General features: G+C 63.4%; 388 protein-coding genes, 7 tRNA genes, 5 pseudogenes and 3 riboswitches (2 of these 403 only partly in view). Of the genes and pseudogenes, 141 read left to right on the top strand and 259 right to left on the bottom strand.

Annotation, left to right across the window (positions count from 1 at the left end; genetic code table 11):
• The 4 genes from SR858_RS23915 to SR858_RS23930 form a co-directional block, all read left to right on the top strand.
• On the top strand, positions 1-570 hold the 3' end of the coding sequence (locus SR858_RS23915) for a monovalent cation:proton antiporter family protein (protein ID WP_019923410.1). The gene continues 1,413 nt to the left of window position 1, outside the view; the window shows 570 of its 1,983 coding nt (coding positions 1,414-1,983); the start codon falls outside the window, past its left edge; it ends in the stop codon at positions 568-570.
• Positions 571-607: 37 nt separating this feature from the next.
• Complete coding sequence (gene bluB, locus SR858_RS23920; RefSeq protein WP_019923411.1) at positions 608-1,261, top strand: 5,6-dimethylbenzimidazole synthase; 654 nt, start codon at positions 608-610, stop codon at positions 1,259-1,261.
• Between the two features lie 90 nt (positions 1,262-1,351).
• Entirely contained in the window at positions 1,352-1,615 is a 264-nt protein-coding gene (locus SR858_RS23925; protein WP_019923412.1) for a hypothetical protein, read from the top strand.
• Positions 1,566-1,859 carry a PBECR2 nuclease fold domain-containing protein gene (locus SR858_RS23930; protein ID WP_322534055.1) on the top strand — a complete coding sequence of 98 codons (294 nt, stop codon included), beginning with the start codon at positions 1,566-1,568 and terminating at the stop codon, positions 1,857-1,859. Before SR858_RS23925 ends, SR858_RS23930 begins: the two co-directional genes overlap by 50 nt.
• A 205-nt stretch (positions 1,860-2,064) precedes the next feature.
• Here the strand turns inward: SR858_RS23930 and SR858_RS23935 are convergent, their stop codons facing one another.
• The 3 genes from SR858_RS23935 to SR858_RS23945 form a co-directional block, all read right to left on the bottom strand.
• Positions 2,065-3,255, bottom strand: a complete 1,191-nt coding sequence (locus SR858_RS23935) for a GGDEF domain-containing protein (protein ID WP_019923414.1) — start codon at positions 3,253-3,255, stop codon at positions 2,065-2,067.
• A 92-nt stretch (positions 3,256-3,347) separates the two neighbouring features.
• The gene (locus tag SR858_RS23940) at positions 3,348-4,205 is read right to left on the bottom strand and encodes an MOSC domain-containing protein (protein ID WP_019923415.1); all 858 of its coding nucleotides are present in this window, start codon (positions 4,203-4,205) and stop codon (positions 3,348-3,350) included.
• 99 nt (positions 4,206-4,304) lie between these two features.
• Positions 4,305-6,263 carry an NYN domain-containing protein gene (locus tag SR858_RS23945; RefSeq protein ID WP_019923416.1) on the bottom strand — a complete coding sequence of 653 codons (1,959 nt, stop codon included), beginning with the start codon at positions 6,261-6,263 and terminating at the stop codon, positions 4,305-4,307.
• Between the two features lie 261 nt (positions 6,264-6,524).
• On the opposite strand from SR858_RS23945, the gene SR858_RS23950 reads away from it, so the two are divergent.
• The 3 genes from SR858_RS23950 (at position 6,525) to SR858_RS23960 (ending at position 9,091) form a co-directional block, all read left to right on the top strand.
• Positions 6,525-8,147, top strand: coding sequence for an ABC-F family ATP-binding cassette domain-containing protein (locus SR858_RS23950; RefSeq protein ID WP_019923417.1), 1,623 nt, complete (start codon positions 6,525-6,527; stop codon positions 8,145-8,147).
• A gap of 76 nt (positions 8,148-8,223) precedes the next feature.
• On the top strand, positions 8,224-8,700 hold the full coding sequence (locus SR858_RS23955) for a carboxymuconolactone decarboxylase family protein (RefSeq protein WP_019923418.1): 477 nt from the start codon (positions 8,224-8,226) through the stop codon (positions 8,698-8,700).
• Positions 8,701-8,719: 19 nt separating this feature from the next.
• Positions 8,720-9,091 (top strand): MerR family transcriptional regulator, encoded by a 372-nt coding sequence (locus SR858_RS23960; protein WP_019923419.1) that lies wholly within the window; start codon positions 8,720-8,722, stop codon positions 9,089-9,091.
• A 64-nt stretch (positions 9,092-9,155) separates the two neighbouring features.
• On the opposite strand, the gene ychF is transcribed toward SR858_RS23960, so the two are convergent.
• Entirely contained in the window at positions 9,156-10,247 is a 1,092-nt protein-coding gene (gene ychF, locus SR858_RS23965) for a redox-regulated ATPase YchF (RefSeq protein ID WP_019923420.1), read from the bottom strand.
• Positions 10,248-10,508: 261 nt separating this feature from the next.
• Here ychF and SR858_RS23970 point away from each other — a divergent pair, with 261 nt between their 5' ends.
• The 3 genes from SR858_RS23970 (at position 10,509) to SR858_RS23980 (ending at position 16,043) form a co-directional block, all read left to right on the top strand.
• On the top strand, positions 10,509-11,198 hold the full coding sequence (locus SR858_RS23970; RefSeq protein ID WP_019923421.1) for a glycine zipper 2TM domain-containing protein: 690 nt from the start codon (positions 10,509-10,511) through the stop codon (positions 11,196-11,198).
• Between the two features lie 100 nt (positions 11,199-11,298).
• Positions 11,299-14,628: a DUF2339 domain-containing protein gene (locus tag SR858_RS23975; RefSeq protein ID WP_040378004.1), complete on the top strand. Its 3,330-nt coding sequence runs from the start codon at positions 11,299-11,301 to the stop codon at positions 14,626-14,628.
• On the top strand, positions 14,625-16,043 hold the full coding sequence (locus tag SR858_RS23980; protein WP_019923424.1) for a DUF3999 family protein: 1,419 nt from the start codon (positions 14,625-14,627) through the stop codon (positions 16,041-16,043). Before SR858_RS23975 ends, SR858_RS23980 begins: the two co-directional genes overlap by 4 nt.
• Positions 16,044-16,254: 211 nt before the next feature.
• On the opposite strand, the gene SR858_RS23985 is transcribed toward SR858_RS23980, so the two are convergent.
• The 8 genes from SR858_RS23985 to SR858_RS24020 all read right to left on the bottom strand — a co-directional run bounded on the left by SR858_RS23985 (position 16,255) and on the right by SR858_RS24020 (position 23,588).
• Entirely contained in the window at positions 16,255-17,553 is a 1,299-nt protein-coding gene (locus tag SR858_RS23985) for an amidohydrolase (protein ID WP_019923425.1), read from the bottom strand.
• A gap of 49 nt (positions 17,554-17,602) precedes the next feature.
• Entirely contained in the window at positions 17,603-18,184 is a 582-nt protein-coding gene (pth, locus tag SR858_RS23990; RefSeq protein WP_019923426.1) for an aminoacyl-tRNA hydrolase, read from the bottom strand.
• Between the two features lie 98 nt (positions 18,185-18,282).
• On the bottom strand, positions 18,283-18,882 hold the full coding sequence (locus SR858_RS23995) for a 50S ribosomal protein L25/general stress protein Ctc (RefSeq protein WP_019923427.1): 600 nt from the start codon (positions 18,880-18,882) through the stop codon (positions 18,283-18,285).
• 173 nt (positions 18,883-19,055) lie between these two features.
• Positions 19,056-20,006 carry a ribose-phosphate pyrophosphokinase gene (locus SR858_RS24000; protein ID WP_019923428.1) on the bottom strand — a complete coding sequence of 317 codons (951 nt, stop codon included), beginning with the start codon at positions 20,004-20,006 and terminating at the stop codon, positions 19,056-19,058.
• A 150-nt stretch (positions 20,007-20,156) separates the two neighbouring features.
• Positions 20,157-20,233 (bottom strand) — tRNA-Gln (locus SR858_RS24005).
• A gap of 75 nt (positions 20,234-20,308) precedes the next feature.
• Positions 20,309-21,187, bottom strand: coding sequence for a 4-(cytidine 5'-diphospho)-2-C-methyl-D-erythritol kinase (ispE, locus tag SR858_RS24010; RefSeq protein WP_019923429.1), 879 nt, complete (start codon positions 21,185-21,187; stop codon positions 20,309-20,311).
• Positions 21,184-21,798 carry a lipoprotein insertase outer membrane protein LolB gene (gene lolB / locus SR858_RS24015; RefSeq protein ID WP_019923430.1) on the bottom strand — a complete coding sequence of 205 codons (615 nt, stop codon included), beginning with the start codon at positions 21,796-21,798 and terminating at the stop codon, positions 21,184-21,186. Before lolB ends, ispE begins: the two co-directional genes overlap by 4 nt.
• Before the next feature lie 14 nt (positions 21,799-21,812).
• Complete coding sequence (locus SR858_RS24020; protein WP_019923431.1) at positions 21,813-23,588, bottom strand: tetratricopeptide repeat protein; 1,776 nt, start codon at positions 23,586-23,588, stop codon at positions 21,813-21,815.
• Positions 23,589-23,757: 169 nt separating this feature from the next.
• Between SR858_RS24020 and mutM the strand changes: the two genes are divergently transcribed.
• From mutM to mutY, 3 genes are read left to right on the top strand one after another with little or no spacing between them, the layout of a single operon-like run.
• Positions 23,758-24,591: a bifunctional DNA-formamidopyrimidine glycosylase/DNA-(apurinic or apyrimidinic site) lyase gene (mutM, locus tag SR858_RS24025; RefSeq protein WP_026637567.1), complete on the top strand. Its 834-nt coding sequence runs from the start codon at positions 23,758-23,760 to the stop codon at positions 24,589-24,591.
• Between the two features lie 38 nt (positions 24,592-24,629).
• Positions 24,630-26,564, top strand: a complete 1,935-nt coding sequence (locus tag SR858_RS24030; RefSeq protein ID WP_026637568.1) for a dynamin family protein — start codon at positions 24,630-24,632, stop codon at positions 26,562-26,564.
• 22 nt (positions 26,565-26,586) lie between these two features.
• On the top strand, positions 26,587-27,720 hold the full coding sequence (gene mutY / locus SR858_RS24035) for an A/G-specific adenine glycosylase (RefSeq protein WP_019923434.1): 1,134 nt from the start codon (positions 26,587-26,589) through the stop codon (positions 27,718-27,720).
• Here the strand turns inward: mutY and SR858_RS24040 are convergent.
• From SR858_RS24040 to SR858_RS24080, 9 genes are all read right to left on the bottom strand, one after another.
• Positions 27,717-27,962 (bottom strand): hypothetical protein, encoded by a 246-nt coding sequence (locus tag SR858_RS24040; protein ID WP_019923435.1) that lies wholly within the window; start codon positions 27,960-27,962, stop codon positions 27,717-27,719. The two genes, mutY and SR858_RS24040, sit on opposite strands and share 4 nt — an antisense overlap.
• A gap of 89 nt (positions 27,963-28,051) precedes the next feature.
• Complete coding sequence (locus SR858_RS24045) at positions 28,052-29,200, bottom strand: deoxyguanosinetriphosphate triphosphohydrolase (protein ID WP_019923436.1); 1,149 nt, start codon at positions 29,198-29,200, stop codon at positions 28,052-28,054.
• A gap of 8 nt (positions 29,201-29,208) precedes the next feature.
• Positions 29,209-30,852 (bottom strand): bifunctional shikimate kinase/3-dehydroquinate synthase AroKB, encoded by a 1,644-nt coding sequence (gene aroKB / locus SR858_RS24050; protein ID WP_084670092.1) that lies wholly within the window; start codon positions 30,850-30,852, stop codon positions 29,209-29,211.
• A gap of 58 nt (positions 30,853-30,910) precedes the next feature.
• Positions 30,911-33,121, bottom strand: a complete 2,211-nt coding sequence (locus SR858_RS24055; protein WP_322534059.1) for a beta strand repeat-containing protein — start codon at positions 33,119-33,121, stop codon at positions 30,911-30,913.
• A 34-nt stretch (positions 33,122-33,155) separates the two neighbouring features.
• Entirely contained in the window at positions 33,156-35,267 is a 2,112-nt protein-coding gene (locus SR858_RS24060) for a type IV pilus secretin PilQ (protein ID WP_019923439.1), read from the bottom strand.
• Positions 35,264-35,809, bottom strand: coding sequence for a pilus assembly protein PilP (locus SR858_RS24065; protein ID WP_040378006.1), 546 nt, complete (start codon positions 35,807-35,809; stop codon positions 35,264-35,266). Before SR858_RS24065 ends, SR858_RS24060 begins: the two co-directional genes overlap by 4 nt.
• Positions 35,806-36,495, bottom strand: coding sequence for a type IV pilus inner membrane component PilO (locus SR858_RS24070; RefSeq protein ID WP_019923441.1), 690 nt, complete (start codon positions 36,493-36,495; stop codon positions 35,806-35,808). Before SR858_RS24070 ends, SR858_RS24065 begins: the two co-directional genes overlap by 4 nt.
• Positions 36,492-37,127 (bottom strand): PilN domain-containing protein, encoded by a 636-nt coding sequence (locus SR858_RS24075; RefSeq protein WP_019923442.1) that lies wholly within the window; start codon positions 37,125-37,127, stop codon positions 36,492-36,494. The genes SR858_RS24070 and SR858_RS24075 overlap by 4 nt, the downstream gene beginning before the upstream one ends.
• Complete coding sequence (locus SR858_RS24080) at positions 37,127-38,200, bottom strand: pilus assembly protein PilM (RefSeq protein WP_026637571.1); 1,074 nt, start codon at positions 38,198-38,200, stop codon at positions 37,127-37,129. Before SR858_RS24080 ends, SR858_RS24075 begins: the two co-directional genes overlap by 1 nt.
• A 198-nt stretch (positions 38,201-38,398) precedes the next feature.
• On the opposite strand from SR858_RS24080, the gene SR858_RS24085 reads away from it, so the two are divergent.
• Positions 38,399-40,747 carry a penicillin-binding protein 1A gene (locus SR858_RS24085; protein WP_026637572.1) on the top strand — a complete coding sequence of 783 codons (2,349 nt, stop codon included), beginning with the start codon at positions 38,399-38,401 and terminating at the stop codon, positions 40,745-40,747.
• A 75-nt stretch (positions 40,748-40,822) separates the two neighbouring features.
• Here the strand turns inward: SR858_RS24085 and cyaY are convergent, their stop codons facing one another.
• Positions 40,823-41,158 carry an iron donor protein CyaY gene (gene cyaY / locus SR858_RS24090; protein ID WP_019923445.1) on the bottom strand — a complete coding sequence of 112 codons (336 nt, stop codon included), beginning with the start codon at positions 41,156-41,158 and terminating at the stop codon, positions 40,823-40,825.
• Positions 41,159-41,275: 117 nt separating this feature from the next.
• Here cyaY and SR858_RS27800 point away from each other — a divergent pair, with 117 nt between their 5' ends.
• Together SR858_RS27800 and lysA are read left to right on the top strand one after the other, a co-directional pair.
• The gene (locus tag SR858_RS27800; protein ID WP_227012354.1) at positions 41,276-41,464 is read left to right on the top strand and encodes a hypothetical protein; all 189 of its coding nucleotides are present in this window, start codon (positions 41,276-41,278) and stop codon (positions 41,462-41,464) included.
• Between the two features lie 4 nt (positions 41,465-41,468).
• Positions 41,469-42,746 (top strand): diaminopimelate decarboxylase, encoded by a 1,278-nt coding sequence (gene lysA / locus SR858_RS24095; RefSeq protein ID WP_019923447.1) that lies wholly within the window; start codon positions 41,469-41,471, stop codon positions 42,744-42,746.
• A 91-nt stretch (positions 42,747-42,837) separates the two neighbouring features.
• On the opposite strand, the gene SR858_RS24100 is transcribed toward lysA, so the two are convergent.
• The 5 genes from SR858_RS24100 to SR858_RS24120 all read right to left on the bottom strand — a co-directional run bounded on the left by SR858_RS24100 (position 42,838) and on the right by SR858_RS24120 (position 48,655).
• On the bottom strand, positions 42,838-43,452 hold the full coding sequence (locus SR858_RS24100; RefSeq protein ID WP_019923448.1) for a protein-methionine-sulfoxide reductase heme-binding subunit MsrQ: 615 nt from the start codon (positions 43,450-43,452) through the stop codon (positions 42,838-42,840).
• 13 nt (positions 43,453-43,465) lie between these two features.
• Entirely contained in the window at positions 43,466-44,446 is a 981-nt protein-coding gene (msrP, locus tag SR858_RS24105) for a protein-methionine-sulfoxide reductase catalytic subunit MsrP (protein WP_019923449.1), read from the bottom strand.
• A gap of 91 nt (positions 44,447-44,537) precedes the next feature.
• A complete protein-coding gene (ccsB, locus tag SR858_RS24110) occupies positions 44,538-45,722 on the bottom strand; it encodes a c-type cytochrome biogenesis protein CcsB (RefSeq protein ID WP_019923450.1) in 1,185 nt (394 codons plus the stop codon).
• A gap of 50 nt (positions 45,723-45,772) precedes the next feature.
• Positions 45,773-47,860 carry a cytochrome c biogenesis protein ResB gene (locus SR858_RS24115; RefSeq protein ID WP_019923451.1) on the bottom strand — a complete coding sequence of 696 codons (2,088 nt, stop codon included), beginning with the start codon at positions 47,858-47,860 and terminating at the stop codon, positions 45,773-45,775.
• Between the two features lie 120 nt (positions 47,861-47,980).
• On the bottom strand, positions 47,981-48,655 hold the full coding sequence (locus SR858_RS24120; RefSeq protein WP_026637574.1) for a c-type cytochrome: 675 nt from the start codon (positions 48,653-48,655) through the stop codon (positions 47,981-47,983).
• Between the two features lie 155 nt (positions 48,656-48,810).
• On the opposite strand from SR858_RS24120, the gene yihA reads away from it, so the two are divergent.
• Complete coding sequence (gene yihA / locus SR858_RS24125) at positions 48,811-49,569, top strand: ribosome biogenesis GTP-binding protein YihA/YsxC (protein ID WP_019923453.1); 759 nt, start codon at positions 48,811-48,813, stop codon at positions 49,567-49,569.
• 22 nt (positions 49,570-49,591) lie between these two features.
• Positions 49,592-50,608 carry a porphobilinogen synthase gene (hemB, locus tag SR858_RS24130; protein ID WP_026637575.1) on the top strand — a complete coding sequence of 339 codons (1,017 nt, stop codon included), beginning with the start codon at positions 49,592-49,594 and terminating at the stop codon, positions 50,606-50,608.
• A 31-nt stretch (positions 50,609-50,639) separates the two neighbouring features.
• Here hemB and SR858_RS24135 read toward each other — a convergent pair whose 3' ends face one another.
• The 14 genes from SR858_RS24135 to SR858_RS24200 all read right to left on the bottom strand — a co-directional run bounded on the left by SR858_RS24135 (position 50,640) and on the right by SR858_RS24200 (position 70,523).
• Positions 50,640-51,875 (bottom strand): ABC transporter permease, encoded by a 1,236-nt coding sequence (locus SR858_RS24135; protein WP_019923455.1) that lies wholly within the window; start codon positions 51,873-51,875, stop codon positions 50,640-50,642.
• A complete protein-coding gene (locus SR858_RS24140; protein ID WP_019923456.1) occupies positions 51,872-53,104 on the bottom strand; it encodes an efflux RND transporter periplasmic adaptor subunit in 1,233 nt (410 codons plus the stop codon). The genes SR858_RS24135 and SR858_RS24140 overlap by 4 nt, the downstream gene beginning before the upstream one ends.
• 17 nt (positions 53,105-53,121) lie before the next feature.
• Positions 53,122-55,185: an HlyD family secretion protein gene (locus tag SR858_RS24145; RefSeq protein ID WP_019923457.1), complete on the bottom strand. Its 2,064-nt coding sequence runs from the start codon at positions 55,183-55,185 to the stop codon at positions 53,122-53,124.
• The gene (locus SR858_RS24150) at positions 55,182-55,853 is read right to left on the bottom strand and encodes an ABC transporter ATP-binding protein (RefSeq protein WP_019923458.1); all 672 of its coding nucleotides are present in this window, start codon (positions 55,851-55,853) and stop codon (positions 55,182-55,184) included. The genes SR858_RS24145 and SR858_RS24150 overlap by 4 nt, the downstream gene beginning before the upstream one ends.
• A gap of 39 nt (positions 55,854-55,892) precedes the next feature.
• Positions 55,893-56,927, bottom strand: coding sequence for a MerR family transcriptional regulator (locus SR858_RS24155; RefSeq protein WP_026637577.1), 1,035 nt, complete (start codon positions 56,925-56,927; stop codon positions 55,893-55,895).
• A gap of 75 nt (positions 56,928-57,002) precedes the next feature.
• Positions 57,003-57,251, bottom strand: coding sequence for a DUF1272 domain-containing protein (locus SR858_RS24160; protein WP_019923460.1), 249 nt, complete (start codon positions 57,249-57,251; stop codon positions 57,003-57,005).
• Positions 57,252-57,268: 17 nt separating this feature from the next.
• On the bottom strand, positions 57,269-58,369 hold the full coding sequence (locus SR858_RS24165) for a DUF5694 domain-containing protein (protein ID WP_040378007.1): 1,101 nt from the start codon (positions 58,367-58,369) through the stop codon (positions 57,269-57,271).
• Positions 58,362-61,946: a M1 family aminopeptidase gene (locus SR858_RS24170; protein ID WP_019923462.1), complete on the bottom strand. Its 3,585-nt coding sequence runs from the start codon at positions 61,944-61,946 to the stop codon at positions 58,362-58,364. Before SR858_RS24170 ends, SR858_RS24165 begins: the two co-directional genes overlap by 8 nt.
• A 10-nt stretch (positions 61,947-61,956) precedes the next feature.
• Complete coding sequence (locus SR858_RS24175) at positions 61,957-62,850, bottom strand: ABC transporter ATP-binding protein (protein WP_019923463.1); 894 nt, start codon at positions 62,848-62,850, stop codon at positions 61,957-61,959.
• Between the two features lie 147 nt (positions 62,851-62,997).
• The gene (locus tag SR858_RS24180) at positions 62,998-63,903 is read right to left on the bottom strand and encodes a hypothetical protein (RefSeq protein ID WP_019923464.1); all 906 of its coding nucleotides are present in this window, start codon (positions 63,901-63,903) and stop codon (positions 62,998-63,000) included.
• Between the two features lie 230 nt (positions 63,904-64,133).
• Complete coding sequence (locus SR858_RS24185; RefSeq protein WP_019923465.1) at positions 64,134-67,226, bottom strand: efflux RND transporter permease subunit; 3,093 nt, start codon at positions 67,224-67,226, stop codon at positions 64,134-64,136.
• 2 nt (positions 67,227-67,228) lie between these two features.
• The gene (locus tag SR858_RS24190) at positions 67,229-68,380 is read right to left on the bottom strand and encodes an efflux RND transporter periplasmic adaptor subunit (protein WP_019923466.1); all 1,152 of its coding nucleotides are present in this window, start codon (positions 68,378-68,380) and stop codon (positions 67,229-67,231) included.
• 62 nt (positions 68,381-68,442) lie between these two features.
• Entirely contained in the window at positions 68,443-69,798 is a 1,356-nt protein-coding gene (locus SR858_RS24195; RefSeq protein WP_019923467.1) for an ATP-binding protein, read from the bottom strand.
• Positions 69,795-70,523 carry a response regulator gene (locus SR858_RS24200; protein ID WP_026637578.1) on the bottom strand — a complete coding sequence of 243 codons (729 nt, stop codon included), beginning with the start codon at positions 70,521-70,523 and terminating at the stop codon, positions 69,795-69,797. Before SR858_RS24200 ends, SR858_RS24195 begins: the two co-directional genes overlap by 4 nt.
• A gap of 199 nt (positions 70,524-70,722) precedes the next feature.
• Here SR858_RS24200 and SR858_RS24205 point away from each other — a divergent pair, with 199 nt between their 5' ends.
• Positions 70,723-71,235 carry a Spy/CpxP family protein refolding chaperone gene (locus tag SR858_RS24205; protein ID WP_019923469.1) on the top strand — a complete coding sequence of 171 codons (513 nt, stop codon included), beginning with the start codon at positions 70,723-70,725 and terminating at the stop codon, positions 71,233-71,235.
• A 46-nt stretch (positions 71,236-71,281) separates the two neighbouring features.
• On the opposite strand, the gene dsbD (SR858_RS24210) is transcribed toward SR858_RS24205, so the two are convergent.
• Positions 71,282-73,207, bottom strand: coding sequence for a protein-disulfide reductase DsbD (gene dsbD, locus SR858_RS24210; protein ID WP_026637579.1), 1,926 nt, complete (start codon positions 73,205-73,207; stop codon positions 71,282-71,284).
• A 145-nt stretch (positions 73,208-73,352) separates the two neighbouring features.
• Here dsbD (SR858_RS24210) and SR858_RS24215 point away from each other — a divergent pair, with 145 nt between their 5' ends.
• Complete coding sequence (locus SR858_RS24215; RefSeq protein ID WP_019923471.1) at positions 73,353-75,035, top strand: M28 family peptidase; 1,683 nt, start codon at positions 73,353-73,355, stop codon at positions 75,033-75,035.
• 60 nt (positions 75,036-75,095) lie between these two features.
• Here SR858_RS24215 and rplQ read toward each other — a convergent pair whose 3' ends face one another.
• The 28 genes from rplQ to rplC all read right to left on the bottom strand — a co-directional run bounded on the left by rplQ (position 75,096) and on the right by rplC (position 89,378).
• On the bottom strand, positions 75,096-75,494 hold the full coding sequence (gene rplQ, locus SR858_RS24220; RefSeq protein ID WP_026637580.1) for a 50S ribosomal protein L17: 399 nt from the start codon (positions 75,492-75,494) through the stop codon (positions 75,096-75,098).
• A gap of 250 nt (positions 75,495-75,744) precedes the next feature.
• Complete coding sequence (locus SR858_RS24225; protein ID WP_026637581.1) at positions 75,745-76,722, bottom strand: DNA-directed RNA polymerase subunit alpha; 978 nt, start codon at positions 76,720-76,722, stop codon at positions 75,745-75,747.
• A 111-nt stretch (positions 76,723-76,833) separates the two neighbouring features.
• Positions 76,834-77,457 (bottom strand): 30S ribosomal protein S4, encoded by a 624-nt coding sequence (gene rpsD, locus SR858_RS24230; RefSeq protein WP_019923474.1) that lies wholly within the window; start codon positions 77,455-77,457, stop codon positions 76,834-76,836.
• Positions 77,458-77,768: 311 nt separating this feature from the next.
• On the bottom strand, positions 77,769-78,173 hold the full coding sequence (gene rpsK, locus SR858_RS24235) for a 30S ribosomal protein S11 (RefSeq protein ID WP_008444339.1): 405 nt from the start codon (positions 78,171-78,173) through the stop codon (positions 77,769-77,771).
• 14 nt (positions 78,174-78,187) lie between these two features.
• Positions 78,188-78,553 (bottom strand): 30S ribosomal protein S13, encoded by a 366-nt coding sequence (gene rpsM / locus SR858_RS24240; protein WP_019923475.1) that lies wholly within the window; start codon positions 78,551-78,553, stop codon positions 78,188-78,190.
• Between the two features lie 27 nt (positions 78,554-78,580).
• Positions 78,581-78,694, bottom strand: a complete 114-nt coding sequence (gene rpmJ, locus SR858_RS24245; protein ID WP_005663407.1) for a 50S ribosomal protein L36 — start codon at positions 78,692-78,694, stop codon at positions 78,581-78,583.
• 32 nt (positions 78,695-78,726) lie between these two features.
• The gene (infA, locus tag SR858_RS24250) at positions 78,727-78,945 is read right to left on the bottom strand and encodes a translation initiation factor IF-1 (protein WP_005663428.1); all 219 of its coding nucleotides are present in this window, start codon (positions 78,943-78,945) and stop codon (positions 78,727-78,729) included.
• 18 nt (positions 78,946-78,963) lie between these two features.
• Positions 78,964-80,298, bottom strand: coding sequence for a preprotein translocase subunit SecY (secY, locus tag SR858_RS24255; protein WP_026637582.1), 1,335 nt, complete (start codon positions 80,296-80,298; stop codon positions 78,964-78,966).
• A gap of 33 nt (positions 80,299-80,331) precedes the next feature.
• The gene (gene rplO, locus SR858_RS24260) at positions 80,332-80,763 is read right to left on the bottom strand and encodes a 50S ribosomal protein L15 (RefSeq protein WP_008444334.1); all 432 of its coding nucleotides are present in this window, start codon (positions 80,761-80,763) and stop codon (positions 80,332-80,334) included.
• A gap of 27 nt (positions 80,764-80,790) precedes the next feature.
• Positions 80,791-80,973 carry a 50S ribosomal protein L30 gene (gene rpmD / locus SR858_RS24265; protein ID WP_019923477.1) on the bottom strand — a complete coding sequence of 61 codons (183 nt, stop codon included), beginning with the start codon at positions 80,971-80,973 and terminating at the stop codon, positions 80,791-80,793.
• A gap of 10 nt (positions 80,974-80,983) precedes the next feature.
• Positions 80,984-81,502: a 30S ribosomal protein S5 gene (gene rpsE / locus SR858_RS24270; protein WP_019923478.1), complete on the bottom strand. Its 519-nt coding sequence runs from the start codon at positions 81,500-81,502 to the stop codon at positions 80,984-80,986.
• A 9-nt stretch (positions 81,503-81,511) separates the two neighbouring features.
• A complete protein-coding gene (rplR, locus tag SR858_RS24275) occupies positions 81,512-81,874 on the bottom strand; it encodes a 50S ribosomal protein L18 (RefSeq protein ID WP_019923479.1) in 363 nt (120 codons plus the stop codon).
• A 13-nt stretch (positions 81,875-81,887) separates the two neighbouring features.
• Positions 81,888-82,421 carry a 50S ribosomal protein L6 gene (rplF, locus tag SR858_RS24280; RefSeq protein WP_026637583.1) on the bottom strand — a complete coding sequence of 178 codons (534 nt, stop codon included), beginning with the start codon at positions 82,419-82,421 and terminating at the stop codon, positions 81,888-81,890.
• 10 nt (positions 82,422-82,431) lie between these two features.
• Entirely contained in the window at positions 82,432-82,827 is a 396-nt protein-coding gene (gene rpsH / locus SR858_RS24285; protein WP_019923481.1) for a 30S ribosomal protein S8, read from the bottom strand.
• A gap of 14 nt (positions 82,828-82,841) precedes the next feature.
• Positions 82,842-83,147 carry a 30S ribosomal protein S14 gene (rpsN, locus tag SR858_RS24290; RefSeq protein ID WP_019923482.1) on the bottom strand — a complete coding sequence of 102 codons (306 nt, stop codon included), beginning with the start codon at positions 83,145-83,147 and terminating at the stop codon, positions 82,842-82,844.
• A gap of 6 nt (positions 83,148-83,153) precedes the next feature.
• Positions 83,154-83,693: a 50S ribosomal protein L5 gene (gene rplE, locus SR858_RS24295; protein ID WP_019923483.1), complete on the bottom strand. Its 540-nt coding sequence runs from the start codon at positions 83,691-83,693 to the stop codon at positions 83,154-83,156.
• A 6-nt stretch (positions 83,694-83,699) separates the two neighbouring features.
• Positions 83,700-84,014 carry a 50S ribosomal protein L24 gene (gene rplX / locus SR858_RS24300; protein WP_019923484.1) on the bottom strand — a complete coding sequence of 105 codons (315 nt, stop codon included), beginning with the start codon at positions 84,012-84,014 and terminating at the stop codon, positions 83,700-83,702.
• 10 nt (positions 84,015-84,024) lie between these two features.
• Positions 84,025-84,393 (bottom strand): 50S ribosomal protein L14, encoded by a 369-nt coding sequence (gene rplN, locus SR858_RS24305; protein ID WP_019923485.1) that lies wholly within the window; start codon positions 84,391-84,393, stop codon positions 84,025-84,027.
• Positions 84,394-84,658: 265 nt separating this feature from the next.
• Complete coding sequence (gene rpsQ / locus SR858_RS24310; protein ID WP_008444314.1) at positions 84,659-84,928, bottom strand: 30S ribosomal protein S17; 270 nt, start codon at positions 84,926-84,928, stop codon at positions 84,659-84,661.
• The gene (gene rpmC, locus SR858_RS24315) at positions 84,925-85,116 is read right to left on the bottom strand and encodes a 50S ribosomal protein L29 (RefSeq protein ID WP_019923486.1); all 192 of its coding nucleotides are present in this window, start codon (positions 85,114-85,116) and stop codon (positions 84,925-84,927) included. Before rpmC ends, rpsQ begins: the two co-directional genes overlap by 4 nt.
• A gap of 12 nt (positions 85,117-85,128) precedes the next feature.
• Positions 85,129-85,548, bottom strand: a complete 420-nt coding sequence (gene rplP, locus SR858_RS24320) for a 50S ribosomal protein L16 (protein ID WP_019923487.1) — start codon at positions 85,546-85,548, stop codon at positions 85,129-85,131.
• A 2-nt stretch (positions 85,549-85,550) separates the two neighbouring features.
• Positions 85,551-86,333 carry a 30S ribosomal protein S3 gene (gene rpsC, locus SR858_RS24325; RefSeq protein WP_019923488.1) on the bottom strand — a complete coding sequence of 261 codons (783 nt, stop codon included), beginning with the start codon at positions 86,331-86,333 and terminating at the stop codon, positions 85,551-85,553.
• A 9-nt stretch (positions 86,334-86,342) separates the two neighbouring features.
• The gene (rplV, locus tag SR858_RS24330) at positions 86,343-86,675 is read right to left on the bottom strand and encodes a 50S ribosomal protein L22 (protein ID WP_174864456.1); all 333 of its coding nucleotides are present in this window, start codon (positions 86,673-86,675) and stop codon (positions 86,343-86,345) included.
• Positions 86,672-86,947: a 30S ribosomal protein S19 gene (gene rpsS, locus SR858_RS24335; protein WP_026133139.1), complete on the bottom strand. Its 276-nt coding sequence runs from the start codon at positions 86,945-86,947 to the stop codon at positions 86,672-86,674. Before rpsS ends, rplV begins: the two co-directional genes overlap by 4 nt.
• 9 nt (positions 86,948-86,956) lie before the next feature.
• The gene (gene rplB, locus SR858_RS24340) at positions 86,957-87,787 is read right to left on the bottom strand and encodes a 50S ribosomal protein L2 (protein ID WP_026637584.1); all 831 of its coding nucleotides are present in this window, start codon (positions 87,785-87,787) and stop codon (positions 86,957-86,959) included.
• Entirely contained in the window at positions 87,787-88,101 is a 315-nt protein-coding gene (gene rplW / locus SR858_RS24345) for a 50S ribosomal protein L23 (RefSeq protein ID WP_019923491.1), read from the bottom strand. The genes rplB and rplW overlap by 1 nt, the downstream gene beginning before the upstream one ends.
• Entirely contained in the window at positions 88,098-88,718 is a 621-nt protein-coding gene (gene rplD, locus SR858_RS24350) for a 50S ribosomal protein L4 (RefSeq protein WP_019923492.1), read from the bottom strand. Before rplD ends, rplW begins: the two co-directional genes overlap by 4 nt.
• A 3-nt stretch (positions 88,719-88,721) precedes the next feature.
• Positions 88,722-89,378 carry a 50S ribosomal protein L3 gene (rplC, locus tag SR858_RS24355; RefSeq protein ID WP_019923493.1) on the bottom strand — a complete coding sequence of 219 codons (657 nt, stop codon included), beginning with the start codon at positions 89,376-89,378 and terminating at the stop codon, positions 88,722-88,724.
• Positions 89,379-89,729: 351 nt separating this feature from the next.
• Here rplC and SR858_RS24360 point away from each other — a divergent pair, with 351 nt between their 5' ends.
• The gene (locus tag SR858_RS24360; RefSeq protein ID WP_019923494.1) at positions 89,730-90,608 is read left to right on the top strand and encodes a PEP-CTERM domain protein; all 879 of its coding nucleotides are present in this window, start codon (positions 89,730-89,732) and stop codon (positions 90,606-90,608) included.
• A 21-nt stretch (positions 90,609-90,629) separates the two neighbouring features.
• Here SR858_RS24360 and SR858_RS24365 read toward each other — a convergent pair whose 3' ends face one another.
• The 10 genes from SR858_RS24365 to rpsL form a co-directional block, all read right to left on the bottom strand.
• Positions 90,630-91,484 carry a DUF817 domain-containing protein gene (locus SR858_RS24365; protein WP_019923495.1) on the bottom strand — a complete coding sequence of 285 codons (855 nt, stop codon included), beginning with the start codon at positions 91,482-91,484 and terminating at the stop codon, positions 90,630-90,632.
• A gap of 121 nt (positions 91,485-91,605) precedes the next feature.
• The gene (locus SR858_RS24370) at positions 91,606-94,389 is read right to left on the bottom strand and encodes a TonB-dependent receptor domain-containing protein (RefSeq protein WP_019923496.1); all 2,784 of its coding nucleotides are present in this window, start codon (positions 94,387-94,389) and stop codon (positions 91,606-91,608) included.
• A 305-nt stretch (positions 94,390-94,694) separates the two neighbouring features.
• Positions 94,695-95,732 (bottom strand): cupin-like domain-containing protein, encoded by a 1,038-nt coding sequence (locus tag SR858_RS24375; RefSeq protein WP_019923497.1) that lies wholly within the window; start codon positions 95,730-95,732, stop codon positions 94,695-94,697.
• Complete coding sequence (locus SR858_RS24380; protein ID WP_019923498.1) at positions 95,716-96,429, bottom strand: SapC family protein; 714 nt, start codon at positions 96,427-96,429, stop codon at positions 95,716-95,718. The genes SR858_RS24375 and SR858_RS24380 overlap by 17 nt, the downstream gene beginning before the upstream one ends.
• An 84-nt stretch (positions 96,430-96,513) precedes the next feature.
• Positions 96,514-99,513 carry a TonB-dependent receptor gene (locus SR858_RS24385; protein WP_019923499.1) on the bottom strand — a complete coding sequence of 1,000 codons (3,000 nt, stop codon included), beginning with the start codon at positions 99,511-99,513 and terminating at the stop codon, positions 96,514-96,516.
• 309 nt (positions 99,514-99,822) lie between these two features.
• On the bottom strand, positions 99,823-100,140 hold the full coding sequence (gene rpsJ / locus SR858_RS24390; protein ID WP_005663509.1) for a 30S ribosomal protein S10: 318 nt from the start codon (positions 100,138-100,140) through the stop codon (positions 99,823-99,825).
• Positions 100,141-100,268: 128 nt separating this feature from the next.
• Complete coding sequence (gene tuf / locus SR858_RS24395) at positions 100,269-101,459, bottom strand: elongation factor Tu (RefSeq protein ID WP_019923500.1); 1,191 nt, start codon at positions 101,457-101,459, stop codon at positions 100,269-100,271.
• Between the two features lie 69 nt (positions 101,460-101,528).
• The gene (gene fusA, locus SR858_RS24400; protein ID WP_019923501.1) at positions 101,529-103,634 is read right to left on the bottom strand and encodes an elongation factor G; all 2,106 of its coding nucleotides are present in this window, start codon (positions 103,632-103,634) and stop codon (positions 101,529-101,531) included.
• 114 nt (positions 103,635-103,748) lie between these two features.
• Positions 103,749-104,219: a 30S ribosomal protein S7 gene (gene rpsG, locus SR858_RS24405; protein WP_008444271.1), complete on the bottom strand. Its 471-nt coding sequence runs from the start codon at positions 104,217-104,219 to the stop codon at positions 103,749-103,751.
• Positions 104,220-104,366: 147 nt separating this feature from the next.
• On the bottom strand, positions 104,367-104,747 hold the full coding sequence (gene rpsL / locus SR858_RS24410; RefSeq protein WP_019923502.1) for a 30S ribosomal protein S12: 381 nt from the start codon (positions 104,745-104,747) through the stop codon (positions 104,367-104,369).
• 333 nt (positions 104,748-105,080) lie between these two features.
• Between rpsL and SR858_RS24415 the strand changes: the two genes are divergently transcribed.
• Complete coding sequence (locus SR858_RS24415) at positions 105,081-106,775, top strand: phosphoethanolamine transferase (RefSeq protein ID WP_322534070.1); 1,695 nt, start codon at positions 105,081-105,083, stop codon at positions 106,773-106,775.
• A gap of 62 nt (positions 106,776-106,837) precedes the next feature.
• On the opposite strand, the gene SR858_RS24420 is transcribed toward SR858_RS24415, so the two are convergent.
• From SR858_RS24420 to SR858_RS24445, 6 genes are all read right to left on the bottom strand, one after another.
• Complete coding sequence (locus SR858_RS24420; RefSeq protein WP_019923504.1) at positions 106,838-107,803, bottom strand: TIGR01777 family oxidoreductase; 966 nt, start codon at positions 107,801-107,803, stop codon at positions 106,838-106,840.
• Positions 107,800-108,348, bottom strand: a complete 549-nt coding sequence (locus tag SR858_RS24425; RefSeq protein WP_026637589.1) for a GbsR/MarR family transcriptional regulator — start codon at positions 108,346-108,348, stop codon at positions 107,800-107,802. Before SR858_RS24425 ends, SR858_RS24420 begins: the two co-directional genes overlap by 4 nt.
• Positions 108,349-108,392: 44 nt before the next feature.
• Entirely contained in the window at positions 108,393-108,857 is a 465-nt protein-coding gene (locus SR858_RS24430) for a DUF2269 family protein (protein ID WP_019923506.1), read from the bottom strand.
• Positions 108,857-110,140: an SDR family oxidoreductase gene (locus SR858_RS24435; RefSeq protein ID WP_019923507.1), complete on the bottom strand. Its 1,284-nt coding sequence runs from the start codon at positions 110,138-110,140 to the stop codon at positions 108,857-108,859. The genes SR858_RS24430 and SR858_RS24435 overlap by 1 nt, the downstream gene beginning before the upstream one ends.
• Before the next feature lie 147 nt (positions 110,141-110,287).
• Positions 110,288-111,895: a methyl-accepting chemotaxis protein gene (locus tag SR858_RS24440; RefSeq protein WP_019923508.1), complete on the bottom strand. Its 1,608-nt coding sequence runs from the start codon at positions 111,893-111,895 to the stop codon at positions 110,288-110,290.
• Positions 111,896-112,014: 119 nt separating this feature from the next.
• Positions 112,015-113,505 carry a MutS-related protein gene (locus SR858_RS24445; protein ID WP_019923509.1) on the bottom strand — a complete coding sequence of 497 codons (1,491 nt, stop codon included), beginning with the start codon at positions 113,503-113,505 and terminating at the stop codon, positions 112,015-112,017.
• A 321-nt stretch (positions 113,506-113,826) separates the two neighbouring features.
• On the opposite strand from SR858_RS24445, the gene SR858_RS24450 reads away from it, so the two are divergent.
• From SR858_RS24450 to SR858_RS24490, 9 genes are all read left to right on the top strand, one after another.
• Positions 113,827-115,095, top strand: a complete 1,269-nt coding sequence (locus tag SR858_RS24450) for an efflux RND transporter periplasmic adaptor subunit (RefSeq protein ID WP_019923510.1) — start codon at positions 113,827-113,829, stop codon at positions 115,093-115,095.
• Positions 115,096-115,112: 17 nt separating this feature from the next.
• The gene (locus SR858_RS24455) at positions 115,113-115,820 is read left to right on the top strand and encodes an ABC transporter ATP-binding protein (RefSeq protein ID WP_019923511.1); all 708 of its coding nucleotides are present in this window, start codon (positions 115,113-115,115) and stop codon (positions 115,818-115,820) included.
• 9 nt (positions 115,821-115,829) lie between these two features.
• On the top strand, positions 115,830-117,146 hold the full coding sequence (locus SR858_RS24460; RefSeq protein WP_019923512.1) for an ABC transporter permease: 1,317 nt from the start codon (positions 115,830-115,832) through the stop codon (positions 117,144-117,146).
• Positions 117,147-117,155: 9 nt separating this feature from the next.
• The gene (locus tag SR858_RS24465; protein WP_019923513.1) at positions 117,156-118,388 is read left to right on the top strand and encodes an ABC transporter permease; all 1,233 of its coding nucleotides are present in this window, start codon (positions 117,156-117,158) and stop codon (positions 118,386-118,388) included.
• Between the two features lie 38 nt (positions 118,389-118,426).
• Positions 118,427-119,782, top strand: coding sequence for a sigma-54-dependent transcriptional regulator (locus SR858_RS24470; RefSeq protein WP_019923514.1), 1,356 nt, complete (start codon positions 118,427-118,429; stop codon positions 119,780-119,782).
• Entirely contained in the window at positions 119,782-121,245 is a 1,464-nt protein-coding gene (locus SR858_RS24475; protein WP_019923515.1) for a sensor histidine kinase, read from the top strand. The genes SR858_RS24470 and SR858_RS24475 overlap by 1 nt, the downstream gene beginning before the upstream one ends.
• Before the next feature lie 241 nt (positions 121,246-121,486).
• Complete coding sequence (locus SR858_RS24480; protein WP_019923516.1) at positions 121,487-122,020, top strand: FxDxF family PEP-CTERM protein; 534 nt, start codon at positions 121,487-121,489, stop codon at positions 122,018-122,020.
• A 60-nt stretch (positions 122,021-122,080) separates the two neighbouring features.
• Positions 122,081-122,854 carry a spermine/spermidine synthase domain-containing protein gene (locus SR858_RS24485; protein ID WP_019923517.1) on the top strand — a complete coding sequence of 258 codons (774 nt, stop codon included), beginning with the start codon at positions 122,081-122,083 and terminating at the stop codon, positions 122,852-122,854.
• A 256-nt stretch (positions 122,855-123,110) separates the two neighbouring features.
• A complete protein-coding gene (locus SR858_RS24490) occupies positions 123,111-125,552 on the top strand; it encodes a TonB-dependent receptor plug domain-containing protein (protein WP_019923518.1) in 2,442 nt (813 codons plus the stop codon).
• 115 nt (positions 125,553-125,667) lie between these two features.
• Here SR858_RS24490 and pdxR read toward each other — a convergent pair whose 3' ends face one another.
• Positions 125,668-127,146, bottom strand: a complete 1,479-nt coding sequence (gene pdxR, locus SR858_RS24495; RefSeq protein WP_019923519.1) for a MocR-like pyridoxine biosynthesis transcription factor PdxR — start codon at positions 127,144-127,146, stop codon at positions 125,668-125,670.
• An 89-nt stretch (positions 127,147-127,235) separates the two neighbouring features.
• Between pdxR and SR858_RS24500 the strand changes: the two genes are divergently transcribed.
• On the top strand, positions 127,236-127,886 hold the full coding sequence (locus tag SR858_RS24500; RefSeq protein ID WP_019923520.1) for a pyridoxamine 5'-phosphate oxidase family protein: 651 nt from the start codon (positions 127,236-127,238) through the stop codon (positions 127,884-127,886).
• 4 nt (positions 127,887-127,890) lie between these two features.
• On the opposite strand, the gene SR858_RS24505 is transcribed toward SR858_RS24500, so the two are convergent.
• Genes SR858_RS24505 through SR858_RS24550 form a run of 10 tightly spaced genes read right to left on the bottom strand, consistent with a single transcriptional unit; the run spans position 127,891 to position 141,633 of the window.
• Complete coding sequence (locus SR858_RS24505) at positions 127,891-129,723, bottom strand: hypothetical protein (protein WP_019923521.1); 1,833 nt, start codon at positions 129,721-129,723, stop codon at positions 127,891-127,893.
• Positions 129,720-131,984 (bottom strand): hypothetical protein, encoded by a 2,265-nt coding sequence (locus tag SR858_RS24510; protein WP_019923522.1) that lies wholly within the window; start codon positions 131,982-131,984, stop codon positions 129,720-129,722. Before SR858_RS24510 ends, SR858_RS24505 begins: the two co-directional genes overlap by 4 nt.
• On the bottom strand, positions 131,968-133,017 hold the full coding sequence (locus SR858_RS24515; protein ID WP_019923523.1) for a hypothetical protein: 1,050 nt from the start codon (positions 133,015-133,017) through the stop codon (positions 131,968-131,970). The genes SR858_RS24510 and SR858_RS24515 overlap by 17 nt, the downstream gene beginning before the upstream one ends.
• Positions 133,017-133,949, bottom strand: coding sequence for a DUF58 domain-containing protein (locus SR858_RS24520; RefSeq protein WP_040378052.1), 933 nt, complete (start codon positions 133,947-133,949; stop codon positions 133,017-133,019). Before SR858_RS24520 ends, SR858_RS24515 begins: the two co-directional genes overlap by 1 nt.
• A 43-nt stretch (positions 133,950-133,992) precedes the next feature.
• A complete protein-coding gene (locus SR858_RS24525) occupies positions 133,993-135,000 on the bottom strand; it encodes an AAA family ATPase (protein WP_322534077.1) in 1,008 nt (335 codons plus the stop codon).
• Positions 135,001-135,618: a DUF4159 domain-containing protein gene (locus SR858_RS24530; protein WP_019923526.1), complete on the bottom strand. Its 618-nt coding sequence runs from the start codon at positions 135,616-135,618 to the stop codon at positions 135,001-135,003.
• Between the two features lie 23 nt (positions 135,619-135,641).
• A complete protein-coding gene (locus SR858_RS24535; RefSeq protein WP_019923527.1) occupies positions 135,642-136,979 on the bottom strand; it encodes a TldD/PmbA family protein in 1,338 nt (445 codons plus the stop codon).
• Between the two features lie 3 nt (positions 136,980-136,982).
• The gene (locus tag SR858_RS24540) at positions 136,983-138,620 is read right to left on the bottom strand and encodes a TldD/PmbA family protein (protein WP_019923528.1); all 1,638 of its coding nucleotides are present in this window, start codon (positions 138,618-138,620) and stop codon (positions 136,983-136,985) included.
• Between the two features lie 20 nt (positions 138,621-138,640).
• Positions 138,641-139,978 carry a TldD/PmbA family protein gene (locus tag SR858_RS24545; protein WP_019923529.1) on the bottom strand — a complete coding sequence of 446 codons (1,338 nt, stop codon included), beginning with the start codon at positions 139,976-139,978 and terminating at the stop codon, positions 138,641-138,643.
• A 17-nt stretch (positions 139,979-139,995) separates the two neighbouring features.
• Positions 139,996-141,633 (bottom strand): TldD/PmbA family protein, encoded by a 1,638-nt coding sequence (locus tag SR858_RS24550; protein ID WP_019923530.1) that lies wholly within the window; start codon positions 141,631-141,633, stop codon positions 139,996-139,998.
• 294 nt (positions 141,634-141,927) lie between these two features.
• On the opposite strand from SR858_RS24550, the gene SR858_RS24555 reads away from it, so the two are divergent.
• Positions 141,928-142,746: a class I SAM-dependent methyltransferase gene (locus SR858_RS24555; RefSeq protein WP_019923531.1), complete on the top strand. Its 819-nt coding sequence runs from the start codon at positions 141,928-141,930 to the stop codon at positions 142,744-142,746.
• A 33-nt stretch (positions 142,747-142,779) separates the two neighbouring features.
• Here SR858_RS24555 and SR858_RS24560 read toward each other — a convergent pair whose 3' ends face one another.
• From SR858_RS24560 to SR858_RS24590, 7 genes are read right to left on the bottom strand one after another with little or no spacing between them, the layout of a single operon-like run.
• Positions 142,780-143,850 carry a protein-glutamate methylesterase/protein-glutamine glutaminase gene (locus SR858_RS24560; protein WP_019923532.1) on the bottom strand — a complete coding sequence of 357 codons (1,071 nt, stop codon included), beginning with the start codon at positions 143,848-143,850 and terminating at the stop codon, positions 142,780-142,782.
• Positions 143,847-144,665: a CheR family methyltransferase gene (locus SR858_RS24565; RefSeq protein ID WP_019923533.1), complete on the bottom strand. Its 819-nt coding sequence runs from the start codon at positions 144,663-144,665 to the stop codon at positions 143,847-143,849. Before SR858_RS24565 ends, SR858_RS24560 begins: the two co-directional genes overlap by 4 nt.
• Positions 144,662-145,195, bottom strand: a complete 534-nt coding sequence (locus SR858_RS24570) for a chemotaxis protein CheW (RefSeq protein ID WP_322534080.1) — start codon at positions 145,193-145,195, stop codon at positions 144,662-144,664. Before SR858_RS24570 ends, SR858_RS24565 begins: the two co-directional genes overlap by 4 nt.
• A gap of 14 nt (positions 145,196-145,209) precedes the next feature.
• Positions 145,210-147,447, bottom strand: a complete 2,238-nt coding sequence (locus SR858_RS24575; protein ID WP_019923535.1) for a chemotaxis protein CheA — start codon at positions 147,445-147,447, stop codon at positions 145,210-145,212.
• Between the two features lie 10 nt (positions 147,448-147,457).
• Entirely contained in the window at positions 147,458-147,751 is a 294-nt protein-coding gene (locus SR858_RS24580) for an STAS domain-containing protein (protein ID WP_019923536.1), read from the bottom strand.
• The gene (locus SR858_RS24585; protein WP_019923537.1) at positions 147,748-148,116 is read right to left on the bottom strand and encodes a response regulator; all 369 of its coding nucleotides are present in this window, start codon (positions 148,114-148,116) and stop codon (positions 147,748-147,750) included. The genes SR858_RS24580 and SR858_RS24585 overlap by 4 nt, the downstream gene beginning before the upstream one ends.
• 16 nt (positions 148,117-148,132) lie before the next feature.
• On the bottom strand, positions 148,133-149,305 hold the full coding sequence (locus tag SR858_RS24590) for a methyl-accepting chemotaxis protein (protein ID WP_019923538.1): 1,173 nt from the start codon (positions 149,303-149,305) through the stop codon (positions 148,133-148,135).
• Between the two features lie 467 nt (positions 149,306-149,772).
• Here SR858_RS24590 and SR858_RS24595 point away from each other — a divergent pair, with 467 nt between their 5' ends.
• The gene (locus SR858_RS24595) at positions 149,773-150,321 is read left to right on the top strand and encodes a Crp/Fnr family transcriptional regulator (RefSeq protein WP_019923539.1); all 549 of its coding nucleotides are present in this window, start codon (positions 149,773-149,775) and stop codon (positions 150,319-150,321) included.
• 2 nt (positions 150,322-150,323) lie between these two features.
• On the opposite strand, the gene SR858_RS24600 is transcribed toward SR858_RS24595, so the two are convergent.
• On the bottom strand, positions 150,324-151,931 hold the full coding sequence (locus tag SR858_RS24600; protein ID WP_019923540.1) for a serine hydrolase: 1,608 nt from the start codon (positions 151,929-151,931) through the stop codon (positions 150,324-150,326).
• Between the two features lie 4 nt (positions 151,932-151,935).
• On the bottom strand, positions 151,936-153,786 hold the full coding sequence (locus tag SR858_RS24605; RefSeq protein WP_019923541.1) for a M1 family metallopeptidase: 1,851 nt from the start codon (positions 153,784-153,786) through the stop codon (positions 151,936-151,938).
• Between the two features lie 129 nt (positions 153,787-153,915).
• A riboswitch (yybP-ykoY riboswitch) is annotated at positions 153,916-154,089 on the top strand.
• 24 nt (positions 154,090-154,113) lie between these two features.
• Here SR858_RS24605 and SR858_RS24610 point away from each other — a divergent pair.
• Positions 154,114-154,689, top strand: coding sequence for a TMEM165/GDT1 family protein (locus SR858_RS24610; protein ID WP_019923542.1), 576 nt, complete (start codon positions 154,114-154,116; stop codon positions 154,687-154,689).
• Here SR858_RS24610 and SR858_RS24615 read toward each other — a convergent pair whose 3' ends face one another.
• Together SR858_RS24615 and SR858_RS24620 are read right to left on the bottom strand one after the other, a co-directional pair.
• Positions 154,690-163,473: a GH36-type glycosyl hydrolase domain-containing protein gene (locus SR858_RS24615; protein ID WP_019923543.1), complete on the bottom strand. Its 8,784-nt coding sequence runs from the start codon at positions 163,471-163,473 to the stop codon at positions 154,690-154,692.
• A gap of 206 nt (positions 163,474-163,679) precedes the next feature.
• A complete protein-coding gene (locus SR858_RS24620) occupies positions 163,680-165,740 on the bottom strand; it encodes an aminotransferase class V-fold PLP-dependent enzyme (RefSeq protein WP_019923544.1) in 2,061 nt (686 codons plus the stop codon).
• A gap of 162 nt (positions 165,741-165,902) precedes the next feature.
• On the opposite strand from SR858_RS24620, the gene SR858_RS24625 reads away from it, so the two are divergent.
• The 3 genes from SR858_RS24625 (at position 165,903) to SR858_RS24635 (ending at position 169,566) form a co-directional block, all read left to right on the top strand.
• Positions 165,903-166,379 carry an Lrp/AsnC family transcriptional regulator gene (locus SR858_RS24625; RefSeq protein WP_019923545.1) on the top strand — a complete coding sequence of 159 codons (477 nt, stop codon included), beginning with the start codon at positions 165,903-165,905 and terminating at the stop codon, positions 166,377-166,379.
• A gap of 73 nt (positions 166,380-166,452) precedes the next feature.
• Positions 166,453-167,622, top strand: coding sequence for an HPP family protein (locus tag SR858_RS24630; protein WP_019923546.1), 1,170 nt, complete (start codon positions 166,453-166,455; stop codon positions 167,620-167,622).
• 114 nt (positions 167,623-167,736) lie between these two features.
• The gene (locus SR858_RS24635; protein WP_019923547.1) at positions 167,737-169,566 is read left to right on the top strand and encodes a DUF885 domain-containing protein; all 1,830 of its coding nucleotides are present in this window, start codon (positions 167,737-167,739) and stop codon (positions 169,564-169,566) included.
• Positions 169,567-169,869: 303 nt separating this feature from the next.
• On the opposite strand, the gene SR858_RS24640 is transcribed toward SR858_RS24635, so the two are convergent.
• The 15 genes from SR858_RS24640 to SR858_RS24710 all read right to left on the bottom strand — a co-directional run bounded on the left by SR858_RS24640 (position 169,870) and on the right by SR858_RS24710 (position 185,230).
• A complete protein-coding gene (locus SR858_RS24640) occupies positions 169,870-170,283 on the bottom strand; it encodes a hypothetical protein (RefSeq protein WP_019923548.1) in 414 nt (137 codons plus the stop codon).
• A 69-nt stretch (positions 170,284-170,352) separates the two neighbouring features.
• On the bottom strand, positions 170,353-170,961 hold the full coding sequence (locus SR858_RS24645; protein WP_019923549.1) for a winged helix-turn-helix domain-containing protein: 609 nt from the start codon (positions 170,959-170,961) through the stop codon (positions 170,353-170,355).
• 109 nt (positions 170,962-171,070) lie between these two features.
• Complete coding sequence (gene rpoC, locus SR858_RS24650) at positions 171,071-175,303, bottom strand: DNA-directed RNA polymerase subunit beta' (protein WP_019923550.1); 4,233 nt, start codon at positions 175,301-175,303, stop codon at positions 171,071-171,073.
• A 131-nt stretch (positions 175,304-175,434) separates the two neighbouring features.
• Entirely contained in the window at positions 175,435-179,544 is a 4,110-nt protein-coding gene (rpoB, locus tag SR858_RS24655; RefSeq protein WP_019923551.1) for a DNA-directed RNA polymerase subunit beta, read from the bottom strand.
• 270 nt (positions 179,545-179,814) lie between these two features.
• Positions 179,815-180,186, bottom strand: a complete 372-nt coding sequence (gene rplL / locus SR858_RS24660) for a 50S ribosomal protein L7/L12 (RefSeq protein ID WP_019923552.1) — start codon at positions 180,184-180,186, stop codon at positions 179,815-179,817.
• Between the two features lie 92 nt (positions 180,187-180,278).
• Positions 180,279-180,815, bottom strand: a complete 537-nt coding sequence (rplJ, locus tag SR858_RS24665) for a 50S ribosomal protein L10 (RefSeq protein ID WP_026637592.1) — start codon at positions 180,813-180,815, stop codon at positions 180,279-180,281.
• A 309-nt stretch (positions 180,816-181,124) separates the two neighbouring features.
• Entirely contained in the window at positions 181,125-181,820 is a 696-nt protein-coding gene (gene rplA / locus SR858_RS24670; RefSeq protein WP_019923554.1) for a 50S ribosomal protein L1, read from the bottom strand.
• A gap of 2 nt (positions 181,821-181,822) precedes the next feature.
• Entirely contained in the window at positions 181,823-182,254 is a 432-nt protein-coding gene (rplK, locus tag SR858_RS24675) for a 50S ribosomal protein L11 (RefSeq protein WP_019923555.1), read from the bottom strand.
• Positions 182,255-182,378: 124 nt separating this feature from the next.
• On the bottom strand, positions 182,379-183,005 hold the full coding sequence (gene nusG, locus SR858_RS24680; protein WP_019923556.1) for a transcription termination/antitermination protein NusG: 627 nt from the start codon (positions 183,003-183,005) through the stop codon (positions 182,379-182,381).
• Entirely contained in the window at positions 183,005-183,388 is a 384-nt protein-coding gene (gene secE / locus SR858_RS24685) for a preprotein translocase subunit SecE (protein ID WP_019923557.1), read from the bottom strand. Before secE ends, nusG begins: the two co-directional genes overlap by 1 nt.
• 36 nt (positions 183,389-183,424) lie before the next feature.
• Positions 183,425-183,500: transfer RNA gene (locus SR858_RS24690), tRNA-Trp, on the bottom strand.
• Positions 183,501-183,572: 72 nt separating this feature from the next.
• Positions 183,573-184,763, bottom strand: a complete 1,191-nt coding sequence (tuf, locus tag SR858_RS24695; RefSeq protein ID WP_019923500.1) for an elongation factor Tu — start codon at positions 184,761-184,763, stop codon at positions 183,573-183,575.
• A 122-nt stretch (positions 184,764-184,885) separates the two neighbouring features.
• Positions 184,886-184,960 (bottom strand) — tRNA-Thr (locus tag SR858_RS24700).
• 67 nt (positions 184,961-185,027) lie between these two features.
• Positions 185,028-185,101, bottom strand: a tRNA-Gly gene (locus SR858_RS24705).
• 44 nt (positions 185,102-185,145) lie between these two features.
• A tRNA-Tyr gene (locus tag SR858_RS24710) sits at positions 185,146-185,230 on the bottom strand.
• A gap of 230 nt (positions 185,231-185,460) precedes the next feature.
• On the opposite strand from SR858_RS24710, the gene SR858_RS24715 reads away from it, so the two are divergent.
• A complete protein-coding gene (locus SR858_RS24715; protein ID WP_019924765.1) occupies positions 185,461-188,769 on the top strand; it encodes an EAL domain-containing protein in 3,309 nt (1,102 codons plus the stop codon).
• A 98-nt stretch (positions 188,770-188,867) separates the two neighbouring features.
• Here SR858_RS24715 and SR858_RS24720 read toward each other — a convergent pair whose 3' ends face one another.
• The 3 genes from SR858_RS24720 to SR858_RS24730 form a co-directional block, all read right to left on the bottom strand.
• Positions 188,868-190,448, bottom strand: a complete 1,581-nt coding sequence (locus SR858_RS24720; protein ID WP_019924764.1) for a DUF3369 domain-containing protein — start codon at positions 190,446-190,448, stop codon at positions 188,868-188,870.
• Between the two features lie 155 nt (positions 190,449-190,603).
• Positions 190,604-191,593, bottom strand: coding sequence for a J domain-containing protein (locus SR858_RS24725; RefSeq protein WP_019924763.1), 990 nt, complete (start codon positions 191,591-191,593; stop codon positions 190,604-190,606).
• Between the two features lie 175 nt (positions 191,594-191,768).
• Positions 191,769-192,920 carry a class I SAM-dependent methyltransferase gene (locus tag SR858_RS24730; protein ID WP_019924762.1) on the bottom strand — a complete coding sequence of 384 codons (1,152 nt, stop codon included), beginning with the start codon at positions 192,918-192,920 and terminating at the stop codon, positions 191,769-191,771.
• A 55-nt stretch (positions 192,921-192,975) separates the two neighbouring features.
• On the opposite strand from SR858_RS24730, the gene SR858_RS24735 reads away from it, so the two are divergent.
• From SR858_RS24735 to ttcA, 3 genes are read left to right on the top strand one after another with little or no spacing between them, the layout of a single operon-like run.
• Complete coding sequence (locus tag SR858_RS24735; protein ID WP_026637823.1) at positions 192,976-193,761, top strand: SDR family oxidoreductase; 786 nt, start codon at positions 192,976-192,978, stop codon at positions 193,759-193,761.
• 41 nt (positions 193,762-193,802) lie between these two features.
• Complete coding sequence (locus SR858_RS24740) at positions 193,803-194,201, top strand: dihydroneopterin aldolase (RefSeq protein ID WP_026637822.1); 399 nt, start codon at positions 193,803-193,805, stop codon at positions 194,199-194,201.
• Entirely contained in the window at positions 194,198-195,124 is a 927-nt protein-coding gene (gene ttcA, locus SR858_RS24745; protein ID WP_019924759.1) for a tRNA 2-thiocytidine(32) synthetase TtcA, read from the top strand. Before SR858_RS24740 ends, ttcA begins: the two co-directional genes overlap by 4 nt.
• On the opposite strand, the gene SR858_RS24750 is transcribed toward ttcA, so the two are convergent.
• The 3 genes from SR858_RS24750 to SR858_RS24760 form a co-directional block, all read right to left on the bottom strand.
• The gene (locus SR858_RS24750; RefSeq protein ID WP_019924758.1) at positions 195,121-196,896 is read right to left on the bottom strand and encodes a M14 family zinc carboxypeptidase; all 1,776 of its coding nucleotides are present in this window, start codon (positions 196,894-196,896) and stop codon (positions 195,121-195,123) included. The two genes, ttcA and SR858_RS24750, sit on opposite strands and share 4 nt — an antisense overlap.
• Before the next feature lie 76 nt (positions 196,897-196,972).
• Positions 196,973-198,493 carry a S41 family peptidase gene (locus SR858_RS24755; protein ID WP_040378199.1) on the bottom strand — a complete coding sequence of 507 codons (1,521 nt, stop codon included), beginning with the start codon at positions 198,491-198,493 and terminating at the stop codon, positions 196,973-196,975.
• A gap of 71 nt (positions 198,494-198,564) precedes the next feature.
• A complete protein-coding gene (locus SR858_RS24760; protein ID WP_019924756.1) occupies positions 198,565-199,476 on the bottom strand; it encodes a LysR family transcriptional regulator in 912 nt (303 codons plus the stop codon).
• A gap of 103 nt (positions 199,477-199,579) precedes the next feature.
• On the opposite strand from SR858_RS24760, the gene SR858_RS24765 reads away from it, so the two are divergent.
• Entirely contained in the window at positions 199,580-200,800 is a 1,221-nt protein-coding gene (locus SR858_RS24765; RefSeq protein ID WP_019924755.1) for an MFS transporter, read from the top strand.
• Between the two features lie 87 nt (positions 200,801-200,887).
• Here SR858_RS24765 and SR858_RS24770 read toward each other — a convergent pair whose 3' ends face one another.
• Positions 200,888-203,590 (bottom strand): TonB-dependent receptor plug domain-containing protein, encoded by a 2,703-nt coding sequence (locus SR858_RS24770; protein WP_051120406.1) that lies wholly within the window; start codon positions 203,588-203,590, stop codon positions 200,888-200,890.
• Positions 203,591-203,766: 176 nt separating this feature from the next.
• On the opposite strand from SR858_RS24770, the gene SR858_RS24775 reads away from it, so the two are divergent.
• Together SR858_RS24775 and SR858_RS24780 are read left to right on the top strand one after the other, a co-directional pair.
• Entirely contained in the window at positions 203,767-204,606 is an 840-nt protein-coding gene (locus SR858_RS24775) for an AAC(3) family N-acetyltransferase (RefSeq protein WP_019924753.1), read from the top strand.
• Between the two features lie 15 nt (positions 204,607-204,621).
• Positions 204,622-206,130, top strand: coding sequence for a polysaccharide deacetylase family protein (locus SR858_RS24780; RefSeq protein ID WP_019924752.1), 1,509 nt, complete (start codon positions 204,622-204,624; stop codon positions 206,128-206,130).
• 10 nt (positions 206,131-206,140) lie between these two features.
• Here the strand turns inward: SR858_RS24780 and SR858_RS24785 are convergent, their stop codons facing one another.
• Positions 206,141-209,743 carry an indolepyruvate ferredoxin oxidoreductase family protein gene (locus tag SR858_RS24785; protein WP_026637821.1) on the bottom strand — a complete coding sequence of 1,201 codons (3,603 nt, stop codon included), beginning with the start codon at positions 209,741-209,743 and terminating at the stop codon, positions 206,141-206,143.
• 106 nt (positions 209,744-209,849) lie between these two features.
• Positions 209,850-210,962 carry a 4-hydroxyphenylpyruvate dioxygenase gene (gene hppD, locus SR858_RS24790; RefSeq protein WP_019924750.1) on the bottom strand — a complete coding sequence of 371 codons (1,113 nt, stop codon included), beginning with the start codon at positions 210,960-210,962 and terminating at the stop codon, positions 209,850-209,852.
• 139 nt (positions 210,963-211,101) lie between these two features.
• Between hppD and SR858_RS24795 the strand changes: the two genes are divergently transcribed.
• Positions 211,102-211,632, top strand: a complete 531-nt coding sequence (locus tag SR858_RS24795) for an Lrp/AsnC family transcriptional regulator (protein ID WP_019924749.1) — start codon at positions 211,102-211,104, stop codon at positions 211,630-211,632.
• Positions 211,633-211,638: 6 nt separating this feature from the next.
• Here SR858_RS24795 and dsbD (SR858_RS24800) read toward each other — a convergent pair whose 3' ends face one another.
• The 11 genes from dsbD (SR858_RS24800) to SR858_RS24850 all read right to left on the bottom strand — a co-directional run bounded on the left by dsbD (SR858_RS24800) (position 211,639) and on the right by SR858_RS24850 (position 223,845).
• The gene (dsbD, locus tag SR858_RS24800; RefSeq protein ID WP_019924748.1) at positions 211,639-213,537 is read right to left on the bottom strand and encodes a protein-disulfide reductase DsbD; all 1,899 of its coding nucleotides are present in this window, start codon (positions 213,535-213,537) and stop codon (positions 211,639-211,641) included.
• A 1-nt stretch (position 213,538) separates the two neighbouring features.
• On the bottom strand, positions 213,539-214,435 hold the full coding sequence (locus tag SR858_RS24805) for an FAD:protein FMN transferase (protein WP_019924747.1): 897 nt from the start codon (positions 214,433-214,435) through the stop codon (positions 213,539-213,541).
• Positions 214,429-215,580 (bottom strand): DUF3570 domain-containing protein, encoded by a 1,152-nt coding sequence (locus SR858_RS24810; protein ID WP_154820000.1) that lies wholly within the window; start codon positions 215,578-215,580, stop codon positions 214,429-214,431. Before SR858_RS24810 ends, SR858_RS24805 begins: the two co-directional genes overlap by 7 nt.
• 10 nt (positions 215,581-215,590) lie before the next feature.
• The gene (locus SR858_RS24815; RefSeq protein ID WP_019924745.1) at positions 215,591-215,806 is read right to left on the bottom strand and encodes a DUF4266 domain-containing protein; all 216 of its coding nucleotides are present in this window, start codon (positions 215,804-215,806) and stop codon (positions 215,591-215,593) included.
• Positions 215,803-216,309: a TlpA family protein disulfide reductase gene (locus SR858_RS24820; protein ID WP_019924744.1), complete on the bottom strand. Its 507-nt coding sequence runs from the start codon at positions 216,307-216,309 to the stop codon at positions 215,803-215,805. The genes SR858_RS24815 and SR858_RS24820 overlap by 4 nt, the downstream gene beginning before the upstream one ends.
• Positions 216,310-216,376: 67 nt before the next feature.
• Positions 216,377-218,509 carry a choice-of-anchor D domain-containing protein gene (locus SR858_RS24825; protein ID WP_322534101.1) on the bottom strand — a complete coding sequence of 711 codons (2,133 nt, stop codon included), beginning with the start codon at positions 218,507-218,509 and terminating at the stop codon, positions 216,377-216,379.
• A gap of 21 nt (positions 218,510-218,530) precedes the next feature.
• Positions 218,531-218,896 carry a JDVT-CTERM system glutamic-type intramembrane protease MrtJ gene (mrtJ, locus tag SR858_RS24830; protein ID WP_019924742.1) on the bottom strand — a complete coding sequence of 122 codons (366 nt, stop codon included), beginning with the start codon at positions 218,894-218,896 and terminating at the stop codon, positions 218,531-218,533.
• A gap of 277 nt (positions 218,897-219,173) precedes the next feature.
• The gene (locus SR858_RS24835; RefSeq protein ID WP_019924741.1) at positions 219,174-219,827 is read right to left on the bottom strand and encodes a GNAT family N-acetyltransferase; all 654 of its coding nucleotides are present in this window, start codon (positions 219,825-219,827) and stop codon (positions 219,174-219,176) included.
• Positions 219,828-219,860: 33 nt separating this feature from the next.
• A complete protein-coding gene (locus SR858_RS24840; protein ID WP_026637820.1) occupies positions 219,861-221,111 on the bottom strand; it encodes a multifunctional CCA addition/repair protein in 1,251 nt (416 codons plus the stop codon).
• 2 nt (positions 221,112-221,113) lie between these two features.
• On the bottom strand, positions 221,114-221,830 hold the full coding sequence (locus SR858_RS24845) for a glutathione S-transferase family protein (protein WP_019924739.1): 717 nt from the start codon (positions 221,828-221,830) through the stop codon (positions 221,114-221,116).
• Between the two features lie 38 nt (positions 221,831-221,868).
• A complete protein-coding gene (locus SR858_RS24850; RefSeq protein ID WP_019924738.1) occupies positions 221,869-223,845 on the bottom strand; it encodes a lytic transglycosylase domain-containing protein in 1,977 nt (658 codons plus the stop codon).
• Positions 223,846-223,898: 53 nt separating this feature from the next.
• On the opposite strand from SR858_RS24850, the gene SR858_RS24855 reads away from it, so the two are divergent.
• A complete protein-coding gene (locus SR858_RS24855) occupies positions 223,899-224,498 on the top strand; it encodes a 5-formyltetrahydrofolate cyclo-ligase (protein WP_084670234.1) in 600 nt (199 codons plus the stop codon).
• A 3-nt stretch (positions 224,499-224,501) separates the two neighbouring features.
• Here the strand turns inward: SR858_RS24855 and metF are convergent, their stop codons facing one another.
• The 4 genes from metF to metK all read right to left on the bottom strand — a co-directional run bounded on the left by metF (position 224,502) and on the right by metK (position 228,525).
• Entirely contained in the window at positions 224,502-225,329 is an 828-nt protein-coding gene (gene metF / locus SR858_RS24860) for a methylenetetrahydrofolate reductase [NAD(P)H] (RefSeq protein WP_019924736.1), read from the bottom strand.
• Positions 225,322-225,672 carry a phage holin family protein gene (locus tag SR858_RS24865; RefSeq protein ID WP_026637818.1) on the bottom strand — a complete coding sequence of 117 codons (351 nt, stop codon included), beginning with the start codon at positions 225,670-225,672 and terminating at the stop codon, positions 225,322-225,324. The genes metF and SR858_RS24865 overlap by 8 nt, the downstream gene beginning before the upstream one ends.
• A 76-nt stretch (positions 225,673-225,748) precedes the next feature.
• Positions 225,749-227,176 carry an adenosylhomocysteinase gene (gene ahcY, locus SR858_RS24870; protein ID WP_019924734.1) on the bottom strand — a complete coding sequence of 476 codons (1,428 nt, stop codon included), beginning with the start codon at positions 227,174-227,176 and terminating at the stop codon, positions 225,749-225,751.
• Between the two features lie 26 nt (positions 227,177-227,202).
• A riboswitch (S-adenosyl-L-homocysteine riboswitch) is annotated at positions 227,203-227,269 on the bottom strand.
• 89 nt (positions 227,270-227,358) lie between these two features.
• Entirely contained in the window at positions 227,359-228,525 is a 1,167-nt protein-coding gene (metK, locus tag SR858_RS24875; RefSeq protein WP_019924733.1) for a methionine adenosyltransferase, read from the bottom strand.
• A 199-nt stretch (positions 228,526-228,724) separates the two neighbouring features.
• Here metK and SR858_RS24880 point away from each other — a divergent pair.
• From SR858_RS24880 to dapF, 3 genes and pseudogenes are all read left to right on the top strand, one after another.
• Positions 228,725-229,574 (top strand): annotated as a pseudogene (locus tag SR858_RS24880) (lysophospholipid acyltransferase family protein).
• Positions 229,571-230,449, top strand: coding sequence for an LpxL/LpxP family acyltransferase (locus SR858_RS24885; protein ID WP_026637817.1), 879 nt, complete (start codon positions 229,571-229,573; stop codon positions 230,447-230,449). The pseudogene SR858_RS24880 and the gene SR858_RS24885 overlap by 4 nt, the downstream one beginning before the upstream one ends.
• A gap of 3 nt (positions 230,450-230,452) precedes the next feature.
• On the top strand, positions 230,453-231,316 hold the full coding sequence (gene dapF / locus SR858_RS24890; protein ID WP_019924729.1) for a diaminopimelate epimerase: 864 nt from the start codon (positions 230,453-230,455) through the stop codon (positions 231,314-231,316).
• Positions 231,317-231,428: 112 nt separating this feature from the next.
• Here dapF and SR858_RS24895 read toward each other — a convergent pair whose 3' ends face one another.
• Positions 231,429-232,670: a tetratricopeptide repeat protein gene (locus SR858_RS24895; protein WP_019924728.1), complete on the bottom strand. Its 1,242-nt coding sequence runs from the start codon at positions 232,668-232,670 to the stop codon at positions 231,429-231,431.
• 421 nt (positions 232,671-233,091) lie between these two features.
• Here SR858_RS24895 and SR858_RS24900 point away from each other — a divergent pair, with 421 nt between their 5' ends.
• From SR858_RS24900 to SR858_RS24940, 9 genes are all read left to right on the top strand, one after another.
• Positions 233,092-234,153, top strand: coding sequence for a porin (locus tag SR858_RS24900; protein WP_019924727.1), 1,062 nt, complete (start codon positions 233,092-233,094; stop codon positions 234,151-234,153).
• A gap of 104 nt (positions 234,154-234,257) precedes the next feature.
• Positions 234,258-234,926: a DUF484 family protein gene (locus SR858_RS24905; RefSeq protein WP_019924726.1), complete on the top strand. Its 669-nt coding sequence runs from the start codon at positions 234,258-234,260 to the stop codon at positions 234,924-234,926.
• 2 nt (positions 234,927-234,928) lie between these two features.
• Positions 234,929-235,990, top strand: coding sequence for a tyrosine recombinase XerC (locus SR858_RS24910; protein ID WP_019924725.1), 1,062 nt, complete (start codon positions 234,929-234,931; stop codon positions 235,988-235,990).
• Positions 235,991-236,123: 133 nt separating this feature from the next.
• Complete coding sequence (locus SR858_RS24915) at positions 236,124-237,185, top strand: CobW family GTP-binding protein (protein WP_019924724.1); 1,062 nt, start codon at positions 236,124-236,126, stop codon at positions 237,183-237,185.
• 146 nt (positions 237,186-237,331) lie between these two features.
• A complete protein-coding gene (gene dksA, locus SR858_RS24920; protein WP_019924723.1) occupies positions 237,332-237,775 on the top strand; it encodes an RNA polymerase-binding protein DksA in 444 nt (147 codons plus the stop codon).
• Positions 237,776-237,933: 158 nt separating this feature from the next.
• The gene (hslV, locus tag SR858_RS24925; protein ID WP_019924722.1) at positions 237,934-238,476 is read left to right on the top strand and encodes an ATP-dependent protease subunit HslV; all 543 of its coding nucleotides are present in this window, start codon (positions 237,934-237,936) and stop codon (positions 238,474-238,476) included.
• Positions 238,473-239,819, top strand: a complete 1,347-nt coding sequence (gene hslU, locus SR858_RS24930) for an ATP-dependent protease ATPase subunit HslU (RefSeq protein WP_019924721.1) — start codon at positions 238,473-238,475, stop codon at positions 239,817-239,819. Before hslV ends, hslU begins: the two co-directional genes overlap by 4 nt.
• 65 nt (positions 239,820-239,884) lie before the next feature.
• Complete coding sequence (locus tag SR858_RS24935; protein WP_019924720.1) at positions 239,885-240,097, top strand: hypothetical protein; 213 nt, start codon at positions 239,885-239,887, stop codon at positions 240,095-240,097.
• Positions 240,098-240,305: 208 nt separating this feature from the next.
• The gene (locus SR858_RS24940) at positions 240,306-241,049 is read left to right on the top strand and encodes a helix-turn-helix domain-containing protein (RefSeq protein ID WP_026637815.1); all 744 of its coding nucleotides are present in this window, start codon (positions 240,306-240,308) and stop codon (positions 241,047-241,049) included.
• A gap of 94 nt (positions 241,050-241,143) precedes the next feature.
• Here SR858_RS24940 and SR858_RS24945 read toward each other — a convergent pair whose 3' ends face one another.
• The 18 genes from SR858_RS24945 to gpmA all read right to left on the bottom strand — a co-directional run bounded on the left by SR858_RS24945 (position 241,144) and on the right by gpmA (position 261,852).
• A complete protein-coding gene (locus SR858_RS24945) occupies positions 241,144-243,453 on the bottom strand; it encodes a patatin-like phospholipase family protein (protein WP_322534105.1) in 2,310 nt (769 codons plus the stop codon).
• Positions 243,454-243,515: 62 nt separating this feature from the next.
• Positions 243,516-244,175 (bottom strand): type II secretion system protein N, encoded by a 660-nt coding sequence (locus SR858_RS24950; protein WP_019924717.1) that lies wholly within the window; start codon positions 244,173-244,175, stop codon positions 243,516-243,518.
• A 15-nt stretch (positions 244,176-244,190) separates the two neighbouring features.
• Entirely contained in the window at positions 244,191-245,411 is a 1,221-nt protein-coding gene (gene gspF / locus SR858_RS24955; RefSeq protein WP_019924716.1) for a type II secretion system inner membrane protein GspF, read from the bottom strand.
• A gap of 1 nt (position 245,412) precedes the next feature.
• Entirely contained in the window at positions 245,413-246,834 is a 1,422-nt protein-coding gene (gene gspE / locus SR858_RS24960; RefSeq protein WP_019924715.1) for a type II secretion system ATPase GspE, read from the bottom strand.
• A 13-nt stretch (positions 246,835-246,847) separates the two neighbouring features.
• Entirely contained in the window at positions 246,848-249,187 is a 2,340-nt protein-coding gene (gspD, locus tag SR858_RS24965; protein ID WP_084670232.1) for a type II secretion system secretin GspD, read from the bottom strand.
• A gap of 12 nt (positions 249,188-249,199) precedes the next feature.
• The gene (gene gspN / locus SR858_RS24970) at positions 249,200-249,976 is read right to left on the bottom strand and encodes a type II secretion system protein N (protein ID WP_019924713.1); all 777 of its coding nucleotides are present in this window, start codon (positions 249,974-249,976) and stop codon (positions 249,200-249,202) included.
• A gap of 22 nt (positions 249,977-249,998) precedes the next feature.
• The gene (gene gspM, locus SR858_RS24975; RefSeq protein WP_019924712.1) at positions 249,999-250,529 is read right to left on the bottom strand and encodes a type II secretion system protein GspM; all 531 of its coding nucleotides are present in this window, start codon (positions 250,527-250,529) and stop codon (positions 249,999-250,001) included.
• Entirely contained in the window at positions 250,526-251,782 is a 1,257-nt protein-coding gene (gene gspL, locus SR858_RS24980) for a type II secretion system protein GspL (RefSeq protein WP_019924711.1), read from the bottom strand. The genes gspM and gspL overlap by 4 nt, the downstream gene beginning before the upstream one ends.
• Positions 251,779-252,846 carry a type II secretion system minor pseudopilin GspK gene (gspK, locus tag SR858_RS24985; protein WP_019924710.1) on the bottom strand — a complete coding sequence of 356 codons (1,068 nt, stop codon included), beginning with the start codon at positions 252,844-252,846 and terminating at the stop codon, positions 251,779-251,781. Before gspK ends, gspL begins: the two co-directional genes overlap by 4 nt.
• Positions 252,846-253,478 (bottom strand): PulJ/GspJ family protein, encoded by a 633-nt coding sequence (locus SR858_RS24990; protein WP_019924709.1) that lies wholly within the window; start codon positions 253,476-253,478, stop codon positions 252,846-252,848. Before SR858_RS24990 ends, gspK begins: the two co-directional genes overlap by 1 nt.
• A complete protein-coding gene (gene gspI, locus SR858_RS24995; RefSeq protein WP_026637814.1) occupies positions 253,475-253,849 on the bottom strand; it encodes a type II secretion system minor pseudopilin GspI in 375 nt (124 codons plus the stop codon). The genes SR858_RS24990 and gspI overlap by 4 nt, the downstream gene beginning before the upstream one ends.
• A gap of 2 nt (positions 253,850-253,851) precedes the next feature.
• Positions 253,852-254,322, bottom strand: coding sequence for a GspH/FimT family pseudopilin (locus SR858_RS25000; protein ID WP_019924707.1), 471 nt, complete (start codon positions 254,320-254,322; stop codon positions 253,852-253,854).
• Between the two features lie 29 nt (positions 254,323-254,351).
• A complete protein-coding gene (gene gspG / locus SR858_RS25005) occupies positions 254,352-254,795 on the bottom strand; it encodes a type II secretion system major pseudopilin GspG (RefSeq protein WP_019924706.1) in 444 nt (147 codons plus the stop codon).
• Positions 254,796-254,990: 195 nt separating this feature from the next.
• A complete protein-coding gene (locus tag SR858_RS25010; protein WP_019924705.1) occupies positions 254,991-257,123 on the bottom strand; it encodes an amidohydrolase family protein in 2,133 nt (710 codons plus the stop codon).
• A 21-nt stretch (positions 257,124-257,144) separates the two neighbouring features.
• The gene (locus SR858_RS25015) at positions 257,145-257,894 is read right to left on the bottom strand and encodes a HesA/MoeB/ThiF family protein (protein WP_019924704.1); all 750 of its coding nucleotides are present in this window, start codon (positions 257,892-257,894) and stop codon (positions 257,145-257,147) included.
• A gap of 17 nt (positions 257,895-257,911) precedes the next feature.
• Positions 257,912-259,540 (bottom strand): S41 family peptidase, encoded by a 1,629-nt coding sequence (locus tag SR858_RS25020; protein ID WP_019924703.1) that lies wholly within the window; start codon positions 259,538-259,540, stop codon positions 257,912-257,914.
• A gap of 7 nt (positions 259,541-259,547) precedes the next feature.
• Positions 259,548-261,026 carry a murein hydrolase activator EnvC family protein gene (locus SR858_RS25025; protein WP_019924702.1) on the bottom strand — a complete coding sequence of 493 codons (1,479 nt, stop codon included), beginning with the start codon at positions 261,024-261,026 and terminating at the stop codon, positions 259,548-259,550.
• A gap of 79 nt (positions 261,027-261,105) precedes the next feature.
• Positions 261,106-261,852 carry a 2,3-diphosphoglycerate-dependent phosphoglycerate mutase gene (gene gpmA, locus SR858_RS25030; protein ID WP_019924701.1) on the bottom strand — a complete coding sequence of 249 codons (747 nt, stop codon included), beginning with the start codon at positions 261,850-261,852 and terminating at the stop codon, positions 261,106-261,108.
• Positions 261,853-261,938: 86 nt separating this feature from the next.
• On the opposite strand from gpmA, the gene SR858_RS25035 reads away from it, so the two are divergent.
• The 5 genes from SR858_RS25035 to SR858_RS25055 all read left to right on the top strand — a co-directional run bounded on the left by SR858_RS25035 (position 261,939) and on the right by SR858_RS25055 (position 264,875).
• Complete coding sequence (locus SR858_RS25035) at positions 261,939-262,397, top strand: rhodanese-like domain-containing protein (RefSeq protein WP_019924700.1); 459 nt, start codon at positions 261,939-261,941, stop codon at positions 262,395-262,397.
• A 15-nt stretch (positions 262,398-262,412) separates the two neighbouring features.
• Positions 262,413-262,673, top strand: a complete 261-nt coding sequence (grxC, locus tag SR858_RS25040) for a glutaredoxin 3 (protein WP_026637812.1) — start codon at positions 262,413-262,415, stop codon at positions 262,671-262,673.
• Between the two features lie 178 nt (positions 262,674-262,851).
• Complete coding sequence (gene secB / locus SR858_RS25045) at positions 262,852-263,331, top strand: protein-export chaperone SecB (RefSeq protein WP_019924698.1); 480 nt, start codon at positions 262,852-262,854, stop codon at positions 263,329-263,331.
• 63 nt (positions 263,332-263,394) lie between these two features.
• Positions 263,395-263,838, top strand: a complete 444-nt coding sequence (locus SR858_RS25050) for an SH3 domain-containing protein (protein ID WP_026637811.1) — start codon at positions 263,395-263,397, stop codon at positions 263,836-263,838.
• On the top strand, positions 263,835-264,875 hold the full coding sequence (locus tag SR858_RS25055; RefSeq protein WP_019924696.1) for an NAD(P)H-dependent glycerol-3-phosphate dehydrogenase: 1,041 nt from the start codon (positions 263,835-263,837) through the stop codon (positions 264,873-264,875). Before SR858_RS25050 ends, SR858_RS25055 begins: the two co-directional genes overlap by 4 nt.
• 22 nt (positions 264,876-264,897) lie before the next feature.
• Here SR858_RS25055 and SR858_RS25060 read toward each other — a convergent pair whose 3' ends face one another.
• The 3 genes from SR858_RS25060 to mscL are packed head-to-tail and all read right to left on the bottom strand — an operon-like array spanning position 264,898 to position 267,230.
• The gene (locus SR858_RS25060; protein WP_019924695.1) at positions 264,898-265,587 is read right to left on the bottom strand and encodes a DUF2461 domain-containing protein; all 690 of its coding nucleotides are present in this window, start codon (positions 265,585-265,587) and stop codon (positions 264,898-264,900) included.
• 15 nt (positions 265,588-265,602) lie between these two features.
• Positions 265,603-266,754, bottom strand: a complete 1,152-nt coding sequence (locus SR858_RS25065) for a Do family serine endopeptidase (protein ID WP_040378198.1) — start codon at positions 266,752-266,754, stop codon at positions 265,603-265,605.
• A 29-nt stretch (positions 266,755-266,783) separates the two neighbouring features.
• Positions 266,784-267,230, bottom strand: coding sequence for a large conductance mechanosensitive channel protein MscL (gene mscL / locus SR858_RS25070; protein WP_026637810.1), 447 nt, complete (start codon positions 267,228-267,230; stop codon positions 266,784-266,786).
• A gap of 384 nt (positions 267,231-267,614) precedes the next feature.
• Here mscL and petA point away from each other — a divergent pair, with 384 nt between their 5' ends.
• The 6 genes from petA to SR858_RS25100 all read left to right on the top strand — a co-directional run bounded on the left by petA (position 267,615) and on the right by SR858_RS25100 (position 271,890).
• Entirely contained in the window at positions 267,615-268,223 is a 609-nt protein-coding gene (gene petA, locus SR858_RS25075) for a ubiquinol-cytochrome c reductase iron-sulfur subunit (protein ID WP_019924692.1), read from the top strand.
• Positions 268,224-268,226: 3 nt separating this feature from the next.
• Positions 268,227-269,639, top strand: coding sequence for a cytochrome b (locus tag SR858_RS25080; protein ID WP_019924691.1), 1,413 nt, complete (start codon positions 268,227-268,229; stop codon positions 269,637-269,639).
• Between the two features lie 32 nt (positions 269,640-269,671).
• Positions 269,672-270,436: a cytochrome c1 gene (locus SR858_RS25085; protein ID WP_019924690.1), complete on the top strand. Its 765-nt coding sequence runs from the start codon at positions 269,672-269,674 to the stop codon at positions 270,434-270,436.
• Between the two features lie 120 nt (positions 270,437-270,556).
• A complete protein-coding gene (locus SR858_RS25090) occupies positions 270,557-271,168 on the top strand; it encodes a glutathione S-transferase N-terminal domain-containing protein (protein ID WP_017877976.1) in 612 nt (203 codons plus the stop codon).
• Positions 271,169-271,278: 110 nt separating this feature from the next.
• A complete protein-coding gene (locus tag SR858_RS25095) occupies positions 271,279-271,788 on the top strand; it encodes a ClpXP protease specificity-enhancing factor (RefSeq protein WP_019924689.1) in 510 nt (169 codons plus the stop codon).
• Between the two features lie 26 nt (positions 271,789-271,814).
• A tRNA-Thr gene (locus tag SR858_RS25100) sits at positions 271,815-271,890 on the top strand.
• 790 nt (positions 271,891-272,680) lie between these two features.
• Here SR858_RS25100 and SR858_RS25105 read toward each other — a convergent pair.
• Positions 272,681-273,214 (bottom strand): sigma-70 RNA polymerase sigma factor region 4 domain-containing protein, encoded by a 534-nt coding sequence (locus tag SR858_RS25105; RefSeq protein WP_019924688.1) that lies wholly within the window; start codon positions 273,212-273,214, stop codon positions 272,681-272,683.
• Positions 273,215-274,084: 870 nt separating this feature from the next.
• Complete coding sequence (locus SR858_RS25110; RefSeq protein ID WP_019924685.1) at positions 274,085-275,362, bottom strand: voltage-gated chloride channel family protein; 1,278 nt, start codon at positions 275,360-275,362, stop codon at positions 274,085-274,087.
• A gap of 83 nt (positions 275,363-275,445) precedes the next feature.
• A riboswitch (Fluoride riboswitch) is annotated at positions 275,446-275,516 on the bottom strand.
• A 219-nt stretch (positions 275,517-275,735) separates the two neighbouring features.
• Between SR858_RS25110 and SR858_RS25115 the strand changes: the two are divergent.
• A pseudogene (locus SR858_RS25115) lies at positions 275,736-276,784 on the top strand (SLAC1 family transporter).
• A gap of 10 nt (positions 276,785-276,794) precedes the next feature.
• Here SR858_RS25115 and SR858_RS25120 read toward each other — a convergent pair.
• The 7 genes from SR858_RS25120 to SR858_RS25150 all read right to left on the bottom strand — a co-directional run bounded on the left by SR858_RS25120 (position 276,795) and on the right by SR858_RS25150 (position 281,961).
• Positions 276,795-277,403, bottom strand: a complete 609-nt coding sequence (locus SR858_RS25120) for a uracil-DNA glycosylase (RefSeq protein WP_019924683.1) — start codon at positions 277,401-277,403, stop codon at positions 276,795-276,797.
• On the bottom strand, positions 277,400-278,800 hold the full coding sequence (locus tag SR858_RS25125) for a YVTN family beta-propeller repeat protein (protein ID WP_019924682.1): 1,401 nt from the start codon (positions 278,798-278,800) through the stop codon (positions 277,400-277,402). Before SR858_RS25125 ends, SR858_RS25120 begins: the two co-directional genes overlap by 4 nt.
• The gene (locus SR858_RS25130; protein ID WP_019924681.1) at positions 278,787-279,227 is read right to left on the bottom strand and encodes a DUF305 domain-containing protein; all 441 of its coding nucleotides are present in this window, start codon (positions 279,225-279,227) and stop codon (positions 278,787-278,789) included. Before SR858_RS25130 ends, SR858_RS25125 begins: the two co-directional genes overlap by 14 nt.
• Positions 279,224-280,030, bottom strand: coding sequence for an anti-sigma factor family protein (locus SR858_RS25135; RefSeq protein WP_019924680.1), 807 nt, complete (start codon positions 280,028-280,030; stop codon positions 279,224-279,226). Before SR858_RS25135 ends, SR858_RS25130 begins: the two co-directional genes overlap by 4 nt.
• Positions 280,027-280,545: an RNA polymerase sigma factor gene (locus SR858_RS25140; RefSeq protein ID WP_040378197.1), complete on the bottom strand. Its 519-nt coding sequence runs from the start codon at positions 280,543-280,545 to the stop codon at positions 280,027-280,029. Before SR858_RS25140 ends, SR858_RS25135 begins: the two co-directional genes overlap by 4 nt.
• An 11-nt stretch (positions 280,546-280,556) precedes the next feature.
• Positions 280,557-280,988 (bottom strand): nuclear transport factor 2 family protein, encoded by a 432-nt coding sequence (locus SR858_RS25145; protein WP_019924678.1) that lies wholly within the window; start codon positions 280,986-280,988, stop codon positions 280,557-280,559.
• Positions 280,989-281,076: 88 nt separating this feature from the next.
• A complete protein-coding gene (locus SR858_RS25150) occupies positions 281,077-281,961 on the bottom strand; it encodes a LysR substrate-binding domain-containing protein (RefSeq protein WP_026637806.1) in 885 nt (294 codons plus the stop codon).
• Positions 281,962-282,061: 100 nt separating this feature from the next.
• Here SR858_RS25150 and SR858_RS25155 point away from each other — a divergent pair, with 100 nt between their 5' ends.
• Positions 282,062-283,072 carry a YeiH family protein gene (locus SR858_RS25155; protein ID WP_019924676.1) on the top strand — a complete coding sequence of 337 codons (1,011 nt, stop codon included), beginning with the start codon at positions 282,062-282,064 and terminating at the stop codon, positions 283,070-283,072.
• Positions 283,073-283,119: 47 nt separating this feature from the next.
• The gene (locus SR858_RS25160; protein WP_051120405.1) at positions 283,120-283,893 is read left to right on the top strand and encodes a substrate-binding domain-containing protein; all 774 of its coding nucleotides are present in this window, start codon (positions 283,120-283,122) and stop codon (positions 283,891-283,893) included.
• 278 nt (positions 283,894-284,171) lie between these two features.
• On the opposite strand, the gene SR858_RS25165 is transcribed toward SR858_RS25160, so the two are convergent.
• A complete protein-coding gene (locus SR858_RS25165) occupies positions 284,172-285,239 on the bottom strand; it encodes a cation transporter (protein ID WP_154819999.1) in 1,068 nt (355 codons plus the stop codon).
• A gap of 108 nt (positions 285,240-285,347) precedes the next feature.
• Positions 285,348-285,752, bottom strand: coding sequence for a MerR family transcriptional regulator (locus SR858_RS25170; RefSeq protein ID WP_084670228.1), 405 nt, complete (start codon positions 285,750-285,752; stop codon positions 285,348-285,350).
• Positions 285,753-285,820: 68 nt separating this feature from the next.
• On the opposite strand from SR858_RS25170, the gene SR858_RS25175 reads away from it, so the two are divergent.
• Genes SR858_RS25175 through SR858_RS25185 form a run of 3 tightly spaced genes read left to right on the top strand, consistent with a single transcriptional unit; the run spans position 285,821 to position 291,535 of the window.
• Positions 285,821-287,068, top strand: a complete 1,248-nt coding sequence (locus SR858_RS25175; RefSeq protein ID WP_084670226.1) for a TolC family protein — start codon at positions 285,821-285,823, stop codon at positions 287,066-287,068.
• Between the two features lie 3 nt (positions 287,069-287,071).
• A complete protein-coding gene (locus SR858_RS25180; protein ID WP_026637804.1) occupies positions 287,072-288,310 on the top strand; it encodes an efflux RND transporter periplasmic adaptor subunit in 1,239 nt (412 codons plus the stop codon).
• A gap of 36 nt (positions 288,311-288,346) precedes the next feature.
• Entirely contained in the window at positions 288,347-291,535 is a 3,189-nt protein-coding gene (locus SR858_RS25185) for an efflux RND transporter permease subunit (protein WP_019924671.1), read from the top strand.
• A gap of 195 nt (positions 291,536-291,730) precedes the next feature.
• Here the strand turns inward: SR858_RS25185 and SR858_RS25190 are convergent, their stop codons facing one another.
• Entirely contained in the window at positions 291,731-292,024 is a 294-nt protein-coding gene (locus SR858_RS25190; protein WP_026637640.1) for a hypothetical protein, read from the bottom strand.
• A gap of 256 nt (positions 292,025-292,280) precedes the next feature.
• Positions 292,281-292,520 (bottom strand): annotated as a pseudogene (locus SR858_RS27805) (IS3 family transposase); the annotation flags it as partial.
• Between the two features lie 129 nt (positions 292,521-292,649).
• Here SR858_RS27805 and SR858_RS25200 point away from each other — a divergent pair.
• The 5 genes from SR858_RS25200 to SR858_RS25220 all read left to right on the top strand — a co-directional run bounded on the left by SR858_RS25200 (position 292,650) and on the right by SR858_RS25220 (position 295,341).
• Entirely contained in the window at positions 292,650-293,006 is a 357-nt protein-coding gene (locus SR858_RS25200; RefSeq protein WP_019924938.1) for a hypothetical protein, read from the top strand.
• Positions 293,007-293,085: 79 nt separating this feature from the next.
• Positions 293,086-293,250 carry a hypothetical protein gene (locus tag SR858_RS25205; RefSeq protein ID WP_019924939.1) on the top strand — a complete coding sequence of 55 codons (165 nt, stop codon included), beginning with the start codon at positions 293,086-293,088 and terminating at the stop codon, positions 293,248-293,250.
• Positions 293,247-293,507, top strand: a complete 261-nt coding sequence (locus SR858_RS25210; RefSeq protein ID WP_019924940.1) for a hypothetical protein — start codon at positions 293,247-293,249, stop codon at positions 293,505-293,507. Before SR858_RS25205 ends, SR858_RS25210 begins: the two co-directional genes overlap by 4 nt.
• 221 nt (positions 293,508-293,728) lie before the next feature.
• A complete protein-coding gene (locus tag SR858_RS25215; RefSeq protein WP_019924941.1) occupies positions 293,729-293,992 on the top strand; it encodes a helix-turn-helix domain-containing protein in 264 nt (87 codons plus the stop codon).
• A 2-nt stretch (positions 293,993-293,994) separates the two neighbouring features.
• Positions 293,995-295,341 carry a type II toxin-antitoxin system HipA family toxin gene (locus SR858_RS25220; protein ID WP_026637859.1) on the top strand — a complete coding sequence of 449 codons (1,347 nt, stop codon included), beginning with the start codon at positions 293,995-293,997 and terminating at the stop codon, positions 295,339-295,341.
• Between the two features lie 148 nt (positions 295,342-295,489).
• Here SR858_RS25220 and SR858_RS25225 read toward each other — a convergent pair whose 3' ends face one another.
• Positions 295,490-296,137, bottom strand: coding sequence for a hypothetical protein (locus SR858_RS25225; protein ID WP_154820168.1), 648 nt, complete (start codon positions 296,135-296,137; stop codon positions 295,490-295,492).
• A gap of 13 nt (positions 296,138-296,150) precedes the next feature.
• Positions 296,151-297,392 carry a site-specific integrase gene (locus SR858_RS25230; RefSeq protein ID WP_019924944.1) on the bottom strand — a complete coding sequence of 414 codons (1,242 nt, stop codon included), beginning with the start codon at positions 297,390-297,392 and terminating at the stop codon, positions 296,151-296,153.
• Positions 297,393-298,310: 918 nt separating this feature from the next.
• Here SR858_RS25230 and SR858_RS25235 point away from each other — a divergent pair.
• The 4 genes from SR858_RS25235 to SR858_RS25250 all read left to right on the top strand — a co-directional run bounded on the left by SR858_RS25235 (position 298,311) and on the right by SR858_RS25250 (position 302,026).
• On the top strand, positions 298,311-299,318 hold the full coding sequence (locus SR858_RS25235) for a ParM/StbA family protein (RefSeq protein ID WP_019924945.1): 1,008 nt from the start codon (positions 298,311-298,313) through the stop codon (positions 299,316-299,318).
• 14 nt (positions 299,319-299,332) lie between these two features.
• Positions 299,333-299,743, top strand: a complete 411-nt coding sequence (locus SR858_RS25240) for a hypothetical protein (RefSeq protein WP_154820167.1) — start codon at positions 299,333-299,335, stop codon at positions 299,741-299,743.
• 187 nt (positions 299,744-299,930) lie between these two features.
• Positions 299,931-300,089 carry a hypothetical protein gene (locus SR858_RS25245; RefSeq protein ID WP_322534113.1) on the top strand — a complete coding sequence of 53 codons (159 nt, stop codon included), beginning with the start codon at positions 299,931-299,933 and terminating at the stop codon, positions 300,087-300,089.
• A gap of 68 nt (positions 300,090-300,157) precedes the next feature.
• Entirely contained in the window at positions 300,158-302,026 is a 1,869-nt protein-coding gene (locus tag SR858_RS25250; RefSeq protein WP_154820166.1) for a hypothetical protein, read from the top strand.
• Between the two features lie 80 nt (positions 302,027-302,106).
• Here the strand turns inward: SR858_RS25250 and SR858_RS25255 are convergent.
• Positions 302,107-303,647, bottom strand: a protein-coding gene (locus SR858_RS25255; protein WP_407654684.1) for an IS3 family transposase whose coding sequence is annotated in 2 segments (ribosomal slippage) — positions 302,107-303,191 and positions 303,191-303,647 — 1,542 coding nt in all. Because the reading frame shifts where the segments join, the coding sequence is not laid out codon by codon here.
• 290 nt (positions 303,648-303,937) lie between these two features.
• On the opposite strand from SR858_RS25255, the gene SR858_RS25260 reads away from it, so the two are divergent.
• Positions 303,938-304,180, top strand: a complete 243-nt coding sequence (locus SR858_RS25260; protein WP_026637861.1) for a DUF1153 domain-containing protein — start codon at positions 303,938-303,940, stop codon at positions 304,178-304,180.
• A 31-nt stretch (positions 304,181-304,211) separates the two neighbouring features.
• Here the strand turns inward: SR858_RS25260 and SR858_RS25265 are convergent, their stop codons facing one another.
• From SR858_RS25265 to SR858_RS25295, 8 genes and pseudogenes are all read right to left on the bottom strand, one after another.
• A complete protein-coding gene (locus tag SR858_RS25265; RefSeq protein ID WP_084670250.1) occupies positions 304,212-304,799 on the bottom strand; it encodes an SLATT domain-containing protein in 588 nt (195 codons plus the stop codon).
• Positions 304,796-306,082, bottom strand: a complete 1,287-nt coding sequence (locus SR858_RS25270; protein ID WP_084670251.1) for an SMODS domain-containing nucleotidyltransferase — start codon at positions 306,080-306,082, stop codon at positions 304,796-304,798. The genes SR858_RS25265 and SR858_RS25270 overlap by 4 nt, the downstream gene beginning before the upstream one ends.
• A 376-nt stretch (positions 306,083-306,458) precedes the next feature.
• A pseudogene (locus tag SR858_RS25275) lies at positions 306,459-306,710 on the bottom strand (IS66 family transposase); the annotation flags it as partial.
• Complete coding sequence (locus tag SR858_RS27810; protein ID WP_154820169.1) at positions 306,674-306,832, bottom strand: IS66 family transposase; 159 nt, start codon at positions 306,830-306,832, stop codon at positions 306,674-306,676. The pseudogene SR858_RS25275 and the gene SR858_RS27810, both read right to left, overlap by 37 nt.
• A gap of 300 nt (positions 306,833-307,132) precedes the next feature.
• Complete coding sequence (locus SR858_RS25280; RefSeq protein WP_322534114.1) at positions 307,133-307,621, bottom strand: DUF3806 domain-containing protein; 489 nt, start codon at positions 307,619-307,621, stop codon at positions 307,133-307,135.
• Positions 307,622-308,257: 636 nt separating this feature from the next.
• Positions 308,258-308,881 (bottom strand): hypothetical protein, encoded by a 624-nt coding sequence (locus tag SR858_RS25285; RefSeq protein WP_322534116.1) that lies wholly within the window; start codon positions 308,879-308,881, stop codon positions 308,258-308,260.
• 146 nt (positions 308,882-309,027) lie between these two features.
• Positions 309,028-309,321 carry a hypothetical protein gene (locus SR858_RS25290; RefSeq protein WP_026637640.1) on the bottom strand — a complete coding sequence of 98 codons (294 nt, stop codon included), beginning with the start codon at positions 309,319-309,321 and terminating at the stop codon, positions 309,028-309,030.
• Positions 309,322-309,532: 211 nt separating this feature from the next.
• A complete protein-coding gene (locus SR858_RS25295) occupies positions 309,533-310,471 on the bottom strand; it encodes an AraC family transcriptional regulator (protein WP_084670133.1) in 939 nt (312 codons plus the stop codon).
• A gap of 93 nt (positions 310,472-310,564) precedes the next feature.
• Between SR858_RS25295 and SR858_RS25300 the strand changes: the two genes are divergently transcribed.
• Entirely contained in the window at positions 310,565-311,632 is a 1,068-nt protein-coding gene (locus SR858_RS25300; RefSeq protein ID WP_026637641.1) for an aldo/keto reductase, read from the top strand.
• Between the two features lie 213 nt (positions 311,633-311,845).
• Here SR858_RS25300 and SR858_RS25305 read toward each other — a convergent pair whose 3' ends face one another.
• The 9 genes from SR858_RS25305 to SR858_RS25345 form a co-directional block, all read right to left on the bottom strand.
• Positions 311,846-312,061, bottom strand: coding sequence for a hypothetical protein (locus tag SR858_RS25305; RefSeq protein WP_019923889.1), 216 nt, complete (start codon positions 312,059-312,061; stop codon positions 311,846-311,848).
• Positions 312,062-312,073: 12 nt separating this feature from the next.
• The gene (locus SR858_RS25310; RefSeq protein ID WP_154820089.1) at positions 312,074-312,526 is read right to left on the bottom strand and encodes a hypothetical protein; all 453 of its coding nucleotides are present in this window, start codon (positions 312,524-312,526) and stop codon (positions 312,074-312,076) included.
• 628 nt (positions 312,527-313,154) lie between these two features.
• Positions 313,155-313,277 carry a hypothetical protein gene (locus tag SR858_RS25315; RefSeq protein WP_019923890.1) on the bottom strand — a complete coding sequence of 41 codons (123 nt, stop codon included), beginning with the start codon at positions 313,275-313,277 and terminating at the stop codon, positions 313,155-313,157.
• A 7-nt stretch (positions 313,278-313,284) separates the two neighbouring features.
• On the bottom strand, positions 313,285-313,494 hold the full coding sequence (locus SR858_RS25320; RefSeq protein ID WP_154820090.1) for a hypothetical protein: 210 nt from the start codon (positions 313,492-313,494) through the stop codon (positions 313,285-313,287).
• Between the two features lie 181 nt (positions 313,495-313,675).
• Positions 313,676-314,347 (bottom strand): tyrosine-type recombinase/integrase, encoded by a 672-nt coding sequence (locus SR858_RS25325; RefSeq protein ID WP_019923891.1) that lies wholly within the window; start codon positions 314,345-314,347, stop codon positions 313,676-313,678.
• Positions 314,348-314,563: 216 nt separating this feature from the next.
• On the bottom strand, positions 314,564-315,901 hold the full coding sequence (locus tag SR858_RS25330) for a tyrosine-type recombinase/integrase (protein ID WP_019923892.1): 1,338 nt from the start codon (positions 315,899-315,901) through the stop codon (positions 314,564-314,566).
• 357 nt (positions 315,902-316,258) lie between these two features.
• Positions 316,259-316,522, bottom strand: coding sequence for a hypothetical protein (locus SR858_RS25335; protein ID WP_026637642.1), 264 nt, complete (start codon positions 316,520-316,522; stop codon positions 316,259-316,261).
• Between the two features lie 50 nt (positions 316,523-316,572).
• Positions 316,573-317,079, bottom strand: coding sequence for a macro domain-containing protein (locus SR858_RS25340; protein ID WP_051120384.1), 507 nt, complete (start codon positions 317,077-317,079; stop codon positions 316,573-316,575).
• A 68-nt stretch (positions 317,080-317,147) separates the two neighbouring features.
• A complete protein-coding gene (locus SR858_RS25345) occupies positions 317,148-317,528 on the bottom strand; it encodes a hypothetical protein (RefSeq protein ID WP_154820091.1) in 381 nt (126 codons plus the stop codon).
• 204 nt (positions 317,529-317,732) lie between these two features.
• On the opposite strand from SR858_RS25345, the gene SR858_RS25350 reads away from it, so the two are divergent.
• The 8 genes and pseudogenes from SR858_RS25350 to SR858_RS25385 all read left to right on the top strand — a co-directional run bounded on the left by SR858_RS25350 (position 317,733) and on the right by SR858_RS25385 (position 326,010).
• A complete protein-coding gene (locus SR858_RS25350; RefSeq protein WP_026637643.1) occupies positions 317,733-317,990 on the top strand; it encodes a helix-turn-helix domain-containing protein in 258 nt (85 codons plus the stop codon).
• Between the two features lie 2 nt (positions 317,991-317,992).
• A pseudogene (locus tag SR858_RS25355) lies at positions 317,993-319,329 on the top strand (HipA domain-containing protein).
• Positions 319,330-319,531: 202 nt separating this feature from the next.
• Complete coding sequence (locus tag SR858_RS25360; protein ID WP_019923894.1) at positions 319,532-320,572, top strand: methyl-accepting chemotaxis protein; 1,041 nt, start codon at positions 319,532-319,534, stop codon at positions 320,570-320,572.
• 346 nt (positions 320,573-320,918) lie between these two features.
• Positions 320,919-321,302, top strand: coding sequence for a BlaI/MecI/CopY family transcriptional regulator (locus SR858_RS25365; RefSeq protein WP_019923895.1), 384 nt, complete (start codon positions 320,919-320,921; stop codon positions 321,300-321,302).
• The gene (locus SR858_RS25370) at positions 321,299-323,194 is read left to right on the top strand and encodes a M56 family metallopeptidase (protein ID WP_019923896.1); all 1,896 of its coding nucleotides are present in this window, start codon (positions 321,299-321,301) and stop codon (positions 323,192-323,194) included. The genes SR858_RS25365 and SR858_RS25370 overlap by 4 nt, the downstream gene beginning before the upstream one ends.
• Positions 323,194-325,260, top strand: coding sequence for a TonB-dependent receptor (locus SR858_RS25375; RefSeq protein WP_084670135.1), 2,067 nt, complete (start codon positions 323,194-323,196; stop codon positions 325,258-325,260). Before SR858_RS25370 ends, SR858_RS25375 begins: the two co-directional genes overlap by 1 nt.
• A gap of 101 nt (positions 325,261-325,361) precedes the next feature.
• The gene (locus SR858_RS25380) at positions 325,362-325,706 is read left to right on the top strand and encodes a type II toxin-antitoxin system RelE/ParE family toxin (protein ID WP_026637644.1); all 345 of its coding nucleotides are present in this window, start codon (positions 325,362-325,364) and stop codon (positions 325,704-325,706) included.
• On the top strand, positions 325,687-326,010 hold the full coding sequence (locus SR858_RS25385; protein ID WP_019923898.1) for a helix-turn-helix domain-containing transcriptional regulator: 324 nt from the start codon (positions 325,687-325,689) through the stop codon (positions 326,008-326,010). Before SR858_RS25380 ends, SR858_RS25385 begins: the two co-directional genes overlap by 20 nt.
• A gap of 15 nt (positions 326,011-326,025) precedes the next feature.
• Here the strand turns inward: SR858_RS25385 and SR858_RS25390 are convergent, their stop codons facing one another.
• From SR858_RS25390 to SR858_RS25400, 3 genes are all read right to left on the bottom strand, one after another.
• The gene (locus SR858_RS25390; protein WP_019923899.1) at positions 326,026-326,817 is read right to left on the bottom strand and encodes a hypothetical protein; all 792 of its coding nucleotides are present in this window, start codon (positions 326,815-326,817) and stop codon (positions 326,026-326,028) included.
• Positions 326,818-326,938: 121 nt separating this feature from the next.
• On the bottom strand, positions 326,939-327,931 hold the full coding sequence (locus tag SR858_RS25395; RefSeq protein ID WP_322534118.1) for an alpha/beta fold hydrolase: 993 nt from the start codon (positions 327,929-327,931) through the stop codon (positions 326,939-326,941).
• Positions 327,932-328,115: 184 nt separating this feature from the next.
• Positions 328,116-329,111, bottom strand: a complete 996-nt coding sequence (locus SR858_RS25400; RefSeq protein ID WP_019923900.1) for an alpha/beta fold hydrolase — start codon at positions 329,109-329,111, stop codon at positions 328,116-328,118.
• A gap of 168 nt (positions 329,112-329,279) precedes the next feature.
• On the opposite strand from SR858_RS25400, the gene SR858_RS25405 reads away from it, so the two are divergent.
• The 3 genes from SR858_RS25405 (at position 329,280) to SR858_RS25415 (ending at position 331,297) form a co-directional block, all read left to right on the top strand.
• Positions 329,280-330,173, top strand: a complete 894-nt coding sequence (locus SR858_RS25405) for a LysR family transcriptional regulator (protein ID WP_019923901.1) — start codon at positions 329,280-329,282, stop codon at positions 330,171-330,173.
• Positions 330,174-330,293: 120 nt separating this feature from the next.
• Positions 330,294-330,500, top strand: a complete 207-nt coding sequence (locus tag SR858_RS25410; protein WP_019923902.1) for a hypothetical protein — start codon at positions 330,294-330,296, stop codon at positions 330,498-330,500.
• A gap of 23 nt (positions 330,501-330,523) precedes the next feature.
• Complete coding sequence (locus SR858_RS25415) at positions 330,524-331,297, top strand: GIN domain-containing protein (RefSeq protein WP_154820092.1); 774 nt, start codon at positions 330,524-330,526, stop codon at positions 331,295-331,297.
• Between the two features lie 115 nt (positions 331,298-331,412).
• On the opposite strand, the gene SR858_RS25420 is transcribed toward SR858_RS25415, so the two are convergent.
• The 11 genes from SR858_RS25420 to SR858_RS25470 all read right to left on the bottom strand — a co-directional run bounded on the left by SR858_RS25420 (position 331,413) and on the right by SR858_RS25470 (position 341,656).
• Positions 331,413-332,213, bottom strand: a complete 801-nt coding sequence (locus tag SR858_RS25420) for a LytR C-terminal domain-containing protein (RefSeq protein ID WP_026637645.1) — start codon at positions 332,211-332,213, stop codon at positions 331,413-331,415.
• A gap of 12 nt (positions 332,214-332,225) precedes the next feature.
• On the bottom strand, positions 332,226-333,158 hold the full coding sequence (locus SR858_RS25425) for a type II secretion system F family protein (protein ID WP_019923904.1): 933 nt from the start codon (positions 333,156-333,158) through the stop codon (positions 332,226-332,228).
• 14 nt (positions 333,159-333,172) lie between these two features.
• Positions 333,173-334,159: a type II secretion system F family protein gene (locus SR858_RS25430; RefSeq protein WP_019923905.1), complete on the bottom strand. Its 987-nt coding sequence runs from the start codon at positions 334,157-334,159 to the stop codon at positions 333,173-333,175.
• Positions 334,160-334,162: 3 nt separating this feature from the next.
• Positions 334,163-335,563: a CpaF family protein gene (locus SR858_RS25435; protein ID WP_019923906.1), complete on the bottom strand. Its 1,401-nt coding sequence runs from the start codon at positions 335,561-335,563 to the stop codon at positions 334,163-334,165.
• 9 nt (positions 335,564-335,572) lie between these two features.
• A complete protein-coding gene (locus tag SR858_RS25440) occupies positions 335,573-336,745 on the bottom strand; it encodes an AAA family ATPase (RefSeq protein ID WP_026637646.1) in 1,173 nt (390 codons plus the stop codon).
• A 9-nt stretch (positions 336,746-336,754) separates the two neighbouring features.
• Complete coding sequence (locus SR858_RS25445) at positions 336,755-337,024, bottom strand: hypothetical protein (protein ID WP_019923908.1); 270 nt, start codon at positions 337,022-337,024, stop codon at positions 336,755-336,757.
• A gap of 15 nt (positions 337,025-337,039) precedes the next feature.
• A complete protein-coding gene (locus SR858_RS25450; RefSeq protein WP_019923909.1) occupies positions 337,040-338,488 on the bottom strand; it encodes a type II and III secretion system protein family protein in 1,449 nt (482 codons plus the stop codon).
• Positions 338,489-338,495: 7 nt separating this feature from the next.
• Positions 338,496-339,338: a Flp pilus assembly protein CpaB gene (cpaB, locus tag SR858_RS25455; RefSeq protein WP_019923910.1), complete on the bottom strand. Its 843-nt coding sequence runs from the start codon at positions 339,336-339,338 to the stop codon at positions 338,496-338,498.
• Positions 339,335-340,741 (bottom strand): ATP-binding protein, encoded by a 1,407-nt coding sequence (locus SR858_RS25460; protein WP_019923911.1) that lies wholly within the window; start codon positions 340,739-340,741, stop codon positions 339,335-339,337. Before SR858_RS25460 ends, cpaB begins: the two co-directional genes overlap by 4 nt.
• A 114-nt stretch (positions 340,742-340,855) precedes the next feature.
• Positions 340,856-341,410, bottom strand: a complete 555-nt coding sequence (locus SR858_RS25465; RefSeq protein WP_019923912.1) for an A24 family peptidase — start codon at positions 341,408-341,410, stop codon at positions 340,856-340,858.
• Positions 341,411-341,470: 60 nt separating this feature from the next.
• The gene (locus tag SR858_RS25470; protein WP_040378099.1) at positions 341,471-341,656 is read right to left on the bottom strand and encodes a Flp family type IVb pilin; all 186 of its coding nucleotides are present in this window, start codon (positions 341,654-341,656) and stop codon (positions 341,471-341,473) included.
• 285 nt (positions 341,657-341,941) lie between these two features.
• Between SR858_RS25470 and SR858_RS25475 the strand changes: the two genes are divergently transcribed.
• The gene (locus tag SR858_RS25475; protein ID WP_026637647.1) at positions 341,942-342,985 is read left to right on the top strand and encodes a GGDEF domain-containing protein; all 1,044 of its coding nucleotides are present in this window, start codon (positions 341,942-341,944) and stop codon (positions 342,983-342,985) included.
• On the opposite strand, the gene SR858_RS25480 is transcribed toward SR858_RS25475, so the two are convergent.
• Positions 342,982-344,199 carry an HD-GYP domain-containing protein gene (locus tag SR858_RS25480; protein ID WP_019923915.1) on the bottom strand — a complete coding sequence of 406 codons (1,218 nt, stop codon included), beginning with the start codon at positions 344,197-344,199 and terminating at the stop codon, positions 342,982-342,984. The genes SR858_RS25475 and SR858_RS25480 overlap by 4 nt on opposite strands.
• 145 nt (positions 344,200-344,344) lie before the next feature.
• Here SR858_RS25480 and SR858_RS25485 point away from each other — a divergent pair, with 145 nt between their 5' ends.
• From SR858_RS25485 to SR858_RS25505, 5 genes are all read left to right on the top strand, one after another.
• Positions 344,345-345,280, top strand: a complete 936-nt coding sequence (locus SR858_RS25485; protein ID WP_019923916.1) for a LysR substrate-binding domain-containing protein — start codon at positions 344,345-344,347, stop codon at positions 345,278-345,280.
• 263 nt (positions 345,281-345,543) lie between these two features.
• Positions 345,544-349,095, top strand: a complete 3,552-nt coding sequence (locus tag SR858_RS25490) for an indolepyruvate ferredoxin oxidoreductase family protein (RefSeq protein ID WP_019923917.1) — start codon at positions 345,544-345,546, stop codon at positions 349,093-349,095.
• A gap of 12 nt (positions 349,096-349,107) precedes the next feature.
• Positions 349,108-352,404 carry a fused isobutyryl-CoA mutase/GTPase IcmF gene (icmF, locus tag SR858_RS25495; RefSeq protein ID WP_019923918.1) on the top strand — a complete coding sequence of 1,099 codons (3,297 nt, stop codon included), beginning with the start codon at positions 349,108-349,110 and terminating at the stop codon, positions 352,402-352,404.
• Positions 352,405-352,467: 63 nt separating this feature from the next.
• A complete protein-coding gene (locus tag SR858_RS25500; RefSeq protein WP_040378109.1) occupies positions 352,468-352,881 on the top strand; it encodes a RidA family protein in 414 nt (137 codons plus the stop codon).
• Positions 352,882-352,970: 89 nt separating this feature from the next.
• Positions 352,971-353,594, top strand: a complete 624-nt coding sequence (locus tag SR858_RS25505; RefSeq protein WP_019923920.1) for a hypothetical protein — start codon at positions 352,971-352,973, stop codon at positions 353,592-353,594.
• Here the strand turns inward: SR858_RS25505 and SR858_RS25510 are convergent.
• Positions 353,591-354,604, bottom strand: a complete 1,014-nt coding sequence (locus SR858_RS25510; protein WP_026637648.1) for a substrate-binding domain-containing protein — start codon at positions 354,602-354,604, stop codon at positions 353,591-353,593. The two genes, SR858_RS25505 and SR858_RS25510, sit on opposite strands and share 4 nt — an antisense overlap.
• A 328-nt stretch (positions 354,605-354,932) precedes the next feature.
• Here SR858_RS25510 and SR858_RS25515 point away from each other — a divergent pair, with 328 nt between their 5' ends.
• Complete coding sequence (locus tag SR858_RS25515; RefSeq protein ID WP_019923922.1) at positions 354,933-355,190, top strand: hypothetical protein; 258 nt, start codon at positions 354,933-354,935, stop codon at positions 355,188-355,190.
• A 7-nt stretch (positions 355,191-355,197) separates the two neighbouring features.
• Here the strand turns inward: SR858_RS25515 and SR858_RS25520 are convergent, their stop codons facing one another.
• Positions 355,198-356,286: an MBL fold metallo-hydrolase gene (locus tag SR858_RS25520; protein WP_019923923.1), complete on the bottom strand. Its 1,089-nt coding sequence runs from the start codon at positions 356,284-356,286 to the stop codon at positions 355,198-355,200.
• Between the two features lie 82 nt (positions 356,287-356,368).
• Between SR858_RS25520 and SR858_RS25525 the strand changes: the two genes are divergently transcribed.
• The gene (locus SR858_RS25525) at positions 356,369-356,989 is read left to right on the top strand and encodes a TetR/AcrR family transcriptional regulator (protein WP_019923924.1); all 621 of its coding nucleotides are present in this window, start codon (positions 356,369-356,371) and stop codon (positions 356,987-356,989) included.
• On the opposite strand, the gene SR858_RS25530 is transcribed toward SR858_RS25525, so the two are convergent.
• Positions 356,965-358,056, bottom strand: coding sequence for a WD40/YVTN/BNR-like repeat-containing protein (locus SR858_RS25530; RefSeq protein WP_019923925.1), 1,092 nt, complete (start codon positions 358,054-358,056; stop codon positions 356,965-356,967). The two genes, SR858_RS25525 and SR858_RS25530, sit on opposite strands and share 25 nt — an antisense overlap.
• 1 nt (position 358,057) lies before the next feature.
• Complete coding sequence (locus SR858_RS25535) at positions 358,058-358,327, bottom strand: MoaD/ThiS family protein (protein WP_019923926.1); 270 nt, start codon at positions 358,325-358,327, stop codon at positions 358,058-358,060.
• A 99-nt stretch (positions 358,328-358,426) separates the two neighbouring features.
• Here SR858_RS25535 and SR858_RS25540 point away from each other — a divergent pair, with 99 nt between their 5' ends.
• Positions 358,427-358,750, top strand: coding sequence for a hypothetical protein (locus SR858_RS25540; protein WP_019923927.1), 324 nt, complete (start codon positions 358,427-358,429; stop codon positions 358,748-358,750).
• Here the strand turns inward: SR858_RS25540 and SR858_RS25545 are convergent.
• From SR858_RS25545 to SR858_RS25565, 5 genes are all read right to left on the bottom strand, one after another.
• Positions 358,747-359,040: a 2Fe-2S iron-sulfur cluster-binding protein gene (locus SR858_RS25545; RefSeq protein WP_019923928.1), complete on the bottom strand. Its 294-nt coding sequence runs from the start codon at positions 359,038-359,040 to the stop codon at positions 358,747-358,749. The genes SR858_RS25540 and SR858_RS25545 overlap by 4 nt on opposite strands.
• A 166-nt stretch (positions 359,041-359,206) precedes the next feature.
• Positions 359,207-360,868, bottom strand: coding sequence for a methyl-accepting chemotaxis protein (locus SR858_RS25550; RefSeq protein ID WP_019923929.1), 1,662 nt, complete (start codon positions 360,866-360,868; stop codon positions 359,207-359,209).
• A 194-nt stretch (positions 360,869-361,062) separates the two neighbouring features.
• Positions 361,063-361,989 (bottom strand): ABC transporter permease, encoded by a 927-nt coding sequence (locus tag SR858_RS25555; protein WP_019923930.1) that lies wholly within the window; start codon positions 361,987-361,989, stop codon positions 361,063-361,065.
• Positions 361,986-363,062 (bottom strand): ABC transporter permease, encoded by a 1,077-nt coding sequence (locus tag SR858_RS25560; RefSeq protein WP_040378100.1) that lies wholly within the window; start codon positions 363,060-363,062, stop codon positions 361,986-361,988. Before SR858_RS25560 ends, SR858_RS25555 begins: the two co-directional genes overlap by 4 nt.
• Positions 363,049-364,599: an ABC transporter ATP-binding protein gene (locus tag SR858_RS25565; protein WP_019923932.1), complete on the bottom strand. Its 1,551-nt coding sequence runs from the start codon at positions 364,597-364,599 to the stop codon at positions 363,049-363,051. Before SR858_RS25565 ends, SR858_RS25560 begins: the two co-directional genes overlap by 14 nt.
• 248 nt (positions 364,600-364,847) lie before the next feature.
• Between SR858_RS25565 and SR858_RS25570 the strand changes: the two genes are divergently transcribed.
• The 5 genes from SR858_RS25570 to SR858_RS25590 all read left to right on the top strand — a co-directional run bounded on the left by SR858_RS25570 (position 364,848) and on the right by SR858_RS25590 (position 368,713).
• The gene (locus tag SR858_RS25570) at positions 364,848-365,561 is read left to right on the top strand and encodes a GntR family transcriptional regulator (RefSeq protein ID WP_019923933.1); all 714 of its coding nucleotides are present in this window, start codon (positions 364,848-364,850) and stop codon (positions 365,559-365,561) included.
• 80 nt (positions 365,562-365,641) lie between these two features.
• Positions 365,642-366,508 (top strand): hypothetical protein, encoded by an 867-nt coding sequence (locus SR858_RS25575; RefSeq protein ID WP_019923934.1) that lies wholly within the window; start codon positions 365,642-365,644, stop codon positions 366,506-366,508.
• A gap of 31 nt (positions 366,509-366,539) precedes the next feature.
• Positions 366,540-367,619, top strand: coding sequence for a BMP family ABC transporter substrate-binding protein (locus SR858_RS25580; RefSeq protein WP_019923935.1), 1,080 nt, complete (start codon positions 366,540-366,542; stop codon positions 367,617-367,619).
• A 10-nt stretch (positions 367,620-367,629) separates the two neighbouring features.
• Complete coding sequence (locus tag SR858_RS25585; protein WP_019923936.1) at positions 367,630-368,118, top strand: nucleoside deaminase; 489 nt, start codon at positions 367,630-367,632, stop codon at positions 368,116-368,118.
• A 160-nt stretch (positions 368,119-368,278) separates the two neighbouring features.
• Positions 368,279-368,713, top strand: a complete 435-nt coding sequence (locus tag SR858_RS25590) for an EF-hand domain-containing protein (RefSeq protein ID WP_154820094.1) — start codon at positions 368,279-368,281, stop codon at positions 368,711-368,713.
• Between the two features lie 51 nt (positions 368,714-368,764).
• Here the strand turns inward: SR858_RS25590 and SR858_RS25595 are convergent, their stop codons facing one another.
• Genes SR858_RS25595 through SR858_RS25610 form a run of 4 tightly spaced genes read right to left on the bottom strand, consistent with a single transcriptional unit; the run spans position 368,765 to position 374,959 of the window.
• Complete coding sequence (locus SR858_RS25595; RefSeq protein ID WP_019923938.1) at positions 368,765-369,964, bottom strand: hybrid sensor histidine kinase/response regulator; 1,200 nt, start codon at positions 369,962-369,964, stop codon at positions 368,765-368,767.
• Complete coding sequence (locus SR858_RS25600) at positions 369,964-370,587, bottom strand: chemotaxis protein CheB (protein ID WP_019923939.1); 624 nt, start codon at positions 370,585-370,587, stop codon at positions 369,964-369,966. The genes SR858_RS25595 and SR858_RS25600 overlap by 1 nt, the downstream gene beginning before the upstream one ends.
• A 2-nt stretch (positions 370,588-370,589) precedes the next feature.
• Positions 370,590-371,405: a CheR family methyltransferase gene (locus SR858_RS25605; RefSeq protein ID WP_019923940.1), complete on the bottom strand. Its 816-nt coding sequence runs from the start codon at positions 371,403-371,405 to the stop codon at positions 370,590-370,592.
• Positions 371,405-374,959, bottom strand: coding sequence for a response regulator (locus SR858_RS25610; protein ID WP_026637652.1), 3,555 nt, complete (start codon positions 374,957-374,959; stop codon positions 371,405-371,407). Before SR858_RS25610 ends, SR858_RS25605 begins: the two co-directional genes overlap by 1 nt.
• A gap of 171 nt (positions 374,960-375,130) precedes the next feature.
• Between SR858_RS25610 and SR858_RS25615 the strand changes: the two genes are divergently transcribed.
• On the top strand, positions 375,131-375,580 hold the full coding sequence (locus tag SR858_RS25615; RefSeq protein ID WP_154820095.1) for a hypothetical protein: 450 nt from the start codon (positions 375,131-375,133) through the stop codon (positions 375,578-375,580).
• A gap of 9 nt (positions 375,581-375,589) precedes the next feature.
• Here the strand turns inward: SR858_RS25615 and SR858_RS25620 are convergent, their stop codons facing one another.
• The gene (locus SR858_RS25620) at positions 375,590-376,348 is read right to left on the bottom strand and encodes a TauD/TfdA dioxygenase family protein (protein ID WP_019923943.1); all 759 of its coding nucleotides are present in this window, start codon (positions 376,346-376,348) and stop codon (positions 375,590-375,592) included.
• A 105-nt stretch (positions 376,349-376,453) separates the two neighbouring features.
• Between SR858_RS25620 and SR858_RS25625 the strand changes: the two genes are divergently transcribed.
• Entirely contained in the window at positions 376,454-377,356 is a 903-nt protein-coding gene (locus SR858_RS25625; RefSeq protein WP_019923944.1) for a LysR family transcriptional regulator, read from the top strand.
• Between the two features lie 105 nt (positions 377,357-377,461).
• Here the strand turns inward: SR858_RS25625 and SR858_RS25630 are convergent, their stop codons facing one another.
• The 6 genes from SR858_RS25630 to SR858_RS25655 form a co-directional block, all read right to left on the bottom strand.
• Positions 377,462-378,823 (bottom strand): cytochrome c, encoded by a 1,362-nt coding sequence (locus tag SR858_RS25630; RefSeq protein WP_019923945.1) that lies wholly within the window; start codon positions 378,821-378,823, stop codon positions 377,462-377,464.
• Between the two features lie 9 nt (positions 378,824-378,832).
• Positions 378,833-380,608: a GMC family oxidoreductase gene (locus SR858_RS25635; RefSeq protein ID WP_019923946.1), complete on the bottom strand. Its 1,776-nt coding sequence runs from the start codon at positions 380,606-380,608 to the stop codon at positions 378,833-378,835.
• Between the two features lie 12 nt (positions 380,609-380,620).
• Positions 380,621-381,349: a gluconate 2-dehydrogenase subunit 3 family protein gene (locus SR858_RS25640; protein ID WP_019923947.1), complete on the bottom strand. Its 729-nt coding sequence runs from the start codon at positions 381,347-381,349 to the stop codon at positions 380,621-380,623.
• A gap of 21 nt (positions 381,350-381,370) precedes the next feature.
• Entirely contained in the window at positions 381,371-382,051 is a 681-nt protein-coding gene (locus SR858_RS25645) for a response regulator (RefSeq protein WP_019923948.1), read from the bottom strand.
• Positions 382,048-383,469, bottom strand: coding sequence for an ATP-binding protein (locus tag SR858_RS25650; protein ID WP_019923949.1), 1,422 nt, complete (start codon positions 383,467-383,469; stop codon positions 382,048-382,050). The genes SR858_RS25645 and SR858_RS25650 overlap by 4 nt, the downstream gene beginning before the upstream one ends.
• 358 nt (positions 383,470-383,827) lie before the next feature.
• A tRNA-Arg gene (locus tag SR858_RS25655) sits at positions 383,828-383,903 on the bottom strand.
• A 194-nt stretch (positions 383,904-384,097) separates the two neighbouring features.
• Between SR858_RS25655 and SR858_RS25660 the strand changes: the two genes are divergently transcribed.
• Complete coding sequence (locus SR858_RS25660; RefSeq protein ID WP_019923950.1) at positions 384,098-384,643, top strand: c-type cytochrome; 546 nt, start codon at positions 384,098-384,100, stop codon at positions 384,641-384,643.
• Between the two features lie 151 nt (positions 384,644-384,794).
• Here the strand turns inward: SR858_RS25660 and SR858_RS25665 are convergent, their stop codons facing one another.
• The 4 genes from SR858_RS25665 to SR858_RS25680 all read right to left on the bottom strand — a co-directional run bounded on the left by SR858_RS25665 (position 384,795) and on the right by SR858_RS25680 (position 390,452).
• Entirely contained in the window at positions 384,795-385,346 is a 552-nt protein-coding gene (locus SR858_RS25665) for a hypothetical protein (protein WP_322534127.1), read from the bottom strand.
• A 119-nt stretch (positions 385,347-385,465) separates the two neighbouring features.
• Positions 385,466-387,508: a M13 family metallopeptidase gene (locus SR858_RS25670; RefSeq protein WP_019923952.1), complete on the bottom strand. Its 2,043-nt coding sequence runs from the start codon at positions 387,506-387,508 to the stop codon at positions 385,466-385,468.
• Between the two features lie 172 nt (positions 387,509-387,680).
• Positions 387,681-389,723, bottom strand: coding sequence for a M13 family metallopeptidase (locus tag SR858_RS25675; RefSeq protein WP_051120386.1), 2,043 nt, complete (start codon positions 389,721-389,723; stop codon positions 387,681-387,683).
• A 141-nt stretch (positions 389,724-389,864) separates the two neighbouring features.
• On the bottom strand, positions 389,865-390,452 hold the full coding sequence (locus tag SR858_RS25680) for a hypothetical protein (RefSeq protein ID WP_019923954.1): 588 nt from the start codon (positions 390,450-390,452) through the stop codon (positions 389,865-389,867).
• A gap of 355 nt (positions 390,453-390,807) precedes the next feature.
• On the opposite strand from SR858_RS25680, the gene SR858_RS25685 reads away from it, so the two are divergent.
• From SR858_RS25685 to ybaL, 3 genes are all read left to right on the top strand, one after another.
• Positions 390,808-392,232: a S41 family peptidase gene (locus SR858_RS25685; protein WP_026637654.1), complete on the top strand. Its 1,425-nt coding sequence runs from the start codon at positions 390,808-390,810 to the stop codon at positions 392,230-392,232.
• Positions 392,233-392,357: 125 nt separating this feature from the next.
• Complete coding sequence (locus SR858_RS25690; RefSeq protein ID WP_019923956.1) at positions 392,358-393,479, top strand: beta-ketoacyl-ACP synthase III; 1,122 nt, start codon at positions 392,358-392,360, stop codon at positions 393,477-393,479.
• A gap of 150 nt (positions 393,480-393,629) precedes the next feature.
• Positions 393,630-395,357 carry a YbaL family putative K(+) efflux transporter gene (gene ybaL / locus SR858_RS25695; RefSeq protein ID WP_026637655.1) on the top strand — a complete coding sequence of 576 codons (1,728 nt, stop codon included), beginning with the start codon at positions 393,630-393,632 and terminating at the stop codon, positions 395,355-395,357.
• 9 nt (positions 395,358-395,366) lie between these two features.
• Here the strand turns inward: ybaL and SR858_RS25700 are convergent, their stop codons facing one another.
• The gene (locus SR858_RS25700) at positions 395,367-397,391 is read right to left on the bottom strand and encodes an NADPH-dependent 2,4-dienoyl-CoA reductase (protein WP_026637656.1); all 2,025 of its coding nucleotides are present in this window, start codon (positions 397,389-397,391) and stop codon (positions 395,367-395,369) included.
• A 101-nt stretch (positions 397,392-397,492) separates the two neighbouring features.
• Here SR858_RS25700 and SR858_RS25705 point away from each other — a divergent pair, with 101 nt between their 5' ends.
• Positions 397,493-398,125 (top strand): SRPBCC family protein, encoded by a 633-nt coding sequence (locus tag SR858_RS25705; protein ID WP_322534129.1) that lies wholly within the window; start codon positions 397,493-397,495, stop codon positions 398,123-398,125.
• On the opposite strand, the gene SR858_RS25710 is transcribed toward SR858_RS25705, so the two are convergent.
• From SR858_RS25710 to SR858_RS25735, 6 genes are all read right to left on the bottom strand, one after another.
• Positions 398,126-398,575: a hypothetical protein gene (locus SR858_RS25710; protein ID WP_026637657.1), complete on the bottom strand. Its 450-nt coding sequence runs from the start codon at positions 398,573-398,575 to the stop codon at positions 398,126-398,128.
• Positions 398,576-398,588: 13 nt separating this feature from the next.
• Positions 398,589-399,044 (bottom strand): DUF2721 domain-containing protein, encoded by a 456-nt coding sequence (locus SR858_RS25715; protein WP_019923961.1) that lies wholly within the window; start codon positions 399,042-399,044, stop codon positions 398,589-398,591.
• Positions 399,045-399,146: 102 nt separating this feature from the next.
• Positions 399,147-400,103, bottom strand: a complete 957-nt coding sequence (pip, locus tag SR858_RS25720; protein WP_019923962.1) for a prolyl aminopeptidase — start codon at positions 400,101-400,103, stop codon at positions 399,147-399,149.
• 92 nt (positions 400,104-400,195) lie between these two features.
• Positions 400,196-400,936: an acetoacetyl-CoA reductase gene (gene phbB, locus SR858_RS25725; RefSeq protein WP_026637658.1), complete on the bottom strand. Its 741-nt coding sequence runs from the start codon at positions 400,934-400,936 to the stop codon at positions 400,196-400,198.
• A 79-nt stretch (positions 400,937-401,015) separates the two neighbouring features.
• Entirely contained in the window at positions 401,016-402,194 is a 1,179-nt protein-coding gene (locus tag SR858_RS25730) for an acetyl-CoA C-acetyltransferase (protein ID WP_019923964.1), read from the bottom strand.
• A gap of 270 nt (positions 402,195-402,464) precedes the next feature.
• Positions 402,465-403,373: a LysR family transcriptional regulator gene (locus SR858_RS25735; RefSeq protein WP_026637659.1), complete on the bottom strand. Its 909-nt coding sequence runs from the start codon at positions 403,371-403,373 to the stop codon at positions 402,465-402,467.
• 260 nt (positions 403,374-403,633) lie between these two features.
• Here SR858_RS25735 and minC point away from each other — a divergent pair, with 260 nt between their 5' ends.
• From minC to minE, 3 genes are read left to right on the top strand one after another with little or no spacing between them, the layout of a single operon-like run.
• On the top strand, positions 403,634-404,413 hold the full coding sequence (gene minC, locus SR858_RS25740; RefSeq protein WP_019923966.1) for a septum site-determining protein MinC: 780 nt from the start codon (positions 403,634-403,636) through the stop codon (positions 404,411-404,413).
• A gap of 35 nt (positions 404,414-404,448) precedes the next feature.
• Positions 404,449-405,264 carry a septum site-determining protein MinD gene (gene minD / locus SR858_RS25745; protein WP_026637660.1) on the top strand — a complete coding sequence of 272 codons (816 nt, stop codon included), beginning with the start codon at positions 404,449-404,451 and terminating at the stop codon, positions 405,262-405,264.
• Between the two features lie 2 nt (positions 405,265-405,266).
• Complete coding sequence (minE, locus tag SR858_RS25750; RefSeq protein WP_026637661.1) at positions 405,267-405,518, top strand: cell division topological specificity factor MinE; 252 nt, start codon at positions 405,267-405,269, stop codon at positions 405,516-405,518.
• Here the strand turns inward: minE and SR858_RS25755 are convergent.
• Positions 405,515-406,087, bottom strand: coding sequence for a hypothetical protein (locus SR858_RS25755; protein WP_040378103.1), 573 nt, complete (start codon positions 406,085-406,087; stop codon positions 405,515-405,517). The genes minE and SR858_RS25755 overlap by 4 nt on opposite strands.
• Before the next feature lie 241 nt (positions 406,088-406,328).
• Between SR858_RS25755 and SR858_RS25760 the strand changes: the two genes are divergently transcribed.
• From SR858_RS25760 to prmC, 5 genes are all read left to right on the top strand, one after another.
• The gene (locus SR858_RS25760; RefSeq protein WP_019923970.1) at positions 406,329-407,018 is read left to right on the top strand and encodes a response regulator transcription factor; all 690 of its coding nucleotides are present in this window, start codon (positions 406,329-406,331) and stop codon (positions 407,016-407,018) included.
• A 119-nt stretch (positions 407,019-407,137) separates the two neighbouring features.
• Positions 407,138-408,412 (top strand): glutamyl-tRNA reductase, encoded by a 1,275-nt coding sequence (gene hemA / locus SR858_RS25765; protein WP_019923971.1) that lies wholly within the window; start codon positions 407,138-407,140, stop codon positions 408,410-408,412.
• 69 nt (positions 408,413-408,481) lie between these two features.
• Positions 408,482-409,558 carry a peptide chain release factor 1 gene (gene prfA, locus SR858_RS25770; RefSeq protein ID WP_040378104.1) on the top strand — a complete coding sequence of 359 codons (1,077 nt, stop codon included), beginning with the start codon at positions 408,482-408,484 and terminating at the stop codon, positions 409,556-409,558.
• 92 nt (positions 409,559-409,650) lie between these two features.
• Positions 409,651-410,124 (top strand): disulfide bond formation protein B, encoded by a 474-nt coding sequence (locus SR858_RS25775; RefSeq protein ID WP_019923973.1) that lies wholly within the window; start codon positions 409,651-409,653, stop codon positions 410,122-410,124.
• On the top strand, positions 410,121-410,963 hold the full coding sequence (prmC, locus tag SR858_RS25780) for a peptide chain release factor N(5)-glutamine methyltransferase (RefSeq protein WP_026637662.1): 843 nt from the start codon (positions 410,121-410,123) through the stop codon (positions 410,961-410,963). The genes SR858_RS25775 and prmC overlap by 4 nt, the downstream gene beginning before the upstream one ends.
• A 3-nt stretch (positions 410,964-410,966) precedes the next feature.
• On the opposite strand, the gene SR858_RS25785 is transcribed toward prmC, so the two are convergent.
• The 3 genes from SR858_RS25785 to SR858_RS25795 all read right to left on the bottom strand — a co-directional run bounded on the left by SR858_RS25785 (position 410,967) and on the right by SR858_RS25795 (position 428,706).
• Positions 410,967-412,214 carry an ATP-binding protein gene (locus SR858_RS25785; protein ID WP_019923975.1) on the bottom strand — a complete coding sequence of 416 codons (1,248 nt, stop codon included), beginning with the start codon at positions 412,212-412,214 and terminating at the stop codon, positions 410,967-410,969.
• Positions 412,211-413,089: a response regulator transcription factor gene (locus SR858_RS25790; RefSeq protein ID WP_322534636.1), complete on the bottom strand. Its 879-nt coding sequence runs from the start codon at positions 413,087-413,089 to the stop codon at positions 412,211-412,213. Before SR858_RS25790 ends, SR858_RS25785 begins: the two co-directional genes overlap by 4 nt.
• Positions 413,090-413,196: 107 nt before the next feature.
• Complete coding sequence (locus SR858_RS25795) at positions 413,197-428,706, bottom strand: Ig-like domain-containing protein (protein WP_019923977.1); 15,510 nt, start codon at positions 428,704-428,706, stop codon at positions 413,197-413,199.
• 258 nt (positions 428,707-428,964) lie between these two features.
• Between SR858_RS25795 and gshA the strand changes: the two genes are divergently transcribed.
• Both gshA and SR858_RS25805 read left to right on the top strand, forming a co-directional pair.
• Positions 428,965-430,566 (top strand): glutamate--cysteine ligase, encoded by a 1,602-nt coding sequence (gshA, locus tag SR858_RS25800; protein WP_040378105.1) that lies wholly within the window; start codon positions 428,965-428,967, stop codon positions 430,564-430,566.
• Between the two features lie 16 nt (positions 430,567-430,582).
• Positions 430,583-431,626, top strand: coding sequence for a histone deacetylase family protein (locus SR858_RS25805; RefSeq protein ID WP_019923979.1), 1,044 nt, complete (start codon positions 430,583-430,585; stop codon positions 431,624-431,626).
• A gap of 27 nt (positions 431,627-431,653) precedes the next feature.
• Here SR858_RS25805 and SR858_RS25810 read toward each other — a convergent pair whose 3' ends face one another.
• Positions 431,654-434,083 carry a PepSY domain-containing protein gene (locus SR858_RS25810; protein WP_019923980.1) on the bottom strand — a complete coding sequence of 810 codons (2,430 nt, stop codon included), beginning with the start codon at positions 434,081-434,083 and terminating at the stop codon, positions 431,654-431,656.
• Positions 434,084-434,260: 177 nt separating this feature from the next.
• On the opposite strand from SR858_RS25810, the gene SR858_RS25815 reads away from it, so the two are divergent.
• Positions 434,261-435,748 carry an ATP-binding protein gene (locus tag SR858_RS25815; RefSeq protein ID WP_019923981.1) on the top strand — a complete coding sequence of 496 codons (1,488 nt, stop codon included), beginning with the start codon at positions 434,261-434,263 and terminating at the stop codon, positions 435,746-435,748.
• Here the strand turns inward: SR858_RS25815 and SR858_RS25820 are convergent.
• A complete protein-coding gene (locus tag SR858_RS25820) occupies positions 435,745-438,948 on the bottom strand; it encodes an ATP-binding protein (protein ID WP_322534132.1) in 3,204 nt (1,067 codons plus the stop codon). The genes SR858_RS25815 and SR858_RS25820 overlap by 4 nt on opposite strands.
• 170 nt (positions 438,949-439,118) lie before the next feature.
• On the opposite strand from SR858_RS25820, the gene SR858_RS25825 reads away from it, so the two are divergent.
• On the top strand, positions 439,119-441,707 hold the full coding sequence (locus SR858_RS25825) for a TonB-dependent receptor (protein WP_026637665.1): 2,589 nt from the start codon (positions 439,119-439,121) through the stop codon (positions 441,705-441,707).
• 74 nt (positions 441,708-441,781) lie between these two features.
• On the opposite strand, the gene bla is transcribed toward SR858_RS25825, so the two are convergent.
• Positions 441,782-442,639 carry a subclass B3 metallo-beta-lactamase gene (gene bla, locus SR858_RS25830; RefSeq protein ID WP_019923984.1) on the bottom strand — a complete coding sequence of 286 codons (858 nt, stop codon included), beginning with the start codon at positions 442,637-442,639 and terminating at the stop codon, positions 441,782-441,784.
• Between the two features lie 248 nt (positions 442,640-442,887).
• On the opposite strand from bla, the gene SR858_RS25835 reads away from it, so the two are divergent.
• Entirely contained in the window at positions 442,888-443,313 is a 426-nt protein-coding gene (locus SR858_RS25835) for an organic hydroperoxide resistance protein (protein ID WP_019923985.1), read from the top strand.
• Positions 443,314-443,403: 90 nt separating this feature from the next.
• Positions 443,404-443,874 carry a GNAT family N-acetyltransferase gene (locus SR858_RS25840; protein ID WP_019923986.1) on the top strand — a complete coding sequence of 157 codons (471 nt, stop codon included), beginning with the start codon at positions 443,404-443,406 and terminating at the stop codon, positions 443,872-443,874.
• On the opposite strand, the gene SR858_RS25845 is transcribed toward SR858_RS25840, so the two are convergent.
• A complete protein-coding gene (locus SR858_RS25845; RefSeq protein ID WP_019923987.1) occupies positions 443,871-445,115 on the bottom strand; it encodes a sensor histidine kinase in 1,245 nt (414 codons plus the stop codon). The genes SR858_RS25840 and SR858_RS25845 overlap by 4 nt on opposite strands.
• Positions 445,105-446,505, bottom strand: coding sequence for a sigma-54-dependent transcriptional regulator (locus SR858_RS25850; protein ID WP_019923988.1), 1,401 nt, complete (start codon positions 446,503-446,505; stop codon positions 445,105-445,107). The genes SR858_RS25845 and SR858_RS25850 overlap by 11 nt, the downstream gene beginning before the upstream one ends.
• A gap of 191 nt (positions 446,506-446,696) precedes the next feature.
• Here SR858_RS25850 and SR858_RS25855 point away from each other — a divergent pair, with 191 nt between their 5' ends.
• The 4 genes from SR858_RS25855 to SR858_RS25870 are packed head-to-tail and all read left to right on the top strand — an operon-like array spanning position 446,697 to position 453,675.
• Positions 446,697-447,998, top strand: a complete 1,302-nt coding sequence (locus SR858_RS25855) for an efflux RND transporter periplasmic adaptor subunit (RefSeq protein ID WP_019923989.1) — start codon at positions 446,697-446,699, stop codon at positions 447,996-447,998.
• Between the two features lie 42 nt (positions 447,999-448,040).
• Positions 448,041-448,721: an ABC transporter ATP-binding protein gene (locus SR858_RS25860; RefSeq protein WP_019923990.1), complete on the top strand. Its 681-nt coding sequence runs from the start codon at positions 448,041-448,043 to the stop codon at positions 448,719-448,721.
• Positions 448,722-448,725: 4 nt separating this feature from the next.
• Positions 448,726-451,119 (top strand): FtsX-like permease family protein, encoded by a 2,394-nt coding sequence (locus SR858_RS25865; protein ID WP_019923991.1) that lies wholly within the window; start codon positions 448,726-448,728, stop codon positions 451,117-451,119.
• A gap of 18 nt (positions 451,120-451,137) precedes the next feature.
• Positions 451,138-453,675, top strand: a complete 2,538-nt coding sequence (locus SR858_RS25870; protein WP_019923992.1) for an ABC transporter permease — start codon at positions 451,138-451,140, stop codon at positions 453,673-453,675.
• A gap of 59 nt (positions 453,676-453,734) precedes the next feature.
• Here the strand turns inward: SR858_RS25870 and SR858_RS25875 are convergent, their stop codons facing one another.
• On the bottom strand, positions 453,735-454,718 hold the full coding sequence (locus SR858_RS25875) for an FKBP-type peptidyl-prolyl cis-trans isomerase (protein ID WP_019923993.1): 984 nt from the start codon (positions 454,716-454,718) through the stop codon (positions 453,735-453,737).
• A gap of 129 nt (positions 454,719-454,847) precedes the next feature.
• Complete coding sequence (locus SR858_RS25880; RefSeq protein WP_019923995.1) at positions 454,848-456,728, bottom strand: potassium transporter Kup; 1,881 nt, start codon at positions 456,726-456,728, stop codon at positions 454,848-454,850.
• A gap of 238 nt (positions 456,729-456,966) precedes the next feature.
• Here SR858_RS25880 and rarD point away from each other — a divergent pair, with 238 nt between their 5' ends.
• The 4 genes from rarD to SR858_RS25900 form a co-directional block, all read left to right on the top strand.
• A complete protein-coding gene (rarD, locus tag SR858_RS25885) occupies positions 456,967-457,848 on the top strand; it encodes an EamA family transporter RarD (RefSeq protein WP_019923996.1) in 882 nt (293 codons plus the stop codon).
• Between the two features lie 125 nt (positions 457,849-457,973).
• Entirely contained in the window at positions 457,974-459,641 is a 1,668-nt protein-coding gene (gene ettA, locus SR858_RS25890) for an energy-dependent translational throttle protein EttA (RefSeq protein WP_026637667.1), read from the top strand.
• A 246-nt stretch (positions 459,642-459,887) separates the two neighbouring features.
• Complete coding sequence (locus tag SR858_RS25895; RefSeq protein WP_026637668.1) at positions 459,888-460,346, top strand: cache domain-containing protein; 459 nt, start codon at positions 459,888-459,890, stop codon at positions 460,344-460,346.
• A 49-nt stretch (positions 460,347-460,395) separates the two neighbouring features.
• Positions 460,396-461,373 carry the 5' portion of a methyl-accepting chemotaxis protein gene (locus tag SR858_RS25900; protein WP_019923999.1) on the top strand. Its footprint extends 585 nt past the window's final position, so only the first 978 of its 1,563 coding nucleotides appear in the window; it begins with the start codon at positions 460,396-460,398; its stop codon lies off the right edge, out of view.

Here is a 461,373-nt window from a genome sequence, read left to right on the forward strand (position 1 = left end):
CTGGTCGCGGCCGGTATCTACCGCGCCAGCGCGGTGGTGATCACCTACGCCAGCACACCGTCGGCATTGAAGGTGCTGCACCAGGTGCATTTGCTGGCGCCGAATTTGCCGGTACTGGTACGCTCGCACGACGACACCGACCTCGACGCCCTGAAAGCGGCCGGCGCGGCCGAAGTGGTGCCGGAACTGATGGAAGGCAGCCTGATGCTGGCCTCGCACACCTTGGTGATGCTGGGCGTGCCGCTGCGCAAGGTCGTGCACCGCGTGCAGGCCGCGCGCGAAGCGCGCTATGCGTCGCTGCGCGGCTTCTTCCACGGCTTTTCCGACGTCGGCGAAGACGCTGACCTCGACCGCCTACACCCGGTCACCCTGGCCGACAACACGCCCAGCGTGGGCAGGCAGCTGGGCCAGTGCCTGCTGGCCGACAGCGGCGCCGTGGTTGCCAGCCTGCGTCGCGGCAAGCAGGTAATCGACTTCGGTCCCGAGACCGTGCTGGCCGCCGGCGACGTGGTCGTGCTGCGCGGCGCGGCCGACGCCGTGGCGCGCGCCGAGAATTTGCTGCTGCGCTGATCCGGCGCGGCAGTTGCACCAACTTAGCAAGGCAGTCATGTCCGCAGGTTTTACCCCGCAAGAAATCGACACCGTCTATCGCGTCATCCAGGAGCGGCGCGACGTGCGCCACTTCGTTCCCGGCCCGGTGGACGAAGCGGTGATCGCGCGCCTGCTGCACGCGGCGCACCAAGCGCCCAGCGTCGGCTATATGCAGCCGTGGCGCTTCATCCGCATCGCCAGTCCCGCCGTGCGCAGCGCCATCATCGACCTGGTGGAAGCCGAACGGCTCAACACGGCCGCAGCGCTGGGCGCACGCGGCGCCGAATTCATGCGGCTAAAAGTGGAAGGCATCCGCGAGTGCGGCGCGCTGTTCGTGGTGGCGCTGGCCGACGGCCGCGAAGCGCACGTGTTCGGCCGCCGCACGCTGCCCGAGATGGACCTGGCGTCGGTCGCCTGCGCGATCCAGAACATGTGGCTCGCTTCGCGCGCCGAGGGACTGGGCATGGGCTGGGTATCGCTGTTCGACCCGGAACAACTGGCGCAACTGCTGGCCATGCCCGACGGCGCGCGGCCGGTGGCCGTGCTGTGCCTGGGGCACGTGGCGCAATTCTATCCACGGCCGATGCTGGAAATGGAGGGGTGGGATACGCGCCGTGCGCTGGATTCGCTGGTGGCGGTAAATACGTGGTCCAACACCGCCGGAAAGTAGGCGTCTGAACCAAGTCATGCTTGGCAGGTCTAAACAATGACCTCGCCTATCTGCGAGTGAACATTCCAATGCGTTATGCATGGAGCTCGCATGAAGGAAAAGAAGCAGCAAAAGACCAACTGGAAAAATATTGGCCAGCCCGACTTGCGCCATCTCGACAGGTCGAAACGACTTCCCGACCAGCCCCTGGTGCGAACCGTAGATTCAGCCGATGCTGCCATGATCATCCTGGAACAACATCTGGGATTTATCGACGCAGGCATCACCCAAGTGGAAATCATCACGCCGATGGACGTGGTTGTCATTGAGCGAGCCAATCTACGGCACATCGTCGAAACGTCAGGATGCACGTGAGCGCTATGTCAGGCACGCTCTTGCAACGATCCGAGATCCCTACGAAATATGGATTGTCGAATACGAAGACGAGAATGGCAAGGAAGAACTGCGCCATGTCTATATCGGCGCCTTCCAAGGTAAGCAACATATGCTGGTGGTGTTCATCGACACGACCGGCCGGGTACTCTGGAATTTCATGCACGGCGATGGCAAGGCGCTCAACAAACATCGACATGGCGAATGTATTTACATTCGCCCGTAAAAGCAAAAGGCAAGCTGTGCGCTTGCCTTCGCTAGCTTGTTGTTAACCCTGTACAGCACAGGAGCAGAGGTCTCACACGACACAAATTCCGGGGTACTTGCGGTGTCCCTCGACTGGCTATTGCCGCCCCGGGGCAGTCAGTCTCGCGCTCTACGCGTAAATTGTACTCCACATCGCACGTGGCGACACAAACCCGAAATAAAAATCACGCCGCCGGCGCGCTGCTGACCACGCGGTTGCGCCCGGCCTCTTTGGCTGCGTACAGGCGCAGGTCGGCAGCGGCGACCCAGGCGCGGGCGATGGCGACCGGGTCGCCTTCGGCGTCGCCCGGATGCAGGGCTGCCACGCCGATCGACACCGTCACCGACACTTGCAGCTCGGGCGTAAGGGCGATCATGGTGGCAGCCACGCCGGCGCGGATGCGCTCGGCAACGAAGGCGGCGCTGTCGAGCGGCGCATCGATCAGCAGCACCACGAATTCCTCGCCGCCGAAGCGCGCCAGCGCATCCGAGGCGCGCAGCTCGTTCTTGATGCGGCTGGCGACTTCGCGCAGCACTTCGTCGCCGCCGCCGTGGCCCACGGTGTCGTTGACGCGCTTGAAGTGATCGACGTCGATGTACATGAACGAGATCGGATACGCCTGGCGGCGGGCGCGGGCGATTTCTTCCAGCAGGCGGCGGTCGATGTAGCGGCGGTTGTAGACGCCGGTGAGCGAGTCGGTCAGACCGATGTACTTGAGCATCTCGTTACTGATGACGTTTTCCAGGCAGATGGCAACGATCGACGCCATGTGCTCGACGAAATCGGTGCCCAGGCTGGGCGTGAAACGGGTGGGGTCGCGGCTGGCCAGGTTGAGGCTGCCGATGATGCGCTTGTTGCGCAGCAGCGGTACCAGCGCCACGCTTTGCAGCCCCGTTGTCGCGTTGGGAAAGGCGGCACCGTGACGGTGCGCATCGAACATACCCAGCAGCGGCTTGGGCGGCGGCGAGGTCGCGGTGCGCTCGGACAGGTCGAAGCCGAGCGCATCGAGCGCTTCCACGAAAATCAGGTCGGGAAAATCCTCGAACACCACGTCGAGCTTGAGCATGACGGTGCGGATATCTTCACCCTCGTCCAGCAGCGTGAGGGTAACCGCGTCGAGCTCGGAAATGACCGGCAACACGCTGAGGATGGTGCCGACCAGATCGGGGAAGTTGCCGGCGCTGACGATGTTCAGGTCGAACGCCTGGTGGCGCGTCATGATCGAGTGATTGCGTTCAGCCTGCTCCAGCAGATAGGCCATGCGGGCGCGGAGAGCCTGGTTTTCGGCGGCCAGCTTGTTGACCAGTTCAGCGTCTTGCGCCGCGTAGTCCGTATCCTTGCTCGGCGCCAACTTGCCGGTTGCAGTCTGCGTCATAAATAATTCCTTGCTCTTCACCCAATATCTGGTCTTGCATAACCTTACGCCAAGTTATGCCGCTTGGGAATGCCCCGCCGGCCGGAAGTGCATTAAAACGCCAGCGCAACCGCGATTTCCTGGCCCACCCGCACGATACGGCCATCACCGGCGGTAACGATGGCGTTCATACCGAAACACAACGCACCATCGAGCTCGGGTTTCGCGCGGTAGCTTTGCAGGATTTCCAGCGGATCGGGACCGAACTCGCCGGTGGCCTGGTCCACCGATGGCATCGGGCAACGCGGGCACGGCTTGACGGGTTTTAATTCGACCTCGCCGATCTGGAAGGCGTCGGTGTAGTCTTCCTCGAACGCTTCGATGCCGGCGATCACCACGTTCGGCCGGAAGCGGTTCATCGGCAGCGCCGCGCGGCCGGCGCCGCGCAGTTTGTCGTTGAGGTCATCCAGCGAGCCCTGGCCGATGACCAGGATCGGGAAACCATCGGAAAACAGCGTGGTGGCGGCAACGTCGCCGGTCCACTTCTGGCTGACCACCCGCACGGCGCCGGCATGGAACCGTACCAGCCGGCAAGGCACGCCCAGCGCTGCGCTGAACCATGCGGCTGTAGCGTCGTCGCAGTCATAGGCGCGCAGGCTGTCATCCCAGATGTGCACGCGGCGCGTGGGCGCCGACTGCGCATCGGGCCGCGCCAGCGCCAATTCCAGCGACGGCATGCCAGGGAAGGCCAGCGCCAGCGTGTCGGCGTGCAAGGTGGGGGTGATCAGCGCCATGCGCGGAAAATCACGTTGCGTCATGTAGCCGCCGTTGGCATCGACCACCATCCATTCGCGGTCGACGATTTTTGCATCGGCAGTGGCCAGGCCGGCCGTGGTCAGCAACGCTTGCGGCAGCGACAGGCCGGCGCAGGATTTGATCGGGTAGAGGACGAGTTCTGACAGGATGGGCATGGCACACACGGAAAGCGGCGCGACCAGCGCGCGGTTAGTCGGATTGCAATCTTGCGATATTGATTCACAACGGGGGCGCGTGGCGGCGCCCCCGGGGTATTACTCTTCCGTGGCTGGCGCCTTGGAAGCTTTCGGCGCCCGTGGTGCCTTGGGCGCCCGTGGCTGCTTCGGAGCCTTGGCGGCCGGGCTTGCGTTGCCGGCGGCTGCTGCTCCCGCAGTTGCTTCGGCTGCAATGGCGGCCGGCTGGGCAACCGCTGCTGCTGCGCCATTCGCGCGTTCGGCGGCCGGCTTGGCTTTCGGCTTGGCTTTTGGCTTTGCCGGACGGGCCGGCCTGGCGTTGGCGCCGGCACCGCCTGTTTCGGCTGTCGGTGCAACTGGCGTGTCCGCTTGGGCGACGCCCGGCGTGGCTTCCTGCCCCGCTGGTGTAACCACCTGGGCGGCGACCGGCGCAGCTTTCTGCGCAGCTGGCGCAACCACTTGGGCGGCGACCGGCGCGGCTGGCGTGTTCGCCACACCCTGCTCGGCCTGCGCTGCCGGTGTGTTCGCCATAGCTTGCTCGGTATGCACTGCCGGCGCCTTGGCAGCCGCTTTTACCTTGCGTGCCGGTGGTTTGGCGCCGCTTTTCTTTTTGGCTGGGGCCTGTGGCTGAACCTGGCCTGGTCCTTCGCCGCTGACAACGGGCGCATCATGCACCACTGGCAACGCCACTGCTGCTTCCAGCACGACCGGCGCGGCGACTTGCACTTCTACCTCGCCAGCCTGGTGACGCGGCTGGTCGGGCTGGTTGCGTTGGCCACCGCCGTTGCGGTCATTGCGATCGCCTCGGTCATTGCGGTTGTTGCGGTCGCGGCCACCACGGTTGCGATTGCGGTTGCCATCGCGGTCGTTGCTGGCTGCCGGTGCAGCAGCGGTGCCGGCATTGGCAGCCGCTTGCGCAGCATCGGCCAGTTCTGCCAGTGGTTCGGCAGGCACGATGGCGTCGGTTTCCGGCGTGGTGTCGATGGCAATCGCGATTGCGCCCTGGTTGTTGTCGGCAGGGCCTGGACGGGCCTGGCCCTGGCGGCCATGGCGCTCGGCCTGTCGTTCGGCAAAGCGTTCGGCGGCCGTGCGGCCACGGTTGCGGCTGCGGCGCGATTCGTTGCCCTGCTCCGGCGCGTCGTTGCCGCCGTTCTCGTTCTGGCCGTTGTGGCTGTTCTCGCCGGACTGGCCTTCCGCGCGCGCCTGGGCCGAGCTGTTTTGCGCGCCGCTGCTGCGATAGACGTAGGCGCCCGACTTTTCGTCGCGGCCGAATTCCAGCAGGCCGCGCGCCTTGCATTCCTCGATCAGGTTGCCGAAGGTGCGGAAGCCGTAGTAGGACTCGCTGAAGTCCGGCTTGCGGCGCTTGATCGCTTCCTTCAGTACCGAGGCCCAGATCTTGCCGCTGTCGCCACGCTCGAGTACCAGGGCTTCGAAGGTGTTGACGGCGATTTCCACGGCCTGGTCGCGGCGTTTTTCCATTTCGTCGCGGCGGGCGTTTTCTTCTTCGGGCGAGCGCTTGACGGCAGGCTTGGCCTCGCCTGCATCGCGGCGGGCGCGGCGGCTCTCGCGCACCAGGTCATCATAGAAAATGAATTCGTCGCAGTTGGCCACCAGCAGGTCGGACGTCGATTGCTTGACGCCCACGCCGATCACCTTCTTGGCGTTCTCGCGCAGCTTGGAGACCAGCGGCGAAAAGTCGGAGTCGCCCGAGATGATGACGAAGGTATCCACGTGCGACTTGGTGTAGCACAGGTCGAGCGCATCGACCACCATGCGGATGTCGGCCGAGTTCTTGCCGGACTGGCGCACGTGCGGGATTTCGATCAGCTCGAAGTTGGCCTCGTGCATGGGCGCCTTGAAGCCCTTGTAGCGATCCCAGTCGCAATACGCTTTCTTGACCACGATGCTGCCCTTGAGCAGCAGACGTTCCAGCACCGGCTTGATGTCGAACTTGTCGTAGTTGGCGTCGCGCACACCGAGCGCGACGTTTTCAAAATCGCAGAACAGCGCCATGCTGACGTTATCGTTGGAAGATGCCATGAGGAATATTTTCTAGTGAAGAGGGGGTGCGGGGGAACAAACGCGTGGTCCGGCGGTCGGCTAATCCGACGATTATACCCAACAACGCCGTGCCCTCCTGTACTGATCCATGGACTGATCCATCCCCTGATCTATAATGGCCGTTCTTTCCAAGTACCGAGGTAGTCGTCCAATGCGCCATTGATGCCGCCGTCTTCTTGACGGCCAGTCTCCACTGCTCCCCTTTCCACCGGGAGTTCCTGGCATCTATTGGAGTGACGTATGACGCAACTTTCGACCCCGCACATCACGCTCGATGGCGTGACGTACAGCCTGCCCGACGGCAGCATGCTGTTTTCCGATCTGCATGAACAATTCGACCAGCAGGCCACCGGCCTGGTCGGGCGCAACGGCGCCGGCAAGACCGTGCTCGCGCGCATCCTGGCCGGCCAGCTGGCGCCCGCCTCCGGACGCTGCGTGCGCCACGGTTCCGTGTATTACCTGGCCCAGCAGGTGGCCCCCGCGCCCGGCGCCACCATCGCCGACCTGGCAGGCGTGCGGGCAGAACTCGACGCCCTGGCCCGTATCGAGGCCGGCAGCGTGGCAATGGAAGACTTCGACCTGGTGGGCGACCGCTGGGATTTGCCGCAGTTGCTGCAACAGGAACTCGAACGCAACGACCTGGGCCGCCACGACGCCAACACCCCGGCAAGCGCCCTGAGCGGTGGTGAAGCGATGCGCGTGGCCCTGGCCGGCGCCATGGTTTCCGGCGCCGATTTCCTGATCCTCGACGAACCGAGCAACCATCTGGACCGCCACCACCGGCAAGCGCTGATCGCCCAATTGCAGCGCTGGCCGCGCGGCCTGCTGGTAATCAGCCACGACCGCCAGTTGCTCGATACCATGGCGCGCATCGTCGAGCTGTCGCCGCAGGGCTTGCGCAGCTATGGCGGCAACTACAGTTTTTATGCCGCCGCCCGCGCGCAGGAACGCCAAAGCGCACTCGACCAGCTCGACCAGTGCAAGCTCGAACGCCAGCGCGAGGAACAAGCAATGCGCACCCAGCGCGAACGCCAGGACCAGCGCCAGGCCAGGGGCGCGCGCCAGGGCAAGCAAGCCAACCAGGCCAGGATCCTGCTGGGCCGGCAGAAGGAGCGCAGCGAAAGCTCGGCCGGCAAACTGCGCCAGCAACAGGATGCCGCGCGTGAGCAACTATCGGCACAGGTGCGCGCTGCCGCGCAGCAGGTGCGGGACGAGGCTGAAATCGTGCTGCATGCGCTGCCGGCAGTGCGCGGGGCGCGGCGGTGCGTGGCGCAGCTCGACGCGGTGGCGCTGCCATGCGTGCCGGCAGCCACGCGCCACATCACGCTCGGCTTGAACGCCGGGCAGCGCGTGGGCGTGATCGGCCCCAACGGCTGCGGCAAGTCAACCCTGCTGAAAGTGCTGGCGGGCCGCATCGCCGCGCTGGCAGGCAGTTGCCAGGTGACCGATGCGGGCGTGTACCTCGATCAGCGCCTGGCCGATCTCGATCCGGCGCGCACCGTGCTCGAACACCTGATGGCAGCCAATCGCACCGTGGCGCAAGGCACCTTGCGCACCTGGCTGGCCCAGCTGGGGCTCGGTGCGCAAAAAATCAATGCCCCCAGCGGCATGCTCAGCGGCGGCGAGCGCCTGAAGGCGGCGCTGGCCTGCGTGCTGTACGCCGATCCAACGGCACAACTGCTGCTGCTCGACGAACCCGGCAACCACCTCGACCTGCCGTCGCTGCAGGCGCTGGAAACCATGCTGCGCAGCTACCGGGGCGCGCTGGTGGTGGTGTCGCACGACGATGCGTTCCTGGACAACTTGGCGCTGACCGACCGGCTGTCGGCCGGCGAACATGGATGGCGGCTCGATCCATGGTGAGCGCTTGACTTGGAGTGCGCTCGAAGTATTAGCCTTGGGTTGAGAGCTTTCTCATCGACCAACCAGGAGCATACCCATGGCACTCATGACCACGCTGTTTCCGAAAACCCTGCTGCTGGCCGGCATCGTCTCCACGACTGCCGCCAGCGCCCAGGAGCAACGCGATGAACGCCGCGTGCGCGGCGAACACACCATTGCCGCCATCACCGGCAGCGCAGGCACGACAGTGGTGGACTCGTTGCGCGACCTGTCGCCCGAGCTGGGCCACTGGATTGTCGATTTTGCCTATGGCGACGTGTTCTCGCGCCCTGTCCTGTCGCTGCGTACGCGCGAACTTGCCACCATTTCCGCCCTGACCGCGCTGGGCAATGCGCAGGCACAACTGAAGGTCCATATCGAAGGCGCGCTCAACGTCGGCTGCACGCCGGAAGAGATCATCGAAGTCATCATCCAGATTGCCGTGTACGCCGGCTTTCCCAGTGCCCTGAACGGCATCGGCGCCGCACGCGAGGTGTTCGAGAAGCGCGGGGTTAAAATCGCTGCAGCAAAATGACATCCACCAGGAGCGCCCCATGGCATCCCACCTCAGCATCGACGAAGTCGCCAGGCGCACCGGGCTGACCGCCCACACGCTGCGCTATTACGAACGGATCGGACTGATCGCCCCGGTGGGCCGCGCCGAGGGGGGCCAGCGGCGCTATGCGGCGGCAGACCTGGCATGGATCGACTTCCTGCTGCGGCTGCGCACCACGCGCATGCCGATCAGCCGGATGAAAGCGTTCGCCACCCTGCGCGCAGCAGGCGACAACACGGTGCCGGACCGGCGGCGGATGCTGGAAACGCACTTGCAGGACGTGCTGGCAGAGATGGACGCGATGCGCCTGTCGGTGCAGGCGTTGGAGGAGAAGATCGGGTATTACCGGGCAGTGGAACGTTCGAAATAGCAATGACAGATACAAAAAAGCCCCGCATCAGCAGGGCTCCTCGGTTTCGATCAGTTCCGTTCGATCAGACGTTGAACAGGAAGTTCAGTACATCGCCATCCTTGACCACGTATTCCTTGCCCTCGGCACGCATCTTGCCCGCTTCCTTGGCGCCGGCTTCACCCTTGTACTGGATGTAGTCGTCGTAGGCGATGGTTTGCGCGCGGATGAAGCCGCGTTCGAAGTCGGTGTGGATCACGCCGGCCGCTTGTGGGGCGGTGTCGCCCACGCGGATGGTCCAGGCGCGCACTTCCTTCACACCGGCGGTGAAGTAGGTTTGCAGGCCCAGCAGGTTGTAGGCGGCGCGGATCAGGCGGTCGAGGCCCGGCTCTTCCATGCCCATGTCGGCCAGGAACTCGGTCTTGTCGGCGTCGTCGAGGTCGGCGATTTCCGCTTCGATCGAGGCGCAGATGGCGACGATCGGGGCGTTCTGGGTTTTCGCGTAGGCGGTCAGCTGGTCGAGCAGCGGGTTGTTGGTGAAGCCGCTGTCGGACACGTTGGCCACGTACATGGCCGGCTTGGCGGTGATCAGGCACAAAGGCTTGATCAGGGCCATTTCGTCGGCATCGAGACCCATCGCGCGCACCGGCTTGGCTTCGTTCAGGTGCGGCACGATGCGCTCCATGATGGCCAGCAGCTTGGCGGCGTCCTTGTCGCCCGAGCGCGATTTCTTGTTTTCGCGGTGGATGGCTTTTTCCACGGTGCCCAGGTCGGCCAGCGCCAGCTCGGTCTGGATGACTTCGATATCGTCCAGCGGGCTGACCTTGCCGGAAACGTGGATCACGTTGTCGTCTTCGAAACAGCGCACCACGTTGACGATGGCGTCGGTTTCTCGGATGTGCGAGAGGAACTGGTTGCCCAGGCCCTCGCCCTGCGAGGCGCCAGCCACCAGGCCGGCGATGTCGACGAATTCGACGATGGCGTTGACCATGCGTTCCGGCTTGACGATCTCGGCCAGCGCAGCCATGCGCGGATCGGGCACTTCCACCACGCCGACGTTCGGCTCGATGGTGCAGAACGGGTAGTTTTCGGCCGGGATGCCCGCTTTGGTCAGGGCGTTGAACAGGGTGGACTTGCCGACGTTAGGCAGGCCGACGATGCCGCATTGGAGACTCATGGAAAACCTTTAATAATCATAGCGCCGGCAAGCGGCTGGTGAAAAACGGCCTGAATGGCGTTTTTTAAGTTCAAGGGGTCTATTGTACCTCCCCCGCCTCCCACGTTCAAAAAAACCGCGCCCGCCGCACGGTCGAACTCATGCTTTTTGGGAACAATTGCTTACATTTGATACGAATTCCGGGTCATACCAATGGCGCCGGTGCGCGTTAGTTGTGTGTACAGTGTCTACGTCAGGCAATCACTCAGGAAAGGTCTTACCATGAATAACAATACCAACAAATCCTCGCTGCACCCGATGGTTCTCGCCGCCGCCGGCGCAGTCGTCCTGGTCAGCGGTGTCGGCGTGGCCGCCATGATGGGCTGGCTGCCGTCCTCCAACAGCCAGACCCCGGAGGTGCCGCTGGCTGCCAATGTTCCTCCCGTTATCGAGCAACAGGCTGCCGCAACGCCGCCCGTACCGGCTCCGATCGCAGCGCCGGTGGTGGCGCCAGCGCGTGAAACCGTGCGCGAGCCGGTCCGTGAACCAGTGCGCCAGGCCGAGCGCGAACCCGTGCGCGAAAAGCCACCGGTGGTCAAGCATACCCCTGCTCCCGAGAAAGCGGCCCCGGCCGTCTGCAACAGCTGCGGCGTGATCGAATCGATCACCTCGGTGGACCAGCGCGCCGAAGGCAGCGGCGTGGGTGCGGTCGGCGGCGCCCTGCTGGGCGGCTTGCTGGGCAACCAGGTGGGCGACGGCAACGGCCGCAAGCTCGCGACCGTGGCTGGCGCCATCGGTGGCGCGGTGGCCGGCAACCAGGTCGAAGGCCGGGTGAAAGGCACCCGTACCTATACCATCGCGGTACGCCTCGAGAACGGCAAGACCCAAAACATCATCCAGACCGAGCAACCGAATTGGCGTGAAGGCGACCGCGTGCGCATCGTCAACGGCAATCTGCGCGCCGACGGCTAAGCGAAAAGGACGTTTCGTCGCAGAAAACAATACCTCAATTCTTTCCGCATGGACAGTCTTGCATTTGTGATACTTTGCAAGGCTATCCTGCGGAGGCTCCATGGAATTTGTGCTGCTTGTTTTTGGCCTGGTGACGTTCAATATCGCCTGGCGCGCGCGCGGCGAAACGCGCTACTTGCGCAAGCTGATCGATGAATTGCGCGCGGAGGTCATTGCCTTGCGCGGCAACCACCTCCCTGTTCAGCAACCGGCCACGGCGCCGCCGGAGGCGGTGGTAGCGCCACCGGCGCCACGCCAGTCACAACCCTCGGCGGTGCCAGTGCCTGTACCTGCGTCGGTGCCGGCAACTGCGCCAGCGTCGGCTACAGCGCCGACATCACCACCGCCCGCTTCACCGCCGGCCACCGAGCCTGTACCAATACTGGCGCCGGTTGCAGCACAGGTCGCAGTACCTTTACCGATACCTGTGCCGGCATCAGCGGCACGCCCCGTGCCAGCCCCGGCTACCGCCGCGCGGTCCACCATCGCACCGACTGCATCTCCTCCCGTCTTCGTCCCACCTGCTGCGCGCGCCCCGCAACCGGCACCGCAATGGCTGGTGACCGCCAAAGCCTGGCTGTTCGGCGGCAACCTCGTGGCCAAGCTCGGCCTGCTGATCCTGTTCATCGGCGTCAGCTTCCTGCTCAAATACACGGCAGCGCGCGTCACGCTGCCGATCGAACTACGCCTGGCCGCCATCGTGCTGGCCGACCTGGCGGTGCTGACCTGGGGCTGGCGCATCCGCATCAAACGGCCGGCGATCAGCCTGCCGGTCCAGGGCGCGGCGCTGGCGGTGCTGATGCTGGTCACCTTCGGCGCCTTCCGCGTTTATCACCTGATTCCCGCCGCCATGGCCTTTGCGCTGCTGCTGGTGTTGACCGTGTTCACCTGCCTGCTGGCGGTATTGCAAAACGCCATGTGGCTGGCCATCTTCGGCATCGCCGGCGGCTTTGCCACGCCGATCCTGGCGTCCAGCGGCGGCGGCAGCCATATCGGCCTGTTTTCCTACTATGCGCTGCTTAATGGCGGCGTGCTGGCCCTGGCGCTGTCGCGGTCGTGGCGGCCGCTCAATCTGCTCGGCTTTGCCTTTACCTTCAGCATCGCCACCGCCTGGGGCGTGCTGCGCTACACGCCAGAGAACTACGTGTCGGTGCAGTTGTTCCTGCTGCTGTTCTTCGCCTTCTACGTGTCGATCCCGCTGGCGTATGCGCGCCAGCAGTCGGTGCGGCTCAAGCACTACGTGGACGGCACGCTGGTGTTCGGCACGCCGATGCTGGCCTTCGGCTTGCAGTTCAGCCTGGTAAGCGGCTTCGACTTCGGCGTCGCCTATTCCGCCCTGGCGCTGGGCTTGTTCTACGTGGCGCTGGCGACCGCGCTGCGCTGCCAGCAGCACGCGCAGCGCTATGCCTTGCTGGCCGATTCCTTCCTGGCGCTGGGCATCGTGTTCGGCACCCTGGCTATTCCGTTCGCGCTCGACGGCCGCTGGACGTCGGCCGCCTGGGCGCTGGAAGGCGCCGGCATCGTCTGGATCGGCTTGCGCCAGCAACAAAAGCTGGCGTGGATGTTCGGGCTGCTGGTGCAGGCAGGCGCCTGGATATCGTTCCTCGGTTCGGCCATGGGCCTCTCGCCGGTCGATGCGCTCGACGCCAACCTGTGGCTCGGCTTCCTGCTGCTGGCGGTCTCCGCTTTCCTGATGGCCACCCGTTTCCGCGCCCACATGGCCGCCGAGGACAACGACAGTTTCGCCTTGCTGGCCGGGGTGTTCCTGGTATTTGCCACGGGCTGGCTGGTGGCGGGCGCCTGGACTGAAATCCTGCTGCGGGTGGTGGAAAACCGCCAGGGCACGCTGCTGGTCGGCAGCGCCATGATCGCTGTAATTGGCCTGTACCTCGTTGCCCGCAAGATGGCCTGGCCGCTGGCTGGCGGTATCGCGCTGGCGGTGCAGGCAGTAGCGGGGTTCAAGCTGCTGCAACTGGCGGTTTCCGGCTGGTATGGCAGCGGCGCCGCGCCATCGCTGCTCGAGCGCCCCCTGCTTGGCGCCCTGATGATCGTCGGCGCGGCGCTGTTCAGCAGCTGGGCGCTGTGGCGCCGTCGCGAGGCAAGCACCAGCACGACCGACCTCACCACGATTTACCGGCTGACGCTGACTTGGTCGGCCCTGTGGTGGTTCTGCCTGGCGGCGCCGAACCTGGCAAGCTGGCTGGCCGGCCACTATGCCGGCCTGTTCCCCCAACGGTATCCGACCGACGAGGGACTCGATGCCAGTTTGCAGCTGTGCGCTTACAGCTTGCTGCTGGCGTGCACTGCGCTGGCGGCGGTCCGGTTTGCGCACCGCCTGCGCTGGCCGTCCCTGCGGTGGTTCGCTGCGCCTGTGTGGCTGGCGCTCACCGGCGCCACGTTGCTGATGCTGGTGGACCTGTACGACAATGCATCACGCCTGCCCCGCGTCGAAACCTGGATCGCTTTTGCCGCACTGTGGCTGGCCGGCGAGTGGCTGCTGGTGGCGTGGCCGCGTCAAGGCTGGGCAATGCGCCCGTTGGCGCTGCGCGTGCTCCACATCGTGCGCACCGCAGGTCCGTGGTTGATGATCTGGCCGGTCGTCGCCCACCTGATTGGCCGGTGGCTGGCTGGCGCCGGCGGCGAGGCCTTGATTGCCGACTGGGGCACCAGCGCCAGTTGGGCACGCTTCGTGCCGTCGTGGCTGATGATGGCGGCCATCGCCTGGCTGATGCAACGCAGCCGCCAGGACGCCTGGCCGGTGGCGCCGATCGCGCCTTGGTACCGCAGCCGCCTGATCCCGGCCGGATGCGCCTGGTCGGCGTTGCTGGTCGCCGCGTGGAACCTGACGCAGGATGGCGCCATGGCGCCGCTGCCCTACCTGCCGCTGCTCAATCCGCTCGACCTCAGTACCTGCTTCGCCTTGCTGTTGCTGCTGGCCTGCCACCGCCTGCAAGCGCCGCCCACGCGTGGTCCGGCGGGCTGGCCGGCCGGCTGGATGGCGCCGCTGCCGCTGGTCGTTGCCCTGCTCGGCTACGCCTGGTTCAACCTGGCGCTGCTGCGCACGGTATCGCACTACCTGGCGGTGCCGTACGAGTTCGCCAGCATGTTCGCGTCGCAGTTCGTGCAGGCGATGCTGTCGCTGGTATGGAGCGTGACCGCGCTGCTGCTGATGCGCTACGCGGCACGGCGCGCCATGCGCCCGGTCTGGATCATCGGCGCAGCGCTGCTGGGGATGGTGGTGGCCAAGCTGTTCCTGGTGGACTTGTCCAATATCGGCGGCGTGGAGCGCATCGTCTCGTTCCTCGGCGTGGGTGCGCTGATGGTGGGCATCGGCTACCTGGCGCCTTTCCCCCAGTCCGAACCAGCCGAACCACAGGCGCAGACCGCATGAAAACATTCCTGATCGGCGCCGCCTGCCTGGCCAGCGCCCTTGCCATGGCCACCAGTGAACCCGCAAGCGACAGGCCCGGCAATTACACGCACCTGCTGCCGCTGGCCTTCAGCGCAAAGCAGGGCGTGCTGCAGCTGCGCCTGCCACGCGATGTGTATCTGCATGCGCGCTCTCCTCTGCTCGACGATGTGCGCGTGTTCGACGCCAACGGCGTACCGCAACCGTTCGCGTTGCAGGAACCGGTGGCGGCAGACAACATCGGCCACAAGGACTTGCCGCTGACGATCTTTCCGCTGATGGCGGCGGCAGGTAGCCAGTCGTCGCAGCTCGACCTCGATGTCAGCACCGCGCCCGATGGCCGGCTGCTGTCGGTCAAGGTGCGTCCTGAGCAAGGCGGCCAGGAAGCTGCGGCCGAATCCACGCGCCTGACGGGGTTGATACTCGATCTCGGCAAGCCGCGCGCGGCGCAGGAGACAACACCAGCAATCGATGCGCTGCGCTTCACCTTGCCGCCGGACCAACGTGACTACAGCGCCCAGGTCTGGCTGGAAACAAGCAACGACTTGAAGCGCTGGGATGCCGTTGGCGCAGCCGAGCTGAACTGGCTGGTCAACCAGGATCAGCAAACCCTGGCCAACGACCGGCTGACCTTTGAAGCCAGACCATTCCGCTACGCGCGCCTGACCTGGCGCAGCGGCACGCCGTTGCTCTTCTCCGCCATCGTGGCCGAACAGCCGGTGCGCACCAGCACCGCCCTGCCGAATGAGCAATTGCTGCTGCAGCCCGGCACCGGCGACCGGCCGCAAGACCTGGTGTACGCCATGCCGCCAGCTATTGCGCCTGCCACCATCGGCGTGCAGTTCAGCGAGACCAATATCGCACTGCCCGCGCAACTGGGCGTGTACTACAGCGTGCCCACGCGCCAGGCCGGCGCAGCCACCCGCCGCTTCGCGCCCATCGTCAACACCACTTTTTATCGCATCACGCAGGATGGCCAGGCGCGCAGCTCGGGCGACCTGGCCGTGACGCCAATGCACGCGCCGCACTGGGTGCTGCGCACCGAGGCGGCAGTGACAGTCAAGCCGGTATTGAAGGTGGGCTGGCAACCGGCCACGCTGGTATTCCTGGCCAGCGGCAACGCGCCGTACACGCTGGCGGTGGGACACGACCGCGCGCCCGCCACCAGCCGTCCTTTGGCACAGGTGGCGCCGGGTTTCAGTGACCTGGAATTGCGCCAGCTCGGCCAAGCTACCGCCGGGCCGGCCATCGCGCAGCAAGGCGCGGCGGCGGTGCCGCCAGACGACGATGCCGGCGCACGCAATCGGCTGCTGGTGTTGTGGGGGACGCTGTTGCTGGGGACCGGCATATTGGCGGCCATGGTCTGGTGCCTGCTGCGCCAGAAACCTCAACCCTGAAAAACCTCCATAGCGGCGTTGCAGCGCCTCGCCGTACAGTCGTACTGTCTTCGTCGCTGCGCCTTGCTCTGGAGGTTTTTGCCAAACGCAGTAGCGGCGTTGCAGCGCCTTGCTCTGGAGGTTTTTGCCAAACGCAGTAGCGGCGTTGCAGCGCCTCGCCGTACTGGCGTACTGTCTTCGTCGCTGCGACTTGCTCTGGAGGTTTTTAAGCTTACTTGGCCAGCACGTTGATGACGGCCAGCGTCATGGCGCGGGCGGCGGTCTTGATCGACGGCTCCGGCACCGGCGCGTAATACGGCGAGTGGTTGAAGGCGATCGGCTTGCCGCCGGGCTTTTCGGCTTCGGCCACCGCTTCCGGCGAATATACGCCGGTGAAGAAGAACATGGCCGGAATGCCGGCGTTGGCGAACTGCGAGAAATCTTCGCTGGCGGTCATGGCCGGCATGCGCCATACCTTGTCGTCGCCAAACGCCTGTTTCAGCACGCCCTCGGTGCGCGCCACCAGTTTTTCATCGTTGATGATGGCCGCGCCGCCCGGAATCAGTTCCACGTCCGGCGCGGGTGCGTCGGCCATGGCGGCCGAGGCAATCGCCGTGCGGCGCCCGCCGGCCAGGATTTTTTCGCGCACTTGCGGGGTGTAGCTGCGGATGGTGCCGCGCACCTTGACGCTGTCGGGAATGATGTTGCCCACGCTGCCGCCGTTGATGGCGCCGATGGTCACCACGCCGAATTCCTTGGGATCTTTTTCGCGGCTGATCACGGTCTGCACATCGACCACGAAGCGCGCGGCGATCATCACCGGATCGACCGCCTTGTCCGGCGCCGAGCCATGGCCGCCCCGGCCTTTGAAGGTGATTTCGATGGCGTCCGAGTTCGATGACACCGGTCCGCTGTTATAGCCGATGGTACCGTAGGCGTGCGGCCACGAGTGCAGCGCGAACGCGTAGTCCGGCTTGCCGAAACGGGTAAACAGGCCGTCATTGATCATGGCCTTGGCGCCCGAGACGATTTCCTCGGCCGGCTGGCCGATGAACATCAAGGTACCCTTCCACCGGGATTTGAGCGCCACCAGCGTGCGCGCCGTGGCCAGCCAGGCCGTCATGTGGACGTCGTGGCCGCAGCTGTGGGCCACCATGGTGTCCTTGCCGTCGAGCTGGGCGTGGGCGCGGCTGGAATAGTCGAAGCCCGATTTTTCTTCCATCGGCAAGCCGTCCATCTCGGTGCGCACCAGCACGGTCGGGCCGGGGCCATTCTTGTAAATGGCAACGATGCCGGTCTTGCCCACCTTTTCCGTCACCTCGAAGCCGATCGCGCGCATCTCGGCCGCCAGCTTGGCAGCCGTGCGCAGTTCCTGGAACGCCAGTTCGGGATGGGCGTGCAAGTCCTTGTAGATCGCATCGAGCTTGGGATACATGGCGTCGATGTTGGCGGCGACCGCGCCGTTATCCTGGGCGAAGGCTGGCAATACCAGCATGGAAGCGAACAAGGCGGCAAGCGGGCGGAGTGTCATCGATGGTGTCCTCATCTGGAGAAAGATTCCTCCAGCATACCATCGCAGCTTAGGCCGTATGCAACTTCATGGTGGCCGCTTCGAACTTGCCCTCGATAATGGACGGCATGACCAGCAACGATTTATCGATCGCCTGCTCGATCAGGTCCTGGTCTTCGCGGCGCGGACGGTGCAGCACGAAGTCGGCCACCTGCTGTTGCAGGCTCAAGGTGCGCGGGTGGCCGATGCCGAGGCGCAAACGCCAGTAGTCCTGGGTGCCGAGCGCGGCGGTAATGTCTTTCAAACCATTGTGGCCGCCGGCCGAACCGCCTTTTTTCAGGCGCGCGATGCCGGGCATCAGGTCCAGCTCGTCGTGCACGACCAGCACTTCGTCGGGGTTGATCTTGAAGAAGCGGCACAGTCCGCCAACCGACTGGCCCGAGCGGTTCATATAGGTCTGCGGTTCGAGCAGGTACACTTCCTGGCCCGAGATCGAGGTCTTGGCCATCAGCGCGTTGTACTTGGTCTCGCGCTGCAGGCGGGCGCCGCTGCTGTTGGCAAGGTTGTCCACCAGCCAGAAGCCGGCATTGTGGCGGGTTTGTTCGTATTCGGCGCCGGGATTGCCGAGGCCGACGATGAGGCGGATGGGCATAGTGTTCAGTCAAATAAACGGGATTATCGCGCAAACGAAAAAAAACCCCGCCAGCACGAACGCTGGCAGGGTTTCCATGACGCGTAAAGCGTCAAGAATTACTTCTTAGGCTCTTCAGCAGCAGCTTCAGCAGCAACTTGGCCAGCTGGTACCGATGCGGTAGCAACGGTCAGGTCGTTACCGTGGGTAACTGCGGTCACGCCTTTTGGCAGGGCCAGGTCAGCTACGTGGACCGAGGTACCGACGTCAACGTTGGTCAGGTCAACGGTGATGAATTCTGGCAGGTCTGCTGGCAGGCATTCGATTTCGATTTCGTTCAGCACGTGGCTGATGGTCGCGCCGTGCAGTTTGACTGCTGGCGAGATGTCGGCGTTTTCGAAGTGCAGCGCCACTTTCACGTGCAGTTTTTCCGAAGCGGTCACGCGCTGGAAGTCAGCGTGCAGAACCAGTTGCTTGAATGCGTGGACTTGGAAGTCGCGCAGCAGCACTTTTTGTACTTTACCGTCGATTTCCAGATCCAGGATCGACGAGTGGAACGCTTCTTTTTTCAGCGCGTGGTACAGGGCATTGTGGTCCAGCGAGATGGTCACTGGGGCTTCGGTGCCACCGTAGATGATGCCAGGGGTTTGGCCCGAATTACGCAGGCGGCGGCTCGCTCCGGAACCTTGCAATTCGCGTTTGAATGCAACAACTTTCATGTGATACTCCAAAAATTACAGGGCTTGCGCCCCGTGTTATGAAGCCCCCGCGACCAGGGTGCTTCGAAAATGAGCGCCTTGGCGCTCATGAAACTGGGAAAACTGTATAAACCAGCGCGGCGCAACCGGTAAACCGGGTGCGCCGCCTGTCAATCTGATCGCTGAGCCGTGGCTTAGTCGATGAAGAGCGAAATCACGGAATCGCCCTTGATGATGCGTTTGAACGTCTCGGCCAGCAGCGGCGCGCACGTCAGTTGACGGATCTTGCCGCAAGCCTTGGCTGCGTCTGACAGGGGAATCGTGTCGGTCACGACCAGCTCGTCCAGCGACGAATTGGTGATGCGCTCGATTGCCGGGCCAGACAGCACAGCGTGGGTGCAATACGCCACGACTTTCTTGGCGCCGCGCTCTTTCAGTACTTCGGCAGCTTTGACCAGGGTGCCGGCGGTATCGACCATGTCATCCATGATCACGCAGTTGCGGCCTTCGACTTCGCCGATGATGTTCATCACTTCGGAAACGTTGGCTTTCGGACGACGCTTGTCGATGATGGCCAGGTCACAACCGAGGCGCTTGGCCAGCGCACGGGCACGGACCACGCCGCCGACGTCCGGGGACACCACCAGCAAGTCTTCGTTGTTCTTTTTCTGCAGGTCGCCCAGCAGGATTGGCGACGCGTAGATATTGTCCACCGGGATATCGAAGAAACCCTGGATTTGATCGGCGTGCAAGTCCATGATCAGGACGCGCTCGACACCGGCTTTTTCCAGCATGTTGGCGATGACCTTGGCCGAGATCGCAACGCGCGCCGAACGTGGGCGGCGATCCTGGCGGGCATAACCAAAGTAAGGAATGGCGGCGGTGATACGGCCAGCGGACGCGCGCTTGAGCGCATCGACCATCAGGATCAGTTCCATCAGGTTGTCGTTGGTCGGTTGGCAAGTCGACTGCAGCACGAAGACGTCTTTACCACGCACGTTTTCGTTAATCTCGACCATGACTTCGCCGTCCGAGAATTTCGAAACATTGGCTTTGCCGAGGGGAATACCGAGATTTTTAGCGACTCCTTCTGCCAACGCAGGATTAGCGTTGCCGGTAAAAACCATCAGGTTTTCGTAAGCCATTGGGAGTCCCAGAGATAGTAGAAGAAATTTTTGATGATCGCCAGCGGAAGCCGCGTGACGCTGTATTAGTTGAATGCGACGCGCTGGGCGCCGGCATTTTTGCTTGACCTGGCCGGAGACTAGTGCCTCGACGGTTCCAGATAAAACGAATGGCAGGGGAACAAGGATTCGAACCTTGGTATGCTGGAATCAAAATCCAGTGCCTTAACCAGCTTGGCGATTCCCCTACGCAACTTGCTACTTGTCGCTACAGGCCGATATTATACAGCCATTTTCACGAAAAGCAAAATCTTTTTTCTCACTCACAACATGTCGATGATCGGATGCTGTTTCAGCGACCGGGCTTTCCAGACTTTCCACTTCGCTGGCGCTTTCGCAAGCACCGCATCGGCTTCAGTTTCGGTTGCCACCGCGCTAAACACACAAGCACCGGAGCCAGTCATCCTGGCATCACCGTAAGCACTGAGCCATTCTACCGCTTCTGCCACCGGCGGGAACAACTCCATTGCCACTTGTTGTAAATCGTTTCTGCCAAATCCCTTTGAATCGTTTTGATTTTCAAGGTGCCTGGAAAAGTCCGTTATCTTAATGACCGGCGTGTCTCTTGTCAAACGTTCTGACGAAAAAATTGCCGGGGTCGGCACTTGCACGCCTGGCTCGATGACGATGTACCAACACTGCGGCGCCTCCACCGCCTGCAATTGTTCGCCCACGCCTTCGGCAAACGCGGTCTGGCCAAAGATGAAAAACGGGATATCGGCGCCCAGCGGCAAGCCCAGCGCCATCAGTTCCCGCTGGGTCAGGCCGGCATGCCACAAGGCGTTCAGGGCCATGAGCGTGGTGGCCGCGTCGGACGAGCCGCCACCGAGGCCGCCGCCCATCGGCAGCACCTTGTCGATGGCGATATCGACACCGCGCGGCAAGGCGCCGGTGCGGCGATGTACTTCGGCCTGCAGCAGCCTGGCGGCGCGAATGACCAGGTCGCTGTCTTGCGGCACCCCCGCCAGCTCCGTCACGCGGCGCAGCGCAGTGTCGTCACGCAGGGTGAAATCCAGGGTGTCGCCGTGATCGACCATCTGGAACACGGTTTGCAGCAAGTGGTAGCCATCGGCGCGGCGGCCGTTCACGTGCAGGAACAGGTTGAGCTTGGCCGGGGCCGGGCAATTGAGCAGACGGCTCATGACGCTGGCGCATCGAGCACGATACGGAACGACAGCTCATCGACCTGCTGGCCCAGCGTCAGGCGCGTGACGTCGATGCGGCGCGGCTTGGGCACGGCGGCGGCTTCGTCATGCCAGCCCAGGTAGTCGATCTTCCAGCCGTCGCGCGTGACCACGCTGTCGTTGGCCGGCGAGGCGGTGAAGCGCTTGCCGTCGGCGTCGGTGGCATGGCCTTGCAGCCAGTCGCGCAGGCCGCCCACGGGCAAGGTCCAGCCCAGCGCCTGGCGCGTGAGACTGTCGAGGTCGGGCGCGGTGCGCAGCGGCTGGCCGCTTTGCTGCAAGGTGGCGGCTTGATCGGTCACGCTGATGCGGGCCACGGTCTGGCCGGTCGGCGAGTTCAGGCTGACATCGGTACGGGACGGGGTTTGCTGCCAGTTGAAGTTGCCGTTCATGGCTTCCTTCTTGCCATCACGGATAAAGCTGATGGCGATGCGGCCGTTGAGCTCAATTGCGTCCTGGTAAGCGGCCACTGTAGCAGCCGAGCGCGGCACGGACGCGCAGCCGGCCAGCACGGTCAGTGCGGCAGCGAAGGCCAGCACCGGTGCGGCGCGGCGAAAAAAGGTAAAAGTCATCGTTGAAGTGGTTTCTAGTTGGCCTGATCGGTCTTCAGGCTCTGGTTGAGGCGCGCCAGCGTGCTTTTGAGCGCGTCGTTCTTCGGATCCTTGCCATGGGCTTCCTGCCACAGTTTGCGGGCGCCTTCGACATTTCCCTTGGCGAACAGTACTTCACCGAGGTGCACGGCAATCTCGGGATCGCTGCGCACGGCGTAGGCGCGGCGCAGGTAGTTTTCCGCTTCGTCCAGATTGCCCATGCGGAATTGTACCCAACCCATGCTGTCCATGATGAACGGATCGCCAGGCGCCATTTTCAGGGCTTGCTCGACCAGCGCGTACGCTTCGGGCAGGCGCTCGTTGCGCTCGGCCAGCGAGTAGCCGAGCGCGTTGTAGGCGTGCTGGTTGTCGGGCGCGGCAATCATTACCTGGCGCAGCGCCGTTTCCATCAGCTCCACCTGCCCCACTTTCTCGGCGCCGAGCGCAAAGTCGTACAGCAGGTCGGGATTGTCGGGATAGCGCTTGATGGCGTTTTGCAGCACCATGAAGGCGGTGGTGGTGTCGCCGGCGTCGCGCAGCACCTGGGCGTCGGTCTGGAAGATCTGCGCCTGTTCGTCGGCACCGTTGGCGGTCAGTTGCGCCAGTTCCTTGCGCGCTTCCTCTAACTTGCCCTGGCGCGCGGTCAGCACCGCCCACTTCAGGCGCGCGGCAAAGTACAGTTTTTCGTCGCTGCGGTCGACCTTGTCGAGCCACTTGATGGCGGCGTCGGCGTCGCCGCGCTGCTCGGCCAGTTGCGCCAGGATCATCAGCACCTTGCTCGGGTCGCGCTCGTCGTCGGGTTGCTGCTCGAGCACGCCCACGAAGCGGGTGAAATAGATTTCTGCCCCGGCCAGATCGTTGTTCTGCATGCCCATCACGCCCAGCGCGTACAGCGTGGCCAGGTTGTCGGGCTGGTCCTTGAGCAAGACCAGGAATTGCTGGCGCGCCGACTCCGGTTGCTTGGCGTCGATCAGCACGCGGGCGAACGCCGCCCGCGCTTCGCGCGCCTTCGGGTATTTGTCGAGGAAGTTGTTGAGCACCTTGAGCGCCACATCGATGTCGCCGGACACCTGGGCCTGGGTCATGGCGGCCAGTTCGGATGATGGTTCGATGGCGGCGGCTTTGTCGGCCTCAGCGCGCGCGCGGGCGGCGTCGTTGAGCGCAAAAGCGCCCTGCGCCAGGATCAGATGGCTTTCCACCAGGTTGTCGTACGGCGCCAGCACGCGTTCCTGCAAGGCGAACGCGGCGGCCTTGTCCTGGGCGCGCAGCAACAGCTGCTGCATCTGGAACATGGCCACCACGCGCGCCGGGCCCTGGGCCTGCGCCAGGCGCCTGGCGAAAATCGGTTCGACCTCGGTGAGATCGTTGCCGACGATGGCAAAGCCGAGGAAATATTGTGCTGCTTCGTCCGAGTCCGGCGCCAGGCTGCGCCACAGGCGGATGGCGGCCACCGCTTCGCTACCCTGCTTGGCCACCAGCGCCATGTCGGCCGCGCGCTTGGCCAGGCGCGGATCGCGGGTTTGCTGGGCCAGCGACATCATGGTCACGAACGGTCCCTGCCACTCGCCCTGCTTGAATTCCAGCTCGGCCTTGGTGATGCGGTACAGGATGTCGCCGGTGAGCGCGTTGTTGGGCAGCATGGCGTCCGCTGCCGTCGTGTCTGCTTGCTTGTCGGAATTGTCTGTAGCGGCGGACTCCGGCACCGGGGTGGCGGCGGGCCCAGGCGCAGCGTCGGCCGGCGCTGGCGGCTGCGTGGCGCACGCCGACAGCAAGGCGGAGAGGGTTACAATGGCGAAAGCGTTTTTCAAGGGAACATCCTGGCTGGTGTACGGGGTCGCTTCGATTTTACGCGCAAGCCGGGGCTTGCGTCTTTTGACTAGTGTAACCAAATATTGGACGTACCCAGTTTCCTCCCCCATTCATGAGAGGTTTGCCCAGCAGATGCCAGAATTACCAGAAGTGGAAGTCACCAGGCGCGGCGTCGCGCCCCATCTCGAAGGCCGCGCCGTGCAGGACGTGGTGCTGCGCCGCGCCGGCCTGCGCTGGCCGTTCCCCGAGCAACTCCAGCAATTGCTGGCCGGCCGCACCGTGCTGGGCACCGGCCGGCGCGGCAAATACCTGCTCGTGCATTTCGAGCACGGCACCCTGATCATCCACCTGGGCATGTCTGGCCATTTGCGGGTAATGGCGGCCGGCATCGAACCGGAAAAGCACGACCATTTCGACCTGGTGGTTGCCAGCCCCGACGGCCCGCAAGTGCTGCGCATGAAAGATCCGCGCCGCTTCGGCGCCGTGCTGTGGCATGACGACGCCGACGGCGCGCTGGACAGCCATATCCTGCTGCGCGCGCTGGGCGTGGAGCCGCTGGAAGACGGTTTTTCCGGCAAGCTGCTGTACGACCGCACGCGCGGCCGCAGCGCCCCCGTCAAGCAGGTGCTGCTGGCCGGCGATATCGTGGTGGGCGTGGGCAATATCTACGCGTCGGAAAGCCTGTTCCGGGCCGGCATCAACCCGAAAACCCCGGCTGGTCGCATCAGCCTGGCGCGTTATGAAAAGCTGGCGCAGGCGATCCGCGAGATCCTGGCCGAGGCCATCATCCAGGGCGGCAGCACCTTGCGCGACTTTATCAGCGTCAATGGCCAGTCCGGCTACTTCCAGCAGACATATTTCGTCTATGATCGGGCAGGCGTACCGTGCAAGGTGTGCGCGGCGCCGGTGCGCCAGATCAAGCAGGGCCAGCGCTCCACTTTTTATTGCGTGAATTGCCAAAAGTAACTGTCCAAGTAACTGTCAACAACGAGGCACAGCCGATGATGGTCAGCGATTTCGAGCACTACAGCGCCTGGCGCCAGGGCGTGGTCACCGCGCTGGAGCACTACCAGGCGTGGGTGGCCGAGGCCGCCCTGCTCGACGCCGCCACCGCGCAGCGCATCGCCCGCGCCCTGGCCCGGCTGGCCGACGACAAGCTGTCGGTGGCGTTCGTGGCCGAGTTTTCACGCGGTAAGTCGGAGCTGATCAACGCCATCTTCTTTGCCGACTACGGCCAGCGCATCCTGCCGTCCTCGGCCGGGCGCACCACCATGTGCCCCACCGAGCTGATGTACGATGCCGCGCTGGCGCCGTCGCTGCGCCTGCTGCCGATCGAAACCCGTGCCGACAACCTCTCCACCGGCGACTACCGCGACCAGCCCGCCGCCTGGACCGTGCTGCCGCTCAACCTCGACGCCGGCGCCCACATGCACGAAGTATTCAAGCAGGTGAGCATGACACGCCGCGCACCGGTCGAGGAGGCGCGGCGCTACGGCCTGTACGACGACGAAGATCCCGACCTGCGCGATGCGGTGGACGAACACGGCACGGTGGAAATTTCGCTGTGGCGCCACGCCATCATCAATTTCCCCCATCCTCTGCTGAAACAGGGACTGGTGATCCTCGACACGCCGGGCCTGAACGCCATCGGCACCGAGCCGGAGCTCACGCTCAACCTGATCCCCAACGCCCATGCCGTGCTGTTCATCCTGGCCGCCGACACCGGCGTGACGCGCAGCGATATCGAGGTGTGGCGCAACCATATCGGCGCCGGTGCCGGCCGCATGGTGGTACTGAACAAGATCGACAGCATGTGGGACGAGTTGCGCAGCGAAACCGAGGTCAGCGACGAGATCGCACGCCAGCAGGCCAGCGTGGCGCAGGTGCTGGCGCTCGAACCGCGCCAGGTATTCCCGGTCTCGGCGCAAAAGGCGCTGGTAGCCAAGATTAACGGCGACGGCGCCCTGCTCGCGCGCAGCCGCCTGCAGGCGCTGGAAGCGGCCCTGTTCGACGAGCTGATCCCGGCCAAGCAGGACATCGTGCGGCGCCAGCTGCGCGACGACTTGCAGGCGCTCAGTACCGCGCAATCGTCGATGCTTGCCGCCCGCGCGCGCGGCATTGTCGAGCAGTTGCACGAACTGCGCAGCCTGCGCGGCAAGAACCGCACCGTGATCGAACACATGATGCGCCGCATCGACGTGGAAAAGCGCGAGTTCGACGCCAGCCTGTTCAAGCTGCAAGCCACGCGCGCGGTGTTTACCCGCCTGTCCACCGAGCTGTACACCAGCATCGGCATGGACATCGTGCGCGACGATATCGACCTGGTGCGCGAGCAAATGCAGCGCAGCCGCTTTTTCCTCGGCGTGCGCGAGGCCGTGCGCCAGTACTTCGAGCGCATCCGCGCCCGCCTGGACGCGGCCGAACACAAGACCGCCGAAGTGAGCGAGATGATGGGCGTGATGGTGCGCCGCTTTGCCAGCGAACACGGCATGAGCCTGGCACTGCCGCTACCGTTTTCGCTGGCGCCCTACCGCGACGAGATCGCCAATATCGAGGCAATCTATTACAAGCAGTTCGGCACAGCCACCCTGATCACCACCAGCCGCGTGGTGCTGATGGAAAAATTTTTCGATACCATCGCTTCGCGCGTGCGCGGCTGCTTCAAGTTGGCCAACGTCGATGCCGACGCGTGGCTCAAGGTGGTGATGGCGCCACTGGAGGCGCAAATCCGCCAGCACAAGGATCAGCTGAAACACCGGCAGGCCTCGATCCAGCGCATCCACGACGCCACCGACAGCCTGGAACAGAAAATCGATGCACACGAACGCGACCAGCACACGCTCGACGCTCAAAAAGTGCATTTGCAACAATTGGCGGCGGCCATCGCCTGCGCCATCGAGGCCGGTCTTGAGGAAGACCCGGCGCTCGAAGCCGCCTGAGACTTTTATACCCAAGGACACAATGAAGTACACCGCAGTAGAGCATTACGCCGACCCCAGCTTTTCCGATGCACTGATCGCCTGGCAACAACAACACGGCCGCCACGCGCTGCCGTGGCAAAACACCCGCGACGCCTACCTGATCTGGCTGTCCGAAATCATGTTGCAGCAAACCCAGGTCTCAGCCGTGCTCGGCTATTACGCGCGCTTCCTGGAACGCTTTCCCACCTTGCGCGACCTGGCAGCGGCGCCGGTCGAAGACGTGATGGCACAGTGGAGCGGCCTCGGTTATTACACCCGCGCGCGCAACCTGCACAAGTGCGCGCAGCGCGTCGTCGACGAGTACGACGGCGTATTTCCGTCCGACCCGGCGCTGCTGGCCGACCTGCCCGGCATCGGCCGCTCCACCGCTGCGGCAATTTCCGCGTTTTCCAGCGGCACCCGTGCGGCCATCATGGATGGCAACGTCAAGCGCGTGTTTGCCCGCGTGTTCGGCATCGACACCTTTCCCGGCGAACGCAAGACCGAGGAAATGATGTGGCTGCGCGCGGTCGCCCTGCTGCCCGAGCAAGGCATCGAATCGTACACGCAAGGCTTGATGGACCTGGGCGCCACCGTCTGCACCCGCAGCAGCCCCGCGTGCGAACGCTGCCCGATGCAAACGCGCTGCGTGGCCTACGCCACCGGCCGCACCCGCGAACTGCCGGTGCGCAAGCCGAAAAAAATCTCGCCGGAAAAACACGCGGTGATGCTGGCGATTATCGATGGCGGCCAGGTGCTGCTCGAACAGCGTCCACCCACCGGCATCTGGGGCGGCCTGCTGTCGCTGCCGGAACTCGACGGCCACCTGCTGGCCGAGGACGACGATGTGCCGGCGGCAGACGACGCGCTGCTGTTACAGGCGGTAGGGAAATTTGGCGAGATGGAGTCGGCCGAGCGGTTGACGACCGTGACGCATGTCTTCACGCACTACAAGCTGCACATCGCGCCGTACCGGATCACGCTGGCGCGGCGGCTGGACATGGTGGCCGAGGGCGGCTACGTGTGGCTCGATGCTGCAAAATTAGCGGACGCGGCGCTGCCGGCGCCGATCAAGAAGCTGTTGCTGGAATTGGTAGGGGACGGCAAGGCCGCACAACAGCGCATGGATTTTTAATGCACATAGCGGGCGATGGCGAAGGTGATGCTGACCAAGGCAAACGAGGTGGCGACAAACCATTTGATGAGGTTCGATTCCATGCGCGTCATTTTAGCGTCCACCTCGGCAAACCGAACGTACACCTGTCCGAACTGCGCAGCAATTTCGCCCCGCAAGGTGGCAACGTCCACCTTGCTGCTGCATTGGTCGGAAAAGTTTTGCTTCATTTCCTTGAACCGTTCGACAACTTCGGCTTCCATGACAGCTCCTCAGGCAGGTGGATGGGTGGAGTGAGCTTCATGATCTGCCGCACACCCTTGCCTGTCAAGCGGCGCCAGCTTGCGCCAGGTCAGAGCTCATCGAGCGAAAACAGGCGCCGGTGTTCGCGGATCGCATAGCGGTCGGTCATGCCGGCGATGTAGTCGGCAATCTTGCGCGCCTGCCTGCCGGCATCCCCCTCCTTGTCGTGGTAATCGGGCGGCAGCAGCACCGGTTCGGCCATGAAGGCATCGAACAGCTCGCGCACGATGCGGCTGGCCTTGACGCGCATGCGGTTGACCTTGTAATGGCGATACAGGTTTTCGCGCAGGAAGCGTTTCAGTTCGGTCGCATCCTTGCGGATCGGGTCGGAAAAACGGATCAGCGGCGGCGCCTGCCTGACGTCGCCCAGCGAGCGTGGCGCCACGTCGGCGATCAGGGTGCTGGACGTGGTAATCAGGTCGTCCGCCAGCGCCGTGATCAGGCGCCGCAAGGTTTCGTAAATGGCGCGCCGCCCGGTCAGGCCCGGGAACGCCTGCTGCACGTCGCGGTACAGGCGCGCAAAGAAATCGACCTGCTGCAACTGCTCGATGGTGATCAGGCCCGAGCGCAGGCCGTCGTCGATATCGTGGCTGTTGTACGCGATCTCGTCGGCCAGGTTGGTCAGTTGCGCTTCCAGCGACGGCTGGGTACGTTCAATAAAACGGATTGCCACCGGCCCCAGCAGGCGGGCATTGTGCAGCGAGCAGTGCTTGAGGATGCCCTCGCGGGTTTCGAACATCAGGTTCAAGCCGTTGTACGCGCCGTAGTGTTCTTCGAGTTCATCGACCACGCGCAGGCTTTGCAGGTTGTGCTCGAAGCCGCCGTGGTCCTTCATGCAGTCGTTGAGCACGTCCTGGCCCACGTGGCCGAACGGCGTGTGGCCCAGATCGTGCGCCAGCGAAATCGCTTCCACCAGGTCTTCGTTCAGGCGCAGGTTGCGCGCGATCGAGCGGCCCACCTGCGCCACTTCCAGGCTGTGCGTGAGGCGCGTGCGGAACAAATCTCCCTCGTGGTTGAGGAATACCTGGGTCTTGTATTCGAGCCGGCGGAACGCCGACGAATGGATGATGCGGTCGCGGTCGCGCTGGAACTGGCTGCGCGACGAATGCGCAGCCTCCGGGTAGCGCCGCCCGCCGCCGGCCGAAGCAGCCGCCGCCGAATGGGCGGCATAGGGGGCCAAATACTCTTCGGGCAGCATGATTCCCCCTAAACGTGCGCCGCCAGCGTCGCCATCAGCAACTCCTGCGGCGCGTTGGTGATGCTGGGCGCGCCCAGCGGCTTGAGCAGGATGAACTTGATGGCGCCGCCCTCGTTCTTCTTGTCCACTTCCATCAGCTCGAGCCAGCGCGCGGTGCCCAGGTCGGGCGCCTTGACCGGCAGACCGGCAGCCGCGACCAGCGCGCGCACGCGCGCCACGGTCGCGGCATCGACCAGGCCCAGGCGCTGCGACAAATCGGCCGCCATCACCATGCCGCAGCCGACGGCTTCGCCATGCAACCATTCACCGTAGCCGAGGCCGGCTTCGATGGCGTGGCCGAACGTGTGGCCGAAATTGAGGATGGCGCGCAGGCCGCCTTCGCGCTCGTCCTGGCGCACCACGTCGGCCTTGATTTCGCACGAGCGGGCAATCGCATACGCCAGTGCGCCCTTGTCGCGCGCCATCAGCAGGCCGATATTGGCTTCGATCCAGTCGAAGAAGGCGGCGTCGATGATGGCGCCGTGCTTGATCACCTCGGCCAGGCCGGCCGACAGTTCGCGGTCGGGCAAGGTTTCCAGGGTGGATGTGTCGGCGATCACCGCGCGCGGCTGGTAGAACGCGCCGATCATGTTCTTGCCGAGCGGGTGGTTGATGCCGGTCTTGCCGCCGACCGACGAATCGACCTGCGAGAGCAAGGTGGTCGGTACCTGGATAAAATCGACGCCACGCATATAGCTGGCGGCCGCATAGCCGGTCAGGTCGCCGATCACGCCGCCGCCCAAGGCAATCAGCGTGGTCTTGCGGTCGGCCTTGTTGGCCAGCAAGGTGTCGAAGATCTGCATCAGGCTGGCCCAGTTCTTGAATTCCTCGCCGTCGGGCAGGATCACCGACATCACCTGCTTGCCGGCCGCGCGCAGCGCCGACTCCACGCGCTCGAGGTACAGCGGCGCGACGGTGGTATTGGTGACGATGGCGACCTTGCCGCCATTGACATGGCGCGCCAGCAGCGACGGGTCGTTCAGCAGCGACGGACCGATGGAAATCGGGTAGCTGCGCTCGCCCAGGTCAACATTTAACAGGATGGTGGATTCTTCGTTCATCGATGGTTGGGCTCTGGTGGAACAGTTGGGCGCGGCTTCGCAGGCCAGCTTTTCCAATTGATTCAGGATGGTCAGGACCATCGATTGTACGTTAGGACGGCCGGTATCGATGACGATATCGGCGATTTCCATGTACAGCGGATCGCGCACCGCCATCAGCTCCTCGAGCTTCTTGCGCGGATCGGCGGTCTGCAGCAGGGGCCGGTTCTTGTCGTGCGCGGTGCGCTGGAGGATGCTGTTGACGGTGGTGCGCAGGTAAATCACCATGCCGCGCGCCTTGAGGTGGGCGCGGTTGTCGGGATCGAGCACGGCGCCGCCGCCGGTGGCCAGCACCAGGTCCTGCTGGCCGGTCAGCTCGCGGATCACCTCGGCTTCGCGGCGGCGAAAGCTCGGCTCGCCCTCGATCTCGAAGATCCACGGGATCGACGCGCCGGTGCGCGCCTCGATCTCGTGATCGGAGTCGACAAAGCGCAGCCCCAGCTTGCGGGCCAGGATGCGGCCGATGGTGGTCTTTCCAGCACCCATCAAACCGACTAGAAACACATTTTGCATGCAAAATCCAACTAAATGCGGGCGGCGCCGACGCCCGCATGCGCCGGTTATTGAGCGGCTATTGCGGGTTGCTGCACGTCGTCGCCACCCCGTATGGGCTGACCGCGCCCGGCGGCGCGACATTCTGGTTTGTGTAATCGCTACTCAAACCTAGCAAGTGTACCAGAGAGGTGTACGTCGACTCGCTGCCATTTGCCTGCCCGCGCACGGTCAGGTTCACGTCGAGCCAGTTGGCGCGGTCGCGCGGATACACGAGCGACACCGTGGCGCGCCCGGTGGCGTCGGTGGTCACGGCCGGTGTGACGGTCACCGGGATGCCCGGCTCGAGCTTGCCATTGCCGTTGAGATCCTCGCCGGCGTCGAGGATGCCGTTGCGGTTCAGGTCCTCGTTGTCGCATGGCGTATGCTGCCGCTGGGTCCATGGTCCCGGGGCGATATACTCGAACATGCCTTTGAAATAGCTCACCGGCAGCACCGACGTGGTCAGGCGCACGCCAGACACCGCATTGCCGGCGGCATCGGTCACGAACACCGCGTAGTCCTGCTGGTAGGTGGAACTGTCGGGCGTGCTGACCAGGTTGCCGGTGCCGGCGCTGATGAACAACGAGCGCTGCGCCACGGTCAGCATGGCGGTGGCGCTGTTGTTGACCACGCCCCCACCCACGATGCGCGCCCGGATCTGCACGCCGTTGGTGGCGGTGGCCGTGGCGCCGGCAATGAAGCTCACCGTGGCCGAGCCGTCGGCGGCGGTGGTCACGTCGGACGGCTGGGTGAGCGAGCCACCGCTGGCGTCGGACTGTATCGAGAACGACACCAAGGCATTCTTGACCGGGTTGTTCTGCGCCGGACCGTCGCGCACCACGGCGCGCAGCGTGACCTGCTGGGTGATGCTGCCAGCCGTGTTGACGCCGATCACCGCTGGGTCGGCCTGCACGGTGATGGTCGAGGCGGTGGTGAGCGGCGCGACGAATTCCAGGTCGGACTGGGTGCCCAGGATGCCGGCGCGGGCCGTCAGCGTGGCCACGCCCGGGCTGTTGGCATCGATGTAGGCGGTGGCGGCGCCACCGGCCAGCGTCAGCGCGCCGTTCAATGGCACGGTGCAGCCGGCATTGGCGTACACGGTGCCGCGCGAACTGCTGATGGTCACGTCACCGCTGGATCCGCCGGTCACCGCCACCTGGCGGCAACTGCCGATATTGGTGCTGGTCACCACGTTGCCGCCGCCATCGAGCACGCGCACGGCAAAACTCGACGTGTTGATCGCAATCGCCGTCGAAGCCGTCTCGCCCAGCGAGCGCACGGTGATCACGTCGGCGCTGCCGCCACTGGCCGCGTAGGTCAGGATCAACTGGCCGGCGGCGTTGGTCACGGCCGTGCCGCCGCCCTTGACGGTCAGCGCATTGGCATTCGACGCGAATGTCACCGGCTTGCCGACCAGTGCATTGCCGGCCGAATCGACCAGCTTGACCGCAACGTCGGCAGCCGCACCCGCGTTGATGGTGGACGGCGCATTGACGGTAAGCCGGTTGCCGGCCACGTTGACCACGGTGGATACGGACGCGGCGCCTGCCGCGCTGGCGGTGATGCGGATCGCGCGCGAAGCGGGGTCGCCGCCGGTGCTCAGTTTTTCGGAGACGATGCCCTGGGCGTTGGTGGTGCGCGAGGTCAACGTCAGGCTGCCGGAATCGGCTTTCAGGTCCACCACCACGCCGGGCAGCGCGGTGTTATTGGCGTCGCGCACCAGGGCCACCACGGTCACTTCGCTGCCGGCCACGCCGGCCGAGGCCAGGTTACCGCTGTCGGTGGTGAGCGAGAGCGACGGCACGGCGGTGACCACCGCCACCTGTACCGGCGCGGACGTGCGCCCGCCGGCGCTGGCCGTGACGGTGATGACGCGCAGCGACGCGTCGCCGGCCACGCTGAGTTTTTCCGCGACCTGGCCCGCCGTGTCGGTCACGCGGTTGGTGCTGCTGACGGTGCCGGAACTGGCGGTAAAGCTGACCGTCTCGCCGACCAGCGCATTGCCGCCGCTGTCCTTGACGATGGCCGTCAGCGTCACCTCGGTGCCGGCCAGGCCCGACGAGGCGATGGTGCTTGCACTGGCCTGCACCGCCACGCTGGCTACTTTTGACGTCGTGGGCGGCGTGACGGTGCCGCCGCCGACCGTGCCGGGCGAGCCGCCACCGCCGCCGCAGCCGACCAGCAAGCTTGCAAAGATGGTCGCTGCCAGCCAGCCGATGATGCCTTTCATTCGAATCATGCGTTCCATGCGCTATCCCTCGATGTGTAGCCTGGCGGCCCGGTTACTTGACTTTGTCGGTGACGATCTTTGGCGTGATGAATACCAGCAATTCGGTCTTGTCGTTGGTGCGGCCGGTGGTGCGGAACAGGTAGCCGAGCACCGGCACGTCGCCCAGCAGCGGCACCTTGCTGGTCGAGTTGCGCTCGGTCTGCTGGTAGATACCGCCCAGCACCACCGTGCCGCCGTTTTCCACCATCACCTGGGTCTTGATGTGCTTGGTGTCGATGGCGAAGCCGGACCGGGTTTCCTGGCCCACGCTGTCCTTGTTCACATCGACCTCGATCACCACGTTGCCGTCGGGGGTGATCTGTGGCGTCACTTCCAGCCGTAAATTCGCCTTGCGGAACTGGATCGACGTGGCGCCGCTGCTGGTGGCCACCTGGTACGGCAGCTCGATGCCCTGCTCGATCAGCGCCATCGCCTTGTCGGCCGTGATCACGCGCGGGCTCGAGACGATCTTGCCGGTACCATCTTCTTCCAGCGCCGACAGTTCCAGGTTGAGGAAACGGTTGTCGGCTGCCGAGAACAGGCTCAGCGCCAGGCTGGCGGCGTCGATGCCGTTGATGCCGGCGGCCGGCAAGTTGACGAACTGGGTGTTGTTATAGCTGCTGGCGGTGGGCGCGATCTGCCCCGTCACCTCGCCCACGCCGGTGATGTTGCCACCGATACCCACGCGGGTGTTGCCACTGCCCACCTGGTAGCCGGAGTTACCGCCGCGCACGGTACGCATGTCGGAAAAGCCCAGCTTGGCCCCAAGGTTGCGCGTAAACGTGTCGCTGGCCTCGACGATGCGCGCCTCGATCAGCACCTGCTTGGTGGCGACGTCGGTCTTGGCGATCAGGCGCCGCACGTCCTCGATCTTGGCCGCAGTATCGGTGACGAAGAGCTGGTTGGTGCGGGGCTCGATGATGGCGCTGCCGCGCCGCGACAGCACGCGGTTGCCGGCGCCGGCGGCCGCATCGAGGCCGAACACGGTGCGGAACGCCTCGGCCTTCTGGTAATTCAATTGGAAGATTTCGGACTTCAACGGCTCGAGGTCGGCGATCTGGGCGCGCTGTTCGAGTTCGAGTTTTTCCTTGGTGAGCAGCTCTTCTTTTGGCGCGATCCACAGCACCGAGCCGTTCTTGCGCATGTCCAGCCCCTTGGCCTGCAGGATCACCTCCAGCGCTTGGTCCCACGGCACGTCTTTCAGGCGCAAGGTCAAATTGCCGGTCACGCTATCGCTGGTGATGATGTTCAGTCCCGACACATCGGCAATCACTTGCAGCGCCGCGCGCACTTCCAGGTTCTGGAAATTGAACGACAACTTTTCGCCGCGGTAGCCTTGCGACCCCTGCACGATGCGGCGCGGATCTTCCTTGATCGGCCGCACGTCCACCACCAGTTGCGCATCATTCTGGTACACGCTCTGCTCCCACAGGCCGCGCGCCTCGATGGTCATGCGCGCATGGTCCCCCTGCTGCACCGTGGTGACAAAACCGACCGGCGTACCGAAGTCGCCGACGTCGAGCCGGCGCCGCAGCGGCTCCGGCGCACCGGCGCCGATGAAATCGACCACCACGCCAGTGGGCGTTTGCCGCACATCGGCCGCCGCGCCGCGCGGCAGTTCCACCACCACCCGCCCCTCGCCGTTGTCGCCGCGGCGGAAATCGATGGCTTTCAACAGCGGCTTCTCGGCGGCCTGGGTGGTGGCCTGGGTAGTGGCCGCCGAGGCGGCAGCGCTTGCCGCCCCCGCACTGGTATCGAGGGTCAGCACCACGGCCTTGCCGTCGATGGCCATGGTGTAGCCGAGGCTGCGATTCAGGTTGAACAGCAGCCGCGCGCGGTCGCCTGCCTGCACCACTTGCACGTTGCGCAAGTCGCCCAGGCCGAAGTCATGCTCGGTCTTGCCGGTGCGGTTGCTGATCGCGCCGAAGTCGAGCGCGATGCGCGCCGGGTTGCTGATGGCAAACGCGGTGGGCAACGCCGTGGGCGGTTGCGCCAGCCCGATCCGCACCACCAGGCTGGCGCCCTTCTGGCTGGCGGTAATCGTGTCGATGGCGTTGCTGTCCTGGGCGCGGGACGCGCCGCCGGCGAACAGTAACAAGAGCAACAAAAACAGTCGACCCATCATTTGGCAGTCTCCTTGCTTTCCTGTAGTTCCAGCGTAGCCAGGTGTTCGACCCAGTCGCCGGTGGCGTCCTGCACGACTTCGCGGATGGACACGGTGTTGTCGGAGATGGCGGTGACGACGCCATGGTTCTGGCCCAGGTACTGCCCCTTGACCACCTTGTACACATTGCGGTCGATTTGCAGCACGGCGTACATGGTGCCTTTCATTTCCATGGTGCCCACCATTTTCACGGTATCGAGCGGATAGTTTTCCAGCAGTTCCCTGCGCCGTTTGGGATCCGGCGCCAGCCCGCCGCCGCCCGCGCCAGCGTCGGCCCCCTGCCGCGCCAGCTCGCCCAGCAGCTTGCCGGGGTTGAACGGATCGAGCACCTCCTTTTGCTGGTAGGCGAACGGAATGAACGTCTTCGGTTCGGCCAGCGGCGGCACGCCCACCCTGGTCTCGGCATCGACCTGTTTCATCCAGGCGCGCACTTCCTGCACGTCGCTGTCGCCGCAGCCGGCCAGCATTACCATTAACAGGCATGGGAGGAAGCGCAGGTTCATGATCGCTTGGCCGCTTTCTTTTTCGCGTCAGCCGCCTTGCGCTGGGCCTGCACTTCGTCGGGATCGAGGTAGCGGAAAGTCTTGGCCACGGCGTCGAGCGTCAGTACGCCGTCCTTGCCGGTGCTGAGCGTCATGTTGTTGAGGGTAACGATGCGCGGCAGGTTGGCCATGTCGGCGGCAAACGCGCCGATGTCGTGGTAAGTGCCGGTAACCTTGATGTCGATCGGCAGCTCGGCGTAGTAGTCGCGCAGCACCACCTGCGCCGGCTTGAACAGTTCGAACTGCAGGCCGCGCCCGGAGCCGGCCTGGTTGATATCGGTCAGCAGCGCGGCCATCTCCGCCTTGCTCGGCAACTGCTTCTGCAGGCGGTCCACATAGCGGTCCACTTGCAGCTTTTGCGCCTGCAACGCTTCCAGGTTGATGGCCTTGGCGGTCTTGAGGCGGTATTCCGCGCGCAGCCGCACCTCGGCCTGGGCGCCCGCTTCCTCCACCTCGAACTGGCCGCTCCAGTACGCGAAATAGCCGGCCACGATCATCGCCACCGCCACCCCGGCCGCGCACAGCACGCGCGGCGCCAGCGGCCACTGGCCTGGCTGGCGGCGGTTGAGGTTGCGGAACTGGGCGGTGAACCGTGCGGCCAGTTCGCCCAGGTCGGGGCCGGTGCGGCGCTTGGGTTTGCTCTTCATCCAGCCTGCCCTCCCGCCGCTGAAGGTGTTGGCGCCGGGACTGGCGGCGACGTGGGCTGCACCACGTCCTTGTCGCGCGGCCGGCGGATGTTGACGATCAAATTGAATTCGACCACCTTGCGCACCAATCGCCCCTGCGTCAGCGCCGCCGCCTTCACTTCGATCAATTCCGGTTTTTCCAGCCACGGCGACGCGCCGGCCAGGTTGCGCAGCAGTTCAGACACCCGCTCCTGCGACTGCGCATAGCCGTCGACGGTCACCTTCTGCCCCTCCTGGCGGAAACCTTTTAAATACACGCCGGCCGGGGTTTGCTTGACCAGCTCATCGAGCAGGTACACCGGCTGGTTGCGGTCGCCCTGCAAGTCCTCGACTGCCTGCTGGCGCGCCTTCAGTGCTTCGATTTCCTGCTTCAGGGTGGCGATGCGGGCAATCTTTTTGTCCAGTTCTCCGATGGCCGACGTGAGCGCGCCGTTGCGCTCTTCCTGGATCGAAATCGCCCGTGCGTTGTACGCCCCCACCATCAGCACCACCGCCACGCCCACCACGCCGCCCAGCGCCAGCAGCGCCACGAACGCGGCCTGCTTCTGCTTGCGTTTTTCTTCGCGGTGGGGCAGCAGGTTGATACGTATCATCAGCCGAACCTCCGCAACGCCAGCCCGCAGGCCACGAGATACGCCGGACCGTCAACGCGCAATTGCGATTCGCGCACTGTCGGTCCCAGTTGCATGCCCTTGAAGGGCGCCGCCACCGCGCAGGCAATGCGGGTGCGGCTGGCGATCAGGTCCAGCAGCCCCGGCAGCAAGGCGCAGCCGCCGGCCAGGAACAGCCGGTCGATGCGCGTGTAGGGCGTGGACGTATAAAAGAACTGGATCGCACGCGTCACTTCCATCACCGCGCTTTCCAGGAACGGCGTGAGCAGCTCCGGCACGTAGGTCTCGGGCAGGTCGTTGGCTTTCTTGCGCGCCTCGGCCTCCTCGAACGCCATGCCATAGGCGCGCACGATGTCGTGGGTGAGCGAGTTGCCGCCGAACGGCTGCTCGCGCTCATAGACGGTGGCGCCGTCGAGCATGACGGAAATGTGCGTGACCTGGGCGCCCACCTGGAACAGCGCCACCACGCGGCCGGCGCCGGCTTCGGGCATCAGCGCGGTGACGCGGTCGAGCGCGGCGCGGGCGGCGTATGATTCGATGTCCATCACCGTCGCTTTCAAACCGGATGCCTCGGCGATCGCCACGCGGTCCTCGATTTTTTCGCGGCGCGACGCGGCCAGCATCACTTCCACATCTTCGGGCGAATTGGCGGGGCCGATGATGTCGAAGTCCAGGCTCACTTCGTCGAGCGCAAACGGAATGTACTGGCTGGCTTCGGACTCGACCTGCATTTCCAGTTGTTCTTCCGACAGCCCGGCAGCGAGGATGATTTTCTTGGTGATCACCGACGCCGGCGGCATGCCCAGCGCTACCAGCTTGGCGCGGGTGCCGCTTTTCTTGCACACGCGGCGCACGGTTTCCACCACCTGGTCCATGTTCTCGATGGCGCCATCGACCACGGCGCCGCGCGGCAGCGCCTCGGCCGCATAACGCTCGAGGCGCAACTCGTCCTTGGCGCCCTGTGCCAGCTCCACCAATCGTACGCAAGATGTACTGATGTCAATACCAATCAACGGCGGATTACGAGGGCCGAACAGGGCCTGGAATGCGTTCATGCGCCTCCCGAGAGTGAACTCCTACAGTAAGTCGAGCCTGTATCGGTGTAAAGGTATTTCTGTCGTGCACGATTCGCTTTCGCCACACTTGTTACGGTCGATCATGCTAGCTGTACCAAAACCGGGCCGCCACAGGCGCGCCGCTGGTTCGGCACTCGCTTATAATGGCCCGGATTATTTTCAGAAAGATCGAACTGCATGGCTTCTTCCAAATCGGCTCCTCCCACCGGCGACGGCGGTACTCCGCGTAAAACCAGATCCGCATCGCGTTTCTTCCTGATGGCCGGCCTGTCCGTGCTGGGCCTGGGCGTGGGCGGCGTGCTGCTGGTGGTCTTCGGGCTGGCAATGGCCTACCCCAACCTGCCCGAGCTCGACACCCTGACCGACTATCGCCCCAAGATGCCGCTGCGGATCTTCTCGGCCGATAACGTCCTGATCGGTGAGTTCGGCGAGGAACGCCGCAACCTGGTGCGTATCAAGGACATTCCCGATGTGATGAAGAAGGCCGTGCTGGCCATCGAGGATGACCGCTTTTACGAACACGGCGGCGTCGATTACACCGGCATCCTGCGCGCGGCCGTGCATAACGCCACCGGCGGCGCCAAGCAGGGCGCATCGACCATCACCCAACAAGTCGCGCGCAACTTTTTCCTTTCTAGCGAACAGACCATCAAGCGCAAGGTCTATGAAATGCTGCTGGCCTGGAAGATCGAGAAAAACCTCAGCAAGGACCAGATTCTCGAGGTCTATATGAACCAGATTTACCTGGGCCAGCGCGCCTATGGTTTCTCGTCGGCCGCGCAAATTTACTTTGGCAAGAATATCCGCGACATCACCGTGGCCGAAGCGGCCATGCTGGCTGGCTTGCCGAAAGCGCCATCGGCCTACAATCCGGTCGTCAATCCCAAGCGCGCGCGCACGCGCCAACAGTACATCCTCACACGCATGCACGCGCTCGGCTATATCAGCGACCTGCAGTACGAGGAAGCGCGCGCCGAGCAGCTCAAGGTCAAGACCGACAGCAGCGAGTTCGGCGTGCACGCCGAATACGTGGCCGAAATGGCACGCCAGCTGGTCTATGAACAATTCAAGGAAGACACGTATACGCGTGGCCTGAACGTCTTCACCACCATCACCAAGGCCGACCAGGACGCCGCCTACCTGGCGCTGCGCAAGGGTGTCATGGACTACGAGCGCCGCCACCCGTACCGCGGCCCGGAAGCGTACATCGACATTCCGTCGAAGAAGGAAGATGCCGACGACGCCATCGAGACCGAGCTGGCCGACCACCCGGACAGCGACGACATCATCGCCGCCATCGTGCTGCAGGCCACGCCGCAGCTGATCGTGGCGGTCACCGCCTCCGGCGAGGAAATCCGCATCAGCGGCGCCGGCCTGGCCATGGGCCGCGCCTGGCTGTCGGACAAGGCTGCGCCCAACAAGCGCATCCGCCGGGGCGCCGTGGTGCGCGTGATGCGCGAAGAGAAGGACTGGGAACTGACGCAAATGCCGCAGATCGAATCGGCCTTTGTGGCGGCAAGCACCGAGGATGGCGCCATCAAGGCCATGGTGGGCGGCTTCGACTACAACCGCAACAAGTTCAACCACGTGACGCAGGCGTGGCGCCAGCCCGGCTCGTCGTTCAAGCCGTTCATCTACTCGGCCTCGCTCGAGCGCGGCCTGTCGCCAGCCACCATCATCAACGATGCGCCGATCTCGTTCGATGCCGGTCAGACCGGCGGCCAGGCGTGGGAACCGAAGAACTACGACGGCAAGTACGACGGTCCGATGACCATGCGCCGCGGCCTGACGAAATCGAAAAACATGATTTCGATCCGCATCCTGCACAAGATCGGCGCCAAGTATGGCCAGGAATACACCACGCGCTTCGGTTTCGACGCCGACAAGAACCCGCCGTACCTGACCCTGGCGCTGGGCGCGGGCAACGTCACGCCGCTGCAAATGGCCGGCGCCTACGCCGTATTCGCCAATGGCGGCTACAAGGTGAGCCCGTACCTGATCGCCAAGGTCACCGACGCCGACGGCAAGATCCTGTCGCAAGCGACGCCCGACAAGGCCGGCGACGAAAAGAACCGCGTGATCGACGAGCGCAACGCCTTCCTGATGGACAGCATGCTCAAGGACGTGGTGCGCTTCGGCACGGCTGCCAAGGCGCTGGCGCTCAAGCGTCCGGACATTTCCGGCAAGACCGGCACCACCAACGATTCGATCGACGCCTGGTTCGCTGGCTATCAACCGAAGCTGGTCGGCGTGGCCTGGATCGGCTACGACCAGCCGCGCAACCTGGGCAACCGCGAAACCGGCGGCGGCCTGGCGCTGCCGATCTGGATCAACTACATGCAAAAGGCGCTCAAGAACATCCCGATCGAGGAACGCGCGGTACCGGAAGGCGTGATGCTGGTCGGCGACGAGTACTACTATGCCGAGAACCCACCGGGCACCGGCGTGCACAATATCGACGGCGCCAACCAGGGCACCCCGGCCGAAGAAAAGGCCAAGGACGCAGTCAAGAACGAGTTGTTCTAGGGGAAGCTCGCCAGCCGGGCTGGCATAAAAAACGGCGGCCCTCGGGCCGCCGTTGTTGTATCTGCACCCAGTTTTTTAACCGGCCGTGATCACCACGGGCGCCCCACCCTGCGCGCTGACCATCTCCGACAGCGAGGCCAGCATTTCCGAGCCGTCGCGGGTGTTGATCCACTGGCCTTCGACTTGGCGATAGTGGTAGCCGCCCGAGCGCGACGCCACCCACAGTTCCTTCATCGCCGCCTGGCTGTTGACGATGATCTTGGAACCGTTGTGGAGGAATTCGATTTCGAGCACATTGCCGCTGCGGCTGCATTCGACGTCGATCATGTCTTCGTCGTTCAATTTGTCCAACGCCGCCTCGATGGCGTCGAGGGTGGCCTCGGCCTGCGCCAGGAATTCTGAATCGCCCATGCTAAACTCCAGTATCTATAGTCAATCCGTGATTCTATCGTGAAGTCTGCCCCGACATCCCCTATTCGTTATGCTGTCTCTCCGATTATCGGCGCCGCCACCCTGGCGCTGACGGTCATGCTCGGCGGTTGCGGCCAACCCGGCCCGCTCTACCTGCCCAAGCCGCCAGTAACAAAACCTGCCAAAAGCAGCACGGTCCCGGTATCCCCGGCCGCCGAGCCGCCGGCGCCCATCGTGCCGACGCCGGCCGAGCCACTGGCTCCGCCGTCCATGCAGTCCCCCACCACCGTACCGTCCACTAAATAATTCTATGTCGCAATTTTCGTATCAAGACGGCGTGCTGCACGCCGAAGGCGTGTCGCTGGCCGCCATCGCCGCCGAGCATGGCACCCCGACCTATGTCTATTCCAAGGCCGCGCTGCTGGGCAATTTCGCCGCGTACGCCGACGCCTGCCAGGGCCGCGACGCACTGGTGTGCTACGCCATGAAGGCCAACTCCAACCTGGCCATCCTCGACCTGCTGGCCCGCCAGGGCGCCGGCTTCGACATCGTCTCCGGCGGCGAGCTGCAGCGCGTGCTGGCCGCAGGCGGCGACCCGGGCAAGGTGATTTTCTCGGGCGTAGGCAAGAGCGTCGATGAAATGCGCCTGGCGCTGTCGCACGACATCCTGTGCTTCAACGTCGAATCGATCCCCGAGCTGCACCGCTTGAACGACGTGGCCGGGTCCATGGGCAAGACCGCGCGCATCTCGCTGCGCGTCAACCCCAACGTCGATCCGAAAACCCACCCGTACATCGCCACCGGCCTGAAAGCGAGCAAATTCGGCGTGGCCTTTGACGATGCACTGGACACCTACCGCGCCGCTGCCGCGCTGCCGCATATCGACGTGGCCGGCATCGACTGCCACATCGGCTCGCAACTGCTGGACGACCAGCCGCTGCTCGAAGCATTGGACCGCCTGATTGAACTGATCGACCGCCTCGGCGACGAAGGCATCACCTTGCACCACCTCGACATGGGCGGCGGCATCGGCATCGACTACCGCGAAGCAGGCGAAGCCGCACCGGTGCCGGTGGGCGACTACCTGGGCCGCGTGTTCGCCCGCATCGACGCCTGGCGCGCCGAGCGTTACGACGGCCAACCAATCAAAGTGATTTTTGAGCCGGGCCGCTCGATCGTGGGCGACACCGGCGTGCTGCTGACCCGCGTGGAATTCATCAAGCACGGCGAAGAAAAGAACTTCTGCATCGTCGATGCCGCCATGAACGACATGGCCCGCCCGGCCCTGTACCAGGCCTGGATGGACATGCAGCCGGTGGTGCAAGGCCAGGCCGAGAGCAAGACCTACGACATCGTCGGCCCGATCTGCGAATCGGGCGACTGGCTGGCCCGCGACCGCGCGCTGGCGGTGGCAGCCGGCGACCTGCTGGTGATGCACTCGGCAGGCGCCTACGGCATGACCATGGCCTCCAACTACAATACCCGTGGCCGCGCCGCCGAAATCATCGTTGACGGCACTACGGCCCACATCGTCCGTCGCCGCGAAACCCCGGCGGAACTCTACGCCCTGGAATCGCTGATCAGCTAACACTTCGGGGTCAGTGCCGACATTCGGACACGAACTCAAGCTTTAGCAGCTGAGCTTGTGTCCGAATGTCGGCACTGACCCCGAACTTGTTTCAGGCTTTGGCCTGCTTGCGCAGTGCCCAGAACACTCTCAAGCCCAGCAGCACTGCCAGGATCGAACCGTAGATGATCGGCTCGGTGAAGTTGTGCTTGCCTGCTTTCATCCACCAGAAGTGCAGGATCGCCAGCGGCGCGATCACGTAGATCAGCCGGTGCAGCCACTGCCAGCGCTTGCCGCCCAGGCGGCGGATCATGGCGTTGGTGCTGGTGGCCGCCAGCGGGATCAGCAGCACGAAGGCGATGAAACCAACCGTGATGAACGGCCGCCGCAGCACGTCTTTCCACATTTCAGCCAGATCGAAGAAATGATCGAACCATAAAAACGTCATGAAGTGCAGCACGCCGTAAAAGAACATGAACAGCCCCAGCATGCGGCGCAGCTTGACCAGCCAGTTCCATTTGGTTAAACGTCGCAAGGGCGTGATCGCCAGCGTGATGCACAGGAAATACAGGGTCCAGTCGCCGGTGGAGCGCGTGATGAATTCGAGCGGTTCCACCAGTTGCCCGGTCACCGTCAGATAGACCATGCGCGCCAGCGGGATCAGGGCGGCCAGGAACACGATCGCCTTGATCAGGCTGGTGTGGCGCGCGGTGGGATTGAAAGCCATGCTGCGTAGCGCCTCAATAGAATTTTTTCAGGTCCATGCCGGCGTACAGCGGCGCGACGTCGCTGTAACCGTTGAACATCAGCGTCTTGCGCTTGCGGGCCAGGAAGCCGTCTTCGCCGATGCGGCGCTCGGACGCCTGCGACCAGCGCGGGTGATCGACCTCGGGATTCACATTCGAGTAGAAGCCGTACTCGCGCGGCGCCGAGATATTCCACGATGTGCGCGGCAGGTCCTTTACAAAACGGATCTTGACGATCGACTTGGCGGACTTAAAACCATACTTCCACGGCAAGACCATGCGCACCGGCGCGCCGTTCTGGTTCGGCAGCACTTCGCCATACATGCCAAAGGTGAGCAGCGCCAGCGGGTGATTGGCTTCGTCGATGCGCAGCCCTTCCGTGTACGGCCACTCGAGCACGCGGCTGTTCACGCCCGGCATCTGCTTGCGGTCGTTGAGGGTGATGAATTCCACGTACTTGGCGTTGCCGGTCGGCTCGACCTTCTTGATGATTTCGGAGAACGAGTAGCCCACCCACGGAATCACCATCGACCAGCCTTCGACGCAGCGCAGCCGGTAAATGCGCTCTTCCATTGGCGCGAGCTTGAGCAGTGCATCGATGTCGAGCGTCATCGGTTTCTTGACTTCGCCCTCGATCTGCACCGTCCACGGCCGGGTTTTCAGGGTGCCGGCGTTGGCCGCCGGATCGCTCTTGTCGGTGCCGAACTCGTAGAAATTGTTGTAGGTGGTGGCGTCCTTGTACGGCGTCTGCTTGTCGAGCGCCGAATAGGCGGGATTGAGCCTGGCCGGCAGCTTGGCCAGGCCGGCGCCTTGGGCAAACGCTTCGCGGTTGGCCATTTCCAGCAGCGCGGCGCTGCCGATGGCGCCGGCAGCGACCTGCTTGATGAAGGTGCGACGCGACTCGTACAGCGCGCGCGGTGTGATTTCCGACGAAAACGGCAGTTCGATACCGTTGGGGCTACGCTTGATCAGCATGTTGACTCCAGAAAAGGTACAAGGCAATGTCGCAACCTTACACCAATCCCGGAAAACAGATATTACGGCTCAGTTAACCTTGAAAAATGTTTTATAGCTTGCCATACGAGTGCAGGCCCGACAGGAACATGTTCACGCCGAGGAAGGCGAACGTGGTCACCAACAGGCCCACCAGCGCCCACCAGGCCGCCGGACGGCCGCGCAAGCCCGTCATCAGGCGCATGTGCAACCAGGCAGCGTAGTTGAGCCAGACGATCAGCGCCCAGGTCTCTTTCGGATCCCACGACCAGTAGCCGCCCCACGCTTCCGCCGCCCACAGCGCGCCGAGGATGGTCGCGATGGTGAAGAAGGCGAAACCGGCCGAGATGGCCTTGTACATGACGTCGTCCAGGACCTCGAGCGACGGCAGGCGGTCCACCAGCCGGTTCGACGATTTGAGCAGGTAGGCCACCGCCACCATCGCCGCCAGCGCGAAGTTACCGTAGCCAATGAAGTTGGCCGGCACGTGGATCTTCATCCACCAGCTTTGCAGGGCCGGCAGCAGCGGCTGAATTTCGGCGGCATCGCGCGAGGTGGTGTACCAGAACAGGAAGCCGATGGCGGCAGTAATGATCAACAGCACGAACGGCCCCATTTGCCGGGTCTTGTAACGGTCCTCGAAGTACAGGTAGAACATCGAGGTGATCAGCGCGAACAGGATGAACACTTCGTACAGGTTGGAGACGGGAATGTGGCCCACGTCGGCACCGACCAGGTACGACTCGTACCAGCGCACCATCATGCCGGTCCAGCCCAGTACCACGGCAGCCCAGCTGAGCTTGGTGCCGAGGCTGCTCCACGCGTCCGACTTGCCGGCAAAGCCGATCCCGTAGAACAGCGTGGACAGGCAGAACATCACGCTCATCCATAAAATCGCCGACTGGCTCGAGATCATGTACCGCAGCCAGAATTTTTGGGTCCCCATGTCGAGCTGGCCTGCGTACATCGAGACCGCCCACAAGGACAGCACCGCGACCAGCGCCATCACCCAGCGCACCGGTTTCCAGTGCCAGCCCAGCGCCGCGAACACGGGCGCGCACAGCAGCATGATCGCTTCCTCGTACACGTCCATGAAGTGGCCGTAGCGGTTGAAGGCAAACACGGCGCCCGCCAGCAGCGCGGCGGCAAACAGCCAGTCCACGACGGTCAGGCGCTTGAAGTAGCCGGGCGCCTGCACATAGGTGCCGCCGGTGGCCTCGGTGGGGGTGGTCCGGGTTGATTTTTCAGTCAGTTCCATTATTTCTCCATGCTGCGCTGGTCATACGCTCGGCGTACGCTGATCGTACATTAAGCCGATTGCGGCAACTTTTCCTTCAATGTTACAAATTCCCGCTCGAAATCGAGCGTCTTGCGTTGCGTGCTCATGGCCATTAATGCCTCGGCGCCGCCAGAATGTTCAACATCGTCCTTGATCCACACCCACAGGCGGCGCTCGCGGATATAAAACATCGAAAACACGCCCAGCACCAGCAGCGCGCAGCCGAAGTACACGATGTTCTTGCCCGGCGAGCGCGTGACCTGGAACACCGACGCCTTCACTTCCACGAACTCATCGAGCTGCAAATACACGGGGGCGCCGTAGAAAAACGCGTCCGACAGCGCATTGGTGGCCAGCAGCAGGTAGCGGCCGTGGGCTTCATCGGCGGTGACCGGCGCCAGGCCGTCTTTTGCACGCGCCACCTGCCACAGCTCCCACAGGCTGCCGTTCAAGATTTTCATGAACACTTCGGCGGTCTTTTCCTGGCCTTCGACCGGCACTTTTTCCAGGAATTGCGAAATCGACACGAAGCCGCCCACCTTGCCATCACCGGCAAACAGGCCCAGGCTTTTTTCGGACGACGCTTCGATCTGCGACCGCACGGCAGCGACATCGCCGGTCTGCGGCGCGGCGCGCTCGCCGTACCGCTTGGCGGCAGCAGCGCGCAGGGCCGGGTCGGCCAGGGCGGCGCGCAAGCGCATCCAGTCGCGCACCGAGTGCTCGTCGTCGGCGGGGATGCGCAGGTAGCTGAACGGATCGGACGGGTTGGCGCGCACGCCGGCCAGGAACACGGACGCGCCGTCGAGCGTCATCGGCTGCATGTAGTTCTGGTATTCGCGCGCCTGGCCGGTCTTGTCGCGCAGCTTGTACTGCACGCTGGGGCCGACGTTTTTCAGTTCGTTGGACAAGCTGCCCCGTCCGGCCGAACCGGTGTGCTTGTCGAGGCTGGCCGACAAGGCTTCGCGCAGGCTTTTATCCTGCTTGACCGCGCGTGCGTCGTTGTTCATGTTTTCCACGTTGAACGGCCGGAAGCCCGACCACTCGATGGTGTAGGCGTCGCTGAACGGCGTGGTGCCGCCCACTTCGCCATCGAGTTCGAAACTCTGGGTGCCGGTGCCCAGCATCGGGTAGCCCTTGAGCTTGAGCTTGCTGCCGCCGTCTTCAAAGCTGGACTGGTAAATTGCCAGGCCCTTGAAGATCAAAGGCTTGTTGACCTCGATGACGGCATTGACCTTTTCGCCGGAGGCGTGATCGACCACCTCGACATCGCTGGCAAACAGCTTGGGCATGCCGGTGCTGTAAAAATCGATGGTGAATTTCTTCAGGTTGATGGTAATCGGCAGATCCTGGATCAGCACGCCGTCGGGACGCTGCAGCAGCGCGCTCGAACTGTTCGAGCCTTCGGGGATCAGGGTATTGCCACGGAAGGTGGGGTTGGCGGTGCTCAGGCGGTGCTTGGCCGGCACTTCGGCGATCAGGCCGCTGCCGGCAAACGGCGTCTTGCCCAGCACCCATTCCTGGAAGCGGATCGGCAAGTCGGAATCGAACAGCGCGCCCACGCAAATGACCACGATCGACGCGTGGGCGAAGATGTAGCCGAACTTGTTGGCGCCGCCCTGCTTGGCCGCCAGCAAGGTGCCGTTGTCGCGCTCGACGATCTTCACGCGATAGCCGTTGTCGGCCAGGCGGGCGGCGGTCTGCTGCGCCAGCGCGGCACGCGCGAGTGGCGCACGCCAGTGCATGCGGTGCGGGAAATTGAGCAGCGACTGTTCGCGCACGTTTTCACGCCAGCTGCGCATGTCGCGCACCATCTTCGGGGCGTTGCGCGCGATGCACAGGCTGGTGGACGATACCAGCAGCGTCATCAGGAGCATGAACCACCACGACGAGTACACGGCATACAGGCCGGCCTTGTCGAACACCTCGAACCAGAATGGCCCGAACTGGTTGATGTAGTTGGAGGTGGCCTCGCTCTGCTTCATCACCGTGCCGATCACGGCGGCAATGGCGATCATTGCCAGCATGGCAATCGCAAAGCGCATCGAGGACATCAGTTCGATCGTCTCGCCGATGATGGGGCGGCGGGTCTTGATTTGGATACCGGTGGTGCTAGTCATGCATGGCGATCTAAAAAATGGGGCAACCGCGCAGCATACCAATAAAAAGGGCGGCCCGCTCACGCCGCCGCCCTCCCGATTGGTATAAAAACGCTCTAGTCAGCGATTTATGCGGCAGCCTTATTTGAGGCCGGCCACGTAATCCGCTACCGCTTTCATTTCCTCGTCGGACATGCGGGCGGCGATGGTGGCCATTTCCGGGCTGTTCTTGCGGCCGTGCCCTTTGAACAGGCCCAGCTGGGCAACCGTGTAATCCTGGTGCTGACCGGCCAGGCGCGGGTACAGCGCGGGAATGCCACCACCGGTGGCGCCATGACAGCTGGCACAGGCCGGCACGTTTTTCTCGGCAATGCCACCGCGATAAATTTTCTTGCCCAGGTCGATGCTGTCGCGGTTTTTCGCCGCGCCCGGTTTCGACGGCTGGGTGGCCAGCCAGGCCGCCACGTTGTGCTTGTCTGCATCCGTGAGCATCTTCGAGTACAGCGACATCACCGGCTGGTTGCGGGCGTCGGTGGTGAAGTTGACCAGTTGCTTGTACAGGTAGCTCTGGCTTTGCGCGGACAGCTTGGGATTGATGGAAATGGTCGAGTTGCCATTGGCGCCGTGGCACGACACGCAAGCCGGCAGGCCGCGCGCAGCATCCCCTTCCGCGTACAACGTGCCGCCCTTGGCCGGATCGACCTTGGTGGCAGCTGGTGCAGCGGGAGCTTTATCTTGGGCGTATCCGCTGGCAGCGGAAAAGGCGATGGCGGCGATGAGCAGGGGTTTCAGCAAAGGAGAAAACGCACGTTTCATTCAAGCACCTTGGAAGGAGTCTATAAAGTTTTACGTCCGAATGAAGGCGTGGCATTCTCGAATGCCTGGCAACATTCCGTGACTAGGCATTGTACAATAGCTTACCTGCCTAACCGCCCCACTTTGTTGCATTTTCCCCCATCTTACGTTATCTCATGTCTAAACTCTGGCAAGCCCGCTTCTTTACGACCGTTAATCAACTGCGCGACCTGCCCGACACCACGGTGCCGGAGATCGCCTTTGCAGGTCGTTCCAACGCCGGTAAATCGACCGCCATCAATATCCTGTGCAATCAGAAGGGTCTGGCGTTCGCTTCCAAGACCCCGGGCCGTACCCAGCACATCAATTATTTCTCGATCGGCGGCGCCCACGTGGCCCAGCACCGCAAGGACCCGACCATCGTCGACGAGATCGAATGCCTGCTGGTGGACTTGCCCGGCTACGGCTACGCCGAAGTGTCCGGCTCGGCCAAGCTGCACTGGCAGCGCCTGCTGGGCGATTATGTCCAGCGCCGCGAACAGCTCGCCGCCCTGATCCTGATCATGGACTCGCGCCGCCCGTTCACCGACCTCGACATCCAGATGCTCGAATGGTTCGCCCCCACCGGCAAGCCAATCCACTGCATCCTGACCAAGGTGGACAAGCTCAACCGCAATGAATCGGTCAACGTGCTGCGCCAGGCCAAGGCTAGGCTCGACAGCTATGTCGATGAAGACGGTGAAGGTTTCCCGTTCACCGTGCAATTGTTCTCCGCCCTCAAGCGCGTCGGCATCGACGAAGCCAACGACAAGATCCTCGAACTTGCCGGCGTGACCGACGACGACGCAGCCGCCGCGCAGATCGCCGCCCAGGTCGAGCAGATCGAAGCGATCGACGGCGCCGATGACGATGACGAAGTAAAAGATGCCAAGTAACACACACTAAGGAAGTAATACGATGCACACGCCTCACGCCCCCTCCTCGTTCCCCGCCCTGCGCATGCGCCGCATGCGCCGCGATCCGTTTTCGCGCGCGCTGATGCGCGAAAACGTCATCACCGCCACCGACCTGATCTACCCGGTGTTCATCCTCGACGGCACGCAGCAACGCCAGACCGTGGCGTCGATGCCGGGCGTGGAGCGAGTGTCGGTGGACTTGCTGCTGAACGTGGCGCAGGACTGCGTGGCGCTGGGCATCCCGGTGCTGGCGCTGTTCCCCGTCATCGAAGCTGACGGCAAGTCGCTCGACGGCGCCGAGGCGTACAACCCGGACGGCCTGGTGCCCCGGGCGATCCGCGCGCTCAAGCAGGCGTTCCCGGAGCTGGGCATCCTGACCGACGTGGCGCTCGACCCGTACACGGTGCACGGCCAGGACGGCATCATCGACGAGCACGGCTACGTGATCAACGACATCACCACCGAGGTGCTGGTAAAACAGGCGCTGTGCCACGCGGACGCCGGCGCTGACGTGCTGGCGCCATCGGACATGATGGACGGCCGCATCGCCGCCATCCGCGCCGCGCTGGAAGACAAGGGCCACATCCACACCCGCATCATGGCCTACTCGGCCAAGTACGCGTCGGCCTTCTACGGCCCGTTCCGCGACGCCGTGGGCTCGGCCGCCAACCTGGGCAAGGGCGACAAGAACCAGTACCAGATGGACCCCGCCAACAGCGACGAAGCGCTGCGCGAAGTGGCGCTGGATCTCGCCGAAGGCGCCGACATGGTGATGGTGAAACCCGGCATGCCCTACCTCGACATCGTGCGCCGCGTGAAAGACGAATTCAAGGTGCCGACGTTTGCCTACCAGGTCAGCGGCGAATACGCGATGATCAAGGCCGCCGCCCAGAACGGCTGGCTCGACCACGACAAGGTCATGATGGAGTCGATGATGGCGTTCAAGCGCGCCGGCGCCGATGCCGTGCTGACCTATTTCGCGCTCGACATCGCGCGCCTGCTCAAGGCAGGCAAGTAACTATCAAATAAGCCAGTCCCGGCGCAGGCAATCAGCCATCGCTGCGCAATGCAGCGATCGGGTCCAGTGCCGCCGCCTGGCGCGCCGGGAACACGCCGAACGCCAGGCCCACGGCCACGCACAGCAGCACTGCCACCACCAGGCTCAGCGGTGACCACGCCACCGACCAGCCGGCCAACGCGGCAATGCTGTACGCAGCCACGGCGCCCAGCGCCACGCCCAGCAGCGCGCCGCTGACGGCGATCACCAGCGCTTCGGCCAGGAACTGCTCGACCACGTCGCGCCGCCGTGCGCCCAGCGCCCGCTTCAACCCCACTTCGCGGCGCCGCTCGAGCACATTGGCCAGCATGATGTTCATGATGCCGATCCCGCCCACCAGCAGCGACACGGCCGCAATCGAACTCATGACGATGGCGAAGATGCGCTGGGTCTGCTGGTTCTGGCGGTACAAGCCCATCGGCACGATCAGGTTGGTGTCGTCGGCGCCGCCGTGGCGGCGGGCGATCAGCGCCTGCAGCACGCCGGCCGCCTGGTCGGGCGCCACCTTGCCGTCGAGGCGCACGCTGATGCCATCGACCTCGTCTTCGATGGCCTTGAAACCGAACCGCGCACGCCCGGTCTCCCAGGCCACGAACAGGCGCTCGTCGTCGAGTCCCAGCTTGATGCCCTCGAAGTCGGACTTGCTTTGCGCGCGGTCCTGCAGCACCCCCACCACTTGCAGCCAAACATGGTTGAGCTTGACGCGACGGCCCAGCGCCGGCGCGTCGCCGAACAGCGACCGCGCCAGGCGCGCGCCGATCACGCACACCGGCGCCAGCGTGGCGCTGTCGGCAGGAGACAGCCAGCGCCCGGCAGCCAGCTGCAAGCCGCCATGGGCGGCGTAGTCGAGCGAGACGGCATAGGCGCGCGCCGGCACCAGGCGCTGGTCGAGCACCAGCTGATCGACCTTGATCTCTTTTTTCAGCGCCACCGATACCGCGCCCGGCACCACCGACAGGGTCGCCGCGCCATCGGCGGCCGACAGTCCCAGCGAACGGGTGCGCAGCTCCTTGAGCTGCTCGGGATTGATGGCCTTGCTTTCGACCAGCACATTGTCGAGTCCCAGCTCGGCCACCAGCCGCAACGCCTCGCGCTTGCTGCCCTCGCCCACCGCCAGCATGGCGACAATCGCGCCCACGCCAAACACCATGCCCAGCAAGGTCAGGCCGGTGCGCAGCTTGCGCCGCCCCAGTTCGGTGACCGCTTCGTGCAACAGGGCCAGGTTCATGATTTCTCCGTGGCGGCCGGCGGCAGCAGCACGATGCGTGCGCCGGCCGCAATGCCGCTTTTCAGTTCGCTGCGCACGGGACCGCGCTGGCCCAGTTCCACCTTGTGCCGCACCTGGCGCCCGTGCTCTTCGGTATAGACGGCATGGCCGGCGCCGTCCCGCACCACGGCCAGATTGGGCACCGTCAGCGCGGCCTTGCTGGCCACCAGCTGCACCGTGCCGCGCAGCGCCTGGCCCGGTTTCAGGCCCAGCTTGCGCGCGGTGGCGGTGTCGATGGCGGCGTCGAAATCGCTGTACTTGACCGGCGACTCCTGCGACGTGGTACTGGCGCTGCTGCCCACCCGCGTGACCGTCAAGGTCAGCTCGGTGCCGGTGCCGGCCAGGCGTACCCGTACCGGCAAGCCGGTGCGCAAGCCGAACGCCTCGCCTTCGGCCACGCTGAAGTGGGCCACCAGCTGGTCCAGGTCGGGCAAGCTGCCGAACTCCTGGCCGGCCGACTGGCTGGCGCCGATCTCGGGCTTGGTGCCGTCCCACTTGGCGGCCAGCAGGAAGACGCCGTCGTGCGGCGCCACCAGCTCCAGCGCGGCCAGGCTGTCGCGTTTTTGCCTGGCGGTCTGCACCACGCTGTCGCGCTGCGAATGCAGGACCGCGTCCTGGGCGGCCGTGCGCGCCTGCGACTGGCCATCTTTCCATTCCAGGTAGCCGCGCTTGGTACTCAAAAAGCCGACGTCGGCCAGCGCATCGAGAATCGTGTTGCGCGCGAAAATACTCAGATCGACGTTGGCGTAGCGCCGGCTCAGTCCGAGGTCGTCTTCGACCTTGGCGCGGTCGCCGGCCAGCTTGTCGCGCTCGACGGCAGCGCTGCTGGCACTGGCCTGCTCGGCCAGCGTTTTGCGCAGCAATTCCAGTTCGGCCTGCGACAGCTCCATGCGCGATTGCGGCGCGTCGAAACGCGCCACCACCTGGCCTTTTTTCACGCTGCTGCCATCGGCTACCATGTCCACCAGCACGCGGCTGCTCCAGCCGCTGCCGGGCACGTTGAGCGCGGTGCTGGCGGCGGCCTTGATTTCGCCATCGACCGCCAGGGTTTCGAGCCAGGGGCGCGGCGCCAGCGTTTCTGCGGCCACGCTGGCCGCAGATGGGTCGGCGTTGCAACCGGCAAGCGCGGCCACCATGGCCACCGCTGCCATCGCTGCCAGCGCGGCGGGTTTGAATACGGGCCTGGTCATGGTTGGCTGGTTGTTCCTCATCGCTGCGACACCGATGGCGCGGGCTGCGCGGTGTCGGCCAACAGCACCGCCTGCACTGCCGCGCCTGGTTTAAGTCCGGCCGGTTTGCCGTCGAACTGCAATTCGACATCGCGCACGATCAGCGCTTGCGCGCGCGATTTGCCATGGAACGCGCGTCCGAGCGCCACCACGCGGGCATCGAGCGTGAGGTTGCTGCCGGGGACCGTCACGCGCGCCGCCTGGCCCACGCGCACCCGCGACGACTGCGCCTCGGGCACGCTGGCGGCCACGTACAACTGCTCGGGGTCGGCCAGCGTAGCGACCGACAGCCCCATCCACACCTGGCTGCCAGCGCTGAATTTTTGCCCGTCAAAGCTGGTGCGATATACCACCATGCCCCGGCGCGGCGCCAGCACGGCCAGCGCAGCCTTGCCCTTGACCAGCGCGGCAAGCTGCGCCTGCAATTGCGCGATCTCCGCCTGCAGCCAGGTGCGCTCGGCGTGGCGGGCGCGGATTTGTGCCTGGTGCTGGGTCACTGCCAGCGTGGCCAGGCGATTTTTCTCCACGCGGTCGATCACCAGCTTGTCGTAATCGACGCGCCGTATCAATTCCTTCGGCATGGTGGCCTTGCGGTCGGCCTTGTCGGCATTGCTGCGCGCCTCGGCCACGGCCAGTTCGCCGGCGCGGTCGGCCTCGGCCTGGTCGAGCTTGAGCTTGTCGAGTGCGCGCAGTTTTTCCTGCAGCGCGCCCTGTTGCGTGACCAGCCTGGTCGTGACGTCGTTCGACTCGAACTGGGCGATCGGCTGGCCGGCTTCGAGCAGCGCGCCTTCCGGCGCGATCTGCGCCAGCTTGTACTGCCAGATGTAGGGAATGCTGGGCGGCGCCACCGGCAGCGCGCTGCGCGAGGCGATTTCGCCCTCGACGGTCAGCGCGTCGCTTGCCGCCACCGGCGCCGGGGCTGATGCCTGAGCTGACACAGCAGCCTTGGCCGGGCGCGGTTCCACCTGCACGCTCATGCCCGGCACCAGCGCCAGTGCGTGGCCGGCCGGCAAGCCGATCCTGACCCGGAAGTAGCGGCCCCGGCCCCAGCTGGCGCGGGCTTCCGGTGCGCTGGTGATGGACTTGATCGTTCCCGCCACCGCGCGCGTAAACGTTGCCGGCAGCGCGTCGAAACGCAGATCGACCGCCTGGCCCTCGGCCAGCCAGGGCCGGTCCGCTTCCAGCGCCCACGCGGTCACCGCCATCTCGCCATTGCCCAGCACGACGCCAGCGGCATTGCCGGGCCAGGCCGATGAACCTTCCTCGAAACGCGTGCCCATCCACGGGCTGTAGCCGTGCACGACCACGCCGTCGCGCTGTGCGCGCACTTCCGACTGCGCCAACTGGGCAATCTGGAACGCCAGGTTAATTTGCAATTTCCTGATTTCCAGCGCGCCGTCTTCACCGCGGCGGTCCACGGCCGCGCGCGCGCTGGCATCGGCATCGCGCTTGATCGCCAGGTCGCGCGTGGCACGGTCCAGTTCGGCCTGGTGACGGTCGTAATCGAGTGCCGAGATCTGCACCTTGGGCAGCGCCGCATCGACCTTGGCCTTGTCCAGCGCGGCCTGGGCACTGACCAGCGCTTTGCCGGTTTCCACCGCCGCCACGTCCAGGTTGGCGGTTTCGCGCTCGGCGCGGGCACGGGCCTGCTCCAGTTCGGTTTTATAGCGCTCGAGATTGGCCGCATCGGCCGTCTCGATGCGCAGCACCAGGTCGCCGGTCTTGACGTGGCTGCCTTCGGCCACGAAATTGCGCAGCACCAGCGGCGACGAGTTCGACGGCGGCACCAGGATGGTTTGCGAGTCGAGCGCTTCGACTTCGCCGGTCAGCAGTACCGGGCGCGCGGCGGCCTCGTTGCCACGGCTGGCCGCGTCTGCTGCACTGGGGGCCGTTACCGGGGTGGCAGAGGCGTTCGGGGTTACTGCTGCGGCGACTGCTACGCCGCTGCCCCGCCCCAGTCCGAGGCCGGCAGCGACGGCCAGCGCCAGCAGCCCGGCGCCCGACAGCGCCAGCACGGCGCGCCTGCGCGTGGTGAACGTCATGCGGCGTCTCCGGCAATGCGGCCGTCGCGCAAGTGAATGGTGCGCTGGGCGCCGGCGGCAATCGCCGGATCATGTGTGACCAGCACCAGGGTCTGCCCGCCCGCGTGCAGTTCATGCAGCAGGGCCAGCACATCGGCCGCGCTGCGCGAATCAAGATTGCCGGTCGGCTCATCGGCCAGCAACAGCGCCGGCTGGTTCAGCAAGGCGCGGGCGATGGCCGCGCGCTGCAACTGGCCGCCCGACAGCTGGCCCGGCAAATGGCCGGTGCGCTGTCCCAGGCCGATGCGTTCGAGCAGCGCCACCGCGCGCGCCGCCGCACCGGGATCGGCATGGCGCGCGTAGCGCTGCGGCAGCAGCACGTTTTCCAGCACGGTCAGGCGCGGCAGCAAGTGGAACGACTGGAACACGAAGCCGATGCGACGGTTACGCACGTCGGACGCGGCATCGTCGTCGAGCGCGGAGACTTCGTCCTCGGCCAGCCGGTAGCGGCCCGTATCGGGCCGGTCCAGCGCGCCGAGCACGTTGAGCAACGTCGATTTGCCGGAGCCGGACGGCCCCATGATGGCGACAAATTCACCGGGCGCCACGCGCAGGTCGATGCCATCGAGCGCGTGGATGGCGTTGCCGCCCTGGTGATAAGTTTTGCGAATGTTGCTCAGTTCTATCATTCGGGAAGTATCCCGGCGCCTGCCGGTTTTGTCAATTACTTAACTACCCCGAGCGGCAGCCGCAGCCACCATCGCCGCACGCATGAACTCGCGCATCGCCGGCGTGACGAAACCGTCGTCGGTCAACCCTGGCTCGTTGACCAGCGCCTGCCGCACCTTCTGCTGGGTAACCGGATTGTCGCTTGCGAATGAGCGGAACAGGTCGAACCAGTGGCGCGCCAGCGCCTGTACCTCGGGCGAGTCCGGCGCCCTGCCCGCATCCATCGCGCCTTGCACCTGCGCGATCAGCGGCGGCCATTCGGAGGCGCGCTTGCCGATGTTGTCGCGCAAGAAGGCAAACTCGTCGTCGTCCAGGTATTTGCGGTACAGCGCCAGCTTGTGCTGGCCCGAGGCTGCGATGATGAACTGCATGACCGCCGGCGTGATGCCGGTCTCGTCCTGCAGCAGCGCTTCGCGCTCGTGCATCGTGTTGAGCCTGGCAAACAGCGCCGGGTTGGCGCCGGTGCCCTGCACCACCAGCGCCATCCACTGGCGGGCGTACGCCTGCGCTTGCGGGTGGTCCGGTCCGGCGCCGGACGCCATCAGCGCGCGCACGGCGGCCACCAATGTAATCCATTCGGCCTTGACGGCGTTGGCGGGGTTGTACAGCGGCAGTTGCTTGAGTTCTTCGGGGGTAAAGTATCGATCGTACATGGTCATGAGCTCCAGGGTGGTCAGCCAATCGGCCAGTCCGGGTTCCTGCTGCTGCGCCAGTTGCTCGTGCATCGCCACCAGACGTGCACGCAAGATGGCGGCCTGGTCGATCTGTCGCGTCAGCACGGTAATCTGCTGGGCGACCACGTCGGCAAGCGGCAGGTCCGGTCTGTCCAGGGAAGCACCGATGTCGGCCAGCGACAAGCCGAACTTGCGCAGCGCCTGAATGTGATGCAGCCGGGCGATGTCGTTTCGGTTGTAGAGCCGGTAGCCGGCATCGGTGCGCGCGGAGGGCTGGAGCAGGCCGATGGCGTCGTAATGGTGGAGCGTGCGCACCGTCAACCCCGTGCGCTTGGCCAGTTCACCTATTTTCAACAACATCGTCAAGCTCCCGTCTTTGTGCGTACAGACAGGTTGGCGCCTGACGTTGCGTGAGGGTCAAGGACTTATTTACGCTTATGCGGCCTCGGCGCAACCGGCCGGTTTGAACACGCGCTCGGTGGAAGCGGGATTGTTGGCCAGCTTGGCCAGCGGGCGCCGTGGCCGCGCCACCAGTTCGCCGCCGCAGTTCGGGCACTTGCCCGCCAGTTTCGACGTGGCACACGGTGCGCAGAACGTGCATTCGAACGAGCAGATGCGCGCCTCGATGGAGTCGGGCGGCAGGTCGATGTCGCAGCATTCGCAGTTGGGTCGCAGTTGCAGCATGGTGTTTCCCTTCAAGGTCAGTGATGGAGTACCGCATCGGTATCGACGATAGCCACATCATGCATCTGGTTCAGATACGCTTCAAGATAAAACTTGTGGGAGGCGCCCACGATCACCAGCATGCGCATGCCAGGCGGGCTCATCGCCTCGCGGATATTGGCGGCCATGCGCAAGTTGCGCGTCTCCCAATAAGTCACGTAGCCACGGCCGTAATGCTGCGGCGATGGCTCTTCCAGTGCCGCGCCGAAGTCGCTTCTGAAGGTCAGCGCGGCCTGGCCCGGATCGTTATAGGCCCGGTACATCGCCAGCACCCCGGTAGCCGTGGTGATCTCGCTTTGCAAAGCCTTGTCGCTGTCGGTACGCTGCGCTGTCGCCGGGTTGTCCCATGCTTTCATGATGGCCGCACCGGCCGCCTTTTGCTCTGCTTCGGACGGTTCGGGTTTGTCGGCCGTGTGGTCGTCCATCGCGTACACCCGCTCCAGTCCGACCCCGGCAGCAACTTGCGCGGCAACCAGGTAGCCCTCGTCGGGCCTGGCCATCAGCTTGTCCAGGGTTTCCACCAGCGCGGTATCGAGGCCATCGCCCGTGCGCCGCTCCGGCGCTGGCAAGCGCAGCCACTGCACCAGTGCCGAAGCCGGCTCGCCCGCCGCCAGGAACAGCGATGCCAGTGCACGCCGCTGGGCGGCGGTGGGCATGGCCGGCCACGCGGCCAGCAGCCGCTTGGCGCGGTCGGTGGCCTCGAACACGTCGAGACCGGTCGCCGCCTGGGCGGCCGAGGTGTCGCGGCAATAGCTTTTGACGGTATCGGCGTAACGCTGCGGGTAGCGCCGCAGATTGGCGCACTGTACACCCGACAGATTCTCGATGGCGATCGCCTGCGGCCGCCACGCCGCCAGCCGCTCGTTGAGCAACTGTAAGGTCGCCGCATCGAACGGCTTGGGCAGTTGCGACAAGTGCGGCGAGCCCAGCACCATCACCTGGTTGATCTGCTCCCGCACCAGCTTGAGCATGGAAGGATCGAACGATGGCTGGTGTGGTGCGGCCGCCACCGCAGCAGCCTGGCACACCGCCGCTGCAGCCACGCCGGCCAGCAGCTTCAAGACGACAGCCTTACTCATTGCCCACCTCCTTGCGATTGTCGCCCGGCACCCGGTCGATCATCTTGTTGTACGGGTCCACCCCCACCTCGAACGGCTGCTCCTTGACCGTCACGGTCAGCACCGGGTCGCTGCCGCGCAACAGGCGCTTTTCCAGGTACAGCACTTTTTCGTCGGCCTCCCTGGCGCCCGGAGCGCGCGCGAAGATGCCGATCTCTACCGGCTCGTCGTAGTCGCGCGCGGTTTCCTTGCCCTTGCCGTCCGCTTCGAGCTTGGCCAGGTGCAGCTTCATGGTGACGTCCCACTGGCCATCGGGACGCTTTTTGGCGGTTGCCTCGGTCACGCGGTTATCGTAGAGGACGATCTTTTCGAACAGGTCGGTGATCAGGGCCTGCTTGTCCTGCGGCGCTTCCGCGCGCAGGTACTCGAGCAGCTCGCGGCTGGTGGTGTACGGCGCCTGCTGGTAGCCCTTGTCCTGCAGGAAGCGCTTGAGCGCGCGGTTGACCGCTTCTTCACCGATCTCGTCGCGCAGGCGGTAGAACACCAGGCTGCCCTTGCGGTAGTGGATGTACGACTGGTTCTCCACGCGGTACAACGGCAGTTCCTCGATCACTTCGCCGCCCCGGCCACGCAGGTAGGAGTCGAGCTCGAAGCGCAGGAAGCGGCGCAGCTTGTTGCGGCCGTATTCCTTCTCCATCACCATCAGCGCCGAGTATTGCGCCAGCGATTCGACCAGCATGGTCGAGCCCTGCACATTGGCGCCCACCACCTGGTGGCCCCACCACTGGTGCGCCATCTCGTGCGCGGTCACGTAGAACACGTAGTCGATATCGTTCTTGTCGCGCAGGTCGGCAATGAAACCGATGCTTTCCGAATACGGGATGGTGTTGGCAAACGACTGGGCAAAGCTCTGGTACCTCGGGAATTCGAGGATGCGCACCTGGCGGAACTGGTACGGCGTGAAATGGGCATCGAAGTAGTCGAGCGACTTTTGCGTCGAGGTGATCATGCGCTCGACGTTGTAGCCGTGCCTGGCATCGTAATACACCTCGATCGGCACGCCGCGCCACTCGCCCTTTTTGACGTTCCAGCGCGCCGACAGGTAGGCAAAGAAGCCCACCATCGGCCGGTCCATCTTGTAGTGGAAATAGCGGCGTCCGTCCTTTTCCCAGCTGTTTTGCAGGTAGCCGGGCGCCATCGCGATCTGGTCGGCGGAGGTGGAAACGGTGGTCTCGAAATTGATCCAGTCGGTGTCGCCGAAGACGTTGTTGGCGCGCGCCGGTTCATCTTCGAGCTTGGCCATGCGCTGCGGCTCGCCCAGTCCGCGCTTGCGGCGCTCATTGCGGTCCTGCAGCTCCAGCGATGACTGGTAGCCGAAGCGCGGGAAGAAGGCGGTGTTGTTGAAGAAAGTGCCGTTCAGGTTGAGCTGGTCCGGTTCGCCCTTGTTGGTAAAGCCTTGCGGGTGCACATCCACCGTGAAATCGAGATCGAGCTGCGCGCCCGGGACGATCGGCTGCGCCAGCCGCAGCACGCGGAAACCGAGGTCGCGGTCGTCGATGGCGACAGTGTGCGCAGGCAGATTGGCAAAGCGCGTGGTTACGTCCCGGTTCAGTTGCAGGCGCAGTTCGGCCAGCGGCACGCCGCTCTTGTTTTCCATCCGGTAGTGGCCACGCACGGTCACGCGGCGCTGCTCGGGATAGATATCGACGTCGGCGCGTACATCGGTCACGCGTGGCTGCGGCATGTCCTTGTACTTGCGGTACGATTTTTCGTAGCGGGCCTGCTCGTCCATCGCCACGTTGCCCGGCTGGTAGCGGTTGAGTTGATTGGTGTTGTGGAAGATCCAGGCGCCGGTGCCGGCAAAGCCGGCCACGCACAGCGCCAGCAGCACGCCCGACGGCCCGCGCAGACGGCTACCGGCGGCGCGCACGCGACGGCGCCACGGCAGCGCCAGGCCGCGCACCCGGAACGCCTGCGCCACCACCAGCAGCGCCAGCGTGGCGCAACCCCAGTACACGGCAAACCACGACCAGCCCCGGATGAAGTGGCCGTAGCCATTCATGTCCGAGTATTTGATTTGGGGCAGCGAAGCGAAGTTGTACAGGTTGTGGTCGAAATGCAGGGCACCGAGCACCAGCTGCGCCACCATGTAGACGACGATGGCCAGGTAGCCGACAAACTTGTTATTGACCAGCACCTGCAACACCAGCGCCAGCAAACCGAGCATGACGAAGCTGACCGAATCGAGCAGCACCGCCTTCAGGTACAGGCCAGGCTCCACCGGCGCACCGCCCTTGATCAGCTGGATGCACATCGCCGTCAGCGCACCCGCCAGCAGGAAACCGAATACCACGCCCGCCAGCGCCAGGCTCTTGGCCACCAGCGGCGCCCAGTCGGGCACCGGCAGCGCGTCGCTCACATCGGCGACCTTGAACTGGCGGTCACGGAAAATCAGTTCGCCGGCATAGAACGTCAGCACGATCAGCAGCAGGAAGCTGAAGCTGCCTTGCATGGTTTCGAGCATCATGTACGTGACCGGATACACGGTGGTGCCGAACATCGTGCTGGCCTGGCTGGCGGCGCCGATGAAGTTGGCCATGCCGAAGAACAGCATCACCAGGAACGGCACGCCCTTGAACACGGCGGCGGCGTCGAAGCGCAGGATGTGCCAGCATTGCAGCCAGGCGGTGCCACGGCCGAAGTGCGGCGCGATGGCGGGCAGGACGCTGGCAGGCGGCACGACCGGCTCCGGCACTGCGGCGTTGGTACGCTTGCGGCCAAACCAGCGGCGGCCGGTGCCGGCGCGCTGCGGCTTGAACAGCACCAGCGTGGCGGCAAAACAGGCCAGCGCCACGCCCAGCCACACGGCGCGGTTGGCCAGCAAATAGCCGGCGACCGGCGGCACGATGGTGTTCGATTCGGCGGACGTGAAGTAGCGGGTGGCGCGGCCAAAGGCGCGCACGCCGAACGGATCGAGCAGCACCGGCAACCATTCATTGCTGACGTCGCGCGTCAACACGCCGGCCACGCCCCACAGCACAAAGAAGGCCAGCACGCCCAGGTACACCATCATCATCGACCGGGTGGTGGCCGCCAGCAGCATCAGCAGTGCGCCGATGAAGACCAGGTTGGGAATCACCAGCCAGGCAAAAGCCCACAGGTAGGCGTCCACCGGCACCGGGCCCACCCGCACTGCGTCCACCCATGGCATCAGCGGCCCGATCACCGTGCCCACCGCGATCACCACGAACATCGCCAGGCAAGCTGCCAGGCCCGCCAGGAAGCGCCCGACCAGGTACTGGTACTTGCGCATCGGCGTGGCAAACAACATGTCGGAGATGCCCACCTCGGTATCGCGCAGCACGGCGCCGGCAATGAAGATGGTGACTGTGAGCATCGAAAACACGGTAAATGCGCCGAGCAGCTGCGCCACCACCACCGGCGCGTTGCGGTGCACATTGCCGATCGCGCCACCGACCACCACGGCGTCGCTGGTGGTGGCGCCGAAGGCCATCAGGCCCAGCACGAAGGCGGTGACCCACAGCAAGGGCTGGCGCAACTGGTAGCGCAGGTCGAACTTGAAAAATTCCATCAGCATGGCGCGCTCCTCAGGCTACTGCAGGGGCGGCAGCGCGGTGGGCGGCGCGCACGTGCAGGAAGTACACGTCCTCGAGGTTGGGCTCGACCGCGATGAAGCCGTCGTCGGGCTGGCTGTCGGCATACACGTGGATTTGCGGCTTGCCGCCCACCAGGCGGGTGCGCAGCACGGTCAGGCGCTCCTGGTAGCCGGGCAGTGCCTCGGCGCTCACGGTGCGGCGCCAGACCTTGTCGCGCAGGGTGTCGATGGCGGCCTGCGGCTCGCCCTGCACCAGCACCTGGCCCTTGACGATCACCGCCATCTGCGGGCACAGGTCGGTGACATCCTCGACGATGTGGGTGGAGAGAATGACCACCACCTGCTCGCCGATGCGGGCCAGCAGGTTGAGGAAGCGGTTGCGTTCGTCGGGGTCGAGGCCGGCGGTCGGCTCGTCGACGATCACCAGCCTGGGCGCGCCCAGCAGGGCCTGGGCGATGCCGAAGCGCTGGCGCATGCCGCCCGAATAGGTGCCCAGGTTGCGCTTGCGCGCTTCCCACAGATTGGTTTGCTGCAGCAGCGCCTCCACCGCCTCCTTGCGCTCGCCGCGCGCGGTCAGGCCCTTGAGCACGGCAAAGTGGTTGAGCAGCACCTCGGCCGTTACCTTCGGATAGACGCCGAAGTCCTGCGGCAGGTAGCCAAGCTGGCGGCGCAGCGCCTGCGGCTGGGCCAGCACGTCGAGGCCATCGAAGTGGATGGAACCGCTGTCGGGGTCCTGCAGGGTTGCAATCGTGCGCATCAGCGACGACTTGCCGGCGCCGTTCGGGCCCAGCAGGCCGAACATGCCGTGGCCGATCTCCAGCGTGACATTGTTGATGGCTTTGACGCCGTTGTCGTAGGTCTTGTTGAGCTGTTTGATCGAAAGCATGACGCCAGGTCTCCTGATAAGTCGGAGCAACAGGCTCCGAAGCAACCTTACTATAGAGCAAAGTTGCAAACTTATCAGTGTCTTTCGATTAACTGCCGGTTGGTGCGACAGGCTGCATAAAATGCGGTATGGAATGCGCGCTGGGCACTATGGGCGGTATTCCGGGAACATTTCCTTGAGCAGGAATGACAGCAATTCCGCCTCGTCTTCCTTGCGCGCACTCATCTTGACGGTGCGGCCCAGGCGGCGCGATTCCCATTCGAAGTCGCCCGGCTTTTCCTTGCGGATGATTTTGATCATTTCCTTGGCGACAGCGGTTTCGATATCCTTTTCGCTGCCCTGCTCCACGTGGATCTGCTGCAACCACTTGCGCTTGAAGTTGGTGTTCCAGCCACGGAATTTCACATCGGCACTGTTCGAGCGTTTATCGACCGAGAACACGCCGCCGGTATCGTCGGCATCGGCGCCGCCACGGGCATTGGCGCCGGCAATATTGGCCTTGGCGCGTGCCAGCGAGCGCTCGGCGGCCGACTGGGCCGGTTCGGACGGTTGCGGCGACGGGTTGGCCGCCTCGCGCTCGGCGCGGCGCTTGGCCAGCATGGCGGACATGTCCTGCTCCTGCGGCGGCGGTGGTGGCGGCGTCATGGTCGCCTGCACCGGCGGCACAAAGGTTTCCAGCTTGGGCTGGGTTGGCGTCGGCTTGCTGCGCACGGTGCTCGGCTTGCTCGGTGGCGTAGGCTTGGTCGGCTTGGGCTCGGTCTTCTTGGGCGTGGGCTTGACGGTGGGCTTTTGCGGCGTGATCGGCATGGGCGAGATATACACCATCTCGCCGCCTTTTTTAGCGGACGTGGTCTTCGGTGGCGGCGGCGACGGCGAAAACAGGTAATACAGCACGAACGCCAGGTGCAAGGCGATGGTGAACGCCAGGCCATAGCGGCGGGTAATCGATTTCTTCTCTTCCCACAAGGCGTACGAGTCCCCCGGCACCGGCAAAGGCTGGCCGCAGGTCTCGCAGTAACCGCTGGCGGTGAGGATGTGGGAGTCGTGGTGCAAGATACGGAACCTTGTGGAACGAAGTCTTCAAAATGCGGTCATAGTGCCAGACTCCCGTAATTTTGGGAATCTTTCAAGCACCTGAACCCGGCCATCATAGCGCGCCGCAGGAAACGACGCGCGTGCACCAGGTAGCTACTTTACAAGTAAGGGCTCTTGACGGGTGTTACCTTATGTATCCAAAGCAAGCAATTTGCATTACGGATGCGTAAGAATGCCATGCCTGCGCGTCAGCTTGCGTGCGCGACGCCACATTGCTCGTCGCTGAGCGGTCCCGTCCCGCTATACCGGTCCAGGTACAGGTAGATCACCGGCGTGATATACAGCGTGATCGCTTGCGAAAAGATCAACCCTCCCACCACGGCCAGGCCCAGCGGTTGGCGCAGTTCGGCGCCGGCGCCCAGGCCCAGCGCGATCGGCAGCGCGCCCATGATCGCTGCCAGCGTGGTCATCATGATCGGCCGGAAGCGCAGGATGCACGCCTCGCGGATGGCGTCCGCCGGCGCCCTGCCCTCGGTGCGCTGCACGTGCAAGGCAAAGTCGATCATCATGATGGCGTTTTTCTTGACGATGCCGATCAGCATCAGGATGCCGATGATGGCGATCATGGTCAGGTCGAGGTTGAAGATCCACAGCGTGATCAACGCCCCCACCGCTGCCGACGGCAAACCGGCCAAAATCGTCAGCGGGTGGATATAGCTTTCGTACAGCACGCCGAGCAGCACGTAGATCACGCCCAGCGCCGCCAGGATCAGCACCACCTGGCTGCCCTGCGAATTCTGGAACACGGCCGCGTCGCCGCCGTAGTTGGTGATGATAGCCGGCGGCAGGCGCATGTCGATGCCCATCTGGTCGATCTTGGCGGTCGCCTTGCCCAGCGGCACGTCCGGCGCCAGGTTGAACGACAAGGTAATCGCCTGCAACTGGCCCTGGTGGTTGACTGCCGTCGGTCCCACGGTGCGCTCCACGCCGGCAAAGCTCGACAGTTTGACCAGCTGGCCGGCCTTGTTGCGCACCGAGATTTTCGTGAGTGCATTGTCGAACTGGCGGTCGGCGTCGGCCGCCTCCAGGATCACGTAGTAACTGGCCGCCGGCGAATAAATGGTCGAAACTTGCCGCTCGCCGAAGGCCAGGTACAGCGCAGTGCGCACGTCGCCCAGCGCCACGCCCAGGTTGTTGGCCTTGTCGCGGTCGATCTTGAGCGAGGCCTGCAAACCGCGATTCTGGGTATCGCTGGTGACATCGCGGAAATCGGGATCGGCGCGCAATTGCTCCAGGTATTTTTGCGCCCACTCGCCCAGCGCGCCGGGGCTGACCGATTGCAAGGTGTACTGGTAGCGGCTTTTAGACTGCCGTCCGCCCAGTTGCAGGTTCTGCACCGGGCTCAGATACACGGCCATGCCGGGGATCGACTTGGTGGCCTTGCGCAGGCTGTCGAGCACCTGCGGCATCTTGTCTCGCTCGCTGCGGGGTTTCAGGACCAGGAACATCCGTCCCGTGTTGCCGCCGCCGGTAAAGGACGTCACATCCTGCACATTGGGGTCGGCGCGGATCACATCGACCACCCGGTCTTGCAGCGCCAGCATGGCCGACGTCGAGATATCTTCCGAGGCCTCGGTGTTGACGCGGATTTGCCCCAGGTCTTCCTCGGGGAAAAAGCCTTTCGGGATCGCCATGTACAGCACCACCGTCAGCGCGAAGGTACCGAACGCCAGCATTAGCACCGGGAAGCGGTGGCGCAGCGCGATGTCGAGCGTGCCGGCGTAGCCGTTGCGCAGCGTGGTAAAGCCCGCCTCGAACCAGCGTCCCAGCCAGTTGCCCTGGTCGTGTTCAGGGTCGATGGTATCGGCCGGCAGCAGGCGGCTGGCCAGCATCGGCACCAGCATCAGCGACACGGCGGCCGACACCAGCACCGCCAGCGCCACCACCACCGCGAATTCATGGAACATCAAGCCGATCACGCCCGGCATGAAGAAGATCGGGATGAACACGGCCACCAGCGAGACCGAGATCGAGATAATGGTAAAACCCATCTCCTTCGAGCCGATCAGCGCCGCCTGCAACGGCTTTTTACCGAGCTCGATATGGCGCACGATGTTTTCCAGCACCACGATGGCGTCATCGACCACCAGGCCCACGGCCAGGGTGATCCCCAGCAGCGAAATATTGTCGAGGCTATAACCGAACGCGTACAGCAAGGCCAGCGCGCCCAGCAAGGAAATCGGCATGGTGATCGCCGGAATGAAGGTGGCCGCCGCGCGGCGCAGGAATAAAAAGATCACCAGCACTACCAGCACGATGGTCAGCAGCAAGGTCAGGTTGACGTCGTGGATCGCCTCGCGGATCGACACCGACCGGTCGTTGACCAGGTTGATGTTGACCGACGCCGGCAGCTGCGACTGGAAGCGCGGCAGCAGTGCGCGCACGCCATCGACCACCTGCACCGTGTTGGCGTCGGGCTGGCGTTGCACCAGCAGCACGATCGAGCGCTCGCCGTTGTAGCTGCCGGCCGCCTTGACCGACTGAAAACTGTCTTCGACGGTCGCGACATCTTTCAAACGCACCGGCTCGCCGTTGCGCACGGCCACGATCAGGTCGGCAAATTCGGACGCCTTCATCAGTTGCGGATTGCCCTGGATGGTCAGGGTCTGGCTGGGGCCGTCGAGGATGCCCAGCGGCGTGTTGGCGTTGGCCGACTTGATCGCCTGCTGCAGCTCTTCCATCGTTAAATCACGGGCGTTGAGCAGGTCGGACCGGGCGCGGATGCGTACCGCGTAACGCTTCTGGCCGTTGACGCTCACCTGCGCCACGCCGGGCAAGGTGGACAGGCTGGGCGCCACCAGGTTTTCGGCGTAGTCGTTGAGCTCGGCCAGGCTCAGCGACGGCGAATTCATGGTCATGAACAGCACCGGCGCGTCGGCCGGGTTGACCTTGCGGTACGACGGCAGGTCGGTCATCTCGATCGGCAACTGGCGCTGGGCGCGCAGCAAGGCGGCCTGCACATCGACCGCCGCTTCGTTGACGTTGATGCTGGTGTCAAATTCAAGCGTGAGCGACGAGTTGCCCAATGTATTCGACGACGTGATCAGGGTCAGGCCGGCAATCGTGGAAAACTGCTTTTCCAGCGGCAGCGCCACCGACGACGCCATGGTCTCGGGCGACGCCCCCGGCAAGTCGGCCGAGACGTTGATCACCGGGGTGTTATAGCTCGGCAGCGCCGCCACGGGGATATAAAAATACGACAGCACGCCGGCCAGCACCAGCGTGACCGACAGCAGCACCACCATCACCGGACGGCGGATGCACAACTCGGAAATGTTCATGCTCAGCCCTTGGTGACGGTGGCGTCAAGCGCCTTGTCGGCGGCAGCAATGCGCACCTTGCCGCCGGGCCGCAGGTTCTGCTTGCCGTCGACAATCACTTTTTCGTTGCCCTTGAGGCCGGAGACGGCAGCAAACTCACCGAATGCGTGCAGGCGCTTGATGTGCACCACCTGCGCCGACTGGTCGCCATCGACCGCATACACGAAGGTGCCCTGGGTATTGCTGATGATGGCGTTTTGCGGAATCACTGTGGCGCCCTGCAACACGTGCGACACCAGTTGCGCGTTGACGTACTGGCCCGGCCACAGGCTGGTGACCTTGTTGTCGAACTCGGCTTTTACACGGATCACGCCGGCCACCGGGTCCACCGTGCTGTCGATGAAGCTCAGGGCGCCGGTCAGTTCCTTGTCCGAGGTGGGTTGCGTGACGCGCACCGGCACCACGCCGCGCTGCTGGGCTTCGAGCAGGCCGCCCAGCGCCGATTCCGGCAGCGTGAAGGCGACGTTGATCGGGTCGAGCTGGGTGACGGTCGTCAGCGACGTGCTCATCTGCACCAGGCTGCCGGCATATACATTGATCGCGCCCACCCGGCCCGACATCGGCGCGCGGATGGTGTTGTAGCTGGCGTCCACGCCCACCGCGCTGGCGGCGGCCAGGTCGGCGGCCAGCACGGCGCGCGCCGCTTCGACCTGGCTTTTGAGGGTATCGACCGCGCCTTGCGCCACGTATTTTTGCGCCAGTAAATCTTCGGCGCGCTGGTACTGGCGTTCGACATCGGCCAGCGCAGCGCGGTCGCGCGCCACCTGGGCGGCTGCCTTTTCCACGTTGGCGCGGGCGCTGCGGTCGTCGAGCGAGAACATCAGATCACCGGCCTTGACGAACTGCCCTTCCTTGATATGCACGCGCACGATGGTGCTGGTGGTTTGCGGATGCAGGTCCACGGTGCTGATCGGGGTGACGGTGCCGTTGGCCTGCAACACCACCGGCACATCGCGCCGTTGCGGCGCCACCACGCTCACCGTGGTCGGGCCTTGCGGGCCGTTGGCCTGCTTGCCGGCAGGCGCGGCGTGGTGGCCGCCATTTTGCATATACCAGCCACTGAAGCCGAGGATGGCGGCGGTAGCCACCAGGGTAACAATCGTCGATTTTTTCATTATTGTGAACAGTCTTTGTGCTTTTTGGTATGGCTGTTGTGTCTCGTACTACGGTGTCCCCACTACAGGCGGCTGGCGTACGACTCCGGCAAGATCAGTGTGACTTCCAGCCCGCCGGCGGGGTGGTTGTTGAGCGCCACGGTGGCGCCGTGCTGCTCGGCGATATTGCGGGCGATGGTGAGCCCCAGGCCGGTGCCGCCCGACTCGCGCGAACGCGACGATTCGATCCGGTAAAACGGCTCGAAGACACGCGCCATCTGGTCCTTGGCAATGCCGGGGCCACCGTCGCGGATGACCACGCGCGCCGCGCCGGTCATGCGCTCGACGGTCACGTTGGCGTAGTGGCCGTATTTGACGGCGTTGTCGATCAGGTTGACCAGGCAGCGGCGCATGTCGAGCGGGCGGCCCATCAGCGCCATGTTGGCGCGCCCGCGCAGCTCCACCGGCTGGCCGCTGTCGGAGGCGTCGCTGCACACGCTGTCGAGCAGCGAATCGAGGTCGAGCGCCTGCATGGTTTCGGACGCGTCCATGCTGCGCGCCAGGTCCAGGCCCTCGCGCACCATTTGCTGCATGGCCGACAGGTCGTCGATCAGGCGCTGCTGCAACTCGTCGTCGCGCACTTTTTCCAGCCGCAGGCGCAGGCGCGTGAGCGGCGTTTGCAGGTCGTGGGTAATCGCAGCGAGCATCTGCGTGCGCTGCATGATGTGCTGGCGGATGCGCGCCTGCATGGCGTTGAAGGCCGCACTGGCCTGGCGGATCTCGGCGGCGCCGCTGAGCACCACCGGCGGGTGATTGATGTCATTGCCCAGGTCCTTGGCAGCCTTGGCCAGCCGCTTGAGCGGACGCACGGCCATGCGCGTGACCAGGTAGGCCAGCGCCGCCACCGACAGCAGGAATGGCAGCAACGCCACGTATTCGCTCAGCGCCGTCGCTGGCACCTCGGGCGGCGGCAGGATCGACAACTTGAGCCTGGCGCCGTCGCGCAGCGTCACGTACATCGCCTCGCAGGCGCCACCCCACTGGCTCGGTGCGAAGATGGAACGCTGGCGTGGCTGGGCGCACTCGGCCGGCTGGTCGGCCAGCGGCAGCAATTGCACTCCTTTAGCCAGGCGCTGCTGCAAGGTGCTGGAAAATGCGGTTGCGGGCCTGGTCGCCGCAGGCGCCTCGGCCATGCGTTCGAGCTTGATGGTGCCGCGCTCGGCCATGCGCAAATAGGTCGGACGCGATTCACTGGCCAGGGCATCGGCCGTGGTAATGAGTTGCTCGGCGCGCTCCATGGCGTGGAAGTCGCGGTACCGCTCGAAAGACCGGGTGCGTTCGCCCACCGACAGCCATTGCGTGAGCGCCGCCGAGGCTATCATGCCCAGCAACAGCACCAGGAAGACGCGGCCGGTCATCGAGCCGAAAAAATCTTTCACGCGTGCGGCTCCACCGTGACCTGGCCGGCCAGCACGTAGCCGCCATTGCGCACGGTCTTGATGATCTGCGGGACGCGGGCATCCTCGCCGAGCTTCTGGCGCAAGCGGCTGATCTGGATGTCGATCGACCGGTCGAACGGATCGGCGTCGCGCCCTTGCGTGAGGTTGAGCAGCTGGTCGCGGTTGAGCACGCGGTTCGGATGCTCGAGAAACACTTTTAGCAAGCGGAACTCGGCGCCCGACAACATGATCACCAGGCCGTCCGGGTTAAGCAGGTGGCGCGCGGTCAGGTCCAGGGTCCAGTTGGAAAAGCGCATTTGCTGCGCCTTCTCGGCGCCGCTGCCGCTGGGCATGGCGTTACTGCGGCGCAGGACGCTGCGGATGCGCGCCAGCAGCTCGCGCGGTTCGAACGGCTTGGGCAGGTAATCGTCGGCGCCCATTTCCAGGCCGAGGATGCGGTCGAGCGGCTCGGCGCGCGCGGTCAGCATGATCACCGGCAGCGTCGATTGCGCGCGCAGCTTGCGGCACAGGGTCAGGCCGTCGTCGCCGGGCAAATTCAGGTCGAGCACCACCAGGTCGGGCTTGGACTCGTCGAGCAGCTTCCACATGGCGGTACCGTCGGCAGCGCACAGCGCCCGGTAACTGTTCGACTCGAGGTAGTCGGCCAGCAGGGTGCGGATGTCGCGATCGTCGTCAACGATCAAAATAGTCGATGTAGGTTCCATGGTCGCCATTATCCCCAGTTCATGCGCGCGCTACCAATGACCAATTGTATCGGCTTGTATATGTGCTATGAAGAAATACGTCACATCTGGATACAAATGCGATGGCCAGAGAAACGTCATGGCAATCTTTGGGGGCGAAGATGGTCTCAAGCGCAGAAACAACGCTGCGCTACTCCCCACCAAGACGAAAGGAACGACCATGAACATCATTCGCAAAAGCATCCTCATCGGTTTTACGGTACTGGGCATGGCAGCCGCACAAGCACAGGACGTCGCGCCGCAGAACAAGCCCCAGCACAGCCAGAAAGCCACGCCGGAGCAGCGCCAGGCCAAGATGGAAGAGATGTACGCCAAGCGCCAGGCCCGCCTGCACGATCAGCTGAAACTGACGGCACAACAGGAGTCGGCCTGGGCCGCGTACCAGTCGGCGGTCAAGCCGGCGCCACGTACCGGCGAGCGTCCGCCGCGCGGCGAATTCGCCAAGCTGTCCTCGCCTGAACGTTTGAGCAAGATGATCGAAAAGACCAAGCTGCGTGAAGGCCGGATGCAGCAGCGGCTGACCGCGCTGACGGCGTTCTACAACCAGCTGACGCCGGAACAGAAAACCGCGTTCGACCAGCACAGCGTGCGCGGCAAGCATGGCGGCTGGGGCGGTCATCGCGGCCAGCGCGGTCACGGTGGCCAGCATGGCCCGGACATGAAGCGCGGCTAAGTATCGCCAGGCGTTGCTCGGGCTCCCCGCTGTGGCGGGGAGCCTGTTACTTCAACCGCTCCAGCGACTGCGAAAACTTCGCCGCGTTCTGGTAGCCGATCACGCGCGATCCGGCAATCTCGCGCCCCTGTGCATCGAACAGGATAATCCCCGGCGGCCCGAACAGGCCGAAGCGCTTGAGCATGGCCTTGTCGTCCGCATCGTTGGCCGTCACATCGACCTGCAGCAACAAGGTATTGGCCAGCCTGGCCTGCACCGCTGGATCGACAAAGGTCAGCTTTTCCATCTCCTTGCACGACACGCACCAGTCCGCATAAAAATCGAGCATCACGGTCTTGCCACCGGTCTGCGCCAGGATGGCGTCGAGCTGGGCCACGGTCTTGATGCGCTGGAAGGTCAAATGCCGATCCTGCGCGCCGGTCACGTGCGCCAGCGGCGCCAGCGGATCGCGCCCGCCGGTCACCATGCCGCCCAGTTGTACCAGGCCCAGCGCCACGGCCACCACGCCGAGCGCCTTGGCCGGCCACTTGCCGCTATTGAGAAGCAAGTACATGCCGTAGCCAACGAATAGCGCCGCCCAGCCCATCATCTGCACCACCGGCGGCAACACCGGCGACACCAGCCACAAGGCCATCGCCAGCATCAGCACGCCAAAGAAGCGCTTGACCGCGTCCATCCACTTGCCCGCCTTGGGCAGCAGCGCGCCGGCCGAGGCGCCGACCAGGATCAGCGGCACGCTCATGCCCACCGCCATCGCGAACAGCGCGCTGCCGCCGATGAAGACGTCGCGCGTCTGGCTGATGTACACCAGCGCGGCGGCCAGCGGCGCGGCCACGCACGGCCCGACGATCAGCGCCGAAATCGCGCCCATCACGAACACGCCGGCCAGCTTGCCCGACGACTGCTGGTTGGACACGGAACTGAGTTTCGATTGCAGCGCCGCCGGCACCTGCAACTCGTAGTAGCCGAACATCGACAGTGACAGCAGCACCATCAGCACACCGAAGCTGCCCAGCACCCACGGATTTTGCAGCGCGGCCGACAGGCCCTCGCCGGCCAGGCCCGCCGCCACGCCCAGCGCCGTGTAGACGATGGCCATGCCCAGCGCATACGTGACGGACAACAGCAGGCCGCGCTTGCGATTGCTGCGATCGCCCTCGCCCACGATGATTGACGACAGGATCGGTACCATCGGCAACACGCACGGCGTAAACGACAGGCCCAGGCCCAGCAGCGCGAACAGCGGCAGGATCACCAGCAGGCTGCCGGTCTTGAGCGCCGCTTCCAGGCGGCCGCTATCGCTCGCTGGCGCGACCGGTGCGGTGGCGGTCGCTGCGGCGGGCGCCGGTGGCGGCACGATGTCTTCCGCAGTCGGTGGCGCAATCGGATAAATGGTCACGCCCGGGCTGACGGCAGCTGGCTTGCCTTCTCCGATGACGGGTGCTTTGGCTGCTGCGGGCGATGCCGATGCCGATGCCAGGGTAGCGGCTGCGGCAACGGTTGCTGCAGGTGCGGCAGCCTTGCCGGCAGCGCCCGGCAGCGGTACCGAACCGCTGCCCGTCAATTGCGCGGTGTAGTCCTGCGGCGAATAGCACAACCCTTTTTCGGAGCAGCCCTGGCCGCTCACCTGCAAGGTGAACGGGCCGTTCACGTCCACCGGAATCGTGATGGTCACGCTCTTGCGGTAGGTTTCGACGTCTTTCTCGAACGTCGGGTCGTAATGCACCTTGCCGGCCGGGATGGCTGGCGTACCCAGCTTGGCGCCGATGGCGCTGAACTTGAACGGCTCGCGGTACATATAGTAGCCATCGGCGATCTGGAAACTGACCGCGACGGTATGGCCATCGACCATGCTGGCGGAAAACCGGAACGCCTTGGCCGGTTCGAGGAAATCCTGGGCGCGGACGGAACCGCAGAACAATAGCAACGCCAGCGGCAACAGCGCGGCAAAAAATCGGACGAGACGTGACATGAATACTTTCTCTGAAGACGGAAGTCAAAGCACAGGCATAGTACACCGAGCATGCAATGTCCGCCCGGGCCACGGCAGGCCAACACCGGGCACAGCGGTGGATTTTTATGCGACACTCGGATTTTACCTTCCGGGAGTTTGCACGATGTCATCACCACGTCCCCTGCTGTTTTCAGCTGCCGCCGTTACCCTGGCCATCGCCTCCGCGTCCGCGTCCGCCCAAGTGTCGGCCCAGGGCCAGGCGCCGATGGCGGCGTTGGCCACCATCTCGGCCGACGACCTGGTGCGCCACATCAAGATACTGGCTTCGGACGAATTCGAAGGCCGCGCGCCCGGCTCCAACGGCGAAACCAAGACCGTGGCCTACCTGACGCAGGAATTCAAAAAGCTCGGCCTCAAACCGGGCAATCCCGACGGGACCTGGGTGCAGGCGGTGCCATTGCGCGGCCAGATGCCGAAGCCGACGTTGACCTACACCATCGCCGGCAAAACCGTGGCGCTCGACTTCCCTGAGCAATTCGTCGCCCATTCCACCAGCGCGCCCGACCAGGTGACCGTGGACAACTCCGACCTGGTCTTCGTGGGCTACGGCGTGCAGGCGCCCGAGTTCGGCTGGGACGACTACAAGGGCATGGATGTCCGTGGCAAAACGCTGCTGATGCTGATTAACGACCCGGCCGTGCCCGATCCGAACAACCCGGCCGAGCTCGATCCAGCCATGTTCCGTGGCAAGGCCATGACCTATTACGGCCGCTGGACCTACAAGTACGAGATTGCCGCCAAGCTCGGCGCCAAGGCCGCCCTGATCATCCACGAAACCAGGCCGGCCGCCTACCCGTGGGACGTGGTGCGCAGCGGCGGCAACGGCGAGCAGTTCAGCCTGGTGCGTACCGGTGACGACCCGGATGCGCCGGCCGTCCCCGGCTGGATCCAGCTCGACCAGGCCAAGGCCATGCTGGCCGCCGCCGGTTACGACTTCGACACCCTCAAAAAGCAGGCAGTCACAAAAGACTTCCGCCCGGTCAGCCTGAAGGGCACGGCCAGCTTCAAGGTGGCCAACACCTCGCGCACCATCGCCTCGCAAAACGTGGTGGCGCTGATCGAAGGCAGCGATCCCAAGCTGAAGGATGAGCTGGTGGTGTACAGCGCCCACTGGGACCACCTGGGCATCGACGAGCGCCTGCCAGGCCCGCGCAGCAAGCAGATCTACCACGGCGCGCTCGACAATGCTTCCGGCACCGCTGCCCTGCTGTCACTGGCCAAGGCCTACCAGGCGCTGCCAACGCCGCCAAAGCGCTCGATCCTGTTCCTGGCCACCACGGCCGAGGAGCGCGGCCTGCTCGGCGCCAAGTACTACGCCAGCCACCCGCTATACCCGCTCAAGAAGACGGTCGCCAACATCAACATCGACGGCATCAACGCCTGGGGCAAGACCGCGCAGATCGAAAACGTCACGTCGGGACATTCGAGCATCGACGCGCTGCTGGTCAAACATGCGCAAGCCCAAGGCAGGAACATGGCCAACGACTCGCGCCCCGAACTGGGCAGCTTCTACCGCGCCGACCAGCTGGAATTCGCCCGCGTGGGCGTGCCGGTGCTCTACACGAAAGCGCGCAGCGGCTACCTGAACAAGCCGGACGGCTACGCTGCAAAAGTTGTCGATCACTATTTCGGCAAGGACTACCACCAGGTCACCGACGACGTGCGCACCGACTGGGACTTCAGCGGTGGCGTGCAGGACATCGGCCTGCTGTTCCAGGTCGGGCTCGACATCGCCCAGGGCGTTACCCCCACCTGGAACGCCGGGTCCGAATTCAAACCGAAATAACGGACAAAAAAAAGCCAGGCAGAGCCTGGCTTTTTCGTAACGCGGTACTAACCGGGAAGATTACTCTTCGGCGGTTGGTGCTGCATCGATGTCGGTCGCTTCTGGACGGTCCAGCAGCTCAACGTAAGCCATTGGAGCGTTGTCGCCAACGCGGAAACCCATTTTCAGGATGCGCAGGTAGCCGCCGTTGCGGTTGGCGTAACGTGGGCCCAGTTCCGAGAACAGTTTGCCAACGATTTCGCGGTCGCGCAGACGGGAGAATGCCAGACGCTTGTTGGCCAGGGTGTCTACCTTGCCCAGGGTCAGGATAGGCTCGACAACGCGGCGCAGTTCCTTCGCTTTTGGCAGGGTGGTTTTGATGGCTTCATGACGCAGCAGGGAAACGGTCATGTTGCGCAGCATTGCCAGACGGTGGGACGAGGTACGATTGAGCTTACGGAGGCCGTGACGGTGACGCATGGTACTTCCTTTCAGGTGTTTAAATCCGAGTTCTTCGATCGCTCAACATGAGCGCGGACCGGTTCAAGTGATTGACGCCGCGAACAACGCGTTCGCGGCGGGTACTACAACTACAAAACTGCTTAACTGCTGATCAGTTGGCAACAGAGCAGAACATCGCTATGCGATGTCCAGTCCTGTCCCCCATTCTAGTCAGTTGGCAACAGAGCAGAACATTGCTACGCAATGTCCAGCACTGTCGCCCAATTTGTTATTTTTCCAGCCCTGCAGGCGGCCAGTTTTCCAGCTTCATGCCCAGGGTCAGGCCGCGCGAGGCAAGAACTTCCTTGATCTCGTTGAGCGACTTGCGGCCCAGGTTTGGCGTCTTCAGCAGCTCGTTTTCCGAACGCTGGATCAGGTCGCCAATGTAGTAGATGTTTTCTGCTTTCAGGCAGTTGGCCGAACGCACGGTCAGTTCCAGATCGTCCACTGGACGCAGCAGGATCGGATCGACCAGCGGTGCGCGCGATGGCGCTTCGGCAGCAGCTTCGGTGCCTTCCAGGGCAGCGAACACGTTCAGTTGATCGACCAGCACGCGGGCCGATTGACGGATCGCTTCTTCCGGCGAGATGACGCCGTTGGTTTCGATGTTGATGATCAGCTTGTCCAGGTCGGTACGCTGTTCGACGCGAGCGGACTCGACGAAGTACGATACGCGACGCACTGGCGAGAACGATGCATCGAGAATGATGCGACCGATGGTCTTGTTGGTGTCTTCCGACAGGCGACGGACGTTACCTGGAACATAGCCACGGCCTTTTTCGACCTTGATCTGCATGTCCAGCTTGCCGCCGGCGGTCAGGTGGGCAATCACGTGGTCCGGGTTGATCAGTTCCACATCGTGTGGCAGATCGATATCGGAAGCCAGGACGGCGCCTTCGCCTTCTTTTTTCAGGGTCAGGGTAACGGAGTCACGGTTGTGCACCTTGAAGACAACACCCTTCAGGTTCAGCAACAGGTCTACGACGTCTTCCTGTACGCCGTCGAGCGACGAGTATTCGTGCACGACGCCGGCGATCGTCACTTCGGTCGGCGCGTAGCCCACCATCGACGAGAGCAGTACGCGACGCAGCGCATTACCCAACGTATGGCCATAGCCGCGTTCGAACGGCTCCATCACGACTTTCGCGTGGCCGGCGCCGAGCGCCTCTACATCGATAATACGTGGCTTCAACAAACTGTTTTGCATGTACATGTCCTTTTCAATACCCTCGGCGCGTTAGGCCGATAAGGCTGATGGCATTAGTAAAAACGCCCGCTGGTATCAGCGGGCGGGTTTTGGTGCTACTTAGGCTACAGATTAACGCGAGTACAGTTCGACGATCAGCGATTCGTTGACGTCGTTGGCGATTTCGTTACGCTCTGGCAGGGACTTGAAGGTGCCTTCCATTTTTTTCGAGTCAACCGAAACCCAGGCTGGCATGCCGACTTGTTCAGCCAGCGACAGCGCTTCAACGATACGCACTTGCTTTTTCGATTTTTCACGAACAGCAATGACGTCGCCAACTTTCACAGCGTACGAAGCGATGTTGACCACTTGGCCGTTCACGGTGAACGCTTTGTGCGATACCAGCTGACGCGCTTCAGCGCGGGTCGAGCCGAAGCCCATGCGGTATGCAACGTTGTCCAGGCGGGTTTCCAGCAGCTTCAGCAGGGTTTCGCCGGTGTTGCCTTTACGGCGGTCGGCTTCTGCGAAGTAGCGACGGAACTGGCGTTCCAGAACGCCGTACATACGCTTAACTTTTTGCTTTTCGCGCAGTTGGTTGCCGTAGTCCGAGGTGCGGGCACCCGACTTGACACCGTGCTGGCCTGGCTTGACGTCCAGTTTGCACTTGCTGTCCAGCGAGCGACGTGCGCTCTTCAGGAACAGGTCAGTACCTTCACGGCGGGAGAGTTTTGCTTTTGGTCCGATATAACGTGCCACGATGCTTCCTTTGTTTTAAATAATGACGCCCCAGCCACGCAACGGAGGTTGCCTGGTTAGGCGCTAGTCTGTGCCGCGAGGGGCCAGACGTGGCTAAAGTCTGCCAGCCTTGCGACATGACAGACGACAATAGCCGGGCAGTATAACCGTTTCCGGTCATCTGCTCCAGCGATTTTTGACAGCTAACTGCCAGGAACTCGCAAAACCGTAGCGAGCGGTTCGCTATCGTCTCGAGTAGCGGAAGCGTACAGAGGTACGCTAAGCAACGGAGAGGCGATAGCGGATCGCGCAGTAGGTTTTCCGAGATTTCCTTAGATACGACGACGCTTAGGTGGACGGCAGCCGTTGTGTGGCACTGGGGTAACGTCCTGGATTTCGGTGATCTTGATGCCCAGGTTGTTCAGTGCGCGCACTGCGGACTCGCGACCAGGACCTGGGCCCTTGATACGCACTTCCAGGTTCTTCACGCCGCATTCCACTGCCACTTTACCAGCTGCTTCAGCCGCAACCTGCGCTGCGAACGGAGTCGATTTACGCGAACCCTTGAAGCCAGCGCCACCGGAGGTAGCCCACGACAGAGCATTGCCCTGACGGTCGGTAATGGTGATGATGGTGTTGTTGAAGGAAGCGTGAACGTGTGCGATACCTTCTGCAACGTTCTTCTTGACCTTCTTGCGCACGCGGGCTGCTGCTGCGCTGCTTTGTTGCTTAGCCATGTGATTTCCCTAGATTATTTCTTGAGCGATTGAGCGGCTTTGCGCGGGCCCTTGCGGGTACGTGCATTGGTGCGGGTACGCTGACCGCGGACCGGCAGGCCCTTACGGTGACGCATACCGCGGTAGCAACCCAGATCCATCAAACGCTTGATGTTCATGGACAGTTCGCGACGCAGATCGCCTTCGACGATGAATTTTGCTACTTCATCGCGCAGCTTTTCCAGTTCGCTGTCGTCCAGGTCTTTGACCTTTTTGTCGGTCGCAATACCCGTCGCGGCGCAGATGAACTTTGCGCGCGGGCGGCCAACACCGTAGATGGCCGTCAGGCCGATAACGGTGTGCTGATGATTTGGGATATTAACCCCTGCAATACGTGCCATTCGTTATTCCTCGATAAATAACGGTTATTAACCTTGACGCTGCTTGTGACGTGGTTCGACGCAGATTACGCGAACAACGCCCTTGCGCTTGATGATCTTGCAGTTGCGGCAGATCCGCTTAACTGAGGCGTTAACTTTCATTATGAACTCTCTTCTAAAAGGTTCGATTAAATTTACTTGGTCCGGAACACGATGCGGGCACGGGACAGGTCGTAAGGTGTCAGCTCTACCGTCACCTTGTCGCCAGGGAGGATGCGGATATAGTTCATCCGCATTTTACCCGAAATATGTCCGAGCACCACGTGTCCGTTTTCCAGTTTCACTCGAAATGTTGCATTCGGGAGATTCTCAAGAATCTCGCCTTGCATCTGTATGACGTCGTCTTTTGCCATTCGGTATGTTTACCGCGCTTATCGCGTCGGAATTCCGCCCTTGAAGTTTGCTTTGCGCAGCAGCGATTCATATTGCTGCGACATCACGTAGTTTTGTACTTGCGCCATGAAATCCATGGTAACAACCACAATAATCAACAGAGAAGTACCGCCAAAATAGAAAGGTACTTTCCACTCAGCGACCATGAATTCCGGCAGCAAGCACACCAAAGTGATGTAAATGGCGCCAGCCAGTGTCAGTCGTGTCAGGATCTTGTCGATGTAACGGGCAGTCTGCTCACCGGGACGAATCCCTGGCACAAAGGCCCCGCTCTTCTTCAAGTTATCTGCTGTTTCCTTGCTGTTGAAAACCAGCGCGGTGTAAAAGAAGCAGAAGAACACGATGGCCACCGCGTACAACAGTGCGTGGATGGGCTCGCCTGGCCCCATCGATGCAGCCAAATCTTTCAGGAACCGGACCACCGGGTTGGTGGTGTCAGCGCCTGTCGTGAACCAGCCCACGATCGTTGCCGGGAACAAGATAATCGACGAAGCGAAGATCGGTGGGATCACGCCAGCCATGTTCAACTTCAATGGCAGGTGCGACGTTTGTCCACCGTAAATCTTGTTACCCACCTGGCGTTTCGCATAGTTCACCAGAATCTTGCGTTGGCCACGTTCCACAAATACCACGAAGAACGTTACCGCCACTACCAGGATCATGATGATGATCGCCGAGAAAGCACCAATCGATCCGTTCGACACCGAGGAGCCCAAGCCACCCAGCGCGCCCGGCAAACCGGCTGCGATACCTGCGAAAATGATGATCGAGATGCCATTACCTAAGCCACGCTCGGTAATTTGCTCGCCCAACCACATCACGAACATGGTTCCGGTCAACAGCGTTACGACCGTTACGAAACGGAATGCGTAACCAGGATCGAGCACCAGACCTTGTTGCGACTCCAGAGCGACGGCAATGCCGAGGGCCTGGAACGTAGCCAGAACAACCGTGAAATAACGGGTGTATTGGGTGATCTTGCGACGGCCTGCTTCGCCTTCCTTCTTGAGCGCTTCCATCTGCGGCGAGACGATCGACACCAACTGCATGATGATCGAGGCCGAGATGTACGGCGTGATACCCAGCGCAAACACCGTAAAGCGCGCGAGAGCGCCACCACTGAACATGTTCAACATGCCCAGGATGCCGCCCTCTTGCGACTTGAACAGCGCGGCCAGCTGTACCGGATCAATCCCGGGGACCGGGATGTGAGCACCGATACGATATACCACCAATGCGCCAAGCAAGAACCAGAGCCGGCCCCAAGGGAACCCGGCTGCAGCGCTTTTTGCAAGTTGTGGATTAGTCGCCAATTTTCGCTCCGATCAAGCTGTTTAGCGGCAAGCTCAGGCTACCGAGCCGCCAGCTGCTTCGATGGCTGCTTTCGCGCCAGCGGTCACTTTCAGGCCCTTGAGGTTCACCGCTTTGGTGATCTCGCCGGACAGGATGACGCGCACGTCGCGTGCCAGCACGCTCAGAACGCCAGCTTGCTTCAGCACCAGGATGTCGACATCGCCAACAGCCAGGTTGTTCAGGTCGGACAGACGCACTTCAGCTTTGAAGGTGGCGTTGAGCGACTTGAAACCGCGCTTAGGCAGACGGCGTTGCAGAGGCATCTGACCGCCTTCGAAGCCGACTTTGTGGAAGCCGCCCGAACGCGATTTTTGACCCTTGTGACCACGGCCCGAGGTTTTGCCCAGACCGGAGCCGATACCGCGGCCGACGCGACGCTTGTAGTGCTTGGCGCCGTCGGCTGGTTGAATGGTATTCAGTTCCATGATTTCTCCGTGTGTAAGCCTTGCGGCTTACCCAACTACTTTAACGAGGTACGAGACTTTGTTGATCATGCCGCGCACGGATGGGGTGTCCTGCAACTCGGAAACCGAGTTAACACGACGCAGGCCCAGGCCGCGTACGGTGGCACGGTGATCTTCACGCGTACCGATCAAGCCCTTGACCAGTTGTACTTTGACAGTTTTGTTAGTCATATCGTTCACCTTAGCCCAGGATCTCTTCAACCGACTTGCCGCGCTTGGCAGCGATATCGGAAGCAGTCGTCATTTTTGCCAGACCGTCGAGGGTCGCACGCACCAGATTGTAAGGGTTGCTCGAGCCGGTGGATTTCGCCACGACGTCGGTCACGCCCATTACTTCGAAGATAGCGCGCATGGCGCCACCAGCGATCACGCCGGTACCTGGTTTCGCAGGGATCATCATTACTTTCGATGCGCCATGACGACCGTGTACGGTGTGATGCAGGGTGCCGTTTTTCAACGGTACTTTGATCAGGTTGCGACGGGCTTCTTCCATTGCCTTCTGCACACCCACTGGTACTTCTTTCGACTTGCCCTTGCCCATGCCGATGCGGCCATCGCCGTCACCAACCACGGTCAGCGCGGCGAAACCCATGATACGACCACCCTTGACCACTTTGGTCACGCGGTTGATCGCGATCATTTTTTCGCGCATGCCATCATCCGGCTTGTCGCTTGCCATTTTTGCTTGCATTTTTGCCATGATCGCTCCTTAGAACTTCAGACCGGCTTCACGCGCGGCTTCAGCCAGCGCCTTCACACGGCCATGGAAACGGAAACCGGAACGGTCGAAGGCGACTTCGGTGATTCCTGCTTTCAGTGCTTTCTCTGCGACACGCTTGCCCACCAGTGCGGCAGCAGCGGCGTTACCGCCCTTGCCCGATTGGCCAGCCAGTTCAGCGCGTACTTCCGCTTCCAGGGTCGAGGCCGAAACCAATACTTTGGCTTCCGGGCTGATCAGGCTTGCGTAGATATGCAGGTTGGTGCGGTGAACCGACAGGCGGTTGACCTTCTGCTGCGCAATCTTGATCCGGGTTTGACGTCCGCGACGCAGACGAGATTCTTTTTTATCCATCGTCAGCCCCTAATTACTTCTTCTTGGTTTCTTTAAGCTTAACCACTTCGTCCGAATAACGGACGCCCTTGCCCTTGTAAGGCTCAGGAGCGCGGTAAGCGCGAACTTCGGCAGCCACTTGGCCCACTTTTTGACGGTCGATGCCTTTGATGACGATCTCGGTCGGAGTGGCGGTAACAACCGTTACGCCTTCTGGCATGGCATGCACGACAGGGTGCGAGAAACCCAGCGACAGGTTCAGCTTGTCGCCCTGGGCTTGGGCTTTGTAGCCCACGCCGATCAGGTTCAGTTTTTTCTCGAAGCCCTTGGTGACGCCGTTGACCATGTTGTTGACCAGTGCGCGCAGCGTACCGGACATGGCGTTGGCTTCACGGCTGTCGTTCGCTGGCTCAAAGCTCAGCGTGCCGTCGTTGTTTTGTACTTTTACCAGGCCGTTCAGGTTCTGGGTCAGGACGCCCAGGGGGCCCTTGACGGTGATCGCTTGTGCGGAGATGGCGACATCAGCGCCAGCTGGCACAGCGATTGGCATTTTAGCTACACGGGACATGTGTTACTCCTTAAGCGACGTAGCAAATAACTTCGCCGCCGACACCGGTAGCGCGTGCTTTGCGATCGGTCATGACGCCTTGCGGAGTCGACACGATGGCCACACCCAGACCGTTCATCACCGTTGGGATCTCGTCCTTGCCTTTGTAGACGCGCAGGCCCGGACGGGATACGCGCTCCAGGCGCTCGATGACGGGACGACCGACATAATATTTCAAACCGATTTTCAGTTCCGCTTTGCCACCATCTTCGGCAACTGCGAAATCTTCAATGTAACCCTCGTCCTTGAGGACGTTGGCAATCGCTACTTTGACTTTCGACGATGGCATGGCCACGGTCGTTTTTTGAACGCCTTGGGCGTTGCGAATGCGGGTCAGCATATCGGCGATAGGATCGCTCATACTCATTGCATATTCTCCTATTACCAGCTAGCTTTAGTCATACCCGGAATTTCACCACGCATGGCGAATTCACGGAGCTTGATACGGCCCAGACCGAATTTACGGAAGGTGCCGCGTGGACGACCGGTGACGGCGCAGCGGTTACGCTGGCGGGTCGGAGCCGAGTTACGTGGCAGGGTCTGCAGTTTCAGACGCGCTTCGTAACGTTCTTCTTCCGATTTCGACTGGTCATCGATGATGGCCTTGAGCGAGGCGCGCTTGGCGGCGAATTTGTTCGCCAGTGCCACGCGTTTCGCTTCACGGTTAATCAGTGCGAGTTTTGCCATGATCTCTTAGTTCCTGAACGGGAATTTGAAGGCGGCGAGCAGAGCTTTCGCTTCGTCGTCGGTCTTAGCGGTGGTGGTGATCGAAATGTTCATACCACGCAGCGCATCGATCTTGTCGTACTCGATTTCCGGGAAGATGATCTGCTCTTTCACGCCGATGTTGTAGTTACCACGACCATCGAACGAACGGCCATTCACACCGCGGAAGTCACGCACGCGTGGCAGGGCCACGGTGATGAAACGATCCAGGAACTCGTACATGCGAGCGCCGCGCAGGGTAACCATGGTACCGATCGGATAGCCTTCACGGATTTTGAAGCCCGCGATTGCTTTGCGCGACTTGGTGGTCACTGGCTTCTGGCCAGCGATCTTGGTCAGATCGCCAACAGCGTGCTCAAGGACTTTCTTGTCCGCGATTGCCTCACCAACACCCATGTTCAGGGTGATCTTGGTCAGACGGGGAACTTCCATCACCGACTTGTAACCGAATTTTTCGGTCAGGTCAGCGACGACTTTTTCTTTATAGAACTCTTGGAGACGTGCCATGATTTCTTAAGCCTTCACTACTTCGCCGGTCGATTTGAAGACGCGGACTTTTTTGCCGTCGACATCTTTGAAACCTACGCGGTCTGCCTTGCCACTAGCTGCATTGAACAATGCAACGTTGGACACGTGAATCGGCATAGTCTTGTCGACGATACCACCTTGTACGCCAGTCATCGGGTTCGGCTTGGTCGCTTTTTTAGCAACGTTGACGCCTTCAACCACTACGTGTTCTGCGTCTACGCGACGCGAAACGACACCGCGTTTGCCCTTGTCTTTACCGGCCAGAACGATGACTTCGTCGTTTTTACGAATCTTATCCATTGCTGACTCCTTACAGTACTTCAGGTGCCAGGGACACGATCTTCATGAACTTTTCAGTGCGCAGCTCGCGCGTCACTGGTCCGAAGATACGGGTACCGATCGGTTCCAGCTTGGCGTTCAACAGAACGGCGGCATTGCCGTCGAACTTCACCAGGGAACCGTCTTGGCGGCGAACACCTTTAGCGGTGCGCACAACCACGGCGTTATAAATTTCACCTTTTTTGACACGACCACGTGGCGCAGCAACCTTAACGGTTACTTTGATCACGTCGCCAATGCCAGCATAACGGCGCTTGGAGCCACCCAATACCTTGATGCACAAAACTTCTTTTGCACCGGTATTGTCGGCAACTTCGAGCCGGCTTTCAGTTTGAATCATAGTATTCTCTTTCCCAACTTAAGCCGAAGAATCCACACAATGCGGACCTGCGGTCAGTCTTGGTCCCGCCAATGCGCTCAAGCAGAGCTCATTGTTTGGGTGCTTGACCTTCGTACTGCTACTGACCGCACGGTTCAGCGTCTGTGGCCAGACACTTTGCGGCGTTACATGAACGAAGCCCGCAAGTATTACATACCTTTTGCGGGCTTGCAAGAACTAATTGAAAAGCGCCGCCGAAACCACAGTTCCGGCGGCGATGTCTCAATTAAACGATTTGCGCGGCTTGCACCACGCGAGTCACGGTCCATGCCTTCGTTTTGGAGATCGGACGACCTTCCACGATTTCCACCGTGTCACCGGCTTTCACCTGGTTGGTCTCGTCGTGCGCGTGATACTTGTTCGAGCGCACGATGATCTTGCCGTACAAAGGATGTTTCACGTGACGTTCGATCAGAACGGTAACGGTTTTGTCCATTTTGTCGGACACCACTTTACCGATCAGGGTGCGCTTGAGCGACTTTACTGGTTCGGTCATTTGGCTTCCTTGGTGTTCATTACCGTTTTTACGCGTGCGATATCGCGACGTACCTTCTTGAGCTGCGAAGTGTTGCTCAGCTGCTGCGTAGCGATTTGCATACGCAGGCCGAACTGGGCCTTCAGCAGGTCATTCAGCTCTTTTTGCAGAGCTACCTGGTCTTTGCCGCGGAGTTCAGATGCTTTCATATTTCACTCCTGTTATTGGCCAACTTGACGAACCACGAACGTGGTCGCCAGTGGCAGTTTGGCAGCGGCCAGGCGGAATGCTTCGCGCGCCAGTTCTTCTGCGACGCCATCCATTTCGTACAGGACTTTGCCTGGACGGATTTCAGCGACGTAGTACTCTGGATTACCTTTACCGTTACCCATACGAACTTCAGCTGGCTTGTTCGAAATCGGCTTGTCCGGGAAAACGCGGATCCAGATACGACCGCCACGTTTGATGTGGCGGGTCATGGCGCGACGAGCGGCTTCGATCTGGCGTGCCGTGATACGACCACGGGCAACTGCTTTCAGACCGAACTCACCGAACGACACCGAAGTGCCGGTGCCATGCGAAATGCCGGTGTTACGGCCTTTCTGCTCTTTACGATACTTTCTGCGTGCTGGTTGCAGCATGATTATTCTCCTGCTTTCTCAGCCGGCTTGGCAGCAGCACGACGGGCGCCTGCAGGACCAGCTGGACGTGGACGGCCCGATGGCTTGCCGTCGTCACGACGTGGGCCACGTGGCTTTTTCTCGTCAGGTGGGGTATCGATGACTGGTGCATCGCCGTTCGGCGCGCGGTCACCCTTGTATACCCAAACCTTGACACCGATGATGCCGTAGGTGGTCGAAGCTTCGCTGGTGCCGTAGTCGATGTCAGCGCGCAGGGTGTGCAGTGGCACACGGCCTTCGCGATACCATTCGGTACGGGCGATTTCGATGCCGTTCAGACGACCCGACGACATGATCTTGATGCCCAGGGCACCCAGACGCATGGCGTTTTGCATCGCGCGTTTCATGGCGCGACGGAACATGATGCGTTTTTCGAGCTGTTGCGAGATCGAATCGGCGATCAGTTGCGAATCGATTTCCGGCTTGCGGATTTCCTCGATATTGACGTGCACTGGCACGCCCATGATCTTGGTCAGCGCCGACTTCAGCACTTCGATGTCTTCGCCTTTTTTACCGATGACCACGCCTGGACGCGAGCTGTAGATCGTGAAGCGCGCGTTCTTGGCTGGACGCTCGATAACGATGCGACCGACCGAAGCGTTCTTCAGTTTGGTTTTCAGGTAAGCGCGTGCTTTCAAGTCTTCGTTCAGCATGGCAGCGAAATTGCCGTTGCCTGCATACCAGCGCGAAGCCCAGTTACGGGTGACCGCCAGGCGGAAACCGGTTGGATGAATTTTCTGACCCATCGTAGCTCCTTAGTTACCGACGGTCACATAAATGTGACACGATTGTTTCGAGATACGATCGCCACGACCTTTAGCGCGTGCAGTGAAGCGCTTGAGGATCGGGCCCTTTTCAACGTAGATCGTTTTCACGAACAACTCGTCGATATCGGCACCATCGTTGTGCTCGGCGTTGGCGATTGCCGACTCGAGTACTTTCTTGATGATGGTGGCGCCTTTTTTCGGGCTGAATTGCAGAATGTTGAGTGCTGCGTCAACTTTCTTGCCACGAATCAGGTCAGCAACCAGACGGCCCTTTTGGTCCGACAGGCGCACGCCTTTGAGGATAGCTTTGGTTTCCATTATTTCTTCGCCTTCTTGTCAGCGGCATGGCCCTTGAACGTGCGGGTCAGTGCGAATTCACCGAGCTTGTGACCTACCATGTTCTCGGAAACGTACACAGGCACGTGCAGCTTGCCGTTGTGAACAGCGATCGTCAGGCCGATGAAGTCAGGCATGATGGTCGAACGACGGGACCAGGTTTTGATTGGCTTTTTGTCTTTGATCGCTTGCGCGGCTTCGACTTTTTTCACCAGGTGGGCGTCACAGAACGGCCCTTTTTTCAATGAACGAGTCATGATTTATCCTTATTTCTTGCCGCGGCGCGAGACGATCATGGAAGACGTGCGCTTGTTGCTGCGAGTCTTCTTACCCTTGGTCTGCTGGCCCCATGGCGACACTGGGTGACGACCGGCTGCAGTTTTACCTTCACCACCACCGTGCGGGTGATCGACCGGGTTCATGACCACACCGCGAACGGTAGGACGAATACCGCGCCAACGCATGGCACCGGCTTTACCGATCTTGCGCAGGCTGTGTTCGGCATTGCCGACTTCGCCTACGGTCGCGCGGCACTCGATGTGCACGCGGCGCACTTCACCCGAACGCAGGCGAACCTGGGCGTAGGTGCCGTCACGGGCCATCAGAACAACGCCGGCGCCGGCGGTACGGGCCATTTGGGCACCCTTACCTGGCAGCATTTCGACGCAGTTCATCACGGTACCGACCGGGATGTTGCGGATTGGCAGGCAGTTACCGGCCTTGATCGGGGCTTCCGAACCGCTCATCACGGTATCGCCTACGGACATGCCTTTGGTGGCGATGATGTAAGCACGGGCGCCGTCGGCGTAGCACAGCAGTGCGATGTGCGCGGTACGGTTTGGATCGTATTCGATACGTTCCACTTTCGCCGGGATGCCATCTTTGCTGTTACGCTTGAAGTCGATCAGACGGTAGTGCTGCTTGTGACCACCACCGATATGACGGGTGGTGATGTGGCCGTTGTTGTTACGGCCAGCAGTTTTCGATTTTTTCTCAACCAGGGCTGCCAGCGGACGACCTTTGAACAGGTCGCTGTTGACAACTTTCACCATGCCGCGACGGCCTGGGGAGGTTGGCTTCATCTTAACGAGTGCCATTATTTAGCCTCCTCGGTGAAATTGATTTCCTGGCCAGGCTTCAGGCACACGAAAGCACGCTTGGTGTGGTTGCGACGGCCAGTGTGGGCGCCCGAGCGCTTCTGCTTACCTTCGCGGTTCACGGTCTGCACCGATTCCACTTGCACTTTGAACAGCAGTTCAACGGCAGCCTTGATTTCTGGCTTGGTTGCGTCGGTGGTGACGCGGAACACGATCTGCTCGTTCTTTTCCGCGACCATGGTGGCCTTCTCGGAAATCACTGGAGCAACCAGCACCTTCATCAGGCGCTCTTCGCTAAATTTCAATGCGCTCATGCCAGCATCTCCTCAATCTTGGCCAATGCAGCTTTGGTGACCACGATCTTCTTGTAGAACACCAGGGACATCGGATCTGCGTGACGTGGTTCAACAACCAGTACGTTAGGCAGGTTACGCGATGCCAGTTCCAGGTTTTCGTTGGCGACGTCGGTGATGATCAGCACGGACTCCAGGCCCATACCGTTCAGCTTTTGCGACAGCAGCTTGGTTTTTGGAGCTTCGATAGCGAAGTCTTCAACAACAACCAGGCGCTCTTCACGAGCCAGCTGGGACAGGATCGAGCAGATACCTGCGCGATACATCTTCTTGTTCACTTTGTGGGTGAAGTTCTCGTCAGGCGAGTTCGGGAAGATGCGACCACCGCCGCGCCACAGTGGCGACGACGACATACCAGCACGAGCACGGCCGGTACCTTTTTGGCGCCATGGCTTCTTGGTCGTGTGGTGGACTTCTTCACGGTCTTTTTGTTTACGGTTGCCGCTGCGAGCATTGGCTTGGTAAGCAACGACGATCTGGTGGATCAGGGCTTCGTTGTAGTCGCGACCGAATACGGAGTCGGCGGCAGCAACATTAGAGGCGGCTTGACCTTGAGCATTCAAGAGCTTGAGTTCCATCGTTTAAGCTCCCTTCTTTGCTTTAACTTTGACAGCAGGCGATACCACGACCTGGCCGTTTTTGGCGCCAGGAATCGCACCTTTGACCAGCAGCAGCTGACGGTCGGCGTCGATACGAGCGATTTCGAGGTTCTGCACGGTGCAGGTAACGTCACCCATGTGACCGGTCATGCGCTTACCAGGGAATACACGACCTGGATCCTGCGCCATACCGATCGAGCCTGGTACGTTGTGCGAACGCGAGTTACCGTGGGTAGCGCGGCCCGAAGCGAAGTTGTGACGCTTGATGGTACCGGCGTAGCCTTTACCAATCGAAACACCTTGAACGTCGATTTTTTGACCGACTTCGAACAGGGAAGCAGCGATCACTTCGCCAGCTTTCAGTTCTGCAGCTTTGGCTGCGTCGATGCGGAACTCTTTCAGCAGAGTACCAGCTTCAACACCGGCTTTAGCGTGGTGACCAGCAACAGCTTTCGTTACGCGGGAAGCGCGACGTTGACCGAATGCGACCTGAACTGCGGTGTAACCATCAGTTTCAGGAGTTTTGATTTGTGCAACACGGTTGTTCGATACGTCGACAACGGTGACTGGGATCGAATCCCCGTCATCGGTGAAGATGCGCATCATACCAACCTTGCGACCGAGGAGGCCAAGGCTCATTTTTTCTCCAATTCCCACCTACGATTGGGCGGGGATATGTTGAACTACAAAATAAGTACGGATCAATAAAAAGATGAATCCATACCGAAGCCGGCTAGTGTAGCGTGAAAAGACCCTTGACGCAACAACTTAGTACGAGGTATGTCAGGTTTTTGCGGCGTTGTTGTTAAGGGTTCGTTGCATGTTGGAAAAGCTGTGGCGCGGATGCGCTTTTTTGGCCGTAAAGCGTGGCGCCATGCGGGTTTGGCGGCGGTCCCTGCGTGCGCGCAAACGGCGGGGTGGACGACGGCCTAGCATCGATCAGGCAGGCGCCCGTCTGCCTCGTTCATCCTTCCACCCACCGGAGCTCCCATGAAAACCGTGCTACCCGCAGTGCTGCTGACCCTGGCCGCACTGACCACCACCCTCGCCGCGCCGTCGGCCCAGGCCGGCGCCGACGGCGCCTCGCGCATCGAGAATGTCGCCCTCGGCGTGATCGACCTCACGCCCGGGGACGGCAGTGGCCCCAGCTATACGCTCAACTATGGCGACAGCCGCCTGCTGACTTATTCCAACACGCTCAACAACGGCGGCAATTACACACAGCTGTCGGTGTACCCGGCGCCCTTCTCTGCCGGCCAGGCCGTGCTGCCCGCCAGCGCAGGTCCCGGCACCGCCGTGGCTGGCACCACCGGCGCCGTGGGCAATGTTGCTGCCACTGCGGCGGCCGCCATGTCGCTGGGGATTGGCAACTACGTGGGCGCCGAGGGCTACCAGCAAGTGGGGCTGACGCTGGCGCCGCACACCTTGCTCACGGTCGGCGGCGATTTATTGACGCAGGCGCGCCGCACCATGGAGGCCGGTGAGAACTACGCGGTATTCAGCTGGGCCTCGATCGACATCACCGACGCCGAGGGCACGACGTCCACCACGCTCAACCGCGAAAGCGCGTTGCGCTGGGACGACCCGTACGCCACCGAGGCCGCGCGCCAGGAACGCTTCCTGCTGGCATTCGCCAATCCCGGCGACTACGAGCTGTTCGTGACCTTGAGCTTCCTCGCCTACACCGACATCACGGTCAACCCCGTCAATGCAGGTGGCGGCGTAGCACCGGTACCGGAGCCCGAAACCTGGGCCACGCTACTGGCCGGATTGCTCCTCACCGGCTCCCTCGCCCGCCGCCACCCACTTCGGGGTCAGTGCCGACATTCGGACACGGCCTCATCGTTGAATAGTCCAGCTCGTGTCTAGATGTCGGCACTGACCCCGAACTTAAGCGTCGGGGACGTGGATGCTGGCCTTGATGTGCTTGAGGTGGGCGATGATGGTGAAGGTCATCACGACCAGCAGCGACCATGAGCTCCATTTGCTGACGTGGACGGCGCTCCAGGCGCCGAGCTGGTTGGGATAGCGCCACACGCCCCAGAACGTGCTGATGTTTTCGGCCAGCCAGATGAATAGGCCGATCAGTACGAACGACAGCAGCAGGGGCATGCGGCGGTCGCGGTCCAGCGGGCGGTAGATCACCATGGTGCGGGCATACAGGCCCAGCGCGGCGGCGGCCAGGTACCAGCGGTAGTCGCCGATGTAATGGTGGGTAAAGAAGTTGGCGTAGATGAGGAGCGCGATCAGCACCGCCATCCAGTACGGCGGATGGTGGCGGATGCGCAGGTCGAACAGGCGCCAGGCCTGGATGATGTAGCTGCCCACGGCGGCATACATAAAGCCCGAGAACAGCGGCACGCCCCACAGCTTGGTGTAGGCGAAGTCGGGGTAGCTCCACGAAGCAATCGCCCCGGAAACCTTGAACACCTCGAGTGCAAACCCCACCAGGTGGAACAGGCACACGGCCTTCAGTTCATCCCAGGTCTCGAGCCGGCTCCACACCATGCCGGCCTGGATGGCCAGCGCGGCAACGAGCAGCACGTCGTAGCGCGGCACGCCGAACAGGCCGGCGCGCGGGGTCAAAAACACGGCGCTGAAGAACAGCCCCACGAACAGGCAGGCACGGGCGTTCTTGATGCCGAAATACAGGAACTCGAGCAGGAAGCGCTGCATGCCACGCAAGCCGCTGCGCGGGGCGCCATCGAGCAAATGGGTGTCGAACGTGTTGAGGGTATTGAGCATGCGGCAACTCTAGCGCCCGCCCCTTGTGATGTAAAGCGCAAAAAAAAAGACCAGGCATCGAGCCTGGTCTTTCGGTGGTCACCCGGTATCGCTACCGGGCGGCATGATCAGCTGGCGCCGATCAGAAGAACGTGTAGCTGGCGGTCAGGCCGATGCGACGGAACTGCGGCGAGAAGCCATCACGCCACTGGATCGGCGCATCTTGCTGGAACAGGTTGTCGATGTACAGGCTGATCTTGGTATTTTTGATACCGCTGTACGCCAGGTTGTAATCCACCGTGGTGTTGCTGCCAACATGACCGCAAGTACCCAGATTGGCGGCCGACACATTGTTGGTCACGCAGTAGGTTGGCGAACCCAGGCTGTTGTTGCTGTAGCCGCTGGCGTAGTTGATGGTCATGCCATGGTCGAACGAACCGGCCCTCAGGCTACCGCGCAGCTTGGTTTTCAGACGCGAACCCATGTCGTAGGTACCAGCCATGTTGGTGTCGTAAGCGTTGTCGGCAACGCTGAACTCCTGGTATTTCCACAGGTACGTACCTTCCAGTTTCAGGCGAGCCTGACCAACCGGGGTGTTGAAGCGGCCAGATGCGTCAAAGTCGAAGCCCGAAGCACGGGTCTTGCCGCTGTTGACGTATGGGTTGTACAACAAACCGATGGCGCCAATGCCGCCGAAGTTGGTCGTGCTGGTTGGCGCATACTTACGTGCCAGCGCAACGAATTGCGCATCGGAAGCGGTGTTGTCAACACGAACCAATTGACCGGCTGGCAGGTTGGCTTCGTCGCGCAGCACGTCGGCCACCGAACGGGTACCGATTTCATCCTTGCGCTCGATGTGGTAGTAGTCCAGCGCCATGGTCCAGTTCTTGATCGGCTCGAAGACAACACCGGCGGTGAACGAACGCGAGGTTTCTGGCTTCAGATCCTTGTTCGAGGACACGAAGGTCGGCACGCCGGCCAGGCAGTCCGCGTTGCGCAGAGTGTTGGCTTGCGACTTGTCGGCAGGGGTAGCGTTGGCAGCGTTTTGCACCAGGTTGTTCAGCGTGCTGGCGATGCCGCAACGACGTGGATCGTTGGTGCTGGTTGCGAACGAACTGCGGCCCAGGCCGTTGCCGGTTTCCACCACGTTCGGTGCGCGGAAGCCGCCCGATGCGGTAGCGCGCAGCAACAGACCGTCGGTCACGGTGTAGCGCACGCCCAGTTTCGGGGAGTAGTGCACGTCGCTGTTGGTCGATTTGTCGGCACGCAGCGCAGCGTTCAGTTCAACGCTCTTGAACACAGGAATGGTCGCTTCCGTGAACAGTGCGTAGTGGTCCATCTTGTCCTTGACCTGCAGACCGGCGATACCAATCAGGTCACCACGCAGCACGTTGTCCGAGCTGGCCATTTCGTACTTTTCCTGGCGGATGTCGGTACCGAACGCAATGTTCAGCGGGCCGGCCGGCAGTTGGGCGACTGCACCCGACACTACGGCATTGGCAAAACCGATTTTCGATTCGCCGATGGTGGTGCGTATCGGGAACATCGAGTCCAGCAGCGCATAGCTGTTGGTGCCCGCAGGACCATTGAACTTGTAGGCGCCGCTGGTGATGGCGTTGGTATAGCCGGTGGCGCTGGCAGCGCGGGTAGCCTTGGTCGCGTCCGAGGTCATGTAGCCGACCGACGATTTCCAGTCGAAGCCTTTGACTTCGCCGGTCAGGCTCAGCATGACGCGCGACTGTTTCGATTCGGTGCGGTTGAAGTTGAAGCCGTCGCCGGTATCCATCATGCGGGCACGGAATTCAACCGGTACGTTGTACGGGTTGTTGGCATGGCCAACCGGCAGTTTCGGGTAAAAATACGGCCCTACCATTTTGCCATCGATGGCGTTGTACCAGGTGCTCGACGCGGTGGTTGGCTGCACGGCAAACGGGGCAACGATGTAATCGTTGGCGGCGCTGGCGTGGGTGATCTCGAAGTTGGCGTCGATATCCTTGCCGATGCGGAAGTGCGTGTTGCTGGCCAGCGCATAACGCTTGGCGTCGGTGGTCAGGCCGGTTTGCGGCAGGATGTCGTATTTGCACAGGCCGTCGCGTGGATCGATCGACGAGGCCGGGCAGCCTGGCGCCGCCACATAGTTGGAAGCGCTGCGGTACAGGTTACCGGTTGGCGAATAAACGCTTGGCACGTCCCAGGTCGAGCGGCCCGGGGTCTGGCGGTGCCATTCCGGGTAGTGGTTGCGCAGGTCGCCGGTCGAATAGCCGTCGCTCTTGTAAGCGTCGTAGGTCAGGTAGGTGTTGAAACCGTTACGGTCGATGTCACCCCAACCGATGATGCCGGAGATGTTGCTGTTACGGTTTTCCTTGAAGTTCTCGGATTCCTTATAGTTCGCGGAAATACGGGCGCCTTCGAAGTCCTTGAGCAGGATGATGTTGATCACACCGGCGATAGCGTCGGAACCATAGATGGCCGATGCGCCGTCTTTCAGGATCTCGATGCGGTCGATCGCCGAGGCTGAAATGGCATCGAGGTTGGTGAAGTTTTGTTGTGCACCATCGGCCAGGCCGTATTGTGCAATGCGCTGGCCATTAACCAGGACCAGAGTAGCAACCTTGCCCAGGCCGCGCATGCCCACGCCGGACGAACCGGTCGCGAAGCTGCCCGAGCTGCTCGATGCCGAGCTGATGTCGGTGCTGATCGCGGACGACGAATTCAGAATACCCAGTGCGGTGGTCTGGCCGGTACGTTCGATATCGTCACGGGTCAGGATCTGGATCGAGCCGGCAGCTTCCTGTTCGGTGCGCTTGATGCTACTACCGGTGATTTCGATGCGTTGCAGCTTGGGTTCAGTGGCTGCTGCTTCTTGCGCCGCAGCGTGCTGCGAAAATGCCAGGCCCAGCGCCATAGCAATGGCACTTTTTTTCATGGTGTGTTTCAAAACTACTCCCGAGAAATTAATGGATTCCATGCGCTTCTAAGCACCATCGACCGGGTAAGGTGATCAGCACTTTCGACGTCTAAGGAAGAATCTCTCACAATATTGACGGGTGGGAAAAGACCCAGTGCAGTTTTTGCACGGCATTTGTCGAAAAACCCCGCATTTTGTTGTTTTTCTGTTCGAAAATCATTGTCTATTGAATAGCAACAAAATATTCCACTCCAGAACATTAAAAGAAAAGCTTTTTATATTAGCAACCCATGCCGATGCGGCTGTTCTCGGAAGACGCGCATCTAGCGCTTCATGCGGTTGAGCAAGTGCGCGCGCAGCATGCGGGCGCCCATGGCGTCGATCGGCGCCAGCACATGGCGCGCTGCCTCGGGGATGTGGGCGGCCTCGCTGCCGTCGCTCTCGAACACGTAGTGGCGGAACAGTTCCTGCCATGCCAGCCGCTGCGCCGGCGGCAGGTCACGCATGGTCAGCAGCGCATGCAGCAACGTGGTTGCAGGCGTATCCATGTACGCGGGCGACTGCCGCCACCAGTAATTGACCAGCACATTGAAACTGTCCAGCGCCTCGATATGGTGCCACCACATGCTGGGAATGAAGATGGCGTCGCCGGCGGCCAGCTCGGCCTGCCGAGCATGCGCCCACGCGGTCGCAAAACGCGGATAACGCACCAGGTCCGCAGCGGCGAAATCGACCAGGCTGACCGCCTGGCCGGCCGGTGTCAGGTCGAGCGGACCGATGTACAGGTTGGCCAGCTGGTCGGGCGGGAACAGCATAAAGCGGCGGCGCCCGGCCGCCACGCATGCCAGGTTGTCGGGCAAATCGTAGTGGGCGGGAATGCGGGTGCGGTTGCCCACCCAGATGCTGGCCAGCGCATCGCGCGTACCGAGCCTGACATCGTTTTCAGCCGTGAAGCCCGGCAGGCAGGCGTCGATCGTGGTCGAGCCCACGTACAGCGTGGGTGGGCGCGGATCGTCCTGGTGCGCGCGCAAGGCGTCGAGCACGGCGTCGAAGCGTACCTGCTGCATGCTGAAATTAAAGCCGGACATATCGTCGTTGTAAAAAATCCGCCCGTCGATCTCGGGCGCACCGTGCATCGCCATCACGGTGGCGTCGCGGTAAAAGCCGCGCAGGTAGGCATCGGCCGCCTGGCTGGACGTTTTGGCGGCGCGCACCATCGGCCAGTGCGATACCAGGCCGCGCAGCACCACCGGTTCGGTGGCTGCCAGGATTTCATCGGGCAGCGGCGCGCCGGCGGTCCAGGCGATCTCGGCAATCGGCTGGACCGCCGGCAGCATCACGGCGTCAGCGTGGGACGGCATACCGGCGGTTCTCGCGTTCGATCAGGGCACGGAAGTTCGACAGCGACGCCACCACCATGTAGACCGGCAGCAGGTAGCCGGCGCGGTGCAGGCGGTCCAGCGCCGCCGCGTCCAGCGCTGCCAGTGCTTCCTCGTTGATGGTGTACAGGCCCTCCAGCCGGCGCTCGCTGCCGTCAGCCAGTTCGATCTCGAACACGAATGCTTCGAGCAGCGCGTGCTCGCGCAGGGCGGCAATCAGGCCCGTCATTTCCAGCATGCCCTCGTGCAGTGCGAACAGCATCGAATTGACTTGCTCGAGATACGGCGTGGGACTGCCCTCCTCCAGGAACACGGCTTCGCCTTCGTCAGGACCGCAGCGCAGGCGCGCGCTGTCCTCGTCCACGTGGACGGTCAGTTCCTGGCCCGAGACGCCGATCAGGAACGGCTGGCGGCGCACGGCCAGCGGCACGTAGTCGGCATCCCAGCCGTCATTGCTCAGGAAAAGGTTGTCGCCAGCAGCCAGGCCGAACAAGGCCAGCGCTTCAAAGCCGTCGCCGGCCGTGGGCCGGAACACGATCGGATAATGCGCCTGCGCCTGACGGAACTCGGCCGCGATGATCGGTGCGGCCATCTGGTTGTCGCCGAATTCGGCGCCGGGCCCGGTACGCACGCGCAGGTGCTGGTGGGTGATGTTATTGAGTAAGACTGGCTTGGCCATGGTTGCTCTTTGATTGCGTTGACTGAACAAGAAAGGGGCGGCACTTGTCAGCGCCGCCCCCGGGTCACACCTCGATGTTACCGATCAGAACTTGTAGCGCGCGCCCAGCATATACCGTGGGCCGGCTTGCGTCACGTTCAACGTCGCCATGCTGGTACGGCCGTGCTGACGCTGGGTCTCGTCGGTCAGGTTGATCGCCTCGAGCTGGAAGCTCAGGTTCTTGTTGTAGTTGTAGCCGATGCTCACGTCGGTCTGGCCGTAGCTGTCGGTGTACACCGGCGCTGCCTTGCCCGAGCCGTCCACGGTGGCAGCGAGGAACTCGCCGCGCCAGTTGTAGGCCAGGCGCACCGACCACTTCTCATTCTCGAAGATGCCGACCACGTTGGCCGAATTGCTCAGCCCCAGGATCGCGAACTGGTCGCTGACGTTGGCGTTGTCGTACTTGAGCGGCGAGCGCACGTAGGTGTAGTTCGCCTGCACGCCAAAGCCGGTTCGGCCGAACATGTGCTGGATGTTCGCTTCCGCGCCACTGACGCGCGCCGACTTCTGGTTGGCGTAGCTGGTGGTGAGGAAGTTGGCCAGCGGATCGGTTGGCAGGCCGGTGATGCGGCCCTTCAGGTTGCCGTCGGGGTTGACACCGGTGCGCACCACGCCAGGCTGGCCGTCGTACCTGGTCAGGATGTAGTTACGGATGCAGTTGGTATCTGCCACCGTGCAGCCGCCCTGGGACAGCGCCGTATTGTAGTAGGCGCCGCCGACGGGGGTATGCAGGTCGTATTGCGAGCCCGGCGTAACGATCGTTGCTGCGTAGTTATCCATTTCCTTGCGGAACAGGGCCAGCGACAACACGCTCTGCTTGTCGTAGTACCATTCGTAGGACAAGTCCAGGTTCTTCGACTTCACCGGCTTCAGGGCCGGATTACCGACCGAAGCGGTGCCGTTATAGGTGCTGGCGATCGTGCCCAGGCTGAGGCCCCCCTGCAGCTGGTCGTAGCGAGCGCGACCGATAGTGGCGCCGGCGCTGGCGCGCAACTTCATGTCGGACCGCAAATCGATATCGAAGTTCAGGCTTGGCAGCACGTTGTTATACGACGAGGCCGTGGTGGACAATTCCGCGCCCGCCAGGGTGATCGGCAACTCGTTCTGCGATTCCCACACCATGGCTACGCCAGGCTGCACCTGGGCCACCGAGGTGACCTTGGTTTTCTCGAAGCGCACGCCGGCGGACGTGTGCATTGGCATCGCCGTATCCCAGTCGGTACCGAACGAGGCGTAGACCGAAGAGGTTTTTTCCGTCAGCAGGCGGTCGGTGTCGGCGCTGGCAAAGTTCGGCAGGTAGCCGGCCTGGTTGCCGGTGGCGTTGGCGGTCAGTGCGCGCACGGTGGCGAAGTCGAACGTGTAGAGCGTGCCGAACAGGTTCGGCGAGCCGCCGATCTTGCTGAAGTAGTCACCCAGCGGGTTGGCCTGGTAAGCGCTGGCCGGGTAGTCGGACGCCTTGCTGGCGCCGCTCCAGGTGTTGTTCTGCACGTTCGAATAGGTCGAGCGGTTCGACGACTTGGTATAGCCGGCGCCGAACTTCACGGTCGACGCTTCCAGCACCTGCCAGTCGCCACCGACCTGCGCCTGGTCCACCTTCGATTTCTGGTAGCTGTTGTGGAACCACGAGCCGGTGCCCTGGATCGGCTGCGCTGCCAGGTTGGCGGCCGGCATCGAGACGATCGGCAGCTTGTTGGTGAAGTCGACCGAGGTGGTGCCACGGCTGAAGCTGGCGTTGGACAGGTTGTTCTCGGTACCCCACGGGCTGTCGGCGCCCGATTCGGCGGTCGAGTGGTGGACGTCGAAATTGAGCTTGAGGGCGTTGCTGGCCTTCCACACGGTGTTGAAACCGATCGACTCGTTCTTGGTCTTGGTGGCGTAGTCGCCGCCCACGATCGAGATATCCTGTGGCGAGTTATAAGACTCCGAGTACGTCAACGGGGACTGGACATGGCCGCCCGGCCAGCTGCTGGTCGAGGTTGGCGTCTGCGCGAACCATACGCTCAGCTCGTTACGCTTGGTCTGCACCTTGTTTTCCGAATAGGTGAAGTCCAGCGTGCTGGTGATGTCCTTGACCGGGCGGAACTGCAAGGCCAACTGGCCATTGGTGCGTTGGCGCTGGATGCCGTTGACGCCGTAGCCGAAGTTTTGCGGAATCGAATACACGTCGGTCGGGCCGGGACGGTTGGTGATGTTTTGCGAACCTGGCTGGCCAGGCTGCGGCAAGGTCGAGCCGGGCGTCGTGTCCGAACCCAGGTACGGGCCCTGGTAGCCATTGGCCAGGCCGGCGCGGTTGAAGCCCGAATTGCGCTCCTGGTAACTGGCGCTCACGGCCACGCCGAAGCGGCCGTCTTCGCTGGTGTTGGTGTAGATGCCGGACACTTCCGGGGTGGTGCTGTCGCCCTTGAGCATGCCCGGCAGGTGCTTGTTCGACGTGTCGTGCACGGCTTTCACGCCGATACTCGAATGCATGCCAGGGTTGTCGAACGGACGCGCGGTCATTACGTTGATGGTGGCGCCGATGCCGCCGCTCGGATTGTCGGCCCGGCCTGACTTGTACACCTGCAGCTGCGAAATCGATTCCGAGGCCAGGTTGGAGAAGTCGAACGAGCGGCCGCCCAGGTCGCCCAGGTCGGTGGTTGGCATCTGGCGGCCGTTGAGCAGTACCAGGTTGAAGTCCGGACCGAGGCCGCGCACGGTGACCTTCTGCCCTTCGCCATTGCTGCGGTCGATCGACACGCCGCTGATGCGCTGCAGCGACTCGGCCAGGTTGGTATCGGGGAATTTACCGATGTCGTCAGCGACGATGCCGTCGACGATGCCGTCGCTGTTGCGCTTCATGTTCATGGTGGACTGCATGCTGGCGCGGATACCGGTCACGACCACTTTCGGGCCATCGACATCGCCCGGCACCGGGGCGGCGACCTGCTGTGCATGGGCCGGCACGAAGCTGGCGCAGGCGCCGGCAACCGCCAGGGCGATCAGGCGGCGTTGCTTCGGCAGAGGTTTCGGCAGAAGCTTTGAAAACGTTTTCAGATTTTGTTGCATTTTGTCTCCGTTGTTTGTCAGTTTATTTTTTACGACTTATTTTCGGGTAAAACAGGCGGGGCGGTGGCAGCCCCGGGGGGCGCGTTACGGCACGGGCTGCCAAAGTGGCATGCTTGGCGTGTAGATATCGCTATCAAGAATAGGAGCAAAATAATTTTTAGTCAATTCAAGTCGCACATTGTGCGAAGCAATCTCGACAATGAGGTAAACGCGCAACAGTTACTTCGGGTATGGACGAAAAAAAACCGGACGTTGCCGTCCGGTCTTTTCTTGGCTGGCAGCGCTGTGCGCCGCCCGGCTCGACTGCAATTATTGCAGTTTGATTTCGACGTCAACACCAGCTGGCAGGTCCAGCTTCATCAGTGCGTCAACGGTCTTGTCGGTTGGGTCGACGATGTCCATCAGGCGCTGGTGGGTACGGATCTCGAACTGGTCGCGCGAGGTTTTGTTGACGTGCGGGGAACGCAGTACGTCAAAACGCTGGATGCGGGTTGGCAGTGGAACTGGGCCTTTGACCACGGCGCCGGTACGCTTGGCGGTGTCAACGATTTCCAGTGCGGACTGGTCGATCAGCTTGTAGTCGAAAGCTTTCAGGCGAATACGGATTTTCTGGTTTGGTGCGGACATGATATTTCCTTGAAAAGAACGAACTGGCGGCTATGTAGTGCCAGCAAATTTAAAAAGAACGAGGTTCTGCAACGAAGCCCGACATGGTAGCACACCTTGCCGGGCTTCATTTATTCAGCGCTTAAAAATTAAGCGATGATTTTTGCAACAACGCCGGCGCCGACGGTACGACCGCCTTCACGGATAGCGAAACGCAGACCTTCTTCCATCGCGATCGGGTTGATCAGCTTGACGGTGATCGACACGTTGTCGCCTGGCATGACCATTTCTTTGTCTGCTGGCAGTTCGATCGAACCGGTCACGTCAGTCGTACGGAAGTAGAACTGTGGACGATAGTTGTTGAAGAACGGGGTGTGACGGCCGCCTTCATCTTTCGACAGAACGTAGATCTCGCCGGTGAAGTGGTTGTGCGGCTTGATCGACGCTGGCTTGGCCAGAACCTGACCACGCTGTACGTCTTCACGCTTGGTGCCGCGCAGCAGCAGACCAACGTTGTCGCCGGCTTGACCCTGGTCCAGCAGCTTGCGGAACATTTCCACGCCGGTGCAAGTGGTTTTGACGGTGTCGATAATGCCGACGATTTCGATCTCTTCGCCGACCTTGATCACGCCGCGCTCGATACGACCGGTCACAACGGTACCGCGACCCGAGATCGAGAACACGTCTTCCACTGGCATCAGGAAGGCGCCATCGACTGCGCGCTCTGGCGTAGGGATGTAGCTGTCCAGTGCATCGGCCAGACGCATGATGGCGTCAACGCCCATCTCGCCTTCTTTGCCTTCCAGCGCCATACGTGCCGAACCCTTGATGATTGGTACGTCGTCGCCTGGGAACTCGTATTTCGACAGCAATTCACGCACTTCCATTTCGACCAGTTCCAGCAGTTCTGCGTCGTCAACCAGGTCGCACTTGTTCAGGAACACGATGATGTATGGAACGCCAACTTGGCGGGCCAGCAGGATGTGCTCGCGGGTCTGTGGCATTGGGCCGTCAGCTGCGGAGCAAACCAGGATCGCGCCGTCCATCTGCGCTGCACCGGTAATCATGTTTTTGATGTAGTCGGCGTGGCCTGGGCAGTCAACGTGAGCGTAGTGACGGCCAGCGGTTTCGTACTCAACGTGTGCGGTGTTGATGGTAATGCCGCGTGCTTTTTCTTCCGGTGCAGCGTCGATCTGGTCGTAAGCTTTTGCTTCGCCGCCGAATTTCTTCGACAGAACGGTAGCGATCGCTGCGGTCAGGGTGGTTTTGCCGTGGTCGACGTGACCGATGGTGCCTACGTTGACGTGCGGTTTAGTCCGCTCGAACTTTTCTTTTGCCATTTTGAATCATCCTTAAAACATTGTTTGAAATATGCGGCCCGGTGATCGACCGGACCGCAATGACACTAATTACTTGGCTTTCGCGGTAACGATCGCGTCGATCACGTGCTTAGGCGCTTCCGAGTAGTGCTTGAATTCCATCGTGTAGGTAGCACGACCTTGCGTTGCGGAACGCAGGGTGGTCGAGTAACCAAACATCTCCGACAGTGGCACTTCGGCTTTGATGATCTTGCCGCCGCCGCCTGGGATTTCGTCCATGCCCTGCACCATACCGCGGCGGGACGACAGGTCGCCCATCACGGTACCGGCGTAGTCTTCCGGCGTTTCCACTTCCACAGCCATCATTGGCTCCAGAATGACTGGCGATGCTTTGCGGCAGCCTTCTTTGAATGCCATCGAAGCGGCCATCTGGAACGCGTTTTCGTTCGAGTCCACATCGTGGTACGAACCGAAGAACAGCGTGACCTTGACGTCCACGACCGGGTAACCAGCCAGCACGCCGGTGTTCAGGGTGCCGCGCACGCCTTTTTCCACCGCAGGGATGTACTCGCGAGGAACGGTACCGCCCTTGATGGCGTCAACGAACTCGAAGCCCTTGCCTGGTTCTTGCGGCTCGATCTTCAGCACAACGTGACCGTATTGACCACGACCACCGGATTGCTTGACGAACTTGCCTTCCGATTCTTCGCAGGTTTTACGGATCGTTTCGCGGTAAGCCACTTGTGGCTTGCCGACGGTTGCTTCCACGCCGAATTCGCGCTTCATGCGGTCAACGATAATTTCCAGGTGCAGCTCGCCCATACCACCGATGATGGTCTGGCCCGATTCTTCATCGGTCTTCACGCGGAACGAAGGATCTTCCTGTGCCAGGCGGTTCAGTGCCAGGCCCATTTTTTCCTGGTCGGCCTTGGTTTTTGGCTCGACTGCCTGTTGAATCACAGGCTCAGGGAAGATCATTTTTTCCAGCGTGATGATGGCGGTCGGATCGCACAGGGTTTCGCCCGTGGTCACGTCTTTCAGGCCAACCGCAGCGGCGATGTCGCCGGCGCGCACTTCTTTGATCTCTTCGCGCTGATTCGCGTGCATCTGCAGAATACGGCCCAGACGCTCTTTACGACCTTTGACCGAGTTGTACACGGTGTCGCCCGAATTGACGGCGCCCGAGTACACGCGGAAGAAGGCCAATTGACCGACGAACGGGTCGGTCATGATCTTGAAGGCCAGCGCCGAGAATTTCTCGTCGTCAGCTGCGCGACGGGTGGTTGGCTGGTCGTCTTCGTCCGTACCGCCGACATCGTCGATGTCCAGTGGCGATGGCAGGTATTCGATGACCGCGTCCAGCATGGCCTGTACGCCCTTGTTCTTGAAGGCGGTACCGCACATCATCGGAACGATTTCCGAAGCGATGGTACGGGTACGCAGCGCCTGCTTGATCTCGGCTTCGGTCAGGTCGCCTTCTTCCAGGTACTTGTTCATCAGCTCTTCGGTGGCTTCAGCAGCAGCTTCAACCATCTTTTCGCGCCACTCGGCGGCCGAATCAGCCAGCTCTGCAGGAATATCGACGTAGTCGAATTTCATGCCTTGCGACGCTTCGTCCCACAGGATAGCCTTCATCTTGACCAGATCGATCACGCCTTTGAAGTTGTCTTCAGCGCCGATAGGGATCTGGATCAGGACCGGGTTGGCCTTCAGGCGAGCACGCATCTGCTCGTACACCTTGAAGAAGTTGGCGCCGGTACGGTCCATCTTGTTGACGAAGGCCAGACGTGGCACTTTGTACTTGTTAGCCTGACGCCACACGGTTTCCGACTGTGGCTGAACACCGCCCACTGCGCAGTAAACCATGCAAGCACCGTCAAGCACGCGCATCGAGCGTTCAACTTCAATGGTGAAGTCAACGTGGCCCGGGGTGTCGATGATGTTGATGTGGTGCTCAGGGAAGTTGTTCGCCATACCTTTCCAGAAGCAGGTCGTCGCTGCCGAGGTAATGGTAATGCCGCGCTCTTGTTCCTGTTCCATCCAGTCCATGGTGGCGGCGCCATCGTGAACTTCACCGATCTTGTGGTTCACGCCCGTGTAGAACAGGACGCGCTCGGTGGTAGTGGTCTTACCTGCATCGATGTGAGCGGAGATACCGATGTTGCGGTAGCGCTCGATGGGGGTCTTGCGGGCCATAATTAATCCTAAATCTTTTAATGGACAAAACCGAGCAGCATTTTTTGTGAAAAAAAATGAGCCCGGCCTCGAACAACAGATAACAACCAGACCACAGTGGCCCGGTCGATTTTATTAGAAGCGGAAGTGCGAGAACGCCTTGTTCGCTTCTGCCATACGGTGCACTTCATCACGCTTTTTCATCGCACCGCCGCGGCCTTCAGCCGCTTCCATCAGCTCACCGCCGAGGCGTTGTGGCATGGATTTTTCGCTGCGCTTGTTGGCAGCTTCACGCAGCCAACGCATCGACAGCGCCATACGGCGTACTGGGCGTACTTCAACCGGCACCTGGTAGTTTGCACCACCGACGCGACGGGATTTTACTTCAACCAGTGGCTTGGCGTTGTTGATCGCGGTTGCGAACACTTCCAGCGGGTCTTTACCCGACTTGGCAGCGATGTGCTCGAAGGCACCGTAGATGATGTTTTCTGCGACCGATTTTTTACCGGACAGCATCAGAACGTTCACGAATTTGGCGACATCCGTGTTACCGAATTTAGGATCCGGCAGGATTTCGCGCTTGGGTACTTCACGACGACGTGGCATATCAATTCCTTTCAATCTTCAGTTGAGGTGCGCGATATGGGTTCGCACTCTCGCGGAGGGTCATCATAACCATCCACTTACTCGACCATTTCCGGTCGATTACATTCACTTAGCTAGTTGCCACTGAGCGAAAACTTTTAATGCAGATTACTTCTTGGCTTTAGCGCGCTTGGTACCGTATTTCGAGCGAGCTTGCTTACGGTCTTTAACGCCCTGGGTATCCAGTGCACCGCGAACCATGTGGTAACGCACACCTGGCAAGTCTTTTACGCGACCGCCGCGCAGCAGAACAACGCTGTGCTCTTGCAGGTTGTGGCCTTCACCGCCGATGTACGAAATGACTTCGAAACCGTTGGTCAGACGCACTTTGGCGACTTTACGCAAAGCCGAGTTAGGCTTCTTAGGAGTGGTGGTGTACACACGGGTGCAAACACCGCGCTTTTGCGGGCTGTTTTCCAGCGCCGGCGATTTGCTTTTCACGGTCAGGGCGACGCGTGGATTGCGAATCAGTTGATTGATGGTTGGCATCGTTCTAAACCCAACTTAATAACAACGTGGACAACCCGGACGAAGTGTCCGGGGACGAATCTCAGTCTCGATTTACCGGGCATCGGAGGCGCACACAGCCAGTCTCTGGGACCAGCCGAAAACAGCGTATACGATGCGCAGACTAAATGGAGAACTCGCGAGTGTAGGGCAATTGACCTGAACAGTCAACATAAAGCGCAGAAAGATGTGGTAGCGCGAAAGCGCAGATTGACTTGCGAGCCGCCGCAAAAGCCGCCCGCAACGGCCGGAAACGCCTGATAATAGCGCACTCTCCATTATAGCTGCTGCCTGTTGCCTTCCATGCGATCCCTGTTGCGACTCCCTCCCCTGTTCGTGCTGGGCAGCTACCTGCTGCTGTCGCTGGTGCCGTGCGTGCCCTTGCTGCTGGGCCGGCCCGCGCCCGTTCTCGGCGCCATCCTCGGCCTCGAGGCGCTGCTGTGGATCGCGGTCTGGGGCGTGTTCCAGCGCCCCACCTGGTTCCACTGGCTGTTGCTGCCCGCGCTGCTCGGTCTGCCCACCGAGCTGTACCTGTTCCTGTACTACGGCCAGGGCATTTCCACCCACCACCTCGGCATCATTGCCGAGAGCAGCCCGGTGGAAGCGATGGAATTCCTCGGCAACAAGATCTGGCTGATGGCGGCCGTGTTGATTGCCGTGCTGGCCTGGTGGGTAGCCGTGTTCATGGCCGCGCGCCGCAGTCCGGGACTGGTCTGGCGCGGCAAGACCCGCTGGCTGGCAGTGCCGGCGCTTGCCGCCCTGGCCGTGCTGGGCTGGCCCACGCCGACGCCGGTGTTCCAGCAGGCGCCGTTCACTTTTAATAACTTTGCCAATTCCTGGCCGTTCGGCCTGACCGCGCGCGGCGTCGATTTTTATAACGAACGCCGCTACCTGGCCGAACTGGGCAAGCGCAGCAGCAACTTCACGTTCAAGGCCCGCCAGGCCGCGCCCGATGGCGAGCCGGAAGTGGTGATCATGGTGCTCGGCGAATCGTCGCGCTACGACCGCTGGAGCATCAACGGCTACGCGCGCGCAACCACCCCGCTGCTGGCGCAGGAGCCCAACCTGGTGTCGCTCACCAATATGATCACGGCGGTCTCCGCCACGCGGCTGTCGGTGCCGGTGATCATTTCGCGCAAACCTGCCATGCAGAGCCTGAAAGCGGGGTTTTCGGAAAAATCGTTCCTCACCGCTTATAAGGAGGCCGGTTTCAAAACCTGGTGGCTGTCGAACCAGATCTCGTTCGGCGAGTTCGACACCCCGGTTTCGGTATTTGCCAAGGAAGCGGACGTGATCCAGTTCATGAACCTCGGCAGTTTTAATAACCGCTCCAACTTCGACCAGATTTTGCTGGGGCCGCTGCAACAGGCAATGCACGACCCGGCGCCGAAAAAACTGATCGTGCTGCACACGCTGGGCAACCACTGGAACTACAGCCAGCGCTACCCGCAGGAATTCGACAAGTGGCAACCGTCGCTGTTCGGCGTGGACAAGCCGGAACACACCGACGTCAAGATCAAGGTAGAACTGAACAACAGCTACGACAACTCGATCCTGTACACCGACTGGTTCCTGGCCCAGGTGATCGGCCAGCTCAAGCAGAGCGGCCAGCGTACCTCGATGCTGTACGTGGCCGACCACGGCCAGGTGTTATATGACGGCAGCTGCGGCATCGCCTTCCACGGCCACAACACGCAATACGATTTTCATGTGCCGGCGCTGGTGTGGTATTCCGACCAGTACCAGTCGCACTACCCGGACAAGATCAAGCAACTGAAGCGCCTGCGCAAGGCCAGGCTGGCAACCGAAAACGTGTTCCACAGCCTGCTCGACCTCGGCGACATCACCTACGGCGACCAACGCCTCGAGTGGAGTTTTTTAAATAAACAGTTCAAGCCCCACAAGCGCTACGTGGACAGCTATGGCTGGACCAACTACGACAACGCCACGTTTAAAGGCGACTGCCGCGAGGTGATCGACAAGGGCACGCCGCTCAAGCGGGAGAAATAACCACCGCATGGGGTCGGACCCAGGAGGGTCCGCCCGGCCTGGCCGTGCGGGGTAGCGCCAGCTCACACCAGGCTGGCGAGCGCCGGCGCCAACTGCGGGTAGCGGAATGCGAAGCCAGTGGCCAGCAGGCGCTGCGGCGCCACCCGCTGCCCTTCGAGCAGCAAGTCGGCCTGCTCGCCGAGCGCCAGGCGCATTGGCCAGCCCGGCGTCGGGAAACCGTATGGGCGGTGCAGCACCTTGGCCGCCACCCGGCTGAACTGCGCCTGCGTCAGGCTTTCGGGTGCGGTGAAGTTGTAGCTGCCGCCCTCCGCGGCGCCGCTGGAACAAAGGTGCGCCATGGCGCCGATCACGTCATCGACGTGGATCCACGACTGCCACTGCCGACCGCCGCCGAGCGGCCCGCCCAGGCCCAGCCGGATCGGCAACAGCAGCATCGGCAGCGCGCCCTGGCGCCCCAGCACCAGGCCAAAGCGCATGCACGCCACGGTCACGCCGTACGCGTTGGCGCGCCGCGCGGCCTCTTCCCACTCGCGGCACAGGTCGGACATGAAGACAGGTTGCGGCGGCGCGGTTTCGGTCAGCACCGTGTCGTCGCCCTGCCGCTGCACGCCGTAATAGCCGATCGCCGAGCCGGAAAGCATCAGCGCCGGCTTGTGCTCGGCCTGCGCGATCCAGTCCACCACCCTGGCGGTCAGCGCCACCCGGCTGCGCCGCAACGCTGCACGCCGCGCCGCCGTCCAGCGCCAGCCGAGAATGCGCGCGCCGGCCAGGTTGATCACCACGTCGATGCGGCGCGAGGGTGGCAGCTGGTCCATGTCGCCGACGCACTCGACGCGACCCAGGCGCTGGTCGAACAACGACCTTGCCTTGGCCGGATCGCGCGTGAGTACCGTGACCTGCTGGCCGTCGCGCAGCAGCGCGCGCACCAGTTGCTGGCCGATGAAGCCGGTGGCGCCGGTGATGAGGAAGCTGCGCTTGTCGTTGCCGAACACCGGCGTTGCCGATTGTTCTCGGGTTGAATTGTTCATGACCGTCCTTTATCGTTGCCAACCTTGCCCATCAGCTTTGCCATCTTGCCACCCATGGTCAACATGCGTTGCAGCGTGGCCGGCGGCAGGTGCTTGGTGTCGCCGTAGGCGGTCGTGAGCATTTCCATGAAGGCCAGCACCTGGTCCATCTTGACCTTGGTGGCCTCTTCCAGCGCGGGGTCGCTCTCGGCTTCCTGCGCGCATTCGCGCAAGACGGTGAGCGTGGGATCGATCTCGCGTTTCTTGCGCTCTTCGACGATGACGCGGAAGATTTCCCACACGTCCTGCAAAGCCAGGAAATGGTCGCGGCGGTCGCCGGCCAGGTGGGTCACGCGCACCAGGCCCCAGCTTTGTAACTCCTTGAGACTGTTGCTCACGTTGGAGCGGGCCACGGTAAGGGTGTCGGCGATTTCCTCGGCGTGCAGCGGGCGGTTGACCAGGAATAGCAGCGCGTGGATTTGCGCCACCGTGCGGTTGACGCCCCAGCGGGTGCCCATCTCACCCCAGTGCAAGATGTATTTCTGGATGGTTGGTGCGAGGGTCATGCGGCGTCCTTATCTGTGACTGTTGTTGGTGAATTGTTATTGGTTTATATGGGCTTGTGCACCATCAGCCAGTACACGGCCATCAGCGCGCCAAAGGCGGGAAAGCCCAGTGCGGTCCAGATTTTTTCGTAGCGCCAGTAGCGCGCCGGCAGCGGCAGCAGGTTGCGCGCAGCCTCTGCGGCCATGTCGCGCATGCGCAATTGCAGCCATACTACCGGCAGCCAGCACAGGCCGGCCAGCACGTACAAGGCGATCGACCACATGATCCAGCGCGAGTGCAACGGGTAGCCGGCCAGGTGGATCATCCAGAAACCGGACAAGGGCTGAATGATCACGGCCGGCGTGGTGAACCACCAGTCGGCGCGGGCGACGAGCCGGGTGACCACGGCCATCGCCTGCACATTGCCGCTGCGGTTGACGAAAAACATGTAGAAGGCGGTGCCGAAGCCAGTGCCCACCATCAGCGTGGCCGACAGGATGTGCAGCACTTTGACGGCAAAATATTCCATTATCTTTCTCCTCGATGGTTGCGGGGACTGGCGCGCCACATCAACAGCATCAGCGCCAGCAACGGCAGGTTCTTGGTCAGCGGCCCGAACGGATGCCGCCAGAAATCGGGCAGGAACACGCTGAGCATGGCGGTGTAGCCGCCGACGAGCGCCAGCTGCGCCGCCCACAGCCAGCGGCGCGGGCGCAACAGCAGCAGCACGCCGATGGCGGCGTCGGTCACGCTGGCGGCCAGCAGCACCGGCTCCTGCCAGGCGGGCGGCACGCCGCAGGCGCCCAACCAGGACCGGCTCTCGGCATGGGGCCAGGCAAACCACGACACATATGCCGTGATCAGCCACATCAGTGCGATCGCCACCGTCACCAAAGGCGCGCCCCACGACCAAGCGGCCGTGATGCGCTGCGCCGGCCGGGCAAAGGTGGCGGGATCGCGCAGCGGCCGACCGAGCAGCGCTTGCGCCGGGGCGGCATCGGCGGTGTTGGAGCCGTCGGCGCTGCGTTCGAGCATCAACAACGACTCGGGCGTGAAGGCGGACGACGGCGCCAGCGCGGCCAAGTGCGCGGCCGCGCGCGCTACCGGTGCCGGCAATGTCACCACCAGCGCAGCGGGCGCCTGCATGCCGCGCCGCAGATCGGCCAGGTAGCCAGCCATGGTCATGGCGCGCGGGCCAACCACGGCCAGTTCGCGCGGCAGCGCGGCTTGCGTGGTCAGCAACCGCACGACCACATCGGCCAGGTCTGCAACATGAATCGGCTGTACCAGCGCCCGGTGGGCAGCCGGCAACATTAGCACCGGCAAGATGGCCAGCATGCGAAACAGCGCGCTGCTGGCGCCGTCGTCACCATAGACCAGCGATGGGCGAATGATGGTGGCATCGACGTTGCGCGCCAGCAGGTCAGCCTCGGCCACGCCCTTGCTGCGCCAGTACCCGGTAGCGGCTTGCGGATGGCTGCCCAGCGCGGAGACCTGCAATACGCGCAGCCCCAGCTGTTCGCAGGCGGCAAACAGCGCTACCGGCGCGGCGCGGTGCAGGCGGTCGAAGTCGCCTTCCCGCGTCTCGCGGATGATGCCCACGGCGTTGACCACGGCATCGTACCCATGCAGCAGCGGCAGCCATTGCTGGACGGCAGTCATGCTGCCGAAGTCGAGCTCGAACCAGTGATGGGCCGCCGCACCGGCCGGGCGGCGACGGCTGGCGCCGTCCACTTCAAGGCCGGCGGTGCGTAGTGCCCACATTACGTGGACGCCGACCAGTCCCGTGGCGCCGATCACCAGTACCCGCATATCGCCTCCGTCACTGATTTCTGTAAAGACAGAAATTCATGGTTAAAAATTTGACCGACGAATCGGCCAAGGTTTTGTGGCAGGGAATACTGAATTTCTGTCATTACAGAAATAATAGAATTCCCCGCCAAAGATGTCAAGCGAATATCAGGTCAGCGCCAGGTTACGGCTGGCTGACCGCGCCGGACGGCCCACGCTGGCGGCGCCGTCGATCTTGAAGATGCTCACCGTCTGCGCCAGCTCGGTGGCCTGGTCTTGCAGCGACTGGGTGGCGGCAGCGGCCTCTTCCACCAGCGCGGCATTTTGCTGGGTAACCTGGTCCATCTGGGCGATGGCCTGGTTGACCTGGTCGATACCCTCGCTCTGCTCGCGGCTGGCGGTGGCGATTTCACCGACGATCTGCGTAACCTGGTGGACGTTATCGACCAGCGTGTTCATGGTGGTGCCGGCTTTTTCCACCAGGTCGGTGCCGAGCTGGATTTTTTGTACCGAGGCGTCGATCAGCACCTTGATCTCCTTGGCGGCCGATGCCGAGCGCTGCGCCAGGTTGCGCACTTCCGAGGCCACCACCGCAAAGCCCCGGCCCTGCTCGCCGGCACGCGCCGCTTCCACCGCCGCGTTCAGGGCCAGGATGTTGGTCTGGAACGCAATGCCGTCGATCACGCCGGTGATATCGACGATCTTGCGCGACGCTTCGTTGATGTCGTTCATGGTGGACACCACCTGCTGCATCACCTCGCCGCCATGGGCAGCCGTGCTCGACGCGCCTTCCACCAGGCCGCGCGCGTGCTGGGCGTTTTCCGAATTCTGCTTGACGGTGCTGGTCAGTTCCTCGATCGAAGCGGCGGTTTCCTCCAGCGAGCTGGCCTGGGTCTCGGTGCGCGACGACAGTTCCATGTTGCCGGAAGCGAGTTCGCGCGAGCCGCGGTCGATCATCTCGGCGCCGCCGCGCACGCGCGAGACGGTGCTCAGCAAATCGGTCTGCATGCGGGCGATCGCCTGCAGCAGACGCTTGACTTCGTTCTCGCCCGGCTCGTCGATATGGGCGGTCAGGTCGCCATGGGCCACCTGGTCGAGCAATACCACGGCGCGTTCGAGCGGATTCAGTACCACCGATTTCAGCAACAGGTGCACGCCCACCACCAGCACCAGCGCGCCCAGCAGGCCAAAGCCCACCAGCCATTTCACCAGCGTGTAGGCGCCCTGGCGCTCATCCATCAGCGCGGTCATCTGCTCGTCGCTGAGCTTCTGGTATTTTTCCAGCTGGGCCGAGAAGGTCGCGCCGGTCGGCGTCAGTTCCTTGAAGTTAATGGCGACATAAGCGTCGGAATCGCCCTTGGCCAGCGCGGCGGCAGCGCGGTCGAGCACCGCCGACTGCGCGCGGCCGGCCTCGATCAGCGATTTCTTCAACGCCGCATCCTCGCCCGGATAGGCGGCGGCTTTTTCATACTTGGCGATGTAGTCGAGTCCGCGCAGATAGGTCTTTTTGGCGGCCGCCTGCGCCGCTTCAAGGTCGGCCGGCGCGCCGCCATCCTTGACGATGGTATGGACCCGCGTCAGGGCCGAGCGGGTGCGGGTGGTGTCCTTGTAGGCATCGTTGATGGCGATGACCTGCATGCTGGTCTGGTACATGGTGGACATTGCCTGGTTGGCCTGGCCCAGGGCGTGGACGCCAAGACCGGCGCCCGCCAGCAGCATCGCAGTAAATACCAGTAAAACGCCCAGCAAACTGGCGCGTACGGTCACGTTATTCATTGCATCTCCTGCATTCTTATCAATTTAGAATTGCCTCTTGGCAATACTGTGAAGCCCGAATATACCAAGAAATTGACATTTCGGGGTTGAAATCGGCTCATGCAGGAGCCTGGGCGTGGCTAATCCAGTACAGATTCGCACGCCTGCGGATAGGCCAGGTAATAGGTGGCCAACTTGTCGTGGACGCGGCCGGCCTTGGCCGCAAGCACGCCATCGACATCGACCGTCGCCAGCAGGGACATACCATTGGTTTCCGTGAGCACGCCCGGCTCGACCTGCAGGCGGCCGTCCACGCGCGCCACGCACAGCGGCACCAGCCGCCGCGCCAACAGCGGCGCCAGGATCAAATTGTGCGACGACACCAGCACGCAGCCGGATTCGGCCAGCGTATCGAGCACCGCCGCCGAGCCGGAGACCGATTCCAGCTGGTTGGTGCCACGGAAGATTTCATCGATGAGAAAGATGGCCGGCCCGCGCCGGGCCAGCGCCAGCAGTTCGCCGGCCCGCCGCACCTCGGCCATGTACAGGCTTTCGCCGCCTTCGAGCGTATCCTCGTTCTGCATGCTCGCGTACACGGGCAGGTCAGGCGTGACCGCAGCGTCGGCATAGCAAAAGCCGAACCCGCGCGCCGTAGCCAGGTTCAGGCCCACGGTGCGCAGCAAGGTGCTCTTGCCGATGCCGTTCTGGCCCGAGATGAAGGCGCCCCGGCCGTCCTCGCCCACCCGCAGCGACAGCGGCGCCGGCACCTCGAGCAAAGGATGCACGGCCAGCTCGAACGCAAAGCGGGCGGTATTCCCTGCCACGCCGGCAGCCCAGCAGAAGCGCGGCGTGCGCACCAGGTGCCGCGCCAGCGCCAGGTCCGCCTCGACCGTGGCCACGCGCACAAAGCTTGATCGCAGCAACGGCAGGTGAGCGGCCACCACCGCCCGGCTGGCGAAGTAGTGGCGTATATTGCGCAGCAGGACCCAGTCGCCATATTCCTGCAAGCCGGGCACAAAGCTCAGCGACAGCTGCCACAGGCGGCGATTGAGCCGGGCGGCAGCAATGACGTCGGGCCGCAATGACGCCGCCACCGCATCGCCGAGGCCAGCGAGTGACGCATGGGTACGCAGCATGTGGCCGATGGCATCGAGCTGCAATTGCCAGTTGGCGGCGACGTACTGCAAGCGCATCTGGATCGCCATCAGCAGCAGCCACAGCGCGGCGGCCACACCCCACCACGGCAACGCCCCCGTCACCAGCGCCAGCGCGACTGCGACCATGAATCCCAGCGGCAGCGCACCCAGCCACCGTGCCCAGCGCGGCGTTGGCGCCAGCGGCGGGCCGAACAGGGTTTCGCTCACTTCGCTTTCGGCCCTGCGCAGGCCCTCGCACGCCGCCTGCACGCGCTGACGCGCGGCGTCATCGGCCACCAGCACGCGCACGTGTGGCGTGCGCGCGGAAGTATCGATGGCACAGGGCGCCTGCAAGCGCCGGTACAGTTCCTGCTGGCCGAAAATACTGGTCTGCGGCGCCAGGCAGGCGCTGTACTGCGGCAACATCAAATCATCCCAGGTCTGGACATCGAGCGCGTCTGCCTCGCCGTGCACCAGGCGCTGATACTGCGCCACCTTGCTGGCGGCGAAATGGAAGGTCGGTGACCGGCGCCAGCGCGGGAAGCGCCAGATTGATCAGGCTGGTAAGACGAGCGAACAGCGGCATGGGGTGCTTAAAAGTTTCGAATGAACATCAATTGGTGGTGATTGGCAGAATATCAAGATGACAATGACAATGCCGCCCGTGGGCAGGGAGTCCGGACGGACAGCCCCCCGGACACCACCGGACACTCGCGGACACCGGACACATCACTGCTAAACCCAATCAAATCAAGCACTTAGAATCTGGCACGAATACTGCATAAACGCTACTTATTGAATCTTTATGCAACCGCCATGATCCGAGACACTTCACACCAGGACGCCGTCATCACCGCCCCCAAGGGCCAGCAAACCAGGCGCCGCCTGGCCATCGCCGCCGGCATCGCCCTGCTGCTGGCAGCCGGCTACTACCTGGTCCACACCTGGCGCGACACCGACCATTCGGTCTCGATCGCCCGCCTCCGCATCGCCGAAGTGGGCCGGGGCACGCTGGTGCGCGACGCTGCCGTCAATGGCCGCATCGTCGCCGCCGTCAGCCCCACCCTGTACGCCACGTCGGCCGCCACCGTCACCCTGAAGGTGGCGGCGGGCGACACCGTCAAAAAGAACGATGTGCTGGCCGTGCTCGAATCGCCCGACCTGGCCGATGCCCTCAAGCGAGAACAGTCGGCTTACGCCCAGATCGAAGCCGACGTGGCGCGCCAGCGCATCCTGGCGCGCAAGCAGCAATTGCTGGCGCGGCGCGATGCCGACACCGCAGAGATCGACCGCCTGTCCGCGCAGCGCACGCTCGAGCGCTACGACGCCGTGGCCAACGACGGCATCGTCGCCAAGATCGACTACCAGAAAGCGAAAGACGCGCTCAACTCGGCCCAGATCCGCGCCCGCCACGCCGGCCAGGCCGCCGAACTGGAAGGCGACAACGTGGCGCTGGAACTGCAATCGAAAATCAAGCAGCTGGAACAGCAGCGCATGATCCTGTCGAACGCCCAGCGCCGGGTCGATGAGCTGACCGTGCGTGCGCCGGTCGATGGCTTCATCGGCACGCTGTCGGTGGCCAACCGCAGCGTGGTGCCGCTCAACACGCCGTTGATGACGCTGGTCGATCTGTCGCAGCTGGAAGTGGAACTGGAAGTACCGGAAACCTACGTGGCCGACATGGGCCTGGGCATGCGCGCCGAGATCAACTACGGCACCGGCAACGCCACCGGCAAGCTCTCGGCGCTGTCGCCCGAGGTGGTCAAGAACCAGGTGCTGGCGCGCGTGCGCTTCGATGGCAAGCAGCCGGCCGGCCTGCGCCAGAACCAGCGCGTGACCGCGCGCCTGTTGATCGACGAAAAACCCAACGCGCTGATCGTGCAGCGCGGTCCGTTCGTGGAATCCGAAGGCGGCCGCTACGCTTACGTGGTGCGCGACGGCGTCGTGATCCGCACCGCTATCCGCCTGGGCGCCACCAGCGTCACCGCCGTGGAAATTCTCGACGGTCTGAAACAGGGTGACAAGATCGTCATTGCCGGCAGCGAGACGTTCGAGAACGCCGCCCGCATCTCCATCAACAATTAACCAACCCGAGGCCCACCATGCTGCGCATGCATAACCTGAGCAAAGTCTACCGCACCCACATGATCGAAACCCACGCGCTGCGCGGCTTCGAGATCCATGTCGAGCAGGGCGAATTCGTCACCGTCACCGGCCCGTCCGGCTCCGGCAAGACCAGCTTTTTGAACATCGCCGGCCTGCTCGAGGAGTTCACCGACGGTGAATACATCCTCGACGGCGTCAACGTCAAGGGCATGGACGACAGCGCCCGCTCGCGCCTGCGCAACGAAAAGCTCGGCTTCATCTTCCAGGGTTTTAACCTGATCCCCGACCTGTCGCTGTTCGACAACGTCGATGTGCCGCTGCGCTACCGCGGCTTCAACCGCGCCGAGCGAAAGGAACGCATCGAGGATGCACTGGCCAAGGTGGGCCTGGCGTCGCGCATGAAGCACTACCCGGCCGAACTGTCGGGCGGCCAGCAGCAACGGGTGGCGATCGCCCGCGCGCTGGCCGGCTCGCCCAGGCTGCTGCTGGCCGACGAGCCGACCGGCAACCTCGACACGCAAATGGCGCGCGGCGTGATGGAACTGCTCGAAGAAATCAATGCCCAGGGCACCACCATCCTGATGGTCACCCACGATCCCGAACTGGCCGAACGCACGCGCCGCAACGTCCACATCATCGACGGCCAGGTCTCGGACCTGGTGCGCAAGGGTCCGTCCTTGTATGACACCAGCAACGTGGCTTGAGGAGATCCCATGTTCCAGTATTATTTTCTGCTCGGCCTGCGCAGCCTGCGCCGCAACCCGGCGCTGACCGCGCTGCTGGTGCTCACGCTGGCCGTCGGCGTGGCCGCCAGCATCGCCACGCTGACCATCCTGCACGTGATGTCGGGCGACCCCATTCCGCTTAAAAGCGACCGCCTGTTCGTGCCGACACTCGACAACGGCCCGCTGGCCGGCTACAAGCCCGGCGACGACGCCAACGATGACCAGCTCAGCTACATCGATGCGCGCAACCTGCTCAATGCCAAGATCGGCGAACGGCGCACGGCGCTGTTCGGCGTGGCCGGCCCGGTGGAGTCGGAACGCACCGACCTGGGCGTGTTCACCGCCGGCGGCGAGGCGGTCACGGCCGACTTCTTCCCGATGTTCGACGCGCCGTTCCGCCACGGCCAGCCGTGGAGCGCGCTCGAGGACAAGGCCGGCGCTGCCGTGATCGTGCTCAGCAGCCAACTGGCCGCCAAGCTGTACGGCGACGCCTCGCCGGTCGGACGCCGCCTGCGCATCGCCGGCCATGCCTACCAGGTCATCGGCGTGCTGGAGAAATGGACCGTGGTGCCGCGCTTTCACCACATCATCGGCAACAACGGCGGCGCCTTCAGCGAGGAAGATGAATTCTTCGTCCCGCTGACCACGGCAATCGCGCACCAGATTGGACGCAACGGCAGCTCGGGCTGCACCACGGACCCCGGCGCCGGCTACCAGGCCTTTGTCGATTCGGAATGTACCTGGCTGCACTTCTGGTTCGAGCTGGCAAGCCGCAGCGACCGGCCCGCGCTGCAAAGCTTCCTCGACAGCTACGCCGCCGAACAGCGCAAGCTGGGCCGCATGCAGCGCCAGGCGCCCAACAAGCTGTACGACGTGCGCGAATGGCTCGACTACCTGAAAGTGGTGGGCAACGACAACAAGCTGTCGGCCTGGCTGGCGTTCGGCTTCCTGTTGCTGTGCCTGGTCAACACGATCGGCCTGCTGCTGGCCAAGTTCTCGGTGCGCGCACCCGAGGTGGGCATCCGTCGCGCGCTGGGCGCGTCGCGCCGCGAGATCTTCTACCAGTTCCTTCTCGAGAGCACGGTGGTGGGCCTGGCCGGCGGCATGCTGGGCCTGCTGCTGGCGTTCGGCGCGCTGGCCCTGATCGCCATGCAATCGAAGGAACTGACCAGGGTCGCGCACATGGACTGGATCATGCTGCTGACCACGTTTGCGCTGGCGGTGGCTGCCGCCATCCTGGCCGGCCTGCTGCCCACCTGGCGCGCCTGCCAGGTCACGCCGGCCCTGCAACTGAAATCACAATAAGGACTTCCCATGGCACATCCGATCCTTTCCGCGCTGTGGCGCAACAAGACCGGCCCGCTGCTGGTGGCCACCCAGGTGGCGCTGAGCTTGGCCATCCTGGCCAACGCGCTGTACATCGTGCAGGTGCGCCAGGCCGTGGCGGCGCGGCCATCGGGCGTGGCCCACGAGCAGCAGATCTTCGGCGTGGAAGTGCGCCGCATGGGCGTGGGCACGCACCAGGACGAGCTGGCGCTGCAGCGGCGCGAGACAGCTACGCTGCGCGCGGTGGCCGGCGTGCAGGCGGCCGCTGCCACCACCCAGGCGCCGCTCACGCGCTCGGGCAACTACAGCGGCCTGACCACCGACCGCAAGCAGGTGGTCATGCAAGCCAATACCACCAACTACATGGTGGGCGACTCGATCGTGCAGGCCTGGGAACTGCAACTGGTGGCCGGGCGCGATTTCCTGCCCAACGAGTATGTCGAGATCGACATGAACACCAGCAAGGAGTCGCCGCGCGTGGCCATTATCACCCAGGCGCTGGCGCGCAAGCTGTTTCCCGGCGTCGACAATGTCGTGGGCAAAATTTTTTATAATGGCAATGGCGTTTCGGCGCGCGAACTGCAAGTCGTCGGCGTGGTCGAGCGCCTGCAAACGCCGGCCGCGCAGATCGACGAACGCGGCGAATTCTCCACCATCGTGCCGGTCCGCCTGACCGGCATGCCCGGCAGCGACTACACGGTGCGCGCCGAACCGGGCCAGCGCGACCGCGTGATGAAGGAAGTGGAAGCAGCATTGCGCGCGGCCTCGCCCACGCCGATCATCGTACGCACCAAGAGCTTCGAGGAATTCCGCAGCCTGCGCTACCGCGCCGATTACGCCATGGCCTGGATGCTGGTCACCGTCAGCGTGCTGCTGCTCTTGATCACCGCCAGCGGCATCGTCGGCATGGCCAGCCTGTGGGTCACGCAGCGGCGCAAGCAGATCGGCGTGCGCCGCGCGCTCGGTGCCCGGCGCGTGGACATCCTGCGCTACTTCCTGGCCGAGAACTTCATGATCACCAGCGCCGGCGTGGTGGCCGGCGTGCTGCTGGGGCTGGGTCTGAACCAACTGCTGGTCAGTCAGCTTGAATTGCCACGCCTGCCACCAGTGTACCTGGCGGGCGGCGCCGTCCTGCTGTGGCTGCTGGGCCTGGCCGCCGTGTACGGCCCGGCCTGGCGCGCAGCCAGCATCTCGCCAGCTACCGCCACCCGCAGCGCATGACCGGCCACAGGATGGGAAGGCAATGTTATGCTTACAGCATGCCTACCGTACTCATTATCGACGACAACGCCGGCGTCGCCCTGGCGCTGGACGTGCTGTTCTCGCTGCACGACATCGCCACGCTGCGCGCCGCCTCGCCGCAAGAGGGCCTGGACCTGCTGGCGCGACACCAGGTGGACCTGGTGCTGCAAGACATGAACTTTACTGCCGACACCACGTCCGGCGCGGAAGGCGTGGCGCTGTTCCGCGCCATCCGCGCGCGCCACCCCGAGCTGCCGGTCATCCTGCTCACGGCGTGGACCCACCTGGACGCGGCGGTGGACCTGGTCAAGGCCGGCGCCGCCGACTATTTGCCCAAGCCGTGGGACGACACCCGGCTGGTGGCCACCGTCAACAACCTGATCGCCCTGGGCCAGGCGCGGCGCGACCTGGCCCGCCGCGCGCAGGCCGAGCAGCGCCAGCGCCGCGAACTTGAAGCGGGCCACGACCTGCGCGGCATGGTGTGGCAAGACCCGGCCACCGAACGCGTGATCCACCTGGCCTGCCAGGTGGCGCGCGCCGACGTGCCGGTCTTGATCAGTGGACCCAACGGCGCCGGCAAGGAAGGCATTGCCGCCATCATCCAGGCCAATTCCGCCGTGCGCGACGGCCCGTTCGTGGTGCTCAACTGCGGCGCCCTGCCCGCCGAGCTGATCGAGGCCGAACTGTTCGGCGCCGAAGCAGGCGCCTACACCGGCGCCACCCGCGCACGCGAAGGCAGGTTCGAGGCGGCCGATGGCGGTACCCTGTTCCTCGACGAGATCGGCAACCTGCCGCTGGCCGGGCAAATGAAGCTGCTGCGCGTGCTGGAAACCGGTCGCTTCGAGCGCCTGGGCGCCAACCGCGAACGGCAAGTCAAGGTCCGCGTGATCAGCGCCACCAACGCCGACCTGCCCGCCATGATCCGCGCTGGCACGTTTCGCGAAGACCTGTTCTACCGCCTCAACGTGATCGAATTGAAGGTGCCGCCGCTGGCCGCGCGCCCGGCCGACATCGTGCCGCTGGCGGTTCACTTCCTCGGCGCTGGCAGGCAGCTGCATGCCGATGCGCAGGCTGCGCTGCTGGCCCATGGCTGGCCCGGCAATGTGCGCGAGCTGAAAAACGTCATGCTGCGCGCCAGCCTGCTGGCGCGGGGCGAGCTGATCCTGGCCGGCGACCTGGGCCTGCCGGCGGCGCCCGCCACGCCATTGACCGGCGCTGCACCGGACGACGCCGGCCGCGAACCGGACCGCGACGCCATCGGCCTGGCCCTGGCGCGCGCCGGCGGCGTGGTGGCGCAGGCGGCAGCCGAGCTCGGCCTGTCGCGCCAGGCGCTGTACCGGCGCATGGAACGCCTGGGCATCGTGCGGCCCTGATGGCCAGCGTCGCGCCGCCCGAACAGTCGCCGGAACCGCAGGCGCAAGCGCCGGCACAGAAGCCGCCGGCCCCGGACCGGCACGTGCCCGCCCCCGGCGCGCGTGCGCAACGCATGCGCCTGTCCTTGCTCACGCGCTGGACCGCACTGATCGCTACGCTGGTGACGGTCGGCATCGTGATCGCCCAGGGCCTGAGCTACCTGCTGCCCGACCAGCCGCTGCTGGTGCTGGCGCTGTGCCTGCTGTGCGTGCTGCCGCTGGCCATCATCACCATCCGCGCCCAGCTCGAACACATGCTGTCGCTGTTCCGCGCCCTGACCGGCACCGTCACCAGCTACCAGGACGGCGATTTTTCGTTTTCCCTGCGCTGGCCGCAAAACGACGAACTGAGCGACCTGGTGGACGCCCACAACGCGCTGGGCGACGTGCTGCGCCAGCAACGCCTGGCGCTGGTGCAACGTGAATTACTGCTCGACACCATGGTGCAAAACACCCCGGTGGCGATGCTGCTGATAAACAGCGGTGCTGGCAACGGCACCGATAGCGCGGGCCACAGCGGCGCCGTGGTGTATGCCAACATCGCCGCGCGCCAGTTGCTGGCCGAGGGCCGCAAGCTCGAAGGCCAGCGCCTCGACGCCATCCTGGCGCAGGTGTCGCCGGCGCTGTCGGAAGCCCTGGCGCGCGGCGGCGACGGCCTGTTTACCACCACCGCAAGCGGGAGCGGGGCCGATGGCGACGAAGAAGATGTGTACCACCTGGCGCGGCGCAGTTTCCAGCTCAACGGCCGCCGCCACGAACTGCTGCTGCTGCGCCAGCTCACCATGGAACTGCGGCGCCAGGAAGTGCAGACCTGGAAAAAAGTGATACGCGTGATCAGCCACGAACTGAACAATTCGCTGGCGCCGCTGACGTCGCTGGCCCATTCCGGCGCCGAGCTGGTGCGGCGCGGCCAAACCGAACGCCTGCCCCACATCCTCGCTACCATCGAAGAACGCACGCGCCACCTGGAGACTTTCATCCTCGGCTATGCCCGCTTCGCCAAGCTGCCCACGCCGCGCCTTGCGATGCAGCATTGGGCGCCGTTTCTGGCCGCGCTGGGCGAGCAAATCCTGTTCCGCGTGGTCGGTTCGCTGCCGTCCGAGCCGTGCGCCTTCGATCCGGCCCAGCTTGAGCAAGCGCTGCTCAACCTAATCAAGAATGCCCACGAATCGGGATCCCCACCCGACCAGGTGGCGCTCGAAGTACGCCGACACTACAATCTGCTGCGCATCGACGTCCACGATCGCGGTCCGGGCATGAGCGATACGGTGCGGACCAACGCGCTGGTACCGTTTTACTCGACCAAGCGCAGCGGCACCGGCCTGGGCTTGGCGCTGGCGCGCGAAATCATCGAAGCCCACGGCGGCCGCATTACGCTGAGCAATCGCGAAGGCGGCGGACTGACAGTTACCCTGATGCTTTAGTGTCTGCTACACGCAACGCGCCATTGGCGAACTCGACAATAAAATTTTAAATTTTGCACAACGGAAATTAATATAAAGTAATTTTTGTGCACTGCGCCCCTGATGATATAAAAAAGCTATTGAAGTTTGAAATTACATAAGTAAATATAAAATTGACAAGCAATTGAGCCCATCGTAAGTTGACGTTGTAGTTTGCGTTTTCTTGAATCTTCCTCGGGTCTTTATTAAGCGGAGTCATATAATGAAATTAAAATTCATCGCACTGGCAGCAATGCTCGCCGGGTCTATCGCCACCAGCGCCCACGCGGGTTCGTATAACGGAGGTCCTTCCACCCCCGACATCCAGCTGGAGCAAAACAGCACCAATCCCAGCTACTGGACCGCTGGCTTCAGCCACACGCCGGTCAATGCCGCTTCGGGCTTCTTCACCGACGTGTTCACCTTCACCCCATCGCCTACCACGCCAGTCTGGGCCAGCGGCGGCGTGATCAACTTCTCGCTGTTCGGCTTTGGCGACCTCGGTTCGATCACGGCTTCGCTCAACAACAACCCGTTCACCGCCTCGGCAACCCAGCCAGGCGTGTTCACGCTGGCGCCGGTGTACCTGGGCGCCGGCCCACTGACGCTCACCGTCAGCGGCATCGTCTCGTCGGGCGGCGGCTCCTATGGCGGCAACATCAATGTGCTGGCCGTACCGGAACCGGAAACCTACGCCATGATGTTGGGCGGCCTGGGCCTGCTGGGCTTCATGGCCCGTCGCCGCAAGAAGAACTGAATCTCCGCGCGAAACCCGAAAAGACGCTGCGGCGTCTTTTTTTTACCGGCAGCCGGTACAATGCCGGCCATGTCTTCCATTCCTACCCGCTTCGACCAGCCGGGCCACCCGCCCGCCACCATCACCGAATACCAGGGCGTGCGCAGCCTGCACCTGGGCACCTCGTGGGTGCAGGGCGCCATGCGCATCGCCAAGCCCGACAACATCGAGCTCGAGTACGTGCAAATGATGATGATGTGGCTGCTTTTCAACGACAGCCCGCGCCACATCGTGCAACTGGGCCTGGGCAGCGCTGCATTGACCAAGTTCAGCTACCGGCGCTTTCCGAAAGCGCGCGTGACCGTAGCCGAACTCAATCCCAACGTGATCGCCATGTGCCAGGCGCAATTCGGCCTGCCGTCCAACGACGAGCGCCTCGACGTGCGTGAAATGAACGCCATGGACTTCGTGCTCGACCCGGCCAACCACGGCACCGTGGACGTGTTGCAGGTGGACCTGTACGACGAGGAGGCGCGCGGCCCGGTGCTCGACTCGCCCGAGTTCTACCAGGCCTGCTACGACACCCTGGCCGACGGCGGCATCATGACCACCAATGTGTTTGGCGACTTTTCCAACTATGACAAGAATTTGCAGGCCATGGAACTGGTGTTCGACGCCGTGGTGTGGCTGCCTGAAGTGCACGATGCCAACATCGTGGTGATCGCTTTCAAGCAGGCGCCGGTGATCGATTTTTCGGTGCTGTACGAGCGCGCCGGGCAGATCAAGAAAACACTTAATTTGCCGGCCAAGGCCTGGGTCAACGGTTTGAAGGGCTGGATGCTGGACCAGCGGTAGCGCTGGCCAGCGATGCAGGCGCGCCACACTTTGCGGCGGCAGCCGCCGCATGCATGACTGGTGCCAGCCCAGCATACGATACATTGCGTTACAAAGCACGCAATATCGTCATGACAGCATGCCAAGTATTCATTCTGCAACATTGCCCGCCTGGGGGTTGAAAACCCTCATTGCTGCGGGGCCTGCCTCCGACTAGTATTTTTTGACCGACCGGTACCACCGGGCGTTCCCCACAAAAAAATCCTGGAAAGAGACCATGACAAGAGCACCCCACTTCAAGCGCAGCCAGCTCGCCGGCATCATCGCCGGCGCCATCGCCCTGCTGGCCGCCGGCCAGTCCGGCGCGCAGTCGGCTGCCGAGGAACAGGCAGCCAAAGAACAAACTGTGGTCGTACTGGGCTCGCGCTCGGTGGCCAAGACGGCACTCGATACCTCGTCCCCCGTCGGCCTGATCAGCCTGAAAGACATGCAGACCGCCGGCCCGCTGGAGCTGGGCAAGCTGCTGCAGACGCTGGACCCGTCGTTCAACTTCTCCAGCACGTTTATCAGCGACGGCACCGACAGCATCCGCCCCGCCACCCTGCGTTCGCTGGGACCGGACCAGGTACTGGTCCTGGTCAACGGCAAGCGCCGCCACCAGCAGGCGCTGGTCAACGTCCAGCAAAGCGTGGGACGCGGCTCGGCCGGTACCGACATCAACGCCATTCCGCTGGCAGCCATCCACCATATCGAGGTGCTGCGCGACGGCGCCGCCGCCCAGTACGGCTCGGACGCGATTGCCGGCGTGATCAACATCGTGCTCAAGTCGCAGGTCGAGGAGACGTCGGTGAGCGGCACCTACGGCACCACCTCGGAAGGCGACGGCGACCTGTACTCGGCCAGCGCCAACACCGGCGTGGCGCTGGGCCAGGACGGCGGCTACCTGAACCTGACGGTCGAAGCGCGCAAGCGCGGCGAAACCAACCGCGCCGGCGTCGACTCGCTGCGCGTGAACCCGCCGCGTGTCACGCAGCATATCGGCGACAGCAATACCCGCGACCTGTACTTCTGGTGGAATGCCGCGCTGCCGATCGACAAGGACAGCGAGTTCTACGCCTTCGGCGGCGTCTCCAAGCGCAAGGGCGACTCGTTCGGCTTCTTCCGCTCGGCCGGCGACGACCGCACCGTACCGGCCGTGTCGCCAAACGGCTTCCTGCCCGCCATCCACACCGACATCAAGGACGCCTCGTTCGCGTTCGGCTACCGGCGCGACCTGGCCAATGACTGGAAGGCCGACATCAGCATCAACCACGGCGCCAGCGAACTGGCGTTCCACGAATCGGACAGCATCAATACCAGCTACTGGTACGAACCGAAACCGGGCGGCGGCATTTACGCCGAATCGCCGCGCGAGGCCGATACCGGCACCCTGAAATTCAACCAGACTACCTTCAACGCCGACATCAAGGGCCCGGTCAAACTGGGCGACGCCAGCCTGTTCCTGGCCACCGGTTTCGAATACCGCCGCGACAACTACCAGATAGTCGCCGGCGACCCGGTCTCGTACCAGTACGGCCGCACCAACAACCCGGCCATCCGCATCGTGGGCCAGAACGGCAACACCGCCGCCTCGGGCATCCAGGGCTTCCCCGGCTACACCCCCGCCACCGCGGTCGATGACGGCCGCCACAACATCGCGCTGTTCCTCGACGTCGAGCACAAGCCGGTGGACAATGTCACGCTGGCCGGCGCCGTGCGCTATGAAAAATACTCGGACTTCGGCAACACCGTCACCGGCAAACTCAGCGCCCGCTGGGACCCGACCAAGACGGTGGGCGTACGCGGCAGCATCTCCTCCGGCTTCCGCGCACCGAGCGTGCAGCAGGAGTTCTACAGCTCCGTCTCGACCAACCTGAATAACGGCGTGCTGACCGAAACGCTGACCGCGCGCCAGGGCAGCGCCGTCACGCAAGCCTTCGGCATCGCTCCGCTCAAGGAAGAGACCTCGCGCAACGCCAGCGTGGGCCTGGTACTGCGGCCGGCATCGAACATGTCGCTGACGGTGGACGCGTACCAGATCAAGATCCGTGACCGCATCGTGTTCTCGAGCGAGATCGCACCGGAAGCGAACGGCGGCCCGATCGCCAACGTGCTGCGCCCGCTGGGCGTGGGCCAGGCGCAGTTCTTCACCAACGCGGTCGATACCCGCACCCGGGGCCTCGACATCGTGGCCGAACACACCAGCCGCTTCGCCTCGTCGGCGCTGGTGCTGTCGGGCCAACTGGGCTTCAACAAGACCGAAGTGGCCAAGCGCCATTCGACGTCATCGGTATTGAGCGGCGAGACCCTGTTCGACCAGGCGCAGGTGACCCTGCTGGAACGCGGCCAGCCGCGCAAGCACCACGTGGTGGCGGCCGATTACACCAACGGTGCGTGGAACCTCAACGCCCGCGCCAACTACTACGGCGAAGTGCAGGCGCAAAGCTTCAGCCCCCTGCATACATGGGATGCGAAGTGGCTGGTCGATACGTCGGTGCGCTATGCCTTCAGCAAGCGCACCTTCCTGAGCCTGGGCGTCAACAACCTGTTCGACCAGTTGCCGTCCGAATGGACCAACGGCGGCGATTTCCCGAAACTGGGCTTTACGCGCTGCTGGGAAACCTGCCCGTTCGGCGTCAATGGCCGTTCGATGTACGTGCGCGCCGATACGGCGTTTTAAGTGACCCCGGCAAACCTGCTGCGCGGCCCGGTGTCGCCCCTGCGTTGCTCAGCATACCTTCGTACGCTTGCGCTACTCGGGACGACACCGAACCGCTCACTACGGTTTTCCGAGGTCACTTTGCCGCACGCTGGCGGCAGTTGTACGCCGCCAGGTGCACCACCACCGCCAGCCGCCTGACCAGGTCGTCCATCTCTGCCGCCGGCACCTGCGCGTAGCCGAGCATCAGTCCCTTCCAGCCCGAGCCGCCGTGCGTGTCATGGCGGCTCAGGGCGTTTACCACCACGCCTTGCGCCAGCGCCTGCGCGCTGATCGCAGCGTCGTCGAGGTCCTGGTCGCGCAGGCGCAGCGACAAGTGCATACCGGCCGATGCGCCGTGCACCGTCGCCACCGATCCCAGGTGTTTTTCCAGCGCCACCGCCAGCGCATCGCGCCGCTGCCGGTACAGCCGCCGCATGCGCCGCACGTGCAGGGCAAACTGGCCGCTACGCAGGAATTCGGCCAGCGCCAGTTGCTCGGCCGCGCGCCCGCTCGCATAAGACTGCGCGCGCATGGCGGCAAACGCCGGCGCCAGGTCCCGTGGCACCACCACGAAACCGATGCGCAGGCCCGGGAACATGGTTTTGCTGAAGGTGCCCAGGTACACCACCGGCGCCTCGGGCACCAGGCCCTGCATGGCCGACAGCGGCGCGCCGTCGTGGCGAAATTCGCTGTCGTAGTCGTCCTCGATGATCAGGGCGCCGGCCACCCGCGCCGCGTCGATCAGCGCCAGTCGCCGCCGCAAACTGAGTACGCTGCCCACCGGGTACTGGTGCGACGGCGTGGTATAGACCAGGCGCGGAGGACGCAGCAGCCAGTCGTCGGCCGTGGGCGCGATGCCGTCGTCATCGACATCGATGCCGGTGACCGCCAGCCCGGCCCCGCGCGCGGCCGCCAGCGCGCCGCCGTAGCCGGGGTTCTCGAGCCAGATGGTGTCGCCGGCATCGGCCAGCGCACGCAGGCACAGGTCCAGTCCACTCTGGGCGCCATCGGTGATGAACACCTGGCCGGCTTCGCACACCACGCCGCGCGCGGCGCGCAGGTGATCGGCAATCGCCGTCCGCAGTTCCGCTTCGCCGCAGGGGTCGCCGTAGTTCAGCTGCGCAGGCGCGAGTGCACGCCAGGCGCGCTCGACCAGGCGCCGCCACAAGGCCATCGGAAACTGGTCGAGCGCGGGCACGCCGGGGACGAACGCGCCCATGCGCTGGGCGGTGCCGTAGAGCGGGCGCAGGTTGCGGGCGCGCTGGGACAGGCCGGTGGTGGTGATCGTGCTCGGAACAGCCGGGGGCAGCGGCACCAGGGGCCCCACCACGGTGCCACGCCGGTCGGTGACAACAAAGCCTTCGCTGGCCAGTTGCTCGTACGCGTACAGCACGGTGTTGCGGGCCACGTGTAATTCCTCCGCCAGCACGCGCGACGCGGCCAGGCGGGTGCCGGCGGCCAGCGTGCCGTCGCGGATCGCCGCGCGCAGGCATTCGTGCAGCAGGCGCTGGCGCGGCCAGGCGCGGTGGCTGTGCTGGTGCGTATAGGTGGCGAGCAGCCGGGCAAGATCCATCGTGGCTCCATGAAAACTGATAGTTGTGGACCTTATTTCAGGGCCAGCATCGTATTATATTGGTGTCTCACTTTTCTGAGATGGAGAACATGAACGACCACGCCAACGCCCCCAGCGCGCGCACCCGCGTACGCCGCGTCGCCAGCAACGCGCACTACGACGCCGCCACCCTGCACGCGATCATCGACGCCGCCTACCTGTGCCACATCGCCTTTACCGACAGCCTGGGCGCGCACTGCATACCGACCGCCTGCTGGCGCAACGGCGAGTACCTGTACATCCACGGCTCCAACGGCAGCCGCATGCTCAAGCGCCTGCAGGAGAGCGACGCCTGCGTGACCATCACCCACCTGGACGGCCTAGTGATGGCGCGTTCGGCGTTCAGCCATTCGATGAACTACCGGTCGGCGATGATCTACGGACGCTTCGAAGTGGTGGCCGACGAGGCAGCGCGGCGCCGGGCGATGGAGGATTTCATGGAGCAGTTGCTGCCGGGCCGCCAGGCCGAAGTGCGGCCGGGCTCGGACAAGGAATACGCGGCAACGACCGTGATGCGCATCGCGCTCGACGAAGCGGCCTGCAAGGTGCGCAGCGGCGGCCCGAAGGACGACGAGGAAGACCTGTCCTGGCCGGCGTGGGCGGGCGTGCTGCCGTTTGCGCAAACCCGGCTGGCGCCGGTGGCCGATCCGGCCTGCGCCATCGAGGCGCCGGCGCATGTAGCGGGATGGCAGAGCGTTTGAATCGTTAACCGGCCACCGGGATGCCGGGGTCGGTATCGGCGTTGAGTCCCGGCGCTGGTCGTGCAGGGTTGCCATGCTGCTCGCGCCACCACAGCGCCAGCATGCACAGCGCGAACAAGATGGCAAACGGCATCGCTGGCAGCGGGCGGTCATTGACGGCGCCGCGAGTGGTGCCGTTAGTGGTGCCGTTAGTGCCATTGGCGGCATCACTGGTGCCGTTGTCGTTTGCCTCGCCGGTGGCAGCCCGGGTGCTGCCAGCGCGCGCGGCATAGGCGGCAGTTGCCTCGCGCCGCAGCGTGCGCTGCCACGCCGGCCAGTCGCCCGGTGCATACACGTACTGGCGTCCCGCCTCCAGGCCCTCGCTACGCAGCGCCAGCCAGCCCGCCTGTGGCGCCCACACGGCGGCGCACATGGCATCGGCCTTGCCGGCACGCGCCAGCAGGCGGGCATCGGCCAGGCCGTCGATATGCAGCGCCGCGCCTGGCTTGGCGCCTCGCGCGCAAATTTCGGTGCGCAGTCCGGGCAGCGGCATCGGGTCCGTCAACACCCACCCGGCCCCGGACTCGCCGGCCAGCGCCATCGCATCCATCGCCCCCTGCCACCACAGCGCCAGCGCCCTTGGCGCGCTGATCGCGTAGCGATGCCAGTCGGCCACGCCTATCCACACCACGCGCCCCTGGCCCAGCGCGCGCTGCCACGCCCATGGCCGTGCATGGCTGTCGCGCGCCAGCGTCGTCCACTCGCCGCCGGCCACATCATCGGGATTGAGTGCCGCCGGCGCCAGCGTCAACTCCGCACCGGCAAGCGCAAACCGGCGCTGGTCTTCCTGTTCCGTGGTCGGCGACTGTGGCCGCACCCGCAAGCCCAGGTCGCGCTGCCACAGGCCGGCATCGGCCGCGTTGCCGCCCAGGACCACCAGCGGCACGCCCTGCCTCACTTGCGCCAGCAAGGCCGCGCGCGCAGCGGGCGCCAGCTGTTCGACATGAGCGGCATCGACCACCATCGCATTGGGAGTCGTAATGGCCGTGCGTGCGGTCTCGGTACGGGCAATGGCCTTGCCCAGCACGACCTGCCAGTCGAGCACCGCGCCGCCGTCGGTCAGCAGGCGATTGAGCGCGCTGGCGTCGAACGACGGTGCGTTGAAGCGGCCGACGATCTGCAGCGGCACCGGGGCCGTTACCTGGACCGGTACCGGTCCGCTGGCGACGACCTTGCCGGCGGCATCGAGCACGCGCGCATGCAATACCATCGCCTCGGCCACCGGTGGCAGCCATTGCACGGACCGTTGGAGCGATTTACCGGCGCTGCTGCTGGCGGCATTGGCTGCATTTTTCGCATTGGCTGCATCTGGCGCATGAGCGGCACTGGATGCCGAATCGGCCAGCAACTGGCCGTTCTCGGCCAGCAGTTGCAGCCGCCACGCACCGTGCGCCTGCGGACGGTGCACGGTGAGCGTGAACACGCGGCCCAGCGCCATGGTGCGCGGGAAGTCGAGCGACAGCGCTTCGTCTTTGGTTGGCGTCCAGCGCAGCGGACGGGCCGGCAGATCCTGCCATTGCGCCGCGCGCAGGCCATCGCCGGCCAGGTCGATCGAGCCGGCATCTGCCATCGCCTGCAATTGGGCGTCGGCGATGGCGCCGCTGGCATCGGTGACGACCGTCAGCGCAGGCGCAGGCACGGGCAGGCGGGCATCGGCCAGCGCCACAGCCAGCGCCGCTCCCGCCAGCATGGCCAGCAACGCTTTGAACCACTGGCGCCGCCGGCCATACAGCGCGGCGCTGAAAATGCCGATGGCCAGGGCCACGCAAGCTGGCGCCAGATGGGTGACCGAGATCATCGTTGCGGCTCCGGTTTCGGATGATGTTTGGACTGCGGCGGCTGCTGTTGTGCGGACGGCTGCGATTGCGATCGCGACTGCTGTTGCAATTGGGGCTGCGGCTGCTGTTCCGGCCGCTCCTGGTGCCTGGCCTCGTTGCGCCAGGCGCTCAGGAATGGCGACTGCGTTGCCACGCGCGCCTGCACCAGCACGGGCGCATCGGCCAGCGTGCCGCGCAGCCAGGCGCGCAGCGGACCGCGACACGGTACGCAGCCGTCCTGCACATCCTGCACCGCACGTTGCGCCGCCAGTTTCTGTTCCGGGTCGGCGATGCGGGCGCCGATGGCGTCGCGTGCGGCCTTGCTCCACAACGCCGGCAGCGCGCCGTCCAGCGCCAGCGCCTGCACCAGGTCGCGTACTTCGGCCGGCACCGTGTCGTCCGGGGCTCCCTGCGCGCGCTTGTAACTCATGGCGCCCACCATGTCGCCGCTCAGGCGTTTTTCTTCCTTGAGCGCGGGCGGTACAAAGGCGGTGCGGTGCAGGTACACGCGCTCGGCCGCCTGCAGTTCCTTGATGGCACCCAACGCCTTGTACTCGGGACCCAGCGCTGCCTTCGGTGTCACCGCGCGCAGCGCCTTTTCCGCATCCCACATGGCCGCCAGCGCGCGTTTCAGGATCGCCTTGGTTTGCGGGTCGAAAATGGTGGCGTTGTCTTCCTGGTCGTGGACGTGGCCGAAGCGCTGCATGGCGCCAACCTCGGTGCCCATCGATTGATTGCTGTGCTGCTGGTCGCTGGGTGCACCGCCATGCTCCTCGTGACTGTCATGCTCCTTGTGGCTATCATCTTCCTTGTGGCCGGGCTGCTTGCTGTCATGCCCCTCGTGCCCATGCTCGTCGCCGAACAAGCTCGATTCCTCGCCCAGGAACTGGCCGTAGCGCAGCCGCAGCGCGGCCTGGTCGGCGGCGATTGCCTCGCTGCGCGCGCGCAGGTCGGCCAGCTTGGGCCGGGCCTGGAGGTCCGCCACCAGTTGTTCGGTGTCGATGATGACCTGGCGCTGGCTGCGCAGGCTCTCCGGTTTGACCATGGTGGGCAGCGCGGTCGACTCGACGCTTTCGGCCTCCGGTCCCGGCAGGCGCAGCGTATAGGTGGGCGACTGCACGGTGTGCGGATTTTCGGGATCGTTGTCGGTGGCGCGTACGAAGAAATACAGTTCGTCGCCCGGCTCCATGCCCAGCTCAGCCAAGGTCCACTGCTTGTTCCAGGTCCGCTGTTTGGGGTCAGCGGACTTGGGCAGCGGCACTTCGCGGTCGGTGAAGCGCACGTTCTCGCCGCTGCCGCGCGCCAGCGTCATATGCAGGCTGGCGCGCATGATGGCGTAGTCGTCGCGCACCACCACGGCGATGCGCGCGGCCGCCGCATCCCTGGCCAGCAGGTGGATCAATTCAACCGGCTCGGCGATGGTCACCTGCGGCGCCTGGTCCTGTGTGACGCGGATGTTGTAGCGCGCGCCGCCGCCAGCGCCGGCACTGCGGGCGCGCCAGAACAGCGAGTCTTCCACGCGGCGCATGGCGCAGGCTGCGCCCACGGCCAGGATGGCGCCGTCGCTCAGCTCCACCGCCGCCTTTTCGGCGGGCGAGTCGGCCGGCTGGCGCACGCACCACTGCACCTGCGCGTATTGCGGCACCTCGATATCGCGCGCGCCAGTCTCGAAGGCTGCCACGCCAGTGTAAGCAGGCGGCGTCACGCGCAGGTAGATTTCGCCGGCAACCACCGGCGTGTTGGCAGAAGGCGTTGCGGCGGGTTGCGCAACGGCGCGTACGGCGCTGGCACCGTAACACCAGGCGGCGCCGGTGGCGATCATTGCCAGCACCACCGGTGCGAGCGAGGATGGTGCGGCCAGCGGCGCGCGGCGGCAGGCGATGGCGCGATAGTCGGCGGCGCTCAAGCTGGTAGCCAGGCGCGCCTGCAACCGCTGCTGCTGCAAGCGCGCCATGGGCGTGGCTGGCTCGCCGGCCAGCAGCGCGCTGCTGTCTTCCAGCGCCGGCACGGCGGCGTCCAGCCAGGCGGCCCATTGCGCGGCGATGCGCTGGCGCCAGCGCCAGGCGTCCAGCGCCAGCCCAAGGGCCCAGGCGGCCAGCGCCGCCAGCAGCCACGTGCGCATGGCCGGCAGCAGCACAGCGGCGGCCACCAGCGGGGTCAACGCGACCAACCAGGCTGGCGCACGGCGGCGCAGCACGGCGGCCCACAGCCGCTGGCGCAACAGGTCAGGAGCGGCGGGCATGGGTCAGACTCCGTTCCAGTAAAAACAGTGCCAGCAACAGCCAGGCGATCCAGTAGGCAGGCTTGGCATCGGCGGCAGCGGATGCCATGACAAACTTGTGCGACGGCGCCGGATAGACAGGCGCCGGTGCGACAGCGAGCAGGCGCCATGCTTCGTACAGGGCGCGCGCGGTCTCGGCATCTTGCGGCGGGAAGGCGGCCGAGGTCCACAGGCGGCCGCGCGCACTGTCGGCGTAACGCAGTGTGACGCCGTTGATGGTGATGGTGGTGGCTTTGCCCAGTTCCGGCCAGGCCTTGTCACTACCGGCGCCCAGCCACCAGTGCGGCGCGCGCCAGTCTGCCGGTGGTGCCAGCGTTGGTGTATCCCAGACGATCAATTCGGTCGTGGCGACGGGCGCGCCAGCAATGACGTAACGCTGCGCGCCATCGCCAGCCTGGCCGAACGCGGCAAATAGCGCGCGCCAGGCCTGTACACGCTCGGGCGTTGCCGATAGCGCGACCCGGTGACTCACTGGTGACGTGGCTGGTGCCGGAGGTACGTTTGGCGCAGCCTGCACCCGCAGCTCCACCGCATGACCGAACTGCGGCGCCCGCGCGGGCATGCCGATCTGCCCCTCGCGCGCCACGATCAACAGCCGCGCACCGGCGCGCCAGTCAGGTTCGTTGTGGCGCAGCCAGGCCAGCGCGTCCGGCGGCAAATCGATACGCCGTGCGCCATCCATCCCTGCATCGGCGATCTGGCGCGCAGCCCATGCATGGTCGGCGCCGGCATCGACCAGCACCGTGTCGCCGCGCCATGGTAATACGGTGACGGCCAGCCAGGCGATCAGCGCCACCAGCAACAGGCAGCGCACCAGCAACAGCAAGCGGTCGCGCCACTGCCATACGCGCAACTGCTGCGGCGCGGCAGCAGGCAGGAAGCGCGCGGTAGCCAGAAATTGGGCGTCGAGGCGCTGGCGCTTTTGCCGGTGCCACCAGATCGGTAGCAACAGCAGCGGCAGCGCCAGCCACCACCAGGGATAGCTACTCGTCATCAACGCGCTCCCGCTTTTTGCAGCCAGCGGCGCAGGACGTCCGCCAGCGGCTGCTCGACACACGCCTCGTGGTGGACAATATCGTGCTGGCGGCAGCTGGTGGCAAGCGCGCCGAAGTGGGCCGCGCTGCACTCGAGGTAAGCGGCGCGTTCGGCTTTGGTAAACCTGTGCAGGCCCGTCTCCTGTTCGGGATCGCGATAAGCGGCGCCGGAAGGGAAACTGGCTTCGACTTCGGCCCGCGTGCGCACCGTCAGCAGCCGCACATCGTGGTGCAGCTTGCGCAGGCGCAGCAGCGCCTCCGACAGCGGCGACGGCCCAGACTGGCCGTGCCAGTCCAGGCCATCGGTGGCGGCAAATACGAGGCTCGGCGCACGCGCAAAATGCAGGTTCGATTTCAATACCTGCGCGGTTGGCGGCAGGCCTTCCGCCCGCGCGCCAGCCAGCCGCGCCAGCACCCGCTGCAAGTGCCGTGGTCCGCGATCGGCCGGCGTGAATGCCACCTTGCCGCCGCTGCAAATGGCCAGGCCAAAGGCGTCGCCCTGGCGCTGGGCGATGGCGGCCACGCAGGCTAGCGCCGTGCGGGCAAACCACAGCTTATCGACCCCTTTCAATTCGCGGCTAGGTTCCGCCATCGACGCCGTGGCGTCGAGCCACAGCCAGGTGGCGACGTGGCTGTCGCGCTCCGCCTCGCGCACAAAATAACGGTCGGCGCGCGCCAGCAGTTTCCAGTCCACGCGCCGCCATTCGTCGCCGGGCGCATAGGCGCGGTACTCGGAAAACTCGACGCCCGCGCCGCGCTCGCGGCCCGCGTGAATGCCGTGGCCGAGACCGGCCAGCACGTGGCGAATCACCAGCTCCAGGTCGCGCGTGGCGGCCATGGCGGCATTGGTCGCAGCGGGAATGGCGGCGGGGGATGGAGGTGAAACGGGCATCGGCAATGGGCGCGTGTTGGACGAAATGGACGTGGAGCGTCGGCTAATCGGGAAGGATATGCTCGCGCAGCGCCAGCAGGATGTCAGCGATCGCCACGCCGTCGGCCTCGGCCTCGAAGTTGCGGATCACGCGGTGCGCCAGCACCGGCAGCAGCATCGCGCCGATATCCTCGCGCGTGACCGCCAGCCGGTTGTGCATCAGCGCCCGCGCCTTTGATGCCAGCACCAGCGCCTGGCCGGCGCGCGGACCGGCGCCCCAGCCTACGTGCTGCGTCACCGCCGGCACGGTGGTGAGCGCGGGCCGGGTGGCCCGCACCAGCCGCGTGGCGTACGTCAGCAAATGTTCGCCGATTTCGATATCGCGCACCAGCTGCTGCAGGCGCAACAGCGTGGCCACGTCCATCACCGGTTCGGCATCGCGCAGGCCGGCGTTGGTGGTGGCGGCCACCATGCGGATTTCTTCCTCCTCGGTCGGATAGACGACGTCGATGCGCAGCAGGAAGCGGTCGAGCTGTGCCTCCGGCAGCGGATAGGTGCCGGCCTGCTCGATCGGGTTCTGCGTCGCCAGCACGAAGAAGGGCTTGGGCAGCACATGGGTCTGTCCGGCGAAGGTGACGCTGCGTTCCTGCATCGCCTCCAGCAGCGCCGACTGGGTTTTGGGCGGCGCGCGGTTGATCTCGTCGGCCAGCAGCACCTGGGTGAATACTGGCCCGGGCTGGAAGCGGAACTCGCGCTTGCGCGTGGCCTGGTCTTCTTCCAGGATCTCGGTGCCGACGATATCGGACGGCATCAGGTCGGGCGTGAACTGTACCCGGTGGAACGCCATGTCGGTTGCCTGCGAGAGCGACTTGACCAGCAGCGTCTTGCCCAGTCCAGGCACGCCCTCCACCAGCGCGTGGCCGCCGGCGAGCAGACAGATGATGAGCGAGTCGATCACGTTTTCCTGGCCGATGATCACCTTCGACATGCTGGCCTTGAGCGCCACCACCTTGGCGGTCAACGCGCCAACTTCACTTTCGCTCCAGGCGATTGCGCCCATCGTACCGCTCATCTAAGCTCCCAACGCGTATTGAATGATATTGACCGCAAAGCGGGTGTTGTCGATCGCCAGAAAACGCTTGTTGCGAAAGTCGTAGTCCCACTCGCAGCCGTAGTCCTTGTTGCTGTATAAAATCCGCACCCGTCCGCCCACTTCCACCGCCTTCAGGTAGTCGTGCACCAGGTCGTCGCCCCATCCATTGAGTTCCACGCCGGTCGTCGGCGGCCCCTCGAACTTGAAGAAGCTCGAATAGACCGGGTGGTTGTTCGGGATCTTGTTCAAGGCGCGCTTGCCGAAAATGCTGGCGATCTCGGATTCGAACGACTTGGCGAACAGGCCGTCGATATCGTGGTTGCAGTCATCCACGAACACGAAGCCGCCGCCCTTCACGTAGCGCTCGAGGTTCTTGCGCTCGGCCGGCGTGAACTGCACCAGCTTGTGGCCGGCGAAGTAGCAGAACGGCGCCTCGAGCATCTTCGGGTCGGACAGGGCCACGATACGCTCCACCGGATCGACGCGCAGGGTCGTGTACTCGACCAGCGAATTGAGCACGTTGCTGGGCATGCGCACATCGACATCCCAGTCGCCCGACTCGTAAGTCAGGCGGGTGAAGTAGAAATCCCAGGCCAAAGCCGTCTGCCCTTTCGTTAAACCTACACCGCGTCCGACAGCGACGTGAAGTTAAAGTCGCGCACCTTCATCGGCGGGATCATCATCTGGTAACGCACTTCGTCGCCGCCGATCACCACCGGCTTGCCCAGTTCCTCGATATTGTTCAGCATCGACACCGGGCTCTCGTTGAAGCGGAAGTTCTTGATCGGGTGCTTGATCTTGCCGTTCTCGATGTAGAAGGTGCCATCGCGCGTCAGGCCCGTGAGCAGCAGCGACTGCGGATCGACCATGCGGATATACCAGGTGCGCGTGACCAGCACGCCCTTCTTGGTGGACGCGATCAGCTCTTCGGTGGACTTGCCGCCGCCCGACATGATCATGTTGCCGTGGCGGCCGATGGCGCGCTTGCCCTGCTTCTCGGCCCAGTAAGGGGTGTAGTCGAGCGAGGCGATCTTGCCGCCCTTGATCACGTCGGTGCGCTCGCGCGCCAGCATCGAGGCGTTGTCCCAGCCCAGCACCGGCACGTCCGGGTTCCACGGATCGGCCCACAGGTTCACCTGCTCGTCGAACAGCTTTTCGCCGAGGCGGTTACCGCCACCTTTTTTCGACAGGAAGCTGCGGCCCTCGTCGGCCTGGCGCGCATCGAACGCGCCGAACATGCGGCCGATGATTTCCGACGTGGCGGCCGGCTCCAGGATCACCGTGTAGCGACCCGGCTCGATGGCCTTGGCATTGACCGAAGTAAGCGCTTTTTCGATGGCAATCTCGGACGCCTCGCGCGCGTTGAACCTGGCGGCATCGTTGGCCGAGCGCGTGACCCAGCCCGAGCCCAGGCCGTCCTCGGTGCGGGTCGTGACCGTGAAGCCGAGGTTGGTCAGGGTCTGGTAGCCGAACACGCCGTTGGAGTTGGCCACGGTTTCGAAGCCGGTGGTATCGCTGAAAAAGCCGGCGGCGACCAGGCCTTTTTTACGCGCCAGCTCGATGCTCGCTGCCGCCACCTCCGCGCGGTACTCGGGATCGATGGCGGCGGTGGCCGCGCTGTACGTCGACGATGCTTTATAAACCTGCCCTTTCACGGCCGGCAGGAACTCCGGATTTTCCGGTGCCAGGCGCGCCACTTCCTCGGCGCGGCGCACGGCCTTTTCCAGCGACTTGTCATCGAACTCGTTCACCGACGCCGTGCCCTGGCGCTTGCCAAAGGCCACGCTCACGGTGAGCTGGGTGTTTTGCACCAGGCCGGCGGTGGACACGCTGTTGCGCGCGTAGCGCACGTTGCCGCGCTGGCTGCCCGAAATCTGCACCCGGCATTCGTCGGCTTTCGACAGCGCCATCACCTTGTCGCAAATCTGTTTTGCCTGGTCTTGCGTGAGCATCTTCATCGTTTATCCTATTTTGCGTGCGGTGTTGATCACATTGATGCCGTTGAAGCGCGTGGTGGGCGAACCGTGCGACACGGCGCTGACCTGGCTCGGCTGGCCCTTGCCGTCGAAGAAGGAGCCGCCCATGCGCCAGTCGCGCGCATCGCACAGCGCCGTGCAGGCGTTCCAGAACTCCTGGGTGTTCGATTGGTAGGCCACGTCTTCGAGCTGGTTGCCGATCTTGCCGTTCCTGATCTCGAAATACAGCTGGCCGCCGAACTGGAAGTTGTAGCGCTGCTGGTCGATCGAGAACGAGCCGCGGCCGAGGATGTAAATCCCCTTCTTGACATCCTTGACCATCTCGTCGGGCGTCAGCTGCTTCTTGCCCGCCGCCAGGGAGACGTTGGGCATGCGCTGGAACTGCACGCTGCTCCAGCTGTCCGCGTACGAGCAGCCTTGCGATTCCTTCTCGCCGATGACGTGAGCCTGGTCGCGCGTGGCCTGGTAGTTGACCAGGATGCCGTCCTTGATGATGTCCCAGCGCTTGGCCGGCACTCCCTCGTCGTCGTAACCGACGCAACCGAGCGACGCCGCGGTGGTGCGATCCGCGATGAAGTTGACGATATCGGAGCCGTACTTGAATTTCTTGCTTTGCCACTTGTCGAGCGTGGCAAAGCTGGTGCCGGCGTAGTTGGCTTCGTAGCCGAGCACGCGGTCCAGTTCCGTCGCGTGGCCCACCGACTCGTGGATGGTCAGGAACAGGTGTTCGGGCGAGAGCACCAGGTCGTACTTGCCCGGCTCCACCGACTTGGCGGTGAGCTTTTCGCGCGCCTGGCGCCCGGCCGCACGGGCGTCCTCGATCAGGTCATACGAACCGTTGTACAGCGTGGTCACGCCGCCGGCCGCCTTGAGCTTGTGCTCGGGACGGGCGTCGAAGAATTCATAACCCATCGCCACCGGCGACGACAATCCATCGCGGGTACGGAAGCGGTTACTGGCCTTGTCCACGGCAGTGGCGGTGAACGGCGACCACAAACGGTGCAAGTCCTGGTCGATGTAGGAGCCGTCGGTGGACGCAAAATACTTTTGCTGGTTGACCTGGAACAGGTTGGCCTGCATGAAGTTGGCGCCCGCTTCCAGGCCGGCCTTGTTGGCGGCGATCAGCAGTTCTGCCTTTTCCTTGATGGGCACCGCGCGCCAGTCCTTCTTGAACGGCGTGGCCCATGCCACGTCGCCCACGCCCTTGACGGGCGCCAGCACCACGGGTTCGAGCTGCAGCTTCGCATTGGCGCGGGCAATCGCCACGGCCTGGCGCGCGGCGTCGGCCACCGAGTCGAGCGTCATCACGTTGGTCGAGCAAAAGCCGTAGGCGCCGCCGGCGATCACGCGCACACCCACGCCGGACGACTCGGTGTTGACGATGTCTTCCACGTTGAGGTCGCGCGTGGTGATGAACTGGTTCAGGTAGCGGCCGATGCGCACGTCGCAGTAGCTGGCGCCGGCCTTGGTGGCCGCGTTGAGGGCGGCGTCGGCCAGCGACTTCTTGAACTGCACGGCCATTGGGCTCAGCAACTCGTCGGCGGCGATGGCGTTACCGAAAACGGGGATCAGCAAGCTGCCGCCGGCGGCGGCGCTGACCTTTAAAAATGAACGTCGTTCCACTGATACTCCAAAAGTCTGTTTTAAACCGCGTCCGACAGCGACGTGAAATTGAAATCGCGCACGCGCATGGCCGGCACCAGCAACTGGTACGGCGATTCGTCGCCCGACAGGATTTCCGGCCGGCCCAGTTCATCGATATTGTTCAACATCGATACCGGGCTTTCGTTGAAGCGGAAGTTCTTGATCGGGTGCTTGATCTTGCCGTTCTCGATATAGAACGTGCCGTCGCGCGTCAAGCCCGTGAGCAGCACCGACTGCGGATCGACCATGCGGATATACCAGGTGCGCGTGACCAGCACCCCTTTTTTAGTATTCGCAATCAGCTCCTCGGTGGATTTGTTGGTGCCGGCCATGATGATGTTGCCGGGCGCCCCCACTGCGCGCTGGCCCTGCTTCTTGGCCCAGTACATCGAGTAATTGAGATCCTGGACGCGGCCATTCTTGATCAGGTCCTGGCGTTCGCGCGCCAGCATCGAGCCGCCATCCCACGGCAGCACGGCCACGTTGGCGTCCCACGGATCGGACCACACGTTGACCTGCTGGTCGAACAGCTTTTCGCCCTTGCGGTTGCCACCGCCTTTTTTCGACAGGAAGCTGCGGCCCTCGTCGGCCTCGCGCGCACCGAAGTCGTTGAACATATAGGCCAGGATGTCGGACGTGGCGGCCGGTTCGAGCACCACCGTGTAGCGGCCCGGTTCCAGCGCCTTGGCTTCCACCGAGCGCAAGGCTTTTTCGATGGCGACGTTGGACGCTTCACGCGCGTCGAATTTCGATGCATCGCCCACGCTGCGCTTGGCCCAGCCGGAACCGCGCCCGTCTTCGGTGCGCACCGTAATGGTGAAGTCCAGTCCGGTATCGCGCTGGAAGCCGAAGACGCCGTTGGAGTTGGCCACCGCCGTGAACTTGGCGCTGTCGGCAAAAAAGCCCGCTGCCACCAGCTTGTTCTTGCGGCTGTTCTCGATGCTGTAGGCGGCCACCTGGGCGCGGAATTCCGGGTCGATGTCGGCGGTCTTCTGGAAGAACGTTTCGCTGGCCTTGTACTGCTGTTTCGATGGCGTGGGCATGAACTCCGGGTTGTCCGGCGCCAGGCGCGCCAGCTCCTCGGCGCGGCGCACCGCGCGCTCGATCGACTTGTCGTCGAACTCATTGATGGTGGCGATGCCCTGCTTGTTGCCGAAGGCGACCGCGATCGCCAGTTCGGTGTTTTCGATCAGGCCAGCAGTGGAGACGGCGTTGCGCGCATAGCGGATATTGCCATTGCGGCTGCCGGTCAGGCTCACTTCGCACTGGTCGGCGCTGGTCAGCGCCAGCACCTTGTCGCAAATGCGTTTGGCGTCGTCCTGGTTGAGGTTTTTCATTGTCTTCTTCTCCAGGCTCAGGCGATCTTGCGCGCAGTGTTAATCACGTTAATGCCGTTGAAGCGGGTGGTACTCGCCCCGTGCGACACCACCGACACCTGCGAAGGCTGGCCCTTGCCGTCGAAGAAGGAGCCGCCCATGCGCCAATCGCGCTCGTCGCACATGGCGGTGCAGGCATTCCAGAATTCCTGGGTATTCGACTGGTAGGCCACGTCTTCGAGCATCTGGCCGATCTTGCCGTTCTTGATCTCGTAGTACAGCTGGCCGCCGAACTGGAAGTTGTAGCGCTGCTGGTCGATCGAGAACGAACCGTCGCCCACGATATAGATGCCCTTCTTGACGTCCTTGACCATCTCGTCCGGGGTAAGTCGCTTTTTACCGGCCTGCAGCGACACATTGGGCATGCGCTGGAACTGCACGCTGCTCCAGTTGTCGGCGTACGAGCAGCCGTGCGATTCCTTCTCGCCGATGATGGCTGCCTGGTCGCGCGTGGCCTGGTAGTTGACCAGGATGCCGTCCTTGATGATGTCCCAGCGCTTGCACGGCACACCCTCGTCGTCGTAACCCACGTTGGCCAGCGAGCCTGGCGTGGTCTTGTCGGCGACGATGTTGACGATATCGGAGCCGTACTTGAATTTCTTGGTTTCCCACTTGTCGAGCGTGGCGAAGCTGGTGCCGGCGTAGTTGGCCTCGTAACCGAGCACGCGATCGAGTTCGGTCGGGTGCCCCACCGATTCGTGGATGGTCAGCCACAGGTGTTCGGGCGAGAGCACCAGGTCGTATTTGCCCGGCTCCACCGACTTGGCGGTGAGCTTCTGCCTGGCCTGTTTGCCGGCCGCGCGCGCATCTTCGATCAGGTCATAGGACTTGGTGTACAGCGTGGTCACGCCACCGGCTGCCTTGACCTTGTGCTCGGGGCGTGCGTCCAGGTATTCGTAGCCCATGCCCACCGGCGCCGACAGGCCCTGGCGGGTGCGGAACTTGTTGCTCTTCTGGTCCACGGCGGTGGCGTATACCGGCATCCACAAGCGGTGCACGTCCTGGTCGATATACGAGCCGTCGGTGGATGCGAAGTATTTTTGCTGGTTCACCTGGAACAGCATCGACTGCATGAAGCTCGCGCCGCCGTCCATGCCGGCCTTGTTGGCGGTGATCAGCAGCTCGGCCTTTTCCTTGATCGGCACCGTGCGCCAGTCCTTGACGATGGGCGTGGCCCACGCCACTTCGCCCAGGCTTTTCACCGGCGCCAGCACGACAGGTTCGGTTTGCAGCTTGGCGTTGGCGCGGGCAATCGCCACGGCCTGGCGCGCGGCGCCTGCCACGCCGTCGGGTGTCATGTCGTTGGTGGCGGCAAAGCCGTAGGCGCCGCCGGCGATCACGCGCACGCCCACGCCGGCCGATTCGGTGTTGACCACGTTGTCCACGTTGAGATCGCGCGTGGTGATGAACTGGTTCAGGTAGCGGCCCACGCGCACGTCGCAGTAACTGGCGCCGGCCTGGGTGGCGGCCGTCATCGCGGTATCGGCCAGCATTTTCTTGAACTGCAGGGCGACCGGGTTGAGTAATTCTTCGGCCGCGATGGCGCGGCCAAAAGCAGGCAGCAACATCGTGCCCAGCGCCAGACTACCAATGTTGAGGAATGCACGTCGTTCCATCATCTCTCCAAATGTGAGACAGGAGCACCTCGCAAAACCCTTGTGGGATGGTTCGAGGTTTCCCTGATTCGGGCCAGCCGCCCTGGGCAACAGAAAGGCAATATTAGCGCCTGATTAACGATAGGGATAGCAATATGTATGCCATCTGCCACAGCGATACACTGCGTTACAAGCGGCGCCACACTTGTGCGTTTTTTACGCGGGCGCCGATTCGCTTGACCTGCGTGCGCTCCTCGCCCATGATCGCGCAGGGCGGCCGCACGGCGCCGCCATTGACCCCTCAGGAGACCGAGTATGAAGAAATACCTCGTGGCCGCTCTGGCCTGCACCACGCTGTTCGCCGCCGCCGGCGCCTCGGCGCAGGCGGTGGATGCGAAGCTCAAGGACGCCATCGGCGCCAGCTCGCGCACGCCCGCCAACGTGCAGCGCGACGCCGCCCGCCATCCTTACGAGACCCTGGCCTTCTTCGGCATCCGCCCGAACATGACGGTGGTGGAACTGTCGCCGGGCGCTGGCTGGTACACCGAGATCCTGGCGCCATACCTGCGCGAGAACGGCAAGCTGATTGCCGCCGGCAACGACCTGGCGTCGCCCAACGAGCGCGAACGCAAGGGCGCCGAGCGCTTCATGGAGCGCCTGAACGCCAATCCGGCCGTGTACAACAAGGTGGCGCTGGGCGTGTTCTCGCCGCCGCGCAAATACGAGTTTGCACCAAATAACAGCGTCGACATGGTGCTCACGTTCCGCAACATCCACAACTGGATTCCGACCGGCCCGGACAACCTCAAGGCGCTGTTTACCAGCGTGTACGACAGCCTGAAACCGGGCGGCGTATTCGGCGTGGTGGAGCACCGCCTGCCGGCCTCCAAAACGCAGGACGCCACCGCCAGCAGCGGCTACATGCACGAGAAGTACGTGATCGGCCTGGCCGAAGCGGCAGGCTTCAAGCTGGCCGCCAAGTCGGAGATCAATGCCAATCCCAAGGACACGGCCGACCACAAGAACGGCGTGTGGGCACTGCCGCCCACCTTCACCAACAAGGATGAAGACCGCGCCAAGTACCAGGCCATCGGCGAGAGCGATCGCATGACGCTCAAATTCGTCAAACCGTAAGTGTTATGCCGGCCGGGGATGCTCCCCCCGGCCTCAGCCCAGCTGCTGCAAGATCTCGCGGTAGATTGCCGTCAACGGCACCGATTTTTCCACCGCCCCGCGCTTGACCGCCTCCTTCGGCATGCCGTACACCACGCACGACGCCTCGTCCTGCGCCACGGTGCGCGCGCCCGCCTTGAGCATCTCCAGCAGGCCTGCCGCGCCGTCGTCCCCCATCCCCGTCATGATCACGCCCAGCGCATTGGCGCCGGCCGCGCGCGCGGTCGAGCGGAACAGCACGTCCACCGATGGCCGGTGGCGATTGACCAGCGGACCATCGACCACCTCGACAAAATACTGTGCACCATTGCGGCGCAGGAGCATGTGCTTGCCGCCGGGCGCGATCAGCACCTGGCCTTGCAGCACGCGGTCGTTATTGGCCGCTTCCTTGACGCGCACCTCGCATACGCTGTCGAGCCGCGCAGCAAAGGCGGCGGTGAATTTCTCAGGCATGTGCTGCACCACCACGATCCCGGGGCAAACACGCGGCAGCGACGTAAGCACTTCTTCCAGCGCCTGGGTGCCACCGGTGGAGGTGCCGATCGCCACGATCCGTTCGGTGGTCGCGGTCATGGGTCGCGTATCGCCCAGCGACAGCACCGCATCCGCATTGAGCTTGGCGGTTACCGGTGGCAATGGCGCATGGTGCGCGGACTTGACCACGTGGGCGCCGGCAGCCGTGCGCACGGCCGATACCAGTTCGTCCGAGCTGTCGTACAAAAACTGCTTGAGGTCCAGGCGCGGCTTGGTGATGACGGCCACGGCGCCAGCGGTCAAGGCTTCGACCGAGGTCTGCGCGCCCTTCTCGGTGAGCGTGGAGCAGATCACCACGGGCGTGGGCCGCTCGGCCATGATCTTGCGCAGGAACGAGATGCCGTCCATCTTCGGCATTTCGACATCGAGCACGATGACGTCGGGCCACTGCATCTTCATCCGCTCGATCGCCAAGAGCGGGTTGGCCACGGCATAAGTGACGGTGATGCCCGGCGCGGCGTTGAGCAGCCCGCTGAGCACCTGCCGCACCACGGCCGAATCGTCGACGATCATGACCTTGATGTCGTTCATTGCTGGTCCTTGCGATACACCGATGGCGCCACCGGCGACAGCGTGTCGTTGATGTCGTTCAGGGTTTCCGAATGCCCGATCAGGAAATGGCCACCGGGCCGCAACAGCGCCAGCAGGCGCGCCACCACCTGGCGCTTGGTGTCGAGATTAAAATAGATCATTACATTCCGCAGGAAGATCACGTCGAACTGGCCCAATGCGGGCAGCGCCTGATTCAGGTTCACCTGCTGGAATTGTACCCGCTGGCGCAGCGGGCGCTCGATCAGCATGGTGCCCTCCTCGCTGCCCTGGCCCCGCAGGCAAAAACGCTTCAGGTAGCCGATCGGCATCTGGCTGGCGCGTTCGAGCGGATAGTGGCCGTTGCGCGCCCGTTGCAGCACGCGGGTGCTGATGTCGGTGCCCAGCACTTCCCAGGCGGCGTCGCCCAGCACGTCGGCCAGCACCATGGCGATGCTGTAGGCTTCCTCGCCGCTGGAGCTGGCCGCGCTCCACACGCGCAGCCCGCGGCCCCGGCCGCGATCGCGCGCGTCTTCCGCCAGTTGGCGCAGCAGCTGGAAGTGCTTCGGTTCGCGGAAAAAATAGGTTTCATTGGTGGTGAGCAGGTCGATCGCCACTTGCAGCTCGGCCGGGTCACTGCGGCTTTGCAGCAGCCGCAAATAGTCGCCGTAACTGGCCAGCCGGTGGTGCGCCAGGCGCTTGGCCAGGCGCCCGCTCACCAGCGCCTGTTTGCCGTCCGACATGCTGATGCCGGCGGCGTCGTAAATAAAGCGCTGGAACTGGGAGAATTCGCGGTCGGTCAGGGCTGCTGCGGTCATGGGCTGGCACGGGAACTGGCCGTGGCCAGCGGCACGGCATGGCGGGAGAGTTCCACCACCTCGCCGGTGGACAGCACCCGTTCGAGCGCCAGCAGGATCACGAAGCGCCCCTGGCATTTGGCGATGCCGGCGATGAAGTCGGCGCGGATACGGGCCCCGAACGGCGGCGCCGCTTCGATGTCGGCCGGTTCGATTTCCACCACCGCGTTCACCGCATCGACCATCATGCCCAGCACCTGCTTGCCTTCGCCATCGTCGATCTCGGCGATGATGATCGACGTGCGCTTGCCGATGGCCGCCACGCCGCGCCCGAAGCGCGCCGACAGGTCGATCACCGGCACTACCGCGCCGCGCAGGTTGATCACGCCGCGCACGCAGTCGGGCATCATCGGCACGGTGGCGGTGCCCGCGTATTCGATGATTTCCTTGACGTGCAGGATGCCGACCGCGAACCGTTCCTCGCCCAGCAGGAAGGTCAGGTACTGGGTGGGCAGGGGCTCGGCGCCGTGCTTGGTGATGGCAAGGTTCATGGCGGTGTTCTCCATCAGACGGCCAGGGCAGGCAATGCGGGGGCGGCGGCGCCACGGCCGTCCACGGCCTGCAGCAATGCACCGACGTCGAGTATCAGCGCCACGTCGCCGCTACCGAGGATGGTGGAGCCGCTGATGCAGCGCACTTCGCTGAAGATGGGACTGAGAGGCTTGATCACGGTCTGGAATTCGCCGAGCAGCATATCGACCACCAGCCCCGCGCGCACCTTGCCGAAGCGCAGCACCACGATGCTCTCGCGCCGCGTGGGCGCGCCGGCGATATGGAACAGCGAGCGCAGGCGGATAAACGGCAGCACCTGGCCGCGCAGGTTGCTGTAGTCCTGCCCCGGCTCGGCGGCGAACTCGATGCATTCCTCGATGGTGTCGAGCGGGATCACGAACACGGACGACCCCACCTGCACCAGGAAGCCGTCGATGATGGCCAGCGTAAGGGGCAGGCGTACGGTGACGGTGGCGCCCTGCCCTTCAACGCTGCGGACATCGACGCTGCCGCGCAAGGCGGTGATGTTGCGCTTGACGACATCCATGCCCACCCCGCGCCCGGACAGGTTGGTAATCGTCTCGGCGGTGGAAAAGCCGGCTTCGAAAATCAGGTTGTAGATTTCGGCATCGGTGAGCTTGCGCTCCGGATCCACCAGGCTGCGCTCGATGGCCTTGGCCAGGATTTTCTCCTTGCGCAGGCCGCCGCCGTCGTCGCTCACTTCGATCACGATGCTGCCCGATTCGTGGAACGCGTTCAGCGTGATCATGCCGCGCGCCGGTTTGCCGGCAGCCACGCGCACGGCGGCCGGCTCGATGCCGTGGTCCATGGCGTTGCGCACCAGGTGCATCAGCGGGTCGCCGATCTTCTCCACCACCGTCTTGTCCAGTTCCGCATCCTCGCCATCGACCGCCAGGCCGATGTCCTTGCCCAGCTCGCGCGCCACGTCGTGCACCACGCGCTGGAAGCGGTTGAAGGTGGCGCCGATTTTCACCATGCGCAGTTCCAGCGCGGCGTCGCGCACCTGCTCCACCAGGTTCGATACCGTGGATGTCGCTTCCAGCAGTTCGGCGTTGTGCAGGCGCAGGCCGATCACGCTGGTGCGCGCGCCGGCGATGATCAATTCGCCCACCAGGTCGATCAGGCGATCGAGCTTGTCGGAATCGACCCGGACCGAGCGGTTTTCCTGGGCCTTTTGTTCGACCACCTGCTTTTGCCGCGTGAGCGCCGCCTCCACCACCACCGGCGCCACCTGGCCGGCAGCGACCAGGATGCTGCCCAGGCGCTGCGGCGCCTCCTGCGCCGGCTGCGCGCCCGCTTTCCCCTGCGCCTCCGGTGGTTGGGATTGCTGCGACTGCTGCGCCAGCGCCGCTGCCAGCTCGGCGGCCGTCACGCTGCCGCACTGCACCAGCATTTCGCCCAGTCGGGCCGGATTTTCCGGCAGCGCGCGGATCAGTTCCACGTACTCGGACACCTTGCCGCGCGGCGCCACCAGGCGGATCTCGCAGTCGTCCTGCACGAATTCGAACACGCCCAGGATCGCCGCGCGGTCGGCCGTGCTCTCGAAGGCGATCTCGAAGCCGAGATAACAGAGTTCCGCGTCCATCTCGTCGGCCGCCGGCAGCGCATCGGCCACGGTGGCCATGCCGGCGATGCGGCCCAGCCGCGCCAGGTAGCGCAGGAACGCGATCGGGTCCATGCCGTTTTGCAGCACGCCGGCGCCGAACCGCAGCGAGATATGCCAGTAGTCGCTGTCGCCGTCACTTGCCTCCTGCCCCATGCGCTCCACGTCCGGTTCCGGCCGCACTGTCAATGACTGCTCCGCCAGCGATTGCGCCGGTTCGTCACCTGTGCCCATGCGCCGCCGCAGCTGCAGCAGCAGGCGTTCGCCCTCGGGTGCGGTGTCCGGGTCGGCCTCGTATTGGCCCGCCGCCAGGCCGTCGGTCATGCTCGACAGATGGTCGCAGCAGGCCAGCAGCAGCGCCACCATGTCGTCGTCGATCACCGCGCGGCCGTCGCGCACGGCGTCGAGCAGGCTTTCCACCACGTGGGTGAACGCCACCATGTGATCAAGGCTGAACAGGCCAGCCGAACCCTTGATGGTGTGGGCGGCGCGGAAGATGGCGTTGATCGCCTCGCCCTGGTCACCCAAATCCTGGGACAGGTCGATATTGAGCAGCGCGTGCTCCATGTCGGCCAGCAGCTCGCGGCTTTCGGTGATGAAGGTTTGCAGCGCCTGGTCCAGGTTCATGGTGGACTCCTCAACTGTGGATCAGGACGGCGTCGCCGAAGAACGCGCCCAGGTTCAGCATCTCCACCACGTCCACCACGGCCGGGCTGTGGTTGCGCAGCCGCAGCTCGCGCTGTTCGATGGTCGCGGTGCGCTTGGCCAGCATCAGCACCTGCAAGCCTGCCGTATCGAGTTCGGTCACGCCGGCCAGGTCGATTTCCAGCACCGGCGCTGCGCGCAGCGCATGAAGGACTTCAAGCTTTAGATCGGCGGCGCGGTAGATATTGATCTCGCCGCTCCAGGCCAGGTGGCCGATATCGCTCACGGCAGCACCAGCTTGGCGACGGCGCCCAGCAGCACCTCGGGCTTGAACGGCTTGACCACCCACGCCTTGGCGCCAGCAGCCTTGCCCTCTTCTTTTTTACTTTCCTGCGATTCGGTGGTGAGCATGATCACCGGCGTAAACCGGTAGCTGGCCAGCTTCTTGAACTCTTTGACAAACGTGATGCCGTCCATATTGGGCATGTTCACGTCGCACACGACCAGGTGGATCTTCTGGCCCGTGCACTTGGTGAGCGCGTCGGCGCCGTCGCGGCCTTCGATCACGTCGTAGCCCGCGCCCTTGAGCGCGATGCCCACCACCTGGCGCAGCGAGGCCGAATCGTCAACCACCAGTATCGTCTTTGCCATGCTGTTTCACCCCGTTCTAGAAAAAAGTGATCTCGTCGGCATCCGCCGCCTTGGGCGCCACGTGGCGCGAGCCGCCGTGCACCGCGTGTTCCTCGGCCATGGCGTAGGTGCTTTTCAAGGCGTCGAGCAGCGGCGCCGGGTCGGGCGCCAGCAGTTCGCCGGTGGCCTCGTAATGGCGGCGGTTTTCTTCCAGTACCGTTGGCATCAGTGCGAGGTTTTCGCGCACGTGCGACATCACCTGGCTCACGCGGTCCTGGAATTGCAGCTGCACCAGCGCCTCGCCCACCTCGCCCTGGATGGCGAGGCTTTCCTGCTTGAGCAGGTCGGACGATTGCACCAGCGCGTCGGTCATGGTGCGGAAGTCGGCCAGCACCGAGTCGATCATGCCTTCGGCCGACTGCATGCTCTGGTCTTCCGCGTCGCTGGACGCCTCGGCGGCCTGGCTGGCGGCCAGGATGGCGCTGCTGATCTGCCCCACGCGCTGCGAGATATTGCGGCCCGTCTCGGCCGAGCGGCTCGACAGGTGGCGCACCTCCTGCGCCACCACCGCGAAGCCGGCGCCGGCGGGACCGGCGCGCGCGGCCTCGATGGCGGCGTTCAGGGCCAGCAGATTGGTCTGGGCGGCGATGCTGGCCACGCCTTCGGCCATGTCGCGCAGCTCGCGGGTAAAGCGTTCCAGGTCGCGGATCTGTCCCAGCATGGCCTGCTTGGACTGCATGGCCGACTTCATCGACGCCACCACGGACGCCAGTTGCGAAGCGCTGTGCGAGAACACGGCCGTCATCGACTGCCCGCCCTGGTTGCCTTCGAGGCTGGAGACGTGCAGCGCGTGGTCGAGCTTATCGACGATGCTCGAAAAGCGGGTGGCCAGGTCGGCCACCGCGTCCTCCATTTGCGTCCGCGAGTTTTCCATGTGGCGGCTCCACACCGGCAGCACCGCCGCGCCGAACGCATCGCGCCCGTGCAGGTAGCGCCCTATCATGCTGTCGCCGCCGGGCGCCTGGCCACCCACCGCCGGTCCGAACGCACACCATGCGGCGCCGGCCAGCAGCAGCGCAGCCCACAACACGGTGTACCAGCCCCATGCGGTCCAGCCAGCCACGATGGTGCCCGCACCACCCGCCGCCGCCAGTGCGAACGGCGCAAACAGTTGTTTGAAGCTTGCTTCGACTCCGAAAATCGTCTTCACGCGATGGCACCCCGCTCCGGCAGCAAGCGCCTCAAAAGGGGGGCGCCGAGGTCCCACTCTAGCGCAATGCCTGGTAAATGTTGCTTAAAATTTTGAAACGAACAGGGGCGCCACAGCTAGCTGTTGCAGACTAACAACCGTGAAACGGCGCCTTATGGTGACTAGCAAAATGGGATGTTTGGTGCGGCGCCGTGGCGGCGTGCCTGCCCGGATTTCACCTGGTTTCAGGTGACACTCTTGGTCATTGCCCACGCTGGGGAATTAATGCTAAATCGCAACGATATTTGCACTTTTGACTCAAAAAAGGTTTACACTGCTGGCTGCCTTTTTGCTACCCACCCAGCGAAAGACCCATCACACCAATGCCGGCTAACCCGGCCGCGCCATAGAATATGAACCAGGCATTCCTAGATCACCGGGCAAAATACCGGCAAGTGCTCGCCGAGCGTTTTCGGGTATCCCCTGAAATGTACGACGAAATTTCACGCCTGATGGCGCCATTGGCCACGCATATCAGCGTGCGCAAGGGCGAGCAGCTGCAGCGCAGCGGCGAAGTGGTGCAGTACATCCACTGGCTGCACAGCGGCGTGGCGCGCGCCGGCTTCGTGCCCGACAACGGCAGCGAAGTGACGCTGTACTTCCGCACCGACGGCCACCTGGCCGTGTCGCACGACGACGTGCTGCGCGCCATGGGCAATGCACCTGCACACAATTTCGTGGTGGCGGAAACGGCGGTGCAGGCGTACCGCTTCGACTGGCGCGCGCTGTGGGCGCTGGCCGAGCAGCACTCGGTGCTGCGCGATTACTACCTCAAGGTGTCGGAGTGCGGCATCATGGACCAGAGCCGCCGCCTGTACCTGAGCGTGTGCCCGGCGCAGGGCCGGCTCGAAGCGTTCCGCCGCGACTACCCGGGCCTCGAGCAGCGCATTTCGCAGAAGGTGGTGGCGTCGTTCCTCGGGATCACGCCGCAGTACATGTCGCAGCTGTTAAGACAGGATGCGGCGCTGGCCCGCTAGGGTTACTTTTTCGCCTTCGGCTTGAACTCCAGGTCCTGGAAGTCGTAGCTGAAATCGGTCTCGGTCGATATCGGCGCCATCTTCATGCGGTCGATGCTGGCATCCGGGTTGAGCGAGAACGTCACGTAGGCGTCGGCGTTGAAGTTGCGCTCCTTCCAGCGCACGATGAAGGTGTCGTGCTGGAAGTGCTCGAGTTCCCCCGTCAGATCCGGCGTGCGCGTAAACCGCATGATGCGTTTGCCGTTCTCTTCGCCGATGGTCGCCACGCCGTACCACGCATCCTCGTATTCGCCGTCATACGCCGCCAGCGGCAGCGATGGCTGCGACTGCGCCGCGCGCGCGGTGGTGGCCTTGGCCTGGCGCTCAAGCTCTTCCTGGCGCGTTGCCGCCTGCTGGTCCGCGTACAGCTTGATCCAGTCGCTGGCCGGCACCTTCAGGTACTGGTCCAGCATGCGCCAGTACAGCGCCGCCATGGCCGGGCTGTTCTCGGCGTTGGTCAAAATGGCGATGCCCAGCTTTTCTTCCGGCACCATCAGCACCGTCGAGTAAAAGCCCTGCAGCGCACCGCCGTGCATGGCGATCTTGCGGCCCTTGTAGTCGCGCAGCGAGAAGCCCAGGCCATAGGCGGCAAAATTGGGCTTGGTGGCAGCGAGCGCCGGTTTCGGTTCGCGGATGCGCATCGGCGTTTGCTGGCTCCACAGCTCCTCGACCTGCTTGGCGCTGACCAGCTGCTTGCCGTCCGCGCTTTTCCCCTGGTTCATGAGCGTGATCATCCAGCGTGCCAGGTCCTCGGCGTTGGTGTCGATACCCACCGCGCCGTCGGCGTTCGGCACCGGCATCGGCTTGACCACGGCCGCCTTGCCGTCGATCAGGCTATGCGGCGCCGAGTGGTTGGCGGTTGCCAGCATCTCGGCCACGCTGGTCTTGGTGCCGTTCATGCCCAATGGCGCCAGGATGCGGTCATGGATAGCCTGGCCCCAGGTCTTGCCGTCTTTTTCGGCGATGATCTTGCCGGCCACGATGTAGAGCAGGTTGTCGTACGCGTAGCTGTTGCGGAAGCTGGTTGCCGGCTTGACGTACCGGAGTTTGGCAATGATCTCGTCGGTGGAGAACGCGGTACTCGGCCACCACAGCAAGTCGCCCGCGCCCAGCCCCAGGCCGCTGCGATGGGTGAGCAGGTCGCGGATGGTCATCACGCCGGTCACGTACGAGTCGTACATCTGGAAGCCCGGCAGGTGCATGGTCACCGGGTCGTCCCATTTGAGTTTTCCTTCATCCACTAGCATGGCCAGGGCGGCGGCGGTGAAGCCCTTGGAATTGGACGCCACCTCGAACAGCGTCTTGCCGTCCACGGGCGCGGGTTCGCCCAGCTTGCGCACACCGTAACCCCTGGTGGCTACTACTTTGCCGTCCTTGACGATGGCAATCGCGATGCCCGGCACATCGAACGTCTTCAATGCCAGGTTGACGTCGGCGTCGAGGTTGTAGGCGGGGACCGGCGCGGCTTTGGTCGCGGCAGTTGCCGGCGCCGCCAACACGGGAACGGCGCCACCGAGCGCCACCAGCGCCAGCGCCATCGCGCTGGCATTGAACAAACGAACAATCTTCATCGGCTTATTTCTTGAACTGTTTATCGACCGATGCCTGCGTCACCGGGTGGTAATGGTCGCGCGCCTTGGCGTACACGCTGCGCGCCCACTCGGCTTGCGCCGGTTGTTTCAGCAGCGCCGTGTACAGCGGCACCACGAACTTCTGGCGGCCCACGCTCATGAGGAATTTGGTGAGCGGTTGGCGCACGTCGTAGCCGGCCTTGACGGACGCCAGGTAGAAGCGGAACGCGATTTCGTTGTTGCCGCTTTTCGCCAGGCCGAAGTTCTGGTCGAGGTCACGCAATTGCGCCGCCGTGGCCTTGCCGTCGATGTCGTTCAGGAAGTGCATCCATTCGAGCGCGATCCAGCCCTTGCCATTGAGGTCGGCCGTGGGCAGTTCGCCGCGCAGCCAGCTGTTGCGCTGTTCGTCCAGTGCCGCCAGGCGTGGCGAGGCCGCGCGCACGGCATTGGCCGGAATGCCGGCGCCGTACAGCCACTCGTCGAGCTCCACCTGCGCCATGTATTCGGGATGGGCGTCGAGCAGGTTCTTTTTCAGGTAGTCGACGAATTCGTCGGTGGTGGCCGACTTGAACGCATGCGAGTCGAACCAGCCGCGCAGGAACACATCGAACGTTTCGCGACCGGCGCGCTGTTCGAGCGTGCGCAGGAACCAGGCGCCCTTCGGATAAATCAGGCTGCCGTCCGAGTACGCCGACGGATCGACGTCCGGGCCGCGCGTGGCCAGCGCCTGCCTGGCGGCGGGGATGGTGGCCAGCGACGCCAGCGCCTCTTCCTGCTCCACTTGCAAATTCATCTCGGCGATTTCCGGACCGTAGATTTTTTCCACGATGCGGGTGGTGACGTAGGTGGTAAAGCCTTCGTTGAGCCACATGTACTTCCACGAGGCGTTGGTCACCAGGTTGCCTGACCACGAGTGCGCCAGTTCATGCGCGATCAGATCGACCAGGCTCTTGTCGCCGGCGATCATGGTCGGCGTGAGGAAGGTCAGGCGCGGGTTTTCCATGCCGCCATACGGGAACGACGGCGGCAGCACGATCATGTCGTAACGCTCCCACCGGTACGGGCCGTACAGGCTTTCGGCCGCTTCGATCATTTTCTCGGTGTCGGCCAGCTCGCTGGCAGCCGCTTCGATGCGCGCCGGTTCGGCATACACGGCCGAACGCGGGCCCAGCGTGCGCACGTCGATCTCGCCGATGGCAATGGCCAGCAGGTACGATGGAATCGGCTGCGTCATCTTGAACTTCCAGCCGCCCTTGCCGGTGGCGGCAGGGTCGTTGTCGGCGCTCATGAGCACGCGCAGGCCGGTCGGCGCGTCGATGCGCGCGCTGTAGGTGAAGCGCACGGCAGGCGTATCCTGCACCGGCGCCCACGAGCGGGCGTTGATGTCCTGCGACTGGCTGAACATGAACGGACGCTTGCCCGACATGGTCTGCGCGGGCGCCATCCATTGCAGCGCGGCGGCCGACGGCGCGGTGCGGTAGTACACGCGCACCTTCTGCGGCTGGAACGGCAGCGCGATGCGCAGGGCGCGTCCCTTTTGCAGGTCGAACTTGTCGAGCATGTACGACGTGGAGGTCCAGCGGCCGTTCGGGTTCAATACCTGCACGCGCGAGATACTGAGTTCTTTCGTGTCGAGTACCAGCGTGCGCGAGGTCTTGTCGATCCAGTTCAGCGTCAGTTCGGCATAGCCGGACAGGGTCTTGCGGCCGAAATCGGCCTTCAGGTCCAGATACAGGTCGCTGGTGCGCACCTGGTCGTAGCGGGCGTAGCTCAGCGGGTCGGCGTGGGCGACGGTCACGCCCAGCGACATCAGTGCGGATAGCACGACCGCGGACAAGGTCTTCTTGATTTGCATGGTGATCTTTTCTATGTAAAGGGGGCCTGTTAGCATCAAGCGCGAAGCAGAATAGCATAGCCATGTATCCGTAATGTGTACAGCGGCGCTGCCAGGCTTGCAAGGTGCTAACTGGGCTGTGCTATCATGTCGGCCGTAAGTGGGGAGTAGTCGGCCCGCGCCTCCTGGCGCAGGAATTTGCATCAACATGATCGGTCCGCAGACCGTGGTGCAAATGGTTGAAAAACTTGACGAGACCATGATCGAAGCGCGGCCATAGTGGGCCGGGGACGCGCTTTGGATCATAGGTTCTTATCAGCCGGCCCGCGCATCTCACTCAACACCCCAATGGAAGCATTCTTCATCTCCACAGGCATTGTCGCGCTGGCAGAAATCGGCGACAAAACCCAGCTGCTCGCTTTCGTTCTTGCCGCAAAATTCCGCCGTCCCGTTCCGATCGTCGCCGCCATTTTCGTGGCCACCCTGGCCAACCACGCGTTTGCCGCCGCCATCGGCACCTGGATCACCAGCCTGCTGGGGCCCGACATACTGCGCTGGGTACTCGGCGCCTCGTTCATCGCAATGGCCGTGTGGACGCTGGTACCCGACAAGCTCGATGAGGAAGACACCAACTTCGCGCGCTACGGCGTATTCATGACCACCCTGATCGCCTTTTTCATGGCGGAGATGGGCGACAAGACGCAAGTGGCCACCGTGGCCCTGGCCGCGCGCTACGACAGCCTGCTGGCAGTGGTGGCCGGCACGACGCTGGGCATGATGCTGGCCAACGTGCCGGCCGTGTACCTGGGCGACCGCATCGCCCACCGGATTTCGCTCAAACTGGTGCACGGCATTGCCGCCGTGATCTTCGCCGTGCTCGGCGTCGCTACCCTGCTGGGCGTGGGCGCCGGGCTCTCCACCTGACTACGACGTAATCGCCGGCGCCTCCACCGACGCCGGCAATGCCGGCAGCAGCAACTGCACCTGGTGCGTGGCGCCGGTGTCGTCCAGCGCGATCACGTTGCCTTCGCGCGTGACGCCATCGACGGTGAGCGTGCCCGCCTGCCCCGGCAAAGCACGCGCCACGCGGATCACGTACGAACTGCTGGCGTGGCGGTAGGTGAGCGTGAACTCGTTCCACTCCGCCGGCATGCGCGGCGCCAGCGTCAGCTCGTGCGCGCCACGCGTTACGCCCAGCAGCGACTCCACGATCAGGCGGTACATCCAGCCCGACGAGCCGGTGTACCAGCTCCAGCCGCCGCGCCCCACGTGCGGCGCTACCGCATAGACGTCGGCCGTGACCACGTACGGCTCCACCTTGTAGATCGCCACGTTTTCCGCATCGGTGCCGTGCATGACCGGGTTGATCATGCGCGCCAGCTCCCAGGCGCGTTCGGTGTTGCCCAGGCGCGCAAAGGCCATCGCGGTCCAGATCGCGGCGTGGGTGTACTGGCCGCCGTTTTCGCGCACGCCCGGCACATAGCCACGGATGTAGCCCGGGTTGGGACCGGCCTTGTCGAACGGCGGGTCGAGCAGCTGGATGATGCCGGAATCCCTGCGCACCAGGCGCTGGTTGACCTGCTCCATCGCGCCGCGCACCCGCACCGGGTTGGCCACGCCGGACAGCACGCCCCAGCTCTGCGAAATCGAATCGATCTGGCATTCTTCGTTGGTGTGCGAGCCGAGCGGCGTACCGTCATCGAAATAGGCGCGGCGGTACCATTCGCCGTCCCAGGCGTTCTGCTCGACGTTGGCGGCCAGCTTGACGGACTGCTCGCGGCATTCCTGCGCGAACGCGTCGTCGTTCTTCATTTCCGCCACTTCGGCAAAGCGTTGCAGCACTTCGCACAGGAAGAAGGCCAGCCACACGCTCTCGCCCTTGCCATGTTCGCCCACCTTGTCCATGCCGTCGTTCCAGTCGCAGGAGCCGATCAGCGGCAGGCCATGTTCGCCGAAGCGCAGGCCGTGGCGGATGGCCCGTACGCAGTGCTCGTACATGGTGCCGCTCTGGTTCGAGCGGCCCGGCAGGTCGTAATAAGAATCCTCTTCCGCCTTGAGCAAACGCCCTTCCAGGAACGGCAGTTCCTCGTCGAGGATACTCAAATCACCGGTGCTCGACACATAGCGCCAGGCGCCCAGCGGCAGCCACAGGTAGTCGTCCGAGCATTTGGTGCGCACGCCCCGGTCAGAAGGCGGATGCCACCAGTGCTGCACATCGCCTTCGATAAACTGGTGCGCCGCGCACAGCATCAGCTGGTCGCGCAGCAGGTGCGGCCTGGTGTGGATGGTGGCCATCGCATCCTGCAGCTGGTCGCGGAAGCCAAACGCGCCACCGGACTGGTAGTAGCCGCTGCGCGCCCAGATGCGGCAGGCGATGGTCTGGTACATCAGCCAGCCGTTGGCGATGACGTCGAGCGCCGGTTCCGGTGTTTTGATGTGCACCGCGCCCAGCGTTTCGTTCCAGTGCGCGTGGACGGCGGCCAGCGCCTCCTGCGCGGCGCCGGTGCTGCGGTGCTTTTGCACCATGCCGCTGGCGTCGGCGTTGCGGCGGCCGGCCACACCGAGCACGAACACGATTTCGCGTTCCTGGCCGGGCAGCAGTTCGAGCGGCGCCTGGATGGCGGCGCAGGCGTCCAGCCCCGCCCCCACCTTGCCGGACAGGCGCGAGCGGCGCATGGCCACGGGCGCGGCCAGCGAACCGTTACGGCCGAGGAATTCCGCGCGGTCGGCGGTGACGGTGCGCGTGGTCGCATCGCAATTGAAGAACGCCACGCGGCCGGTAAAATCGGTGTTGTACTGGTTGCGGGCAAACAGCGCGCCGCTCACCGGATCGACCTCGGTCAGGATGTGCATGCCGGACTTGGAGCGCATATCGCCCATCACCCATTCCACGTAGCCGGTGACGGAGAGCTTGCGCGCCGCCGACGAATCGTTGCGCACCTTGATGACGGTGTACTTGATCGGCGCGTCGGTGGCGACGAACGTGGTCATCTCGGTGGCAATGCCCGACTCGGTATGTTCGAACACGCTGTAGCCGAAGCCGTGGCGCGTGGTGTAGTCGCCAGTGCCGCGCGCCGGCAGCGCCGACGGCGACCAGAACTCGCCGGTGGCCTCGTCGCGCAAGTAAAACGCTTCGCCGCTGGCGTCGCTCACCGGGTCGTTGTGCCACGGCGTGAGGCGGAATTCATGGGCGTTCTCGTGCCAGGTGTAGGCCTGGCCGCTTTCCGAAATCACGGTGCCGAAACTGGCGTTGGCCAGCACGTTGGACCACGGCGCCGGCGTACGCTGTTCTTCGCTGGTGGTGATCACGTATTCGCGGCCGTCTTCCGAGAAACCGCCGATACCGTTCTCCAGTTGCAGCACGCGCTTGCGGCGCGGCGGCGCGACGACATCGCTGGCGTCGGCGCCATCGCTGCGCGCGTCGATCGCCAGCGGCGGCATGCGCAGCACCGGCGGGCCGGGGCGCTTGATCTGCTCGGCCAGCGTGCCGCGAGTGTCGCTGATGATCACGCGCGCCACCGTTTGCAGCAGGATGCGGTCTTCGGTGGCGATCTGGTCGCCCATGCGTACAAAAATGCCGCCCGGGCGGTCGATGGCCTGGGCATCGATGCCCGAGGCGATCAGGCCCATGATCTGATCGTGCAGCAGCTGGCGGTAACCGGACTGGTCTTCGTGCCAGATCACCAGGTCCACCACCAGGCCCTTCAGGCGCCAGTAAGCGTGGGCCTGCACCATCTGGCGGGCCAGTTCGATGTTGGCCGAGTCCTTGATCTGCAACAGCACGATCGGCAGGTCGCCGGAAATCGCGTACGCCCACAGGCCGGACTGGCCGCGATGGTTTTTCACCAGCGTGGCGGCGTCGGCGCGCAGCGAGGCGTTCGGGTAGATCACCGAGCCGGCCAGGCGGCCGTACAGCTGGGCGTCGGTTTCGGTGGCGTTCAGCTGGCGCAGCACGACCTGGCTGTGGGTCCATGCCAGTTCGAACACGCGGTCGGCCAGGTGGCGGTCGTGGTACTTGTCGATCAGGTGCAGCGCGGCGTCGCGCTGGTCGGTCATGCCGGTGACCATGTCCACGGTCGCGGTCTGGTCGGGTTTTAACGTGATGGTGTAGCGGATCGCCACCACCGGATCGAGCACCGAGCCTTCGCCGCCGGACAGCGGCGCGTCGTCGAGCAGGGCCTGCGGCGCGGCGGCCGTGTTGCCCCGGCCGATGAAGCGCGAGCGGTCGGTTTCGTACGAGACGTTGCCCACGGCCGCATCGTGCACGGTCATGGTGTGCATCATGTACGGCATGGCTTCGTTGCCGCCGCGCGGACGGCGCGTGCACAGGATGGCATTCTCGGCGCGCAGGATCTCGGTCTGCACGAACAGTTTGCTGAACGCCGGGTGGGCGGCATCGGCCGCCGCCGGCGCCATCACCACTTCGGCAAAGCTGGTCACCTCGATGGTGCGCACGCGGTCGGTGGTGTTGGTGATGCGGGTGCGGCGCAGTTCGATGTCGTCCTCGGGCGAGACCACGATTTCCGTGTACAGGTCGATGCCGTTGTCGGAGCGGCGGAATTCGGCGCGGCCTTCCGAGAAGATCACTTCGTGGTGGCGTGGTTCTACCAGTGTCGGTTGATACGTGGTGGACCAGAAGTCGCCGTCCTCCATGTCGCGCACGTAGCAGAAGGCGCCCCAGTTGTCGCGGGTGCTGTCTTCGCGCCAGCGGGTCACCGACTGGTCTTTCCAGCGGCTGTAGCTGCCGCCCGCGTTGGTCACCATCACGTGATAGCGGCCATTGGACAACAGCTGGGTTTCCGGCACCGGGGTGCTGTGCGAGGTAAGCACGCGCAGCGGCATGCCGGAATCGGGCGCCGTGGTACGGATGGCCGCCGACTCCACCGACGTGGAGTGGAAGGCGCCTACCTGCGGGCTGCGTTCCTGCAGCACCAGCAACGTCGATTGCAGCAGCGGATCGGATTCGAAACGGCGCTGCATCGGACGGTCGTGCAGCAGGTAGCTCAGGGCCAGGAAGCCCATGCCCTGGTGGTGGACCATGAACGAGCGGACCACGGCGTGACTGACACCGCGCGGCAGGCGCGTTGGCGTGTAGTCGATCGCTTCGTAGAAGCCATAGCGGCCCATGAAGCCCAGGCCATCCATTTTTTGCAGGTTCAGGCACGACGCTTCAGGCTGGACCATCAGGCCCATCATGCTGGCGTACGGTGCGATCACCAGGTCGTCGCCGAGGCCGCGCTTCAAGCCCAGGCCCGGCACGCCGAAGGCGCGGTATTGGTAATTGAGGTTGGCGTCGGTGGTGTTGTAGCCTGACTCCGAAATCCCCCACGGCACGTTGTGCTGCTTGCCGTAGGCGATCTGGGCGTCGATCACCGAGTTGTAGGTCTGGTCGAGCAGCGTGCTCTCGTAAGTCGGCATGACCAGCAGCGGCATCAGGTACTCGAACATCGAGCCGCTCCAGGACAGCAGCACCGGCTTGCCGCCGACGATGCACAGCTGGCGGCCCAGCGCGAACCAGTGGTCCTGCGGCAGCTGGCCCTGGGCGATGGCGACGAAACTGGCCAGGCGTACTTCGGACGCCAGCAGGTCGTAATAGCTGGCATCGAGGCGGCGTTCGCTGACGTTGTAGCCGATCGCCAGCAGGTTGGTGGTGGCGTTGTACAGGAAGCCGTATTCCATCTGCGCGAACGCGGTGCTGCGCTGGGCCAGTTCGGCCAGCTGGCGCATGCGGTCGTGGGCGGCGGCGCCGCCCTGTTCGAGCAGCTGCGCCATCTGCTGGCGGCGTTCCAGTTCGGCCGGCGCCAGGTCGGAGACGGGAATGTCGGCGCCGGCATTGGCCAGTGCCGCCAGTTCACGCAGGGTGGGCACGCGCAGCAGGTTGGTGTCGAGCACCGTGTCGGCCGGCAGGTTGACCCATGGCGTGAACAAGGCCAGTTCGTCGAGCGCGGCGTGCGCTTGCCGGGCCAGGGAATCGGCCCACATGGCGACATCGGCCTGCGCCGCCACCAGCGGACGCAGGGCGTCGGCCGCCTGCGCCACGCGCGTGAGCCACGCATGCAGCTGCAGCAGGTGGGTAGCGTCGGGACGGTCGGACAGCACCGCGCGCAATGCCACCAGTTCGGGCGTATCGATGCCGGCCAGCGCGCCGTTACCGGTGCCGGCAGGTACCGCTGCCTCGGCGGCCGCAGTCGCAGCCGCAGCCGATGCTGCCGTGCCCACCGTGAAGGTGCCATCGATGGTGGTGATGGTTTCTTCCATCACGCGCAAGGTGGTCAGCAAGCCGTCCACGTATTGCGGCCCCACCACCGGCTGGTCGTACAGGGCGATCAGGCCCGGTTGCAGCGTGAGCAGGTGGCCTGCCAGGTTGCCGCTATCGACAGTGGAAATGTACACGGGGTGCAAAGGCTGCAGCGACTGCGTGTCGTACCAGTTGTAGAAGTGGCCCAGGTGGCGTTCCAGCTGGTCCATGGTGGTCAGGGTGGCGCCGGTACGGGCCACGACCTGGGCGCCGGTGATGTAGCCGAAATCGTGCGCGGTCAGATTGGCCAGCAGCGCCATGCCGATATTGGTGGGCGACGTGCGGTGCGCGATCACCTGGCTCGGATGCTCCTGCACGTTGTCGGGCGGCAGCCAGTTGTCGTCGGGACCGACGAAGCGGTCGAAATACGCCCAGGTGCGGCGCGCCAGCTTGTTGAGGAAGATGTGCTGATCGGCGCCCAGATCGGCGTTGCGGCGCTTGATCGGACGGCTGATCCAGTCGGCCACCGCGGGCGCGATCAGCCACGCCAGCAGGAACAGTGCGGCCGGAGCCAGGCTGGCCGGGCGCCAGCCCAGCAGCATGCCGCCCACGAACAGCGCGGTGACCGGCGCGGCCCACATGGTGACCCAGGTGCTGGTGGTGGAACGGGCCAGCGCCGACGCGCGCCATTGCAGCAGGTGGCGGCGCGAAACGTACATGCGGAACAGGCTGCGCACGATCGCGTCGAGATTGAAGTACGCTTCATACGGCAGGAACGCCAGCGTGAGCAAGGCATGCGAGAGCTGGATGCCCACGCTGCGGCCCGTATTGCGCAGGTGCTGGTCCCACAAGGTATCTTTCGGGCGGTGCAGCAGGTCGTGCAGCGCATTGACCAGCGGCGGCAGGAAGATCACGGTGAGCACGGCGCCGGTCCACAGCCACGGCGCGGGCAGCCAGCGCCAGGCGACGACCAGCGCGATCACCATCGCGGGCGCGACCAGCGAGCGGCGCAGGTTGTCGAACAGCTTCCAGCGCGACAGCAGCGACAGCGGATTTTTCTCGCGGCGGCGGCCCGGGCCAGGTACGCGCGGCAGCAGCCATCCGAGCAACTGCCAGTCGCCGCGGATCCAGCGATGGCGGCGGCCGACGTCGTCGCTGTAGCGGCTCGGGTATTCTTCGTACAGCTGGGCGTCGCTCATCAAGCCAGCGCGCACGTAGGCGCCTTCGAGCAAGTCGTGGCTCAGAACCTGGTTGTCGGGTAAACGGTGGCCCAGCACCTGCTCGAACACATCAACATCGTAAATCCCTTTACCCACGAACGAGCCTTCCAGGAACACGTCCTGGTACACGTCGGAGACGGTGCGGGTGTACGGGTCGATACCCGGTTCGCCGCCGCACAGTTTTTCGTACAGCGACGCGGTTTTGCTCGGCAGGCTGACAGCGACGCGCGGTTGCAGGATGCCATAGCCATCGACCACGCGGCCCAAAGCCTTGTCCACGCGCGGGCGGTTCAGCGGGTGCATCATGGTGGCGATGAAGTCGCGCGCGGCGTCGCGCGGCAACTGGGTGTCGGTATCGAGCGTGATGACGTACTTGATGCTTTCCAGGTCGGTGGTGTCGCCTACGGCCAGCGAGAACTTGTCGCGCGCGCCGCCGCGCAGGTAGCGGTTCATGTCCTGCAGCTTGCCGCGCTTGCGCTCATAGCCCATCCACACGCCTTCCTGCGGATTCCACAGGCGCGGGCGATGCAGCAGCAGGAACGGCGTGGCCGGGTCGCCATTCAGGTGCAGCGCGTACTTGCGATTGAGTTGTTCGACGCCCTCGCGCATGTGCTCCATCAGCGCAGCGTCGCCGGGCAGGGTTTCGGTGGGCGCGTCGGCAAAGTCGGTGAGCAGGCAGAAACGCAAATTCGGATCGCGATTGGACAGGAAGCGTACTTCCAGCTGTTCGCACAATTCTTCGATGTTCTCGCGGCTGTACACCAGCGTGGGCACCACGACCAGCGCGCGGGCGTCGGGCGGAATGCCGGCTTCAAAATCCATGCGCGGCAGCGGCTTGGGCTGGGTGACCTTGGTAGTGATCCAGTTGATCAGGTTGAGCGCCAGCTGGCTGCTGCCGATCAGCGCCAGCACGCCCATGGCAACGAGCAGCGCGCCGTGCACGCCGTGGAACGCCGAGCGCTCCAGCAGCAGCGCGGTGGCGATCACCGACAGCACCACGATGGCGCCCAGGTACGACGTCAGTGGCGAGGCGCTGCTGGTGCGTTGCAGGGACTCGATCCACGGGCGACGCATGCGCGTCTGCTTTTCCAGCGCGGCCTGGCCGCCGCCGATCAGGTAAAAGCCCACGTGGCTGTGGCGCAGGTCGTCGCTGCCGGCCTGGGATTGCGCCAGTTGCAGCGCTTGCGCAGCCACTTCCACCTCCGAGTAGTCGGAGCGCTTGGCGATATTTTCGATGACGTGGCGGTACTGGTCGCGGGTGGCGAATTCCATCTGGCCGTACACGCCGGCCGGGTCCTGGCGCAAGGTCTGTTCGACCATGCTCATGGTCTCGACGAACTCCTGCCAGTCCATGGTGCCCAGGTAGCGCAGGCTGCCGATGCTGTTGGCGATCGACACCTGGTCGGCGGCCTGCTGCTGGATCTCGGCCTGGATCTGCTGTTCGATGGTCTGGCCGGCATCGGCCAGGCGGCTGGTGATCCAGGTCAGCGCCATGGTCAGCGCCGGGCTTTGGCCCTGCAGGCGGCGCGACAGCTCCGCCACGAAGGCGCTGGTGATCGGCGGATTGGAGCGGGCCATGTCGGCCACTTTTAAAATCAATCCGCTCGGGTTCTTTTCCGCTTCCTCGCTCATCTGGTCGGCCCAGCTGTTGGCCAGGTCGCGTTCGGCGCGGTTGTCCGCCACGCGCGCGGCCACGCGGCGCAGGTTTTCGATCAGCGCCAGGCGCAGCATGATGGGAATGGCCCACAATTCGCCCAGCTTGAGTGGCGCGATTTCCTGGTACGCATCGACAAAGCGCGACAGCGATTCCGGATCGACGCGGCCATCGCCGTGCGAGATGATCTCGAGCGCCAGCTTGTACACGCGCGGACAGCCCTCGGGCGCGCCCTTGGCCAGGCGTGGCAGCTCCTTGCTGTAGTCCTTGGGCAGGTGGCGGCGCGCGATGCGGATCTGTTCTTCGATCAGGTACAGGTTATCGAGCAGCCATTCGGAGGCAGGCGTGATCTGGCGGCCATCCTTGATGGCGGCGGTCAGCTCGTCGCAGGTGGCGCTGATCACTTCCGCGTTGTCGCTGAGGCGCGCGAGCAGCTGGTCGCCGCCGCCGCGCAGGCTCAATTCGTGGTGGGAAGCGAGCGAGCGGCCGTGCGCGGCCATCTGCGCCGCGCTGAAAAGCTCCGCTCTCAAGGGCAGGTCTTCGTCTTCGTCGGAGACCATGGCCGCCGTATTGGATTCGCGAAAGCCGAGCGACATCTCGGGGAGCAGGGGATTGGACTTGTTCAACGTAAACCTCGCTTGGACGTGCGCGACAAAACCGCGTCCGGTAAGCTGGCGCGGTGATTAGTGGGAATGTGTGCCAAGCAATGATACGTCTCGTAACAATTTGCTACTGTGCGCTTACGAACATAAGCGCAAAGGGCCGCTCGAAGCGGCCCCTTTCAATCACTTTTGTGAGCGGTTCAGGCCGCTAGTGCCAGGCCGCCGGTGAGGCTGTAGCTGCTGGTGTGGCCGAGCCGGCGCAGGCATTGCGCAGCTTTCATGCTGCGGTTGCCGCTGCGACAGACGAAGACCAGCGGCGCATGGATGTCGCCGCGCAGCCACACGCTGGCGTGCTCGACCAGGCGACTCAGCGGCACGCTCTGCGCCGCATGCGCGCCCGCTGGCGCCGGCACCGTGGCGGCAAACTCGTACGGCTCGCGCACATCGACCACTACCGCGCCGGGATGGGCATGCAGGAATGCCTGCAGCGCGCTGCTGTCGAGTTGCAGGTCGGCAGCAGCCTGGTCGCCGCCATGGCCGGCACAAAGCTGGTTGCGGGCATCGCGGGTCGGGCACAGCAGGGTCTGCGCGGTGGTGATGACCGGCAAGGCCAGGTCGGCATGCGCGGTGAAGGCGAAGCGCACATCAGCAGCCATCATGCTGGCGCCGTCCTTGCTGCCCAATAAATAGGCGCGCGCGCCCTCCCCGGCCGACACCTGCGCCAGCACCTGGCTGCCGATGGCAACCGCGTTGACTTCGGCGCCATCGCCCAAGGTCAGGCGATGGGCCGTGATGGCCGGCCAGCCGAACGCGTCCGTCATCGCCTGGGTATCGTAGTGGGCGCCCAGCGACCGGGCCAATGGCGCGTGATCGGCGCCGGCGGTGGTGGCCACGATGGCCAGCACCCGGTAGTTATGGCCGCGCACGATGGCCGTGATGCGCGCGGTCAGCGTGGGCAGCGGATCGATCACGATGCAGCTGCGGCTGGCCGCGTCCAGCACCAGCCAGCCGCACTCTCCCTCCACGCCCAGTTGCAGCAAGCCGTCGTCGGGCTCGGCGCTGGGCTGGTCGGCGATCATGCCTGCGGCGCGCAGCGCGGCGCCGCAGTGGGCGATGCGCTGGCAGGCAGTGGCGATGGTGGCCTCATCAACCATGGCGCCAAACGACATGCGGATGGCGCCGGCGCTGCGCCACAATGGCAGGCCCATGGCGTCGAGTACATAGCTGGGCGCAGCCTTGCTGGCCGAGCAGGCGCTGCCGGCGCTCACGCGCACCCGCGCCGCATCGAACACGTCCATCAGCTCGCGGCTCGATACGCCCGGCACCGCGAAATTGATCGTGGTGGGCAGCGATTTGTCGAAAGCATTGTTGAACACCACGCCGGGCAGCGCCGCGCGCAGGGCGTCGGCCAGGCGCGCGCGATAGTCGTGCAACTGGTCGTGGGACGGAAACGTGTCGCCGCGTTCGAGTGCGGCCAGCACCACGCCCAGCGCGGCGATGCCGGCCATGTTCTCGGTGCCCGAACGCTGGCCGGTCTCCTGGCCGCCGCCCATGATCAGCGGCGTGAATGGCGCGCCAGCGCGCACGTACAACATGCCCACGCCTTTCGGCGCGTGCAGCTTGTGACCGGAAAACGGCGCGTAATCGATGCGGGTGGCAGCCAGGTTCAATTGCAGCTTGCCCAGCGCCTGCACGCAATCGACCATCCACAGCGCGCTGGTGCCGCTGGCGGCAATGGTGGCGGCAATGCCATCGAGATCGCTGACCACGCCGGTCTCGTTGTTGGCGGCCATGGTGCAGATCATGGCCGCGTCCGGCGCCAGCGCGCGCAGCGCGATCAGGTCGTGCAAGCCGTCGCCATCGACCGCCAAGGCAGTCAATTTCAGGTTGGTGCCCAGCAGGCGGTTCCAGTGCGCCAGCGCTTCCGGCACGGCCTTGTGCTCGGTGGCGCCGTACACCAGCAAGCTGCCGGTGGCCTCGCCCCGGGCCTGGCGCTCGCGCACCGCCACCAGCGCTGACAACACGGCGGTCTGGATGCCCTCGGTGGCGCCGCTGTTGAACATCAACCGCCCATCGCCCACGCCCAGCAGGCGCACCGCGCACTGGCGCGCCTGGTCGAGCACGACCTTGGCGCGCAAGCCGGTGCCGTGGGAGCTGCTGGGGTTGCCGTAACGCTGGCCCATGATGTCGGCAGCAGCCAGGGCGGCGGCAGGCAGGATGCAGGTGGTGGCATTGCCGTCGAGGTAGATTTCGTTATTCATTTTAAAGGGCAGGAAGGCGGTCGATATGAGCTAAACAGTTTAGCGAACTTTCTAGGAGAAAACATGCCAAAGCCGACTGCGTTATCTACCCATAAAAGCATGTTCATGCTTCTCATGGAATTTCGGTAGAATGAATTAACTTCCATTTATTAAAACAAGCCCATGCACTCACTCGACAAATACGATTGCGCCATCCTGGCCGCCCTGCAAATCGACGGCACCTTGTCGATCGCCGCGCTCAGCGAGAAGGTCGGGCTGTCGAGCACGCCGTGCTGGAAGCGGGTCAAGCGCCTTGAAGAAGAGGGCTATATCGAGAGCCGGGTCGCCATCGTCAACCGCCGCAAGGTGGGCTTGCCGGTGACCGTGTACGTCAGCGTGCGCACCGGCCAGCACGATGCCAAGTGGCTCGACCGCTTTGCCGCCGCCGTCATGGCCCTGCCCGAAGTGCAGGAATTCCATCGCATGAGCGGCGATGTCGATTACCTGCTCAAGGTCGTCACGACCGATATTGAAGGCTACGACGCGTTTTATAAACGGCTGATCAAGGTGGGACAGCTGACCGGGGTGTCGTCGGCCTTCTCGATGGAGCAGATCAAGTTCACCACCGCTTTGCCGCTCGACCTCGTACCCTACGCTTGAACAATGCACCATTCCGGTGCGAGAAATATCATGCCGTGAGATAATTCTGCTTTAAATACTTGGTTTAAGGCTTATGCGCGCACTCTTCAGCTGGCTGCCCGGCCCTAGCAATGTCAGTCGCCCCGAACAGTTGCGCGCCGCCGCTGGCGCCCTGTGCGGCCTGTTGATCACCGCCCTGTTCGCCCATTATTTATTGGCGCGGACCGGCACTTCCATCTTCATGATTGCGCCGATGGGCGCGTCTGCCGTGCTGCTGTTCGCCGTACCGGCCAGCCCGCTGGCGCAGCCGTGGTCCGTATTCGGCGGCAATGTCATCAGCGGCCTGGTGGGTGTCGCCTGCGTGCGCTGGCTCGGCGACAGCCTGCCGCTGCCGTTGCTGGGCGGCCTGGCCGCCGGTCTCGCCATCGCTGCCATGTTCGTGATGCGCTGCCTGCATCCGCCCGGCGGCGCGGTTGCACTGACCACCGTGCTCGGCGGTCCGGTCGTACACGCGGCCGGCTTCGAGTTCGTGCTGCTCACGGTGGCCATCGATACCGCGCTGCTGGTCGCCATGGCCATGGTCTATAACAACCTGACCGGGCGGCGCTACCCGCACGTGCAGCAGAGTGCGCCCGTCAACGTCCATGGCACCAAGGATGATATACCGACGGTGCGGCTCGGTTTCAAGACGGAAGATCTCGACGCCGTGCTCAAGCAATACAACCAGGTGCTCGACATCAGCCGTGACGACCTCGCATCGCTGTTCATGCAAACCGAGCAGCGCGCCTACCAGCGCCGCTTCGGCGTGATCACGTGCGCCGACATCATGTCGCGCGATATCGTCAGCGCCGAGTTCGGCACCGGGTTGGAACCGGCCTGGCAACTGATGCGCAACCACCGCGTGGTGGCCCTGCCCGTGCTCAACCGGGCGCGGCGCGTGATCGGCATCGTCACCCAGACCGACTTCCTCGAGCATGGTGGCCTCGACAGCTACGCTGGCATGCGCAGCCAGTTGCAGCGCTTCCTGCGCAAGAGCGGCGTCACCCATACCGAAAAGGCCGAGGTCGTGGGCCAGATCATGAGCGGCCATCCGACCACCGCCCGCACCGCTACCCCGATCGTGGACCTGGTGCCGCTGATGGCCAACGCGGGCTTCCACCATATTCCGATTGTCGATGAGGAAGACCGTTTTGTCGGCATCATTACCCAGTCCGACCTGGTGGCCGCGCTGTACCAAACCCGGCTGGCGGAGGCGGCGGCCTGAGAGGAAAGTAAAAGCGTGATAAACCGTTTTCGATTGATACAATTTGTTGCGCGGCGCAGCTCGGCATGCCTTATCCTAGTCGTTGCATGAACCACCATGGACCAGGAAACAACGATGAAGCGACTCACCAGTACCGCCCGCATTTCCGCCCTCGCCGCCACCCTGGCGCTGGCGTTTATTCCAGTTAGCAATACCTTTGCCCTGCCGCTGGCCGACGCCGCCAACCGCCCCGTGCCGCGCGTGAGCGCCACCCCGGCGCACCAGGCGCTGCAAGCCATTGCCGACGAATACTACAACGCCGTCGCCACCTTCGAGCCGCTCGGCGCCACCGAAAACGGCGACAACCGCTTCGACGACCAGCTGGGCCTGAGCATCTCGCCCGGCAAGCGCGCCCTGCAATTCAAGCTGTACCGCGATTTTGCCCAGCGCATCAAGGCCATCAAGCGTGAAGTGCTGAACGCCGAAGACCGCCTCGACTACGACATCCTGCGCTACGAACTGCGCGGCCTGATCGCCATGGAGCGCTTCCCCGAACACCTGCTGCCGATTAACCAGATGGACAGCGTGCCGGTGGTTCTCGCCAACTACGCGGGCGGCCAGGCCTCGCAGCCGATCGGCACCGTGGCGCAATACGACGCCTACCTGAGCCGTATCAGCCAGATGCCGGCGTGGATCGACCAGGCGATCAGCAATATGCGCGACGGCATCAAGAAGGGGATTACGCAGCCAAAAGCCATCATGATCTCGGCCCTGCCGCAATACAAAAAACTGCTCAGCGACACGCCCGAGACCAGCATCTATTACACCCCGATCAAGAACTTGCCAGCGAGCTTCAGCGCCGCCGACAAGGCGCGCCTGACCGAAGCCTACCGCAAGCAGATCGCCGAGCAGATCATGCCGGCCCTGGGCCGCCTGGCCGCGTTCGTGGAAAAGGATTACATCCCGGTCTGCCGCACTTCGACCGGTCTCGGCGCCCTGCCCGACGGCGCCGCCTGGTACCAGGCGCGCGTGGCCAACGCCACCACCACGTCGCTGAAGCCGGACGAGATCCACGCGATCGGCCTGCGCGAAGTGGCGCGCATCCAGTCGCAATTCGAAATCCTCGGACCCAAGCTCGGCTACGACGGCCCGCCGGCCGGCCTGCCGGTATGGGTGGCGGCGCAACCGAAGTTCCGCCCGTTCAAGACCGAAGACGAAGTGCAGGCGGTCTATCACAAGCTCAATGGCGTGCTCGACACCAAGCTGCCGATGATGTTCACCTTGGTCCCGAAAGCCAAGCTCGACATGCGCCTGGAACCGGAACTGAGCCGCGACACCGCCGCCGACCACTACACGGCCCCGGCCATCGACGGCTCGCGCCCCGGCGTGTTCTGGTCGGTGGTGACCGATCCGACCAAGTACGGCAGCACCGGCATGACCACCCTGTTCCTGCACGAAGGCAAGCCCGGCCACCACTTCCACATCGCCCTGATGCAGGAACTGAATTTACCCGACTTCCGCAAATTCGGCGGCAACAATGCCTTTACCGAAGGCTGGGCCTTGTACGCGGAAACCCTGGGCAAGGAAATGGGCCTGTTCGACGACCCGGCCCAATACTTCGGCCACCTGAACGACGAACTGCTGCGCGCCACGCGCCTGGTGGTCGATACCGGCATGCACGCCAAGGGCTGGACGCGCGAACAAAGCATCAAGTACATGCGCGAGACGCTCGGCTACGACGAAGTGGCAAAGAGCGAGACCGAGCGCTACATGGCCTGGCCGGCGCAGGCGCTCGGTTACAAGATCGGCTCGCTGAAAATCGTGGAGCTGCGCCACCGCGCGGAGGAAGCACTGGGCGAACGGTTCAGCCTGCCCAAGTTCCACGAAGTGGTACTGGGCGATGGGACGTTGCCGTTGGCGTTGCTCGAGGAGAAGGTGGATCGGTGGATTGCGCAGCAGCAGTGATTGGGAACTGGTAGAGGTTTTTGGAGTCTGCCGCTTGTTGCGGTACAGGCTCCATCACGGGAGGTAAGTCATTATATTCCCCAGAATGTATACCCAACCATCACTGCCGCAGCGACGGAAACCCCTAGCAAGATGCTGGAAAGGATCTTTCCAGCACGTACACGCATGGCAATATCTGTCTCGAGTTTTGTAATCAGGCCTCTCATCGTCTCCTTGGGATGCAAACATTGACGCCATAAGATCGAATCAAAAAACAAAAAAGAAACAGTCTCGCTAGTCAGAAGCGACCAAGTGATGAGGATTTTACGCACTCAACTCTTCCGACTCAAGGCACATAAAGATGGCGTTTCCGTCATTCTGAGGCCCACTAACCAAAGAGTGCAAGTGCAGCAGGAAGCCGGCGAGGTCCATTGCGTTGGCATTAAGGCCGTCCCAAGGCGGCAATTGCGCCCATGTCGCTGCGGCATCCTTCAGTTCCTCTGTATCCGCTTTCCGAATAACTGCCGTGAACTCCTCGCAAAGTTGATAGTACGGCGCAACTGTCATGGGTACACGGGTGGCAGAAAATGCAGGCGCTCGCAGCGACTCGCTGAGCGAAGTGAATGCGCTCAAGTCGGGAACCGTGATGCCAGCGGCGGGAAATCGCTCAAATGCGTCGTCCCAAGTGGCCGTGAGAATTTGCTCTCTTTTACATCCAAAAAAATCGACCGACATCATGACTTCGTCCGATGATCGGTAGGGATGTTTTTCATCTGGTCTTTGGAAAGAAGGAGAAAAACGGCGCGACTATTCGCCCGCGGCGATGTCGACAACAATTTTTTCAAGATTCGATTCGTCACCCAGCACATAAATCTTCTGCTCCCGCAGCACCTGCAAAATAAACCCCTGCTGCTCGCGCAAGCGCCTTTTAAAATCCGGCAGCGTGTACAGGTTCGGATTGATTTTACGGCGCAACAGGCGCTCCGCCACCGGCAGCCGCGACAGCAGTTCGCCGTAGCTGGTGTTCTCGCCGATCAGCAGCAACTCCACCGGTGTATTCATGCCCTCGTGCTCCTTGGCCGTGGCGCCATACACGAACGCGACATTAAGGACGTGCTGCAACGGCGCCAGCGCCGAGTTCAGTACGCTCACGAGGCCGAAGGTCTTTTTCACCACGCTGGTCAGTTCCTCGTACACCATGCAATCGCGGTTCGGCTTGAAGCGGCGCACGTTGCCGATGCGCTCGGAGACGATCACGCCGGCCTCATGCAAGCGTTTCAGCTCGCGCTGGGCCGAGGCGCTGCCCAGGCCCGTCAGGCGCATGATTTCGTTCAGGTGATAGCCGTCGGTGGTGCGTATAAAAAGCAAACCCAGCAGTTTTTGCTGGGCGGGAGTGAAGAGGGCTTGGGCGATCATGAGCCAGATCTTAGCATGGATGCACTATTTGCTGGCAGTGCAAGATGGCCGCTGCGGCCATAAAAAAACGGCGCCCGCAGGCGCCGTTTTTAGAGAGCTAGGAAGCTGATTACGCTTCGTCGCCGTGCTGGGTAACCGATTCGGTCACTTCCACATCGCCACCGGACATGGCGGCTTTTTCTGCTTGCAGCAGGGCTTGACGCTCTTCCACTTCCCACAGTTCTTTCTCTTTGCGGGCGCGGTGGAACGCCAGACCGGTACCGCCTGGGATCAGACGACCAACGATCACGTTTTCTTTCAGGCCGCGCAGACCGTCGCGCTTGCCCATGATCGCAGCTTCCGTCAGCACGCGGGTGGTTTCCTGGAACGATGCGGCCGAGATGAACGAATCGGTCGACAGCGATGCCTTGGTAATACCCAGCAGGACGTTTTCGTAGGTCGCAGGGATCTTGCTTTCGCGATCCATACGATCGTTTTCGTCCAGCAGTTCCGAACGCTCGACCTGCTCGCCAACGATGTAGTTGGTGTCGCCGGCGTTGACGATCTGAACGCGACGCAGCATCTGGCGGACGATCACTTCGATGTGCTTGTCGTTAATCTTCACGCCTTGCAGACGGTACACGTCTTGCACTTCGTCAACGATGTAACGCGCCAGCGCTTCGATACCCAGCAGGCGCAGGATGTCTTGCGGATCGGCCGGGCCGTCCACGATCATCTCGCCCTTGTTCACGACCTGGCCATCGTGGACCAGCACTTGCTTGTCCTTGGTGATCAGGAACTCGTGCTTGTTGCCGTCCATGTCGGTAATTTCCAGACGCTGCTTGCCCTTGGTTTCTTTACCGAAGGCTACAGTACCGGTCACTTCCGCCAGCATGCCCGCGTCTTTCGGCGAACGTGCTTCGAACAGCTCGGCTACGCGTGGCAGACCACCGGTAATGTCACGGGTTTTCTGCGATTCGGTCGGGATACGCGCCAGAACCTCACCCACGGACACTTGCTGGCCGTCTTTCACCATGATCAGTGCGCCAACCTGGAAACCGATCGCTACTGCGTGTTCGGTACCAGCGATCTTCACTTCGTGACCTTCTTCGTTCAACAGTTTGACCTGTGGACGCAGAGTCTTGGTCAGCGAACCGCGACGCTTGGCATCGATGACCACCAGGGTAGCCAGACCGGTCACTTCGTCGACCTGACGGGCCACGGTCACGCCTTCTTCGACGTTCTCGAAACGCACCGTACCAGCGTACTCGGTGATGATCGGACGGGTCAGCGGATCCCACGTTGCCAGGGCCGTACCGGCCTTGATGACCAGGCCATCCTTGACGATCAGGGTCGCGCCGTACGGCACCTTATGACGCTCACGCTCACGGCCGTGGTCGTCGGTGATCAGCACTTCGCCCGAACGGGAAATGACGATTTGCGCGCCCTTGCCGTTGGTAACGTAACGCATGGTCGAGGTGAAACGGATGGTACCGTTCGACTTCGCTTCCACCGACGATGCCACTGCTGCACGCGATGCCGCACCACCGATGTGGAACGTACGCATGGTCAGCTGGGTACCAGGCTCACCAATCGACTGCGCTGCCACCACACCGACGGCTTCACCGGAGTTGACCAGCATGCCACGGCCCAGGTCGCGACCGTAGCACTTGGCGCACAGGCCGAAGCGCGTGTCGCAAGTCAGCGGAGTACGAACCTTGACTTCGTCGATCGACAGACGCTCGATCTCTTCGACCATGTCTTCGTCCATCAGGGTGCCGGCTTCGTACAGGGTCGACTGGTTTTCCGGGTTGACGACGTCGTTGACTACCACGCGGCCGAGGATACGGTCGCGCAGCGCTTCGATGACTTCACCACCTTCAACCAGCGCCTTCATGACGGTACCGTTGGACGTGCCGCAATCGTCTTCGATCACCACCAGATCCTGGGTCACGTCGACCAGACGACGGGTCAGGTAACCGGAGTTCGCGGTTTTCAGTGCCGTATCGGCCAGACCTTTACGAGCGCCGTGGGTCGAAATGAAGTACTGCAACACGTTCAGGCCTTCGCGGAAGTTCGCGGTAATCGGCGTTTCGATAATCGAACCGTCCGGTTTCGCCATCAGACCACGCATACCTGCCAGCTGGCGAATCTGCGCTGCCGAACCACGTGCGCCCGAGTCGGCCATCATGTAAATCGCGTTGAACGATTCCTGGGTCGATTTCGTGCCGTCACGCTTGATGACGTCTTCCACTTTCAGCTGGTCCATCATGGCCTTGCCGACTTCGTCCGAGGTTTTGCCCCAGATGTCGACGACCTTGTTGTAACGCTCGCCGGCGGTCACCAGACCCGAAGCGTACTGCTGCTCGATCTGTTTGACTTCGGACTCTGCAGCCGAAATCAGGGTGACTTTTTGTGGCGGTACCAGCATGTCGTCCACGCAGATCGAAATACCGGCGCGGGTTGCCAGGCGGAAGCCCGACTGCATCAGTTGGTCAGCAAACACGACCGTCGCGCGCAGGCCGCACTTACGGAACGAGGTGTTGATCAGCTTGGAAATTTCTTTCTTCTTCAGCGCGCGGTTCAGCACCGAGAAAGGCAGGCCTTTTGGCAGGATTTCCGACAGGATGGCGCGGCCAACCGTGGTCTCGTAGCGGGTAACGGTACGGACGAATTCGCCCGTTTCGAGATCTTTTGGATTCTCGACGATACGCACCGTGATACGGGTGGTCAGTTCCACTTCCTTGTTGTCGTAGGCACGAATGACTTCCGACACGTCAGGGAACAGCATGCCTTCGTTTTTCGCATTGATCGCTTCGCGGGTCGCGTAGTACAGACCCAGCACGATATCCTGCGAAGGAACGATCGACGGTTCGCCGTTCGACGGGAACAGGATGTTGTTCGACGCCAGCATCAGCGTACGTGCTTCCATCTGTGCTTCGATCGACAGCGGTACGTGCACAGCCATCTGGTCACCGTCGAAGTCGGCGTTGAATGCCGCGCAAACGAGTGGGTGCAGCTGGATCGCTTTGCCTTCAATCAGGACCGGCTCGAACGCCTGGATACCCAGACGGTGCAGCGTTGGTGCACGGTTGAGCATGATCGGGTGTTCGCGGATCACGTCTTCCAGGATGTCCCAGACGACCGGCTCCTGGATCTCGACCAGCTTTTTAGCGGCCTTGATCGTGGTAGCCAAGCCCATCAGTTCCAGCTTGTTGAAGATGAATGGCTTGAACAGTTCGAGCGCCATCAGTTTCGGCAGACCGCACTGGTGCAGTTTCAGCTGTGGACCCACCACGATGACCGAACGGCCCGAGTAGTCGACGCGTTTACCCAGCAAGTTCTGACGGAAACGACCGCCTTTACCCTTGATCATCTCGGCCAGCGATTTCAGCGGACGCTTGTTAGCGCCGGTCATCGCTTTACCGCGACGGCCGTTGTCCAGCAGCGAATCGACTGCTTCTTGCAGCATGCGCTTTTCGTTGCGCGTGATGATCTCTGGAGCGCGCAGCTCCATCAAACGCTTGAGACGATTATTACGGTTGATCACGCGGCGATACAGATCGTTCAGATCCGAGGTCGCGAAACGGCCGCCGTCCAGTGGCACCAGTGGGCGCAGTTCCGGTGGCAGCACCGGCAGCACTTCCATGATCATCCACTCAGGCTTGATGCCCGAACGCTGGAACGCTTCCAGCACTTTCAGACGCTTGGCGTATTTCTTGATCTTCGCTTCGGACTTCGATTCCTTCAGTTCCACGCGCAGGGTCTCGGCATCGCGGTGGATGTCGATCGAGCGCAGCAGTTCACGGATACCTTCGGCGCCCATGAAGGCGGTGAAGTCGTCGCCGTACTCTTCGTACTTGGCGGCGTAGTCGTCTTCCGACATGATCTGGCACTTCTTCAGCGGGGTCATGCCTGGATCGGTCACGACATATGCTTCGAAGTACAGCACGCGTTCGATGTCGCGCAGGGTCATGTCCAGGACCATGCCCAGACGCGACGGCAGCGATTTCAGGAACCAGATGTGCGCGGTTGGCGACGCCAGTTCGATGTGGCCCATGCGCTCACGACGCACTTTGGCCAGCGTGACTTCAACGCCGCACTTTTCGCAGATCACACCGCGGTGCTTGAGGCGTTTGTACTTGCCGCACAGGCACTCGTAGTCCTTGATTGGGCCAAAGATCTTGGCGCAGAACAGGCCGTCGCGCTCAGGCTTGAAGGTACGATAGTTGATGGTTTCCGGCTTTTTAACTTCGCCGTAGGACCACGAACGGATTTTTTCAGGCGAAGCGAGACCGATCTTGATCGCGTCAAAGGTCTCGTTCGTCTGTACTTGCTTGAATAGATCGAGCAGTGCTTTCATGTATCACTCCAGAGGTGATTAAATTCTCAAATGCGTCGTTCCCGCGAAGGCGGGAACCCCAGTTTTGGCAGGCTGCTGACAGCGCATGCTCAACTTGGGTTCCCGCCGACGCGGGAACGACGGGCCGGCTATTAGTTACGTTCCAGGTCGATATCGATACCCAGGGAACGGATCTCTTTCACCAGCACGTTGAACGATTCCGGCATGCCGGCATCGATCACGTGGTCGCCCTTGACGAGGTTTTCGTACACTTTGGTACGGCCATTCACGTCATCGGACTTCACGGTCAACATCTCTTGCAGCACGTACGATGCGCCGTACGCTTCCAGTGCCCACACCTCCATCTCACCGAAACGCTGACCACCGAACTGGGCTTTACCGCCCAGTGGCTGCTGCGTCACCAGCGAGTAAGGACCGGTCGAACGCGCGTGCATCTTGTCGTCAACCAGGTGGTGCAGTTTCAGCATGTGCATCACGCCAACGGTAACCTTGCGCTCGAATGCTTCGCCGGTGCGGCCGTCGTACATGGTGACCTGGTTCTTCGATGGCGTCATGCCCAGCTTGGTGGCGACTTCATCAGGATACGCCAGGTCGAGCATGCGGCGGATTTCCGACTCGTGCGCACCGTCGAATACCGGGGTCGCGAACGGAACACCTTTTTTAAGGTTGTACGCCAGCTTCATGATCTCTTCGTCGTCGAACTGGTCCAGGTCTTCCGGACGACCCGATTCGTTGTAGACCGTGGTCAGGTACTTGCGCATCTCTTCGACCTTGATCTGCGCTTGCAGCATTTCGCCGATACGGATGCCCAGGCCCTTCGCTGCCCAACCGAGGTGGGTCTCGAGAATCTGACCCACGTTCATACGCGATGGCACACCCAGCGGATTCAGTACCACGTCGGCCGGCGTACCGTCCGCCATGTATGGCATGTCTTCCACTGGAACAATGCGCGATACCACACCCTTGTTACCGTGGCGACCCGCCATCTTGTCGCCGGACTGCAGGCGGCGTTTCACGGCCAGGTACACCTTGACCATTTTTTGCACGCCAGGTTGCAGCTCGTCGCCCTGGGTCAGCTTCTTGCGCTTCTCTTCGAAGGCCAGATCGAACTGGTGACGCTTCTCGGCGATCGATTCCTTGATCGCTTCGAGGGCGGTCGCAGCAGCATCTTCCGATGGGCGGATGTCGAACCAGTGGTACTTGTCCAGATCGTCAAGGTATTCCTTGGTGATCTTGGCGCCTTTGGCCAGCTTTTTAGGGCCGCCGTTGACCACTTGATTGATCAGCATTTTTTCCAGACGCTGGAAGGCATCGCCCTCCACAATACGCATCTGGTCGTTCAGGTCCAGGCGGAAACGCTTCAGTTCATCGTCGATGATCTGTTGCGCGCGCTTGTCGCGAACGATGCCCTCACGGGTGAACACTTGCACGTCGATGACGGTACCGACCATGCCCGAAGGCACGCGCAGCGACGTATCTTTAACGTCCGACGCTTTTTCGCCGAAGATCGCGCGCAGCAGCTTTTCTTCCGGGGTCAGCTGGGTTTCGCCTTTAGGCGTCACTTTACCGACCAGGGTGTCGCCGGCGGTGACTTCCGCGCCGATGTACACGATGCCCGATTCGTCCAGGCGTGCCAGTTGATTTTCGGCCAGGTTCGAGATATCACGGGTGATTTCTTCGGCGCCCAGCTTGGTATCACGTGCAACAACGCTCAGTTCTTCGATGTGGATCGAGGTGTAACGGTCGTCTTTGACGACGTTTTCCGAGATCAGGATCGAATCTTCGAAGTTCAGACCATTCCATGGCATGAACGCCACGGTCATGTTCTGGCCCAGTGCCAGCTCGCCCAGGTCGGTCGATGCGCCGTCGGCAATCACGTCGCCTTTGGCAACGCGGTCGCCAACTTGCACGATCGGACGCTGGTTGATGTTGGTGTTCTGGTTCGAACGGGTGTACTTGATCAGGTTGTAGATGTCCACACCGACTTCGCCGGCGGTGGCTTCTTCATCGTTCACGCGAATCACGACACGACCCGCATCGATGTAGTCAACCAGGCCGCCACGCAGTGCTTGCACGGTGGTACCCGAGTCGACTGCCACGGTGCGTTCGATACCGGTACCGACCAGCGCTTTTTCAGGGCGCAGGCAAGGTACGGCCTGGCGTTGCATGTTGGCGCCCATCAGTGCACGGTTCGCATCATCGTGTTCGAGGAACGGAATCAGCGACGCCGCCACCGAGACGATCTGGCCTGGGGCCACGTCCATGTACTGCACGCGCTCTGGCGATACCAGGATGGTTTCGCCAGCTTCACGCGACGATACCAGTTCATCGACCAGGGTGCCGGTCTCATCGACTTTGGCGTTAGCCTGGGCGATGATGTAGCGGCCTTCTTCGATCGCCGACAGGTAATCGATCTGCTCGGTTACCTTGGAACCGTCGACCTTGCGGTACGGGGTTTCCAGGAAGCCGTATTCGTTCAGGCGGGCGTACAGAGCCAGCGAGTTGATCAGGCCGATGTTCGGGCCTTCAGGCGTTTCGATCGGGCACACGCGGCCGTAGTGGGTCGGGTGCACGTCGCGCACCTCGAAGCCGGCACGTTCGCGGGTCAGACCGCCAGGTCCCAGGGCGGATACACGGCGTTTGTGCGTGATTTCCGACAGCGGGTTGGTCTGGTCCATAAACTGCGACAGCTGCGACGAACCGAAGAATTCACGGATCGCGGCCGAGATCGGCTTGCTGTTGATCAGGTCGTGCGGCATCAGGTTGTCCGCTTCGGCTTGGCCGAGGCGTTCCTTGACAGCGCGCTCAACACGCACCAGGCCGGCACGGAATTGATTTTCCGCCAGTTCGCCGACGCAACGTACGCGACGGTTACCCAGGTGATCGATGTCATCGACTTCGCCGCGACCGTTGCGCAGCTCGACCAGGATCTTGATCACGGCCAGCACGTCTTCGTTCGACAGGGTCATGGCGCCGGTCAGTTCATCACGGCCGATACGGCGGTTGAACTTCATGCGGCCTACGGCCGACAGGTCGTAACGTTCAGGGCTGTAGAACAGGCCGTTGAACAGTGCTTCGACCGAGTCTTCGGTTGGCGGTTCGCCAGGACGCATCATGCGGTAGATCGCCACGCGCGCGGCCGTTTGGTCGGCGGTGTCGTCCATGCGCAGGGTTTGCGAGATGTAGCCGCCCTGGTCCAGATCGTTGGTGTACAGGGTCTGGATGTCGGCGATGCCGGCATCGCGCAGACGGTTCAGTACGTCTTCGGTCAGTTCTTCGTTGGCGGACGCGACAACTTCGCCGGTCTCCGGATCAACGATGTTCTTGGCCAGTACGCGGCCCAGCAGGTAGTCTTCCGGCACCGAGATGTGCTTCAGGCCAGCGGCATCGATGTCGCGCACATGCTTGGCATTGATGCGCTTGTCTTTCATGACGATGGTCTTGGCCGACTTTGGATCGACGATGTCGAAGCGCGCGACTTCGCCGCGCAGGCGTTCGGCAACGAACTCCATTTCCGCGCCTTCGGAGCGCAGGTGGAAATTGTCGAAGACAAAGAAGTTAGCCAGGATCTGTTCCGGCGTCATGCCGATGGCTTTCAGCAGGATCGATACCGGCATCTTGCGGCGACGGTCGACGCGGAAGTACAGGATGTCTTTCGGGTCGAACTCGAAGTCCAGCCACGAGCCGCGGTAAGGAATGATACGGGCCGAGAACAGCAGTTTGCCGGACGAGTGGGTCTTGCCGCGGTCGTGTTCGAAGAACACACCCGGGGAGCGATGCAGCTGCGAAACGATGACACGCTCGGTACCATTGATCACGAACGAACCGGTGGTCGTCATCAGGGGCAGTTCGCCCATGTAGACTTCCTGTTCCTTCATTTCCTTGACGACTGGCTTGGTCGGCGATTCCTTGTCCAGGATCACCAGACGCACCTTGGCGCGCAGCGGTGACGCGAACGTCAGGCCACGCAGTTGGCATTCCTTGACGTCGAAGGCGGGATCGCCCAGAACGTACGACAGGAATTCGAGACGCGCAAAGCCATTGTGCGAAACGATAGGGAAAATCGAGGTAAAGGCCGACTGCAGGCCGTCGTTCTTGCGCGCCGATGCGCTAACATCTTCTTGCAAGAAACTGTGGTAGGACTCGAGCTGGGTAGCCAGCAGGAACGGAACGTTGTGAACGTTGGCGCGCTTCGCGAATGATTTGCGAATGCGTTTCTTCTCAGTAAATGAGTAGTGCATGGACACTCCGTGAGTGACAGAAAGGAAAAAAATTCAGGTTTTGCCAGTGCACTGCCAGCCACTTCAGCAACAATCTCGGCTGCGTGTCACACAGACGAAACCTGAAATCTCTACCATTTCCAGCGGATCAATTGGAACTGCAACGTCTTGACAACGTTACAAATACGACACAGACGACAAAGGAGCCAAAGCCGGGATTTCCCCCGGTAAAGAGAGAAATCCCGCAGCTTTGGCTCGTGGCGCTAATGGTAGCCGCCAATACAGCTTGAATTACTTCAGTTCGGCCTTGGCGCCAGCTTCTTCCAGCTTTTTCTTAGCGGCTTCAGCGTCAGCTTTCGACAGAGCTTCTTTAACGGTTTTTGGTGCGCCGTCAACAACGTCTTTGGCTTCTTTCAGGCCCAGACCGGTGATTTCGCGAACTGCTTTAATTACGCCAACTTTGTTCGCGCCGATTTCGGTCAGAACCAGGTTGAATTCGGTCTGCTCTTCAGCAGCGGCTGCAACAGCGCCGCCAGCAGCAGGAGCTGCCATTGCAGCGGCCGAAACGCCGAACTTCTCTTCGAATGCCTTGACCAGTTCGTTCAGGTCCATTACGGACATTTCGCTCACTGCGTTCAGGATGTCGTCTTTGCTAATTGCCATTTGAAACTCCAATAATTTTGATTCGTTTAATACATCAGATAGCTACTTGAAAAAAACCCGCCCCGGCCGCGAGGCCGGGATGCATCAGCTGATTAAGCTTCTGCAGGAGCTTCTTCTGCTGCAACTTCAGCAGCAGGAGCACCTTCGGATTTTTTCGCTGCCAGAGCAGCCAGACCACGTGCGAAGCCCGATACCGGAGCCAGCATAACGCCCAACAGCTGCGAGATGAGGACTTCACGGCTAGGAATGCTCGCCAACGCGGCAACAGCAGCTTTATCGAGCTGCTTGCCTGCGTAGTTACCGGCAGTGATGACCAGTTTGTCGTTGGTTTTAGCGAAGTCAGCGATGACTTTAGCTGCTGCAACGGCATCGTCCGAGATCGAATAGATCAGCGGACCGGTCATGCTGTCTGCCAGCGAGGCGAACTGCGTGCCTTCGACAGCGCGACGTGCGAGGGTGTTTTTCAACACTCGCAGGTACACGCCTTGAGCACGCGCCTTGGCACGGAGTTGCGTCAAGTGAGCAACCTGGATGCCACGATACTCGGCCACGACGATGGTTTGCGCAGTTGCTACTTTTGCGGAAACTTCGGCGACGACGGCCTTTTTGTCATTCAGATTGAGACCCACGGTCAATCTCCTTAAATGATGGCTGGCCCAATTGCCGGCCATCGGTTCGAACAACGGCGTCCGAGGTTAGGAGTCCAATGGACTGCAAAACTTGGTCGGGAACACCATCTGCGTTGGGTGAAACAACTCAATTAACCGGGTGCCTGCCTGATGCACCTGGCCCAACGGTCTTTGATTGCGACTGCCATTTGCATGGCAGCCATCCCAAAGAACTGCCCCCGCTTGCGCGAAGGACTTAATTTTGTATTTAGCTAGCGATGCCAGGGTCTAACACGCTGCGCGTGTCAGCACCTGGAGCACCGGAAGTTATTACGCAGCCAGAGTAGCCTGGTCAACACGGACGCCAGCGCCCATGGTCGACGACAGCGAGACCTTGCGCAGGTAAACACCTTTGCTCGATGCTGGCTTGGCTTTGTTCAGTGCGTCGATCAGGGCAACCAGGTTGCTCTTCAGATCTGCATCAGCGAACGATTTGCGGCCGATGGTCGCGTGGATGATACCGGCTTTGTCGGTACGGTACTGAACTTGACCGGCTTTCGCGTTTTTCACGGCGGTAGCGACGTCAGGGGTTACGGTGCCGACTTTCGGGTTAGGCATCAGGCCGCGTGGGCCCAGGATCTGGCCCAGGGTACCAACGATACGCATGGTGTCTGGCGAAGCGATGACGATATCGAAAGGCATGTCGCCGGCTTTGACGCGCTCGGCCAGGTCTTCCATACCAACCACGTCGGCGCCAGCTGCTTTAGCAGCTTCTGCTTTTTCGCCCGAAGCGAACACAGCAACGCGAACGGTTTTGCCGGTGCCAGCTGGCAGCACGACGGAACCGCGAACGACCTGGTCCGATTTCTTCGGATCCACACCCAGTTGTACCGACACGTCGATCGATTCATTGAACTTGGCGGTAGCCAGTTCTTTGATCAGCGCGACGGCGTTGTCGAAGGCGTAGGACTTGGTGCTATCAACTTTAGCCTTGATAGCTTTTGCGCGTTTGGACAGTTTTGCCATGATTACAGACCTTCCACCGTGATGCCCATCGAACGTGCGGAACCAGCGATGGTGCGTACAGCAGCATCCAGGTCGGCAGCGGTCAGATCAGGGGTTTTCAATTTAGCGATTTCTTCAGCTTGGGCACGGGTCAGCGTACCGACTTTGTCGGTATGTGGCTTCGGCGAACCTTTGGTGATGCCAGCGTGTTTCTTGATCAGGAACGTTGCTGGTGGGGTCTTCATCACGAAGGTGAAGGACTTGTCAGCAAAGGCGGTGATCACGACTGGAATCGGCATGCCTGGCTCCAGACCTTGGGTCTGTGCATTGAAGGCCTTGCAGAATTCCATGATGTTCAGACCGCGCTGACCCAGCGCTGGGCCGATCGGTGGGGATGGGTTTGCTTTACCAGCTGGCACTTGCAGCTTGATAAAACCAATGATTTTCTTTGCCATGATGGCTCCTGTCTTTGGATATGAGTAGTAGCGCCCCGCGATGCGATACATTGCATGCGGGGCTCCTCTTTTGCCAGATTTGTCAGGTTTTTACACCGTCGCCCGTTCTGGCGAACGGTGCTGCTTATACTTTTTCGACCTGGCCGAACTCGAGTTCGACTGGAGTGGCGCGACCGAAGATGGTGACCGAGACGCGCACTTTCGATTTCTCGTAGTTGACTTCCTCGACGTTGCCGTTGAAGTCGGTGAACGGGCCATCCTTGATGCGGACTTGCTCGCCCACTTCGTACAGCACTTTTGGCCGTGGCTTCTCGACACCTTCTTGCATCTGCTGCATGATCTTGTCGATCTCGCGGGCAGGAATCGGGGTCGGCTTGTTCGATTTGCCGCCGATGAAACCGGTGACCTTGCTGGTGTTTTTCACCAGGTGCCAGGTTTCGTCGGTCATTTCCATCTCCACCAGCACATAGCCAGGGAAGAAACGACGCTCGGTGACGGACTTTTGACCGTTTTTCACTTCGACTACTTCTTCAGTTGGCACCAGGATCTGGCCGAACTGGTCTTGCATGCCGGCGCGCTCTACGCGCTCGGTCAGTGCGCGCTGCACGCTTTTTTCCATACCGGAATACGCATGAACAACGTACCAGCGCTTGTTGCTTACTGGGACGCTAATTGGCGCTGCGCCAGCTTCTTGCGGCATTTCGTCGGTCACCGGAGCGCCGGCCGCATCTTCTTGCACATTTTCGCTCATTATTTTCGTATGCCCAGAATGAGATCGTATAACAGGAATTCCAGTGTCTTATCCGTGCCCCACAGGAACAGCGCCATCACAAACACAAAGGCAAACACGATACCAGTGATTTGCATCGCTTCGCGACGGGTAGGCCAGACGACCTTTTTCGTTTCGCGAACGGATTCTTGGGCGAAATTCAGGAAATCACGGCCAGTCGACGAAGTCCACAAGAGCAGAACGGCAAAAGCCAAACCAGCTACAAGTGCGCCCGCGCGCACCAGAGCTGGTTTGTCCGACAGGTAATAAAACCCGACCACACCTGCGATTGCGACGGCTATGGCCAGCGCAACCTTAATCTTGTCATTCGACGTGCTGACGGTCTGCACGGATTGATTAGACATTGTATTTTTACTTTCGGTGCCCTGCACCAGATTCGGTGGCAGGGGCGGAGGGCCTCGAACCCCCAACCTTCGGTTTTGGAGACCGACGCTCTGCCAATTGAGCTACGCCCCTTCCGAGTACTACTTACAAAGGATTTCGATTATACCACCAGGGACACCCCTGGTGGCCAATCCGCCATCCTAATTAGGCGATGATTTTTGCTACAACGCCTGCACCTACGGTACGGCCACCTTCGCGGATTGCGAAGCGCAGACCTTCTTCCATCGCGATCGGGTTGATCAGCTTGACGGTGATCGACACGTTGTCGCCTGGCATGACCATTTCTTTGTCCGCTGGCAGTTCGATCGAACCGGTCACGTCAGTCGTACGGAAGTAGAACTGTGGACGATAGTTGTTGAAGAACGGGGTGTGACGGCCGCCTTCATCTTTCGACAGAACGTAGATCTCGCCGGTGAAGTGGTTGTGCGGCTTGATCGACGCTGGCTTGGCCAGAACCTGACCACGTTGCACGTCTTCACGCTTGGTGCCGCGCAGCAGCAGACCAACGTTGTCGCCAGCTTGACCTTGGTCCAGCAGCTTGCGGAACATTTCCACGCCGGTGCAAGTGGTTTTGACGGTGTCGATGATGCCGACGATTTCGATCTCTTCGCCGACCTTGATCACGCCGCGCTCGATACGACCGGTCACAACGGTACCGCGACCCGAGATCGAGAACACGTCTTCCACTGGCATCAGGAAGGCGCCATCGACTGCGCGCTCTGGCGTAGGGATGTAGCTGTCCAGTGCATCGGCCAGACGCATGATGGCGTCAACGCCCATCTCGCCTTCTTTGCCTTCCAGCGCCATACGTGCCGAACCTTTGATGATTGGTACGTCGTCGCCTGGGAACTCGTATTTCGACAGCAATTCACGCACTTCCATTTCGACCAGTTCCAGCAGTTCTGCGTCGTCGACCAGGTCGCACTTGTTCAGGAACACGATGATGTATGGAACGCCAACTTGGCGGGCCAGCAGGATGTGTTCGCGGGTCTGTGGCATTGGGCCGTCGGCTGCGGAGCACACCAGGATCGCGCCGTCCATCTGCGCTGCACCGGTAATCATGTTTTTGATGTAGTCGGCGTGGCCTGGGCAGTCAACGTGGGCGTAGTGACGGCCGGCGGTTTCGTACTCGACGTGTGCGGTGTTGATGGTAATGCCGCGTGCTTTTTCTTCTGGTGCAGCGTCGATCTGGTCGTAGGCTTTAGCTTCGCCGCCGAATTTCTTCGACAGAACGGTAGCGATTGCAGCGGTCAGGGTGGTCTTGCCGTGGTCAACGTGACCAATGGTGCCGACGTTGACGTGCGGCTTGGTCCGCTCGAATTTCTCTTTTGCCATTTTAGACTCCTAACGATGTGGGGTGATTGCCCGGGCCTACGCCCGACTGCTGACTTAATACTTGTATACTTTGAAAACACTGAAGGCTGCGCAAGGCAGCCGATACTGCATACTGCGAATTCTGGTGCCCTTTACGTGGATTGAACACGTGGCCTCTCCCTTACCAAGGGAGTGCTCTACCACTGAGCTAAAAGGGCTGATTGGGTACGACTTATTTGTGTACTACGGTGATGCCCTGATTGCGCATCGGCATTGCAACAACACTGGAGCGGGTGAAGGGAATCGAACCCTCGTCGTAAGCTTGGAAGGCTTCTGCTCTACCATTGAGCTACACCCGCGAGGTATCGTTCATTTCACTACTATCAGTCTCACTGCAACAACTTGGTGGAGGGGGCTGGATTCGAACCAGCGTACTCATAGAGAACGGATTTACAGTCCGTCGCCTTTAACCACTCGGCCACCCCTCCGCGAGGAACCGCAGAGTATGAAGCAACTTCTTTGACCTGTCAACTGCGTCTGACATTATTTCGTGTCGTTGCAATTAACTGTCTGCTTCGGGGCGAGATTGTAACTGCACGAACTGCAAAAGTGCAAGTGTTGTTTTTAAGTTGAATTGAATGCTCAAATTTTAGGCGATGATTTCCTCCTAACAACCCTATACAATCTTTCGACCATCACCTGCCAGGAGCCCCCTCGTTTGGACCATCAGTCGGGAAACAACCCTTGGCGCCTGCTGTGCGCCAACCTGGCCCTGCTGGCCGCCTATGTGATCGCCGGGCGCCTGGGCCTGCTGCTGGCGCTGCCGCCGGCCTACGCCTCCCCCATCTTTTTGCCGGCCGGTATCGCCCTGGCCGCCTGCGCCGTCGGCGGCGCCCGGCTGTTGCCGGCGGTGGCGCTCGGCGCCCTGGCGGTCAACTTGCTGGTACTCCTGGTCAATCACATCCCCCTCACGCCGGCGCTGCTGGGGTGCGCCGTGGCCACCACCATCGGCGCCACCTTCCAGGCCTGGGCCGGCAGCACCGTGTTCCGCCACTGCATCGATCCGGCCATCGGTTCCGGGCGCGATGTGGCGCGCTTCGTTATGCTGGCCGTCGGCGTCACGTTCGTCAGCAGCACGGTGGCGCTGGCCGGCCACGTACTCGCGGGCCAGCTGCAGGACGACACCATCGTCGGCGACTGGCTGGCCTGGTGGATGGGCGACTCCATCGGCATCCTGCTGGCCGCGCCGCTGACCTGGATCGCCATCGGCCGCCCGCGCGCGCTGTGGTCGCGCCGGCGCCTGCTGGTCGGCCTGCCATTGCTGCTGTCCACCGCCGCCTTCATCGGCATCTACCTGCAAGCCGACCGCTGGGAGAACAACCAGCAAATGCAGACGTTCCGCCTCAAGGCGCAGCAGACCGGCGACCTGCTGCAAGCGCAGTTCAGCGAGCATGAACGCTTTGTTTTCGCCATGGCCAAGGCGCTCGACGATCCGCGCCGCACGCTGCACGCAGAAGAATTCAGCAACCTGGCGCACGGCTACCTGGACCAGCGCCCTGAACTGCTGTCGATGTCGTGGCTGGTGCCGTTGGCCGGCAGCGAACGCGCCGGTTTTGAGGCCTGGGCGCGCCAGCACATCGACCCCGGCTTCGAGATCCGCGAACCGACGCTGACCGGTTTCCCACGCAGGGCCGGCACGCGCGAAAAATATTTTGTGGCGACCTACATCGAACCGGCCGACGCACGCGCCTACCTGGGCCTGGACTTCCTGTCCGAAGACCAGCGCCGCACCACGCTAGAGCTGGCGATCCAGTCCGGCCAGCCCACGGCGGGTCCGCCTTTGCAGTTCGTGCGCAACCTGCCCGGTGCCGGCCTGGTGCTGCTGCAGACCGTGTATCCCGCCAGCGACCAGCGCAACGCCACCGGCGCCCTGCTGCTCACCATGCAGTTCGACACCCTGCTGGAACAGGCGCTCAGGCGCTCCGAGTTCGAGCATTTTCTGGTTCGCTTCATCGATGTGGGCGACACCAGTTCCAGCCGCATCCTGCGCGACACGCTGCCGGCAGGCGCCGGTGGCTCCGGTGGCAACGACTACCGCCGCCAGCTGAGCTTTGGCGGTCGTACCTACGAGCTGACCCTGGCGCCCACACCGGCCTACCAGATGCTCCAGCGCGGCTGGCAAAGCTGGACCGTGCTGACCGGCGGCCTGCTGCTCACCGGCCTCTTGGGTGTGCTGATGCTGCTGATCAGCGGCGAACGGGCGCGCATCCAGGCGCAGGTGACCGACAGCACCGCGCGCCTGCGCGAACGCGAGGCGCGGCTGCAGGCGATTTTGAACAAGGCCGCCGACGCCATCCTCACGGTCGATGGCGACGGCTGGCTCAAGTCGGCCAATTCCGCCGCCGGCCGCCTGTTCGGCTACTCGCCCGAGCAGATGATGCGCCTGCGGCTGGAGCGACTGGTGCCGGTCGGCGTGGGCGAGGCTGAAGGCCTGGACGCCGCCGGCATGCTGCGCATGATCGCGGGCGGCAGCACCCACGAGTACGAGCTGACGGGCTGGCGCAGCGACGGCAGCGAATTCCCGCTGGCCATTTCGGTGAGCGAGGTGGAGCTGCCCGACGAGCACCTGTTCGTGGCCATCCTGCACGACCTGACAGCCCAGCACCAGGCGCAGGAGCGCATCCACCGCCTGGCCCACAGCGACGCCCTCACGGGCCTCGACAACCGCCTGTCGCTCAACCTGCGCCTCGACCAGCTGCTTTCGCAAACGCGGCGCGGGCAAGGCACCGCTGCCGTGCTGTTCCTCGACCTGGACCACTTCAAGAAAATCAACGACACCCATGGCCACGCGGTGGGCGACCAGTTGCTGGTTGCGGTGGCCAACCGGCTGCGCGAACTGCTGCGCGAGGTGGACATCATCGCCCGCCTGGGCGGCGACGAATTCATCATCGTCGCGTCCGGCGCGGTGAGTCCGGACGACGCTTCCAACATCGCCGTGCGGCTGGTGGAGTCGCTGAGCGCCCCGTACACCTTGCAGGGCAAGACCATCCACAGCGGCACCAGCGTGGGCGTGGCGATGTTCCCGTCCGACGGCCTCGACGCCGGCACCCTGATGCGCCATGCCGACACCGCGATGTACGCGGCCAAAAACCAGGGGCGCGGCAATTTCCAGTTCTTCTCGGCCGAAATGAACGCTGCCACCCACGAGCGGCTGCTGCTCGAAGGCCGGCTGTGGCAGGCGCTCGAGCAGCACGAGTTCGAGCTGTATCTGCAGCCGCAGGTGGACCTGGCCACCGCGCGCATCATCGGCGCCGAAGCGCTGCTGCGCTGGCACCATCCCGAGCTGGGCATGGTGGGGCCCGACCGTTTCATTCCGATCGCCGAGGAGTCGGGATTGATCCTGCCGCTGGGCGAATGGGTGCTGCACGAAGCCACCGCGCGGCTGGCGGCATGGCGCGGCGGTGATCTGGCGCATTTGCGCCTGGCCGTCAACCTGTCGGCGCGCCAGTGCCACGGCCCCGGACTGCTGCCCCTGCTCGACCGCCTGCTGGGCAGCCAGGGCATCGACCCGGCGCTGCTGGAACTGGAGATCACCGAATCGGCGGCAATGCAGGACCCGGAAAGCAGCCGCGTGCTGCTCGAACAACTGCGCGCGCGCGGCATCAAGGTGGCGATCGACGACTTCGGCACCGGCTATTCGTCGCTCAGCTACCTGAAGCTGTTCGAGATCGACCGCATCAAGATCGACCGCGGCTTCGTGAAGGATATCGAGACCGATCCCGACGATGCGGTGATCGTGGCGGCCACCATCGCACTGGCCCATTCGCTGGGCCTGGCCGTGGTGGCCGAGGGCGTGGAAACCGAAGCCCAGCGCGACTTCCTGCGCTCCAAGCAGTGCGAGGAGGCGCAGGGCTATCTGTTTGCGAAGCCGGTGCCGCTGGCGCAGTTTGAGGCGATGGTGCGGACACAGGCGCAGGATGATGTTTTACCCCAGCTCCGTCATTCCCGCGCACGCGGGAATCCATAGACCGCGTGCCGGGATGCTCAGTATGGATTCCCGCTTTCGCGGGAATGACGGCTTTGCGGTCCCGTGCTCGCGGCTAGCACGAGCCGGCAGGCAGCCTTCTACCCCGGCGTCTGACCGATGGTGGGATCGCGCTCGATCAGGTCAAACAGCGCCGCCACCACCTCCGGATCGAACTGCGCGCCCGCCCGTTCGTGGATATATGCCATCACCTCGCTGTGCGGCCACGGTTCCTTGTACGGGCGCTCGTGCAGCAGCGAGTCGAAGACATCGACCACCGCCACGATCCTGGCCGCGATCGGGATGGCGCGGCCCTTGAGGCCATGCGGGTAGCCGTTGCCGTCGAAGTGCTCGTGGTGGCCGCCGGCGATCTGGGCGCCGTAGGTGAGGTAGCTCACGCCATCGACCATGTTGGCCGCGCGTTCGAGGATGGCCTGTCCCACGCCCGCGTGCTCGCGCATGCGCACCCGTTCCTCGGGCGTGTGCGGGCCGGGCTTGAGCAGGATGGCGTCGGGCGTGGCCACCTTGCCCACGTCGTGCAGGATGCTGGCCAGGCCGATCATCTCCAGCAGCTGCGGCGTGATTTCATCGGCATATGCGCCGCGCTCGGCCACGCGCTCGGCCAGCGCCGTGGACAGCTGCTGCACCCGGCGCACGTGGCCGCCCGTGGTGTCGTCGCGGAATTCGGCCAGGTCGGCCAGCGCCACCACGGTGGCTTCCTGCGCCTTGCGCAGCTGGCCGAACATGTACAGGTTGTCGAAAGCGGCCGCAATGCGCTGGCAGAACACCTCGAGCAAGTCGCGCTGGATCTGCGCCAGCGGCCAGGGCGGCGTGACGGAAATGGCGACTTCGCGGTTTTCCAGCGTGTGGATGAACAGCACGTTGGCCGGATGGTCGAACTGGCTTTTCTTTTCGGCGAAAGCCTTGGCGATGGTGGGCCATAACGGGTGGTCGAGGGGCATGGCCTCGGCGTCGGCCAGCGTCGCGTAACCGCCGGTGGCGGCCACCACGCTGGTGGCGCCGGTACCGCCCTGCATCAGGCACAGCACGCCGTCGGCGCCCACGTCGAGGATGGCGCTGACCTGGTTCAGTACCCCGGAAGCAAATTCGCGCAGCGAGTGGATCTGGTACAGGTTGGTGGCGCCGGAGAGGATCTTGCCCAGCCCGGCGCGGCTGCGTTCGAGCATATTGAGGCTCTCGTACGCGCGCAGCGACGAGATCACCGTGGTGAACAGCTTTTGCGTGGTCAGCTCGGTCTTGGCCTTGTAATCGTTGATGTCGTATTCGATGATCACGCGCTGCTCGGGCGCCTGGCCCGGCTGGCCAGTGCGCAGCACCACGCGCACGATCTGGTTGTCGAGTTCTTCGCGGATGCGGCGCGCCAGGATCAGGCCCGCATCGTCGGTTTCCATCACCACGTCGAGCAGCACCAGCGCGATGTCGGGCGTATCGCGCAGGATGGCAAACCCTTCGCGGCCGCTGTAGGCCGAAAACAGTTCCAGCTCACGCCCCTTGAAGCTTACATTGCGCAGCGCCAGGCGCGTGACCGCATGCACATCGACATCGTCATCGACGATCAGCACGCGCCACTGGCGCTGTTCCGGGCCGCCGTAGGCTGGCGGGGGAAGCTCCTCGTCTTCCTCGATCAGCCAGTCTTCCTCGGTAGCGTGGGAATCGGTCATGCGGACTATCTCCTGTTGAGTCACCTGCGGCTGATATTGCCCTAGCATAATCACAATCCCACACGGTGACAAGCCCAATGGAAGTCGGCCAGCCAGCGCGCAACAGCCTGCCGGGCAGCGCTGCCGGCACGGTTGAAACTTGCTTTATGAAAGTATCAGAGCAGCGCGGACGGGCGCGGGTTGGCGTCGGCCGCACGGCTTGGCGCAGGCGCGCCGGACGCCGGGCAGGACGCGCTGCTGTCGAGGTTCTGGTAACGGATTTCGTACTTGCCGTTGGCCAGCTGATCGACCATGTACTTGTCGTGCGCCTGCACGTATGCGTACCGCACATTGGCGCGGCGGTCCACGTCGTACACCTTGATGAACACGGCCGAGGCGTTATTGGCGTTGTCGAGCATGAGCTGCATGTCGTCGCCGCGGTTGCCGACCGAAAAGCCGTCGAGATAGCCAGACTGGCGCGGCCACGGTTCGCCGTTGGGGGCGAGCAGCGGCAGCGCGTGGTTGCCGGTGTCGTTGTTGTCGCAGTCGCCGCTGGGCAGCACCACCTGCGACATGGCGACTACCTTGATGCCGGCCGGGCGGTCGGACAGGCCGGCGCGGTCGGCGGCGGCCAGGGCGTCGTGCGGTTCGGGCGGTGCATCGGACGCGGCGGGCGCGGCAGCGCGTGCCTGGGAAATGCCGGGCGGCGTGCGGCCGCCCCAGGCCTTGTCGAGCCAGTGCGGCTCGGCCGTGACGGCGCCGCCCACCCAGCCCACCGCCAGGCAGCCGAACAGCGCGGCGCCCCACTTCCAGCGTGCCAGCGCTTTACGCTTGCGCGGTGCGCGGTCCACCGTCTCTGGCTGCCAGTGCTCGGTATCGGGGCGCCCCTTGTCGCCGCGATGGTCTTCGTGGCGCGTGCTTTCGACCCAGTCGACTTCCCATTCCTCGGCCGCGATCCACTCGTCGTGCTCCTTGCGGCGCTGGGGGTCGGACAAGGTGGTGTAAGCGCCATTGACGATGGCCATGATGCGCGCGGCTTTTTCATCGCCCGGGTTCTTGTCCGGGTGATATTTCTGGCTGAGTGCCTTGTAGGCCGCACGGATGACCTCCTGCGGCGCCATGCGCGACACTTTCAGGTTGTCATAGTGAGTATGTACTTTGCCCATCTGTGCAATGCTGGCCGAGGCGGTGGAAGGAGGTTGACGTCAATGATGCAGCCAAATCGACGCTGAATCATTCATGATAGCCGATCTTGCGCCGCGCGCAGCAGCAATCCCGCACGCAGAGTCGATGCACACCGTTGCTTTATCAATCATCGTGCTGTTTTAGCTACAGATCCGCTCATAGCCGGTGGCTGCGGTCCTGCGCCAGGATGGTTTCCGGCAGCACTACATTATTGCCGATTGCCAACACCTTGAACAATTCGCCCATCTCCGCCGGCGACACCAGCTTGTGCACGGCTTTTGACTGCGGAATGTAGGCAATCACGTTGTCCGGGTCGGTACGCAGCAGCAACTCGCCGATGCCGGCGCCCAGCAGAAAGCCGGCCTGGTTGAAGTAGCCGAGGATGTCGATGCCGGCGTCCTGCGCGGCCAGCGCCATGGCCGTGAAATCGACGTGGGCGGTGATGTCCTGCAAGCCCGGGTGAAAGAACGGTTCGGCGTGGGCATGGTGGCGGTAATGGCACATCAGGGTGCCGGTGGCGCGCAGGTCGAGGTAAAACTCGTGCGCCGGAAAACCGTAGTCGAACAGGAAGGCGGCGTTGGCGCGGCCGGCCAGCAGCATGCGGCTGACGCTGGCCATGAAGCCGCAGGCCACGCCGTGCACCTCGGTCACATAACCGGCCGGCAGCGCGTCGTGGTGGGCGATCTGGCGCTGCACCTGCGCCAGCAGGTCGGCGCCGATCGGCGCTTCCAGGTAGTCAAAGCGGCCGTTGGCGACCGTCACTTGCAGTTCGCGCCAGCCGTCCGGATGTTTGGTGACCAGGTGCACCGGCATCGCATCGAGCACCTCGTTGCCGAATACCACGCCGTCAAACGACTCGGGCATGGTGTCGAGCCATTGCACTTGCGGAAAATCGCGCAGCGTGTGCTGCTGGCGCGCGCGCAGTTCGCCCGATAGTTCGACGATGCTGTAGCGCTCGACGTGGACGCCGGCGGCGGCCAGTTCGGTCAGGATATCGAAGGCCAGCTTGCCGGTGCCGGCGCCGAATTCGAGGATGTACGGCGCGCTTTGGGCGATAATAGCGGCTGCCACCCGCGCCAGGGTCGCGCCGAACAGCGGCGTGAGTTCGGGCGCAGTGGTGAAATCGCCATCTTTTCCCAGCTTGGCGGAGCCGCCGCTGTAGTAGCCCAGACCGGGCGCGTACAGGGCCAGCTCCATGTAGCGGGCAAAGGAAATGGCGCCTGCGTTGCGTTCGATGTCGGCGGCGATCAGGTGCTGCAGGGCGTGGGACGCGGCCAGCGCGTCGCTAGAAGGTTCGGGTAGGGACATCCCGATATTGTAGCGAATCGGCACGCCCTGCCTCTTTTTAAACGATCAGACCATCATGACAACCTTAGAATCGCCTACAGCTCCCGTCGTCCTCGTGACCGGCGCCGCCCGCCGCCTGGGCCGCGCCATCGCGCTCGGCCTGGCGCGCGCCGGCTGGGACGTGGCCGTGCACTACCGCGACTCCGCGACCGAAGCGCAGCAGGTGGCGGCCGACATCGAGGCGCTGGGCCGGCGCGCGGTCACGCTGCGCTGCGACCTGGCCATCGAGGCCGACGTGCGCATGCTGCTGCCGCAGGCGATTGCCGCGCTGGGCCCGGTGCGCTGCGTGGTCAACAACGCCTCGCTGTTCGACTACGACAGCGCTGACGATTTCACCGTGGCCCGGCTCGACGCCCACATGCACGCCAACGTGGCCGCACCGATCCTGCTGGCGCAGGCGCTGCACGCGGCCACGCCGGCGACCGCGCCGGCCGGCCAGGCCGTGGTGATCAACCTGCTGGACCAGAAACTGTACAATCTCAACCCCGACTTTTTGTCGTACACCCTGTCCAAGGCGGCGCTGCACACTGCCACCACCATGCTGGCGCAGCAACTGGCGCCCACGGTGCGGGTGGTGGGCGTGGCGCCCGGCATCACCATGGTGTCCGGCGACCAGACCGCCGACGGCTTTGCCAACGCCCACCAGCAAACGCCGCTGGGGCGTTCGAGCACGCCCGACGATATCGCCGACAGCGTGGTCTATGCGGCATCGGCGCGCGCGCTCACCGGCACCACCTTGCTCGTCGATGGCGGCCAGCACCTGGTGCCGCTGCCGCGCGACGTGATGTTCGTGGCCAAATAATGTTAGTAGCACCCCTATTCAACCGAAAGAAGGTAACGCCCATGTTGTCCTCCCTGATGCACCCCAGTCTGACCGACTGCCGTCGCCTGTTCCTGCGCAATTACGAAGTGATGATCAACATCGGCGTGTACGAGTTCGAGAAAAAGGGCGAGCAGCGCCTCCTGATCAACGTCGACCTGTACATCCCGCTGGCGGAATCGACCCCGGTCAACGACCAGCTCGAAGAAGTGGTGGACTACGATTTCATCCGCGACACCATCGCCAAGCTGATGGCGCGCGGCCACGTGCAGTTGCAGGAAAGCCTGTGCGACGACATCGTGCGCGCCATGCTGGCCCACCCGCGCGTGCGCGCGGCCAATGTGTCCACCATGAAGCCGGACGTCTATCCGGACTGCGAAGGCGTGGGCGTGGAAGTCTTCAAGACCAAGGAGTCGGTATGAACGCAGTGATGGAAACCCTGAACGCGCCGCTGGGCAAATCGGCCGAGAAGATCGCCCACGAGAACAACAAGCTGCACAAGCGCCTGTGCCGGCTGGTGGGCCAGGCCATCGGCGACTTCAACATGATCGAAGAAGGCGACAAGGTGATGGTGTGCCTGTCCGGCGGCAAGGACAGCTACGCCCTGCTCGACATCCTGATGACGCTGCGCGAGCGCGCGCCGATCAACTTCGAGATCGTGGCCGTCAACCTGGACCAGAAGCAGCCCAACTTCCCCGACCACATCCTGCCGGCGTACCTGGAACAACTGGGCATCCCGTACCACATCGAAAACCAGGACACCTACAGCATCGTCAAGCGCCTGATCCCCGAAGGTAAAACCACGTGCTCGCTGTGCTCGCGCCTGCGCCGCGGCATCCTGTACCGCGTGGCCGACGAACTGGGCGCCACCAAGATCGCACTGGGCCACCACCGCGACGACATCCTCGAGACCTTCTTCCTGAATATGTTCTTCGGCGGGAAACTGAAAGGCATGCCGGCCAAGCTGATGTCCGACGACGGCAAGCACATGGTGATCCGTCCGCTGGCCTACGTGAAAGAAGAAGACACCGAGCGCTATGCCGAAGTCAAAGGTTTCCCGATCATCCCGTGCGACCTGTGCGGCTCGCAGGAAAACCTGCAGCGCAAGCAGATCAAGGCCATGATGCGCGACTGGGAAAAGAAATTCCCGGGCCGCGTGGAGAGCATCTTCTCGTCGCTCTCCACGGTGGTGCCGTCGCACCTGATGGACCGCGACCTGTTCGGCTTTGCCGACCTGAAGGCGGACGGCCAGGCCAATCCGCTCGGCGATATCGCGTTTGACGAAGAACCGTGTTCGACGCCCACTACGGGGCTCGGTGTGATTTCCTTGCAGCGCGAGGACTAGTACTTCATCGCCGTGCGCATCACCGGGTAGAGGTTGTAGCGCTCATCCCACGACGAATGGCGGCGCGCGAAGAATTCCAGCCGCGCCTGCGGGCTCTTGTTGAAGTCCGCATCGGTGTCGAGCTTCTTGCGGAATTCTTCGCGCAGCGCAGGGCTGGTTTCCAGCTGCTCGCGCGCCACGTCTTCCGCCACGTAGTCCTCCATGTACTCCTTGCGCTCGAACCAGTTGTTGAACGCGCCCCAGGCCAGCAGCGAATCGGGACCGCGCGGCTCGAGCATGGTCATCACCAGGCGCGCCTTCGGCTGCGCAATCGGCACGAACAGCGCGCCCTTGGACAAGGCGCGGCGCTCGCGCGCCCACTCGCCTTCCACCGCCAGCGCCTGGTGGCCCTCGAACGACTTGGCGCCGAACGTGGTCTTGGTGGCGCGGAAGGTTTCCACTTCGGCTGACATCTCGTCGGCACCCAGCAGCTTGTAGGTGATGCCGTGCTGCTTGAGTTTGGCGGCCACGCGCGCCGCTTCGGCCAGCGGCACCAGGTAGCCCCCCTGCGGCGCCGCCACTTTCAGCTCCGGCACGATTTCGTCGCGCAGCGGCACGGTCCACACCTGCGGTTTGGTTTCATCGTACTGCGTCATCAAGGCTCCGGAGATCTCCGAGTGGCCGCGCGTGTAGGCGTAGCCGGGGAAGTCGATGGTCTTGGCGTTGAAGGTGGTGCGGTACGTGAGCGTAAAGTCGGCGCCACCCATGGCGGCGGCGCGGGCGTCGGCTTCCTGCGCGGTCTTGGCCCATTCCTTGCCATGCTGCCCCACCTGCGACAACAGCGAGACGATGGTGTTGCGGGTGATGCGCACGCGGGTCGGGTAGTCCTTCCACGAGTGGGTTTCCACCAGTACGCCGAAACGGTTGCGCATGACGAAGTAGCCGTGAGAGAAGCGCGGCGTGGGCATGCTGTCGACAAAACCCGACATCGGGTCGTCTTCCTTGGCAAACGAGATGTAATACGGCTTGGGATCGGAACCCTGCGCCTTCAGATCGGCCAGCACCCCTTGTTGCAGCGCGCTGCCGGCTTCGCGCAGCGGCGCGTCGCCGCCGTGCACCGGTTCCACCTGGATCGAGATATCGGGCTGGAACTTGGCGCCGTCGGTCACGTGCAGATCGACGTACGCCAGCGGATCCCAGGCGTTGACCAGCGCCAGCATGGCCTGCATCTCGGTGGTGTCGGCTTTGACGTAATCGCGATTGAGGTTGTAGTTCTGCGCCGTGGTGCGCCAGCCCATCTCCACCGGGCCGCGCTGGTTGGGGCGGTTGTAGCGGCCGAAGCGCTCGTGGCCATCGACGTTGAACACGGGGACGAACAGCAGCACCTGCTTTTCCAGCGCGCCGGGCGCGGCGCGGTTTTCCAGCACCTCGCGCAGGGCCAGGAAGCCGGCGTCCTTGCCGTCGATTTCACCGGCGTGGATGCCGCCCTGGATCAGCAGCACCGGCACGCCTTTTTTCTTCGCCTGGTCGGCGGTCAGGGCGCCGGTGCGGGTGACGGCCAGCGCCAGCATCGGCCGGTTTTCCGGCGTGCGGCCAAACTCGAAGCAACGCACCTGCTTCGGGTACGCTTTTTGAAAGCGCGCGCACAGGTCCACCACCTCGGCGTAACGGCCGGTGCTCTGGAAGCCCGAGCGTTCGGAGACGGTGGTCAGTGGCGATGGCGATGCGGAAGGGGCTGCGCTGGCACTGGCGGCCAGCGTGGCAAGGGCGAGCGATACGGCGAAACGGATCATGGAGGAGCTTCCAGGTGGGCCGACGCCGGGACGGCGTCGCAACCTGGAAAATTATAATCCGCTTCGGCGCTGGAAACTACCTGAGGATGGCGGCTTCCTTGGCCAGCGGGCGCACCAGTTTGAGCGGCGTGGCGGCACCGGCGGCAAAGCGCGAGGCCGTGGCGGGACAGATGCCATTGGCGCGGTAGCTGAGCGCCGCCGACAGCATGCCTTCGCTGGTGTCGCCCACCGGGCGGGTCAGGTCGTCGCCGACCCGGCAGGTCGGCTGGAAGCCGTTGGCGTAGTCGCCGAAGCCCTTGTTGTTCACGCCCTGGAACTGCACTGCGAAATACGTGGTGCCGCAGTTGTCCTCGGGGTAGAAACCATAGGGCTTGCCACAGGTTTCGCCGCCGACCAGGTTCACTTCCACGTCAACGCCGCGCAAGCCGTTGATCACCGACTCGCTGGCCGAGCAGGTGCCGGGCGTGGTCAGCATCGTTACCCGGCGCAGGCCGAGGTAAGGCAGCGCGGTGCCGGCCGCAGTTGGCGCCGGCGAGCTGATACCCGCAGCGCTGGCGAGGAAGTTCATCGGCGCGATCGGCGTGGTCTTGTCGTTGAACTGCAGGCGCGAGAACACTTTGCCGGTAGTCGGGGTGGGACCGGCGATCATGTAGGCCAGTTCGTTGGCAATGGCCAGGTAGCCGCCGCCGTTGTAACGCATGTCGAGCACCACGTCGGTGACGTTGGCCGCTTTCAGGGTATTGATGGCGGCGATCAGCTGGGTTTCGGCGACCGCATTATGGTCGTTGAACAGCAGGTAGCCGACCTTGCCGGTCGGAGTGTCGATGACCTTGACGTTGGCGACTGGCTGCAGCGACAGCCGGGCGGCGGCCAGCTGCACATTGACGGTGACGCCGTTGCGGTCCAGCGCAAAGCGGTGCAGGCTGCCCGCCGATTCCGGGAACAGCGCGGCATTGATCACGTTGATGCCGGACTGCGTGGTATCGGAAATCGATACGCCATCGACCAGTTGCAGGGTGTCGCCGCGCTGTACGCCGGCAAGGGCGGCCGGCGAGCCCGGCTCCACCAGGGTGACCCGCCACAGCCGCGGCAGCACGCCCGCAGCACTGGAGGCCCAGGTCACGCCGTAACCCAGTTCGATGCCGCTGGTGGACGACGCTTCCCACTCGTCGGTGGCATAGGTGAAGTGGAACTGGTCCTTGGCACGGCCCGAGGATGTGACCGCCGTCGTCTTGAGGTCGGCGAAGTAATCGATCGGGTTGCTGTAGTTTTCCTGGCGCAGGGTGGTTGGCACTTCACGGTACCACAGGTAGGTCTCGTCGATGAATGAACGCACCCACTTGAGCTCGTCGCTCAGGCTGCCCTGGCGGTCAGGGAAACGCACGCCAGCAGCCGAGGTGCCGCTGCGCGGACGCTGGCAGGATGCGGCCAGCCTGACATAGTCGCTGCGCGTGTCTGTTGAGCCCGTGGCTCCGCTGCCGGAATTTGCACCGTTGCCGGCGGTCGTGCCGGAGGAGCCACCACCACCGCCGCAGCCGGACAACACGGCCGCGGCAGCGAGCGCGGCCATGAATGCAGGAGATAATTTAATGTTCATATGCAACATTATAGCTGGTGACATACGAGAAAAGTGCAAATTAAGCTACTTATTTTCACAACCGATGGGTCCTATGCCTGCAAGTCGGGGTCGCTGCGCAACAGCTCCGCCAGCCATGCCGCGAACACGCCCAGGCGCGGCGACGCCATGCGGCCTTGCGGGTACAGCAGCGAGATCGGCATCGGCGCCGGTGGCGTGGCCGCCAGCACCTCCACCAGCGCGCCGCTGGCCAGGTGGTCGCGCACCTGGTAGCGCGCGGCCTGGATCAGGCCCATGCCCTGCAACGCGCAACTGATATATGCATCGGGCTCATTGACCGCGATCGCCCCGCGTATCGGGACGATCACGGCGCGGCCATCGACCATGAAGTCCCAGTCGAACACGCGCCCGGTGCGGCCGGAAAAATGCAACACGCCGCGATGGCCGGGCAAATCGTCGAGCGTGTGCGGCGCCCCGTGCTGCGCCAGGTACCACGGCGAGGCGCAGGTAAGAAAGCCCATACTGCCCAGGCGCCGCCCCACCAGCGACGAGTCCTGCAACTCGCCCACGCGCAGCGCGCAGTCGAGGCCCTCCTGCGTCAGGTCCACCACGCGCTCGGTCATGCTGACCATCAGTTCGATCTCGGGATAGGCGCGGGTGAAGTCGGCGATGCGCGGCATGACCAGGTGGCGGCCTACCGCGCCGGGCAGGTCCACCCGCAATTTGCCGCGCGGGCGCTGCAAATTCTGTCCCCGAAAAGTACTTTCGGCGTCTTCCACCGCCTCCAATATGTCCAGGCACTTCTTGAAGTAGTCGGCGCCGTCGGGCGTGAGCGACAGCCGGCGCGTGGTCCGGTGCAGCAGCCGGGTGCCGAGGAACGCTTCGAGCCTGTTGATGGTGGCGGTGAGCGCGGCGCGCGGCAGGTCGAGCGTTTCGGCAGCCTTGGTATAGCTGTTGGCTTCGACGATGCGTACGAAGGTCTGCATGGCCTTCAATTTGTCCATGATTGTTCACATTAAATGAATGGTATATGACCATTATGCCCTGATTATCTTTGGCCGCAATCGGCCTACACTGGGTTCATCGTTATCTCCACCGGAGTTCATCATGAATCAGACAGAAGACAAAGACATCAGCAATGGCATGGTCATGCTGCTGGCCGCGGCCACCGGCCTGATCGTCGCCAACCTGTACTACGCCCAGACCCTGGTCGGGCCGATCAGCGCCGCCACCGGGCTGTCCGCCGAAGCGGCGGGCCTGATCGTCACGCTCACCCAGATCGGCTACACCATCGGCCTGCTGTTCATCGTACCGCTGGGCGACCTGCTGGAAAACCGCCGCCTGATCTTTACCGGCCTGTTGTTTACCTCGGCGATGCTGGTCATCGCCGCGTTTTCCACCAGCGCCTGGCTGTTCCTGGTGGCCGCATTGGGTATCGGCTTGGGTTCCGTGGCGGCGCAGATCATCGTGCCGTTTGCCGCCCACCTCTCGAAAGAGGCCACGCGCGGCCACACGGTCGGTAAGGTGGTCAGCGGCCTGCTGCTGGGGATCATGCTGGCGCGCCCGGTCGCCAGCCTGGTGGCCGACGCCACCAACTGGCACGTGGTGTTCGGCGGCGCCGCGCTGATCGTGCTGGTCGTGGCCCTGGTCCTGCGCGCCAAGCTGCCCGAACGCGTACCGGTATCGAGCATCACCTACCCTGCCCTGCTGGCATCGCTGTGGCATCTGTTTGCGACCACGCCGGTGCTGCGCCGCCGTGCCGCCTACCACGCCGGCCTGTTCGGTTCGTTCAGCCTGTTCTGGACCGTGGCGCCGCTGATGCTCGCTGGTCCGCAGTTCCACCTGTCGCAAACCGGCATCGCCATCTTTGCCCTGGTGGGCATGGCCGGTGCGGTAGCGTCGCCGATCGCCGGACGCCTGGCCGATGCAGGCCACACCTTGACGGCCACGGCTGCGGCCCTGGCGCTGGGCGTGATCGCGTTCGCTCTGCCGATGGCAGCGCCCGAATCGGCGGCCATGCGCAACGTCTCGCTGGGAATATTGGTGGTGGCGTCCATCGTGCTGGACATGGGGGTGGCGGCCAACCTGGTGCTGGGCCAGCGCGCGATCTTCTCGCTGGGCGCCCATGTGCGCAGCCGTTTGAATGGCGTGTACTTCGCGCTGTTCTTCGCCGGTGGCGCGCTCGGTTCCGCCCTGGGCGGCTGGATGTACGCCGCACATGGCTGGCATGCGGCGCTGCTGACCGGGATGGCATTCCCCGGCCTGGCACTGATTTACTGGATTACCGAGTATGCCGCCCACACCTCGGCACAGCGCAAACCGGCATAACATAGCCTTCATGGCGGCGTTGCAGCGCCTCGCCGTACTATCGTACTGTCTTCGTCGCTACGACCTGCTCTGAAGGCTATGTCGATTTTAGAAGTGGTAGTTCACTTCCACCCAGCCCTGCCGTCCGACCGGGCTGTAGTTTCCTACCGGGTAGTACGGCCAGCCGCCGCTCACATCGCTCTTGACCTTGTTGAACAGGTTGTTGACCGAGACCGACACCGTGGCGTGCTCATTGAGGCGGTACACCACGCTGGCGTTGACCAGGGTGGTCGGCGTCAGGTAGGCGTCACCGGCGCCGTTGGGCACCTTGCCATAGCGTTGCAGGAACACGGTGTTGGACCAGCCCCCCCGGTTCCAGGTCAGGCTGGCATTGAGCTTGTCGCGCCAGTCGTAGTTGCCCAGGTCCGCCAGGTCGTCGTTGAGCGGATCGCCGGCGAACTGGCGCGAATGCTTGTTGAGCGTTTTCGAGTAATTGAACTTGGTGGTGAACACACCGTAGCCGGTGGTGCGCAGCGCATAGCGGCCGCTCACATCGATGCCATCGACGCTGGTGGAGGCGGCGTTGATCGGGTTGACCAGGATTTCGCGGATTTCGCCGGGGCGGTTGATCGCGGTGAGCGGATAGCGTGAAATGCGGCCGATGGTGTCGGCGCAGGTGGGCGAAATCAGGTCGCCGGCGATGCGGCACTGGGCTTCGTCGCGCAGCAGTTGGTCGGCGCTGAGGTTGGTCACCAGGTCGTCGATCTTGATGTTCCAGTAGTCGAGCGTGACGTCGAAGTCGGCGCTGGGCGACCAGACGATGCCGAGGCCACTCGAGCGGCCCTTTTCGGAACGCAGGTCGCGGCTGCCGGTCTGCACGTAGTTCGATCCCGGCGAGACGTTGGCGAAATCGCAGTCGGCCACCGGCTGGCCGGCCTGTGCGCAGCGGTAGTAATCGGTGGTTTGCGAGTAGTAGCCGGTGCCGCGCGCCTTGTAGATGTAGTTCATGTCCGGCGCGCGGAAGCTGGTGCCGTAGGTGCCGCGCACCAGCAACTGCTTGAGCGGACGCCATTCGATGCCGCCGTTGTAGGTGGCTTTGCCATCGTGGCGATCGGCAAAGCTGTAGCGGTCGTAGCGGCCGGCCAGCGTGGCCGACAGCGTGGCCAGGATCGGCACATTCGCTTCCAGGCCCAGCGCGTAGCGCTCGCGGGTGCCGGCCGTGACGTCGGACGTGCCGGCCAGATTGAAATAGCCTTCGTTGATGCGCCCGTCCGGGCGGTTGGAAAAGCCCTGCTTGCCTACTTCGGCCACCGTGGCCAGCCGCAGCGGACCGGCCGGCAGCGCGAACGCTTCGCCGTTGGCCGTCAGGCTCAGGGTATTGGTCCAGGACTTGTCGTTGCTCACGGTGCGGCCGGTGATGCTGTCGAATTCCGCCGGCGTCAGGCGCTGCGCCAGGCTCGCCGGATCGGGCGCATAAATCGCCACGCCGTTGGCGTCCACGCCCTGCTGCGGGCCGAGGAAGAAGCTGTCGATATTGGCCAGCGCGCGCGGGGTGGTGCCCTGGCTCTTGTACAGCGAGGCGGTGTAGCCGGCCTCGTACTGCCAGCCGGTGCCGGGAATGTCGCCCCTGGCGCCCAGCGACAGCGAGCTGGCCTGGTCGTCCCAGCGCCGGTCATAGCGTTCCACGCCGCCCATTTCCTCGGGTGAGATATAGCGGCTCCAGGCCTCGTAGGCACTGGTGTTGCGGTTCCAGAAGTAGGCGTCGCTCACCGAGCGCGAGGTCCACGACGGGCCGCGCGTGTTGTTGGAGGTGCGGTTATGGCCGAACAGCGCTTCCGCATACAGCGTGGTGGTCGGCGACAGCGCGTAGTTGGCGCCGCCGAACACGTTCTGGCTGCTGTTTCTGGTCTGGGTGGTCCAGTAGGTGGGTCCCACCTTGGGGCTGGCGCAATAGCTGCCGTTGCGCGCCGTGTACTTGACGGTGCTGCCGCCGAACAGGTCGCCCAGTGCGGCGCAGGTGTCGCCCGGATCGATGTAGCGGTTGGCGGTGACGTCGCGCCGGCCCAGCAGCGACGTGGGCGCCACGCCGGTACGCGTGGCCATGAAATCGCGGTCGGCGCTGGAGAGCGGATCGCGTTCGAGCAGCTCCACGCTGAACAGGGTGTTGAGCTTGCCGAAGCTCTGGCCGCCGGAAAACTGCAAGCGCTGGTTGGCTGCGCCGCCGCGCGATGTGCCGCCGGCCTTGAGGTTGATGTCGTAGCCGCTGTACTGCTTTTTCAGGATGATGTTGACCACGCCGGCAATCGCGTCCGAGCCATAGATGGCGGACGCGCCGCCGCTGAGTATCTCGATGCGCTCCACCACGCTCGACGGAATATTGGCCAGGTTGGTGAAATTGACCGTGCCTTCGTAGGCGATCGGGAAGTCCGCCATGCGGCGGCCGTTGAGCAGCACCAGCGTGTGATTCGGCCCGAGGCCACGCAGGCTGATGGCGTTGGCCGATGGCGTAAACGTGTTGCCGTAGTCGGCGCCCTGGGTAAAGCCGCTGTTCTGCGACTGGTTCGACAGCGCATCGAACACATTGGTAAACCCCTGTTTCGTCAGATCGGCAGCGGTGATGATGGTGACGGGGGACGGTCCTTCCAGGCTGGCGCGCGGGATGCGCGAGCCGGTGATGACGACCTCGGTGGCCGCAGGGGTGGCGGCGGGAGCGGCAACTCCCGTTTGTGCCAGGGTAGCTGGGCTCGCCACACTGCACAGCAGCGCGATAGCGCCCGCTGCCAGCGGTTTCAATTCGAATTGTGTTGTCATTGAAAATGGTTCTATAAAGTAAAGACTGCCACCTTAGCAACGATCACTTCAGTCGTGAACGAAGGTTTTCGCGCATGCTTATGCATTATTTTGGTGCACTCGTTTGCGCTACCTCCTGCCCTGCCCTGGCAGCGCTGCTAACTTGGATACTCGTCCGTCCACTTTCTCCGTCGATCATGGCAACCTCGCTGCGCAACGATTTACTGCAAATGGGCATCGCTCCCGGCGACGTGGTGCTGGCGCGGGCTGCGTACCGCGCCGTCGGCCGGGCGGGTGCAGGCGGCGGCGATTTTCTGGCCGAGCTGCTGGATTTGCTGGGCGACCAGGGCACGGTGGCCTGCCTGGCGTTCACCCGGGGCGGCTGGTGGTGGCAGGCAAGGCGACTGGCGCCGTTCACGCCCGCCACGCCTTCGTACGCGGGCGCCCTGCCCAACGCCATGCTGGCCCACCCGGATGCCTGCCGCAGCACGCACCCGCAATGCTCGATTGTCGCCATCGGCCGACATGCGCGGGCGCTCACTGAAGGGCACGGCCCCGCCGATGGCGCCTACGAGCCGATGCGCAAGCTGATCGCGCTCGACGCCAAGATGCTGGTGGCCGGCTGCGTGGCCGTCAACCCGGGCTTTACCACCACTCACCTGGCGGAAGTGGACCTTGGGCTGCACCGGCGCCGCATCTTTCCCTGGCTGTCGGTGAGCCGCTACCGCGACGACCAGGGCCAGGTGCGCGTGTTCCACCGGCGCGATCCCGGCTGCTGCTCCAACTCGTACTGGAAGTTTTATGGCGCCTATGTGCGGCACGGCATCCTCACCACAGGCCGAGTCGGCAACGCCTATGCCATCTGCGCGCCGGCCGCGCAGTGCTACGCCATCGAGCATGCCATCCTGTCGCGCGACAGCCGCTTCAACCTGTGCGATGCGCCCGACTGCCTGACCTGCAATGCGCTGCGCTGGGACCGCATTCACCGCTGGCCCCTGTGGCTGTGGCGGCGGGTGCGCCGCCAGTCCTACACCTGACGCTGGAGGCCTTTTATGAATGACGCTCTCGAGATCGTGGTGCCAGCGGCCTGCCGCCAGCCTGCGCAATGGGTGCTGCGGTGGATCTTCGACGAGGTGCTGGGCGTGCCGGCGCGCTTCGTGGAGCACGCCGAACAGCAGATCGGCGGAAAGCAGGCCGGCGGTAATGCAGGCGGCCAGTTTGCATGTCGCTGGCGCGGCCGGATGCTGACGCTGGAGAACGACTTCTTCCGCCGGCACCAGGACCTGTGGCAGCAACCGGCGGCATTGCTGCTCGATCCGCCACGCCAGTGGATCAATGTGCGCGCCATGCTGGACGTGCTACTGGAAGATCCATCGGTGCCGGTGCTGTGGGGCGCGCCGGGCCTGGTCCACACGCCACGCGGCGCGCACCTGGAACTCGACGTGATCGGCGCGATTTTCTTCCTGCTGTCGCGCTACGAGGAAGTGCTCAGCCCCGCGCGCGACCAGTACGACCGCTTTCCCGCTGCCGCTTCGCTGGCAGTGCAGCGCGGCTTCCTGCAACGTCCGCTGGTGGACGAATACATCGAGATCCTGTGGGCGGCGCTGCGCTGCGTCTGGCCCGGCCTCACCCGCAGGCAGGCCGGTGGCGCCATGCGCGTGAGCTGCGATGTCGATGAACCGTACGAGCGCTGGATCCGCAATCCGTGGCTGCTGGCGCAGGGCGTGGCCGGTGCACTGCTGCGCAAACGGTCGGTCGCGGGCGCAACGGCGCGGCTGAAAAACGCGTGGCAAAGCCGCCGGGGCGACTATCGCCACGACCCGCACTGGACCTTCGACTGGTACATGACCCAGCTCGAAGCGTGCGGCACCAGGGGCGCGTTCTACTTCATCGCCACGCCGGGGCGCACGCGCTACGACTGCGCCTACGCGCTGGAGGAGCCGAGGATGCAGGCGCTGCTGGCGCAGATCGCCGCGCGCGGCCACGAAATCGGCCTGCACGGGAGCTTCCATACTTACCGCGACGGCGCGCAACTGGCTCGTGAGCGCCAGCGCCTGGTGGCCGCTCGCGCTTGTGCACGCGCCGGTGCTGGAACAGGTACCGGTAGCGGCACGCGAGCCAGTGTGGGGGCGGTTACAACGGCGGGGATCGTGCTCGCTACCGCAACCGCCGACAACACCCAGGTGCGCGGCAACCGCCAGCACTACCTGCGCTGGGATGCGGCCATCACGCCGGACCTGCTGGAGCAAGCCGGCTTCGACTACGATGCGACCGGTGGCTTTCCGTACGATCCGGGCTTTCGTTATGGTACGGCCCGCGAATTTCCGATGTGGAGCTGGAAAAAACAGGGGCCGCTGCGTTTGCGGCAGCGGCCCCTGATTCTGATGGAAAGCGCGGTGCTGGGCGACTCGGCCCGGGCGGACCCCGAGTCGGCGCTGGACACCATGGTGCGGCTCAAGCACACCGCGCTGCGCTACGGCGACTTCAACCTGCTATGGCATAACTCGCGCTTCACGGAGCCGGGCGACCGCGAGCTGTTCCGCAAAATCCTCGAAGCGTAAGCTGCGTGCGTCAGGCCACGTGCGCCTGCCGCACCAGCTCAATCACCTTTTCAGCCGGCTGTTCAAAAGCGGCAATCAAGCCCGCCTCCTTCTGCCTGGCCGCCTTCAGGTGGCGTTCCTTGACGTGGCCATAACCGCGGATATCTTCGGGAATGCTGGCAATCGCCACCGCCTGCGCCAGGTTCGCTACCGTCAGCTTGGGCAGCAGCGCACGTACGGTCTCGCGGTACTGGCCGATCAGGGCGCGCTCGGTCTTGCGCTCTTCGGTGTAGCCGAAGATATCGAGGGCCGTGCCGCGCAAGCCCTTGAATTTGGCCAGCACGCCAAACGCCTTCATCATCCACGGACCGAACTCCTTTTTCACCAGCTGGCCCTGGGCGTCGTGCCTGGCCATGATCGGCGGCGCCAGGTGGAACTTGAGCGTGATGTCGCCCTCGAACATGGCGGCGATCTTTTTCTGGAACGCGCCGTCGGTGTACAGGCGCGCCACCTCGTACTCGTCCTTGTAGGCCATCAGCTTGTAGTAGTAGCGCGCCACGGCTTCGGCCAGGCGCGTGCCCTTGCCCAGTTTCGCTTCGGCGGCGCGCACGTCGTCCACCAGCGCCAGGTACTGCTGCGCGTACGCCGCATTCTGGTACGCGGTGAGCAGTTCCATCCGTTTGGCAATGACGTCGTCGAGCGTCTGGATGCGCTTGAACTCGATCACCTTCGCTGGCGCGGTCAGGCGCGTGACCGAACCGAGGTCGTGCGCGGCCGTGCGGCCCCAGGTAAACGCGGCCTGGTTGAACGCCACCGACACGCCATTGAGTTCGATCGCGCGCACAATCGATGATTCCGACAGCGGCACATGGCCCTTCTGGAACGCATAGCCGAGCATGAACATATTGGTGGCGATCGAGTCGCCCATCAGCGCGGTGGCGATCTGGCCGGCATCGACGAAGTCGGCCATGTTCTCGCCGCAGGCGCGCACGATTTCGCTGCGCGAGCTGGCGTCCGGGAACTGCCAGTCCGGGTTCTTGACGAATGCCGCCGTCGATGAGCCGGTGGAGTTGATCATGGCGTGCGTGCGGTTTTCTCCCATGCGCGACAGGGCGTCGCGGCTGGCCGTGACGATCAGGTCGCAGCCGATCACCAGGTCGGCGCTGCCGGTGCCCACGCGGGTGGAGTGCAGGTCGGCTTGACTGTCGGCCAGGCGCACGTGCGACATCACCGGGCCGCCCTTTTGCGCCAGGCCACTCATGTCGAGCACGATGGCGCCCTTGCCCTCCACGTGCGCCGCCACGGCCAGGATCTGGCCGACCGTCACCACGCCGGTGCCGCCGATGCCGGTGATCAGGATGCCGTACGGTTGCGCGGTCGAGGGCAGTACCGGCGTCGGCAGCACCGCAGGCGGGGTTGCGTTACCCGCAGCATCCTTGCCGGCAGCAGCCTTCTTCGGCTTTTTCAGGGCGCCGCCTTCCACCGTCACAAAGCTCGGGCAGAAACCGGTGGTGCACGAAAAGTCCTTGTTGCACGACGACTGGTTGATCTGGCGCTTGCGGCCCAGTTCCGTCTCCAGTGGTTCGACCGACAGGCAGTTCGACTGCACCGAACAGTCGCCGCAGCCTTCGCACACGGCCTCATTGATCACGGCGCGCTTGGCCGGATCGGGGTACTCGTTGCGTTTCCGGCGGCGGCGTTTTTCCGACGCACAGGTCTGGTCATAGATCATGGCCGACACGCCCGGCTGGTCGCGCAGTTCGCGCTGCACGTCCATCAGTTCCGAACGGTGGCGCACGGTCACGCCTTCAGCCCACTTGTAATCGGACGGGTATTTATCGGGTTCGTCGGTGACGACGATGATCGGCGTGACACCTTCGGCGGCGATCTGGCGCGAGATCATGCCGGGATCGAGCGGACCGTCGAACGACTGGCCGCCGGTCATGGCCACCGCGTCGTTGAACAGGATTTTATAGGTGATGTTGACCTTGGCCGCGACGGCGGCGCGGATCGCCAGGATGCCGGAGTGGAAATACGTGCCGTCACCGAGGTTGGTAAACACGTGCTTCTCGTTGGTGAACGGCGCCTGCCCCACCCAGGTGACGCCTTCGGCGCCCATGTGGGTAAACGTGGACGTTTCGCGGTCCATCCACAGCACCATGTAATGGCAGCCGATGCCGGCCAGCGCGCGCGAGCCTTCCGGCACCTTGGTCGAACTGTTGTGCGGACACCCCGAGCAGAAGAACGGCGTGCGGTCGGTCTGCGGATTCGGTTTTGCCGGCAGCGTGGTCAGCGCCAGCTCCTTCGCCTCGAGGAAGGCGATGCGCTGCTTGACGCGCTCCGCCACCGGGTGGCCATCGCAGTAATGGGCGATGCGCGAAGCGATCGCGCGGGCGATCTGCGCGGGATTGAGTTCGTACGTGGCCGGCAGCAGCCAGTCGCCGTGGCCGGTCTTGCCCTTGTTGCTCCACTCGCCCGTGTCGTCGAATTTGCCCACCACGCGCGGACGTTCGCCGTCGGGCAGGTTGTACAGCTCTTCCTTCAACGCGTATTCGAGGATTTGCCGTTTTTCTTCGACCACCAGGATTTCGTCGAGGCCCTTGGCAAATTCGTGCACGCCGTCCGCTTCGAGCGGCCAGGTCATGCCGATTTTGTACAGGCGGATGCCGATGTCGGCGGCGGCCTGCTCGTCGATGCCCAAGTCGGCCAGCGCCTGGCGCGTGTCGAGGTACGACTTGCCGGCGGTGATGATGCCGATCTTGGGCTTGGGGCTGTCCCAGATGATCTTGTTGAGTTTGTTGGCGCGGCAGTACGCCAGGGCCGCGTACCACTTGTAGGTGTTCATCCGTACTTCCATGTCAAGCACGGTGTCGGGCCAGCGGATGTTGAGGCCCCCGGCCGGCAGCTCGAAGTCCGTCGGCAGCTCGATCTTGACGCGGTCCGGGTCGAAATCGACCACCGCGCCCGACTCGATGATGTCGGTGACGCACTTCATCGACACCCACAGGCCGGTGTAGCGGCTCATGGCCCACGCGTGCAGCCCGTAGTCGATGTACTCCTGCACCGAGGCCGGGTACAGCACCGGGATGCCGCAGGCATTGAGGATGTGATCCGACTGGTGCGCAGTGGACGACGACTTGGCGGCATGGTCGTCGCCGGCCAGTACCAGCACGCCGCCGTGCTGTGCGGAGCCGGCGTTGTTGGCGTGCTTGAAGACGTCGCCGCAGCGATCGACGCCCGGGCCTTTGCCGTACCACATCGAGAACACGCCGTCGTACTTGGCGTCCTTGAACAGGTTGGTCTGCTGGGTGCCCCAGACGGCGGTGGCGGCCAGGTCTTCGTTCATGCCGGGATGGAACTTGACGTGGTGGGCGTCGAGGTATTTCTTGGCCTTCATGGCCGTCATGTCCACGCTGGTGACGGGGGAGCCGCGATAGCCGGTGATGTAGCCGGCGGTATTGAGGCCGGCCTGCAAGTCGCGTTCGCGCTGCATCATCGGCAGGCGGATCAGGGCCTGGGTGCCGGTCATGAAGGCGCGGCCGCGTTCGAGCGTCCACTTGTCGTCGAGCGAGAATTCAGGTACATCCGTCGGGATGGCCGGATCCAGTAGCAAACCCTTTTGAGGTGCGTTCATTGTGTTTGTCTCCACTATTCTTGCAGTGCGCGCCTCGTGAGCGCGCACGGAATGTGCTTCAGTGCCGGCGCGCCAATCTGTGAGGCGCTGCCGGCGAAAATAACGATTATGCGGTCAACACTCCCCGCTTGATTTGATCGAGTTCGATCGATTCGAACAGGGCGCGGAAATTACCCTCGCCGAAGCCCTGGTCGCCCTTGCGCTGGATGATCTCGAAGAAGATCGGGCCGATCACGTTTTGCGTGAAAATCTGCAGCAGCAGTTCGCGCTCAGTTTCGTTGCTCTGGCCATCGATCAGGATGCGCAGGCGGCGCAGGTCTTCCAACCGTTCGCCATGGTTCGGCAAGCGGCGGTTGACCAGCTCGTAATACGTTTCGATGGTGTCCTGGAAGGCGATGCCGGCCGCCTTCATGCCCTCGATCGACGTGTAGATGTCGTCCGTGCCGAGCGCGATGTGCTGGATGCCTTCGCCGTGGTACTGGTCCAGGTATTCGGCGATCTGCGACTTGTCGTCCGACGATTCGTTGATCGGGATGCGCACCTTGCCGCAGGGCGAGGTCATGGCCTTCGATTTCAGGCCGGTATGCTTGCCCTCGATATCGAAGTAGCGCACTTCGCGGAAGTTGAACATCTTCTCGTAGAAGTCGGCCCATTCCTTCATGCGGCCGCGATGGACGTTGTTGGTCAGGTGGTCGATGTACGTGAGGCCATGGCCTACCGGGTTGGCCTCGGCGCCGGGTATGGCTACGAAATCGACATCGTAAATGCTGATGTCGCCGATGGCGCCCTGCTCACCGCCGTTTTTTTCACGATCTTTGCCACGCCAGCGATCGACCAGGTAAATCAGCGAATCGCCCACGCCCTTGATGGCGGGGATATTGAGTTCCATCGGACCGTTCTTGTTGTCGAATCCCCAGGCGCCCTGCTCGAGCGCGCGCCGGTACGCAAACGCGGCGTCCTTGACGCGGATCGCGATCGCGCACACGGACGGGCCGTGGTGGCGCGCGAAGCGCTGGGCAAACGAATCCTGCTCGGCGTTGATGAGGAAATTGATGTCGCCCTGGCGGTACAAGGTGACGTTTTTATGGCGATGGCGGGCGATGGCGGTAAAGCCCATGCTCTCGAACAGGGCGCCAAGCGCCTGCGGGTCCGGGGCCGCGTATTCGACGAACTCGAAGCCGTCGGTGCCCATCGGGTTGTCCCATGGCTGGAATTGCATTTGTATCTCCTCCTGGTTTTGTTATGCGAATTTATCGCCCAGTATAGACCCGCCTTCCCGGCATTTAATTGCAAACAATTCCCCGACATGGCGAATGTGCGCAATAATATTGCCTTAACGCTGATTTATTGAGGTAATTATGACCAAAGTTGCATTGGACAAAACCGATCGCAAAATTCTGTCCATTTTGCAAGCCGACGGCCGGCTGTCCAACCAGGATGTTGCCGAGATGGTGGCGCTGTCGCCATCGCCGTGCCTGCGCCGCATCAAGCGGCTCGAAGAGGCTGGCGTGATCCGCCAGTACGTGGCGCTGCTCGACCCCGACAAGATCGGCCTGGGCCTGCTGGCCTATGTGAACGTGCGGCTGGAAAAGCACAGCGACGCCGGCGCCCACAGCAACGCGCGCGCGCTGGGCGCCCCCAATGCGCCACCGTCGCCGCGCGCCGACTTTGCCGACTCGGTGGGACAGTGGCCCGAAGTAGTGGCCTGCTATGCGATGACGGGGGAGATGGATTACCTGCTGCGCGTGCACGTGGAAGACATGGAGCACTTCTCGCGCTTCATGATGGCCACCCTGCTGCGCCACCCGGCGGTGCTCGACGTGAAATCGAGCTTCGCCCTGCAGCGCATCAAGGATACGACCGCGCTGCCGCTGACCAGCCAGCCGTAACCACTGTTATGGGAAGTGACGGTTCAGATGATTTAAAAACGGCTCGGCTTTCATGAAGCCGATCACGCGGCTGCCCGGCACTTCCTGGCCATCCTTGAACAGGATCATGCCGGGCGGGCCGAACAGGCCGAAGCGTTTCATCAGCGCCTTGTCGTCGGCGTTATTGGCCGTCACGTCCACCTGCAGTACGCGAATCCTGGCCATCTTGTCCTTCACTGCCTGCTGCGAAAACGTGAAGCGCTCCATCTCCTTGCACGACACGCACCAGTCGGCGTAGAAGTCCAGCATCACCGGGGTCCTGGTGGTGGCCAGGACCTGGTCCAGCTCCGCCACGGTTTTGATGCGCGGGAAGTGCGCGTCGGCCGCCGCCGGCGCGGCGCCTGCGTCACCACCGCGCGCCGCCAGATGACCGAGCGGCTGCAGCACATCGCGGCCACCGCTGGCGGCGCCCGTCAGTTCCAGCACACCGACCAGCAGCAGCGCCATGCCCAGCGCCTTGCCCACGTACGTGCCCAGTCCGGCCCCCTTGGGCGCGGATTCGAACACGTTGAGGAACGCGGCGCACAGCAGCGCGAACACACCCCACAGCACCATGCCGGTCGTGGCCGAGAAAACCGGCGTGATCATCCAGATCGCGGTGGCGATCAGCAGCAGGCCAAACAGCTTTTTCACGCCATTCATCCAGCCGCCGGCGCGCGGCAGCAGGCTGCCGGCCGAGATCCCAGTCAGCAGCAGCGGCACGCTCATGCCCACGGCCATCGAGAACAGCGCCCAGCCGCCGGTCCAGACGTTGCGGGTCTGGCTGATGTACAGCAGCGCACCGGCCAGCGGACCGGCCACGCACGGCCCCACGATCAGGGCCGACAGCGCCCCCATGACAAACACGCCGGCGAACTTGCCGCCGCCCATATTGCCGCTGGCGGAACTGAGGCGGCTTTGCAGGTTGCTGGGCAGCTGCAACTGGTACACGTCGAACATCGACAGCGAGAGCACGAACAGCAGCGCGCCAAAGGTCAGCAGCACGGCCGGTTTTTGCAGCGCTGCCGCCAGGCCTTCGCCGGCCAGGCCCGCCGCCACCCCGAGCGAGGTATACACGAGCGCCATGCCCAGGCTGTAGGCCAGCGCCAGCGCGAAGCCGCGGCCACGCGACGGATTGCCTTCGCCGACGATGATCGACGACAGGATCGGCACCATCGGCAGCACGCAGGGCGTAAACGACAGCAGCAGGCCGAAGACCAGGAAGGCGAGGCCGATGCGCCAGGCGCTGCCGCTCTCCAGCGTGCGCTGGGCAATCGAGCTGTCGTCCTCATGCACGGCCGGCGCCGCAGTCGCTGCACCTGCCACCGCTAGCGGCACGGCCGGTGCAGCGCCAGCTGGTGCAGCGCCAGCCGGTGCCGCCGGCACAGCCTCGCCATCGGCCGGCAGCGCCGTCAGCACGCCGGTTTTGGCCGGGTCGATGGCATAGCTGGCACTGGCCGGCGCGTAGCACAGGCCCGCGTCGGCGCAGCCCTGGTAGTTCACGGTCAGCTTCATCGGCTTGCCAGACGCCAGCGGCAGATCGACCACCAGCTGATCCTGGTACGTCTCCATCTCCTTGTTGAAGTTGGTGTCGAACTTGCGGATGCCGTCCGGCAGGCGCGGCGTGGCCAGTGCCACGCCGTCGGCCTCGAAGCTCAGGCGCTCGCGGTACAGGTGGTAGTCGGGCGCAATCTTCCATGCCAGGCGCACGGTGCGGGCGTCGGTCTGGGTGGCGGTGAGCTTGAACGCCTGCTCGGGTTCGAGGAAGTCGGCGGCACGCGCCGGGTTGGCCATGCCAATGATCAGTGCCAGCAGCATGGCCAGGGCGGCCACCATCATGGCAGCCGGCATTTGCATGCGGCGCCACAGCCATTGTTGTGTTTTCATGTCAGAGATTCCTGTAAAGCGTCTGTCCGTGCTCGTCGATGGCCAGGTAGCCCATGTCGGAGGTCTTGAGAAAAGTGTGTCCTTCGTGTTGCTTGAGCATGGCGATGGTGGAGCAGCTGCCCGCCGCCACCGCCATCGGCGCCATCACGCTCACCGAGCGCCAGTACCGCACCGGCATGCCGGTGCGCGGATCGAGGATGTGGCAGTAGCGCACGCCATCGAGCTCGAAAAACCGCTCGTAGTCGCCGCTGGTGGTCAAGGCACCGGAGCTGATCGGGATGCTGGCAATTGTGGCGCCGGGGTCGCGCGGGTCCTGGATGCCGATGCTCCACGGCCGCCCGTCCAGGCGCGGGCCGATAAAGCGCATGTCGCCGCCCAGGTTTACGTATCCGTGCCGCACGCCGGCCTCGATCAGCACCGCCGCCGCGCGGTCGGCCGCATATTCCTTGCCGAAGCCGCCGAAGTCGATCTCCATGCCCGGTTGCAGCAGGTACACCTGCTGCCGCTCGCAATGGACATGGCGCCAGCCCACCAGCGCCAGCAACGGCCCCAGGGTATCGGCATCGGGCACGCGCGGCTTGCCGAAGTCCCAGGCCCGGCGCAGTACGCCCGACGTGATGTCGAACAGGCCGCCGCTGGCCGCAAACAGCGCGGCCGCGTAATCGATCAGCGCCATGGTCTCGCTGTCGCACGCCACCGGCGCGCGGCCGGCAGCAGCGTTGATGCGCGAGACGATGCTGTCGGGCCGGTAGCGCGAATACTTGGTCTCGATTCGCCGCACTTCGGCGATCGCGCGCGCCGCCAGCGCTGCGGCCGCCGCCGCGTTCGGCGCCGACAGGCGCAACTCGCAGCGGCTGCCCATGGCGTCGAACTGCTGGCGGTGGATGGCCGCTACCATGTGCGGTTGACCGCCAGCTGGATGGTGCGCGCGCGCAGCGGTTCGAGGCCCGGGCTGCCCGAGCCGAACGCGCGCCAGCTGCCGCGTTGCTGGTAGGCCGAGACCTTGGCATCGACCGACCAGTCCTTGTCGATCTGCTTGCTCACCTTGAGGCCCAGCGTCACCGCGCCGAAGCCCGAGAGCCGGTAATCGGCCGACGCGAAGTTGCTCGGACTGTAGCCCGGCGGGAACGGCTGGCCCAGCGCCTGGTCGTACACGGGATCGAAATAAAAGTCGGCCGCGCGCTGGCTGTACAACCGTACTTCCGGCGTGACGGTCCAGCCATCGGCCAGCGGCTGCACAAACTCCTGGCCCAGCGTGTGGCCGCGCACGCCGAAGCTGTCGCGGTAATAGCGGTACGACGTGCGGCTGGTGCCGCCGGTCGCTTCCACGTAATGGTTCCAGCGCAGCAGCAGCGTGCTTTCGTCGCGGCTGCGCGGGCGGTTATCGGGAAACTTGTACGGATCGTTGAAGTATCCCTTGCCGATATCGTGGGCCAGCGTGACCTGCACCACGTCGGCCTTGCCCAGCACCTGCGTCACGCCGAGCAGCAAGTTGGTGCTGTGTTTGCGCTCGTCCCGGACGATCTGGTTGGTGGGGTTGATTTCATCGTTGGCCCGGCCGATGCCGGCCGACCAGGTGGTGTTGCGGTCTTCGCTCTCGAAGGTACCCGACAACGACACTGCGCGCGACAGGTAATCGTCCTCGGACGAATATGCCGCCCCCACGGTCAGGCTGCCGCGGTCGAAGTAGCGCTTGACGGCAACGTCGCCGGCCGTGCGATGGTCGCTCATGCGCGAGGCGCCCGATACCGCGCTGTGGTAGCGCGGGGTAGCGCCCGAGACGTCGTCATTCACGGCCGAAGCGCTGATGCTCCACACGCCGGCCACCGGGGCCATGACAGACACCGACGGCGCCTTCACGTGGATGCGGTCGAGGCCCGACTGGCTGTCCTTGTAATCGAGGTAGCCGATGCTGATCACGCCATTGGTGGGCAGTGCCTCGGCCTGCGCCTGCACGCCGGGCAGCAGCAGCGCGGCAGCGAGGATGGCGGAGGCCGCGAAGGGAGACGTAGCGGACGGGGTTTCGGTCTTGATAGGTTCCATGTGCATAGTCCTAGTTGCAGCCGCAGCCGCCGCCACCGACGCCGGCGCCGCCCGAAGACGATTCGCGGCTGGTGTAGATATGGTCGTCATAGCGGTTGAACACCCCGCTGTCGTTGAAGGTCATTTCGGGCTTGGCCAGGTTGCCCTTTTCCCACGGCTGCACCTGGCCGAAGCCTGCACAACCGGTCAGCCCTGCGGCCAGCATGAGCACGAACACGAGCTTCATTTGGCCGCTCCCAGGGCGGCGACGATCTGCGCCTCCAGGGCGGCGCGGTCGCTGTCGCGGAAACCGGAATGCTCGGCGATCACCTTGCCGTCGGCGCCTACCAGCACGCTGCTGGGCATGCCCTTGATGCCGTACTGGCGCGGGGTGGCACCCTTGGGATCGAAAGCGATGGTGAACCTGGCCGGCGTGGTGGCGAGGAATTTGCGCGCCTCGTCGCTGGTGGCGTCCACGTTGACGCCCACGATCTGCAAACCGCGCGCGCCGTACTTGGCCTGCATCTCGTTCATCCAAGGGAACGACTGGCGGCACGGACCGCACCACGATGCCCAGAAGTCCACGTACACCACCTTGCCCTGCAGGCTGGCCAGCTTGACCTCGCCGTCAGCGCCCGGCAGCGTGAACTGCGGTGCGGGCGCCCCCTTGTCCAGCGCCAGCACCAGCGCGGGCGCTGCGGCCAGCGTAACGGCCAGTGCGGCCGCCGATACCATCGATAACATCTTCATTGCTTAGCTCCTCGGTTGGTGTTGGGCGGGCCGCCGCGTGGCGGCCCGGTATGTCATGCCGGCGCGATCACGTGCTGCGCTTGCGGCGCCAGAAGATCACGCCGCCGGCCAGCAGGACCAGGAAGGCCAGCATCGGGTCGTTGACGTCTTGCGAGGCCGAGCAACCGCCGCCGCCGGTGTTCTGCGGCGTGGCGTTGGCTGCCGGTGCTGCAGTGGCCTGGCCGGTCAAGGCGATGGTCGAGCTGCCGCCGGCCACGTTCGCATTGAGCACGATGGAACCGCTATTGCTGCCCGGGTTGACCGGGGTATAGCGCACCACCAGGTCGCAGGTGGCGCCGGGATTGAGCGTGAGCGGGAACGCGGCGCAGCCGGTGCTGTCGGTCACCTGGGCGAACGGACCGCTGAAGGTGGCGCCGGACAGTGTGAGCGCAGCCGAACCGCTGTTGGTCAGCGTGAAGCGGCGCGTTGGCGTGGCGCCGATGGTGACAGCGCCGAAGTCGAAGCTTTGCGGATTGACGCCAAGCGCCGGCGCACCGGCTGCCACAGCCACGCCATTGCCGCCCAGCGCCAGCGAGAACTGCGCGCCGCCGTCGGTGACGACCATCAGCGTGGCGCTGCGGGCGCCAGTTGCCGTCGGACGCAGCGCCGTGGTCAGGGTGCAGCTGGCGCCGGCGCCCACCTGGGCGTTGGCCACGCAGGTGCCGCCGAGGACGAAGTCGCCGGGATTGGCGCCGCCCAGCGTGAGCGTGGCGATGCGCAGCGCAGCGGTACCGGCGTTATTGAAGGTGGTCGTGTGCACGGCGGCCGTGGCGCCCACCTGGGTGTCGGCAAACGCGATCGGTCCGGCTTCGGACAAGACCGGTACGCCAACCGCCTGGGCGCTGCCGGTGCCGGTGACCGCCACTTGCAGCGGCGCAGCGTTCGAGGTGACGGCCAGGGTGGCGGCAATGGCGCCAGGGGTGGTCGGTGCAAAGCGCAGCGGCACCGAGCAGCGCGCGCCCACGGCCAGCGTGCTGCCGCAATCGCTGCCCGCGATGGTGACGCTGGCAGCGCCGGTGACGCCGATGCTGGCGATGTTCAGGACCACGTTGCCGGTATTGGCCAGTACCACGGTCTGCGCGACGGCCGGCGTGTTGACGGTCTGCGCGCCAAAGGCGATGGCCGATGGTGTAGCAGTCACCGCCGGGGCGGCGGCGCTGGCGGTGCCGCTCAAGCCCACGCCGGCGCTGCCATTGGCAGCGTTCGACGCCAGCGTCAGCGTGCCGGCAAAGGCGCCGGCGGCGGTTGGCGTGGCGGTAACGGTCACGGTGCAACTGGCGCCGGCGGCCACCGGGGTGGCGGTGGCGCAGGTGCCACCCACCGTGAAGAAGCCGGCGTTGGCGCCGCCCACGGCGATGCTGCTGAACGTGAGCGCGGCCTGGCCGCTGTTGGTGACGGTGACGGCAGATGGCGCGGACGCAGCGCCCGTCAGCTGGGCGCCAAAGTTGATGGTGGCAGCCGACAGGCCGATGGTGGCTTGCGGCGTGCTGTTGCCGGTGCCGGAGAGGGCCACGCTGCTGCTGCCGCCTGTGGCGTTATGGGTGATGGTGAGCGTGGCGGCGCGGCTGCCGGCGGCAGTCGGACGGAAACTGGTTTGCACGGTGCAGCTGGCGCCGGCGGCAACCGCCGCGCCGTTGGCGCAGGTGCCGCCGCCGATGCTGTAATCGCCCGCAGCGGCACCGCCCAGTGCGATGGTGCCGATGTTGAGCGCGGCGCTGCCGGTGTTGCTGAGCGTAGTGGACAGCGGGCCGCTGGTCAGGCCGATGGCGGTGCCGGTAAACGTCAGGCTCGCCGGCGCCAGCGAAGCTGCGGGCGCGGCCGTCACATTCGGGTTGCCGATGAACGCGGCCAGGTCTTCCAGTTCGGTGGACGAGAACCGGCCCGTGAACAGGCTGCCCATGCCGCCGCGATTGTTGGCAATCGCATTGGCGATCACGGACGGCTGGTTGGCCGCGCGCGTGATGCCGTTGACATTGGCCGCCGGCGAGGCGCCGTGGCACGACGCGCAACTGGCGCCGCCGGTCACCGGGCCGTTGAGATACAAATTCCTGCCGTTGAGCGCATCGGCGGCGCCTGCATGCGGCGCAGCTGCTGCCGCCCCGATGATCAATGCCGCCCCGGCCATACGCGCCGCCAATCCCGTCCCCATTGTCCCGCCCATGCCTGTTCTCCTGAAGTGAATTTAGTTACTGCAAACGGAGATCGCAAAGGCATTCATGCCGCTGTGCGCCAGTGCGCACCAGCGCCAGCTGCGGGTGCGCGCATACAGCATCGCCAGCACCACTCCCGGCCCCAGCACCGCCAGCGCCACGTGCCAGCCGCTGCCCAGGTGCAGCAGGCTGAAGGCGCCGGCCGACACCATCACCGGCCACACCGAAGCCGGCCAGCGCCGCATCAGCCACTCCTGCAAACCGGCACGCACCACGAGTTCTTCGAGCACGGGCGAGAGCAGCAGCAGGCGCAGGAAGTCCCACGCCGACGGGGCATACAGGTGCGCGCCGCACGCGGCGTCCCAGGTCCAGGGCAGGATCGATGAAATCAGCGACACGGTAAGTGAGAGCCTCGCTGCCAGTTGCGTATCTTGTCGGACCGTTCATTCCGGCCCGGGCAGCAAAGGTTCTAGAAAGGCACTACTTTTTTTTCGGCTGGCGCAATGTCAGACGCTCGAGCCATTTCAACGCGGCGCGTTGAGAACCTATTTCAGCAGGAATGAGGCAGCGGATTGCGATGCATCGGTGGCGGGGCCAAGGCGCGAGGAAGAAGCATGGCAGGCCATGCGATGACGAGCAACGCCGGCCCCGCTGCCGAGGCGCGCAAGCAGCGCCTCATTTCCTGCTGAGATAGGTTCTTAAGGCCTTGAAGGTGTAGTCGAGAGTGGCGAATTGTTCGTCGAGCGCTTCCTGCATCACGCTGGAAGGGTCGGCCGGCAGCAGCTTGAGGTAGGCGTCGGCCTCGCCGTATTCGCGGTGGATTTCCATGCCCGCCTTTTTGGCGATGTGCATCATGGTCTTGTTGGACGACAGGCAGTGCATGTACAGCGTATCGACATCGTTGTTGCGGCAGTGGATGGCGGCGCGCTCGAACATCTTCGAGCCGACGCCGATGCCGCGCGCGCTGCGGCTGACCGACACGCCGAATTCGGCCACGCGCGCCTTGTCGGTCACCGCGTCCTGCGCGGCGTCGCGCGGGGCAAACGCCAGGTGGCCCACCGCCACCAGCCGGAACACGCGGTTGTACACGCCGAATACGATGTCACGCGAAAAATCGATGGCAGCGACGTAGCGCTCGATCTGCTCGTCGGGCAGTTCGGTACCGAAGCGCAGCAGGCGGTCGGCCGGTTCGAGGTCGAGGAAGTGACGGCGCATGCGGCGCCGGTCGCGCGGGTGCAGCTGCTTGACCGGCACGCGCGGGCGGTATTTGCCGTCGGGGGTTTTGCTGCGCGCGCGCAGCGGATTCTGGAACAGGTCGATGGGGGCCATCGCTAACCCCGCACCCCGGCGCGGCCGTGCCGGTTAAACGGCGGCGTCGTCATCGTCGGCATTGAGCGCGATCTTGACCGCCTTCACGCGCTCCCGATGCACGAATTCAGGGATGCGTTGCGGGTTGTCGAGGCACCTTTGCGCAATTTCGCCCGCGTTCACCGCGCGCGCGGCCGCCATCGCCGTCTCCAGGTACGCCGCTTGCGGGAACGGCGCATCCTGGTAACTGGCCGACGGTCCGATGCGCCCGCGCGAATCGCACTCGGTCGCCAGCAGCATTTGCGAAAACCGCGCCGGCTTGCGGAACGCATCGCAGCGCTCCAGCAGCTTCACGATGGTGTTGGGCCGCAGTTGCAGCGCGCGGCCCACGTTGCCATGCTCGCGCGCGGTCATCACGGCCAGGTCGCGGCAGTCGGTGGGCACGCGCAGGCGCTTGCACACCTGCTCCACCAGTTTGACGCCGAGTTCCTCGTGGCCGTGGTGCGCCGGCCAGTTGTCGGGCGGGGTCACGCCCTTGCCCAGGTCGTGCATCAGGCAGGCCACGCGCGCAGGCAGCGCCAGGTTCGCGCGGGCGGCGCAGTCGATCACTTGCAGGATGTGGGCGCCGGTGTCGATCTCCGGGTGCCATTTTTCCGGCTGCGGCACGCCCCACAGTACGTCGAGTTCGGGCAGGATGCGCGCCAGTGCGCCGCAGTCGCGCAGCACCTCGATCATGCGCGACGGCTGCTGCTCCATCAGTCCGCGCGACAGTTCCTGCCACACGCGTTCGGCCACCAGCGCATCGACCTCGCCCTGCTCCACCATCTGCCGCATCAGCGCATTGGTTTCGGGCGCCACGCGAAAATCCGGATAGCGCGCGGCAAAGCGGGCCACGCGCAGGATGCGCACCGGGTCTTCGGCGAACGCATCGGACACGTGGCGGAAGATGCGCGCGGCGATATCGCGCTGGCCGCCGAACGGATCGGTGAGCGTGCCATCGTCGGCGCGGGCAATCGCATTAATGGTCAGGTCGCGCCGTACCAGGTCTTCTTCCAGCGTCACCTCGGTGGACGTGTGGAAGACAAAGCCCTTGTAGCCGGGCGCGGTCTTGCGTTCGGTGCGCGCCAGCGCGTATTCCTCCTGCGTCTTCGGATGCAGGAACACCGGGAAATCCTTGCCCACCGGGCGGTAGCCCTGCGCCACCATGTCATCGGGCGTGGCGCCCACCACCACGTGGTCGTGGTCCTTGACCGGCAGACCAAGCAACTCGTCGCGCACGGCGCCGCCTACGACATAAATCTTCATCATCAATCCGGCAGCTCGGCGTCGTGCTTGGGCGCCGTTTCGGTTTCGGCCAGTGCTTCGGTCACCCAGCGCGCCACGGCCGGATGGGCCAGCACGCGCTGGCAGTAGGCTTCCAGCGCCGGCGCCAGCGAGACGCCATAAGTGCGGAAGCGCGCCACCACGGGTGCGAAGTACGCATCCGCGATCGAGAAGTCGCCAAACAGGAATTGGTGGTGGCCAAAGCGCGACAGGCATTCTTCCCAGATCTCGCTGATGCGGCCGATATCGGCCTGCGAGCCATTGGTGCGGCCCTTGCCCGGCAGGCTGGCGCTGATATTCATCGGCATCGAATTACGCAGGTCGGTGAAGCCGCAGTGCATCTCGGCGCAGATCGACCGGGCCATGGCGCGCGCGGCCACGTCCTGCGGCCACAGGTGCAACTCGGGGAATTGCTCGGCCAGGTATTCGACGATGGCCAGGCTGTCCCAGATCGTGATTTCACCGGCCAGCAGCACTGGCACCCGGCCGCACGCCGAGTAGCTGCAGATGCGGTTGGCGGTGTCGGGCTGGTCGAGTTCAATGCGCACTTCCTGGAACGGGATGCCGAACGCGGTCATCGCCACCCATGGCCGCATCGACCACGACGACAGGTTCTTGTTGCCGATGACGAGGGTGAGGCCGGGCGAACGGGCGGCAGCCAGAGCGTTGGACAGGCTGGGATCGAGTTGGGTGGTCTGCATGATGGTTTAAATGGATGAATAATCTGGTCGCCGCCGGTTCAGCGGGCGAAGGTCGCTTCCTGCTCTTCCTGCAGGGTGTAGCCCTTGGGCGTGACCACGCCGATGCGCGCCTTGAGCGACTGCGGCCGCCCCTCGAACAGCGCGGCGTAGTAATTGGCGTTGGACATCACGTTCTTGACGTAGGTGCGCGTCTCAAAAAAGGGAATCGATTCGATGAACACGGCCGACTCCATCGGCTTGTCCAGCGACGCGCGCCAGGTGCGCGAGCGTCCCGGGCCGGCGTTGTAGGCGGCGGTGGCCAGCACCTGCGAGCCGTCCATATTCCCGAGCACCATGTTCAGGTAGTTCGTGCCCAGCATGATGTTGGTCTTGACGTCGGAGAGCATGTCCTGCGCGAAGTCGGTCAGGCCCAGCTTTTTCGCCACCCAGCGGCCGGTGGACGGCATCACCTGCATCAGGCCCGACGCGCCCGCGTGCGACTGCGCGTCCATGATGAAGCGCGACTCTTGCCGGATCAGGCCATACACCCACGCCTTGTCCAGGCCCAGGGTCTTGGTGGCCGGGTGCATGATGTCGTCGTGCGGCGACGGGAAGCGCTGGGTGTAATCGACCAGCACCCGGGTGCGGTCCGACGTGTTGACCATGCGGTCGAGGATGTGGTTCTGGCGCGCGTATTCGGCGGCAGCCAGGTGTTCGCGTTCGCTCAGGCCGCGCAGGCCCCAGTTCCACTCGCGCGTGCCTTCGAAGCGCAGGCGCATGCTGAAAAATTTCAGCGCGCGCTGGAAGTTGGGATTGGCGGCAATCGGGGCGATTTCGGCGGCGGTGATCGGTGCGCCCGGCGGCGGAATAGCGACCAGGCGGCCGGTTTCCTCGCGCGCCAGCTGGCCATAGAAATTGGGCTGGTCGGCGATGCTGTTGAACAGCCGCAGCGCCTCGCCCGACGGCGGGCTGGTGTCGCTGCCGTCGGCCATCAGGGCGCGGCCCTTCCAGTAGATCCAGGTGGGATCTTCGCGCAGGATGGCCGGCATGGCGTCGATATTCTTGTGTACCTGGCGCCAGTCGCCGTTGCGCAGCGCGATGCGCGTGCTCCACTGGGCCTGGTCGATCGACAGCGGCGCGCCGTCGGCACGCTTCCAGTAACCGGTGGTGTCGTCCGACAGCGAGTACGACGATTGCAGCGCAATTGCCGCCCAGGCGGCGCGCTGCTCCTGCGCTGTCAGCCTGGACGCGGCCTTGTTGAGCGCCAGCGTGGCCAGCTTGATGCTGGTCTTGGCCAGGCGGCCCACGGCAACGATGAAGATTTCATGTTCGGTGCGCCCGTTACCCGGCCCCTTGGCCACGGCCACTGCGGGCAGATCGATCGCCTGCACCACTTTTTTATCGGGCCCGCCGAGCAGGGCGACGATGCGCCGCGCCTGGCCGGTGGAATTGAACTCGCCGGACAGGCGCAATTGCGTGTACAGGTCGTCGGCGTCGAACTGGCGGGCCTGGTACAGGGTGCCGATCAGGCCCGCGCACGGTTCGCCGTAGCCGTTGGGGGAAATCAGCAGCGCGCGCGCCTCGCTGGCGACGTTCTGGCCCTTGATCGCGCGCGATTGCAGCGCATAGCATTTGAGCTGGGTATCGTCGTTGAGGACGAACAGCGGCAGTTGTTCGTCGAAGGTAGTCCAGTCGCGGGTGCGGCCCAGCTCGAGCAGCCAGTCGTTGCGCAGCCGGTCGACAATGGCCTGGCCCTGGTAGCGCTGCATGAAGCCGCGAATTTCCGCCTGCGAAGCGTCGCGCAGGCGCGCTTTGAGCCGATAATAGTCGACGTACGACGGAATCGAATAATTGGCCAGGCGCGCGGCGTAGAAATCGACCTTGGACGTCTCGTCCTTGCGCACGGCGTCGCGCATGAGCAGGAAGGCATCGTCCTCGCGCCGGGTTTCAGCGCCGATATCCTCGGATTGGGCAGAGGCGGTGACAGCCACCATGGCGATAACGGCGCCGGCGATCCATTTCGAAACGGAAATCAATGTGCAACTCTCTATTAGTCTTGAACCTGTCTTGAACCTGAGTAGAACCAACCATGACCAGCGACCCTAGAATACCACGCAGCGAGAGCGAAGCAATAGCCCCGTCCGCACCGGGCAAGGCAGAATTAAGGCAGCAACTGCTGGCCGCGCGGCGCGCCTTCGATGCGGCGTCGCGGGCGCAGTGGGACCGGGACATCGGCCGCCAGGTGGTGGCATGGTGGCAAGCGGCGCAACCAGCCACATTGGGCGTGTACTGGCCGCTGCGCGGCGAGCCCGATCTGTCGGCCGCTTACGCGGAGCTGGAACGCCTGGGGGCGCGGCTGCTGCTGCCGGTGGTGGTCGCCCGCGACGCGGCGCTGGAATTTGCCGACTGGCGCCTCGGCGAGGCGATGGTCAAGGATGGCATGGGCGTGGCGGTGCCGGCCGATTTGCGCTTGCGTGCGTATCCGGCGGCGTTGCTGGTGCCGTGCCTGGGGTTTAATGCGGGGGGGTACCGGCTCGGGTATGGCGGAGGATTTTATGACCGCACGCTGGCGCGGGTGCCACGGCCGGTGACGGTGGGGATTGCCTATTCGGCGTTGCAGGTGGGGTTTGCGGCGGACTTGCACGATGTGGCGCTGGACCGGATGATCACCGAACCAGCGCCACGCTGACAGTTATACCAGCCGCTGCCACAGCGCCGTGGTCGGCGCCGCCTGGTTCATGCTGTAAAAATGCAGTCCCGGCGCACCGCCGGCCAGCAGGCGCTCGCCCAGCTGCGTCACCACGTCGAGCCCGAATGCCTTGATCGAGGCCGAGTCGTCGCCGAAGCTGGCCAGCTTCAGGCGTACCCAGCGCGGAATCTCGGCGCCGCACATGTCCGAAAAGCGCATCAGCTGCGTGTAGTTCAGAATCGGCATAATGCCCGGCACGATCGGCACATCGATGCCCAGCTTGCGGGTCTGCTCGACGAACTGGAAGTACGCGTCCGCATTGTAAAAATACTGGGTGATCGCGGCGTCGGCGCCGGCCTTGATCTTGCGTTCGAACGCCAGCAGGTCGTCCTGCGGCGATTTCGCCTGCGGGTGCACCTCGGGATAGGCTGCCACTTCGATGCGGAACCAGTCGCCGGTTTCCTGGCGGATGAACTCGACCAGCTCATTGGCGTAACGGAATTCGCCTGCCCCGCCGTAGCCGCTCGGCAGGTCGCCGCGCAGCGCCACGATGCGGCGGATGTTGTGCGACTTGAACTCGGCCAGGATGGCGCGGATCGAGTCACGCGAACCGCCCACGCACGACAAATGCGGCGCGGCGTCTTCACCGGCGGCCAGGATTTCCACCACCGTGTCGAGCGTGCCGCGCTGGGTGCTGCCGCCGGCGCCGAAGGTCACGGAAAAATATTTGGGTTTCAGTTCGGACAGCTTGGCGCGCGTGGCGCGCAGCTTGTCCGCTCCTTCTGCCGTCTTGGGCGGAAAGAATTCAATACTGAAATTATGATTAGCCATCTGCGTTCTTCAAAAGTAAGGTAGACAGGGCCCAGGAAATAATGCTGTACAACAGCGCGCCACCGACGGCCGACATGAAGCTGTCAACGCTAAAGCCGGGCACGAATTGCGCCGCCAGCCAGAACGAAAAGCCATTGATGATGAAGATAAACAGGCCCAGCGACACCACGGTCACGGGCAATGTCAGGATCAGCAGCACGGGGCGGATCAGCGTATTGACCAGGGCCAGTACGAGCGCGGCAAAGAGGGCGGCGCTAATGCTTGTGACATTAACGGAATGCATCAGGTAAGGGATTGCCAGCAGGGCAACCGCATTGATTAACCAGGTAAGGACCAAACGCATAGTGAAATCTCGCTGCTAAGAAATCGATAAAAAACAGGGCCGGCAAACTCCGCCGACCCTATTCAACCAGCGCTAATTAATAGCGGTATGTGTCAGGCTTGTAAGGACCGTCGACGGACACGTTGATGTAGGCCGCTTGCTCCGGGGTCAGCTCGGACAGTTGGGCGTTGAGCTTTTTCAGCTGCAGGCGCGCGACTTTTTCGTCCAGGTGCTTCGGCAGCACGTACACGCCGACCGGGTAGTTGGCGGTGTTGGCAAACAGTTCGATCTGGGCGATGGTCTGGTTCGCGAACGACGAGCTCATCACATACGACGGGTGGCCGGTACCGCAGCCGAGGTTCACCAGGCGGCCTTCGGCCAGCAGGATAATGCGCTTGCCCGACGGGAAGATCACGTGATCGACCTGTGGCTTGATGTTTTCCCAGGTGTATTTCTTCAGCGCAGCAACGTCGATTTCGTTGTCGAAGTGGCCGATGTTGCAGACGATCGCCTGGTCCTTCATCTTGAGCATGTGCGCTTCGGTCAGGATGTGATAGTTGCCGGTGCAGGTCACGAAAATGTCGCCGTGTTCGGCAGCGCAATCCATGGTCACCACGCGGTAGCCTTCCATCGCAGCCTGCAGCGCGCAGATCGGATCGATCTCGGTCACCCATACTTGCGCCGACAGCGCGCGCATGGCCTGGGCCGAGCCCTTGCCCACGTCGCCGTAACCGGCGATGACGGCCACTTTACCGGCGATCATGACGTCGGTCGCGCGCTTGATGCCATCGACCAGCGATTCGCGGCAGCCGTACAGGTTGTCAAACTTCGACTTGGTGACGGAGTCGTTGACGTTAATCGCCGGGAAGGCCAGCTTGCCGTCCTTGTGCATCTGGTACAGGCGGTGCACGCCGGTGGTGGTTTCTTCGGTCACGCCCAGGATGTGCGGCAGGCGCTTGGAGTACCAGGTCGGATCGATCGCCAGCTTGGCCTTGATGGCGTTGAACAGGCAGATTTCTTCTTCCGAGGTTGGGTTGCCAACCACCGAGATGTCCTGCTCGGCGCGCGCGCCGATGTGCAGCAGCAGGGTGGCGTCGCCGCCGTCATCGAGAATCATGTTCGAGTACACGGCATTGCCGGCAGCGTCCGCTGGCCACTCGAAGATGCGGTGGGTGTAATCCCAGTATTCGTCCAGGGTTTCGCCCTTGACGGCAAACACCGGGGTGCCGGCGGCAGCGATGGCGGCAGCGGCGTGGTCCTGGGTCGAGTAGATGTTGCACGAAGCCCAACGCACGGTGGCGCCCAGCGCTTCCAGCGTCTGGATCAGCACGGCGGTCTGGATGGTCATGTGCAGCGAACCGGTGATGCGCGCGCCTTTCAAAGGCTGGGCTGCGGCGAATTCGTCGCGGATGGCCATCAGGCCCGGCATTTCGGTTTCAGCGATCTTGATTTCCTTGTCGCCCCACGGGGACAGGGAAATATCGGCGACCAGGTAGTCTTGCAGAGGTTTGAGTACGGCGTTCATCACGCCCTCCTTTCAGTTAGAAAAAAGTAACGTGAGCGCGGTTGCAGATTCCGAGCCTGGCGAAAAGGATTCGTCGCAGCGCTCCTCGGAAGGGGCATTCTAGCATCGTTGCGCGCCGGTGACGACGTGCAACGTGCTAAAACATGCAGGGCAGCATCACCACCCTGGCAGAAACGACAAGCTTATTTCAGGCCGGCCGCATCGCGCAGGATCGCCGCCTTGTCGGTGTGCTCCCACGTGAATTCCGGCTCTTCACGGCCGAAGTGGCCGTACGCGGCGGTCTTGGCGTAGATCGGACGCAGCAGGTCCAGCATCTGCACGATGCCTTTCGGACGCAGGTCGAAGTGCTCCATCACCAGCTTGGCGATTTGCTCGTCAGGGATCACGCCCGTGCCTTCGGTGTACACGGTGATGTTGATCGGACGGGCCACGCCGATCGCGTACGACACCTGCACCTGGCACTGGCGCGCCAGGCCGGCAGCGACCACGTTCTTGGCCACGTAGCGGGCGGCATACGCTGCCGAACGGTCAACTTTGGTCGGATCTTTACCGGAGAATGCGCCGCCGCCGTGCGGGCTGGCGCCGCCGTAGGTGTCGACGATGATCTTGCGGCCGGTCAGGCCGCAATCGCCTTGCGGACCGCCGATGACGAAGCGGCCGGTCGGGTTGACCAGGTACTTGGTGTCGGTCAGCCATTCGCGTGGCAGCACCTGCTTGATGATCTCTTCGATCACCGCTTCTTCGATCTGTTTATGCTGCATTTCCGGCGCGTGCTGGGTGGACAGCACCACGGTGTCCACGGCCACCGGGCGGCCATTGACGTAACGCAGCGTCACTTGCGACTTGGCGTCCGGGCGCAGCCATGGCAGGCGGCCGTCCTTGCGCAGCTGCGACTGGCGCTCGACCAGGCGGTGAGCGTAGTGGATCGCCGCTGGCATCAGTTCCGGGGTTTCGTCGCAGGCGTAGCCGAACATCAGGCCCTGGTCGCCGGCGCCCTGGTCGAGGTCGATACCTGCGCCTTCGTCCACGCCCTGGGCGATGTCCGGCGACTGCTTGTCGTAGGCGACCAGCACGGCGCAACCACGGTAGTCGATACCGAAGTCGGTATTGTCGTAACCGATGCGCTTGATGGTTTCGCGGGCAACTTGAATATAATCCACATTGGCGTGGGTGGTGATTTCACCCGCGAGCACCACCAGGCCGGTGTTGCACAGGGTCTCGGCGGCAACGCGCGCTTTCGGATCCTGGGTCAGGATGGCGTCCAGGATCGCATCGGAGATCTGGTCCGCAACTTTGTCGGGGTGGCCTTCCGAGACAGATTCGGAAGTGAAGAGGTAATCATTAGACATCGCAACTCCTGGAAATGGCGGTAAAAATGGTTGTCGCGCACCAACGGGGGTTGCGACGCTTTAGCGATATTTATATCCCGCATCGCAAGTTGTCATTAACTCAGCGGTTCCTACTAACGTGTTATTTTACGCTTTTTTAAAAAAACTTGCTTCTCGTCCAGTGACCAGGCAAGCATAAACACAGGCACACAACACTTTCATGCTCGTACCCATTTTTCGTTTCCTTTCCGTATTTCCCTTGTCCTTCCTGCATGCCGCCGGCAGCGCGCTGGGATGGGTGGTGTACCTGGCATCCCCGTCGTACCGGCGCCGCATGCGCGACAACATGGCCCAGGCCGGCTACTCGCAACACCTGTCGGCCGCCATTGCCGAGGCTGGCAAAAGCATCATCGAATTGCCCTTCATCTGGTGTGCTGCACCAGAGCGCGTGTCGCGCCACGCCACGCTGGAAAACTGGCAACTGGTACAGACCGAGCTCGACGCCGGGCGCGGCATCGTGTTCCTCACGCCCCACCTGGGCTGCTTTGAAATCGTGGCCCAGGAAATCGCCCTGCGCACCGAGCTGATGGTGATGTACCGCCCGCCGAAAAAAGAGGCCTTGAAGCCGCTGATCGAAGGCGCGCGCGCGCAAGAACCTGCTGCTGGCGCCGGCCAATATGAGCGGCGTGCGCATGCTGGCCAAATTCCTCAAAAAAGGCCAGCCGATCGGCCTGCTGCCCGACCAGGTGCCGCAAGAAGGCGAAGGCGTATGGGCCACCTTCTTCGGCCGCGACGCCTACAGCATGACCCTGCCCGCCAAGCTGGCGCAGATGGGCAACGCCACCGTGATCGTCACGTATGCCGAGCGCCTGCCGGGCGGAAAGGGCTACGTGATCCACTTCGTGCCGTTTACCGAATCGCTGGCCGGCGACACCGCCAGCCAGGCGCAGGCGATCAACACCGCGATGGAGCACCTGATCGCGCGTAATCCCACCCAGTACTACTGGAGCTACAACCGCTACAAGGTACCCCACGGCATCGATGCGCCACAGACTGGAGAAGCAGCATGAAGTTAGTACTCGGATTGATGTGGCTGCTGCACTGGCTGCCCTTGCCCGTGCTGGGCCGCTTTGGCAAGTTCACCGGCAGCCTGCTGTTTATCTTGCTGCGCGCGCGGCGCGAGATCACGCTGACCAACTTGCGCCTGTGCATGCCGGAGCTGACCGAGGCCGAGCGGGTAACGCTGGCGCGCCAGCACTTCCAGGCCTATGCACGCAGCATCTGGGAGCGCGGCATCCTGTGGTGGGCGTCGGAAGCGCGCCTGAACCGCCTGATCACCGTGGAGCCGGGCCCGGTGCCGGTGGCGGAGATGACGGCCAAGCCGACTATTTTGCTGTGCCCGCATTTCGTGTGCCTGGACGTGGCCGGCGCGTCGATCGCGATGGTGGCCAGCGCGTCATCGATGTACGTGACGCAAAAGAACGCTGCGTTCGACCAGGTGCTGCGCGCCGGCCGGGCCCGCTTCAAGCCGGTGAAACTGTTCACGCGCCAGGACGGCATCAAGCCGATCCTGCGCGCGCTGCGCGACAAGCTGCCGTACTTCATGCTGCCGGACATGGACTTCGGCGAGAAAGACGCCGAGTTCGTACCGTTCTTCGGCATCGACGCGGCCACCCTGACCGCCACCGCGCGCATCGCCGCCACCACCGGCGCCCAGGTGATGCCGGTGATCGCCACGTTCCTGCCGAATTACCAGGGCTGGCGTGTCAAATTTTACCCGGTGTGGGACAATTACCCCGGCCCCGACATGGTGGCCGCCACCCGCCGCATGAACGAGTTCATCGAGGAGCGCGTGCGCGAAGCACCGGCCGAATATTTCTGGACGCACAAGCGCTTCAAGACCCGCCCGAATGGCGAACCATCGTTGTATCCACGTCGTAAATAAACTATGAAACTCAAATTCACCAAAATGCACGGCGCCGGCAACGACTTCGTGGTCATCGACGGCATCAACCAGCACATCGACTTCACCCCGGCGCAGTGGCAGTTGCTGGGCGACCGCCGCTTCGGCGTGGGCGCCGACCAGATCCTGCTGGTGGAAAAGCCGACGCAACCCGGTTGCGATTTCCGCTACCGCATCTTCAACGCCGACGGCGGCGAAGTGGAGCAATGCGGCAACGGCTCGCGCGCCTTCGTCAAATTCGTGGCGGAAAAAGGCCTGACCGACCAGCGCAGCATCACGGTGGAAACCAAGGCCGGCATCATCGCGCCGCGCCTCGAACTCGATGGCAGCATCACCGTGAACATGGGCGCACCCGTGCTGGAGCCGGCCAGGGTGCCGTTCGACGCCGAGGGCTTGCAGGGCGAAGCCCAGGCGCAGGATACGCTGTGGCCGCTGCTGCTGGAACTGGGCGGCGCGCGCGAAACCGTGCTCATTTCGGCGGTCTCGATGGGCAACCCGCACGCGGTGCAAATCGTCGATGACGTCGAGACGGCGCCGGTGGAACTGACCGGCCCGCTGATCGAGCACCATGTGCGTTTTCCGAACCGCGTCAATGCCGGCTTCATGCAGGTGCTCGACCGCCAGCATGTCAAACTGCGCGTGTTCGAGCGCGGCGTGGGCGAAACGCTCGCTTGCGGCACCGGCGCCTGCGCGGCCGCGGTGGCCGGTATCCGCCGTGGCGTGCTCGACAGCCCGGTACGGGTCGATGCGCGCGGCGGGCAGCTGTCGATCAGCTGGGCTGGCGAGGGTGAGCCGGTGCTGTTGACGGGGCCGGCGGTGACGGTGTTCGAGGGCGAGATCGAGATTTAACTAGCCAGGCTGCCAGCGCTGCGCATGCCTTATGAGCTTCAAGCCGTTGAACCTCCAGCAGGTGGGTTTCAAGTTGGCGGTTTCAAGTCGATGGTCTTCAAGCCGGCCGGTTTCAAGCCGTCGAAGGTTCGGCCGCCAGCGCCGGCAAGCAGGTCTTGAGGCGGTACAAGCGCTGGCGGTAATTCCCTTCCAGGCAGCCATCAAACCGGTCGAACTGCGCCACCACCTGGTCCAGCAGCTGCCGGTCCTGCGCCGTGCGCAGCGCAATCAGGCGGCGCTTGCTGCGCCCATAACTGGCGCGGATATCGACCACCAGGCAATGGCCGTGATCGGCCGTTTTCACATCAAGTAACAACGCCTCGGCCCGGTTCAAACCGAAGGCGCGCGCCAGTGTGAGGCGCGCTGCCAGCAGCGGCTGGCGCATGGCCAGCGTGTGCAATGCTGCCGGCGCCAGGGCCAGCAGTGCCTGGCCCCACGCGTCCGCATGCGGCGCCAGGGCGATGCGCTCCAGCTGCCGCTGTGCCTGCTCGCAACCCTGGGCCGCCGCTTTCTGCAGCCAGTACATCGCGCGCACGTCGCCATCGGCTGCGTGGCGGCGGTGACGCCACGCATAGAGGCCGCACTCGCGCTGCGCGTTTCGATGGCCCAGCTCGGCTGCACGCTCCAGGCAGACCTGCGCTTCGGCCACGCTGCGCTGCGAAAACTCCGGCTTCATGTAGATGCGCGAGAGCGCAAACCAGGCATCGGAATCGCCCTGTTCGCCGGCCAGCGTGAGCCAGCGGATCGCGCGCTTGAAGTTGACGGTGGCGATGCCATCAAGCTGCCGGCTGCCATCGCGCTGCAGGCGCGCAAACCACAAGCCGAGCGATAGTTGCGCCGCGCGCTCGCCCGCCTGCGCGGCCCGTTCGCGGTTTTCTGCGGACGGTTCTTGCGGCACTGCGGCGAGCACGCGACGATGCAGCGGCACCAGCCCATCCCAGGCAGACCCGTCGGGTAGCACGTCAAAGCGCGCCTTGCGTGGCAAGGCCTCCTGCATGTCGATGTAATTCGGCGGCGCCAGTTGCGCCAGCACCAGTCCCGCCTGCTCGACCCCGGCCGCAAAAGCGCGCTCGTACCACGGCAACACCTCGTCCACGCAGTGCCGCGCATGCTCGAACGGCACGTGGCTGCCGATCAGCATCCACGCTTCGGCCTGCTGCTGGCGGGCCGCGCGGTTAAGCCAGTGCAGCGCGGTGGACATGTTGCGCGGCAGGCTGGCGCCGCCGAACAGGTACAGCTTGCCCAGGGCCAGCTGGCAAGCGGGATCGCCGGCGCGCGCGCCACGGATGACGCCTAGTTCAGCTCGATTGACCATCGTGATTGACCATCGTTTAGGCGGGGAAAGATTGATCAGGAACAGAAGGTTGGGAAGTGCGGAGTTGTCGTCCAGTGTAGCGTGCGATCCACGCCACATCCTAGGAAAACCGCGCCACGGCTTGATCTCTCACAAATCGAGCACCCCGCCCGCGCTTGTAGGCTAGAGCTGTTTTAGTGCCCGATTGAAAGGAGTTAGCGTAACCCCTTGCAAAGAAAGCGTGACCTGGCGGGCGCACACCCGCGTTTCAAAAAAACCACAAGCAGCTGTCGTTGCGGGGCTTTCAACCAAGACTGGCCTCCTCAATCGACCACTCCCGCGCAATTATCCCGGCAAGCCTTTAAGGTTCCGAACCAAGGACCTACCAGTACCGATACAGCGGCGGACGCTTGTTCGATCTACTTAAAAAAGGAACCTATCAATGAAAAAATCTCTCGTGGCCCTGGCACTTACCGGCACGCTCGCTGGCGCCTCATGCGGCGTGCATGCGCAATCGTCGGTGTCCATTTACGGCACGCTCGATGCCGGCATTGCCAATCGCAGCGGCCCCAACACGCCCACCGTGGTGGGCAAGCGCGACAACAATAAGCTGGGTTTTCGCGGCGTCGAAGACCTGGGCAGCGGCCTGAAGGCCCTGTTCCAGCTCGAGATCCGCTACGAGCCCGATACCGGCACCATCGAAAGCAACTCCCGGCCGCTGTTCCAGGGCCAGTCGCGGGTGGGCCTGCAAGGAGACTTCGGCACGGTGCGTCTCGGCCGCGGCCTGACTGCCTTCCAGGAAACCAGCACCGGGTACGAACCCTGGAGCGGCATGCCTGCCGTGGCCGGTTACCAGACCGACCTGCAAGTGGCCGGCTACACCAGCGACCCGCTCAGCCCGGCCGGCAACTCGCTCAACCGCTTCTCCAACGCCGTGTTCTACAACACGCCGCTGATCGCCGGCATCTTCCAGCTCAACGTCACGGTGGCGTCCAAGGAAGCCAACAACAACCCGGCCATTATCGGCCGGGGCACCGCGCTGGCGCCGCAATTCCCGGCCAACAGCCAGGCGGCCGTGGTGCCATACTCGGTCAGCGCCACGGCCACACAAGGCAAGTTTTCCGCCTACGCCGCCTACGAGCGCAACGCGGTGGACACCACGCTGTGGTCGGTGGGCGGCTGGTTCAAGCCGATCGAGCCGCTCAAGCTGATGGCCACGTACCAGAAGCAGGACCAGGAAGAAAGCGTGCTCATCAATCCTGAAACCAAGGGCTGGGTGCTGGGCGCCAACTACGTGCTCGGTGCGGGGCTGATCCGGGCCGGCTATGGCCAGAAACGTCCGGACAACCAGTTCAATGATCCGGGCATCGCCAAAACGCGCCAGTACTCGATCGGTTACGACTACAACCTGTCGCCGCGTACGTACCTGTATGCGGATGCCACGCGCAAGAAAGCGGTCACCGCGTTCAACTTCGTCAGCGTCGGCATCCACCACAACTTCTGACGGCTGCACGGGCAAGCACGGACAAGGGCAACCTTGTCCGTCTTTTTTGCCCGGGTCGGGTAGAATGGTCGGCTAGTTCCCACCCCGATTTCGATAGAGCAGCCATGACCGTCCCACTGGATTCCACACTAGTCGCGCAGTACCTCACCGAGCATCCGAATTTCTTCGTCGAACACGCCGATTTGCTCGGTGAAATCAAGCTCGCCAGCCCCATGATGGGCCGCACCGTCTCGCTGCAGGAACGGCAAATGGAAGTGATGCGCGAGAAATACAAGACGCTGGAACTGCGCATGAGCAACCTGATGCGCCTGGCGTCGGAAAACGAAGCCATCGCCAACAAGTTCCACCGCTGGACCAAGGTGCTGCTGGAAGCGGAAGATGTGGGTTCCATGCCACACTCGGTGGTCAGCGGCCTGAAATCCGCGTTCGACGTGCCGCAAGTGACCGTTCGCCTGTGGAATACCGCGCCCGACTACGCCGACGAATGGTTCACCAAGGGCGTGACCGAAGATGTGCGCATCTTCGCCAACAGCCTGCTGTCCCCTTACTGCGGCAGCAACAAGGATTTTGAAGCCGTACGCTGGCTCGATGACTCGGCCAGCGTGGTTTCCACCGTGATCATCCCGCTGCGCAAGACCGGCGACAAGCAGGCTTTCGGTCTGCTGGTGATGGGTTCGGCCGATGCCAACCGCTTCACCTCGCTGATGGCTACCGACTTCCTGGTCCACATGGGCGAAACCAGCAGCACCGCCCTGGCCTGGCTGCTGGCCTGACCATGGCGGGCGCGCGCGCCGTGGGGACAGCGCAGGTACAGGCCGCCGAGACTGCCGGTCCGACGGCAAACCCCGCGCCTGCCGCGCCCGGCGCACCTGCTGCGGCGCCTGCCGCTGCCCCAGCAGCAGACTGCGACCGGATCGCCGACTACCTGGCGCACCTGCGCCACGGCCGGCAATTATCGGCCAACACCACCGCCGCCTACGGCCGCGACCTGGTCGAACTGCGCACGCTGGCCGAGGGCCGCGACTGGACCGATATCGATCATTTCCTGGTTCGCCGCCTGACGTCGAAGCTGCATGCGCGCGAACTCGATCCGCGTTCGATTGCCCGCAAGCTCTCGAGCTGGCGCGGCTTTTTCGACTGGCTCGGTACCCAGACCACCCTCGCCGCCAACCCGGTGCAAGGCGTGCGCGCCCCCAAGCGCGCCAAGACTTTGCCACGGGCGCTGTCGGTGGACGACGCCGTCCAGCTGGTGGCGCCGTCCCCTATGCAGCTGCGCGCTGCCGGCAGCGATGGCAAGGGCGGCGCAGAACCGGCCGAACTCTGCAACCGCGCCATGTTCGAGTTGCTGTATTCCAGCGGCTTGCGGGTATCGGAAATGGCCGGCCTCGACATCACGCCTGGCAAGGATGCGCTCGGCTGGGTAGTGCTGGAAAACCGTGAAGTAATCGTGACCGGCAAGGGCAACAAGCGCCGCGTGGTGCCGGTGGGCAGCGCGGCAATGACCGCACTGGCGGCCTGGCTGGCGGTGCGCCCCGCTCCCGCCGACGGCAGTGCCGCCTTGTTTTTAAGCACGCGCGGCACCCGCGTATCGCCACGCGTGATCCAGCAGCGCTTGCAGGCGCACGGCGTGGCCAGCGGCGCACCGGTGCACGTGCACCCGCACATGTTGCGCCACTCGTTCGCCTCGCACGTGCTGCAATCGTCGGGCGACCTGCGGGCGGTGCAGGACATGCTGGGGCATGCCAGCATCAGTTCCACCCAGGTATACACGGCGCTCGACTTCCAGCACCTGGCCGAGGTGTACGACAAAGCGCATCCGCGCGCCAAGATCAAATAAGCTGCTCGACGTACTGACGCGCCTCAATCGGACGAAACATGGTTCCGATTAATTTTCCGGCATAATCAGCGATTGCATTTTTGCACTTGATCCCCATCTAGGGGGCCCACACACCAGACTGGCGCGCGCGCATATGATACCTACCACGATCCTGACCGGCTTTCTTGGCGCCGGCAAGACCACGCTGCTCAACCGCATCCTGCAGGAACCGCACGGCATGCGCATTGCCGTGATTGAAAACGAGTTCGGCCAGGAAAACATCGACAATGAAATCCTGGTCCAGGACAGCGGCGAGCAAATCGTCGAAATGAACAATGGCTGCATCTGCTGCACCGTGCGCGGCGACCTGATCGTGGCGCTGTCCAGCCTGGCGCAGAAGCGCGAAGCCGGCGAGCTCACGTTTGATCGGGTGGTCATCGAAACCACCGGCCTGGCCAATCCGGGTCCGGTGGCGCAAACTTTCTTCGTGGACGAAGAAGTAGGCGCTCACTTCATGCTCGACGCCGTGGTCACGGTGGTCGATGCGCGCCACGCGATGGACCAGCTGGACCAGCACGAGGAAGCCCAGCGCCAGGTGGGTTTTGCCGACAAGCTGCTGCTCTCGAAAACCGACCTGGTCACGCCGGAAGAACTGGCCACGCTGACCGCGCGCCTGAAACGCATCAACCCGCGCGCGCCGATCAGCACCGCCGACTTCGGTCGCGCGCCGCTGGCCGAGGTGATGGACCTGAAAGGCTTCAACCTCAACGACAAGCTCGAGCTCGATCCGGATTTCCTGGCCACCGACCAGACCCATGACGACGACCACGTGCATGACGAACATTGCGGCCACAACCATGGTCATGACCACGGCCATGATCACGGGCACGAGCATAACCACCATCACGGCCACCATAGCGACGACATCGCCGCGTTTGTCTTCAAGAGCACGCGCCCGTTCGACACTGCCAAGCTCGACGAATTCCTCGGCGGGCTGGTCAATGTCTATGGTCCTCGCATGCTGCGCTATAAAGGCGTATTGTTAATGCAGGATGCCGATCGCAAGGTGGTGTTCCAGGGCGTGCACCAGATCATGGGCAGCGACCTTGGCGCCAAGTGGGGCGAAAACGAGGTCCGTGGCAGCAAAATGGTATTTATAGGTAAAAATCTGCCAAAAGATATCTTTATTAGCGGATTAGAACAATGTCTGGTATAAACTATCCGGGTTTTGTGGGGATAGCATAAACACCACACCATCTGCAAGCTGGCAAGCCCACTGGCGGATACCGGTGCAGCGCAACGGCCTGGGGCCCTTCTGCTGATCAATTTGAAAACTCTGTCGTATCGAAGGTAAGCGAAGTTATGACCACTAAAACTAATAAATCGACCGCAGCCGAACGCATCCTGACCGAAGAAGAAATTCTCAAGATGGATGAGAAGGACTACATGAACCCGGCGCAGATGGCGTTTTTCAAGGCGAAACTGCAACAGCTTGAAAAAGAGCTGCTCAAGAACGCCGGCGAAACCACCGAGCACCTGCGCGAAACCGTGCTGGTCCCCGATCCGGCCGACCGCGCCACCATCGAGGAAGAGCACGCGCTGGAACTGCGCACGCGCGACCGCGAGCGCAAGCTGCTCAAAAAAGTCCAGCAATCGATCGTGGCCATCGACGGCGGCGACTACGGCTGGTGCGAAGAGACCGGCGAGCCGATCGGCATCCCGCGCCTGATCGCCCGCCCGACCGCCACGCTGTCGCTGGAAGCGCAGCAGCGCCGCGAACTGAAGCAAAAGCTGTACGGCGATTAACCGCCGAGCAACACCTACCCAAGCACGCGCCTAATCCCCGCGTGCTTTTTTTTGCCCTGGCGCCGTGCAGGGCCCGGGGATTGCAATTGCGTTTTCCGTCCCCATTTCCCCCTTCAAGACGCAGTGCGGCATCAACCAACTGAACATTCGAGGTCAACATGGAACAATTTCACGGCACCACCATCTTGTGCGTGCGGCGCGGCAAGGAAGTCGCGCTCGGCGGCGATGGCCAGGTCACGCTCGGCAACATCGTCATGAAGGGCACGGCCCGCAAGGTGCGCAAGGTGTATAACGGCAAGGTCCTGGTCGGCTTCGCCGGCGGCACCGCCGACGCCTTCACCCTGCTCGACCGCTTCGAAGGCAAGCTGGAAAAACACCAGGGCAACCTGCTGCGCGCCTCGGTCGAACTGGCCAAGGACTGGCGCACCGACCGCGTGCTGCGCCGCCTCGAAGCGATGCTGCTGGTGGCCGACAGCGAATCGACCCTGGTGATCACCGGTAACGGCGACGTGCTCGAGCCCGAAGACGGCGTGGGTGCGATCGGCTCGGGCGGCACCTACGCCCAGTCCGCCGCCAAGGCGCTGGTAGAAAATACGGAACTCTCACCTGCGGAAGTAGTCAAAAAATCACTGACGATCGCCGGCCAGTTGTGCATCTACACCAACTTAAACCACATCATCGAAACACTGGAACCCGCATGAACATGACTCCCCAGGAAATCGTCGGCGAACTCGACAAACACGTGGTCGGCCAGGGCAAGGCCAAGAAGGCAGTGGCGATCGCCCTGCGCAACCGCTGGCGCCGCCAGCAGGTCGAAGAACCGCTGCGCCACGAAATCACGCCCAAGAACATTCTCATGATCGGCCCTACCGGCGTCGGTAAAACCGAGATCGCGCGGCGCCTGGCCAAGCTGGCCGATGCGCCGTTCATCAAGATCGAAGCCACCAAGTTTACCGAAGTCGGTTACGTGGGCCGCGACGTCGATACCATCATCCGCGACCTGATCGACATCGGCATCAAGCAAACCCGCCTGGCCGAAATGGCCAAGGTGCGCGCACGCGCCGAAGACGCGGCGGAAGACCGCGTACTGGACATCCTGCTGCCGCCGCCGCGCGACTTCGGCTTCCAGCCTAGCAACAGCACTGCGGCCGACGCACCGAAGGAAGGCGACAGCACGCGCCAGACCTTCCGCAAGCGCCTGCGCCAGGGTGAGCTCGACGACAAGGAAATCGAAATCGAGATTGCCGACGCCGGTCCGCAAATGGAAATCATGGCGCCGCCGGGTATGGAAGAAATGACCGAGCAGATCAAGTCGATGTTCTCGGGCATTGGCAACACGCGTAAAAAAGCACGCAAGGTCAAGATCCGCGAGGCGATGAAGTTCCTGGTCGACGAAGAAGCCGCCAAGCTGATCAACGATGAGGAAATGAAGCAGAAGGCGATCCAGAACGTCGAGCAGAACGGCATCGTGTTCCTCGACGAAATCGACAAGATCGCTACCCGTTCCGAAATCGGCGGTGGCGATGTTTCGCGCGCCGGCGTGCAGCGCGACCTGCTGCCGCTGGTGGAAGGCACCACGGTCAACACCAAGTACGGCATGATCCGCACCGACCACATCCTGTTCATCGCGTCGGGCGCATTCCACCTGGCCAAGCCATCGGACCTGATCCCCGAGTTGCAGGGCCGCTTCCCGATCCGGGTGGAGCTGGAATCGCTGTCGATTGCCGATTTCGAACGCATTCTGACCAGCACCGATGCGTGCCTGACCAAACAGTACGAGGCGCTGCTGGCCACCGAAGACGTTAAAATCGAGTTTTCGCAGGAAGGCATCACGCGCCTGGCGGAGATCGCGTTCTCGGTCAACGAGCGCACCGAAAACATCGGCGCGCGCCGCCTGTACACGGTGATGGAAAAGCTGCTGGAAGAAGTGTCGTTCTCCGCCAGCGAAACCAGCGGCAAGGTCGTCACGATCGACGCCGCCTATGTCAACGAGCGGCTCGATGCGCTGGCAGTCAACGAAGACCTTTCCCGCTACGTCCTGTAACATGGAAGCTCGCAAACCTACTGCGCGGCCCGCTACGGTTTTCAAGCTTCCATAGGAGTTAAGTGATGGCGAACAAAGCACTGGCAACGCGGCAAAAGAAACAGATCGCGCCCACGCGGGTGCCGCCATCGCCGCCGCCGCGCAATCCGGTGGCGGTCGCCGCCAAGGCGCGCGCCGGTGGCGCCGGGCCGCATGCCAAGCCGCAGTCCACCGAGCGCCAGGCGGCCAAGCGGCTGCTGGCCAAAATCGATCCCAAGGCGGACCCCGACCAGGCATAAAAAAGGCCTCGAAACACGTTGCCGTGTTCGAGGCCCTTGCTGGAATTAGTCTGGATCTGCGGCGGACGCCGGTGCTGGCGTCGGCTCGCTATCCATGCAAGCAGTGTCCTCCCATTTCCTGCCCAGTCCTAGCGGATTGTCCCAGGCATCACTTTTCACTACGCCTGGTATCGTGCTACGATACCTTATCAAACCGACCAGGCGGACCATGAGCTCTCCCGAATTGCTGTTGCAGGTGTTGCGCACGCAGATGCGCACCGCCGGCGTCACCTACAAAATGCTGGCCGAGCGCATCGGCATGAGCGAATCGAGCGTCAAGCGCATGTTCGGCCAGCAAGATATGGCGCTCTCGCGGCTGGCCCAGATCTGCAAGGCTGCCGGCGTGCCGATGGAAGACGTGCTGCGCGGCGCCGCCGACGCCACCCCGCAAACCGACGCCCTCACCCTCACCCAGGAAAAAGCGCTGCTGGCGCACCCGCATCTGCTCCTGATGGCGATCTGCTGCCTTGGCCACTGGACCGTGGAGCAGGTACTGGAAACCTACACCCTCACCGAACCCGAATGCATCATGCTGCTGGCCGAACTGGACCGGCTGGGCGTGATCGAATTGAAACCGCTGAACCGCTACCGGCTGCGCGTTTCGAACGCCTTCCGCTGGCTGCCGGACGGCCCGGTGCAGCAATTCTTCCGCGACCACGCGGTCAGCGATTACTTCAGCGGCAGCTTCGACGGCGCCGGCGAAACCCTGCTGTGCCTGCCTGCGCGGCTATCGCTGCCAAGCGCCCAGGAACTGGTGGGCCGCATCCAGCAACTGGCCGGCGAACTGGCCCGCCTGCACCAGGGCGACCGCAAACTGGCGCCAGGCGACCGCGACGGTTTCACCCTGCTGGTCGGTTTCCGGTCATGGGAATTCGCCGCCTTCACCGCCCTGCGCCGCGCCGAAACCCGCTAAGTTCGGGGTCAGTGCCGACATTTGGACACGAGCACAGCTTATAGCGCTTGAGGCCGTGTCCGAATGTCGGCACTGACCCCGAAGTCGGATGCACTTACCATACCGGGCCCAGGAACAGGTAGCCGCTGGTGCTGCCGTCGCGGGTCTTGCCGGCGCCGAAGTACAGCGGGCCGAACCGCGTATCGACCGAGATGAAGGCGCTGGCTGCCTGGCGCAGGGTGTTGCGGTGCAGGGAGGCGCTGTCGCTGTAGGCGCCGCCGGTTTCCAGTGAAAACCCTACCCGTACGTCGCCACCCAGGGCGGCCGGCATGCTGCCGATGCTGCGTGCTGTCACCACCCGCGCCAGCACGGTGCGCGCGCCGGCCACCGATTCGGGCATGGTGCCCGACAGGCGCAGGAAACCGCCCAGGCTAGACGTGGACGAGGCGCCCCGGTTGCGCGACCATTCGCCATAGACGTGGCCGGCCCAGCGGTCGAGGTGGAATGCTTCGAGCCATTGCACCCGATGCTGGGTGGCGACGGCAGCGTTGGCGTCGCCGTTTTCGCGGCCCTGCCACTCGATGTTGAACAGCCGGCCCCGGGTGGGAAAGGCAATCGTGTCGAGGCTGTCCACGCTGTACGACAGTGCACGCACGGTTTCGCGGTCGCTGGTGCTCTGCGACTGGTAGGGAATGGTTTGCTGGTAGTTGGCGCGCTGGCGCGACACGCTGTAGCGCAGGTCGCCCCAGCGGCTCAGTTGGCGGCCGATCGCAAAGGTGGCGCTGTGGGCATTGTAGCCGTAGCGCGCCTGGCGCAAGCCGCTGCTGTCGAAGATGTCGCGCGTGACGATGCCGTGTTGCAGCGACGGCGCCACGTACCATTGCGAGCCCGCGCCCAGCGGTTGCCAGAACTGCGTGCCGAACGCGCGCTGGGTGCCAAGGTTGACCACCGTGCGCAGCTCCGCGCCCCAGTCGTTGACCGACGACAGCACGTGCATGAACTTGAACTGGAAGGTGTTGTTGTCGTGCGAATCGCTACTGAATTCGAGCCCCACGCGCAGGCGGCTGCGGGCCCAGTCGGCCTCGGTCGGCTTGATCAGCACGCTGCGGCCATCGCCATCGTCGCGCACCTCGGTTTCCACCCGTGCCAGGTCGCCGCGCCCGAACAGCGAATTGCCAGCGCGCTGGGCCTGCTCGCCGGTGACCATCTGCCCGACTTTCAAGCCTGACTGCACGGCCAGTTCGGTGGGGTTGATGTGGCCGCTCGGCGCAACCTCGAGTTTGGCCAGGCGCATCGGCTGGTCGATCGGCACCGGCGCCGACAGCCGGCTCAATTCATACGCTGCGTACTGCCCCTCGGGCAGCGCCAGGCCGACCAGCTTGTCACTCATGGCGCGCACCGCCGCCTCGCCCGCCCGCATGGCGCGGTCGTGGCGGGTAAAGTCGAGAAAGCCGATGCCGCCGAGGTCGGGCGCCAGCAGGATGTCGTCGGGCCGCAGTTCCTTGAGCGAGCGCTGGACGTTCTGCTCGGTAAGGATTTGCAGCATCTGCTGCGCCACGCTCACCGCACTGACCAGTTCCTTCTCCTGCGCCAGCGGCGTGCCGACGTTGACGGCAATGATGATGTCGGCGCCCATCTCGCGCGCCACGTCCACCGGCAGGTTGCGCACCAGGCCGCCATCGACCAGCAGCCGGTCCTTGATGCGCACCGGCGCAAACACGCCTGGCACCGCCAGCGACGCGCGCATGGCCAGGAACAGCGGCGTGTCGGACAGCTCGACCAATTCTCCCGTCACCAGGTCCGACGCCACCGAGCGGAACGGCAGTTGCAGCAGGTTGACCGGCTTGTCGCGCGCGCCGTGCGGCAGTACCCGCGTCAAGGCCAGCTCCAGCGCCTCGTTGCCGGCAGCCGCCGGCGGCAGGGTTACGCCGTCCCACTTGGCGCCCAGCTCGATGCGCGAGGGCAGCAATAAATCTTCCTCGCGGCGGCGGAACACCAGCTCATCGCGCGGCGGGCGGTCGGCCACCACGGCCGCCCAGTCGGTACGGCGCACCAGCAACTCCAGTTGCTCGACCGAGCTGCCGGCAGCGTAGGCGCCACCAACCACGCTGCCCATGCTGGTCCCCACCACGATATCGACCGGCACGCGCAATTCCTGCAGAGCCCTGAGCACGCCGATGTGGGCGAAGCCGCGCGCGCCGCCGCCCGAAAGTACCAGCGCTATCTTGGGACGGACCGTTGACGCCACAGGCGTGGCAGGCAGCGCCGGGCCGGGAACTACCGGTGCGTCGGAACCGCCGCTGCTACTTTGGCTGGGGCTGCGGCTGACGCTGCTATTGGCGTTGACGTTGGCGTTGGCGTTGGCGTTGGCGTTGGCAGTGTGCTGCGGCGCGGCGCCGGCGGCGCCAGCAACCGTCGCGGACAAGAAAAAGCCGCAGCACAAAGCTGCGGCCAGGAGGCGAAAACCTGTCATCGGATGAACCCGGTTCATTGTTGGCGGCCGAAGCCGGGGACCGGGCCGATCGCGTTGGGGTTGTTGGGCGTGTTGGGGTTATTGGTGTTGCCGGGGACGCCAGGGTTGTTCTGGGGCCGGGGATTTTGCTGGCCGGCCGCCGGCGGCACCGTGCCGGGCGGTTGCATGGCCGGTGCCGGCTGCATTTGCACCTGCGGCGCCGGCATGGCCGGTGGCGGCGTCTGCACCGGCTGGATTGCCGGCAGCGCCGGCGCGGTGCTGGTGGCGCCGGCATCGCTGGGCAGGTCCACCCGCTTGATGGCGCCGCCTTCGGACAGCAGCACGAACTTCGGATGGATTTCCTTGACCGTCACGCCGGGCGACACTTCACGGCCCAGGCCGTAGGCTTGGGCGGGCTGGTTGTCCATTGCCAGGATGGCGGCGCTGTCGCGGCCGTTGCCGCTGCCAACCGCCGCCACCACGCCCTTGAGCTGGTAGTTGCTGGCGGCGGCCACCGTGATCTGGCCGCCGAACAGGCCCTTGGCGGCATCGAGGTTGAGGGCGGCAGGCGGCGCCGGTGGCGGCGCGGCAATCGCGCGCTGGCGGGGCTGGTTAAACTGCAGCACCCAGTAGGCCAGCGACGCCGACAACAGCGCCACGGCCAGGACGGTAACAAACAGGGGCAAACGCTTCATAACGGTCTTTCCGGGTCAGCGCACAAGCTGGTTGATTTCAATAATAGGCATCAGCACCGCCAGCACGATCAGCAGCACGACCACGCCCATGGCGAGGATCAGCGCGGGTTCGAGCAGGCCGGCGATGGTGAGCGTGCGACGCTCGAGGTCGGCTTCCTGGGCGGCAGCGGCACGGTCCAGCATGGCCGGCAGCTCGCCGGTGATTTCGCCGGCGCGGATCATGTGCACCAGCATGGGCGGGAAGTGGCGCTGGGCCGACAGCGACCGCGCCAGGCTCACGCCTTCGCGCACGGCGTCGCTGGCCTCCTCCACCAGTTCGCGCATGGCGACATTGGACAGGGTGTCGCGGCTGGTTTCCAGCGCGCGCAGGATCGGCACGCCGGAGCCGGTGGTGATCGCCAGCGTGCTGGCAAAGCGCGCCGTGTTCAGGCTGCGCTCGAACTTGCCGTACAACGGCGCGGTCAGCAGCCAGGTGTGCCAGCGCCGCTTGAGCGACGGATTTTCCAGCGCCCGGCGCCAGGCGAACCAGGCGCCGATCAGCGCGATCGCCACCACGATGCCGTAGTTGCGCACGAAGTCGGAAATGGCCAGCATGACGACGGTGAGCAGCGGCAGTTTTTGCTTGGTATTGGCAAACACCGAAACGATCTGCGGCACCACGTAGGTGAGCAGGAAGATCACGATGGCAAACGCCACCACGGTCACGATCGCCGGATAGGTGAACGCCAGGCGCACCTTTTGCACCAGCGCATTGCGGCGCTCGATGTAATCGGCCAGGCGCGACAGCACGCGCGAGAGCTGGCCGATCTGCTCGCCCGAGGCGACCAGCGCCCGGTAAATTTCGGCGAAGTCGCGCGGGTGGCGGCTCAGGGCATCGGACAGCGCGGCGCCGCCGATCACCTCGGCGCGGATCGAGGCGATCAGGTCGCGCAAGTACGCACGTTCGGCCTGTTCCAGCAGCGCGGTGAACGCCTGTTCGAGCGGCAGCCCCGCTTCGAGCAGGCTGGCCATCTGGCGCGTAAACAGCGCCAGCTCGGTGGTGGACAGGCGCTCGCCAAAGCCGCGGCGCTTGGCCACGCCGGCCGCATCGACCTGGGCGGCAATCGCGTCCACCTTGAGCGGCACCAGGCCCAGCGTGCGCAGCTCGGCGCGCGCCGAGCGGGCGCTGTCCGAGTTGAGCACGCCTTTCTTGGTGGCGCCGCCGGCATCGACGGCTTCGTAACGGAATGCTGGCATCTTAGTCTTTCGTCACGCGCAGCAGCTCGGCCTGGGTGGTGACACCGCTGGCCAGCCAGCGCTCGCCGTCCTCGCGCATGGTGATCATGCCGCTGGCGACCGCAGCGGCCTTGACCTCCGCTTCCGACGCGCGGTTGTGGATTTGCGCGCGGATCTGCTCGGTCGTTTCGAGGAATTCGTACACGCCCACCCGGCCGGTATAGCCGGTATGGCCGCAATGCTCGCAGCCGACCGGCTGCCACAGGTGGCCGTCAAAGCTCTTGCAGTGGCCGCAGAGTTTGCGCACCAGGCGCTGGGCCAGCACACCCAGCAGCGACGACGACAGCAGGAACGGTTCGATCCCCATGTCCAACAGACGGGTGACGGCAGCGGCGGCGTCGTTGGTGTGCAAGGTGGCCAGCACCAGGTGGCCGGTAAGCGATGCCTGCACCGCGATCTGCGCGGTTTCCAGGTCGCGGATCTCGCCGATCATGATCACGTCCGGGTCTTGGCGCAGGATCGCGCGCAGGGCCTTGGCAAAAGTCATGTCGATGCGCGCGTTCACCTGGGTCTGGCCTACGCCATTGAGGTCGTACTCGATCGGGTCTTCCACCGTCATGATGTTGGTGGTGCTGGCGTTCAACAGCGAAAGCGCCGCGTACAGCGTGGTGGTCTTGCCGGAGCCGGTCGGACCGGTCACCAGCACGATGCCGTGCGGCTGGTTGATCAGCGCGTCGAACTTGGGCAGCATGGTCGCGCTCATGCCCAGGTGGTTCAGATCGAGGCGCCCTGCCTCCTTGTCCAGCAGACGCAGCACGGCGCGCTCGCCGTGGCCGGTCGGCAAGGTGGAGACGCGCACATCGACCGGTTTGCCGCCAATGCGCAAGGTGATGCGGCCGTCCTGCGGCAAGCGCTTCTCGGCAATGTCGAGCTGGGCCATGATCTTGATACGCGAAATCAAGGAACCATGGATCGCCTTGCGCGGGCGCACCACGTCGCGCAGCGCGCCGTCAACGCGGAAGCGCACGACCGAGGTCTGCTCAAACGGCTCGATGTGGATGTCGGACGCGCTGTCGCGCAGTGCTTGCGTGAGCAGCGCATTGATCATGCGGATCACCGGGGCATCGTCGGACGATTCGAGCAAATCCTCAATGGCCGGGACGTCCTGCAGCAGCTTGGTCAGATCGAGGTTGGCGTCGAACTCGTCGGCCACCATCGAGGCGTTGCCGCCGGCGCCCGCGTACGCGGTGGCAATGGCGATCTCGAGGTCGGCGCGGGTGAGGTTCTTGAGCTGGATGCGGCCGAACCGGCGCGACACCTCGGCAATGGCGGCCGGCGCGGTGGCGCCGCACACCAGCACGTCCACCGTGTTCTCGGCGGTATCGCTCGGCTGCGCCAGCACCACGTAATCGCGGGCAAAGGCGAAGGGCAAAAGGTTGTTCATTGCAGGCGTTCCATCATTGTTGCGGCTGCGGTTGATAGAGCGGCTGCGGCAGCTGCGGCTGCGCTTGTGGCTGCCCCGGCGGCTGCGGCACGAGATTCTCGGCGCGGCCCGGCACAACTTGCGACGGCACGGTCTGGATCGGCCGCGCCAGCGTACCGCTGGCGGTCGGCTGGCCGCTCTGCATATTCGGCAGCATCGGCTGGCCCAGGTCCTTGACCAGGATGCTGTCCGGCGGTTTGATCGCCTCCTGGGCGCCGCGCATGTAGTCGTAGCGGTCGGTGGCCAGGCTGGTGCTCTGCTCCTTGCTGCGGATCACGACCGGGCGCAGGAACACCATCAAATTGGTTTTCTTGCGCGACCGCTTCTGGTACTTGAACAGGTTGCCCAGGATCGGGATATCGCCGAGGCCACGGGTTTTATCGACGCTGTCACCCTCGGTGTCTTCGATCAGGCCGCCCAGCACGATGATCTGGCCGTCGTCGGCCACCACGTTGTTTTCGATCACGCGCTTGTTGATGGTGATGCCGGCTGCGGCGGACAGGGTCGACTGGTCCACGCTCGAGGTCTCGTGGTAAATCGCCAGCTTGATGGTGCCGCCTTCCGAAATTTGCGGCCGCACCTTGAGCGTCAGGCCCACTTCCTTGCGGTCGATGGTCTGGAACGGGTTGGTGTTAGTGCCCGAGGTGGTGGTGAACTGGCCGGTCAGGATCGGCACGTTCTGGCCGACCGAAATGGTGGCCAGTTCATTGTCGAGCGTGATCATGTTCGGCGTGGACAGCACGTTGGCATTGCCGTCCGACTCCAGCGAACGGGCCAGCACGCCCAGGCCCAGGCCGCCGGCAACCTGCTTGAAGATGCCCACGGTCAGGCCGGCGCCGGGCAGGTTGGCAGCCGTGGCGGTGGACGTATTGCTGAGCGCCTGCGCCACGCCGAGAATGTTGTTGTTGGCGCCGGCCACGCTCGACGACTGCAAACCGCCCAGCCGGTACTTGCTGTTGGCGTCGCCGGTGGCGCCCAGCCACTGCACGCCGAACTCTGACGCCTTGTCGGACGACACTTCCACGATCAGCGATTCGATGTACACCTGGGCGCGGCGCACGTCGAGCTGGTCGATCACGGCGCGCAAGTTGCGGTAGATCGATTCGGGCGCGGTGATGATCAGGGTATTGGTGGTGGCGTCGGCCTGGATGAAGCCGGCCTGGCCACCGCCGCCCTGTTGCTGCTGGTTGTTATTGCCGGTCAGCAGAGGGTTGGTGGGACCATTGGTGCCGCCGGTGTTGCTGCCCGAGCCAGAGTTGTTGCCGGTGTTGCTGCTCTGGCCGCCGAACGAATTGTTGTTCATGCCCTGGCCGCTGCTATTGCTGGTGCCGCCGCTGTTCTGGTTGGGATTGGACGTGTCGCCCGATACCAGCGAACGCAGGGTTTGCGCCAGCTTGACGGCCTCGGCATTTTTCAGGTACACCACGTGGACATTGCCCAGCTCCTGGGTAGGCTGGTCGAGCTTGGCGATCAGCGACTTGGCCAGGTTGGCGCGCGCCAGCGACGGCGCCCGCAGCACCAGCGAATTGGTGCGCGGATCGGCCAGCACATTGACGCGGCCGGCATCACCACCGCCAGCGGCAGCCCCGCCACCGCTGGCATCCATCAGCTTGTTGATCATGGCGGCCAGGTCGCTGGCAATCGCGTAGCGCACCGGGATCACGTCGAGGTCGGCCGTGGCGGGTGCGTCGAGCGCGGCGATGATTTTCGCCAGGCGCTTGAGGTTGTCCGCGTAGTCGGTAATCACCACCGTGTTGTTGCCGGGGTTGGCGTTGATGGTGTTGTTGGGCGAAATCAGCGGGCGCAACACGGTGACCACGTTGTTGGCCGACTCGTAGTTGAGCTGGAAGATCTGGCTGACGATCTGGTCGCCCTTGATCTGGGTGGGCGCCGAGCCCACTTGCGTGGGCGACGATTGCAGCTTGGCGTCCGCCTCCGGCACCACCTTGGCGTAGCCGTCGCCGCTCACCACCGCAAAGCCCTGCAGGCGCAGCGCCGAGGTCAGCAGGCTGAACGCCTGCGACTTGGTGATCGATTTTTCCGACACCAGCGTCAACGTGCCCTTGACGCGCGGGTCGATCACGAAGGTGATGTTGGTGTAGTGGCCCACGGCCTTGATCACCGATTCGATGTCGGCGCCGACAAAATTGAGCGCGGCGGCGTCATCGTTACCGCTGCCGGCGGCGGCCTTGGCGGCGTGCGCGACGCCCGGCAGCAGCGCCGTGGCGGCAGGCGCCACCAGCGCACAGCACAGCATCGCAGCAGCGTTCAGGCGACGCAGCGCGGGAAGTTGGGTTGGGCTCTGTTTTTTCATGGGGCTGAACTTTTAAGAATGGAACTCTAAAGCGATGATGGTGCGGTCACTACCGGGACGGCGCTGGCCTAGCAAACTCAACAGGTTGGCCAGAACGTCGTCGTATCCTTGTGCTGCTTCGGCCTGCCCGGAAAAATTCAGGCGGCCACGGTTCAGGTTGCCACTGCCGCTGAGCAGCAGGGGACCTTTGACGGAACTCAGCGTGAGCGCCGCCTGCTGGCCGCGCCAGTCGAGCGCCAGCGCATAACTGCCGAGCGGGCGCACCGGCGCCAGCCGCGACGACATGTCCGTCATCTCCAGCGTGGTGCGGCCGTTGATGGCGATCTGTTGTTTGTCCAGCACCAGCTCGAGCCCGGTCCACGACAGGCGCATGCTGCCGCTCGGCGCCAGCGTATTGAGCGGCGCGCCGAGCCCGGACAGGCCCTCGGCCGGCAGCAGCAGCGCCGACGCGCTCAGTTGCCACTGCGACCAGTTGCCCTTGAAGGTGACCGGCTGCGCCAGCGCCTCCGGGTTCTCCAACCGCAGATCGACCATGCCGATCAGCGCCAGCGGCGAGATGGTCCACGTAAACCGTCCCGGCAGCAGCGGCGTGACCGGGCCATTGCCGCCGGCCGCGCCGCCGATGAAGGCGGAACCGCGCCACAGCGTACCCTGCGCGTCGCCCAGGGTCAAACGCCCACCGGTGCGCTGTTCGACCAGCGAACCGAGCCAGGCGGCGGGGAAGAAAATAGCCAGCGTCAACAGCACGCTGAGCACGCAGGTGGCCACCCACAGCAGGGCGCGCTTCACGGACGGGCTTTCGGGAAGATCGTCATTGCAGGCTCTGGCGCAAGGTGATATTGCCGTTGACCATGCCAGCCACGTCCTGCGCGACAAAATTGGCGTCCTGCACGGCGATGCGGCTGTCCATCCGCGCCGTTTCCAGCCAGGTCACCACCGCCGCGAACGGCACGTTGGTGAGCTGGACCTTGGCGTACTCGCCGGTGATGTTCACCGTGGGCGAACCGAGGCCCTGCGCCGCCATGCTGGCCGCCAGGCTTTCGCGCGTCATCGCTGGCGGGGCGACACTGGTCTGGCCGCGCAGCGCCACCGCTTCGCGCGCAAGCGATTGCATTTCGGCGGCCTGCTGGCGCTTGAGCGGCAATTCGGTGGCCAGCCGGGCGCGCCCGGTCAGCGCCGGGTCGAGCAGCACGCCGTAGAACAGGCCGAGGCCCAGCACCACGCCGCCCACCGCCAGGAACTTGCGCTCCTGCTCGGTGCGCGCCAGCCAGAAAGTGGCGGCGCGGCCGCGGGCGTCTTGCAGTTTCTGTTGCAACTTGCTCATGTTACTCATGCTGCTCATGCCTTCGCCGATGGTTTGGGGGTGGCCTTGCGGCGGATCTGCCAGGTGCCCGGCGTGGTTTCCGACAGCTCCAGCTGGCGCGCTTCCAGCGCGGCGCGCACCTGCGCCATGGCGGCGCCATCGACCATATTGGGTTTGACCTTGACCTGCAAGGCGCGTTCCCGGTAATCGATGCTGGCGACCACGTCGCGCCTGGGCAGCGTGGCCAGTACTTCGCCCACGTCCACCGACAGCGCCACGAAGCTGTCGTTTGGCGCCTGGCCGTCGCCGCCCTTGGCGCGCTCCACGTTCTGGCGCATTTGCCGGATCGGATCGACACTGAGCGGCTGGTTCGGATACGCCGACTGGAACGCCTGCGCCATTGATTGCTCGACGGCGGCTAGGTCGCGCTTCTGGCCCAGGTAATCGATATTGAGGCCCACCACGTTGACCAGCAGCGCCAGCGCGGCCAGGCGCAGCGGCCAGCGCCAGCGGCGCCACTCGCGCGCGGCGGCGCCCGAGGCGCCGAGCGCCGGCGCCAGGTCGAGGCCGGCGGCACGGGCCGACGCCACCCAGTGCTCCCAGCGGTCTTCTTCCAGCGTCAGGCTGTCGCCGTTCTGGTTGACGTCCACCAGCAGCGGCGCGAAGCGCTCGATCTCGTCGGCCGGCAGGTACAGCGTGACCGGCTCGGCGCCGGCCAGCGCGCGCACCGTGTGCAGCGCGGCCGACGGCTGCGCCGGCAGGGTCAGGCCCAGGCCGTCGAACTGGTCGCGGCGCATGGTCAATTCGAAACCGGCATCGTTGGTCTGCAGGCTGGCGGAAACAGAGCCGGGCTGGAACGGCAGGCACAACTGCGCCGGCACCGCCGACACGCTGTGCGCACCCTGGGCGATCAGCGCCTTGACCAGCACCTCGAGCCAGGCGCGCTGCACCACGGCCACCGTGCGCAGGCCGTCGGGACCGTTACCGGACGCGGCCAGCACGCAGTCGGCGACATCGCCCAGCACGTGTTCTTCCACCAGCGCCGGCAGCGCCGCCTTCAGGCGCGCGGGCGCCAGCGGCGGGGTTTTCACGCGCAGCAGGGTGACGTCGGACGCGGCCAGCAGCAAGGTCACGCGGCGCGCGGACGCCACCATGGCGCCCAGGTTGCCCAGCGGTGCGTTGCCCTGCTGTTGCACGGCGCCGCCGTCGGCCACCAGCGCGAATGCGCAGGTCTGCGCGGCGCCGCTGTCGACGCTGGCCTTGGCCGGGTAGCGGATAAATAAAGTAGTCAAAATTCTCGCTTTCGTTGATCGCCGTTCTCGTTTTCCCGTATCCACAACACCGTGCTCTGCCCGGAAGTAGGGTTCCGCTGCAGCAGCGACACCGCATCGAGCGCCGCCCGGTCCAGCCGCACCCGGCTGTAGACCAAAAAGAAATTGCTCTTCACACCGAAAAGCAACCCTTGCACAGGCTTACGATTGGCCGTTCCGAGTTGCGGCAGGTTCGTATAGTCTGCCGTATCACGGTAAAACCCGCCGCGCTTGCGCGCGTTCACCATCACGTTGGCATCGGCCAACGGCAGATTGGGCGACAGCGCAGCAAGTAATTCCGGCGGCGCCGTGTTGACGTTGAGCTCGGTGCGCTGCGGCAGGATGATCAAAAAGTCCCGCAGCCGCTCCATCGCCTGCGGCGTGAACCCGCTCACCGACAGTAAATCGTCCACCCGCACCAGCCCCATCGGCTCCGTGCCGCCGCTCGCGCCCGACTGCGCCGCAGTCGTGCTACCGGTGCCGGTGCCGGTTTCAGTTCCAGTACTGGTGCCAGTACCTGCGCCGGTCGCCGGCGTGGGCGCTGGCTGCGAGCTTGCCACCTGCCTGGCCAGCGGCAGCGCCAGGCTGGGGTTGAGCTGCAACTGGGTCAGCAGGCGCTCGAACATCGCCACATCGGTCGGGCTGATCACGCGGCCCTCTGACAGATTGGTCAGATTGTAACGCGACTGCGCATCGACAATCTGGCCGGACAGCGTGGCATTGAAATTCTCGCTCTCGCGCTGTTCGCGTTCGATGTAATCGTCGATCCTGGTTTCTTCGAGCGGCTGGGCCCAGATGCCGTTTTCAATGGTCAAGCCGCCCTTGCTGAAGAAGTCCACCTGCAGGATCAGCCTGCTCAAGCTCAGTGCGCCGCGCACGATCCAGCGCGTCTGGAATTGCAGGCGCTGGTTTTCCATCGAACGCACCTGCACCTGCTGCTGCCAGAACAGGCTGGCCACGATGGTCACCGCCAGCGTGGTCAAAAGCAGCGCGGTCACCACCGCGACACCGCGCTGGCGCAGGAGTTGGCGGGGGCGGCCGGCCATCACAGTTCCCCCAGCAGGTAGGATTTCACCAGCGGCACTTCCTGTCCGCGCACCATCAACGTCACTTCCAGCCCGGTCGGCATGCCGGTGCCGCTGACGGGCGCGGTGCCGCTGGCCGGCAGCCACTGGTTGTCGGCCCAGTAGCGCATGGTCATCGCCTGCACGCCCGACTGCAAGGCTACGCTGGCGGACGTGCCGGTATCGCTCAGCGCAGCCTGCCACAGGGTGTCGAGCTCGCGCAGGTCGCGGGTGGCGTTCGACTCGCGGCGCACCAGCACGCCATCGTCGCGTACCCGGTATGAGACCACCAGCAGCCGCGTAGGTTCATTTTCCAGCATCGCCATGCGTACCAGCGTGATGCGATCGTTCTCGGCCGCGATCATCGGCCGGCGATTCAGATAGCTGGAGTTGGCCAGGCTGGACAAGTCGCTTTGCAGCTGGGCAAACGCCAGTTGCAAGCCACGCGTGTAGGCCATTTCCGTGGTCAGCGCATCGCGCGAGCGGATGATGCCGTCGAGCCCGCGCCAACCGAGCACCGCCACAAACGCCAGGATGGTGATTGCAACAAGTAACTCGATCAGGGTGAAGCCGCGCGGGCGCGGCCGGAGCTTCGGCATCGACTGCGGCATCATGGACTGAGCACCTGCGCCAGCTTGATGATGCGGCGTTCCGGGTTGGCCTGGTCGTACACGCTCACCTCCACCCGGCGAAAACGCGGATTGGCCGTGGCGATCACGGCCTCCTCGCACATCAGCTTGAGGTCGCCCTGCGGGCATTCGAAGGTTTGCTTGCCGATGGCCGGATAGGTGCGGGCCAGGCTCAGTTGCACCAGCCGGTTCTCGGCCGACCACGTGGCCATCATCGAGGCGCGCAGGCCGGCGCTGTTCTGGGTGAGGCTGCCCACGGCGCGCAGCGAGGCGCCCAGCGCGGTGCCCACGATCACCAGGGCGACCAGCACTTCGAGCAGGGTAAAGCCGGAGGAATTAGCTGGAGAGCGGCGCATGGTCAATCCACCGTAAAGTGACCGACGCCATCGGCGCGGATGGCCACGCTGCTGCCGTCATTGCTGGCCATGGTCAGCACGAACGGCTTGTCCACCGGTTCGCGGCCAAACACGATGCGCATCACGCCTTGCTGAAAATTGGGTTGCGGGTCGAGCAGCAGGGTGTAGGGGCCGCGCTTGAACTCGCGCGCACGCAGCAGGTCGTCCTGCACCGCCACGTCCCACTGGCGGCCGTTGCGGATCAAAAAGCGGTAACCGTCGCTGCTGGCCTCGAACGCCACCTGGCGGTTGCGCACGATGGCCTCATCGCGCGCCATTTGCAGCAGCAGCGCAATGCGCTGGGCTTCCTGGTGCACGGTCTGGCGCTGGTCCGGCATGGCGTTGAGCGAGACGATCCCCAGGGTAATGCCCAGGATAACCATCACCACCAGCAGTTCGATCAGCGTGAAACCACGCGCGCGGCCCGCAACCATGGGCGTGTCCTTAAAATAATACCGGGTGCTTACTCGTCCCAGGAACCGATGTCGGCATCGTCGCCGGTGCCGCCCGGCTGGCCGTCGGCGCCCAGCGAGTACACATCGACCTCGCCCTTGACGCCCGGCGACAGGTACTGGTACGGCGCGCCCCATGGATCCTTCGGGGTTTTCTCGATGTAGCCGCCCGCTTTCCAGCCGTTGGCGGCCGGGCCGCTGGTGGGCTTTTCGCGCAGCGCCTGCAAGCCCTGCTCGGTGGTCGGGTAGCGCTGGTTGTCCAGCTTGTACAGCTTGAGCGCCTGCATGATGGTGGCGATGTCCACCTTGGCGGCGGCGACTTTCGATTCGCCGGTGCGGCTGAGCAGCTTGGGCACGACCAGCGCGGCCAGCACACCCATGATGACCACGACCACCATGATCTCGATCAGGGTGAAGCCACGGGCAGCGCGTCGGGAAAGAGATAACTTTTTCATAATCTGGTGCAATAATTAGTGAGTGCAGAGTATAAGGCCGAAACACGGTCATCGACCGGATCGCGACCACGATTTTTGCGCGCCGGTGCTTAGAAAACTCTTAACCGGCGCCGGTATTTACGCTGTTTTACCGGTTTCCGAGTGCCGGTAACACAGCGGTCACGGTGCTGTCACGCACGCGTCACAATCGTGACATCAATCGTGCTTGCGGGCGCTGCCCTCGATCCGTTGCAGCGCGCCGTCGTTGCCGCCGCCACCCACCGACTGCCCCGAGCTGGCCGCCAGCGCCGATTGCTGCACCACCGGCGGCGCCGTCTCGACAAACGACTTGATGCCCAGCGCGGCGTCGATCTGGTTCGGGTAAATGATGAAACCGCGCGTGATCACCGCCGACACCTTGCGCACGTCGCGGATATCCGTGGTCGGATCGCCATCGACCAGCACCAGGTCGGCCAGCTTGCCCGGCACGATGCTGCCGCGGTCGTTGCTGGTGCGGGTGTAGCGGGCGCCATTGCGGGTGGCCACCTGCAGCGCCTGCGCCGGCGTCAAGCCGGCCTTGACCAGCAGCGCCAGCTCCGAGTGCAAGGTAAAGCCCGGCACATCGTCGGTACCGGCCACGATCGGCACGCCGGCGCGGTACATCACGCCGACGAAATCGACCATCCGGGCATACGATTTTTCGTAGCGCTGCACCTTGTCGGCCGGAATCTTCATGGTGCCCACCGAGAAACCGCGCTTGACGTCGGGCGGCATGTAGTCGGCAAAATCGGCATACGGCTCGTTGACGTCGCCGTCCCGCTGCTTGAGGAAGGCGAACGCCGACAGGGTCGGGTCGATCGAGATCTGTTTTTTGGCCAGCTGCGCCACGAAATCCTTGACCGGCTTCGAGTTGAGGTCGAGGTCGGCCACTTTCTCGGCCGGCAGCACGAAGCGGTTCAGGTTGCGGGTTTCGGTATCGGGCTTGACGAAGAAATTGAGCATCACCTGGTTGATGTGCTGGATTTCGTCGTAGCCGGCGTCAAGCGCCTGCTGGGCGCGCAGGCCGGCCGGCACATGGCCGGATACGCGCATGCCACGGCTGTGGGCATACGCCACCGTGTCCTTCAGGATGTCTTTCGGGAACGAGTTATAGATCTTCAGTTGCGGGTAGCCGCGCTGGGCGTACCAGTCGATGGCGTTCTTGGCGCCCTCGAGGTCCTTGACCAGGAAGCCGCCACTGGCGCTGTACGGGCTTTCGCCCTCTAAAAAGCCGGTGGGCACCACTTGCGGCGCCAGCAGCTTGCCGGCGGCGGTTTCATCGAGCATCGCTTGCAGCTGGGCGTTGTCGTTGCCCATGTCGCGCACGCTGGTCACGCCGGTGGAGATGTTCAGGGCGCCCGACCAGCGGTCGACGTGGCCGTGCATGTCGAACAGGCCCGGCAGCACGATGCGCCCGCCCGCGTCGATGATGTTTTTCGCCGCGCGCGTGGGCGAGCCGGCCGGCAGCACGGCGGTAATGCGGCCGCGCAGCAGGTAGATGTCCGAAGGCTGGCCCACGGTGGCCTTCTCGCTGTCGAACACGCGGGCGTTGCGCACTACGCTCAAGCCATCGAGCGGGTGTTGCAGCCTGGTGGCGACATCGGTGAGCATCTGCGCTTCGGCCGCTTTTTGACGCCGGGTCAGGTCGGGAATGGCGTCCTGCCAGCCCTGCTCGAGCATGGACAGGGCGCCGGGGATGATCACCGCGAACAGGCGCGGCTGGTCACCCGTGGTGGCCCAGTAGAACGATGGCGACAGGCCGATGCCGGTCAGCGCCAGCAACTGCACGGTCTGCTTTTCGCCCCTGGCATTGGTCACTTGCGCCGTTTCCAGCTTGGTTTGCGACAGCGTGCCGGTAGGCAGCAGCGCGATCTTGCCGTCTTTGGATGCGGCCAGCGCGGTAATCGCGGCAGACACCACCTCGAACGAACTGTTGAGCGGCACATAGCTGGCCGGCGCAGCCAGCGTGGCGCGGCCCTGGTCCGAGGTGGTGGTCCATTCGGCCACGTTGCCCTGGCGCGTAAAACGCTCGTCCACCACGGCGCCAAAGGTGGAATTGCCCTTGACCTGGTACTCGGTCATCAACAGGTCGGGGCCGAGGCGGAATTGTTCGGTCAGCTCGGGACCGCGGCCGTTGTTCTTGTAGGTAAAGCGCACGGTGGTGCGGCCGTCGTCCTGGCGCTCGACCACCTGCTCGCCCATCTGCTTGTTGCTTTCGTTGAGGATGAGGAAAGTCGTGGTTGTGGCGGCATGGGCGCCTTGGGCCAGCAGGGCGGCAGCCAGGGCCAATGGTAGTGCGCGTTTCAGCATGACGGTTTTCTCCGGTGAGTGTCAGGGGTGCCCGCACACGGGGCAATGCTCGTTGCGGGCCACGGCAATGCTGGTCCATTCCATGTACAGGCCGTCGAGCATCAGCAGCCGGCCGGCCAGCGACTGGCCCACGTGCAACAGCAGCTTCAGGGCTTCGGCCGCCTGCATGGCGCCAACCACGCCGACCAGCGGCGCGAACACGCCCATGGCAGCGCACGCCACGTCTTCGAACTGCTGGTCTTGCGGGAACAGGCACGAATAGCACGGCTGGTCGCCGCCGCGCGGATCGAACACGCTGACCTGGCCGTCGAAGCGGATCGCCGCGCCCGACACCAGCGGCTTGCGCTGCGCCACGCAGGCGCGGTTGACCGCGTGGCGGGTGGCAAAATTGTCGGTGCAGTCGAGCACCACGTCGGCCGCCGCCACCAGCTGCGCCAGGCGCGCATCGTCCACCCGCTCGGCCAGCGCGGTGATGCGAATGTCGGGATTGATCTGCGCCATGGTGGTGCGGGCAGAGAGCGCCTTGGACTGGCCCACGCGTTCGGTGGTGTGGGCGATTTGCCGCTGCAGGTTGGTCAGATCGACCTCGTCGTCATCGACGATGGTGATGTGGCCCACCCCGGCCGACGCCAGGTACATGGCCGCTGGCGATCCGAGGCCGCCGGCGCCGATCACCAGCGCATGCGACGCCAGCAGGCGCTGCTGGCCCTCGATGCCGATCTGCTCCAGCAGGATGTGGCGCGAGTAGCGCAGCAGTTGCTCGTCGTTCATGTTCGGCCGCCAGCCGTTTATTGCGCGGCCGGCTGAAGGGGTGAGGATTGCGGGGCGGCGGCTTCCGGCTTGGGCTTGGGCAGCTGCAGCGGCTTGTCGTTCGGCTTGTTGGCAGGCTTGTCGGTGGACTTGTCGCCCGGCTTGGCCGGCTTGTCGCCCGCTTTAGCGTCCGGCTTGCTGTCCAGCTTGCTGTCAGACTTTGTTTCGCCACTGGCCGCGCCCGGCGCCTCTATCGGTTCCGCCTTGGACAGTTGGACCGGCAACCCCTTGAAATGGTTCAATGCCTGGGTCAACTGGAAGTCGTCCTTGGTGCCGAATTCGACCGGCTTGATTTTCCTGGACAGTGCGACCAGGCGCTGTTCTTCTTCCAGGCTGTCGCGGCGGGCGTTGAGCGCCTTTTGCTCGGCGGCTTCGGCGGCCGGGTCCTTGTCGTTGCCCAGGTGTTTTTGCAGGTCCGACTCGCGCATGCGCAGGCTGTTCAAGCCATCGCCCTCGGCGGTTTCATCGACCATCAGGTCGGGCACGATGCCGCGCGCCTGGATCGAACGGTTTTTCGGCGTGTAGTAGCGCGCGGTGGTGATCTTGACGGCGGTATCGGCGGTCAGCTGGCGCAGGGTTTGCACCGAGCCCTTGCCGAAGGTCTGCGTGCCCATGATGGTGGCGCGCTGGTAATCCTGCAGCGCGCCGGCGACGATTTCGGACGCCGACGCCGACCCGGCATTGACCAGCACCACGATCGGCACATCCTTGACGCCGGCCGGCAGCTTGGCCAGCGGGTCGCCCTTGCCGCCCGGGGCATAAAACTCGGGGCGGGCATAGAAGGTTTCCTTGGCGCTGGCCAGCTGGCCGTTGGTGGACACCACCGCCGCATCGCGCGGCAGGAAGGCGGCCGAGACGCCGATGGCGCCCGGCACCACGCCACCGGGGTCGTTGCGCAAGTCCAGCACCAGGCCCTTGAGCTTGGGTTCCTTGGCGTACAGCTCATTGATCTTCTTGACCATGTCGTCCAGCGTGGGTTCCTGGAACTGCGAAATGCGCAGCCAGGCGTAGCCCGGCTCGATGATCTTGCCCTTGACGCTCTGCACGCGGATTTCCTGGCGCGTGATGGTCATGGTGAGCGGCTTGTCCTCGTCCTTGCGGCTCAGGGTCAGAGTAACCTTGGAGCCGGGCTCGCCGCGCATCTTTTTCACGCTCTCGTCGAGGTTCATGCCCTTGATCGGCGTGCCGTCGATGCGGGTGATCAGGTCGCCGGCCTTGATGCCGGCCTTGAACGCAGGCGTGTCCTCGATCGGCGACACCACCTTGATGTAGCCGTCTTCGGCGCTCACCTCGACGCCGATGCCGACGAACTTGCCGGACACGGTGTCGCGCATTTCGCGGAACGCGCGTTTATCAAGGTACACCGAGTGCGGATCGAGCGAGGACACCATGCCGGCGATGGCGTCGGTAACGAGCTTCTTGTCGTCAACGCTTTCCACGTAGTCGGTCTTGATCAGCCCGAACACATCGGACAACTGGCGCAATTCGGCCAGCGGCAATGGCGCGCCGGTGACTTTTTGTGCAATGGCGGAAAATTGCAGGGAAGCGGCAACGCCCGCCACCATGCCGATACCGATCAGACTGATACTCTTGAACTTGTTTGCCATGGTTTCCTTAGAACTTCACCCAACCCGACGGATCGAAAGCCGCGCCGCGCAGGCGAAGCTCAAAGTATAGCCCCGATTCTTCGTTGCCACCGCTGTTGCCCACGCTGGCAATCGCATCGCCGGCCTTGACCACGTCGCCGGGACGCTTGAGCAGCGACTGGTTGTTGCCGTAAATGCTCATGTACTGGCCGCCATGATCGACAATGATCAGGTTGCCGAAGCCGCGCAGCCACTCGGCAAACACCACCCGGCCACCGGCCACCGTGTGGATTTCGGCGCCTTCGGCCGCCTTGATGAACACGCCCTTCCAGGCCGGACCGTCGCCGCGCTTGCTGCCATATTTGGCCGCCACGCGGCCATTCACGGGCGCGCGCATCTGCCCCTTGAGGCTGGCAAAGGCGCCGGCCGGCGCCGCCGGTGCCAGTGCGATATCGGCGGCCCTGGCCGGCGGCTCCTTCGGTTCCGGCGGTACCGGCGTGGCAGCGACTTTCGGTTCGTCGGCGTCGATCGGATCGAGCTTGACCGGGGGCGGCGGCGTGACCGGGGTGGCTGGTTGCTGCGGCTTGATGGTGCCCGATTTGCCAGCGTTGGCCGTGGCGGCAGCCTTGGCCGCGGCCTCCCTGGCGGCAGCGGCGCGCGCCAGGCGCTGACGCTCGGCTTCGGCCGCCCTGGCTTTGGCCAGCGCGCGTTGCTCGGCTTCGGCCTTGGCCTTGGCGGCGGCGCGGGCGGCGGCCAGTTGCTCCTGGCGGCGCTTTTCGGCAGCGGCAGCGGCCGCCTGCTCCTCGATCAGCTTGTTCAGGCGCGTGACCAGGCCGCCGAGGCGCTGCTCGTCGCGCTCGACATTCCCGACTTCCTTGCGCTGGGCCACCAGTTTGCTCGAGAGCTGGGCCAGCAGCGCCGCGCGGCGTGCTTTTTCCTGCTCCAGCTTGCTCTTTTGCTGCAATTGTTCCTGGGCGATCTCGCCCAGTTCGTCCTTGGCGTTCTGGGTGGCGGCCTGGTTGTCCTCGACCGCCTTGAGGCTGGTGCGCAAACTTTCCAGCAATTTCGCCTGTGCTTGCGACACGTACGACAGCATTTGCAGGTCGCGGTTGATGCGGTTCGGGTTGTCGCCGGACAGCAGCAGCTTGATGCGGTCCTCGTTGCCGGCCACGTAGTGCTGGCGCAGCATTTGCGCCAGTTGCTGTTGCTGGTCCTTGACGGTCACGCTCAGGCGCTCGCGCTCGGCGCCAAGCGCGGTCAGCTTGCTGTTGGTATCGTTCTGCTCTTGCTGCAAGTCGCGCAGGGCGCGGTTGGCGTCCGAAATCGCCGCTTCCGATTCGGCCAGGGTATCGGCCGCGTCTTCCTTGGCGCTCTCGGTCTTGCCGATGTCTTTCTTGAGGGCGGTGAGTTTTTGCTGCAAGCTCGCGCGTTCGGCCTCGGCCAGCGCCTTTTGCTTGCTGCGCTCGGTCGGCTTGCCCGGCGCGGCGTGCGCCACCGGGACCGCCATCGAAGTTGCCAACGAGGCGGTGACCAGCAGCGCGGCACAGGCGCCGCGCCAGTTATTACTAAGCTTGGAAGAAGACAAATTACTTGGCCTTGCCCTGGTTGGCCACTGCCGCTTGCGCTGCCGCGATGGCGTCGGCGTCGCCGAGGTAGTAGTGGCGGATCGGTTTCAGGTCGGCGTCCAGTTCATACACGAGCGGCTGGCCGTTCGGGATGTTGAGGCCGACGATGTCGTTGTCGCTGATGCCGTCGAGCATCTTAATCAGTGCGCGCAAGCTGTTGCCGTGGGCCGAGATGATGATTTTTTTGCCGGCGCGGATGGCCGGGGCGATGTCCTCGTCCCACACCGGTACCACGCGGGCCACGGTGTCTTTCAGGCATTCGGTCAGCGGAATCTGTTCTTTCGACAGGCCGGCGTAGCGCGGGTCGTTGTACGAGACGCGGTCGTCGGAGACTTCGAGCGCTGGTGGCGGCGTGTCGTAGCTGCGGCGCCAGACCAGCACTTGCTCGTCGCCGTACTTGGCGGCGGTTTCGCCCTTGTCCAGGCCTTGCAGGGCGCCGTAGTGACGCTCATTGAGGCGCCAGTCGTTCTTGATCGGCACATACATCATGTCCATTTCGTCCAGCGCCAGCCACAGCGTGCGCACGGCGCGCTTCAGTACCGAGGTGTACGCCAGGTCGAAGGTAAAGCCCGACTCCTTGAGCACTTTGCCGGCGGCCTTGGCTTCGTTGATGCCTTTTTCGGTCAGATCGACGTCGGTCCAGCCGGTAAAGCGGTTCGACAAGTTCCAGGTGGATTCGCCATGGCGCATGAATACGATTTTGTACATGTGAATAATCTTCAAAGAAAGGTGAGTAAGAACGATCGCTGCTTCTATTTTATAATGCGCGGATTCATTTAAACCATTGGAACCCTGTGAAATTCTTCATTGACAATATTTTCCTGATCGCCGTGGTGCTCGTTTCCGGCGGCGCCCTGCTGTTCCCGATGCTGACCCAGCGCGGCAAGCGCGCCAACCCGGCCGACGTGACGCTCTTGATTAATCGCAGCAAGGCCACCATTGTAGATGTACGCGAGGCGAAAGACTTCGCGCTCGGCCACCTGCCGGACGCGAAGAACATCCCGTTTGCCGAATTCGACCAGCGCATCGGCGAACTGGACAAGTTCAAAAGCCGTACCATGGTCGTTGTGTGCCAGACTGGCGGCATGCGCGCGTCCACCGCCGCCAGCAAGCTCACCAAGGCCGGTTTCACCGCCGTGGTGACCCTCGATGGCGGTATTGCCGCGTGGAAAAAAGCCAACCTGCCGCTGGCAAAGCCCGCACAGGCCAAGCCATCGCTGGCGAAAACGCCGGCGAAACCGCAAGCCAAATAACTGGAAGGAAGCATGATGACTGCCGAAGTGACGATGTACACCACCGCCGTATGCCCCTATTGCATCCGCGCCGAACGGTTGCTGGAAGCGAAGGGCGTGACCGACCTGAAAAAAGTCCGCGTGGACCTCGATCCGCAGCAACGCATGCTGATGATGGAAAAAACCGGCCGCCGCACCGTGCCGCAGATTTACATCGGCGACACCCACGTCGGCGGCTTCGACGACCTGTATGCACTGGACCAGGCCGGCAAACTGACGCCCCTGCTCAACGGCTGATTGAACTTTTCAGTCAACTGCGAGACCAAATACAACGCCGGGCCAGAAAGTCTTGGTTGCGATGATGGTTTTGATACAATTGCCTTCGCGTTGATTTGAGCTGTAGCATTGCCCATACCAAGCACAACTTATATTGAACGGCTACGGCCGTTCTTGTTCACCATAACGAAAGCGCTCCATGTCTGAAGAAAATCTGCAACCAGTATTCCAAATCCAACGCGTCTACCTGAAAGACATGTCGCTGGAACAACCGAACTCGCCAGCTATCTTCCTGGAGCAGGAAGCGCCAAGCATCGAAGTCGCCCTGGACGTCGGCGCCGAGCCACTGGCCGAAGGCATCTTCGAATCGACCGTGACCATCACCGTGACCGCCAAGGTCAACGACAAGGTCGCTTTCCTGGTCGAAGGCAAGCAAGCCGGTATCTTCGAAGCCCGTAACATTCCAGCCGACCAGCTGGACCCGCTGCTGGGCATCGGTTGCCCGAACATCGTGTATCCATACCTGCGCGCCAACATCGCCGACGTGATCACCCGTGCCGGCTTCCCGCCAGTGCACCTGGCCGAGATCAACTTCGAAGTGTTCTACCAGCAGCGCCTGCAAGCCGTGGCTGAAGCCGCCGCTGCCGCACCAGCTGCCGATGGCACCACCACGCACTAAGCAATTCGTAGCATCCGCCGCCGGCGACTCTGCCGGCGGCTGTTTCACCAGACAAGGTTTGCAATGACATTTCCCCGTTTGATCGCCGCCCTGGCCATGACGCTGGCCGCTGCCGCCGGCCAGGCATACGACTTCAAAACGGTGGGCGCCGCGCCTGCGGTGCTGTACGACGCGCCTTCCACCAAGGGTGGCAAACTGTTCGTGGTGCCTCGCGGCGCCCCGCTCGAAGTCGTGCTCACCTATGGCGAATGGATCAAGGTCCGCGATATCAACGGCGACATGGCCTGGACCGAAGCGCGCAGCCTCACCGGCAAGCGCAACGTCATCGTGCGCGCCGCCAACCTCAAAGTACGCAGCACCCCGGACGACGCCGCCACTGCGGCCTTTATCGCCGACAAGGGCGTGCTGCTCGAAGTGCTGGACACCGCCGCCGGCGGCTGGCTCAAGGTCCGCCATAAAGACGGCGTGACCGGCTACGTCAAGAACGCCGATATCTGGGGCGTATGATTCCCGCTCAACAAACCGCAGTAGCCGGCACCCGCAAGGTTACCGTGCTGGGCGCTGGCGCCTGGGGCACGGCTGTCGCCATGGCACTGGCCCAGCGCCACGACGTGCTGCTGTGGGGCCGCAATGCCGCCGCCCTGCACGCCATGGGCGAAGCGCGCGAGAACACCGATTACCTGCCCGGCCACCCGTTTCCCGAACGCCTGCACGTGGCAGCCGATTTCGAGGCGGCGCTGGCCCACCCGGCTGGCCCCGACGGCCTGCTGATCGCGGCCTGCCCGGTGGCCGGCTTGCGGCCGTTATTGAAACAACTGAAACCCCACAACATCGCCCACGTGGTATGGCTGTGCAAGGGGTTCGAATACGACACCGGCCTGCTGCCGCACCAGATCGTGCGCGAAGAGCTTGGCGACGGTGTCGCTGGCGGCGCCCTGTCCGGCCCATCGTTCGCGCAGGAAGTGGCGCGCGGCCTGCCGTGCGCGCTGACCATCGCGTCTACCTCGAGCCAGCTGCGCGACAGCGTGGTGGCTGCCGTCCATGGAGGCAACGTGCGCGTCTATTCAAGCGCAGACCTGGTCGGCGTGGAAGTGGGTGGTGCAGTCAAAAATGTGCTGGCGATTGCCACCGGCGTGGCCGACGGCCTGGGCCTGGGCCTGAATGCCCGCGCCGCGCTGATCACGCGCGGCCTGGCCGAAATTACGCGCCTGGGCACCGCGCTGGGCGGCCAGGCCGAGACCTTCATGGGCTTAACCGGCATGGGCGACCTGATTCTGACCTGCACCGGCGACCTGTCGCGCAACCGCCGCGTCGGCCTGGCGCTGTCGCAGGGCAAAGCCCTGGACACCATCGTCCAGGAACTGGGCCACGTGGCCGAAGGCGTGCCGTGCGCCAAGGCCGTGCGCGAACTGGCGGCACGCATCGGCGTCGAGATGCCGATCACCAACGCGGTAGCCGGCGTGCTGTTCGACGGCGACCTGCCGCAGGCGATGGTGCTGCGCCTGCTGGCGCGCGATCCGCGCGACGAAAAAGTGCTGCGCTAGGCTTCGTTGAAGCCTGGCGTTATCACTCCTCGACGATCTCTTCCTTCGCGCCCCGCATCCATTCCACCAGCGGGAACGCATCCTTCAAGCCGCTCGCGATGATCGGCACCAGCAACTCCGGCTGGTTGAGCGGCAAATCGATCTCGGTCCAGATGAAGAAACTTTTCAGCTTGATGTACTCGATGTGCTCGTGCGCCGGATCGAAGCCCTTGGGCGGACGCATCAGCTTGCCTTCGTCGCGGATATCGCCGAAGGTCAGCTTCAGTTTTTTATTCTTCAGCACCTTCTTGAAACCGGCCGCGTCATCGACCATGTGCTGGCGCAGCGCCTTCAAACGCCCGGCCGGCGGCATGTACTCGCCGGCGCCGAACAGCATGCGGCCCGAGCCGTCGATCTGCATGTAGTAGGTGGGGCCGCCCGCCTTGCTGGGACGGCGCATGTCGTTGGGCGCCACCGCGGCCGAAAAGCGCGTTTTATACGGACTTTTATCGTGCGCAAAGCGCACGTCGCGGTTGATGCGGAACATCGCCTTCTTCGGGTTGCTGAACTTGACCGCCGGATCGAACTTGCCCAGTTCGGCAATCATCTCGGTGACCACTTGCAGGAATTCTTCGCGCAGGATGTCGTAGCGCGGCTTGTTCATCACGAACCAGGGACGGTTGTTGTTGTCCGCCAGTTCGCGCAAAAATTGCGTCAGATCGCGTAAATGCATGGGTGTGACTGAACCTTATTTGGGGGGCGGGCGCTTGCCGACGGTAACGTCGAGCGTGGTCTCGCGGCTCTTGCGCAGGACCTTCATTTTAGCTTTTTCCCCCGGAACCAGTTGGGCGATCTGGTTGAGCATGCCGGTGGTGTCGCTGACCGGCTTGTCGTCCACCGACAGCAGGATGTCGCCGGGCCGCACGCCGCCCTTGTAGGCGGGGCCGTTGCGCACGACCCCGGCGATCATGGCGCCGTTCTGGCGCGGCAGGCTGAAGCTGCGCGCCAGTTCCGGCGTGATGTCCTGCGTTTCCACGCCGATCCAGCCGCGCACCACGTGGCCCGACTTGATGATCGCTTCCATCACGGTTTTCGCCGTGCTCATCGGGATGGCAAAACCGATGCCCACCGAGCCGCCCGACTGCGAATAAATGGCCGAATTAATCCCCAGCAGGTTGCCGTGGGTATCGACCAGCGCGCCGCCCGAGTTGCCGAAATTGATCGCGGCATCGGTCTGGATGAAGTTCTCGAAATGGTTGATGTGCAGGTTGTTGCGGCCGAGCGCGGAAATGATGCCCATGGTCACGGTCTGGCCCACGCCGAACGGATTGCCGATGGCCAGCACCACGTCGCCCACCTGCGCCTGTTCGGCCTGGCCCAGCACGATCACCGGCAACTTTTCCAGCTCGATCTTGATCACGGCCAGGTCGGTCTCGGGATCGGTGCCCACGACCTTGGCGGCAGCCTTGCGGCCATCGGCCAGCATCACCTCGATTTCGTCGGCCGCTTCCACCACGTGGTTGTTGGTCAGGATATAGCCTTCGGCCGAGACGATCACGCCGGAACCAAGCGACGAATCCTCCTCGTCGCCTTCATCGCCGAAAAAGCGCTTGAAGAACGGGTCTTTCATCAACGGGTGCTTGCTGCGCTTGGGCCGCTTGCTGGTGACGATGTTGACCACGGCCGGCATGGCGCGCGCAGCAGCGTTGCGGTACGAGCCCCCCGCCAGCGCCGGGGGTTTCGACGGGCCGGCCTCGAGCATCGGCGCGGGCCGCTCGGCGCTGCCCATTTGCTGCAGGCGCACGGGCGCGGCGCGGTCGGTGACGACCGCCGTGTAGACAAAATACAGTGCCAGCGCGACGGTGACCGTTTGCGCAAACAACAACCAGAGTCGTCGCATAATTCAACCCGCCACAGCGGGCGTCCTCGTTAATTCTTCGGTGAAGCGTTGCTGTTTTTCAGCGAATCGCGGATCTCGCGCAGCAGCACGATATCTTCCGGCGTGGCTGCCGGTGCAGCGGGCGCGGCCGGCTTTTCCAGGCGTTGGCGCGCACGGTTCATCAGGCGTACCATCTGGAAGATGATAAAGGCCAGGATGATAAAGTTGAGCAAGATGGTGATGAAGTTACCATAGGCGAACACGGCGCCCAGCTTCTTGGCTTCCTCCAGGGGCAGGCTGCTGGCCTGGCCGTTGAGGGGAATGTAGTAGCTGGCGAAGTCCAGGCCGCCGAACAGGATGCCGATCGGTGGCATGATGATGTCCTTCACCAGCGAATCGACGATCTTGCCAAAGGCGCCACCGATGATCACACCGACCGCGAGATCGACCACGTTGCCCTTCATCGCGAATTCTTTGAATTCTTTCATCATTGCCATATTCTTACCCCTCGACGTGTGGTCTTTTGTTTACAAAACTGCCCAAGGATCATACTATTTTTTCAATTGGATTCCAAACACCCTTGCCGTTTGCACACATCGACAAGGAATTAGTTTAAGTTTGACCTATATCAATAAAATAAAAAACAGGGGACGATTCAATAGCGCACCGTTCGCGGAAAACTGGCGCAAATCGGCGGAAGGCGCTCAAAAGTTACTTTTGAGAAAGCTTTTACCGCCTTGTGGAACTCCCCTTCCCTTATAATTTTTGAGGTTGCAAGAAGCACACATCGAGTGCTCGGGACTTGGTCGGTTCTCCGGAGCATAGGCGCTGCACGGCAGGCAGATTTTTGTTGGCACTTTAAGAAAAAGATTGGGGTAAGAATGGGTAACGAAAAACAGATCGATTCCGGTCGCCGCAACCTGATCGTCGCGACGGGCGCGGCGGGGGGCGTGGTGGGGTTGGCGACAGCGGGGGCGCTGGTCTCCACCTTCCAGCCATCCGAACGGGCCAAGGCGGCGGGTGCGCCGGTCGAGGTCGATATTGCCGCCCTCAATCCGGGCGAAATGGTCACCGTCGAATGGCGCGGCAAGCCGGTCTGGGTGCTCAAGCGCACGCCGGAAATGGTGGCCTCGCTCAAGAAAACCGATGGCAAGGTGGCCGATGCCGAATCGAAACGCAATCCCGACGAATACACGCCCGAGTACGCCCGCAACGAATGGCGCTCGCGCAAACCCGAAATCCTGGTCGCGGTCGGCATCTGTACCCACCTCGGCTGTTCACCGTCGTCCAAGTTCCAGCCCGGTCCGCAGCCTTCGCTGCCCGACGACTGGGAAGGCGGCTTCCTGTGTCCCTGCCACGGCTCCACCTTCGACATGGCTGGCCGCGTCTTCAAGAACAAGCCGGCGCCGGACAACCTGCAAGTGCCGCGCTATATGTTCCTCTCCGACACCAAGCTGGTGATCGGCAAAGACGAGAAAGGCGAGGCATAAACCATGGCGGCGTTCAAAGAGACCAAGCTTCCGGCCGATGCTCCGGCCGCACAAAAAGCCCTCGGCTGGGTGGATGACCGTTTTCCGCTGACCAAGCTGTGGAACGACCAATGGGGCAAGTACTACGCCCCGAAAAACTTCAATTTCTGGTACATCTTCGGCTCGCTGGCCATGCTGGTGCTGGTGCTGCAGATCGTCACCGGCATCTTCCTGACCATGCACTACAAGCCGGACGCCACCCTGGCGTTCGCCTCGGTCGAGTACATCATGCGCGAAGTGCCGTGGGGCTGGCTGGTGCGCTATATGCACTCGACCGGCGCCTCCGCCTTCTTCATCATCATCTACCTGCACATGACGCGCGCGCTCCTGTACGGTTCGTACCGCAAGCCGCGTGAGCTGATCTGGCTGTTCGGCTTTGCCATCTTCCTGTGCCTGATGGCCGAGGCGTTCTTCGGCTACCTGCTGCCATGGGGCCAAATGTCGTACTGGGGCGCGCAGGTGATCGTCAACCTGTTTGGCGCCATTCCCGTGATCGGTCCCGACCTGTCGCTGTGGATCCGGGGCGACTACGTGGTGTCCGACGCCACCCTGAACCGCTTCTTCGCCTTCCACGTGATCGCCATTCCACTGGTATTGCTGGGCCTGGTAGCAGCCCACCTGATCGCCCTGCACGAAGTGGGTTCGAGCAACCCGGACGGCATCGAAGTGAAGGAAAACCTGGGCCCGGACGGCCACCCGCTCGATTCCATCCCGTCGCACCCTTACTACACCGTGCACGACCTGTTCGGCGTGTCGGTGTTCCTGCTGATCTTCAGCTGCGTGGTGTTCTTCGCGCCGGAAATGGGCGGCTACTTCCTCGAGTACAACAACTTCCTGCCCGGCGACTCGCTGAAAACTCCGCTGCACATCGCCCCGACCTGGTACTTCACGCCGTTCTACTCGGTGCTGCGCGCCACCACGGCCGACTTCATGTGGGTGCTGATGTGCTTTGTGGCCGCCTACACCGTGTTCATCTGGCTCAAGTCGCGCCTGGCGCGCACTACCAAGATCATCATCGCCGTAGTCGCCCTGCTGGCCATTATCGGCATGTTGCCGCAGGTGCTCGACGCCAAGTTCTGGGGCGTGGTGTTCTTCGGCGGCTCGGTGGTGATCCTGGCCTTCATGCCGTGGCTCGACCATTCGCCGGTGAAGTCGATCCGCTACCGTCCGAGCTGGCACAAGTATGTGTACGCGGTGTTCTTCATCTCGTTCATCATCCTGGGCATCCTCGGCACGCTGGCGCCGACCGACCTGTTCACCATCATTTCGCAAGTGTGCACCCTGTTGTACTTCAGCTTTTTCCTGTTCATGCCGTGGTGGAGCACGATGGGCACGTTCAAGAAAGTGCCCGACCGCGTGGTTTTCCATCCGCACTGAGCCGCTGAATTTCCGTACATAAAGGACTAGACATGAATTTTGCGAAGAAACTGCTGGCCGCGCTGGCCCTGGTGCCGGCGCTGGTACTGGCAAATGAAGCCGGTTTCCCTTACGATAAGGCCCCTGACCGTTCGAATAACATGGCCGCACTGCAACATGGTGCAAAATTATTCGTCAATTACTGCCTGAACTGTCACAATGCGTCCTCGATGCGGTACAACCGCCTCAAGGACCTGGGACTGACCGACGCACAAATCCGCGATAACCTGTTGTTTACTGCGGATAAAGTGGGCGCGATGATGACCACGAGCATGAATCCGAAGGATGCCAAGACCTGGTTTGGCGCGGTACCGCCGGATTTGTCGGTGATCGCGCGGGCCAAGGCGTCGGGTTCGGGCAGCGGATCGGATTATCTGTACACGTACCTGCGCACGTTCTACAAGGACGATAACCGCCCGAACGGCTGGAACAACCGGGTGCTGGAAAACGCCGCGATGCCGCATGTATTATGGGAATTGCAAGGCGTACAGAAGATCAAGACGAAGGATGTGCCTGATCCGCACGAGCATGGCAAGACGATCCACCAGTTCGACGGGTTCGAACAAGTCGCGCCGGGCACCATGAGTAAGTTAGAATTCGATAACGCGGTGGCCGACCTGGTGGGCTACATGCAATGGATGGCGGAACCTGCGGCGCAGACCCGCAAGAAACTGGGCGTGGTGGTGGTCTTGTTCCTGTCCCTGTTTGTCTTGCTGGCGTGGCGTTTGAACGCGTCGTACTGGAAAGAAGTGAAATAATCGAGAGCGCCGAAACAGATTTTCGGCGCTTGTTTTTGCGATGCCCGCCTGAGCGGGCAATCGGTTCTGGGGTGATCCGTTCGACGGCTCGCCCCCTTTGTTTCTAAGGAACTATAACAAATGATGGTTCTCTACTCGGGCACGACGTGCCCATTTTCGCAACGTTGCCGCCTGGTGCTGTTTGAAAAAGGCATGGACTTCGAAGTACGCGACGTTGACCTGTTCAACAAGCCGGAAGACATTTCGACCATGAACCCGTACGGCCAGGTGCCGATCCTGGTCGAACGCGAACTGATCCTGTACGAATCGAACATCATCAACGAATACATCGACGAGCGCTTCCCGCACCCGCAGCTGATGCCGGCCGATCCGCTGATGCGCGCGCGTGCCCGCCTGATGCTGTTCAACTTCGAGAAAGAGCTGTTCGTCCACGTGCACGTGCTCGAGAGCGAACGCGCCAAGGGCAACGACAAGAGCCACGACAAGGCCCGCGCCGAAATCCGCGACCGCCTGACCACGCTCGCGCCGCTGTTCCTGAAGAACAAGTACATGCTCGGCGACGAATTCTCGATGCTGGACGTGGCCGTGGCTCCGCTGCTGTGGCGCCTGGATCACTACGGCATCGAACTGTCGAAGACCGCCGCGCCGCTGATGAAATACGCCGAGCGTATCTTCTCGCGCCCGGCCTACATCGAAGCGCTGACCCCGTCCGAAAAAGTGATGCGTCGTTAATGCCTGGGGCGCTGCGCGCCCTGGTATGAATGGTTGCAATAGTTGATCGATCGGCGCGCCCCGTGTTCTGCCAGCGGGGCGCGCCAAGTTTCACCGTAGTCTGGAAGACCATGTCCGAAATCTCAACCAAGCCTTACATGCTGCGCGCCATCTACGAATGGTGCACCGATAGCGGCTATACGCCCTACCTGGCCGTCAAGGTCGACGCTTCGACCACGGTCCCGATGGAATACGTGAAAAAAGGCGAAATCGTCCTCAACATCAGCTTCGGCGCCACGTCCGGCCTGAAAATGGACAACGACGCCATCCGCTTCCACGCCCGCTTCGGTGGCGTCTCGCGCGAAATCTACGTGCCGGTCAACAACGTGATGGCGATCTACGCCAACGAAAACGGCCAGGGCATGGCGTTCGAGCCGCAACTCGGCGGCAGCGATGCGTCCGCCGGACAATCGTCGCCCGTGGTGGAAGAACCAAGCGCCCCGGCACTCGCCTCCGTCCCGTCGATCGCCCCTGCACCAGCCCCGGCGTCGACCGCCAAGCCGGACGACGGCGCATCGCCCGACGACGACAACGACCCACCACGCAAGGGCGGTCGCCCGACCCTGACGCGGATTAAATAGCGTATAATCTTCCCCGTACAAGTTTCGCCGACTTAGCTCATTTGGTAGAGCAGTTGATTTGTAATCATCAGGTGGCCAGTTCGAAACCGGCAGTCGGCACCAATAAATTCAAGCACTTAGCCCAATCCTCAGGATTGGGCTTTTTGCTTTCTGGATGCCATGTAACCGCTGTGTAACCCGGCTTGGTCAATCAAGCCGGACCAACCAGCGGCCTGTCGCACCATGCACAGGTGCGACACCATTCTCTCAAGCACCAAGAACGCGCCGGATACCCTCTACCGGCCAGGCCAGGCGGCCGTTCACACGAACCGGCCGCAGAGGCCCATTTTCGGCGGACGCCCATACCCGCAATGTCTGCGGTTTTCTCCCCAAGTGGTAAGCAGCACATGCGGTATCGACATGTGTCCGCCGCTCCAAGTCAAGCGGCATGAAGCCCTGCCAAGTTTGAGAACCTGCCACTTGGTGTTGTACTGCTCGCGGTTGTTGCTGATCCATCCATCGCCTCGAAATTTGAGCGCCGAACAACAGGCCAACCTCAATGGTCAGCGCCACATTATCCGGCACATGTCCGACAACGCCAGGGCACTGCCCCAGCCCAAGAATACTTTTCCGTATCGACGTAGTCCCTGACGCGCAGCCAATACGCAAGCGCCTTTCGGCGCTTGCCCCCCCACCCGGCTTCAAGAGCCGAGCACAACTCTCATGCAGTTTCCCGCGTTGCTCTACCGGTAAAAACGACAAGTCACTGGTAGCGCAACACTGGTTTTTCATATTCAAAGATGGGGACGGCAGAGATCGTCCCAGCCATTTGGCCTGGCTCATGTGTCAGGGAGCTACAAGACTGGCCTGAACCGATGAGGAACCTTGTCATGAGGAGAGGAGGCTTTGTTGATTAACTGCAGCAAGCCAGCTCTACGCAAAATTGAAGCCGTTCCGTGATCGTTTTCTTTTCGCGTAACTGCTGCAGCATCTGACGTACTCGTCGTGATGTAACCCCCAAAATCTGCGCAAGATCAGAGGTAGACTTGCCGCTTATAAAGCGTGCGACCGATAGCAACTTGGCTACGGTAGTCTCATCCGACAGGAACGTTCCTTCTTCGCTATCGTCGTCGGTTGATACAGTGATATTCTCAATCAACGCGCGTGTACGTTCGCCAATGATGTCGTCACTGTCGAGCGAGATTGCGAACGTGTGAGCGCCAAATTGCCGTCGCATTCGCTTTTCCCAATGCCCGAAAATAAACTGGCATAGCGTACCCCTTGCTGGGTCGAACTCCTCACCTTTGTCCAGGATGATAAGACTGAATTCTTGGCGGCCATCTTCCCAAGGCAATCCATATTTTGCCGACTTGGCTTTGATCTGGTCCAAGTTCTCTTGCGTAAGCGTAACGGCAAGATCGGCTATTTGGGCTGGGGTATAAGACATGCTTTCCTTCTCTAGTAATACAGACATAACTAAGATTTGACGGAAGCTCTGTACGACTAGAAGAGGACGCACCCTTCAACCCGGTCGTACTCGGGTAAACCTTTGTACATGCACAGGCGAAACAAGCCGTGGAGCAGTACACGGCATGCTTCAGACAGAGGCAAGAAGTTAGGGAAGGTATAGCGGCGTAGCGTCAAACGAAAAAACTGTCGACGCAGAGGAAGGAGGATACGCACGGCAAAAAAGAACGCGTGTACCCCAAACAAAGATTTGAATAGGCTTGTGAAGCCGTGTGGAGACAGAGCCAACAAATGGAAGGACAACTCATAGAGAGTCGGAGCCATACCAAGTGCCAGAAGAGTTTTGGGATTGCAGCCTAAACTGCTGACAAACAATGCCGCATAGCGGCCTATGCTATGAACGATACCATCAAAAATTTCTATTTGTCAAGATATATTGATTCATGAAAAATTTAGCCTTGGTAGACCTACCACTTCATTACCAAGGCCATCATGTATCTACACGGTTTCTCCCGCCACGCTTGATCTCATGTAAGCTGATAACCGACTGGAGGGACTGAATGTTGAATGTCTGGTCTTGGCCGAAGTCGGCCGTCCAGTTCAGGATATCAGGTACCCACAGGAAAAGTTGGGGTTGCTCGACAGGCCGCATCCGACCCAAAGCAGCCGTTCGACGATCAGAAAAACCGTCTTTGCTTTGCATGACCGTGGAAGACTTTTGAGCTAGGGGTTGGAAGTGCAGCAAACCGGAAAAGCTGATTAAGGCATTAAACCCGACGTTCAATGTCGATATAAGTTCTCCCAACGGATGCGAAATTCGCGCGCAAGCGTTCATTTCTGCTCGCCTGCGTTAGCGTATCGAAGATTCCGGAGCCGCAATGGCGCCCCGGTACATCCCGTGCTTGCCCAGCCCGATAAGCTGCGCGTGATAAATACCGGTGCGGCCCGAAAACAAATAAGCCGTCACGCACGCGATGGCCGCGAAGGGTCCGATTGCCGGCCCGAACAACTCAATGGCCATCAGCGTAGTCGCGATCGGGGTATTCGCCGCGCCGGCAAAAACGGCCACAAAACCCAGGCCGGCGAGCATGGCAAACGGCAGATGCAGGATCGGCGCAAGGGCGTTCCCGAGCGTCGCGCCGATGTAGAACAGCGGCGTGACCTCGCCCCCCTTGAAGCCGGTACCCAGCGACAGGACAGTGAAAAACATCTTGCCGAAAAAGTCCCACGGAGACACTGGCTGCTGGAACGCGCGCACGATCTCCGGGATGCCCAATCCGGTGTAGCGCCATGCATCGACCCCCCATACCGCAAGCGCGATAAGGATTCCGCCTATCGCAGGGCGCAACGGCGCATAGGAAATCCACCGCTTCGCCGCGGCGCCCACTCGGTGCGCACTCACGGCAAATGCCATCCCGGCCAAGCCGAAGACGATGCCAGCGACGATTACGGCGGCAACGCTCCAGAAACCGACGGGGACGATCGTCCCGATTGCATAGTGTGTATGGTGAACGCCCCATGCCAGGCAGACCTGGTCCGCGCCGAGGCTGGCGACAATGCAGGGCAATAGTGCGTCATGGCGGATGCGGCCGATGGCGAGCACTTCCAGGCCGAAGATGGTGCCTGCTAGTGGCGTCCCGAACACTGCGGCAAAGCCGGCGCTCATGCCCGCCATCAGCAGGACCCGGCGGCCCTCCGGCGTGACGCGAAGCAGTTGCGTAAGCTGATCGGCGAGCGCCGCGCCCATTTGAACGGCAGTTCCCTCGCGCCCTACGGACGCGCCGAACAAATGCGAGACGACGGTGCCGCCCAACACCAGCGGCACCATACGCAACGGGATGACCTTTTGGGGATCATGGATCTCGTCGATGATGAGATTATTGCCGCGCTCGACCGATCGACCGGCTAGGTGATATACCATTCCCACGCCGAACCCGGCAACGGGTAGCAGCCAGATGATCCAGCGATGCGCCTCGCGCCACGCGGTGGCATGATCGAGGGTCATTAAAAATATTGCAGCAGCGCTGCCTGCAAGTGCGGCGACCACGCTTGCCATGCACAGCCATTTGCCGATGGAAGGCAACAGTGCGATTTGCTCGATATGAAAAATATTGGAAGAGTTTGTCATTGGGTCGATCTTTGCTCGAACGATACGGGCTGACCAATGACCGAGGTGTGAACGCGAACGCCTACAGCCCCGACCAAGGTCAGGTGTCTGTAGACGTCATCAGCAGCGCTGTTTCCACTGCGGTTCAAGGAGGAACGTCATCTCCTGGTGCGATCATATCGCAAAGCCAGCGCTCTCGACAAGGCGTCTGCTATCCGACCGCTGCGCTATGGATGGCTACGCGCCGGCTCGGTGCGGCAGAATGTCGGAAACGCCTGCAGCATGGGGGACAGCAATTTGCGCCAGTGGTAGACAATGAAAAAATGCCTGGTCAAACGCGGCAGTGCCGTCGGTAGCGCAACCAGGCGGCCATCCGCAATAGCCAGCGGCAACGATGGGCACCGGCATCTTGTCGCTCGCGCTCGCCCAACTTCCAGGCGCGCTCCCGGGAATGGCCCGCCTGGCCGAGGGACTTTGGCTTTTTAACATTGCGCTGTTCGTGTTGTTTGCCGCGCTGTACAGCGCGCGCTGGGTCATGTTTTTCGACGAAGCGAAACAGGTGTTCGGCCATGCGACCGTCTCCATGTTCTTCGGTACCATTCCCATGGGCTTAGCTACAATTATCAATGGATTTCTCAGCTTTGGCGTGTCGCGCTGGGGCGCCGCCGCCGTCGCGATGGCCGAAGCTTTGTGGTGGATCGACGTTGCCATGGCACTTGCTTGCGGCGTCCTCATTCCTTACCTGATGTTCACGCGCCAGCAGCACAGCATCGACCAGATGACGGCGGTCTGGCTGCTGCCGGTCGTCGCTGCCGAGGTTGCAGCGGCGAGCGCCGGTCTGCTTGTGCCGCACCTGCAGGATGGTGGCGCGCGCTTCACAGTCCTGATCACCGGCTACGTACTGTGGGCATACTCGGTGCCAATGGCGCTCAGCATTCTCGCGATTCTGTTATTACGCATGGCCATGCACAAACTCCCGCACGAAAGCATGGCGGCATCAAGCTGGCTTGCGCTGGGACCAGTGGGCCCGGCGCGCTCGGCATGCTGGTGCTCGGCGCCGCCGCGCCGGCGACGCTGGCGCCGTTTGGCCTGGCCGAGGTTGGCCACGTGGTCAACGGGATGGGCGTGGTGAGCGGCCTGCTGCTATGGGGACTCGGCCTGTGGTGGATGATGCTGGCAACCCTGATTACGCTGCGCTAATTCAGGGCAGCCGTTCCATTCAACCTGGGCTGGTGGGGCTATACCTTTCCGCTCGGCGTATTCGCGGTCACCACGCTCCGTCTGGCGAAGGTGCTCGATTCGCTGTTCTTCGAGGTCTTCGGCAGCGCGCTGGTAGTGGTACTGGCAGGCCTGTGGCTGGTTGTCGCATGGCGCACCACGCTCGGCGCTTACCGTGGCAACCTGTTCGTCTCTCCCTGCATTGCGTCGATGAACCGGCCCTGAAGGCCAACGTTCAGTGCGCCAGTTGCGCCGCGCGCGCCAGTGTCGCGACGATTTGCGGGGCCACAGTTGGCGCCGTACAAACAGATAGCGGACTCGGATGAGGCATTTCCAGTACGATCAAGCCCGGCCGCCTGGCCTCGATGGCAGCGTGGGCCTGGCTGGCCGTGCGTCCGGCCAGCACGACTACCCGCAGGCATGGCAGGAGGTCCAGCACATCGCCTAGCATGGCGACGCCTGCACGTACCGCCGCCACACCGAGGCGCGCCGGCGGAGCTTGCTCGTCGGCCAGCCAGGGCACGGTATTCCACAGCACGGTGCGCGCACGCGCGACGGCGGCTTGCGCCAGGAAACGTTGAAGATTGCGCTGCGCAGGACCCGGATTGTCGCGCGAGACGAAGCGCGGGCGCATCGCATGGCGCGCCGGCGCTTCCAGCAAGATGAGAATGAACGCATCGGCGCCGCCGTCCAGGGGATCGAAGTACGGCAGCGCGCGGAAAGCTGCTTGCGTGTCGACCCACTTGGTGAGCGCGACCACATGGGGAAGAGACAGCATTTCGACGCGGCGTGCCAGTTCGGCTACATCGTCCAGCAAGGGAGCCAGCGGCACGCCAGACGTCACTCGCTGCTCGCCAGCACCGCCTGATCCGTTCCGGCTGGCGTGTCGCCCTCCATCACCAGGATCCGGCTGGCGCCAGCAGGCTGCTGCGCCAGGCCCGGCCGCACGTCGCGCATGGGCCCAATGGCAGTACCGTTCGCCATGCCTTTGCCGTCAGTCTTGAAGCGACCCACCGGCGCGCGCTGACCACCGGCGTAGACGTTGTAGACAGTCTCCGGTTTCAGTTTATACAAGAACACTTCCAGTGCATCGGTCACGCCCAGGCTGCGCACGACCACGAATCCCTTGGCGTCGCCGCGGGACTTGAGAGCGATATTGCTCGATTCGCCGTTCACACGCGGCACCAGATTGCTGGTACCGGCACCGGTGGGCACGGCATGGGACACGTAGACAAGCGCTTGCGGCGCCTGGCCGGCCGCCACATGCGCGACGACCTTGTTGCTTGCGGTGTCGATCACGTCGACACCATCGCCGTTTTCGAGACCAACGTACACTTTGCTGCCGTCGTCCGACGCCCATGCGCCATGCGGCAAGGCGCCGGTCGGTATTGTCGCCATGAGTTGTGGCTGATCACCGGTGGAATAGACCTTGACGACATTTTCTCCGCCCACTGTCACGTACGCTCTTACGCTGCCAGCGTTCTTCGCGAACGCCAGGTGGTTGGTAATAAAACCGGTGTCGATGACGCCTTTGACTGTCAGCGTCGCCACGTCGATGCGGGTGACCTTGCCAACGTCCTTGTGCGTCATCCAGACTTCCTTGAAATCAGGCGTGAACTGCAAGAACGGCGAGAACGGGCTGGTGACAGAAATATGCTTGATCACTTTGGATGTTTTCATGTCGATGACATCGACGACAGGATTAAAGCTCGATACCACGAACGCCAGTTTGCCATTGGGATGGAACATCACCATGCCCGGACCACCTGTTGTCTGGATGCGGCGTTTTTCCTTGAAGGTGACAGGATCGATGACCGAGACGTAATCTTCGCCGCGTACTACGACCCAGACTTCGCGACCGTCCGCCGTGAAAAATCCTTCGTGGGGCGACCGCCCGATATAGGTCACACCCCTGACCTTGTTGGTGGCCGTGTCGATGAAGGTCACCGAATTGGAGCCATTCGATATCGCAATCAAGGTTTTATGGTCCGGCGAAAAACCCAGTCCATGAACATTCACTTGCCCCTTGTACAAAGGAGACAGGATGTCGGGCCGCTGGTTACCCAGACGGATCTGTCCCAGCAACTGATCGGTGGATGGATCGATCACCGAAACGGTGTTGCTGTTCTGGTCAGCTGTATAGACGCGGTCCTGTGTGCCTGGCGCAGCCTGCGCAGTACCCATGGCAGCGACCGCAAGCGTCATGGCGAAGGTGAGCTTATTCAATTCAGTGAGTTGCATGAGAGTCTTTCCTGGTGTTTGCGTTGGTGGTATCGGCACTTGCGCCATGGGCTGCCTGGTAGCGTTGCAACCAGGCGCGCATGACATTGATTTCGTTCTGTTGTTCGACGATGATGCCTTGTGCCAGATTGCGCAGTTCGCGGTCGTTGCTGTGCACCAGGATGGCCTTGGCCATATCGATCGCGCCTTGATGGTGAGGAATCATCATGCTCATGAAGTCATACGCGGGGTCCCCGGTTGTCGGCGCGCGTCGCATGCCGTCATCCATGATCGCCATGGCATCGTCCGCCAGAGCCGCATAAGGCCTGTCGCTACTGGCGATAAACGCGGCAGGCGGCGCAGTCGCGCCATGGTGGCCAGCATGCTGCGCCAGGACTGTGGCGGTGCAGCACCAGAGCATGGCGCCCAAAAAAAATGAAAATTTCAAACCGGTCCCTCCAGTTGTTCATAAACAGCGCTGGCAACCCGTGCCAGTTCGCCCTTATCGACGCCAGCGGACAGCGCATAGCCGAACTTCCCGTCAATCCAGTAAAACACGTTGACGTCGCCCTCTTTGGCAAACCGAAAGCCGGTGTCCTTGTTGCGCGCCTGCTCCGTCGACACGTACAGCGTCAGGCGCTGGCCAGCGCCGTCGTGGTACATGAATTGCGCCACCGGCCCGCTGGCCCCGGGCAGCAGGCGCCCGCCGATCAGTTCATAGCCCAGCTTGCCCAAATGCGGCGGACGGATCTTGCTGCCCATGCGCTTCGACAGCCAGGTCACCAACTGGTCTTCCTGGTCGGCGCGAATTTCCACTGGCCGGCGCACGTCCGGGCTGTACACGGCATGGGCTATCGCGGCCTGGTGTGCCAGGCCGGACCACGCTGCCTGCTGATACGCGGGCGCTTGCTGCTCCATACGCGCCAGGGACTGGCCATTTGCCGCGCCGCGCAAGCCCCAGCCGGCGCCACCGCTCACCAACGCGATTGCCAGGCCCGCCGCCAGCGCCTGCCATTGCCAGTGCCGGTTGCGCTGCGGCGTGGTGGCCGCTGCCATGGGCGCCGGGACCGGTTCGCCCAGCACCGGATCGAACAGGCGATGCATGGCGTCGTTCTGGGCCGCGTAGGCGCGCACGCGCGCAGCTTCCTCGGGGCGCTCTGCCAGGTAGGCGGCGACCTCGGCAGCGCGTGCGGCTGGCAGCCGGCCATCGACGTACGCGTGCACGTCGGCTTCAGTCACGGGTAGGTTCATTTCACGACTTTCAACGGGTTCACGCGGGCGCCGCCGTCCATCAGGCTGCGCAGCTTTTCGCGGGCGCGCGCGAGCCGGGACATGACGGTTCCGACCGGGATGCCGAGTGTCGACGCCACTTCTTCATAACGCATGTCTTCCAGCCCGACCATCAGCAGGATCGCGCGCTGTTCTTCGCTCAGCAGGCGCAGCGCGGCATCCATCTCGCGCACCTGGATGCCGACCGTGCTGCGCTCCGCCATGGCCGGCATCGGCGTGTCATCGTCGAGCGGCTCGGTGACCAGTGCGCCGCGCCGTATCTGATCGATGCGCATATTGTGCATGATCGCAAACAACCAGGCGCGCGCGTCCGTGCCGGGTTGCAGCGCGGCGCGCTGGGCCCACCCGCGTTCGAGCGTGTCCTGCACCAGGTCATCGGCCGCGGCGCGCTCGCCCACGAGCGCGCGCGCGTAGCGCCGCAGCCGCGGGACACACGCCAATAACTCGGCGCCGGGATGAAGAGGCAGGACGCTCATGGAAACAGTGACTACATCGCGCTGGCGGCCAGCTTCGGATCGATCTGCCAGGTTTCATTGACCAGTTTGCCGTCGCGGTAGGTCAACACGTAGCGCACCTTGATGGGGGCCTTGCCGTCGAATTGCACTGCCGCCGTGACGGTCGCACCCTTCGGATTGACTGACTCGGACGCACCCATGACGGTGACGCGCAGCGGCCCCATCGCGCCGAACTTGCTCCACACGGCGCCGATGGCGGCTGCACCGTCATAGCTGCCGTCGAGCGGTCCGCCAACCCAGGTCAGCCGCGCGTTGTCGGCGTAATCATGCACGATGGCGGCGTGTTCGCCGGCGCCAATGGCGGCGAAGTGCGCTTGCGCCATGTCGAGCGCGGGTCCGGCAACAGCCGTGGTGGCGATGCCGATGGTGCTGGCCAACAGGAACATCAGGTGGGTGGTTTTCATGGTTGCGGTCCAGTACAGGTTTGGTTAAAAAACAGGCTTGCTACAGGTGCAAACGTCATTGCCCGGTTTTTATTCCATGTATTTGTATTTATTTTTTTGTGTTCATCAATTCTTCAAAGGCCAGCGCGGCGCGGCTGCGATGGCGTTCCGGGTGACGCAGCAACGAGAACCCACGCGCCGGCAGGACCAGCGCCGCGCGCACCAGCAAGCCTGCCTGCACATGCGATGCCACCACCAGTTCGGAAATCGCGGTGGCAAAGGGACCGGCCATCACCGCGCTGCGCACCGCCTCGTTGGACGGCAGGCTGAGGGCAACCTGCATTGCGGCGACCGGCACGCCCATGTCAGACAGCGCTTTCTCGAACGCCGAACGCGTGCCGGAACCGGTTTCGCGCAAAATCCATTGTGCCTCCACCAGGTCGGCAGCCGCCAGCGGCACCCCGGCAGCCCACGGATGGTCGGGCGCCACCACCACCACCAGCTGATCTTCTCCCACCGCTTCGATGGCCAGGGAGGGCTCGTCGATGGCGCCTTCGATGAAACCGAGATCGGCGCCACCCAGCAGGATGGCCTGTGCGACGTTGTCGGTATTGCCCACTTCCAGGGTGAGGTCGATGGCCGGGTAGGTTTGACTGAATTGCACGAGCAAGCGCGGCAGCCAATAACTCGCGATGGTCTGGCTGGCGTGGATTGCCAGCGTGCCGCGCCGCATCTGGCCCAGCTCCGACAACGTGTTTTCCGCTGCAAGCGCGCTGGCCAGCGTGCGTTGCGCTTCCTTCAAGAAAATCAGGCCGGCATCGGAGAGCTCAATACGTCGTCCTATCCGATGGAACAGTGCCGTGCCATAGCGCTCTTCCAGGGCTTTGATCGATGAGCTGACGGCCGACGGGGATAGAAACAGCGCGGAAGCCGCCTGAGTAAGGTGCTGGCGTTGTGCGACTTCAACAAAAATGCGTAGCTGGTCCAATGTCATCGTTCGATCCAATCTAATGATTTGTAATTAATTATACGATGGACCGAACGAAATCAGCGTTCGATAATGCATGCACTGAACATCTGAACGAGAGTCGACCATGACATCCCTGTATAAAAAATGCGCGCCATTTGTCCCCGGCCTGCTGCTGTGTGGCGCCGTCACGCTGGCCGCCTATGGACTGGAAGCTGCAGAAACCCACCTGTTCGGACGCGCGTGGCTTGAAAGCCTGGTCCTGGCGATCTTGCTCGGAACCGGACTGCGCACCGTCCACCGTCTCGATCAGCGTTTCGAGCCGGGCATCCACATGGGCGCCAAGTTGCTGCTTGAAATTGCCGTGGTGCTGCTGGGCGCATCCGTCAGCGCCGGCGCGCTGCTCGAAAACGGCATGGGACTGGTCGGTGGCATTGCCGGGGTGGTCGTGCTGGCGATTCTGTTCAGTTATTTCCTGGGCCGCAGCGCCGGTCTGCCGAAAAAGATGGCGATCCTGATCGCTTGCGGCAATTCGATTTGCGGCAACTCGGCGATTGCGGCGGTGGCCCCGGTGATCGACGCAGATGGCAAGGACGTAGCCGCCTCCATCGCCTTTACGGCGGTACTGGGTGTGGTGGTGGTGCTCGGGTTGCCATTGCTGGTCGGGCTGTTGTCATTCACGCCGGTTCAATACGGCGTGTTTGCCGGGCTGACCGTGTATGCCGTGCCACAGGTACTGGCGGCAACGAGTTCGGTGTCCGCAGCCAGCGTACACATTGGCACCCTGGTCAAGCTGGTGCGCGTGTTGATGCTGGGCCCGGTCGTGCTGGTGTTGTCTCTGATGGGAAGCGGACGGGGAGGCGCCCGTCTGAACGTCGCGCACCTGGTGCCGTGGTTTATCGTCGGCTTCCTTGCATTGCTGGGCTTGCGCTCGCTGGGCTGGATTCCGCAGGCAGCGCTGGCGCCAGCGCACGATGCCGCCAATTTCTTCACCATCATGTCGATGGCCGCGCTCGGCCTCGGCGTCGATGCCCGCGCTGTCCTGCGTGCCGGCGGCAAGGTTGCCGGGGTGGTCATTTTTTCGCTGCTCGGCCTTGGTGTCATCAGTTTCGCCCTGATCAAATTTCTGGGTGTTTAAGGACGTCGCAGTACGCCATCCATTTTCCACAAACGAAAGAAAACGCCATGACATCACGTCACTATTTGACCGCGGCGCGCTGCAGCCTCGTTGTTGCAGTTGCGCTCACCGCTGGTGTCGCCAGTGCCCAGCAGCCGTTGCTGGTGTACGGCCCGGGTGGACCGGCTCCTGCGATGAAAGAGGCGGCGGCGGCATTCGAGCATGCGAACGGCATCAAAGTCACCGTCACGGCCGGCCCCACGCCGAGCTGGATCGACCACGCAAAACAGGATGCGGACATCATCTACAGCGGTTCGGAAACGATGATGACGGACTTTACGTTAGCGATGGGCGGCAAGATACAGGAGGCAAGCATTACCCCGCTATATATGCGTCCCCTGGCGATCCTGGTGCGTCCCGGCAATCCCAAGCACCTGCGCGGCGTGGCCGACCTGATGCAGCCCGGCGTGCGCCTGCTGGTGGTCAACGGTGCCGGCCAGAACGGCGTCTGGGAAGACATGGCTGGCCGCAAAGGCAGCATGGAGTCGGTGCGCAGGGTACGCGCGAATATTGCCAGTTACGCACCCAACAGCGCGAGCGCGCGCGATACCTGGACCGCGCGCACCGACATCGACGCGTGGCTGATCTGGAATATCTGGCAGGTGTCGAACCCGCGCCTGGCCGACGTCGTGCCAATCGAACCTGATTATGCGATTTACCGCGATACCGGCGTGGCGTTGACTGAGCATGGCGCTGCCAACCCGCAAGCGAAGCAGTTCATCGCATTCCTGCAATCGCCGCAAGGCAGCGCGATCTTTGCCAGGTGGGGCTGGCAGAAATAATGAGTGCCGGATTGTCGGCCTGCGGTGGGTTTCAGTATGTTCAAGTACCGCGTGCAGCGCGTTGCACTGCGGCGGTAACGATTCCTGGACAAAATGGACAATAGCGCACCATCGCGCGGAGCGGTCTACGGGCTTGCCGGACAGCGACTGTCCGCTTTTGGCCGAATCCTGCCGGTGGAGCCAGCATAGCAGGTTGCCGTGTTGAAAATCTAGCGGTAGTCGTGACAGGCCGGTACCGACCCAAAGCAGCCCTTCGCATAGATGCGATCGCTCTTTGATTATTTCAGTTTAAGAATTCGCCTTGCCCCGTTGAGCACGATGATCCCGATAACCGTTCCGACCACTAGGTCAGGATATGGCGAGCCGGTCCACGTAACCAATGCCCCAGCCAGAATCACGCCAACGTTTGCAATCACATCGTTCGCTGAGAAAATATAGCTCGCTTTCATATGCGCACCGCGATCACGTTTCTTTGCAATCATCACGAGGCATGCCACGTTCGCGATCAGTGCAAGAGCACCAACCCCCATCATTAGCGACGATTCCGGCTCGCTGCCAAACGCGAACCGGCGAAGGACCTCGCCCAGCGCGCCGACTGCCAGGACCAACTGGAGCCAGCCGGCGAGATGAGCAGCGCGCGTCTTCAGCGCCGCGGCGCGGCCGACAGCGTACAAGGCCAGGCCATACACCGCTGCGTCGGCGAACATATCGAGGGAATCTGCAACCAATCCGGCAGACTGGGCGACTAGTCCCCACACCATCTCGATGACAAACATGACCGCGTTGATTGCGAGGAGTAAGCGGAGGGTTCTTGACTCAGATGCGTCCCCCGCCTCATCACTGCCGGCATCGGTTGCTGAAAAATCTTCGCGCGAGCCAATCAGGTGGGAACCCAGCTGCAGCGGAATGAGCTTCGCCAATATTGGTTCCAACGGTCCCGTGTGTGCCACGTGAAGCTGCCGCCGCCCGAGATCGAAATCGAGCTTTTTGATGCTGACAATGTCACCAAGAACCAGCCGGATCATGTTCTCCTCCGATGGACAGTCCATCTTTGGGATGCCGAGGGTGCTGATCGTGCTTACCGCTTGCGCCCGCAGCTTTGCTGGCTGCGATCCTCTCAGCTCGACACCCAACCGTAGCGGCTGGAGCGCATCAACGATTGCGTCAGGCGAGCCTTGGTGCAGCGCCGTTATTGTTCGTGTACTGAGATTGAAGGATATTTTCTCGATGTCCGGCACATTGCTTAACGCCATCCGGATAAGGTTTTCCTCCGAAGGACAGTCCATTTTAGACACGAACAGTTCGGTTTCAAGACCGGCGGCTGAGAGAGATTGATCGGGGGCCATGAGATTGAACAGTGGATGCTAATGGCGCAAGGGTAAACCTTCAACCTACTTGAACGTCAAGCTTTGATATCCAACGATCTGTCTGGCCGACTGTTACGACAACCTTCGTCAACGAGGGGGAGTCAGAGCGTCAATAATGCGGCAATCTGCTACCCGGCCACCTCGGCATGATGTCAAAAGGCGTGACAGGTGCTCTTTTAATTCGATGAGATCAGCGATTTTCTGTTCGACTTCAGCCAAGTGCTGTTCGGTGAGGGCCATTACGGTACAGCAGTCACCATCACCCTGATCTGAGAACGCCAATAAACTTCGCACCTGGTCGATCGTGAAGCCGATTTCTCTAGCTCGACGGACGAAGGTCAGCCTCGCCAAATCGTTGTCTCCATAGATACGATAGTTGCTGTTCGACCGCGAGGGAGACTCCAGCAGCCCGATCTTTTCATAATAGCGAATCGTCGCAGATGGGGTCGCTGCCACGCTGGCGAGCTGGCCGATTGTAAAATTAGTACGCATTTACTTGACCTTAAAGTGACTTCAAGGTTTATAAAGTCAGATCGTCACTCCGTCAAGTTAATTCCATCATGCGCATCAGAATCCATGAATCTGTTACTGCAGTCCTGCTGTTCATATGCATGACTGCACAGCCCGCTTTTGCTCAAGGCGCGGCACTGACATTAAGCGATGCCGTCGAAAAGGCATTGGCTCAGGCGCCACAAATCCAAGCTGCTGATGCGGCACTGCGCGCGGCAGAAGCCAACGTGCAGCTATCTGGCTTGCGGCCAAATCCAACACTGTCAGTGGAGGCCGAAAACGTAATGGGCTCAGGTCGGTATGCTGGCTTCGGCGGCGGCGAGAAGACCATTGCGTTTTCAGTACCCCTTGAACTGGGAGGAAAACGGCAGGCTAGGGTGCGCGTAGCCCAAGCCGAGCGCACCGCTGCCGGCATTGGTACTCGTACCGCCCAAGCTGACCTGACGCTGCAGGTGACAGAAGCTTTTATCGGCCTGGCCGCCAGCGAGCGGCAGGCGAAGATAGCGATAAGTAATCATGAGCTTGCTGAACGCGCCTACCACGCGGCACGAGAGCGAGTGCGCGCCGGGAAAGCGTCACCGATCGATGAACAACGCGCCGACGTCTTACGCATCAATGCCGAGGTGCGATCTTCCAAATCGACGCGCGCGGTTGAGCTGGCCCGTTCGACAATCGCGCGATTGACAGGCATCTCTCAACCGATCACTGTTGTGTCGCCCTGGTTCGAGCGGATCGACGGCAATAACCCAGTATCTCCTGTTAGCCAGAGCTTAGGATTTGCCGCAGCTGAGGCTAACGTCGCTGCCGCCAGCGCCCGCATCGACGCGGCTAGTCGCGACCGCACTCCGGACGTCACGCTGACGATCGGGATGCGCCGATATGGCGACACTTCCGACAAGGCGGCGGTACTAGGTTTGACGGTTCCACTGCCATTGTTTAACCGGGGTACCGCCGTGGTGGCGCGGTCCCAGGCCGAATACGATCGCGCAGTATCGGCACGACGTGCTGTCGTGCTCGAATTTGAGCAGTCGATTGCGCAAGCAGACAGTGACGTTGCCGACGCCCTCGCGGCTGCACGTGCGGCCAACGGTCCGGCCCTGGCCGCCGCCGAGGAAGCGGCGCGAATCGCACGGATCGGCTACCGCGAAGGCAAGTTTCCGCAACTCGAACTGATTGAGGCTGAGCGTGCGCTGGCGGAGACCCGTGAGGCTTCGGTTACTGCGCTGACGGCACTGCACACGTCGCGTGCACGTCTGGCGCACCTCCAAGGTTTTAAGTCTCCAATTTATAAGGATTGACCCATGCAAGCGGTATTCCGATCGGGCCTGTGCGCCGCGATGATCCTGTTGAGCGCCTGCTCTCCAAAGCCTGAAACGGCAAAGCCGAAAGATTCGGTTGCGGCGCAGAGCGAAGAAAAAGAAAGCGCCAAGAGTAAAAACGAGGCGAAGAAAGATGCCAAGAACGAGGCAAGAGAAAGCACCGAAGTCGAAGAGAAAAAGGGCGCTGCGGAAGGAAAGGAAGATTTCGTCGCCCTGTCCGATCGGCAAATCAAAGCCGCCGGGATCGAAGTGCTTCCATTACGCAAGTCGTTCGCCGGAGCCATTGAAGCCCCTGCGTTGATCGCTGCCGATCCGACGCAGTCTGCGGTTGTCTCCAGTTCGGTCAGCGGTCGGGTCGTCGAGATCAGGCGTAATCTTGGAGAAGCTGTTGGACAAGGGGACGTGCTTGCGGTGATTGAAAGCCGCGATATTGCCCAGCTGCGCGCCGATACCGACATCACCAGGCGGCAAGCGGAGCTGGCCCAAGCAACGTTCAAGCGTGAAGAACGCCTGTACGCCGAAAAGGTTTCGTCCCGACAGGACTTCGAGGTTGCCCGCGCAGCCGCGCAGGAAGCGGGCACGCGCCTGAGTCTGGCGCAGCAGCAACTCGGAGCCGCAGGTGGTGCCGGCGGTGGGCAATCGAATCGACTGTCGCTGCGTTCGCCAATCAAGGGTTATGTCACTGCCCGCCAGATTACGCTCGGCGACGTGATCGAGCCCAATGCACACCTGTTTGAGGTGGCAAACCTGAATGACCTGGCCGTTGAATTGTCGCTTTCACCGAACGACGCAGCACGCGTGGCCGTCGGGGCAACAGTGGATGTTTCAACCGGCGAGCGCACAGGGTCAGCGCGAATCATCAATGTGTCGCGCATAGTCGACCCCGCCACGCGGCAGGTGCGCGCTATCGCCAAACTGTCGAACAAGAACGCTACATGGCGCATTGGCGAGACCGCCCGTGCATCGATTGCTCTTGCTGGCGGCGCCACTGGTGGCCAGCTCGCCATCCCCCGTACGGCCGTCCAAACCGTCGAGGACAAACCGAGCGTATTCGTCCGCACAAAGGAAGGGTTCGCGATCAAACACGTCGTTCTCGGCGCCGCTGTCGCAGGCTATGTGCGGATAATGTCCGGTCTGGATGGAAGTGAACAGATCGCGGTCAGCAACACTTATCTGTTGAAAGCAGAGCACGGTAAAGGTGAGGCTGGTGACGATGACTAATTTTCTCATCCTGCCAAGCTGCGAGGTTCGCTGGTCATGATTTCACGAATCGTAAATTTTTCCGTCGCCCGCCGCTGGCATGTGTTTATCGCAACGATTCTATTATCGATCGTTGGCGCTTTCGCGCTGACTCGCCTGCCCATCGATGCAGTGCCCGACATCACCAACACGCAAGTCCAGATCAACGTTGTGGTGCCGTCTCTCTCTCCGGCCGACGTGGAGCGTCAAGTAACGTACCCAATCGAAACCGCGTTTGCCGGTATCCCCGGACTGGAAACCACACGCTCTCTGACCAGGCACGGTTTCGCCCAAGTCACTACCGTATTCAAAGACGGAACTGACATCTATTTCGCACGACAGCAGATGTCCGAGCGCCTACGCGCCGTCGAACGAACGCTGCCGGCTGGAGCAAGCGCGAGTCTGGGACCGATCGCCACCGGCCTTGGTGACGTGTACATGTGGACCGTCGAATTCGCGGCAAAGCCCGGCCCAAAGACGGGCGCTGGCGGCGGCCTGCAGGCGGACGGCAGCTATGTGACACCCGAAGGTGAGGTGCTGCATAACGCGGCCGAAAAGGCTACCTACCTGCGCACGGTCCAGGACTGGATCGTTGCCCCCCAACTGAAGAACACTGAGGGTCTTGCAGGAGTGGACGTCATTGGTGGCTACGTCAAACAGTACGTGGTTACGCCTGATCCGCAACGGCTTGCAGCCTTGGGAATCAGCCTGCCAATGCTGGGTGAAGCTCTGGAACGCAACAACACCAGTGTTGGTGCCGGCGTTGTGTTTCAAAACGGCGAGGCGCTAACCGTCAAAGCCGATGCGCGCATTACTTCGGTCGAGGAGCTTGGTAAGACGGTCATTACGACCCGCAATGGCACCCCCGTACTAGTGTCGCATGTTGCTACGGTTGGCCTTGGACAGGAAGTGCGCTTCGGGTCTGCATCGGAAGGTGGACAAGAGGTGGTTGTTGGTACCGCAGTAATGCGCATCGGTGGAAACAGCCGCACGGTGGCAGCAGCGGTTGACACGCGATTGAAGGAAATCGCGCGCTCCCTTCCCCCGGATATGCTGATCCGATCGGTGCTCGACCGCACTCGCCTGGTCGATGCAACCATCAAGACCGTTGCCACCAACCTGACCGAAGGTGCGTTGCTGGTCATCGTCGTGCTCTTCGCACTGCTTGGCAACCTGCGCGCGGCGCTGATCGCAGCGGCAGTGATTCCGGTAACGATGATTTTAACTTCCGCAGGGATGTTGCAAGCTGGCTTGTCAGCCAATCTCATGAGTTTGGGCGCACTGGACTTCGGCTTAATTGTCGACGGCGCCGTGATCATTGTTGAAAATGCACTTCGCCGTATTGCCGAACGCCAGCATGCATCCGGCAAAGTGCTATCGAAGTCAGAGCGGATGGAAACGGTGGCCGCCGCAGCCCGTGAAATGATCCGTCCGAGCGTGTATGGCCAAGCCATCATTATCTTGGTATATGCGCCACTGCTAACCTTCCAGGGAGTGGAAGGCCGCATGTTTGTGCCGATGGCCTTGACTGTCATCCTGGCGCTCGTGTTCGCCTTTATTCTCTCGCTTACATTTGTGCCGGCGGCGATCGCGCTATGGCTTTCACGTCATGTCGACGAAAAAGAAAACCGGCTTATTAAATCCGTATCATCGAGCTACGCTCCTTGGCTGGACCGAGCGCTTGCAAGGCCGATGCTAACCGGCGCTATCGCAGTGGCCGGTTTTGCTGGAGCTATCGCCCTGTTCTCGACGCTAGGTGAGGAGTTTCTTCCAACGCTTGATGAACAGGATGTGCTGCTCCAGGTTGCTCGCATCCCTGGGACCTCCATCGAACAAAGCCAGGCCATGCAGTCTGCGGTGGAAAAGGTTGTGGCCAAGCTCCCTGAAGTAAAGCTCGTATTCTCGAGAACCGGGACGGCGGAGCTCGCGTCGGATCCAATGCCACCGAACATGACCGACACATTTGTCATCGTAAAAGACCGGGCAGAGTGGCCGGAGCCGAAGATGAGCAAGGCCGAGCTGGTCGAAAAAATTGAGCATGCCGTATCAAGCATTCCTGGCCAAAACTATGAACTCACGCAGCCGATCCAGATGCGGTTCAATGAACTGCTGGCTGGTGTACGCGGCGACATCGCTGTCAAAGTGTATGGGGACGATTTCGACGTGATGGTGCGAACGGCTGAGCAAATTGCCGTCAAATTGCGCGCTGTAAAGGGTGCTGTAGACGTGCGCGTCGAACAGGTGCAAGGGCTGCCATTGCTCGACGCGCGCCTGGATCGCGATGCTATGGCCAGAGTGGGTCTGACCGCGCGGGACGTGTATGACACCCTGGCTGCAGCCGTTGCCGGACGCGAGGCCGGTTCCATCTATGAGGGCGATCGACGTTTCGATGTCGTCGTCAAGCTCGGCGAAGCTACTCGCAACGATGTGGAGGCATTGCGCCAGTTGCCCATCTTGACCCCAAGCGGTAGTTTTGTAACGCTCGGGTCAGTGTCGGCACTGGTGACATCCAAGGGGCCAAATCAAATTAGTCGGGAGAATGGCAAGCGCCGGGTTGTAGTGCAGGCGAACGTGCGCGGGCGCGATATCGCCGGCGTAGTCAGGGAAGCTCAATCGAGCATCAACACCGATGTGCGTCTGCCTGCCGGCGTCTGGCTTACCTGGGGAGGACAGTTCGAAAACCTAGAACGTGCGCGTATGCGCTTGGCGTTGGTGGTGCCAGCCTGCTTCGCACTCATCGTCATCTTGCTCTATTCAGCCGTTGGTTCTTGGCGCGCTGCGGCCGTAGTATTCACCGGCGTCCCACTTGCTCTGATCGGTGGTGTTGCGGCGCTGTGGCTGGTCGGTCTGCCGTTTTCGATCTCCGCCGCCGTTGGTTTCATCGCACTCTCAGGTGTGGCGGTGCTGAATGGCCTAGTGATGGCAGGCTCGATCGACGACTTGGCCAAATCGCTGCCTTGGGAGCAAGCCGTGCGAGAAGGCGCCTTGCGGCGCCTACGGCCAGTGTTAATGACCGCCATGGTCGCATCCCTTGGATTCGTGCCGATGGCTGTGGCGACCGGCGCAGGGGCCGAGGTTCAGCGCCCTCTGGCCACTGTGGTTATTGGCGGCCTGATCTCGGCGACCTTCCTAACCCTATTTGTACTGCCTTCGCTGTATCGGCAGTTCGCACGGCCGAAGGACAGAATCGCAGAAGGAATCTCTTAAGGTTGTGATTTGGCAAATGCGCAAGATCGCGCAGCTAAGGCTACGTAATGATGATGTGCAATCCTCCGAAGGACCGCTTTTGGCCGTTCTCGGCCATTCGCGCCAGCATAGCATGTTGACGTTGCTAAAACATCAAGGTCTACCCCGACACGCCGTTGTCGCCCCATTGCGGACACTTCAAGCAGTTACTTCGCGCTAGGCAAGCCGGTCGCTGAGTAGTTGCCGAAGGTGCGGCAGCAGCTCAGCGTAGGTAGAGAGGTAGCGGTCATTGCCGACGTGGCGAGAACCGCGCGCTGCCATAAACAACTCATTTCTGACGTCAGCTAGCGTCGTCCTTGAGCGCATGCGAGCGTTCTTGGAAGCGGCTTCCAATGAGCCGAAGTGCTCGTAACCATTGAACGTCATAGCGAAGGCGAAAACAGCTTCCTTGTCCTCTACTGACGGAAGCGAATCGAGAGACAGCGCTTCATTTGAAATGGGAACAATCACAATAAATCCTTTTCGTCAGGATAAAGATACAACGCAACGTCGAAACGAATAAGCACTAAAGGTCCGCTCTTGGCCGCTAGCTGAAGTCCAGAGGATGGAAATCCGACATTGCTTTACGCAGCAAAAGACGAGTATATACATCTTCATTGCTACCGATTACTTGCCCTAGGTGAAAATACTCGCCTTCATCAAAGGCTTGGTACACCGCCCAAGAGTAGGAAGGGAAATCTTCCAGTGGCGTCCAACGGCAAAGCAATCCGGCGCCGGTCCGGATGTAGGTAATGTCGCTGACATAAGCGAGATTCAGCCCGGCCGGATTGAACTGCCGGTTCAGCGCATTGGCGGCGACCGGCAAGCCGTGTTTGCTATCTGTCGTATGTACGAATTTACGCTTCCAGACGGGCTTCAGGGCCGCCTGACGCATCAGCCTGCGCACTTTGTGGCGCCCCATCTGGAAACCAGAGTTGGCCATGGCCGTATCCAGTCGGCGGCTTCCCTAGCTCTGGCTTGCCATGAACGAGAACTGCTCTTAGATATCGACTTGCGCAAGGAAGAACGGGACTTACGATAACTCTTGTCGCGGTCACATATGCCGCTCAACCAACCCCATTAAGGGAGTTATTTGATGAGTACCGATAAAGTCACGAACCTGACCATTTTTACTACCGACTGGGCGAAAGAAGATCGCCGATCCGTAAAGGCCTACCTCAATAGCAAAGGCGACGGCAGGGTCCTGTGGTGGAGCATCAATCGTTTCATTCACCAGCATTTCAGACCCAAAGCTTCGCTCGAGAAGATCATGGTTTGCTTCCACTCGCGCCACCAAACACTCACCGTATCCAACTTGGAATATCGAGCCTACGTACAGGAGGTGGCAAAGGCAATCCAGTCCGAGGGAGTCGTAGCAGGCATTCAACTCGCGATTTCCTCAGCCCGTAAGACGCGTTTATCTGAAGGATCCACGTACTCGCAACTCTCCTGAGATCAGTATGCCAATCCACAAATGTGGTTGGCATAGGCAGGACATAGTGATTTCGCCCTCAACATCATGAAGACAAAAAATGAACAAACTTATTGAGCATATTAAAAAAGTAGCGATCGAAGACACCCGCCTTTTTTTCGAACCACTCGCTGCAGTGAAACGCCTGATCCGCCGTGTGGCCACGGCCATCGCTTCCCGGATCAGGCGATCGAAGCCAAACGACAAGAAGGACGATGACCAATGAGAAGTGGTGCCTTCTATTTGCTGCTCTACTTCCATCCAATAGCGAAGATCCTTCTTACAATTGTGTGTCGGGTTTGCGGCTTCCTCGCAGTCATCACGCTGGTCGGAATGTTCTTTAACGACTCTTGGGTGGGCATTATCGTGATTGCTGCGCTCTTCTTTTTGGTGTCGATCAGCGCCTCGATTCTTCAGGCAAAGTACACCGGGCTTCTGCTGAAACTCCAACCGGACGAGACTGAATACACTTTCTACGACTAATTGAACAGCCAAGGCCGACCGTCGCGTGACAGTCGGCCTTGGTGCCTCGCATCCCTCGGTGAAACGCGAGGGAATCTGCAGCATCTTCTAGCCCACTGTACGTCGTATCCCCACCTCACCGCTCACCGGCTCCCAGATATCGACTACATCCGTCATTCAGATATCTTGACTATATCTGCAATTCAGATAATATGGATATATCTGAATAACGGATACAACACATGTCCTTCTCGCCCACTACCCACCGCCTCCTCACAGCGTCGCAACTCGGCCAGTTGCTTGCATCGACCCGCAAACGGCACAAGATCACGCAGGCGACTGTAGGCACGCGTGTCGGCTTGAGCCAGAATCGCATCTCCTACCTGGAGAGCCATCCTGACGAAATCAGCGTCAAGCAATTACTCAGTTGGTGCTCCGCACTCGAGCTGGAACTGCAGTTGGGCGAGCGCGATACGTCCGCCGCAAGCAATACGGCCGAGTGGTAGTCATGGGCCGCCACTCACACAGCCAAACGCTCCATCTTTGGGCAAATGGCGACTACGTCGGACGCTGGACGGTCAAGGCCAACGGCGTCTCCGAACTTCAGTACGATGCGTCCTGGCAAAGCTCAAGGCTCGGGCGCCCGATCTCGCTGTCGCTGCCGTTCAATCTACGCAATGAACCACTCAAGGGTGCCAGTGTTGCCAACTACTTTGAGGGCTTGCTGCCGGACAGTGACATCATTCGCAAACGCGTTGCGACCCGGTTCAAGACAGGCTCTCTCGAACCGTTCGACCTGCTCGCGGCTATCGGCCGGGACTGCGTCGGCGCCTTGCAGCTACTGCCCGAAGGCGGCAAACCGGAAGGGCTGGCCCAGGTCGATGGCATCGCCCTTGACGAGGAAGACATCGAGCGGCACCTGCTCGAAGTGGTCAGCTCGGAGCGACACGGCGCCACAGATGATGCCGACGATGATTTCCGCATTTCGCTCGCTGGCGCACAAGAGAAGGACGCCTTCTTGTGGTGGAATGGAAAATGGATGAAGCCGCGCGGCGCGGCGCCAACAACGCACATCTTCAAGCTCCCGGTCGGCATGGTAGGTGGGAAAAAAGCTGACTTCACCACTTCAGTCGATAACGAGTGGCTGTGCCTGCGGCTGTTCAAGGAATACGGGCTGCCCACGGCAAATGCCGAAATTGCGACGTTCGGCGCGCAACGGGTGCTGGTCGTCGAGCGTTTTGACCGCGTGCGATCACCCAATGGCAAGCATCTCTTCCGGCTGATTCAGGAGGATTTTTGCCAGGCGACGGGAACATCACCGCTGCTGAAATACGAAAATGACGGTGGGCCGGGGTTAAAACAGATGTTTACCCTGCTGCAGCAATCGCAGCAGAGCGCTACCGACATGCACACGCTGATGGCCTCCCAACTTCTGTTCTGGATGCTGCGCGCACCCGATGGCCACGCCAAGAACTTCAGTATCCAGCTACTGGCGGGCGCCGGCCGGTTCAAGCTGACGCCCATCTATGATGTGATGTCCGGCTATCCTGTGATCGGCCCTGGACCCAACCAGTGGGCCGAACGCAAGCTCAAGATGGCGATGGCGCTACTCGGAAGCAACCGGCACTACCTTGCGCATGGCATACAGCGGCGACACTTCAATAGCACTGCAAAAGCGGTCGGCTATGGCTCGGACGCCGAACAGCTCATGCTCGATTTCATTGCCCGCACACCCGCAATTGTAGACAAGGTCCGCGGCGAACTGCCTGTGGGGTTTTCGGAAAAGGTGGCCGACAAAATTCTGGGCGGCCTGCTTGATGCCGCAGCCGCCCTTCAACGGATGCCGCCAGCCTGACCAGTGCCTCGCAGACGGCACGGCCGCGCACCGGGCACTACCGCGAAAATGGCCAGTATTTTAACCTCGGTTAAACATGAGGAAAATCAGCAGCATCTTCTGGCCAGCTGTTCCGTTATTCCTCTTCTAAAAACGCATCCACCTCGAACTACAGCTCAGCAGGATCAATGCACAGCTGGCACCGATCGTGTTCGACAAGGAGTTCATGAAACGACCCATCCGGGGACTGTGCGACAGCTGCCTTGATCTTCTCTTGAACAATCCGTGTTGCCTCGCCAAGCAGGTCATGCCAGATGAGTGGAAGGAACACATTGGCAAGCCAGGACCTGAGGGTTTCTCCAGCACCATCTTCACTTTGAAAAGAAATGACTGACCAGTTCTCATCTCCCTCATCACAGTCGAACTCGGGATAATATTGAGGATGGTTGCGGTACAGCCACATGAAAAGGTCTTCCAACTGCGCACTTTGCGGGAACGCCAGCAAGAGCTCCATTGGCATGAACTCAAAACGCAAAATCGCTGGGCTCTTGTCGTTATCGGGATCACTCGGATTTGCCACCTCACTTAACGTTCCCCAGGAAAAAACATACCCCTGTTTATCCAGGTATTCGTCGAGCATGCTAAGGTCCCATCCATCTTTGGAAAGACTACACACGTCTTCAGCAGCAAGAAATGAATACTTGCCATGGACAAGCTCCCGTATAAGCTTTGCTGGCATCCCAAGCTGTACGGGACACGCGCTGATCAACAAATCCCTCGCCGCTCCATTCACTTCCATATCGCGATTGGTATTCACTCTACTTCTCCTATTAACACAACAAAAAATCGTTCAACATCGCTTCAGCGCTGGTGCGCAGCGCCAGAGGAGTCTCCAGCCCAGGAGGCATCCATTCCACCCCGTGACGCCGGGCATGCTTCGCAAACAACGTATGTGCCTGGTCAGCAGTCAAGGCCAGGCCGGCGCGAGCCATCATTTCCTGCATAAACCGACAGTCCTCCAACCGATCGGCTGGGACTTCGGGAAGTGCAACAGCGTCAAGAATTCGAAGTGCTTTCTGAATCGTCACGATCCCTTGATCGCTGTCCGGAAAAGGTGCCGAGGACGGCTCGAAGGAACCGATATACGCGCTCGTCACAGCCTGCCGGTTATGTCCCAACGCTTGCGCTAACTTCGCCTTCACGACGCCGCTATCGGCGCCATCCAGCTGCCCTGCCCTGCCACCCATCGTGGGCGGGATCATCCCGAGCAGCAACGCATGGTTCTCGGCAAATTGCGCGCGCAATCCATGTCCTGTTATGCCAGCATCGGCTTTGGTAAAGCCGAACGACGTCATCAAATTCTCGTAGCGGCGAATGTTCTGCTCCAGACTGGCTATTTGGCCCGACCGGGAATACTCCCAACCAAGCGCTTTGTTTTTCGACACGCGTGCTTTGACGTAGTCGAGCAAATCACGCTGCCCGTGTGACGCGATGGGAATATTTCGCCAACGACCACCTTTGCCCATCCCCGGAAAAACCTGCAGGTAATGGCCGTAGTCCTGAACGTGTGGATTGCATTTCAGGACCTCTTCACGCCGCAGTCCAAAGCCCAGCTCAAGGCGTAACATCAGACCGAGGCACGGGTCGCGCTCGTCAACCTTGCGGAACGTCTCGACCAGATCAATGCCATGTCCGGACCAAGACTTCGTGGTTCGTGCGGCCGAACGAACTTTCAACAATTCAGGATCTACATCCGGCAGATATTTCTGGACGGCGCCAACCATGCCTGGCTTGCCGAGCATTGCGCAGAAAACGCGTAATCGGGACAGGTCGTTCTGGATGGTCTTGGCTTTCTTGTGCTGGCAATACCACCAGTGCTTGACGAGCACTTCGATGTGCCGTTCACCGAGATTCTTCGGATCCTGAATCTTGTAGCCGAGTTCATGCAGCCGCCGGATCGATGCATATAAAACGTCTTTCGTCAGTGTCTGGGTGCGTTCGGACGCCACCTTGCCATTGACCCGGCGTGTGCCTGCCAATTTCATGATGTCGTTCACTTTTTGCTGCCACATATGTCCTCCACAAGAACCATCGATACCTCTTATCACCAGATGCGGAAGCGCAGCGGGGCGGGGGTAAGGCTCCCGTCTTAAATAAACCGGTTTCGCATCAGCGGGCCTTACTGCCAACCACCGATGCGCCGAGCCCTTGCGGTACTCGGTATCTCTTCCCGGGAAGAGAACTGAACATTGAGCAGTTTCTCGCTGCGCACTCCCAGACCAGGTCCGGGCGTTGAGGGTGCGCGCCTCCAGTTACGGGAAAACCAGTGAGAGCTGGCGTGACGTTCTCAGACGCCGTGCTTGACGCACATGCGGCCTGAGGGGTGACGAGCCCGATCACGATGTTTGCAGTTGAAGTGTTGGAGGGTGGTGCTCTTCGGAGCGAAGAAGGGAGGGAGACATGGCTGTAGCGTGGCCGTCTGCGCTAACCACTCAAGCAGGAACGTCGATCTGTGATCGGGTTTTCCCTGCCATTGCGCTGGAAAGCAGATAACGACACGTTTTGGGGATCACTCTGTACCTGCCTGTAGAGCCTTGCAGACAAGACTAGACCAGATAAGAGCTGTTTTTTTGATGGTGATGGGTGCTCGCGATTGGATGAAAGCGAGCGATGCCAAACGCTTGGCGTTGCGAAAAGCTGTTCTCTCTCTGGACAGAACAACTTGAAATTGCGGGGAACAAAAATGCCGAAGGCCGACGCTGCGTAATTTATACAAGCGTAGCTAGCGTGTCAAGACACATTTTTTGCTGCGCCGCTTGTCTGGATTTCCGCACTTGGTGATAGCTAATAACGGCGCATTTTCGAACCTCGATATTCGACACGGACTACTTCCCGGTTCCGGTTGCATCTTCAGGTCACGAGGGAAACCTGACTTGCGCACGCCGGCTTGCGCTTTACATTAAATCTTTCACTGACACTTGGAGTTCTAAATGGAAAACATCTCAATCGCAATCGATGGCGGCCACTCAATGTTCAAAATACGCGCAGCCTCGCTGGCTTCGCCAGACGAGCGTCATTCGTTTCAGATTCCCACTGTCGTGATCCCCGCTATCACGCTGACGAACGAGCAGACGCGACAAAAAGCTGAGCTTGAGACTGTCGAGGTGGATGGGCGCAGATACTTCTTCGGCGATACCGCGTTGCGGCAAGGCCGCTCAGAAGTTTACACGGGACAAAATGCGGATTGGATCGAAAGTCCCCAGCACGATGCACTGGTGCTGGGAGCATGGCGCAAGGCCATGCAGGCGTTCGGCAATCCCTCGGCAAGGGTTCATCTGGTGATGGGCTTGCCGGCCAAGTTCGTGGGGCCGCAGCGCGACACGCTCCGCAACCGCATCGTGGCTTTGCTGACCCCTCGCCTCCGGCCCGGCCAGACGCTCAGGGTGATGGTGCAGAGCCAGGCGGATGCACCGCTGCAGTGGCTCTCGATCGAGAATAACGGTAGTCTCCACCCGCAGCGAGATCTCGACAGCGAGGCCTGGGGCGTCATCGAGATCGGCCACTACACCACCGACTTCGCGCTGTGCGATCGCGGCTCCATGATGGAGTATGCGGCCATATCGTGCGCAGGCATGCATCTGGTGTACGACGGCATGTCCAGCGCCCTGGCGCAGGCCAAGCTGCCAACATCACTGGACGTGGTCGACGCGGCAGTGCGCAGCGGAAGCATCAAACACTTCGGGCAGCGAGTCGACGTCATTCCCTTGCTCAATCAGGCAAAAGCAGGCTTCGAAGCCGTCGTCATGGATGAAGCCAACCGCGTATTTGGCCAAAAAGCGGCCGTATTGGACGGCATCATCATCGGCGGTGGAGGTGCTGAAATGCTGCTTGATGGACTCAAACAACGGTATCCCAATGCTGTCACCAGCGACGAGCCGCGGATGATGGTCGCGGAAGGCTTCTGCCGCCTCGGCCTGTTGTCACTGCTGCAGTCCTGATCCAGGGGGCTGCCATGTCGACACCAATGGATAAGCCGCCGAAAATCGGTACCGAGATCACGGTTCGCATCAGCCTGACTTTTCAGGAGGCACCGGACGTCCACACTCTATTGGCGATGACGCCAGTGCGCGAGCGAGGCAAGCTCGTGCGCCTGGCTTTGGAGAGATACATCGCGGAGATCGGTCATCCAGCAGGTGACGTCGAGCAGCAGATCCACGCCATCTCGACATGGCTGAGGTCCCGAAGTGGGCGGGAGGAACCGACGGAGCATACTCCAAGCACTTCCGGAAAGCCCCGCCTGGTCGAGGCTATGAGCGAAACCCAAGTTCGCGAAACGGCAAAGCCTGTGCCAGCACCAGGTGAACTGGCTCAGAAAGAGACATCCAGTGCGTCCTCACCCATTGCGAGATGGCTTCAAACTTAGGTGGACAATCGGATGATCGATTGAATCCGCAGGCTAAATAAGCTCAGAAAGGAAAGTCTGAAAGGCACCCGAAATGGGCATCGACGAACGGATTTGGACCGCCGGAGGCAGAACCGCGAGAAAATGCTTTTCTGTTACGGTCACATAATTACACTTCAAGCTCCATCCACGTCAAAAGGAGCATTTAATGAACCAAAAACAAGCTGATCATAACGCTAACCAGCATAACCCGAACAACATCACGCACAAGCAGGTGAATGACAATCGTTCGAATCAGGGAAATCCCACAAGCCCGGTGCATGACAAAGGCAGAGCCATTCAGCAACCGGCCGTGAAGCGCAAATAAAATAGAAGGCAATATCTTGGGGCGCGCAGCATCAATTTGCGGGCCCCGCTTCCAAAATGGAGTGTGCAATGGCAAGAAAAAAGGCTAATGACGGAGTTTTGGCAACGATCGAGCGACTGACAGGCAAAGTGCCTTGCCCTATGTATTTACGGAGTGCGCTGAACAAGTATTTGTACCAGGAACAGCTATTTGAAGGCGCGACTGCGGGGAATACACATGGTCGCCGTAAACAGCTGGGACAGCTACGTGGCCCAGATACTGACAACCTCGTGCGTAACCTGCTGGACCTCGATGCGCTCTTCAGCGGTGAGACAACCACGGTGATAGAGGTCGTCACTGGTGCAATAGATGCGAATATCTTGAACGAACGGCTGAATGATGTCGAGCAAAGCATGCAGCAACGCCTCGATATCTACCGCTACTGGCTGGATCGTATCTCGTCAGCGCGCTCCGTTCTTGCTGACCCTCATTTGAATTTAAAGGTAGACAGGCTGGATGAGAGGTTGTTGGCCGCCAGGAATACTGAAATACCGGCTATTGCTCCCTTTGCGCTGCATGCACTGCAAGTGCAGGAGGCAAGTGAAGCGAAGGCGCGGACAGGCTTGCCAAGCGCAGCTGAGTTTGTATCAAGGGCGGATGCTTATCTCGCGCTGGACGACTTGGCGAATGCGGATAGAAATGCCTGCTCAGCTATCGAGCAAGACGCAGCTTGCGCACGAGGCTGGTTTATCCGCGTCGCAATCGCGCTCCGACGCCGTCAATCGGCAATGCGAACCTTCCATCGGAAGAGGATGGAGGCGCAGGAATTTGCGGAACCACTCTCGGGGCATGAACGATGGGCAAATGAACAAGCCGACGAGTCAGCTAACGATGCCTGGGAGCACCAACAGTCTCTGGATGCGATACTGCCGCAAGCCATTTTGCATTGGCCCCAAAATGCAGGGCGACGTGAATACGCCGATTTATGGAAGCAGGTTCGCAACGTATTCGTCGGAAGAATGTTCGCGATTGCGGTGCACGATGTCCAGCGAGCAGGCTCACGGGAGCAGTGGGCGCATCTGAACGGCCTGGAGCTAGAATGGGAAATCGAGCACCGAAAGCAGCCATATGCGTCGAGCAGCGGATTGACTGGAAGCTCATCATTCAACGCAGAGGAAACGCGAGCCATCACTAAACTGCTGGCTGTCTACGATGATAAGCCTCAGCAGTTTTTTGACATCATTGAGGATAGCAGAATCTCCACTGACTTCCAGCTTTATCACCTGCGCTTCGCGCTACGCATGGAAGGTTGCGACGCGCACTGGGCCAAGCTGCAGGCCGCAGCTACGACAAGCACGCTTGCCTCGCAGGCCGATAACCTGATGCGGGATCCTACTGTAGCGAAACTATGGCAGGCGCATTACTGCCGCCACAGTCACCCAGCTGCTCTGGTGCAGTCTTACACGAAATGGCTAAAGGAAACCCAAGCTCAAAGCAACGGACACCTTCGTCACTCTGTCCTGCGGCAATATGCCTACCTATTTCACCATCAATTCGTGCGGCGGCAATTCGGCCTATGCGGGGAGGTGGCCGCTGAGGCACTCGCACTTTTTGAAGGAGCTACAGCGCTGACCGGCTGGTTCGGGTGGCAGCCGCATCCTTACGACGATTCCATCAGCATGCCGCTCCATCAATGCTGTTACTGGGAGTATCTTGCCGCAGTCGCTGCCGTCGAGCAGCGCAGGAAGAGCGAGCCCCTATCACCACAAGCACAAGCGATACTCGATGACGAAAGCCGCTGGAGAGAGGCCTTTTCAGAACAAACCAAATGCTTTTGGACGGCTTCAATGGAGTACGAGGAGGGCTATGGCGAAGACTGGCCCGAGCCGCCTTATGGAATCGACCTGCGCGAGCAGGAAAGTTGGGCGAAAGAGGCGCAACTTGTACCACATAAATGAACTGAAGGCGGTGCGCGTCAAGATAGTTGTCGCATAAGTCCGGTTTTAGAATGCGTCGATTCCGTCCTTTCCTCAGCAGGTTATGCGGCGCGCCGTTGGTCAAGTTTGGACGGAGGGTTGAGCCAAACCTCGTCAGCTACCTGCCATGCGCGTGGTGCTCGTTTCCAGCGCAACGGATGGCGCTCCCGCGCCTGCGCGTAGACCTCCCGTCGCTGCCGCAGGACGTCGTCGGCGAGGCCGCTGTGGCGCTGTTCTGGTGTCACGAAGGATAGACCGCTATGCAGATGCTCGCCGTTGTACCAAGTGACGAATTTCAGCACCCATTGCCGCGCCAGTTCGATGTCCTCGAATCCATTCGGCGGGTAGCCTGGCGTGTACTTGCAAGTGCGGAACCAGGCTTCGATATGGGCATTGTCGTCCGAGACGCCGGGGCGGCTGTGCGACGGTGTGATGCCCAGCATCTCCAGCTTGGACTTGAGCGTGTGCGCCTTTTGCGCCGCGCCGTTGTCGGCGTGCAGTACCAGCGGCTTGTTGTGGGGGCGGTGTTCGCGCCAGCAAGCCCGCTCCATCAACGCTGCCGCTTCGTCGCCATCTTCACGCGCATGCACCTCCCAGGCGACCAGCTTGCGGCTGAACAGGTCGATGACAGCGTACAGATAGAAAAACATGCCGCGCACCTGGCTGGGCAAATAGGTCACGTCCCAGCTCCACACCTCGTTGGGGCCGTGGGCCACATGGCGCTGCGGTTCGGTGCTCTGGGGCGCCTTGGCGCGACCGCGATGCTGCTGTTCTTGCGCAGCACGCAGTATGCGGTAGAACGACGATTCGGACGCCAGATAGGTTCCCTCGTCGGCCAGACGCGGCACGATTTGCGCCGGTGGCAAGTCGGCGAAGCGCGCCTCGTGACAGACGTCAAGCACGCGCTGGCGCTCCTGCTCGCTCAGCTTGTGCGCCGGTGCCGGTCGGGCCGCAGCCGGTCTCGCATCGGCTCGGACCTCACCTGTGCGACGCCAGCGCTCGACGGTGCGCGCACTCAAGCCCAGTTCGGCACAAGCCAAACCAAGAGGGGCGCCATCCTGGCTGGCTTGCTCAATATCGGCGACCAACTCCTGGCGCTGCGGCAACGCAATCATGCGTCCTCGCCGTCGGTCCACAGCGCTTCGTACTTTCGGGACAGCACCAGCAGTGCCGCCGTCTCGGCCAATGCCTTCTCCTTGCGGCGCAAATCCCTTTCCAGCTCCCGGATGCGCTTCTTGTCCGTCGCGCGTTCGGTGCTGCCAGCTCGGTTCTGTCCAGCCGACAAGGCCGTGTGGACTTCAGTGCGCCAGCGTTCCAGCTGTTCCACCAGCAATCCCTTGCGACGGCAGTACGCCGCCAATTCTGCCTCGTTCAGCGGGGCCGCCTCCAGCACCACCGCGAACTTGTCGGCGGAACTCCATTGCTCGGGATTTTGCCCATCGCCAGGCACCGCGCGGCCTTGCTCGCGCGCCTGCTTGCGCCACAGGTACAGCGTGGCCTCCGGCACCCCGGTTAGCTGAGCCACTGCGGCCACAGGCTTGTTATGCGGCGCGCTCATTTGGCTGAGCGCGTGCTCTTTCTTCTCGTTGGTGTATTTCGTCATCGTAAAATCCATCGCCCCAGGGCAGATTAGAACTCCAATTGCTGGAGGCGACAACTATTTTGACAGAGGGGGAAAGTGTGTCAAAAACCAATTCGTCCGAGGACGGGGAGTTTGAACCTGCGAGGCGGAAAGCCTGAGAACGGCTCAGATACTGGGTCTGAGCCGTATTATGTCCTGGTGCCCGGGCCGGAATCGATATTTAAAACCGAGCCCGTTGTTATTGGTCTTCTACGGGATACCTGTAACGACCCACTGAATTCTTGCTCACGTCATAATTGAGGAAATTGACAGTGAGTACAAGAATGGACGAAGAGGTAAAACGATGGACAGCCAAGCGCAAGAGCGCGCTGGTGCTGGAGATCATCCAAGGTAAAACGACGGTCGCGGAGGCGAGCCGGGCCTATGACCTTGCGCCGTCGGAGGTGAAGGCCTGGGTGGACGATGGCAAGCGCGGCATGGAGAACGCGCTACGTACCAATCCGCTCGATGTGCGCGAGCAGCATAAGCGCCAGATCAAGGAGCTGCAGCGATAATGACATTGTCGAACAGATGCGCTGTCCTAATTTAAAGTCCGTTCCAAATGCGAATTAGATATGTTGATAAAAATACTATAACCAATAGAGTCCAAAACATAAAAGAGAGCGGTAGCTTATCCCGAAATAGTCTAAATTTCTTTTGCTCATCAACCCAATCAATCTGGTACTGCCAAAAAAATTTGTAATGCGCATACCAGTCACTAAAAAGAATCTGTTTACTTATTGTTGTCGCGTAGTATTCATTCTCTATCTGATGAAGTTGATCAGCAAAGTGATCAACATCATCATTGTTGTGGCTTTGGACACTTCTATATAGATCCCGCAGTTTATTGTAGAGGACAGTTAATTTATTAGCTGTATCCGCATATTTGTTCTTATTTGGCTCATAGAAAGTTATATATAAGGCAATCAGGCCAAAAACTATAAACGCAGCAGAAAGATGCTTTTCTGAAAGTTTTTCATAAATTAATGAAAATATGCCAAAAGCGGTCGAGAGAAATCCGATAAGCCCAGGGATCTTATCAACAATATCATAGGTGGCCCAATGTTTCCTGCCGCCAAAACCAACATTATAGCCAGTCTCAGCAATAGACTTAAGTAGTTGATTTTTATTCATTCGATTGGCACGTGAATGCGGTCTTTTGCCACAATCACTCCTTCTTTTTCAATGTAGCATTCGACTATGTGGTCGCCATGGAAATCGGTTTCCTCTACTATCTCTTTGTCGCCTGCATTAATAGTACCACGTGTACACTTTCTTCGGAAAGCCTCCTCTCCGCGATTTAGAACTTTCCACAGAATTTTATAATTTCCTGGTACGTCGCAAGAATCAATGTAAAAACGAAGTTTTTTCTTACGGTTCAATGGCAACCGGCGACGTAAAAATTCCCTGAGAAGGTATTCTCGAAATCCGTTCTGGGAAACTTCACACTCAATGCATAGCGAGTATCGTACGTCGACCGGCCATAAATCTTCCACAAACTGTTCGGTGGAGATGAAGTCGTGATAGCGTTCGAGAGATGCTGAAGCCTCAGACTTCGCAACTACATCGGAGAAGTCTCGTCCATAGATCTTTTGCCACTTAGCGGTTTCATTATCTTTATCGGCTGCCTCGATTGCTTTGAGCGCAAGTTCATACGCTTTCTTGGCCTGTTTTTGAAATTTAGATTTAACGCGGACTCGCTGACCACTGCCAAGCGCCGCAAAGTAGTCTTGCTGAGGTAATTCGGAAAGATATTTGAAAAAATCGCGACTCATCCAGTCGTAATATAGATAGCTCTTGTCGTCATAATCCTTGGTGTCACGTAGAAAATTATGTGCCAAAGTGTCAAGAAGCAAACCTCCCATCCCAACACCATGCTTGTTTTTCCAAGCCCTAGACATCTTGCAAAGTCGACGTAGATTTTTGTTCTTCTCCGTCACGAATTCCGTCATAGCGGAAATTTCTTCTCGGGGTTTAGTAATTTTCCAGCTGCTGCCTTTATATGTATCTGGATATTTGAAGCTTCCATCATCTAGTTCAAAAACTGGCTGTACCTCTACGTGAAAATTTTTATACAGAACGCGGACCACGAGCCGGTCAACATACATCTCAGTACGGGGATACCTCAGTTTAATTGCAGCTTTAGCTCTTTCAAGTAGAGCGCTCTGGCCGCCATTTTTGTAATTGTCCCACTGTGACGCTGGAACGATGTAGAGCATATCCAAATCCGAAATGCCCTTTATCGCCGTCCAACGACCGTAGGAACCTACTTGGAGGTTGTTTGAAGTTTTGCTTTCTGAATCCCTGAATTCCTTATTCAGGGCAGACGTTATTTCGCCGTATCGAAGTTCGATTTGCTCATCATTGTCAACTTTTAGGTTTGATAAAAATTGCTTAAACTTATTCGCAATGCTCAACGTTTGCTCTCCTTCTATCTTACGCGCAAGACGGGGAACATCGAGTTCCCACAATTTATTCTGAGTGTTGAACGCTTAGAAATAGGGCGGTGATTAGGCCTGGTTCCTGATCGGTCCCGAACGGTAACAGCGCGTGTAGTTTGCTACATTCATGCCAAGAGGATAGCACCTTTGCGCGTATGAAAGATGAGAAAAATGTAACGCCTGTAGTGTGGGGAAAACAACATTGAGTGTATGTGGCCATGAGAGCCACAAGCCCACCGTGTCCGGTGAATCAGGGTACTATTTCACCACAACAATCAATGACGAAGGTGACGAGGTGCTGGCCGGTCTTACGGTATCTGAGTCACAGTTCTTTTTATCCTTCGACCAAGCTCCTAACGACGGACAGCAGGCTTTGCAAAATGCCGACATGCTTGGCACCTAGCTCGGTCCAGCTGAACAGCCTGTTCTTTCTGCCCACAGGGATGACGCGCAGGGCGCGTTCAAGGTGGTTTGTGTCGAGCGATACCTCCGGGTCATCCAGGTAGACCGACAGGCCGATCCGGCGCTCACGGATATACGCCAGCTCCCTGAGGAAGGGACTGCTCGTCAGGAAGCCCTGCTTGTCAAACTGCTCGCGATCCAAGCGAAGAAGCGCTCGAGCATGGGTTTCGAATGCTCCTGTCGGCGCACGAGATTGGCGTGTCCCGTCAGATCATCGTCGCGAATCTGCTGTTCGATCTTGTAGAGACCAGCGATCGCATGCAGTGCCTGGTCTGAGTATTCTCACCACTGCCGCCAGCCATTCTCTCAAATCGCTGCAACCTGTTCTCACTGACCTCCGCCACCCAATCGCATTGAACGCCGCCACTCTCTCTCATTGGTCACCGCCAGCGTTCTGCTGTGGCTGCGGCCATCACCTAACGGCAGCGAAGGACTGCTTCCGCCCCAAAGCCGACCTTCATCTCCGGAGGACCATTGCCTTGGGAGTCTGTTGACTGAGTGAATGAAGTCGTGGGCCGGCCGTTCGGCCGTTGGCACCGCCGGTTTTTGCACTGAAAATCTAGACTAAAGTTTGTCGGGTTTTTTACTCGAAATCTCTTCAAACCTGTTTGCAACACCGTTGTAGAGATCAAAAACATCAACGGTCTCTCCCCGTTCAACACGTTTTGAAATCATGGTGATCGGGAAGACTATGACGGATGTGTCTTTGTATCTGAGAGCAAAATCTCTGCCGTATTCGTCTTCGACGACTACCCAATGGAAGCCCATGTCGAGGACAAACGCGTCGCCCAAGACGACCCCCATGCACTGAAGTTCGAACGTTTGGTTTGCTTTGAACATGTTCGCAGCAATAACCGCGCGCAACGTTCCCAGTTTTCCAGGTGCAGTGATATATTTTGATTCCAAGTCCGATGGGGACAAGAGCTTCTCGATGACTGCCCGCTGGTGTGCCAACACTTCTATGTCTTGTGACGATGGAAAATAAACCTTTTGATCGCTTGACATAGCTGCCCCAGAAATTAACAACAAAAACGCACAAAGTAACTTATTCAAGAGACCTCTTGGAGGTGGGAAGTTTCTTCCAATTTGGTGGTTTACGCGACTTTATCGAACGGCCGCATCTGGCCGAAAGCTGACAATCGGCAGCGCTAATTTATCTGTCGAATTTCGTACCACATTTCGAGCAATGAACAGCGGGAGAAAATGGATTTTGACTTCTATTGGTGGCACCGCATGATAAACAAAATTTGATGCCTCTCAAGTTCATAACAGTGATAAGCACTAACATTGCCATGAAAAACCATGAAAACGGTTGAGAAAAGTCAAGACGCGACGAGGCGAAGGCTCCGAACAATACTGAGGCTCCGACCACCAATACGGGGTGTATCCGCCGTTTCAAAGCTGCATTTTTACTCCAGAATAAAAATGTGGTCGATACGATTCCCAGAATTATCCATATGACCAAAAAAAAATTATAGCTGCCACTACTACTCATGATTCCTCATCTCTTAATCTGTTTAAGATACACCAATCGTTGTTGAACGATTAAATTTAGTTGTCGTAAAAAAATGTCCGTTCCTGGCCGAACTCGGCCGACGGCATTCAGGATAGCATCTTGCCCGTGTGAAAAATTCACCGATTGTCACGCCAGGCGGGAGTCGCCCCAAAGCCGTCGGTCGAGGAACGCAATCAAGATACGCGCAATACAGGTCGGTGAGTTAGGATGTGTATCAATCGATGGAGTTCTGTCTTCATCGCTGACCAATCCGAGACGCTATTATCGATTTCGATTGCACTCGCAATTTCTGGATGAAGTTGAATGCTAACATTTATGTCCTGCTGCTCGAGAAGTTCCTTTGCGTTCTTCAAAGTGCCTAATGAACCAGTTATCCACGCACTCTGAGGGGCGGAAATGAGGAGTATCGTGTCTTGAAAACTGCACTCCAATTTCTGGCGCAGATTTACAAGCGCAGTTTTTTCATATCGCGTAAAAATTGGCCCGAGAACGTAGTGTTCATCCCCCGCCGCTTCCGCATCGTATCTGTCTTGCAAGAAGCCTTCGACCGACTGACCGCTTCCGACAAATTCGACGTTACCGGAGACACTGGACACCAAATACGCATTCACACCGACGTACTGTTTCTCAACCATTCCCCGGTGCACAAAATCCTCGCTGTTTGCGCGGACGATCCAATAGTCACGGCGGGCTGACAACTCGCAGGACTGAATTACAAAAATGTCACGGCAAACACCGCTAGGCGCGCTGTTGGTTCGACTTAAAACGATAGCATGCGCATCTTCTGCAGTAATCATCTTTTTAATTCTATCCATACTTGAACCGTCAGCTTTTGGCCGCTCTCCGGCCGGTCGCGCCAGCATAGAATGCTACCACTGAGAAAACATCTACGCCGACACTCCGTTATCGCCCCATTGCGGACACTTCAAGCAGTTACTTCGCGCTAGGCAAGCCGGTCGCTGAGTAGTTGCCGAAGGTGCGGCAGCAGCTCAGCGTAGGTAGAGAGGTAGCGGTCATTGCCGACGTGGCGAGAACCGCGCGCTGCCATAAACAACTCATTTCTGACGTCAGCTAGCGTCGTCCTTGAGCGCATGCGAGCGTTCTTGGAAGCGGCTTCCAATGAGCCGAAGTGCTCGTAACCATTGAACGTCATAGCGAAGGCGAAAACAGCTTCCTTGTCCTCTACTGACGGAAGCGAATCGAGAGACAGCGCTTCATTTGAAATGGGAACAATCACAATAAATCCTTTTCGTCAGGATAAAGATACAACGCAACGTCGAAACGAATAAGCACTAAAGGTCCGCTCTTGGCCGAACCCGGCCCTTCATGCCCGCATAGCAGATGGCCAGGTTGAAATCCAGAAGTGCCCGCGACAGGCAGGTACCGACCCAAAGCGGTCAGTCATAATTCTATAATGCGGCTGATCAAAGTAATAGCCAGCTGCGCCTTTAGGTGCCTTGTGGATCAAAGTGATTAGCCAATGCGTTCAAGCGGTATCGTCCTGGGCTTTGCCCCATTATACGTTTGAAAGCGGAATTAAATGCCGTATCGGAACTGTAACCGACCTGATCTGCTACTCTGGTCAGACTCACCCCATTCCTCAATGCCGACCCAGCAACTGCCATTCTCCAGCGCAGCAGATAATCAAGCGGTGAGAAGCCTACTAGTTTTTTGAAACGTTGAGTAAACGCAGTACGTGACATCCCGATTTCAGTTGCAAGATCATTCACAGTCCACCGTCTAGCTATGTCTCCATGCATCAGGGAAAGAACAGCTCCAATTTGTTTATCTCTGATTGCACAAAACCAGCCAGCCTTAATAGGCACAGCCGCAAGGTGTTCCCGCAAAATATGGATCAATGCTAAGTTGGCAATGCTCGTCGCAGCGATTGTGTGACCTGGCCGAATTGTTTCAGTTTCGTAGGCAAGAAGATCAAGGATTGCTTTTAGCGACGTGGCAGATGGTGATATTGCTGGCAAACGGATTAATGGTGGAAGCTGGTTTAGCAATATTTCACTTGTGTCATCATCGAAGGTAAACCTTCCCCCGCTGACCACCACCTTTCCTACCCCATCGCCATAGCGAACTACCTCGTCTTTCCCTAGATACTCATGAAAGATTTGCCGACCATCTAACGGCTCTTTGTCAAGGTCAGTTGCGGTGCAATATGACAAACCATCAGTTAGGAGATAGAAGTCACCACATTCGAATTTTATCGGTGCTGAGGACGCTTCACAACTCATCCAGAAAGACCCTTCCAACACCGCGCCGAATTTGATATGGCTGTATGAAGGAAACCGCATTGCCCAAGACCCGGAGCCCTCGAACCTCGCAGTAAGCACGCTGCGAACTCTGAGCATGGAAAGAATATCTGAAAGCGGATCCAAGGCGTGACCGATCTAATAGAAATGATGTTGGATCGATTATAGATCGGTTCGAAAAATAGTGTCATGCTTGTCTCCTTAGAACTCGGAGGAACTATGAAATATGCTCAACTTGGTAACACTGGTGTTTTCGTTTCACGTCTATGTCTGGGAGCGATGACTTTCGGAGGGAGTGAAAACGCGGTTACTACCGCCATCGGGCGATTATCGCAGGACGAAACCGACAAGATTGTGATGCAGGCACTCGACGCTGGCATCAATTTTATCGATACTGCTGACGTGTATGGAGGTGGGGCGTCGGAAGAGAGGTTGGGCGAGGCGTTGAAAGGGCGCCGCCATGATGTCGTGCTAGCGACAAAAATGAGCGGCCGCGTGGGGCCCGGCCCAAATCAGATTGGTCAGTCCCGTTTGCATATCATGGAAGCCCTTGAAGGCAGCTTGAAGCGTTTGCAAACAGATCACATCGATCTATATCAGATCCATAATTTCGATCCACTTGTCCCATTGGAAGATGTGATGCGAACGCTCGACAATGTCGTTCGTCAGGGCAAGGTACGATATATCGGTTGCTCCAACTTCGCAGCCTGGCAGCTGATGAAGGCATTAGGTATCTCCGAACGAAGCGGCTACGCAAGGTTTGCATCTATCCAGTCTTTTTATTCACTGGCTGCTCGTGATATCGAGCAAGAGATCATTCCGGCACTCGAGGATCAGAAGCTTGGCCTGCTGTGCTGGAGCCCACTGGGAGGAGGGTTGCTCTCTGGTAAATTTGATCGGACCGGCTCGACTGACTCGAACTCGCGTCGAACCAAAATCCAGTTCCCTCCAGTGGATGAAGCAAAGGCATTCGATATCATCGACGTATTGAAGACTATCGCTGCACGTCATGACGCTAGCGCCGCGCAGGTCGCCCTAGCCTGGCTTCTGGCACAGCAGCAGGTCACCAGTGTCATCTCCGGTGTCAAACATCCAGATCAACTTGCCGACAACCTCGCGGCGGTGGATCTAGTGCTGAACAATGAGGACTTCGTCCAGCTTGACGAAGTGAGCCGGTCTACCCCCTCCTACCCTGGCTGGATTCAAACGTATAACGCCAAAGGACGAGTTCCAAGTGGGGAAGCATTTGATGGTAAATCGTGGCAACTGGGCGAAAAACCTATCTGAACGCAATGAAAGTCAGTGCCGATCGAATAAACAGTTGTTAGTACGCTCAATGCAAATGATGCGAACGGTATTCACAGGACGACATTAGAATGACCGCTTTTGGCCGGTACCGGCCGATGGCGTTCAGGATAGCAGCTTGCCCTCCTGCAAAGCTCACACATTCTCACCCTGGGCCGGAGCCGCCCCATTGCAGTCACGGCCACCAGAGGTTTCCTATCGCGTCTTCAAGGGTTTGCCGATGGCGATCAATTGCCACATAACGTCGTCTGGAATGCTCAGGTCTTTGCCATTCCGGGCAATCCACCCTTTTGCAATAAGGGGAGCGGCTTCCTGAAGCATCTCTGCATGCGCTGGTGCACCAAAACCCTTGAGTCCGCAGACCCTTTGCATTGTTTGATGCTTTTCGTCAGTAATGGTGTTGACATTCATGATCAATTTTCCTTACCACAAAGGTACGACCGCGACTGTAGTCGATTCGCCCAATAGTTCATGATGAGTGATCTCTACATGCCCTTTGGCGATGTTAGTTTTAACGTTGTGGCATGATAGGGGACCGCCATTTCCCCAATGAATATGCGGAGACCCAAACCCCAATTTCTGCAATTCCAATCCCACCCATTTTCTGGTCTTCACCAGATGCGCTGGAACAGAACGGCCTGTGGTACTTAAACCGCCTGCCAGAATTGGGCGAATTGCCGCCCGCTGTTCGGCTGGTATCAGTGCGCAAAGGTCAGCGAAAAAATTCTCGGCCCCGCCAGCATCAGGCATTGGAGCGTGCAACATACTGACTGCTCCTTGAAAACCCACGACTATCCCTATGCAGGGGCCAAGGCCGCTGGTGCTCAAGTCGAATGGGCTATCAACGCGGTAATCGCTTTGATCTACGTCGATCATCTCTATTTCCCTTACCATATCAAGAGGTCCTAGCCGCACACTTCAAGAGGGAAGCGCACGTTTCGGTACTTACGCCTTATTGCTTTGAGGAGTTCCAATCTCGCCCGGCTATAAAGCGGCCGTTGAAGAAATTGTGGCAAGTGCTTATGCCAATTTGGGGTGGGAACCATTGCATCAATAGTCTCTTTGTCGAAACGGATAGCGGTCATAAATAAAAGACCTGTTTTCGAACCTCCCCGGACGAAACATCTCCACGGATGCTGATCGTGTAGCACGTCCGGCGCTAGTGGAGGGGAGGCGTTCTGATTGGTTGTTACGATTGGCCCAGTCCATTCCATAATCAGCTTTGCGCCAGTGCCTTCGAAGCACTGACCTAGGCGATAGCCCGACCTGAATGCGAAACAATTGAGACCATTGTCGTTGTTTAATGGGTGCTGAGAGGCCGGGTTAAATTTTCCGGACTCCATGATGGCCTGTGCTTGTGACGCAGATGTGAAGTGGTAGAGCCTCATTGTTTTTACTTTTCCTATTCGTCTAAGCTACCGTGAATATCCGGGTTATAACTCGGGGACAAACCAGCTTCCCGTTCTTTGGTGAATTGCGCGAGCATTCTTCGATACTTCATCAACTACATGTTCGCCTGCGAGAATTTGTCGTATCCGTGCTCGACAGTATCAAACATTTCTTCCTCAGCCGCCTCAAGAAGCTCGATGCCCTTGCCGCAAAAGCCAATGCCGTAGTTGCGTGCCATGACTTTCCTAGCGCTTCTCGTTGAACGCTCGCGGCGGACGTTCAATCTCTTCAACGTTCACGACGTTGGTAAAAATGACGCTACCTGTTTGCAGAGTGCCATTGTCCAAGCGCCAAACCGTATCGGCACCATCGTGCGTAGCACCCGCTTGAAATGCGTCGACATGACTACCATCTGCTTTCGAAAAACGGTACTTAAATCCACCGACAAACTGCATGGGATACTCCAGTTCAATTTCCAGGACTGGCCCTGTGCCGGTCCTCTCAGCGCACCAGGCCCGTCTTGCGGGCCGTGGGTTGCTACTGCGGGCGAAATTCCCCCTCTACTTAAACCGAGCATATGGGTTGTCGGCGTACAACTTTCAAGTGCGAAGATGAATAATATGCAATCTTGCCTTGTCATAATACATCAGCAAAAGCTTGACGAAACCTTTCGTTCGAAACCTCAAGATAGGGATCAATATGGTCCAGCTCAGCATGCCCAAGCATGAGTTGAATGGTTTCCAGATCGTGGCCTTGTGCCAAGAGCCTAGATGCCATTGAGCGTCGACCAGAATGACTGCTTCCGCCCTTAATTCCCGCGTCCCGATACAGCTTTGTAACGTGACTTTGCAGCGCATCACAGGCCGCGTAATCGATTTGCTCGCCAGCGTAGTTGATCCGCCGCTTGCGGTTCATACTGTACTTATAGCCTTTGAAGGTCAGGATTAGCGCACTGTCTGGGCGCAAGCCCCGATATCGCTTCGGATCGTCGCTCATGCGCCAGCGCCGCTCGACCCGCAGGGTTAGATAGTCCTCAAGCGCGGCAACAAGATCACGGTTGGTCAGATACACGCACCGCTGGCGACAACCCTTTGTCACGACGGCCCGAAGCGATACTTCCTGCCGTAGCTTGCCGCTGGCGAACATAAAATCACCAACTTCAACCTGCGCTATCTCGGACACACGCATGCCCATGTGGATACCCATCATGAGCACCAGCACGTCACGTTCTGGTGCGCGGCTGGTGGCTCGAGTGGCACGGATTAGATGCCGGTACTGGCCCGGCTTTAGAACGGTGGCTTGTGCCATTGAACACCTCTGAATAGGTTGAAAACAGGTTTTATTCAGAGTGAGAATCGCGGAGACTCTTTTTCTAGTAGCACCGCATATTTCCTGCGGTACTTGGAAAAGTCCGTAGCAGCAATTTCAAACAGTCACAGGGATGCGCTGTCAACTCGCTGCTACGTCCACCGGGGAAGGCTTGGACGGACATGCACAACGCTGCAAACGCTACCCACTGCCCGGCTAAGCGCCCACAACGCGCAGCAATGCCGGCAAAGATACAGGCTCCACACACGCCTGCTCAAGAATCCAAACTTCAATCTTCGCGTGCCAAACACGAAGCAGGTCAAGCGGTCGACGAATGTAATTTTGCTCGCGCACCCCTTGCGGCGCGTGCCCTTGAATCTGCGCGGCGATACCATTCGGCATCTCGATCCACTCGCTTAATGTGGCAAATGAGCGTCGCAGGCCATGTAGGGTAAGTTGCGGCAAATTCGCCACGGCGACGGCCTCGTTATGCGCGATTCGCGGCTCTGCGATATGTCCCGATGCGGAAGCGGGACTGGAGAAGACAAAGGCATTCCTGCGCGGCAGGTTGGCCAGGAGCTGAGCAACGAAAGGAGTCAGCGGGACCATCCGAAAATCCTCGACCTTGTCGGACAGTTTGATACTGCCCCACTGGAAATTCACGTCTGTCCACTTCAGTGCAGCGAGCTCCTCGCGCCTAGCGCCGGTAAGTAGCAGAACTTGCAAGTAGGCTGCAATGACCGGGTTTCCGATCTTGCGCACTGCGCTGAACCATGACTCCAGCATCTCGCGCTGGAGAACGTCATGGCGCCGCTTCTCTTTACCCAGGCTCTCGCGCACTCGCGCGCTCTTTGTCGGATTGCTAGTGACCATGTTCGAATACGTCTTGTGCGAAGCGCACCAGTTCATGAAGGCCTTGAGCAGTCGCCATGCCAGGCGCGCGCTGGACGGACGGATCTTTGCTTCCTCTCGCGCCCAGGCTTCCACACGCTCGTTTGTCAGGTCGATGAGTCGGAGCGAGGACAAGGACCAGAGCGGACCGGCTTTCGTCAGGGCCGGACTGCGTTTTCGCGGCTGGCCACCATCCTGAATGATCTTGCGATGCGCGGCAATATGATGTTCTGACCAACCGGCTTCTCGCGTGGCAATTCGATCAGCAATGTACTCAGGCCAGACGCCGCCCAGGGTCACGGACTCCAGCAGTTGCTTTTCCTGTTCCGCCACAATGACAGCTTCCTGCAATGCGCGCGCGTCTCGCTCTGCAGCGAGCGCATCGTCGCGCACCTTTCTTGGATCTTGCCCGTTATCGAGCAGGACCTTCAGTCGCCGTGCTTCGGCCTGGGCCTTGGCAATGTCCCATGTACGAGGATCACCGATCGTCAGCCGGATGGTGGCGCCGTCCAGCTTACCCTGAAAAATATAGGACTTTGCGCCCTTCGACGTCACCCGCAAACCGAGGCCTGGTGAAGTGGTATCCCAAAGGAATGACTGACTTTTTCCCCCCTCACAGGCGAACTCTTCTACCCTACCCGCCGCGAACTTTATTTTTTTCACTATTACCTCAAGAAGACGTGCTGTGTAAGCGCCATGTAACCGCCATGTAACCCAAATGGTAGCATAACGATCAACACCCATCTGCATGAAATAAAAATGAAAACCACGTAAGCATTTGATTTATAAGAATATAATAGAAAATATCAACGCTCTTCAACAGTCCTGAATACCGACTTGCGATGATTTGTAATCATCAGGTGGCCAGTTCGAAACCGGCAGTCGGCACCAGAAATTAGCAGTAAAAATAAAGGGTTGCAGGCATAGGCTTGTAACCCTTTATTTTTTGCAGACCGGCGGCGCGCGACACTATGGCGGTCCTCGCTTCGGCGCCTGACATCGAATAGATGCCAGCCCGCGTTATGCTGGTTGCAGCTCGGATTGCGTGTTGAATACCATCAAATGCTGATGGATGCGATCCCAAGCGCTACGCAAATGCTCGAGCTTGAGGATTTTCTTCTTGCGTAGATGCCACGCCTGCACCGCCGCAATGGCGGCCTCGGCCGATTCGGCTGCGGCGTGATCGTGGCGCATGACCCAGTGCACCAAACTGAGCAGTTCCAGTCCATAGGGGTCTTCGAATCCCTCGATCAGGGCTGAGACCTGATCGACGTGTGCCGTCAACGCCGGGTCGGCGCCAAGGGCGGCTTCGGCGGCTTCAACGGCACCCTCTGTTAATTCGAGCGGCTGGTTGGGATCGTCGACCCGCGCCGCTCCCTTGGAGAAAATGAAGGTGGGTAGAGTTTGACATCCACCTCGGGCAGGTCGCGAAACGCATCGGCAATCAACGGCTCGACGTCAGCCCAGTCCAGGCCGCCATAGCCGCACCCCAGGGGAGGAACTGCGATGGAGCGTATGCCCAGCGCGCGCACCTTGGCAGTCAAGTCATGCAAGCCCTTGGCGATATCCTCGATGCGGCTTTTCGACTTCCAGTGTCCCTTGGTGGGGAAGTTGATGATCCAGCGCGGCCCGCCTACCAGGCCACCGAGATCGTAGATATGGACCTGGCCCAAGTGTACCCCGCGCGCCTTGCAGGCCGCTTTGTAGGCGCGGAACATTGTCGGGTAAGCCTGCTTGAATTGCAGCGCGATACCTTTGCCCATGACGCCTTCCGTGTTGACGGTGTTGACCAGCGCGTCCACGTCGGCGTCGAGGAGATTTCCAGTTGCGATGTTCAACATGTCAGTAGTACCACCTCTTGAAAATTTGACGGGCAGGTCCGGTGAATATGGAGCGACAATCGGGCGAGTCATTTCAGCCGTTGTGGGGTTTTCACAGCCGATTCCGATAAAGCAGCCCACGACTGAAACTTTCGGACACTGGCGACAAAGGGTGAGTTCTGGCGTAACGCGTCTGCACGCGTTGATCGTTCTTCCAGCATGGAGGCAGCATCGGCAGGATTTTTGAGAAGGTCTCGCCAGGCGTCAATGTAATCCCTGCTGCAAAGTGCATCCTGCTCCCACAAGAAAACCTGGTTATACGCCAGAGAGATCACTTCGTTCACGACCGCGGAGGACGCTGACCGTAATGCATGGGCAATCGGCTGATGCTTGGCAAAGCGACATTCCGCCAGCGCCTGAAAAGCTTCAGGCCCTCTGTGACTACCTGTTTGCTGTGGATTGCTCAACATAATAGTATTGGGAACGAAACGTCTGCACGCCGTACTGATGGTGAAGCAATCATAGCACCCACTGCTCAAAAATGATGCACCGGCCAGGTGACGCAAGCTGGCCGTGCCAGGTGCACAGAGTGATAGTAAAAGTCGTTTTATCCGCCTCTCAGCTATTTTCAGTTTAGCTGTTATTCGGCTATATTGACTTTATCTGATTGACGGATATTCGATATCTCATCTGCCCATCTTCTGCTCACCGCCGCACAGCTCGGCCAGCTACTCGTATCGGCACGCAAAGGGCGCAAACTCACCCAGGCTGCGGTAGCTACCCGCATCGGTTTGAGCCAGAATCGCATCTCTTACCTTGAGCGCCATGCCGACGAAATCAGCATCAAGCAGCTGCTCAGTTGGTGCTCGGCGCTCGGGCTGGAGCTGCACCTGGGAGAGCGCAACATTCCCGGCAGCTCGGCGGAGTGGTAGCGATGGGCCGCCGTTCGCACAGCCAAACACTACACCTGTGGGCCAACGGCGATTACGTCGGCCGGTGGACGGTCAACGCCAACGGGCGCTCCGAACTGGCGTACGACGCCGGCTGGCGCGGCGCCAAGGTTGGCCGCCCGATCTCCCTGTCGTTACCGTTCAATATGCGCAATGAGCCGCTAAAGGGCGCGAATGTCTCGAACTACTTCGAGGGCCTGCTACCGGATAGCGACATCATTCGTCAACGTATCGCGGCCCGGTTCAAGACCGGCTCGCTCAAGCCTTTCGACCTGTTAGCCGCAGTCGGCCGGGATTATGCCGGGGCTTTGCAGTTGCTGCCTGAGGGCGGAAAACCCCACGGACTTGGGCAAGTCGATGGCGTCGCCGTCGACGAGGAAGCCATCGAGCGGCACCTGCTCGAAGTGGTGAATCTGGAGCGCCACGGTGCACCGGAAGACTCCGACGACTTCCGGATTTCACTGGCCGCCGCGCAAGAGAAGGACGCATTCCTCTGGTGGCAAATGGCTCAAGCCGCGCGGTGCCACGCCGACTATGCACATCTTCAAGCTCCCCATCGGGATAGTCGGCGGAAAGCGGGCAGACTTCTCCACCTCGGTCGATAATGAATGGCTGTGCCTGCGCCTGTTCAAGGAATACGGGCTGCATGCAGCGAATGCGGAGATTGCGACGTTTGGCACGCAACGGGGGCTGGTGGTCGAACGATTCGACCGCAAGCGTTCGTCCGACGGGAGCCAGCTGTTCCGGCTTGTCCAAGCGGATTTTTGCCAGGCGACGGGAACATCCCCCGCTGTTGAAGTACGAAAATGACGGTGGGCCGGGGTTGAAACAAATGTTTACTCTTCTGCAGCAATCGCGGGAGAGTGCCGCCGACATGCACACGCTCATGGCATCGCAACTGCTGTTCTGGATGCTGCGCGCCAGACGGCCACGCCAAAAATTTCAGTATCCAGCTACTCGCCGGGGCGGGCAGGTTCAAATTGACGCCTATGTATGATGTGATGTCGGGTATCCCGTTATCGGTACCGGTCCCAACCAGTGGCCAGAGCGCAAACTCAAAATGGCGATGGCACTCTTGGGCAGCAATCGCCATTATCTGGCGCACAACATCCAGCGGCGGCACTTCAACAGCACTGCAAAAGAGGTCGGCAACGGCGCAGAGCCGCTGCTGCAGGATTTCATTGCCCGCACGCCCGCAATTGTAGAGAAGGTCCGCAGCAAGCTTCCTGCGGGGTTTTCCGAAAAGGTTGCAGACAAAATTTTGGGCGGCCTGCTTGCTGTTGCCGGTGAACTTGAAAACGTGCCGCCGGCCTCACGGTAAGACTGCCTGCGCAACTGTTGTGGAAAGATTTCATAATTTCTCACCAATATTGTGCGATTGCCATGCTGGATAATGGCGCACACAAAATAATGAACCAAAGTGGTGCATTTTGGAATTTATTGTTATTTTAATTGAAATTTACCGTATTTAATTTTCTGGCTTGGTTTTTGCATACCCTTTAATTCATAAGGAGGGGATCACCATGGCAAATCCACAAGCAATCGTAGAACTCACGCACGAGGTACGCAAACTGGCCACCAGCAAGATAGGTGACATCAACGAGATCAATCGCGAAGCCAATTTCCTGGCGCTCAATGCATTGATCGAAGCGGCGCGGGCGGGCGCCTCCGGACGCGGCTTTGCCGTGGTGGCGAACCAGGTCAGGCATGTGTCGCAACGCATCGGCGAAGTGACCGACGCCCTTAACAAGGAACTGGTCGGTTCGCTCTCGAGCCTGACCGCGCTCGGCGACTTGATGATCGGCCGCATGCAGTCGCATGAGGGCCAGCGCTGCGCCGACCTGGCGCTCAACATGATCGACATCATCGACCGCAACCTGTACGAGCGCTCGTGCGATGTGCGCTGGTGGGCCACCGATTCGGCGCTGGTGGCAAGCCTGGACGATGCCAGTGCGCAGGCAAGCGCACATGCTTCGCGGCGCCTGTCGGTAATCCTCGACAGCTATACGGTGTACAAGGATATCTGGGTGCTCGATGCCGACGGCATGATCATTGCCAACGGTCGCCCCGAGCAGTATCCGGTGGTCGGCCGCAATGTCGCCAGGGCCCCATGGTTCAGTGACGCACTGAATACGGCCAGCGGCGAGGAGTATGTCGCCCATGACGTGTGCACTACGTCGCTGCTGCAGAACGCCCAGGTGGCCACCTACGCGACCGCCATCCGCGAGGGCGGCGCAACGCACGGCAAGGTGCTCGGGGCACTGGTGATCTTTTTCGACTGGGCGCCGCAGGCGCTGGCCGTGGTCCAGGGCGTACGCCTGACCGATGCGGAATGGGCGCGTACGCGCTGCATGATCCTCGATTCCTCGTTCCGCGTGCTGGCCAGTTCCGATGGCAAGGGCGTCCTTACCGAGATGTTCCCGCTACGCGCCGACCAGCGCCGCGCCGGCTTTTACCAGGATGGCGATATGACGGTCTCGTTCGCCGCCACGCCCGGCTACGAGACGTACGCGGGACTGGGCTGGTATGGGGTGGTGTGCCAGCTTACGGAGACCCGCAATTAATCCGATCGTGTCGTGACCATTGGATAGTTTTCCTACCGTCAATTTTTCATATGATGCCCTCGGCAATTGTGCTGATTAATGGATTTCTACATGAAAAACAAACTGGCAATCGCGGCGGTGTAAACATTGATGACCGCTTGCGACCCTCACTGAAAGGAAATCAACTTTCTCGCTCGATACGAGCGGCTCGACGTTTGTGGTCGGTGGCATCTACACGAAAAATAAATCCTACTCCCCCATGAAAACCCGCCCACCACCAGTGCGCGGGTTTTTTAAATTCACGCAACGCTTGACGCAATGTGACATCTGTCACATCATTGCCATACTCGTCACAAGAAAGCTTGCCATGTCCATCCCCTCCATCACCGAACTGACCCTGCTCAAAGCCCTGTGGCGCCACCAGCCGCTGAGCGCGCGCGAACTGCATGAGCACGTCGAGGAAGAGCTGGGCTGGTCTTACTCTTCCACCCGCAAGACGCTCGAACGCATGCTGGAAAAGCGCATGGTCGCGCAGCAAATGAGCCATGGCGTGCAGGTCTATGAAGCGGTGCTGGAAAAGGTCGATACGCTGGCCGCGTTCGCCCGCGACTTCGGCAAGCGCGTGATGGAAATCGATACGCCGTTGCCGGTGATGATGTTCACCGGCAGCAAGCTGGTGGATGAGCAGGAACTCGATCAGCTCGAACAACTGCTGCAACACTGGCCCGATGATGCGGACGGCGCGCCATGATGCCGATCGATCTCGATATCGTCCTGGCGCGCCTGCTGCTGGCCGCCGCCGGCTCATTGGCGGCCGGCGGCGCGGTGTGGGCCGTGGCCGTGTTGTGCCGGCGTACCCTGCCGGCGCTGGCGCAGCAGCGTTCGCTGTGGCTGAGCGGGCAGGTGGCGGTGGCTGCAGTATTCCTGGCAATGCTGTGGCCGCCAGCCGAAAGCTTGCGCGTGATGCCGATCATCGAGATCGTCGAACCGGCAGCGGCGCCGATGCCTGCCACACCGGCATCTGCCGAAGCCCACGCTGCGATGGCGGCTGCGCCCGCGCCAGGCCTGGGGCTGACGTCCAGCGCTGCCGACCGGCCGCTGTCAGCGTGGGTGCGCGATGCCGGGCGCGCGTGGCTGGTGCTGTATCTGCTGGGCCTGTTACACACGCTGTGGCGCTGGCAGCGCGCCCAGCGTTTGCTTGAGGCGCTCGCTGCCAGTGGTCGTGCGCTGGGGGCGTCGGAACATGCCGGCTTTGCGCAGCACACAACGGCGCAGGTGTCGCCACTGGCCGTGGTCGAAGTGGATGTGGCGATGTCGCCGATGCTGCTGGGCTTGTTCCGGCCGCGCCTGCTGCTGCCGCGCCATTTACGGGGTTTCGATACGCTCCAGCAGCAGCTGATTGTCGAGCACGAATTGACGCACTGGCGCCGCCGCGACCTGCACTGGAGCGCAGCGGCGCTCTTGCTGCAAAGCCTGTTCTGGTTCAATCCCTTCATGCGGCTGCTGGGCGCGCGCCTGGGCTGGGCGCAGGAATTCGGCTGCGACCGCGATGTGCTGCGCGGCCGGCCGCCAGCCGAGCGCAAGGCGTATGCGGCGGCGCTGGTGGCGCAACTCAAGCTCCAGTACCGCCCGGCCGGCATGGCGCTGGCGTTTGGCGCCAGCGAGGCCAATGGTGGCCACGCCCCCACGCTGGCCGCCCGCATCGGCTTGATCCGTACACCAGCCACGGCGCGTGGCGCCTGGTCGCGCTGGGTGGCGCTGGGCAGCCTGGCGGCGGTGGCCATTGCCAACTTCGCGCTGCAACCGGCGCTGGCCTGGCAGGCGGCCGAGCCCGCCATCGAACCGGTGCGCTTGCTGGCGCGCCACAGCCCGGATATCGCCGCCGCACAGCCCATCGCGACGGCGTCGGCAACGCTCGACTGCACCATGATGGTCGATGCCGCCAGCGGTGCTGCGCTGGTGCGCGAGGGTACGTGCGACGCCAGCGTCACGCCCGCTTCGACGTTCAAGATCGCCATCAGCCTGATGGGCTTTGACAGCGGCGTGCTGCGCGACGACCATGCGCCATACCTGCCGTACAAGGCCAGCTATGCGTCGCCCAACCCGTCCTGGCGCCATGGCACCGATCCGGCCGGCTGGCTGCGTGAATCGATCGTCTGGTACTCGCAGCAAGTGACCAAGCGCCTTGGTCCGGCCAGCGTGCGCGGCTATGTGCAGGCCTTCGACTACGGCAACCGCAACCTGGCCAGCGTGGCCGGCGTGGACGATGCCGTCGCCGTTTCCGAACTGTCCCCCACGTTGCGCATAACCCCGCAACAGCAGACCGACTTCCTGCGCAAGGTGGTCAACCGCGAACTGGCGGTGTCGCAGCAGGCGTATGACGTGACCGCGCGCCTGCTCAAGGTCGACGCGGCGCCGAACGGCTGGGAAGTCCACGGCAAGACCGGCACCGCACCCGTGCGGCTGGCGAACGGCCGCGCGGACCGGGACAACAACATCGGCTGGTTTGTCGGCTGGACCGTCAGGGACGGCCGCAAGCTCGTGTTCGCGCGGCTGATGCAGCATCCGGTCACATCGGAGAGCTATGCCGGACTGAAGACGCGCGAAGCATTCCTGGGCGAACTGGCGCAACGCTCGCTCTGATGCACCCCTCAGTGCTGGCGTGGCTGGGCCTGGCAGCGCTGCCGCTGTGTGCCTCTGCGCAGGATGATGGCACGCCGAGCGTGACCATCACCGCCAGCAAGGACACGATCATCCGCAAGGTGGACAAGACCGTGGTGGACGTCTCCACCATGGCCAGGGCGCAGAACGGCACGGCGCAGGATGTATTGCAATCGACACCGGAATTGTCGGTCGCCGCCGACGGCACGATCTCGGTCAGGGGCAATGCCAATGTCACGGTGCTGGTCGATGGCAAGCCCAGCGCGATGCTGGCCGGCGACGAGCGCGCCGTGGCGCTGCAAACCATGACCGGCGCCGACATCGCCAGCGTGGAGGTGATCACCAATCCGTCGGCGGCCTACCACGCCAATGGCGGCGCCATCGTCAATATCGTCCTCAAACGCCAGCGCCGCCCGGGCGCGCACGCGCAATGGCGCGCCAGCGCAGCCAATCAGGGGCTGTGGAATGCCGGCGCCTCGGGCGACCTTACCTCCGGCAAGCTCAGCGTCAATGGCAGCGTGGCTTACCGGCGCGACGGCACCCAAAAATTCCGCCAGTCCACGGTTGACTGGACCAACCCGCAGGGCGGCGCTGCCGGACAGACCAGGCAGACATCGTCGGTGTTCGTGCGCCGCATCGTGCACAGCGCCGGCCTGGGCATAGCCTACGCGCTCAGCGATACTGACAGCCTGAGCCTCTCCGCGCACCACAACCAGCGCCGCTCGCGGCCGTGGCTCGACGTGCTCAACGAGAACACCACGACTACCGGGCAGACGATTTTTCACCGCCTCTCCACCGGTCCCAACCAGCAGGCCGACCACGACGCCAGCCTCGCCTATACCCGCCAGGGAACAGGTTCGGTGCTCAAGGCGGTGCTGGCGCGCAGCAGCATGCGCAGCCTGGTCGATAAATCGTACAGCGATGTGTACCTGGAACCGCTGCGCGCCAGCAGCGACAGTCGCGGCGCCACCAGGGTGGCGCGCCGGCTCGACCAGGCCACGCTGGACTGGACCCGCGTATCGGCACTTGGCCAGTGGGGCATGGGCGTCGATGTGCAGGACGAAGTCAACGACCTCGCCAATTATCAAGCCGTGGTCGATCGCGCTGCAGGCTCCGAAACGCCCGATCCCGCCACCACCAACGGCTACGCGGTAGCGACCACGCTCACCGCCGCCTATCTCACCGACAAGATCAGGCGCGGCCGGTGGGAAGTGCTGCTCGGTGGCCGCCTCGAGCGCATGGCGCTGCACATCACGCCCGCACTAGGTGTACCACAGACCGGACGCTGGCACGCCTTCAATCCCAGCCTGCACGGCATCTACACGCTGAGCGAGAGGATCGACCTCACGCTCGGCTACCGCCGCAGCTTGCAACGGCCCGATCCGCGCGACCTCAATCCGTTTTCCACGTACATCGATGCGCACAACCTCAGTCGCGGCAATCCGGGACTGCAGCCGCAACGGCTGACCTCGTGGGAACTGGGCGCCAACCTCCAGGCCGGCCGCGTGAGCGCCAGCATGAGCACGTTCTACCGAATCAGCCGCGACACGGTCATCGACGCCCGCAGTTTCAACGCCAACAACGTGCTGGTCACGTCGCGCCAGAACGGCGGCCGGGCCCGCTCCACCGGCGTAACCGGCTCGCTCGACTGGACGCCATTCCCCGCGTGGCGCCTGGGACTGGACGGCGGCGCGTATGCCGTGCTGCTCGAGTCGCCCGATTTGTACGGCCACGTCCGTCAGCATGACGTGGCCGGCTACCTGAAACTGCGCGCCGGCTATCGCGCGGGACAAGACGACCTGTCGCTCGACGCCCAGTGGCAGTCGGCCGGCATCACACCGCTGGGCGGTTATGGCGCCACCAGCAGCGTCAACGCCACCTGGAAACACGAACTGACCGGCACGCTGAGCCTGACCGTCAACGCCAACGACATCTTCGACGGCAGCCGGCGCAGCTATCGCACCGATGCGAGCACCTTGCGCCAGCGCGGCGTCGATCATTTCGTGGCGCGGCGGTGGTATGTGGGGTTGGTGAAAAGGTTCGGTTGATTTCGGTTCAACTTCCAGTTGGTATCCTGCGTCTCACCTTTTAGTCCCTGTGTATCGTATCCACGAACGTCAACTTGATCTTGGTTCGTATATATACGAAAATGAACTACGATATCCAATACTATTTGAATTCGAATGTGGTGAATGTTGCTGGGAAATGGCTGCGTTCGCTGCGCGACCCTATCGCTAAAGCCAAGATTACAAAGCGGATTTCGCGTTTTGAGCACGGTAACTTTGGCGACCACAAGCCTTGTCGTGAAGGGGTCTGGGAAATGCGCGTTGATGAAGGGCCTGGGTATCGCGTCTACTATGCATTTTCAGGTAGGCAAATAATTCTGCTGTTATGCGGCGGTGATAAAACAACGCAAGACGCCGATATCAACACGGCAGTTTCATACTGGGAAGATTGGAAAGAAAGGCAACAAGATGACCAAAAAAAATCGTAGCAGCCAGCCACACGACGAAGTCGTCGCCGACATGCTGCAAACGGATCCTGCATTCCGGGCTGCCTTGATTAACGAGGTGATGAGTGATGGCGAGTACGGCGATATGCTGATCCTGTTGCGTCAGCTTACCCTCGCCGAGGGCGGGATGAAAATCATCGCACAGCGAACCGGCTTGAACGAAACTGCTTTGTACCGTTTGATGTCGGCAGAAGGCAATCCCAGCCTGAAGAATTTTTCAAAAGTACTCAGCGCGCTGAACCTGCAGCTTGCTGTCACGGCCAAGCACGGCGGTGTTGCTGCCTGAATTAGCTTTACTCGACTAAGGCGCCACCACCTTCCCATACTGCCGCACCAACTCCGCCAGCCTGCGTGTGGAATTGTCGCCCCACCAGGTCCAGACAGCCTCCACTTGCTCGCGGTGCTGCTGGTGGTAGGCGGTGCTGGCCGACAGCCAGGCGGTCGAGGTGCGCAGCGGGATCGGCAGACGGACCAGGTTGGCGCCCTGGCGCGCGGCCACTGACGCATCGGCGGCATCAGGGTTGGAGACGGCGATGGTAAAGCCGTCCACACGGCGCAGCATCAGCTTTTCCATGTTGCTGGAGGCATCGGCCGAACCATCGTCAACCTTGTAGCCATCGGCGCGCAGCTGGTCACCCAGCGACGAGGACTGGTTAGAGGCCAGGATGCGGTTGCGGAAATAGTCGCCTGGAACAGTACTTGCCGACAGGCCATCGGCAGCGCGGACGTACACCACGGCAGTCAGTCGCATGCCGCGCCGCGTGTCGGGCAGGCCGGCGGCGGTGCGCGGCAGGGCCGAATACGGTGTTTCGTTATCGCGCAAATCGACCAGGGCGAAATCGATGCTGCCATTGGTGAGCGCAAGCTTGATGCGGGCTGGCGGCAGGCGCACCAGCGCGGGCGTGCAACCGGTGGCGTGCACCGCCTGCCGCAGCAGTTCGGCGCCGGCCCCCGGTGCGTCCGGTATGGCGGGGCCGTTGCCGAGGTAATACGGCGGCCGGTCACGGTCGGGATACGCCACGCGCACCACGCAATCGCTGGCGCACACTTGGCCGCACAATGCCAACAAGGCGGCTGATGCCAGGACTTTCATACTCACACTCCAATTGAAGGACGCGAGTATAAAGGCAGTTGAACATAATGACCAAATCGGCAAGCGGGCGGCGATTGCTCGCCGCCCGCCGTAGCGTGCTACCCGATCATGCGATCAGCCGTTACGACTTGGCAAAGGCCAGGAAGTCGGCGTTGAATTTTTCCTTGTGCGTATCGGTCAGGCCGTGCGGCGCGCCCGGATACACGATCAGCTTGGAACCCTTGATCAGCGCAGCCGAGGCCTTGCCGGCAGCGTCGATCGGCACGATCTGGTCATCGTCGCCGTGGATCACCAGGGTCGGCTTGTCGAATTTTTTCAGGTCGTCGCGGAAGTCGGTTTCCGAGAAGGCCTTGATCGAGTCATAGGTATTCTTGTGGCCGGCCTGCATGCCCTGGGCGTACCACGAGTTGATCAGGCCTTGCGACGGCTTGGCGCCGGCACGGTTGAAACCGTAGAACGGGCCCGACGCCAGGTCCAGGTACAGCTGCGCCCGGTTGGCGACCGATGCGGCGCGGATGCCGTCGAACACTTCGATCGGCAGGCCGCCCGGGTTGGTGGCGGTCTTGAGCATCAACGGCGGCACGGCCGAAATCAAGCCGAGCTTGGCGATACGCCTGGTGCCGTGGCGGCCGACGTAACGGGCCACTTCGCCGCCGCCGGTGGAAAAGCCGGCCAGGATGATATTTTTCAAATCCAGCGTCTCGATCAGCTGCGCCAAGTCGTCGGCGTAGTGGTCCATGTCATTGCCGTCCCATGGCTGGCTCGAACGGCCGTGGCCGCGACGGTCATGGGTAATCACGCGGAAGCCGTTATTGGCCAGGTGGAAAGCGGCCGACTCCCAGCTGTCGGCGTTGAGCGGCCAGCCGTGGCTGAGCACGACCGGTTGACCGGTGCGCGGACCCCAGTCCTTGTAATAGATCTCGACGCCGTCGCGGGTGGTGATGGTGCTGACGGTATGCGCGACCGGGCCGGCGTTTTTCACGGAGGCAGCTTCGGCACTGCCAGCCACGGCGGTCAGCGGGATGGCCACGGCGGCAGCGGCGGCACCAACGCTGTTGAACAAGGCCGAACGACGGGAAAGGCTGACTTCCTGGGTTTGATGAACGTTGCTCATGATCTGCTCCTGAAATTTAATAGTAAACGATTTGATAGCGCACTATGTTTGCCCTTGCTACAGTCACAAGTGCAGCGCCGATGTGTGCAATATATATTGCGCGCTATTTGATAGCAAGCTATTTTATTAAAATATTTTGTCTTGACCCCGGGACGCTGACAGGCGTCCCGGGGTCATCGAGCCCTTACGACTTGGCAAAGGCCAGGAAGTCGGCGTTGAATTTTTCCTTGTGCGTATCGGTCAGGCCGTGCGGCGCGCCCGGATACACGATCAGCTTGGAACCCTTGATCAGCGCAGCCGAGGCCTTGCCGGCAGCGTCGATCGGCACGATCTGGTCATCGTCGCCGTGGATCACCAGGGTCGGCTTGTCGAATTTTTTCAGGTCGTCGCGGAAGTCGGTTTCCGAGAATGCCTTGATCGAGTCATAGGTATTCTTGTGACCGGCCTGCATGCCCTGGGCGTACCACGAGTTGATCAGGCCTTGCGACGGCTTGGCGCCGGCGCGGTTGAAACCGTAGAACGGGCCCGACGCCAGGTCCAGGTACAGCTGCGCCCGGTTGGCGACCGACGCGGCGCGGATGCCGTCGAACACTTCGATCGGCAGGCCGCCCGGGTTGCTGGCCGTCTTGAGCATCAACGGCGGCACGGCCGAAATCAAGCCGAGCTTGGCGACGCGCCTGGTGCCGTGGCGGCCGACGTAACGGGCCACTTCGCCGCCGCCGGTGGAAAAGCCGGCCAGGATGATGTTTTTCAAATCCAGCGTCTCGATCAGTTGCGCCAGGTCGTCGGCGTAGTGGTCCATGTCGTTGCCGTCCCATGGCTGGCTCGAACGGCCGTGGCCGCGACGGTCATGGGTAATCACGCGGAAGCCGTTATTGGCCAGGTGGAAAGCGGCCGACTCCCAGCTGTCGGCGTTCAGCGGCCAGCCGTGGCTGAGCACGACCGGTTGGCCGGTGCGCGGACCCCAGTCCTTGTAATAAATCTCGACGCCGTCGCGGGTGGTGATGGTGCTGACAGTGTGGGCGACCGGGCCGGCGTTTTTCACGGAGGCAGCTTCGGCACTGCCAGCGGCCATGGCGGTAAGCGGGATGGCCACGGCGGCAGCGGCGGCACCGACACTGTTGAAGAAGGCGCTGCGGCGGGACAGGTTGATGTTGGCGTTGAGGTTAGCGTTATTCATGATCTTCATCCTTTTAGTCGATTTTTTGTGGGTGACCGCTGTGCTAGAGTCTCTGGCTGGCGGCGTTGCGATGGAGTGAATCTTAGGCCTGCCGCCGGTTTTGTGGAACAGACAAGCCTGCAAGGTCACTTTGCAAGAATGCAGCCCTTTCTCCCCCTGGAACCCAAGATGCCGACGAGCACCGACTTCGACTGGAACGACATTCCCCTGATTCTTGCCCTGTCCCGCAGCGGCAATATGAGCGCGGCCGGCCGGCAGTTGGGCGTCGATGCGTCCACCATCAGCCGCCGCATCGCTGCCGCTGAAAAATCCTTGCAGCTGCGCCTGTTTATCCGCGATAACACCGGCTACCGCCTGACCGATGCCGGCCAGGTGTTCGTGCGCCACGCCGACGGCGTGTTCGGCAACGTGCAAAGCATGTTGCAAGCGGCCAGCCAGGAGGCGGATGCTACCGCCGGCCCGGTCAACATCACCTCGATCGACTTCCTGTTCGACTACTGGCTTCTCGACCACGTGCCGGCGCTGCACGCGGCCCATCCGCACATCGCGCTGACCTTGCAGGCGGAAAACCAGAACCTGTCGTTCACGCGGCGCGAGGCCGACTTCGCGCTGCGCCTCGGCAAGCCGGGCGACGATGCGGCGCTGGTGATGCGCAAACTCGGTGACCTCGGCTTTGCCGTCTATGGCCACCCGCGCTTTGCCGGCATGGCGCGCGACGCCTGGGGCGAACAGCCGTGGATCGCCTACGACGACGCGCTGGCCGCCACCGGCGAAATGCAGTGGCTGGCGGCGCTCACGCCGGCGCCGCGCCGGGTGCTCAAGGTCAACAGCCTGAGCACGATGGTGCGCGGCTGCCGCGCCGGCGTCGGCCTGGCGCTGCTGCCTTGTATCATGGGCGAGCAGGAAGGCTTGCTGCGCCTGGGAGAACATGTGGAAGTGCTGCGCGACATCTGGCTGCTCAGCCACCGCGATGCCGGTTCGATCGCCCGCTTCAAGACAGTATCCGCGTGGATCACCACGCTGTATGCCGGCAGCCAAAGCCGCCTGTGCGGCGCGGTATAGACCCTTTATCCGCAGCCTGCCCCCTGTTTTTTGCACTTCGTCACATCCCGGTGGATGTACCGAGGGCCCTTGTCTATAGTTCACTCATCGCAACGAACTAACCACCCCAAGGAGCTCAAAATGAACATCGCAAAAAACATGGAAGCCATCTTCATCGCCACCGCCATCATCGCTGGCGCCACCTCGCTGGCCACCGCCAGCACCCCTGCCCCACGCATCTTCATCGCCGCCGATGCCGTGACGACGCCTGCTGCGAAAGCGGCGCCGATGCAGGTGGTGACCATCACCGCCAAGCGCTTGACCGCTGCTGAAAAAGCCGCACTGTAATCCCCCACCTGACGACGGAGCGCATGATGAAAACCACCCTGAAGGCCGCCATGCTGGCTGCGGTTCTGTGCAGCGGCACCCCTGCCGCGCTGGCCGCGGAGCTGACCAGCGAGAGCCGCAGCGTCGATGCGCGCACTGTCAATCTCAACCTCGATGGCGTCATCAGCGTCAAGGTCAAACAAGGGCCGGTGGCATCGCTGACCTTGTACGGCAAGCCGGAAGCATTGAAGAAGGTGACGGTGCTGCAAAGCGGCGACCAGCTGCGCATCGACACCGGCAAGACAAGTAACAGCATCAGCTTTGGCAACAAGCAGGACCTGCGCGCGGAACTGACGTTACCGAACCTGCGCGAAGTAATCTCGGGTGGCGTGGGCGCCACCGAAGTGAACGGCTTTAGCGGCGACACGCTGCGCCTCACGCTGCAAGGCGCGGGAGCGGTGAAGGTCAACGCACAATATCGCAACGTCGATGTCCACCTGGGCGGGATAGGCGGCATGACCGTCAATGCCGGCAACAGCGACAACGTCCACTTGCATCTGAACGGTGCTGGCCGCATAGAGATGATTGGCCAGACCAAGCAACTGAATGCCTCCCTCGGTGGCGTGGGCAGCCTCGATGCCCAACAACTGCGGGCGGAATCGGTCGATGTGCAACTGACGGGACTGGGCAGCGCCAGCGTGTATGCCAGGACGCGCGCCAACCTGAGCTTGAGCGGGCTCGGTTCGGCCACCGTCTACGGCAAGCCGGCCAACCGCCAGTCCAGTGCACAGGGGCTGGGCAGCGTGAGCTGGCAGTAACGGTCGATATCGAGCAATGCGCCGGCAGGGACGATCCCGGGCCGGCAGCAACAGGAAAACACATGGGTGTGTTTTTTTCGCCGTCCGGGGGATGATCTCCATCCGGACGGTTTTTTTATTTTGGCCGGCCGCTGTCGTGGCCCAGCACGATGCGCACATCGCGCGGCGCCGTATCGCGGCGCACCTTGAGCGGTATGTCCAGCCGGTGCGACAGTGCCTCGGCCAGCGCGCGCTGCGCGTGCGGATATTCGATGCGGGTGCGCGGCACGGTGAACGGTCGGGCGTTGGTGAGGCGCACCGTGGTCACGCCATCGAGATCCAGCGTGCGCGCCAGGCTGGCCGCAGCGCCGGTGACGCCGTTGCCGTTGCTGATTTCCAGCCGCACCGGGTCTGGCGGCGCTGCGGACGATGCTGCCGTTGCAGTTGCTGCTGCCAGCGACGACGCCCCGGCCGGCGCCACGCGCGCTGCCAACGCCGGCGCCTCCACGCGCACCACCTGCACCATCGCCGCGCCGATCTGCTGCACTTGCGTGCGCGGCATGCCCGCGTATGCGTCGGCGGCTGCCGGCACGGAGACCGACAGCGCAGCCGGCGCGGCGGTGCCGGCAGCAGCGCCGGCCAGCAGCGCATAGTCGCGCCGCGCATCGTGGGCACTGAGCGTGGCAGCCTGCTGGTAAAAGCGGGTGGCGCGTTCGCGCTGGCCATCCGCTTCCAGCGCGGTGGCCAGGCGCGCCCAGTTGGCCGCATTCATGGGATCGAGCAGGCAGGCGCGTTCCAGCGCGGTGATGGCATCCTGGGTGGCGTCCTGCGGCGTCGGGGTTGCCACGCTGGCGGCAGGCAAGCCGCCGCAGGCTGCCAGCAGCAAGCCGGCCAGCGCAGCAGCGGCAGTTGCCGTGGCGATCGGGGTGGTCTTCATCGTGCGCTCCTTTCAGTGACCCGGGGGTACCATCGAACGGTAGATCGAAATGCCGGCTGGCCCGATCAGCACCAGCATCAGCGTGGGGAAAATGCAGAAAATCAGCGGGAACAGCAGCTTGAGCGCGATCTTGGCGGCCGCCTCCTCGGCCTGCACGCTGCGCTTGCTGCGCAGGTTGTCGGAGTGGACCCGCAGCGAATCGCCCATGCTGGTGCCGAAGCGTTCGGACTGGATCAGCATGGCCACCAGCGTATCGACGTCCTCCACGCCGCTGCGCAAGGCCAGGTTGCGCAGCGCCTTTTCCTTGCTGAATCCCGCGCGCATTTCCATCACCACCAGTTGCAGCTCCTGCGCCAGCGTCACGCTCTTGATGTGGATTTCGCCGGCCACCTTGGCGAGCGCGCGCTCCAGGCTCAGGCCCGCCTCCACGCACACGGTGAGCAGGTCCAGCGCGTCGGGAAAGGTCTCGAAGATTTCGCGGCAACGGCGCGTGGCCCGGCGCGCCAGCACCAGGTTGGGCAGGTAGTAGCCGATGCTGGCGGCGATCAGCAGCAGCGCCATGTGCCCTTGCTGCGGCGCGCGGCCGCTGAGCGCCGCCACCAGCAGCGTTGCGAGGGCCGGCAGCGCCAGCGCCAGCACGGTCTTGGCGGCGAAGTACAGCGACGGCGCCGAGGCGCTGCGCCAGCCGGCATTCATGAAGCGGGTGCGCAGCGGCGAGCGTTCCCACCCCTCCTCCGGCACCGACAGGCGCGAGAACGGCTGCGCCGCGTGCGCCACCTTCTCCACCCAGCCCTGCTGCGGCGCACCCGCCGGCGTTTCGGGGGCGACCACGCCCCCCAGGCGCGCGCGCACCTGCACCGGCGCAAACAGCCGCACGCCCAGGAACACCAGGCCTGCCACCACCAGGAAAACCAGCGCCAGGAAGATCAAATGCTGCGCATCCATGCCATGCTCCCTCGTCAGATGCGGATGCGTATCAGTTTTCGCATCCATAACACGCCGCCGACCGCGATCGCCCCCGCGTACCACATCAGGGACACGCCGATCGGATCGGTCCACAGCACGCTGATGTATTCCGGGTTCGTCAGCGACATCAAGAGCATCACCACCAGCGGCAGCACGCCCAGGATCCACGCCGACATGCGCCCTTCGGCCGACATCACCCGCACCTGCGCCAGCAGTTTCAGGCGGGCGCGGATCAGGCGGCTGATGTTGCCGAGCGCCTCGGCCAGGTTGCCGCCCGATTCGCGCTGGATCAGCACCGCGATGACCAGGTAGCGCAGGTCGGTGAGCGGCACGCGGTGGGCCAGGTTGTGCAGCGCCTCGCTCATCGACACGCCATAATTGATCTCCTCGTAGGCGGTGCGAAATTCGCCGGCGATCGGCTCGGGCAATTCGTCGGCCACCATTTGCATGACGTTGGCGAACGAGTGGCCGGCGCGCAGCGCGCGGCCGAAAAAATCGGCGGCCTCCGGCAGTTGCTGTTCCAGCCTGGCCAGCCGCTCGCGGCGCGTGCGCAGCAGCACCATCCACGGCAGCGCCAGGGCCAGGCCCAAGGCCAGCAAGGCCCCCACGCCCGGCAGGCCGACGAGCCGGGGCGCCACCAGGCCGGCTGCGCCCAACAGCAGCATCGCGCCGAGAAACTGCGCCACCGACCAGCGCACACCGGCCTGCAGCAGCAGGCCGTCGAGCGCGGCCAGCCGGCACCAGGGGCCGATGCGGCGCAGCAGGCGCTCGACTGCCGGGCGGCGGCTCCAGGTGCGGCGCTTGACGATGTCCACCCGCTCGGCGCCGCCCGGACCGCGTTCGGCCATCAGGCGCAGACGCCGCGAGATGCGGCGCGCGCCGCCGCCGTGCGCGGCCGACCACCACAGCCACGCCCCTTCTACCAGCAGGATCACGGCGGCGAACAGCAGCACCGCAAACGCGGAAAAGACGGCGTCCATGGCCTACTCGAATACCCGGTCGGGATCGAATACCGACTCGGACACCGGCACGCCGAACATGCGCAGGCGGTCGGCAAACCGGGGCCGTACGCCGGTGGCGGAAAACGTGCCCTGCACGCGGCCGTTGGCATCGACCCCGCGCTGCTCGAAGCGGAAGATCTCGTGCATGGCAATCACGTCGCCTTCCATGCCGGTCACCTCTTGCAGGCTGACCAGCTTGCGGGTGCCGTCGGTCAGGCGCGAGACCTGCATCACCACCGTGACGGCCGAGCAAATCTGCTGGCGCGTGGCGCGCGGGGTCAGGTTCACGCCGGCCATGCCCACCATGTTCTCCAGCCGCGACAGGGCGTCGCGCGGGGTGTTGGAGTGGACCGTGGCCAGCGAGCCTTCGTGGCCGGTGTTCATCGCCTGCAGCATGTCGAGCGCCTCCGGCCCCCGCACCTCGCCCAGGATGATGCGGTCGGGCCGCATGCGCAGCGCATTGCGCACCAGTGAGCGCTGATTGACTTCGCCCTTGCCTTCGATATTGGGCGGCCGGGTTTCCAGCCGCACCACGTGCGGCTGCCGCATTTGCAGCTCGGCCGCATCTTCGATGGTGACGATGCGTTCGGCGGCCGGAATAAAGCCGGAGAGCACGTTGAGCAGCGTGGTCTTGCCGCTGCCGGTACCGCCCGAGATCAGGATATTGACCTTGGCGTGGCCCAGCGCCTGCAGCACTTCCACCATCGGCGGCGTCAGGCTGCGGTTGGCCAGCAGGTTCTCGATGGTGAGCGGGTTGACGGCAAAGCGGCGGATCGACAGGATCGGGCCGTCGATCGCCAGCGGCGGAATGATGGCGTTCACGCGCGAACCGTCCGGCAGGCGCGCGTCCACCATCGGGCTCGATTCATCGACGCGCCGGCCCACCCGCGAAACGATCTTCTCGATGATCTTCATCAGGTGGGCGTTGTCGTTGAAGGTGACGTCGGTCAGCTCCAGCCGGCCGGCGCGCTCCACGTACACCATGGCGGCGGTATTGACCAGGATGTCGGAGATGCCGGGATCGGCCAGCAGCGGTTCGAGCGGGCCGAAGCCGAGCATCTCGTGCTGGATGTCGAGCACCAGGCTGTGGCGCTCGTGCTGATTGAGCACGATGCGCTCTTCCTCGATGATGCGCTGGACCAGCAGCGCCAGCTCGTGCTTGAACTGCTCGGGCGTGAGCCGTTGCAGGCGCTCGAGGTCGATGCGCTCCATGATCATGTGATGCATGCTTTTTTTCAGATCCTGGTAGGCGGCGGCAGCCAGCGACGGCGTGCCGGGTGCACCGCCGATGCCAACCGTGCCAGCCGTACCGGTCATGCCAGTCATGCCGGGTACGCCGTGGCGGCCATCGCCGGCCACGGCCAGGCGTTCACGCAAGCTCATATCGTTCTCCTAGTCGTTGTCGGTGCGGCCGAACAGGCGGTCGAACAGGCCCCGGCTCTCGGCCACGCGGCGCGCCGTCACCAGTTCCACCATGTCGGCCAGGCTGCGCGCCACCGCGCTGCTGCGCGACAGTTGCAGCACCGGGATGCCCTGGTTGACCGAATCGGTGGCCGACAGGTAATCGTTGGGCACCGTGTGCATCACTTCCGCGCCCAGCGCCTGCTCCAGGTCCACCAGGCGCAGCTTGCCGCCCTTTTCGTAGCGGTTGACGATCAGGCGCATGCGTTCTCCCGGATAGCCGAGCGAGCGGAAGATGTCGAGCAGGCGGCGGCCATCGCGGATGTCGGGCAGCGCCAGTTGCAGCACCGGGAAAATCGAATCTGCCTGGTCGAGCGCGCGCAGCGAGATGGCGTCGATCTGGCGGCCCACGTCGAGCACGATGTAGTCGTAGTGCTGGCGCGCCACGCGCAGGATGGTGTCCATGTGCTCGGGCTTCATTTCCACCAGGTGCTGCGGGTCGTCGGCCGCCGCCAGCACGCCGAAATTGGACGCCACGTGCACCAGGCACGAATCGAGAAACGCGCCGTCCATGCGGCCGATCTGGCCGCAGATGTCGGACAAGGTCATGGCCGGCTTCTGGTCCGAGACGTACAGCGTGGCGTCGCCGAACTGGCCGTGCAAATCGATCAGCAGCACTTTTTTATCGGCCAGCGCGGCCAGCGCATAACCGAAATTGGTGGACAAAAAGGTGGCGCCGCTGCCGCCCTTGCAGGAGATAAAGGCCAGCACGCGGCCGTCGCGCATGCGACTGACGCCGGCAGCCACCTCGATGCGGTCCATCGCCTCGTGGAAGGCGCGGTGCACCAGCGGCAGTTGCAGCACCTCGCGCATGCCGGCGCGCATGGCGCGAATCAGGAGGTCGTGCTGCGGCGCGCGCGTGAGCAGCATGAACGACGCCGCCGGGTACTGCTTCGACAACCGCTCCACCAGTTCGCCCTCGGCAGGCTCGACGTCGCTGGCGTCGAAAATCACCAGGTCCGGCGCCTCCGGCAACTGGCGCTCGATGGCGTCGCGCAGGCCGTGGCGCGTGGCCACCAGTTGCACCGCCGGCAGGCGCGCCGATCCCTGCGCCGCCACTTCGGCGTGCAGCAGGCTGTCATTGCTGATCATCAGTGCTCTCATGGCATGTCCTTATTTGGCGTCGATGACGAAGGTGGGCTGCGCCGGCGGGTCGCTGAACGATTTTTGATAGCGCACATACCCCTGCTGCGCAGCCTTGCCGTCGATGCCGGCCACGGGATCGGGATTGCGGCCGGCGTTGGCATCGAGTACCTGCTGCGCCAGCGCCAGGCGCGCGATGGCGCCGAAGTGGGTGTCCCAGTACGGGGTGGTGGGCGCGGGAGAAAAAACCGCGCAACCGGCCAGCGTGCATGCCGCCAGCATCACGAAAAGGAGTCGCATAGAGGTTCCTGAAGTTTATCGGGGTGGTGCGCCTTCCAGCTTGCCGCCCAAAAACAGCTCGGTGCGGCTGGGTGCGGTCACGCTGTCGGTCGGCAGCCGGTAGTCGGCCGGCAGTGGCCGCACCAGGCGCGGGGTGACCACGAACAGCAGTTCGGTGCGGTCGTGCTGGAAATCGGTGCTGCGAAACAGCGCGCCCAGGATCGGCAATTCACCGAGGATCGGCAGGCCGTTGATGTTGGTTGTGCGGTTGTTCTTGATCAGGCCACCGATGGCGAAGCTCTGGCCGTCCTGCAGCTCCACCGTGGTGGCGGCGCGCCGGGTGGTGATCAACGGCAGAATCGCGGCGCCGGTAAAGCCGGACGCCGAAATGCCCACGCCCTCGCGCGACAGTTCCGACACTTCCGGCGCTACCCGCAGGTTGATGCGCCCGCCCGCCAGCACGGTGGGCGTGAAGCGCACGCCCACGCCAAACTCTTTCTCTTCCAGCGTGACCTTGTTGTTATCGTGCGCCACCGGGATCAGGATCTTGCCGCCGGCGAGAAAACTGCCTTCCTGGCCGCTGATCGCCATCACGGTCGGCTCGGCCAGGATGCGCACCAGGCCTTCCTGCTTTTCGGCGGCAATGCCGATCCGGTCGCCGGCGGCGCGGCCCACGGCCAGGCCACCGCGCAGGGTGCCGCTGAGGAAGTTCGACGCCAGCACGCTGGCCCAGCTGCCGCCGCCCACGCCAAGCGCGACGCCGCTTTCGATCTTGTCGAGCAGGGTCTTCGATACTTCGGCGATTTTCACTTCCAGCATTACCTGCTGCGGCGCGCCGACGTTGAGGAAGTTGATCACGCGGGTCTGGCCGGCGCCGGTGCCACTGCCACTGCTGGTGCCAGCGCCGGCGCCGGCAGCGGTCGTGGCGGTAGCGCCCTCCTTCTCGCCCCCGCCGGACAAGGCGCGCGCCGGCCGCCGCACGAAGGCCTGGGCCAGTTCCAGCGCGCGCGCGGCCGCCTGGGTGTCGCTGGCGGTGCCGCTCAATACCAGCGTGTCGCCGGCGCCGGTGACGACGATGTGTTTCTGCTCCGGCATCAACGCCGCCAGCGACGCCTGCAAGGCGCCGGGATCGATGCCCACCACCACCTCGACCACGTTGCAGACGCCGCTCCTGCCCTGCACGATCATGTTGCTGGTGCCGATGTCGATACCGGCCACGTACAGCGTGTCCGGCGCCACCAGCATCGCCTCGAGCACGGCCGGGTTGCCCACGCTGCGCGCGGCCACCGCTTCGGGCATGCGCATCAAGGTCGATTTACCCAGTTGCAGGGCCAGGTGGCCGGGCGCGGCGGCCTGGCCGGCGCAGCGCAAGCTCATGTTGGCGCGATCAGGCTGCGCAAACGCGGTGGCCGGCACGGCCAGGACCGCCGCCAGGACCAGTCTCGAGGCACTGGCGCGAAAGGGAGAGCGTGAGCGAATCATCATGGCGTCCTCACAGGCATTCCTGCTTGCGTTGTACACCGGCGATCACGCCCACGCAGTGGCGCGCCGGTCCGGCGGCAGCCAGCCGGGGGCGCGGCGCGGCCGGCGCCGCTGGCGCGGTGACGGCAGGTGCAGCAGCGGCAACGGGAGCCGGCGCCGCCATCCCCAGCAGCGAGGCCTTGGTGGCGCCGTCCGTGGTGCCGGGGCGCGGATCGACCTGGTTGCGCAGCACCAGCGACAGCGTGCCCACGCTGCGCGCCAGGTCGAGGTTTTCGGCCTGGCCGGGCGTCACTTCCAGCGTGACGGCGTTGACCACGCGCGGCTTGGTTTCGTCGCGCCCTACTTCCTGCGCCACGGCCAGCACCAGTATTCGTTCGAGCACGATCTTGGAAATCGCATTGTCGCCACCGCGCGCCGACTGCGTGTTGACCAGGATATCGACAAAATTGCCGGGCAGCGCGAAGCCGGCCACGCCCACCACGTCGTTGACGCGCACGGTGATGGCGCGGTTGCCCTCCGTGATCAGCGCGGAGAGGCCGCCGACGGTGCCAGCCGGCGCCAGTTTCGCTTCGCTGAGCGGCTCGTCGCGCAGCACGCTCGATTTGAGCACCCGCCCCGCCAGTTTGGCCGGGTCGCCCAGCGCGCCGTGCGGCAGGTTGTCGGCGGGCCAGTCGAGCGTCTTCATCATCTCGGGCGTCAGGCGCTGGCCCAGGCTGATGTCGGCGGCGGCCACCACGATGCGGTTGGCGACGGTGGGGGCCTGGCCCAGCAGCCAGCGCGAGGCCAGCGCCACGGCCGCCAGCCCGAATACGACGGCCAGCGCCATCATCCACAGTGCGCGGCGGTTTTTCATGCGATGTGCTGGGCCAGTTGGTCGATCAGCGGCGCGAGGTCGCTGGCGGACGGCGCGGGTACCGACATTGAGCAGGCGAACATGCTGGTCCAGGCCTGGTCCAGCGCGCCGATGGTGAGCCGGGGCGGCGCGCCATTGAAGCCGGCGAAATCGACAATGCGGCCCACGATCTCGTGCGGATACGCGGCCAGCAGCGGCAGGCCGCTGCCCGCGTGCAGCTCATCGACCAGGTAGCGCAGCGCGGCATCGTCGTACAGCACGCCGGCGGCCAGGCACTGCTGGCGAAACAGCGCGCGATATGCCGCCGCCCCCAGCGCCCCCACCGGAATCTTGTAGCCCACGCGGCGCAGCGCTGCCGCGTCGAGCAGCGCTTCCGGCGCCAGGCTGGTGGCAAACACCAGCCGCATGCGGCATGGCGCCTCGAAGTGGTAGCCCCCGGCCAGCGACAACTGGCTGCGGCGCAGCTCCCGGGCCTGGGCAAAACGGTTGAGCAGCTCGGTGGCGGCCATGCGCTGACGCCCCAGGTCGTCGACGATCAAGAGGCCGTTGTTGGCCTTGAGCTGCGGCGCGGCGCGGTAGCAGCCGTTGGGCGTGTCCGCCTGCAGGTCGAGCATGTCGGCGGTGACATCGGCGTCGAGCGCCACCACCGGCCGCTGGCACAGCACCCAGCGCGCATCGACGCCGCGCCGATCGGTCGCCACGCGGCTGTGGCGCGCATTGGGCCCGTGCGGCGGGAAGTGCACCTGCGGATCGTAGACCTGCACCACGTCCTGCCCCACCAGCAGCGCGTGCGGCACCGCGATCACGCCCTGTTGCAGCGACCCCAGCTTGCGCGCCAGTGTGGACTTGCCGCTGCCCGACGGGCCGTACAGCAGCATGGTGCGGCCGGCGTACATGGCGGCGCCCAACATTTGCAGCACGCCGGGCGCCAGCAACTGGTCGGCCAGTTCCACACCGAGGTCGCCGGGGTCCAGCATCGACACCGGCAGCGACTGCCGCTCGACCATGGCGCGGTAGGCTTCCAGCGTGACCGGCGCCGGGCCGGCGTAGCGGCAGCGCTCCATCCAGCCGCCCGCGCGCTGCTTGCCGCCCGCCGTCAGCTGGTACTGGATGTCGATATCGGATTCGCCGCGCCACGCCACTTCGGCCACGTGCTCGGCCACCATGAAGTCGAGCGCTTCGCGCAGCACCGTGATCGGCAGGTGCAGCCGGGTAGTGAGCACCGGCAGATGGGTCTTTCCGGCCAGGTACAAGGCCTTGGCCACCAGCTCCACCACGAACTGCTGCGGCAGGCCGGTGTCGCGCAGCGAGCGCGGTGGCGGCGGCAGCACGCTGGCCGCTTCGGTGTCGGCCAGGTGGGCGGTGGCAGGGGCAGAATAAGGTGAGGAATCGAGGCTGAGCATGACTGTTCTCCGCGCTGCTGTAGGGACGACTGAAAATATTTCACTGAGGAATCGAGTCTAGCGAGGCTTGCTTGGCGGATATTGACCGGCAGCAAGAAGGCGCCAACCCGAGGGCTAACGATGCGGCCATGCCACAACCGCTGCCGTGGCCAGCGCGATCGCCACGCCGTACGGCATGCCGCCCACGCTGGCAATCGCCTCGCGCGGCAGCGGCGCCAATGGCAGGCCCGCCAGGCGACCCAGCCACGGCTGCACCAGGCGCCACAGGTTGCGGCCCAGCCGGCGCGCGGTGCTCAGACCATCGCCCTGGCGCCAGCCGTGCCACAGCAGCGTGGCCAGCGCCAGCGGCGCGCCGAACAGGTAGGTCAGCAACGCCACGTGCAGCGCCGCCTGCGGGCCGAGGAAAGCGCCCACCATGGCCATCAGCTTGACGTCGCCGGCGGCCATGCCGCGCAACAGGTACAGCGGCAGCAACAGGAAAAAACCGGCCAGCAGGCCGGTGAACCAGTGGGTGAGCGCGGCCAGCCAGGGGCCGGCCAGCCAGTGCAACACCAGCGCCAGCGCCAGGCCGCCCAGCACCAGGACATTGGGAATTTTGCGCAGCGCCAGGTCGGTTACTGCCGCCTGCGCGACCAGCCAGAGCACGAGGATGTCGATGGCGGTCCACATGGGCACACTCCGAAAAGAAAAAGGCTTTCCAGCCCGGACTGCGACTGGAAAGCCAGGCCGTCAAGCGTTATGAGCGGCGATCTCATCCGAGATCTTTTCGAAAGCGTCTTTCAACGCCGGCGAGAGGAACGAGAACGCCGCAATGACCGCAGCGACCATGGTGGCGGCAATCAGGCCATACTCGATGGCGGTGATGCCCTCCTCGTCGGACGCAAACACTTTTGCTGCTGCAAGAAGCGATGTCATGATGAACTCCCGTAAAGGTGGAAAGGATGACCCTGGCGCGGTAGCAGCACGGCGGCGGTGGTTTGCCGTCGCTGCGCCATTGCAATCAACTATACGGAGCAGGCTTTTGGGAGAGTTGACTTGAGACAAGTTTTCCATGCGGAACTATTTTTCGAGCGCAAGGAACCACACGATTGTGCTGGTATAGTTTTTTTTCGCACACATGAATTGCCTAGATTGCAAAAAGCTATTATCCTGCTTAGCTTGCCCATTTGCGCAGGACAGCATTTTTCTCCAGAGAAGAAAATGGATTCCCTACTGAAACACATGGTGGACATGACCGGCCACCGCGATCATACGATGCTCGACATCTCTGTGATCTCGGCGGTGCAGGAACTCGCCAATGCCAGCTGTACCCGGGTACTGACTCTTGCCGTTGTGCGCGGCAAGATGTTCGTACGCCCGCGCGCGCAGATTGTCGCCGGCGAGGCGGCCACCATGGTCGGGACATCGGACCTCCAGCAACCGGGCGAGCCGATTGAACACTACCCGGCGCTGGCGGCCTGCCTGGCCCGCCACGACGCCAGCGCGGAAGTGACCAACGACAGCGGGGGCCACACGCTGTGGCTGCCGATCTGGCTCGGCGACAAGGCCGACACCTGCCTCGAAATCGTCAATCCCACGCCCTACACCAGCGCCACCATCCAGGTGATCGGCGGCGTGGTCAGCGTGTACCGCAATTTCCAGAACCTGCTCGACTACAGCGAACGCGATTCGCTCACCGGCCTGCTCAACCGCAAAACTTTCGACGACCAGCTGGCCAAGATGCTCGCTGCCAGCGCCGACCAGGAGTCGCTGACCCTGCCCGGCGAACTGGAGCGGCGCCAGCACGGCGAGGAAGAACGGCAATGGCTGGCGGTGGTCGATGTCGACCATTTCAAGCACGTCAACGACCGCTTCGGCCACCTGTACGGCGACGAAGTGCTGATCCTGATCGCCAACCTGCTCAATACGTCGTTCCGCGCGCAAGACCGGGTGTTCAGGTTCGGTGGCGAAGAGTTCGTGGTACTGCTGCGCGGCACCACCCAGGACAATGCCTGGAAAATCATCGAGCGCTTCCGCCAGAACGTGGCGTCGCACGATTTTCCGCAAGTGGGCAAGGTGACAGTGAGCGTGGGCTTTGTCAGCATCACCGCGTTCGAACCGCCGGTAATCGTGCTGGGCCGCGCCGACCAGGCGCTGTACTACGCCAAGAGCCACGGCCGCAACCTGGTCTGCCACTACGATGAGCTGCTCAGCGAGGGACTGCTGCAGAGCACCGAATCGAACGACACGGCCGAATTCTTCTAGGCCAGGGTTAAAAACCGCATCGGATCCACATTCCACTTGGCGGCCGATTCATGGCCGACGATCTTGTCGGCGCCGCCAAAACCGAGACCGCGCGACAGATCGACCGTCTCCGGCTTGATGTACACGTTCTGTTTGGTATTGAAAAACACGTTGACCTTGGGCGCCAGCAGGTTCGTCTCGTGCGGCTCGATCACCACGCCCAGGCGGCCCGATTCCAGCATCACCATGGTTCCCACCGGGTAAATGCCGATGCAGCGCATGAATTCCTGCGCGTACTGCGGGTTGAAATGGTGTTTGCTCCACTCGTAAATCTTGCGCAGCGCAGCAGCCGCCGGCATGGCCTTGTGGTAGCAGCGGTCCGACGTCAGGGCGTCGTACACGTCCACGATGGCCGCCATTTGCGCCATGTCGCTGATCTGGCCTTCGGCCAGGCGGTTCGGATAGCCGCTGCCGTCGCGCCGCTCGTGGTGGTGCAAGGTAATGTCGAGCGGAATCGGGCCAATCTCGGGCGACTGCTGCAGCAGGTCGTAGCCGTCCTGCGGATGGCGGCGGATGATCTCGTATTCCGCGTCGGTGAGCGGACCCGGCTTGTTGAGAATGGCGTCCGGCACCAGCGCCTTGCCGGTGTCGTGCAGCAGCCCGCCCAGGCCGGCCTGGTGGGTGGTCTCCGCATCAAGATTGCGCGAGCGGCAAAAGGCCACCATCAAGGTACACACGCTGACCGAATGCAGGAAGGTGTAGTCGTCGGCGTTCTTGATGCGCAGCAGGCCGGTGAGCGCGCCGGGATTGCGCAGGATCGATTCGGTAATGGTTTGCACCACCGGCGCCACCTGGTCGAGCTCGATAGCCTTGCCGAGGCGCGCGTCCTGCATCACCGAGCGCACCAGGGTCGAGGCCTGGTGGCGGATGTGCGCTGCGCGCCGCATTTCCTCGCCCAGCGCCACCCGCGTGACCACCGGCGACTTGGCGATCAGGTCGATGATTTCGCGCTCGGTGGCTGCCTGCGCCTCGGCCAGCGTGGGCGCCTCCACGTCCAGGCCCTTGTCGCTGTCGATCACCACGTCGTGGATGCCGGCGTTGATGATCTTGCGGATCTCGGCATCGCTGGTGATCAGGAACCGATTGCGCACGAACGGGTGGGCCATCCAGTCGCAACTGAGGTCCTGGATGAACATGCCCACCTTGAGCTGCGACGCGTCGACTTTCTTGAACATACGGGCACCCGTTATCAAGGCTGGAAGAAATGCGGAAAACCTGAATCGAGTATAACAAATAGTTTCTCGTCAGGATCACCAGGAGCCGGTGCTACACTGTGCGGCACGATCCTTTCACCGCGCCTGTCGGACTACTGCAACAAACATGGAACTGCGCCAACTTCGCTATTTTGTTGCTATCGTCGATCACGGCTCGCTGTCGCGCGCGGCGCTGGCGCTGCACGTGGCGCAGCCGGCACTGACCCAGCAACTGCGCCAGCTCGAGGAAGAACTGGGCGTGCAACTGCTGCACCGCTCGGCGCAGGGCATGCTGAGCAACGACGCCGGCAAAATTTTCTATGAACACGCCCAGGCGATACTCAAGCAGGTGGCCGACGCCCGCTCGGCCGTGGTGCAATCGGCCGAGCGCCCCAGCGGCAGCGTTACCCTGGGGCTGCCGCACAGCATTTCCGGCGCGCTGGCCTTGCCGCTGCTCACCGCTGCGCGCGCCCGCTATCCCGAAATCACGCTGCAACTGACCGAGGAGCTGACCGGCAACCTCAACGAGCAACTGCGCTCGGGCCGCGTCAACCTGGCCGTGCTGTTCGACGACGGCCAGCTGGGCCAGTTCGCCACCACGCCGCTGGTCGAGGAAGAACTGCGCTTCATCTGCCGTGCCGACGCCCCGTACGCCTTGGGCCAGCGCGCGCTCACCTTGCGCGAAGCTGTGGCAACACCGTTGATCCTGCCCGGCTTGCAGCACGGCGTGCGGCCGCGCATCGAAAGCGTACTGCGCAGCGCCGGCCTGGCGCTGTCGTCGGTAATAGAAATCAATTCGATTGCGATTTTAAAATCGGCGCTGCTGGCCGATCTGGGTGCGACCATTTTGCCGTCGGCGCCGGTGCTGGATGAATTACAGCGCGGCACGCTGCGGGCGCAGGCGATTGGAGAACCGTCGATCGCGCGCACAGTGGTGCTGTGTGCGTCGAAAAACATTCCGCTAACCAATGCTGCGCAGGCAGTAGGTACGCTGGTGCGCAGCGTGTGCGGCGAGCTGTGCGCCAACGGCGCTTGGCCCGGCGCCACCGTGATCGATGGCTGAGCGCCAGCCACGAACCGCCAGCCCAAGATCCGTCATTCCCGCGCAGCAGCACCGCGCCCACCCCATCACTTTTCCTTATACCCCCATCCGAAAACGGTATTTCCACGCCGAGGGCGAACGCGCCCATACTGCGCTACAACGCAGATAATTTAAGCCTAAACTATCTGCCAGCGCCGCCACCATGCGGCCCATAGCCCGATCCTGGCGCGCCTACCCGGCGCTCGCAGGGCCGGGCAAGAACGGCACATCACGGAGACACCGCCATGCCAGACGACACCACGGGCCTTGCGCTCGCCGCAGGGGCCCCTGACGGCAACGTCAACCTCGACGTCGGCCTCGACGACAAGTACACCGCCACCAGCGGCCCCATTTTCCTGTCCGGCATCCAGGCGCTGGTGCGCCTGCCGCTGATGCAGCGCGTGCGCGACCAGGCTGCGGGCCTCAACACCGCCGGCTTCATTTCCGGCTATCGCGGTTCGCCCTTGGGCGGCCTCGACGAAAACCTGTGGAAGGCGCAATCACACCTGGCCGCGCACCACGTGCAGTTCGTCCCGGGCGTGAACGAAGACCTGGCCGCCACCGCCGTATGGGGTTCGCAGCAGGTGGACCTGATCGGAGAGGCCAGGTACGACGGCGTGTTCGCCATGTGGTACGGCAAGGGCCCCGGCGTGGACCGCTGCGGCGACGTCTTCAAGCACATGAACCACGCCGGCACATCGCAACACGGCGGCGTGCTGCTGGTGGCCGGCGACGACCATGGCGCGTATTCGTCCACCCTGCCGCACCAGTCCGACCACCTGTTTTCGGCGTCGATGATCCCCGTGCTGTACCCGTGCAATGTGCAGGAATACCTGGACCTCGGCGTGCACGGCTGGGCCATGTCGCGCTTTTCCGGCTGCGTGGTGGCGTTCAAGGCGCTGGCCGACACGGTGGAATCATCAAGCTCCGTCGATGCCGATCCGTTCCGCGTGCAAGTGAACATTCCGCGCGACTTCGTCATGCCCGAAGGCGGCTTGAACGCCCGGCTCTCGAGCATTCCGCTGGGGCGCCAGGCGCGCAACCAGGAAGCACTGATGCAGGACTATAAAATCTACGCGGCGCTGGCCTACGCGCGCGAAAATCGCCTCAACCACACCACCATCACCAGCCCCGATGCCAAGCTTGGCATCATCGCGTCCGGTAAATCGTACCTCGACGTGCTCGAAGCGCTGGAAGAACTGGGCATCGACGAAGCCATGGCCGCCACGGTGGGCCTGCGCCTGTTCAAGGTGGCCATGCCGTGGCCGCTGGAACCGGACAGCGTGCGCGAGTTCGCGCAAGGGCTCGACGAAATCCTGGTGGTCGAAGAAAAGCGCCAGATCGTCGAATACCAGCTCAAGGAACAGCTGTACAACTGGCGCGACGACGTGCGCCCGCGCGTGATCGGCAAGTTCGACGAAAAAGGCGAATGGGTGGCGCCGCGCGGCGAATGGCTGCTCACCTCGAAGGCCGATTTTTCGGTGTCGCAGGTGGCCCGCGTGATCGCCAGCAGGATCAAGCGGTTCGACCTCGATGCGGCCACGTGCGAACAGATCGCCGCGCGGCTCGACTTCCTCGACGCCAAGGACGCCGTGTTGACGCGCGCCGTCAACACGCCGTTCCGGCCCGCCTTCTACTGTTCCGGCTGTCCGCACAACACGTCCACCAAGGTGCCGGAAGGCAGCCTGGCGCTGGCCGGCATCGGCTGTCACGTCATGGCCACATCGATTTACCCCGAATTCAACAAGCTCACCACCCACATGGGCGGCGAAGGCGCACCGTGGATCGGCCAGGCGGCGTTTTCCACCATCCCGCACGTGTTCCAGAACCTGGGCGACGGCACCTATTTCCACTCGGGCTACCTGGCGATCCGCGCCGCACTGGCGGCCAAGGTCAACATCACGTATAAAATCTTGTACAACGATGCGGTGGCCATGACCGGCGGCCAGCCGGTGGACGGCATCACCTCGGTGCCACTGATCGCGCGGCAAATGGCCGCCGAAGGCGTGCAGCGCATTGCGCTGGTTACCGAAGATTTGTCGCGCTACCAGGACCGCAGCGTCCTGCCCGCCCACATCACGCTGCACGACCGCAAGGACATGGACGCGGTGCAGCGCGAACTGCGCGAGGTGGCCGGCGTCTCGGTGCTGATCTACGACCAGACCTGCGCCGCCGAAAAGCGCCGTCGCCGCAAAAAGGGCGATTATCCAGACGTCGCCAAGCGCATGGTCATCAACGAAGCCGTGTGCGAGGGCTGCGGCGACTGCGGCGTGCAGTCGAACTGCGTGTCCATCCTGCCCAAGGAAACCGAGTTTGGCCGCAAGCGCACCATCGACCAGTCGTCGTGCAACAAGGACTATTCGTGCGCCAAGGGTTTCTGTCCCAGCTTCGTGACGGTGGAAGGCGGCACGCTCAGGAAGAGCCGCGCCGGCGCTGCCCGGATCGACGACTTCGGCCCGCTGCCAGCGCCCGTCTTGCCGTCGTGCGACCAGCCGTACAACATCCTGATCAACGGCATCGGCGGCACCGGCGTGATCACCGTCGGCGCCCTCATCGGCATGGCCGCGCACCTGGAAGGCAAAGGCGCGTCGGTGCTGGACATGACCGGCATGTCGCAAAAAAACGGCTCCGTGACGTCGCACGTGAAAATCGCCCGCACCCCGGCGCACCTGCGCGCCCAGCGCATCGCCACCGGCGAGGCCGACCTGGTGCTCGGCTGCGACATGCTCACCGCCGGCGCCGCCGACGCCATCTCGAAGATGCGCGCCGGCCGCACGCTCGCTGTCGTCAACCTGCACCAGCAGCCGCCGGGCACCTTTGCGCAGGATGCCGACTGGCAGTACCCGGCCGAAGAAGTGCAGGCGCTGATCGCGCAATCGGTGGGTGACGGCGCGGCCGACTTCATCGATGCGACCAGGCTGGCCACCGCGCTGATGGGCGACTCGATCGCGGCCAACCTGTTCATGCTCGGCTATGCCTGGCAACGTGGCCGCATTCCCCTGTCCGAAGCGGCGTTGCTGCGCGCAATCGAATTGAATGGGGTGGGCGTGGCATCGAACCAGCAAAGCTTTTTGTGGGGCCGGCGCGCGGCGTTTGACCTGGCGCGGGTGGAACGCGTGGCCACGCCGGCGCAGGCGGTGGTGCTGCACATGCCGCAGAGTCTCGATACCGTCGTCGACAGGCGCGTGGCGTTTCTGACCGCCTACCAGGACGCCGCCTATGCGGCGCGGTACAGCGACCTGGTGACCACCGTGCGCGCACGCGAAACCGCGCTGGGACTCGGCAACAAGTTGTCCACGGCAGTCGCGAAATACTATTTCAAGCTGATGGCCTACAAGGACGAATACGAAGTGGCGCGGCTGTACACCGATGGCCGCTTTGTCGAACAACTGAAGCAGCAGTTCGACGGCGATTTTTCGGTGAAATTCAACCTGGCGCCGCCGCTGCTGGCAAAGAAGGACGCCAAGGGCCACCTGGTCAAAGCGGAATTCGGCTCGTGGATGTGGAAGGCGTTCGAGTTGCTGGCCAAATTCAAAGGTTTGCGTGGCGGCGCGTTCGACCTCTTCGGTTACACGGCCGAGCGCAAGATGGAGCGCGCGCTGATCACCGAGTATCGCGAAATGGTCGGCGCCTTGCTGGCCCAGCTCACACCAGACAACCATGCTTTGGCAGTCGAACTGGCCACGCTGCCGGAAAAAGTACGGGGCTTCGGCCATGTGAAGGAGCAGGCAGTCGCCACCTTCCGCATCGATAAAGCACGCCTGCTGGCGCAATTTGCCCAGCAGCGCGCAGCATAGAAAGGATCATCCATGAACGACCTCTCCACGCCAAGACTGGCTGCCGCCGCAGAGCAGCAACAGCGAGCCAACAAAATCCGTTTTGTTACCGCCGCCTCGCTGTTCGACGGCCACGACGCCTCGATCAACATCATGCGCCGCATCCTGCAATCGAACGGTGTCGAAGTGGTCCACCTGGGCCACAACCGCTCGGTGGACGAAGTGGTGACCGCCGCCCTGGCCGAGGATGTGCAGGGCATCGCGATCTCGAGCTACCAGGGCGGCCACGTCGAATATTTCAAGTACATGATCGACCTGCTGCGCCAGCGCGGCGGCGCCCACATCAAGGTATTTGGCGGCGGCGGCGGGGTGATCGTGCCCGAGGAAATCGCCGAACTGCACGCCTATGGCGTCACCCGCATCTTCAGCCCCGAGGACGGCCAGCGCATGGGTCTCGTGGGCATGATCGAGTGGATGGTGGCGCAGTGCGATATCGACCTGTCGCAGTATTCGCCCACGTCGCTCGCGCCGCTCACGGATGGCGACGTGGCAGGCCGCCACCGGCCATTGGCGCAGCTGATCACGGCCCTGGAAAACGACCGCGCCGGGCCAGCGCTGCGCACCGAGCTGCTCGCCGCTGCTGCCGGCCTGGCGGTGCCGGTGCTGGGCATCACCGGCACCGGCGGCGCCGGCAAGTCGTCGCTGACCGATGAGCTGATACGGCGCATCCGCCTCGACCAGGGCGATGCCCTGCATATCGCCGTGATCTCGATCGACCCGTCGCGCCGCAAGTCCGGCGGCGCGCTGCTCGGCGACCGTATCCGCATGAACGCCATCAATCCCTGGAATGGCCAGGCACGTGTGTTCATGCGCTCGCTGGCCACGCGCGACGCCGGCTCCGAAATTTCGCAGGCGCTGCCCGACGTGATCGCCGCCTGCAAGGTGGCCGGCTTCAATCTGGTGATCGTGGAAACGTCCGGCATCGGCCAGGGCGACGCCGCCATCGTGCCGCACGTCGATGTGTCGATGTACGTGATGACGCCGGAGTTCGGCGCCGCGTCGCAGCTGGAAAAAATCGACATGCTCGATTTTGCCGACATCATTGCGATCAACAAGTTCGACCGCAAGGGCGCGCTCGACGCGCTGCGCGACGTCGCCAAGCAGTACCAGCGCAACCGGGAATTGTGGAGCACGCCGTCGCACGAGATGCCGGTGTACGGCACCCAGGCCTCGCGCTTCAACGACGACGGCGTCACCGCCCTGTACCAGGGCCTGCTGCCGCTCCTGGCCCGCTTCGGCCTGCGCACGACCGCCGGCAGGCTCGCGCCAGAGACCGCGCGCCACTCGAGCGGCAAGAACGTGATCGTGCCACCAGCCCGCGCGCGCTACCTGGCCGAAATCGCCGACACCGTGCGCGGCTATCACCGCCACACGCGCAAACAGGTCACCCTGGCCCGCGAGCGCCAGCAACTGACCGAGTCGAAACGCATGCTGGCCGCCGCCGGCAAATCCATCAGCCTTGCCGACTTCGACGACGTGATCCTGGAACGCGACAGCGCCATGGATGCCGGCGCCAAAAAGCTGCTGGCGCAGTGGCCGGCGTTGCAGGCCGCGTACGCCGGCGACGATTACGTCACCACCATCCGCGACAAGGAGCTGCGCACCAAACTGGTCCAGCATACGCTGTCGGGCACGCGTATCCGCAAGGTGGCGCTGCCGCGCTACCAAGATCACGGCGAGGTGCTGCGCTTTTTGATGCTGGAAAACGTGCCGGGATCGTTCCCGTTCACGGCCGGCGTGTTCCCGTTCAAGCGCGAGGGCGAAGACCCCACCCGCATGTTCGCCGGCGAGGGCGACGCCTTCCGCACCAACCGCCGCTTCAAGCTGGTCTCCACCGGCATGGATGCGAAGCGTCTGTCCACCGCGTTCGATTCGGTCACGCTGTACGGCGCCGACCCGGCCCTGCGCCCCGACATCTACGGCAAGGTGGGCAATTCGGGCGTGTCGATCGCCACGCTCGACGACATGAAGGTGCTGTACGACGGATTCAATTTGTGCAGCCCCTCGACGTCGGTGTCGATGACCATCAACGGCCCGGCGCCCACCATCCTGGCGATGTTCATGAACACGGCCATCGACCAGCAAATCGATAATTTTGTGGCCGAACACCGGCGCCAGCCCGATGCCGGTGAGGCGGCCAGCATCCGCGCCTGGGTGCTGCAAAACGTGCGCGGCACGGTACAGGCGGACATCCTCAAGGAAGACCAGGGCCAGAACACCTGCATCTTCTCCACCGAGTTTTCGTTGCAAGTGATGGGCGACATCCAGCAGTATTTCGTCGACCACCAGGTGCGCAATTTTTACTCGGTGTCGATTTCCGGGTACCACATCGCCGAGGCGGGCGCCAACCCGGTCTCGCAGCTGGCGTTCACGCTGTCGAACGGCCTCACGTTCGTGGAGGCGTACCTGGCGCGCGGCATGCACATCGACGATTTTGCGCCGAATCTGTCGTTCTTCTTCTCCAACGGCATGGACCCGGAATACACGGTGCTGGGCCGCGTGGCGCGCCGCATCTGGGCCGTGGCCATGCGCGACAGGTACGGCGCCAACGACCGCTCGCAAAAGCTCAAGTACCACGTGCAGACGTCGGGCCGCTCGCTGCACGCGCAGGAGATCGACTTCAATGACATCCGCACCACCTTGCAGGCGCTCATCGCGATTTACGACAACTGCAACTCGCTGCACACCAACGCCTACGACGAGGCGATCACCACGCCCACCGACGAATCGGTGCGCCGCGCGCTGGCGATCCAGCTGATCATCAACCGCGAATGGGGCCTGGCCAAGAACGAGAATCCCAACCAGGGCGCGTACATCCTCGACGAGCTGACCGACCTGGTGGAAGAAGCGGTGCTGCAGGAGTTCGAGCGCATCGCCGAACGCGGCGGCGTGCTGGGCGCGATGGAAACCGGCTACCAGCGCGGCAAGATCCAGGAGGAGTCCATGCTGTACGAGCACCAGAAGCACGACGGCACCCTGCCCATCGTCGGCGTGAACACCTTCCGCAATCCGAAGGGCAGCGAAGCGCCGCAAAAAATCGAACTGGCGCGCTCCACCGACGACGAAAAGCAGTCGCAACTGGCCCGCCTGGCCGACTTCCACGCCCGCCATGCCAACGAAGCGCCGCAAGCGCTGGCAGCGTTGCAGCAGGCCGCGATTGCCAACGCCAACGTGTTCGAGCGGCTGATGGATGCGGTGCGGGTCTGTTCGCTCGGCCAGATCACCACGGCGCTGTTCGAGGTGGGGGGCCAGTACCGGCGCAATATGTAGGGGCTTGACCTCAACTTATATTGAGGTTCTAGACTGGCGGGATTGATCACCAAGGAGGCTTCCATGCAATTCATCAATCCCGCAACCCTGTACGACCCGCGCCCCAACGGCTACACCCACGTCGTCATCGCCGAGGCCCCGGCACGGCTGGTTTACATTGCCGGCCAGGGCGGCGAAGACGTCAACGGCGTGCTGTCGGAAGATTTTGCCACGCAGGTGGCGCAAGCACTGGTCAACCTGCGCGCCGCGCTGCAAGCGGCCGACACCACCCTGGCGCAAGTGGCCAAGGTGACCGCGCTGATCGTCGGCCACGACGAAGCCAAGCTCGCCATCTTCAGCACCGCGCTGCGCGCCGCCTGGGGCGACGCCCCGCCACCAGCCTGCACCCTGATCCCGGTACCGCGCCTGGCGCTCGACGGCATGCTGTTCGAGATCGAGGCGACGGTGGTTGCCAGTCTTCTTGCCGACAAAATCTGAATTGAAATGCTATTCACTTTTCCATTCAAAAACGCATGGTGCTACTATGAGAAATCGGTAAAATTTGCTATTCACTGATTGCTGAATAAGTGTCCAAAATTCAAAACATCGAGCGGGTTCGGCTGCTTCTGCAAAACGGTCCAGCCAAGCCTGCCGCGCTGCTGGAAGCGTTGAACATCAGCCAGCCAACTTTTTCACGGCTGTGGTCCGACGTGCCGGACGGCGTGGTGCTGGGCGCAAGCAAGGCGCGGCAATATGCGCTGCGACGACAGGTTGGCGGGGTCGATGCGCCGATACCGGTATTCCGTGTTGCCACGAACGGGCTGATCACGCCGATCGGCCACCTTGATGTGCTGCCGCAGGACGATGTCATCACGGTCGAATTGCTCGACCTGTTCGGTGCACTGATCGGCAACACCGACAAGCACTACGGCAATATTGCCGTGCGCTGGACGCTTGAACGCCAGCACCGCCTTCTTGAAGCATATGACATGCTGCCCATGCTGTATCGCCCGAACGTCCACGGCGAGATTGTCGAGCGCGCATGGAAGCCTGACTACCTGGGGAACGTGGCATTACGCCATTTATCGCGCTGCCACGGCATGGCGCTGGAGTTCTGGCACGATGTATTGCAAGACACGCGCATCTCGGCGGATTTCAAGACCGTGGCAAACAACCACCTGCGCGCCATACAGGCGCTGGCGACTGCTTAATTCTCGCTACACACCCCGATAGTCCCCCCCGGCAACAACACCGGCTGCCACATCTCCTGCAAGTCGGCCGGTGGCGTACCGTTGACCAGCGCCAGCAGCATTTCGATCATGCGCGCGCCGGCCTTGCGTGGTTCGGGCTGGTCGATGGTGGCGACATTGCCGCCGGCCAGGGAATCGGCCATGCTGCCCCACACTACCACCGACATGTCCTTGCCCATCTCGATGCCGGCGTCGCGCATGGCGCGCACCACGCCGGCGCCGGACATGTGGTTGTCGACAATGACGGCGCTCGGTCGCGGCGAGCAGGCCAGCAACTGCTGCATGGCGTGGTGGCCGCTGCGGCGGTCGATACAGTCGGCGATCAGGTAGCGCGGATCGACCGCCAGGCCGGCGGCCGCCATCGACGCCATGAAGCTGTCGCGCCGCTCGCGCGCAAAATTCATGTCCAGCGAAGCGCTCACCAGCGCCACGCGGCGGTGGCCCAGCGCCAGCAAGCGTTCGAGCGCCAGCTCCACGCCGGCGGCATGGTCGTAGTCGAACCACGCGTACGGCGCATCCTGCTGGGTGCGGCCGTGGGCGATGAAGGGGAACTTGGCTTGCGTCAGGAAGGCGATGCGTTCGTCGTGCACCAGCGTGCGCGAGACGACCAGGCCATCGACGCGGCGCCCGCGCACGATCTGCTGGTAGGCGCGCTGCTCGGTGCCGGGGGAGACAGGGGCGAGGATCAGGTTCTTGTTGAAGGTTTCGAGCGCGCCGGACATGCCGGCCACCACGTCGAGAAACATCGGGTCGGCCAGGTCGGCAGTGAGCAGGGGGAAGATCAGGCCATAGACATTGCTGCGTCCGAGCGCCAGGCTGCGCGCCATCGGATTGGGCTGGTAGCCGGCATCCTGGGCCGCCTTGAGCACGCGTTCCCGGGTTTTGACGTTGACTTCGGGATACCCGTTCAGGGCCCGGCTCACGGTCGTTTTCGACATCCCGAGAAAATTAGCGAGGCGCTGCAAGTTCATAGGGTAACATTCAATGTTGATCATTGATTATAGCGGGGTGGCCAACGCTGCCGCCATGACAACAGATGTTAATCGCAATAAATACAACAAAAATCGGCAAAAAACCTGCTAGCGATGCGGCCAACGTCACGTCCGCCATATTTCATGTTGCCTCCTTGCCTTTTTCGTTTTTCTGGCCTAATCTTTCCTTGAGTGATATCAAATCTGCACTGCCATGCCCGCGGTTCTTGATGGAAGGAAATATGTCGTGGTGACCGTAACTTCTATTAACGCATTGCAATCCGCAGTTGTCCGGGCCGAGCGCCAGGTACAGCAGGGAGAAACACGCGTGAACCAGGATGCGGCCCGCCTGGACCAGAGCGAGAATCAGTTGAGCCGGGACCGCGAAGCGCTGGCGCAAAACCAGCGCGAGCGCACCCAGGCCGCGCGTCCTGCGCTTGAGCCCGCGCCGGCGTTCAATCTCAACCGCGCCATCGAAAATCCCTCGCGCGCCGAGCAGGCCCTGCCGGGATTATTTGCCGCCAGCCGGCCCCAGGTCAATTCCTTGGGCCAGACCATCGGCAAGTTCATCGACGTCACCGCCTGAACTTTTCTTACGCCACTGCTGCGCGGGCGGCAGCTTCCTGCGCCACCAGCGGCGCCCACCACTGCTGCTGTACAACCGTCTCCAACGGCGCCATGATGGACATCGGCATGCCGATTTCCGGCGTGGCCAGCGGCAGCCGCCGTTCGGCCGCCAGCTCGGCAATACGGCTGAACGGATCGTGCCACGGGTGCAGCGACAAATCGAACGTGCCGTTATGGATCGGCAGCATCACCTTGCCGCGCAAGTCGATATGGGCTTGCAGCGATTCCTCGGGCTGCATGTGGACGTCGGGCCATTGCGGATCGTACGCGCCGGTCTCCACCATCGTCAGATCGAACGGGCCGTAGCGGCGGCCGATTTCCTTGAAGCCGTCGAAATAGCCGCTGTCGCCGGAAAAGAAGATGCGTGCCTCGCGGTCCTCGATCACGAACGACGCCCACAGCGTCTTGTTGCGGTCGGTCAGGCCGCGGCCCGAGAAATGCTGGGTAGGCGTGGCCAGCAGGCGAATGCCATCGACCTGCGTGCTTTGCCACCAGCCCAGCTGACGAACCTTGCCAGCCGGAATACCCCAGGCAATCAAGCGGTCGCCCACGCCCAGCGGGGTGATGAACACCTCGGTCGTGGGCGCCAGCGCCATGACCGCCGCATGATCGAGGTGGTCGTAATGGTCGTGCGACAGGATGATGCCCTTGAGTGGCGGCAGGTCTTGCAGGCTGATCGGCGGCTGGTGGAAACGCTTGGGACCGGCCCACTGCAGCGGCGAGGCGCGTTCCGAGAACACCGGGTCGGTGAGCCAGAAGCCACCGTCGAGCTTGAGCAGCACGGTCGAATGGCCGAGGCGGTAAAGGGTGCGATCCGGAGCAGCCAATAATTGCTGCTGCGTCATCGCATGAACGGGAATGGCGGCGCGCGGCACGGTGTCGGCCGGCTTGTCGAACAACATGCGCACCATGATGCTGAGTCCCTTGAGCAACCCCATCTTGTGCATCCGTGCCGGATTGCGGAACCGGCCGTCGCGCGTACGCGGCGCCCCGGGCGCGGTCAGCGCATCAAGGTTGTTGGTCGCAGCCTCTGCAATGACGGACGGATAAGCCATGGGAATCCTCAAGGTGGAAAATACACTACACAGTGTAGTTCCTATTTTTGAGAAAGTAAACTGGTGGGTGTAAAATAGCTGGATGAATGCTCCCATCAAGCTTACCGACCGCAAGCGCCAGGCCATCGTCGATGCCGCCATTGCCGAGTTCCGCGTCAGCGGTTTCGAATCGACCAGCATGGACAAGATCGCCGCCACGGCAGGTGTGTCCAAGCGCACCGTGTACAACCACTTCCCCAGCAAGGACGAGCTGTTCGCGCACATCCTGCAGCAACTGTGGTGCAGCACCTCGTCGCTGGAAGACACGCCATACGACAGCGCCCTGCCCCTGCGCGGGCAATTGCTGGACATGCTGTGGAAAAAAATGGAAATGCTCAAGGATGCGTATTTCCTCGACCTGGCGCGGGTGGCGATTGCCGAGGCGATCCACTCGCCCGAGCGCGCGCACGAAATGGTGGCGCGCCTGAGCGCCAAGGAAGAAGGGATTACGCGCTGGCTGCGCGCCGCGCAGGCCGATGGCAAGTTGCGCGCGGCCGACCCGCTGCTGGCCTCGCACATGTTGCATGGCCAGCTCAAGACCTTCGCCTTCTGGCCGCAGGTCACGCTGAACCAGCCGCCGCTCGATACGACCACCCAGACCACGGTGGTGGAGGCGACGGTGGACATGTTCCTAGCATATTACGGCACGAACGCCACCGCATAAACGGGCGGCAAGGTGGTGGACACCGTCTGCCACTGGCCGCCGCCGTCTTCCGACAGCCACACCCCGCCCGTGGTCGAACCCATCAGTACGCGCTGGCCGTCGTCGCTCACGGCCAGGCCGTGGCGATACACGAGGTCGTAGCAGTGCCGCTGCGGCAGACCGCCGCGCCAGGCAATGAAGTGCCGCCCCCCGTCGATGGTGCGGGTGACGGCCAGCGCGGCATGCGGCGCATAGCGGCGGCTGTCGCTTTCCGCCGGCACGAACCACGCGGTCTCACCGTCAAGCGGATGCACCGCCACCGCAAAGCCGAAGCACGATGACACGTCGCAGCGCACCTCGGTCCACGAGGCGCCGTTATCGACGCTGCGCCAGATGCCGTTGTGGTGCTGGCACCACAATTTATCGGGCTCGCCCGTGCAGCGCACGATGCGGTGCGGGTCCTGGATGGCGCCCTCGTTGGCCAGCTCGGGCGGCATGTAATCGGCGCGCATGCCATGCGCGCGCAGCGCCCAGCTGGCGCCGCCGTCACTGGTGAGCCAGGCGCCGCCGCATGAGACGCCGACCAGCACCGACCGGCTGTCGCGCGGATCGACGCAGATGCTGTGGATGCCCGGCACGTCGTAGCCGCCGCCCATCCACTGCGCCCGCTCGGGCACGTTCCACAACGCTTCCACCAGCTGCCAGCTGGCGCCGCGATCGCTCGATCGGAACAGGCCGCCCGGCAGCGTGCCGGCCCACAGTACGCCCGGTTGATCGGGGCCGCCGGCCGCCAGCGACCAGACCTGTTTGACGGTCCAGTCGGTCTTGTCGTCGCTGCTGTCCGGCTTCGGTGGAAAGGCCGGCGTGGCCACTTCCACCCAAGTATCGCTGCCGGCATCGCGCCGGTGCAGCTTGGCGCCGAAGTGGCCCAGGTTGAGCGCAGCGTACAGGGCGCCGTCGCGGCGGTCGGCCAGCAGCATCGACACCGGATCGCCGGCGAAATGCTGGCGGTCGAGGCGCCAGGCTTCGTGGGTGCGGTAGAGTTCAAACAGCCCCTTGCGGGTGGCCAGAACAGCGTGGTCGGACATGCTAGCCTCCAGATAATGCTTGCAGAATATGGACTTGCGCAGCAGGCGCGAGCGCATCACGCAAGGTGACGCGGTCGCGCGCGGGGCGGCCGTCGATAAAGACCACGACGTTCTGGCGCAGGCGGCCCTGCTCGTCGAGCACGTAGCCGCGCAGGCGTGGCTCGACGGCAAACGCGGTTTCAAGCGCGCTGCGCAGGTCGGCCGCACCGGTGTCCACCTGCGGCACGTCGATGAAACGGGCCAGCTGCCGGGTAAAGATCAGACGCGCCATGATGGGGTGAAGTTCGTCGCGAAGTTGCGGTCGATTCTAGCGCGAAATGGCAGGTGATTCGCTAGAATGACAGGGCGTCAACTACCATCGGAGCACCGCATGTCGATTACGCCACAAGAGCTGGAACTGCTGATGCAGGAAGTGGAGCAGGAAGATCCGATCGATTTCGCCGACCTGCCGTTCGAGGAAGAAGAACTGCGCGGCCTGATCGCCAACCACCTGTGCGAGATGGCCGAGGCCATGGACAACTTCAGCGAGGAAGACAAGCAACTGACCTTGCTGGCGGTGGCGGCCAAGCTGGTACTGGAAAACCTGGTGCTGCACATCCAGTTGCTGCGCCGCCACGGCGTGCCGCTGAGCGCCTCCACCGATGCCCTGCTCGACCGCCTGAGAAAAGGCGGCCAGGGCGGCCAAAGCGACTAGGGAACTTTGCGGGCGGCCGGCGCCCCGATGACGAGATCGGTGTCGGCCACCGCCACGCAAGGGAGAATGTAGCCCTCGCGCTTTTCGTCGAGGCTCACGCCGGGCCAGGCTATGGTGTAGTGAACCGCGCCGCGCTCGAGCCGGCACAGGCAGGTGCGGCAAGTGCCGTTGCGGCACGAGCTGGGCAGGCGAATGCCGGCCTGCTGCGCGGCCGCCAGCACGGTGGCGCCCGCGTCGGCCGCAAAGGTCCAGCCCTGCCCCGCCAGGGTAATCGTGAAAGTGCCGCGCATGCGATGGTCCGCCGGTCAAAAAAGCGCCATGATACGTCACGCCCATGCTTCAAAGGTGCCACGCACCACCGCAGCGAACGGCCATATGGTTCTGGGCAACGGCAGCGCACGCAGGCGCGCCGGGCAATGCAACGGCAATGGCCGGGCGGCAGCCGGTGTCGAGCCGTTAGCTGTGCGCCACCAGCTTCGGCTTGGCTTTGGTTGGCACCGGCCGTGCCGGCGGCGCCACGGCACGGGCGCCGGCACGCGGCGCATGCTGAAGCTTGAACACGGCCATCGCCTGCGACACATTGCGCGCCTGCTCGACCAGGTTGCCTGCGGCAGCGGCGGCCTGCTCCACCAGCGCGGCGTTTTGCTGGGTGATGTCGTCGATCTGGATCACGGCCTGGTTGACCTGGCCGATGCCGGTGCTCTGTTCACGCGTGGAATGCGAGATCTCGGCCATCACGCGCGAGACCTTGCTGACCGACTCGATCACCTGGCCCATGGTCACGCCGGCGCTGTTGGTCAGCGCAGTGCCGGCCTGTACCTTGGAGATCGACATGTCGATCAAGGTCTTGATCTCCTTGGCAGCCGTGGCCGAACGCTGCGCCAGGCCACGCACTTCCGACGCCACCACGGCGAAGCCGCGCCCCTGCTCGCCGGCGCGCGCCGCCTCCACCGCCGCATTGAGCGCGAGGATGTTGGTCTGGAAGGCGATACCGTCGATCAGGCCGATGATGTCGAGGATCTTGGTGGACGAGGTGCTGATATCGCCCATGGTGGTCACTACCTGCGAGACGATCTCGCCGCCGTGCGCGGCCACCTGCTTGGCCTCCTCGGCCAGCTGGTTGGCGCTGGCGACGTTGTTGGCGCTCATTTGCACGGTGGACGTCAGTTCTTCCATGCTCGAGGCGGTCTGCTGCAGGCTCGACGCCTGCGACTCGGTGCGGCCCGACAGGTCCATATTGCCGTTGGCAATTTCAGTGGTGGCGGTAGTGATCTCGGCAAAATTGGCACGCACGTCGCCGATAATGCTGTGCAGGTTGATATTGGTCTGGCGCAGTGCGGCCAGCAGGCGGCCCATCTCGTCGTCGCGGCGCACCTCGATGGAGGCGGTCAGGTCGCCGCCCGCCATCATGCGCGCCGCGCGGGTGGCTTGCTTGAGCGGCAGCGCCACGTTGACATAGAGGCTGCGGCCAAATAACACCATGCCGGCAATGGCAGCGAGCGCAATGCCGCCGAGCCAGCCGCGCGCCTGGTACAGGCTGGTCTCGCCCATGGTCAGCAGGCACAGCGCCACGATCAGCAGCACGCTCGCGCCCATGGTCGTGGCCAGCGCGATCTGCTGGTTGAGCGACATCTTGAGCGACTCTTTCATGCGCGCAAACACGCCGCCGGAGACTCCGCGGCCGTTATGGATGCGCAGGCCGCGCGGGTTGCCGGCCTTGATCTCGCGGTACAGCGCATCGGCCGCGCGCACCTGCTCGCGCGACGGCTTGGTGCGCACCGACAGGTAGCCGACCTGCTTGCCCTGCTCGATCACGGGCGTGACATTGGCCAGCACCCAGTAATAGTCGCCGTTCTTGCAGCGGTTCTTCACCAGCCCGGTCCATGGCATGCCGGCCTTGATGGTGGTCCACAGGTCGGCAAAGGCTTCGACCGGCATGTCGGGATGGCGCACGATGTTTTGCGGCGCGCCCATCACCTCGGCTTCGGTAAAGCCGCTCACTTCGAGAAAATACGGGTTGGCGTAGTTGATGTTGCCCTGCAAATCGGTACTGGAGACGATGGTCTTGCCATCTTCCATGATGTACTCGTTCTGGGTGACGGGCGTGTTGACACGCATGGCAGCTCCTTTGTGGCTTGCTTGTTCTGGATGGGAAAATTATTGACAACTTATGAGAGCAAGAAGGCGAGCCGGGGATTGGGGAGCGCCCACAGGCGCAGCTGGCCTGTGGAACTAGATTAACGTTTACCGCGCCTTAAGAATCTAACCAAATGTATCAAAAGGATGTTTTTTTGTAGCAATACAACAGATGCTCAGTCCGCTTTGAAGTTCTGGCCCAGCGACATTGGCTTATTGAGCAAGATTGTCTGCGGATTGCGGCAGATCAGTACCAGTACCACGATGGTAGCGACATAAGGCAGCATCGACAGGAATTCCGACGGGATGGCCAGCCCCATGCCCTGGCCGTGAAATTGCAGCACCGTGACCCCGCCGAACAGGTAAGCGCCCACCAGCACGCCGCGCGGCTTCCAGGTCGCGAACACCACTTGCGCCAGCGCGATCCAGCCGCGGCCGGCCGTCATGCCCTCCACCCACATCGGCGTCAGCGCCAGCGACAGGTAGGCGCCCCCCAGGCCGGCCATGGCGCCGCCGAACAGCACCGTGCCATAGCGCAGCGCGATGACGTTGAAGCCGATCGCATGCGCGCTGTGCGGCGACTCGCCCACCGCGCGGATCACCAATCCGAGCCGGGTGCGCGCCAGCATCCAGCCAATCACCACCACCAGCGCCACGGACGCATAGGTCATGGCGTCAAAGCGGAACAGCAGCGGACCGATGAACGGCAAATCAGACAGCAGCGGGATGTCGAGGTTGGGCATGCGCTCCACGGTCTGGCCGACGAAACTGCGGCCGAGGAACGCCGAAACGCCGATGCCGAACAGCGTCAGCGCCAGCCCGGTGGCCACCTGGTTGGTTTGCAGGGTCAGCACCAGGAAGCCGAACACCAGCGCCATCAGCATGCCGGCCGCCATCGCCGCCAGCAGGCCCAGCACCATGCTGCCGGTACCCAGCGTGACGCCGAAGCCCACCACGGCGCCGACCAGCATCATGCCTTCCATGCCGAGGTTGAGCACGCCGGAGCGCTCGGTCACCAGCTCGCCCATCGAGGCGACCACCAGCGGGGTGGCGGCGCCGGCGGTGCTGGCCAAAAAGGCGATCAACAGTTCGGTGGTCATCATGCTGGTACTCCTGAAATCCGCTTATGCGGTTTGATGCGATAGTGGATGAACAGGTCGGCCGCCAGCAGGTAGAACAGCAGCAGCCCCTGGAACACGCCGGTGATTGCCGACGGCGCGCCCAGCTCGATCTGCGCGGTCTCGCCGCCGATGTACAACAGCGACATCAACAGCGCCGACAGCACCACGCCCAGCGGATGCAGCCGGCCCACGTACGCGACGATGATGGCGGCAAAGCCGTAGCCGGGCGACACCGATGGCTGCAACTGGCCCAGCGGCCCGGCCACCTCGCCCACGCCGGCCACGCCGGCCAGCGCGCCGCTGACCATGAAGGCCAGCCACACGTTGCGCGGCTCGGAAAAACCAGCGTACAAGGCGGCGGCCGGCGCCATGCCGCTCACCTGCATGCGGTAGCCGGCAAAGGTATGGCGGCAAAAGAACCACGCCGCACCGGCGGCAATCAGCGACAGGATGAACGCCGCGTTCAGCCGCAAGCCCTCCACGAGCAATGGCAGCGTCGCCGACTCGCTGAACATTTTCGATTGTGGAAAGTTAAAACCGTCCGGGTCGCGCATCGGCCCGTGCACCAGGTAGCTGAGCAGGTGGTACGCCACGTACACCAGCATCAGGCTCACCAGGATTTCACTGGTGTTGAACCGCGTGCGCAGCAAGGCGGGGATTGCCGCCCACAGCATGCCGCCCACGGCGCCGGCCACGAGCATCAGCGGCAGCACCCACCACGCCTCCACCTCGTGAAATTGCAGCGCCACGGCGCCGGCTGCGATCGCGCCCACCGTCAGCTGGCCGTCGGCGCCGATGTTGTTGACGTTGGCGCGAAAACCGATGGCCAGGCCCACGCCGCACAGGATCAGCGGCGTCGCTTTCAGCAGCAACTCGCCCACGCCGTACAGGGTGGTCCATGGCTTGATGAAGTACACGTAGAACGCGTGCAGCGGCTCCTGGCCGAGGAACAGGAACAAGAGCGAGCCGGTGGCCAGCATCGCCGCCGCCGCGATCAGGGGCGAGGCCAGCATCATGCGCCGGGACGGTTCGGGACGTTTTTCAAGCCGGGACATTCGAATCTCCTTTGACTGCGCCTTGATAGTTGAAATCGCCGCTCATCCACACGCCGACTTCGTTGATGCTGGTGTCCACCGTGGGCACCGCGCGCGACAGGCGGCCATCGGCCAGCACCGCGATGCGGTCGCTGAGCATGAACAACTCCTCGATTTCCTCCGACAGCACCAGCACCGCCACGCCGGCGTTGCGCATGTCGATGATGGCCTGGCGGATCAGCATGGCCGCGCCGATATCGACACCCCAGGTTGGCTGGGCAAATACCATCACTGTCGGCGCCAGCATGATCTCGCGCCCGACGATGAACTTTTGCAGGTTGCCGCCCGAGAGGCTGGCAGCGGCCGACCGCTCGCCGCCGCACTTGACCTTGAAGCGCTCGATGACGTCGCGCGCGAACGCCCCCACCGCGCCGCGTTTGACCAGGCCACGTTTGACCATGCCGGTGGCCGGCGGCACATAGCCGGTCAACAGCGCGTTGTCGGCCAGCGACAGGTCGGGCACGGCGCCACGGCCCAGCCGCTCCTCGGGCACGAAGCCCAGGCCGCGCTGGCGCCGCTGCGCCGCGTTGAGCCCTCCCACATCCTGGCCGAACATATTGATTGCGCCCTGGCGCCGGCCCAGCGGCCGCTCGCCCGAGATGGCCTTGAGCAGCTCCTGCTGGCCGTTGCCGGAAATGCCGGCAATGCCCACGATCTCGCCCGCACGCAGCGCCAGGCTGATATCCTTTAAACGCGTGCCGAACGGGTCGTCGCTCTCAATGTTGAGGGCGTCGAGATGCAGCACCACGTCGCCCGGCTGCTGCGGCGTACTGACGCACACGGGCAGCTCGCGCCCGATCATCAACTCGGCCAGCGACCGCGAGCTCTCCTGCTTCGGTAACGCGGTGCCGGACACGCGCCCGCCGCGCAGCACGGTGGCCTTGTCGCACAGCGTCTGGATTTCGTCGAGCTTGTGGCTGATGTAGACGATGCTCACGCCCTCCGCCGCGAGCCGGCGCAGCGACTCGAACAGTTTCAACACCGCGTCGGGCGTGAGCACCGACGTCGGCTCGTCCATGATCAGCAGTTTCGGCGACTGCAGCAGGCAGCGCACGATCTCAACGCGCTGGCGCTCGCCCACCGACATGCTGTGCACCAGCCGCGCCGGATCGAGCGGCAAGCCATATTGTTCCGAGACGGCGCGGATGCGCGGCGCCAGCGCCGCCGGCGACGTTTTCTCGTCGAGCGCCAGCGCGATGTTCTCCGCCACGGTCAGCGTTTCGAACAGCGCGAAGTGCTGGAACACCATGCCGATACCGAGCTTGCGCGCATCGTGCGGCGAGTTGATATGCACTTGCCGGCCTTCCCACATGATCTGGCCGTCGTCGGGTTTCACCACGCCGTAGATGATCTTCATCAGCGTGCTCTTGCCGGCGCCGTTCTCGCCCAGCACGGCGTGGATTTCGCCGGGCATGACAGTCAGGTTGACATCGGCGTTGGCCACCACCGAGGGATAGATCTTGGAGATGCCCAGCATCTGCAAGCGCGGTTCAGTCATCTGCCGGTCCTTTATCGTATACAAATCGGATACCGCAGCTGACGCAAGTAATATGCCACCGACTCCTCAGAGCAAGCATGCCGCTTCTCCGTGCGTCCTGCACTAAAGGGGGATGCTCCGCTCCCCAAAAGCGTGCAGGTGGATGCAAAAACAAAGTAATTTCGTACACAATCGTGCGGCGATTTTGTTGCTTCTGCTAGCACGCTTCCTGCTTTGTACGGGTAGTACTACTGATATGGAGCCCCACAATGCCCGACCCGCGCAAAGCCGATCCAGCTGCCGTCAAACGCGGTACCACCGCCATCGACATGCGTATCTATAAGGCGGTAGTCACCGCCGTGATGAGCCACCGCCTGCCACCCGGCACTCACCTGGGCGAAGCCGATTTCTGCGAGCTTTATCAAGTGAGCCGCACCACCGTGCGCAAAGCGCTGCAACGCCTGGCGCACGACCACATCATCGAGCTGCGGCCCAACCGTGGCGCGGTGATCGCCTCGCCCACGCCACAGCAGGCGCGCGAGATTTTCGCCGCCCGCCGCGCGCTCGAACGCGAGATCGTGCCGCTGGTGATCCGCCATGCCACGCCGGATTCACTCAAGCAGATCCGCGCCGCGCTGGCAGCGGAAGACGCGGCCCGGCGCAGCGGCGACCGCGCCGCATGGATACGCCTGGGCGGCGAATTCCACCTGCTGCTGGCGCAACTGGCCGGCAACCACGTGCTGCTGCGCTTCATGGGAGAGCTGGTGTCGCGCTGCTCGCTGATCATCGCGCTGTACGAAACCCCGGGCAGCGCCATGTGCGAAAACGACGAACATCAGGACCTGGCCACGCTGATCGAGCAGGGCAAAGTAAAAGAAGCGATCCACCTGATCGAACACCACCTGCTGGCGATCGAAGCGCGCCTGCACCTGGCGGGACAGGACCGCAAGGTGAACCTGGCGCAGGCGCTCAGCGGCCTGTAAATACAGCAAAGACGCTGGCCTGATCCTTGCTAAAGAGGTAGGCAGGAAAGCACTGACCATCAACTTACCGGAGCCCGCACATGCCACGTCGTTCACGTCTGATCCGCTGCACCGCAGTTCTCGCACTTCTTGCCGCCAGCACCGTCGGCACCAGCCAGGCGGCCGACTGGAGCGACACGTCGCTCAGCTACCGCTACGGCACCAAGTTCGCCGAGCCGTTCAACGACAATGACATCACCAAGAACATCGTCAACTTCAGCCACGTCTCCGGCTACAAGTACGGCAAGAACTTTTTCAGCGTCGATCTGCTGATGTCGTCCAATCTCGATCCGTCGTCGGCCGGCTCCAACAGCGGCGCCCACGAGGCGTACGCGGTGTACCGCCACACGCTGGACTTCGGCAAGATCGCCGGCAAGAGCTACGCCTTCGGCCCCGTGCGCGGCGTGGGCGCCACCCTGGGCTTCGACTACAACAGCAAGACCGACGCCGGCTACAACTCCAAGAAGCGCATGGTCGTCGCCGGCCCGACGTTGATGTTCGACGTGCCCGGTTTTCTCGACGTGAGCGTGCTGGCGATCTGGGAATCGAACGCGCCGTACAGCACCTTCACCAACCAGGCCACGCCGCGCTACTCGTATAAAACCCACGCCATGCTGACCGGCGCCTGGGGCATCCCGTTCGACATCGGCATTCCGCTCAGCTTCGAGGGCTATGCCAACTTCATCACCGCCAAGGGCACCAACGAATTCGGCGGCGGCACCGCGCCGGAAACCAATATCGACATGCAGATCATGTACGACATGAGCGGCGCCATCGGCGCGGGCAAGAACACGTTCAAGGTGGGCGTCGAGTACCAGTACTGGAAGAACAAGTTCGGCAACCCGGACCGCAACAACAACGGCGCCACCGCCCGCACGCCGATGGTCCGCGCCGAATATCACTTCTGATCACTTTTAATTCACCCTTCAAGGAAAACGCATGATGAATCGCCGCACCGCATTGACCGCCATTGCCGCCGCCTGCACCCTGGCCGCCGCCATCCCGTCGTTCGCCGCCGAGCCGTTGAAGGTGGGTTTTGTATACGTGGGCCCCGTCGGCGACGCCGGCTGGACCTACGCCCACGACCAGGGCCGCCTGGCGCTGGAAAAAGCCCTGGGCGCCCAGGTGAAAACCACCTTCGTTGAAAACGTGCCCGAAGGCGCGGACTCCGAACGCGTGATCCGCAAGCTAGTCGCCGAAGGCAACAAGCTGATTTTCACCACGTCGTTCGGCTATATGAACGCCACCGAAAAAGTGGCCAAGTCCGCGCCCGGCGTCACGTTTGTCCACGCCACCGGCTTTAAAAGCGCCAAGAACCTGGCCACGTACGAATCGCGCCTGTACGAGGGCTCGTACCTGAACGGCATCCTGGCCGGCAAGATGACCAAGTCGAACACGCTCGGCTTCATCGCCTCGTTCCCGGTACCGGAAGTCATCCGCAACATCAACGCGTTTACGCTGGGCGCCCAAAGCGTCAATCCGAAAATCAAGACCAAGGTGATCTGGGTGAACTCGTGGTACGACCCGGCCAAGGAACGCCAGGCAGCGGAAACCCTGGTGGCGCAAGGCGCGGACGTGATGGCGCAAAACACCGACTCGCCGGCCACGCTGCAAGTGGCGCAGGAAAAAGGCGTGTACGCATTCGGCTGGGATTCCGACATGTCGCGCTTCGCACCGAAGGCGCACCTGACTGCCGCCACCAACGACTGGTCGGGCTACTACATCGACACCGCCAAGGCGGTGATCGCCGGCACCTGGAAGACCAGCGACTATCGCGGCGGCCTGAAGGAAGGCATGGTCAAGATGTCGAAACTGAACGCGGTGGTGCCGGCCGATGCGGCCAAGATTTACGAGGAGAAGAAGGCGGCGCTCACCGCCGGCACGTTTGCCCCGTTCACCGGTCCGATCAAGGACCAGACCGGCGCCGTCAAGTACGCCGCTGGCGTGCGCGCGCCGGAAAAAGACCTGCTGCAGATGAATTTCTATGTGCAGGGCGTCGATGGCAAGATTCCAAAATAAGGAGCGCACAATGACCGCCACCGCGCAGGATCACGCATTCATCACCGAAGTCCTGGCGCTGGCGCAGCGCTCGCGCGACGAGGGCCACCATCCGTTTGCCGCCATGGTCGTGGCGGCCGACGGCACGGTGATTTCGTCGGCGATGAATGCGTCATCGAGCGATCGCACTGCGCACGCCGAGATGAACGCGCTGCGCCTGGCCTCGCAGCAGTACGGCCCGGCCGAACTGGCCACGGCCACGTTGTACGCCAACGCCGAACCATGCGCCATGTGCAGTGGCGGCACCTACTGGAGCGGCGTGGGCAGGGTCGTGTATGCGCTGTCGGAAGCAAGCCTGCTGCAACTGACCGGTAGCGATCCCGAAAATCCGACCCTGGCGCTGCCATGCCGGACCGTCTTCGCAGCCGGCCAGCGTCCGACCGAAGTGATCGGGCCGCTGCGCGAGGACGAGGCCCGGCTGGCGCATGCCGGGTTTTGGGATGGCGGAGGAAATAGCTGATCGAACAAGGTTGTTGCCCGCAAGTGATGCTTCCGGGCCACAACCGGGGTCGGCGTGCAGGCGCGGGGGCTGGCTGCAATCGACAGCGATTGCTAATTTTTCGTAATCGGATCACAGTATCACCCTGAACCAGGCATCACGCGATGCGGGGGAGATAACTATGACGAGATTACAATTATTAGCCGCCACAGCGGCAACGGTCGGCAGCCTGTCCATGGCGCCGATACACGCCCAGACACCACCTGCCGAGCTGACCGCGAATATGACGGCCAAGGCAGCCGTGGCCACGCCGTATTCCGATGCCTATGTGCCGCGCTCGATGCGCCAGCCCAAGCGCGATGTCGCCCCTGCTCCGGCAACCGGTCCGGGGCCCATACTGCTGCGCCTGCAACCGATGCAGAACCTGAAAAAGCGGTTCAATGATGCCGACCTCGACAACAGCGGGACGCTCAACCGCGAGGAAGCGCACCAGGCCGGCCTGGCGGTGGTCGAGAAAAATTTCGACAACATCGACACCGCCCAGCGCGGCCACGTCACCATCGACGACGTCAACGCCTACCTGATCCGGCGCCGCGAAGAAGCCAACTCCCGATAAAGGTATCGGGCCTCGAAAACCGTGGCGGGACACGCAGCAGGTTTGCGAGCCCTATACCGGCGGCGCGTCCGAGCGGGGCAGCGCCAGCGTAAAGACTGCACCCTCGCCCGGTACGCTGCGCACGGTCAGGCTGCCCTGGTGCACCTCGGCCAGTTCGCGCGAGATGTACAGGCCCAGGCCCAGGCCCGATGGCACTTCGTTGCCCACGCCGCGCTCGTACGGTTCAAAAATTTTCTGCTGCAGCTCGGGCGCGATGCCAGGGCCCTGGTCGCGCACCTCCACCAGTACTTGTTCCTCCTGCACCGTAAGCACCACCGCCACCGGCCGCTGGGCGCCGTAGCGCATGGCGTTGGTCAGCAGGTTGACGACGATCTGCTCGATGCGGAACTCGTCCCACCAGCCGGACACGGGCGTGCCGGCATCGAGCCCGATGCTGCAACCGGCGGTCGATGCCTGCGGCGTCAAGTCGTGCACCACGCGCCGCAGCAGTCCCGACATTTCCACCCAGCCCGGCCGCAACGACAGCTTGCCGGAACGGATGCGCGACACGTCGAGCATGTCGTCGATCAGGCGGATGATGCTCTGGATCTGGCGGTCGTCGCGCGCGACCATGCGCTGCAACTGCTCGGCACCGAAGGCCGCCATGTTGCCGCGCTCGAGCTGCATCTTGCGCAATTGCGTTTCCAGGTACAGCGTGTTGAGCGGCGTGCGCATTTCGTGCGAGACCATCGACATGAATTCGTCGCGCATGGCCAGCGCGCGCTGCAACTGCGCTTGCGCCACGTTCAGTTCGGCCAGCATGGCTTCCTGCGCCTGCCGTGCTTCCTCGAGCGCCTGCACCTGGCGCCGCATCGCTTCGCGCTGCTCCCACAGCGCCACGAACACTTCGACCTTGCCGCGCACGGCGCGCGAATCGAGCGGCTTGTACAGCACATCGACCGCGCCGGCCTCGTAGCCCTTGAACGAGTAATTGAGTTCCTTGCCGGCGGCAGTGACGAACACGATCGGGATTTGCCGGGTTTTCTCGGTGCCGCGCATCAGTTCGGCCAGTTCGAAACCGTCCATGCCCGGCATCTGCACGTCGAGGAAGGCCATGGCAAAGTCGTGCTGCAGCAGCAGCGCCAGCGCTTCGTCGCCCGAACCGGCCTGGAAGATCTCGCGGCCCGGGCCCCGGATCACGGCGTTCAGGGCTTGCAGGTTTTCCGGCAGATCGTCAACGATCAGCAGTTTGGTCGGTTGCTCGGCTTGCATCAGTTCTTCTCCAGCTTCAACAGCAATGTATGGATCGCGTCCAGCGGCAGCACCAGGTCGGGGTGGCGCACGCGGATCGCTTCCTGCGGCATGGTCGCCACTTCGGCATCTTGCGGGTCTTGCACCACGGTGAGGCCGCCGGCGCGGCCGATGGCCGCCATGCCTGCGGCGCCGTCATGGTTGGCCCCGGTCAGTAATATGCCCATCAGGGCCGGCCCGTAGGCATCGGCCGCCGACTCCATCAGGATGTCGATCGATGGCCGGGCAAAATTACGCGGCGCTTCGCAGCTTAACGAAAAGCAGTAATCCGACTCGACAGACAAATGGTAGCCGGAACCGGCAAAGTAGAGCGTCCCGGACGTCAAGGTTTCCTTGTCGGCCGCTTCGCGCACCGGCAGCGCCATGCGCTGGGCGAACACGTCGGCCAGCTGGCTTTGCCGGTTTTCCGGCACGTGCAGCACCGCCACCACGGCCGGCGCATACTGCCTGGGCAAGCCCGGCAGCAGCTTGAGCAGCGCACCGACGCCGCCGGCCGAGGCGCCGATGATCACCGCCTTGATGCGAGTGCGGTGGCTGGCCAGGACGGCGTCGATCGCGGCAAGCGCGGTGGCGGCATCGAGCATGGCTAGCGCTTGCGAAACAGCCGTTCGCGTTTGACGATCGGCTCGAACGCGGGGCCGTAAGCGGAAAAGTCGATGCTCTCCTTGCTGCCCAGTCCCAGGAAGCCGCGATGGCACAGCGACTCGTGGAACAGGCCGAAGGCGCGCTCCTGCAGTTTCTTTTTAAAGTAGATCATCACGTTGCGGCAGCTGATCAAATGGGTTTCAGCAAACACGGCGTCGGTGGCCAGGCTGTGGTCGGCAAAGGTGACGTTTTCGCACAGCGCGCCGTCGAACAGGGCGGCGTTGTAGGCGGCCGTGTAGTAATCGGAGAAGCTGCGGGTGCCGCCGGCGGCCTGGTAGTTGGCCGTGTATTCGCGCATGGCGTCGAGCGGGAATACGCCCTTGCGGGCTTTTTCCAGCGACTGCGGGTTGATGTCGGTGGCGTAGATCATGCTGCGTTCTAACAGTCCCTCTTCCTTGAGCAGGATCGCCATCGAATACACTTCTTCGCCGGTGCTGCTGCCGGCGATCCAGATTTTCAGCGACGGATACGTGCGCAGCACCGGCATCACCTGTTCGCGCAGCGCCAGCCAGTAACTGGGGTCGCGGAACATCGACGTCACCGGGATGGTCAAATATTGCAGCAGCTGGCTGAACGCTGCAGGCTCGTGCATGATGCGCGCCTGCAGCGCCGAGATGGTTTCGCACTCCATGTCGCGCATGGCGTGCAGCACGCGGCGCTTTTGCGAAGCGCCCGTGTAGTCGCGGAAATCATAGCTGTACTTCATGTAGATGGCTTCCATCAACACTTTGATTTCAATGTCGGTATCGCTGTGCATTATGCGCCCCGTTCACCGTTGGGCATCCACACGCGCAGCAGCGAGTACAGGCGCGACAGATCGATCGGCTTGGCCAGGTAGTCGCTGGCGCCGGCGGCCAGGCATTGCTCCTGGTCGTCCTTCATGGCCTTGGCGGTAATGGCGATGATCGGCAGGCGCTCGAAGCGGGCGTCGGCGCGGATGCGGCGCGTCGCTTCCAGGCCGTCCATGCCCGGCATCATGACGTCCATCAGCACCAGGTCGATGTCGGGGTTGGCATCCATTTTCTCGATTGCCTCGAAACCGTTGCGGCCCACTTCCACCAGCACGCCTTTTTGTTCGAGCGCGCTGGTCAGTGCAAAGATGTTGCGCACGTCGTCATCGACCAGCAGGATGCGCCGGCCCTCGAACACGCGGTCGCGCGAGCGCACCGTGCGCAGCATGGTCTGGCGCTCGGACGACAGGTCCGCTTCCACCTTGTGCAGGAACAGCGTCACTTCGTCGAGCAGGCGTTCCGGCGAACGGGCGCCCTTGATGATGATCGAACGCGAATACTTGTGCAGATCCGCCTCTTCGGCACGCGACAGGTTGCGGCCCGTGTACACGATCACCGGCGGGAACGCCGCCAGCTGTTCGGCCGCCATTTTTTGCAGCAGCTCGTTGCCCTGCATGTCGGGCAATTTCAGATCGATGATCATGCAGTCGTAGATGTTGGTACGCAGCAGCGCCAGCGCTTCTTCGCCGGTACCGACCGCGACGATTTCCACGTCGTCGTCGGAAATCAGCTGCACCACGCTGTCACGCTGGCGGTCGTCGTCTTCCACCAGCAGCACGCGCTTGATCTTTTGCGTGAGCTTGGTTTCGATCAGGCGGAACACGTCCATCAACTGATCGCGCGTGGCCGGCTTCAAGGCATAGCCGATGGCGCCCAGGTGCAGCGCGGCTTCGCCGTTCTCACTGCCGGACACCACGTGCACCGGGATGTGGCGGGTGGTGGCGTCGTCTTTCAGCAATTGCAGCACCGACAGGCCGGAGCGGTCGGGCAGGCGGATGTCGAGCAGCACCGCGTCCGGGCGGAACTGGCGCGCCAGTTCCAGGCCCTCGTCGGCGTGGAACGCCACCAGGCAACGGTACTGCTTTTCGTGCGCCAGGTCGTACAGGATGCGGGCGAAATTGGGGTCATCCTCGATCACCAGCACGGTGCGCTGGTTGACGACGTTATCCGTCAACAAATCACGGTCATCCTCGAACGCGCGCACGCGCGGCGGTGGCGGCTCGACGGGCGCGGCAGCCGGCTTGGGCGCCATCGCCTTCCACGGCGCGGCGGCCGGTAGCGCGACCGGTGGCAGGGTTACCGGGGCATGGGTACGGCCGGTGTCATCGAGCTCGGCTGGCGCGCTGGCGCTGCCCAGGCGCGGACCGGCTTCGGGCGCGGTAAATGCCAGCGGCATGGTCAAGGTGAAGCAGCTGCCCTGTCCCACTTCGGAGGCCAGGCTGATGCTGCCGCCCAGCAAGTGCGCCAGGTCGCGCGAAATCGACAGGCCCAGGCCGGTGCCGCCGTACTTGCGGCTGGTGGTGCCGTCGGCTTGCTGGAACGCGTTGAAAATGCCCTGCTGGTCTTCGGGGCGGATGCCGATGCCGGTATCGTGCACCGAGAACGCCACCGCGTCGTTGCCCACGCGCTCGAGGCTGAGCGTGATCTGGCCGGTGCTGGTGAACTTGAGCGCGTTCGACAGCAGGTTTTTCAGGATCTGCTCGAGGCGCTGGCGGTCGGAAACCATGTGCGGCGGCACGTCGTCGGCCACTTGTACCTGGAACGCCAGTTTCTTTTGCTGGGCCAGCGGCTCGAACACCATGGCCATGCCTTCGACCACGTGGCGCAGCGACAGCTGCTCGGGCACCAGTTCCAGCTTGCCCGCTTCCACCTTGGAGATGTCGAGAATGTCGTTGATCAGGTTGAGCAGGTCGTTGCCGGCCGAATAGATGGTGTTGGCGAAGCGTACCTGCTCGTCGTTGAGGTTGCCGAGCGAGTTTTCCGACAGCAGCTTGGCCAGGATCAGCGAGCTGTTCAGCGGCGTGCGCAGCTCGTGCGACATATTCGCCAGGAACTGCGATTTGTACTGGCTGGCGCGTTCCAACTCGGCGGCACGGTCTTCCAGGTCCTGCTGCGCCTGCGTCAGTGCGGCGTTCTTGTGGTCGAGCGCCTGGCCTTGTTCGGCCAGCTGTTCGTTGGTTTGTTCGAGTTCGGCTTTCTGGTTTTCCAGGCTCGCCTGCGATTCTTCCAGCACCCGCGACTGTTCTTCCAGTTCTTCGTTGGCGGTGCGCAGTTCTTCCTGCTGCACTTGCAGTTCTTCGTTCAGCTGCTGGGTTTCGGCCAGCACTTCCTGCAGGCGCTGGCGCGAATGGCTCGCCTCGATGGCGTTGCCGATATTGCCTTTTACCAAGTTGAGGAATTCGATGTCGCGCGTGGTGATGGCGCGCAGCAGGCCGACCTCGATCACGCCGTTGATCACGCCGTCATTATCGAGCGGCGCCAGCATGACGCTGGCGGCCGGACCGGTACCGAGGCCGGAGCTGACCTGGATGTAATCGGCGGGCACCTGGTCGAGGCGGATCAAGCGGCGCTCCAGTGCGGCTTGCGCCACCAGCGTCTCGGACGGATGCATTTTCTGCTCGCGCGCGTCCCATTCGGCCGAGAAGCCGTACGACGCCACCCGGTGGAAGCTGCCGTCCGGCGCACGCAGGTATAGCGCGCCAACCACCACGTCCATGTAGCGCGCCAGGAACTGCAGCAGCGCTGACGACAATTGCGGCAACGCCATCTGGCCGATGCCCTGCTGCGCCAGCTCGCTCTGGCCGGTGCGCAGCCACGCCTGCTGCTGCAGCAGGTCCGCATGTTCGGTGTGTTGCTTGAGCACGTCGTTATAGACCCGGGACAGGCCCAGCAGCTCACGGCGGCCGAACCAGGCCAGCGCGCCGCCCACGCCCAATGTCAGCAGCAGATAGACGACGGCCACCACGATGGTGACCGTGCGGGCGGTATCGTTGCGCTCCTGGCGCATGCGCGCCTCGGTGCCGATGAAGGCATCGAGCAGGCGGCGGATCTCGTCGAACTGGGTTTTGCCGCGCGCGGTCTTGACCGGGCCGGTCACGTCGCCGTTCGCGGCCCGCAATGCGATCATTTCCTGCGCGTATTTGTCCCAGCCCAGGTGCTGGGCCTGGATATTACGCAGGCGATCGACCTGGGCCGGGTTGTCTTCCACCAGTGTGAGCAGGTTGCCGATGCTGGCCGTGACCTTGGGCTTGGACAGCACGTACGGCTGCAGGAATGCCTCGTCGCCGGCCAGCAGGTAGCCGCGCATGCCGGTTTCCATGTCCACCATCTGCTTGCTGATCTCGTTGGCGCTGCCGATCACCCGTTCGCTGTGCTCGACCCAGTTCATGGTCGTGATCAGGTAGATCAGCAAAATGACGAAGACACCGGCGCTGACGACGCCTGACGCCAGCGGCAAGGTGATGTTGCGGGCGAGGATGCGGCGGAATGACTGGTCGTCCATCGACGATTTATTGGGCATGATGCGGACCAAGATATCTTGAGAAGCGAGAAGTTTATCGCATTTACAAGGTTGTTCGCCTGCTTGGGCAATCGTGCGCGCAAGAAATAGTCACGTCTTATGTGCGCAAGTCGGAATGTCTTTGTGATAACGTTTGATGATGAATCAATCCCAACCACTCCCAAGGCTCACATGTCCCGTTCCTCACGCTCGTTGCTTGCCCTGCTGCTGGCAACAACATGGTTCAGTATTTCGGCCCCTGCGGCGGCCGATGCTGCCCCGCCCTCTGTGCTTATCGAACAGGCGCTGCGCTGCGAGTTACCCACAGGAAAATCCGTCGGGGTACAAAAATCGCTCCGCCGCTTTGGCGCCAAGCCGACTGCCGACGGCGTTGCCGACAGTTTTCAACTGCCCAAGCCGGTACGGCCTTTCAACCTCGACGTGACCCGTGTCAGCGCGAGCGGCGCCGAGGTCGATACCTATATTGCCGTGCTGCCCGGAGCCCGCCTGGAAGATGTGGCCAAGGCGGCCAATCTCAAAAAAGGGCCCGCCGGCTACAGCCGCGACACCAAGTTCGGTACCCTGCAGGCCGACGTGCGCGAGCACGGCGACATCTGGCTGATGTGTACCGTGCTGCGGTAAACGGCGCCGCTACTGCCAGATCACCCCGTCGGCCCGCACGGTGGTGCGGTTGAGGATGCGCCGGCTGTCCGCCGTCAGCGGCGTGGCCTTGTGGGCAACCCGTAAATTGTCGGCCACCACCACGTCGCCGGGCAGCCAGTGATGGCGGTAGCTGGCGCCGGGCCGCGAATAATGGCGGTCGATCGCGGCCATCACTTCGCGCGACTGTTCGCTGTTGTAGCCAAGCACGCCGGCAGTCAGGCCCACGTTCAAGTACAGGCCCGGCACACCAGTGTACGGGTGCCGCAGCACCAGCGGGTGCACCACGCCGTTGCGGTGGGCGGTGCTGAGGGCGTCAAATTCCGTGCGGATCTCGTCGTTGAGTTCCGCATATGCCTGCTGCAGGTCGGTAAACAGCGTGTCGCCGCCCTGGTCCGATTGCACGACCGTGTACCAGAAGCTGACCGGGGTCGGATCGTCGCGGAACGATCCGTCCGAATGCCAATAGCGGCCCACCTCGACGTGGCCGTCCTCGGGCCGGCTGGCCACGCGGAAGATTTCGGGTAAGCCCGGCAATTGCCCGCGCACGGTGGGAAACACCTCCAGCGTGCCGAACAGGCGGGTGGCGGCCAGTTGTTCTTCGGGCGCCAGGGTCTGGTCCCGGATCACCAGCAAGCCGTGTTCGACCAGCGCGGCGCGCAAGTCGCGGCCCATGGCGGGGTTGGCGTCGCGCAGGTCGAGTTCTTCGATGGTGGCGCCAAAACCTTGGTTGTGTGCAGTGAGTTTCATAAGGCCTCCTCAGCCATTCGTATATGAATTCACTATAGATTGTTCTGGCGGTGCTGATAATATGGGCGCAATCGCCAACACTTTTGCGCGCTGCGCAACGCCACCATGGACCGCTTCGCCGAACTCAACGCTTTCAGCCTGGTGGCCAGTCATGGTGGGTTTTCCGCCGCCGCCCGCCAGCTGGGCGTGGCCACCTCGTCGGTCACGCGCCTGGTCGATGCGCTCGAGCAGCGCCTGGGCACGCCGCTGCTGAACCGCTCCACCCGCAGCATCACGCTGACCGACAGCGGCCGCACCTACCTCGAGCACACCAACCAGATCCTCGCTGCGCTGGACGAGGCCGACGACGCGGCCGGCGGCGGCAACGGCGAGCTGCACGGCCTGCTGCGGGTGGCAGCGCCCGTCACGCTGGCCATCCGCTACCTGGCGCCGCTGCTGCCCGGCCTGGCCGAGCGCTACCCGCGCCTGCGCCTCGACCTGCGCCTGGCCGACAGCGTCACCCACCTGGTCGATGAAGCGATCGATGTCGCGATCCGCATCGGCAGCCCGCCACAACAGCCGAACCTGATCGCCCGCAAGCTGGCCGGTCACCGGCGCCACATCGTCGCCAGTCCCGCCTACCTGGCGCGCCACGGCACGCCGCGCACCCCGGCTGACCTGGCCGGTCACAACTGCCTGCAGTTCGCCTACGGCGCCAGCCGCCACAGCTGGCACCTGCGCAGCGATGCGGAAACAACCGAGGTGGAAGTGACGGGATCGCTCACGGTCAACAACAGCGAAGTGCTGCGCCTGGCCGCGTGCGACGGCATGGGCCTGGCGCTGCTGCCGGCCTGGCTCGTGCAAGGCGACCTCGACAACAGCGCCCTGGTGGCCGTATTGCCCGGTTACGAAGCCAACCCGGGCCAGATGGACATCGGCATCTACGCCGTGTATCCGGCCAGCCGGCGCGGCTCGGCCAAGATCCGGCTGCTGATCGACCTGTTGCAGGGGGCGTTGTCGGGTGAGTAGAAAGGCAGTTACCTGCCCGTACCGCTCGCACATGTGCTCTTAAGAATGGCAAAGGCCTGCCGCCGTAATCGCTACGGCAGCAGGCCTGGTTTTGCCAGCGTGCGGTTAGTGCGCTGCGGTAGCGCCTCCGGTTTCAGCCTTGACCTGCTTGCGCAGCTTGGCGACGTCACCGACACTCACGGCCGACGCCTCGTTACCCCAGCTCTGGCGCACGAAGGTAACCAGTTGCGCCGTTTCTTCGTCCGACAGGCGCCAGGCGAAGCCGGGCATGCCCAGGTCCGATGGCGCCGCCTTGGTCGATGGCAGCTTGCTGCCTTCCAGGATCAGCTTGATCAACGAGGTTGCATCGTCGGACAGCACGCTCGGGTTGCCGGCCAGCGCAGGGAACACCTTGCCGTTGGACTTGGCGTCGGTACGGTGGCAGGCGGCGCAGTTGTCGAGGTACAGCTGCGCGCCGCGACCATCTTCACGTCCGGATTTCAAGGCCAGCGCAGTGGCATTGCTCTCCTTGTAGGCCGCTTTTTCGGCCAGTCCCGGCGACAGCGACTTCAGATAGGCGGCCATCGCCGTCAAATCCTCTTTCGTCATGTGCTGGGTGCTGTGCGACACCACTTCCGCCATTGGCGTACCCACCACGGCCGAGTGATCGTTGCGTGCTTTCGACAGCGTATCGACGATGTCCTGCTCGGTCCAGCGCCCCAGGCCGCCGGCCGGATTGCCGCGCAGGTTGACCGCCAGCCAGCCGTCGATCACGGGACCGCCGGACAGGTAGGCCGGGCTCGACTCGTCCTGCGCCAGCTCCTGCATGGTCGATGCGCGCGGCGTATGGCAGGCGCCGCAGTGACCGAGGCCCTGCACCAGGTAGGCGCCGCGCGCCAGCATTGCGCTTTCGTACTTGTTGAGTACCAGCGGTTCAACCGGCGGCGCATACATCTTGCGCCAGATCGCCAGCGGGAAGTTCAGCGACAGCGGCCAGCTGATCTCGCTGGACCGGTTGGCGTTCGAGACCGGTTCCACGCCATGCATGAAGTACGCGTACAGCGCACGCAGGTCGTCGTCGCTGATCTTGGCGTACGACGGATACGGCATGGCCGGATACAGCGTAGTACCGTGCGGCGTGATGCCGTGGCGCACCGCCCGGTCGAAATCGTCGAGGCTGTAGTTGCCGATGCCGGTCGCCTTGTCGGGCGTGATGTTGGTGCTGTACAGGGCGCCAATCGGCGTCGCCATCGACAGGCCGCCGGCAAACTGCTTGCCATTCGGCGCCGTGTGGCAGGCGATACAGTCGCCGGCGGTGGCGATGTACTTGCCCTGCTCGATCAGTTGCGCGCTCGGCGTTGCCAGGTTGACGGTGCCGGGACCGATGTTCCTGGTCGGCGTCGCTTGCGAGGCGTACAGGTATGCACCACCCACGCCGATCACGCCCAGACCCACGGCGGTCAACAATAATTTTTTCACAGTGTTCATGCGCACTCCTTAAGCCTGGACCAGCGGGCCGGGGCTTTTCAGATACAGCTCGCGGATGGCCGTGGCGGCCCAGTACGTCAACGCGCCGACCATGCCGGTCGGGTTGTAGCCGTTGTTTTGCGGGAAGGCGTTGGCGCCCGGCGCAAACACGTTCGACACGTCCCACGACTGCAGGTAGCGGTTCAGCGCCGACGTCTTCGGATCGCTGCCCATGATGGCGCCGCCGCAGGTGTGGGTCGATTGGTACTGGGTGATGTTGTAGTGGGTGCCGTCTTTCTTGGCGTCGCCCTTCATCGCCTTCGGTCCCAGCACCTTGCACATGTCGGTCGCTTTTTCCACCAGGTATTGCGACGCCTTGATTTCGTTGTCGTGCCAGTCGAACGTCATGCGCAGCAGCGGGCGGCCGAACGCATCCTTGTAGGTCGGGTCGAGATCGAGGTAGGCATCGTCGTACGACATGCACGAACCCTGCACCTCGTAATAGAACGAGTGCAGGAAGGAATCCTTGACGCCCTTCTTCCAGGCGCTGCCCCAGTTCGGTACACCGGGCTCGGTCTGGATGCCGCGCACGGGGCCGGCGCCGGGCTGGCGCGCCCAGATGATGCCGCCGCCGATGTAGCCGGTCTGGGCGCTATCGTTGCGGTTGCCGTTCAAGTCGTCGAACGTGGCGCCGCCACCGCCGATGCCGATAAAACCGTTGGCATGCACGGTTTTATCGTAGAACATCACCACGCGGTTCAAGTTCTGATACGAGTAGTTGCGGCCGACGGTGCCGGTCTTGGTGGCCGGATCGTACGGCTTGCCGATGCCCGACACCAGCATCATGTGCACATTGAACAGCGAGAACGCACACAGCAGGATCAGGTCTGCCGGTTGCTCGGTTTCGCGCCCTTGTGCATCGAGGTACGTGACGCCGGTGGCTTTTTTCTTGTCGCCGGTCAGGTTCACTTTCAGCACTTGCGCCAGCGTGCGCATCTCGAAATTCTTGCGACCCTTTAATACCGGGAAGATGCAGGCGTTGGGGCTGGCTTTCGAATAATTGAGGCAGCCGTAATCGGAGCAGAAGCCGCACGCGTTGCACGGCCCCATCTGGCAGCCGTACGGGTTGGTGTACACGCCCGAGGCGTTCGATGCGGGAATCGGGAACGCGTGGTAGCCCTTTTCCTTGGCGGCCTTGTAAAACCATTCGGCGCCGAGGTAGTTGGGGTTGGGTCCCAGCGGATATTCCTTCTTGCGCGAACCTTCGAACGGGTTGCCGCCTTCGCTCAACTGGCCGTTGATGATGCCGGCCTTGCCGGACGTGCCGCACACGTATTCGAAGTGTTCGAAGTGCGGTTCTAGTTCGTCGTACGTGACCGGAAAATCCTGTACCGTCATGTTGGCGGGGATGAATTTCCTGCCGTAGCGCTGCTCGAGGTTGCTGCGCACTTTAAAATCTTCAGGCAAGGCGCGGAAGTGCGCGCCCGACCAGTGCGAGCCGGCGCCACCGACGCCGGTACCGGGCTTGAACGAACCCATCTGGCGATACGGCACGGCGATGTCGTTCACGCTGTGGCGCGCGGTGACGGTTTCCTTGGCCAGCGATTGCAGGTACTTGCGGTGGACCGAGCCTTCGAGCTCATCGACCACGCGCGGGTAGGCGAAGTCCGGTTGCGTGTCGCGGTCCGGGCCGCGTTCGAGAATGACGACGGACAAGCCCGCGTCCGTGAGTTCCTTGGCCATGATGGCGCCGGTCCAGCCGGCGCCGACGATGACGGCGTCTACTTTATTTTTTACGATGCTCATTGTTTTTCCTTGTTATCCGCGACGGCCGGCGAGGTCTACGGGACCGATCGGGTAAGGCTTGTCCCTGACTTCGACCCAGTCGAGGTAATCCGCGCGCATGCCGGGATAGCCGATCATTTTCCAGGCGCCCATGTTCTTGTTGCCGCCATGCTTGGGGTCGGCAAAGTAACCGTTGCGGGTTTCATTGAGCAGGTTGGAGAAGAACAGTTTCGACGACATGTCTTCCCACTTCAGCTCGCCCTTTTCGGCCGCCTTGAGCAAGTCTTCCTGCGCCTTCTTGTCGAGGTCGGCAAACACCTTGCCCGGGTTCTGGCTGGTGACATAGCCATCAAAGGCCTTGATGCCCACGCGCAGGATGTCGCGCAGCGCCAGCTTGCCCTGGTAGCCGAACTCCGGTGCGGCCTTCAGGTACGGGCCCTGCATGTACCAGATGTCGCCGGCCGCGTACGGGGTTTGCATGTGGCGGTCGAGGAATTCGAGCACGCCCGATTCGATGCCGCCGGGGCCGTGTTCGTCGTGCGGGATCAGGCGATCGACTGCCGCACCGAGGAAGCGCCATTCGTTGGCGTTGAAAAACGATGGCTTGTAGTCGTTCGGTTTGCCTTCGGGCGCGATGGCGTCGGCCGCGTGGGCCGGTTGCAGGGCGCGCACGGCGCCGGCAGCACCGGCCACACCCATCGGTATGAACACCATGCTCTTGATCAGACTACGCCGCGACCGCGACTGGTTGTCGTCAGACATTTGCTTTCTCCTTGTGAAATTTCAGGACGCACGCGCGCTGCGCGCCTCCCATCGATAACCGACCCCATAGACGGCTGAAATCGCTTCAGCCAGGCCGGCTTCCTCCAGCTTGCGGCGCAGGTTTTTGACATGCGTATCGATCGTGCGGTCATGCACGATGCGCCGGTCCTCGTACACACCGCCGCGCAAGTCATCGCGTGACAAGGCTTGCCCGGGCGCGTCGCGCAACATTTTCAGCAGGCGGAACTCCACCGGCGTCAATGGCAGCTCGGCGCCATGCAAAAAGGCGCGCACGCCCTGCTCGTCGATCTGCAAGCCCGGCTTGGGACTGCCAGCCGGGCGGCGGCGCAGCACCGCGCGCACGCGGGCCACCACTTCGCGCGGACTGAAGGGCTTGCAGATGTAATCGTCGGCGCCGCCGTCGAGGCCGTCGAGACGGTCCTCCTCCTGGGCGCGTGCGGTCATCATGATGATGGGAATGTCGCTGGACGCGCGCAGCGCGCGGCACAGGGTCAGGCCGTCGATGCCGGGCAACATCCAGTCGAGCAGGATCAGGTCGACGTCGCCTGCCGCCACCGTGGCTTGCACCGCCAGGCCGTCGTGCTGGGCCGTGGCGCGGTAGCCGGCGGCCTGCAAATAGCTGACCAGCAGCCGCGCCAGGCGCAGCTCGTCTTCGACCACCAGGATGTGCTGGGCGCTCATGATGCTTGCTGTGCCAGCGGCAGCGTGATGGTGATGCACAGGCCGGTCGGCGCGGCATGGCTGGCGCCGATGTCGCCACCGTGGGCACTGACGATGCTGCGGCAGATCGACAGCCCCAGGCCGCTGCCGCCGGTGGCGCGGGTGCGGGCGCTGTCGCCGCGCCAGAAGCGTTCGAACAGCATGGTCAGCGCGGCATCGTTCACGCCGTGGCCGTCGTCGGTGATGGTGAGCACGGCTTGCTGGCGGTGGACGTGCAACGCGACGTGCAGTTCAGTAGCGCCCTCGGCGTGGCGCAGCGCGTTGTTGAACAGGTTGCGCAGCAGCTGGCGCAGGCGGATCGTGTCACCCTCCACGGTCAGGTGCGGCAGCATCCCTGTATTGACCGCCATGCCGGCGTGGGCCAGCGGCTCGCGCCACTTGTTCAGCTCACTTTCCAACAGGGCGCCGAGGTCGAGCGGTTCGCGCTGGTAGCCGAAGGCGCCCACTTCGGACAGGGTAATCTGGCGCATGTCTTCGACCAGCCGGGACAAGGTCGCCACTTCGTCCTGCAGCAGCACCAGGCTGGCGGTGTCGGTAGGTTCGAGGCCGTCTTCCATCGCTTCGAGCTGGGCCTGCAACACGGACAAGGGCGTGCGCAGCTCGTGCGACAGGTCGGCCATGAAATGGCGACGCAGCGCCTCGTTGCTCTCGAGGGTGGCGGCCATGATGTTGAAGTTGTGCGCCAGCGTGCCCAGCTCGTCGCGCTGGCCGCGCGGAACCCGCACCGCGTAATCGCCGGCCGCTACCTTGGCGGCGGCATGGATCAGGCGCCGCGTGGGCGCCACAAAGCTGCGCGCCAGCAGCAAGGCGGCCATTGCGGCCAGCACCAGCGTGGCAATCCCGATCAGCACACTGTCGCGCTGCTGCTGCAACAAAAAGCCCTGCTCCGCTTCTTCCTGCAAGCCGCGCAGCGGCGCGCCGACCAGGGTGGCGACCGGCTGGCCGTTGACCAGGACCGGCTGGTAGCGCAAGGACGGCCCTGTTTGCAGGTTGCCGGCCAGGTGGTTGCCGGCCATGTCGAACAGGCCGAGCCGGCGCGGCGCCTTGTCCGGCACCGCGTAATAGATGGAGCTGCCGCCGGCATCGGCATCGATGCCGGTGCGCGGCGCGGTGGCGCGTTCGCGGCCGATGGCGCCGGTGGTCCGCTCCCACGCGGCGCGGTTGCCGCGCATGAACTGCCAGTCGCCGCCGTGCTCCTGGTACGCCTGCGCCAGCTCTTCCGCCATCGCCTCCATGCGCCGCGATTCGACCTCGTTCAGGTAGCCCTGGAAGCCGCGCTGAAAGCTCCAGCGCGTGCCGAAGCCGACGCCAACGGCCGTCAGCAGGCTGACGATCAACAGCGACAGGAACAGACGAGCGGTAATACCGATTTTAACCATCGGTATATTTAGCCACGCAGCGCAGTGCACAACAAGGGTGCACGGTTGCAGGCTAATGATTCTTCACAGAAACTTCACAATTGTGTGGCAGTTCCTCTACTACGCGATATTTCAAGCTATTTTGATTGACATCAAAAAGAACAATAAATTTTTAGGTCACTACGGGGATAAAAGCACGCGATCAGCAGCCATATACACTCACGGGCAACCGATAGCGGTGCGAGTGGGGATGACTTGGCGTGACAGGAGGAGGAAAGCGAACTGCGGAGGAAAGATGCCTGGAGACGATAAAACCCTGCTGTGCATGCCGCTACAGAACTGGCTTAATAACATAAGCAATTGATTTTACGGGAATTTCTGGTGCGGCTGGCTGGAATCGAACCAGCGACCCTTGGCTTCGGAGGCCAATACTCTATCCACTGAGCTACAGCCGCGCGGGGGGAACCTTGAAGGTGTGCCGTAGGATACCGGTTTTATTGGCTCACGTCCATCGGCGCGTGTCGTTTTAACCATGTTGAAGTTTCCCTGTGCCGATTTTTGAGCCTATAATCGGCCGTTTGATAAAGGTTTTGCAAGGCAGCTCGATCGGTAATTCGGCACGCAACCCGGCACAGACTTCAAGGACATCATGAGCGACGCACACAACGAATCCATCATTAAAACGCCCAAACAACTGGTGGGAGCCGTGGTCGGCTTCTTCCTGGTCACGGTGATCGGCATCATCCTGCTGGTCCAGTATGTCACCACGGACAAGCTTACCGGCGCCGGTTCCAACAGCCAGGCGCCCGAGGAAATCGCCACCCGCATCGCGCCGGTGGCCGATACCGGCTTCACCTTCAAGGATGTGAACGCGCCCAAGGTGCTGCAAGCGGGCGACGCCATCTACAACTCCACCTGTGCGGCCTGCCACGGCGCCGGCGTGGCAGGCGCGCCCAAGGTGGGCGATGCCGGCAGCTGGTCGGCGCGTATCGCGCAAGGTTACGATACCGTCCTCAAGCACGCCATCGAAGGCTTGCGCGCCATGCCCGCCAAGGGCGGCAATCCCGACCTCGACGACGTCGAAGTCGCGCGCGCCGTGGTCTTCATGGCCAACCAGTCGGGCGCCAAGTTCAAGGAACCGGAAGTGCCAGCCGCCCCGGCCGCTGCCGAAACTCCGGCAGAACCCGCCAAATAAACCAGCACTCCATAAAAAAACCGGTCCATCGCGACCGGTTTTTTTGCACCCCGCTTTAACCTCCCACTTCAGGGTCAGTGCCGACATTTAGACACAAGCCCAACAGCTACAAGGCTCAGTTCGTGTCCGAATGTCGGCACTGACCCCGAAGTTAGCGGCAGAGACCGTAGGCTTTGCGCTCGGGGAAGTAGCGGTAGGTGAACGTGCGCATCGGGTATTCGGTCAGGGCGATTTCAAACGCTGGCGGCACCACGTCGAAGCGCTCGGGCAGCTTGTCTTTCACGCGCAGGCGCACGCGCCAGATGGTTTCGTCGGCGGTGGCGCCGGCCACCAGCATGTCCGGCACCTTGGGGATGACGTCGACGATCTCGGCGCGCGAGTTGATGGCGCGCTGGTAGAACGTCACCAGCTCGGCCTTGGCGATCACGGCGCCGCGCGGCGCCGTGACGTTGTAGTCGCGCGAGAGGAAACGGGCGCGCTGGCCGCGTGGCACGAAATAGACAAAGGTAAACTCGGCGCCGCCGCCTTCGAGCGTGACCGGCGGCGTGGTCGAAACGCTGATGCCGCGCGGCAGGTCGAAGCGCGAGCCTTCCTGCCAATCCTTGCACTCGGGCGTGGCAGCCATGTAGACGTCAACCGGCTTGTAGGAGTCGCCGCAGGCGCTCAGGGCGAGCATGGCGGTCAGGGGGAGTAAGGCACGCATACGCATGGGTTCGGCTTCCGGGGTTGGGACGATGCGATAGTTTACACGGGACCGTATCGGCGCGCATAAAAAAAGCGGCGTTGTCGCCAACGCCGCCTTTTACATCACCTGCTACCGACTTACCACATGATTACGCGGTCTTTCGGCGCCAGGTACATCTTGTCGCCCGGCTTGACGCCGAAGGCGTCGTAGAAACCTGGCTGGTTGCGCATCGGGCCGTTGGCGCGGAACTGACCTGGCGAGTGCGGATCGGTCTTGATCTGCTGGATCTGCGCCGCTTCACGCATCTTCATGCGCCACACTTGCGCAAAGCCCATGTAGAAGCGCTGGTCGCCGGTCAGGCCGTCGATCACCGGGGCTTCCTTGCCATTCAGCGATAACTTGTACGCCTTGTAGGCAATCGCGATGCCGCTGTTGTCGGCGATGTTTTCGCCCAGGGTCAGTTCGCCGTTGACGTGGTAGCCAGGCAGCGGGCTGAACTGGTTGTACTGCTCGACCAGCATCTTGGTCTTGGTGGCGAAGTTCTTGTGGTCGGCCTTGGTCCACCAGTCGCGCAGGTTGCCGTCGCCGTCGTACTGGGCGCCCTGGTCGTCGAAGCCGTGGCTGATTTCGTGGCCGATCACGCCGCCGATGGCGCCGTAGTTGACGGCGTCGTCGGCAGCCGCATCAAAGAACGGCGCTTGCAGGATGGCGGCCGGGAACACGATCTCGTTCATTTCCGGGTTGTAGTAGGCGTTGACGGTTTGCGGCGTCATGCCCCACTCGTCGCGGTCGATCGGTTTGCCCAGCTTGTTGATTTCCTTGTTGTACTCGAACTCGTGCGAACGGATCACGTTGCCCACCAGATCGTCTTTCGATACGGTCAGCGCCGAATAGTCGCGCCACTTGTTCGGGTAGCCGATCTTGGTGGTGAACTTGGCCAGTTTGGCTTGCGCCTGCTTCTTGGTGACCGGGCTCATCCAATCGAGGGTGTCGATGCTGGTCTTGTACGACGCCAGCAGGTTGTTCACCAGCGCTTCCATGCGCGCCTTGCGGTCGGCCGGGAATTGCTCGGCCACGTACAGCTTGCCCACTGCTTCGCCCAGCGCGCCTTCGGCGACCGAGACGCCGCGTTTCCAGCGTGGACGCTGCTCGGTCACGCCGCTTAGCACGGTGCCATAGAAGGCGAAGTTTTCATCGACGAACGACTTGTTCAGGTACGGTGCGAACGCGCGCACGGTGTGCCACTGGAAGTACGCTTTCAGGGTCTCGACCGGGGTCTTGTTCAGCAGCGCGGTCATGCCTTTCATGTAGCTCGGCTGGCTGACGATCACGTAGTTCACTTTGCCGCCGATGCCGGCATCGGCCAGGTAGGCTTTCCAGTCGTAGCCCGGCGCCAGCGTGTTCAGCTTGGCGACATCGACCTTGTTGTAGGCCTTGATCGGATCGCGCAGTTCTACTTTCGTCCATTGCAGCTTGGCCAGTTGTTTTTCGAATTCCACCACCGCGCGCGCGCTCGCTGGTCCGTTGTTGTCGCCAGCCAGGGTCAGCATCTTGGCCATGTGCTGTTCGTACTTGGCCAGGGTGTCGGCCAGCTTCTTGTCGTCCGCTTTCAGGTAGTAGTCGCGGTCCGGCAGGCCCAGGCCATCCTGGTACAGGTCGGCCACGTACTTGGTCGAATCCTTGTTGTCCTGGTGGATGGCGAAGCCGTACGGGGTGCTCACGCCGATCTTGTTGAAGTGCGCGATCAGCGCTGGCAATTGCTTCTTGTCTTTCAGCGCGGCGATGCGGGCGAACTCGCCTTTCAACGGCGCCACGCCCAGTTGCTCGAGCCTGGCCTCATCCATGAAGCTGGCGTAGAAATCGCCAATGCGTTGCGTGTCGCTGCCGGCCGCCTTGTCCTTGGCGTTGGCGGCGTTTTCGATGATGGTGCGCAGTTGCGGCTGGATGTCGTCGCGCAGCTTTGCAAAGCTGCCCCAGCTGGCTTTGTCGGCCGGGATCTCGGTCGTCGCGAGCCACTTGCCGTTCATGTGGGTAAACAGGTCGTCCTGGACGCGCACGGCCGGATCGATGTATTCGACGGCGATGCCGGAGGTCGGCGCTTTGGCTTGCTGGGTGCTGGCAGGAGTCACACTGGTGGTGTTGTCCGCAGCGCCTGCCAGGCCTGCGATCAGGCTCAGCATCAGTGCACTTACGAGATGACGTTTCACGAAAAATCCTTTGAATGAGGAATACAAAAAGGCCAAGAAAGTACGCTTGGCCAGCCATGAAGTTATATATAAAAACACCAACGGTCGCAAGCGGTTTGCGACAGACGGCATCGCCGCAGGGCCAGGCGGCGTATTTCCGGCTTTTTTACCAGATAATCACGCGCTCTTGCGGCGCCACGTACAGCTTGTCGCCAGGCTTGACGCCGAACGCTTCGTAGAAGCCGGGCTGGTTGACCACGGTGCCGTTGGCGCGGAATTCGCCGGGCGAGTGCGAGTCGGTCTTGATCATCAGGATTTGCTGCGCCTCGCGCGCCTTGGCACGCCAGATCTGCGCCCAGCCCTGGTAGAAGCGCTGCTCCCCCGTAAAGCCGTCGATCACCGGCGCCGGTTTGCCGCCCAGCGACAATTTATAGGCCTTGTAGGCGATCGCCATGCCGCTGTTGTCGGCAATGTTCTCGCCCAGTGTCAGCGCGCCGTTGACATGGTAGCCGGCCAGCGGGCTGTAGCCGTTGTACTGCTTGACCAGCGCGTCGGCCTTGGCCTTGAAGTTGGCGCGGTCGGTGGCGGTCCACCAGTCGCGCAGATTGCCGTCGCCGTCGGCCTGGCTGCCGCCATCGTCGAAGCCGTGGCTGATTTCATGGCCGATCACGGCGCCAATGGCGCCATAATTGACGGCATCGTCGGCGTTCACGTCGAAGAACGGCGGCTGCAGGATCGCCGCCGGGAACACGATCTCGTTCATCGTCGAGCTGTAATAGGCGTTGATGGTTTGCGGCGTCATGCTCCATTCTTCGCGGTCGATCGGCTTGCCGAGCTTGTTGACCATGCGCTGGTGAGCAAAGCTCGAAGCACGCAACACGTTGCCCACCAGGTCGCCCTTGACGATCACCAGCGACGCGTAGTCGCGCCACTTGCTCGGGTAGCCGATCTTGGGACGGAACTTGGACAGTTTATCTTGCGCTTCGCGCTTGGTTTCCGGGCCCATCCAGTCCAGGCCGTCGATGCTGGTTTTGTACGCGGCCATCAGGTTTTGCACCAGGGCGTCCATGCGCGCCTTGCGCTCGGGCGGGAAGTGTTGCGCCACGTAAGCCTGGCCCAGGGCCTCGCCCAGCGCGCGTTCGACCAGGCCCACGCCGCGTTTCCAGCGGTCCTGCTTGACGGCCACGCCGGTCAGCGCAGTGCTGTAGAAATCGAAGTCGGCATCGGCAAACGGCTTCGACAGGTAAGGCGACGCACTGCGCAGCAACTGCCATTCAAAGTATGCTTTCCAGGTGGCCAGGTCGGTTTTTTCCAGGACGGCGGTATAGCCGGTCAGGAAGCTCGGCTGGTTGACGATTGCGTAGTCGGTCTTGCTGCCCACGCCGGCGGATGCCAGCGCGTGGTTCCAGTCGTAGCCTGGCGCCAGTTCGCCCAGCTTGGCAAACGGCACCTTGTTGTAGCGCTTGACCGGGTCGCGGTTTTGCACCTTGGTCCACTGCGCTTCGGCCAGCGCGGTTTCCAGCGCAACGATGGCCTTGGCGCTGGCCTGCGGGTTTTGCGCGCCGGCCAGCTCGAGGATTTTCGCCACGTGGGCTTCGTATTTGACCAGGATGGCGGCCAGTTTGGCGTCGTCCTTTTTCAGGTAGTAGTCGCGGTCCGGCAAGCCCAGGCCGCTTTGCGAAATGCCGACCGCGTACTTGGTCGATTCGCGCGCATCCTGGCGCACATAGACGCTGTACGGCACGGTCACGCCGATCTGGTCCAGGTGGGCGATCAGCATCGGGAAGGCCTTCTTGTCCTTGACGCCGCGAATGCGGTTCAGTTCACCGGCGAGCGGCTTGACGCCCAGCGCATCGAGCCTGGCCTCGTCCATGTAGCTGGCGTAGAGGTCGCCGAGCTTTTGCGCATTGCTGCCAGCCTTGCGGGCCTTGTCGTTTTCAGCCGCTTCGATGATGGCGCGCAGCTGCGGCAAGGTGTTCTCCTGCAACTGGATAAACGAACCCCAGCGTGCGCGGTCGCCCGGGATCTCGGTGTTCCTGACCCAGCCGCCATTCTGGTAGGCATAGAAATCGTCTTGCGGACGCACGCTGGTGTCCATGTTTTTCAGCTCGATGCCGGAAGACACGGCGGCAGGCGCCGGGGTGTCGGCAGCGCCGGCAAAGGCGGTGGCCAGGCTCAGTGCCAGGGTGGTCAGCAAATATTTTTTCACTACGTGTCCTTTTAGGTCAAAACGTCCGAAAGCGTACCCGGCACTTGCATGGTTCATGCAGCGCCGGGTTGCCGCGCGAATATTCTAACGCCACAGGACGCGTGTTACCGCCCAGTTACTTTACGATACACAGCGGGCGGGTCAGCCGCCGGGCAGGCTCATGCTGGCGCCGCCGGCGCCCACGCCGATGCCCATGCCACCCTGGCCGCCGCCCTTGCGGCCGCCACCGCGATGTTCGCCGCCGTCGTCGCGGCGCTCGCCACGGCCGGGACCGGGGCCGCCGTTGTCCTGCACCCGCAGCAGGTGTTCATTGAGTTGCTGGGCAACGATGCCGCGCTGGGTTTCGTCCAGCGCGTCATTGACGATCAGCCACCATTCGCGCAACTGCTTTTCCTCGCTCGCGGACGCGGTGCTTTCCGCTTCCACGGTGCGGGCGACATCGCGCAGTTCCACGCCGGGCGTTTGCGCAGCGGTCAGTGCGGCCGCCTGCAGGCGTTCGCGCCGCGACTTGCGCTCGCGCAGCAGGTTGCGGGTGCGGCTCTCGGTTTGCTGCCACAGTGTCTGCTGGTTGGCGTTGAGCTTGAGTTGCTGCTTGAGGTCGGCGGCCAGCGGCAGGAAATCTTCGGCGCGCATGTCCATCACGGGCACGGCAAACGCTGGCGACAACATGGCGCCAAGCGCCAGCGCGGCGGCCAGGCGGCGCAGGGAAAACGGCAAGATAGAACGCATAGGGATAACTCCAGGGTAAGGCCTGCGCAGGGCAAAAAAAAGCCTGCGCTTTTTGGGGCGCAGGCAAAAACCACTTCAGGGTAGAGAGAAATACGAGTTCAGTGTAGGCCGCGAAAATCACGATCCACAAAATTCTTACAAATGCTTACGGCCGTGAACGTGGGATACACCCAATACAAACCGTCACAATTGCCGTTTCACCAGTTGGGAATTGGGCTACTTTAAATGTCAACGCGACGCGTTGTAAATCGCCGTAAAGTTATAAATGATTTCGGGAGGGCTACTACGTTTGCTGGGAATCAGGTTTATACTCGTTTCAATGCAGGTGCACGCTGCTCTCTCTTTCGGGTGAAACATGGGCAAGAAACTAAAGAATTCCGGGTTGATCGGCTTGGGCGTGGTGGCCGGCGTGGCCCTGTCGCTGCAGTTTTCGGCGATGGCGCAAAAGCCGGCCGTGCCGGCGCTGCCGCTGGCGGAATTGCGCCAACTGGCCGATGTGTTTGGCCTGATCAAATCGGACTACGTGGAACCGGTGGAAGACAAGAAGCTGCTGACCGAAGCCATCTCCGGCATGGTGGCCTCGCTCGATCCGCACTCGGCCTACCTCGACAAAAAGGCGTATGCCGAACTGCGCGAAGGTTCGCAAGGCAAGTTCGTCGGCCTCGGCATCGAGATCGGCCCCAGCGAGGACGGCTACATCAAGATCGTCGCGCCGATCGAAGACTCGCCGGCCTGGCGCGCCGGCATCAAGCCGGGCGACCTGATCAGCCGCCTCGACAATACGCCGTTGAAGGGTATGCCGCTCGACGACTCGGTCAAGCTGATGCGTGGCGAGCCGCACTCGAAAGTGGCGCTGACCGTGTTGCGCAAGGGCGAGCAGGAACCGCTGGTGTTCAACCTCACGCGCGAGGAAATCATCCAGAAAAGCGTAAAGGGTAAATTGATCGAACCGGGCTACGCCTGGCTGCGCATTTCGCAGTTCCAGGAACCGACGGTCGATGACATGGCCGAGAAAATTGCCGAGCTCTACAAGCAAGACCCGCACATCAAGGGCCTGGTGCTGGACTTGCGCAACGACCCCGGCGGCGTGCTGCAAGGCGCGATCGGTGTGGCGGCAGCCTTCCTGCCAAAAAACCAGGCAATCGTCTCGACCAACGGCCAGCTGGCCGAGCAGAAAACCGTGTATTACGGCCGCCCCGAGTATTACCAGTTGCACGCCGATACCGATGCGCTGGCCAAGCTGCCCGAGGCCCTCAAGCAAGTGCCGATGGTGGTGCTGGTCAATACCGGTTCGGCCTCGGCCTCCGAAATCGTCGCGGGCGCCTTGCAGGACTACCAGCGCGCCGAGATCATGGGCACGCAAACCTTCGGCAAGGGCTCGGTGCAAACCATCCGCCAGCTCACCGCCGACACCGCCGTCAAGCTGACCACTGCGCGCTACTACACGCCCAAGGGCCGCTCGATCCAGGCCAAGGGGATTACACCCGACCTGCTGGTCGATGAATACGCCGACGGCGACGGCGTCAACGCGCTGCGCACGCGCGAGGCCGACCTGGCCAAGCACCTGTCCAACGACCGCGAGCAGGAGGGCGCGCAAAGCAAGCGCGACGAACTGGAAGAGCAACTGCGCATCATTGCCATGGAAAAGCAGCGCAAGCCGCTCGAATACGGCAGCAGCGACGACTTCCAGCTGGCGCAGGCGCTCAACCGCCTCAAGGGCAAGCCGGTGCAGTTCGCCAAGCCGGAGACCACGGTGGTGCAGGCCAATCTGGGCAAGTAAGGCGCGACATCACGATTTTAGAGCGGCGCTTCGGGCGCCGCTTTTATTTGCGCGTAACGTGCAGCCATTGTGTAGAATTTGCTCCACTATTGGCACTCGCCATTGCCCCATTTGAAAGCTTAATCATGAAACAAGCCGTCATCAGCGGTACCGGTCTTTTTACGCCATCGCAGTCGATTTCCAACGAGGAACTGGTCGAAAGTTTTAATGCCTACGTGGCGCAGTTCAATGCCGACCATGCCGCCGCCATCGAGGCCGGCACCGTCACCGCGCTCGAGCCGTCGAGCGTGGCGTTCATCGAAAAGGCGTCCGGCATCAAGTCGCGCTTTGTAATGGAAAAAGCCGGCATTCTCGATCCGCAGCGCATGGTCTCGCACATTCCCGAACGCGGCGACGACGAACTGTCGTTGCAGGCAGAAATCTGCGTGGCAGCGGCCCACCAGGCGCTCGACCGCGCAGGCCGCACCCCGGCCGATATCGACATGGTGCTGGTCGCCTGCTCCAATATGCAGCGCGGCTACCCGGCCATGGCGGTGGAAGTACAGGCCGCGCTCGGTATCGACGGCTACGGCTTCGACATGAACGTGGCCTGCTCGTCGGCCACCTTCGGCATCCAGCAGGCGGTGGCGGCCGTGCAAAGCGGCCAGGCCCGCGCGGTGCTGGTCCTCAACCCGGAAATCACCAGCGGCCACCTGAACTGGCGCGACCGCGACAGCCATTTCATTTTTGGCGATGCCTGCACCGCCGTGGTGGTGGAACTGGCCGAGAACGCCAGGGGCGCACACCGCTGGGAAATCCTCGATACCAAGCTGAAAACCAGCTTCTCCAACAATATCCGTAACAACTTCGGCTTCCTCAACCGCTTCGACGAAGCGGGCGTGGGCCAGCCGGACAAGCTGTTCCGCCAGCAGGGCCGCAAGGTATTCAAGGACGTGTGCCCGATGGCCGCCGAAATGATCAAGGACACCATCGCCCACGCCGGCCTGCAAGTGTCCGATGTCAGCCGCTACTGGCTGCACCAGGCCAACCTCAACATGAACCTGTTAATCAGCCGCATGGTGCTGGGCCGCGATGCCGAGCCGGGCGAAGCGCCGGTCATCCTCGACAGCTACGCCAACACCTCGTCGGCCGGCTCGGTTATTGCCTTTCATAAACATTCGGACGATATGGCGGCGGGACAGTTGGGCGTGCTGTGCTCGTTCGGCGCCGGCTATTCGATCGGTTGCGTGGTGTTGCGAAAAGTTTAATTAAATGACCACTTCGGCGTCCCCGGCTCCCCGGGGATGGCAGAAGTTCCAACTAATTGGCTGGTGGTTTGCATTTTTTGACAGCAATTGCCGTGTGATGTGCTACTCTTGGGTTGTTTTCCAACAATCTTTCAGAGGAGTCCCCCCCGCATGCCCCACAACATCAGTCTGATTACCACCATTGCCGCCGCACTTGGATTTGGTCTCGTCCTTGGTTATATAGCAACGCGCTTGCGATTACCGGCGCTGGTGGGATATCTCGCTGCGGGCATCATGTTGGGACCGGCAACACCGGGATTCGTGGCCGATGCCGCGCTGGCTGCCCAGCTGGCCGAGATCGGCGTGATGCTGATGATGTTCGGCGTGGGCCTGCACTTCTCGCTCGACGACCTGTGGGCGGTGCGCAAGGTGGCGCTGCCCGGCGCGGTGCTGCAAATCGCGGTGGCCACCGGCATGGGCATGGGGCTGGCGCACTGGTGGGGCTGGAGCATCGGTGGCGGCCTGGTTTTCGGGCTGGCGCTGTCGGTGGCCAGTACCGTGGTGCTGCTGCGCGCGCTCGAGGAGCGCGGCATCCTCGATAGTTTCAACGGCCGCATCGCGGTCGGCTGGCTGGTGGTTGAAGACCTGGTGACCGTGATGGTGCTGGTGCTGCTGCCCGCCGTGGCCGGCTCCCTTGGCGGCACCACCATGGACGCCCACGGCGTGGCGATTCCCGCCGGCGAAGTCGATCTGTGGAGCACGCTCACCATCACCCTGGGCAAGGTTGCCGCGTTTATCGCGCTGATGCTGGTGGTCGGCCGCAAGCTGTTCCCCTGGATCCTGTGGCAAGTGGCGCGCACCGGCTCGCGCGAACTGTTTACGCTGTGCGTGATCGCCGCTGCCGTCGGTATCGCCTACGGCTCCACCCATTTCTTCGGCGTGTCGTTCGCGCTGGGCGCATTCTTTGCCGGCATGGTGCTGCGCGAATCGGAACTGGCGCACCGCGCCGCGCAAGAGTCGCTGCCGCTGCGCGACGCGTTTGCCGTACTGTTCTTCGTCTCGGTGGGCATGCTGTTCGAGCCGGCCATCGTCACCGAACAGCCGCTCAAGTTGCTGGCGGTGGTGGCGATTATCGTGTTTGGCAAGTCGGTGGCGGCGTTCCTGCTGGTGGTGCTGCTGCGCTACCCGGCCAAGACGGCGCTGATGGTCTCGGCCAGCCTGGCGCAGATCGGCGAATTCTCGTTCATCCTGGCCGCGCTGGGCATGTCGCTCGGCCTGATGCCGGCCGAGGGCCAGAGCCTGATCCTGGCAGGCGCCATCATCTCGATCGCGCTGAACCCGGTCGTCTTCAGCGTGACAAAACCGCTCGAGCGCTGGCTCACCCGTGACGGTTCGGTGATTTCCAACCTCGAGCGCGCGGCCGATCCGCTGGCCGAACTGCCGATGTCGGTGCCGCACGAACATCTCGACGGCCAGGTGGTGCTGGTCGGTTACGGCCGCGTGGGCCGCCGCATTGCCGAGGTGCTGCTCAAGCACAGCATCCCGTTCGTGGTGGCCGAGCAAAATCGCGAAGTGGTCGATCAACTGCGCCGCAAGGGCATCCATGCAGTGGCCGGCAATGCCGGCGAGCCGGCGGTGCTGATCCAGGCCCACGTGGCCCGCGCCAGCATGCTGGTGATTGCCACGCCAGACACCTTCCACGTGCGCGCCATGGTGGAAACCGCGCGCCTGCTCAACCCGAACATCAAGACAGTGGTGCGCACGCACAGCGACGAGGAAGCGGAACTGCTGCGCAGCGAATTGCCGGCCAAGATCTTCATGGGCGAGGAAGAGCTGGCCAACGGCATGACCGACTTCGTGATCAAGAATTTCGAGCGCAAGCAAGGTGGCGGGCACTAACAGCGCCAGCTAAAGCCGCGCGGCCAGCTCGGCCCCCTCCCTGATGGCCCGCTTGGCGTCGAGTTCCGACGCCAGCGCGGCGCCGCCGATCCGATGGAAGCGCGGGTCCGCTGCTGCCGGCAGCAACTCCACCAGGCTCTCCTGCCCCGCGCAAATCACCACGTTATCGACTGCCAGCAACCGCTGCTCGCCACCAACCGTGATGTGCAGGCCGTGGTCGTCGATGCGGTCGTATTGCACGCCCGCCAGCATCACCACGCCATGTCTCGCCAGCACCGCGCGGTGCACCCAGCCCGACGTCTTGCCCAGTCCCGCACCCGGCTTCGACAGCTTGCGCTGCAGCAGGTATAACTGGCGCTGTGGCTGCGGCTGCGCCGGCGGTACCAGGCCGCCGCGGGCGTCGCCATGCAGGTCCACGCCCCATTCGCCGGCCCAGGCGTCCACCGGTTGCGGCAGCGGGTGGGCCGGATCGTGCAGCAGGAATTCACCCATGTCGAAGCCGATGCCGCCCGCGCCGATGATCGCCACCCGCTTGCCCACTGGCGCCTTGTCGCGCAGCACGTCCAGGTACGACAGCACCTTCGGGTGATCGATGCCGGCGATGGCCGGCAGCCGCACCTTGACGCCTGTCGCCACCACTATGTCATCGTAGCCGTCAGCCAGCAATTGTTGGCGCGTGGCGCGCACGCCGAGTTTCACCGCCACACCCAGCAGCGCCAGCTGGCGCCCGAAATAACGGATGGTTTCGGAAAATTCTTCCTTGCCCGGGATCTGCATGGCAATGCGGAACTGGCCGCCGATGGCAGTAGCCGCCTCGAACAAGGTGACCTCGTGGCCGCGCTGCGCCGCCACTACTGCGGCCGACAAACCGGCCGGGCCCGCCCCCACCACGGCGATGCGGCGCGCCTGCGCAGGCGGCGCGTACACCAGCTCGGTCTCGTGGCAGGCGCGCGGGTTGACCAGGCAGCTGGCGCGCTGGTTGGCGAACGTATGGTCGAGGCACGCCTGGTTGCAGCCGATGCAGGTATTGATTTCGTCGGCGCGGCCCGAAGCGGCCTTGTTGACGAATTCGGCGTCGGCCAGGAACGGCCGCGCCATCGAGACCAGGTCGGCGTCGCCGCGCGCCAGGATGCTTTCTGCTTCGGCCGGCATATTGATGCGGTTCGACGCCACCACCGGAATGGTGACGGCCTGGCGCAGCCGCCCAGCCAGGCCGGCAAACGCGGCGCGCGGCACCGATGTCACGATGGTGGGCACGCGCGCCTCGTGCCAGCCGTAGCCGCTGTTGAGGATATTCACGCCCGCGCCCTGCAATGCCTGGGCAACAGTCACCACCTCGTTCCAGGTATTGCCCCCTTCCACCAGATCGAGCAGCGAATGGCGGTACATGATGATGAAGTCCGTGCCGACCGTGGCGCGCACCCGGCGCACGATCTCGACCGGCAGGCGCATGCGGTGTTCGATAGGGCCGCCCCAGCGGTCGGTGCGCAGGTTGGCGCGCGCGCACAGGAACTGGTTGAGCAAATAGCCTTCGCTGCCCATGATTTCCACGCCGTCGTAGCCGGCAGCCTTTGCCAGCCGGGCGCAGCGCGCGTAGTCGCGGATGGTGGCTTCAATGCCGGCCTCGGTGAGCGCGCGCGGCTTGAACGGCGAGATCGGCGATTGTTTGGCCGATGCCGACACCACCAGCGGCTGGTAGCCATAACGCCCGGCATGCAGGATCTGCAACAGGATCTTGCCGCCCTCTTCGTGCACGGCGCTGGTGACCTTGCGGTGATTGAAGATGTCGCCGCGCCAGTTCAGGGTCCCTCCAAAGGGCAACAGCCAGCCTGCGCGGTTGGGAGAGATGCCGCCCGTAACGATCAATCCGACTCCGCCGCGCGCACGTTCGCGATAGAATGCGGCAAGTTTGCCGTAGTGATAAAAGCGGTCTTCGAGCCCGGTATGCATCGAGCCCATGATCACGCGGTTCTTCAGGGTCGTAAAACCGAGGTCGAGGGGCGCGAGCAAATGCGGGTGGTGGAGGGATGCCATGCCGTGTGTATGCGCCCTGTGATAAATACTGGAGGGTTACGGTTAGGTAACGGGAGAGTGTTGCCCTTGTATTCTGCCACCCTTTCCCGTAGGCTGGAAAAATGATGCGATTCCTTCTGTTACTGTTGTTAGGTGTCACCGCCCCGCTGGCCATGGCGCAAACACCGAAACCGGACACGTCCCGGCTGGAGGTGTCGGTCAACCGGGTGGAGGTGGACGGTCAGCATATGTACGAACTCGACGCCAGCGGCGTCGTGGCCGCGCCGTTGCCGCGCGTGTGGCGCATCCTCACCAACTACGAACGCATGACCGAATTCGTGCCCGACCTGGAGTCGTGCAAGGTGCTATCGCGCAATGGCAACGAAGTCATGATCGAGCAATTCGGCGTGGCCCGGCTGCTGTTCATGACGCGGGCCATCCACCTGATCGTGCGCGCCACCGAGCAGCCGATGTCGGCCATCGACATCGCCCTGGTGTCGGGCGACATGAAACACTACGAGGCGCGCTGGGAACTGATCCCCGTGCCCGAGACCGGCGGCACCAAGGTGGTGTACAAGGGCCGCATGATGCCCAATTTCTATGTGCCCAGCCTGTTCGGCTCGAAGATGATACGGTCGGACGTCGAGCACATGATGCGCGCCGTGCTCACCCGCCTGGACCGCCGCGAGGACCGCCAGCCCAGCGTCAATTCGATCCTGATCCCGCCAGCGACCACTCCGGCGCCGGCCAGATAATCAGGACAGGCGGGTATCGCGGTCGCGCAGCTCGGCGAAGTTTTCCAGGCTGCCCAGCTTGATCATCACCGGGTTCAAACTGGCGTGCTGCATGGCGCGCCAGGCGAACAGCCACTCCTGCTCCTGCGCCTCGGCCGCCGTCTTGGTGAAGGCGGCGCCTAGCGCGGCGCGCACGCCGTATTCCACCACGCCATCGATGCCGGCCCAGTTGGGCAGGGTGCGCTGCACCGCGCGGTGCAGGCGCTCACCGAATTCTTCGCTGTTGTGGATGACCAGGCAGCTGTCGGCGGAAAACAGGTCGAACAGCTTGCGGTCCCACACTTGCGAAAAGCTCAGTGCCAGGCACGGCGGCGCTGCGCGCAGGATGAACTGGCCCTGGGTCAGCGCCAGTTCCAGGTCTTCGCGCACGCCGTAGCGGTACAAGGTCGGAGGACGTTGGTAGTCATGCATACAAAACTCGATTCTAATCAGGTTGTTTGGTCGGCGGACGGCGCACGTGACGCAGCGCGCGCATCGCGGCCGAGGCGATGAAGATTTCGCGCAGCAGGTAGCAGAAACTGCCGATCAGGCAGAACACGGAAAACACGAACATGCCGGCAATGTATTTTTCCAGCGCGATGTCGGTGATATCGCTGAAGAACAGCATGGCGATCACCAGGCAGACCATCAGGCCGCAGGCGGTGGACAGGGCGATCGAATAGTTGATCAGGTGCGAGCGCCGGTACATCACGTCAAGCTCGTTGATGTACATGTCGCTGTAAGCGATATCGAGCCGGTCCTCGAGCACGCGCGAGCGGTCGATGATGCGCGCCAGGCGGTTGGTGAGCACGATCAGGTTGGTGCACACGCCGGACAACAGGAACACCGGCGCAATGGCCAGCTGGATGAGGTGGCCGATATCGCCGAGCTGAATATTCATAAATGACGGTACGCTGAAAATGATACTGGGCCTCTTCGGGCGGTCCTTGCTGGGAGTTGCTAGTGTAGCAGCCCGGCACACCGCCCGGCCAACTTTAGCGCGCTAATCAAAAGCCCGGAGGCGCCAGAACTGCTCGGTTGCGGCCACGAGGGCCCGCGCGATGCCTTGCTCCATGGCGCCATGGCCGGCGTCCGGGATCATGCGCATCACCGATCCCGGCCACGCCTGCTGCAGGCGCCACGCCGACAGCGGCGGGCAGATCACGTCGTAGCGGCCCTGCACGATCACGGCCGGCAAATGGGCGATGCGGCCGATGTTGCGCACCAGCTGGTCGTCGCTGAAAAAGCCGAGGTTGGCCATGTAGTGCGATTCCAGGCGCCCGACGCCGAGGTCGAGCGCGTCGCATGGCGCGTCCTCGGGCTGTGGCAGCAGGAACACGCGGCGGCCCTCGAAGCGGCTCCAGGCGCGCACGGCCGGCCAATGCACGGCCGGATCGTCGCTCATGATGCGGCGCACGTAGGCGCCCAGCAGGTCGCCACGCTCGGCTTGCGGGATCGGCGCCACGAATTCTTCGTACAGTTCCGGGTAAAACCATTGCACGCCGTGCAGGAACCAGTCGATCTCGGGCTGGGTGCACAGGAAAATCCCGCGCAAGACAAACCCCAGGCAGCGCTCGGGATGGGCCTGGCCATAGGCCAGCGCCAGCGTGGAACCCCACGAGCCGCCAAACACCAGCCACTGGCCGATCCCGAACTGGCGGCGCAGCCGCTCGATGTCGTCGATCAGCAATTGCGTGGTGTTGTTGCGGCATTCGCCGACCGGGACCGACTTGCCGGCGCCGCGCTGGTCGAACAGGATCACGCGGTAGCGCTCGGGGTCGAAAAAGCGCCGGTGCTGCGGCGACAGGCCGGCGCCGGGGCCGCCGTGCAGGAAGATCACTGGGATGCCATCCGGATTGCCCACTTCTTCCCAATAAATGGTGTGGATCTCGTCCACGGCCAGCATGCCGTGGCGGGTGGGTTCGGTGGGCGGGAACAGCGGGGAATGGGGGTCGAACATGGCAATCCTTCAGGCGACGATAGCGGATTGTACGTAAAAAAGCCGGGATCGCGAACGATCCCGGCTCGTCTTGTCGTCACGCCGGCAGGCGATCAGGACATGTGCTGGCCGCCGTTGATGGCGATGTTGGCGCCGGTAACGAAAGCAGCTTCATCGGACGACAGGTAGGCCACCAGGCCCGCCACTTCTTCCGGTTTGCCCAGGCGGCCCATCGGGATTTGCGGCACGATCTTGGTTTCCAGCACTTCGGTCGGGATTTCCATGACCATCTTGGTGCCGATATAGCCTGGCGAGATGGTGTTGACGGTGACGCCCTTGCGCGCCACTTCCAGCGCCAGCGCCTTGGTGAAGCCATGCATGCCGGCCTTGGCGGCCGAATAGTTGGTCTGGCCGAAGGCGCCCTTCTGGCCGTTGACCGACGAGATATTGATGATACGGCCCCAGCCGCGTTCCACCATGCCATCGCACACCGGCTTGGTCATATTGAACACGGAGTCCAGGTTGGTGGCCATGACGGCGTCCCAGTTCGGCTTGTCCATCTTCTTGAAGGTCATGTCGCGGGTGATGCCGGCGTTGTTGACCAGCACGTCGATCGGACCGATTTCCTTCTCGATGGCGGCGATGCATGCCTGGGCCGAATCGTAGTCGGCCACGTCGCATGGATAGGCGCGGAAGTTGAAGCCCTGGTCGCGGGTGGTCGCCAGCCATTGCTCGACCTTGGCGTTACCGGGCGAATACGTGGTGACCACGCAATAACCAAGCGCCGACAACTTGAAACACACTGCTTCGCCCAAACCGCCCATACCGCCAGTAACCAATGCAACTCGTGCCATGTTTTGTCCCCTCGTTAAGTGACTTGAAAAACAGACCGCCGCGCACGGCGGACGGTCCGGGTCTATCGTTTTATTGTCGTTACGCGCGTTCGATGGCCAGCGCCACGCCCATGCCGCCGCCGATGCACAGCGACGCCAGGCCCTTCTTGGCATCGCGACGGATCATTTCGTGGATCAAGGTGACCAGGATGCGCGCGCCGGAAGCGCCGATCGGGTGGCCGATGGCGATGGCGCCGCCATTGACGTTGATCTTGCTGGTATCCCAGCCCATTTCCTTGTTGACGGCCACGGCCTGGGCGGCAAATGCTTCGTTGATTTCCAGCAGGTCGAGGTCGTCCGGGGTCCAGCCGGCCTTTTTCAGGCACAGGCGGGTGGCGCTGACCGGACCCATGCCCATGAAGGCTGGGTCCAGGCCCGACGAGGCGTACGCCTTGATCTTGGCCAGCACCGGCAGGCCCAGTTCCTTCGCTTGCGTGGCGGACATCATGATCACGGCGGCAGCGCCGTCGTTCAGGCCCGAGGCGTTACCGGCGGTAACAGTGCCTTCCTTGTTGAAGGCAGGACGCAGGCCGGCCAGGCCTTCAATAGTCGAGCCTGGCTTGATGTATTCGTCGGTGTCGAAGACGATGCTGCCTTTTTTCTGGACAATTTCCAGCGGCAGGATTTCATCCTTGAACTTGCCTTCTTTTTGAGCAGCTTCGGCTTTCAGCTGCGATTGCAGTGCGAACTCGTCCTGTTCGGTACGCGAAATCTCGTATTTCTTGGCGACGTTTTCGGCAGTAACGCCCATGTGGTACTGGTTGTACACGTCCCACAGGCCATCGACGATCATGGTGTCGACCATCTTGATGTCGCCCATGCGGAAGCCGTCGCGCGAACCTGGCATCGCGTGCGGCGAGGCGCTCATGTTTTCCTGGCCGCCGGCGATGACGATTTGTGCGTCGCCGCATTTAATCGCCTGGGCTGCCAGGTGGGTGGCTTTCAAGCCGCTGCCGCACACGTGGTTGATGGTGAAACCGGGGATGGTGTTAGGCAGGCCCGACTTGATGACGGCCTGGCGCGCCGGGTTCTGGCCGACGCCGGCGGTAAGCACCTGGCCCAGGATCGCTTCGCTGACCAGGTTGGGATCGATGCCGGTCTTGGCCAGCAAACCCTTGATGACGTGTGCGCCCAGCTCGGACGCCGGAGTCTTGGCGAGCGCGCCGCCGAATTTGCCCACACCAGTACGGCCAGCGGCCACGATTACTACATCATCCATGTGATTCTCCAAAGCGCCGGTACAAGACCGGCATGGTTAGCAAAAGCGAACTTCGATCAACTTGATCATACGCCTGCCACGCCGGGGGCGTGGCGGCTTTCGATGCTGCGTTGCCGCGAAAACTCCTGTGCAGAAACTCGCGCCTGCGCAAGGTTTGGCCATGTCAACCGTCATCATCAATCGGGAACTTATCGTAAGCGCGGCAATTCTCCGTGCCTTTGATCTGGCTCAAGTCCCCACCATACATTTTGAATAAGACATATCTATTTGTCACGACAATAATTTGATACCGTCCAGCGTGGCGGCGCACTGCTCGCGTATCACTTTCACGAAGTCGAGCACGTACGCCTTGTGCTGCTGCGCCGGCGGCACCGACACGAACAGGTCGCTCCACAAGCCCTGCTCGCCCACCGGCCGGGCGATCACGTAGTCGTAATCGACGTAGTTCTTGATGGCCCAGTTGGGCAGCGCGGCGATGCCGCGCCGGCTGGCCACCAGTTGCAGCACCGCCACCGTCAGTTCGGCAGTGCGGCGCTCGAACTGGATGTTTTCCGGCAGCAGTACTTCCCGGATCAGGTCGATACGGGCTGCCGGCACCGGGTACGTGATCAGGGTTTCGCCCGTAAAGTCGGCAGCGTGGAGGCGGCGCTGGGAAGCGAGCCGGTGCTTCTGCGCCATCACCACCAGGATCTCGAAGCGGAACAGGGGAAACGTCGCGAAGTCCGGACCGTACGGCGAACCGATCACCAGGTCGGCGGCGCCGGTGCGCAGCAACTCGGCCGGTTCGCTGTGGAAACCCGACACCAGGTCGATCTCGACGTCGGGCCAGCGCTTGCGGAACTCGTCCATGACCGGCATCAGCCAGTCGAAGCAAGTATGGCATTCGAGCACCACGCGCAGCTGGCCAGTATCGCCCTGTGTCAGGCGCGCCACTTCGCGCTCGGCGGTTTCGATTTCGGGCAGCAGCAGGTCGGCCAGCTTGAGCAGCCGGGCGCCGGTGGCGGTAAACCCGATCGGCACCGATTTGCGCTCAAACAGCGGGCCGCCGTAGCGATCTTCCAGCAACTTGATTTGATGGGACAGCGCCGACTGGGTCAGGTTGAGCAACTGGGCGGCGCGCACCAGGCTGCCGGCCGAGCGCAAGGCGCTCAGCGTACGAAGGTGGCGTATCTCTAACATGCATTAATCTTTTTCATGTGAACCTGAGAAATCTTTCATTTGGATTGTAGATCGAATGCCGCAAACTGTATCGCATCGATATGAAATCCTTATGACAAACCCCACGAGCACCGGAAAAACATTCATCCAGCCACCCCTCGCGCGGCGCCGCATTTTTGCACGCGTTCAGCCGTGCGCGCCTCCCCATTGCGGGTTTTCCACAGTAGAATGCCAGCACCTGCGCATGCGCGCGCGGTTGCAACCTACTCATACTGTCGCCCATGTCCAAGAGCCTGTTTCAAAAGCCGATCGAAATCAAGATTTCCACTGTTGTTGCGGTCTCCGCCATCCTCACCACGGCGGACGTTTCCGCGCTCGATGCGGCACTGGCCAAGATGACCGGCGGCAGCGCCGACTTTTTCGAAGACGACCTGACCGTGATCGACATTGCCGCCTTGCCAGCCGGCACGGCCATCGACTGGAAGGCCATCATCGCGGTGCTGGCCAGGTATCGTTTGAAGCCGGTGGCCGTGCGCAATGCGCCCGCCGCCATGGCCGCCGAGATCGCCGCGCACGGCCTGAGCCTGGAAACGGCCAGCAAGCCGCGCGAAGAAGAAGCTGCCAGCGCACCCCGCGCCGCGCCGAAGCCGGCGCCCGCACCAGCCCGGGCGTCGCCCACTATTTCCAGCACCGCCGAACCGCTGCCCAACGGCCAGCAAGTGATGATCATCGACACCCCGGTACGCGCCGGCCAGCGCATTTATGCGCGCGGCTGCGACCTGATCGTGACCGCCGTGGTCAACAACGGCGCCGAGATCATTGCCGACGGCAGCATTCACGTCTACAACACGCTCAACGGCCGCGCGCTGGCCGGGGCGTCCGGCAATGCCGACGCCCGTATCTTTGCTTTGAACATGTCGCCGGAACTGGTGTCCATCGCCGGCGTGTACCGTACTTTTGAAGACGGCTTCCCGGCCGAATTTGCACGCTCCCCCGCGCAAATACGTTTAATGGGTGACCGAATCGATATACTATCTGTCAATTCTGCAACCCGCGCCTGAGTGGCCGCCGTTCCTCTTTCTGTAAAGGATTATCTGTGGCAAGAATCATAGTTGTAACGTCCGGTAAGGGCGGTGTCGGTAAGACGACCACGAGCGCCAGTTTTTCCACTGGCCTGGCCATGCGCGGCCACAAGACTGCAGTGATCGACTTCGACGTCGGGCTGCGCAATCTCGACCTGATCATGGGTTGCGAACGCCGCGTGGTGTACGACCTGATCAATGTGATCAACAAGGAAGCCACGCTGAACCAGGCCCTGATCAAGGACAAGCACTGCGACAACCTGTTCATCCTGCCCGCTTCGCAAACGCGCGACAAGGATGCCTTGTCGGAAGAAGGCGTGGAAGTGGTGTTGAACGAACTGGTCAACATGGGCTTCGAGTACATCATCTGCGATTCGCCGGCCGGTATCGAGCACGGCGCGCTGATGGCGCTCACCTTTGCCGACGAAGCGATCATCGTTACCAACCCGGAAGTGTCGTCGGTGCGCGATTCGGACCGCATCCTCGGCATCCTGCAAGCCAAGTCGCGCCGCGCCCAGAGTGGCGGCGAGCCGGTCAAGGAACACCTGTTGATCACCCGCTACTCACCGAAACGCGTGGAAGCGGACGAAATGCTGTCGCACGAAGATGTGAAGGAAATCCTGCGCATCTCGCTGATCGGCATCATTCCGGAATCGGAGTCGGTACTGCATGCATCGAACCAGGGCAACCCGGCGATTCATTTCAAAGGTACCGATGTGGCGCAAGCCTACGAGGACGTGGTCGCGCGCTTCCTCGGCGAAGAACGTCCCCTGCGCTTCGTCAACTACGAAAAACCGGGCTTCCTGCAGCGACTTTTCGGGAGTAAGTGACCATGGCTCTGCTTTCTTTCCTGTTCCCGCAAAAGCAGAAAACTGCGACGGCGGCCAAGGAGCGGCTGCAAATCATCATCGCCCGCGAGCGCAACGGCCGCACCGGGCCGGACTTTCTGCCCGCGCTGCATAAAGAGCTGATCGACGTGATTTCGAAGTACACCAAGGTCAACGCCGACGACATCAAGATTTCGCTCGACCGCCAGGGCAACCTGGAAGTGCTCGACGTCAACGTGGTGCTGCCGGACGCTTAAACCGCAGGCTGGGACGGCACCTCGGCCTGCCCTTCGGGGTGGGCCGGATAGGCCGAGTTTACCGGGTTGGCTATCCCTGCCAGCTGCAGTTCCCGCGCCACGGCCACGCACGCTTCCACGTGCTGGTAGCCGATCTGGCGAAACGCAAAAAACCCGATTCCCGCCGACGCCAGCTGGCCCGCCAGCGGCACCAGCTTGCCGGCCTGCTTGGCCGCTGTTTTGACGCCGATGCGGCGCAGCACGTGCATGACCACCTCGCGCGTGACTACCTTGCCCACCAACATGCTGCCGATGCCCACCGCCGCCTGGTACGCGATCATGCGGAAGCGCGGGTGCATGCGCTCGATCTGCTCTTCGGACAGGCCGAAGTGGCGGTTGATGTCTTCGATCAGGTTGGCGAACAGGCGCATGTCCGAGATGATGTCGAGCCCCGGAATCGGCACCGCCGCCACGCCGGCCGAGACCATGGCACGGCGTCGCACCAGTTGCCGGCAACGGTCGCGCACGGCGTCGAGATCGCGCACCGTGCCGGGTACCAATGTCCAATTTGTGTCTTTTTTCAAACCCATTCTGGCCCCCGGAAGAGAAACTGAAGATTCTTTCCAAAATTCAACTTCTTCATTGAATTCACAGTTTTTAAAGTGTACCGTGTATTGGAAAGCCAGCAGTACACGATAGGAGCACGTCACTTTCTTGGCAATAGTTGTTGTTCCATGGAAAATAATCTCTGCTAATTTAGGGAGCAATTGTAAATCTCTGGTATATTGCCTGGTGTCAACTCTTTAACAATTATTTCCCACGGGCAGCAGTATGAGAATCGCTGTACTTGATAACGACCGCAGCCAGGCCGACCTGATATGCCAGGTGCTGACCTCCGCCGGTCACATTTGCCATAGCTTCCAGACCGGGAAGGATGTCCTGGCGCAGGTCCGCAAGGACAGTTACGACATGCTCATCCTCGACTGGCAGGTGGTCGACATGACCGGTGCCGAGGTCATGCGTCGCGTGCGTGAAAAGCTGCCCGACACCGCGCCGGTGCTGTTTCTCACCACCAGTTCCGGCGAGGACGACATCGTTGCCGGCCTCGGTGCAGGCGCCGACGACTACATGATCAAGCCGCTGCGCCGCAGTGAAATGGTGGCGCGCGTGCAGGCGCTGCTGCGGCGCGCCTACCCGGCCCAGAACGGCGCCGAGCAGTTGCAGTTCGGTCAGTATGTATTCGAGACCCGCCCCGGTCGCTTGCTGATGGATGGCATCGTGCTCGATGTCACCCATAAGGAGTTCTACCTGGCACTGTTATTTTTCCGCAACATCGGCCGTCCGCTGTCGCGCGCCTACATCCACGAAGCGGTGTGGATACGCGAGACCGCCGTGCCGTCGCGCACCATGGACACCCACGTCTCGCGGGTACGCAACAAGTTGCAATTGAAGCCAGAAAACGGCTTCCGGCTGGTGCCGGTGTACAGCTACGGTTACCGCCTGGAAAAGCTGGGCGCCTGAAATGTGAACCGCTGGTTGCCCTCCCACTGCTCTCTCCTTAAGCAGTCACCCCGGCAGCAGTAGGGACATCGCGCTATAATGTCCGCTAATTCATGACACTGGCCCCGCCCGGAACCGAAATGCAGCTGCTTGCCGTCGGCCTCAACCACCATACCGCCCCTGTCTCGCTGCGCGAGCAGCTGGCGTTCGCCCCCGAGCAACTGGGCCAGGCGGTGGTGGCGGCGCGCTCGTGGTTCGAACGCATCGACCATCGCGGCGCCGACGAGGCAGCCATCCTGTCCACCTGCAACCGCACCGAGCTTTACGCGGCCAGCCAGGTACCCGATCCGCTCGACGCCGGCGCCCATTTCCTTGCCGATTTTCACAAGCTCAACTACGCCGACCTGCGCCCGCACCTGTACATGCTGCCGCAGCACGACGCCGTGCGCCACACGTTCCGCGTGGCGTCCGGGCTCGATTCGATGGTGCTGGGCGAAACGCAAATCCTCGGCCAGATCAAGGACGCGATCCGCACCGCCGACGAAGCCGGCGGCCTCGGCACCTATCTGCACCAGCTGTTCCAGCGTAGTTTTTCGGTGGCCAAGGAAGTGCGCAGCACCACCGAGATCGGCGCCCACAGTGTGTCGATGGCGGCCGCTGCCGTGCGCCTGTCGCAGCGCATCTTCGACAAGATCTCCGAGCAGAACGTGCTGTTCATCGGCGCCGGCGAAATGATCGAATTGTGCGCCACGCATTTTGCCGCGCAAAACCCGCGCAGCATCACCATCGCCAACCGCACGCTGGAACGCGGCGAAGCGCTGGCCCACCGCTTTGGCGGCCGCGCCATGCGCCTGGCCGAGTTGCAGGACAAGCTGCACCAGTTCGACATCGTCATCTCGTGCACCGCCTCGTCGCTGCCGCTGATCGGCCTTGGCATGGTCGAGCGGGCCATCAAGGCGCGCCGTCACAAGCCGATGTTCATGGTCGATCTGGCCGTGCCGCGCGATATCGAACCCGAAGTGGCGCGCCTGAACGACGCGTTTTTGTACACCGTGGACGACCTCGGCAAGGTGGTGCAGGCCGGCATGGAAAACCGCCAGGCCGCCGTCGCCCAAGCCGAAGCCATCATCGAGACCCGGGTGCAGTCGTTCATGCACTGGATCGACGACCGCGCCGTGGTGCCGGTCATCCAGAGCCTGCACGAGAACGGCGAGGCGCTGCGCCAGCTCGAACTCGACCGCGCGCGCAAGATGCTGGCCAAGGGCGAAGATATCGACGCAGTGCTGGAAGCGCTGTCGCGCGGCCTCACTGCCAAGTTCATGCATGGCCCGCAGCAGGCGCTGCACCGCGCCCAGGGCGAAGAACGCGCCCACCTGGCACAGTTGCTGCCACAGCTATTCCGCGGCCGTCGTTAGCGCCCCTCCCCTGCCATGCTGCCGCGTCGATCGATGCGGCCTCCGTTATACCTCTCACAGAAATACGCTATGAAACCATCCATGCTGGCCAAGCTCGACCAACTGGCGAACCGCCTGGTCGAACTCGATGAATTGCTGATGTCCGAAGGCGCCACCGCCAATATGGACGCCTACCGCAAGATGACGCGCGAACACGCCGAACTCGGCCCGCTGGTCGCGCTGTATAAATCCTACCAGGACGCGCAAGGCGACCTGGTGGCGGCGCAAGACATGTTATCGGACCCGGAAATGAAGGAGTTCGCCCAGGACGAGATCGAGGCAGCCAGGGAGCGCCTGGCCGAGCTGGAGCTGGAACTGCAAAAAATGCTGCTGCCGAAGGATGCCAACGACGAGCGCAACATCTTCCTGGAAATTCGCGCCGGCACCGGCGGCGACGAATCGGCGCTGTTTGCCGGCGACCTGCTGCGCATGTACACGCGCTTTGCCGAGCGCAACCGCTGGCAAGTCGAGGTGGTGTCGGAATCGGCGTCGGACCTCGGCGGCTACCGCGAAGTGATCGTGCGCCTGGTGGGCAACAGCGTATACTCGAAACTGAAATTCGAATCGGGCGGCCACCGCGTGCAGCGGGTGCCCGCCACCGAGACGCAAGGCCGCATCCACACGTCGGCCTGCACGGTGGCAGTGATGCCCGAGGCCGACGAGGTCGAGGACGTCCACATCAACCCGGCCGACCTGCGCATCGACACCTTCCGCGCGTCGGGCGCTGGCGGCCAGCACATCAACAAGACCGATTCGGCCGTGCGCCTGACCCACCTGCCCACCGGCATCGTGGTCGAGTGCCAGGACGACCGCTCGCAGCACAAGAACAAGGCGCAGGCGATGAAGGTGCTCGCGGCCCGCATCAAGGACGTGCAGTTGCGCGAACAGCAGTCGAAGGAAGCGGCCACCCGCAAGAGCCTGATCGGCTCGGGCGACCGCAGCGAACGGATCCGCACGTATAACTATCCGCAAGGCCGCATGACCGACCACCGCATCAACCTGACCTTGTACAAGCTCGACTTCATCATGGATGGCGATTTGACCGAATTGACCAATGCGCTGGCGGCCGAGCACCAGGCCGAGTTGCTGGCGGCGCTGGGCGACTGAGCTTAAGAAGCCGCTAAGGCCAAACCAGCAACTTTGTGCGAAAATCCACGATTGTCGCCCATCGTCCATTGTCCAACCTGACCGGAACCACCATGCACCAATCACGCTCCCTGCTGTTGTCCATCGCCGTCGCCAGCTTCGGCCTGATCGGCGTTGCCCTGTATCTCCAGCATGGGCTTGACCTGCTGCCCTGCCCGTTGTGCGTGATCCAGCGCTACCTGTTCCTGGCGATCGGTATCGCTGCCCTGGTCGGCGCGTACATCCCCAAGCCGAAGCTTGGCGCCGGCGTGGCCTTGCTGGCCGCACTGGGCGGCCTGTACACCGCCGGCAAGCATTTGTACGTGCTGGCCAATCCGGGCCTGTCGTGCGGCATCGACCCGGTGGAAACTTTTCTGAACAAAATCCCCACTGCCACGTACTTGCCGTTCCTGTTCAAGGCTGACGGCCTGTGCGAGGACGCTACCGCGCCGTGGTTCGGCCTGTCGATTCCGCAGTGGGCATTCCTGTGGTTCGCGCTGTTTACCATTGCGCTGGCGTGGGCGCTGATCCGCCGCAGCCGCGCATGATCGCAGCGGTCACCGACCTCGTTGCCGGCGTGACCGTCGGCGCCCTGCAACGGCAGGCGCTGCTCGATGCGCTCGACTGGCGCGTGCTGCTGTGCCATGCACTCAACACCACGCGCGTCGGTTTGATCACCGGCTCCGAGCGCGCCTTGACGCCCGACGAAGCGCAGCGCTTCGGCGACCTGGTGCAGCGGCGCCTGGCCGGCGAACCGGTGGCCTACCTGGTGGGCCAGCGCGAATTTTTCGGCCTGCCGTTCGACGTGTCAGGCGCGGTGCTGATCCCGCGCCCCGATACCGAGCTGCTGGTGGAGTTGACGCTCGCCCGTCTGCCGCAAGGCGGCCGGGTGCTCGACATGGGTACCGGCAGCGGCGCGATTGCGGTATCGCTGGCACACACGCGGCGCGATGCCGACGTCACCGCGCTCGATGTCAGCGCCGACGCGCTGGCAGTCGCCCGCCGCAATGCCGACGCCAACGGCGTGCGCGTGACGTTCCTGCACAGCGACTGGTTCGCGGCGCTGGCCGATACACCGCCGTTCGACATCATCGCCTCCAACCCGCCATACATCGCCAGCGGCGACCGCCACCTGTCCGAAGGCGATTTGCGCTACGAGCCGGTCGGTGCGCTGACCGATCACGCGGACGGCCTCTCGGCGTTGCGCATCCTGGTCGCCGGCGCCCCGGCGCACCTGGCGCAGCAAGGCTGGCTGCTGATGGAACACGGCTACGACCAGGCCGACGCCGTGCGCGCATTGCTGGCCAGCGCCGGCTATACCGACGTCCAGAGCTGGCGCGACATCGCCGACATCGAACGGGTCAGCGGCGGCCGCCGGCCGCTGTAGTTTTTATTTCCCCAGCAGGCGACGCGCGGCAGCGAGCAACTGCTGCGCCGGCGCCGGCTTGAACAATACCACCTCGAAATCTTCCGGCCGCGCGGGCGGGCGCAGCGCGTGCAGCAGGCGCGGCGCGGTTTGATACCGATACCCATGGGCACCATCTGCTGCGGCTGCTGGGGCGGCGGCGGCGGCAGCGGCCGCAGCTGTGCCTGTGCCTGTGCCTGTGCCTGTGCCTGTGCCTGTGCCTGTGCTGGCGTTGGCATCGGCTTCGGCATCGGCTTCGGCTTCGGCTTCGGCTTCGGCATCGGCTTCGGCTTCGGCATCGGCATCGGCGCACACGACCAGCGCAGGTGGAATACCGTCCAGTTCCTGGACGTCGTAGCACAGCGTGAAGCCGGCGCTGTCGAACACTTCGGTCAGGTAATCGCGCATGGCGTCGTGCGGCTCGAGCACCAGCACGGTGAGGCCGTCGCCGAACGGCGTCGGCAATGCGTCGCGCGCCGTAAAGGGACTTGGCGGCGTGGCCTGGTCTTCGTCTGCCGGCGCAGCGGTGAAGGTGAAGCGCAGCGCTGTGCCGGCCTGCTGCAAGCGCCCGCCCATGGCGCGTACCAGGTGCGCCGCCAGCACCAGGCCCGGCGCAAGATCATCGCGCTCCAGCGTGGCGCGCACGTCGGTCCACGCGACGCCCATCACCGCCCCGTCCTCTGCACCTGTGCCGACGTCATTACGACTCCAGTGGCCGCTACCGCTGTCGCTATCGCCAGCGTCGCCGTTTCCATCACCGGTGTGGAAAGCCAGCGCCAGCATGCCATCTGCCGCTGCGGCAACGTCCAGCACCAGCGGCGCACCGGAGTGCCCCGCCATGCGTTCCAGCACCTGCGCCAGCAGGCGCGCATCGAGCATGGCCAGGCCCGGCAGCGACTGCGGTTGGTAGCGTACGCCGTGGGCTTGCAGCAGCGCGTGCAGATACGTCGGCGCCGGCGCCAGTTCGGGCGCTGCCACTTCGTACCGGGCGCACGCGTGCAGGTCGCCGAGCCAGGCCAGGTGGCGGCGCGCGAGATGGGCGATATCGTCCAGGCCATCACCGTGGGCGCGCGCGGCGATCTGCGCCAGCGGTGCGCGCAGGTCATGGTTCAGGCGCGCCAGCAGGCGTAACCGTTCCTGCGCCAGCAGCAGCGCGGCTGCGGCTGCGGCTGCGGCTGCGGCCGCGTCAGCACTAGCATCGGCACCAGCATCGGCAGCAGAGCCCGGGGTCATGAATGGCCGACCGCCTGCCGCACCGACTGCCGGTAGGCGGTGGGCGTGGCGTCGGCGTGTTCACGGAAGGCGGTGGCGAAATTGGCGGCGCTGCGAAAGCCGATCTGCTCGGCGATCTGCTGCACGCTCATGTCGGTATCGACCAGCAGCTGGCGCCCGCGCATCATGCGCGCCTCGGCCAGGTAGGCAAACACGGTGATGCCGGCCTGCTGGCGGAACGCCTGCGACAGCCGCTTTTCGTACGTGCCCAGCGCGCGCGCGATGCCGGCCAGCGTAAGCGGCGCGGCCAGGTTGTCGTCGATCAGGCGCATGGCGGCGTCGGTCATGACGGCGTCGGGATGCGGATGAAAATGGATGTCGGGATGAACCGGGGTTGCCTGGGGCGTCGGCGCCGGCGCCGGTCCGGCGATGACGGCCGCCGCTGCCACCACGGCAGCGGCGGCGGCGGCGCGCACGCCCGCCAGCTCGAGGTGGATGCGCACGCGCGCAAACACCTCGGCCGGGTGATAGGGTTTGGTGATGAAATCGACGCCGCCCATGGCCAGGCCGGCCACCCGTTCGTCGGGGTCGTCGAGGGCGCTCAGGAACAGCACCGGGATGTCGCGCGTAACCGGGTCGGCCTTGAGCAGGCGGCACGCGGCAAAGCCGTCCACCACCGGCATGCGCACGTCGAGCAGGATCAGGTCGGGCGGTTGGGCCAGCGCGCTCTGGTAGCCGGCAGCGCCGTCGGCCGCGCTGCGCACGTGGTAGAACTGGCGCCGCAGCAGGTCGGTGAGCACACGCAGTTCCTCCCGTTCGTCATCGACGATCAGGATACTCGGCCGTACTTTTTCAGAGCTGTTGACGGATAAGATGGCGCGCTCCCACTGGGGAATACGCGCCGATTATACACAGCACACCGGGCGATTTTCACCACCTTTTATCTACTTTAGGTAACTGTCTCCTCCAGCAAAAGTCCTGTCTCCGGATTCAGAATATCAAGTTACCAGTAACCGACCAGGGCCAGTCCGTTGGCGCCGCTCTGGATGCCGACCAGGGTCGCATCGACCACCAGTTGCGCCACCATTTCGTCGCGGCTGTGGTTGTCCAGGTAAGTGTCCCAGCGCGCCAGCGTGGCCGTATCGGGCGCCGCATCGGTGATGTTGCGGTACAGCTGGGTCACGAAGGCGGCGTCGTCGAGCGTGCCGTACAGCCGCTGGAACTCGGCCGACTGCGTGAAGCCATGGGCCAGCGTGGCGCCGGTGGTGTTCTGCGCCAGCCAGTACTGGAAGCCCTCGAGGTCGCCCGCGCGGTCGAGCGTGAGCTGGTACAACATGCCGATTTCGCGCAGCGTGGACGTGGCGGCCTGGGTGAAGGACAGGTCGAACACCTTGCCGTCGAATTCGCCGAGCTCGATCTGGCGCACGGTGTTCATGCTGCCCAGGCCCTGGCCCACCATCACGTCGGCGCCGTTGTCGCCATAGACGGTTTCGTTGGCCAGCACCACTTGATGGCCGGCAGCCGCGCCGGTAAACACGGCCGTGTCGGTGCCGTCGCCGCCGACCAGCAGGTTGGACCCGCTGCCGACCACCAGCCGGTCGTTGCCGGAGCCGGCAAGCCAGCCCTGTTCCTGATCGAGCGTGCGGCCACCGAGGTCCATGCCGTCGGCGGTCCACCACGCGGCCTTGTGGGCGTCGCTGTTGGCGATATCGGTCAGCACGGCGGCGCGCACGCCGACGTCGCCGGGCGCCGCATCGAGCCGCGCCACGAAGCCGGACATTTCGGCGGCGGTCGGTTCGCGGTCGAGCGTGTTGCGCAGCAGGGCCGAGACGAAGTCGGCGTTACCGAGCTTCATCAGGCCATCGCGCGCCTCGACCTGGCCCAGGAAGGCGCCAGCGTATTGCTGGGCCGTCATGGCCTGGTTGGTCCAGTACGTCAGGCCGATCAGGTCGGGGGCGCGGTCGAACGCCGCGTGGTACAGCAGCGACAGCGTTTCCAGGCGCACGGCATCGGCAGCCACAAAGCCCAGCTGCTGGATGCTCATATTGAGCTCGGACGTGGCGATGGTTTGCGTGACGCCAAGCAGGGTCGATTCGTGCGTGCCCAGCACGGTGCCATCGGCCTTGAGCGTGAAGCGCCACTGGCCGCTGTCGGTGCGGCCACCCTGCAGCACGTCGTTGCCGGCGCCTGCCACCAGGACGTCGTTGCCGGCGCCGGCGAACAGGATATCGTCATCGTCGCCGCCGTCGAGGTAGTCGTTGCCGCCACCGGTGCCCAGGATATCGTTGCCGCCGTTGCCGTACAGCGTGTCGTTGTCGAGGCCCACGGTGAGGGTGATGTGCTGGGCGGCGGCGTCGCCGATCAGGAAGTTGCTACCCTGCCCACCCTGCACACGCGCCGCGCCGACGATGGCGCCGAAGTCGAGATTATCGATCTGCAGGCCCACGCCGGACAGGCCGCGTGCATCGATCACCAGCGCGATCTCGGTATCGGGATCGATCACGGCGGCGGCAGCGGCCAGGGCGCCGGCGCGCGGTCCCTGTGCGGCAGCCATGGTGCCGGCCTGCACCGAAGTGTCGCCGGCAATCAGCAGCCAGGTATCGTTGATGGTGCTGTTGCCCGAGATGCGCAAGGTGCCATTCTGCTGCAGCTCGCTGGCATCCTGGCTGGCCAGGAACAGGCGCGCCTGGTCTTCCATCGCGGTGCGGGTGCTGCTGACGACCGTATGGTCGTCGATGCGGCCGATCAGGTCGGTCGCCGCCATGGCGCCGGCCAGCAGGACCGACGGACCGGTGGACTCGAAGCCCACGCCCACCGGTACGCTGACGGTCAGGGTGCTGCCCACGCCGTTGGCGTTGGCCGCGATGCCAAGCGGAATGTCGGCCAGCGTGGGATGCGGGGTACCCTCCACGTCGTCCCGGCCAGGGTTAATCACTGGCACGGTCACCGTGCGCGAGATCAGCCCGGTACGGTCGTCCACGCCGATCACGGTCACAATACCGACACCATCGACCGTGGTCAGCTGGCCGCTATTGACCGGCAGCACCAGCGGCACGGTGGCGCTGTTGGTGTTGCCGGCGGCATCGGTCAGCAGCTGGCCCGGCACGCCGATCGAGACCGGCGCGGTGCCGGTCGCGGTAAGCGTGGCGGTGTAGGTGGTGCCGCTGCCGGTGAAGTTGGTCAGCGTACCGCCGGTGACGATGATGTTGGACACGTTGAGCACGCCGGCGTCGCTGAGGGTAAAGGTCAGCGTGGCGCCCTGTCCTTCGACCAGTGCGGCGGCGCTGCTGGTGATGGTGACGGTCGGGGCGATCGTGTCCACCAGGTAAGGCACGCTCTGGGCGGCGCTGACGTTGCCGGCCGCGTCGGCCACCCGCACCACCAGGGTGCCGCTGACGTTCTCTGGGAGGGTCAGGCCGTCCAGGGTCCAGGCCTGGCCGATGGCAATCGCCGTGACCCAGGTGCGGCCCTCGTCGATCGACACTTGCACCACGTCGCCCTCGGCCAGCGGCGCCGACAGCGTGCCGCTCAGCGATTGCCGTGGATTGTTGGTGACCAGGTCGCCAGGCGTGCCGCTGTCGGTGGAGAAGCCGATGGCACCGGTCGCCGCGGCTACCGGCGCCACGGTATCGATCTGCAGCGATGGCAGCGTGGCATTGGTGCCGCTGTTGCCGGCAGCATCGTTAAAGCCCGACACGGCAATGGTGGCGGTACCGGCCGGCACGCCGGCAGGCGCCGTGAAGGTGGCGGTGTATACCAGCGGGTCGGCGGTGGCGGTAAGCGGCCCCAGGGTGCCACTGGTGACCGCCACGTTGGCGGCAGTGAAGTCCACCGGCGCGGCCGAGAAGGTGAAGGTGATGATGGCCGGCTCGACGCCGTTGGCCACCGGCACGTTGCTGGTAATGACGACGGTGGGCGCTGCCTGCGCCAGCACGTAGGCGTTGACGGTGGCGGGGCTGGTGTTGCCGGCAGCGTCGATCACGCGCACCTGCAGCACGCCGTTACCGGTCAGCGCGTGGTCGAGCGACCAGCCGGTGCCATTGACCGTGGCGATTTGCCAGGTGGCGCCGTCATCGAACGATACCTGCACCGCTTCGCCGGCTGCCAGCGGCAGCGACAAATCGCCGCTGACCGTCTGCTGCGCTGCCGACGTGATCAGATCGGTGCTGCTGATGCCGGTATCGGACGAGAAACGCGGGCTGCCGCTGGCAACTGCGAGCGGGGCCAGCGTGTCGATGGCGATTTGCGGGCCGATGGCGGCAATGCCGCCATTGCCGGCCAGGTCGGTGTAGGCGGCAGCGGCCACGGTGATGGCGGCGGTGCCACTGGCCACGCCGGCGTTGGGCGTAAACACCGCCGTGTACACCAGCGGGTCGGCGGTAGCGGTCAGCCCCGACAGCGCGCCATTGGTGACCGCGATGGCGGCGCTGTCGAAGCCCAGCGGCGCTTCGCTGAAGGTGAAGGTGATCAGCGCGGTACCGGCGCTGTTGACGGCGTCGGTGCTGCTGGTGATGACCAGGGTCGGTGCGATGGTGTCCACCACCAGGCCCGTCAGCGCACCGCCCACGCCGGGGTTGCCGGCTACGTCGGTGTAGCTGCCGGCGGCCAGCGCCACGCCGACCGGGCCGTTGTAACCGGCTTCGGCCGTGAAGACGGCGGTGTACACGGTAGGGTCGGCAGTGGCGACCAGGGCGCCGATGGTGCCGCCCGTGGTGCTCAAGCTGGCGGCGGTGACGCCAGCCAGGGCTTCGGAGAAGGTCAGCGTGATGACGGCCGTGCCGGCGGCGCCGATGGCGGCAACATCGCTGCTAAGCGTGACCTGCGGCGCACTCTGGTCGAGCACGTAGTCGGTGGCGCTTTCGAGACCGGTATTGCCGAAGGCGTCGGCCACGCGCACCCGCAGCACGCCGCTGCCAGCCAGCGTGTGGTCGATGGTCCAGGCGGCGCCGGTGGTGTCCACCGTGGCGGTTTGCCAGTTGGCGCCGTTGTCGAACGACACTTCCACGCGCTCGCCGGCCTCCAGCGGCACCGACAGGTTGCCGCGCACGGTCTGGGCAGCCACCGACGTGACCAGGTCGGTGTTGCTGGCGCCGGTGTCGGCCGAAAAGCCGGGCACGCCGATGGCGACGGTCAGCGGCGCCAGGGTGTCGATGGCGATCTGCGGTGCGACCGCGCCCAGGCCGCCATTGCCGGCCAGGTCGGTATACACCGCAGCCGCCACGCTGATGGCGGCGTTGCCGCTGGCCAGGCCGGCGTCCGGCGTGAACCGCGCGGTGTACACCAGCGGATTGTCGGTGACCGTCAAGCCGGACAGCACACCGTTGGCCACCACGATATCGTCGGCGGTAAAGCCCTGTGGCGCCTCGCTGAAAGTAAAGGTGATCAGCGCGGTGTCGCCGGCCTTGAGCGCCGTCACGTCGCTGGTAATGGCAAGCGTCGGCGCGCTGCCATCGACGACCAGTCCCGGCAACGTGCCGCTGGTGCCCGCGTTGCCAGCCGCATCGCTGTAGCTGCCGGCAGCCACGGTGACGCCGACGGCGCCGGTATAGCCCGGGTCGGACGTGAACACGGCGGTGTACACGGCCGGGTTGGCGGTGACCGCAAAGCCGCTCACGGTGCCGCCGGTGACCGCCAGGGCCGCGGCCGTCAAGCCTTGCGGCACCTCGCTGAAGGTCAAGGTGAGCGTGGTGCTCTGGCCCGGCAACAGCACTGCGCTGCTGCTGACAATGGCCACGGTTGGCGCCACCGTATCGACCGTGTACGGCGTGCTGACAGCGGTGCTGACATTGCCGGCGGCATCGGCCACGCGCACCACCAGGGTGCCGCTGGCGGCCAGGATCTGGCCGGCCAGGGTCCAGCCGGTGCCGGTGACAGTGGCGGCGGCAAAGGTCTGGCCGCCATCGACCGACACTTGCACGACGTCGCCGGCAGCGAGCGGCGCCGACAGCGTGCCGCTCAGGGTCTGCTGCGGATCATTGGTGATCAGGTCGCCCGGGGTGCCGGTATCGTTCGACAGCTGCACGCCGCCGGTGACGGTGGCAACCGGGGCCACCGTATCGATCTGCAGCGACGGCAGGCTGCCCGGCGCACCGCTGTTGCCGGCGGTGTCGCCGTATGCACCGGTGACGGCAATGCTGGCGGTGCCGGCCGCCACGCCGGCCTGCGGCGTGAAGACAGCGGTGTACACCAGCGGATCGGCGGTGGCGGTGAGCGCCCCCAGCGCACCACCGGTTACCGCCAGGCTGGCCGCCGAGAAGCCGGCAGGCGGCTCGGAGAACGTGAAGGTGATGACCGCGCCATCGACGCCGTTGGCCACCGCCACGTTGCTGGTGATGGTGACGGTGGGCGCGCTCTGGTCGAGCGTGTAGTTGTTGAAGGTTTCGGGGCTGAGGTTGCCGAAGGTGTCGGCCACCCGCACCCGCAGCACGCCGCTGCCGGTCAGGGTATGCGCCAGCGACCAGGTGGTCTCGGCGCCATTGGTGGCCACCGTGGCGGTCTGCCAGGTGATGCCGTTGTCGAACGAAACCTGCACGCTCTCGCCGGCCGCCAGTGGCAGCGACAGCCGGCCGCTGACAGTCTGTTCAGCCACCGACGTCACCAGGTCGGCATTGCTCACTCCGGTATCGGCCGAAAAGTCCGGGAAGCCGATCGCGGACGACGCCGGCGCCAGCGTATCGACCGGAATCTGCACGCCGGCGGCGGCGGCGCCGGCATTGCCGGCCAGGTCGGTGTAGCCGCCCGCCGCCACGCCGATGGCGGCGCTGGCGCCGGACACGCCGGCGCTCGGGGTAAACAGCGCCGTGTACACCCGCGGATCGGCGGTGGCGGTCAGACCCGACAGCACGCCGTTGGACACATCGACATCATCGGGCCCGAAGCCCACCGGCGCTTCGGTGAAGGTAAAGGTGATCACCGCCGTGTCGCCGGCCTTGAGCTGGGCGCTGCTGCTGGTGATGACCAGGCTTGGCGCCACCGCATCGACCAGCATGGTCGGCGCGGCGGCACCGAGGCCGGGGTTGCCGGCGGTGTCGATAAAGCCGCCGGGCGCCAGCGATACGTTGGCGGCACCGTTGTAACCGGCAGCGGGCGTAAACACCGCGCTGTACACGTTCGGGTTGGCGGTGACCGCCAGGCCGCTGATGGTGCCGCCTTCCACCGTCAGGCTGGCGGCGGTGAAGAACTGCGGCGCTTCGCTGAAGGTAAAGGTGAGATTGGCGCTCTGGCCGGCCGACAGCGTGGTCAGATCGCTGGTGATGACCACGCTCGGTGCGGTGGTGTCGATCACGTAGGCCGACGACCAGACCGGGCCATGGTTGCCGGCAGCGTCGTTGACGCGGACGTACACCTGTCCTGCGCCGGCCAGCAGCACCGGCGCCGGCAGCGCCCAGGCATTGGCGCCGGCCGGGGTGACGGCAGCGCTCCAGCTGGCGCCGCCATCGAGCGAGACTTCGACCGTTTCACCGGCGGCCAGGTTGGCGCTCAGGGTGCCGGCGATCGATTGCAGCGGATTGTTGGTAATCAGGTCGCTGCCACTGATGCCGGTGTCGCTCGAGAACGCCACCGACGCGCCGATGGTGGTGGGCGCCAGCGTGCTGTAGCTGATCGGCGTCATCGACGCCAGCCCGCCCGGATTGCCGGCCACGTCGGTATAACCGCCGGCCACGGTGATGCTGGCGGTGCCGTTGGCCACGCCCTGGTCGGGCGTGAGAATCACCGTATACACCAGCGGATTGGCAGTCTGGGCGAAGCCGCTGATGGTGCCGCCGGTGACCACGATATCGCCGATATCGAAGCCGACCGGCAGTTCGTTGAAGCTGAAATTGATCACGGCCTGCTGGCCCAGCGCCAGGATGCCGGCGTTGCTGGTAATTTGCAGCACGGGCGGGGCGCTGTCAACCGCGATCGGCGCCGACGTGAAGCCCGCGCCAAGATTGCCGGCAGCGTCGGTGTACTGCCCGACCACCAGGCTGACGTAAGCGCCGGCGCCGGCCAGGCCGGCGTCAGGCGTCAGTTGTACCGTGTACACGCGCGGATCGGCGGTGACGGTAAAGCTGGCCAGGGTGCCGTTGATGGCCACCAGGTCGGTGACATCGAAGCCGACCGGCGCTTCGCTGAAGGTCAATGTATAGGTGGCTATCTCGCCGTCACGCAGCACGGTGGTGCTGCTGACAATCGTCATGGTAGGCGCCACCAGGTCCAGCAGGTAGTTGGCCGAGAACACCGGGCCGGTGTTGCCGGCCACGTCGGCCACGCGCACCTGCACCGTGCCGCCCGCGCCGCCATTATCGGGCAGCACTTGCAGCGCCAGCGCCCATTGCGTGCCGGACGTGGCCACTGCGGTGAGCCAGCTGGCGCCGTTGTCGAGCGAGACTTGCACCCGTTCGCCGGTGCCCAGCGCGCCGTTGAGGGTGCCGCTGATGACCTGGGCAGCAGTATCGGTGATCAAATCGGTGTTGCTGACGCCATTGTCGGCCGAGAAGGCGACCGACGCGCCGGTGATGCCGGGGGCCAGCGTGTCGATGGCGATCGGCGCGCTGCTGGCGCCGGTGCCGATGTTGCCGGCAGCGTCCACCACCACATTCGGCGCCACGCTGATGAAGACGTTGGCGCCGGCCAGGCCCGGCTGCGGCGTGAAGGTCGCGGTGTACACCAGCAGGTCGGCGCTGGCGATGAAGTTGGCAAGCGTGCCGTTGGCGGCGCTGATATCGCCGAGCGTGAAGCTGACCGGCGGTTCGGTAAAGGTAAACGTGATGGTGGCGGTCTCGCCCACCTTGAGGCTGCTGGTGCTGGTATCGATAGTCAGCGATGGCGCCACGGTATCGACCGAGATCGATGGCAGGGCGCCGCCAGTGCCAAGGTTGCCGGCCGCATCGGTGTACAGGCCATCGGCCAGGCTGACGCTGGCGCCAACTGTCGAGCCTGCCGTTGGGGTGAGCAGCACGGTGTACACCAGGGGGTTGGCGGTGACGGTGAAGTTGCTCAGGGTGCCGCCGGTCGGCACCAGGTCGGCCTGGACGAAGCCGATGGGCGCGTCGCTGAAGGTCAACGTGATCAGCGCCGACTGGCCGTCGCGCAGGCTGGTCATCGCGCTGGCAATGGCCACCGTGGGCGCCGTGGCGTCGATGGTATAGGCGTACGCGCTCACCGGGCCGTGGTTGCCGAAGGTATCGCTCACGCGCACCTGCACGGCGCCGCTGCCGGCGGAGAGCAGCTGGCCGGGCAACTGCCAGCTCGTGGCGCCCGGCGCGGCAACTGCGGTCAGCCAGGTGGTGCCGTTGTTCAGCGAGATTTCCACCAACTCGCCTGACCCCAGCGCGCCCGACAGGGTACCGGAGATATCCTGCAGCGCGGTATCGGTCACCAGGTCGGTGCCGCTGGCGCCGTGATCGGCCGAGAACGTCACGCTGGCACCGGTGATCAGCGGCACGACGGTATCGATGACGATGGTGGGCGTGACGCTGACAGTGCCGGGATTACCGGCCAGGTCGGTGAACGGCGCCACGGTGATCTGGGCGCTGCCTGCCGCCACGCTGGCAAACGGCGTCAGCACCGCCGTGTACACCAGCGGGTTGGCGGTTTGCACCAGGTTGCTGAATGCACCGTCGGCGGCGCCCAGGCTGGCCAGCGTAAAGCCGACCGGCGCCTCGCTGAAGGTCAACGTGATCAGCGCGGTGGCGCCGGTCTTGAGCATGGCGGTGTCGGTGGTAATGGCCAGGGTGGGGGCCACGTTGTCGATGACGAGCGGCGCCAGGCTGGCGCCCACGCCGCTCGTGCCGCCTGCGTTGTAGGCGTTATCGGCGATGGTGATCGTACCCTGTGTTTGATCGGCCGCTGGCGTAAACACGGCGGTGTACACGAGCGGATCGCCGGCATCGACGGTAATTGCGCTCAAGGTGCCGCCGGTGACTGTCACAGCGCCATTGGCAAAGCCGGTAGGCACGGTGCTGAAGCGGAACGTGATGAGCGCCGTACCGCTGCCGTTGAGGGCGGCCACATCGCTGCTGATCGCCACGCCGGGCGCTGCCGTGTTGTAGTTGATGGTGGGCGTACTGGCGCCCACGCCGGCGTTGCCGGCTGCATCGGTGTAAGTGCCGTCCGCCACGACGACCGTCGCCGTGCCTGCCGCCTGGCCCGGTGTGGGCGTCAGTACGGCCGTGTACACCAGCGGATTGGCGGTGGCGATCACGGGGCCCAGCACCCCGCCGCTGACCAACAGGCTGGTGTTGGAGAAATTCGCCGGCGCTTCGCTGAAGGTGAAGGTGATCAGCGGCGTATCGGCGCTGTTGAGCGAAACCAGGCTGCTGGTGACCTGCACCGTCGGTGGCGTATTGTCAAACGTATAGCCAAAGCCGGTCGCAGCGCCATGGTTGCCGGCAGCGTCCGACACGCGCACCTGCACCTGCTGGCCGAAGCCGGCCGACAGGGTCTGGCCGGCCAGGGTCCAGCCGCTGGTGCCAGCAGCGGCAGTCGCTGCCACCCAGGTCACGCCATTGTCGAGCGAGACTTCCACCGTTTCGCCGGCGGCCAGGTTGGCGTTCAGGGTTCCGCTGATCGTTTGCGCGGCGACGCTGGTCACCAGGTCGCCAGCAGCGCCGGTATCGCTCGAGAAGCTGACGGCGCCGCCGATGGTGGTGGGCGCCAGCGTGTCGATGGCAATCGTCGGGATCGCAGCACCGAGGCCGGCATTGCCGGCGCTGTCGGTATAGCTGCCGGGGATTACCTGCACGGTGCCGCTGCCGTTGTTGACGCCGGCGGTCGGCGTGAAGACTACCGTGTAGACCAGCGGGTTACTGGTAGCGGTCAGGGTGCCGAGCGTGCCGCCGGTCACGGCCAGGCTGGCGCTGGTGAAGCCCACCGGCGTTTCGGTGAAGCTGATGGTAATGGTGGCGGTTTCGCCGATCTTGAGCGCGGTGGCGCTGGCATTGATGCTGGCGGCGGGGACCGACGTGTCGAGCTGGTAAGTACGGGCATAGACGGCGCCGTGGTTGCCGGCAGCGTCCACCACGCGCACTTGCAGCACGTTGCTGCCAGCGAGCGTCTGGCCGGCCAGGGTCCAGGCGGTGCCGGTGGTGATGGCGGCAGTCCAGGAGGCGCCGTTGTCGAGCGAGACTTCCACTGTCTCGCCCGTGCCCAGGATTTGCCCCAGCGTGCCGCTGATGGTTTGCGCGGCGACATTGGTGAGCAGGTCGGTGGCGCTGATGCCGTTATCGGCCGAGAACACCGCGCTGCTGGCCACGGCTACCGGCGCCTGGGTATCGATGGCCAGGGTTGGCTGCACAGGTGTGCCGACGGCATTGCCGGCAGCGTCGGTGACGGCGCCCGGCGCCAGCGCGAAGCTGGCGCCCACGCCCTGGATGCCGGCGCTCGGGGTAAACAGCGCCGTGTACACCAGCGGGTTGGCAGTGGCGACCAGGCCGCTCAAGGTACCGCCGCTGGCGGTGACGGTGGTGGCGTCGAAGCCGACCGGCGCTTCGCTGAAGGTAAACGTCACCTGGGTGGTCTGGCCGACGCCCAGCGCGGCGCTGCCGCTGGTAATGGTGAGCGTGGGCGCCAGCGTATCGATGGCCATCGGCAGCGAGGCGGCACCGCTGCCGCTGTTGCCGAACGCGTCGGCGTAAGCGCCGCCAGCCACCACCACCGAGGCGGTGGCCGCTGCCAGGCCGGCCGTCGGCGTGAACTGGGCGGTATAGACCAGCGGATTGGCGGTGGCGGTGAAACCGCTCAAGGTGCCGTTGCCGGCGGCAATGCTGGCGGCCGAAAAGCCGGTCGGTGCGCTGCTGAAGGTAAACGTGATCTGCGCGGTGTCACCGATTGCCAGGGCGTTGTCATTGCTGGTGATGGTCAGCGTGGGCACGCTGGTGTTGACGGCGAAGGTTGCCGGGGCACCGGCCTGGCCGGCATTGCCGGCGTTGTCGATGTAGCCGCCCGCGTTGACCGCCACGCTCGCGGTGGCGCCGGACTGGCCGGCCGTCGGCGTAAACACCGCCGTGTACACCAGCGGATTGGCAGTGGACGTGAAGCTCCCGACCACGCCGCCGGTCACGGCCAGCGATGCAGTCGTGAAATTGAACGGCGCCTCGGTGAAGGTGAACGTGAGCACCGCGCTCTGGCCCACGCCGAGGGCGGCGGCATTGCTGGTCACCACCACGGCAGGCGCCGTGGTATCGAGCACATAAGTGGTGCTCGAGACGGGGCCGAGGTTGCCGGCCGCATCGGCCACGCGCACCTGCAAGGTGTTGCTGCCGGCCAGGTTGACGCCGGCCAGGCTCCAGCCGTTGCTGCCGGCCGTGCCGCTGGCATTGACCCAGGTGGCGCCGTTATCGAGCGACACCTGCACGGTTTCGCCGGACACCAGCGCGGCATTGAGCGTGCCGCTGACGGTTTGCGCAGCGACATTGGTGGCCAGGTCGGTGCTGCTGGGGCCATTGTCGGCCGAGAAGGTGACGCTGGCGCCGGTGGTGACCGGCGCCACGGTGTCGATGGCAATCGGCGCCGACACGGCAGCCGTGCCGCCGTTGCCGGCAGCGTCGGTGTACGTGCCCGAGTTGACGGTCAAGGTGACCGCGCCCGAGGCCACGCCGCTGTTGGGCGTCAGTTGCGCCGTGTAGATCAGCGGGTTGGCGGTAACGGTGAAATTACTGAGCACGCCATTGGCAACCTGCACATCGCCCACCACGAAGCCCAGCGGCGCTTCGCTGAAGGTAAACACCACGGTGGTGGTGTCGCCCAGCTTGAGGGACGTGGCCGGGCTGGTGATGGCCAGCGTGGGCGCCACGGTATCGACCGCGATCACCGGCGTGGTGCCGCTGCCGCCGGACAGGCCGAGGAAGTCGGTATAGCTGCCGCCGGTAACGGTGACCGAGGCCGGGGCCGTGATGTTGGCGCCCGGGGTAAACAGCGCCGTGTACACGCCGCCGCCCTGGTTGACCAGGTTGCTGATGGTGCCGCCGGTGGCGACGATGTCGGTTGCGTCAAACCCGAACGGCACGGCGCTGAAGGTAAAGGTCAGATTGGCCGTCTGGCTGGCGTTCAGGCTGGCCTTGTCGCTGGTGATGACCACCGTCGGTCCCAGCGTGATCGAAATCCCCAGCGCGGACGCCGCGCCGCCGGCATTGCCGGCCACGTCGGTATAGGTGCCGGCCACCAGTTGCACGCCACCGAGCACGCCGCCCAGGCCGCCGTTGGGAGAGTAGTCCACGGTAAACACGCGCGGATCGGCCGTGGCCTGCAGGTTCGACACGGTGCCGTTGACGCCGGCAAAACTGGCCAGCGACAGGCCGTACGGCGCCTCCGAGAACGACACCGTGATCGCGGTGCTCTGGCCCGCGCCCATCACGTTGACACTGGTGCTCAGGGTGGCGGTGGGTCCGGTGACGTCGAGCACATAGGCAGTGCCTTGTACAGCGCCCGCGTTGCCGGCGGCATCGACGACCCGTACCTGCAGGGTATTGCTGCCGGTAAGCGTGACGCCGGCCAGGCTCCAGGCGGTGCTGCCGGCGCTGGAACTGGCCGTGGTCCAGCTGACGCCATTGTTCAACGAGACTTCCACGCGCTCATCGGCGGCCAGGCCGGCGGTGAGCGTACCGCTGACGGTCTGCTGGGCGGTACGGGTGATCAGGTCGGTGCTGCTGGCGCCGCTGTCGGACGAGAAACTCACGGCGCCGCCGGTCGTGGTGGGCGCGGTGGTGTCGAGCTTGTAGTTGACGCTGTATGGCGTATTGCTGCCGCCGGGATTGGTTACCCGCACTTGCAGCACGCCGGCGCCGGTCAGGGTCTGGCCGGCCAGGGTGAAGGCGGTGTTGCCCACGCTGGCAGTGGCATTGGCCCAGGTGGCGCCGTTGTCGAGGGAGATTTGCACCTGCTCGCCGCTTTGCAGGGCGGCGGACAGGGTGCCGCTGATGGTTTGCGCGGCCACATTGGTGACCAGGTCGGTATTGCTGATGCCGCTGTCGGCAGAAAACGCCACCGCCAGCGCGGTGGTGGCGCTGGGCACGCTGGACTGCACCGTGGTGACGCTGTTGCTGACGATGACATGGCCGTCGTTGACGCCGATGGCCAGCGTGGCGGTGCCGGCCTGGCCGGGCGCCGCCTGGTACACCAGCGCCTGCAACGCCGCCTGGGCGGCGCCGGGAGCGGTCGACGTGTGGGTGTAGGTCAGGCCGCCATCGGTGGTGACAAAGCCGGCCGCAGCGGCCGACGCGGCGGTAAAGGTACCGAGGCTGCTATTGGTATTGGTGACGGTGATGGTGAGGATCACCGAGCTGCCCGCGTCGGGATCGGCAATGACGACATTGGCAAACGGCCGCACGGTACCGCCGGCAGCCACCGCCTGGCCACCTACCGTACCGGTAACGACCGGGGCGTCGTTGACCGACAGCGCGCTGACCACGGTACCGGTGTTGACCGCGCTGGCCAGGCCGTTGGCATCAACGGCGGTGAGCGAAAACGTGGTGTTGACGGTGGCGCCCACCACGGCCTGGTTGTCGGTCGGAGTAAAGGTCAAGGCTTTCAGCTGCGCGCTGAGCGCTGCCGGCGAGGTGGCGCTCAGCGTGTAGTTGCCGGCGCTGCCGGTCAGGCCGGCGCCCGACAGCACGCCGTTGGCGGCGGTGTAATTGATGGTCAGGCTGACGTTGTCGCCGTCGATGTCGGCGACATTGACGTTGGCGAACGGGTTGATGGTGGCGTTGTCGTTGACATTGCCGATCGAAACACCGGTAATCGTCGGCGGGCTGTTGGCAACGTTGGACACCGCGATGCCCACCCCGGCCACACCAATATTGCCGCCGGTGACCACGCTGTTCCAGTCGTCGCCGGCCGTCAGCTGGTACGTGGCGCCGCCGCTGGCCGCGGTGCCGTTGCGGTTGAGCAGCGCGGCAATGGCCGCCACGTCGGCGCCGGTCAGGGTGACCGAAAACGACGTGGCGCTGGTGACTTCCACGTTGCCGGTAGTGTTGAGGGTATAGGCAACGCCGCCTTCGCCGCGCAGCGAGAGCTTGCTGACGGTAATGTCGTTGGCCGCGCCCAGCGTGCCGACCAGGTTGCTGCCGGTGACGGTCAGCACATGGGTGGTGGCGTCGTAGGTGGCGCCGGTGATGGTGGGCGCTGCCACGTTGCTCACGGTGACCGGGTTGCCGGTCAGGTCCTGGCCGCTGGGGCGGCTGACGTCCCAGTTCAACCCGGCCGACAGGTTGAAGCCGACGCCGCTGACGGCCGTGCCGCCGTTGTTGTTGAGCACGCCACCGAGGGCCAGCTTGTCGGCAGCGTTGAGGAGGATCGTGAATGACGTGCCGCTGGCGGCGGTCACCAGCGGTGACGTCAGCGTGTAGCTGCCGCCCTGGCCGGTCAGGCTGAGCTTGGACGGATCGATGCTGTCGCCGGCGTTGATGCCGGCAGCGGTCACGGTCAGCACGCCGGTGCTGGCGTTGTACCCGGCCGACGTGATCGACGGCGCCACGCGGGCATTGGCCACGGCCACATCGTCGATACTGATTTCGAAACCAAGTGGATTGACGATGCGTACGCCGAAGATGCCCTTGAAGTTGGCCGAGGCACCGAGGTTGAGCAAGCCGTCTTCGTTGATGAGCAAGCCGGTGACCGACTGGCCGCCGCCGGTGGGCTGGAAGTTGGCGTCCAGCGCATAGACGGTAAACACCACGTTGCCCAGCAAATTGCCCACCGCATTGCCACTGCCGATCTTGATGCTGGTCAGGTCGAACACGCCGCTGTTGGCGCGCAGGTCCACGTAGCTGACCGGCGAGAGCAGCGAACCGTTGATGGTCAGGCGGTCGTCGGTCAGGCCCAGCACGCCATTGGCATTGACGACCGTGACGCTGCTGTTGTTGAGGCCGCCGCTCTGGGCATACAGGTCGAGGCCGGTATTCAGGATGTTGGTGACATTGACCACGGTGCCGGCAGCCAGGCCGGTGGCGTTGAGCAGCGTAGCGTTGCTGTTGGTGTTGAAGGTCAGGGTGCCATTGCTGCCGTTGTTGACCAGCGCCAGCGTGTGGGCGTAGTCCTGCTGCGCCTGCACCGAGACGGCGTTGGCCGCTTCAATGCTGCCGGTGGCAGCTTCCAGCGTCCAGTTGGCGCCCAGCAGGTCGCTGCCAGTCACATCGGTAGAAGCGGCCACGTCGGCGCCGGTAAGGACCGCCAGTGCGTCGATGAAGGCGGCGCCGGTGTCGCCCTGGGCCACGTCGCAGCCGTACAACAGCAAGTCGCCGCCTGCGCGCAGGGCGCCGCCCCACTCGGCCAGCGCGGCCGCATGGGTGGCCAGGCTGGCGGCGTCAAGCACGGTGTCGCCGATCTGCAACTGGCCGCTGGCGCCGTGCGACACAATCTGGATGCTATCGAGCCCTTCCAGGCCGGCCAGCGCAGCGGCGATCTGCTGCACGCCGTCGCCTTCCGGCGCCAATTGCACCACCAGCACACCCGCGCTTGCCGAGGTCAGGAACACCCCGGCGTCGGCAACGCGGGCATCGATAAACAGGACCGAGTGGTATTGGCGCTGGCTCATTTTGCTACTCCAAAAAGTTACGCTACAGGAACGATTATGGGTAGCTTCCAAGCGATCACGAAATTTTCCTGTCTGCCAAACACTTTGTCCGGTGCGGCAAATGCCGGCGTCCGTTGGCGCACATAATTTCTATTACGCATTTTGTTAAAATGCTCTTCTTTTCCCGGCGTTTTCGATGGGTTTCGGCGGGGTTGGCCAATTTCGGTTACTCTCAGCACCAAAATAGCTCTTACTGCATTTGCTTAAAAGGATTACAAATTGCCAACTCTTTTGACACGACGCCTGGCCTTGCTGGCCGATGAAAAACACCGCGCCGTGCTGGCAGGCGGTTTGCGCGGCATCGAACGGGAAACCTTGCGCGTCGACGGCGCCGGCCAGCTGGCCCGCACCCGTCACCCGGTCGCCCTTGGCGCTGCCCTGACGCACCCGCAAATCACCACCGATTACGCTGAAACCCTGCTGGAATTCATCACCCCTGCCCAGTCCGACATCGCCACCACCATCGCCAGCCTCGACGGCATCCATCGCTACGCGTACAGCAAGCTCGGCGACGAACTGCTATGGAGCCAGTCGATGCCGTGCGCGCTGCCGGCCGAGGAAGACATCGAGATTGCCTGGTATGGCACGTCCAACCTCGGCACGCTCAAGCACGTGTACCGGCGCGGCCTGGCGCTGCGCTACGGCAAGGCCATGCAATGCATCGCCGGCATCCACTACAACTACTCGCTCGACGAGCGGCTGTGGCGCGTACTGGCCGAGAACGAACCGAACCCGAAACAGCTGGGCGCCAAGGCCTACCAGTCGGAAGCCTACCTGGCCACGATCCGCAACTTCCGCCGCTACAGCTGGCTGCTGATGTATCTGTTCGGCGCCTCGCCGGCGCTGTCGGCCGGCTTCCTGCGCGGCCGCCCGCACCAGCTCGAACAGCTGTCGGACGACACCCTGTACCTGCCATACGCCACCAGCCTGCGCATGAGCGACCTCGGCTATCAGAACGACGCCCAGTCCGGCCTGCGCCCGCACGAGAACTGCCTCGACAGCTACGTGGCGGCGCTGACGCGCGCGGTCAACCAGCCGTATGCGCCCTATGCCGAACTCGGCACCAAGCGCGACGGCGAGTGGATCCAGCTCAGCACCAACGTGCTGCAGATCGAAAACGAGTACTACGCCACCATCCGTCCCAAGCGCGTGATCCAGACCGGCGAGCGGCCGATCCAGGCGCTGTGCGCGCGCGGCGTGCAATACATCGAAGTGCGCTGCATGGATGTCGATCCGTTCGAGCCGGTCGGCATCAGCGTGGCAGCCGGCCGCCTGCTCGACGCCTTCCTGCTGTTCTGCGCACTGGAAGAAAGCCCGGCCATCACGCCCGAAGAAGGCGCGCGCCACACCGCCAACTTCGCGCGCACGGTCAAGGAAGGCCGCCGCCCGGGCTTGCTGCTCGACGGCGACCACGGCCCGGTCGCGCTGGCGCAGTGGGGCGAGGAGCTGCTCGAGCGCATCCGCCCGGCCGCCGAGCTGCTCGACAGCCTGCGCGGCGACACCGCCCACGCGGACAGCCTGCGCGCGCAAGCGGCCAAGCTGGCCGACCCGTCGCTCACGCCGTCGGCGCAAGTGCTGGTCGCCCTGCGCGAACACGACAACTCGTTTGCCGCCTTCGGCCTGGCCCAAAGCGAACAGCACGCCGCGTACTTCCGCCAAGCAGCCCCCGGCGCAGTGGAAGCCGCCGCGCTGGACGCCATGGGCGCCGCATCGCTGGCCGAGCAGGCCGCCATGGAAGCGGCGCCGCGCATCGCGTTCGACGACTACGTGGCCGCCTACCGCAACAGCAACCTGTGCCACTCCACTCCCGGCTGCGACTGAACACCGGGGCCCGAGCGTGCTAACTTTCTACAACGAGCTGCACGCCCAACACCGGGGCCGCCACGAATTTTTCCGTGGCGACCTGGTGCCGTGTTTTGAAAAGCCGGAACGGGCCGACTCGGTGCTGGCCGAACTGGGCCGGCGCGGCCTGGGCCGCATCGTCACGCCGCAGGGCGTGCCGCTGATGTCGCTCGAACGCATCCACACCCCGCGCTACCTGCATTTCCTGCGCACGGCCTGGAGCGAGTGGCTGGCGCTCGATCCGGCCAACGCCGGACGCGACGCCTTCCCGTCGGTGTGGCCGGTGCGCTCGCTGCGCCACGACATCGAACCCGATAATTTCACGGCCCGCATGGGCCTGTATTCGATGGACAGCGGCACACCGCTGACGGCCGGCACCTGGACCGCCGCCAAGACCGGCGCCGACTGCGCGGTCAACGCCGCCCACGCGCTGCGCCTGGGCGAACGCGGCGCCTTCGTACTGAGCCGCCCGCCCGGCCACCACGCCGGCAAGGATTTTTTCGGCGGCTACTGCTTCCTCAACAATGCCGCCCTGGCGGCGCAGCACATGCTCGATGACGGCGCCCGCAAGGTGGCCATCCTCGACATCGACTACCACCACGGCAACGGCACCCAGAGCATTTTCTACGACCGCAGCGACGTGCTGTTCGTCTCGATCCACGCCGACCCGCGCAGCGAATACCCGTTTTATCTCGGCCACGCCGACGAACGCGGCGACGGCGCGGGCCACGGTTTCAACATGAATTTGCCGCTCCCGCAGGGCAGCTCGGCCAAGGCGTGGTTTGCGGCCCTGGAGACGGCCTGCATCCGCCTCGGCAGCTTCGGCGCGGACGCGCTGGTGGTGTCGCTGGGAGTCGATACGTTCGCGGGCGATCCGCTGTCGCGGTTTGCCTTGCAAAGCGCCGATTACCTGAAGATCGGCGAGCGGCTGGCATACCTGAATGTGCCCACCGCGTTCATCTTCGAAGGCGGCTATGCGGTCAAGGAGCTGGGCGTGAACGTGGTGAACGTGCTCGAAGGGTTCGAGACGGCGCTGTAACCGCGCCGCCCCGTTTTTACTTCTTACTTAATAGACGTCGCGGCGGTAACGACCGGTCTCGATCAGGTCATCGAGCGCCGCGCGCCCGATCATCTCTTCCAGCGCCGCATCGACGCCGCCAGCCATGCCCTGCAAGCTGCCGCACACGTACAGCACCGCGCCCTCGGCGATCCAGTCGCGCAGCACGTCTGCGCGCACGCGCATGCGGTCCTGCACATACTCGCCGCCGGTCACGTCGCGGGAAAACACCAGGTCGAGTTCCGGCAGCATGCCTGCCGCGCGCCAGCCGGCGATCTCCTGCGCGCAGATGCTGTCGAACTCGCGCTGGCGCTCGCCGAAGATCAGCCAGTTGCGCTGCTGCCCGGCCTGCACCCGCGCCCGCAGGTGCGAACGCAAACCGGCCATGCCGGAGCCGTTGCCGATGTAGATCGCCGGCCGCGCCTCGGTGTGCATGTCGAACGCCGGATTGGCGATCAGCCGCACCCGTACTTCGTCGCCCACCTGGGCATGCTGCGTGAGCCAGCCCGAGGCCAGGCCCAGCGCCGGACCCGAAGCGCCTTCGTAACGCAGCTGGCGCACCAGCAGTTGCAGCACGCCGTCGCCCGGCAGCGAGGCCAGCGAATAGCGGCGCGGCGCTACCGCTTCCGGTGCACCGGCCGGCGTGTAATGGCCAGGCCAGATATCGGCCAGCGCACCGGGACGCCAGTCGGCCGCAAGGTCGCCGGACAGGGTGATCTCGTACAGGCCATCGCCCGCGCTGCCCGGGTTGAGCAGCTCGCGGCCGACGATGCGCCAGCTGGCGTAATCGTCATCGGCGACAGCCGCCGACAAGGCCAGGTCCGGTGCCTCCGAAGCCGAGCCGCCGATCAGCGCATGCAAGGTGCCCGACCAGCGCGCCAGCGCGCCGGCGTCGCCGTTATCGACCTCGATGGTCGGATGCAGCGCTTGCGCGCCCATGGTGCGCAGGCGCGCGTCGAGCGCGTGGCCGAAGCCGCAGAACTGCGCGTAGTTGCGGTCGCCCAGCGCCAGCACCGCGTACTGCATGTGCTGCAGTTCCTCGGCGGCCGTGTGCAGCAGGCGGTTGAAGCGGCGCGCGGCGTCGGGCGGCTCGCCCTCGCCGAAACTGCTGGCGACGAACAGCGCGCGTTTGTACTTGACCAGCTGCGGCGGCGTGAGTTTTTCCAGCGAATGCACGTGCACCGCCACGCCGGCCGCCTGCAGGGCCGCCGCGCTTTGCAGCGCCAGGCGCTCGGCCGCACCGGTCTGGCTGGCGTAGGCCAGCAGCACGGCGTCCGCACCCGCAGCGACCGTACCGGCGCCGGAACCTGCGGCAGCGAACTTCTTGCGCTCGGCGGCGGCGCTGCGTTTTTGCTTGCGCCGGTTCAGGTACAACATCCAGCCGGTGATGGCAAAGCCGGGCAAGGCCAGGCTGATGAGGAACATCACGATCCTGCCCGGCATGCCGAAGAAGCTGCCCACGTGCAGCGCATAGATCGACGCCTGCGCCTGGCCACCCACTGTCATCTCGGCGTATGGCTCGTTCTTGATCATGGCGCCGGTCTGCTGGTTGAGCGCCATGCGGCCGCGCGCGCGCACGTGCGGCGCATCCTTGGCAGTCCAGACGATTTGCAGCGGCGCGGTGGCGCGTTCCGGTATGCGCAGGAACGCCATGCGCCAGTTGGGCGCGGCGCCTTCGAACGTGGCCCAGCTGGCGGCCAGGTCCACTGGTGGCGGCTTGACGCCCTTGGCCGGCCTGGGACCGGGTACTTCGCGCGCCACGCGCGTCACACCGAGCCAGCCATCGACCGTGCTGCGCACCACGTCGAAACTCCAGTACACGCCGGTCAGCGTGAAGATCACGTAGCCGACCATCATCCAGGTGCCCACCACCGAGTGCAGGCCCCACAGGAACGAGCGGCCTTTCAGGCGCAGATCGAGCTTGAGCCAGGCGCGCCAGTCGCCAGCGCGGCGCGGCCAGCGCAAATACAGGCCGCTCAGCGACAGTCCCAGCAGGCATAGCGCCAGGATGCCGAGCGCGATGCGGCCGGCGTCGCGCGGCAGCAGCAGGTGGCGGTGCAGCGAATCGACCCACTCGAACACTTCGTCGTAATGCAGCGGCGGCAGCAGCGCGCCGGTGTACGGGTTCAGGAAAATCGCCTCGCCGCGCTGCTCACCCTTGGCAGGGGCCAGGCCCACGCGCGCGGTGCTGCCCGGTTCCGAATAGATGATGATGCTGGCGATGCGCGCATCCGGGTGCAGGGCCTTGGCGGCAGCGGCGATCTGCGGCGGCGTCAGCACCGGCGCATCCTGCACCGCGATATTGCGCACGCCGGGATTGAGGAAGTCGAGCAGCTCTTCGCGGAACGACAGGATAGACCCGGTCAGCCCGATCAGGATCAGGATGGTGCCGGCGGTGATGCCGACAAACCAGTGCAGCTGGAACCAGAGCTTTTTCACAGGGTCACCTTCCCGGCAGCAAAAACAACGGAAATGGCGAGGATCGGATGGATCGGCTGGTGCATGGCGGGCAGACAATAGGGGGAATGTCGCCATTCTATAGGTAATAGGAATCATTATCAATTACACCGAGATAATGTCACCCGTGCGGACTGTAAAAAAAATATACTGTTGGTTATGACAACTGCGCTCCCACTCCCCATCACTGCCGAGGCTGAACAGTTCAAGCTGTTCATCTCCAGCGTCAGCGATTACGCCATCTATATGCTCTCGCCCGATGGCATCGTCTGCAGCTGGAATGCCGGCGCCCAGCGCTTCAAGGGGTATTCGGAGACGGAAATCGTCGGCCGCCATTTTTCGTGTTTTTACACGGCAGAAGACCGCGCCGCCGGACGCCCGGCGCAGGTGCTGCACCAGGCCGCGCAGGCGCGTTTCGAGGACGAGGGCTGGCGCGTGCGCAAGGACGGCACGCGTTTCTGGGCCAGCGTGGTGATCGATCCGGTGCGCGCCAGCGACGGCGCCCTGATCGGCTTTGCCAAGATCACGCGCGACGTCACCGAGCGCCGGCGCGCCGACGAAAGCCTGGCGCAGGCCAAGGAGGCGCTGTTCCAGTCGCAAAAGCTGGAAGCCATCGGCAAGCTCACGGGCGGCATCGCCCACGACTTCAACAACCTGCTCAACGTGATCACCAATGGCCTCGACCTGCTGCGCGTGGTCAACGACCGGCAGGCGCAGAACAAGACCATCGACAGCATGGAACGCGCCGCCAAGCGCGGCGCCAGCCTCACCCAGCAACTGCTGGCGTTTGCGCGCCAGCAGCCGTTGAAACCGGAACGGGTCAATCTCAACCGCGCCATCAACAGCTTCGAGGCGGTGCTGCGGCGCGCGATCCGCAGCTCGATCCGGCTCGAGATGCAACTTGCCTCCATCCTGCCCGACGTGATGACCGACCTGACGCAGTTCGAGTCGGCGCTATTGAACCTGGTGGTCAACGCGCGCGACGCCATCGATGCGAACGGCACGATCACGCTCACGACAGCAGTCGATGGCGCCAGCGTGGTGGTGTCCGTGCGCGACACCGGCGCCGGCATGACCGAAGCCGTGGCGCAGCGCGCGGTGGAGCCGTTCTTCACCACCAAGCAAGTGGGCCAAGGTTCCGGCCTGGGCCTGTCGCAGGTGTACGGGTTGATGCAGCAAGCCGGCGGCAGCCTGGCGATTACCTCCACCCCGGGCGCGGGCGCCTGCATCACGCTGCGCTTCCCGGCGCTCGCCTATGCGCCGCAGGACGCGGACGGCGACGAAGCGGTGGAAAAAGTGCTGATCGTGGACGACCAGCCGGACGTGCTGGACATGGCCAGCCACCTGTTCTCTAGCCTGGGCTACCAGGTGCTGGCGGCCAACAACGGCCAGGAGGCGCTCGACACCTTGCGCCGCCATCCCGACATTTCGATCCTGTTCAGCGACGTGGTCATGCCCGGCATGAGCGGCATCGAGCTGGCCAAGAGCGCGGTGAGCTACCTGCCAGCGCTCAAGGTGATCCTGGCCTCGGGCTATGTCACGTCGGCGCTGCAGCAGGACCACCCCGACCTCGACCAGTTCCAGCTGATCGGCAAACCGTACCGGCTGTCGGACGTGATCCGCAAACTCAAGCTGATCAGCGCTTAGCGACTTCCCTCCCCTGGGTCCAGCCACGCGACAATGGTGGCGATCATCTCGTCGGCATCGACCGGCTTTGAAATGAAACCATCCATGCCGGCCGCCAGGCATTCGCCGCGCTCGGCCTGGGTGACGCCCGCGCTCATGGCCAGGATCGGCGTGCACACGCCGCGTTCGCGCAGCAGGCGCGTGGCCTCGTAGCCGTCCATCACCGGCATTTGCACGTCCATCAGGATGATGTCGAACGGCGCCTGCGCCATGGCCAGCAGTTCCAGCGCATCGCGGCCGTTTTCCGCCACCGTTGGTGTGGCGCCCGCCAGTTCCAGCAGGCGCGAAGCGACCAGCTGGTTGATCGGGTTGTCCTCCACCAGCAGCAGGCGCCGGCCCGCCAGCGGCCTGGCCTGGTGCTGCGGGGCCTCGGCGATCGGTTCGCCGGGGCCATCACGCTGGCCGGGATCGGCCAGTTGCGCCAGCAGCCGCAGCAAGGCGCGGCGCGTGACCGGCTTGGCCACCGCGCCGTCGAACAGGGCATCGTCGAACGCCGGTCCGGCCGGCGCATGCATCAGCACCAGCTGCATGCCGGCCGCGCGCGCCGCCGCCCGCAGGCGTTCGGGCGCGGCCGCGTACAGGCCCGCGCTGACCAGCGCCACGCCGCTGTGCGCACCGTCTTCGGCCTGCTGGTGCAGCCAGGCGATGGCTTCATCGACGGTATTGGCGCTGTGCGCCGGCAGCCCGTAAAACGCGGCGTTCTGCAGCAACGCCTTGAGCGATGCCAGGTGGGCGTCGATGAACAGCAGCGGGCCGGCGGCCACTGCTGGCAGCAGCGGTTCGGGCTCCGGCCCCGGGCCGGGACTCGGCGCCAGGGCCACCGGCAGCGTGACCGTAAACTCGGCGCCGGCGCCGGTCGCGCTGGTGACCGCAATGTTGCCCTTCATCAGCGCCACCAGCTTGCGCGAAATGGTCAGTCCCAGGCCGGTGCCGCCGTACTTGCGCGAGGTGGACATGTCGGCCTGCTCGAACGGCTGGAACAGGCGCTGCTGCTGGTCCGCCGACATGCCGATGCCGGTGTCGCGCACGGTGATCGCCAGCTCGTCGCCATGCAGCGCCAGGCTTACCACCACTTCGCCGGCAGCGGTGAATTTCAGGGCGTTGTTGACCAGGTTGGTGATGATCTGGCGCATGCGCATGGCGTCGCCGACGAGCCGTTCCGGGAAGTCGGCCGGCACCACGATGGCCAGCTCCACCCCGGGCTTGCGGCCCGAGGACAGCATGGCCGCTTCGGCCGCCTCGATCAGGCCGTGGGTGTCGAACGCTTCGTGCTCGATCTGGATTTTGCCCGCTTCGATCTTGGAAAAGTCGAGGATGTCGTTGATGATGTGCAGCAGCGAACGGCCGCACGATTCGATCAGTTCCAGGTAGCCGCGCTGCTCGCCGGTCAGGCGGGTATTGCCGAGCAAATGCGAGGCGCCCAGTACTGCGTTCATCGGCGTGCGGATCTCGTGGCTCATGTTGGCGACGAATTCGCTCTTGGCGCGGTTGGCAGCTTCGGCCAGTTTTTCGTTGGCCGCCTGGGTGATCTCGATCTGCTTGCGCGCGGTGATGTCGGTGACCAGGATGTGAAAGCCGCGCACCGGGCCATCGCCATCGGCGTCGGGAATGAAATCGGTCATGAAGTGCTGCGGCCAGCCGGGGCGGTCGAACGCTTCCTCGAAATGCACGGTGGCGCCATCGAGCACGCGCGCGATGCGGCCGCGCAGCACACCGTACACGTCGTCGCCCAGCACTGCAGCCATGTGATGCCCGATCATGGCGTCCGGAGCAATGCCCAGGATGCGCTGGTGGGCGTGGTTGGCAAAGCGATAGACATGGTCGCGATCGACATACGCGATCAGCGCCGGACTGTTGTTGGCGATGGTGCGCAGGAATTTTTCGCTGTCGTGGGCCTTGCGCTGCGCCGCGCGCTCCTGCTCCTCGCTGCGCGACTTGGCGGCCAGCGACGCTTCGAGCGCCTCGGTACGCTGCGCCACCTTGTGTTCGAGCGCGGCGTTGAGGGTATTGAGTTCGTCGCGCTTTTGCGCGAGGCGCGCCAGCAGCGCATCGAACGCGCCGGTGAGCGTGTGCACTTCGTAAAAGCCGCCGCGCACCGACAGCGTGGCGCCATTGGTGTCATCCTGGTCGGTACTGGCGCCGATGGCCGCTGCCGCCTCGGCTGCGGCCAGGAGCGGCGCGGTCAGTTTGCGCGCCAGCAGCCAGCCGCCCACCGAAAACAGCAGCGTGAGCACGATACCGCTCTGGTAGATGCGGCGCTGCATATTGACCACGTGGGCGTACGCGCTATCGGCCTGCTGGCGCGCCAGCACGGTCCAGCCCAGGCCCGGGTAGTCGCCCTTGCCGTGGGTGGCATAGCGCGCCGTGATATAGCGCCTGCCATCGACCCATTGCAGCTCGGTGGCCACCGGCGACGCTGCCGGCGCGCCGGGCGCCAGCCGTTCGAGCCGGTTGCCGACCGCGTCGTCGGGTCCCATCAGCACGGTGCCGTCGGCCGCCAGCACCATGATCTCCACCGGACGGTCGGCCACCGGCGCGTTGAACATGCGCCCCAGCTGGCCGATCCAGCCCCAGCTCAGGTGCGCGCCCAGCACGCCGGGCGCTACACCACCGGGCGTGGCCAGGCGCACCGGAAAAGCCAGATCGACGAAGCGCTGCGGATTGCCGCGGTCGAGCGGCAAATGCTTGGCCAGCAGCTTGGCGTCGTGGACATCGTGGACGAAGATGCCCTTGACGGCGTCGCTGAACCACGGCCGCTTCGAGACGTCCACGCCTTCGAGCAGGCCGCCGGTGCTGGCCACGACCTTGCCATCGGCACCGGCCAGGCCGATCCACGCGTACTGCGGGGCGGAGCTCTGCACCTGTTCGAGCAGCTCGCGGCGGGCGGCGGTGGCGCGGCCGGCATAGGCGGAGTCGCGGTCGATGCGCTCGGCCAGCTGGCGCACTTCCAGATAGCGCGTGGCCATGTTGTCGTCGATCATATCGGCCGCCGTGCGGGCCCGCTCGGCCAGGATCTCGCCGACCGTGCGCTTGATGTCGGTGGTGGCGATGCCGCCCACGATCCACACCATCAGGCCCGTGACCAGCAGCGTGGCGGCCGCGATCACGATCGTCAGCAGGGTGCTGAGGCCGGGCAGGCGGCGGCTGTCGCGCAAACTCATGGGGATCACCGGTGTGAATGTCTTGGGAGAAAAGTCTAACACACGGCCTGTGGCGCGGATGGCACGGGCAACATGCAAAAAACAGATAACCACGGCACAAATCATTCGTTCCTTTCGCCTTGCTTGCACCTTTATAGTGCACAGATTATCGACTTGCCATGATTGCTGCCATGTTTTCTTCCCGCTTGCCCCTGACCCCGCTGCGCCTGACCCTGGCGGTGGCTGCCGCCCTGCCGCTGCTGGCCAGCGCCCAGACCGATGCACCCTCTGACATGGCCCGCGTGACCGTCACCGGCTCGAATTTGCGTGTGACACAGAAGGAAGGCGCCAGCGCGGTCCAGGTGCTCACCGCCAAGGACCTGGCCGCCACCGGCAAGACCGCCGTGGCCGACGTGCTGCGCGCGATTTCCGCCAACAGCGGCAACAGCTATAACGAGCAGTACACGGGCAGCTTCTCGGCCGGCACGGCCGGCCTGTCGCTGCGCGGCCTGGGCCAGAAGAACACGCTGATCCTGGTGAACGGCAAACGCGTGGCCAGTTTCGCCACCGCGCAAAACCTGCAAGAGACCTTTGTCGATCTCAACAGCCTGCCGATGGAGGCGGTGCAGCGCATCGAGATCCTCAAGGACGGCGCCTCGTCGGTGTACGGCTCGGACGCGGTGGCGGGCGTGGTCAACATCATCCTGTACCAGCAGTTCACCGGCACCGAGATCAAGGCGCAGGCGGGCAGCTCCACCGAAGGCACGGGCCAGACCGAAAAAAGCGTGGCGCTGAAAACCGGTTTCGGCGATCTCGATCGCGACGGCTACAGCGTGGTGCTGTCGGCCGACGCGATGGAACGCGACAAGCTCCAGCAAAGCGATGTGGCCTGGATGGCCGGCAGCGACTTCCGCAACTACAAGAATGGCACGCTGGCGTGGGTGCCCACCAATTACTACGGTACCGACCCTACCCGGCTGCTCGGCAGCGCCCAGGGTCCGCTGCAACTGGTGCCCTACGACGCCATCACCCCGGGCAAGGCCGGCACCGTGCTGGCGTATAACCCGGCTCAATATAAAACCCTGATCCCGGGCGTGAAACGCGTGCACACGGCGCTGCTGGGCACCGTGCGGCTCGACGCCGATACCGACGTTTACGCCGACCTGCTGTACGGTTATTCGAGCGCCGCGCAAACCTTCAGCGCGCCGCTCACGGTGGGCACCGGCCTGCGCGCGTGGAACAACGCCACCCAGTCGCTCGACGACATCGCCGTCACGCTGCCGGTGGGACACCCGAACAATCCGGGCGCCACGCCGGTGGCCATCAACGCCACCCTGTTCGACCTCGGTCCGCGCATGAAGGTGGGCCGGGTGGACTTTTACCGCGCGCTCACCGGCATCAAAGGCACGGCCGCAGGCTGGACCTACGACGCATCGATCGGCCGTTCGGGCAGCAAGCTCAAGGAGACGGTGGATAACTTCGTCAATCGCTACGTGTTCCAGGACGTGCTGGCCAGTGGCAGCTACAACTTCGCCAACCAGTCGGCCAACAGCGAAGCGGTGCGCCAGGCCCTGCGCCTGTCCACCCTGCGCCCGGCGGAATCGACACTGACCACGGTGGACTTCTCAGCCTCGCGCGATCTGTTCGCGCTGCCCGCCGGCACGGTGGGCTTCGCATTCGGCGCTCAGTGGCGGCGCGAGGAAATGGATTCCAACACGTCCACCGCCGTGTTGAGCGGCACCGAGCTGCGCCCGGCGATCAATATCATCAAGGGCCAACGCGACGTCTCGGCGCTGTTTGCCGAGTTTAACGTGCCGCTGCGTCAAGACCTGAACCTGAACCTGGCCGGCCGCGCCGACCGCTACGACGATTTCGGCAGTTCGTTCTCGCCCAAGGTGAGCCTGCGCTACGAGCCGTTCAACTGGCTGCTGCTGCGCGGTACGGCCTCGCGTGGCTTCCGGGCGCCGTCGCTGCCGGAAAGCACCAACAGTACGGCGGTCAGTTACGCCAGCGTGCTCGATCCGCGCGACCCGGTCTCGCCCACCCAGGCACGCGGCATCACCAACATCACGCGCGCCAACACCGATCTGAGTCCCGAGCGGTCGAACAACCTGAACCTGGGCGTAGTGATCGCACCGACCAAGAACAGCAGCATCGGGCTCGATTACTACCGGATCCGCCAGAAAGACGTGATCGGCACCGAAACCGCCGACACCATCATCGCCAACGAAGCCACCGCGCCGCAAAACATCGTGCGCGGCGTCGATGGCCGCATTTTGACCCTGTACCGCCAGTATGCGAACCAGGGCGAGCGCCACGTGTCGGGCCTCGACCTCGACGCCCGTTATACATTCATCGGTGGCGGCTGGGGCAATCTCACCATCAACGGCCAGTTGAGCCGGGTATTGAAATTCGAAGCGCCGCTGTCCACCGGCGCCAGGCTGACCGACGGCGCCGGCACCAACTACTTCGGCTCGATACCGAAATGGCGCGGCGTGACGGCGGCCACCTGGGACATCGGCCAGTGGTCGAACACCGTGACCTGGAACTACACCGACGGCTACGAACAAACCACGCGCAAGGGCGACACCGTGGCGCCGATCGGCACGCTGGACCTGAACCTGGCGTGGCGGGTGACGCCGCAAACGTCGGTGGGACTGGTGGTGTCGAACCTGACCGACAAGCGGCCGTCGTGGGATTCGTCCACGGCATTCTTCGACTACACCCAGGCCGACCCGCGCGGGCGCTTTGCTGCGCTCAAGCTGTCGCACAAGTTCTGAGCCCGCACCGCCATGCGGGGCTTGCCCGCATTGGCGACGCCAGCGCACCACGCTGGCAGTCGTCCGCGTGAGCCCTACTTTCCATTGACTTCAGCGGCCAGCGTTTGCTCCAATCGATGCTGGCCCTTGGCCGCGTAGTCGCGGCAGGCCTGGCGGTCGATGAAGGCGGTATTGCCTTCGGCCGGCTGGCGTGCCTTGCGCTGCCACAGGTTGCTGGCCTCCGGGTGGGCGGACACCAGGATGTCGCAATCGAATCCCGCCACCGTGGCGATCGATTTTTTCACGTCCGCCAGCGCGGTCGGATACAGCGGGTCGCCGCTGTAGCGGAACTTGCCGTCGCTGATCGCGGAGAGGCTGTCGGCATATACCATGGCGGCAGTCTTGCCGCCCTCCGTGGACTGCCAGGTCCAGCTGGTGCCGCCCTGGGTGTGGCCGGGCGTGTAGTGGGCGGTAACGGCCAGCGGGCCCACCCTGACTACCTCGCCATCGCGCACGGCGCGGGTGTTGGCCACCGCCGCCAGCGGCGTGGTGAGCATCGCGTATTGCGGGTCGCCCCGGCTCTTGCTGCCGGTGCGCAGCATGGCTGCACCGTGCACGCTGGCCAGCACGGCGGCGCCGGTCATTTTCTGCAACTCGGCGATGCCGCCCGCATGGTCGAAATGCTCGTGCGAGTTGAGGATGATTTTAATGTCCTCGAGCTTGAAGCCCAACTGGCGTATGTGCGCGGCGATGGCTGCCGGGGCCTTCGGGCCGGCGCCGTCGATCAGGATATGTCCCTGCTTCGACGTGATCAGCACGGAACTGAGGCCCTCGGTGCCCACGCAATACGTGTTGCCGAACAGGGCGAACGGCTCTTGCGGGCCGTCCCAGTCGGCGGCGCAGACGGACAGGGCTGGCAGCGCTGCCAGCAGGGTGAGCAACAGGCGTTTCATGGAATCTCCCGGAATGTATGCGACGAATGACACCATTGTGCGACATATGTCACATAAACGTCAAGCTTCGGTCGATTGCTAAGCTGTCACAACTTCTTACAAATATCGCTTGCGATTAAATCGCACACTATGTATAGTGGTGTTCATGGGCGCTACGCAAATATAAAGACGCAGCGCCAAAGTGAAACAACGCATTAAAATTGAAAAGTTGTTCCCTCATTCACCGTAGTCTCTGAAAGGAATACATCATGTCGATCGAAAAAGTTCTCTACCGCGCAACCGCCACCGCTACCGGCGGCCGTGAAGGCAAAGCCGTCTCGTCGGATAACGTGCTGGACGTCAAACTGACCACCCCGAAAGAACTGGGCGGCGCAGGTAACGCGGGCACCAACCCTGAGCAACTGTTCGCAGCCGGCTACTCGGCCTGCTTCCTGGGCGCGATGAAATTCGTCGGCGGCCGCGACAAGATCGCCGTACCGGCCGACGTGTCGATCGAAGGCACCGTGGGCATCGGCGCCATTCCGACCGGCTTCGGCATCGAAGTGGAACTGAAAATCTCGCTGCCAGGCCTGGACCGCGACACCGCGCAGAAACTGGTGGACGCTGCCCACATCGTGTGCCCTTACTCGAACGCCACCCGTGGCAACATCGACGTCACGCTGACCATCGTTTAAGCTCAGCCGCAGTAACGCAAAAGCCGGCATTCGCAAGGATGCCGGCTTTTTTCACATACAATTATCGTTTCGCATACTTCCGGGACGCACATGATTGAGTGGCAATGGTTACCCTTTGACGACATCCCCGCGCGCGACTGGTACGAGGTGCTGCGCCAGCGCCAGCAGGTGTTCATCCTCGAACAAACCTGCCTGTATCCCGACATCGACGGTCTCGATCCCCACTGCCACCACCTGATGGCGTGGCGCGAGGTCGATGGCCAGCGCGTGTTGCAGGCAAGCTTGCGGGTGCTGCCGCCAGGGCTCAAATACGACGAGATGTCGATCGGCCGCGTGCTCACCACGCAGGCTGCGCGCGGTACCGGCATCGGCCGCGCCCTGCTCGATCACGCCATGCCGCTGGTCGATGCGCTGTACCCGCGCCACGCCTGCCGCATCGGCGCCCAGGCACACCTGGAAAAATTCTATGGCGGCTTTGGTTTTGTCACCGTGACCGAACCGTACGACGAGGACGGCATCATGCACATCGACATGCTGCGCCCTGCTTCCCTCACTTCCTAAAACGTCAGCATGAAACGCGCGCCGGCGCCGACCGGCCGCGCATAGCGCACCGTGCCGCCGTTGGCGTGCACCAGGTGCCGCACCATGGCCAGGCCGATGCCACGGCCCTGCTTCCTGGTTGAGAAAAACGGCGTGAAGATGTGCGCGGCCAGCGCTGCCGGCACGCCGGGGCCATTGTCGGCCACCTCGATGCGCAGCCGCCCGCCCCGGCTCAGGCGCGCCGTGACAGTGGCCTGCGGCTGCGCCACGCCCGCCGCGGCTGCCGCCTCGGCTGAATTTTTCAGCAGGTTGATCAGCGCCTGTTCCAGCTGGCCCGCATCGATTACCGCTTCCAGCGACGCCGGTTCCACCGCAAACACCACCTGCCCGCCCATGGCCTGCCAGCCAGGCGTCACCAGCGCCGCCAGCCGCGCGAACTGCGCTGCCAGCGCCACCCGTTGCGGTTGCGCTGCCGGCACCGTGGACAGGCTGCGATAACTGGCCACGAAATCGACCAGGCTGGCGGCGCGGCGCGCAATCGCATCGAGTGCGGTATCGAGGTCGGCGTGGATATCGGCGGGCAGCGTGGCTGCCGCGTCGTCGAGCAAGCCGCACGCGGTGCGCGACAGCGAAGCCACCGGCGTCAGCGAATTCATGATTTCGTGGGTGAGCACCTGTACCAGCTCGCGCCAGGCGTTCAGCGCTTCCGCTTCCAGTTCGCTTTCCACCGGCATCAGCGCCACCAGCCGCTGCGGCGCGCCGTGCAGCGCCAGCGCGGAGACAGCCACCAGCGCGCGCTCGGCGCCGCGCTCGGTGTCGAAGCTGACCAATTGGCGCTGTCCCACCGGCTGCGCCGCCAGCAGCTCGCGCAGCGCCGCTGGTGCGCTGGCGCGGCCCGGCGCCAGCAGGCGGCGCGCACTGCCGTTGAGCGGCGCCAGCGTGCCGGCGCCGCTGGCGTGGTCGAGGCGGAACAGCGCGATCGGTGCATGTTCGAGGCGCGCTTCCAGCGCCAGCAGCGCCGGCAACTGATCGTCGCGGTCCCTGGGAGGCGCAGCGCAACCACCGGCGGCCTCCATGCGCGGCGGCCGGCGGCCCAGCGCCTGCACGCAGCGCCATAGCAGCGCGGCCGGCATCAGGCCGAGCAGCGCGCACAGCACGATGCGGCGCGGCTCGGGTGTGAGCGCGTCGGCCGCCACGGCCAGCGCCAGCAGCGCTGCCACGCTTGCCGCCACACCCAGCTTCTGCCGGCGTTCAGATGCCATGCTTGCCCAGCTTGCGGTACAACGCGGCGCGGCTGATGCCCAGCGTCCTGGCGGCGTGGCTGATATTGCCATTAAACCGGGCCAGCGTGCTGGCAATGGCGTGGCGTTCGAGCGCATCCAGCGTGCCATCATGATCTGTGCAGGATGGGGCGAACGCGGGCGCGAACGTGCTGGCGTTCGCCTCAGCGTTCGTGCTGCCGTTGCTGGCGGCTGGCGTCATGGTGGCAGCCGGCAGCGCCGGGCCGCCCAGCGCGAAATCGGCCAGCCCGTACTGCGCGCCCTGCCCCAGGATCACCGCCCGTTCGCACGCATGGCGCAGCGCGCGCACATTGCCGGGCCAGTCGTGGCGCACCAGGCTGTCGAGCGCGGCGCCAGCCACCGTGCGCGCGGGACGTCCGTACTGCGCTTCGTACACCCGCAAATAATGCGCCAGCAGCAGTGCGATATCGCCGCGCCGCGCGCGCAGCGGCGGCACCCGCAATACAATGGTATTGAGACGGAACAGCAGGTCGGGCCGGAACACGGCCGGGTCGAACAGCCGCGCCTCGTCGAGATTGGTGGCGCTGATGATGCGCACGTCGATCGCCTCGGGTTTGTCGGCGCCGATTGGCGTGACTTCGCGCCGCTCCAGCGCCGTCAACAGCTTGGCCTGGGCGGCCAATGGCATGTTGCCGATCTCGTCGAGGAACAGCGAGCCGCCGCGCGCGGCCTGGAAGCGCCCGGCGCGGTCTGCGCGCGCGTCGGTAAAGGCGCCCTTGCGATGGCCGAACAACTCGCTTTCGAACGTCGATTCGGGCAGCGCGCCCATGTCCACCGCCAGCAGCGTGCCGGCGGCGCGGCGCGACTGGGCGTGGATCGCGCGCGCCACCAGTTCCTTGCCGACGCCGTTTTCACCGAGCACCATCACGTTCGCTTCGGTGGGCGCCACGCTGGCGATCAGCGCGTTCAGTTCGCGCATCGCGTTCGACTCGCCCATCAGCTCGGTGGCTGCCGTCGGCGCCCGTACCGCAGCGCGGCGGGCCAGTGCCTGGTCCACCGTGGCGACCAGGCGCTCGTTGTCCCATGGCTTGGTGATGAAATCCACCGCGCCGCGCTGCAGCGCTGCTACCGCCAGCGGCACGCCGGCATAGGCGGTCATGGCAATGACCGCCGGCGGCTTCGGTTGCGCGCGCAGCAGGTCGAGCAACGCCAGTCCCTCGGCGCCGTCGATGCAGCCGGGCGTAAAATTCAAATCAAGCAGCACCACGTCCGGTACGCCCTGGGCCAGCAAGGCCGGCAGCCCGGACGGATCGCCGAGCGAGGCCACGGCGCCATGGCGGCGGCGCAGCAGCAGGCGGGCGGCAGTGGCGACATCGGGGTCGTCGTCGAGGATCAGGATGTGGGCAGGCATGCGGTCATTCTAGCAGCGCGCCAGCCGTGCGGGGACGGCCGCGGCGCCGGTTGGCGGATGCCGCCACCGCCACTGTCCATCTGCGAACAGCGGGCGGTGTTCGATACCGGACACCTGTTCCCGCCACACCGGCGCAACCCGCATGATTGCTGGCTTGCTGTGCATGGCACACGCTTTGCTGTACGTCCGCCATGCACAGCAAAAAAAATTCACCCGCCCCCACCACCTTGCCCGCCAGCGGTGCGGCCATGGACACCATCGTCCCGCGCCGGCGCGGGCGCCGCATTGCCCTCGGCATCGCGCTCGCGCTGACCATGCTGATGGCTGCCTATGCGCTGTGGTCGATGCTGCCGCGCGGCCTGCGTGTCGATGGGACCGACCTGCGCATCGGCCAGGTAACGCGCGGCGTGTTTATCGACGACATCGTCGTGCGCGCCAGTGCCGAGCCGCTGCATTCGGTGATCCTCGACGCGGTGGAATCGGGCCGCGTGGAGGAAGTGCTGGCGGTCGATGGCGCGCTGGTAAAACAGGGCGAGCTGCTGTTCCGCATCTCGAATCCGCAGCGCCACCTGGAACTGCTGGCACGCCAGTCCGAACATGCGGTGAGCATCTTCAATCTCTCCAATTTGCGCGTGGCGCAGGAAGCCAGCGCCAGCGACCACCGGCGTCGACTCGACGACCTGCGCTTCAACCTGGAGCAGGCGCAAAAGCGCCACGACCGCAATGTGCGCCTGGCCGCGCAGGGTTTTATCTCCAATGTGGCGCTCGAGGAATCGCACGATGCATTGCGCCAGCAGCAGCACCTGCTGGCACAGCAGGAACGGGCCACCGCCACCGAAGCGCAGGTGCGCAACGCCGCCGCCCAGCAACTGGAAAGCGCCATCGGCGGACTGGACTCGGGTTTGAAGCTGGTGGCGGGTACGGTCGATGCGCTGGCCGTACGCGCGCCGGTGGCCGGGCGGCTCACCAATTTTCGATTGCAGGTGGGCGAATCGGTCGCCACCGGCAAGAACATCGGCCGCATCGACGATCCGGCGCGCTTCAAGCTTGCCGCCAGCGTGGACGAGTACTACCTCAATCGCATGGCCGTGGGCCGCCACGGCGCCGTGACCCAGGACGGCCGCGACTACCCGGCCGATATCCGCGCCATCTACCCGCAAATCAAGGACGGCCGCTTCATCGTCGACCTGGTGTTCACCAGGGAGCAGCCGCCGGTGCTCAACCCGGGCCAGAGCCTCGATGCGCGCATCACGCTGGGCGAGCCGGCGCCGGCGCTGCTGTTGCCCAACGGCGCCTTCATCAACGACAGCGGCGGCGCCTGGGTGTATGTGCTGGACGCCGCTGGCGGTGGCGCCGAACGGCGCGCCGTGCGCGTGGGCCGCCGCAACAACGCCCAGCTCGAAGTGCTGGCAGGGCTGCAAGCCGGGGACCGCGTGATCCTGTCCAGCTACGCGGCTTACGGAAATTCACCACGGCTGCAACTCGCGCGCTGAAAACTGCAGTAAATTCCCTCATCAACCAGAAAGGCAATCGCTATGCTCAAACTCGTCGGCGTCAGCAAGATCCACCAGGCAGGAGAAGTGCAAACCACGGCGCTCGACCGCATCGACCTGCATATCGAGGCCGGCGAATACGTGGCCATCACCGGGCCCTCGGGCTGCGGCAAGTCCACCATGCTGGGCATCCTTGGCCTGCTCGATGTGCCGACCCAGGGCGAGTACTGGTTCGAAGGCCGTAACGTCGCTGGCTGGAGCGAATCGCAGCTCAATACGCTGCGGCGCGGGCGCATCGGCTTCATCTTCCAGAGTTTTAACCTGATCGAAGAACTGACCGTGTTCGAGAACGTGGAACTGGCGCTCGAATACAACGGCACGCCGGCGCGCGAACGGCGTGCGCGCGTGGCCGCCATGCTCGATAAACTGGGCGTGGGCCACCGCGCCGCGCACCGGCCGTCGCAGCTGTCGGGCGGCCAGCAGCAACGGGTGGCGATCGCGCGCGCACTGGTGGCCGGCCCCGCCGTGCTGCTGGCCGATGAACCGACCGGCAACCTCGATTCCGCCCACGGCGAGGAAGTCATGCGCCTGCTACGCCAGATCAACGCTGAAGGCACCACGGTGGTGATGGTCACCCACTCCCCCGACCATGCGGCGCAGGCGTCGCGCACGCTCAATTTGCTCGATGGCCGGGTGGTGGTCGACGCGCTGCAGGCGGCATAAGCCCATGAACCTGCGCGACTTTCGCATCGGCTGGCGCCTGCTGGTGCAGCAGCCGGTTTATTCGCTGGTGGTGATCGGCGGCCTGGCCGTGGGCTTTGCGGCCTGCTTCCTTTTGTTCGGGTATGTCGCCTACTGCCTCAACTACAACAGCGCGGTGCCTGATCACGACCGCGTCGTGGTGGTCAAGCAGCGTATCAACGGGTTCCCCCGCCCCGACTGGCAGCTGATTGCGTATGTGCCGCTGCGCGACCTGGCCATCACCAGCGGCCTGGCGCAAGCGGCCACCATCGCCCTGCCCCTCGATGTGCCGCTGCGCGCCGACGCCGACCTGCAGGCGCTGCCACTGGTGGTGGTCGATCCGGCGTTCGGCGCCATGTTCGGCGTGCGCGCGCTGGAAGGCGACCTGGCGGCGGCGCTGGGCCGGCCCGACGGCCTGGCGCTCACCCGCGCTGGCGCGGCCAGGCTGTTCGGCGCCGGCCCGGCGCTGGGACGCACGGTGTGCGCCGCCGACGCCGCACTGCTGGTGCGGGCCATCCTGCCCGACCCACCGGCCAACGCCAGCGTCACCTACGAGGCGCTGGTGGGCAGCGGCAGCAGCGCCTGGGCCGAGCGCACCACCGCCGTCAGCGATTGGGGCCGCGCGCCGCTGTACCTGAAGCTGGCGCCCGGCGTATCGAGTGCGCAACTGGCTGCCATGCTGCAGCAAGCCACCGACGTGGCGCCACCCACCGTGCGTATCCGGAACAGCGCCGTGGGCAAAGCCCTCAATGGCATGAAGGTGAGCGATATCAGGGTGCTGCCGGTGCGCGATATGTACTTCGATCCGGACCTGGCCGCCAGCCGCACCGGCGCGCGTTATGGCCAGCACAGTACCGTGGCCGGCATGGCCGCCGGCGGTCTGCTGATTTTGCTGCTCGCCTCCATCAACTACGTCAACCTGGCCACCGTGCGCACCCTGCGTCGCCAGCGCGAAATCGGCATACGCAAGCTGCTCGGTGCCAGGACGCCGCAATTGATCCGCCAGTTCCTCAGCGAAGCGGTGCTGACTGCCCTGCTGGCCGCCAGCGCCGGCCTGCTGCTGGCGTGGCTGCTGCTGCCCATGTTTTCCGACCTGGTGAACCGCCGCCTGGAAGGGGTGTTCACGTCCGCGAACTGCCTGCTCGCGCTGTCCGGCGGCGCGGTCGTTGGCGTGCTGGCCGGCGCCTATCCGGCGTGGCTGGCACAGAGCGCGCTGCCCGGTCCCGCGCTGGCGGGACGCGGCAACAGCGAAACCATCGGCGGCCTGTGGGTGCGGCGCCTGCTCACAGTACTGCAATTTGCCAGCGCCATGGCCATTGGCGCCACCGCGCTGGCGGTGGGCTGGCAAACCTGGTATGCCAGCCGCGCCTTGCCCGGCTTCGATCCGCGCCAGTTGCTGGTACTGGCGCTGCCGGAAAACTCGGATACGCCGGCGGCCAGGAGCCTGATTGAACAACTGGCACGCGTGCCGGGCATCGACGGCGTAGCCACGATTTCCGAAGCGGTGGGGCGTGACCGCATGAAGCTGGTCACCATGATGGTCGCGCCGGATGGCCGCGACATCCGCGTGGAAGGTAAATTCATCAGCCCGAACTGGTTTGCGTTGCACGGACTGGCAGCGCTGCACGGCCAGCTGTTCGATCCGCAGCGGGCGGCATCAAGCACCCCTTCCCCGTCGGACGATGTCGTACTCAATGCCGCTGCTGCCCTGGCGCTGGGCTATGCCACGCCCGAACAGGCCGTGGGCAGGAACCTGCCGCGCGGTGAGCATATCCTCGGCATCAGCCCCGAGGTGCGCTTCCAGGACTTGCGGGCGCCAGCGGGCGCCATCATCTACCGCCTGCGCCCGGGCCGTACGCTGGCCATCCGCAGCAGCGACAGCTTTGCTGTCGCCTACGACCAGGTGGCATTGCTGTGGCGGCGGCATTTTCCGAACCAGATCATGGACCTGCAGCGCCAGGAGACCGTGCTGGCCGACCGCTATGCCGACGACGCCCGCGTGGCGCGGCTGCTGGGCTACACCAGCGCGGTGGCGCTGATACTGGCCGCTTTCGGCATCTATGTGCTGTCGGCCTACAGCGTGCAGCGGCACCGGCGCCAGATCGTGCTGCGCAAGCTGTATGGCGCCCGCCGCCGCGACATCGCCGTGATGCTGGGCCGTGAATTTTCGCTGCTGGTGGGCGCCGGCGCGCTGGTGGGACTGCCGCTGGCAGCACTATCGATACAGCGTTACCTGGCCGCCTACACCGAGCGGGCGCCGATCGGCGCCTGGACGCTGGCCGCCGCGCTGGCGCTGGCACTGCTGGTGGCGCTGCTGGCCACCAGCCGTCACACCCTGGTCGCACTGCGCATGGCGCCCGTGGCGGCGCTGCGCGATTGAACCCATCGAGGAGAGACGATGAACTTCTTCAATCTGGCGCGCCATTGGCGCATCGGCCTGCGCCTGCTGGCGCGCCAGCCACTGCAATCGGGCATCGAGTTGCTGGGGCTGGCCGCCGGCTTTGCCGTGTGCTTCCTGCTGCTCGGCTATGCGCGCTACGCGTTCACTTACGACCGCGACGTGCCCGCCCGCGAGCAGGTGTACCTGGTCAAGCACCGGCTCAATTTTATTCCGCAGCCACAGTGGATGGAGTACACGCCGTTCGCGCTGCGCGAAGTGGCGCTGCGGAGCAGCTTGCCGCTCGACGTCAGCGCCTGGTGGCCGCGCCAGGCCACCGCGCGCCTGCAAGGGTTGCCGCGCGCGGTGGAGATCACGCTGGTCGATCCCGCCTTTGCGCGCATTGCCGGTCTGCGCGCGCTGGAAGGCGACTTGCAGCAGGCGCTCACGCGCCCCGACGGCCTGGCCGTCACGCGCCAGGCGGCGCGCCAGTTGTTCGGTGATGGCAGCACCACCGCGCTGGGCCGCACGGTCGAGATCAACGGCCAGACGGTGCAGGTGCGCGCGGTACTGGCCGACCGTCCCGCCAACAGCACCATCCAGTTCGGCATCCTGGCCGGGGTGGACACCGCGCTGTGGCCCGAGCCCGAACGGCGCCAGGCGCTGGCCAACTGGATGGGTATCGGCGGCCGCATCTACGTCAGGACCGGTCCCGGGGTGCAGCCAGCCGCGCTGCAACAGGTGCTGCAGGATGTGATCGACCACGCGCCCTGGGGCGACATCGCTACGCCCGAGATGAAGGCGGCGCTGGGACAGCGCAAGATGGTCGATATCGCCCTGGGGCCTTTGAGCGAGGCGTATTTCGACCGCAGCGTGGCCGGCACCATGGGCACTGGTCCGCGCGGTGATCGCCGCCTGGTGCTGGCGATGGCCGGCGCCGGCGTGGTGATTTTGCTGCTCGCCGCGCTCAACTACGTCAACCTGGCCGCCATGCGCGTGGTGCGCCGCCAGCGCGAGATCGCCATGCGGCGCGTGCTGGGCGCCACCACCGGCCAGCTGCTCACGCAGTTCATGATCGAGTCGGTGCTGCTGTCCATCGCTGCTGCCGCTGCCGGGGTGGTGCTGGCCTGGTTGCTGGCGCCGGTGGCGTCCGACCTGCTGGCGTGGCCGCTGGTGGGCCTGTTCACGCCGGCTAGCGTGGCGCTGGCGCTGCTGGGGGGCGCCGTGCTGGGCGCGGCAGCGGGCGTCTATCCGGGCTGGCTGGCGCGCGGCGTCGATCTCACCCGGGTGCTATCGCATCGCAGCGGCGAGACGGCCGGTGGCGCGTGGTTGCGGCGCGTGCTGGCGGCGTTGCAGTTCGGTGCGGCCATGGCCATGGGCGCGGTGGCGCTGGCGATCCTGTGGCAAACCCGCTTTGCAGCGACCGCGCCGGCCGGCTTCGATGCGGCGCCGCTGCTGGTGGTCGAGCTGCCGCGCGGCGATGACACCATCCCGGTAGCGGCGCTGCGCGATGCGCTGGCCCGGCTGCCCGGCGTGGCAGGCGTGGCCGACAGCCGTTCCGTGCCGGGCCGCGACGACGGCACCGGCACCCTGGGCAGCGTGGCGGTGCAGCGGCTCGATGGCAGCAGCGCCTCGCTCACCGTGTACGCCGTCGGCGCCGGTTTCTTCGATGTGTATGGCCTGGCGCCGGTGGCGGGCCGTCTGTTCGATCCGCGCCTGGAGCGCACTGGCGGCCCGGGCGCCGGAAAGCCAATCGAGCACGCGCCCAAGCACGCCGCCGGTCAACCGAACGGGCAGAATGGCGGGCAAGGTGCCGAGCAAAGTATCGGGCAAGAGCGGCCGGTAGTGCTCAACGCCGCCGCAGTGCGCGCACTGGGCTGGCAATCCGCCGCGCAGGCGACCGGCCAGCGGATTGTCGGCACCCCGTACCGCATCGTCGGCGTGGCGCCCGATATCCGCTGGGAGTCCTTGCGCGCGCCAGCGCGGGCTATCCTGTACGAGCTGGCGCGCGACAGCAATCTGCTGACGGTGCGCCTGGCAGGCCGCAGCGACCAGGCCACAGTGGCGGCCGCGCAAGCATCGATTGCCGCCACCGCTGCCCGCTATGTGCCGACCGCGCCGACCGTGGTGCGCCGCGCCGGCAGCTACGCGGCCGAAGCCTATGCCGCCGATGAACGGGTGGGGCGCACGCTGGGCTGGGCAACCGCGATGGTGCTGGCGCTGGCGGCGTTCGGGGTGTATGCGATGGCGGCCGCCAGCGTGCAGCGGCGCGGGCGCGAGATCGTGCTGCGCAAGCTGCACGGCGCCGGCCGGGCGGCGATTGCGGTACTGGTTGCCAGGGAGTTTTTGCTGCTGACCGGCGCCGCCGCGCTGCTCGGACTACCGCTGGCGATACTGGGCGTGGAACGCTACCTGGCGCCGTTCGTGGTGCATGCGCCGTGGGGCCGCTGGGCGCCGCTGGCGGCCCTGGCGCTGGCACTGCTGGTGGTGGCGCTGGCGGCGGCCCGCCACACGCTGGTGGCGATGCGTATGCCGCCGGTGCAGGCGCTGCGCGATTGATATCGAGTGCGCAAAAAAACGGCGGCATCGCTGCCGCCGTTTTTTCCCGGTGAAACTGGTTACTTCACGTTTTCAAGGAACAGGTCGTACACCAGCGGCGTATTTGGAGCAATCGTTCCGCCGCCCGCTGCGCCGTAGCCCAGCGCCGATGGGATGAAGACGGTGCGCCGTCCCCCGACCAGCATGCCCCTGACCGCCTGGTTGAAACCGATGATAACCGACGCATTGGTTCCATCCGCAACCACAACAAACTCAAACCCCGCCGCCGCAGTGGTATTGGTTTCAATTACCTTGCCACGACGATCGGCGACCGTGCCGTCAAACGCGTACAGCGTGTAACGCACGACGGCAGTCTTGCCGACTGCTGCCACGGCGCCGGTACCTGCCGTAGGTGCTGCCGTGTCGGTGACGACCGATGGCAACGTTGGCACGATATCGGGCAGCACGGTGATGGCCACCAGTTCGATGTCGTAGACCATCGGCGAATTGGCCGGCAGCGCAGCGAACGATTTGCCATTGGCAAGAGTCCTGGCAGGCAGTGAATTAGGGCCGTAGGCCAAGTTGGCAGGTAGCACCACGGTGCGCTTGCCGCCTACTTTCATTGGCACCTGGGGGTCGTTACCTACTTTCACACCCAGCAAGGCCTGGTCGAGGCCGATCAGACTGGTGGAATTCGCAATCGGCCTGCCCACGCCAACCGTAAATGGCTGGATCACGCTGGTCGATTCGCCGGGCGTGGAGGTTTCGAACAGCGCGCCTTTGCCATCGGCCTTGGTACCGTCGTACAGGTAGCCGGTAAAATTAACGGTCACCAGCTGGCTGCCCGACGGGTACGGAATGGTGATGTTGGGATTGTCCGGGGCAATATAGGTTTTGGTCACGCCTGCCGAAGCAGCGATACCCGTGCCCACCACGGTATCGGTCTGCTTGTACTCCGGCTGCACCACCACCACGGCTTCGGGTGGTTTGTAATGACCGCCACAGGCGGACAGCGTTGCCGCGCCGATCACTGCGACGGCAATGAATTTCAACATCGATTTCATGATGACCTTTGAGGATAAGTTCGTATTCCTTGGCAGCTTTGCAGCTTTTCAGGAGCAGAAGTGTAGCAGACCGGGCACCCAGTGCCCGGGCCACAACATTCGGTTACATATTTTTGCGGGCGCGCCTGCCTAGATTTCCACCTGCGTGCCCAGTTCGATCACCCGGTTGGGTGGAATCTGGTAGTAGTCGGCCGCGCCGCGCGCGTTGCGCGACATGGTGACGAACAGGTGTTCGCGCCACGGCGCCATGCCCTTGTCCGGCGCCGAGATCACGGTCTGGCGGGCGATGAAGAACGAAGTTTCCATCATTTCGAACGGCAGGCCCAGGCATTCGCACTGCTGCAGCACTTTCGGCACGTCCGGTTCGTCCTTGAAGCCGTAATACACGTTGACCTGGTAGCACTGGTGGCCCAGGTCGGTCACCTTTACTTGCTCATCCACCGATACATACGGTTCCTCGACGATGTGGACCGTGAAGAACACCACCCGCTCGTGCAGCACCTTGTTGTGCGACAGGTTGTGCAGCAGCGCATGCGGCACGCCGTCGCTCTCGCCACGCAGGAAGATCGCGGTGCCGTATACCCGGGTGGGCGGCGCCACGAACAGCGAGTCCATGAATTCCTCGAGCGGAATCGCATGTTTTTGCAGGTTCGAGAACACCAGTTCGCGCCCGCGCTTCCAGGTCATCATCACGGTAAACAGCACGATGGCCAGCAGCAGCGGGAACCAGCCGCCATGCAGCAGCTTGAGCGTGCTGGCCGAGAACAGCAGGATGTCGATGGTGATGAAAAAGCCGGTGGACAGCAGGCATACCCACAGCGGCAGGTGCCAGCGGTAGCGGATCACGAAGAACGTCAGCACGGTGGTGGCCAGCATGGTGGCGGTCACCGCAATGCCGTAGGCGCCGGCGAGCTTGTCGGACGAACCGAAACCGACGACCGCCATCAATACCACCACCAGCTGCAGCCAGTTCACCGCCGGAATATAGATCTGGCCGATCTCGGTAGCGGACGTGTGGTTGATGCGCATGCGCGGCAGCAAACCGAGCGCGATGGCCTGCTTGGTCATCGAGAAGGTGCCGGAAATGGTGGCCTGGGAGGCGATCACCGCCGCTGCCGTGGACAGCATGACCAGCGGGTACACGCTCCAGGCGCCGAGCTGGTTGAAGAACGGATTCGACACCGCTTCCGGGTGGGTGAGCAGCAGCGCGCCCTGGCCCAGGTAATTGAGCGCCAGGGCCGGGAACACGATCAGGAACCAGGCCATGCGGATCGGCTTCTTGCCGAAGTGGCCCATGTCGGCGTACAGCGCCTCGGCGCCGGTAAACGCCAGCACCACGGCGCCCAGCGCGACAAAGGCGATCATGCGGTTTTCCAGCATGAAGTGGAAGGCGTTGACCGGGTTGAGCGCGTACAGGATCTGCGGCGCGGCCACGATGTTGATCACGCCCATTACCGCCAGCGCGGCAAACCACAGCAGCATGATCGGGCCGAACCAGCGGCCGATGCCGGCCGTACCCAGGTGCTGCACCGAGTACAGCGACACCAGCACGATGATGGTGAGCGGCACGATGTACTGTTCCAGCCCCGGTGCGGCCACTTCCAGGCCCTCGATTGCGCCCAGCACCGAGATGGCCGGGGTGATTACGCTGTCGCCATAGAACATGGTGGCGCCGATCACGCCCAGCACCAGCAGCGGGTAATGCCAGCGCGGCGCAGCCTTGTTGACGGAGTTGAGCGCCAGCGCCATCAGCGCCATGATGCCGCCCTCGCCACGGTTGTCGGCGCGCAGCACCAGGGTGACGTACTTGAGCGAGACGATCATCGTCAGGCCCCAGAAAATCAGGGAAATGATGCCCTGCAGGTTGGCCTCATTGAGGACCAGGCCGTGGTCGGGATCGAAAATGGTCTTGAGGGTGTAGAGAGGGCTGGTACCGATGTCGCCGTAGACGATGCCGATGGCGGCCATGGTCAGCGCGGCAACGCTGCTTTTCTTGTGTTGCTCGGTCAAGATTGCACCTGTTGTTGTTTTGGTGCATTGCACAGTAGGTCAAGGTCCGTCAAAACGCAAGGAGATTTTGGCATGGAGGATGGCATCGGGTTCGTTCCAATTCGTCAATATCGCCAGTGTACGCCGCCGGGGGCCGCGTGTGCGTCCGCCTTGCAGTGTGTTAGGCAGTTGAGGCCAGCAAGCAACGCCCGGATAGGTCATAATGTCAGACCGACCACAAGTTTCGCCGCCTTGCACCATGAACCCAGGAATTCTCTACGCCGCCTCCGCCTTTATTCTCTGGGGAATTTTTCCGCTGTATTTCCACGCCATCCGCGCAGTGCCGCCGCTGGAAATCCTCGGCCACCGCATGCTGTGGTCGCTGCTATTCCTGGCCATTGTGCTGACCGTGCGCCAGCAGTGGAAATGGTTGCCGCAAGTGGTGCGCCAGCCGCGCGTGCTGGGCGCCTTTGTTGCCAGCGCACTGCTGCTGTCGTCGAACTGGTTCGTGTATATCTGGTCGGTCAACAACGGCCACGTGCTCGACGCCAGCCTCGGCTACTTCATCAATCCGCTGATCAATGTGATGCTGGGCATGCTGGTATTGAAAGAAACCCTGCGCCGGGGCCAGTGGCTGGCCATCGGCCTGGCCGCGTGCGGCGTGGCCTGGCTGACCTGGTCGGCCGGTGAATTGCCGTGGATTGCCCTGATTTTAGGCATCTCGTTCGCCTGCTACGGTTTGCTGCGCAAGACCGCAGCGCTGGCTGCGCTCGAAGGGCTGTCGCTGGAAACCATGCTGCTGTTCCCGCTGGCGCTGGGCTACGTGGCCTGGCTGACCGTACACGGCCAAAACACTTTTGTGAACACCGACACCGGCGCCACGCGCTGGCTGCTGGCGGCGGCCGGTCCGATTACCGCGATCCCGCTGCTGTTGTTCGCGGCCGGCGCGCGCAAGATTTCCATGTCGGCGCTGGGCCTGCTGCAATACCTGTCGCCGAGCTTGCAGGCGCTGCTTGGCGTGTGGGTCTTTCACGAAGCGTTCCCGCAGGAGCGGCTGATCGGCTTTGCGATTATCTGGACCGCGCTGGCGCTGTACGTGGCCGAAGGGCTATGGGTCAGCCGGCGTAACAGCCCTAAATAGTGGACGCAAGAGTGGGCGTAACAGGGGATTTGTCGTATCCTGTCGTCCTTCCCCGGATTTTCACCGCGCTTTTTTACTGCGCTTTTTACCGCGCTTTTTACCGATTCATATCACCGAGACACTCAATGGCAAATTACGTCTATACCATGAACCGCGTGGGCAAAATTGTCCCGCCGAAACGCCAGATCCTCAAGGACATTTCGCTCTCCTTCTTCCCGGGCGCAAAAATCGGCGTACTGGGCCTGAACGGCTCCGGTAAATCGACCTTGCTCAAAATTATGGCAGGCATCGATACCGACATCCAGGGCGAAGCGCGGCCGATGCCGGGCCTGAACATCGGCTACCTGCCGCAGGAACCGCAACTCGACCCGGAAAAAACCGTGCGCCAGGAAGTGGAATCGGGCCTCGGCGAAGTGTTCGAAGCGCAAGCCAAACTCGACGCCGTGTACGCAGCCTATGCCGAAGAAGACGCCGACTTTGACGCCCTCGCAGCCGAACAGGGCCGCCTGGAAGCGATCATCGCGTCGTCCGACGGCGGCAACCTGAACCTGCAACTGGAAATGGCCGCCGACGCGCTGCGCCTGCCGCCATGGGATGCCAAGATCGGCGTGCTGTCCGGTGGTGAAAAGCGCCGCGTGGCGCTGTGCAAACTGCTGCTGTCCAAGCCCGACATGCTGCTGCTCGACGAACCGACCAACCACCTCGATGCCGAATCGGTCGAATGGCTCGAGCAATTCCTGCTGCGCTTCCCGGGCACCGTGGTCGGCATCACCCACGATCGCTACTTCCTCGACAACGCCGCCGAATGGATCCTGGAACTGGACCGTGGCCATGGCATCCCGTGGAAAGGCAACTACTCGTCATGGCTGGACCAGAAACAGGCGCGCCTGAAGCAGGAAGAATCGACCGAATCGGCACGCCAGAAAGCGCTGCAGAAAGAACTCGAATGGTCGCGCCAGAATCCGAAGGCACGCCAGGCCAAGTCGAAAGCCCGCCTGGCCCGCTTCAACGAGCTGAGCGAGCACGAATACCAGAAGCGCAACGAGACCCAGGAGATCTTCATTCCGGTCGCCGAGCGCCTCGGTAACGAAGTGATCGAATTCAAGAATGTCTCGAAAGCGTTTGGCGACCGCCTGCTGATCGACAACCTGTCGTTCACCGTGCCGCCAGGCGCCATCGTCGGCATTATCGGCCCCAACGGCGCCGGTAAATCGACCCTGTTCAAGATGATCGCCGGCATCGACACGCCGGACAGCGGCGAAGTGGCGATCGGCCAGACCGCGCGCATTTCGCTGGTGGACCAGAGCCGTGACGAGCTGGGCAACAGCAAGACCGTGTTTGACGACGTGTCCGGCGGCGCCGACATCCTCAGCGTGGGCCGCTTCGAAATGCCGTCGCGCGCCTACCTGGGCCGTTTCAACTTCAAGGGCGGCGACCAGCAAAAAATCGTCGGCAACCTGTCCGGTGGTGAACGCGGCCGCCTGCATTTGGCCAAGACCCTGCTCAAGGGCGGCAACGTGCTGCTGCTCGATGAACCGTCGAACGACCTCGACGTGGAAACCTTGCGCGCGCTGGAAGATGCACTGCTCGAATTCGCCGGCTCCGTTCTGGTGATCTCGCACGATCGCTGGTTCCTCGACCGTATCGCCACCCACATCCTGGCCTTCGAAGGCAACTCGCAAGTGACCTTCTTCGACGGTAACTACCAGGAATACGAAGCGGACAAGAAAAAGCGCCTCGGCGAAGAAGGCGCCAAGCCAAAACGTATCCGCTACAAGCCGCTTACCACGTAATACCTGCAAAGGTGCACCGGTCGGCCCGCCCCGCGCCGGCCACCGCCCGGGATCGGCCACATGGCCGGTCCCCGCCACGCCTCAACCTCCACAACACAGTCGCCACCCTTGGCTAGCGCCATGCTACCGTTGCCAAAAGGCATCATCGGGCACGCTTATCTCCCGCCGGGCACACACAGAAGTTTCCACCGCGCTACTATAAGACGTCGCTGGCAGGAGCCGGCATTCACCAAGAAAAGAGACATCATGGTCCAGCCTCGCCTGCTCGTTGCCGCTTCCTGCCTTTTATTGCTGATGTCGTCCTCACGGGCGGCCGACGGCGGCGCCACCCGCGCCGATGCCGAAGCGATGGTCAAAAAAGCCGTGGCCCACGTCAAGAGCGCCGGCGACGCCAAGGCCTACGCCGACTTCACCGGCAAGACGCCGCAGTTCGTCGACCGCGACCTGTACATCGTGGTGTACCGCAACGATGGCACGGTGCTGGCACACGGCAGCAATGCCAAGATGGTCGGCAAGAACCTGATCGAGCTCAAGGACATCGACGGCAAGGCCTTCGTCAAGGAACGGATCGACATGGCCAAAAGCAAGAACAGCTTCTGGCAAGACTACAAGTTCACCAACCCGGAAACCAAGAAAATCGAGCCCAAGCAGATGTACTGCGAAAAGCTCACCGACACCGTGGTCTGCGGCGGCGTCTACCTGTAATTCCCTCCCCATGCGGCTGCGGCCGCCAACCGGCTCGCCTGGAGGGATCGTGAAGATCGCACACAAATTGCTGATAGTCCCGGCCGCCGCCATGCTGGGGCTGCTGTTTCTCGGTAGCCTCTCGTATGTGTCGATGCAGGCGGACGAACGCCGCATGCAGGGCTTGAAGGATGTAACCTTCTCGGCGCTGCAGCAGGCCAGCCAGCAAAGTATCGCGCTCGGGCAGGTGCATGCGGCCACGTATGCGCGGATCGCCATCGCGGGCAGCCTGACCGAAGCCGAACTCAAACAGTACGGCGAGCAGGCCAACAGCCACCTGGGCGCGGTCAGCAAAGCGCTCGAGCAGTTGCGCGCGCTGCCGGGCGCGGCCGACGCCGCCCAGGCCCTGCCGCTGGTGGACCAGTACCGCGCCAGCGTGGCGCAGGCGCTCGACCTGGCGTCGATGGACCCCAATACTGGCGTGGCGGCCATGCAGGGCGCCGACGGCCATTACCAGAAAGTACGCGCGCTGCTGGCCAAGGTAGTGGCCAATCTCGGCCACGAAACCGACCAGGCGCTGCAGGAAGGCAAGGACGCCAATCGCCAGGCCAACTGGATTACGCTGCTCACCACGCTGGTCGGCTTTGCCGCGCTGGTCGCCCTCACCAGCTGGGTCACGCGCACCGTGCTGCGTCCCATTGCCGCCACCTGCGCTGCCGCCGAGCGCCTGGCGGCCGGTGACCTGGCCACCGACATCGTCGTGCAAAGCGACGACGAACTCGGCGCGCTTGCGCGAGCGCTCTCGACCGTGGTGGAGAACTGGCGGCGCCTGCTCGGCGACATCCGCAACGTCGGCAGCACCATTACCCAGGAAGCGAGCGAGATAGCCCAAGGCAATGCGGATTTGTCGGCGCGCACCGAGTCGCAGGCCAGCTCGCTGCAGCAGACCGCCGCTTCCATGCACGAGCTCACCGGTGCCGTGCGCGAAAACGCCGACCATGCGCGCCACGCCAACGCGCTGGTAGTATCGGCGTCGGACGTGGCGTTG

Origin of the sequence: Duganella zoogloeoides, assembly GCF_034479515.1 — a bacterium.
Classification (GTDB): Bacteria; Pseudomonadota; Gammaproteobacteria; order Burkholderiales; family Burkholderiaceae_D; genus Rugamonas; species Rugamonas zoogloeoides.

What these genes read in the sequence shown, in the direction of transcription:
- gspK (WP_019924710.1), bottom strand. Translation starts at nt 252,846, where the DNA reads ATGGCCGGCCGCCCCCGCCAACTCCTGCGCCAGCGCGGTGTCGCGGTG.
- SR858_RS24370 (WP_019923496.1), bottom strand. Translation starts at nt 94,389, where the DNA reads ATGAAAAAAAGTGCCATTGCTATGGCGCTGGGCCTGGCATTTTCGCAG.
- hppD (WP_019924750.1), bottom strand. Translation starts at nt 210,962, where the DNA reads ATGCAATTCCAGCCATGGGACAACCCGATGGGCACCGACGGCTTCGAG.
- SR858_RS23985 (WP_019923425.1), bottom strand. Translation starts at nt 17,553, where the DNA reads ATGACACTCCGCCCGCTTGCCGCCTTGTTCGCTTCCATGCTGGTATTG.
- SR858_RS25055 (WP_019924696.1), top strand. Translation starts at nt 263,835, where the DNA reads ATGATTCCCGCTCAACAAACCGCAGTAGCCGGCACCCGCAAGGTTACC.
- rplR (WP_019923479.1), bottom strand. Translation starts at nt 81,874, where the DNA reads ATGGATAAAAAAGAATCTCGTCTGCGTCGCGGACGTCAAACCCGGATC.
- rpoB (WP_019923551.1), bottom strand. Translation starts at nt 179,544, where the DNA reads ATGCACTACTCATTTACTGAGAAGAAACGCATTCGCAAATCATTCGCG.
- SR858_RS25775 (WP_019923973.1), top strand. Translation starts at nt 409,651, where the DNA reads ATGCACCAATCACGCTCCCTGCTGTTGTCCATCGCCGTCGCCAGCTTC.
- rpsM (WP_019923475.1), bottom strand. Translation starts at nt 78,553, where the DNA reads ATGGCACGTATTGCAGGGGTTAATATCCCAAATCATCAGCACACCGTT.
- tuf (WP_019923500.1), bottom strand. Translation starts at nt 101,459, where the DNA reads ATGGCAAAAGAAAAGTTCGAGCGGACTAAACCGCACGTCAACGTAGGC.
- dapF (WP_019924729.1), top strand. Translation starts at nt 230,453, where the DNA reads ATGAAACTCAAATTCACCAAAATGCACGGCGCCGGCAACGACTTCGTG.
- SR858_RS25585 (WP_019923936.1), top strand. Translation starts at nt 367,630, where the DNA reads ATGACCGCCACCGCGCAGGATCACGCATTCATCACCGAAGTCCTGGCG.
- hemA (WP_019923971.1), top strand. Translation starts at nt 407,138, where the DNA reads ATGCAGCTGCTTGCCGTCGGCCTCAACCACCATACCGCCCCTGTCTCG.
- SR858_RS24615 (WP_019923543.1), bottom strand. Translation starts at nt 163,473, where the DNA reads ATGTCGCTCGGCTTTCGCGAATCCAATACGGCGGCCATGGTCTCCGAC.
- prmC (WP_026637662.1), top strand. Translation starts at nt 410,121, where the DNA reads ATGATCGCAGCGGTCACCGACCTCGTTGCCGGCGTGACCGTCGGCGCC.
- SR858_RS25825 (WP_026637665.1), top strand. Translation starts at nt 439,119, where the DNA reads ATGTTTTCTTCCCGCTTGCCCCTGACCCCGCTGCGCCTGACCCTGGCG.
- SR858_RS25640 (WP_019923947.1), bottom strand. Translation starts at nt 381,349, where the DNA reads ATGTCTGACGACAACCAGTCGCGGTCGCGGCGTAGTCTGATCAAGAGC.
- SR858_RS25165 (WP_154819999.1), bottom strand. Translation starts at nt 285,239, where the DNA reads ATGGCCCCCGATCAATCTCTCTCAGCCGCCGGTCTTGAAACCGAACTG.
- SR858_RS25795 (WP_019923977.1), bottom strand. Translation starts at nt 428,706, where the DNA reads ATGAGCCAGCGCCAATACCACTCGGTCCTGTTTATCGATGCCCGCGTT.
- SR858_RS24205 (WP_019923469.1), top strand. Translation starts at nt 70,723, where the DNA reads ATGAACATCATTCGCAAAAGCATCCTCATCGGTTTTACGGTACTGGGC.
- SR858_RS25475 (WP_026637647.1), top strand. Translation starts at nt 341,942, where the DNA reads ATGGATTCCCTACTGAAACACATGGTGGACATGACCGGCCACCGCGAT.
- rpmD (WP_019923477.1), bottom strand. Translation starts at nt 80,973, where the DNA reads ATGACTAACAAAACTGTCAAAGTACAACTGGTCAAGGGCTTGATCGGT.
- SR858_RS25470 (WP_040378099.1), bottom strand. Translation starts at nt 341,656, where the DNA reads ATGACATCGCTTCTTGCAGCAGCAAAAGTGTTTGCGTCCGACGAGGAG.
- SR858_RS24365 (WP_019923495.1), bottom strand. Translation starts at nt 91,484, where the DNA reads ATGCTCAATACCCTCAACACGTTCGACACCCATTTGCTCGATGGCGCC.
- SR858_RS24505 (WP_019923521.1), bottom strand. Translation starts at nt 129,723, where the DNA reads ATGATCTCGGTCACCCATCTGGCGCCAGCTTGCGTGGCCCTGGCCATC.
- SR858_RS25525 (WP_019923924.1), top strand. Translation starts at nt 356,369, where the DNA reads ATGAATGCTCCCATCAAGCTTACCGACCGCAAGCGCCAGGCCATCGTC.
- SR858_RS25150 (WP_026637806.1), bottom strand. Translation starts at nt 281,961, where the DNA reads ATGACATTGGACCAGCTACGCATTTTTGTTGAAGTCGCACAACGCCAG.
- mscL (WP_026637810.1), bottom strand. Translation starts at nt 267,230, where the DNA reads ATGGCAATGATGAAAGAATTCAAAGAATTCGCGATGAAGGGCAACGTG.
- SR858_RS25575 (WP_019923934.1), top strand. Translation starts at nt 365,642, where the DNA reads ATGCCACGTCGTTCACGTCTGATCCGCTGCACCGCAGTTCTCGCACTT.
- prfA (WP_040378104.1), top strand. Translation starts at nt 408,482, where the DNA reads ATGAAACCATCCATGCTGGCCAAGCTCGACCAACTGGCGAACCGCCTG.
- ttcA (WP_019924759.1), top strand. Translation starts at nt 194,198, where the DNA reads ATGAACGCAGTGATGGAAACCCTGAACGCGCCGCTGGGCAAATCGGCC.
- SR858_RS23980 (WP_019923424.1), top strand. Translation starts at nt 14,625, where the DNA reads ATGAAAACATTCCTGATCGGCGCCGCCTGCCTGGCCAGCGCCCTTGCC.
- SR858_RS25650 (WP_019923949.1), bottom strand. Translation starts at nt 383,469, where the DNA reads ATGGTTAAAATCGGTATTACCGCTCGTCTGTTCCTGTCGCTGTTGATC.
- SR858_RS24765 (WP_019924755.1), top strand. Translation starts at nt 199,580, where the DNA reads ATGAATCAGACAGAAGACAAAGACATCAGCAATGGCATGGTCATGCTG.
- SR858_RS23970 (WP_019923421.1), top strand. Translation starts at nt 10,509, where the DNA reads ATGAATAACAATACCAACAAATCCTCGCTGCACCCGATGGTTCTCGCC.
- SR858_RS24500 (WP_019923520.1), top strand. Translation starts at nt 127,236, where the DNA reads ATGAACGACCACGCCAACGCCCCCAGCGCGCGCACCCGCGTACGCCGC.
- SR858_RS25090 (WP_017877976.1), top strand. Translation starts at nt 270,557, where the DNA reads ATGATGGTTCTCTACTCGGGCACGACGTGCCCATTTTCGCAACGTTGC.
- SR858_RS24755 (WP_040378199.1), bottom strand. Translation starts at nt 198,493, where the DNA reads ATGAACATTAAATTATCTCCTGCATTCATGGCCGCGCTCGCTGCCGCG.
- SR858_RS24515 (WP_019923523.1), bottom strand. Translation starts at nt 133,017, where the DNA reads ATGACGAGTAGCTATCCCTGGTGGTGGCTGGCGCTGCCGCTGCTGTTG.
- SR858_RS24455 (WP_019923511.1), top strand. Translation starts at nt 115,113, where the DNA reads ATGCTGCGCATGCATAACCTGAGCAAAGTCTACCGCACCCACATGATC.
- bla (WP_019923984.1), bottom strand. Translation starts at nt 442,639, where the DNA reads ATGAAACGCCTGTTGCTCACCCTGCTGGCAGCGCTGCCAGCCCTGTCC.
- SR858_RS24645 (WP_019923549.1), bottom strand. Translation starts at nt 170,961, where the DNA reads ATGATCGCCCAAGCCCTCTTCACTCCCGCCCAGCAAAAACTGCTGGGT.
- rplC (WP_019923493.1), bottom strand. Translation starts at nt 89,378, where the DNA reads ATGAGCCTTGGCCTCCTCGGTCGCAAGGTTGGTATGATGCGCATCTTC.
- rpsQ (WP_008444314.1), bottom strand. Translation starts at nt 84,928, where the DNA reads ATGACCGAACCAGTAAAGTCGCTCAAGCGCACCCTGATCGGTAAAGTG.
- SR858_RS24735 (WP_026637823.1), top strand. Translation starts at nt 192,976, where the DNA reads ATGACAACCTTAGAATCGCCTACAGCTCCCGTCGTCCTCGTGACCGGC.
- SR858_RS24000 (WP_019923428.1), bottom strand. Translation starts at nt 20,006, where the DNA reads ATGGCTTACGAAAACCTGATGGTTTTTACCGGCAACGCTAATCCTGCG.
- SR858_RS25185 (WP_019924671.1), top strand. Translation starts at nt 288,347, where the DNA reads ATGATTTCACGAATCGTAAATTTTTCCGTCGCCCGCCGCTGGCATGTG.
- SR858_RS24635 (WP_019923547.1), top strand. Translation starts at nt 167,737, where the DNA reads ATGAAGCGACTCACCAGTACCGCCCGCATTTCCGCCCTCGCCGCCACC.
- SR858_RS24905 (WP_019924726.1), top strand. Translation starts at nt 234,258, where the DNA reads ATGACCGTCCCACTGGATTCCACACTAGTCGCGCAGTACCTCACCGAG.
- pip (WP_019923962.1), bottom strand. Translation starts at nt 400,103, where the DNA reads ATGTTCGACCCCCATTCCCCGCTGTTCCCGCCCACCGAACCCACCCGC.
- SR858_RS24625 (WP_019923545.1), top strand. Translation starts at nt 165,903, where the DNA reads ATGCACTCACTCGACAAATACGATTGCGCCATCCTGGCCGCCCTGCAA.
- SR858_RS25630 (WP_019923945.1), bottom strand. Translation starts at nt 378,823, where the DNA reads ATGAACACTGTGAAAAAATTATTGTTGACCGCCGTGGGTCTGGGCGTG.
- SR858_RS24045 (WP_019923436.1), bottom strand. Translation starts at nt 29,200, where the DNA reads ATGCTGCCCGAAGAGTATTTGGCCCCCTATGCCGCCCATTCGGCGGCG.
- SR858_RS24610 (WP_019923542.1), top strand. Translation starts at nt 154,114, where the DNA reads ATGGAAGCATTCTTCATCTCCACAGGCATTGTCGCGCTGGCAGAAATC.
- SR858_RS24565 (WP_019923533.1), bottom strand. Translation starts at nt 144,665, where the DNA reads ATGACCGCAGCAGCCCTGACCGACCGCGAATTCTCCCAGTTCCAGCGC.
- SR858_RS25405 (WP_019923901.1), top strand. Translation starts at nt 329,280, where the DNA reads ATGCCGACGAGCACCGACTTCGACTGGAACGACATTCCCCTGATTCTT.
- SR858_RS24740 (WP_026637822.1), top strand. Translation starts at nt 193,803, where the DNA reads ATGTTGTCCTCCCTGATGCACCCCAGTCTGACCGACTGCCGTCGCCTG.
- SR858_RS25610 (WP_026637652.1), bottom strand. Translation starts at nt 374,959, where the DNA reads ATGCCCAATAAATCGTCGATGGACGACCAGTCATTCCGCCGCATCCTC.
- SR858_RS25080 (WP_019924691.1), top strand. Translation starts at nt 268,227, where the DNA reads ATGGCGGCGTTCAAAGAGACCAAGCTTCCGGCCGATGCTCCGGCCGCA.
- SR858_RS24215 (WP_019923471.1), top strand. Translation starts at nt 73,353, where the DNA reads ATGTCATCACCACGTCCCCTGCTGTTTTCAGCTGCCGCCGTTACCCTG.
- SR858_RS25360 (WP_019923894.1), top strand. Translation starts at nt 319,532, where the DNA reads ATGGCAAATCCACAAGCAATCGTAGAACTCACGCACGAGGTACGCAAA.
- SR858_RS24770 (WP_051120406.1), bottom strand. Translation starts at nt 203,590, where the DNA reads ATGACAACACAATTCGAATTGAAACCGCTGGCAGCGGGCGCTATCGCG.
- SR858_RS25250 (WP_154820166.1), top strand. Translation starts at nt 300,158, where the DNA reads ATGGCAAGAAAAAAGGCTAATGACGGAGTTTTGGCAACGATCGAGCGA.
- SR858_RS24470 (WP_019923514.1), top strand. Translation starts at nt 118,427, where the DNA reads ATGCCTACCGTACTCATTATCGACGACAACGCCGGCGTCGCCCTGGCG.
- SR858_RS25125 (WP_019924682.1), bottom strand. Translation starts at nt 278,800, where the DNA reads ATGCAACTCACTGAATTGAATAAGCTCACCTTCGCCATGACGCTTGCG.
- rplF (WP_026637583.1), bottom strand. Translation starts at nt 82,421, where the DNA reads ATGTCCCGTGTAGCTAAAATGCCAATCGCTGTGCCAGCTGGCGCTGAT.
- SR858_RS25535 (WP_019923926.1), bottom strand. Translation starts at nt 358,327, where the DNA reads ATGGCGCGTCTGATCTTTACCCGGCAGCTGGCCCGTTTCATCGACGTG.
- SR858_RS25785 (WP_019923975.1), bottom strand. Translation starts at nt 412,214, where the DNA reads ATGACCCCGGGCTCTGCTGCCGATGCTGGTGCCGATGCTAGTGCTGAC.
- SR858_RS25300 (WP_026637641.1), top strand. Translation starts at nt 310,565, where the DNA reads ATGAAATATGCTCAACTTGGTAACACTGGTGTTTTCGTTTCACGTCTA.
- SR858_RS24150 (WP_019923458.1), bottom strand. Translation starts at nt 55,853, where the DNA reads ATGATAGAACTGAGCAACATTCGCAAAACTTATCACCAGGGCGGCAAC.
- SR858_RS23950 (WP_019923417.1), top strand. Translation starts at nt 6,525, where the DNA reads ATGACGCAACTTTCGACCCCGCACATCACGCTCGATGGCGTGACGTAC.
- rpsS (WP_026133139.1), bottom strand. Translation starts at nt 86,947, where the DNA reads ATGACTCGTTCATTGAAAAAAGGGCCGTTCTGTGACGCCCACCTGGTG.
- SR858_RS25820 (WP_322534132.1), bottom strand. Translation starts at nt 438,948, where the DNA reads ATGAGTTTGCGCGACAGCCGCCGCCTGCCCGGCCTCAGCACCCTGCTG.
- bluB (WP_019923411.1), top strand. Translation starts at nt 608, where the DNA reads ATGTCCGCAGGTTTTACCCCGCAAGAAATCGACACCGTCTATCGCGTC.
- SR858_RS23945 (WP_019923416.1), bottom strand. Translation starts at nt 6,263, where the DNA reads ATGGCATCTTCCAACGATAACGTCAGCATGGCGCTGTTCTGCGATTTT.
- SR858_RS25065 (WP_040378198.1), bottom strand. Translation starts at nt 266,754, where the DNA reads ATGCGACGACTCTGGTTGTTGTTTGCGCAAACGGTCACCGTCGCGCTG.
- SR858_RS25595 (WP_019923938.1), bottom strand. Translation starts at nt 369,964, where the DNA reads ATGCAAGCCGAGCAACCGACCAAACTGCTGATCGTTGACGATCTGCCG.
- rpoC (WP_019923550.1), bottom strand. Translation starts at nt 175,303, where the DNA reads ATGAAAGCACTGCTCGATCTATTCAAGCAAGTACAGACGAACGAGACC.
- ybaL (WP_026637655.1), top strand. Translation starts at nt 393,630, where the DNA reads ATGCCCCACAACATCAGTCTGATTACCACCATTGCCGCCGCACTTGGA.
- SR858_RS25645 (WP_019923948.1), bottom strand. Translation starts at nt 382,051, where the DNA reads ATGAGCGCCCAGCACATCCTGGTGGTCGAAGACGAGCTGCGCCTGGCG.
- SR858_RS24535 (WP_019923527.1), bottom strand. Translation starts at nt 136,979, where the DNA reads ATGAAGATGCTCACGCAAGACCAGGCAAAACAGATTTGCGACAAGGTG.
- SR858_RS25205 (WP_019924939.1), top strand. Translation starts at nt 293,086, where the DNA reads ATGAACAAACTTATTGAGCATATTAAAAAAGTAGCGATCGAAGACACC.
- SR858_RS24620 (WP_019923544.1), bottom strand. Translation starts at nt 165,740, where the DNA reads ATGAATAACGAAATCTACCTCGACGGCAATGCCACCACCTGCATCCTG.
- SR858_RS25840 (WP_019923986.1), top strand. Translation starts at nt 443,404, where the DNA reads ATGATTGAGTGGCAATGGTTACCCTTTGACGACATCCCCGCGCGCGAC.
- SR858_RS25490 (WP_019923917.1), top strand. Translation starts at nt 345,544, where the DNA reads ATGCCAGACGACACCACGGGCCTTGCGCTCGCCGCAGGGGCCCCTGAC.
- SR858_RS23960 (WP_019923419.1), top strand. Translation starts at nt 8,720, where the DNA reads ATGGCATCCCACCTCAGCATCGACGAAGTCGCCAGGCGCACCGGGCTG.
- SR858_RS25240 (WP_154820167.1), top strand. Translation starts at nt 299,333, where the DNA reads ATGTCGACACCAATGGATAAGCCGCCGAAAATCGGTACCGAGATCACG.
- SR858_RS25025 (WP_019924702.1), bottom strand. Translation starts at nt 261,026, where the DNA reads ATGGCGGTCCCGGTGGCGCACGCCGCGCCGGGCAAGCCGACCGAGCGC.
- SR858_RS25425 (WP_019923904.1), bottom strand. Translation starts at nt 333,158, where the DNA reads ATGGATGCGCAGCATTTGATCTTCCTGGCGCTGGTTTTCCTGGTGGTG.
- SR858_RS25560 (WP_040378100.1), bottom strand. Translation starts at nt 363,062, where the DNA reads ATGTCCCGGCTTGAAAAACGTCCCGAACCGTCCCGGCGCATGATGCTG.
- SR858_RS25140 (WP_040378197.1), bottom strand. Translation starts at nt 280,545, where the DNA reads ATGAGCGTCCTGCCTCTTCATCCCGGCGCCGAGTTATTGGCGTGTGTC.
- SR858_RS24785 (WP_026637821.1), bottom strand. Translation starts at nt 209,743, where the DNA reads ATGAACGCACCTCAAAAGGGTTTGCTACTGGATCCGGCCATCCCGACG.
- msrP (WP_019923449.1), bottom strand. Translation starts at nt 44,446, where the DNA reads ATGCTGATCAAGCGTAGCCCCAACGGTATCGAACTGCCGTTTTCGTCG.
- SR858_RS25500 (WP_040378109.1), top strand. Translation starts at nt 352,468, where the DNA reads ATGCAATTCATCAATCCCGCAACCCTGTACGACCCGCGCCCCAACGGC.
- SR858_RS24080 (WP_026637571.1), bottom strand. Translation starts at nt 38,200, where the DNA reads ATGAACGCATTCCAGGCCCTGTTCGGCCCTCGTAATCCGCCGTTGATT.
- SR858_RS24065 (WP_040378006.1), bottom strand. Translation starts at nt 35,809, where the DNA reads ATGAACCTGCGCTTCCTCCCATGCCTGTTAATGGTAATGCTGGCCGGC.
- SR858_RS24560 (WP_019923532.1), bottom strand. Translation starts at nt 143,850, where the DNA reads ATGAACGACATCAAGGTCATGATCGTCGACGATTCGGCCGTGGTGCGG.
- SR858_RS24145 (WP_019923457.1), bottom strand. Translation starts at nt 55,185, where the DNA reads ATGACGTTCACCACGCGCAGGCGCGCCGTGCTGGCGCTGTCGGGCGCC.
- SR858_RS24490 (WP_019923518.1), top strand. Translation starts at nt 123,111, where the DNA reads ATGACAAGAGCACCCCACTTCAAGCGCAGCCAGCTCGCCGGCATCATC.
- SR858_RS24375 (WP_019923497.1), bottom strand. Translation starts at nt 95,732, where the DNA reads ATGCCGTCCCACGCTGACGCCGTGATGCTGCCGGCGGTCCAGCCGATT.
- SR858_RS25635 (WP_019923946.1), bottom strand. Translation starts at nt 380,608, where the DNA reads ATGAGCATCGTAAAAAATAAAGTAGACGCCGTCATCGTCGGCGCCGGC.
- SR858_RS25620 (WP_019923943.1), bottom strand. Translation starts at nt 376,348, where the DNA reads ATGAAACTCACTGCACACAACCAAGGTTTTGGCGCCACCATCGAAGAA.
- SR858_RS24605 (WP_019923541.1), bottom strand. Translation starts at nt 153,786, where the DNA reads ATGCAAATCAAGAAGACCTTGTCCGCGGTCGTGCTATCCGCACTGATG.
- SR858_RS24900 (WP_019924727.1), top strand. Translation starts at nt 233,092, where the DNA reads ATGAAAAAATCTCTCGTGGCCCTGGCACTTACCGGCACGCTCGCTGGC.
- rplB (WP_026637584.1), bottom strand. Translation starts at nt 87,787, where the DNA reads ATGGCACTCGTTAAGATGAAGCCAACCTCCCCAGGCCGTCGCGGCATG.
- SR858_RS24720 (WP_019924764.1), bottom strand. Translation starts at nt 190,448, where the DNA reads ATGACCGATTCCCACGCTACCGAGGAAGACTGGCTGATCGAGGAAGAC.
- SR858_RS23935 (WP_019923414.1), bottom strand. Translation starts at nt 3,255, where the DNA reads ATGACGCAGACTGCAACCGGCAAGTTGGCGCCGAGCAAGGATACGGAC.
- rpsG (WP_008444271.1), bottom strand. Translation starts at nt 104,219, where the DNA reads ATGCCACGTCGTCGTGAAGTACCCAAGCGCGAAATCCTGCCGGATCCT.
- SR858_RS24190 (WP_019923466.1), bottom strand. Translation starts at nt 68,380, where the DNA reads ATGAAAAAATCGACGATTGTTACCCTGGTGGCTACCGCCGCCATCCTC.
- metK (WP_019924733.1), bottom strand. Translation starts at nt 228,525, where the DNA reads ATGTCTAATGATTACCTCTTCACTTCCGAATCTGTCTCGGAAGGCCAC.
- SR858_RS24820 (WP_019924744.1), bottom strand. Translation starts at nt 216,309, where the DNA reads ATGAAGATGTTATCGATGGTATCGGCGGCCGCACTGGCCGTTACGCTG.
- SR858_RS25200 (WP_019924938.1), top strand. Translation starts at nt 292,650, where the DNA reads ATGAGTACCGATAAAGTCACGAACCTGACCATTTTTACTACCGACTGG.
- SR858_RS25105 (WP_019924688.1), bottom strand. Translation starts at nt 273,214, where the DNA reads ATGTCTTATACCCCAGCCCAAATAGCCGATCTTGCCGTTACGCTTACG.
- rplE (WP_019923483.1), bottom strand. Translation starts at nt 83,693, where the DNA reads ATGGCACGTCTCCAAGAGTTCTATAAAGAAAAAGTCGTCGCTGACCTG.
- SR858_RS25110 (WP_019924685.1), bottom strand. Translation starts at nt 275,362, where the DNA reads ATGACAAACTCTTCCAATATTTTTCATATCGAGCAAATCGCACTGTTG.
- tuf (WP_019923500.1), bottom strand. Translation starts at nt 184,763, where the DNA reads ATGGCAAAAGAGAAATTCGAGCGGACCAAGCCGCACGTCAACGTCGGC.
- SR858_RS24360 (WP_019923494.1), top strand. Translation starts at nt 89,730, where the DNA reads ATGAAAACCGTGCTACCCGCAGTGCTGCTGACCCTGGCCGCACTGACC.
- rplQ (WP_026637580.1), bottom strand. Translation starts at nt 75,494, where the DNA reads ATGCGTCACCGTCACGGCCTCCGTAAGCTCAATCGTACCTCGTCCCAC.
- SR858_RS25860 (WP_019923990.1), top strand. Translation starts at nt 448,041, where the DNA reads ATGCTCAAACTCGTCGGCGTCAGCAAGATCCACCAGGCAGGAGAAGTG.
- SR858_RS25435 (WP_019923906.1), bottom strand. Translation starts at nt 335,563, where the DNA reads ATGAGCTTGCGTGAACGCCTGGCCGTGGCCGGCGATGGCCGCCACGGC.
- SR858_RS25465 (WP_019923912.1), bottom strand. Translation starts at nt 341,410, where the DNA reads ATGTGGACCGCCATCGACATCCTCGTGCTCTGGCTGGTCGCGCAGGCG.
- secB (WP_019924698.1), top strand. Translation starts at nt 262,852, where the DNA reads ATGTCTGAAGAAAATCTGCAACCAGTATTCCAAATCCAACGCGTCTAC.
- SR858_RS25175 (WP_084670226.1), top strand. Translation starts at nt 285,821, where the DNA reads ATGCGCATCAGAATCCATGAATCTGTTACTGCAGTCCTGCTGTTCATA.
- SR858_RS24940 (WP_026637815.1), top strand. Translation starts at nt 240,306, where the DNA reads ATGAGCTCTCCCGAATTGCTGTTGCAGGTGTTGCGCACGCAGATGCGC.
- SR858_RS25385 (WP_019923898.1), top strand. Translation starts at nt 325,687, where the DNA reads ATGACCAAAAAAAATCGTAGCAGCCAGCCACACGACGAAGTCGTCGCC.
- SR858_RS25155 (WP_019924676.1), top strand. Translation starts at nt 282,062, where the DNA reads ATGACATCCCTGTATAAAAAATGCGCGCCATTTGTCCCCGGCCTGCTG.
- SR858_RS25485 (WP_019923916.1), top strand. Translation starts at nt 344,345, where the DNA reads ATGGAACTGCGCCAACTTCGCTATTTTGTTGCTATCGTCGATCACGGC.
- SR858_RS25445 (WP_019923908.1), bottom strand. Translation starts at nt 337,024, where the DNA reads ATGCGACTCCTTTTCGTGATGCTGGCGGCATGCACGCTGGCCGGTTGC.
- SR858_RS24600 (WP_019923540.1), bottom strand. Translation starts at nt 151,931, where the DNA reads ATGAAGATTGTTCGTTTGTTCAATGCCAGCGCGATGGCGCTGGCGCTG.
- SR858_RS25530 (WP_019923925.1), bottom strand. Translation starts at nt 358,056, where the DNA reads ATGTCCGACCACGCTGTTCTGGCCACCCGCAAGGGGCTGTTTGAACTC.
- SR858_RS25615 (WP_154820095.1), top strand. Translation starts at nt 375,131, where the DNA reads ATGTCCCGTTCCTCACGCTCGTTGCTTGCCCTGCTGCTGGCAACAACA.
- SR858_RS25085 (WP_019924690.1), top strand. Translation starts at nt 269,672, where the DNA reads ATGAATTTTGCGAAGAAACTGCTGGCCGCGCTGGCCCTGGTGCCGGCG.
- hslU (WP_019924721.1), top strand. Translation starts at nt 238,473, where the DNA reads ATGAACATGACTCCCCAGGAAATCGTCGGCGAACTCGACAAACACGTG.
- lysA (WP_019923447.1), top strand. Translation starts at nt 41,469, where the DNA reads ATGTCGCAATTTTCGTATCAAGACGGCGTGCTGCACGCCGAAGGCGTG.
- SR858_RS25375 (WP_084670135.1), top strand. Translation starts at nt 323,194, where the DNA reads ATGCACCCCTCAGTGCTGGCGTGGCTGGGCCTGGCAGCGCTGCCGCTG.
- SR858_RS24185 (WP_019923465.1), bottom strand. Translation starts at nt 67,226, where the DNA reads ATGAACATTTCCGAGTTGTGCATCCGCCGTCCGGTGATGGTGGTGCTG.
- SR858_RS25590 (WP_154820094.1), top strand. Translation starts at nt 368,279, where the DNA reads ATGACGAGATTACAATTATTAGCCGCCACAGCGGCAACGGTCGGCAGC.
- SR858_RS24420 (WP_019923504.1), bottom strand. Translation starts at nt 107,803, where the DNA reads ATGAACAATTCAACCCGAGAACAATCGGCAACGCCGGTGTTCGGCAAC.
- SR858_RS24950 (WP_019924717.1), bottom strand. Translation starts at nt 244,175, where the DNA reads ATGAAGCGTTTGCCCCTGTTTGTTACCGTCCTGGCCGTGGCGCTGTTG.
- SR858_RS25600 (WP_019923939.1), bottom strand. Translation starts at nt 370,587, where the DNA reads ATGCTCGATGCCGCCACCGCGCTTGCCGCGATCGACGCCGTCCTGGCC.
- mutM (WP_026637567.1), top strand. Translation starts at nt 23,758, where the DNA reads ATGCCAGAATTACCAGAAGTGGAAGTCACCAGGCGCGGCGTCGCGCCC.
- gspI (WP_026637814.1), bottom strand. Translation starts at nt 253,849, where the DNA reads ATGCGCCGCTCTCCAGCTAATTCCTCCGGCTTTACCCTGCTCGAAGTG.
- SR858_RS25815 (WP_019923981.1), top strand. Translation starts at nt 434,261, where the DNA reads ATGACAACTGCGCTCCCACTCCCCATCACTGCCGAGGCTGAACAGTTC.
- SR858_RS23925 (WP_019923412.1), top strand. Translation starts at nt 1,352, where the DNA reads ATGAAGGAAAAGAAGCAGCAAAAGACCAACTGGAAAAATATTGGCCAG.
- SR858_RS24840 (WP_026637820.1), bottom strand. Translation starts at nt 221,111, where the DNA reads ATGAAGATTTATGTCGTAGGCGGCGCCGTGCGCGACGAGTTGCTTGGT.
- dksA (WP_019924723.1), top strand. Translation starts at nt 237,332, where the DNA reads ATGACCACTAAAACTAATAAATCGACCGCAGCCGAACGCATCCTGACC.
- fusA (WP_019923501.1), bottom strand. Translation starts at nt 103,634, where the DNA reads ATGGCCCGCAAGACCCCCATCGAGCGCTACCGCAACATCGGTATCTCC.
- cyaY (WP_019923445.1), bottom strand. Translation starts at nt 41,158, where the DNA reads ATGGGCGATTCAGAATTCCTGGCGCAGGCCGAGGCCACCCTCGACGCC.
- SR858_RS25285 (WP_322534116.1), bottom strand. Translation starts at nt 308,881, where the DNA reads ATGATTACTGCAGAAGATGCGCATGCTATCGTTTTAAGTCGAACCAAC.
- rpsK (WP_008444339.1), bottom strand. Translation starts at nt 78,173, where the DNA reads ATGGCTAAGCAACAAAGCAGCGCAGCAGCAGCCCGCGTGCGCAAGAAG.
- SR858_RS23995 (WP_019923427.1), bottom strand. Translation starts at nt 18,882, where the DNA reads ATGAAAGTTGTTGCATTCAAACGCGAATTGCAAGGTTCCGGAGCGAGC.
- SR858_RS23940 (WP_019923415.1), bottom strand. Translation starts at nt 4,205, where the DNA reads ATGCCCATCCTGTCAGAACTCGTCCTCTACCCGATCAAATCCTGCGCC.
- SR858_RS25210 (WP_019924940.1), top strand. Translation starts at nt 293,247, where the DNA reads ATGAGAAGTGGTGCCTTCTATTTGCTGCTCTACTTCCATCCAATAGCG.
- SR858_RS24100 (WP_019923448.1), bottom strand. Translation starts at nt 43,452, where the DNA reads ATGGCTTTCAATCCCACCGCGCGCCACACCAGCCTGATCAAGGCGATC.
- gpmA (WP_019924701.1), bottom strand. Translation starts at nt 261,852, where the DNA reads ATGTACAAAATCGTATTCATGCGCCATGGCGAATCCACCTGGAACTTG.
- SR858_RS25320 (WP_154820090.1), bottom strand. Translation starts at nt 313,494, where the DNA reads ATGCAGTTTGTCGGTGGATTTAAGTACCGTTTTTCGAAAGCAGATGGT.
- SR858_RS25545 (WP_019923928.1), bottom strand. Translation starts at nt 359,040, where the DNA reads ATGCGCGGCACTTTCACGATTACCCTGGCGGGGCAGGGCTGGACCTTT.
- SR858_RS24425 (WP_026637589.1), bottom strand. Translation starts at nt 108,348, where the DNA reads ATGACCCTCGCACCAACCATCCAGAAATACATCTTGCACTGGGGTGAG.
- SR858_RS24545 (WP_019923529.1), bottom strand. Translation starts at nt 139,978, where the DNA reads ATGAAAAACCTCAACCAGGACGACGCCAAACGCATTTGCGACAAGGTG.
- SR858_RS24795 (WP_019924749.1), top strand. Translation starts at nt 211,102, where the DNA reads ATGACCAAAGTTGCATTGGACAAAACCGATCGCAAAATTCTGTCCATT.
- SR858_RS24450 (WP_019923510.1), top strand. Translation starts at nt 113,827, where the DNA reads ATGATCCGAGACACTTCACACCAGGACGCCGTCATCACCGCCCCCAAG.
- yihA (WP_019923453.1), top strand. Translation starts at nt 48,811, where the DNA reads ATGTCTAAACTCTGGCAAGCCCGCTTCTTTACGACCGTTAATCAACTG.
- SR858_RS25235 (WP_019924945.1), top strand. Translation starts at nt 298,311, where the DNA reads ATGGAAAACATCTCAATCGCAATCGATGGCGGCCACTCAATGTTCAAA.
- SR858_RS25400 (WP_019923900.1), bottom strand. Translation starts at nt 329,111, where the DNA reads ATGAATAACGCTAACCTCAACGCCAACATCAACCTGTCCCGCCGCAGC.
- SR858_RS25845 (WP_019923987.1), bottom strand. Translation starts at nt 445,115, where the DNA reads ATGGCATCTGAACGCCGGCAGAAGCTGGGTGTGGCGGCAAGCGTGGCA.
- SR858_RS24200 (WP_026637578.1), bottom strand. Translation starts at nt 70,523, where the DNA reads ATGGAACCTACATCGACTATTTTGATCGTTGACGACGATCGCGACATC.
- SR858_RS25565 (WP_019923932.1), bottom strand. Translation starts at nt 364,599, where the DNA reads ATGACTGAACCGCGCTTGCAGATGCTGGGCATCTCCAAGATCTATCCC.
- SR858_RS24475 (WP_019923515.1), top strand. Translation starts at nt 119,782, where the DNA reads ATGGCCAGCGTCGCGCCGCCCGAACAGTCGCCGGAACCGCAGGCGCAA.
- SR858_RS24845 (WP_019924739.1), bottom strand. Translation starts at nt 221,830, where the DNA reads ATGCAGACCACCCAACTCGATCCCAGCCTGTCCAACGCTCTGGCTGCC.
- SR858_RS25310 (WP_154820089.1), bottom strand. Translation starts at nt 312,526, where the DNA reads ATGATCGACGTAGATCAAAGCGATTACCGCGTTGATAGCCCATTCGAC.
- SR858_RS25325 (WP_019923891.1), bottom strand. Translation starts at nt 314,347, where the DNA reads ATGGCACAAGCCACCGTTCTAAAGCCGGGCCAGTACCGGCATCTAATC.
- SR858_RS25605 (WP_019923940.1), bottom strand. Translation starts at nt 371,405, where the DNA reads ATGCACAGCGATACCGACATTGAAATCAAAGTGTTGATGGAAGCCATC.
- SR858_RS24865 (WP_026637818.1), bottom strand. Translation starts at nt 225,672, where the DNA reads ATGCGTTTGGTCCTTACCTGGTTAATCAATGCGGTTGCCCTGCTGGCA.
- icmF (WP_019923918.1), top strand. Translation starts at nt 349,108, where the DNA reads ATGAACGACCTCTCCACGCCAAGACTGGCTGCCGCCGCAGAGCAGCAA.
- SR858_RS25370 (WP_019923896.1), top strand. Translation starts at nt 321,299, where the DNA reads ATGATGCCGATCGATCTCGATATCGTCCTGGCGCGCCTGCTGCTGGCC.
- SR858_RS25625 (WP_019923944.1), top strand. Translation starts at nt 376,454, where the DNA reads ATGGACCGCTTCGCCGAACTCAACGCTTTCAGCCTGGTGGCCAGTCAT.
- SR858_RS24435 (WP_019923507.1), bottom strand. Translation starts at nt 110,140, where the DNA reads ATGCGGGTACTGGTGATCGGCGCCACGGGACTGGTCGGCGTCCACGTA.
- SR858_RS24225 (WP_026637581.1), bottom strand. Translation starts at nt 76,722, where the DNA reads ATGCAAAACAGTTTGTTGAAGCCACGTATTATCGATGTAGAGGCGCTC.
- SR858_RS24430 (WP_019923506.1), bottom strand. Translation starts at nt 108,857, where the DNA reads ATGGAATATTTTGCCGTCAAAGTGCTGCACATCCTGTCGGCCACGCTG.
- SR858_RS24810 (WP_154820000.1), bottom strand. Translation starts at nt 215,580, where the DNA reads ATGGAACCTATCAAGACCGAAACCCCGTCCGCTACGTCTCCCTTCGCG.
- SR858_RS25580 (WP_019923935.1), top strand. Translation starts at nt 366,540, where the DNA reads ATGATGAATCGCCGCACCGCATTGACCGCCATTGCCGCCGCCTGCACC.
- SR858_RS24760 (WP_019924756.1), bottom strand. Translation starts at nt 199,476, where the DNA reads ATGGACAAATTGAAGGCCATGCAGACCTTCGTACGCATCGTCGAAGCC.
- SR858_RS25450 (WP_019923909.1), bottom strand. Translation starts at nt 338,488, where the DNA reads ATGATGATTCGCTCACGCTCTCCCTTTCGCGCCAGTGCCTCGAGACTG.
- SR858_RS25345 (WP_154820091.1), bottom strand. Translation starts at nt 317,528, where the DNA reads ATGTTGAGCAATCCACAGCAAACAGGTAGTCACAGAGGGCCTGAAGCT.
- SR858_RS25340 (WP_051120384.1), bottom strand. Translation starts at nt 317,079, where the DNA reads ATGTTGAACATCGCAACTGGAAATCTCCTCGACGCCGACGTGGACGCG.
- SR858_RS24480 (WP_019923516.1), top strand. Translation starts at nt 121,487, where the DNA reads ATGAAATTAAAATTCATCGCACTGGCAGCAATGCTCGCCGGGTCTATC.
- SR858_RS25315 (WP_019923890.1), bottom strand. Translation starts at nt 313,277, where the DNA reads ATGGCACGCAACTACGGCATTGGCTTTTGCGGCAAGGGCATCGAGCTT.
- SR858_RS24120 (WP_026637574.1), bottom strand. Translation starts at nt 48,655, where the DNA reads ATGAAACGTGCGTTTTCTCCTTTGCTGAAACCCCTGCTCATCGCCGCC.
- SR858_RS24380 (WP_019923498.1), bottom strand. Translation starts at nt 96,429, where the DNA reads ATGGCCAAGCCAGTCTTACTCAATAACATCACCCACCAGCACCTGCGC.
- SR858_RS25690 (WP_019923956.1), top strand. Translation starts at nt 392,358, where the DNA reads ATGAAACAAGCCGTCATCAGCGGTACCGGTCTTTTTACGCCATCGCAG.
- SR858_RS25895 (WP_026637668.1), top strand. Translation starts at nt 459,888, where the DNA reads ATGGTCCAGCCTCGCCTGCTCGTTGCCGCTTCCTGCCTTTTATTGCTG.
- rpmJ (WP_005663407.1), bottom strand. Translation starts at nt 78,694, where the DNA reads ATGAAAGTTAACGCCTCAGTTAAGCGGATCTGCCGCAACTGCAAGATC.
- SR858_RS24040 (WP_019923435.1), bottom strand. Translation starts at nt 27,962, where the DNA reads ATGGAAGCCGAAGTTGTCGAACGGTTCAAGGAAATGAAGCAAAACTTT.
- SR858_RS25570 (WP_019923933.1), top strand. Translation starts at nt 364,848, where the DNA reads ATGCCCGACCCGCGCAAAGCCGATCCAGCTGCCGTCAAACGCGGTACC.
- SR858_RS24550 (WP_019923530.1), bottom strand. Translation starts at nt 141,633, where the DNA reads ATGGAACGACGTGCATTCCTCAACATTGGTAGTCTGGCGCTGGGCACG.
- SR858_RS25365 (WP_019923895.1), top strand. Translation starts at nt 320,919, where the DNA reads ATGTCCATCCCCTCCATCACCGAACTGACCCTGCTCAAAGCCCTGTGG.
- SR858_RS25855 (WP_019923989.1), top strand. Translation starts at nt 446,697, where the DNA reads ATGCACAGCAAAAAAAATTCACCCGCCCCCACCACCTTGCCCGCCAGC.
- SR858_RS24595 (WP_019923539.1), top strand. Translation starts at nt 149,773, where the DNA reads ATGTACGACGAAATTTCACGCCTGATGGCGCCATTGGCCACGCATATC.
- SR858_RS24815 (WP_019924745.1), bottom strand. Translation starts at nt 215,806, where the DNA reads ATGAAGCTCGTGTTCGTGCTCATGCTGGCCGCAGGGCTGACCGGTTGT.
- SR858_RS25430 (WP_019923905.1), bottom strand. Translation starts at nt 334,159, where the DNA reads ATGGACGCCGTCTTTTCCGCGTTTGCGGTGCTGCTGTTCGCCGCCGTG.
- cpaB (WP_019923910.1), bottom strand. Translation starts at nt 339,338, where the DNA reads ATGAAAAACCGCCGCGCACTGTGGATGATGGCGCTGGCCGTCGTATTC.
- rplA (WP_019923554.1), bottom strand. Translation starts at nt 181,820, where the DNA reads ATGGCAAAACTGTCCAAACGCGCAAAAGCTATCAAGGCTAAAGTTGAT.
- secE (WP_019923557.1), bottom strand. Translation starts at nt 183,388, where the DNA reads ATGTCTAATCAATCCGTGCAGACCGTCAGCACGTCGAATGACAAGATT.
- SR858_RS24520 (WP_040378052.1), bottom strand. Translation starts at nt 133,949, where the DNA reads ATGCCCGTTTCACCTCCATCCCCCGCCGCCATTCCCGCTGCGACCAAT.
- rpsL (WP_019923502.1), bottom strand. Translation starts at nt 104,747, where the DNA reads ATGCCAACCATCAATCAACTGATTCGCAATCCACGCGTCGCCCTGACC.
- SR858_RS25395 (WP_322534118.1), bottom strand. Translation starts at nt 327,931, where the DNA reads ATGAGCAACGTTCATCAAACCCAGGAAGTCAGCCTTTCCCGTCGTTCG.
- ispE (WP_019923429.1), bottom strand. Translation starts at nt 21,187, where the DNA reads ATGAGCCGTCTGCTCAATTGCCCGGCCCCGGCCAAGCTCAACCTGTTC.
- SR858_RS25835 (WP_019923985.1), top strand. Translation starts at nt 442,888, where the DNA reads ATGTCGATCGAAAAAGTTCTCTACCGCGCAACCGCCACCGCTACCGGC.
- SR858_RS24115 (WP_019923451.1), bottom strand. Translation starts at nt 47,860, where the DNA reads ATGACTAGCACCACCGGTATCCAAATCAAGACCCGCCGCCCCATCATC.
- SR858_RS25160 (WP_051120405.1), top strand. Translation starts at nt 283,120, where the DNA reads ATGACATCACGTCACTATTTGACCGCGGCGCGCTGCAGCCTCGTTGTT.
- SR858_RS25460 (WP_019923911.1), bottom strand. Translation starts at nt 340,741, where the DNA reads ATGCTCAGCCTCGATTCCTCACCTTATTCTGCCCCTGCCACCGCCCAC.
- SR858_RS24525 (WP_322534077.1), bottom strand. Translation starts at nt 135,000, where the DNA reads ATGAGCGGTACGATGGGCGCAATCGCCTGGAGCGAAAGTGAAGTTGGC.
- rplO (WP_008444334.1), bottom strand. Translation starts at nt 80,763, where the DNA reads ATGGAACTGAATACCATTCAACCAGCCGACGGCGCCAAGCACTACAAG.
- SR858_RS25735 (WP_026637659.1), bottom strand. Translation starts at nt 403,373, where the DNA reads ATGTTAGAGATACGCCACCTTCGTACGCTGAGCGCCTTGCGCTCGGCC.
- ahcY (WP_019924734.1), bottom strand. Translation starts at nt 227,176, where the DNA reads ATGAACGCCGTACTCAAACCTCTGCAAGACTACCTGGTCGCCGATATT.
- SR858_RS25020 (WP_019924703.1), bottom strand. Translation starts at nt 259,540, where the DNA reads ATGGCAAACAAGTTCAAGAGTATCAGTCTGATCGGTATCGGCATGGTG.
- SR858_RS25550 (WP_019923929.1), bottom strand. Translation starts at nt 360,868, where the DNA reads ATGCGTGTCAACACGCCCGTCACCCAGAACGAGTACATCATGGAAGAT.
- SR858_RS24460 (WP_019923512.1), top strand. Translation starts at nt 115,830, where the DNA reads ATGTTCCAGTATTATTTTCTGCTCGGCCTGCGCAGCCTGCGCCGCAAC.
- rpmC (WP_019923486.1), bottom strand. Translation starts at nt 85,116, where the DNA reads ATGAAAGCATCTGAACTCCGCGGCAAAGACCAGGTAGCTCTGCAAAAA.
- SR858_RS23955 (WP_019923418.1), top strand. Translation starts at nt 8,224, where the DNA reads ATGGCACTCATGACCACGCTGTTTCCGAAAACCCTGCTGCTGGCCGGC.
- SR858_RS24775 (WP_019924753.1), top strand. Translation starts at nt 203,767, where the DNA reads ATGGCAACCTCGCTGCGCAACGATTTACTGCAAATGGGCATCGCTCCC.
- SR858_RS25555 (WP_019923930.1), bottom strand. Translation starts at nt 361,989, where the DNA reads ATGATGACCACCGAACTGTTGATCGCCTTTTTGGCCAGCACCGCCGGC.
- pth (WP_019923426.1), bottom strand. Translation starts at nt 18,184, where the DNA reads ATGCCCATCCGCCTCATCGTCGGCCTCGGCAATCCCGGCGCCGAATAC.
- SR858_RS25170 (WP_084670228.1), bottom strand. Translation starts at nt 285,752, where the DNA reads ATGCGTACTAATTTTACAATCGGCCAGCTCGCCAGCGTGGCAGCGACC.
- SR858_RS25670 (WP_019923952.1), bottom strand. Translation starts at nt 387,508, where the DNA reads ATGCTGAGCCTGATCGCAGGCCTGGCAGGCGCTGCGGACAACACCACC.
- SR858_RS25715 (WP_019923961.1), bottom strand. Translation starts at nt 399,044, where the DNA reads ATGAATATTCAGCTCGGCGATATCGGCCACCTCATCCAGCTGGCCATT.
- SR858_RS25420 (WP_026637645.1), bottom strand. Translation starts at nt 332,213, where the DNA reads ATGAAGACCACCCCGATCGCCACGGCAACTGCCGCTGCTGCGCTGGCC.
- SR858_RS25015 (WP_019924704.1), bottom strand. Translation starts at nt 257,894, where the DNA reads ATGAACGACGAGCAACTGCTGCGCTACTCGCGCCACATCCTGCTGGAG.
- SR858_RS24805 (WP_019924747.1), bottom strand. Translation starts at nt 214,435, where the DNA reads ATGGTAGCGGCCATCCACCGCCAGCAGTTCGACGCCATGGGCAGCCGC.
- SR858_RS24170 (WP_019923462.1), bottom strand. Translation starts at nt 61,946, where the DNA reads ATGCTGATGGAATTTTTCAAGTTCGACCTGCGCTACCAGTTGCGCCAG.
- ccsB (WP_019923450.1), bottom strand. Translation starts at nt 45,722, where the DNA reads ATGGAACTGACTGAAAAATCAACCCGGACCACCCCCACCGAGGCCACC.
- SR858_RS24060 (WP_019923439.1), bottom strand. Translation starts at nt 35,267, where the DNA reads ATGATGGGTCGACTGTTTTTGTTGCTCTTGTTACTGTTCGCCGGCGGC.
- SR858_RS25700 (WP_026637656.1), bottom strand. Translation starts at nt 397,391, where the DNA reads ATGGCATCCCTCCACCACCCGCATTTGCTCGCGCCCCTCGACCTCGGT.
- metF (WP_019924736.1), bottom strand. Translation starts at nt 225,329, where the DNA reads ATGGCTAATCATAATTTCAGTATTGAATTCTTTCCGCCCAAGACGGCA.
- SR858_RS25865 (WP_019923991.1), top strand. Translation starts at nt 448,726, where the DNA reads ATGAACCTGCGCGACTTTCGCATCGGCTGGCGCCTGCTGGTGCAGCAG.
- phbB (WP_026637658.1), bottom strand. Translation starts at nt 400,936, where the DNA reads ATGGCACGAGTTGCATTGGTTACTGGCGGTATGGGCGGTTTGGGCGAA.
- SR858_RS24825 (WP_322534101.1), bottom strand. Translation starts at nt 218,509, where the DNA reads ATGGGCGGGACAATGGGGACGGGATTGGCGGCGCGTATGGCCGGGGCG.
- SR858_RS25730 (WP_019923964.1), bottom strand. Translation starts at nt 402,194, where the DNA reads ATGGATGATGTAGTAATCGTGGCCGCTGGCCGTACTGGTGTGGGCAAA.
- nusG (WP_019923556.1), bottom strand. Translation starts at nt 183,005, where the DNA reads ATGAGCGAAAATGTGCAAGAAGATGCGGCCGGCGCTCCGGTGACCGAC.
- SR858_RS25230 (WP_019924944.1), bottom strand. Translation starts at nt 297,392, where the DNA reads ATGTGGCAGCAAAAAGTGAACGACATCATGAAATTGGCAGGCACACGC.
- SR858_RS23975 (WP_040378004.1), top strand. Translation starts at nt 11,299, where the DNA reads ATGGAATTTGTGCTGCTTGTTTTTGGCCTGGTGACGTTCAATATCGCC.
- SR858_RS24085 (WP_026637572.1), top strand. Translation starts at nt 38,399, where the DNA reads ATGGCTTCTTCCAAATCGGCTCCTCCCACCGGCGACGGCGGTACTCCG.
- rplL (WP_019923552.1), bottom strand. Translation starts at nt 180,186, where the DNA reads ATGGCAATTAGCAAAGACGACATCCTGAACGCAGTGAGCGAAATGTCC.
- SR858_RS25480 (WP_019923915.1), bottom strand. Translation starts at nt 344,199, where the DNA reads ATGTTCAAGAAAGTCGACGCGTCGCAGCTCAAGGTGGGCATGTTCATC.
- SR858_RS25010 (WP_019924705.1), bottom strand. Translation starts at nt 257,123, where the DNA reads ATGCTGAAACGCGCACTACCATTGGCCCTGGCTGCCGCCCTGCTGGCC.
- SR858_RS24915 (WP_019924724.1), top strand. Translation starts at nt 236,124, where the DNA reads ATGATACCTACCACGATCCTGACCGGCTTTCTTGGCGCCGGCAAGACC.
- SR858_RS24385 (WP_019923499.1), bottom strand. Translation starts at nt 99,513, where the DNA reads ATGCAACAAAATCTGAAAACGTTTTCAAAGCTTCTGCCGAAACCTCTG.
- SR858_RS25050 (WP_026637811.1), top strand. Translation starts at nt 263,395, where the DNA reads ATGACATTTCCCCGTTTGATCGCCGCCCTGGCCATGACGCTGGCCGCT.
- rpsJ (WP_005663509.1), bottom strand. Translation starts at nt 100,140, where the DNA reads ATGTCCGCACCAAACCAGAAAATCCGTATTCGCCTGAAAGCTTTCGAC.
- rplX (WP_019923484.1), bottom strand. Translation starts at nt 84,014, where the DNA reads ATGGATAAGATTCGTAAAAACGACGAAGTCATCGTTCTGGCCGGTAAA.
- gspM (WP_019924712.1), bottom strand. Translation starts at nt 250,529, where the DNA reads ATGAGCAGCATGAGTAACATGAGCAAGTTGCAACAGAAACTGCAAGAC.
- SR858_RS24165 (WP_040378007.1), bottom strand. Translation starts at nt 58,369, where the DNA reads ATGAGTAAGGCTGTCGTCTTGAAGCTGCTGGCCGGCGTGGCTGCAGCG.
- gspD (WP_084670232.1), bottom strand. Translation starts at nt 249,187, where the DNA reads ATGAAAAAACAGAGCCCAACCCAACTTCCCGCGCTGCGTCGCCTGAAC.
- gspG (WP_019924706.1), bottom strand. Translation starts at nt 254,795, where the DNA reads ATGAAAAAGTTATCTCTTTCCCGACGCGCTGCCCGTGGCTTCACCCTG.
- SR858_RS24835 (WP_019924741.1), bottom strand. Translation starts at nt 219,827, where the DNA reads ATGGCCCCCATCGACCTGTTCCAGAATCCGCTGCGCGCGCGCAGCAAA.
- SR858_RS25265 (WP_084670250.1), bottom strand. Translation starts at nt 304,799, where the DNA reads ATGAATAAAAATCAACTACTTAAGTCTATTGCTGAGACTGGCTATAAT.
- SR858_RS25665 (WP_322534127.1), bottom strand. Translation starts at nt 385,346, where the DNA reads ATGCGTGCCTTACTCCCCCTGACCGCCATGCTCGCCCTGAGCGCCTGC.
- SR858_RS24910 (WP_019924725.1), top strand. Translation starts at nt 234,929, where the DNA reads ATGGCGGGCGCGCGCGCCGTGGGGACAGCGCAGGTACAGGCCGCCGAG.
- SR858_RS24155 (WP_026637577.1), bottom strand. Translation starts at nt 56,927, where the DNA reads ATGTTGTTGAAAATAGGTGAACTGGCCAAGCGCACGGGGTTGACGGTG.
- minC (WP_019923966.1), top strand. Translation starts at nt 403,634, where the DNA reads ATGTCCAAGAGCCTGTTTCAAAAGCCGATCGAAATCAAGATTTCCACT.
- SR858_RS24070 (WP_019923441.1), bottom strand. Translation starts at nt 36,495, where the DNA reads ATGAAGAGCAAACCCAAGCGCCGCACCGGCCCCGACCTGGGCGAACTG.
- rarD (WP_019923996.1), top strand. Translation starts at nt 456,967, where the DNA reads ATGAACCCAGGAATTCTCTACGCCGCCTCCGCCTTTATTCTCTGGGGA.
- SR858_RS24730 (WP_019924762.1), bottom strand. Translation starts at nt 192,920, where the DNA reads ATGTCCCTACCCGAACCTTCTAGCGACGCGCTGGCCGCGTCCCACGCC.
- rplP (WP_019923487.1), bottom strand. Translation starts at nt 85,548, where the DNA reads ATGCTGCAACCAGCACGCAGAAAGTATCGTAAAGAGCAGAAAGGCCGT.
- minE (WP_026637661.1), top strand. Translation starts at nt 405,267, where the DNA reads ATGGCTCTGCTTTCTTTCCTGTTCCCGCAAAAGCAGAAAACTGCGACG.
- SR858_RS25520 (WP_019923923.1), bottom strand. Translation starts at nt 356,286, where the DNA reads ATGGCTTATCCGTCCGTCATTGCAGAGGCTGCGACCAACAACCTTGAT.
- ettA (WP_026637667.1), top strand. Translation starts at nt 457,974, where the DNA reads ATGGCAAATTACGTCTATACCATGAACCGCGTGGGCAAAATTGTCCCG.
- SR858_RS25415 (WP_154820092.1), top strand. Translation starts at nt 330,524, where the DNA reads ATGATGAAAACCACCCTGAAGGCCGCCATGCTGGCTGCGGTTCTGTGC.
- SR858_RS24780 (WP_019924752.1), top strand. Translation starts at nt 204,622, where the DNA reads ATGAATGACGCTCTCGAGATCGTGGTGCCAGCGGCCTGCCGCCAGCCT.
- SR858_RS24510 (WP_019923522.1), bottom strand. Translation starts at nt 131,984, where the DNA reads ATGCCCGCCGCTCCTGACCTGTTGCGCCAGCGGCTGTGGGCCGCCGTG.
- rpsH (WP_019923481.1), bottom strand. Translation starts at nt 82,827, where the DNA reads ATGAGTATGAGCGATCCTATCGCCGATATGCTGACCCGCATTCGCAAC.
- dsbD (WP_026637579.1), bottom strand. Translation starts at nt 73,207, where the DNA reads ATGTCACGTCTCGTCCGATTTTTTGCCGCGCTGTTGCCGCTGGCGTTG.
- SR858_RS25755 (WP_040378103.1), bottom strand. Translation starts at nt 406,087, where the DNA reads ATGGGTTTGAAAAAAGACACAAATTGGACATTGGTACCCGGCACGGTG.
- rplN (WP_019923485.1), bottom strand. Translation starts at nt 84,393, where the DNA reads ATGATTCAAACTGAAAGCCGGCTCGAAGTTGCCGACAATACCGGTGCA.
- hslV (WP_019924722.1), top strand. Translation starts at nt 237,934, where the DNA reads ATGGAACAATTTCACGGCACCACCATCTTGTGCGTGCGGCGCGGCAAG.
- SR858_RS25685 (WP_026637654.1), top strand. Translation starts at nt 390,808, where the DNA reads ATGGGCAAGAAACTAAAGAATTCCGGGTTGATCGGCTTGGGCGTGGTG.
- SR858_RS24175 (WP_019923463.1), bottom strand. Translation starts at nt 62,850, where the DNA reads ATGCTTTCGATCAAACAGCTCAACAAGACCTACGACAACGGCGTCAAA.
- SR858_RS24895 (WP_019924728.1), bottom strand. Translation starts at nt 232,670, where the DNA reads ATGGTCAATCGAGCTGAACTAGGCGTCATCCGTGGCGCGCGCGCCGGC.
- SR858_RS24935 (WP_019924720.1), top strand. Translation starts at nt 239,885, where the DNA reads ATGGCGAACAAAGCACTGGCAACGCGGCAAAAGAAACAGATCGCGCCC.
- SR858_RS25440 (WP_026637646.1), bottom strand. Translation starts at nt 336,745, where the DNA reads ATGAGAGCACTGATGATCAGCAATGACAGCCTGCTGCACGCCGAAGTG.
- SR858_RS25305 (WP_019923889.1), bottom strand. Translation starts at nt 312,061, where the DNA reads ATGAATGTCAACACCATTACTGACGAAAAGCATCAAACAATGCAAAGG.
- SR858_RS25180 (WP_026637804.1), top strand. Translation starts at nt 287,072, where the DNA reads ATGCAAGCGGTATTCCGATCGGGCCTGTGCGCCGCGATGATCCTGTTG.
- SR858_RS25060 (WP_019924695.1), bottom strand. Translation starts at nt 265,587, where the DNA reads ATGCATTTACGCGATCTGACGCAATTTTTGCGCGAACTGGCGGACAAC.
- petA (WP_019924692.1), top strand. Translation starts at nt 267,615, where the DNA reads ATGGGTAACGAAAAACAGATCGATTCCGGTCGCCGCAACCTGATCGTC.
- SR858_RS24135 (WP_019923455.1), bottom strand. Translation starts at nt 51,875, where the DNA reads ATGAACCTGGCCCTGTTGCACGAAGCGGTCACCGAACTGGGGCGGCGC.
- gspE (WP_019924715.1), bottom strand. Translation starts at nt 246,834, where the DNA reads ATGAACAACCTTTTGCCCTTCGCCTTTGCCCGCGATTACGTGGTGCTG.
- SR858_RS25135 (WP_019924680.1), bottom strand. Translation starts at nt 280,030, where the DNA reads ATGAACCTACCCGTGACTGAAGCCGACGTGCACGCGTACGTCGATGGC.
- SR858_RS25095 (WP_019924689.1), top strand. Translation starts at nt 271,279, where the DNA reads ATGTCCGAAATCTCAACCAAGCCTTACATGCTGCGCGCCATCTACGAA.
- ychF (WP_019923420.1), bottom strand. Translation starts at nt 10,247, where the DNA reads ATGAGTCTCCAATGCGGCATCGTCGGCCTGCCTAACGTCGGCAAGTCC.
- SR858_RS24640 (WP_019923548.1), bottom strand. Translation starts at nt 170,283, where the DNA reads ATGATGTCGGTCGATTTTTTTGGATGTAAAAGAGAGCAAATTCTCACG.
- SR858_RS25410 (WP_019923902.1), top strand. Translation starts at nt 330,294, where the DNA reads ATGAACATCGCAAAAAACATGGAAGCCATCTTCATCGCCACCGCCATC.
- SR858_RS25870 (WP_019923992.1), top strand. Translation starts at nt 451,138, where the DNA reads ATGAACTTCTTCAATCTGGCGCGCCATTGGCGCATCGGCCTGCGCCTG.
- rpsC (WP_019923488.1), bottom strand. Translation starts at nt 86,333, where the DNA reads ATGGGTCAGAAAATTCATCCAACCGGTTTCCGCCTGGCGGTCACCCGT.
- SR858_RS24440 (WP_019923508.1), bottom strand. Translation starts at nt 111,895, where the DNA reads ATGAATAACGTGACCGTACGCGCCAGTTTGCTGGGCGTTTTACTGGTA.
- SR858_RS24055 (WP_322534059.1), bottom strand. Translation starts at nt 33,121, where the DNA reads ATGGAACGCATGATTCGAATGAAAGGCATCATCGGCTGGCTGGCAGCG.
- SR858_RS24485 (WP_019923517.1), top strand. Translation starts at nt 122,081, where the DNA reads ATGCCGGCCATGTCTTCCATTCCTACCCGCTTCGACCAGCCGGGCCAC.
- SR858_RS25660 (WP_019923950.1), top strand. Translation starts at nt 384,098, where the DNA reads ATGAGCGACGCACACAACGAATCCATCATTAAAACGCCCAAACAACTG.
- aroKB (WP_084670092.1), bottom strand. Translation starts at nt 30,852, where the DNA reads ATGCAAAATGTGTTTCTAGTCGGTTTGATGGGTGCTGGAAAGACCACC.
- rplD (WP_019923492.1), bottom strand. Translation starts at nt 88,718, where the DNA reads ATGGAACTCAAGCTCTTGAATGCTCAAGGTCAAGCCGCCTCTAATGTT.
- SR858_RS25510 (WP_026637648.1), bottom strand. Translation starts at nt 354,604, where the DNA reads ATGAACTTGCAGCGCCTCGCTAATTTTCTCGGGATGTCGAAAACGACC.
- SR858_RS24465 (WP_019923513.1), top strand. Translation starts at nt 117,156, where the DNA reads ATGGCACATCCGATCCTTTCCGCGCTGTGGCGCAACAAGACCGGCCCG.
- SR858_RS24160 (WP_019923460.1), bottom strand. Translation starts at nt 57,251, where the DNA reads ATGCTGCAACTGCGACCCAACTGCGAATGCTGCGACATCGACCTGCCG.
- SR858_RS25000 (WP_019924707.1), bottom strand. Translation starts at nt 254,322, where the DNA reads ATGGTTGCGGGCCGCGCGCGTGGTTTCACGCTGATCGAACTGCTGGTG.
- SR858_RS24575 (WP_019923535.1), bottom strand. Translation starts at nt 147,447, where the DNA reads ATGAACCTGGACCAGGCGCTGCAAACCTTCATCACCGAAAGCCGCGAG.
- SR858_RS24725 (WP_019924763.1), bottom strand. Translation starts at nt 191,593, where the DNA reads ATGGGCAAAGTACATACTCACTATGACAACCTGAAAGTGTCGCGCATG.
- infA (WP_005663428.1), bottom strand. Translation starts at nt 78,945, where the DNA reads ATGGCAAAAGACGACGTCATACAGATGCAAGGCGAGATTCTTGAGAAT.
- gspF (WP_019924716.1), bottom strand. Translation starts at nt 245,411, where the DNA reads ATGCCAGCATTCCGTTACGAAGCCGTCGATGCCGGCGGCGCCACCAAG.
- SR858_RS27800 (WP_227012354.1), top strand. Translation starts at nt 41,276, where the DNA reads ATGCTCGGCGGTTGCGGCCAACCCGGCCCGCTCTACCTGCCCAAGCCG.
- SR858_RS25705 (WP_322534129.1), top strand. Translation starts at nt 397,493, where the DNA reads ATGATGCGATTCCTTCTGTTACTGTTGTTAGGTGTCACCGCCCCGCTG.
- mutY (WP_019923434.1), top strand. Translation starts at nt 26,587, where the DNA reads ATGAAGTACACCGCAGTAGAGCATTACGCCGACCCCAGCTTTTCCGAT.
- SR858_RS25540 (WP_019923927.1), top strand. Translation starts at nt 358,427, where the DNA reads ATGTCGATTACGCCACAAGAGCTGGAACTGCTGATGCAGGAAGTGGAG.
- rpsN (WP_019923482.1), bottom strand. Translation starts at nt 83,147, where the DNA reads ATGGCAAAACTCGCACTGATTAACCGTGAAGCGAAACGCGTGGCACTG.
- SR858_RS24990 (WP_019924709.1), bottom strand. Translation starts at nt 253,478, where the DNA reads ATGATGCCGCAGTCGATGCCGAAGCTCCGGCCGCGCCCGCGCGGCTTC.
- SR858_RS24075 (WP_019923442.1), bottom strand. Translation starts at nt 37,127, where the DNA reads ATGATACGTATCAACCTGCTGCCCCACCGCGAAGAAAAACGCAAGCAG.
- rplW (WP_019923491.1), bottom strand. Translation starts at nt 88,101, where the DNA reads ATGAGCGCATTGAAATTTAGCGAAGAGCGCCTGATGAAGGTGCTGGTT.
- rplK (WP_019923555.1), bottom strand. Translation starts at nt 182,254, where the DNA reads ATGGCAAAGAAAATCATTGGTTTTATCAAGCTGCAAGTGCCAGCTGGT.
- hemB (WP_026637575.1), top strand. Translation starts at nt 49,592, where the DNA reads ATGCACACGCCTCACGCCCCCTCCTCGTTCCCCGCCCTGCGCATGCGC.
- SR858_RS24630 (WP_019923546.1), top strand. Translation starts at nt 166,453, where the DNA reads ATGCGCGCACTCTTCAGCTGGCTGCCCGGCCCTAGCAATGTCAGTCGC.
- pdxR (WP_019923519.1), bottom strand. Translation starts at nt 127,146, where the DNA reads ATGGATCTTGCCCGGCTGCTCGCCACCTATACGCACCAGCACAGCCAC.
- SR858_RS25850 (WP_019923988.1), bottom strand. Translation starts at nt 446,505, where the DNA reads ATGCCTGCCCACATCCTGATCCTCGACGACGACCCCGATGTCGCCACT.
- SR858_RS25760 (WP_019923970.1), top strand. Translation starts at nt 406,329, where the DNA reads ATGAGAATCGCTGTACTTGATAACGACCGCAGCCAGGCCGACCTGATA.
- SR858_RS25215 (WP_019924941.1), top strand. Translation starts at nt 293,729, where the DNA reads ATGTCCTTCTCGCCCACTACCCACCGCCTCCTCACAGCGTCGCAACTC.
- SR858_RS25680 (WP_019923954.1), bottom strand. Translation starts at nt 390,452, where the DNA reads ATGCGTTCTATCTTGCCGTTTTCCCTGCGCCGCCTGGCCGCCGCGCTG.
- SR858_RS24750 (WP_019924758.1), bottom strand. Translation starts at nt 196,896, where the DNA reads ATGATCCGTTTCGCCGTATCGCTCGCCCTTGCCACGCTGGCCGCCAGT.
- SR858_RS24030 (WP_026637568.1), top strand. Translation starts at nt 24,630, where the DNA reads ATGGTCAGCGATTTCGAGCACTACAGCGCCTGGCGCCAGGGCGTGGTC.
- SR858_RS24885 (WP_026637817.1), top strand. Translation starts at nt 229,571, where the DNA reads ATGAAGTTAGTACTCGGATTGATGTGGCTGCTGCACTGGCTGCCCTTG.
- dsbD (WP_019924748.1), bottom strand. Translation starts at nt 213,537, where the DNA reads ATGAAAACACAACAATGGCTGTGGCGCCGCATGCAAATGCCGGCTGCC.
- SR858_RS24855 (WP_084670234.1), top strand. Translation starts at nt 223,899, where the DNA reads ATGACCAGCGACCCTAGAATACCACGCAGCGAGAGCGAAGCAATAGCC.
- SR858_RS25245 (WP_322534113.1), top strand. Translation starts at nt 299,931, where the DNA reads ATGAACCAAAAACAAGCTGATCATAACGCTAACCAGCATAACCCGAAC.
- SR858_RS25220 (WP_026637859.1), top strand. Translation starts at nt 293,995, where the DNA reads ATGGGCCGCCACTCACACAGCCAAACGCTCCATCTTTGGGCAAATGGC.
- lolB (WP_019923430.1), bottom strand. Translation starts at nt 21,798, where the DNA reads ATGACTTTTACCTTTTTTCGCCGCGCCGCACCGGTGCTGGCCTTCGCT.
- SR858_RS24570 (WP_322534080.1), bottom strand. Translation starts at nt 145,195, where the DNA reads ATGAACCTTGCCATCACCAAGCACGGCGCCGAGCCCCTGCCCACCCAG.
- SR858_RS25380 (WP_026637644.1), top strand. Translation starts at nt 325,362, where the DNA reads ATGAACTACGATATCCAATACTATTTGAATTCGAATGTGGTGAATGTT.
- SR858_RS24585 (WP_019923537.1), bottom strand. Translation starts at nt 148,116, where the DNA reads ATGGCAAAGACGATACTGGTGGTTGACGATTCGGCCTCGCTGCGCCAG.
- grxC (WP_026637812.1), top strand. Translation starts at nt 262,413, where the DNA reads ATGACTGCCGAAGTGACGATGTACACCACCGCCGTATGCCCCTATTGC.
- SR858_RS24140 (WP_019923456.1), bottom strand. Translation starts at nt 53,104, where the DNA reads ATGACCAGGCCCGTATTCAAACCCGCCGCGCTGGCAGCGATGGCAGCG.
- SR858_RS24555 (WP_019923531.1), top strand. Translation starts at nt 141,928, where the DNA reads ATGAAGAAATACCTCGTGGCCGCTCTGGCCTGCACCACGCTGTTCGCC.
- rpsE (WP_019923478.1), bottom strand. Translation starts at nt 81,502, where the DNA reads ATGGCAAAAATGCAAGCAAAAATGGCAAGCGACAAGCCGGATGATGGC.
- SR858_RS25875 (WP_019923993.1), bottom strand. Translation starts at nt 454,718, where the DNA reads ATGAAATCGATGTTGAAATTCATTGCCGTCGCAGTGATCGGCGCGGCA.
- SR858_RS25390 (WP_019923899.1), bottom strand. Translation starts at nt 326,817, where the DNA reads ATGAAAGTCCTGGCATCAGCCGCCTTGTTGGCATTGTGCGGCCAAGTG.
- SR858_RS25145 (WP_019924678.1), bottom strand. Translation starts at nt 280,988, where the DNA reads ATGAAAACCACCCACCTGATGTTCCTGTTGGCCAGCACCATCGGCATC.
- SR858_RS25710 (WP_026637657.1), bottom strand. Translation starts at nt 398,575, where the DNA reads ATGCATGACTACCAACGTCCTCCGACCTTGTACCGCTACGGCGTGCGC.